356 protein-coding genes, 4 tRNA genes, 1 rRNA gene, 10 pseudogenes and 1 riboswitch (2 of these 372 running past the window's edge) are annotated in these 342,944 nt (G+C 43.5%); of the genes and pseudogenes, 47 read left to right on the plus strand and 324 right to left on the minus strand.

Annotated features, from left to right (window positions below; all coding sequences use genetic code 11):
* The 24 genes from BO18_RS04875 to BO18_RS04990 form a co-directional block, all read right to left on the minus strand.
* Positions 1-6,582, minus strand: partial view of a pectinesterase family protein gene (locus BO18_RS04875; RefSeq protein ID WP_034444086.1) — the 5' portion only. The gene continues 1,686 nt to the left of window position 1, outside the view; 6,582 of the gene's 8,268 nt are visible here — the first part of the coding sequence; the start codon lies at positions 6,580-6,582; the stop codon falls past the left edge of the window.
* Between the two features lie 357 nt (positions 6,583-6,939).
* Complete coding sequence (locus tag BO18_RS04880; protein WP_081860911.1) at positions 6,940-7,902, minus strand: methyl-accepting chemotaxis protein; 963 nt, start codon at positions 7,900-7,902, stop codon at positions 6,940-6,942.
* Between the two features lie 14 nt (positions 7,903-7,916).
* A complete protein-coding gene (locus BO18_RS04885; RefSeq protein ID WP_034444088.1) occupies positions 7,917-8,975 on the minus strand; it encodes an FIST signal transduction protein in 1,059 nt (352 codons plus the stop codon).
* 200 nt (positions 8,976-9,175) lie between these two features.
* A tRNA-Arg gene (locus BO18_RS04890) sits at positions 9,176-9,249 on the minus strand.
* A 61-nt stretch (positions 9,250-9,310) separates the two neighbouring features.
* Positions 9,311-10,432, minus strand: coding sequence for an HD domain-containing phosphohydrolase (locus BO18_RS04895; RefSeq protein ID WP_034444091.1), 1,122 nt, complete (start codon positions 10,430-10,432; stop codon positions 9,311-9,313).
* Between the two features lie 49 nt (positions 10,433-10,481).
* Positions 10,482-11,663: an acetyl-CoA C-acetyltransferase gene (locus BO18_RS04900; RefSeq protein WP_034444095.1), complete on the minus strand. Its 1,182-nt coding sequence runs from the start codon at positions 11,661-11,663 to the stop codon at positions 10,482-10,484.
* 146 nt (positions 11,664-11,809) lie between these two features.
* Positions 11,810-12,556: an energy-coupling factor ABC transporter ATP-binding protein gene (locus tag BO18_RS04905; protein WP_034444100.1), complete on the minus strand. Its 747-nt coding sequence runs from the start codon at positions 12,554-12,556 to the stop codon at positions 11,810-11,812.
* A gap of 27 nt (positions 12,557-12,583) precedes the next feature.
* Positions 12,584-13,405 (minus strand): cobalt ECF transporter T component CbiQ, encoded by an 822-nt coding sequence (cbiQ, locus tag BO18_RS04910; RefSeq protein ID WP_034444103.1) that lies wholly within the window; start codon positions 13,403-13,405, stop codon positions 12,584-12,586.
* 27 nt (positions 13,406-13,432) lie between these two features.
* Positions 13,433-14,443 (minus strand): energy-coupling factor ABC transporter permease, encoded by a 1,011-nt coding sequence (locus BO18_RS04915; protein WP_034444106.1) that lies wholly within the window; start codon positions 14,441-14,443, stop codon positions 13,433-13,435.
* Positions 14,444-14,542: 99 nt separating this feature from the next.
* On the minus strand, positions 14,543-15,646 hold the full coding sequence (mtnA, locus tag BO18_RS04920; protein WP_034444109.1) for an S-methyl-5-thioribose-1-phosphate isomerase: 1,104 nt from the start codon (positions 15,644-15,646) through the stop codon (positions 14,543-14,545).
* A 103-nt stretch (positions 15,647-15,749) separates the two neighbouring features.
* On the minus strand, positions 15,750-16,799 hold the full coding sequence (locus tag BO18_RS04925; protein ID WP_034444112.1) for an electron transfer flavoprotein subunit alpha/FixB family protein: 1,050 nt from the start codon (positions 16,797-16,799) through the stop codon (positions 15,750-15,752).
* 188 nt (positions 16,800-16,987) lie between these two features.
* Entirely contained in the window at positions 16,988-17,779 is a 792-nt protein-coding gene (locus BO18_RS04930; protein ID WP_034444114.1) for an electron transfer flavoprotein subunit beta/FixA family protein, read from the minus strand.
* Positions 17,780-17,893: 114 nt separating this feature from the next.
* Complete coding sequence (locus BO18_RS04935) at positions 17,894-19,054, minus strand: acyl-CoA dehydrogenase (RefSeq protein WP_034444116.1); 1,161 nt, start codon at positions 19,052-19,054, stop codon at positions 17,894-17,896.
* A 131-nt stretch (positions 19,055-19,185) separates the two neighbouring features.
* Positions 19,186-20,058: a 3-hydroxyacyl-CoA dehydrogenase family protein gene (locus tag BO18_RS04940; protein WP_034444118.1), complete on the minus strand. Its 873-nt coding sequence runs from the start codon at positions 20,056-20,058 to the stop codon at positions 19,186-19,188.
* A 69-nt stretch (positions 20,059-20,127) separates the two neighbouring features.
* Positions 20,128-20,922, minus strand: coding sequence for an enoyl-CoA hydratase-related protein (locus BO18_RS04945; RefSeq protein WP_034444120.1), 795 nt, complete (start codon positions 20,920-20,922; stop codon positions 20,128-20,130).
* Between the two features lie 196 nt (positions 20,923-21,118).
* A complete protein-coding gene (locus BO18_RS04950; RefSeq protein ID WP_034444122.1) occupies positions 21,119-22,309 on the minus strand; it encodes an acetyl-CoA C-acetyltransferase in 1,191 nt (396 codons plus the stop codon).
* Between the two features lie 202 nt (positions 22,310-22,511).
* Complete coding sequence (gene hpf / locus BO18_RS04955; protein ID WP_034444124.1) at positions 22,512-23,042, minus strand: ribosome hibernation-promoting factor, HPF/YfiA family; 531 nt, start codon at positions 23,040-23,042, stop codon at positions 22,512-22,514.
* 357 nt (positions 23,043-23,399) lie between these two features.
* Positions 23,400-24,734 carry a C40 family peptidase gene (locus tag BO18_RS04960; protein ID WP_034444127.1) on the minus strand — a complete coding sequence of 445 codons (1,335 nt, stop codon included), beginning with the start codon at positions 24,732-24,734 and terminating at the stop codon, positions 23,400-23,402.
* A 91-nt stretch (positions 24,735-24,825) separates the two neighbouring features.
* Positions 24,826-25,767, minus strand: a complete 942-nt coding sequence (trxB, locus tag BO18_RS04965) for a thioredoxin-disulfide reductase (RefSeq protein ID WP_034444129.1) — start codon at positions 25,765-25,767, stop codon at positions 24,826-24,828.
* 98 nt (positions 25,768-25,865) lie between these two features.
* Positions 25,866-26,588, minus strand: a complete 723-nt coding sequence (gene ymfI, locus BO18_RS04970; RefSeq protein WP_034444131.1) for an elongation factor P 5-aminopentanone reductase — start codon at positions 26,586-26,588, stop codon at positions 25,866-25,868.
* An 86-nt stretch (positions 26,589-26,674) separates the two neighbouring features.
* Positions 26,675-27,049, minus strand: coding sequence for a response regulator (locus tag BO18_RS04975; protein ID WP_034444134.1), 375 nt, complete (start codon positions 27,047-27,049; stop codon positions 26,675-26,677).
* Positions 27,050-27,068: 19 nt separating this feature from the next.
* Positions 27,069-27,956, minus strand: a complete 888-nt coding sequence (locus BO18_RS32445; RefSeq protein ID WP_051688502.1) for a chemotaxis protein CheX — start codon at positions 27,954-27,956, stop codon at positions 27,069-27,071.
* Between the two features lie 87 nt (positions 27,957-28,043).
* Positions 28,044-29,333 carry an SseB family protein gene (locus BO18_RS04985; protein ID WP_034444135.1) on the minus strand — a complete coding sequence of 430 codons (1,290 nt, stop codon included), beginning with the start codon at positions 29,331-29,333 and terminating at the stop codon, positions 28,044-28,046.
* A 14-nt stretch (positions 29,334-29,347) separates the two neighbouring features.
* Positions 29,348-30,622 carry a M18 family aminopeptidase gene (locus BO18_RS04990; protein ID WP_034444137.1) on the minus strand — a complete coding sequence of 425 codons (1,275 nt, stop codon included), beginning with the start codon at positions 30,620-30,622 and terminating at the stop codon, positions 29,348-29,350.
* Between the two features lie 116 nt (positions 30,623-30,738).
* Here BO18_RS04990 and BO18_RS04995 point away from each other — a divergent pair, with 116 nt between their 5' ends.
* On the plus strand, positions 30,739-31,881 hold the full coding sequence (locus tag BO18_RS04995; RefSeq protein ID WP_034444140.1) for a glycoside hydrolase family 88/105 protein: 1,143 nt from the start codon (positions 30,739-30,741) through the stop codon (positions 31,879-31,881).
* A 55-nt stretch (positions 31,882-31,936) separates the two neighbouring features.
* On the opposite strand, the gene BO18_RS05000 is transcribed toward BO18_RS04995, so the two are convergent.
* The 3 genes from BO18_RS05000 to BO18_RS05010 all read right to left on the minus strand — a co-directional run bounded on the left by BO18_RS05000 (position 31,937) and on the right by BO18_RS05010 (position 36,915).
* Entirely contained in the window at positions 31,937-33,697 is a 1,761-nt protein-coding gene (locus BO18_RS05000; protein WP_034444142.1) for a methyl-accepting chemotaxis protein, read from the minus strand.
* Positions 33,698-33,820: 123 nt separating this feature from the next.
* A complete protein-coding gene (locus BO18_RS05005) occupies positions 33,821-36,496 on the minus strand; it encodes a translation factor GTPase family protein (RefSeq protein WP_034444145.1) in 2,676 nt (891 codons plus the stop codon).
* Positions 36,496-36,915: a DUF6553 family protein gene (locus BO18_RS05010; RefSeq protein ID WP_034444148.1), complete on the minus strand. Its 420-nt coding sequence runs from the start codon at positions 36,913-36,915 to the stop codon at positions 36,496-36,498. Before BO18_RS05010 ends, BO18_RS05005 begins: the two co-directional genes overlap by 1 nt.
* Positions 36,916-37,092: 177 nt before the next feature.
* Here BO18_RS05010 and BO18_RS05015 point away from each other — a divergent pair, with 177 nt between their 5' ends.
* Together BO18_RS05015 and BO18_RS05020 are read left to right on the plus strand one after the other, a co-directional pair.
* Positions 37,093-39,069 (plus strand): methyl-accepting chemotaxis protein, encoded by a 1,977-nt coding sequence (locus tag BO18_RS05015; protein WP_034444150.1) that lies wholly within the window; start codon positions 37,093-37,095, stop codon positions 39,067-39,069.
* 13 nt (positions 39,070-39,082) lie between these two features.
* Positions 39,083-40,090, plus strand: a complete 1,008-nt coding sequence (locus BO18_RS05020) for a substrate-binding domain-containing protein (protein WP_034444153.1) — start codon at positions 39,083-39,085, stop codon at positions 40,088-40,090.
* 63 nt (positions 40,091-40,153) lie between these two features.
* Here the strand turns inward: BO18_RS05020 and BO18_RS05025 are convergent, their stop codons facing one another.
* Positions 40,154-41,827: a spermidine synthase gene (locus BO18_RS05025; protein WP_034444156.1), complete on the minus strand. Its 1,674-nt coding sequence runs from the start codon at positions 41,825-41,827 to the stop codon at positions 40,154-40,156.
* 93 nt (positions 41,828-41,920) lie between these two features.
* Here BO18_RS05025 and BO18_RS05030 point away from each other — a divergent pair, with 93 nt between their 5' ends.
* Complete coding sequence (locus tag BO18_RS05030) at positions 41,921-43,447, plus strand: carbohydrate-binding domain-containing protein (RefSeq protein WP_066738210.1); 1,527 nt, start codon at positions 41,921-41,923, stop codon at positions 43,445-43,447.
* A 72-nt stretch (positions 43,448-43,519) separates the two neighbouring features.
* Here the strand turns inward: BO18_RS05030 and BO18_RS05035 are convergent, their stop codons facing one another.
* The 33 genes from BO18_RS05035 to BO18_RS05185 form a co-directional block, all read right to left on the minus strand.
* The gene (locus BO18_RS05035) at positions 43,520-44,737 is read right to left on the minus strand and encodes an iron-containing alcohol dehydrogenase (protein WP_034444158.1); all 1,218 of its coding nucleotides are present in this window, start codon (positions 44,735-44,737) and stop codon (positions 43,520-43,522) included.
* Positions 44,738-44,852: 115 nt separating this feature from the next.
* Positions 44,853-45,947, minus strand: coding sequence for a radical SAM protein (locus tag BO18_RS05040; RefSeq protein WP_034444161.1), 1,095 nt, complete (start codon positions 45,945-45,947; stop codon positions 44,853-44,855).
* Between the two features lie 143 nt (positions 45,948-46,090).
* Positions 46,091-47,125, minus strand: coding sequence for a M42 family metallopeptidase (locus tag BO18_RS05045; protein WP_034444163.1), 1,035 nt, complete (start codon positions 47,123-47,125; stop codon positions 46,091-46,093).
* A gap of 69 nt (positions 47,126-47,194) precedes the next feature.
* The gene (locus tag BO18_RS05050; protein WP_242856515.1) at positions 47,195-48,244 is read right to left on the minus strand and encodes an FAD:protein FMN transferase; all 1,050 of its coding nucleotides are present in this window, start codon (positions 48,242-48,244) and stop codon (positions 47,195-47,197) included.
* A gap of 178 nt (positions 48,245-48,422) precedes the next feature.
* Positions 48,423-49,139, minus strand: coding sequence for a sulfite exporter TauE/SafE family protein (locus BO18_RS05055; protein ID WP_034444167.1), 717 nt, complete (start codon positions 49,137-49,139; stop codon positions 48,423-48,425).
* 16 nt (positions 49,140-49,155) lie between these two features.
* On the minus strand, positions 49,156-49,818 hold the full coding sequence (locus BO18_RS05060; RefSeq protein WP_330379415.1) for a methionine ABC transporter permease: 663 nt from the start codon (positions 49,816-49,818) through the stop codon (positions 49,156-49,158).
* Positions 49,819-49,846: 28 nt separating this feature from the next.
* On the minus strand, positions 49,847-50,818 hold the full coding sequence (locus BO18_RS05065) for a methionine ABC transporter ATP-binding protein (RefSeq protein ID WP_034444168.1): 972 nt from the start codon (positions 50,816-50,818) through the stop codon (positions 49,847-49,849).
* 145 nt (positions 50,819-50,963) lie between these two features.
* The gene (locus BO18_RS05070; protein WP_026517287.1) at positions 50,964-52,115 is read right to left on the minus strand and encodes an ATP-binding protein; all 1,152 of its coding nucleotides are present in this window, start codon (positions 52,113-52,115) and stop codon (positions 50,964-50,966) included.
* A 58-nt stretch (positions 52,116-52,173) separates the two neighbouring features.
* Positions 52,174-52,443, minus strand: a complete 270-nt coding sequence (locus tag BO18_RS05075; protein ID WP_185752346.1) for a hypothetical protein — start codon at positions 52,441-52,443, stop codon at positions 52,174-52,176.
* Positions 52,415-52,555 (minus strand): hypothetical protein, encoded by a 141-nt coding sequence (locus BO18_RS34210; RefSeq protein ID WP_185752464.1) that lies wholly within the window; start codon positions 52,553-52,555, stop codon positions 52,415-52,417. Before BO18_RS34210 ends, BO18_RS05075 begins: the two co-directional genes overlap by 29 nt.
* A 37-nt stretch (positions 52,556-52,592) precedes the next feature.
* Positions 52,593-53,516: a MetQ/NlpA family ABC transporter substrate-binding protein gene (locus BO18_RS05080; protein ID WP_034444173.1), complete on the minus strand. Its 924-nt coding sequence runs from the start codon at positions 53,514-53,516 to the stop codon at positions 52,593-52,595.
* A gap of 125 nt (positions 53,517-53,641) precedes the next feature.
* Positions 53,642-54,544 (minus strand): LysR family transcriptional regulator, encoded by a 903-nt coding sequence (locus BO18_RS05085; RefSeq protein WP_034444175.1) that lies wholly within the window; start codon positions 54,542-54,544, stop codon positions 53,642-53,644.
* Positions 54,545-54,607: 63 nt separating this feature from the next.
* On the minus strand, positions 54,608-55,006 hold the full coding sequence (locus tag BO18_RS05090; protein ID WP_034444178.1) for a NifB/NifX family molybdenum-iron cluster-binding protein: 399 nt from the start codon (positions 55,004-55,006) through the stop codon (positions 54,608-54,610).
* A gap of 27 nt (positions 55,007-55,033) precedes the next feature.
* A complete protein-coding gene (locus tag BO18_RS05095; RefSeq protein ID WP_034444180.1) occupies positions 55,034-55,786 on the minus strand; it encodes an amino acid ABC transporter ATP-binding protein in 753 nt (250 codons plus the stop codon).
* The gene (locus BO18_RS05100) at positions 55,779-56,474 is read right to left on the minus strand and encodes an amino acid ABC transporter permease (protein WP_034444182.1); all 696 of its coding nucleotides are present in this window, start codon (positions 56,472-56,474) and stop codon (positions 55,779-55,781) included. The genes BO18_RS05095 and BO18_RS05100 overlap by 8 nt, the downstream gene beginning before the upstream one ends.
* Before the next feature lie 3 nt (positions 56,475-56,477).
* On the minus strand, positions 56,478-57,173 hold the full coding sequence (locus BO18_RS05105; RefSeq protein ID WP_034444184.1) for an amino acid ABC transporter permease: 696 nt from the start codon (positions 57,171-57,173) through the stop codon (positions 56,478-56,480).
* A 4-nt stretch (positions 57,174-57,177) separates the two neighbouring features.
* Entirely contained in the window at positions 57,178-58,530 is a 1,353-nt protein-coding gene (locus BO18_RS05110; RefSeq protein WP_034444186.1) for a nitrogenase component 1, read from the minus strand.
* On the minus strand, positions 58,527-60,002 hold the full coding sequence (locus BO18_RS05115) for a nitrogenase component 1 (RefSeq protein WP_034444189.1): 1,476 nt from the start codon (positions 60,000-60,002) through the stop codon (positions 58,527-58,529). The genes BO18_RS05110 and BO18_RS05115 overlap by 4 nt, the downstream gene beginning before the upstream one ends.
* A 15-nt stretch (positions 60,003-60,017) precedes the next feature.
* A complete protein-coding gene (locus BO18_RS05120) occupies positions 60,018-60,944 on the minus strand; it encodes a transporter substrate-binding domain-containing protein (RefSeq protein WP_034444191.1) in 927 nt (308 codons plus the stop codon).
* 45 nt (positions 60,945-60,989) lie between these two features.
* Entirely contained in the window at positions 60,990-61,832 is an 843-nt protein-coding gene (gene nifH, locus BO18_RS05125; RefSeq protein WP_034444194.1) for a nitrogenase iron protein, read from the minus strand.
* A 51-nt stretch (positions 61,833-61,883) separates the two neighbouring features.
* Positions 61,884-62,225: a NifB/NifX family molybdenum-iron cluster-binding protein gene (locus tag BO18_RS05130; protein ID WP_034444196.1), complete on the minus strand. Its 342-nt coding sequence runs from the start codon at positions 62,223-62,225 to the stop codon at positions 61,884-61,886.
* An 11-nt stretch (positions 62,226-62,236) separates the two neighbouring features.
* Positions 62,237-63,145, minus strand: coding sequence for a radical SAM protein (locus BO18_RS05135; RefSeq protein WP_051688503.1), 909 nt, complete (start codon positions 63,143-63,145; stop codon positions 62,237-62,239).
* 17 nt (positions 63,146-63,162) lie between these two features.
* On the minus strand, positions 63,163-63,762 hold the full coding sequence (locus BO18_RS05140) for a hypothetical protein (RefSeq protein ID WP_051688504.1): 600 nt from the start codon (positions 63,760-63,762) through the stop codon (positions 63,163-63,165).
* Between the two features lie 181 nt (positions 63,763-63,943).
* Positions 63,944-65,140, minus strand: a complete 1,197-nt coding sequence (locus BO18_RS05145; RefSeq protein ID WP_081860915.1) for a trans-sulfuration enzyme family protein — start codon at positions 65,138-65,140, stop codon at positions 63,944-63,946.
* A gap of 20 nt (positions 65,141-65,160) precedes the next feature.
* Positions 65,161-65,313 carry a YezD family protein gene (locus BO18_RS34215; RefSeq protein ID WP_081860916.1) on the minus strand — a complete coding sequence of 51 codons (153 nt, stop codon included), beginning with the start codon at positions 65,311-65,313 and terminating at the stop codon, positions 65,161-65,163.
* A gap of 27 nt (positions 65,314-65,340) precedes the next feature.
* Positions 65,341-66,672, minus strand: coding sequence for an amidohydrolase (locus BO18_RS05150; RefSeq protein WP_034444198.1), 1,332 nt, complete (start codon positions 66,670-66,672; stop codon positions 65,341-65,343).
* A gap of 24 nt (positions 66,673-66,696) precedes the next feature.
* Positions 66,697-67,557 carry a MetQ/NlpA family ABC transporter substrate-binding protein gene (locus BO18_RS05155; RefSeq protein WP_034444199.1) on the minus strand — a complete coding sequence of 287 codons (861 nt, stop codon included), beginning with the start codon at positions 67,555-67,557 and terminating at the stop codon, positions 66,697-66,699.
* Between the two features lie 61 nt (positions 67,558-67,618).
* Positions 67,619-68,293, minus strand: a complete 675-nt coding sequence (locus BO18_RS05160; protein ID WP_034444202.1) for a methionine ABC transporter permease — start codon at positions 68,291-68,293, stop codon at positions 67,619-67,621.
* Positions 68,294-69,343 carry a methionine ABC transporter ATP-binding protein gene (locus BO18_RS05165; RefSeq protein WP_034444203.1) on the minus strand — a complete coding sequence of 350 codons (1,050 nt, stop codon included), beginning with the start codon at positions 69,341-69,343 and terminating at the stop codon, positions 68,294-68,296. It abuts the gene before it with no gap.
* A 172-nt stretch (positions 69,344-69,515) separates the two neighbouring features.
* On the minus strand, positions 69,516-70,691 hold the full coding sequence (locus tag BO18_RS05170; protein ID WP_034444207.1) for a MalY/PatB family protein: 1,176 nt from the start codon (positions 70,689-70,691) through the stop codon (positions 69,516-69,518).
* A 154-nt stretch (positions 70,692-70,845) separates the two neighbouring features.
* Positions 70,846-71,781, minus strand: coding sequence for a cysteine synthase A (cysK, locus tag BO18_RS05175; protein ID WP_034444211.1), 936 nt, complete (start codon positions 71,779-71,781; stop codon positions 70,846-70,848).
* Positions 71,782-71,913: 132 nt separating this feature from the next.
* Positions 71,914-72,540, minus strand: coding sequence for a GDSL-type esterase/lipase family protein (locus tag BO18_RS05180; RefSeq protein WP_034444214.1), 627 nt, complete (start codon positions 72,538-72,540; stop codon positions 71,914-71,916).
* Between the two features lie 166 nt (positions 72,541-72,706).
* The gene (locus BO18_RS05185) at positions 72,707-73,444 is read right to left on the minus strand and encodes a DUF4198 domain-containing protein (protein WP_034444217.1); all 738 of its coding nucleotides are present in this window, start codon (positions 73,442-73,444) and stop codon (positions 72,707-72,709) included.
* A 104-nt stretch (positions 73,445-73,548) separates the two neighbouring features.
* Here BO18_RS05185 and BO18_RS05190 point away from each other — a divergent pair, with 104 nt between their 5' ends.
* Positions 73,549-74,505 (plus strand): succinylglutamate desuccinylase/aspartoacylase family protein, encoded by a 957-nt coding sequence (locus BO18_RS05190; protein ID WP_051688505.1) that lies wholly within the window; start codon positions 73,549-73,551, stop codon positions 74,503-74,505.
* Between the two features lie 6 nt (positions 74,506-74,511).
* Here the strand turns inward: BO18_RS05190 and BO18_RS05195 are convergent, their stop codons facing one another.
* The 15 genes and pseudogenes from BO18_RS05195 to BO18_RS05265 form a co-directional block, all read right to left on the minus strand.
* Positions 74,512-75,273 carry a class I SAM-dependent methyltransferase gene (locus BO18_RS05195; RefSeq protein ID WP_034444220.1) on the minus strand — a complete coding sequence of 254 codons (762 nt, stop codon included), beginning with the start codon at positions 75,271-75,273 and terminating at the stop codon, positions 74,512-74,514.
* 3 nt (positions 75,274-75,276) lie between these two features.
* Entirely contained in the window at positions 75,277-76,014 is a 738-nt protein-coding gene (locus BO18_RS05200) for an ABC transporter ATP-binding protein (protein ID WP_034444222.1), read from the minus strand.
* Positions 76,015-76,043: 29 nt separating this feature from the next.
* The gene (locus tag BO18_RS05205; protein WP_034444225.1) at positions 76,044-76,808 is read right to left on the minus strand and encodes an ATP-binding cassette domain-containing protein; all 765 of its coding nucleotides are present in this window, start codon (positions 76,806-76,808) and stop codon (positions 76,044-76,046) included.
* Complete coding sequence (locus BO18_RS05210; protein ID WP_034444227.1) at positions 76,808-77,632, minus strand: ABC transporter permease; 825 nt, start codon at positions 77,630-77,632, stop codon at positions 76,808-76,810. Before BO18_RS05210 ends, BO18_RS05205 begins: the two co-directional genes overlap by 1 nt.
* Entirely contained in the window at positions 77,629-78,552 is a 924-nt protein-coding gene (locus tag BO18_RS05215; RefSeq protein WP_034444229.1) for an ABC transporter permease, read from the minus strand. The genes BO18_RS05210 and BO18_RS05215 overlap by 4 nt, the downstream gene beginning before the upstream one ends.
* On the minus strand, positions 78,549-80,144 hold the full coding sequence (locus tag BO18_RS05220; protein WP_034444231.1) for an ABC transporter substrate-binding protein: 1,596 nt from the start codon (positions 80,142-80,144) through the stop codon (positions 78,549-78,551). The genes BO18_RS05215 and BO18_RS05220 overlap by 4 nt, the downstream gene beginning before the upstream one ends.
* A 135-nt stretch (positions 80,145-80,279) precedes the next feature.
* A complete protein-coding gene (locus BO18_RS05225; protein WP_051688506.1) occupies positions 80,280-81,101 on the minus strand; it encodes a transporter substrate-binding domain-containing protein in 822 nt (273 codons plus the stop codon).
* A 77-nt stretch (positions 81,102-81,178) separates the two neighbouring features.
* Positions 81,179-81,919, minus strand: coding sequence for an amino acid ABC transporter ATP-binding protein (locus BO18_RS05230; RefSeq protein WP_034444232.1), 741 nt, complete (start codon positions 81,917-81,919; stop codon positions 81,179-81,181).
* A gap of 65 nt (positions 81,920-81,984) precedes the next feature.
* Positions 81,985-82,659: an amino acid ABC transporter permease gene (locus BO18_RS05235; protein WP_034444234.1), complete on the minus strand. Its 675-nt coding sequence runs from the start codon at positions 82,657-82,659 to the stop codon at positions 81,985-81,987.
* 41 nt (positions 82,660-82,700) lie between these two features.
* Positions 82,701-84,089 (minus strand): MATE family efflux transporter, encoded by a 1,389-nt coding sequence (locus tag BO18_RS05240; RefSeq protein WP_034444235.1) that lies wholly within the window; start codon positions 84,087-84,089, stop codon positions 82,701-82,703.
* Between the two features lie 109 nt (positions 84,090-84,198).
* On the minus strand, positions 84,199-85,617 hold the full coding sequence (locus BO18_RS05245) for a DUF2130 domain-containing protein (protein ID WP_034444237.1): 1,419 nt from the start codon (positions 85,615-85,617) through the stop codon (positions 84,199-84,201).
* Between the two features lie 711 nt (positions 85,618-86,328).
* Positions 86,329-87,072, minus strand: a complete 744-nt coding sequence (gene nadE, locus BO18_RS05255; RefSeq protein ID WP_034444242.1) for an NAD(+) synthase — start codon at positions 87,070-87,072, stop codon at positions 86,329-86,331.
* Positions 87,059-88,267 carry a nicotinate phosphoribosyltransferase gene (gene pncB / locus BO18_RS05260; RefSeq protein WP_034447051.1) on the minus strand — a complete coding sequence of 403 codons (1,209 nt, stop codon included), beginning with the start codon at positions 88,265-88,267 and terminating at the stop codon, positions 87,059-87,061. The genes nadE and pncB overlap by 14 nt, the downstream gene beginning before the upstream one ends.
* 306 nt (positions 88,268-88,573) lie before the next feature.
* Positions 88,574-88,789, minus strand: a pseudogene (locus BO18_RS36435) (adenylyltransferase/cytidyltransferase family protein); the annotation flags it as partial.
* Between the two features lie 12 nt (positions 88,790-88,801).
* Positions 88,802-90,076 (minus strand): O-acetylhomoserine aminocarboxypropyltransferase/cysteine synthase family protein, encoded by a 1,275-nt coding sequence (locus BO18_RS05265; RefSeq protein WP_034444244.1) that lies wholly within the window; start codon positions 90,074-90,076, stop codon positions 88,802-88,804.
* A 117-nt stretch (positions 90,077-90,193) separates the two neighbouring features.
* Here BO18_RS05265 and BO18_RS05270 point away from each other — a divergent pair, with 117 nt between their 5' ends.
* The 4 genes from BO18_RS05270 to BO18_RS05285 all read left to right on the plus strand — a co-directional run bounded on the left by BO18_RS05270 (position 90,194) and on the right by BO18_RS05285 (position 93,048).
* Positions 90,194-91,180 carry a diaminopimelate dehydrogenase gene (locus tag BO18_RS05270; protein ID WP_034444246.1) on the plus strand — a complete coding sequence of 329 codons (987 nt, stop codon included), beginning with the start codon at positions 90,194-90,196 and terminating at the stop codon, positions 91,178-91,180.
* An 80-nt stretch (positions 91,181-91,260) separates the two neighbouring features.
* Positions 91,261-91,905, plus strand: coding sequence for a phosphoribosyltransferase (locus tag BO18_RS05275; RefSeq protein WP_034444249.1), 645 nt, complete (start codon positions 91,261-91,263; stop codon positions 91,903-91,905).
* A 21-nt stretch (positions 91,906-91,926) separates the two neighbouring features.
* A complete protein-coding gene (locus BO18_RS05280) occupies positions 91,927-92,430 on the plus strand; it encodes a helix-turn-helix domain-containing protein (protein ID WP_034444252.1) in 504 nt (167 codons plus the stop codon).
* A gap of 93 nt (positions 92,431-92,523) precedes the next feature.
* On the plus strand, positions 92,524-93,048 hold the full coding sequence (locus BO18_RS05285) for a cyclic nucleotide-binding domain-containing protein (RefSeq protein ID WP_034444256.1): 525 nt from the start codon (positions 92,524-92,526) through the stop codon (positions 93,046-93,048).
* Between the two features lies 1 nt (position 93,049).
* Here the strand turns inward: BO18_RS05285 and BO18_RS05290 are convergent, their stop codons facing one another.
* The 3 genes from BO18_RS05290 to BO18_RS05300 all read right to left on the minus strand — a co-directional run bounded on the left by BO18_RS05290 (position 93,050) and on the right by BO18_RS05300 (position 98,052).
* On the minus strand, positions 93,050-94,279 hold the full coding sequence (locus BO18_RS05290) for a 6-phosphofructokinase (protein WP_034444258.1): 1,230 nt from the start codon (positions 94,277-94,279) through the stop codon (positions 93,050-93,052).
* Between the two features lie 129 nt (positions 94,280-94,408).
* Positions 94,409-95,797, minus strand: a complete 1,389-nt coding sequence (locus tag BO18_RS05295) for a CapA family protein (RefSeq protein ID WP_081860920.1) — start codon at positions 95,795-95,797, stop codon at positions 94,409-94,411.
* The gene (locus BO18_RS05300; RefSeq protein WP_051688507.1) at positions 95,794-98,052 is read right to left on the minus strand and encodes a DUF3160 domain-containing protein; all 2,259 of its coding nucleotides are present in this window, start codon (positions 98,050-98,052) and stop codon (positions 95,794-95,796) included. Before BO18_RS05300 ends, BO18_RS05295 begins: the two co-directional genes overlap by 4 nt.
* Before the next feature lie 138 nt (positions 98,053-98,190).
* Between BO18_RS05300 and BO18_RS05305 the strand changes: the two genes are divergently transcribed.
* Positions 98,191-100,044 carry a substrate-binding and GGDEF domain-containing protein gene (locus BO18_RS05305; RefSeq protein ID WP_034444263.1) on the plus strand — a complete coding sequence of 618 codons (1,854 nt, stop codon included), beginning with the start codon at positions 98,191-98,193 and terminating at the stop codon, positions 100,042-100,044.
* 53 nt (positions 100,045-100,097) lie between these two features.
* Here BO18_RS05305 and BO18_RS05310 read toward each other — a convergent pair whose 3' ends face one another.
* A complete protein-coding gene (locus BO18_RS05310; protein WP_034444265.1) occupies positions 100,098-100,487 on the minus strand; it encodes a DUF4342 domain-containing protein in 390 nt (129 codons plus the stop codon).
* Between the two features lie 183 nt (positions 100,488-100,670).
* Here BO18_RS05310 and BO18_RS05315 point away from each other — a divergent pair, with 183 nt between their 5' ends.
* Positions 100,671-101,135, plus strand: coding sequence for a hypothetical protein (locus BO18_RS05315; RefSeq protein WP_034444267.1), 465 nt, complete (start codon positions 100,671-100,673; stop codon positions 101,133-101,135).
* 3 nt (positions 101,136-101,138) lie between these two features.
* Here BO18_RS05315 and rsmH read toward each other — a convergent pair whose 3' ends face one another.
* Positions 101,139-102,179: a 16S rRNA (cytosine(1402)-N(4))-methyltransferase RsmH gene (gene rsmH, locus BO18_RS05320; protein WP_051688508.1), complete on the minus strand. Its 1,041-nt coding sequence runs from the start codon at positions 102,177-102,179 to the stop codon at positions 101,139-101,141.
* 101 nt (positions 102,180-102,280) lie between these two features.
* Positions 102,281-102,463, minus strand: a pseudogene (locus BO18_RS36440) (PspC domain-containing protein); the annotation flags it as partial.
* Between the two features lie 325 nt (positions 102,464-102,788).
* Here BO18_RS36440 and BO18_RS05330 point away from each other — a divergent pair.
* The gene (locus tag BO18_RS05330; RefSeq protein ID WP_034444271.1) at positions 102,789-102,974 is read left to right on the plus strand and encodes a hypothetical protein; all 186 of its coding nucleotides are present in this window, start codon (positions 102,789-102,791) and stop codon (positions 102,972-102,974) included.
* A 180-nt stretch (positions 102,975-103,154) separates the two neighbouring features.
* Positions 103,155-104,627 carry a methyl-accepting chemotaxis protein gene (locus tag BO18_RS05335; RefSeq protein WP_034444273.1) on the plus strand — a complete coding sequence of 491 codons (1,473 nt, stop codon included), beginning with the start codon at positions 103,155-103,157 and terminating at the stop codon, positions 104,625-104,627.
* Positions 104,628-104,701: 74 nt separating this feature from the next.
* Here the strand turns inward: BO18_RS05335 and BO18_RS05340 are convergent, their stop codons facing one another.
* Positions 104,702-106,474, minus strand: a complete 1,773-nt coding sequence (locus BO18_RS05340; RefSeq protein WP_051688509.1) for a glycoside hydrolase family 13 protein — start codon at positions 106,472-106,474, stop codon at positions 104,702-104,704.
* Positions 106,475-106,602: 128 nt separating this feature from the next.
* On the opposite strand from BO18_RS05340, the gene BO18_RS05345 reads away from it, so the two are divergent.
* Together BO18_RS05345 and BO18_RS05350 are read left to right on the plus strand one after the other, a co-directional pair.
* Positions 106,603-106,863, plus strand: coding sequence for a hypothetical protein (locus BO18_RS05345; protein ID WP_051688510.1), 261 nt, complete (start codon positions 106,603-106,605; stop codon positions 106,861-106,863).
* 32 nt (positions 106,864-106,895) lie between these two features.
* Positions 106,896-107,192, plus strand: a complete 297-nt coding sequence (locus tag BO18_RS05350) for a hypothetical protein (protein WP_034444278.1) — start codon at positions 106,896-106,898, stop codon at positions 107,190-107,192.
* Here the strand turns inward: BO18_RS05350 and BO18_RS05355 are convergent.
* On the minus strand, positions 107,172-108,896 hold the full coding sequence (locus BO18_RS05355; RefSeq protein WP_034444280.1) for a MutS-related protein: 1,725 nt from the start codon (positions 108,894-108,896) through the stop codon (positions 107,172-107,174). The genes BO18_RS05350 and BO18_RS05355 overlap by 21 nt on opposite strands.
* Positions 108,897-109,053: 157 nt before the next feature.
* Here BO18_RS05355 and BO18_RS05360 point away from each other — a divergent pair, with 157 nt between their 5' ends.
* A complete protein-coding gene (locus BO18_RS05360; RefSeq protein ID WP_034444281.1) occupies positions 109,054-110,475 on the plus strand; it encodes an amidophosphoribosyltransferase in 1,422 nt (473 codons plus the stop codon).
* Here the strand turns inward: BO18_RS05360 and BO18_RS05365 are convergent.
* Together BO18_RS05365 and BO18_RS05370 are read right to left on the minus strand one after the other, a co-directional pair.
* Entirely contained in the window at positions 110,451-112,580 is a 2,130-nt protein-coding gene (locus BO18_RS05365) for a helicase-related protein (RefSeq protein WP_051688511.1), read from the minus strand. The two genes, BO18_RS05360 and BO18_RS05365, sit on opposite strands and share 25 nt — an antisense overlap.
* Before the next feature lie 318 nt (positions 112,581-112,898).
* Positions 112,899-113,672 (minus strand): HD domain-containing protein, encoded by a 774-nt coding sequence (locus BO18_RS05370; protein WP_034444283.1) that lies wholly within the window; start codon positions 113,670-113,672, stop codon positions 112,899-112,901.
* 107 nt (positions 113,673-113,779) lie between these two features.
* Between BO18_RS05370 and BO18_RS05375 the strand changes: the two genes are divergently transcribed.
* A complete protein-coding gene (locus BO18_RS05375) occupies positions 113,780-114,688 on the plus strand; it encodes an aldose 1-epimerase family protein (RefSeq protein ID WP_034444285.1) in 909 nt (302 codons plus the stop codon).
* Between the two features lie 145 nt (positions 114,689-114,833).
* On the opposite strand, the gene BO18_RS05380 is transcribed toward BO18_RS05375, so the two are convergent.
* The 8 genes from BO18_RS05380 to BO18_RS05415 all read right to left on the minus strand — a co-directional run bounded on the left by BO18_RS05380 (position 114,834) and on the right by BO18_RS05415 (position 125,789).
* The gene (locus BO18_RS05380; RefSeq protein WP_081860922.1) at positions 114,834-115,955 is read right to left on the minus strand and encodes an aldo/keto reductase; all 1,122 of its coding nucleotides are present in this window, start codon (positions 115,953-115,955) and stop codon (positions 114,834-114,836) included.
* Between the two features lie 110 nt (positions 115,956-116,065).
* Positions 116,066-116,569 carry a YgjV family protein gene (locus BO18_RS05385; protein WP_034444288.1) on the minus strand — a complete coding sequence of 168 codons (504 nt, stop codon included), beginning with the start codon at positions 116,567-116,569 and terminating at the stop codon, positions 116,066-116,068.
* Positions 116,570-116,590: 21 nt separating this feature from the next.
* Positions 116,591-117,784 carry a BMP family ABC transporter substrate-binding protein gene (locus BO18_RS05390; protein WP_051688512.1) on the minus strand — a complete coding sequence of 398 codons (1,194 nt, stop codon included), beginning with the start codon at positions 117,782-117,784 and terminating at the stop codon, positions 116,591-116,593.
* On the minus strand, positions 117,781-121,362 hold the full coding sequence (locus BO18_RS05395; protein WP_051688513.1) for an HD domain-containing phosphohydrolase: 3,582 nt from the start codon (positions 121,360-121,362) through the stop codon (positions 117,781-117,783). The genes BO18_RS05390 and BO18_RS05395 overlap by 4 nt, the downstream gene beginning before the upstream one ends.
* A 148-nt stretch (positions 121,363-121,510) precedes the next feature.
* Positions 121,511-123,151 carry a PP2C family protein-serine/threonine phosphatase gene (locus BO18_RS32450; RefSeq protein WP_051688514.1) on the minus strand — a complete coding sequence of 547 codons (1,641 nt, stop codon included), beginning with the start codon at positions 123,149-123,151 and terminating at the stop codon, positions 121,511-121,513.
* Between the two features lie 43 nt (positions 123,152-123,194).
* Positions 123,195-123,380 carry a hypothetical protein gene (locus tag BO18_RS05405; RefSeq protein ID WP_034444289.1) on the minus strand — a complete coding sequence of 62 codons (186 nt, stop codon included), beginning with the start codon at positions 123,378-123,380 and terminating at the stop codon, positions 123,195-123,197.
* A gap of 105 nt (positions 123,381-123,485) precedes the next feature.
* Complete coding sequence (locus BO18_RS32455) at positions 123,486-125,000, minus strand: sensor domain-containing diguanylate cyclase (protein ID WP_051688515.1); 1,515 nt, start codon at positions 124,998-125,000, stop codon at positions 123,486-123,488.
* A gap of 231 nt (positions 125,001-125,231) precedes the next feature.
* Entirely contained in the window at positions 125,232-125,789 is a 558-nt protein-coding gene (locus BO18_RS05415; RefSeq protein ID WP_034444292.1) for a biotin transporter BioY, read from the minus strand.
* A 120-nt stretch (positions 125,790-125,909) separates the two neighbouring features.
* Here BO18_RS05415 and BO18_RS05420 point away from each other — a divergent pair, with 120 nt between their 5' ends.
* Positions 125,910-126,470 (plus strand): GNAT family N-acetyltransferase, encoded by a 561-nt coding sequence (locus BO18_RS05420; RefSeq protein WP_034444293.1) that lies wholly within the window; start codon positions 125,910-125,912, stop codon positions 126,468-126,470.
* Here BO18_RS05420 and BO18_RS05425 read toward each other — a convergent pair.
* The 19 genes from BO18_RS05425 to BO18_RS05505 form a co-directional block, all read right to left on the minus strand.
* Entirely contained in the window at positions 126,454-126,993 is a 540-nt protein-coding gene (locus BO18_RS05425) for an NAD(P)H-dependent oxidoreductase (RefSeq protein ID WP_034444294.1), read from the minus strand. The two genes, BO18_RS05420 and BO18_RS05425, sit on opposite strands and share 17 nt — an antisense overlap.
* 148 nt (positions 126,994-127,141) lie before the next feature.
* Positions 127,142-127,285, minus strand: a complete 144-nt coding sequence (locus tag BO18_RS34220; RefSeq protein ID WP_081860925.1) for a FeoB-associated Cys-rich membrane protein — start codon at positions 127,283-127,285, stop codon at positions 127,142-127,144.
* Positions 127,286-127,302: 17 nt separating this feature from the next.
* Positions 127,303-129,294: a ferrous iron transport protein B gene (gene feoB, locus BO18_RS05430; protein WP_034444296.1), complete on the minus strand. Its 1,992-nt coding sequence runs from the start codon at positions 129,292-129,294 to the stop codon at positions 127,303-127,305.
* Positions 129,295-129,321: 27 nt separating this feature from the next.
* Positions 129,322-129,540 (minus strand): FeoA family protein, encoded by a 219-nt coding sequence (locus BO18_RS05435; RefSeq protein ID WP_034444310.1) that lies wholly within the window; start codon positions 129,538-129,540, stop codon positions 129,322-129,324.
* 94 nt (positions 129,541-129,634) lie between these two features.
* Entirely contained in the window at positions 129,635-132,205 is a 2,571-nt protein-coding gene (locus BO18_RS05440; protein WP_034444313.1) for a PEP/pyruvate-binding domain-containing protein, read from the minus strand.
* A gap of 11 nt (positions 132,206-132,216) precedes the next feature.
* Positions 132,217-132,864, minus strand: coding sequence for an MBL fold metallo-hydrolase (locus BO18_RS05445; RefSeq protein ID WP_034444316.1), 648 nt, complete (start codon positions 132,862-132,864; stop codon positions 132,217-132,219).
* Between the two features lie 70 nt (positions 132,865-132,934).
* A complete protein-coding gene (locus tag BO18_RS05450) occupies positions 132,935-133,498 on the minus strand; it encodes a rhomboid family intramembrane serine protease (protein WP_034444318.1) in 564 nt (187 codons plus the stop codon).
* A gap of 149 nt (positions 133,499-133,647) precedes the next feature.
* Entirely contained in the window at positions 133,648-134,160 is a 513-nt protein-coding gene (locus tag BO18_RS05455) for a nitroreductase family protein (RefSeq protein ID WP_034444320.1), read from the minus strand.
* Between the two features lie 273 nt (positions 134,161-134,433).
* On the minus strand, positions 134,434-134,901 hold the full coding sequence (locus tag BO18_RS05460; RefSeq protein WP_051688516.1) for an HD domain-containing protein: 468 nt from the start codon (positions 134,899-134,901) through the stop codon (positions 134,434-134,436).
* A 24-nt stretch (positions 134,902-134,925) separates the two neighbouring features.
* On the minus strand, positions 134,926-135,552 hold the full coding sequence (locus tag BO18_RS05465; RefSeq protein WP_034444322.1) for a flavodoxin family protein: 627 nt from the start codon (positions 135,550-135,552) through the stop codon (positions 134,926-134,928).
* Positions 135,553-135,590: 38 nt separating this feature from the next.
* Positions 135,591-136,175, minus strand: coding sequence for an SOS response-associated peptidase (locus BO18_RS05470; RefSeq protein WP_034444323.1), 585 nt, complete (start codon positions 136,173-136,175; stop codon positions 135,591-135,593).
* Positions 136,175-136,420, minus strand: coding sequence for a 2'-5' RNA ligase family protein (locus BO18_RS05475; RefSeq protein WP_051688517.1), 246 nt, complete (start codon positions 136,418-136,420; stop codon positions 136,175-136,177). The genes BO18_RS05470 and BO18_RS05475 overlap by 1 nt, the downstream gene beginning before the upstream one ends.
* On the minus strand, positions 136,417-137,109 hold the full coding sequence (locus tag BO18_RS05480) for a YczE/YyaS/YitT family protein (protein WP_034444325.1): 693 nt from the start codon (positions 137,107-137,109) through the stop codon (positions 136,417-136,419). Before BO18_RS05480 ends, BO18_RS05475 begins: the two co-directional genes overlap by 4 nt.
* A 19-nt stretch (positions 137,110-137,128) precedes the next feature.
* Positions 137,129-137,689 (minus strand): hypothetical protein, encoded by a 561-nt coding sequence (locus tag BO18_RS05485; protein WP_034444327.1) that lies wholly within the window; start codon positions 137,687-137,689, stop codon positions 137,129-137,131.
* A gap of 11 nt (positions 137,690-137,700) precedes the next feature.
* Complete coding sequence (locus BO18_RS05490) at positions 137,701-137,934, minus strand: hypothetical protein (protein ID WP_034444329.1); 234 nt, start codon at positions 137,932-137,934, stop codon at positions 137,701-137,703.
* Positions 137,935-138,103: 169 nt separating this feature from the next.
* A complete protein-coding gene (locus tag BO18_RS34725) occupies positions 138,104-138,259 on the minus strand; it encodes a hypothetical protein (protein WP_185752347.1) in 156 nt (51 codons plus the stop codon).
* 33 nt (positions 138,260-138,292) lie between these two features.
* Positions 138,293-138,574 (minus strand): Dabb family protein, encoded by a 282-nt coding sequence (locus BO18_RS05495; RefSeq protein WP_034444331.1) that lies wholly within the window; start codon positions 138,572-138,574, stop codon positions 138,293-138,295.
* 322 nt (positions 138,575-138,896) lie between these two features.
* Complete coding sequence (locus BO18_RS34730) at positions 138,897-139,259, minus strand: hypothetical protein (protein WP_051688518.1); 363 nt, start codon at positions 139,257-139,259, stop codon at positions 138,897-138,899.
* Positions 139,260-139,515: 256 nt separating this feature from the next.
* On the minus strand, positions 139,516-140,076 hold the full coding sequence (locus tag BO18_RS05505) for an alpha/beta hydrolase (RefSeq protein WP_034444334.1): 561 nt from the start codon (positions 140,074-140,076) through the stop codon (positions 139,516-139,518).
* 573 nt (positions 140,077-140,649) lie between these two features.
* Here BO18_RS05505 and BO18_RS05510 point away from each other — a divergent pair.
* Both BO18_RS05510 and BO18_RS05515 read left to right on the plus strand, forming a co-directional pair.
* Complete coding sequence (locus BO18_RS05510; protein ID WP_034444336.1) at positions 140,650-142,452, plus strand: methyl-accepting chemotaxis protein; 1,803 nt, start codon at positions 140,650-140,652, stop codon at positions 142,450-142,452.
* Positions 142,453-142,664: 212 nt separating this feature from the next.
* On the plus strand, positions 142,665-143,582 hold the full coding sequence (locus tag BO18_RS05515) for an alpha/beta hydrolase (RefSeq protein ID WP_034444339.1): 918 nt from the start codon (positions 142,665-142,667) through the stop codon (positions 143,580-143,582).
* Positions 143,583-143,643: 61 nt separating this feature from the next.
* On the opposite strand, the gene BO18_RS05520 is transcribed toward BO18_RS05515, so the two are convergent.
* Genes BO18_RS05520 through BO18_RS05560 form a run of 10 tightly spaced genes read right to left on the minus strand, consistent with a single transcriptional unit; the run spans position 143,644 to position 153,740 of the window.
* Positions 143,644-144,522 (minus strand): DMT family transporter, encoded by an 879-nt coding sequence (locus BO18_RS05520; RefSeq protein ID WP_034444342.1) that lies wholly within the window; start codon positions 144,520-144,522, stop codon positions 143,644-143,646.
* On the minus strand, positions 144,519-144,860 hold the full coding sequence (locus tag BO18_RS05525; protein WP_034444345.1) for an arsenate reductase family protein: 342 nt from the start codon (positions 144,858-144,860) through the stop codon (positions 144,519-144,521). Before BO18_RS05525 ends, BO18_RS05520 begins: the two co-directional genes overlap by 4 nt.
* A 33-nt stretch (positions 144,861-144,893) precedes the next feature.
* On the minus strand, positions 144,894-145,064 hold the full coding sequence (locus tag BO18_RS34735) for a hypothetical protein (protein ID WP_185752348.1): 171 nt from the start codon (positions 145,062-145,064) through the stop codon (positions 144,894-144,896).
* Positions 145,065-145,069: 5 nt separating this feature from the next.
* Positions 145,070-145,708, minus strand: a complete 639-nt coding sequence (gene pgmB, locus BO18_RS05530; protein WP_034444347.1) for a beta-phosphoglucomutase — start codon at positions 145,706-145,708, stop codon at positions 145,070-145,072.
* A 1-nt stretch (position 145,709) separates the two neighbouring features.
* The gene (locus tag BO18_RS05535; RefSeq protein ID WP_034444349.1) at positions 145,710-147,479 is read right to left on the minus strand and encodes a glycoside hydrolase family 3 protein; all 1,770 of its coding nucleotides are present in this window, start codon (positions 147,477-147,479) and stop codon (positions 145,710-145,712) included.
* A 24-nt stretch (positions 147,480-147,503) separates the two neighbouring features.
* Positions 147,504-149,027, minus strand: a complete 1,524-nt coding sequence (locus tag BO18_RS35505) for an alpha-L-rhamnosidase-related protein (protein WP_034444350.1) — start codon at positions 149,025-149,027, stop codon at positions 147,504-147,506.
* Positions 149,024-150,004 carry an ABC transporter permease gene (locus tag BO18_RS05545; protein ID WP_034444353.1) on the minus strand — a complete coding sequence of 327 codons (981 nt, stop codon included), beginning with the start codon at positions 150,002-150,004 and terminating at the stop codon, positions 149,024-149,026. Before BO18_RS05545 ends, BO18_RS35505 begins: the two co-directional genes overlap by 4 nt.
* A gap of 24 nt (positions 150,005-150,028) precedes the next feature.
* Positions 150,029-151,228, minus strand: coding sequence for a substrate-binding domain-containing protein (locus BO18_RS05550; protein ID WP_034444355.1), 1,200 nt, complete (start codon positions 151,226-151,228; stop codon positions 150,029-150,031).
* Between the two features lie 14 nt (positions 151,229-151,242).
* Entirely contained in the window at positions 151,243-152,223 is a 981-nt protein-coding gene (locus BO18_RS05555) for an ABC transporter permease (RefSeq protein WP_034444357.1), read from the minus strand.
* A gap of 14 nt (positions 152,224-152,237) precedes the next feature.
* Positions 152,238-153,740 (minus strand): sugar ABC transporter ATP-binding protein, encoded by a 1,503-nt coding sequence (locus BO18_RS05560; RefSeq protein WP_022779854.1) that lies wholly within the window; start codon positions 153,738-153,740, stop codon positions 152,238-152,240.
* Positions 153,741-153,947: 207 nt separating this feature from the next.
* On the opposite strand from BO18_RS05560, the gene BO18_RS05565 reads away from it, so the two are divergent.
* Both BO18_RS05565 and BO18_RS05570 read left to right on the plus strand, forming a co-directional pair.
* Positions 153,948-155,003 (plus strand): AraC family transcriptional regulator, encoded by a 1,056-nt coding sequence (locus BO18_RS05565; RefSeq protein WP_034444361.1) that lies wholly within the window; start codon positions 153,948-153,950, stop codon positions 155,001-155,003.
* Between the two features lie 62 nt (positions 155,004-155,065).
* A complete protein-coding gene (locus BO18_RS05570; protein ID WP_034444364.1) occupies positions 155,066-155,989 on the plus strand; it encodes a DMT family transporter in 924 nt (307 codons plus the stop codon).
* Here the strand turns inward: BO18_RS05570 and BO18_RS05575 are convergent.
* From BO18_RS05575 to BO18_RS05595, 5 genes are all read right to left on the minus strand, one after another.
* On the minus strand, positions 155,982-156,749 hold the full coding sequence (locus BO18_RS05575) for an inositol monophosphatase family protein (protein WP_034444366.1): 768 nt from the start codon (positions 156,747-156,749) through the stop codon (positions 155,982-155,984). The genes BO18_RS05570 and BO18_RS05575 overlap by 8 nt on opposite strands.
* A gap of 18 nt (positions 156,750-156,767) precedes the next feature.
* A complete protein-coding gene (locus tag BO18_RS05580; RefSeq protein ID WP_034444369.1) occupies positions 156,768-157,055 on the minus strand; it encodes an acylphosphatase in 288 nt (95 codons plus the stop codon).
* A 14-nt stretch (positions 157,056-157,069) separates the two neighbouring features.
* Positions 157,070-157,282: a hypothetical protein gene (locus BO18_RS05585; protein ID WP_034444371.1), complete on the minus strand. Its 213-nt coding sequence runs from the start codon at positions 157,280-157,282 to the stop codon at positions 157,070-157,072.
* A 1-nt stretch (position 157,283) separates the two neighbouring features.
* Positions 157,284-157,706 carry a hypothetical protein gene (locus BO18_RS05590; protein ID WP_034444373.1) on the minus strand — a complete coding sequence of 141 codons (423 nt, stop codon included), beginning with the start codon at positions 157,704-157,706 and terminating at the stop codon, positions 157,284-157,286.
* An 80-nt stretch (positions 157,707-157,786) separates the two neighbouring features.
* Positions 157,787-158,671: a LysR family transcriptional regulator gene (locus BO18_RS05595; protein WP_034444375.1), complete on the minus strand. Its 885-nt coding sequence runs from the start codon at positions 158,669-158,671 to the stop codon at positions 157,787-157,789.
* A gap of 130 nt (positions 158,672-158,801) precedes the next feature.
* On the opposite strand from BO18_RS05595, the gene BO18_RS05600 reads away from it, so the two are divergent.
* Genes BO18_RS05600 through BO18_RS05610 form a run of 3 tightly spaced genes read left to right on the plus strand, consistent with a single transcriptional unit; the run spans position 158,802 to position 161,151 of the window.
* A complete protein-coding gene (locus BO18_RS05600) occupies positions 158,802-159,569 on the plus strand; it encodes an ABC transporter ATP-binding protein (protein ID WP_051688519.1) in 768 nt (255 codons plus the stop codon).
* Positions 159,553-160,344: an ABC transporter permease gene (locus tag BO18_RS05605; RefSeq protein WP_034444377.1), complete on the plus strand. Its 792-nt coding sequence runs from the start codon at positions 159,553-159,555 to the stop codon at positions 160,342-160,344. Before BO18_RS05600 ends, BO18_RS05605 begins: the two co-directional genes overlap by 17 nt.
* Positions 160,345-160,347: 3 nt before the next feature.
* Complete coding sequence (locus tag BO18_RS05610) at positions 160,348-161,151, plus strand: ABC transporter permease (RefSeq protein ID WP_034444380.1); 804 nt, start codon at positions 160,348-160,350, stop codon at positions 161,149-161,151.
* A 4-nt stretch (positions 161,152-161,155) separates the two neighbouring features.
* Here the strand turns inward: BO18_RS05610 and BO18_RS05615 are convergent, their stop codons facing one another.
* The 27 genes and pseudogenes from BO18_RS05615 to BO18_RS05735 form a co-directional block, all read right to left on the minus strand.
* Positions 161,156-161,632 carry a GNAT family N-acetyltransferase gene (locus tag BO18_RS05615; RefSeq protein WP_034444383.1) on the minus strand — a complete coding sequence of 159 codons (477 nt, stop codon included), beginning with the start codon at positions 161,630-161,632 and terminating at the stop codon, positions 161,156-161,158.
* A 9-nt stretch (positions 161,633-161,641) separates the two neighbouring features.
* The gene (gene msrA, locus BO18_RS05620; RefSeq protein WP_034444386.1) at positions 161,642-162,127 is read right to left on the minus strand and encodes a peptide-methionine (S)-S-oxide reductase MsrA; all 486 of its coding nucleotides are present in this window, start codon (positions 162,125-162,127) and stop codon (positions 161,642-161,644) included.
* A gap of 75 nt (positions 162,128-162,202) precedes the next feature.
* The gene (locus tag BO18_RS05625; RefSeq protein ID WP_029231744.1) at positions 162,203-162,970 is read right to left on the minus strand and encodes a nucleoside phosphorylase; all 768 of its coding nucleotides are present in this window, start codon (positions 162,968-162,970) and stop codon (positions 162,203-162,205) included.
* 746 nt (positions 162,971-163,716) lie between these two features.
* Positions 163,717-164,706 (minus strand): guanosine polyphosphate pyrophosphohydrolase, encoded by a 990-nt coding sequence (locus tag BO18_RS05630; RefSeq protein WP_034444393.1) that lies wholly within the window; start codon positions 164,704-164,706, stop codon positions 163,717-163,719.
* 176 nt (positions 164,707-164,882) lie between these two features.
* Entirely contained in the window at positions 164,883-165,194 is a 312-nt protein-coding gene (locus BO18_RS05635; protein ID WP_034444395.1) for a type II toxin-antitoxin system PemK/MazF family toxin, read from the minus strand.
* Entirely contained in the window at positions 165,191-165,433 is a 243-nt protein-coding gene (locus tag BO18_RS05640) for an AbrB/MazE/SpoVT family DNA-binding domain-containing protein (protein ID WP_034444397.1), read from the minus strand. The genes BO18_RS05635 and BO18_RS05640 overlap by 4 nt, the downstream gene beginning before the upstream one ends.
* 113 nt (positions 165,434-165,546) lie before the next feature.
* On the minus strand, positions 165,547-166,122 hold the full coding sequence (locus tag BO18_RS05645) for an HD domain-containing protein (RefSeq protein WP_034444399.1): 576 nt from the start codon (positions 166,120-166,122) through the stop codon (positions 165,547-165,549).
* Positions 166,123-166,130: 8 nt separating this feature from the next.
* Positions 166,131-166,259: pseudogene (locus tag BO18_RS34235) on the minus strand (histidine phosphatase family protein); the annotation flags it as partial.
* Positions 166,256-166,732 (minus strand): GNAT family N-acetyltransferase, encoded by a 477-nt coding sequence (locus BO18_RS32465; protein ID WP_051688520.1) that lies wholly within the window; start codon positions 166,730-166,732, stop codon positions 166,256-166,258. The pseudogene BO18_RS34235 and the gene BO18_RS32465, both read right to left, overlap by 4 nt.
* Positions 166,729-167,250: a GNAT family N-acetyltransferase gene (locus tag BO18_RS05655; RefSeq protein ID WP_034447067.1), complete on the minus strand. Its 522-nt coding sequence runs from the start codon at positions 167,248-167,250 to the stop codon at positions 166,729-166,731. The genes BO18_RS32465 and BO18_RS05655 overlap by 4 nt, the downstream gene beginning before the upstream one ends.
* Positions 167,251-167,485: 235 nt before the next feature.
* Complete coding sequence (locus BO18_RS05660) at positions 167,486-168,364, minus strand: GNAT family N-acetyltransferase (protein WP_034444401.1); 879 nt, start codon at positions 168,362-168,364, stop codon at positions 167,486-167,488.
* Positions 168,365-168,391: 27 nt separating this feature from the next.
* On the minus strand, positions 168,392-169,315 hold the full coding sequence (locus BO18_RS05665; RefSeq protein WP_022755164.1) for a radical SAM mobile pair protein B: 924 nt from the start codon (positions 169,313-169,315) through the stop codon (positions 168,392-168,394).
* Positions 169,291-169,989 (minus strand): radical SAM mobile pair protein A, encoded by a 699-nt coding sequence (locus tag BO18_RS05670; protein WP_022762011.1) that lies wholly within the window; start codon positions 169,987-169,989, stop codon positions 169,291-169,293. Before BO18_RS05670 ends, BO18_RS05665 begins: the two co-directional genes overlap by 25 nt.
* Positions 169,986-170,423, minus strand: a complete 438-nt coding sequence (locus BO18_RS05675) for a radical SAM mobile pair system MarR family transcriptional regulator (protein WP_013282512.1) — start codon at positions 170,421-170,423, stop codon at positions 169,986-169,988. Before BO18_RS05675 ends, BO18_RS05670 begins: the two co-directional genes overlap by 4 nt.
* A gap of 168 nt (positions 170,424-170,591) precedes the next feature.
* Positions 170,592-171,146 (minus strand): DUF5714 domain-containing protein, encoded by a 555-nt coding sequence (locus BO18_RS05680; RefSeq protein WP_034444407.1) that lies wholly within the window; start codon positions 171,144-171,146, stop codon positions 170,592-170,594.
* Positions 171,147-171,169: 23 nt separating this feature from the next.
* Positions 171,170-171,646 (minus strand): GNAT family N-acetyltransferase, encoded by a 477-nt coding sequence (locus BO18_RS05685; RefSeq protein WP_242856516.1) that lies wholly within the window; start codon positions 171,644-171,646, stop codon positions 171,170-171,172.
* On the minus strand, positions 171,639-172,082 hold the full coding sequence (locus BO18_RS05690; protein ID WP_034444410.1) for a MarR family winged helix-turn-helix transcriptional regulator: 444 nt from the start codon (positions 172,080-172,082) through the stop codon (positions 171,639-171,641). The genes BO18_RS05685 and BO18_RS05690 overlap by 8 nt, the downstream gene beginning before the upstream one ends.
* A 179-nt stretch (positions 172,083-172,261) precedes the next feature.
* Positions 172,262-173,029, minus strand: a complete 768-nt coding sequence (locus tag BO18_RS05695; RefSeq protein ID WP_034444413.1) for a GNAT family N-acetyltransferase — start codon at positions 173,027-173,029, stop codon at positions 172,262-172,264.
* Between the two features lie 48 nt (positions 173,030-173,077).
* Positions 173,078-173,176, minus strand: coding sequence for a metallophosphoesterase family protein (locus BO18_RS36445; protein WP_185752350.1), 99 nt, complete (start codon positions 173,174-173,176; stop codon positions 173,078-173,080).
* Positions 173,177-173,188: 12 nt separating this feature from the next.
* Entirely contained in the window at positions 173,189-173,584 is a 396-nt protein-coding gene (locus BO18_RS05700) for a GNAT family N-acetyltransferase (RefSeq protein WP_081779984.1), read from the minus strand.
* Positions 173,581-174,171, minus strand: a complete 591-nt coding sequence (locus BO18_RS05705) for an HD domain-containing protein (protein ID WP_185752351.1) — start codon at positions 174,169-174,171, stop codon at positions 173,581-173,583. The genes BO18_RS05700 and BO18_RS05705 overlap by 4 nt, the downstream gene beginning before the upstream one ends.
* 170 nt (positions 174,172-174,341) lie before the next feature.
* The gene (locus BO18_RS05710) at positions 174,342-175,058 is read right to left on the minus strand and encodes an SAM-dependent methyltransferase (protein WP_026507243.1); all 717 of its coding nucleotides are present in this window, start codon (positions 175,056-175,058) and stop codon (positions 174,342-174,344) included.
* 52 nt (positions 175,059-175,110) lie between these two features.
* Entirely contained in the window at positions 175,111-175,455 is a 345-nt protein-coding gene (locus BO18_RS05715; protein ID WP_034444419.1) for a GNAT family N-acetyltransferase, read from the minus strand.
* A 17-nt stretch (positions 175,456-175,472) separates the two neighbouring features.
* Complete coding sequence (locus tag BO18_RS05720; RefSeq protein ID WP_034444421.1) at positions 175,473-176,261, minus strand: class I SAM-dependent methyltransferase; 789 nt, start codon at positions 176,259-176,261, stop codon at positions 175,473-175,475.
* Between the two features lie 332 nt (positions 176,262-176,593).
* A complete protein-coding gene (locus BO18_RS05725) occupies positions 176,594-177,115 on the minus strand; it encodes an NUDIX domain-containing protein (protein WP_034444424.1) in 522 nt (173 codons plus the stop codon).
* 13 nt (positions 177,116-177,128) lie between these two features.
* Positions 177,129-177,542 (minus strand): GNAT family N-acetyltransferase, encoded by a 414-nt coding sequence (locus BO18_RS05730; RefSeq protein ID WP_051688522.1) that lies wholly within the window; start codon positions 177,540-177,542, stop codon positions 177,129-177,131.
* Positions 177,543-177,716: 174 nt separating this feature from the next.
* Positions 177,717-179,120, minus strand: a complete 1,404-nt coding sequence (locus BO18_RS05735; protein ID WP_081860927.1) for an RNA-guided endonuclease InsQ/TnpB family protein — start codon at positions 179,118-179,120, stop codon at positions 177,717-177,719.
* A 95-nt stretch (positions 179,121-179,215) separates the two neighbouring features.
* On the opposite strand from BO18_RS05735, the gene tnpA (BO18_RS05740) reads away from it, so the two are divergent.
* Positions 179,216-179,713 (plus strand): IS200/IS605 family transposase, encoded by a 498-nt coding sequence (gene tnpA, locus BO18_RS05740; protein WP_051688524.1) that lies wholly within the window; start codon positions 179,216-179,218, stop codon positions 179,711-179,713.
* A 174-nt stretch (positions 179,714-179,887) separates the two neighbouring features.
* On the opposite strand, the gene BO18_RS05745 is transcribed toward tnpA (BO18_RS05740), so the two are convergent.
* From BO18_RS05745 to BO18_RS05880, 33 genes and pseudogenes are all read right to left on the minus strand, one after another.
* Positions 179,888-180,100 carry a hypothetical protein gene (locus tag BO18_RS05745; RefSeq protein WP_034444427.1) on the minus strand — a complete coding sequence of 71 codons (213 nt, stop codon included), beginning with the start codon at positions 180,098-180,100 and terminating at the stop codon, positions 179,888-179,890.
* Between the two features lie 200 nt (positions 180,101-180,300).
* Entirely contained in the window at positions 180,301-180,750 is a 450-nt protein-coding gene (locus BO18_RS05750) for an Hsp20/alpha crystallin family protein (protein WP_034444429.1), read from the minus strand.
* 261 nt (positions 180,751-181,011) lie between these two features.
* Positions 181,012-181,161, minus strand: coding sequence for a hypothetical protein (locus tag BO18_RS34745; protein ID WP_185752352.1), 150 nt, complete (start codon positions 181,159-181,161; stop codon positions 181,012-181,014).
* Positions 181,158-181,721, minus strand: a complete 564-nt coding sequence (locus BO18_RS05755; RefSeq protein ID WP_034444431.1) for an NUDIX hydrolase — start codon at positions 181,719-181,721, stop codon at positions 181,158-181,160. Before BO18_RS05755 ends, BO18_RS34745 begins: the two co-directional genes overlap by 4 nt.
* An 18-nt stretch (positions 181,722-181,739) precedes the next feature.
* Positions 181,740-181,970, minus strand: a complete 231-nt coding sequence (locus BO18_RS05760) for a DUF5714 domain-containing protein (protein ID WP_242856517.1) — start codon at positions 181,968-181,970, stop codon at positions 181,740-181,742.
* A gap of 13 nt (positions 181,971-181,983) precedes the next feature.
* The gene (locus tag BO18_RS05765; protein ID WP_334291214.1) at positions 181,984-182,688 is read right to left on the minus strand and encodes an AAA family ATPase; all 705 of its coding nucleotides are present in this window, start codon (positions 182,686-182,688) and stop codon (positions 181,984-181,986) included.
* Positions 182,689-182,838: 150 nt separating this feature from the next.
* On the minus strand, positions 182,839-183,141 hold the full coding sequence (locus BO18_RS36450) for a Dabb family protein (protein ID WP_034447074.1): 303 nt from the start codon (positions 183,139-183,141) through the stop codon (positions 182,839-182,841).
* A 27-nt stretch (positions 183,142-183,168) separates the two neighbouring features.
* Positions 183,169-183,807 (minus strand): annotated as a pseudogene (locus BO18_RS36265) (DUF1284 domain-containing protein); the annotation flags it as partial.
* A gap of 9 nt (positions 183,808-183,816) precedes the next feature.
* Positions 183,817-184,326 carry a pyridoxamine 5'-phosphate oxidase family protein gene (locus BO18_RS05775; RefSeq protein ID WP_051688525.1) on the minus strand — a complete coding sequence of 170 codons (510 nt, stop codon included), beginning with the start codon at positions 184,324-184,326 and terminating at the stop codon, positions 183,817-183,819.
* The gene (locus tag BO18_RS05780; protein WP_026663293.1) at positions 184,326-184,664 is read right to left on the minus strand and encodes a hypothetical protein; all 339 of its coding nucleotides are present in this window, start codon (positions 184,662-184,664) and stop codon (positions 184,326-184,328) included. The genes BO18_RS05775 and BO18_RS05780 overlap by 1 nt, the downstream gene beginning before the upstream one ends.
* 16 nt (positions 184,665-184,680) lie before the next feature.
* A pseudogene (locus tag BO18_RS34760) lies at positions 184,681-184,788 on the minus strand (flavodoxin); the annotation flags it as partial.
* Positions 184,787-185,188 (minus strand): (deoxy)nucleoside triphosphate pyrophosphohydrolase, encoded by a 402-nt coding sequence (locus BO18_RS05785; RefSeq protein ID WP_034444435.1) that lies wholly within the window; start codon positions 185,186-185,188, stop codon positions 184,787-184,789. The pseudogene BO18_RS34760 and the gene BO18_RS05785, both read right to left, overlap by 2 nt.
* 267 nt (positions 185,189-185,455) lie before the next feature.
* Complete coding sequence (locus BO18_RS05790; RefSeq protein ID WP_034444438.1) at positions 185,456-186,007, minus strand: flavin reductase family protein; 552 nt, start codon at positions 186,005-186,007, stop codon at positions 185,456-185,458.
* Positions 186,008-186,034: 27 nt separating this feature from the next.
* A complete protein-coding gene (locus BO18_RS05795; protein WP_026665616.1) occupies positions 186,035-186,514 on the minus strand; it encodes a YbaK/EbsC family protein in 480 nt (159 codons plus the stop codon).
* Positions 186,515-186,531: 17 nt separating this feature from the next.
* Entirely contained in the window at positions 186,532-186,849 is a 318-nt protein-coding gene (locus BO18_RS05800) for an SCP2 sterol-binding domain-containing protein (protein ID WP_034444443.1), read from the minus strand.
* A 120-nt stretch (positions 186,850-186,969) separates the two neighbouring features.
* Positions 186,970-187,560 carry a nitroreductase family protein gene (locus tag BO18_RS05805; protein ID WP_034444445.1) on the minus strand — a complete coding sequence of 197 codons (591 nt, stop codon included), beginning with the start codon at positions 187,558-187,560 and terminating at the stop codon, positions 186,970-186,972.
* A 187-nt stretch (positions 187,561-187,747) separates the two neighbouring features.
* Positions 187,748-187,975: a hypothetical protein gene (locus BO18_RS05810; protein WP_034444447.1), complete on the minus strand. Its 228-nt coding sequence runs from the start codon at positions 187,973-187,975 to the stop codon at positions 187,748-187,750.
* A 328-nt stretch (positions 187,976-188,303) separates the two neighbouring features.
* Complete coding sequence (locus BO18_RS05815; RefSeq protein WP_034444449.1) at positions 188,304-189,251, minus strand: L-lactate dehydrogenase; 948 nt, start codon at positions 189,249-189,251, stop codon at positions 188,304-188,306.
* A gap of 82 nt (positions 189,252-189,333) precedes the next feature.
* Positions 189,334-190,104, minus strand: coding sequence for an ATP-binding protein (locus BO18_RS05820; RefSeq protein ID WP_034444450.1), 771 nt, complete (start codon positions 190,102-190,104; stop codon positions 189,334-189,336).
* A 176-nt stretch (positions 190,105-190,280) separates the two neighbouring features.
* The gene (locus BO18_RS05825) at positions 190,281-191,216 is read right to left on the minus strand and encodes a DUF1848 domain-containing protein (protein WP_034444452.1); all 936 of its coding nucleotides are present in this window, start codon (positions 191,214-191,216) and stop codon (positions 190,281-190,283) included.
* Between the two features lie 4 nt (positions 191,217-191,220).
* Complete coding sequence (locus tag BO18_RS34765) at positions 191,221-191,364, minus strand: hypothetical protein (RefSeq protein WP_207643565.1); 144 nt, start codon at positions 191,362-191,364, stop codon at positions 191,221-191,223.
* A gap of 169 nt (positions 191,365-191,533) precedes the next feature.
* Positions 191,534-192,433: a phosphatase PAP2 family protein gene (locus BO18_RS05830; protein WP_034444454.1), complete on the minus strand. Its 900-nt coding sequence runs from the start codon at positions 192,431-192,433 to the stop codon at positions 191,534-191,536.
* A gap of 176 nt (positions 192,434-192,609) precedes the next feature.
* Positions 192,610-193,752 carry a M20/M25/M40 family metallo-hydrolase gene (locus BO18_RS05835; protein WP_034444456.1) on the minus strand — a complete coding sequence of 381 codons (1,143 nt, stop codon included), beginning with the start codon at positions 193,750-193,752 and terminating at the stop codon, positions 192,610-192,612.
* Between the two features lie 32 nt (positions 193,753-193,784).
* Positions 193,785-195,065, minus strand: a complete 1,281-nt coding sequence (locus BO18_RS05840; protein ID WP_034444459.1) for a hypothetical protein — start codon at positions 195,063-195,065, stop codon at positions 193,785-193,787.
* A 494-nt stretch (positions 195,066-195,559) separates the two neighbouring features.
* Positions 195,560-196,345, minus strand: coding sequence for a class I SAM-dependent methyltransferase (locus tag BO18_RS05845; protein WP_034444462.1), 786 nt, complete (start codon positions 196,343-196,345; stop codon positions 195,560-195,562).
* 349 nt (positions 196,346-196,694) lie between these two features.
* Positions 196,695-197,021, minus strand: a complete 327-nt coding sequence (locus BO18_RS05850) for a branched-chain amino acid transporter permease (RefSeq protein WP_330379436.1) — start codon at positions 197,019-197,021, stop codon at positions 196,695-196,697.
* 91 nt (positions 197,022-197,112) lie between these two features.
* A complete protein-coding gene (locus tag BO18_RS36455; RefSeq protein ID WP_334291221.1) occupies positions 197,113-197,361 on the minus strand; it encodes an AzlC family ABC transporter permease in 249 nt (82 codons plus the stop codon).
* Positions 197,362-197,557: 196 nt separating this feature from the next.
* A pseudogene (locus BO18_RS36460) lies at positions 197,558-197,644 on the minus strand (tRNA threonylcarbamoyladenosine dehydratase); the annotation flags it as partial.
* 27 nt (positions 197,645-197,671) lie between these two features.
* Complete coding sequence (locus BO18_RS05860) at positions 197,672-198,328, minus strand: hypothetical protein (RefSeq protein ID WP_034444466.1); 657 nt, start codon at positions 198,326-198,328, stop codon at positions 197,672-197,674.
* 30 nt (positions 198,329-198,358) lie between these two features.
* Complete coding sequence (locus BO18_RS05865) at positions 198,359-198,871, minus strand: GNAT family N-acetyltransferase (protein WP_034444468.1); 513 nt, start codon at positions 198,869-198,871, stop codon at positions 198,359-198,361.
* 12 nt (positions 198,872-198,883) lie between these two features.
* Positions 198,884-199,261: a zinc ribbon domain-containing protein gene (locus BO18_RS05870; RefSeq protein ID WP_034444469.1), complete on the minus strand. Its 378-nt coding sequence runs from the start codon at positions 199,259-199,261 to the stop codon at positions 198,884-198,886.
* Positions 199,262-199,280: 19 nt separating this feature from the next.
* The gene (locus BO18_RS05875; RefSeq protein WP_051688527.1) at positions 199,281-199,466 is read right to left on the minus strand and encodes a YccF domain-containing protein; all 186 of its coding nucleotides are present in this window, start codon (positions 199,464-199,466) and stop codon (positions 199,281-199,283) included.
* A 39-nt stretch (positions 199,467-199,505) separates the two neighbouring features.
* Complete coding sequence (locus BO18_RS05880) at positions 199,506-200,909, minus strand: RNA-guided endonuclease InsQ/TnpB family protein (RefSeq protein ID WP_081860929.1); 1,404 nt, start codon at positions 200,907-200,909, stop codon at positions 199,506-199,508.
* 95 nt (positions 200,910-201,004) lie between these two features.
* On the opposite strand from BO18_RS05880, the gene tnpA (BO18_RS05885) reads away from it, so the two are divergent.
* The gene (gene tnpA, locus BO18_RS05885) at positions 201,005-201,502 is read left to right on the plus strand and encodes an IS200/IS605 family transposase (RefSeq protein ID WP_051688529.1); all 498 of its coding nucleotides are present in this window, start codon (positions 201,005-201,007) and stop codon (positions 201,500-201,502) included.
* Positions 201,503-201,560: 58 nt separating this feature from the next.
* Here the strand turns inward: tnpA (BO18_RS05885) and BO18_RS05890 are convergent, their stop codons facing one another.
* The 15 genes and pseudogenes from BO18_RS05890 to BO18_RS05965 form a co-directional block, all read right to left on the minus strand.
* Positions 201,561-202,106 carry a prolyl-tRNA synthetase associated domain-containing protein gene (locus BO18_RS05890; protein ID WP_034444471.1) on the minus strand — a complete coding sequence of 182 codons (546 nt, stop codon included), beginning with the start codon at positions 202,104-202,106 and terminating at the stop codon, positions 201,561-201,563.
* A 601-nt stretch (positions 202,107-202,707) separates the two neighbouring features.
* Positions 202,708-203,109 carry a DnaJ domain-containing protein gene (locus BO18_RS05900; protein ID WP_034444473.1) on the minus strand — a complete coding sequence of 134 codons (402 nt, stop codon included), beginning with the start codon at positions 203,107-203,109 and terminating at the stop codon, positions 202,708-202,710.
* Positions 203,110-203,115: 6 nt separating this feature from the next.
* Entirely contained in the window at positions 203,116-203,883 is a 768-nt protein-coding gene (locus tag BO18_RS05905; protein WP_034444475.1) for an AlkZ-related protein, read from the minus strand.
* Positions 203,884-203,900: 17 nt separating this feature from the next.
* The gene (locus BO18_RS05910; protein ID WP_034444478.1) at positions 203,901-204,599 is read right to left on the minus strand and encodes a hypothetical protein; all 699 of its coding nucleotides are present in this window, start codon (positions 204,597-204,599) and stop codon (positions 203,901-203,903) included.
* Positions 204,600-204,696: 97 nt separating this feature from the next.
* Complete coding sequence (locus BO18_RS05915) at positions 204,697-205,113, minus strand: AAA family ATPase (protein ID WP_242856518.1); 417 nt, start codon at positions 205,111-205,113, stop codon at positions 204,697-204,699.
* Positions 205,114-205,182: 69 nt separating this feature from the next.
* On the minus strand, positions 205,183-205,800 hold the full coding sequence (locus tag BO18_RS05920) for a hypothetical protein (protein WP_034444479.1): 618 nt from the start codon (positions 205,798-205,800) through the stop codon (positions 205,183-205,185).
* A 133-nt stretch (positions 205,801-205,933) separates the two neighbouring features.
* Complete coding sequence (locus tag BO18_RS05925) at positions 205,934-206,131, minus strand: hypothetical protein (RefSeq protein WP_034444482.1); 198 nt, start codon at positions 206,129-206,131, stop codon at positions 205,934-205,936.
* Positions 206,128-206,256, minus strand: coding sequence for a hypothetical protein (locus BO18_RS35975; protein ID WP_255350909.1), 129 nt, complete (start codon positions 206,254-206,256; stop codon positions 206,128-206,130). The genes BO18_RS05925 and BO18_RS35975 overlap by 4 nt, the downstream gene beginning before the upstream one ends.
* A 141-nt stretch (positions 206,257-206,397) precedes the next feature.
* The gene (locus BO18_RS05930; RefSeq protein WP_034444485.1) at positions 206,398-206,808 is read right to left on the minus strand and encodes a peptide deformylase; all 411 of its coding nucleotides are present in this window, start codon (positions 206,806-206,808) and stop codon (positions 206,398-206,400) included.
* Positions 206,808-207,122 (minus strand): TIGR04076 family protein, encoded by a 315-nt coding sequence (locus BO18_RS05935; RefSeq protein ID WP_034444487.1) that lies wholly within the window; start codon positions 207,120-207,122, stop codon positions 206,808-206,810. Before BO18_RS05935 ends, BO18_RS05930 begins: the two co-directional genes overlap by 1 nt.
* 11 nt (positions 207,123-207,133) lie before the next feature.
* Positions 207,134-207,454, minus strand: a complete 321-nt coding sequence (locus BO18_RS05940; RefSeq protein WP_034444489.1) for a putative quinol monooxygenase — start codon at positions 207,452-207,454, stop codon at positions 207,134-207,136.
* 104 nt (positions 207,455-207,558) lie between these two features.
* A pseudogene (locus BO18_RS05945) lies at positions 207,559-207,705 on the minus strand (DNA-3-methyladenine glycosylase I); the annotation flags it as partial.
* A 13-nt stretch (positions 207,706-207,718) separates the two neighbouring features.
* Positions 207,719-208,957 carry an immunoglobulin-like domain-containing protein gene (locus tag BO18_RS32470; RefSeq protein WP_051688530.1) on the minus strand — a complete coding sequence of 413 codons (1,239 nt, stop codon included), beginning with the start codon at positions 208,955-208,957 and terminating at the stop codon, positions 207,719-207,721.
* A gap of 204 nt (positions 208,958-209,161) precedes the next feature.
* Positions 209,162-209,773 (minus strand): rhodanese-like domain-containing protein, encoded by a 612-nt coding sequence (locus tag BO18_RS35525; RefSeq protein WP_242856519.1) that lies wholly within the window; start codon positions 209,771-209,773, stop codon positions 209,162-209,164.
* A gap of 39 nt (positions 209,774-209,812) precedes the next feature.
* Complete coding sequence (locus BO18_RS05965; protein WP_081860930.1) at positions 209,813-211,216, minus strand: RNA-guided endonuclease InsQ/TnpB family protein; 1,404 nt, start codon at positions 211,214-211,216, stop codon at positions 209,813-209,815.
* Positions 211,217-211,311: 95 nt separating this feature from the next.
* Here BO18_RS05965 and tnpA (BO18_RS05970) point away from each other — a divergent pair, with 95 nt between their 5' ends.
* Positions 211,312-211,809, plus strand: a complete 498-nt coding sequence (gene tnpA / locus BO18_RS05970) for an IS200/IS605 family transposase (protein WP_051688532.1) — start codon at positions 211,312-211,314, stop codon at positions 211,807-211,809.
* Between the two features lie 294 nt (positions 211,810-212,103).
* On the opposite strand, the gene BO18_RS05975 is transcribed toward tnpA (BO18_RS05970), so the two are convergent.
* The 17 genes from BO18_RS05975 to BO18_RS06050 all read right to left on the minus strand — a co-directional run bounded on the left by BO18_RS05975 (position 212,104) and on the right by BO18_RS06050 (position 225,799).
* Positions 212,104-212,889 (minus strand): ADP-ribosylglycohydrolase family protein, encoded by a 786-nt coding sequence (locus tag BO18_RS05975; protein WP_034444494.1) that lies wholly within the window; start codon positions 212,887-212,889, stop codon positions 212,104-212,106.
* A 104-nt stretch (positions 212,890-212,993) separates the two neighbouring features.
* Positions 212,994-213,677 (minus strand): vWA domain-containing protein, encoded by a 684-nt coding sequence (locus BO18_RS05980; protein ID WP_034444495.1) that lies wholly within the window; start codon positions 213,675-213,677, stop codon positions 212,994-212,996.
* A gap of 129 nt (positions 213,678-213,806) precedes the next feature.
* A complete protein-coding gene (locus tag BO18_RS05985) occupies positions 213,807-214,931 on the minus strand; it encodes a macro domain-containing protein (protein ID WP_034444498.1) in 1,125 nt (374 codons plus the stop codon).
* A gap of 15 nt (positions 214,932-214,946) precedes the next feature.
* The gene (locus tag BO18_RS05990) at positions 214,947-215,915 is read right to left on the minus strand and encodes a DNA/RNA non-specific endonuclease (RefSeq protein ID WP_034444501.1); all 969 of its coding nucleotides are present in this window, start codon (positions 215,913-215,915) and stop codon (positions 214,947-214,949) included.
* A gap of 27 nt (positions 215,916-215,942) precedes the next feature.
* Positions 215,943-216,356 carry a hypothetical protein gene (locus tag BO18_RS05995; RefSeq protein ID WP_051688533.1) on the minus strand — a complete coding sequence of 138 codons (414 nt, stop codon included), beginning with the start codon at positions 216,354-216,356 and terminating at the stop codon, positions 215,943-215,945.
* A 202-nt stretch (positions 216,357-216,558) separates the two neighbouring features.
* Complete coding sequence (locus tag BO18_RS06000) at positions 216,559-216,936, minus strand: DNA-directed RNA polymerase subunit alpha C-terminal domain-containing protein (protein WP_034444503.1); 378 nt, start codon at positions 216,934-216,936, stop codon at positions 216,559-216,561.
* Entirely contained in the window at positions 216,869-217,375 is a 507-nt protein-coding gene (locus BO18_RS32475; RefSeq protein WP_051688534.1) for an Lrp/AsnC family transcriptional regulator, read from the minus strand. Before BO18_RS32475 ends, BO18_RS06000 begins: the two co-directional genes overlap by 68 nt.
* Positions 217,376-217,576: 201 nt before the next feature.
* On the minus strand, positions 217,577-219,142 hold the full coding sequence (locus tag BO18_RS06010) for a transglutaminase domain-containing protein (protein ID WP_034444505.1): 1,566 nt from the start codon (positions 219,140-219,142) through the stop codon (positions 217,577-217,579).
* 316 nt (positions 219,143-219,458) lie between these two features.
* Positions 219,459-220,418, minus strand: a complete 960-nt coding sequence (locus tag BO18_RS06015; RefSeq protein WP_081860932.1) for a hypothetical protein — start codon at positions 220,416-220,418, stop codon at positions 219,459-219,461.
* 201 nt (positions 220,419-220,619) lie between these two features.
* Positions 220,620-220,934, minus strand: coding sequence for a hypothetical protein (locus BO18_RS06020; protein WP_034444507.1), 315 nt, complete (start codon positions 220,932-220,934; stop codon positions 220,620-220,622).
* Between the two features lie 14 nt (positions 220,935-220,948).
* Complete coding sequence (locus BO18_RS36270; protein ID WP_066738216.1) at positions 220,949-222,283, minus strand: AlkZ-related protein; 1,335 nt, start codon at positions 222,281-222,283, stop codon at positions 220,949-220,951.
* Between the two features lie 15 nt (positions 222,284-222,298).
* Positions 222,299-222,700 (minus strand): (deoxy)nucleoside triphosphate pyrophosphohydrolase, encoded by a 402-nt coding sequence (locus BO18_RS06030; RefSeq protein ID WP_034444509.1) that lies wholly within the window; start codon positions 222,698-222,700, stop codon positions 222,299-222,301.
* Positions 222,701-223,201: 501 nt separating this feature from the next.
* Entirely contained in the window at positions 223,202-223,381 is a 180-nt protein-coding gene (locus BO18_RS06035; protein ID WP_034444512.1) for a hypothetical protein, read from the minus strand.
* A gap of 645 nt (positions 223,382-224,026) precedes the next feature.
* On the minus strand, positions 224,027-224,431 hold the full coding sequence (locus tag BO18_RS06040) for a KilA-N domain-containing protein (protein WP_081860933.1): 405 nt from the start codon (positions 224,429-224,431) through the stop codon (positions 224,027-224,029).
* Between the two features lie 30 nt (positions 224,432-224,461).
* Positions 224,462-224,635, minus strand: coding sequence for a hypothetical protein (locus tag BO18_RS34770; RefSeq protein WP_185752353.1), 174 nt, complete (start codon positions 224,633-224,635; stop codon positions 224,462-224,464).
* Positions 224,636-225,088, minus strand: a complete 453-nt coding sequence (locus BO18_RS06045) for a hypothetical protein (RefSeq protein ID WP_034444516.1) — start codon at positions 225,086-225,088, stop codon at positions 224,636-224,638.
* 273 nt (positions 225,089-225,361) lie between these two features.
* The gene (locus BO18_RS06050) at positions 225,362-225,799 is read right to left on the minus strand and encodes a hypothetical protein (protein ID WP_034444519.1); all 438 of its coding nucleotides are present in this window, start codon (positions 225,797-225,799) and stop codon (positions 225,362-225,364) included.
* 64 nt (positions 225,800-225,863) lie between these two features.
* Between BO18_RS06050 and BO18_RS06055 the strand changes: the two genes are divergently transcribed.
* Complete coding sequence (locus tag BO18_RS06055; RefSeq protein ID WP_034444522.1) at positions 225,864-226,640, plus strand: hypothetical protein; 777 nt, start codon at positions 225,864-225,866, stop codon at positions 226,638-226,640.
* A 6-nt stretch (positions 226,641-226,646) separates the two neighbouring features.
* On the opposite strand, the gene tnpA (BO18_RS06060) is transcribed toward BO18_RS06055, so the two are convergent.
* Positions 226,647-227,144, minus strand: coding sequence for an IS200/IS605 family transposase (tnpA, locus tag BO18_RS06060; RefSeq protein WP_051688535.1), 498 nt, complete (start codon positions 227,142-227,144; stop codon positions 226,647-226,649).
* 95 nt (positions 227,145-227,239) lie between these two features.
* On the opposite strand from tnpA (BO18_RS06060), the gene BO18_RS06065 reads away from it, so the two are divergent.
* Both BO18_RS06065 and BO18_RS06070 read left to right on the plus strand, forming a co-directional pair.
* Positions 227,240-228,643 (plus strand): RNA-guided endonuclease InsQ/TnpB family protein, encoded by a 1,404-nt coding sequence (locus BO18_RS06065; RefSeq protein ID WP_081860934.1) that lies wholly within the window; start codon positions 227,240-227,242, stop codon positions 228,641-228,643.
* A gap of 44 nt (positions 228,644-228,687) precedes the next feature.
* Positions 228,688-228,864 (plus strand): hypothetical protein, encoded by a 177-nt coding sequence (locus BO18_RS06070; protein ID WP_185752354.1) that lies wholly within the window; start codon positions 228,688-228,690, stop codon positions 228,862-228,864.
* A 42-nt stretch (positions 228,865-228,906) separates the two neighbouring features.
* Here the strand turns inward: BO18_RS06070 and BO18_RS06075 are convergent, their stop codons facing one another.
* Genes BO18_RS06075 through BO18_RS06095 form a run of 5 tightly spaced genes read right to left on the minus strand, consistent with a single transcriptional unit; the run spans position 228,907 to position 231,764 of the window.
* On the minus strand, positions 228,907-229,695 hold the full coding sequence (locus BO18_RS06075; protein WP_051688537.1) for an SDR family oxidoreductase: 789 nt from the start codon (positions 229,693-229,695) through the stop codon (positions 228,907-228,909).
* Positions 229,696-229,719: 24 nt separating this feature from the next.
* Entirely contained in the window at positions 229,720-230,499 is a 780-nt protein-coding gene (locus BO18_RS32480; RefSeq protein ID WP_051688538.1) for a J domain-containing protein, read from the minus strand.
* Positions 230,496-231,176, minus strand: coding sequence for a hypothetical protein (locus BO18_RS06085; RefSeq protein WP_034444528.1), 681 nt, complete (start codon positions 231,174-231,176; stop codon positions 230,496-230,498). The genes BO18_RS32480 and BO18_RS06085 overlap by 4 nt, the downstream gene beginning before the upstream one ends.
* 12 nt (positions 231,177-231,188) lie before the next feature.
* The gene (locus tag BO18_RS06090; RefSeq protein ID WP_034444530.1) at positions 231,189-231,431 is read right to left on the minus strand and encodes a hypothetical protein; all 243 of its coding nucleotides are present in this window, start codon (positions 231,429-231,431) and stop codon (positions 231,189-231,191) included.
* A complete protein-coding gene (locus BO18_RS06095; protein WP_026511085.1) occupies positions 231,432-231,764 on the minus strand; it encodes a winged helix-turn-helix transcriptional regulator in 333 nt (110 codons plus the stop codon). It lies immediately after the preceding gene.
* A gap of 104 nt (positions 231,765-231,868) precedes the next feature.
* On the opposite strand from BO18_RS06095, the gene BO18_RS06100 reads away from it, so the two are divergent.
* The 3 genes from BO18_RS06100 to BO18_RS06110 are packed head-to-tail and all read left to right on the plus strand — an operon-like array spanning position 231,869 to position 233,047.
* The gene (locus BO18_RS06100) at positions 231,869-232,075 is read left to right on the plus strand and encodes a 4Fe-4S binding protein (protein WP_034444535.1); all 207 of its coding nucleotides are present in this window, start codon (positions 231,869-231,871) and stop codon (positions 232,073-232,075) included.
* On the plus strand, positions 232,068-232,658 hold the full coding sequence (locus BO18_RS06105) for a 4Fe-4S binding protein (protein ID WP_034444537.1): 591 nt from the start codon (positions 232,068-232,070) through the stop codon (positions 232,656-232,658). The genes BO18_RS06100 and BO18_RS06105 overlap by 8 nt, the downstream gene beginning before the upstream one ends.
* Positions 232,655-233,047 (plus strand): C-GCAxxG-C-C family protein, encoded by a 393-nt coding sequence (locus BO18_RS06110; RefSeq protein WP_034444539.1) that lies wholly within the window; start codon positions 232,655-232,657, stop codon positions 233,045-233,047. The genes BO18_RS06105 and BO18_RS06110 overlap by 4 nt, the downstream gene beginning before the upstream one ends.
* A 101-nt stretch (positions 233,048-233,148) precedes the next feature.
* On the opposite strand, the gene BO18_RS06115 is transcribed toward BO18_RS06110, so the two are convergent.
* The 3 genes from BO18_RS06115 to BO18_RS06125 all read right to left on the minus strand — a co-directional run bounded on the left by BO18_RS06115 (position 233,149) and on the right by BO18_RS06125 (position 240,703).
* Complete coding sequence (locus tag BO18_RS06115) at positions 233,149-233,877, minus strand: MerR family transcriptional regulator (protein WP_034444541.1); 729 nt, start codon at positions 233,875-233,877, stop codon at positions 233,149-233,151.
* A 161-nt stretch (positions 233,878-234,038) separates the two neighbouring features.
* Positions 234,039-239,099, minus strand: a complete 5,061-nt coding sequence (locus tag BO18_RS06120; protein WP_034444543.1) for a hypothetical protein — start codon at positions 239,097-239,099, stop codon at positions 234,039-234,041.
* A gap of 65 nt (positions 239,100-239,164) precedes the next feature.
* Positions 239,165-240,703, minus strand: a complete 1,539-nt coding sequence (locus BO18_RS06125) for a glycoside hydrolase family 32 protein (protein ID WP_034444545.1) — start codon at positions 240,701-240,703, stop codon at positions 239,165-239,167.
* 247 nt (positions 240,704-240,950) lie between these two features.
* On the opposite strand from BO18_RS06125, the gene BO18_RS06130 reads away from it, so the two are divergent.
* A complete protein-coding gene (locus tag BO18_RS06130; RefSeq protein ID WP_034444546.1) occupies positions 240,951-242,009 on the plus strand; it encodes a LacI family DNA-binding transcriptional regulator in 1,059 nt (352 codons plus the stop codon).
* A 202-nt stretch (positions 242,010-242,211) separates the two neighbouring features.
* Here the strand turns inward: BO18_RS06130 and BO18_RS06135 are convergent, their stop codons facing one another.
* The 15 genes and pseudogenes from BO18_RS06135 to BO18_RS36465 form a co-directional block, all read right to left on the minus strand.
* Positions 242,212-243,402 carry a cation:proton antiporter gene (locus BO18_RS06135; protein ID WP_034444548.1) on the minus strand — a complete coding sequence of 397 codons (1,191 nt, stop codon included), beginning with the start codon at positions 243,400-243,402 and terminating at the stop codon, positions 242,212-242,214.
* Between the two features lie 176 nt (positions 243,403-243,578).
* A complete protein-coding gene (locus BO18_RS06140; RefSeq protein WP_051688539.1) occupies positions 243,579-243,920 on the minus strand; it encodes an ARMT1-like domain-containing protein in 342 nt (113 codons plus the stop codon).
* Between the two features lie 133 nt (positions 243,921-244,053).
* A complete protein-coding gene (locus BO18_RS06145) occupies positions 244,054-244,497 on the minus strand; it encodes a hypothetical protein (RefSeq protein ID WP_034444551.1) in 444 nt (147 codons plus the stop codon).
* Positions 244,494-244,964, minus strand: a complete 471-nt coding sequence (locus BO18_RS06150) for a MazG family protein (RefSeq protein WP_034444553.1) — start codon at positions 244,962-244,964, stop codon at positions 244,494-244,496. The genes BO18_RS06145 and BO18_RS06150 overlap by 4 nt, the downstream gene beginning before the upstream one ends.
* Positions 244,965-245,057: 93 nt before the next feature.
* Entirely contained in the window at positions 245,058-245,384 is a 327-nt protein-coding gene (locus BO18_RS06155; RefSeq protein WP_034444555.1) for an HNH endonuclease, read from the minus strand.
* A gap of 49 nt (positions 245,385-245,433) precedes the next feature.
* Positions 245,434-245,946 carry an O-acetyl-ADP-ribose deacetylase gene (locus BO18_RS06160; protein WP_034447097.1) on the minus strand — a complete coding sequence of 171 codons (513 nt, stop codon included), beginning with the start codon at positions 245,944-245,946 and terminating at the stop codon, positions 245,434-245,436.
* A gap of 113 nt (positions 245,947-246,059) precedes the next feature.
* Positions 246,060-246,923 carry a hypothetical protein gene (locus BO18_RS06165; RefSeq protein WP_185752355.1) on the minus strand — a complete coding sequence of 288 codons (864 nt, stop codon included), beginning with the start codon at positions 246,921-246,923 and terminating at the stop codon, positions 246,060-246,062.
* A gap of 83 nt (positions 246,924-247,006) precedes the next feature.
* A complete protein-coding gene (locus tag BO18_RS06170) occupies positions 247,007-247,540 on the minus strand; it encodes a GNAT family N-acetyltransferase (protein WP_051688748.1) in 534 nt (177 codons plus the stop codon).
* Between the two features lie 142 nt (positions 247,541-247,682).
* Positions 247,683-247,841 (minus strand): hypothetical protein, encoded by a 159-nt coding sequence (locus BO18_RS34775; RefSeq protein ID WP_185752356.1) that lies wholly within the window; start codon positions 247,839-247,841, stop codon positions 247,683-247,685.
* Positions 247,822-248,238 carry an iron chaperone gene (locus BO18_RS06175; RefSeq protein ID WP_034444560.1) on the minus strand — a complete coding sequence of 139 codons (417 nt, stop codon included), beginning with the start codon at positions 248,236-248,238 and terminating at the stop codon, positions 247,822-247,824. The genes BO18_RS34775 and BO18_RS06175 overlap by 20 nt, the downstream gene beginning before the upstream one ends.
* A 33-nt stretch (positions 248,239-248,271) precedes the next feature.
* The gene (locus BO18_RS06180; RefSeq protein ID WP_034444562.1) at positions 248,272-248,871 is read right to left on the minus strand and encodes a GNAT family N-acetyltransferase; all 600 of its coding nucleotides are present in this window, start codon (positions 248,869-248,871) and stop codon (positions 248,272-248,274) included.
* 28 nt (positions 248,872-248,899) lie between these two features.
* Positions 248,900-249,442 carry a GNAT family N-acetyltransferase gene (locus BO18_RS06185; protein WP_034444566.1) on the minus strand — a complete coding sequence of 181 codons (543 nt, stop codon included), beginning with the start codon at positions 249,440-249,442 and terminating at the stop codon, positions 248,900-248,902.
* A gap of 43 nt (positions 249,443-249,485) precedes the next feature.
* Positions 249,486-249,755 (minus strand): annotated as a pseudogene (locus BO18_RS06190) (GNAT family N-acetyltransferase); the annotation flags it as partial.
* 77 nt (positions 249,756-249,832) lie between these two features.
* Positions 249,833-250,210, minus strand: a complete 378-nt coding sequence (gene gloA2 / locus BO18_RS06195) for an SMU1112c/YaeR family gloxylase I-like metalloprotein (protein ID WP_022767537.1) — start codon at positions 250,208-250,210, stop codon at positions 249,833-249,835.
* Positions 250,211-250,271: 61 nt separating this feature from the next.
* Positions 250,272-250,494 (minus strand): annotated as a pseudogene (locus tag BO18_RS36465) (hypothetical protein).
* 228 nt (positions 250,495-250,722) lie between these two features.
* On the opposite strand from BO18_RS36465, the gene BO18_RS06200 reads away from it, so the two are divergent.
* Both BO18_RS06200 and BO18_RS34780 read left to right on the plus strand, forming a co-directional pair.
* Positions 250,723-252,921 carry a glycosyl hydrolase 115 family protein gene (locus BO18_RS06200; RefSeq protein ID WP_242856520.1) on the plus strand — a complete coding sequence of 733 codons (2,199 nt, stop codon included), beginning with the start codon at positions 250,723-250,725 and terminating at the stop codon, positions 252,919-252,921.
* Positions 252,922-253,053: 132 nt separating this feature from the next.
* Positions 253,054-253,227 (plus strand): hypothetical protein, encoded by a 174-nt coding sequence (locus tag BO18_RS34780; protein ID WP_185752357.1) that lies wholly within the window; start codon positions 253,054-253,056, stop codon positions 253,225-253,227.
* 98 nt (positions 253,228-253,325) lie between these two features.
* Here the strand turns inward: BO18_RS34780 and BO18_RS06205 are convergent, their stop codons facing one another.
* From BO18_RS06205 to BO18_RS06265, 16 genes are all read right to left on the minus strand, one after another.
* Positions 253,326-254,612 carry a hypothetical protein gene (locus tag BO18_RS06205; RefSeq protein ID WP_034444570.1) on the minus strand — a complete coding sequence of 429 codons (1,287 nt, stop codon included), beginning with the start codon at positions 254,610-254,612 and terminating at the stop codon, positions 253,326-253,328.
* Positions 254,613-254,933: 321 nt separating this feature from the next.
* Positions 254,934-257,156 (minus strand): EAL domain-containing protein, encoded by a 2,223-nt coding sequence (locus BO18_RS06210; RefSeq protein WP_034444572.1) that lies wholly within the window; start codon positions 257,154-257,156, stop codon positions 254,934-254,936.
* 169 nt (positions 257,157-257,325) lie between these two features.
* On the minus strand, positions 257,326-257,472 hold the full coding sequence (locus tag BO18_RS34785) for a hypothetical protein (RefSeq protein ID WP_185752358.1): 147 nt from the start codon (positions 257,470-257,472) through the stop codon (positions 257,326-257,328).
* Positions 257,473-257,532: 60 nt separating this feature from the next.
* On the minus strand, positions 257,533-257,910 hold the full coding sequence (gloA2, locus tag BO18_RS06215; protein ID WP_034444574.1) for an SMU1112c/YaeR family gloxylase I-like metalloprotein: 378 nt from the start codon (positions 257,908-257,910) through the stop codon (positions 257,533-257,535).
* Between the two features lie 60 nt (positions 257,911-257,970).
* Positions 257,971-258,384, minus strand: coding sequence for an EamA family transporter (locus tag BO18_RS06220; RefSeq protein WP_034447099.1), 414 nt, complete (start codon positions 258,382-258,384; stop codon positions 257,971-257,973).
* Positions 258,385-258,505: 121 nt separating this feature from the next.
* On the minus strand, positions 258,506-259,882 hold the full coding sequence (locus BO18_RS06225) for a replication-associated recombination protein A (protein WP_034444575.1): 1,377 nt from the start codon (positions 259,880-259,882) through the stop codon (positions 258,506-258,508).
* 43 nt (positions 259,883-259,925) lie between these two features.
* On the minus strand, positions 259,926-260,951 hold the full coding sequence (locus tag BO18_RS06230) for a DUF6017 domain-containing protein (RefSeq protein WP_034444577.1): 1,026 nt from the start codon (positions 260,949-260,951) through the stop codon (positions 259,926-259,928).
* 21 nt (positions 260,952-260,972) lie between these two features.
* Positions 260,973-261,899: a ParB/RepB/Spo0J family partition protein gene (locus BO18_RS06235; protein ID WP_034444580.1), complete on the minus strand. Its 927-nt coding sequence runs from the start codon at positions 261,897-261,899 to the stop codon at positions 260,973-260,975.
* 13 nt (positions 261,900-261,912) lie between these two features.
* Positions 261,913-262,695, minus strand: coding sequence for a ParA family protein (locus BO18_RS06240; protein ID WP_034444583.1), 783 nt, complete (start codon positions 262,693-262,695; stop codon positions 261,913-261,915).
* Positions 262,688-262,996 carry an excisionase gene (locus tag BO18_RS06245; RefSeq protein WP_026518386.1) on the minus strand — a complete coding sequence of 103 codons (309 nt, stop codon included), beginning with the start codon at positions 262,994-262,996 and terminating at the stop codon, positions 262,688-262,690. The genes BO18_RS06240 and BO18_RS06245 overlap by 8 nt, the downstream gene beginning before the upstream one ends.
* A complete protein-coding gene (locus BO18_RS06250; protein ID WP_034444585.1) occupies positions 262,993-263,265 on the minus strand; it encodes a DUF6462 family protein in 273 nt (90 codons plus the stop codon). The genes BO18_RS06245 and BO18_RS06250 overlap by 4 nt, the downstream gene beginning before the upstream one ends.
* Positions 263,266-263,880: 615 nt before the next feature.
* A complete protein-coding gene (locus tag BO18_RS06255; protein ID WP_022770063.1) occupies positions 263,881-265,101 on the minus strand; it encodes a site-specific integrase in 1,221 nt (406 codons plus the stop codon).
* 165 nt (positions 265,102-265,266) lie between these two features.
* Positions 265,267-265,449: a DUF6462 family protein gene (locus BO18_RS36470; RefSeq protein ID WP_334290988.1), complete on the minus strand. Its 183-nt coding sequence runs from the start codon at positions 265,447-265,449 to the stop codon at positions 265,267-265,269.
* Positions 265,364-266,086, minus strand: coding sequence for a hypothetical protein (locus tag BO18_RS34790; protein WP_022770064.1), 723 nt, complete (start codon positions 266,084-266,086; stop codon positions 265,364-265,366). Before BO18_RS34790 ends, BO18_RS36470 begins: the two co-directional genes overlap by 86 nt.
* Positions 266,087-266,331: 245 nt before the next feature.
* Positions 266,332-266,490: a hypothetical protein gene (locus BO18_RS34795; RefSeq protein WP_022770065.1), complete on the minus strand. Its 159-nt coding sequence runs from the start codon at positions 266,488-266,490 to the stop codon at positions 266,332-266,334.
* Positions 266,491-266,891: 401 nt separating this feature from the next.
* On the minus strand, positions 266,892-268,385 hold the full coding sequence (locus BO18_RS06265; protein WP_022770067.1) for a radical SAM protein: 1,494 nt from the start codon (positions 268,383-268,385) through the stop codon (positions 266,892-266,894).
* A gap of 145 nt (positions 268,386-268,530) precedes the next feature.
* Here BO18_RS06265 and BO18_RS06270 point away from each other — a divergent pair, with 145 nt between their 5' ends.
* Positions 268,531-269,079, plus strand: coding sequence for a TetR/AcrR family transcriptional regulator (locus tag BO18_RS06270; RefSeq protein WP_022770068.1), 549 nt, complete (start codon positions 268,531-268,533; stop codon positions 269,077-269,079).
* 107 nt (positions 269,080-269,186) lie between these two features.
* Here BO18_RS06270 and BO18_RS35980 read toward each other — a convergent pair whose 3' ends face one another.
* The 34 genes and pseudogenes from BO18_RS35980 to metK all read right to left on the minus strand — a co-directional run bounded on the left by BO18_RS35980 (position 269,187) and on the right by metK (position 301,833).
* Complete coding sequence (locus BO18_RS35980; protein WP_022770070.1) at positions 269,187-269,321, minus strand: hypothetical protein; 135 nt, start codon at positions 269,319-269,321, stop codon at positions 269,187-269,189.
* Positions 269,299-269,472 (minus strand): helix-turn-helix domain-containing protein, encoded by a 174-nt coding sequence (locus BO18_RS36600; RefSeq protein WP_081647180.1) that lies wholly within the window; start codon positions 269,470-269,472, stop codon positions 269,299-269,301. The genes BO18_RS35980 and BO18_RS36600 overlap by 23 nt, the downstream gene beginning before the upstream one ends.
* A 182-nt stretch (positions 269,473-269,654) precedes the next feature.
* Positions 269,655-269,753, minus strand: a pseudogene (locus BO18_RS36475) (metallophosphoesterase); the annotation flags it as partial.
* Positions 269,754-270,446: a TVP38/TMEM64 family protein gene (locus tag BO18_RS06275; protein WP_022770073.1), complete on the minus strand. Its 693-nt coding sequence runs from the start codon at positions 270,444-270,446 to the stop codon at positions 269,754-269,756.
* Between the two features lie 36 nt (positions 270,447-270,482).
* Positions 270,483-271,217: a GNAT family N-acetyltransferase gene (locus BO18_RS06280; protein WP_022770074.1), complete on the minus strand. Its 735-nt coding sequence runs from the start codon at positions 271,215-271,217 to the stop codon at positions 270,483-270,485.
* A 4-nt stretch (positions 271,218-271,221) separates the two neighbouring features.
* Positions 271,222-271,413: a hypothetical protein gene (locus BO18_RS06285; protein WP_022770076.1), complete on the minus strand. Its 192-nt coding sequence runs from the start codon at positions 271,411-271,413 to the stop codon at positions 271,222-271,224.
* 33 nt (positions 271,414-271,446) lie between these two features.
* Positions 271,447-272,256 (minus strand): putative ABC transporter permease, encoded by an 810-nt coding sequence (locus tag BO18_RS06290; protein ID WP_242856521.1) that lies wholly within the window; start codon positions 272,254-272,256, stop codon positions 271,447-271,449.
* A gap of 204 nt (positions 272,257-272,460) precedes the next feature.
* Entirely contained in the window at positions 272,461-272,754 is a 294-nt protein-coding gene (locus BO18_RS06295; protein ID WP_034444591.1) for a hypothetical protein, read from the minus strand.
* Between the two features lie 5 nt (positions 272,755-272,759).
* Positions 272,760-273,032, minus strand: a complete 273-nt coding sequence (locus BO18_RS06300) for a helix-turn-helix domain-containing protein (RefSeq protein WP_081860937.1) — start codon at positions 273,030-273,032, stop codon at positions 272,760-272,762.
* A gap of 82 nt (positions 273,033-273,114) precedes the next feature.
* On the minus strand, positions 273,115-274,134 hold the full coding sequence (locus BO18_RS06305; RefSeq protein WP_034444593.1) for a DUF6017 domain-containing protein: 1,020 nt from the start codon (positions 274,132-274,134) through the stop codon (positions 273,115-273,117).
* A 21-nt stretch (positions 274,135-274,155) separates the two neighbouring features.
* On the minus strand, positions 274,156-275,082 hold the full coding sequence (locus BO18_RS06310) for a ParB/RepB/Spo0J family partition protein (protein WP_034444595.1): 927 nt from the start codon (positions 275,080-275,082) through the stop codon (positions 274,156-274,158).
* Positions 275,083-275,095: 13 nt separating this feature from the next.
* The gene (locus tag BO18_RS06315) at positions 275,096-275,878 is read right to left on the minus strand and encodes a ParA family protein (protein WP_034444596.1); all 783 of its coding nucleotides are present in this window, start codon (positions 275,876-275,878) and stop codon (positions 275,096-275,098) included.
* Positions 275,871-276,179 carry an excisionase gene (locus BO18_RS06320; protein WP_034444599.1) on the minus strand — a complete coding sequence of 103 codons (309 nt, stop codon included), beginning with the start codon at positions 276,177-276,179 and terminating at the stop codon, positions 275,871-275,873. Before BO18_RS06320 ends, BO18_RS06315 begins: the two co-directional genes overlap by 8 nt.
* Positions 276,176-276,448 carry a DUF6462 family protein gene (locus BO18_RS06325; protein ID WP_034444601.1) on the minus strand — a complete coding sequence of 91 codons (273 nt, stop codon included), beginning with the start codon at positions 276,446-276,448 and terminating at the stop codon, positions 276,176-276,178. Before BO18_RS06325 ends, BO18_RS06320 begins: the two co-directional genes overlap by 4 nt.
* 234 nt (positions 276,449-276,682) lie before the next feature.
* Positions 276,683-278,251, minus strand: coding sequence for a lysine--tRNA ligase (gene lysS, locus BO18_RS06330; RefSeq protein ID WP_034444603.1), 1,569 nt, complete (start codon positions 278,249-278,251; stop codon positions 276,683-276,685).
* Between the two features lie 99 nt (positions 278,252-278,350).
* Positions 278,351-278,836 (minus strand): transcription elongation factor GreA, encoded by a 486-nt coding sequence (greA, locus tag BO18_RS06335; protein ID WP_034444605.1) that lies wholly within the window; start codon positions 278,834-278,836, stop codon positions 278,351-278,353.
* Between the two features lie 87 nt (positions 278,837-278,923).
* Positions 278,924-279,901, minus strand: coding sequence for a tRNA dihydrouridine synthase DusB (gene dusB, locus BO18_RS06340; protein ID WP_034444608.1), 978 nt, complete (start codon positions 279,899-279,901; stop codon positions 278,924-278,926).
* Between the two features lies 1 nt (position 279,902).
* Positions 279,903-280,400: a DUF6145 family protein gene (locus tag BO18_RS06345; protein ID WP_242856522.1), complete on the minus strand. Its 498-nt coding sequence runs from the start codon at positions 280,398-280,400 to the stop codon at positions 279,903-279,905.
* Positions 280,401-280,405: 5 nt separating this feature from the next.
* Entirely contained in the window at positions 280,406-281,221 is an 816-nt protein-coding gene (locus BO18_RS06350) for a type III pantothenate kinase (protein ID WP_034444611.1), read from the minus strand.
* A 62-nt stretch (positions 281,222-281,283) separates the two neighbouring features.
* Entirely contained in the window at positions 281,284-282,243 is a 960-nt protein-coding gene (locus tag BO18_RS06355) for a biotin--[acetyl-CoA-carboxylase] ligase (RefSeq protein WP_066738261.1), read from the minus strand.
* Between the two features lie 65 nt (positions 282,244-282,308).
* The gene (gene argF, locus BO18_RS06360) at positions 282,309-283,304 is read right to left on the minus strand and encodes an ornithine carbamoyltransferase (protein WP_034444613.1); all 996 of its coding nucleotides are present in this window, start codon (positions 283,302-283,304) and stop codon (positions 282,309-282,311) included.
* Positions 283,305-283,460: 156 nt separating this feature from the next.
* Entirely contained in the window at positions 283,461-284,576 is a 1,116-nt protein-coding gene (locus BO18_RS06365; protein ID WP_034444615.1) for a cell wall hydrolase, read from the minus strand.
* A gap of 136 nt (positions 284,577-284,712) precedes the next feature.
* A complete protein-coding gene (gene proC, locus BO18_RS06370; RefSeq protein ID WP_034444618.1) occupies positions 284,713-285,507 on the minus strand; it encodes a pyrroline-5-carboxylate reductase in 795 nt (264 codons plus the stop codon).
* Between the two features lie 4 nt (positions 285,508-285,511).
* Complete coding sequence (locus BO18_RS06375; RefSeq protein WP_034444620.1) at positions 285,512-286,318, minus strand: TrmH family RNA methyltransferase; 807 nt, start codon at positions 286,316-286,318, stop codon at positions 285,512-285,514.
* 108 nt (positions 286,319-286,426) lie between these two features.
* Complete coding sequence (gene mmsB / locus BO18_RS06380; protein WP_185752360.1) at positions 286,427-287,617, minus strand: multiple monosaccharide ABC transporter permease; 1,191 nt, start codon at positions 287,615-287,617, stop codon at positions 286,427-286,429.
* On the minus strand, positions 287,610-289,163 hold the full coding sequence (mmsA, locus tag BO18_RS06385; RefSeq protein ID WP_034444626.1) for a multiple monosaccharide ABC transporter ATP-binding protein: 1,554 nt from the start codon (positions 289,161-289,163) through the stop codon (positions 287,610-287,612). The genes mmsB and mmsA overlap by 8 nt, the downstream gene beginning before the upstream one ends.
* A gap of 96 nt (positions 289,164-289,259) precedes the next feature.
* Positions 289,260-290,393, minus strand: coding sequence for a multiple monosaccharide ABC transporter substrate-binding protein (gene chvE, locus BO18_RS06390; protein ID WP_034444628.1), 1,134 nt, complete (start codon positions 290,391-290,393; stop codon positions 289,260-289,262).
* A gap of 196 nt (positions 290,394-290,589) precedes the next feature.
* Positions 290,590-291,657 (minus strand): sugar ABC transporter substrate-binding protein, encoded by a 1,068-nt coding sequence (locus BO18_RS06395; RefSeq protein WP_034444631.1) that lies wholly within the window; start codon positions 291,655-291,657, stop codon positions 290,590-290,592.
* 16 nt (positions 291,658-291,673) lie between these two features.
* The gene (locus BO18_RS06400; protein WP_034444634.1) at positions 291,674-293,269 is read right to left on the minus strand and encodes a helix-turn-helix domain-containing protein; all 1,596 of its coding nucleotides are present in this window, start codon (positions 293,267-293,269) and stop codon (positions 291,674-291,676) included.
* Positions 293,262-294,743: a sensor histidine kinase gene (locus BO18_RS06405; RefSeq protein WP_034444637.1), complete on the minus strand. Its 1,482-nt coding sequence runs from the start codon at positions 294,741-294,743 to the stop codon at positions 293,262-293,264. Before BO18_RS06405 ends, BO18_RS06400 begins: the two co-directional genes overlap by 8 nt.
* Positions 294,736-295,824 (minus strand): sugar ABC transporter substrate-binding protein, encoded by a 1,089-nt coding sequence (locus tag BO18_RS06410; protein ID WP_034444640.1) that lies wholly within the window; start codon positions 295,822-295,824, stop codon positions 294,736-294,738. The genes BO18_RS06405 and BO18_RS06410 overlap by 8 nt, the downstream gene beginning before the upstream one ends.
* Before the next feature lie 102 nt (positions 295,825-295,926).
* Positions 295,927-296,895 (minus strand): 6-phosphofructokinase, encoded by a 969-nt coding sequence (gene pfkA / locus BO18_RS06415; protein WP_034444643.1) that lies wholly within the window; start codon positions 296,893-296,895, stop codon positions 295,927-295,929.
* A gap of 80 nt (positions 296,896-296,975) precedes the next feature.
* A complete protein-coding gene (locus BO18_RS06420) occupies positions 296,976-300,515 on the minus strand; it encodes a DNA polymerase III subunit alpha (RefSeq protein ID WP_034444646.1) in 3,540 nt (1,179 codons plus the stop codon).
* A 127-nt stretch (positions 300,516-300,642) separates the two neighbouring features.
* Complete coding sequence (gene metK / locus BO18_RS06425) at positions 300,643-301,833, minus strand: methionine adenosyltransferase (RefSeq protein ID WP_034444648.1); 1,191 nt, start codon at positions 301,831-301,833, stop codon at positions 300,643-300,645.
* A gap of 87 nt (positions 301,834-301,920) precedes the next feature.
* A riboswitch (SAM riboswitch) is annotated at positions 301,921-302,051 on the minus strand.
* A 266-nt stretch (positions 302,052-302,317) separates the two neighbouring features.
* Here metK and BO18_RS32490 point away from each other — a divergent pair.
* Complete coding sequence (locus tag BO18_RS32490) at positions 302,318-303,106, plus strand: hypothetical protein (protein ID WP_051688542.1); 789 nt, start codon at positions 302,318-302,320, stop codon at positions 303,104-303,106.
* Between the two features lie 448 nt (positions 303,107-303,554).
* Here the strand turns inward: BO18_RS32490 and BO18_RS34265 are convergent, their stop codons facing one another.
* A complete protein-coding gene (locus BO18_RS34265; protein WP_330379445.1) occupies positions 303,555-306,443 on the minus strand; it encodes a Tex-like N-terminal domain-containing protein in 2,889 nt (962 codons plus the stop codon).
* Positions 306,444-306,624: 181 nt separating this feature from the next.
* On the opposite strand from BO18_RS34265, the gene BO18_RS06440 reads away from it, so the two are divergent.
* From BO18_RS06440 to BO18_RS06455, 4 genes are all read left to right on the plus strand, one after another.
* Positions 306,625-306,969 carry a hypothetical protein gene (locus BO18_RS06440; RefSeq protein ID WP_034444650.1) on the plus strand — a complete coding sequence of 115 codons (345 nt, stop codon included), beginning with the start codon at positions 306,625-306,627 and terminating at the stop codon, positions 306,967-306,969.
* 76 nt (positions 306,970-307,045) lie between these two features.
* Entirely contained in the window at positions 307,046-307,585 is a 540-nt protein-coding gene (locus BO18_RS06445; protein ID WP_034444652.1) for a hypothetical protein, read from the plus strand.
* 20 nt (positions 307,586-307,605) lie between these two features.
* Positions 307,606-308,328, plus strand: a complete 723-nt coding sequence (locus BO18_RS06450) for a DUF975 family protein (protein WP_034444653.1) — start codon at positions 307,606-307,608, stop codon at positions 308,326-308,328.
* A 6-nt stretch (positions 308,329-308,334) separates the two neighbouring features.
* Complete coding sequence (locus BO18_RS06455) at positions 308,335-310,293, plus strand: glycoside hydrolase family 2 protein (protein WP_034444655.1); 1,959 nt, start codon at positions 308,335-308,337, stop codon at positions 310,291-310,293.
* Between the two features lie 134 nt (positions 310,294-310,427).
* On the opposite strand, the gene BO18_RS06460 is transcribed toward BO18_RS06455, so the two are convergent.
* Positions 310,428-311,795, minus strand: a complete 1,368-nt coding sequence (locus BO18_RS06460; RefSeq protein ID WP_034444658.1) for an MATE family efflux transporter — start codon at positions 311,793-311,795, stop codon at positions 310,428-310,430.
* Positions 311,796-311,958: 163 nt separating this feature from the next.
* Between BO18_RS06460 and arcC the strand changes: the two genes are divergently transcribed.
* Positions 311,959-312,897, plus strand: coding sequence for a carbamate kinase (gene arcC, locus BO18_RS06465; RefSeq protein WP_034444660.1), 939 nt, complete (start codon positions 311,959-311,961; stop codon positions 312,895-312,897).
* Between the two features lie 43 nt (positions 312,898-312,940).
* On the opposite strand, the gene clpX is transcribed toward arcC, so the two are convergent.
* Together clpX and BO18_RS06475 are read right to left on the minus strand one after the other, a co-directional pair.
* Positions 312,941-314,536: an ATP-dependent Clp protease ATP-binding subunit ClpX gene (gene clpX, locus BO18_RS06470; protein ID WP_034444662.1), complete on the minus strand. Its 1,596-nt coding sequence runs from the start codon at positions 314,534-314,536 to the stop codon at positions 312,941-312,943.
* A 91-nt stretch (positions 314,537-314,627) separates the two neighbouring features.
* The gene (locus tag BO18_RS06475) at positions 314,628-317,183 is read right to left on the minus strand and encodes a hypothetical protein (protein WP_185752361.1); all 2,556 of its coding nucleotides are present in this window, start codon (positions 317,181-317,183) and stop codon (positions 314,628-314,630) included.
* 37 nt (positions 317,184-317,220) lie between these two features.
* On the opposite strand from BO18_RS06475, the gene BO18_RS06480 reads away from it, so the two are divergent.
* Positions 317,221-317,709 (plus strand): DUF402 domain-containing protein, encoded by a 489-nt coding sequence (locus BO18_RS06480; RefSeq protein ID WP_034444664.1) that lies wholly within the window; start codon positions 317,221-317,223, stop codon positions 317,707-317,709.
* Between the two features lie 5 nt (positions 317,710-317,714).
* On the opposite strand, the gene BO18_RS06485 is transcribed toward BO18_RS06480, so the two are convergent.
* The 6 genes from BO18_RS06485 to BO18_RS06510 all read right to left on the minus strand — a co-directional run bounded on the left by BO18_RS06485 (position 317,715) and on the right by BO18_RS06510 (position 323,502).
* Positions 317,715-318,902 carry a cell wall hydrolase gene (locus BO18_RS06485; RefSeq protein ID WP_034447107.1) on the minus strand — a complete coding sequence of 396 codons (1,188 nt, stop codon included), beginning with the start codon at positions 318,900-318,902 and terminating at the stop codon, positions 317,715-317,717.
* Positions 318,903-318,912: 10 nt separating this feature from the next.
* Positions 318,913-319,395, minus strand: a complete 483-nt coding sequence (locus tag BO18_RS06490; RefSeq protein WP_034444666.1) for a deoxycytidylate deaminase — start codon at positions 319,393-319,395, stop codon at positions 318,913-318,915.
* A gap of 49 nt (positions 319,396-319,444) precedes the next feature.
* Positions 319,445-320,074 carry a uracil phosphoribosyltransferase gene (gene upp, locus BO18_RS06495; RefSeq protein WP_034444668.1) on the minus strand — a complete coding sequence of 210 codons (630 nt, stop codon included), beginning with the start codon at positions 320,072-320,074 and terminating at the stop codon, positions 319,445-319,447.
* 20 nt (positions 320,075-320,094) lie between these two features.
* On the minus strand, positions 320,095-320,532 hold the full coding sequence (gene rpiB / locus BO18_RS06500; RefSeq protein ID WP_034444671.1) for a ribose 5-phosphate isomerase B: 438 nt from the start codon (positions 320,530-320,532) through the stop codon (positions 320,095-320,097).
* 189 nt (positions 320,533-320,721) lie between these two features.
* A complete protein-coding gene (locus tag BO18_RS06505; protein WP_034444674.1) occupies positions 320,722-321,780 on the minus strand; it encodes an L-threonylcarbamoyladenylate synthase in 1,059 nt (352 codons plus the stop codon).
* An 18-nt stretch (positions 321,781-321,798) separates the two neighbouring features.
* Positions 321,799-323,502, minus strand: coding sequence for a glycosyl hydrolase family 18 protein (locus BO18_RS06510; protein ID WP_034444677.1), 1,704 nt, complete (start codon positions 323,500-323,502; stop codon positions 321,799-321,801).
* A 721-nt stretch (positions 323,503-324,223) separates the two neighbouring features.
* On the opposite strand from BO18_RS06510, the gene BO18_RS06515 reads away from it, so the two are divergent.
* A complete protein-coding gene (locus BO18_RS06515) occupies positions 324,224-325,027 on the plus strand; it encodes an adaptor protein MecA (protein ID WP_034444680.1) in 804 nt (267 codons plus the stop codon).
* A gap of 100 nt (positions 325,028-325,127) precedes the next feature.
* Here BO18_RS06515 and nifJ read toward each other — a convergent pair whose 3' ends face one another.
* Positions 325,128-328,661, minus strand: a complete 3,534-nt coding sequence (gene nifJ / locus BO18_RS06520; RefSeq protein ID WP_034444682.1) for a pyruvate:ferredoxin (flavodoxin) oxidoreductase — start codon at positions 328,659-328,661, stop codon at positions 325,128-325,130.
* A 382-nt stretch (positions 328,662-329,043) separates the two neighbouring features.
* Here nifJ and BO18_RS34270 point away from each other — a divergent pair, with 382 nt between their 5' ends.
* Positions 329,044-329,214: a DUF362 domain-containing protein gene (locus tag BO18_RS34270; protein WP_081860938.1), complete on the plus strand. Its 171-nt coding sequence runs from the start codon at positions 329,044-329,046 to the stop codon at positions 329,212-329,214.
* 125 nt (positions 329,215-329,339) lie between these two features.
* On the opposite strand, the gene dnaB is transcribed toward BO18_RS34270, so the two are convergent.
* From dnaB to BO18_RS06620, 19 genes are all read right to left on the minus strand, one after another.
* Positions 329,340-330,683 (minus strand): replicative DNA helicase, encoded by a 1,344-nt coding sequence (dnaB, locus tag BO18_RS06530; protein ID WP_034444687.1) that lies wholly within the window; start codon positions 330,681-330,683, stop codon positions 329,340-329,342.
* Position 330,684: 1 nt separating this feature from the next.
* Positions 330,685-331,131: a 50S ribosomal protein L9 gene (gene rplI / locus BO18_RS06535; RefSeq protein WP_034444689.1), complete on the minus strand. Its 447-nt coding sequence runs from the start codon at positions 331,129-331,131 to the stop codon at positions 330,685-330,687.
* Between the two features lie 3 nt (positions 331,132-331,134).
* On the minus strand, positions 331,135-333,186 hold the full coding sequence (locus BO18_RS06540; protein ID WP_034444692.1) for a DHH family phosphoesterase: 2,052 nt from the start codon (positions 333,184-333,186) through the stop codon (positions 331,135-331,137).
* Positions 333,187-333,340: 154 nt separating this feature from the next.
* The gene (locus tag BO18_RS06545; protein ID WP_034444694.1) at positions 333,341-333,712 is read right to left on the minus strand and encodes a desulfoferrodoxin family protein; all 372 of its coding nucleotides are present in this window, start codon (positions 333,710-333,712) and stop codon (positions 333,341-333,343) included.
* 73 nt (positions 333,713-333,785) lie between these two features.
* On the minus strand, positions 333,786-334,034 hold the full coding sequence (locus BO18_RS06550) for a hypothetical protein (protein WP_034444696.1): 249 nt from the start codon (positions 334,032-334,034) through the stop codon (positions 333,786-333,788).
* A 17-nt stretch (positions 334,035-334,051) separates the two neighbouring features.
* Positions 334,052-335,599, minus strand: coding sequence for a M56 family metallopeptidase (locus BO18_RS32495; protein WP_051688544.1), 1,548 nt, complete (start codon positions 335,597-335,599; stop codon positions 334,052-334,054).
* Positions 335,600-335,626: 27 nt separating this feature from the next.
* Positions 335,627-335,983 (minus strand): BlaI/MecI/CopY family transcriptional regulator, encoded by a 357-nt coding sequence (locus BO18_RS06560; RefSeq protein WP_034444698.1) that lies wholly within the window; start codon positions 335,981-335,983, stop codon positions 335,627-335,629.
* A gap of 307 nt (positions 335,984-336,290) precedes the next feature.
* Positions 336,291-336,464 (minus strand): hypothetical protein, encoded by a 174-nt coding sequence (locus BO18_RS06565; protein ID WP_034444700.1) that lies wholly within the window; start codon positions 336,462-336,464, stop codon positions 336,291-336,293.
* 78 nt (positions 336,465-336,542) lie between these two features.
* Positions 336,543-337,331, minus strand: coding sequence for an SDR family NAD(P)-dependent oxidoreductase (locus BO18_RS06570; protein WP_034444702.1), 789 nt, complete (start codon positions 337,329-337,331; stop codon positions 336,543-336,545).
* Positions 337,332-337,431: 100 nt separating this feature from the next.
* Entirely contained in the window at positions 337,432-338,406 is a 975-nt protein-coding gene (locus BO18_RS06575) for a glycosyltransferase family 32 protein (RefSeq protein WP_051688545.1), read from the minus strand.
* 396 nt (positions 338,407-338,802) lie between these two features.
* Positions 338,803-339,066: a 30S ribosomal protein S18 gene (gene rpsR / locus BO18_RS06580; RefSeq protein ID WP_024866345.1), complete on the minus strand. Its 264-nt coding sequence runs from the start codon at positions 339,064-339,066 to the stop codon at positions 338,803-338,805.
* 15 nt (positions 339,067-339,081) lie between these two features.
* A complete protein-coding gene (locus BO18_RS06585; protein ID WP_034444707.1) occupies positions 339,082-339,552 on the minus strand; it encodes a single-stranded DNA-binding protein in 471 nt (156 codons plus the stop codon).
* A 17-nt stretch (positions 339,553-339,569) separates the two neighbouring features.
* Positions 339,570-339,857, minus strand: coding sequence for a 30S ribosomal protein S6 (rpsF, locus tag BO18_RS06590; RefSeq protein WP_022766231.1), 288 nt, complete (start codon positions 339,855-339,857; stop codon positions 339,570-339,572).
* Between the two features lie 126 nt (positions 339,858-339,983).
* Positions 339,984-340,739, minus strand: a complete 756-nt coding sequence (locus BO18_RS06595; RefSeq protein WP_034444711.1) for an NAD-dependent protein deacylase — start codon at positions 340,737-340,739, stop codon at positions 339,984-339,986.
* 33 nt (positions 340,740-340,772) lie between these two features.
* Positions 340,773-341,465 carry a S1 RNA-binding domain-containing protein gene (locus tag BO18_RS06600; protein ID WP_034444713.1) on the minus strand — a complete coding sequence of 231 codons (693 nt, stop codon included), beginning with the start codon at positions 341,463-341,465 and terminating at the stop codon, positions 340,773-340,775.
* Between the two features lie 77 nt (positions 341,466-341,542).
* A tRNA-Cys gene (locus tag BO18_RS06605) sits at positions 341,543-341,613 on the minus strand.
* Between the two features lie 6 nt (positions 341,614-341,619).
* A tRNA-Glu gene (locus BO18_RS06610) sits at positions 341,620-341,691 on the minus strand.
* Between the two features lie 33 nt (positions 341,692-341,724).
* Positions 341,725-341,797, minus strand: a tRNA-Asn gene (locus tag BO18_RS06615).
* A gap of 68 nt (positions 341,798-341,865) precedes the next feature.
* Positions 341,866-342,944: ribosomal RNA gene (locus BO18_RS06620) — 23S ribosomal RNA — on the minus strand (it continues 1,785 nt past the right edge of the window).

A 342,944-nucleotide genomic window follows, 5' to 3' on the forward strand; every position in this document is an offset into this window, starting at 1 on the left:
AAAGATAAATCCTGCGCAGGACTTGTTAAAGTCGAAGATCGCTCTTCCGTCCTCAGCCACCATCTTGATAGGCTTTGAAGGAGTTCCGTCGATTCCTCTTTCTACCTTAACAGTGCTACTTAAGCTGTAGGTACCGGCTGCAAGTCTGATGGTCTGACCTGGCTGTACATACTTAACAGCTGTGTAGATATCAACAGGGTTTTCTTTTGTACCATCAGCTCCTGCCTTACCGTCTGCTGAAACATAAACGCTGTCGCTATCATTGATGGTCTCAAACTTAACTGTGTGAGTAAACTCGCTCATCTCATAGGAAGAAAGTCTCTTGTACTGATCTCCCTCAGGGAAGAAGAACTCACTTGGGATAAACTTAACATTAAACTTGTTGTCGCCCCTTGCCAGCTTGGTAGTTACAGTTACTGTCTCATTAGCTGTAACTTCCTGGGCATTTACTAAAACATTTCCATTCTCATCTGAAATAGTAAGGGTTCCATCTGCATTACCTGAGTATGAAAGATCATACTTTGCTGTATTAGAGTAGGTTGCAGAAACAATCTTATAATTTGGTGCTACGTATGTAATATCTCTATCTTCTGCAGGAGCATCATCCTCAGGATTTGTCCTTACAATCTCGATATCTGAGAAGGTAGCCTTAAAGGTTCTTGAAGCATAGAATCCAACATATACATGGTCTGGATCAAGCTTTGAAAGAGCCTCTGTATCATAGAACTTTCTTGTGCAAAGCTCGTTGTCATTTTCATCAAGGTAGCTTACAAAGTATCCTGTGTTGTTCTTCTGGATTCTAAGTCTTACCTTTGTAAGAGTGTTGTCTACAGTACCCTGAACAGTTCCTGAAGACTCTTTTCCAAAGAGGTTATATGTACCTGTTCCCTTTGTTCCACAGGATATCTCAAGAGGATACATCTTACTTGAGAAATCGTTATTTATTGTTTCTGTGTCATTTGCCTCAAGCAGGTCAAGATTCTCTTGTGTTACTCCTATCTTCTGCTGAGCACCAAGACCAAGCTTCATAGTGATCTTGGAATCAGTCTCATCAAAGGTTGATTCACCCTTTTCTTTGTCATAGTAGTACTCAACCTTAGTACCTGATGCCATGTAGGAGTTGTTCCAGAAAACTGAGGCATCTCCGTTTACACCAACTCTGTCACAAGCCATAAGACCGAAGCCTTCCTGACCGTTTGTGAATGCCCAGGTATCAATAGTTGCTGTAGCTGTAAAGGTGAAGTTCTTATCAGCAGGAAGTGTAGCATAGAAGAATGAAAGTCCATCTGTGCTGGCAGGAACGATCTTTCCCTTATTTCCTGTATTCCAAACAGTTACTGATCCATTGTCATAGGTCTCGTAACCACAGTTAGTAGAACTGGTTGAAACGCCTGATCCAAAAGCAGCAAATGTCCACTCAATACCGCTTTCCTTAGTCACAGTAAATCCCTGAAGTACTGATACTTCTGATGTCTCCTGGCCACGCTTTGCCACAAGTTCAAAATTATACTTATGTCCAACTGTAAGTCCGTCAAAGGTATAAGCATACTCTGTAGATGTGTTATAAACCACCTCTTTAGGGGTTATGCGTGCGCTCTTTGAAGATTTCTCATTTTCTGTATCAATATAAGTCAGTACATAATCATCAGCCTCTGATACAGAGTAGAACTTAACAGTAACACTTCCATTTCCCTTGTTTGTTGCATTCTTGAAGGCAGGTGCTTTCAGTTCATAGGTAAAAGAAATTTCCTTTGACTTGTCACTTGTCTTAACTTCCTCTACGTCATCCCTTGAAAGAGTTGCTGTGAAGTAGTACTTTCCTGTCCTCTCAGGAGCAAAGGTAAACGCAAACTCCTCAACTTCCTGTAGAGATTTGGAAGTCCCCTTTTCCATGCCCTGTTCGTCATACATGGTAACTACAAGAGTATCTCCACCATCTTTGCCGATCAAAGAGCTTACTTTTACTACAATCTTATTTTCATCATTTATGCTGACATCTGTGATCTCAGGTGCCTTAACCTCTGACCAGTCAGCTCTCTTAACTTCTACAGGAGCGCCATCTGTAACTTCTACCTTGAAGAAGTAGTTGTTATTGATATCACCACCAAGATAATATGTTCCAGCCTTCTCAAGTGTAAGTGTTGAGATATAAGGAGAATTCTTGACATATGTTCCCTCTGTTTTAGCAGCAACTTTACCTGTGCTGTCAAGGATTGCAACCTGGCGGTTATCATCTCCGCCCTCTGCCCACCAAACCTTTACTGAAGCATTATCAGCCGATGTGGTGAACTTAATTGCATTCTTTTCTGTAGAAACTGCTCCGCCAAAGTTTACTCTCCGGCCTGATTCATAGCCATCTTCCCACTTCTTACTTGAATCATCCACCTTGGACTTTTCACTGTAAACAAGAGTGAAGTAGCCGTTTGTTCCAGCCTTCTCTGTATCTCCGTCTTTCTTATTACCTGCAGCAAATTTTTCAAGTGCTAAAGATTCAAGTGTTGATACAACAGGCTCTGCAGCCTTATCTTCTGTTACTACTACCTTGAAAATGTAGTTATTATTGATATCACCGCCAAGGTAATATGTTCCAGCCTCTTTCAATTTAAGAGTAGAAATATATGGGGAATTCTTGGCATATGTTCCCTCTGTAATAGCTGCAACTTCTCCCTTTCCATTGAGAATTGCCATCTGACGGTTGTCTTCTCCACCTTCTGCCCACCAGATCTTAACTGTTGCAGAGTTAGAAGTAATGAACTTAAGAGCATTCTTATCTGTTGCAGCTTTTCCGCCAAAGTTTACTCGCTGACCAGATTTATAACCATCCTCCCATTCCTTGGAAGAAGCGTCCACTTTAGACTTTGCACTGAAGACAAGTGTAAAGTAATCATCGGTTCCAACCTTTTGTGTATCACCATCCTTCTTGCCCGCTGTAAATCCTTCAAGACCTGATGCCTCAAACACGAACTCTGATGTCTCAGAAGCTGTACCTGCTGCAGGTGCCTCAGGTGCATCCTGGCTTGTTCCGTCAGGGAATGTGATTGTCATGTCATCATTATTAGCTGTAAATGGATCCCATTCTCCAAGGAAAGCTGCTACAGAAATAGCTGTTCCGTCTGCAAGAACTGCATCCTTTGGCTGCTGTACCCATGAAACACGAGATGAGCTGTTATCTACCTTGGCTACTTCAAATGTGCCATACTCAACGTTTCTTGCTGACTCTCCGCCAAGGGTTGTGTTCCAACCTTCTGGCTGAATGAGAGAAACCTCTGAACTCTTGTCATATGTATACTTACCATCTGCTCCAAGAGTCCAGTTGGTAGCTTCAACAACTGTATCAAAGAATACTGCCTCTGAAGTGTTTGCCTGCCATGGTCTTCCGAACTGACCAGGCTTTGATGTGTGTGCAGATGCTGTATCAACGCCTGGAGTTGTGCTCTTAACTGTACAGTTGTACATAAGATATCCGCGGCTTGATGCTGACTGCTGCTGAGCTGCTGTGATGTAAGCAACATCGTTCTTGTCCTCGCTTGTGTTAAGAACAAGGTCACACTTAGCAAATACTGCTGTCATTCCACCAAAAATATAATCTGTTCCACCATATACTGCGCAGTTGTAGAATGCTGCTGTTGTTCCTACTGCACCATAGAGTGTATCCTGACGTCCAACAATGCGACATCCCTCGAAATATGCCTCCTTAGCTGATGCTGTAAGAGCAAGTGCTGCAGCTCTTTCTACATATTTCTTTTCCTGAACAGTTGTGTCACCTGCTGCCATGGAAGCTCTTGCTACTGTTCCTTCTTTAGCTCCGCTATTAGGAACGATAACATCCTCTGCAGCCTTCTGTGACTGATACTGGTTAAATGAGTTCTCAAAAATAATATTCTTAGCTTCAAATCCGGATGCATTTACTACTACTGATGCATTCCAGTATGTGCCTGTTCCTGAGCCAGGGTTAGCAACTGATGCATAGCCATTTGCCTTGTTTGCAGCAAGAACTTCTGCATCATACTTGTAATCGCTGCCCATGCTGTAGTAGCTGTAACCATGTCCGTAGTACCATGTGATACGAACAGCATTTCCATCAATGCCAACGCCTGAATCTGTAAGTGTGTTTGTAGGAACTGAGCTTGCATTTGCAAGTGTTACATCAGGAACATCAACAACAAGCATTTCTTCGTAGTTACCTGGTTCGATGTTGATTGTAACTCTCTCTCCGTCCTCCCTATTCATAATACGAACTGCCTCAAGAGCTTCGCCTATTGTTGCAAAATCTGCTTTATCAGAAGAGCCAACCAAAAGCTCTTTCTTGTACTCCGTCTGATAGACTGTGGCGATCTTAGTAATATAGGATGTTCCAAGAACTGTTATGTCAAAAGTTCCTGCTTCGCCCTTGTAGTCATATGTGAATGTATCATTCTGACTTGTTGATTCGGTCAAAACGTTAACTGATTTCTCAGCGTCATTCTCAAAATAGTATGAATACTGATAGTTAGCAGTTACCTTAATCTGGCATGCTCCCTTTACAGGAACTGAAATCTTACCAGCTCCGGAATACAGGTATGTATTATTATGGGATCTTCCGTTTGTCCATGAAAGTCCGTTGTAATTTCCTTCTGTTACATTCGCAAACTTTGCTGTAAATGCTGCATCAGAGAAATCCCACTCTGTAATATCAGATGAGAAGTTAATGGTCTTGGATACGTTCGCCCCCTTAACAATAAGGTTGCTAGTCAGTCTCTGTACAAAAGCTCCTGAATTTGTAACTTTTACAACGTACTGACCATCCCTTAAGACGATGTCATTAAGTCCTGTGAACTCGTAAACATATCCGTCAGGTACGAACTCTTTTTCCACATCAAGTCTTGTGAATGTGAATACAGCCTCTGCAAGGTCTTCCTTGCTTGCTCCTTCCGGAACAATCGTTACCTTATATACAGGCTTTGCTTCAAACTCTATAGCAGCATCATCTGCCTTAAACTCAGTTGTCAAAAGATCATAGTCTTCAACCACTGCAACCTGCTCTTTATCTGCAACAGAAACATCGTAGGTCACATTCTTCTGAAGCCTGGTCTCAAACTCGATATCTGATCCTACTTTTTTAAGGTTGATGACAGGAACAAATACAGAATTCTCATCCTGTGCTTTAAATGTGAACTCAGCGCCATCAATGAACTTATCTACAGCATCCTCAGCAATACCTTTTACAGTTCCGGATACTTCAACAAGGTCAACTGAGCTTACCTCAATATTCATTTCTGCGTCATCTGAAATATTAACAGTCTTGTCTGTTGTGATGACATATTCATCAGCACCCTCAAGTGAAAGCTCGTAGTCAAAGCCACATGCAAGCTCAGCTGTGTACTTGCCATCAACAACAGTAGCCTTTACTTCATTGCCGTTCTTTGTATTAGTAAATACTACGTCAAATGAGTCTGTTCCAGTAAATCCAATAACTGTACCTGTAAGGTTTGCATAAGAAGCATGCTCACGGGTAACTCTTGCTACAACCAGTTTCTCATTCGCTGAATAGAACTTGTACTTGGCTGTCTGAGATGGATAGCATACAAACTTGCTTACCATTGAGCTGCCCAAAGTATGGGTATAGGATGTATCATCACTAGAATCAGACATATTCACAAAATGAATTTCGCTGTCACCATTGTTACGTGAAACGTACGCAGTGATTATGTCGTCCGCCTGACACTCCAATGCAAGATACACAGACTCATTAGAGCTTTTATTGGAATATAAATATCCACTATAAACATTTCCATCAGAGTCTTTAAGAGACTTTTCGTCAGCATGTGTTAAGGCGGAATTTATAGTTCTAAGTTTATGTGTATTAGAGTTTCCACCATCATTAAACACAAAGTCTCCGTCATCTACAGAAAACGAAGCAATATTCTTACCAGTGCTTCCTGGTTCAACCCCATCATAGAATCCATTGATGGTATCAACATCAAGTCTGTTGTTATACTCATCTCCAAGATCCTCTGCGCCGAAGTCCCACACATCTGTCTTGTTGTAATCAAAATCTCTGGAAGATGAAGAAGGATCATATGTTGAATATTCTGACGCAGCATCAGCTGTTTTCTCGGATGACTTCTTACCTGTTGCTTCAGCATCTTTCTCATCAGACTTCTCTACAGTTTCAGTCTTTTCTGAGGATGCTTCATCTGAAGAGTTTGATTTTTCATCCTTATCAGAAGATCCTGTTCCGTTGCTTTTCTCATTAGCATCGCCAGACTCTTCTCCCTTTGCAGAATCTTCACTTCCTGATCCTGTGCTTAAAGAATCCTCCCCTGGTGTTTCCTGTTTCTCTTCGGCACCAGAAGATTTCTTTTGCTCTTCGCCTTCGGTGCTTACAGAGCTGCCTTCAGAAGCAGCACCATCAGTACTTGCAACGCTGCTTGCCTGTTCCCCTGCACCTTCTGTCACCTGTGCGTCATTAGCTTCTCCGGTCTCTGCATAAGCCATAGCACCTGACATAGCTCCCGGAACGTTAGACAGTCCCAGTACTACAGACATGATGGCAGCAAAAACCTTTGCCCCCGTTTTTCCCCTTTTCGTTCTTTTTACCATGTTGCTCCTCCCAATTCGTAACATAGTTTATACTTTTTTAATAATGTAAACGCTTACATTATTCTAAAACGTGTTTCTATCTTAACATAGGAACTTTGACGAAAACAATAGGAAAGCGAAAGTATTTTTCATTATTATGCCTAAATAATCAACAAACTTTCAGGACAACATTTGTGCGCTTTTTACAACGGCTTAAATGATAGCGTTTTCACAAATTTGGCAATTCTTCTTTGATTCTAAATTTTGTTTATATTTTGTTTATAATCCAAAACTTTATTCTGTGATACAGTTTCCAAAAGTCAATAAAAAAGGACTGTTGCAACTATCAATTTGCAACAGCCCATAAGCTTTAATCTTTTATTTTCTATCCTTAACAATTGGTGGAATCTGAGAAACAAGATTATCGATATGTTCAAACACACTACTCTTTGTGGTTCCAAGCGCATTGACCCTGGCAAGCTGATCAGTCAGTGCGTCATACTTGTTATTGATATCTGCAAAGCTGTTTCCGATACTTGAAAGCTCATCGGAAGCTGCATCAGCTGTATCATTGATTTCCTGTTGAACTGCATTGGCGCCATTGGCACTTTCAATGATCTCTTTGAAGGTATCCTTGGTCTCATCCACCTCTCTAAGACTTCTGTCCATGGCAGCTATGGAATTCTCCATGCTTGAAGAGAGTTTCTCACTCTCCTGGCCTGCTGCCTCAATGCTTGCATTTACCTGGCTGATCAAAACCTTGATCTCATCTGCCAGCTCCCTGACCTCAGTTGCTACAACCGCAAATCCTTTACCTGCTGCACCGGCTCTTGCAGCCTCAATAGAAGCATTCAAAGCCAGCAAGTTGGTCTGTGTAGCTATACCAATGATCTGTTTCATGTAATCTGATATCTGGTCAACAGCGCTCTTGAAGTTTTCAAAGCCCTGTGTCATCTCATCAAAGCTAGCCCTTACCTCGTTGGAGCTGGTCTTTAACTCTTCCACCTTGTTCTGGGCATTGTCTACACTCTTTATAATGTTGACCTTAACATCCTCAAACTTCGAAGCACTGGTATTAACTGCCTCAAACATCTCGTTGAAGGCATCCATCTGCTCTCTGAGTCTTGCGTTACTCTCCATAACAGAATTGATAGCTTCACCCATGTCATGGATTTCCGTCAGTGAATTAAGCTCATTCTGTACCAGATCTTTTTGAAACTTCTCAATAGAGTCAGCTATATAAACGAGAGACTCAAGGCGCTCGCCATCATCAGGAGCGCTTACTACCTGCGCCTTCTGAACTTCTACTACATCTTTTTTCTTAAACAAATCTGTAATCATATTGGTCTCTCCTTTTATTCAAATACGACACAGGTCATAGTCTGGTTAACGAACTGGGAATTATAGTGCTCTCCGAATCCGATAAGTCCACAGGAGGTTCCCAAGGAGGCAATCTTGCCAAGATAAGTATTAAGCTCGCCTCGTTCCTTCAAAACCAGATAGCGGAAAATGCAGTTAACGGAATAAATTCCTGAAATCCTGTTAAAATCTGACTTGATACGGCTCACGGTAGAAGCTGCAACTTCCATAGGATCACGCATCTCAAGAAGTGTTAAAATATCCGAGTCATTGGCCTGACGATATAGGATAAGACCGGTACCGGAAACATCCTTAATAGACATAATGCAAACATCATTTCCAACCATCTTACCCAGAGGATTCTTAAAGGTCTGATTGATGATATCCTTATCTGTAGTCGCTCCGGTAAGCTCCATGTATACCTGTTTTGCAGGACGACCATTTAGCTCTCCCAGATAATATTTTGTCCTGTCAGTTCTGGAAGCAACCAGCTGCCTGTTATCCTTTGGAACATAGATATTCTCTTTATAGGTCTTAACTCTGCCACCTTCATTTCGAACAACAGCATAAGCCATACCATCGGTGTAGATCTTACCATTACAGGAAACTTTTCCGGCATCTCCGGTAGCACCCATAACCTGCAGATTGTATCTGTCCACAAGTCCCCGAAGGGTTGTCAGAACCGATGCATCATTTCCAGTACAAAAATCGATGATGGCTGTATTTTCCTTTCCGGGAGCCACCTTTTCTATATCTTTTTTAAGCCTGCTGATGTATCTTGCCGGCATCTTGGAGACATCCTCCAGAATTCCCGTTGCTACAGTCACGCCTTCTGAAAAAGCCATGACCGATACGCCCTTTTCCAAAATCGCTGAATCGTAGCCCATACCCACGCATCCAATGCTGGGAACACCGGGATATCGCTGCTCAATGTCTGCAACCGCCTTGTCAAATCCCTCTTCACTGCAGGTAAATACAATGAGCTTAGGAGCTGAAAGTCCGCTTACAGCTGCACTCACGTTACATGATGGGTCCTTTCCGTAAAACATTTTCATTTGGCATGTCTCCCTCTTTAATTTGCACTCAACAAAAAAGTGGCATAGAAGAATACAATTCTTCCAACCCCCTATTACAATTATCTTAAATCATGCTAATATTATCAAGTTAAAATTATATTAATTATCGTTATGTCGATTCCGCAAAGCAAATAAAAAACAGCGATCACACATATAATGCAATCGCTGTTTGTGTTGAGTGTGCGTGACAGGATTCGAACCCACGACCTTCTGGTCCGTAGCCAGACGCTCTATCCAGCTGAGCTACACGCACTCAAGCCAATATCGGCAACAAATAATATTATATTCATGCCTCATGGCTTTGTCAAGAAAAATTATGTATCCTTTTCAGCCTGCTCTAATGCCTTGGTTTCCGTAACAAGTTTTTCCATGTCAGGGCGGGCAAACTCGAAGCAAGCCAGAAGCTTTTCAGAAAATACTCCGCACTCACCGTTCTTGATCATCTCGTAGGCCTTATCCATAGGATAAGCTGCCTTATATACTCTGTCGCTGACCAAAGCATCATATACATCAGCCAAAGCAGTGAACTGTGCTCCTATAGAGTTCTGTTCACCTTTAAGGCCGTCGGGATATCCTTTTCCATCGTATCTTTCATGGTGATGCCTGCAGATGTCCAGACACATCTCGTAATACTCTTTATCCTGGACATCCTTGATCATCTCTATGATCTCACTACCTCTGGTGGTATGAGATTTCATAACTTCAAATTCTTCATTGGACAAACGTCCCGGTTTAAGCAAAATGGAATCCGGAACAGAGATCTTGCCAATATCATGCATGGCTGAGGCCTGGGTAATAACATCAACAAGGTGAGGAGTAAGCCCCATCTCCGGATAATTGTTCATGGCAGTCAGGGCAAGGATCCTAACGAACCCCTTGATCCTCTTTAGGTGATAACTGGACTCCATGCTTCTGAACTCAACGATGGTAGCTATGGTATCAATAACCTTCTCGTTGCTGTTCTTAAGCTTTTCTTCCTGTTTTTTAAGATATACAAACTGCTTTTTCAGGACTCTGGTCTGGTCATCAACCTGATTCTCCAGCTTATTCTTGTGATCATAGAGCTCAATAGTTCTCGAAACACGCCTGTCTACAATGACGGGATCAAAGGGCTTATGGATAACATCCGCAGCGCCTTTTTGATAACTGGTACGCTCTGCTTCCGTAGAGGTATCAGCAGTGATCATCAGAACCGGGATGGTTTCATTAAGGTTGTCCCTCTTTGCCATTTCCTCAAGAACAGCATAGCCATCCATCTCAGGCATGACAATATCGAGAAGGATCGCCGCCAGTTTTGTGCCCTCCGCCTCCATTATCTTAATAGCCTCTAAACCGTCTCCGGCTTCCAGGATATTATACTTATCCTTGAAGATCTCTCCAAGAATACCTCTGTTGATCTCATTGTCATCAACTACGAGAATTGAACGATTTGCCATACAACCTCCAGGATAAGGTTCGATCACGGAAATCGGGGGATTTCCTATCTCACCTTTCTACTATAGCTGCGCATCCCATTCCGCCACCAACACAAAGAGTCGCAAGGCCCTTGTGAACATCGCGCTTTTCCATCTCATGAAGCAGAGTAACAAGAATTCTGTTTCCGGAGCAGCCTACAGGATGTCCAAGAGCTATAGCGCCACCGTTTACGTTGAGGACGTCATTGCTGAATCCAAGATCATGCTGAACAGCCACCGACTGAGCTGCAAAAGCTTCGTTTGCCTCAATAAGATCAAAATCACCTATTGAATATCCAGCCTTTTTCATAACCTTCTGTGTAGCAGCTACAGGACCTATTCCCATGATGCTTGGTTCTACACCTGCAAGTTCACCTGCTATCCAGGTAGCCATAGGCTTAACTCCAAGCTCTTTTGCCTTTTCTTCACTCATGACAATTATTGCTGATGCTGCGTCATTGATTCCTGATGAGTTAGCTGCTGTAACAACTCCGCCATCCTTCTTGAACGCTGGCTTGAGTCCTGAAATACCTTCTACAGTAACGCCCTTACGAGGGCCTTCATCTGTATCAAAAATAATTGTCTCTTTCTTTTTCTTTACCTCTACAGGGACTATCTCGTCCTTGAACTTTCCTTCTGCAATAGCTTTTTCAGCCTTATTCTGTGACCATGCTGCGAATTCATCCAGCTGCTGCCTTGTGAGATTCCACTGCTCAGCAATATTCTCAGCCGTAATACCCATGTGATATCCGCCAAAAGCATCTGTCAGAGCATCCTTTATCATCGCATCCTGTAATTCACCTGATCCCATACGATATCCGTAACGTCCCTGCTGCATAAGGTAAGGAGCCATTGACATATTTTCCATACCACCGGCAACGATGATATCTGCATCGCCCATTCCGATGAGCTTGGCTGCAAGATTTACGCAGTGAAGGCCTGATCCGCAAAGGACATTTATAGTAGTTGCAGGAACCTCTACAGGGATACCTGCATTGATTGCTGACTGCCTGGCAGGATTCTGTCCAAGACCTGCCTGGATAACACATCCCATGTATACTTCATCTACCTGCTCTGGCTTTACCCCGGCTCTCTTCAAAGCCTCTTTAATAACTATTGTGCCAAGTACTGGTGCAGGTGTTGTGCTAAGTGTTCCCCCCATGGTACCGATTGCTGTTCTACATGCTCCTGCCAAAACCACTTTTCTTGCCATTGTCCTTTTCCTCCGTGTCGTATTATAAATAATTATAGAAGTGGCATCCCCAATTTATAAGGCTACACCACTTCTATTTTATCATCTTAATGTATGTGTCTCAACGCATTTTAGATTATTTTAACAATCCTTTGTGCTAATAATTCTCATCTTTTTATAAGGCTCAGAGGCAATTCAAGTCCATGTTTCTCCAAAAGCTCTTTATCCTGCAAAATAGTTCCGGCCTCACCATCAGCAATGATCCTGCCTTCATCCAAAAGGACAACCCTGTTGCAGGTATCCAGCACGAAATCCAGGTCATGGGAAGTAACTATTTTAAGGGCTTTGATCTCATTCAGGATCCCGATAAGATATCGTCTGTTCCTGGGATCAAGAGCTATTGAAGGCTCATCCATAATGATGATATCAGGCTCCATTGAAAGAATCGTCGCTATGGCTGCCAGTTTTTTCTCGCCCCCGGACAGCTTGTAATTATGCTTCTTTGCAAGATGAGGGATGTGAACCCTCTCCAAAGCCTCTTTTACCCTTCGGTCAACCTCTTCGTCGGAAAGGCCGTAGTTTCGAGGGCCAAAGGCAACGTCTTCCTCTACAGTTGAAAGGAACAGCTGACTGTCAGAGTCCTGAAACACATATCCAATATGCTCCCTGATGTGATTGAGATTCTTTCTCGTCACCGGGTGACCAGCCACCTCAAGCTCACCCTCATAATCAAGATAAAGCCCCACCAGAAGCTTCATAAGGGTGGACTTACCAATTCCATTGGCACCGATTATCCCGATGCTCTCCCCTTCTTGAGCCACGAGATTCACACCATCCAGGACCTTTTGCCCCTTCTCATAGGAGAAGCTTAGATTCTTTATGCGGAGGGCCTCTCCGTTAATTCCTGTTTTCATAAATGAAATGCCTTTCCATAATACATGTCAAAAGAAATATCCCGAGCCGAAACGTATCGCAAGAAAAATGACAGTCCACGCTATTGCGTAAACCATATCACTTGGCTTAAATCCACGGGTCTTGCTCCAGAACTCACCCCTAAAGCCCCTCAGCACCATGCTTTCATACACAACTCCCGCTCTGTCCATGCTACGAAGAAGCCACTGTCCCACCAGTGGTCCCCAGGCCTTATAATTGATACCCTTCTGGGATGGCGCTCTTAAGGCGTAGGCAGTTGCGATCCTGTCTGCCTCATTCCCCATAAGACCAAAGTACCTGTAGATCAAAAGAATGACCATGACAATCACCTTGGGAATGTGGAGCTTTCGCAGGGCATAGCAGATCTCCTCTATAGAGGTCGTCGCAATAAGGATGTAGGCCGAAAGTACGCAGTAGAAGCCCTTTAGCATCAACGTCAGCATAGACACTAAGCCTCCGGTAACCGGAATTCCTCCTGTTGCCTCTGCCCCGGCCGACAACTCTTTTGCCGTGCCTCCTATGTAAAAGAGTATTTCCTTGTCAAAGAATGGGTTGAATATACCAACAAACAGCACCAGAGGAAGGATCAGCCTCATCCTGTATACTCCCTCTTTAAAGGACAGCTCTCCTGCCACAAATCCAAACACCGGAAAGATCGCCATCAGGATCATTCCCTGGAGGTCATATTTATTGAAGGAGGCCACCACAAGTATGTATAAAACGCAAACAAGCAGCTTCCCCAGAGGATGAATAAGGTTCATCCAATGGGAACGCTGCTGAAGATTCTGAAGCTTATTTAGTTCATGCAGATTATCTTCGATTGCTTTCACTTAATTATTATACCAAACTGACAGCTTTTACGCTGCGTTCGCTGAATCCTTGTTCTTGAAGAACTTGAATGCGTAGCTGGCACCAACCATAACTCCAACCACAACAAGTGCTCCAACGATACCGGAAAAGCTGGTTCCTACAGCAGACTCGCTGTTCTTAAATGCATAATCAGGTAAAAGAGATGTGCTCTCCTGAATGCCTGCAGCTGTGTCATAAACGCCACCGTCTGCCTCAAGCTCTGTTGTTCCTGCAACCTGCTCCATTGACCACTCAAGGCCATCAGGGAATGAGGAAGCGAAAAGAGATATTGCTCCGCCACAGATTGCTGCTGCAACCGCAAGGGCGATAACTGTTCCCTTAAGGCTGAGCTTGCCTTCCTTAACCTCTGTGCTCTCGCCAACACCCCAAAGAAGTTCAGGTCTTGCCTCGTGAATGAATACAAGAACAGCTGCTGTTATAAGCCCTTCAACAAGGCCGATTGCCAGGTGAATAGGCTGCATTGTTGCTACAAATACTGAGAAAGGAAGCTCTGTCACACCTGAGAGCAGAGTCTCAATGGTAACTGAGAAGGCTCCCATCTGAAGAGTAAGTATACATCCCAGGATGGATGCAAGAATGATCTTACCTCTTGTGGCTCCTTTCTTCATTATTGGTTTCCATATAAGTAGTGCTCCCACGAAGCACCCATAAAAGGCCATGTTCCATATATTACAGCCCAGGGCCAGAAGTCCTCCGTCTGCAAAGAGTAAACACTGTACCAGCAAAACTCCGATCATAGTAAGGAATCCTGCGTAAGGTCCAAGGATTGCAGAAAGCATCATACCACCACAAAGGTGTCCTGATGAACCTGTTCCGGGAATGGTGAAGTTGAGCATCTGTGTTGCAAATACGAAAGCTCCCATTACTCCCATTACAGGGATCTTCTTAGGATCATTTTCTTCCCTGACCTTCTTAACTGATACACCCGCTGCTGACGCGGATAAAACGTACATTGTTCCAGCTACTGCCGGTGCCACGAGGGCGTCTGCCATATGCATAATAATTCTCTCCCATATACATTATTCTTGCGGTTTTCCCGCCACTTTATTAAGTATACGGGTGAGTAATTATGCTCACAAGCCCCCCGGGGGGTTCTTTTACTTGTTGTTCACAAAAAGTTCTTTAATTGCTTTGTCGTAAGGAGCTCTTAAAATTCCGTACTCTGTTACAATTCCTGAAATAAGCTCATTGTCCGTCACATCAAAGGCAGGATTATAGACCTTGACTCCTTCAGGAGCCATGCGTTCTTTGTACCACATCTCTGTGACTTCCTCAGGTTTTCTCTGCTCTATGGTTATGTCGTTGCCTGTAGGTGTATTTATATCAATGGTTGATGTTGGAGCGCAAACATAAAATGGTACATTGTAGCGCTTTGCAACAGTAGCAACCATGCTTGTTCCTATCTTATTTGCTGCATCTCCGTTTGCAGCAACTCTGTCGCAGCCGACAAATATGGCATTAATTGCTCCGCTCTTCATAAGACTTGCAGACATGTTGTCGCAAAGAAGTGTTGTATCTATTCCTGCAGAATGAAGCTCAAAGGCAGTAAGCCTTGCCCCCTGTAAAAGAGGTCTCGTCTCATCGCAGTATACTCTGATGTTCATTCCCTTTTCATGAGCCAGATACATAGGCGCTGTGGCAGTTCCGTACTTGCAGGCACAGAGCTGTCCGGCGTTGCAGTGGGTAAGGAGACCATCGCCATTCTTTATGAGTGTCACGCCATACTCACCAATTCTTCTGCACACATCGATGTCTTCTTCCTTGATGCGCTGGCATTCATCCCGCATTTCTCCGATGATAGCGCTTCGGATCTGCTCAAAGCTCTTTTCACCATTGCTGTTTAAAAGCTCCTCATATACCTTCTCCACATGAGCCTTCATGCGCTTAAGAGCCCAGGACAGATTAACTGCAGTAGGTCTTGAGGAATTCAGGAACTCACTCTTTTCCTCAAGCTCTTTCATAAAGTCCTCATAGGATCCGGCCTGGGAATGCTTCATCAAAAGATAAAGCCCCATCCCTGCACTTACTCCAATAGCCGGAGCGCCTCTTACCTGAAGCAGGTAAATTGCGTCCCAAATTTCTTTTGCCGTGTGAAGTCTTATGATCTCAATTCTGCCGGGGAGCAGAGTCTGGTCAATGATTTCCAGGGCGTCGTCTTCATCTATAAGAGATACAGTTTCGTAATCTAGTATGCTGTTCATATGCTTCTCCAATCTAGTTTATTTCCACCAGACTATTATAACAGGAAAAGAGACACCAGCCAAAGGACCGGTGTCTCTCTGAAAATCTTATTTAATTTCTATCTCAGGATTTCTGCTCAAGAGCCTCTTCGATCTTCTTTGTAAGTGCAGGAACGATCTTGTTGAGGTCGCCTACTACGCCGTAATCAGCTACATCGAAGATAGGAGCGTTCTCATCCTTGTTGATAGCGATGATGAGATCTGACTCCTCCATACCAGCAACGTGCTGGATTGCTCCGGAAATACCGATAGCAAAGTAAACCTTAGGTCTTACTGTCTTACCGGTCTGACCAACCTGAAGATCCTTTGGCTTCCATCCAGAATCAACAACTGCACGTGAGCAGGATACTGTTCCGTGAAGAACCTTAGCAAGGTCCTCAAGGATCTTGAAGTTCTCAGGGCTTCCAACTCCACGTCCGCCAGATACAAGGATCTTAGCTTCCTGGATGTCCTCAACCTCTGAAACAGCCTTAACGATCTCAAGGATCTTTGTGTAGCAGTCATTCTCAGCAAAACCAGGATTGTAATTTACAACCTCTGCCTTAGCGCCCTTAACAGGTGCAATCTTCTGCATAACACCAGGACGAACTGTAGCCATCTGAGGGCGGAAATCAGGACAAGCGATTGTAGCAATTGTGTTTCCACCAAATGCAGGACGTGTCATAAGGAGCTGTTTGTGCTTCTGTTCTACGCCTTCCTTAGGCTCAAGAGGGAAGTCTCCGATATCCAGCTGTGTACAGTCAGCTGTAAGTCCTGTGTGTACTCTTGATGATACTCTTGGTCCAAGGTCACGGCCAATTGCTGTAGCACCAACCAGAAGGATTTCAGGCTTGTACTCATTGATTACAGATGCAAGTGCATGTGTATAAGGCTCTGTTCTGTAATCCTTAAGCTCAGGATCATCAACAACGATTACACGGTCTGCACCGTACTCAGCAAGTGTATCTACAAGGCCACCAACATTGTCGCCAAGCAGAACTGCTGTAACTTTTTTCTCATCAAGATCATTTGCGAGATCTTTTGCTTTGCCCAGAAGCTCAAGAGCGATACTTGAAAGCTCATTATCTACCTGCTGAGCAAATATAAATACACCTTTATATTCTTCTAAAGACATGACTCTTCTCCTTTGTTCTATTAAATATTTTACTCCGTGATATACGCATGACTTCGCTTCACTCTCGTCATGCTACATCCATTCGGAATCCGCACCATAGTGCTACTTCCTCATGTATGTTCGCATCCTGAGGTCAAAAAGTCATTTGTGCAAGCACATGCCTTTTTGACTTCTGTCTGCTATATCACTCAGATAACATGCTTCTCTGTAAGTTTGCCTACAAGGTACTCAACTGCTTCATCTGCTGAATCAGGAGCAACCTTCTCGCCCTGGCCCTTCTTAACCTTATCAGAAGCCTTAGCGATCTGTGTAGGTGAACCCTTAAGTCCAAGATTTGAATCGTCAACGTCCTTAAGATCAGGTCTTCCCCAAACAGTAACGTCCTTTTCAAATGCATCAAAGATTCCGCCTGGTGTCATGTATCTAGGCTCGCCGAGCTCAGCAAGAGCTGTGATAAGGCAAGGCATCTTAGCCTCAACCATGTGATAACGATCCTCGAACTGACGCTTAACAACAACCTTCTTAGCCTTCTCGTCTACCTTGATCTCTTCAGCGTAAGAGATTACAGGAAGTCCAAGGTGCTCAGAAATCTGAGGGCCAACCTGAGCTGTATCTCCATCGATAGCCTGACGGCCTGTGATAATGAGATCATAATCAAGGTTTCTGAGTGCACCGGCAATTGTTGAAGATGTTGCCCATGTATCAGCGCCGCCCAGAACTCTGTCTGTTACAAGAACTGCCTTGTCAGCGCCCATAGCCATAGCCTCACGAAGAACTGCCTCAGCCTTTGGAAGTCCCATTGTAAGAACTGTAACCTCTGCGCCGTACTCATCTTTTAATTTAAGTGCTGCCTCAAGTCCTGCTTTGTCATCAGGATTCATGATTGCAAGCATTGCACCTCTATCCAATGTTCCATCGGGTTTGAACTTAACGCCGCCCTTTGTATCAGGGACCTGCTTAATGCAAACTACAACTTTCATTTTATTTTCTCCTTTTTCTATGTTTTCATAAGGAAGTTCGGCTCTCGTGCAAACGCACTCGCCCGAACAAAGTAGTACACCAGACTCGTGAAATACCTCGTCAGGTGATTACTTTTACTTCAGCAGTGCTCCAGAGATAACCATTCTCTGAACTTCAGATGTACCCTCGTAGATCTCAGTGATCTTAGCATCACGCATCATGCGCTCAACTTCGTACTCTCTGATGTAGCCGTATCCACCGTGAAGCTGTACAGCCTTTGTAGTTACATCCATTGCTACCTCTGCTGCGAAGAGCTTAGCCTTAGCAGCTTCGATTCCGTAGTAATCCTTATTTTTCTTAGCATCAGCTGCCTGATAAACAAGGAGTCTTGCTGCCTCACACTGTGTAGCCATGTTAGCAAGCTGGAACTGTGTATTCTGGAAAGCACCGATAGCTCTACCGAACTGCTTTCTCTCTTTTACGTACTCAACTGTTCTGTCGAGAGCACCCTCAGCAATACCAAGAGCCTGAGCAGCGATACCAATACGTCCACCATCAAGAGTGTGCATAGCGATAGCGAAGCCCTTTCCTCTTGCGCCAAGAAGGTTCTCAGCAGGAATGTGGCAATCCTGGAAAATAAGCTCGTATGTGGATGAACCACGGATACCCATCTTATTCTCCTTTGTACCGAAGGTGAAACCAGGAGTATCTTTCTCAACGATGAATGCTGAGAACTTCTTCTGCTTTCTGCCCTTCTTATCTTCTACAATATCTGTGTAAGCGAAGATGATGTAGATATCAGCTTCCTTACCGTTTGTGATGAAGCACTTTGAGCCGTTCAGGATCCACTCTTTACCGTCCTCTGTAAGAACAGCCTTTGTCTGAACGCCCTGAGCATCTGTACCAGCCATAGGCTCTGTAAGACCAAATGCGCCGAGCTTCTCGCCCTTTGCAAGAGGTACAAGGTACTTCTGCTTCTGCTCTTCGTTACCATATGTCATGATAGGATCGCAGCAAAGTGATGTGTGAGCAGATACGATAACTGCTGTTGTACCACAAACCTTTGCAAGCTCCTCTACACACATGATGTATGTAAGAGGATCACAACCCTGTCCGCCGTACTCCTTAGGAATCGGAATACCCATGAATCCGTACTTCTGCATCTTAGCAACAGTCTCTCTTGGGAACTCCTCTGTCTCATCAACGTCTATTGCATGAGGCTTAACTTCTTTTTCTGCGAATTCTCTGAAAAGAGCTCTTGCCATTTCATGTTGCTGATCAAGCTGAAAATCCATTTTTATTTCCTCCATCTGTATATAATTATATTAGTTCATAAGGAAACACTTGATACTACGGGCTCGTGAAATACCTCGCCTCGTATTCAAGTGTACCTGATCGCTAAGTTCGAAAAAACCTCGCTAAGCGCTCAGGCATCTGTAGGAACCTTGTTTCCGTCAGCGTAGTTGTAGAAACCGATGCCGGTCTTAACGCCGAGCTTCTTACCACGAACCATCTTACGAAGGAGAGGGCAAGCACGATACTTGGAATCGCCTGTCTCTGAGTAGAGAACATCCATGATTGCAAGTACGATATCAAGTCCGATGTAATCACCAAGCTCTAATGGTCCCATAGGATGGTTGCATCCAAGCTTCATAGCTGTGTCGATACCAGCGATATCTGAAACGCCTTCTGAGTATACGAAGATACCTTCGTTGATCATAGGAACAAGGATTCTGTTAACAACAAAGCCTGCTGCCTCGTTAACCTGAACAGGAGTCTTTCCAAGATCCTCAGAGATCTTCTTGATCTTGTCTACCATATCGTCAGGAGTGTTAGCGCCCTGGATAACCTCAACGAGCTTCATAACAGGAGCTGGGTTGAAGAAGTGCATTCCGATGATAGGCTTTGAAAGGCCTGAGCCAATCTCTGTGATTGAAAGTGATGATGTGTTTGAAGCAAAGATACAATCAGGGTTCTTTACGATGTTATCCTGAAGTTCCTTGAAGAGGTTCTTCTTGATATCCATAACCTCAAGAGCAGCCTCAACTACAAGATCAGCATCTGCACAGATGTCGTTAAGACCTGTCTGGATCTTACCTGTGATCTTATCAGCCTCTTCCTGAGTCTTCTTTCCCTTAGCAACCTGCTTATCAAGTCCCTTCTTGATCTTAGCGAATCCGCCCTCAGCGAACTCAGTCTTGATGTCGCAAAGATAAACCTTCTCTACGCTCTCAGCCTGAGCAAATGTCTGGGCAATTCCTGATCCCATTGTACCTGCACCAATAACAGCTACTTTCATGTTTGTTTCCTCCTAAATTTGTTTTTTATGTTTGCTCGCATGATACGCATGACTGCGCTCACGCTCTTATCATGCGTTTTTAAAATCTACAACCTTTTTCTTGGCAGGATCATCTTTCTTTCTGAGGAAGTTAGCCATACCTTCCTTCTGATCTTCTGTCTCGAAGCATGATCCAAAGAGCTTCTCCTCGATTACAAGTGCTGCATCGATGTCAACCTGACGGCCGTCATTGATTGCCTTCTTGCAAGCGCGAACAGCGATAGGAGCGTTGGCAGCGATCTGTCCTGCCATCTTCTCAGCTGCTGCAAGGAGCTCTTCCTGAGGATATACAGCATTTACAAGACCAATTCTAAGAGCCTCGTCTGCCTTGATGTTCTTTGCTGTGTAGATAAGCTGCTTAGCCATTCCGTCGCCGATGAGACGAGCCAGTCTCTGAGTTCCACCAAATCCAGGAGTAATTCCAAGACCAACCTCAGGCTGACCAAACATAGCGTTGTCTGAGCAGATACGAATATCGCAGCTCATTGAGATCTCACATCCGCCGCCAAGTGCAAATCCATTGATTGCAGCAATAACTGGAACAGGGAACTGCTCGATCTTACGGAATACGTCGTTACCCTTCTTACCGAACGCCTCACCCTCAGCCTTTGTAAGCGTGCTCATCTCTCCGATATCAGCACCTGCAACAAATGACTTCTCGCCAGCACCTGTAAGAACAACGGCTCTTACTGTGTTAAGATCAAGACCGTCAAATGCAGCCTCAAGGTCATCAAGAACCTGTGAGTTAAGAGCGTTGAGAGCCTCTGGTCTGTTGATTGTGATAACGGCAATCTTATCTTTTACTTCGCAATTTACAAAACCCATTTTTTCGCCTCCTTGAGTCATTTACAAAATCGTGTTATACGCATGACTTCGCTTCGCTCTCGTCATGCTACATACATTCGGAAATCGATCCGGTCATAAACTCCCGGATCTTTTTTCCTCATGTATGTTCGGGTCTTAAATTGAAGTAGTCTGCATCGTGCAAGCACAGCAGACTACTTCAGCTTAATCCCCTATATCACTCATACTTCTCTACGATAGTAGCACATCCCATTCCGCCACCGATACAAAGTGTTGCAAGACCCTTCTTAGCATCAGGTCTCTTAGCCATTGCATGAAGCAGAGTTACAAGAATACGGCATCCTGAAGCTCCAACTGGGTGTCCAAGAGCGATAGCTCCACCATTTACGTTAACCTTGCTCATATCAAAGCCAAGATCCTTAGCAACTGCAACTGACTGAGCTGCAAATGCCTCGTTAGCCTCGATAAGATCGATGTTGTCAAGTGAAAGTCCTGTCTTTCCAAGAACCTTCTTAGTAGCAGCAACAGGTCCGATACCCATAATCTCAGGCTCAACACCTGCAAGAGCTCCGCCTACCCATGTAGCCATAGGCTTGATACCAAGCTCCTTAGCCTTCTCTTCGCTCATAACAACAACAGCAGCAGCACCATCATTGATACCTGAAGCGTTACCTGCTGTTACAAGTCCGCCTTCCTTGCCTGAGCAGCATTTAAGCTTTGAAAGAGTCTCAACAGTTGTGCCGGCACGAGGTCCCTCATCAACCTTGAACTCTACCATTTCCTTCTTAACCTTTACAGGAACAGGAACGATCTCATCATCGAATGCGCCTGAAGCCATAGCCTTCTCGCACTTCTGCTGAGAATTAGCTGAGAACTCATCAAGCTCTTCTCTTGTAAGATTCCATCTGTCGCAGATATTCTCTGCTGTGATCATCATGTGATAGTGATTGAATGCATCTGTAAGAGCATCGTTTACCATGGTATCTACAACTGTTCCGTTGTTCATACGATATCCGAAACGTGCATTAGGAAGTGCGTAAGGAGCCATAGACATGTTCTCCATACCACCTGCTACAACTATATCAGCCTCGCCAGCCTTGATAAGGTCAGCAGCCATATTGACACAGTTAAGGCCAGAGCCACATACTACGTTAAGTGTTACTGCAGGAGTCTCAATTGGAAGACCTGCCTTGATTGATGCCTGTCTTGCAACGTTCTGTCCAAGTCCTGCCTGGATTACGCAACCCATAAGGACCTCATCAACCTGCTCAGGCTTAACACCTGCACGATTAAGAGCTTCCTTGATTACGATTGAACCAAGTTCTGCTGCGGGAGTATTGCTAAGTGCTCCGCCCATCTTACCGATAGCAGTTCTTACTGCGCCGGCTATAACTACTTTCTGTGCCATAAAATTACCTCCATTTTTTATTATCTTGTGATAACTTTTGCTCTGCAAAACAAGAGTGTTAAATTTTTGTCAGAACAGTTTTATTTTAGCACAGCACTTAGACAAATGCAACAAAAATAGCTCCCGGTTGGGAGCTATTTTATAAAAAATCCATAGATTGATATTTAATTAACGGAATACTATGTTCACCTTGCTGATATCATCAGATCTCAGGCTCGATCAAACCGTAGGTATTACCTTTTCTCTTGTACACTACGCTTACCTGATCTGTCTCTGCATTCATGAATACAAAGAAGTTATGACCAAGAAGTTCCATCTGAACACATGCATCCTCTGCATACATTGGCTTAGGATCAAACTTCTTCATACGCTCGATCCTGATGTCCTCTTCGTCCATGTAATCAGTCTCGATGTATTCCTTCTTGAAGTTACTGATCTCAGCCTGCTGCTTATCTACCAGTTTGCTCTTGTACTTCTTGAGCTGTCTCTCAATTACTTCCTCTACAAGGTCAATTGAAACATACATATCATTGCTTACCTGCTCAGCACGTATGATCTTGCCCTTAACAGGAATAGTTACCTCGATTTTATGCCTCTCCTTATCTACACTAAGTGTCACATTGGCATTGGTGTCGGGAGTGAAATACTTCTCAAGCTTTCCAATCTTCTCCTCAACTGCTGCCTTCAACCCGGGTGTTACATCAATATTCTTTCCTACGATAGTAAATTTCATGCAATCATCCCCTTTGCTGCGCTAGAATCAAGCGTTTTTAGTTATAGATATTATACCATACTATACGCGCCAAAATGCAAATAAATAATTGTAGCAGCATATACTTGTATTCTTTTTTGTGGACAATGTGGATAACTTCGTGTATAAGTGTGAAACATTGGGGACGTTATCAGTGAGCTATGAAGACTCGGAACCGCTACGCTTGTTCCCACTCTGTGCGTGAAGTGCAACGAAATCATAGATTTCTGCACTTCTGGCGTTGTTTCACGGCGTTCGCCGTATAGACATATAAAAAAGACATCGGAAACATGCCTGCATGTTTCTGATGTCTTTTTTTATATGTCTGCATAGCTCACTTTAGAAGATACGTCTTACAGCAAGAATTGTTCTGTAGTTAGCATCCGAAACCTTGATACCTGTCTTAGCCGTAGATGCATGTACGATCTGACCATTACCGATGTAGATAGCTACATGACCTGAATAGCATACGATATCACCAGGCTGTGCATTTGCAAGTCCATCAACAGCTGCACCAACAGATCTGTCACCACCGGAAGAATGTGGAAGACTTACACCAAAGTTATTATATACACTCATTACGAATCCGGAACAGTCGGCTCCGTTTGTAAGAGAGGTTCCACCGTAAACATAAGGGTTACCAACAAACTGAAGTGCAAACTGTGCAACAGCAGATCCGATAGAGCTTGTAGCTGTTGTGTAAGATCCTGCAGAGTTATAACTCTTAGATCCTGAAGAGCTTGTGCTCTTTGATGTATTTGACTTAGCAGCCTTGTTAGCAGCTTCTCTTGCTGCTTTCTCCTTGGCAAGACGAGCTTCCTCTTCTGCCTTGGACTCAGCCTTTACGAACTCAGTAGAAAGGGTTACATAGTCAAGTGATACATAACCATCACCTTCCTCGATACTAACCTTAACCCATCCGTCCAGCTCTTCCTCAACAACAAGCTGATCCTCGATAGGAACGAGACCAAGAACCTCAGCATCAAGGCTTGGGCCTCCTCTAACCTTAAGGGTTGTAGTTGTTACAGTAGCGATTCTGGTTCCTACTTCCTTAGCAAGATCAACGGCGTCATCACCGGTTACACAGTACTCGCCCTTAACATAACCTTCAACTGATCCTGACTTGATCTTGTACCAGCCGTTTTCCTCCTCGATGAAGGTACCAACTGACTTATCGTAAAGCTTACCTATGATCTCGCCATCCTCCTCACTTGGAAGATCACGAACGTTTACATAATCATTAACCTTAGCAATTACAAGAGTCTTGAAGAGCTCTTCCTCAGAATCTTCTTCCTCTTTATCCTCACTGCTTGTAGCTTCAGCATTCTTAACCACTGCACCTGTAGCACTCTGAATATCTGAAAGAATGCTGTCTGTTACTGTAGATGCCATTGGTGTTACGTTTGTAACTGTATCACTTGTCTCAACTGTCTCAAAGAGACTTGATACTGCACTGGTACTTGAAGAACTCTCTGTCTCTGCCTTCTCGGTCTCCACTGTTTCCTGGATACTTGAAAGGGAAACCTGGTTGCTTCCCAGAGCATATGTTATACCTGCCTGAGGCAGAACACTGGTTACTTTATTAGATGAAGCGTAAGCGTCAATTCCAAAGCTAGTAAATGTCACTGCAGCCGTCATAGTAAATGCGGCAAGCTGCATAAATGGCTTATTCAAAACTAACCTCCAAAATATTACGAATTTGTTACATCTTTTTAAAAATATACGCCACACTTCATGATTTGTCAAATTAATTCTAAAATCTTTATTAATTTTTCGACTTTCCAACCATGAAATCTTGTACAGAAGTTACGGCATTTGCACCGTCTGCAACAGCTGTAACTATCTGTCTTAAGCGCTTTTTACGGGAGTCACCTGCTACAAACACGCCAGGTGCTGAGGTTGCACCATCCTCACCTGCGATGACATACCCCTGCTCGTCGCAATCAATCAAAGAAGCAAAAAGATCTGTTGATGGGTGGATTCCGATAGCCACAAATATTCCATCAACTGCAAGATCACTCTCTTCCTTCTTCTTAACATTTTCGATATGAAGGGTTGTAACCTTATCCTCACCCTTTATCTCTTTTACAACGCTATCCCAGATAACTTCCACGTTAGGGATCTCAAAAAGCTCATCCTGAAGGATCTTGGTAGCTCTAAGCTCATCTCTTCTGTGGATGAGGTAAACCTTCTCAGAGAATCTTGAAAGGAAGATTGCATCCTCAACAGCCACATCTCCGCCGCCGTTAACAGCAGTGATCTTTCCCTTATAGAAAGCACCGTCGCAGGTTGCGCAGTAGGATACGCCCTTTCCGATATACTCCTCTTCTCCAGGAACGCCAAGCTTTGAATGATGTGCCCCGGTAGCCAGGATAATGGTGTGTGTCTCATATTCCCCGGCATCTGTCACAACTTTATAAACGGGAAGCTCAGTATCTGAGCCAGCCTTTACACATTCAACAGAAGAAACTGTTCCGTCAGCAAACTCTGCTCCGAGCTTGTCTGCATGCTCTCTGAACTTCATAGCCAGATCAAAGCCGTTAACCCCAGGGATTCCCAGGTAATTATCAACCTCATAGGTATCGATTATCTGTCCTCCGCTGACAGGATTCTTTTCTATAATAAGCATGTTAAGACCGGCTCTCTTGGCATAAACAGCAGCTGAAAGACCTGCAGGACCTGAACCGATGATTATAAGATCGTACATATAAAAACCTCCTTTTGGAATCAAAAACAAATTAAATTGTGTGCAATTGAATATTACCACATCTTCACGAAATGTAAAGCACTTTTTTCATTTTATCGTTAAATCCAGCCTCCGTCCAGGGTTATCACCTGTCCTGTAAGATATTCCGGAGCATTACTTAACATCAGCGCCAGCTCGGCAACCTCCTGTGGTTTTCCCATCCTTCCTGCAGGAATCTCCTGACAGAGCTGCTCCAGGTCCTCATCAGACAAGTGTTTCCTGTTCATATCCGTGTCAATTACTCCGCAGGCAATGGCGTTGACCTGAACGTTGCTTGGAGCCAGCTCCTTGGCAAGCGCCCTGGTAAAAGAGTTTACTCCGCCCTTTGAAGCTGAATAGGCGACCTCACAGGATGCTCCCACACTTCCCCATACAGACGAAATATTGATGATCTTCCCCTGCTGTTTTCTGACCATACCGGGAATAGCAAGTCTGCAGGTGTAAAAGAGAGAGTCCAGATTTGTACCCATAAGATTCTTCCAGTCCTGCACCTCCATGTCGGTCAAAAGCCCCAGCCAGGCTACGCCTGCGTTATTTATAAGGACATCAATCTCGCCGATCTCATCAAACAGCTTTTTTACTGCATTCGGATCTGACATATCGCATTTGTAGGCGCTACATCTAACGCCGTACTCCTCAGTCAGCTCATCGGCGTATTCGCTGAGGATATCTATATTCTCTTTACATGTAAGGAACAGTTTGTCCTTATTATTGGCAAAAGAGTTTGCGATGGCATATCCGATTCCTCTTGAAGCCCCTGTAATCAGCACCTTTCTGTACATAAATCCTCCTGTGTCCAAAGCAATAGGGACGGTTCTTAATGGTCTGAACCCAAAGAACCGTCCCCAATATCCATCTTTCTTATCAATCAGTCTTTCGCCTGCTCAGCAGCCACATGTTCCAGAGCCTCAAGCACAGTCTCTTCCACAAATGGCTTAGCTACAAACTCTGCTGCTCCAAGCTTTACGGCTTCCATCATCTTTTCCTTCTGGCCTGCTGCCGTCACCATTATGATCACAGCATCAGGATGAGCCTTCCTTATCTGCTTAAGAGCCTCAATTCCGTCCATCTCAGGCATTGTGATGTCCATGGTCACAACATCAGGCAAAAGCCTGTCATAAAGCTCCACAGCCTCTTTTCCATTGATGGCTTCTCCGGTAACCTCATAACCTGCCTTATCCAGAATATCCTTAAGGACCCTTCTTGATGTTCTCGAATCGTCAACTACCAATACACGCTTCATATCATGCCTCCTGTGACCTTCAGCCAATAGAAATATCTTTTGACGCTGCAATGATATACTTCACTTCGCCGCCACATACATATATCGGCATAACCACCATCTCTTCGCCGGTAGCTTCTGCAAAGCTCACGGAAAAGTTCGGTGGATCAAGATCGATCCGAACGTCCTGCTTGCTCTCTTCAGTTGCGTACAGACCATTTATACAGTTGATAAGCTCGCAGCTGGCATCCAGTGCGTCTTCCCTGGTCTCTATAAATTCTTCTTTTGTATAAGCTATAGCCAGCTTACGAACATCCTCATACTTGCCGGATATAGCCACGGCACCGTTTTGCTGACCGTGGAAGGTCTGATATCCAAGCACTTCGTCCTTTATTGCACTACTGGTATATGTCTTTCCTATATAAACGTGATTGTCCACCAGGCGATACATATTCTTAATGCCCATGGCCAACATTTTCCGAACGGTGGGATCACCAGTGTGAAGAAAAACAGGCACTGCCTGCTCCACATCTCCTGTCTTCAAAGCCGCCATGTCACTTTCTGTAAAGCCGTTTTTTCTCTGATAATCATCCTCGGCAATTTCAAGCTGTTCCATGGTAAGGAAACCGAGGTCCACTACCGACTGAAGGAAAGCGAGATACGTATTGCCCTGAAGCTCCAAGAGCCTTGAAACCTGTGTTTCAGAAAGATATCCCTTTTCGATGGCGATATCTCCAAAGAGTTTATCCATAGACGCCTGAAGGGCGTTACACTGCTCAGCCTGGGCGATGCTCATGAGTTTTTCTGCAACCGCAATGACTCCAAGCTTAGCCCTTCCGGCTTCCTGACGCTTGTAAGCCTCTTTAAGCTGCATCTTGGTAAGCATTCCCTGCTCAACAAGATAATCACCAATTAATCTATCCAGCATGAATCATTCGCTCCTTCTTCTTAAAAAAGAAACAAAACCACACTATAATTTTAGACTAATTTACGTACATTAACAAGCAGATTGTTGTTACTTATCCTCTTCTTTCATCTTTGCCATAGCCTGATTCAGAGCCTGCTGAACTGCTCCGTCAGCGGAAGAAGCAGCTGCTTTTCCAACCTGATCCTTCCTATGAAGCATCTCTGCCTGCTGTCCGGCCATCTCAAGGGCCATCATCCTGTCCTTTGTAAGAACAAGTCCCTGGCCGTCAGGATTGATCCTGATACCGTCCTTGTCCTGAACAAACTTAAGGATATCCTGATATCTGAACACGCCTGCATTCCAGCCTGTAGCTGTCTTGGCAAGCTTTGCAAACTCAAAAGCATCTGTGAAAACAGGCATAAACTGCTTGTCATCTGCAGTCTTCATCACAAGGAAACGGATCTTGTTGTCCTTGGTGAGCTTAAGCCTTCCATCCTCAAGGGCCTCAACCGGGCCATCGTGCTGCATGGGAACGATGAACTGAGCAGCCCGAATATAAGAGAGCATTCTCATCTCTTTTGCCTTAAGGATCTCATCCCTCTTCTCGTACTTAACAGGCCACCTGAGCTCCTCAAGGAAATCAAGCATAGCAAAGTTAAGGCCGGGATTTATAGGCATATTAGGCTGGTCACCCTGATTCCATTCTCCTGGAGCAGCCACGATCTCATTTCTCTTGAAACGTGCTCTGTAAGCGCCGTTGTCGATTATGATATTCTCAATTCCCACATAGTACAGGTAATCAAAGAACCCAACCTTCTTGCCTGTGGTATCCTGCTTATCCTCAACAAGAAGCTTTCTTGCCACCAGCTTTCTGAACTGCTTATTGAAAAGAGCTGCTGCCTTCTCTGCCAGCTCCTGCTCAAAATAAACGTTAGCGAAGCCATGATCGATATAAGGAAAACCTGTGGTCTGATCATAAAGAACGTAGAGATACTCTGCATCTCTGATCCTTGAAAGCACCTCGTTGTACACCTTCCTGTGGTTCTTTTCAAACTCCGGAAGTGGTGCCTTCTTATGAAAAATCTCAAGGGCAGTTAAAAGAAATAACAGTTCCTGTCCTGATAAAAATTTGAGAGAATCCGGGGAAATGTCCTCATCGTAGATCATGTTACCGATCTGGTCCTTCCTCTCAGGTGTGACTGTTTCTTCCATCGTCTCCTCGGAGGCATCCTTGATGTTTACTGGATTCAGGCGGGCAATGACAGGCCACTCAAGACCTTCGTGAGCCTTCTTCACTTCCTCTGCTGCCTGCTCCTTCTGGAGCTGAGCTGCCTTAGCCTGCTCTTCCTCATTTATTGTTTCATTTTTCTTGTTACCGAATATTCCAAATAATCCCATTTCTATTCTCCAAATCACTTTCCAAAAAACACTTCCGATACCTTTGAAAGGTACTCAGGATCCTTACTGCCTGCTGACTCATAAGGTGAGTGCATGCCAAGCTGTGCCAGTCCGATATCCACAGTGCTTACCGCCACCTGGGTTGTTGATATATTGCCCAGAGTGGAGCCACCTCTCATGTCTGACCTGTTGGTGAAAATCTGGAAAGGTACCTGTGCTTCCTGACAAAGAACCTTGAACTGTGCTGCGGAAACAGCATCAGTTGTATATTTCTGATCTGCATTAAACTTAATGACAATACCTTCATTCATGACAGGTCTGTTGACTGGATCTGCCTTATCTGCATGGTTAGGATGAATTGCGTGAGCATTGTCAGCTGAGATCATGAAGCTGTTTGCGATAGCCGTGTGATACTGCTGCCTTGTCCTTCCAAGACCATCATTAATTCTCTCGATGGTGTCCTTAAGGAATGTGGAAGCTGCTCCCTGCTTGGTTCCGCTGCCTACTTCTTCGTTGTCGAATACACAGTGCATTGCAACATAATCCTTGGGCTTAGCAGCTACAAAGCCTTCAAAGCTGCAGTATACGCATTCCTGATCATCAAGTCTTGAGCTTCCTATGAACTCCTCATTAGCTCCCCAGAATATGGGCTTAACCCTGTTGTAGAGGAACAGATCATGACCAAGTATGTCACTGTTCTTAACTCCCGCTTCCTTTGCTACAAGGGCAAAAAAGCTGTCGGCTGCTCCCTTGTCACCAAACACAGGGATCATGTCTGTCTGGGCATTGTACTTGTATCCATCGTTGGCTTCCCTGTTCATATGGATAGCAAGGGAAGGGATCATAAGAAGATCCCTGTCTATGTTCACAAGTTTGCTCTCAACCTTACCCTTCTTATTTACCAGCACACGACCGGCAACTGAAAGAGGTCTGTCAAACCACTCTGCGCAGAGCATTCCGCCATACCTTTCGACGTTCAGCTTGATGTATGCGCCAGCAGCCTCCATCTCAGGATTCTCCTTGATCTTGAAGCTTGGAGAATCGCTGTGGCTGGCTATCATGTGAAAGCCTTTATAGTTCTTTTTCGGAATCTTAAAAGAGATAACGGCAGAATCGTTTCTTGTAACGAAATAATTACCGGGCTTAAGATCCCATTCTTCAGATTCCTTAAGCTCAACGAAATCTCTTTTAACAAGGTCCTTCCTGATGTTGTCCACCACATGAAACGCAGTAGGAGAAGCATCAATAAAATCCATCATTTTCTGTGTAATATTCTTATTTTTTACCATATTGATCACCTCTTAAAAAGTAGCAAAAATCAGTATACCATATTTTCATTTAATATGTTAAAATACCTTAATGTAAGCACTTACATTTTTCACAATCTAATCAGAAAGGTCCAATTATGACTAGAGAAGAAACCTATAAGATGTTAGATGAATACGTGGATATGCTTCTGGAGAAATCCGACGCAGAGCACCCCTTCTGGAACATCGAAAAAATTGTCAGCGGAAAACCAAATAAATGGAATTACATAGACGGCTGTATGATCACAGCTGTTCTTTCCTTATATGAAATGACCGGGGAAAAGAAATATCTGGATTTTGCAGACAGCTTTGTTGGCTGGTTTGTTCAGGAAGATGGCTCCATCAAGACCTATGATCCAAAGGAGTACAATCTGGACAATATAAATCCTGCCAAGAATCTTTTCAAGCTCTATGATCTCACAGGAAAAGAGAAGTACAGAAAGGCCATGGACTGTGCAAGAGGCCAGCTGGACACAATGCCCCGTACCAAGGCAGGAAACTTCTGGCACAAGGACATCTATCCATATCAGGTATGGCTTGATGGAATGTACATGGCACAGCCCTTCTACATGGAATATGAGAAGCGCTACAACAAGATGAGCGGATGCCTTGATTCCTTCAAACAGTTCAAGAACGTTGAAGCCCTTATGAAGGATAAGGCGACAGGTCTTTACTACCACGGCTATGATGAGAGCAGGGAAATGTACTGGGCAAACAAGGACACAGGTCTTAGCCCCAACTTCTGGCTCAGAGCCCTTGGCTGGTTTACAGTAGCTCTTGTTGATACAGCAGAGGCCATGGACGAATCCATGTACTATGAGTACCGTTACCTTCAGACCATGTTAAAAGAGCTTGCTGATGCTTTGATACCTTTCCAGGATGAGAGCGGAATGTTCTACCAGGTGGTTGATAAAAAAGATGATGAAAGAAACTACCTTGAGACCTCAGGAACAGCACTTATTGCTTATGGTCTTTTGAAGGGTGTTAGACTTGGTTATCTTCCTGCAAGATTTGAGGAAGTTGCCATGAAGGCCTTTGATGGTATCACTGAAAAGTACCTCTCAAGAAATGAAGACGGAACTCCAAAGCTTGGAGGCATCTGCCTTGTAGCAGGACTTGGCGGTAAGCAGCACAGAGACGGTTCACTGGAGTACTACTTCTCAGAGCCCGTTGTTGAGAACGAAGCAAAAGGTGTTGCACCTTTGATCCTTGCATATACTGAAATATTAAGAAGACAGTAAATAAAAAAGTCCCTCTGGCTTATATAAGTCAGGGGGACGGTTCTTTTGTCTCTTTTTACTGCTGGTCTTCAGGAAGCTCAACCTTGAAGTACTTAACATTTGCAGTAAGTTCTTCAGCGATCTTCTGCAGATCCTGAGCCTGCTCAACAACTGATTCCATGTTGGTATCAAGCTGCATGAGGGATGCACTGGTCTCCTGTGTAGAAGCTGCGTTCTCCTCGGAGATACTGGACAGGGACTCTACAGAATTCAGGATGTTCTCCTTATCAGAGTTCATGGTCTCTACCAGTTCAACAATCTGCTTGTTGCCTTCCTCAGTTTCCTGAAGGAGTCTGAGCATCTCATCGAAGGATTCACTCATCTCTTCAAGAGCAGCAGTCTCATTGGTGATAGCGCCCTTGATTGCCTCAGTAAGCTCTTTATTCTTATTAGAATAATCTGTAATTGTTGAAAGCATGTTGGTGATCTCACCAGCCAGGTTGTTGGTATCGCCGGCAAGATCCTTGATGTTATCAGCAACTACTGCGAAACCCTTACCTGCTTCACCTGCTCTTGCTGCCTCGATTGATGCGTTAAGAGCAAGGAGGTTAGTCTGGCTTGCAATGGAGATGATGGACTCTGCTGCTGTTGTGATCTGAGCAACTACGTTAGCTGTCTCATTTACAGAATCAGCAACCTGTGTTGCCATCTCATCATTCTTCTGATCCTGAACTTTGATCTGTTCAAGCTGATCCTTAACCTTTGTGGACTCTTCATAAACAGCTCTGCCCTTTTCCATGTTGGAGTTTGCGGAATCAAGAACATTGTCAACAGAAGATCCCATATTGACTGTAACTGAAGATGTGCTCTGAACATCCTCTGCCATGGCTGTTGCACCTGTAGCAAGGTCATTGACTGCAGAACTGATATCTGTAGTTGTCTTCTGTGAGCTCTGGATAGAATCCTTTGCTGCCTCAGCCTTCGAATTAACTGTATCAGCATGGTTGATGACTTTTACAAGAGCATTTCTAAGCTCATGTCTCATTGACTCCAGAGCTACGAGAATATTGTTGAAGTCCGTGATAAAGCTGTCCGCTTTTATCTTTGTCACAAAGTCACCACCGGAAATTCTCTCAACCTCTGCAGAAATCGACTTAATGTTCTTTATAATATTGATGATAAGGAAGATGGTAAGGCAAAGAAGCAGCGCTGCAATTATCATTAATATAATGCTGCTGGTGAGGATGCTTGCATGAACACTTTTCTGATTGGCAGTTTTCTCTGCAACGGCCCAGGCCTCAACGATATCAGACATATCGCTGATATAATCTCTTGTGGCCTCAAACTGAATTGAGAACTGCTCAATGTCACCCTCTCCGGTATTGAAGTTATATGTTCCAAGCCATGTATTGTACTGGCTGACAAAGCCCTTGCTAAGATCTGCAAAAGTTTTGCCATCGCCGGATTTCATTTCGGTCCAGAGTGTACTGTCGCCCTGGGCAAGAGCTGCCGCAGCATTAACTCCGTCCAGTGCCTGCTTGGCGTTGCTGTTATAATCATCCACATATCCGGCCTGCTGTTCCGGAGTAATATAGTCGTGATAAGCCTGATACTGTGTTCCTGCCAGCATGGACTGGTAAAGATCTCTGTCCGCGTTGATAAGGTCTGTGCTGATAGTATAAAGCATATCATAATAAACATGCTCATCCTGCAGCATGATTGTGTTCATTCTTGTGCTGCTGAACACTATGCTCGCAATAAGCGCCACAATCAGTGGGATGGTTGTTGATAACAATACAACTGCCATACTAGCTTGAAAGCCCTTTTTTCCCATCATCGTATACCTCCTTATGTTGTTAGCCTGCACATCGTAATTGTATTCTTTTTTCTCTAAAAAAAGAATATTGGTATACGATAATTTATACTTTTTTTATAGGTTTAATATGGTATTTATACATTTTTATTCAGACAGCTTTTCCCTTATCAAATCCCCGGTTCTTTCTACCTCCAGCCAGAAATCTCTTGCCGAAAGTCTGATGGCTCCGCTTCCCATGACGATTACCTGCTCAATGGCATCGGAAGTAGCCACGGTTACTCTGTATTTTTTGCTGATCTCATGGGCCGCTTTTTCGATATACTGGTCGGCAGTTTCAGCCTCTTTTGTATAAATAATTACAAGTTCTCCCTTTTCTTCCACATGCTCCTTTCCTCCCGGAACCCTGTAGGCGTCAAAGACAAGAAGTACCTTTTCCCTTCTAAAGCCTTGAAAATTGTGAAGAATATCCACCAGTGCATCTCTGGCAGCCTTAAGATCCGTCGCCGCCAGATTGGACAGTTCTTTCGATGCATAAATAATATTATAGCCGTCCACCAGAAGGTATTCCTTGTACTCTTCAACAGCAGGCTTTGTGTTCTCGTGTTTCTGGCGCTTTTGCTCCTCCAGATCCCTGTCTCTTTTCGCCTCTTTCTCTTCGGGTGTCAAACTGTCTATGGTCGTTGGACTTTCCACATATCTTGGCTTTACGGCGCCGTAGGTCCTCTCAAATATGGCTTTCAGTTCACCTTCCGTGGCACGAAGATCTCTTTCTATCTCGGCAAAAGACCTTTCTTCGGCCTTTTCATTTCTTACCCTGGTCTGGAGCTTCCTTAAAGCCTCCATGTCTATTCCATCAGAAAGATCTGTAACTGGCGCCTCTCCCTCTGCTCTCCAGCCTGAATCCACATGCATGTGGGATCTTACTTCGTTCCATGGAATCACCGTTCCTGCCCCGTGGGAGCAGAAAACAGAATCCGGAGAGTTCTGAACATCAAGTTCCGGTTGATACCCGGTAGCCTCAAGAACTTCTTCTGTATTGTGGCATGGACCATATCCGGAAAGCGTGGTAAATATCCTGCCCTCTCCCTTAGTAAATGAAGCAATCTCCGCAGCATAATCACCAAGACACGCAGCAGGAACTGTTCCAGTGATTATGGAAGTATTGCCCTTAAGATCTGGGACTGAAACCGTTCCGTTCATTCTCTGCATATCAGTTAAAACTCTGCCCACCTGATCCTGTGGAACCTCTATACGATAATCCAGCATAGGCTCAAGAAGCACAGAGTCTGCCATCATAAGTCCCTGTCTCACAGCTCTGTAGGTAGCCTGTCTGAAGTCGCCTCCCTCAGTATGCTTTTCGTGGGCTCTTCCGGCAATAAGGGTTATCCTTATGTCTGTTATCTCAGCTCCTGTCAGCACACCAAGATGTTTTTTCTCCTGAAGATGTGTCAGTATAAGTCTCTGCCAGTTAAGGGACAGCGAATCAGTGCTGCAATCTGTAGCAAACTGCACTCCGCTTCCGGGCTCCAGAGGTTCAAGAAGAAGATGTACCTCTGCATAATGACGAAGGGGTTCGTAGTGGCCAACACCCTCCACAGGCGCAACAATAGTTTCCTTATATACGATGTGTCCCGGACCAAACTTCACGTCCAGGTCAAATCTGCTCTTTATGAGGTGCTTAAGAATCTCCTTCTGGACTTCACCCATGATCTGAACCTCAAGATCCCCGGTCTTTTCATGGTGATGAACCAGAAGCATTGGTTCTTCTTCCTCAAGGAGTTTTAGCTCTTTATATACCTTTACAGGGTCAGCCTCCTCAGGAAGGATAAGGGTTGATGAAAGAATCGGAGCAAGCACTTCAGAATTATCTTCTCCCTTGCAGATTCCAAGGCCTTCTCCTGCCCTTGTTCCGGAAAGTCCCAAAACAGCGCAGATCATTCCCTCTTCTGCCTCCTGAATGGCAGTAAACTTCTCTCCGGAGTAGAGCCTTATCTGGTCAATCTTTTCATCCCCGATCTGATCTCTTACCTTCAGCTTTCCGCTGATTATCTTCATGTGGGTGAGCCTTGCACCGTTACTGTCACGGCTTATCTTAAATACTCTGGCGCCAAAAGCATCACCCCCACAAAGAGACGGGGCGTAAACTGATATCAGCTCAAGTAGCTCTTTTACCCCTTCCATTTTAAGGGCAGAACCAAAGAGAACCGGGAAACACTTCCGGGCAGCTATTAGCTCTTTTGCCTTGGCCTTATCAGGAAGCTGTCCCTCCAAAAAAGCTGCCAGCACATCATCATCACAGACCGCCAGCTCCTCCAGAAAGTCATCATCATCAAACCCGTTTCCAAAATCCACCATGTGCTGGTGGAGATTATCTTTGAGTTCTGTTAAGAGTTTTGTCCTAGACTCATGAGCATCAGACAGCTGATCCATCTTGTTTACAAAAAGAACTGTGGGCACTTTGTAGTGATCAAGAAGCCTGAATAAAAGCTTCGTCTGACTGGTGACACCGTCTGCTGCGCTCACCAAAAGAACAGCCATGTCAAGCACCTGGAGGCTTCGCTCCATCTCAGGTGAAAAATCAGCATGGCCGGGAGTATCAAGAAGTGTGATTGTGGTATCACCATTTTCAAGGATTGCCTGCTTGGAAAAAATAGTGATCCCACGTGATCTTTCCAGCTCGTAGGTATCCAGGAAGGTGTCCTTGTGATCGACCCTGCCCATGGACCTTATGGCACCGGAAAGATATAAAAGCCCCTCGGAAAGCGTGGTCTTACCTGCATCCACGTGGGCCAGAATTCCTATCGTAACCTGTTTTTTCATCAGATACCTGCCTCTTTGAGGATCTCCTCCACGTCGTCGAATTTTGCAGCAAAGGCCTTCCACATGGCTTCGTTCAGGATCTTGCTCTCTTCACCATAACCGAACCTTTGAGGGATCACCTTGGTCACCTCATTGATGTCCTGAGCAATCCTTACTGCTGCCCCGTTATCACTCATGGGAAGAGCCCCGAAAAGAGTAGTCTTGTAGGACCTGGAGCTTAAGCAGCTGTCAATAAAATAGTCCGCAAATTCATTAAGGTCCTCTTCCCCATAGATAAGGGTCTCAAGGTGAAGACTCATCTCTTTTGCAAGCTTTCTTGAATTTAATATATTTATGCTGGTCTGACCAATAACCTGGATCATGAGCCAGGCATTCATTTTTGATTTAAATCTTTCGTCGTTCTCGTTTCTTTTACCCATAAGTACCCTCTCTAAATATTGATGTTAAAAAAATCATTATACAATATGTACGTTTGTTTTCTTAAAATAATATAAAATATATCGTAAAAGTGTAAACAACTAGTCTGAAATGCTATAATTATTGACACAATAAAGCTGTTTTTTGAGCTTATTTTCGCAAATAGGAGAGCAAAGAATATGAAAAAAACCAGAACCATCAGCTCTAAACTGCTGACCTACATCATCCCTGTAGTAGTAGTTACTGTTCTTGTGCTTGTTACCATTGCGGCTTCTATTTCCAAAAACAGAATGTCTGAAATGGCCACAGAGACCCTGGAGTCATCCATCTCCAACCAGGCTGATAATATTGAGGCCTGGCTGAGCGAAAACCTCAAGTACTTCGGCACTGTAAAACATATGGTTGAAGCCCAAAAACCAGATGACACTGAACTTGTGCAGATTCTGGATACTTTCTATGGCTATAATAGCAATTCGCCAAATGGTTTCTATATCGGAACCTCAGACGGAAAGTTATTTAAAGCCACTGACTCAGCCATGGCTGAAGGCGATGTCCTTGGAAGCACCTGGTACAAACAGGGTATTACCCGCGTGGACATGGCCTATGGTACTGCCTACACAAATGATTCCGGCGAGACCGTTATCAGTGCTACCGGTATCTTAAACGACGGCCAGGATGGAATCAAGGTCATGGGCGCCGATGTTTCTCTTAACAAGATAAGCATCATCGTAAATTCAGGTGTAAAGATGCAGGATGCAAGTTCATTCCTGGTTGATACAAATGATTTCAAGATTCTTGCTCACAGAGATTTTAATATAGTTAATACGACCCTGTCTACCTCCAGCAGTGACCCCCTTCTTGCAGGAGCTGCACAGAGCATCGCTAACGAGGATTATTCCAGCAAAGAGATCAACAAAAACATGGTCACTTTCGCAAAAATTGCCGGAACTGACTGGGTTTTAGTTTCATATATTCCTACTAGCCTGATCCTTAGCTCCGTTAATCAGATGGGAATGATCCTGTTTGCTGTTGGCGCAGTTGCCATCATACTGATCATTCTCCTTATCCTCTATGTTGTTAAGAAAGTTGTTGCTCCTCTTGGACATATCTCAGAAAATATCACAGCCATGTCAGAGGGTGACTTCACTATTGAAGTTGATCACTCCAGCAATGACGAGATAGGAGTTATGGGCAGCAAGGTTACAGAGTTTGTAGCCTCCATGAGAAACATGCTCTCACATATCAGCCAGGAGTCCGATAAGCTCCAGGAAGAGTCTGATAACAGTGACAGAGTATCTAAGACAATGTTCGAAGCTTCACAGTCACAGGCTGAGGCCATGAAGCAGCTGAATGAGACCGTTGACCAGCTGGCAACAGCGGTTAATGATATTGCAGCCAACGCAACGACTCTTGCTCAGGTTGTTGCTGATACAAGAGATAATTCCGACAAGGCTCATGAGAGCATGAAGGATACTGTAGTCATCTCCCAGAAGGGACGTGATGACATGGAAAGACTCAGCGTAGCTATGGATGGTATCTCCGATGCCAATGAGCGACTGGTTGATTCCATTAACAAGGTTGGTTCTGCTTCTGAAGAGATCACAAATATCGTTGGCATGATCAGTGAGATTGCTGAAGAGACAAACCTTCTTTCACTTAATGCCAGCATTGAAGCCGCTAGAGCAGGTGAAGCAGGTAAGGGCTTCGCAGTTGTTGCTACCCAGATTGCAAAGCTTGCCCAGACTTCTGCTGAGAGTGCTAACAGTATCTCAAGCCTTATCGATGAGGTCAGAAGACTTATCGGAGATGCTGTAGGTCAGGCCAATGCCAGTGCCGACAGTATCCGCGAGAACAGCGAGCTCATCAATGTGGCTGTTGGAACCTTTGATCAGATCTATAACAATATTCAGGAATCCAATGGACTTATTGAGGCTATGATCGAAGATGTTCAGAAGGTTGATGACGTTGCTACCAACGTGGCAGCCATTTCCGAGGAGCAGGCAGCCAGTGCTGATGAGATCCTTGCAACATCTGAGAACATGGTTGAAATGGCCAACAACATTACAAAGAGCAGCCAGGATGTGGCAGACAACTCCCACGAGCTTGCGGGAACAAGCCAGACCCTTACATCCTATGTTCAGAAGTTTAAGATTTGAGGAGGCCAAAAATATGCTTAAGAATAAATCATTTAAAAGAATCATCGGATGTATTCTGGTAGGTATTTTGATGTGCACCACCATCATGGGCTGTGGTGCTTCATCCTCCAAAGGCTCAGGTGGAGCAAGTGGAGCAGGTGCCAAGATCCTGTTCCTTATCCCTGACGTAAACGACACCTTCAGAAATACTTTGGCAGAAGCTATCAAGGCTGCTGCTTCCCAGCAGGGCGTTACTCTGGACTATGTTGAAACCGGAGGAAGTGTAGAGTTTGAAGCAAACCAGGTTGCAGGAGCTAAGGCAGCCGGATACGATGCCATCATCTTAAGACCTGCTGACGGCAGTACTGCTCTTCAGATGAATGTGGCTTCCAACGGACTTCCAATCATCTATGTAAATAACCAGCCAGCAGATGAGCATCTGACTGCCAACAAATATATATATGTAGGATCAAATGAAAGTGATGCCGGAAGATATCAGGGTGAATATGTTCTTCAAAAGCTTGGTAATCCCAAGAGTCTTAACGTAATCATCTTCCAGGGTGAAGCCGGACACTCAGCTACAATAGCAAGAACAGCATCCGTTAAGAAGGCTCTTAAGGATGGTGGTTGCAACGCCAATTATGTATTCGTTGACAGTGCCAACTGGTCAGACGTTGAGGCAAGAGAGAAATTTGCAATCTTCATGAAGACCGGCCAGAGCGTCGATGCGATCTTCTGCAACAACGACACCATGGCTCTCGGAGCTGTGGAAGGGCTCAAGGATTTTGGTCTTGATTACACCAAGATTCCTGTAACAGGCGTAGATGCCACAGCAGATGGCTGCGCATCAATCCTTGCAGGCGAGATGGCCTTCACCGTTCTCCAGGATGCCAAGGGCCAGGGTGCAGCAGCAGTTCAGGCCGCAGCAGTCCTCGGTAAGGGCGGCGACCTCAGCAGCGTAGAAGGTGTCTCCGAAGACAAGAAGTTCGTCTGGGTACCATTTGCTCCTGTAGACAAGAGCAACGCAGCTTCCATCAACTAAGATCATAAGACCACTTAAAAAGCCACGGGGCGAGTTAAAATAACACGTCCCCGTGGCTTATTTTTATAGAAGTTCAAGTAGTCCTTTAAGACCTTTGGTCTCATAGATATTTCTGTAATAGGAAACCTCGTCCTTGATGATGAGGTCGATCTGTTTCATACCCAAAAGCTCTACAGGAGCCTTGTCATCTGTCATGAGATGTCCGGTGCTGACGTAGGGAACGTAGGTGTCTTCCACTCTTTGCATCATAGCTTTCAGTGTCTCATTTTCTTCCATGGCTATGTTGGAATCAAGTCTTTCAATAAAGTCTGATGAATCGCTGGCAAAGAGCTCTCTGTTGGTGGCGCCAGGGACTTTGACGGTAACTACGTTATCAAAGACTGAGCTGATGGTATCTGCAAGATAGGTGTTGATGCTGGCTTCCTCTGAAGTTGCCTGTAATGCCCCGTCTCCGTCTTCATCGGTGTACATGTTCATGTTTACCACCATTACACCTCCGGGAGCCAAATGCTCTTTTACCATAGAAAAGAACTCTACTGAGGACATCTGGAAAGGAATGGTGATGTCTTGATAAGCGTCAACCATGATGACATCGTAAAGTCCGTCGATGGCCGCCAGATAAGCTCTGCCGTCGTAGGTAGTTACCTTGGTTTCTTCCGGAAGTTCAAAATACTTATGGGCAAGATCAGTGATCTTGTCATCTATCTCAACTCCCTCTATCTGAATGTTATCAAAATATCTGGAAAGCTGTGTTGCGTATGTGCCTGAACCCATGCCCAGTATCAGGAGATTCAGATCATCCCCCGACAGCTCTTTTTCCTTGATGCCTGCCATATAAGGTGCAGCCATGGCGTAGTCGTAGTACATACCTGTCAGGGCGCTGTCCTTCATGAGGATTGACTGAACTCCGAAGAGCACGTTGGTTGATAGGATCACGCTCCGGTCATCTTCCTTGACCTGAAGGTAGTTGTAAACCGACTCTCCCTCAAAGGTAAGGTTCTTTTCCCAAAAAGCAAAGCTGGTGCTGTGGCCAAAGACAACGCACAGGATGAAGATGAGGACACCAGCTATGATCCTCTTCATGTCACCCTTGGCCAGGGATTTTTTTCCGGACTCAGTGGGACTTACAAAGTACACTATGGAAAGAGCTATCAGTATTCCTGCAAAGATCAGGAAGGTGATGGCAGTTCCCACAGCCGGGATAGTTACGAAGGTTGGAACAAAGGTTCCGATGATGCTTCCGATGGTGTTAAAGGCCCCAAGGGTTCCAATGATCTTTCCGTTGTCATCCAGTGAATCCGTGGTGTATTTGGCAAGGCTGGGGGTTACGGTTCCCAGAAGGAAAAGAGGGAATACGAAGACCACCATGCATGCTGCAAAAGCTGCGATCACAAGGAAGTTGCTGTTGACGGCAATTATCAGAATCGCAGATATTCCTATAATAATGTACTTACCAAGAACAGGGATAAGAGCGATCCAGATGGCAGCTATGAGAATTCGCACATAGAGTTTACCCGGATCAGGATCTTTATCAGCCTTTCTTCCGCCGTAGATATTGCCAAGTGCCATGGCAATCATAATTGTTCCTATTATGATGGTCCAAACAATCTGTGAAGAACTGAAGTATGGGGCCAGGAGTCTGCTTGCGCCAAGCTCCACAGCCATCACCGACATTCCTGCGAAGAATTCCGTCATGTACAGGAACAGCTTGTTTTCCAGGATTTTTTTCTTTTCCATAAATATTTTTTCCTTTAAGTAAAATTTAGGTTGAACTGACATAATGAGTCCAGTAATCAGAATAACACACAATCCGAAAGTGAGGAAATACAAATGATAAAGAAAAATAAGATAACTGTAGCGATTATGACAGCTGTGATCACTGCTACTCTCGGACTTACAGCATGTTCATCCGAGGATGTGACTTCAGTGCTGAGTACCACAATCGGACAGGATACAACTGAAAGCAGTAATTCAAGTGATGTGAATGAAGCAGGAAATCCGGGACAGGATCAGGGCCAGGGACCTGCAGGAGATGGTCAGATGCAGATGGGAGGTGAATCCAGTACCTCAGTATCAGGAACACCCGGGGAGCCAACTCAGTTACTCGACACAGCAGACATGTTTACGGAAAGAGATCTTGAGCAGGAAGCGGATCTGACAGATGCAACAAATATCACACTGAGTGACGGCGAAGATGTAAACATCACTTCAGAGGGTGTCTACGTTATAAGTGGAACAGCCAGCGATGTGTCCATAATCGTGGAAGTAGCTGATACCGAGAAAGTACAGATCGTGCTTGATGGCGTAAATATTACAAATACTGATTCACCTGCTATTTATGTTAAGAGCGCTGACAAGGTATTTGTCACAACCACAGATTCTGACAACACTTTGAAGGTGACTGGAACCTTTACCGCAGATGGCACAACTAACACTGATGCTGTGATCTTCTCAAAGGATGATCTTGTGCTGAACGGAAAAGGTAGTCTTACTATTTCTTCAACTGCCAATGGAATAAGCTGTAAGGATGACCTGAAGATTACAGGAGGAACATATGATATTACTTCTTCTGAAGATGCGATAGAAGCTAATGACTCCATCAGGATCAGCGATGGAACCTTCAAGATCAACAGTTCCAAGGATGCAATACACAGCGAGAATTCCGATGATGACACAGTGGGATTCGTATATATTTCAGGCGGTTCCTTTGATATAGAAGCAGGAGATGACGGAATCCAGGCTACTACTGTTCTCATGATAGATGGCGGAACCATTGACATTACAGCAGTTGAGGGCATGGAAGGTACTTTCATCCAGATCAATGACGGCATCATCAACGTCTCTGCCAGTGACGATGGAATTAACGCTTCTACAAAGAGCTCTGCTTATGACGTATGCATCGAGGTAAATGGCGGCGATATCACTGTGGAAATGGGAAGTGGAGACACAGACGGATTTGACTCCAACGGAGATATCATCATCAATGGCGGAACCATCAGCGTGACAGGAAACTCAGCTTTTGACTGGGATGGAGAAGCACAGCTTAATGGTGGAACAGTCACTTTTAACGGAGAAGAAATTACAGAACTCACCAACCAGTTTGGTGGTGGTATGGGCGGCTTTGGTGGTGGCCCCGGAGGCCAGAATGGCCAGAACGGACAGGGCGGCTTCGGTGGTGACCAGAACGGAGCTCCTAGTGGTCAAGCCCCTGACGGCACCGATGGTCAGATGCCACAGATGCCTGATGGTCAGGCTCCAGATGGTTCAAATGGACAGATGTCCACACCTCCTGACGGAGGAAATGTAGGTAACGGCCAGATGCAGGGCAGACCTCAGGGTGGTAAAGGACAGCACTGATTTGACACCAGCATAAATATAAGCCACGGGGACGTGATATTTTTAACTCGCCCCGTGGCTTTTTCATTTAAATTAGAAATCTACTTCTGTATCGTAGTAACAGCACTTAAGGAGTTTCTCCATCTCCTCCTGGCTAGGCTGACGAGGATTTGAACCTGTGCAGGCATCAAGGATTGCATTTGCTGCAATGTCATGGAGTCTCTCAAGGAATACATCCTCTGCTACGAAGCCCTGCTCTGCAGGAAGTCCATCTGCACCATAGTGCTGGATGCAGTGAGGGATGTTGAGATCATCATTCATCTTGCGCAGATACTTGATAAGAAGCTCTACCTTCTCATCATCGTTTGATCCGCCAAGGTGCATGTAGTCAGCGATTACGCCGTAGCGCTTCTTAGCTGTCTCATCCTTTGCGTTGAATGCGATAACCTTAGGAAGATACATTGCATTAGCTGCACCGTGGATGATGTGCGCGCCCTTATCAGCAAAAACAGCACCGGTCTTGTGTGCCATTGAGTGAACGATTCCAAGAAGAGCATTAGAAAATGCCATTCCTGCAAGGCACTGAGCATTGTGCATTGAATCTCTTGCTTCCATATCTCCGTTATAGGACTTAACCAGATTAGCCTGGATCATTTCGATAGCGTGGATAGCAAGACCATCTGTGTAGTCACAGTTAGCTGTTGAAACATAAGCCTCAATCGCATGAGTCATAGCGTCCATTCCTGTGTGAGCAACAAGCTTAACAGGCATTGTGTGTGTAAGCTCAGGATCAACGATAGCAACATCAGGAGTGATCTCGAAATCAGCTATAGGATACTTGATGCCTTTCTGATAATCAGTGATGATAGAGAATGCTGTAACCTCAGTAGCTGTTCCTGATGTAGAAGGAATTGCGCAGAAATGAGCCTTTGTACGAAGCTTAGGAAGGCCAAATACCTTACACATATCTTCGAAGGTGGTCTCAGGATACTCATACTTGATCCACATAGCTTTAGCAGCATCGATAGGTGAACCACCACCAATAGCAACGATCCAGTCAGGCTGGAACTTCTGCATTGCCTCTGCACCCTTCATTACAGTCTCAACTGAAGGATCAGGCTCGATACCCTCAAACAGTTCAACTTCCATACCGGCTTCCTTAAGGTAATCCTCTACCTTCTGAAGGAATCCCCCTTTCTTCATTGAGCTTCCCCCAACACATACGATAGCTCTTTTGCCCTCAAGAGTCTTAAGTGCCTCAAGAGCGCCCTTTCCGTGGTAGACATCCCTCGGTAGTGTGAAACGTGACATAAGAAAAAACCCTCCTTTATAAAATTGTTAAAATAATAACGTAACCGTCTATTATTATATCAATTTCACAAAGAAAGGTCTATACAATAACCGCTATTTTCAGACAATAATATTTTCAGGCACTTCCCAGAATTGCCTCTACTTCATGTCTCTTTTCATACAGCACGCATCCGCCATCATGATCATCCATAAGCACTCCTTCTTTTTGCAATGCTTTGAACAATCTTGAGTTCATGGCTTCCCTTAAAGATGTGTCCTTAACATTTATATCTGAATATGGTGAAAATGGGCAAGGCTCAGCTCCGCCATGTGAGTTGATATGGAAGAATCCTCTGCCTGCTGCAATACATCCTCCTGAGCTCTTCTCATCACCGGGAAAAGACACAAACACTATTTCAGGATGTTCCTGTCTCAGCCTCATTATCTCTTTTCTCAGGTACTCTCTTTCCTCATCTCCGGGAGCCAGGTGCTTTGAGTCGTCTGTTACGGGCACAAACTCCACAAAGATCACTGCTTTACAACCTTTGTCGGAAAGTTTCCCGATAAAATCTTCTGAGGATACGTCCTTAAGATTTTCAGTTGTCACAGTCACTGAAGCACCATAGATAAGGCCTCGTCGCTGCAACTCATCCATATTTGAAACAAGCTTGTCATAGACACCCTCGCCTCGTCTTGTGTCTGTCGCTTCCTTTTCACCCTCAATACTCATGATTGGGATAAGATTCCTATTTTCATCAAACATATCAAAATACTTATCAGCCATGTATGTTCCGTTGGTAAAAATAGGAAACAGGATGTTCTGTTTCTTGCCTGCAGCTTCGATGACGCCTTTTCGAAGAAGTGGCTCTCCTCCGGCAAGAAGGATGAAGCTCACTCCCAGATCATCAGCCTCATCAAACACCTTCAGCCATTCATCATCAGTCAGCTGGCTTACAGGCGCAGTATCTTCTGTAGCATTGTTGCATCTTGAATAACAGCCTGCACAGTGAAGATTACAGCTACTGGTTATACTTGCAATCAGAAACGGAGGGATATGCTCACCCTCTTTTTCCAATTTAGCTCTTTTCCTGGATGCAGCTTTTGTTGCCAGCGCAAACTTCGCCATATAAGCGCTCTCTTTCGGGTTCTTGAGAGTGGCCTTTATAGCGTCTGAAACTACCCTTTCGACTCCGTGCGTCATGTATTCCTGAATGTTAAAATCCTTACTCATTATTCCTATACCTTTTTTGAAATCATCAATGTGTTACATGCTATTGAATTGTTTAAAATCTTTTTTATATAATAACTCTCCTTCAGGAATTATTCAAGACATAAATTCTGAAAAGGGACCGGTATTTATCCGGTCCCTGTCATTTATCCAACGTATTCAGCAAGAAGCTTGTATGTAGCCTTGATGGCATCAATGTGAGTACGCTCGTAGCCGTGGCTTGCGCGAACGCCTGGTCCGATTGCGCCGTGGCGAATATCGAAACCTGCTACCAGTGCAGGATCTGCGTCTGTTCCGTAGTGAGGAGTAAAGCTGTCGAGCACATAGTCAGCGTTTGCCTTCTTTGCACTGTCCTCAAGTTCTCTTCTCATATCAAGGTTGTATGGGAAGCGGCTGTCCTGACAGAAGATGGACACCTTTCTCTCTGTGCTGGTCTGCTCAGGTCCGATGCAGGCGATATCTACTGCAAGGAAATCCTTAACATCCTCAGGGATCATTGATCCGCCATGACCGATCTCCTCATAGAAAGAGATGTACAGATAAACCTTTCTGTTAAGGGTAACCTTTCCATCCTTTATGTCGTGAAGAAGCTCCATCAGCACTGCCACAAGAGCCTTGTCATCAATAAAGTGAGACTTGATGTAGCCGTTAGCAACAGTAAATCTTGGATCCATGGCAACATAGTCTCCAACCTCGATTCCAAGCTTTCTAACGTCATCAGCACTATGAACATCCTCATCTAAAACCACAAATGAGTTGACGTCAAAATTAGCAACTTCCTTATTCAGCTCATCCTCGGTGACATGAACGGAAGCGTTCTTTCTCTGAACGCAGCCGGTGATGACCTTTCCAGATCTTGTGTGAATGCGCACATTTTCGCGCTCTGTATGATATGCATAAAGTCCGCCAACCTTGTAAACCTTAACAGTTCCGTCATCGTTGATGTGACGAACCATCATTCCGATTGTATCGCCATGGGCTGTAATAAGAAGAGGATTTCCCTCTCCGCCTGCCTCGATCAGAAGTCCTCCCTTGTGGAGCTCCTTCGTTGCAAAGCCCATATCCTCCACTTCCTTCTTAAGATAATCCTGGAGCTCATGGTACTGTCCTGTCACAGAATCGATGGACATCTCCTTCTCCAGCTCCTTAAGGTATCTCTCCTCGTTGAATGTGTTACTCATTTATAAATCCTCCATATATCTAATGGGCTGTTGGCCCAAATTATCCATATTTTCTTGCGTCAGGTCTTGTCACCTGCTGACCACATGCAGCGGTGCATTGCTGTACTCAGCCGTCAGCGTAAAATCCTTCGCGACACCTTCCGTCACATAGACTTCTCCATCCTCAGTCACAAGCACTGCTTCGAAATCATCCGATGCCTTCCAGAACTCCACTGCCTCATCCAGCCCCTTTATGAAAAGAGCTGTGGACAGACCGTCACATAACAGACCATCCTTACCTATTATAGTCACAGAGGCAAGTCCGCTTCTGGCCGGCTTTCCGGTCCTTGGATCCAGGATGTGCCAATAAATCTCTCCATCCTCTTCAAAGTATCTCTCATATCCTCCGGAAGTGATAATGGCCACATCGTCAGCTGAAACTACTCCAAGCATTCCTGTTGCAGAGTCTGGAAAAGGACTCTTTACCGCCACCTTCCATTTATCTCCGTTTGGCTTCACTCCAATACACTGCACATTTCCGCCAAGATTCAAAAGAGCACTGGTAACTCCAAGCTCTCGAAGCCCATCTGCCACGTAGCTTCCGGTGTAACCCTTTGCCACGCTTCCAAGATCCACCTGGAAACCGTCCGGAATAGATAAATGATCAGCCCGAGCCTGCACCTGCTTATAATCCACATTTCCCAGCAGTCCATGAAGCTCATCCTCCGTCGGAACCCTATAATCTCCTGTGGTGAATCCCCAGGCCTTAAGTACCGGGTAGATTGTAACGTCCAGCTGGCCATCAGTTCTTTTGCATACATCAAGGGCCCTGGTCATTATGTCCGAAACCTGCGTATCCACGTCAGTTTCCCCGTTGGAATTTAGCTTTGCTATCTGGGACTCCGGATCCGTTACGGAAAGGCTCTTTTCAATATTCCTTATGGTCTCCTCTGCCTGAGGCGTATAATCCTCCCGGCCTGCAATCTGCAGCTCCATTATGGTATCCATGGCAAAAATGCTGGAGGTGTAGATCTTCTCCTGAGAAAGTCCGCAGCCCACAAGCTCAATAGACACAGAAATAATTGCCGCCATCACAGCGCCGCAAATGGCCTTGTTTGTTGCGCGTCTCCCCAGTTTCATCAACATCTTTTCTTTGGTATTTCTTGCCCCTTCCGTACTTTTACACATAGACCTATTATATCAAAATCCCATAGTTATGCTATTATTAACATGATTTGGTATTACAAAAAAATTTTTCAAAAAGTTTGTAACGAAATTTCTTTTTCTCCGTCTAACGTATGTCACTTTGTAAGTCCCATCAAAGATTTTTAATCATGAGGGCGATGCCTGATATTATCAAAAGAACGATTACAAGCTTTTTGACTTTGCCTTCATCAAGGAGACTTGCGCTCTTAATGCCAGTGAAAACACCAAGAAGCATTATCGGCATAAGGAATATTGAGAGCTTAAGGGATTCAAAGGTAATAATTCCAAACAGTGTGTAGGTTACCATCCGGACCAGATTATCTACGATGAAGATTAGGCTTAGATTGGCCTTGAATTCGGAGCTGGTCTTTGTAAGTCTGCTGACACAGGCTGCCATCAGAACCCCCACACCAAAAAGTCCACACATCAAGCCTCCTACGATACCAACAAGAGCCATTACGGGCTTGGAATCTCTGACTAGCTCTTTTCCGTACTCGCGAAACATCATCTCAATCCCCACAAGAACCACAACGGCTCCGAACAGTACCTTAATAAGCCGTGCATCCACGTTCTTAAGAAGAATAGCTCCGGGGATACTTCCTATAAGAAGCACAACAATAAGAGGAAGATAAATCCGAGGATTTAGTCCTTTCCTGTTTTTCCATGTCATTATGATATTACTGGGGAATCCTAGAACCAGTTCAACTGGTGAAATATTGACGTTGTTAACGCCAAACCCCAGTATCGATGTAAATACCAGGGTATTGGCGAATCCACATAAACCTTTGACAAAGAACGCCACGAATGTGGCAATGATCCATATAACCATAAAAATCCTAAATAACTCAGCTCATCTTCTTGTACATATGATTGCCCAGCATCTGGATAAGCTGAACGAAGAGGATAAGAACTGCAGAACATACGATGAGGTACTCGGTCTTATACTGCTGGTAACCGTAACGGATAGCAATATCACCAACACCGCCGCCACCAACGGTTCCTGCCATTGCAGAATATCCGATCAATGAAATAACAAGAAGTACAACGCCATTGAGCATTCTTGGAATGGACTCCTTAACGTAAACTCTCATGAGAATCTGGAAGTTGGAAGCACCAAAGGATCTTGCCGCCTCAATAACTCCGGGGTTAGTCTCACGAAGAGATGTTTCAAAAACTCTCGCAATGTAAGGAATCGCTGACACTGTAAGAGGTACGATAGAAGCAGTTGTTCCGATGGATTTTCCAACGATCATTCTTGTAAATGGAATCAGGATAACAAGCAGAATGATGAAAGGAAAACTTCTGAACACGTTGACAATAAAGCTCAGGATCTCGTATACGATCTTATTTGGCTTAAGTCCGTCAGGTGCTGTAAGTGTCAGTATAACTGCAGGGATAAATCCCAATATTACTGAAAAAAGTGTTGACCAAAACACCATGTAAAGTGTCTGCCAAAAGGCTTTCATTACTATTGCCGTCATTCCGGCATTTGATAAAACTCCAGACATTTATATATTCCTCCAACCAGAATCTTTCTTACTTAATAACTTCCCAGGTAACATCCTTGGAATCAAGGAAAGCACAGGCTCTCTCTAAGTCCTTCTCCTCCATGTTCAGCACAAGGCTTCCGTATACATCCTCACGGAAATCCTCAAGCCTTGCCCAGCAGATATTGAAATCTGTCTTAAGCTCCTGGGACATCTGGGTAACGATAGGCCTCTGATTACCCTCTCCGTAGAAAAAGAGCTTTAGATTAACCCCGGTTGTGGGAAGCTTGTCGCTCTCTTCCCTAAGGAAATCTCTTATCTCTTTTTCCTTAGGCCATACAAAGAGCTTCTCAGGCTGTCCAACAGCAAGAACCTTGCCATGGCTAAGAAATGCTACTCTCTGGCAGATTTGCTTAACAACCTCCATCTGGTGAGTAACCACAACGATGGTGATGCCCATCTCTTTATTGATCCTCTGCAAAAGAGCTAATATCCCCTTTGTAATTTCCGGATCCAATGCACTTGTTGCCTCATCGCAAAGAAGTATCTCAGGGTCCAGCACCAGGGCTCTCGCGATGGCAACTCTCTGCTTCTGACCACCTGAAAGCTCACGGGGCTTTGAATGAACCTTGTCCTCAAGTCCAACCAGCTTGATGAGCTTCATGATCTTTTCTTTTGCTGCAGGAGTATTGGTAGGTACTCCCCAGAATTTCATGGGCAGAGCAACATTCTGAAATACATCCAGTCTCTCCAGAAGATTAAATCCCTGGAAGATCATTCCCATTTTCTTTTGCTGATAGCGAAGCATCTTCTTATCTTTGATATCGATAAGCTTGTCATCCACTGTGATAGTTCCGGAGTCGTAGGACTCAAGACCGTTGATGCATCGAAGAAGCGTCGACTTACCTGCACCGGACTGTCCGATTATTCCAAAGATCTCGCCATCATTGATCTCCATGGAAATGTCCTTTAAGACCTCGGTTTTATTAAATGATTTTTGTACGTTTTCAATCCTGATCATTTTCTTTTATTTCCATTTTTATTTGCTTGAACATCAGTATTTTTCTACTTCAAACATGCCTATTATTATGCCATCACTCAGCCCAAATTTCAATGTCAAACCACGTAAAAAGGGGCTGTCGCTTGTTGTCCATCAAAAAACCTTCTTACTTCTTATAATCATCTAAAAAGTTGTGTCTTACGCCATCTTGCTTGTATTCAATGACACTGTTTAAGTTTACGTTTTCTACGCTCTTGAAAATGTTTGATTCAACGTAAGGGTTACTCTTCTTTAGCTGAGCTATGAGCTTCTTGGTCTCAAGCCTCTTTGAAGATGTGGTTCCATCCTCGTGGCAGGTTGAGCAGGTCTCTGTAAAGTGGCACGCGCACTGAAGAAAATGCAGGTCGTTATAGTCACGCCACGCACAAATATCTTTTTCCCTCACGAAATAAAGGGGCCTTATGAGCTCCATTCCCTCGAAGTTAGTGCTGTGAAGCTTGGGCATCATGGTCTGGAACTGACCTCCATGGAGCATTCCCATAAGGATAGTTTCAATAACGTCGTCGTAGTGGTGTCCAAGGGCAATCTTGTTGCATCCAAGTTCCTTGGCCTTGCTGTAAAGATAGCCCCTTCGCATTCTTGCACAGATGTAGCAGGGGCTCTTTTCGATAGTGTCCACAGCATCGAAAATTGTGCTCTCAAAAATTGTAACAGGAATACCGAGAGCCTTAGCATTGCTCTCAATAAGTGCCCTGTTATCTGAGTTGTACCCAGGATCCATTACCAGGAAAGTCAGCTCAAAATTGCACTGTCTGTGCTTTTGGATCTCCTGAAAGAGCTTGGCCATGAGCATAGAGTCTTTTCCGCCAGAAATGCATACTGCAATGTTGTCGCCCTCTTCTATCAGGTGGTACATCTTGCAGGCCTTTGCAAAGGGAGAAAAGAGCGTCTTGTGGAACTTCTTTCTGATGCTCAGCTCCGCTTTCTCTCTTCGCTCATCCAGATCGCCCATATCAGAGATCTGCGCGCAAATAAAGCCTGTATAGCCTCCCTGAAGGCTGTAACAGTCCCTACCCTCTAAAACCCCGCCTTCATCAAGAACGGAGGTCTTACGGCCAAAACTACAGTAAAATATCAGCTTCTTCTCCATTGGTAATTCTGATATCATCGCAGTCGCCAGTTCAGGATCTGCTTCTAACGGAATCGCTATTGCCCCTGGCATCATTCCATATGTCCTTGGGCCTTCATCTCTTATATCGATAAGCTCATAATCGTCTCTATTTAATTTCTTAAGTTCTTCTAATGTTATTTCTTTCATGTTACCTGTTCCGTATTTTTTGCTAGTATTCTACATTAAAATTGGCAAACAGACAACGTTAGTTGCTGTTCTGGCCAATTCGCTTCCTGTCAGCAACTACATTGGCCTCATCTCCCATTATCTTAGCGTCAATACCTTTTTCCCTGAACTGATTTGAAAATCCTTCAAAAATCGACTTGGACAGCTCATACAGATCCACATCTTCTTTTTCAAGGGCTACATTATCAGGCTCAGCACTCTCAAGGAGCTCTAAGTCCTTTATAAGTAAAGACAGGCGAAAAAGTTCGTCATAGCAGCTACTAAGCCTCTCCAAGCGCAGTACCGGCAACTGTTACAGCCCCGGTAGAATCAATAGTTCCGCCGATAAGTGCACCGCCCATGAGCTCACCAAGACCTGTATCACTACTACCGCTTGCCGGTCTTGTGCAACAAAAAAGCACACGGCAAATGAGCCGTGTGCCTGAATATTTATAAAATTTACTGTGGATCAACAAATGAGGGAATAACTGCTCCCTTATAAGTTGACTCGATGTACTCCTTAACCTTGTCAGATGTGAGAGCCTTGATGAGAGCCTGGATCTTCTCTGAGTTCTCATTGCCTTCCTTAACTACAAGGAAGTTTGTTCTCTTGATGGTTGTCTCATCATCGAAGGACTCGATATCAAGAGCTGGGTACTCAGCAGGAAGTCCTGCTTCAAGTGCGTAGTTACCATTGATTGTAGCTGCATCAAGATCTGGAAGTGAAAGTGGAAGGCTTGCTGCCTCAAGTGGTGTGATCACGTAGCCGTGAGGATTTGCTTCCTTGTCGTTTGTAAGGGAATCCTCTGTGTAGTTAGCATCTGTTCCGAAACCACCCTTTGAAACAAGAAGTCCCTTCTGAACAAGAAGGTCGATTCCTCTCTCGCCGTTATCAGGGTCATTGGGAATACCGATTGATGCGCCGTCTGGAAGCTCTGAAAGAGCCTTGTATTTCTGTGAGTAGATACCCATTGGCTCGATGTGAACGCCTGCAACTGCCTTAAGGTGAAGACCTGCATCTGAGTTCTGCTGGTTCATGTAACCAAGTGTCTGAAAGTAGTTGGCATCAAGCTCGCCCTGCTCAAGTGATGTGTTAGGAAGTACATAGTCTGAGAAAACAACTGTCTCAAGTTCCCAACCGTCCTCTGCAAGAACTTCCTTAACGATGTTATCAAGGATCTCTGCATGTGGAACAGGTGTTGCTCCAACTGTGATCTTCTTGTCGCCTGAATCTGTGGTTGCAGGAGCTTCTGCTACCTGTTCAGCGCCCTGATCAGCGCTCTCTCCTGCGCTCTGAGCTGCACCCTCAGCGCCGCAGCCAGTAAGTACGCCTAAAGCCAAAGTTCCTGCAAGCACAAGGCTTGTAAAAATACTCTTTTTCATAATTTTTCCTCCTCAATCCGCCGAAGCGGTTTTGTTTTATTTCTTTATAATTTACACTTGCCCATGTACCTTTGCAAGTTGCTATCTTCTAAAGGCAGCGATAAGTTCCGCTTATAAGTCCCTTTTTACTCTGTCTTGTGATCCTCCATATATGAAACGAAGGTCTGTCCCATCTCTGAAAGCTCCTGACCCTTTCTTGTGATGTAACCGAAGGTCAGTGGCTCATCTTCCTTGAGCTTGATAACCTTGATCTCGGAAGAGGTCTTTCCCTCGCCAAGCATTGCAGCTCCTACAGCGTAGCCATTAAGTCCAAGCATAAGCTCAATTGAGGTAGCTCTTTCGTTGGTGCTGATTATCTTCTTATAATCATAGGTAGCAAGGGCTTCTTCTCTATAGTAAAAAGAGGTGTTGTCGCCCTGGTCAAATACCATGCAAGGGTAATCCTGAAGTTCCTCTAAAGATAGCTCATCCCTGTCTGCCAAAGGATGATCCTTACTAAGATATACGTAGGTGTCTCTTGTAAAGAGCTCATGGAACTCCAACGATGCATCTGCAAAAATCTTCTTAAAGGTGTTCTTGTTAAAGTCTGAAAGGGCGATGACTCCAACCTCACTCTTCATAGTCTTTACATCTTCTATAACTTCGCTGGTCTGAGTCTCACGAATGAAATATTGATATTCTTCCAGGTCATATTCCTTAACAGTGTCGATGAAGGCATTAACAGCAACGGTGTAATGCTGCATGGATACTGAGAATGTAGGCCTCTCATTCTTTGAATTAAGGTACTTATCCTCAACCTTTTCAAACTGCTCCACAGCATTTCTTGCATAGGCAATAAAAGAAGCCCCAGCAGCTGTTGTAACAACACCGTTGTGGACTCTTTCAAATATCTGGATGCCAAGCTCGTTCTCCAGATCCCTGACAGCGCTTGAAAGACCGGGCTGTGAAACATAGAGCCTGTCTGCTGCCTTTCTCATGGAACACTCTTCATCAATGGCTATAACGTACTTAAGCTGTAATATAGTCATGTATATCACCCCTTTGGATTTTATACACACTACTATATCACAGCTGACTTAAATCACGAACTATTATTTCTTTTTATAGTAATCCGCAATCCGATTTATGATCGGATCTATCCCTCCCTCGATATCAAATACAGATATTCCTCTGACTGTAAAGTTTTTGCTCATCTTAGGCCCGATATGGGAACAGATAATGCAGCGACAGTCCTCGATGAGTTCTACCTTCTTCTCGGCGCCCTTACCACATCTGTTGCCCGGATTCCCGCAACTTCCTGTGGGTTCCTTAAGCTCAGAAAGGTCCGGTTCCTGCAGTTCTCCAGCCTTTTCCTGTACATACTTTCGGATTTCGCTGAAGGTGATATTCTTTTCATCGTCAACGTCATAAATATAGAACTGATCCGCCATACCAAATTCCAGATCAGAAAACACTCCGTCTGATGACGCCACTGCTATTTTGTATCCCATTACTCTTCCCCTTAGAAGGCATTTCTTTTAAATCACATAATCTGACACAGGAAGGATTCTCTTAAGGAACTGCTTTGTTCTCTCTTCCTTAGGTTTATAAAAGATCTCTTTTGGTGACCCCTGCTCAACAACCACACCGTCAGACATAAAGATGACCTTATTTGCAACATCCTCTGCAAAGCTCATCTCATGAGTCACTACTATCATGGTGGTACCTTCCTTAGCGAGCCTTTTGATGATTGAAAGAACTTCTCCAACAAGCTCAGGATCCAGAGCTGAGGTTGGTTCATCAAAGAGGATGACCTTAGGATTAACAGCAATAGCCCTCGCTATTCCTACTCGCTGCTGCATTCCTCCGGATAACTGAGCAGGATACATATCCAGCTTATCTTCAAGCCCTACCTTTTTTAGTGCGCTGATGGCAGTTTCCACTGCTTCCTTTTTAGGAACCTTTCTGGCAACTATGAGACCCTCAGTGACATTTTGCAGAACAGTCTTATTATTGAAAAGACAATAGTTCTGGAATACAAAAGCTGTATTTTTCCTCACATATGAAATGTCTTTTCTTGAGGAGTGATGCATATCCATTTCCCTGTCGTCCAGTGTAAGCTTTCCCTTATCAGCCTTTTCAAGGAAATTGATACTTCTCAGCAAAGTGGTTTTCCCCGAACCACTGGGGCCAAGAATTACAATTACATCTCCCTTATTTACTTCAATATCCACGCCTTTTAGAATCTGATTCTTTCCAAAGGCCTTGTGAACGTTCTCCAGTTTAAGCATATATTTTAATCCTCTTCTCCACCAACTTAAAAATAACCTCTATGCCCAGGTTTAACGCAACATACAAGACTGCAATGATAAGATAGGCTTCCACATAGCAGGTGTACTTTGCACCTTCTGTCTTGGCAATTCCCATGATCTCAAATACAGAAACTGCAAAGGCCAGCGAACTAAGCTTTACAAGTCCTGTAATGTTTGTGCAAAGCACCGGCAATGTTTTAACCAGTGCCTGGGGCAGAATGATCCTTCTATAGCCCTGAATAACGCTAAGTCCTATTGCCTTGGCCGCTTCAAGCTGTCCCTTATCAATTGAATTAAGGGCTCCCCTGAACATCTCAGACATTACAGGTATCATGCCAAATGAAAAGATGAAGTACGCATAAGTCATTCCCTTTATAGAATAGACATCAAAGGCAATTCCCTTTTCCTTAAAGTACGGTGCTAGAACCGTTGGAAGGGCGGTATATATCAGGTAGATCTGAACCATCACCGGAGTCCCTCTTGCAAAAGAAACATACACACCTAATATTTTTGAAAAGATGCCATTGCTGTTTGTTCTGACTACTGCAAATAAAAATCCAAAAAAGAGCGATATCAAAAGAACTACTCCAACAATCTTCATTGTGACCGGAACACCCTTTAACACCAGGAAAAAGGTATTGTAAATAAATTCAGTATTAAGTGACATATTTTATGCTCTCCCCAGTTCCCGCTTAACTTTCTGCTCCGCATATTTAAGAAGCTTTTCTGTTGCTATTGCAACCACCCAGTAGATAGTTGCCAGTGCTATATAGATCTCTAAGATATGGTTACTGTACGTGTTCTGATTAAGCGTATTTGCTTTCCCAAAAATATCTACCAGACCGATAGTAAATCCAAGGCTTCCTTCCTTTATAAGATAGATTACCAGGTTACCAAGGCTCGGAAGGGCATATAGTAAAGCCTGAGGGAACACTATCCTGAAGAATGTCTGGATCTCCGTAAGGCCTATACTTACGCCAGCTTCATATTGCCCCTTGTCCACAGATTTATATGCACTTCGCATTATCTCGGTCAGGGAAGCTGTTGCCAGTAAAGTTACGGTTATGATAACAAACAGGATCGGTTCCTTTCTTCCCATGCTTTTCCCCGTGATTGCCTCAGCTGCCATGGGTATTCCGTAGTATACAAGAAACAGAAGCACCACCGGCGGAACAGATCGGAAGATAGCCGTATATACATTGGCAATGCCCCTTAATATACGGCTCTTTCCAAGTTTGAAAACCGCAAACAAAAATCCGAATACAATTCCAAAGACTAGTGAAAGACCTGCATATGTAAAGGTAACCTTCAGGTAAGGCAAAAGCTTGACCAGATATTCAAAAAATGTGCTTAATTTAAATCGCATAGAATTACTCCACGTGTGTCCTTGATGAAAGATTTCCTCTGTTAAATGCCAGGCTGTAGATCTTTTCGATAAGGTGCAGACCACCCTCGTAGCCAGCATAACTGGAAGATGTGATTATCTCAGTTGCGATTGGAAGGCTAAGGTTAACAAAATAATTATTTGTCTCCTTCGAAATATTCTTTTCCCAATAGCTTCCAAAGATAATTGCCTTTTTGCTGGCTCCAATCTTTTCCTGGATACTTCTGGTGATAAGTCCACCATCAGCTTCAAATCTGATGATTTCCCCAACATTCTCAGTGCTCTCTTCAAAGGCTGCCTTTATTTTTTCCTCTCGCTCCGGTGATGGATCATCAATTATATAGACTCCCTGTGGCAAAAATCCCAGCTCATTGGTCAGGTAAGATGTAATTCCTGAGGTGTAAAGACTGTCGCCAACTACATACAATTGATAAGGAAGAATATTCCTCTGCTCTGCCACAAAATCTGTGAATGAGATGAAGTAATCATAGAATCTCTTCTCTTCCTTTTTGATCACATTCTCAACCACCTCAGAGTCAAAACCTGCAAATTTTCCTACCTCACGAAGGAACTTGCTTGTTTCCTGAGCTCCTACAGGAAGGGTCTGATAATGGAAATATGGTGTTCCATATTTTTTCTCAAGATGCTTTACAATCGAAAGACCTACCCATGGTCCTACAAGAAGGTTGAACTGTGCATTTGGAATTGTCTTCCACTCACTTACACCTTCGGATGAAGGCCCAAACAGGACGTTGACCTTAAGCCCCAGCTTTTCCAGAACCCCTTTAAGATTTTCCAGGTCACCTCTCCAGTATGCATCCTGAAATGGAACAGAAGCCCAAAGATTAACAAGCCCCTTTTCAACCGAAGGCTCAACCTTTCCTACATACTGGTCAATGATTGCCTTAACAACAACCTCATGACCGAAATAGTTATTCCCTCTAAAGCCTGCTGTGTCTACACCGACAACCGGATCACCATTTCTTGCAAATCTTCCCGCAACGCCTGCACTGTCATCTCCGATGATACCTGCTGTACATCCCGATAAGATTACAAAGAGATCTGCCTTAACAACCTGAAGGGCACCTGATACCAGTTCTTCAAGGTTCTTTTCTCCACCAAATACAACTTCCTTCTCCCCTGCATTGGTACAGGATACATGGGTTCTTCCGGCGTAACCTTCTCCCTGCTGTCCCGCCTGAACTCCCGCAAATCCTGAAGCCTTAGACGCACATCCTGGACCTGCGTGAATGATAGGTGCTGCTCCCGGAATTGCCAGAACTGTCTGCTGTGCTGCAAGTGCACAGGAGAACCTAGGCTTTTCTATGATCGAACTCATGCCTTCTTTCCTCCTTTTTCAAAATAGAAGGGATCATCCACTTCGTTCATCCACCAGTCTGTGTACGGGAATTCCGAATGGGCAGCAACGTTTTCATTGAACTTTCTGGTAAGATATGCTTCCCACAGTCTGTTACCAAGACGGATCACTCCATCATATCCGATTGAGTAGTTTGCATCTCCTTCAAAAATAGTAGGTATTCCTAATTTATAGCCGAGTACTGTCAGTCCCTGATGTCTTACGATAAGATAATCAGGATTGATCTTCTTTATGATCTTTACAACCTCATAGGGCTGCTTATTACAAACATTAAAGTTCTGGATATCTCCTGCTGATTCAACAAGCTTCTCTAGGATATTCACCTCACCGGAATCAGCCTTCTGATCATGATGAAGAGCAGTTACACCTGCGATCTTAAGCCCCAGATCCTTAACAAGATTTGAAAGGTTGTAGGTATAAGCATCACCAGCAAGGATATAAACGCTCTTGCCTTCAAATCTCTCTTTAAGCTCCTTAAGCTCATCTGCAATTTTTGCATGCTCACTTTCAATTACTGACTCAACAACATCAGTTTTTTCTGTAAGCCTTGCAATCTCTCTTAGCCATTCATCGGTCCAGTTAATTCCGTATGGTGCAGGAGCCTTTACTTCAGGGACTCCAAATTTCTCCTCCAGGCCGTGAGAGATATAGGTTGCAAGTGTCTCACATATCTGAGCGGAACATGTTGCCTCTGAAAGGCTTGCCAGTTCCTCATAGGTTGCAAGGGGAACAACATAATTGGTCTTAAGGCCCAGCTTTGCAAGAAGTGGTGTGAAAGTGTCCGTACCCTCGAAATTGAAGATATTTACCACATCCTTCTTTCTCTCCTTTGGCTCCCTGACAATCTTCTTCAATATGCCATGGAATGTAGCATCAAAGCCTGTGGACCAAACCTTCGACTTAAAGCCTTCGCAGGCTATTGGAACAATTGGAACCCCCAGCTCTTCTTCCATTTCGTCTGCTACAGACTCCACATCATCACCGATGATTCCGGAAGCACAGGAAGTTGTGATAAAAATGACTGAGGGATTCTGTCTCTTGTAGGCTTCACGAAGAGCCTTACGAAGCTTTTCCATTCCTCCGTATACAGTATCTTTTTCCTGAATATTGGTGCATATAGCAGTGTTTGAAAAATCGCCCTTGTTTCTTGCTGCTGACACAGCACGTCCGGCATTATCTCTTACACTGTCACCGGCTGCAAAACATCCTATAGGTGCATGCGACACCACTGCCCCGCCTCTTACATAAGAAGCCATCGACTGTGCGCATCCCTCCTGGCAGTCGCTACACTGACCGTAGCGTCTGCCGGAACACTTTAACTCTGAATTCTTGGATTTCTCATTTAAATCTGAAGCTGTTCCGTTATAGCTTAGTATTGAACTTAATCTTCGTTCACGTATAACCGGTGCTCCTGTTGATAAATTGATAGCCATAAGTTAACCCCATCTTTATTCTTCTGTTAAGTTCTTGATATCCTCTTCAAAAGGATCGTAGCCGTAAAATTTCTTGCTGATCTCCTGAGCTTCGCCTGATGCCTTGAGCTCCTTAAGTGCTGCATCATAAGCATCCAGGAACTTCTGATCCACCTTGTCCTTATTGAACAGGTTGTATACACCAACTATCTGGATTGGGATCCATACAAGGTCATCTACTGCATCATGGTATGCTCCATCCTCAGCCACATAGTTTGTAAGCCAGTTTGAGTACAGTGCAAGACCAACATCGTATCTACCGTTGATGATCCAGTTATTAACTTCACTGTTTGTGTTTTCTGATGTGTACTCAAATACAATCTGGTTGTCAGGATGCTGTTCATTGTAAACTTCTACAGGGTATGTAAGACCGTTTCCAGCCTGCATTGAGTAGAAAGTAAGTCCGTCACTCTTCTGTCTGTTAGCAACATCCTCAAAACTCGTAAGATCCCCAAGCTCCTTCTTTACGAGAAGTCCGATATAGCTTGCACCAATGTTCTCACTTGGAATTGCATATTTCTCAATTCTCTCTTTTGTTAAGAAGCAGTTTGCCTCGCCCCCCTGATAGGTTCCTGCCTCGATTCCAACAAACACATCGTCGAAGGATGTTGGAACATACTCAAATTCATAATCCTCAAGCTTTTCATCAATTGCCCTCATAAGTTCAACCGTAGCCCCCGTCAGGTGATCATCCTCATCCAGATAATCATTTACACCTGAAACTGAAATGTTGCAGCCAATAACTATGTGATTTGAAGCACTGCTCTCAGAAGAATCATTTCCCTCTGATGACTGAGCATTCTCAGCACTTGCAACTTCGCTGCCTTCGGCACTGCCACATGCCACAACCTGAAGTGATAAAACTGATGTTAATAACAACGCCAAAATCTTTCTCTTTTTCATAATCTTCCTCCTAATTTGTGTATTAAAATTTTTAGTTCTACTGTTTTAAATCTGATAATCATCAGCCATAAGTCCAAACTCTGAAAGGATCTCCTCTAATCTCTCCTGAGACATTGGATTTGGAATAACAAGATCTGTATTGTTCATGACTGCTTCCGCAAGGTTTCTGTATTCCTGAGCCTGATTTGATTCAGGTTTATATTCAATAACTGTCTTCTTATTGATCTCTGCATGCTGTACCACATTGTCACGAGGAACAAAGTATATGAGTTTAGTTCCAAGTTCCTTTGAGAAAGCCCTGAGCAGATCCAACTCTCTGTCAACGTTTCTGCTGTTGCAGATGATTCCACCAAGTCTTACTCCACCAGTCTTGGCATATCTTGCTATACCTTTTGAAATATTGTTTGCTGCATAAAGAGCCATCATCTCGCCGCTGGCAACAATATAGATTTCCTGAGCCTTTCCTTCTCGGATAGGCATCGCGAAACCACCGCACACAACATCACCAAGTACGTCGTAGAATACATAGTCAAGATCCTCTGTATAAGCTCCCAGCTGTTCAAGAAGACCTATAGATGTAATGATTCCGCGTCCTGCACATCCTACGCCGGGTTCCGGGCCACCGGACTCTACACATCTCGTTCCGCCAAAGCCCTCTTTAAGGATGCTGTCAAGATCAACGTCGTCTCCTTCTTCCCTTAATGTGTCAAGAACAGTTCTCTGAGCAAGGCCTCCAAGCAAAAGTCTGGTTGAATCTGCCTTAGGGTCACATCCTACTACCATGACCTTCTGGCCCTTTTCAACAAGTCCTGCTGTCAGGTTCTGTGTTGTTGTGGACTTTCCGATTCCACCCTTTCCATAAATTGCAATCTGCCTTAACTGTGCCATTTTTTCAATTTCTCCTCCATTTCTGTAATATGTTTATTCTCAACCTCAAAATCAGGTGTTATGAGCCCTGTCATATACCATTAGTTTTTCAATTGCAGCGCAAATCTCATTTTCTATTTCAAGGGCCTTTATCCCTTTATCTAAAAGAACTCTCGCAGCACCGGGGCCTATTCTGGCTGAAAGTGCGTATTTGCATGAGCTGAGCTTATCCGCCACATCTTTAATATGTTCATGATCACATCCTCCGTCGCAGGCAAGTCCTGTATCTATTTCATCAGCAAAATTCCACTCTTCGTTGTCTGTGATCTCAGCCACCTGAAACTTGGAACACCTTCCAAAATGAAGATCTATGTTTTCCCCGGTGAAAGTTGCCAGTGCCACTTTATATTTCATTTCTGCTTTCCTTATCCATGTGAAAAAGTATTTTTAGCATTAAGCTTCTTTATGTCATAAAGCTGATCCGATATCTCAACCTTTCCCGGGATTCCTGCTGCATCAGCTCTGCACCTTTGGCAATGTCTGAAGACCCTTATATATTTTTCTGCCTTCATCCTGGCTTCATGAAGCATCATGCAATCCGGTTCCTGTAGATGTGAGAGCTTATGCTGTGGTATCAGCGGAATGATATTCATAAAATCAGCTCCAAGCTCTGAAACAGTTCTTGCAACTTCTTCAACATGTTCATCATTTATTCCAGGGCAAAGAACTGTATTAACCTTAATCATTGCTCCCAGCTCTTTTATCTTCTTAATTCCTCGAAGCTGTGCATCTATCAGGATTCTTGCGCCTTCTATTCCGGTATAAGTAACTCCGTCCTTAACTATCCAAAGGCATATATGTTGTAAAACTTCCGGATCAACAGCATTTACTGTTACCGTTACGGTCTTGACCCCTGCATCTATAAGCTCCTGCGCTCTTTCTTCAAGCAAAAGTCCATTTGTACTGAGACAATTTATAAGCTCCGGATGTTTTTCTTTTATGATATTGAAGGTCTCTATGGCGTAATCAGAAGCAAGTGTATCTCCCGGGCCTGCAATTCCTGCTACGGTTATTTCCGGGCAAAGTTCCAAGGCTTTATCAAGTATTTCTGCTGCCTCATTTGGAGTTAGTATTTCAGAGGTAACTCCAGGTCTTTTCTCGTCCTTATTTCTTGTTCTGTTACAGAAGGCACACTGTATGTTACATGAAGGGCTTACTGGAAGATGAATTCTTCCTTTGTTAAGATTGGGCCCCTTTCCGAAGCAGGGGTGCTGATTTGAAATGTGCTCCAGCGGATCATTCAGTTCCTGTAGTGCATTTGAGTTATTGTACATTTGCCTTACTCCCTCTATCAGATGTAGCTTAGGATGTAGCCCTCCTCGTCAAGTACCAGCGAGTTGTCATCAGCATGCATTCCGTCTGCAAAAAAGTTGAAGGGTCTGATCTTTTTTCCCTTGTATTCAATCTCTGTCTTAAATGCCGGTTCAATACTTCTTATCTTTCCCGACCTGTAAAATGAAACTCCTATGTTTGTCCTGATCTCTCCATACTTGGTTTTTACTGTCAGGATGTCACTGTTGTAGATTGTTATACTCTTTAGCTTTCCGTCAGGATAAAAGTACAGGCATTGAGGTCTACATCTATAAACCACGTCTCCGACTTCCAGCTCTGAATATTCGGTGATCTCAGCTTCATTTTTTTCAGTCCAATAAGCTCCGATCTTTCCGTATCTGGGAAAAATCCTTTTTATAGAAGAATCTTCATAAAAGGTTATGAGCTCTGCACTTATTTCTCCGTACCAGGTTTCAATCCTTATCTGTTCATTCAGGTATACAGCTTTAATGGCTCCTGATCTGTAGAAGCTTACCTTTTCTCTTTCTCTCCTTCGAAAATCCATTTCCGGATCTTCCGTGTTTTCATATCCTTTGAAAAAATCTGCTGTGATTGTCATTTAGATTTTCACCTTTTACCTAAAAGAAAAACCGGAGGTTTACAAAGTGCTCCACGAATGAAATGAAGTATTTGTAAGCCTCCGGTTGACCGGTCGGTTTTCTTTATGTTAGATGAATTCTAACACAGCCACCGTTACCGGAAAATCAAGTATTACTTATGGCTGCATATAATAAAAACTTTTACCCTTTTGTGGTTTCTTTTTCAGCAATCGCAAACACTCTGTTGAACTCACAGATAAGATCTGCTATTCCTTCAATGCCCACAGAAAGCCTTAAAACTCTGTCATTGATCCCGTTCTTTTCCAGGACATCTTTGGGGACATCTGCGTGAGTCTGGGTGATGGGATATGTTATAAGAGTCTCCGTACCGCCAAGACTCTCAGCAAAATAGATAAGCTGTACATTGTTCAAAACCTCATGTGCAAACTCCGCGGAGTTCACTTCAAAGGTAACCATAGCACCAAAGCCTCTGGCCTGCTTTTTCATAATGCTGTAACCGGGGTGTTCCGGTAAGCCGGGATAAATAACCTTTGTCACATGCTTATTTGTCTTAAGGTATTTGGCCAGCGCCAAAGCATTATCCTGAGCTCTGTCCAGGCGAACCGCCAGAGTTCTTATTCCACGAAGTATCAGCCAGCTATCGAAAGGTGACAGTCCTGCGCCTGTTGTCTTATAGATGAACCTTAATCTTTCATCCAGCTTTTCATCCTTTACAACAACGAATCCGCCAATGGTATCATGATGTCCCCCCAGGAATTTGGTTCCTGAGTGGATCACAATGTCAGCTCCCAGTTTCAGTGGGTTCTGAAAATATGGGGACAGAAAAGTATTATCTACTATAAGTAAAATACCTTTCTCTTTGGTAATCTCAGCCAGCTCCTGAATGTCTGTGACATTCATCATAGGATTAGTGGGAGTTTCAAGATAAATCGCCTTTGTGTTTTCCTTTATGTAAGGTCTCACATCCTCACTGCTAAGGCTTACCGCTGTATACTCAAGACCGTTCTTTATGCTTATTTCGTTAAAGAGCCTTATACTTCCACCGTACAGATCAGCGTCCACAATGAAGTGATCCCCGGGGTTAAACAGCTCCATGACAGTAGCGATTGCTGCCATTCCGCTTGCAAAGGCAATGGCATCAATACCACTTTCAAGATAAGCTACTATAGACTCCAGTTGCTTCCTTGTAGGATTCTGCATCCTGGTATAGTCATACCCGGTGCTGTCTCCCAGCCCCGGGTGTGCAAAAGTAGCTGTCTGATATATGGGGTAACTTATTGCGCCCCATTTATCCAAAAGGCTCCTGTCAAGCTGCTGGCACTTAGTCTCTATACTGCAATTAACATCTGTGCACTTGTTGCATCCGCTACAATCCATTTTTCATCACTCCCACTTTTTTAGAATCTTTCTTTAGAACTGGTTTCAACCTGTGTTATCCTGCCATCATGGACAGTGATCGTAACAGTTCCGTATTTCAGGCTTTCAACCTGATCCTTTATTCTTGCCCACACTTCTTCCGAAATGTGCTGCCCGGCATTTTCTTTCCCCATGATTCTCTCCTACCCATTTATAACATCTTAGTCAAACTCTTTAATCTCAGTCTTGATAAAGGAATCCAGAAGCTCTACATACTCATTCTTTGTGTATTTAGGCTTGTAGTCTGCTACAACCTCTTTTGCGACTTTTGCGTTGTCTCTAAGAAATCTGTATGCCCCTAAAGCAAAAACCTTTGCAGTTTCGATATATGCCAGCTCCTCATCAACCACATTAAAGTCATCACCATGGAATCTGCCTTCAATTCCACCGGTTCCGAAGGTGTATACCGGCTGGATATGCTGAACATCTCCGACGTCTGTTGAGCCGCCGCTGAACTGTCCTGCATCATCCGTCACTTCAACTTCATACTTATCGCCAGCTGCCACCCTGGCTGCCTCCACCAGTTCTGCGTGGGGAGTAACCGGAAGTGTTGGAAGGTATCCGGGCATTGTCTCGATCTCAACTGTAGCTCCCAAAGCAGCGCCACCTGCAAAGAAAGCTCTGTCAGTCTTTTTAGCTGCATCGATTATTGCTTCTGCATTTCCTGCCCTGACTAGGGTCTCTACAACAGCCTCTTCAGGAATGACATTGACCAGGTCTCCACCTCTTGTGAGGATTGGATGGATCCTTACGTGGTCTGTATCCTTAAAGGTCTCTCTGTGATAGCCAAGAGCCGCCAAACCAAGGGATGCTGCGTTAAGTGCGTTGATTCCCTCCTCCGGAGCAGCTGCTGCATGAGCTGACTTTCCATGTACCTTAATCACTTTGCTTACAAAACCATTATTGGTTCTCTGGCTGAAGGTGATCTTATCGCTGTTGTTACTGTGATGAGCGATTGAAAGATCAATATCATCAAAGGCTCCAATCCTGATAAGTTCGCACTTACCACCGCCGTACTTTATTTTGCCTTCATCCTTAAGCTTATTCTTAAATTCAACCTCGCCGTACTCCTCAGCAGGTACCGCGAAGAATACTACCTGTCCATCCAGGGCCTTTGCAATTTCAGGATCCGATAAAGCAATGGCAGCTCCTGCAATTCCTGTAAGCTGAGCATGATGTCCGCAGCAGTGTGCCCCCTGAGTCTCCTGATTAAAATGTGGATGTTTTGGAATCCTTAAGGCATCCAGTTCTCCGATAAGCGCAAGACTTACGTTATCTTTTTTGTCCTGATTAAGATATGCCTTTACACCTGTTACAGCGTGTCCTTCTGTGACTTCAAGGCCAAGGTTCTTAGTTAAGGAAGCAAACTTTTCTGCTGTCCTGAACTCCTTGTAGCCAAGCTCTGCGTGATCATATACGTCCCTGGCAAAATCTATAAGTTCATCCTTATGTGAATCGATGATTTCGATTATCTTTTTCTCTATAGCATCCATGTTCCGTCCTCTTTTCTGCCGTTATCAGTTGTAGCTTGGAATTGACCAGAGCTTGTTGTACTTAGGTCCGTTGTTCTCCTTGATCCAGTTAAGGAACTCCTCTGACTGGTATGCATCCACAATGTCTTTTGCCCACTGGGAATCAGCATTGTCTGCATTCACTACAACCTGAAGCCAGAAGTCCTCTGAGAGATTCTCATTGAAAAGAGCTGTTGAAGGATCGATACCTGCGTTATAAACAACACTACCTGTGATAACGCCATAGTCAAAATCTGCAAGGCTTGTTGCAATATAGGATGTCTGAAGCTCGTAGAACTCAAGATTCTTAGGGTTGGACTCCACATCTTCTACAGAAGCTGTTGCAAAGTTTGTGCCGTCCTTAAGCTTGATCCATCCAAGATCCTGAAGCATTACAAATGCTCTTGCCTGGTTGCCTGCATCCTGAGGGATTGCGATTACCTGGCCCTCACCGATCTCATCAAGTGATTTGTGCTTCTCAGAGAATACTGAAGCAGGAACTGTTGGGATCTTTGAAAGCGCCACAAGATTTCCGCCTGACTGCTCATTGTATGCCTTCATGAATGCTGAATGTTGTTCAACAGACACATCTGCATCGCCTGCTGTGATTGCTGCATCAGCCTGGTTAAGATCCAGCTCTGAAACTGTAAATGTGTATCCCTTTTTCTCAAGGATAGGAATGATTGCTTCCTCAAAAAGTTCTGTATAGGGTCCAATACCCTTTGCATATACTAAAGCTTTTTTATCTGAATCTGTTCCCTTGGCATCAGCCTTAGCTGCTGCTCCGCATCCTGTAAGTGACATAACGGTCATTGCCCCAACCAGTGCTACTGCTGTGATCTTCTTTACAAATGTTGATTTTTTCATATTCTTTTCCTCCACTTTTTTTATTCTGAGCGCTAAGCGCTTAGTTTCTTAGTTATCTGTTTTACTGACTTACTCTTGCTTTAATTGCAAGATTGCTTCCAAGGCTCTGTATTACCTGGGTTATGATGATAAGGAATATTACAAGACTGTACATGAGTTCAAAGTTGAATCTGTTGTAACCATAGTTGAGAACCAGACTTCCGATTCCGCCTCCGCCGATATATCCTGCCATTGCGCTTGAACCAATAAGTCCCACAATTCCGGTTGTAAGGCTAAGGATAAGTGAACCCTTTGCCTCGGGAAGAATGAAGTAGAATATCAGCTGGAAGGGTGTTGCACCCATGGACTTTGCTGCCTCATAGATTCCCTTTCCCGTATCAAGCAGGGAATTTTCAATCAGCCTCGATAAAAGAGGTACGATGAAAATAGTAAGTGGTACGATTGCTGCTGTGGGCCCGATTCTGGTTCCGATTATGGCCTTTGTAAGGGGCATCACTGCCACAAGGAGTACCACAAAAGGTGTGCTTCGGATTACATTTATCACCACATTGATCAGAGTGTAGATTATCCTGTTCTCATACAGTCCGCCTTTTTTGGTGAAGACTAAAGCTATACCAATGATGAACGCAAGCACTGTACCGATCAGAAGTGAAATGCTTACCATGTATACTGTCTCATGGATAGCGGTATATATCTTTTCCATTGGGATTCCCAAAAACTGTTCTAACTGTGCCATTTAACCCACCTCTCTGAGAAGTTCTTCTTCTCCGTCAAGTTCTTTATAACCTACGCCGTGCAGTGTGAAGTACTGCTCCGCTCTTGCTATCTCTTTGTCTGAACCAACTATCTGTACTATATGTATTCCAAGGATCCTCTCCTGGATCTCACTGATATTTGCAAAAAGAATATTTGTCTCAATATCAAACTTCTTATTAACCTGGGCTATTACCGACTCTGTGCTGTCTGAGCTTAGGAACTTAAGTCTAAGAAGTTTGTAGTTTCTCTTATCTTCGTAAACACTCTTCATCAAAAGCTCCGGAACTTCATCCTGGATAACTGTCTTTACGAAGTTCTTTGTGATCTCCTCCTGAGGTTCGCTGAAGATATCAATGACATTGCCCTGCTCAACTATCCTTCCATCCTCCATGACTGCCACATGATTGCAGATGCTGGAGATCACATTCATCTCATGGGTAACGATCACTATTGTGATGTTCAGCTCCCTGTTTATCTTCTTTAAAAGAGCTAATATCGAATCTGTAGTTTTTGGATCCAGAGCACTTGTGGCCTCGTCGCTAAGAAGGATTGAAGGCTCTGTAGCAAGAGCTCTTGCTATACCGATCCTTTGCTTTTGCCCACCGGAGAGTTTACTGGGATAGACATCTTTCTTATCTTCAAGTTCTACGAACTCAAGAATCTTGTTTACCTTTTCCTCTATCTCTTTCTTTGGTGTGTGCTTGAGCTTAAGAGGAAGTGCTACGTTTTCGTATACTGTTTTTGTCTCCAGGAGATTGAACTGCTGGAAGATCATTCCGATGGTCTTTCTCTTGGCCCTTAGCTCTTTTGCATTAAGGCTGTAAATATCATCTCCATCTACTATCACTCTTCCTGAGGTTGGTTTCTCCAGGGCATTGATGGTTCGAAGAAGTGTACTCTTACCTGCTCCTGAGAATCCGATGATCCCGAATATATCACCCGTCTCGATCTCAAGGTTTATATCCTGAAGAGCATTGACTGTATTCTTCTTTTGAGTAAAGACCTTATTGATGTTTTCAAACTTTATCATATCCGCCTCCTCCCACCTGCAACGCTGCAGGACTGGTAGTTAAAAGTGATTTCCTTTGCTTGAATAGATACTAACATAGGCGCCGCTTCAGCAAAATCAAACAAATCTTATGGCTGCATATAAAAAATCCTTAAGGCCTCCAGTGTCCACCACATAAAAAAGACCGCCACACTTAGTGTGACAGTCCTTCATATAACTGCTCCATAGCCTGTTTTAGTATTGCTCTGGGGCATGCAATATTGATCCTTTCGAAAAGAGCTGTTTCCCGTCCGAAGATGATTCCCGGATCCAGCCAGAGCTTTGATCTGTTGACGATAATGTCTTCCAGTTCCTTGTGATTCTTTGTTACTTCTGAGAAATCAAGCCATATAAGGTAGGTGCCCTCAGGTTCTATAAGCTTTACCTTAGGGAGCTTTTCTTTTAAGAAGTCCCTTACATAAGAAAGGTTTCCCTGGAGATACTCTAATAGTTCATCCAGCCACTCTTCACCCTTTTCATAGACAGACATAGTGGCTACCATTCCCAGGGCATTTGGCTGACTGTATCCTGTTGCATCATTTTCTCTTTCAAAGGCTTTACGCACTTCCTCGTTTGGAATAATGATGTTTGAAACCTGGAGACCTGCCATGTTAAAGGTCTTGCTGCTGGAGGTTCCAAGTATGAGTTTTGTGGTATACTCATTTGGAAGACTCAGGAAAGATGTGTGCTTGTGACCGGGATAAACAAAGTCTGAATGTATCTCATCTGCAAAGACATATACATCATGCTTTTTGCAGATCTCAGCCAGTCTCAAGATCTCATCTTTCTTCCACACCCTTCCAACAGGATTGTGAGGGTTGCATAGAAGAAACATCTTTACATCGTTATCAATTATCTTTTTCTCAAAATCCTCAAAGTCGATCTCATAATGACCATCCTTTAGTATCAGCTGGTTATTGACCACTTTTCTGTCATTGGCCTTTATGGTTCCGCTAAAGGGATAGTACACCGGTTGCTGGATGATAACTGCATCCCCCGGCTTAGTATAGGCCCTTATGGCTAGGGCTATAGCATAAACAACTCCAGGAGTTACAACTATGTCTTTTCCATCAAAGGAAAAGCCGTGTCTTCTCTGATACCAGTCCCTGACTGTATTTCTGTACTTATCACCGGGATCTGTGTAGCCAAATATTCCATGGTTTACCCTGTCCGTAATATCTTTTAACACCTCATCAGGGAGCCTGAAATCCATGTCAGCAACCCACAGGGGAAGAAGGTCATCCCTGCCCTTTCGCTGCATTCCAAAGTCCCACTTGATGCTGTCTGTATTTCTTCTGTCATGTATCTCGTCAAAATTGTATAGTCCCATAGTCTTTACCTCCATACTTGATGGTACCACGGATTGCTTCGCTTGCGCTCCGGAAATCCTTTATATCATGATAATTGCTCCACGGCGAATGAGCCATGGAGCAATTTTATAGGTAGGATATGAAATGAAAGTGAAACTTTAAGCTTTTACATTATCAATCAGCGAAAAGAGGTGTTGAAAGATATCTGTCTCCTGAATCAGGAAGAAGCACTACGATTGTCTTTCCCTTATTCTCTTCTCTTTCTGCAAGGATTGTAGCTGCCTTCAGTGCTGCACCTGATGAGATACCAACCAGTATTCCCTCTGAAACTGCAAACTTCTTGCCCTCTGCAAATGCATCCTCGTTCTCGATTGCAATAACTTCATCGTAAACCTTGGTGTTAAGTGTGTCAGGAACGAAGCCTGCACCGATTCCCTGGATCTTGTGAGCTCCTGCTGTTCCCTTTGAAAGAACAGGGCTTGTTGCAGGTTCAACTGCTACTACCTTAACGTCAGGATTCTGCTCCTTGAGGTACTCACCAACACCGGTTACTGTTCCGCCTGTACCTACACCAGCTACAAAGATATCAACCTTTCCGTCGGTCTGCTTCCAGATCTCAGGACCTGTAGTTGCTTTATGTATAGCAGGGTTTGCAGGGTTTACAAACTGTCCAAGGATGATTGATCCTTCAATTTCTTTCTCAAGTTCTTCAGCCTTAGCGATGGCTCCCTTCATTCCTTTGGCGCCCTCGGTAAGGACGATCTGGGCGCCATAGGCTTTAAGGAGATTTCTACGTTCAACACTCATAGTGTCTGGAAGGGTAAGTATGGCTTTGTATCCTTTAGCTGCGGCAACAGCTGCAAGTCCGATTCCTGTATTTCCACTGGTAGGCTCAATGATGGTAGCTCCAGGTTTTAACTTTCCACTCTTTTCTGCATCCTCGATCATGCTAAGTGCTACTCTATCCTTAACTGATCCTGCAGGATTCAGGTACTCAAGCTTTGCAAGAAGTGTTGCTCCTGTAACTCCTGCTGCTTTTCCGTATCCGTTAAGCTTAAGTAAAGGTGTTCCCCCAATAAGTTCTAATGCGCTTTCTTTTATATCTGCCATGATGTTTTTCCTCCGTATCAGTTGTTCTTTTGTTTTGATAATCTGATGTTATCATGCTAAAAGATATATGAAAATTAAAGAAAGGTTATAGGAAGTAATAAGGTGAGGTTATCTGGTGATAAGCAAAAGTTTTCACCCAATGATCGGTTCCAGTTTCTTGTACACCGCCTCAGCAAAGATCCTGTGGCCTTCCTCGTCCATGTGCTCATCATCAATGGTGCTTGCTGTTACCACGTCGGAAGCTGCCAGGAATGCTGTGCCTCTCCTCTTTGCTATATCCTGATAGACCTGCTTTAGTTCTTTGCTGGTGACAACAGAATTACCATTGAACTCAGGATCCTTCTCAGGACGCCATACATCCTCACCAAGTGCCATAGGCGATATTAAAAGAATGTTCTCCGGCTCCACATACTTTTCCAGGATATCCAGACATTTCTCAATCCCTTTGCCTATCACATAGGCGGAGGCATTGTAGAAGGTCTTACAGTCATTGGTTCCCAGCATCAGGATTGCACCATCAATTGGATAGTGACTTTCAAGAAGTGGATCCAGTGAGGTAACGCCCTTCCTTCCTGGGCGAAGACCATCCTCAAATACTGTTGTCCTACCGCAAAGCCCCTCTTCCGCAACACGTATATCCTCAGCCTTTTCCTGCAGAAGGCTCGTCCACCTTACACCCCAAGGGTATCTTTCATGCGGATGCGAACCCGGAACCAGTCCCCATGTATTGGAATCACCAAATGCTAATATCTGTTTCATAAGTCACCTTCCTGTGTATATCTTTTACGTTTCTACGTTTACAATTATTACCTACAAAATCTCTTTTGTATAAGACATGGTGCTTATAGGCAGACATAAGGTTTTCTGATATACATAAAAAAGTGGCCCTGTCCCCCAAGGCCACTCAGCGTTTCTTCTGCAATTCTCATCTCTTCATGTATGTAAAGGTTGATGCGATCTCCTTGCTGTCGTAGATGCCTTCCATACCCTCGGCAAGACCTTTTCTGGTTACTGCCATGTAGGTACCGGGCTTTTCTACTTTGAAAAAGATCATTCCATTTTCATCGGTGTTGATGAACCTCTCAAAGTAGTTCTCACCGTCGTAGTGAACCACTATACAGGAAGCGCCCTTCACAGGGAACTTGTCGTATATGAGCTGAAGATGAAGCACATCTGTATCCGGCTTCCAAGGCTGCGGAACAAAGCTCACGCGGGACTCATGGATGAAGGGGATCACTCCCTCCTTCTCCCCAACAGTCACGCAGGTCTCATAGATCTGTGGGTAGTTCTTGGCATCCAGGATGTCTGGGTAGGTTCTGCGATCTCCCTCAAAGTACTCATCCTTTTCATTGCGGACGTAGTTGTTGTCGTATATTGCCATGATTGTCTGGATTCCTTCTGTTAAAGGTGTGAAGTCCAGATGATAGAAATCTCCCTGCTCATCTGTACCCTTTACAGGAGAAAGAGCTATTCTGTTGCCCATCTCGTCGCTGACAAAAGCCCTGAACTCATCAAGTCTGAAGAATCCGTCGGGACGCATGTTGTGTCCCCATCGCATCTTGGCGTGAACCTCTTCTCCTTTGCTGTAAACTGATTTATCAGTGGTGATCCAGGCCTCGTGACCGTACACCAGCATATCTGTAGTATCAACTCCTATTCTCATTTTTCAAATCTCCTTTTTCAAAAATTTATATCCCCCCGGGAGGGTGTTTGTATCCGTTTTTATTAATTATAATAGCATTAGCCTTAAAGAAACGGAGCAATATTATGAGTTATAAAATGATCGCCGGTCATGAACTTATCCCCGGCAAAACCATAAAAGATCACATTCACGTTGAGGGCACAGAGCTTCACATCCCCCACGTTTTTCTTTGTGGGGAGCATAAAGGACCCACTGTGCTAATCTCAGCCGGAATCCACAACGCAGAATACGTAGGTATTCAGGCAGCCATTGAGCTGTCAGGCGAACTGGATCCGTCTACCCTTTCCGGAAACGTCATAATCCTTCCTCTTGCAAATCGCTCAGGCTTTGAGAACCGCACCATGTCCATGGTCTACGAGGACGGAAAGAACTTAAACCGTGTATTTCCAGGCGATAATAAGGGCAGCGAAGCAGATCGCCTGGCCCACATGATCTTCAACGTATTCATAAAAAACGTGGACGCCTACATAGACCTCCACAGTGGTGACGGCTTCGAGAGCCTCATTCCCTATGCCTACTATCTGGGCAGTTCCCCTGCCGAAGAAACAGCCCGTCAGATGATTTCATGCATCGACACAAAGTACTGCGTCCGCTCCAGGTGCACCACAGGAGGAGCCTACAATCTGGCCTCAATCCACGGCGTTCCAAGTGTCCTTATAGAGCGGGGACAGCTCAGCCTCTTTAGCCGCGATGAGATCGAAGCAGACAAAGCTGATGTCATCAACATCTTAAAGTATCTGGGTGTCCTTGAAGGAAGCCACAAGTCCTACCCAAAGAAAGAGCTTACCGAGTACGATATTGATTCTCCCTGCACCGGCTGCTGGTATCCTTCCCTTGAAGTCGGAACAAGGTTCGCTAAAGGCGATTGTCTAGGCCAGATCCGTGACTACTTCGGCCATCCCATTCACGAATGTATCGCACCCTCAGAAGGAATCCTTCTCCACCAGTGCGCATCATTAAACGTAATTGAAGGTGATCCCCTTATCGCCTACGGCGTTCAAACAGGAAAAGAACTTTCGTAAGCCATTTTACTTGCAGGCCACAATCCTGAACATTGGCGTCGATGAATAGTTTATCTTCTCGGCGTCAGTCCATACCATTTTCCAGATGTCATCGCAAAGATCCACTGATGAATAGCCCAGTTCCAGCAGTTTATCCTTATCCCAGGCTGGTCTGGGCTTTTTTGACATTGGAAGCTCATAGGCTATGTTCTCCATAACCTCAAAGTTATCACCCATATTGAAATCTATGATAGCCTCCCTAGCTGCAGCCTCCCTGTCTCTGTCGTAGGCTTTCCTGGCTTCCTCGTCAAAGAGGTAGTGATACCAGTTGGCATCAAATACAATGAGTTTTCCGCCGGGCTTTAAAACCCTCATCCACTCCTCGTAGCATCTGCAGGGATTCTCCAGCACCCATGTAAGATTCCTGTTAACTATCACATCAAAGGTATCATTTTCAAACTCCAGGGAATCTGCATTCATCCTCTGGAAGATTATGTCGTTCGCATGCTCACCGGCATTCTTTCTGGCTTCTTTGAGCATCTCCTCTGTACAATCAACTGCATTCGGGAAGTACCCAGCCTGGGCAAGGAGAATTGCAAAAAATCCGGGTCCTGTGCCAATATCCAGAACCCTTATCTCCTCCCTTGGCTTATCAGGAAATAAAGACTCCATGGCATAAAGCCATCTCTCATTCATTCCCCAACCAAACTCTTCCTGATTTAACTTCGAATAACTATCGGCTCTCTGAGTCCAGTATCCGATAATCCTTTGCATCATTTCTTCTGACATTACTTATAAACTCTGCTTTCTAGCATTTTCGATAAGAAGTTTCGTGTACTCATCCCTGGGATTTTCAATAACCGCTTTTGTCTCCCCCTCTTCCACGCAAACTCCGTCCTTCATTACCATTATGTTCTCACACAGCATTCCCATAAGGGCAATGTCGTGAGATACGAAAATCGCGGCGAAATCTCTTTTCTCCCTAAGTTCCTTAAAGGCCTTTACTATCTGTGCCTGGGTTGAAACATCCAGCGCACTGGTGATCTCGTCGCAAAGAAGGATATCCGCTCCGCTGTTAAGGGCCCGAACTATCGACATTCTCTGGCACTCACCGCCTGACAGTTCCCTCGGTCTTTTATATAAAAGAGCTTCATCTAGTAGTGCAGCTTCCAAAAGCCTTTTCAGCTCGGCCTCACATTCCGCAGAATTGCACTCTTTAATTGACTCCACAACCTTCATCTTCGGGTCAAAAGAGCTGTAGGCGTCCTGAAACACCATCTGCAAAAACTTCCCGGCGTATCCGCACTTCTTACTAGTGTATTCTTCATCCCGATAAAAAAGGTGTCCTTCGTCTGCTCTCTCAAGTCCTGCGATAAGTCTAAGCAGGGAACTCTTTCCTGATCCGCTCTCTCCTACAATGGCAAGAAACTCGTTCTCATGGAGAGTGAAGGAAATATCGTTAACCGCCAGGATTTCTTTATCCTTACTTATAAACTTTTTTCTAAGTCCTGTTCCTCTGAGTAAATCCATCTATCTTCTCTCGTAAAACTCTTCTATTATCATGCCAGTTTAGGCACATCCTCAATAAGGCGTTTTGTATACTCTTCTTGCGGCGACCCTATGATCTGGTCCACATCTCCCTGCTCGATCATCTTCCCTTTGTACATGATGGCAATCTTGTCTGCTATCTTCCTGGCAAGGCCCAGATTGTGGGTTACCATTAGGATGGTTGTTCCAAGCTCATTATTTATTCTCATAAACTCTTCGATTACCATATCCTGGGTGTTAACGTCCAAAGCAGAAGTTGGCTCATCACAAAGAAGGAGCTTTGGCTTAAGGAGCATGGCTGCTGCCACAGCAACTCTCTGATTCATTCCTCCGCTGAGCTCGTAAGGTCTCATTTTCACGATACCCTCAGCATCCTTAAGTCCCATCTTTTTAAAGGTGTCTATTACCTCTTCCTTTTTGTAGCTGATTCCATGGCTCTCCATAGTCTCTTTTATCTGAGGCTCGTACCTTCTTATGGGGTTGAAGGAACCTGCAGGGTTCTGGGGGATAACACCAATAGTTTCGCCAAGAAGTTTCCTCTTGCCAGATGCCGAAAGGAAGGTTATCTCCTCCCCCTCTAAAACCACCATTCCTCCATCTACACTAAGGCCCTTAAAACCTGTGATTGCCTTAAGGAGTGTAGATTTTCCAGAGCCACTCTCACCTACAATACAGACTATCTTTCCACTAGGCACAGTGAGGCTTACGCCTGAAAGAACCTGCTTATCCTCATATGAAGCTGAAAGCTCTTTTACCACTAAAATATTGCTATCCATCATAAATCCCTATAATCCATTACCACATCGCCCAGGTAATTAAAAACCGTGATCGTAATGATAGTTGCCAGGGCTGGGAAGATTACTGCCCAGGGTGCTATCTGTATGTACGCTCTTGCCTCACTTATCATGGATCCCCACTCTGCCTGAGGCGGAACCACACCAAGTCCCAGGAACGAAAGACCTGAAAGGCCGATCATGGTTGTTCCAATCTGTGTGAGGGCATTGGTAAGTATTGGTGCAAGAATATTAGGCATAATATGCCTGAACATAATGTATCCGGTGCTCTTTCCAGCAAGGATGGCCGTCTTGATATAAGGCTCATTCTTTATGGAAAGAGTGTGGCTTCTGGCAAGTCTTGCAAAGCCAACCCACATGGTTATCCCAAGGGCTATCATGGCACCTTTAAGTCCACCGCCAAGTATACCTGCAACAGCAATTGCCACTACCATCTGAGGAAAAGAAAGCATGATATCTGCAAATCTCATGAGGATATGATCTACTACTCCTCCAAAATAGCCGCACAAAATCCCTATAACCGTGCCGATCACAAAAGATATTGCCACAAGGAAAAATGTTGCAGCTATGGTAGTCCTTCCACCGTAGATGATCCTTGAAAGCACGCACCTTCCCAGGTTATCAGTTCCAAAGGGATGCGACAGACTCGGTGGTTTCCTGATGTACAACGCATTTGTGGCATAAGGATCATTGGGCGCAAAAATACCCGCAAAGGTCACTACCACTATCAGCAGGATAGCCAGGACCGATGCTATGATGATCCTTCTCATTAACTTTTTTCTTGTCTTTTCACTTCGTGTAATCATGTCTTAACTCTTGGATCCAGCAGATGATAGCAAAGATCAGTCAGCTGGTTTATCACTACATATATAGTTCCCATGATGATCACAAATCCCATGATCACGGGATAATCCCTGGCTGTAATGGAATCCATCACAAGCTTTCCGATTCCCGGCCAGCGGAAAATTGTCTCAATTACTACGGATCCTCCCATAAGGGTTCCGATCTGAAGTCCTATTATGGTTATCACATGTCCCAGAGAATTTCTGATGACATTTACCGCGATGTATAGCTCTTTTACCCCGCGAAGCCTCATGCCCGTCACATAGTCCTCAGACAGCTGAGTTATCATCTCTGATCTCATCTGCCTCGTGAACCTGCTTATCATAGGAATAGACAGTGACAATACCGGAAGTATAAGTCCCTTAAATGTTCCGTCTGCGATAACCGGGAAGAGATCCATCTTTATGCAAAAGAAATACATCAAAAGTACAGATATAAGGAAGTTAGGAAGTGAATTCCCCACGAAAGAAATGATCCTTATAATGTGATCTGAGATCTTATCCTTTTTAAAGGCTGATAAAAGAGCCAGTGAATAAGAAATGATAAGTGAGAACAAAAGGCTGGTTGTTGCCAAAGTCAAAGTCTTTTGTAGTCCCTTCATGAGCTTAGGAGCAACAGGAAGATCGTCCTTGAAGGACTGACCAAAATCCCCCCTGACAACTCCAAAAAGCCATTCTCCATATCTGACGAAGAATGGCCTTAAAAGTCCAAGTCTTTCCTGCTCAGCAAGAAGTACCTCTTTTGTCACAATTACCCCCTGAGATGTCAGCCTTTTTTCGGCTGGATCTCCGGGAGCAATGTAGAGTAGGGTAAATACAAAAAAGCTGAGAATCAGGAGGATTATTACTAATCCTGATATTTTTGCAGCTATTTTTTTAATCACTGAATGTCTGTCTCCGCGCTTACACCATAGAAGTCAAATGGGATATTCTCTGCAAATCCGCTGACGCCCTTTCTAAGTACTGTTGTGTTGTTGAACAGTCCAACATAACCAAAGGCATTGTCATCGATTGCGATCTGAACTATCTCATTTGCAAGCTGTGCTCTCTTTGCTGTATCTGTCTCAAACTTAAGCTGGTCGATAAGCTCCTGGCAGTGGTCATCGCTGAATCCGCCACAGTCATAGTAACCACCCTCTGAGAGAGTTGACTCGATGAAGTAGAGAGGATCACCTGACTTATCTGCGATTGAGCAGTAGAGAGCCAGATCAAAGTCGCTGTTTGCGATATATGTTGAATCAGGATCTTCGTAAACTGAAAGTGTTGAGTCTACACCGATCTCCTTAAGCTGCTCCTGGATAAGAAGTGCCAAAGTATCAAGGGATCTTGCTGCGTAGTAAGCGATGTCGATTGAAAGCTTCTTTCCACCCTTAGCATAGAATCCGTCTGAACCAAGCTCGTAACCGTCAGCTTCCAAAAGCTCTTTTGCCTTGGCTGTGTCAACAGCAGGAACTGTAACCTTACCATAAGCAGTCTTTGTTCCGAAAGGTCCAACTGCTGGTGAAACTGTTCCTGAAAGATATGCTGCGATCTTGTCCTTATCAACTGTGAGGTTGATAGCTTCTCTTACAGCATCGTCAAGTCTGTCCTCGTTAAGGATGTAGAACTGAAGTCTTGCGCCAGGGATTGAAACTACGTTGTACTTGTCAGGCTCTGCGTTGTAAACCTCAAGAGCTGCTGAAGATACGCTGTTGTAGCAGTCGATCTCGCCACTCTGCATAGCAAGGAGCTTAGGATCATCCTCCTGCATGTAGTAGAATACCGCGCCGTCAAGCTTAACGTCTCCGCCCCAGTAATTTGCGTTCTTTGCAACAGTTACATCTCCTTCGGGAACGAAGGTCTCGATAACAAATGGACCTGTGCAAACAGGTGCATTGTCGAAATCTGTTGTTGCATCAAGATCGATCATACCAAGTTCAGGTGTAGCAAGGTCATTCTTCATTGTAGGATAAACATCAGGTGTTGTGATGGTAAGAGTCTTATCATCAACAGCCTCGATAGTGAAATCTGCAAGATACTCAAATCTTGAGTTAACCTCTGCTGCTCTCTTAAGGTTCTTTACAACCATCTCTGCTGTGAGAGGGTTTCCGTTAGAGAAAGCAACGCCGTCATTAAGAGTGATTGTCCAGGTATTTCCGTCTGCTACTGCGTCCTTTGCAAGGCAGGAAACAACGCTTGAGTTCTCATCCATCTTGAAGAGAGCCTCTGAAATACCATAAATAGATGTGTACCAGCCATAGTATTCCTTATGAACATCAAGGCTTGGGTATGCAAATGATGCTGCTGTCTTAAGGATCTTAGGCTCTGTGCTCTCTGTTGTAGCTTCAGCCTTCTGCTCCTCAGTAGCTGCTGTCTGTTCTGTCTGCTGTGAAGCTTCCTGAGTCTGTGTTGCTGCGTTATCTGCTCCTGCACCACAGGCTGCCATGACCATAGACATGGTTGCTGCCAGAATGGCAGTTAAGATTTTTTTCTTCATAATGTTTCTCCCGTTTCTGTTTTATCACTGCGCTTAATTAAATTAATCTTTCGCACAGAAAACGTTACCACGCAAAAAAAGAGCTAACAAGCCCCCTGGGGGGTTATTAGCTCTCTTTAAAATATGAATTATTTGTTAATTCTCAGTTATATCTGCTCCAAAGTACTTCTCAGAAATCTTCTTAAGAGTTCCGTCACTTCTAAGCTCTGAAATAGCCTGGTTGATAGCTTCCCTCAAGGAATCATTGTCTGAACCCTTTGCAAGAGGAATAGCGTACATTGTCTCTTCGCCATCAACTGCTGCCACCTTAAGCTCTGTGGTTCCTGTGGTCTTGAAGTAGTCCTGGGCTGAAGTGTTGGCATTGATGGTTGCATCAACGGTTCCGTTAAGTACCAGAGTCATGGTCTCACCAAGTGTATCCACATTTGATACTGTTGCACCGTGCTCCTTACCCATTGCCTCATAGGTTGATCCTGCTGAGTTTGCAGTTGTCTTTCCTGCAAGATCATCAAAGGATGAAATGGTGTCGTTAGACGCCAGAGTAACTACAACAGCATGATCATAAGCATAGGGATGTGTGAAATCATAGGTATCCTTGCGGTCGTCAGTTACATCAACACCGTTGGCCATCATATCGAAGGTTCCGGTTGTAACGCCTGTAAGGCCTCCGTCAAATGCAACTTCCTTAAAATCAGGCTCAACGCCCAGCTTTTCTGCGATTGCTGCTGCAACCTCCACATCGAATCCAACCAGCTCATCTGTGGTCTCATCATGATATGTAAAAGGAGCCCAAACGCCTTCAGTTGCAATGGTTATCTTTCCTGCTGCCTTGATACGAGCCAGGTGATCCCCGTTTGCATCTCCTGCAGAAGATGCGCTATTGCCTGCTGCTCCACAGCCTGCGAGGGTTGTTGCTGCCAAAACTGTTGCCAGTATTATTGATAGATTTTTCTTCATAATCAGTCCCCTTTCCTCTGTCACAGTATTTCTAGTTTAAAATTAGATTGTGTAAAATGCATTTGCATCATCATACATCATTTTTCTGTTAAACGCAAGAACTCTTTTGTCCGGCTTTCCTTCGGATTGTCAAAGAACTCAGCTGCAGAGCCCTCTTCCACAACTTTTCCATTTGCCATAAATACCACATGGGTCGATACTTCTTTTGCAAAAGAAAGCTCGTGGGTTACTACGATCATGGTCATTCCCTCTTTTGCCAGGTCCCTCATAACCTCTAAAACCTCTGCAGTAAGCTGTGGATCCAGTGCTGATGTGGGCTCATCAAAATAGATGATCTCAGGATCTGTAGCCAAAGCCCTTGCTATTGCCACTCTTTGCTGCTGTCCGCCGGAGAGCTGGCTTGGATAATAATCCGCAAGCTCAGCCATTCCAACCTTTGTCAGAACTCCCATGGCTTTTTCATGGGCTTCTTTTGCCGGGATCTTTCTTGCTGAAGTCAGGCCCAGAGTAACGTTTTGTATGGCAGTCTTGTTGGCAAACAGGTTGTAGTTCTGGAACACAAAACCGGTTCTTTTTCTGATACCTGCAATCTCGGACTTGGTCACAGCTGAAAGGTCGTAGGTCTTACCATCAAATACGAACTGGCCTCTGTCTGCGCTCTCAAGAAAATTTATGCACCGAAGGAGCGTGGTCTTACCGGACCCGGAAGGCCCCAGCACTGAAACCACGTCACCTTTATCTACTATTATATTCACGCCCTTAAGAACTTCATTTCCCTCAAAGGCCTTATGTATTTCTTTTACCTCTAAAAGAGCCATCTTAACCTCTAATCATATTCCTGCGCTTTGGGTCAGCGCCATATCACTTCACCTGCATCCTCAGATTACTTGCGCACGCCGTAGCTTCCAAGGATTTTCTCACCCTTCTTCTGAAGGAAGGTAAGTACTGTACAGAACAGAAGGTATACAAGCGCAACCTCAATATAAAGTGGCAGGTAGTTGTAGGACTGGCCTGCGATCTGCTTGGTCCTTGTGAACATTTCCACCACGGTAATGCTGGAAGCAAGAGATGTGTCTTTTACCATGCTGATCAGAGCATTGAAAAGAGACGGGAATGCAGTCCTGAAGGCCTGTGGCAAAATGATATGCCACATGATCTGCATGTAGTTCATTCCTACGCAGTAACCGGCTTCCAGCTGTCCTGCCGGAACTGCCTCCATTGCTGCACGCATGGTCTCTGCGCTGTAAGCTCCCTCGTTGACGGTGAAAACGATGACTGCCATGACAAAGGGATTTATACTGATCCCCAGAAGAGGCAGTCCGTAAAAAGCCACCATGAGCTGAACCAAAAGAGGTGTTCCTCTGATGATCCAGATGTAGATCCTGCTGATCTGCTGAAGTACCGGGACCTTGGCATATTGCACCATGGCCACCAGAACTGCCAACACCGTCGACAGGATGAAGGCAATCACCGCCAGTGGCAGGGTCACCTTAAGTCCATATTCTAATATCTTGGGAAAAGAGCTGATAAGCAGCTCTAAAGTTTTTTCATTAAACATTTGCTGTTCCTATTTTTGCCTCGCTATCTGAGGCGGGTTATTTACTGCCGCGTGGGCGCGTTCACCGGGGCATCTTCATTAAACTTTCGGAGTTCCGTCATTGCCATGGGTACTGCCACAAAAAGGGAGAGCACGTCGGCACAGGCCTGGGCCATCTCGACTCCCGTGATTCCCAAAAACTGTGGAAGTATAAGGATCAGAGGGATGAAACAAAATCCATTTCTGGCAGAAGCTGTGATACTTGCCTTGAATCCCTTTCCAATGGACTGGAGCATCATGTTACTGATAACTATTGCACCTGAGAGCGGTTGTGCTGCACTCATGAAACGAAGTGCCTTGATACCAACTTCAATGGCTGCCGGATCCTTTGAGAAAAATGAAATGATCTGCGGAGCAAGAACGAAGAAAGTTGCACCGATAGCTATCAGAAAAACAGTAGAAACCTTTACACAGAAGATAAAGCCTTCCTTAACACGCCTGTAGAGTCCTGCGCCGTAATTGAAGGAGCACACCGGCTGATAGCCCTGGCCAAATCCGATAAGAGCTGAGCCCATCATCAGCATGAGCCTTCCGGCAACGGACATTCCGGCGATGGCTGCATCTGAACCGATTGCACCTGCTGTTCTGTTGAGAAGTAATGTTGAAATGGCTGCAAGGCCCTGACGGAACAGGGATGGCGATCCACCGTTTATAATCTCTTTTGTATAGTGCCAGTTTATATGTACATTCTTAAGGCTCATCTTGATGTTCTCACCCTTGCTGGTTCCGATGAGAAGTACGATGAAACTGGTAAACTGTCCCATAATAGTGGCGATGGCTGCTCCTCTGACCTCCATATGGAATCCCAGTATAAGCAGTGGATCAAGAACGATGTTCATAACCGCACCGCACATAAGACCTATCATAGCGTAGACAGCTGCTCCCTGGAACCTCAGCTGATTGTTGATGACAAACTGAGCCATCATGAAGGGCGCACCGATAAGGATTATCCTCATGTAGTCCTTTGTAAACTGCAGTGTTGTTGGTGTTGCTCCCAGGAAATCTGCAATGGGCTCCACCAAAATGTTACCCATCACTGCGAAGATCACACCAACTATAAGTGCCATAGCAAAGCTGGTAGAAGCCATTTCATTGGCCTCCTTGTGATTCTCAGCCCCAAGCATTCTTGAAATGTAGTTTCCTGAGCCGTGGCCAAAGAAAAATCCAAAGGCCTGAATAATAGCCATAACAGTAAACACAAGGCCTACAGAAGCTGTGGCTGCTGTGTTCACCGCCGGGTCCGATGAGACTCTGGCTACAAAGAATGTGTCTGCAGTATTATATATGGCTGTTACCATCATGCTGATGATGGTTGGTACCGACAGCGAAAGTATGAGCTTTGGTACCGGCGTCTGAGTCAGGTACTCACGCCTGTTTTGTGGTTGTTTCATTGGTGTTACGTCCTTTAGAGAATCCTCTTTCGTGCAATTTATTTGCACTTAACTCATCATATCACATTGTGTCAAGCGAGTTGGTCTATTTTATTGGATTGCAGCTTGATTACTGCTCCTCCTTGAGGGCGTCAAACTTTGCCTTCATGGTGGGATTGTTTTTGGTCAGCTTCTTAACACTGACATCATCCACCTTGCTGTTGGCAATTCTAAGCTGGTTGTCCGAGCCAAGGAGCTCTTTCTTAACCTTTTCAAGATGCTGGATTGTCTTGTCGATCTCCTCGATTGCATTGTCAAAGTGCTTGTGAGCAATATCGTAGTTACGACTGAAATCATCCTTGAATTTCATAAGGCTGTCTTCAAAATTGGAAATATCGATATCCTGATTGCGGACTACAGCCAGCTCCTGCTTATAGGTCAGGGCGTTCAGGGCTGCATTACGAAGCAGGGTTATTATAGGAATAAAGCACTGGGGACGAACCACGTACATCTTGTCGTATCTGTAGGAAACATCAACGATTCCGGCATTGTACAGCTCGCTGTCGTTCTCAAGAAGGGAAACCAGAACTGCATATTCACAGTTCTTTTCCTTTCTGTCCTTATCAAGCTCCTTGAAGAAATCCTCGTTCTTGTGCTTGGTAGCTGTCTCGTCCATTTCGTTCTTCATCTCGAACATGATGGAGATCAGCTCTACGCCGTTTTCATCTGTCTCTCTATAGATATAGTCGCCCTTACTTCCGGTTCTGGCGTCATTGTCCTTTTCAAAATATGCATTCTTAAAGGCTGTGGGACGCAGCTGGTTGAACTGTATCTCACAGTGCTGCTCTAAGGTCTCACCCACCATCTTAGTAGACATCTTAGTCTTAAGGTCCTTATAGAACTCAACCTCTTTTTCCTTCTGCTCAAGAAGGATCTTGCCCCTTTCCTTCTCCTGCTGTATTGCAGCCTCCAGATCATGGGTCTTCTGATTTAGCTCGATCTCAGTGGCATGAGCCTTCTCATTAAGCTCATTCAGCTGGGCATTCTTTTCATCCTCAACCTTCTTAACAGCCTCCATGACAGCGAGCTTTTGCTTATCGTCTACGGATTTCAGTTCCAATGAAAGCTTCGTGTTCTGCTCCTGAGCCTTTCGAAGTTCCTCTTTTAGCGCCTCAATATCCTGAGCCTGTCTATCCCTTAATGCGCCAATTTCTTTGACTTGCTGCTCTTTCAGGTCTCCGATCTCCTTGACCTGCTGTTCTTTCAGGTCACCCATTTCTTTGATGCGCCCTTCCTTCAGAGCCTCAATTTCCTTGGCGCGCTCTTCCAGCTCTTTCTCGTACTGCTCTTTTGTGCGGAGTGTGATCTCTGTCTCCTTGGCTGAGATCTCCAGCGCATGCTTCTCCTCCAGATGCCTCTGAAGCTCACTGGTGCGCATATTCAGGTCCTTTTCAAACTCCTTATCCCTGATCTGCTGCACAATGGAGCTCAGCTCCGTATCATCTACAGTAAATGCCTGTCCACAATGTGGGCACTTAAGTTCTGCCATAATTTCATACCCCCACAAACGCGGCTCTCTTATCAGTTCTGTCAAAGCCTCTTACATTTTCCGCCGCGATTTTAACCCTATTAGCCTATTCTATCAGAAATTATATAATAATGCTCCCTGCATGTCCCTTAAATTATCAACATGCCTTAGCCTCAAAGTCATGGCTGTCCAATGATTTGAAGCCTTTGGGAGGCTTATACAGCTAGGTTTTTCATGAGTAATCCTCTGAAACACCCGCTCTAGATGAAAAAACAATCCATGAAGAAGGTGCTTTTCATGGGTAATTTCTAAATACTGCCGATTTAGATGAAAAATCATTCTCTGGAGCCAGATTTTTTCATAGGTAATTCCACAAAATGACCATTTCAGATGAAAAACTCTCTTTGCTTGGTTGACATGCCCCACTCGACGCTTTGCTGGGCTGTTCCTGGAGTCTGAGCCTGAGGCATTGATTCCTAGCCACCCCTTTAGGGGCCTGCCCTTTACGGGTTCTGGTGGAAGCGCTACAATGCTGTTCCGCGACGGTAATGCTGTGGGCTGTTCCTATCATCTTCACCGTCGGCATGACGTTCCCAGCGTTTCCAACAGGTTCCGTCAAGGGTGGCGATGCAAAAAGAAAAAACCCTGGCTGGAGGCATAAAAAAGCCCCAGGGCCTGTCATGGCCTTGGGACTGGTCAATTCTGCTCTGCCAGAGCTCTGCAAAAGCTCTATCAGCTTCTCTTATACATAGGTATTGTCTGGAGCTTGTGCAGGTTCAGTCTGTGAAGGCGATCAATCTTCTCCTTGATGGCTTCGTCCTCGATCTCGCCGGTGCGAACGTACTTGTCCAGCATAGCGTAGGTGAAGCCAAGCTTGTCCTCATCTGACATTCCTGAAAGTCCATCGGATGGAGTCTTGTGGATCAGGTCGGCAGGAAGTCCAAGCCCGTCGCCAATCTGAAGCATCTCGCTAACCAGGAAATCTGAGCAAGGGCTGAAGTCTCCGGCTGCATCGCCATACTTGGTTGAATAACCAACGTAGTCCTCTGATGCATTGCAGGTGTTAGCAACACGTCCTCCCTCGGGAAGTGACTGAGCAATGGCATAAAGTGTAGCCATGCGGAGTCTTGGAGGAGTATTGATAATCGCATCCTTGCCAGGCTCAACGCCGGCTGTCTTAAGGGCCTCTATCTCGCCCTCAAAAGCCTTAGCAATATTCACAGTATAATTCCTGATTCCAAGAATCTCACAAACCTTCTGTGAATCTGAAATGTCCTTCTGCTCACCGTTAGGCATCATGACGCCCACAACTCTGTCCTTGCCAAGAGCCTTAACAAGAAGGGCTGCCACGATTGAAGAGTCTTTTCCGCCTGAAATTCCAATCACAGCATTTGCCTTAGGTCCGTTATTTTCAAACCAGTTCTGGATCCAGGAGACGATATTTTCAATCTCTTTTTTAGCATCAAATTTGCTCATTTTCCATTCTCCAATCAATGCATCTCTGAAGATAATCAACGTAGTTAGGGTTCTTGCACATGCCCTTGCCTTCTACGTCAGAAACCTTGGCAACATCCTGTCCGTTGCAGGCTGTGGTCTTCATGACAATGTTAAGGGCAGGAACCTTTGTATCATTGGCAATGTATGTTCCGATTCCGAAAGCAACCTTTGCTCTTCCGTTAAAGTGCTCGTTGATCTTGTTAGCACGCTCAAAATCAAGGCTGTCACTGAACAGCAGTGTCTTTGTCCTAGGATCGATTCCAAGGCTCTCGTAGTGAGCAATCATCTTCTCGCCCCACTCAATAGGATCTCCTGAGTCGTGGCGAACACCGGAAAAGAGAGTTGAGAATGTCAGCTGGAAGTCGCGAAGGAAGCAGTCTGTAGTGATAGCATCCGTAAGGGCTGTTCCGTTCAGGATTCCATACTCCTTTACCCAGTAGTCAAGAGCATACCAGTTAGAATATGCAGGGTTATGCTTGTGGTTACCCTGACCTACGCACATGATCCACTCGTGAGCCATGGTTCCAACAGGAGTAACTCCAAGTTTCTTAGCTAGGAGCACATTTGATGTTCCAACAAACTTTGAGCCATCACCAAGGTTAGCATTTTTAAGCTTAAGTACAGCCAGCTCCTGAGCCTCAGCAGAGAGTCTTCTCCTGAGTCCGAACTCACTGAAGGCTCCTAGCTTATATGTTCCATCAGTTAAAAGAGCTATCTTCGCATCAAGTCTCTCTTCAAAGGACTCCATCAGTTCTGAATAATCATAAGCCATTCTGAAGTAAACTTCGTTAACTATGGCAAGAGTAGGTATCTCATACATTGAGGTGTTGAGCCAGGTTCCGTTTGTCTCGATAGCCAGACCACACTCAGCATCTGTGGTAATAGTAAAGTCCTCATATCTTGGATGCCACAGGCGAAGGAAATCAACATAGGATTTCTTTATCCATTTGATAGTTGAAAGGTAGTTGAGCTCATCCTCGGTAAAGTTTAAGTCACAGTAAAGATATATCTGTCTCTTGATCTCCTCAACCATCTCCGCTGTGAACTTCACGTCCTTGTTACGGCATCTGAAAGTCCAGGTGGTGGTGTAGTCTGGGAAATTGTGGTAAATAGCCTGGCCCATAGAAAATTTGTACAGGTCAGTTTCAAGTAAGCTGTCAATAACTGGATTCATTGGATCCTCCTCAAGTTTTCCTGTCTTTAGCAGGTATTCTCTAAATACTGCATTTATATCATCTGACAGATCCATAGGATTTTCACGGATCTCTGTTCCGCTGACATTAACTATGGTCCTGTCCACCAGATTAAATGTGTGCTCGGGATATATGGGACCAAGCTTTTCCACATAGGAAGGCTCTCCTGTATACCAGTTGAAATGTGCCGAGTCTGGAGCTATCCCCGCCGACTCAAAAAGCTCTTTTCCCCAGGCAACCCAATTCTCATGGGTGAAGGTGCCATCAAGGCCGATCTTCTTGTCATCGATAAGGGCAACGGTAACACGTCTATCCTCCCGAAACATCTCTTTTACCAGCTTGTAGCGCACAGTAAAGGGAAGGAATTCCTTGCCCCTGTCCTCCTGGTAACCACAAACTGCTATTATCATTCTGTCGTTTTCTTCCAGAGCTCTTTTCACTAGAGACTCATGTCCCTTGTGAAAGGGAATGAAACAACCGAAAACAATTCCTATATTTTCCACTGCATTTACTCCTTATTTCAACGCATTTGCAATGTCTGCGATCAGGTCTTCCTTGTCCTCAAGACCACAGCTCATTCTAACAAGACCTGCTGGGATTCCAGCCTCGGCAAGCTGCTCATCTGTCATCTGGCGGTGAGTTGATGTGGCAGGATTCAGGCAACAGGTTCTTGCGTCTGCAACGTGGGTTTCAATGGCTGCAAGCTTAAGCTTCTTCATGAAGCTCTCTGCAGCAGCTCTTCCGCCCTTAAGTTCGAAGGAAACAACTCCGCAGCCGCCGTTTGGCATGTATTTCTTGGCAATCTCATAATATGGATCGCTCTCAAGTCCGGGATAGCTAACCTTTGCAACCTGCTCCTGCTCCTGAAGGAACCTGGCAACTGCAAGGCCGTTCTCAACATGGCGAGGCATTCTCACATGAAGGGACTCAAGACCCAGATTCAAAAGAAATGCATTCTGTGGTGACTGTATACAACCAAAGTCACGCATGAGCTGGGCTGTAGCCTTTGTGATGAAAGCACCTTCTTTGCCGAACTTCTCAGCATAAATAATTCCGTGATAAGAATCATCTGGCTGTGTAAGACCCGGGAACTTGTCAGCATGTGCCATCCAGTCGAAGTTACCTGAGTCTACGATAGCTCCGCCCACTGCAGCACCGTGGCCGTCCATGTACTTAGTTGTTGAATGTGTAACTATATCTGCTCCCCACTCGATAGGTCTGCAGTTAACAGGTGTTGGGAATGTATTGTCTACAACAAGAGGAACGCCGTGTCTGTGGGCAGCATTTGCAAATTTCTCAATATCAAGAACAGTAAGCGCAGGGTTTGCAATAGTCTCTCCAAAAACTGCCCTTGTGTTGTCCTTAAAAGCTGCGTCCAGCTCCTCATCTGAAGCTGTTGGTGAGACGAAGGTAACTTCTATTCCCATCTTCGCCATGGTTACAGCGATGAGGTTGAAGGTTCCTCCATAGATTGATGAAGATGCCACAATGTGACTTCCGCATTCACAGATATTAAATAGTGCAAAAAAGTTTGCTGCCTGTCCTGAAGATGTAAGCATTGCTGCACATCCACCCTCAAGAGCTGCTATCTTGGCTGCAACATGATCGTTAGTCGGATTCTGAAGTCTGGTGTAGAAATACCCTGAAGCCTCCAGATCAAATAATTTTCCCATGTCCTCACTGGTATCATATTTGAAAGTAGTGGACTGAATGATGGGTATCTGCCTAGGTTCTCCGTTTCCTGGAGTGTATCCGGCCTGAACACATCTGGTGCCAATTCCCTGACTCATTTTATTTCCTCCGTATGTTCCTTATTCTTAAGCTTTTTGACGATTATATCACTATATTGCATGTAATGGTATAATACTTTCAAATTGTAAACACGTAGTAATAGGAGGAAGAAGAAAATGAGCATTAGAATCGGTATTCTGGGTTACGGAAACCTGGGCAAGGGCGTAGAGCTTGCAGTGGCTGCAGCACCTGATATGGAGCTGGTAGCTGTTTTTACAAGAAGAGATCCATCTTCGCTTACTATTAAAACAAGTGGTGTTCCTGTTGTCTCCACCAATGATGTTGAGAACTGGAAAGATAAGATAGACGTAATGATTCTTTGCGGCGGAAGTGCTACAGATCTGCCGGTTCAGACACCTCAGTACGCTAAGCTTTTCAACGTTGTCGACAGCTTTGACACTCACGCTAGAATTCCTGAGCATTTTGCAAACGTAGATGCTGCTGCCAAGGAAGCTGGCAAGATCGCTGTCATATCCTGTGGTTGGGATCCGGGAATGTTCTCACTTGCAAGAGTTTACTCCAATGCCATTCTTCCTGAGGGAAATGATTACACATTCTGGGGTAAGGGCGTATCCCAGGGACATTCAGATGCCATCAGAAGAGTTAAGGGCGTAAAGAATGCCAAGCAGTACACAATCCCTGTAGAGAGTGCTCTGGAAGCTGTAAGAAGTGGTAAGAATCCTGAGCTCACCACTAGGGACAAGCACACAAGAGAGTGCTTCGTTGTTCTAGAGGAAGGTGCTGATGCTGCAGCCGTAGAAAAAGAGATCAAGGGGATGCCAAACTATTTCGCAGACTATGACACAACCGTTCACTTCATCAGCGAAGAAGAGCTTCTTAAGAACCACAGCGGAATGGCTCATGGCGGCTTTGTTTTCAGAAGCGGAAAGACTGGCGCAGATAAGGAGCACAATCACATCATTGAATACAGCTTAAAGCTTGATTCAAACCCTGAGTTCACCACAAGCGTACTGGTAGCTGTTGCAAGGGCAGCTCAGAGAATGCACGAAGAAGGCGCTAAGGGCTGCAAGACAATGCTTGATATTCCACCAGCTTACCTCTCAAGTCAAAGCGGCGAAGAACTCAGAGCACACCTTCTGTAAAAATTTCATAATTCCGTCAAAAAATAGCCTAAAATTTCACGATGCATGGTATAATTTAAGAAAAAAAGGGGGATTTGGGTATGCTATCAGAATACACCAAGATACCAGCTTCTATGAATTCGAATGTGGCTCTTAAGATTATACCGGGCCACTACGCTACAACCCATTCTCACATAACAAATTACATGGAGCTCGGGACCATGAAGACCCGTTGCAGTGAGGCTCATGGTGTAGCAACAATTCTTGCCATGCATTACACTATTTCCACTCCTGTGGATACCATAGTCTGTGCAGACGGAACTGAAGTTATCGGAACCTATCTTGCTGAGGAACTCACAAGAGCCGGGGTTCTGAATTACAATGCTCACCGCACGGTTTACGTCCTTGCGCCTGAGTATGCACCAAATGGTCAGATCATCTTTAGAGATAATCTGCAGCTCGCCATCCGTGGCAAACATGTACTTATCCTTATGGGCTCCCTGGCTACAGGTCTTACCTTAGAGAGTCTCATGGACGGAGTACGTTATTATGGCGCTAATATATCCGGAGCCTGCGCTATCTTCAGTGCGGTAAAGGAAGTGGAGGGAATTCCTGTTATCTCAGTTTTCCATCCTGAAGAAATTCCTAACTATCAGTCATATCCACCGACAGATTGCCCTCTTTGTAAGAATGGCACACCGATAGATGCTCTGGTTAACAGCTTCGGATACAGCGTACTAAAGTAAAAAATATACCGGAGTTTTGTAATGGGGAAAAAATCAATTAAAGAAAACAAGAACATCTATTTTGAAGCAAGGGAGGAAGCAGGTCTCACTAGAGCACAGGCCAGTGAGCTTATAGGAACCATTTCCGAGAGCAGGCTTGAAAAGCTTGAGACCGACAAGACAGCAGTTGTACCTGAAGATGTTGTAGACATGGCAGCGGCTTACAAAAAGCCTGAGCTTTGCAACTACTATTGCACTCACGAGTGCCGCATCGGAAAAGACTCTGTACCTGAAGTAAAATCCTCTTCTCTATCCGAGATAGTTCTGGGGATGCTTGCTGCGCTTAATTCCCTGGACGCGCAAAAAAATCGTCTCATAGATATCACAGCAGACGGCATAATCTCGGATGATGAATTACCGGACTTTGTCAACATCCAGAAGCAGCTGGATCAGATCGACCTTACAGTAGAATCACTCAAACTGTGGGTTGCCAGCACCATCGCCGATGGCAAGATTGATAAATCCAAACTTAATCAGCTTAGATAAAAACCAGAGACAGTGGGGACTGCGAATAAAGGTCCTCGCTGTTTTTTATTTCCATCATCCGCTTTTGGCAAAATGCGATATGGAGGTGCATCCATGAATCAGAGCCCAGATAATGAACAGAAAAAAGCAATAGTCTCTTTTCCTGCGGAAAGCCTTATTATAAAAGAAGGCGAGATCTATACTGAAATGTATAAGATCATAAGCGGAAGGGCTGAAATGTATGTAGGATATGGTACTGACTATGAAGTACTTGTGAGCATCATTGGTCCGGGAGCTTGTTTTGGAGAGTTTGGACTTCTGATGAACTCACCTTCTATCTATACGGTCATCGCATATTCAGATGTTTATGCCCTGAGAGTCACGGAGGAACGTCTGGGTAGCTTCATCCAGGATAATCACGCCAGCGTTCTCCAGATAATGAAAAATATGGCCCATACCATGGACTTGATGCAACACCAGATCACAGCTCTTAGCATAGAACTCAGCTCTCATACAAAGGAACATGAGAAGAAAATAGTGGAAATGAAGAAAAATATGCTAAGAAGCTTTTACAATCCAAATGGTATGGGCTTAAAGGGAATGACTTACTTCCTTGAAAACTACGAGTCACACGAATAGCTCATTCTCCAAGATATACATGCTGTGGAAGTCCTCCGACAAAAATAGGAGTGAGCTCTGCCTGAATCAAAGGATGAGCATATTCAATGAATTCCTGCTTCATCTGTGTATGATCATCATTTACCCATTCAAGAGGAACTTTCTTTTCAAGATTTGCTATGTCAGATATTGGGTGAAGCTCCGTTGTGCACTGGTAAGGTGAATTGGAAATTCTCTTAAGTGCCACCATTTCTCCTGTGTGACCTTCAAAAGCCGCCTTAACAGCAGCTCCTCCAACCTGGTAAGCCTCAGTTATATCAGTACGGCTTGTAAGATGTCCTGCGCAGCGCTGGAGAGTAGAAAGCTCAATGCATCTTGTTTTTGTATCAAGATTTCTTGCGATGGTATTAGCCAGAAATCTTGCTGTTCCAGTCAGACTCTTATGTCCAAAGGCATCAACAGCATGAACATCATCAGACAGTTCACAGACATATCTGCCATCCTCAAGCTTAACTCCTTCTGAAACCGCTATAACTATGCTGCTTTTCTTTTCCTGCATCCTGCGGACCTTCTCGATAAATCTGTCCACATTGAAAGGCACCTCCGGAAGGCAGATCATATCTACGCCTTCGCAGTCATAGTCCTTTGCCAGCGCAGCTGCAGCAGTGAGCCATCCGGCATTTCTTCCCATTATCTCAACAACAGTCACATACTTTGTGCCATAAACAGTGGCATCTCTGATGATCTCCTTCATGACTACGCCAATATACTTAGCAGCAGAGCCATATCCCGGCGTGTGATCTGTCACAGTAAGGTCATTATCAATAGTCTTTGGAACCCCGATAAATCTGATATCGCTCCCTGTCTTCTCCCCATAGGCAGCAAGCTTATTGATAGTATCCATGCTGTCATTTCCGCCTATGTAAAAGAAATATCCCACGTTGAGATCATTAAGACTTTTCATGATCTTATCGTAGATTCCCTTCGCTCCTTCAGCATCAAGTTCAGGCAGCTTATAGCGGCAACTGCCCAGATAACTTGATGGCGTTCTCTTCAAAAGCTCAATATCGATGGGCTTTGCAAAGACTTCCGTGAGGTCCACATATCTCCCCTCAAGAAATCCCTGAATTCCGTTACACATGCCGTATACATGCTCTGATCCCCTACTTTTTGCCGCCTCAAATACCCCTGCAAGGCTTGAATTGATAACTGCTGTTGGTCCTCCGGACTGTCCTACAATTGCGTTCTTCATCCTACTGATACCCTCCTTTTTTGTAACCACTGTTAACGAAATATAGCTTCTTATCTGAAGAGTACCATGTTTGGTATAATCATTGTAAGCGTTTACATTTGCAAAAATACGGAATATTCTGAACTGTTATTAATGTCCCACCACATAGGCTTCCACCTGCTTAACCGAGTAATCCCTGATCCTCACGCCGTCACAGGTATGTTCAAGGGTCACAATTGTTTCCTGTCCTGTCTTAACAGCCTCATTCCAGCCCTGATACGCTCTAAAGTTTCCCAAGGAGTAAAAGACAAGCATCCTCCCGCCATCAGGCCTGTCAACCACTTCACTTTCCTGGACAACATGAGGGTGAGTTCCGATCACCAGATCCACGCCTCCTTCGGAAAAGAGCTGTGTCAGGTGTTTCTGTGTCTCGGACACCTCCTTAGAGTATTCATCGCCCCAGTGAACAAAGGCCACTACAAAATCAGCCCCATCTTCCGCTCCCGCAGCACCTGAGCTATCCTTTATGAGTTTTGTTCTACATTCTTTCAATTCCTCCACCATAGCTCTCTCCTGCTCCTCATTCAAAGGCAGGTAATGAACAGCATAAGGATATTTATCAGAAGCATCATTTCCATTAGTCCCATAGGTGTAGGAAAACAGTGCAATCTTCATATTCTTCTTTTCAACAACTTCATAGGGTCTGAACTCACTACCCCTTCCGTTCTGAATTCCCACACAGGTAACACCTTCCTGCTCAAAGAAATCCGTGGTCACGTCTATTCCATAGATTCCCCTGTCCAGGGCATGATTTCCTGCGCATACCATAACGTCAAACCCCGCATCACAAAGCGCCCTTCCAACTTCCAAAGGCGATCCGAATGAAGGAAATCCAGCCACAGCGCTCTTTTTATCCACAAGGATAGTCTCCAGCTGAACCGTTGCTATATCCGCGTCCATGATCTCTTTCTTAAAGGGCTCATATATGAAGTCATAGTTTCCGCCATAGAAACGATCCGCCTGCTCCAATATCTCCTCATGAATGATATTGTCGCCAAAGGAAACTAAGGAAAGCTCGTTATCCATGATATCCAGCCCCCACTGATCCCAGCGCCAGAGATTGCTGACTCCATCAATGGTCTCAGTCAGTAGGATCCCCTTCTCCTCATCCAGCATTTTCATCCGGCGGATGGGTGTCCCCACATCGGAGGCACACCACTTCTGCCTGTACTTTCCATCCTCTTCAACATCATAGATGAACAGGTGCTGAGAGTACCTGGTGTCGTTTTCCTTAACCCAGAAGGGCTTGTGCTGCCCGTACTTTCCTTTTTTCCACAAAAGAGCTATCACCTCTTCATCGCCGTCTCTGTCAATGTCCGTCACCAGATAATCCTGGACTTTTGAGGCGAAATCCGCTTCCTTATAGGTTACCCAGGAAGGAATGAACCCAATACGCCCAATCCCACAAAGGGCTACTGCCAACCCTAAGGTCAGCAGTAGCCCTATTATTCTTTTTTTGTATGTGGATATTATCTTCATTCTTCGTCCACTCTGTAACTTGCAGTCCAGTCAGGCTGTTTAAGTTTATCCTTGTTCTCAACCCAGTTCCAGTCATCATCCAGATAACCATTTGATATCTTTATCCTGAACTCTTCGTCCGTCATTCTCTCACTGATAGGCACTGTAAACTGATAGAAGGAATACACGCTTCCTCTTCCAATGTGAAGTTCCCCATCAATAGGAAATACAACGTAGATAGAGTCAGCTTTTCCGGAACCCACCTCAAGAACTGTTCCGTTTGGATCCGTTGCAATATCCGCAACTATCGGACATGGGAACTCATCGCTGGATATAGGCATGTTCTCATCTGTCTGATTCACTTCCTGCCAGAAATGCTCAAGATATCCACCATAACATCTGATAAACTCATAGTCCTCTTCAGTCCTGTCCTCATTCTTTAGCTCTTTTTCCGAAATAGCAAGTAAGCTTGTTGCTATCTCTGAAAGCCTGTCCAGATTCTCCTTCTGCTTTGCTTCCAGCATACCAAGGTTCTCAAGTCCCTGGGCAGTCTTCTTTGAAAGGTTAATAAATCTGCTGTATACAACAGGCTGAGGGTCAACATATCCTCTGTCATCCAGAGGTTCCTGATCCGGTCCTCCCATCTCAGCCATAAGCTGCTTTGCATAAAGAATGGTGTCGTGTTTCAGCTCCGCATAAGAACCGGCAAAGGTCTCAAGATTCTTCTTAGTCCACTCCTCGTTTGTCATGTAGGAAGGATAACCCTCTCCCTTTACCTCCAAAAGAGGTCTAAGTACATTGAGCCATCCTGAGTAGAGGCTGGCGTTCCAGAGAGTTCCATCAGAGTTGTTGAAATGCTCTTTTGCCGCCTCCAGGTTTTCAGTATATCTTGAATATCCTGTAGCTCCCTGCTCATCAAGAAGCTCTAAGGCTTTCTCGGAACCAAGGGCTGCTGCCACATCGAGAGTATCTGGAAGATACCTTCTGTCACCTGCAGAATTCTCCTCAACTGCCCTGTAGACCAGCTTTTGCATGATTGCTTCATCGATAGTAAATCTCTGTCCCATAAACCTGAAGGAAGGAATGACCACCTCTTCCCACTCCATTACAGGGATTGAATTTATCTGTGGAAGATTAAGAGTTTTTACCGCTTCCTGAACCTTTGAAAGTCCCTCGTCATCAGCCTTAAGCTCCGCCACCTCAGGAACCTTTCCATAGGCACCCTCAAGAACGTTCTTCATCTCATAATAACCCGGATCGTCCGATGCCCCGGCAAAAAAGCTTGTGACACTATAAATGTCGCTCCACTCATCCTTGCTGCGATCAATAAGACTGGTTAAAAGAACTGCACTCTTAACTCCATCAGGAGTATCCAGGGCAAAGGGCATTCTTCCAAACCACATCATGGTGCGGAAATATCTTTCCAGGTCATCGTCGCCCTCATAGTAGCCCCTTACCTTATACTGGGTGTAATCCTCGTTAAGGCCTGAGATCACGCAGTCATCAATAGCCTCAGCCGCCATGATCTTTTCATATTCAGCCTGGGTATTCGCCTTAAAATCAGCTCCTGCCTTCACCGGAGCTGCAGCATTGCTTCCCTGAAGAAGTCCTGCTATGTAAAAGAACTCCATATTCCTCTCAGCTGCATCCTCCCATTGGGTACCTTCCAGTTCTTCATAGTCCTTCATTGCCAGGTCGTACATAGAAGTGGTGAGGGTCCTTAGCTCTTTTGCCAGGTAGTTCTTCTCTGTCTGCTTCATAAGATAAGCAAAGTACAGGTGATAGGTGTGCATCAGGGAATCCACCGTAACAAAATTAGGGAACATCACATATCTGTTGAATTCGTAAATATCAAAGAACTCGTTGTAACCGGACCTTTGAACAGCAAAGTTATTCTTGATCAGCCCCTGCCTTATGCCTGCAGCGCTGGGATTTGCGTACTCATGATCCGGCTCAAAATAATACGCAAAGTCCTGCTCGTAAAAGACATTTGAAAAATCCTCAGCGACCTTATAGGGCTCAACAGCCGGAACCAGGTTGGGATCATAATAGATTTCCTCATCGCCAAGAAGTCCTCCACGAAGGGATTTAACTTCCTCTTTAGCAGAACTGTCTTCAGCCTTATCTGCAGTAGTTTTTTCACTTTCTGAAGGCTGCTGCCCAGCTGTATTTTCCTTTTCATTGCCTTCATTTTCCTGCTGACTCTGCACATTTCCGCATCCAATAAGGGAAACAGTCAGGCAGCATGCAAGTGCCATGGCTATAGGTCTTTTCATAATCATCCTCCAATAATACGATTTTTCCTTCAATACCATATGAAATATTATACCAAACATATCAAAAAAAATATTAGACCAATCGGGGAAAAAGTACGATAATATAGTTTAGTAGATTTGTAAAATCAGGAGAAGACTATGATTCAGGACAAAAAGATAGTCGCCCTATGCACATATGGAATCAGTGATCCGCAGGTCTTTAGCTTCACTACAGAGCTAAACGATCTGCTGCGCAAAAACGGCTGTTTTCTTTTCATATACACCATGAATACTGAGATTGGTAATGGTGGTGAATTCTATCAGGCTGAAGCCTCGGTATATGACCTCATCCCTTTTGACCGCACTGACGTTGTTGTCATCATGGATGAGAAGATCAAGAGCCGAAAGGTTGTACAACACATCATTGATTCAGCTAATAAGAAAAATGTTCCTACCGTCGTAATTGATGGCGAATATGATAATTCTTCTATCGTTAAATTCGACTACGCTAAGGGCTTTGAGTCCGTTGTAAGACACGTTATCGAGGATCATAAAGTAAAACATCCTCATTTCATGGCTGGAAAAAAGAGCAGCGAATTTTCCACTGAACGTTTCGAAGTTTTCAAAAAAGTCATTGAAGAAAACGGCATAAAATATGATGACTCCATGCTTAGCTATGGAGATTTCTGGTCAGCTCCTTCAAGAGCTGCCACCCGTAAGCTTCTTGAGAGAGATGAGCTCCCGGATGCAATCATCTGTGCAAATGACATCATGGCTATAAATGTCTGCGATGTTCTGCAGTCTGAGGGTATCAAGACCCCTGAGCAGGTTATTGTTTCAGGTTTTGACGGAATTGATGAAGCATTTCTTTCTACTCCCGGAATCACTACTGCCATATGTGACAGTCATTCATTGGCAGATTCAGTCCTTGAATGCGTTATGGAGATTCTTTCCGGGGCGAGAAACGTTCGTAAATGGATCACACCAAAATTTATCGCCAACGAATCATGTGGCTGTGACAGGGTAGATATCAAGTCCCTTTCAAAGGTACATGAGCTGAACAACCGATTCTACCACCATCAGGATGATATCCACATCATGCAGAACCTGACAGCGATCATGATGTGTAGCCAGACCTTTGAGGAGTGTTCCTACCACATCAGACACTCCCTTACAGATAACATGTGCTGTGTTGTTGAGGATGCAATCTTTGATGTTGAGCGCAACTTCTTCCTTGAGGATGTAAAGAGCACCACAAAGAGCATTATCTACAACTCCTACAGCAATGAAGTAGCAATCTCACCCTACAGCGAGCACCAGATCGTCCCAAATATTGGTAACATCATCAAAAAGGGTTATCCGCTTATTTTCAACGCCCTTGAATACATGGGTAAATCTATTGGTTTTGTATGCTACTCTTTTGAAAAATATAATCTTGTGGACTGGTCAAGAACTCCCAGCATGACAAACTGTCTGGGCATGGGTCTTGGCGGATTTATTACCTTAAGATATCAGGACTTCCTTAGGGAAAAGATCATGTCCATGTACCAGAGCGATGCTCTTACAGGACTATACAATCGAATGGCTTTCCTTGATAAATTTGAGGAGCTAAAGGAAAGTAAGACCCATGAAGGTCAGGAAATGACCATAATAATGGCTGACCTGAACGGCCTCAAGCAGATAAATGACACCCGTGGTCACACAGCAGGTGATCAGGCCATTTCATCTGTAGCCAAAGCTCTAAAACTCACATGTCCAAAGGAATCGCTGTGCGTAAGGTATGGCGGCGACGAAATGCTTGCCCTTATCCCAGAGAAGATAGATCAGTCAGTCTTTGAAAAAGAAATGCAAAAGCGCCTTAATGAGTACAGCAAAAAGTACGGCTTTACTATATCTGCCAGCTTCGGCACCTACACGGCCACAATGGACGACACCCTTGATCTTAATAAGATCATCTCCATCGCAGACCAGGAGATGTACAAGATGAAAAAGGCAAAGCATGAGAACAAATAAAAAATTCCCGGTAGAAAATGATCTATCGGGAATTCTTTTTTGCTATTTAATTGTCATTTAACCTCGTCTGTGGTTCCATCCTTCTTGACTACCTCAAGTCTGCATCCAAGTCCGAATGCTGCAACAGATCCGGCAATCAGTGCCCATGGAGCTGCTGCCAGTCCAAGGATTCCACCAAGGATCCCCACATTGACCGGTACGCTGAATACAACCTCGTCACCCTTTTTGATCTGAATCCTGTCTACGTTACCCTCTTCAACCTTTTTCTTTAACTTTTCGATCAATTCCTTGACATCATCTCCGATGTCCTTTGTATCCGGCTGGATGATCTTGATTGCAGCATCAACATCGCCATTTGCTTTTAAGAGCGCTTCCTTAGCTGCCTTGTACTCAACGCCAGTCATCTCCATTACTTTCTCAATAGCTTCAATTGTGATTTCCATAACCTTCTCTCCTTTCAACCAAATACTGTTTGGATGTTTTTATTATAGTTTCGTAGAAAAACTAATTACACAGCGATTATTACGAATTCAGAAGCTCTATTTAGCACCACAGGCGAATTACGAATCTATTGCAATCCCTTTATAACCACTATATCATTACAATTGACAGCAAAGGAGGACATAATGAAAGATTTTAAGAAATGGATATGGGTATACCTGATAGGTGCCTTCGTTATCGCAAGTATTGCACTTATCATAAGCATAGCCCTTGAATCAAACAGACTTCGCCACTTTAAGACAGATCTTTTTGTTCTGACCCATGAGTCGGATGTATGCGTGGCAGAGGGCCCTGACGGAAGAGTCAGAGTCAATTCAGATAACTGGATCACAGTTTATTCTATCATTGAAAAGCTTCACGGAAATCTCAACATAACTCCACATGAACCAGTGGATACAGTTACCTTTTATTTTGATTGTCATGACGAAGAATGGACCCTGTCGGTAGAAGAGATAAACGATAGCAAGCTCATCCTTCGCCTCGAGGGTCCAAGAAGTTATGTTGTACACGTTGTTAACAACGGAAACTTTGACAATTTTAAGAAAGCTGCAGCCATAGACAGCTTTAATGCTAAAAATAAGCCTTTTTAAGGCTTAAGCCCTGATTGCCCAGCGCATCTTTGTTGATTTGCTCCTGGGATTAACCCTGCACTCTTCTGCAGAAGGCCGGATCACCTCTGAAGCCACCTCACTGTAGATACCACTTTTTTGAAGTTCTTTAAAGGATTTCTTTACCAGTCTGTCCTCGCCTGAGTGGAAGGTCAGGATGGCTACTCTTCCTCCGGGATTTAAAACCCCAGGAAGCTTTTCAAGAAACTCGTACAGAACTTCAAACTCACTGTTAACATCGATTCTCAGGGCCTGAAATACTCTTGCACAGCTCTTTTTTACGGCCTGATCCTTTTCATCCTTTGGCACCTTCCAAAGTGCCTGGGTAATGGCGTTCCTAAGGGCCGTTGTGGTGTCCATGGGATCGCCTTTTTTCATTAGCGAAAAGACCTTTTCCCCGATCTCATCTGCATAGGGCTCATCAGAGTTTTCCACCATCATACCAATGAATTCCTCTTTGGTTATGTTGTGGAGGCGCTCAGCTGCTGACTCGCCGTGCTCAGGGTCAAGTCTTAGATCCAGTGGCCCGTCTATTTTGTAAGAAAAGCCCCTTTCAGGGTCATCAATCTGCATGGATGAAACTCCAAGATCTGCCAGCACAAAGTCAAATTTTCCTGCTTCCTTTGCAACCTGATCGATATTCCTGAAGTTTATCAGCCTGAATTTGAAATTATCCTCACCAAAGCCTGCAGATCTGAGCCTCTCTATGGTCTTTTTGGACTCGATAGGATCCACGTCAAGGCCATAGATACAGCCTTGTCCCTGAAGTTTTTCAAGCATCTTCCTGGTATGGCCACCATAACCCAAAGTACAGTCAAGGCCCTTTTGTCCGGGTTTTATGTCCAGAAACTCCAGGATTTCTTTTACCATGATGGAAATGTGCATTCCTGCAGGAGTTGAACCCTTGGATATCACGCGCTCGACTGTATCTTTGTACTTCTCGGGGTTATGTTCTTTGTATTTTTCTTCAAATTTCTTTGGGTACTTTCCTGAATAATGTACCCTTCTCTTATGTTCCTGTTCCATATTTATGCTTCGGGATCAAATCCCTTGATGGTATCTGATACAGGCTCTGCGTCTACTTCTGGCTCTGTCTCGCGATAAGTTGTATCTACTACATCTTCTGCAGGAGCATCATTCATTACGATTGCTGCAACGATATATGCTGCAATTCCGATTCCTGTTGTTAATGCTGCGATGCCCCAAACAAGTCTTACTATTGTAGGATCGATATCGAAGTACTCAGCAACTCCGCCACAAACACCACAAACCTTCTGATCACGACTCTTGTACAATTTCTTTCCACTCATAACTTTTACCTCTCAAAATATGTTTTTTATATTTTTTCTCTCTTTCAGGTTCTTTTTTGAACACCTGTAACTTATGAAATGATTATAACCCCTGCTTTGATACCCCTTACATACCTATTTGTGCCATTTGCAACATTTTATTTTGCTTTTTTTGCGACTGGAAATTTCAAATGCCTTCAAACCCGCACCGTTACTGCGGTTAATCTTTACTTTATTTAAATTTTATTTTTTCTTTATTTTGTAAACAGAAACAAATCACATTTTTGTAATATTCTATTATGCGTGGGGTTGATAATGAAAAAATAAAAACAGGGGGAACCGTAACATGAAAGGTCATAACAATGCAAAGGTATCACCACTTGATAAAAGAGATCAACGCACAGTAAACGCTGTAATGATAAATGGAAAATATGTTGATTCATCATCCGCACTTCATATCGCAGAAAAATTCATCTCTGTATCTGTGTGTCTGGCTGTACTGACTGCCTTGGCAATTGCATTTATTTTCTGATAGGATAACCTATTTGTGCAGCTCTGTCATCCAAAGTATATTCCAAACCATATTCCTTGGCAAATCAGCCTCTGGGATGTCTCCGTGGATTTAATCGTTTTTTAATTGAATATGCCCCGAAATAATGATAAAAGTAGAATAAGAGCATATGACGTTTTTCATAGAGATAGGAGAAATAATATGAGTCTGCAGGAACAACACATCTTAGAAAGTAATCGTCTGGCATTTAAGTTTGGCTGCATCATTCAGGGCTTTATGCTGCTGTCCACCATCGTTTATCAGGCCGGAAGGGAAGGATTTATGACCACAACGATCATGATCATCCTTCAGGTTATCCTGTTCGGCGTTCAGATCTGGGGATTTGCAGTTTACAGGACAAAGAAGACAGGCCAGATCATCACGCTAAGTTCCATAAGCCTGGCGTATTTTGTGGTAATGCTGGGCAGTGTTCATATTCCTTATATGTGGGCGTTTGGTCCTGGTATATGCATTCTTTCTCTACTTTATTCAGATCTTTTACTCACCAACATTGTTTCTGCTTTAGTGGTGGGAATCAATGTGTTGTTTATTCCGCTTTATCTAATGATTTCTTCAGACCCAAGTTCCAGGGCAAATCAGGTATATACAGATGCAGTGTATGCCCTGCTCCTTGCTCTTATGTGTATTTTCTACGTTCGTCTTAACAGCAAGCAAAATAAAGAAACTCTTGATGAGATTCAGGAAGCAGCATTGCAGCAGAAAAAGGATGCGGAAGTCATTCAGTCAATCGGCGAACAGATTGCTATCAAGCTTGAGGATGCCAATGAATCCATGGAGTCCCTGGCAGAGAAAGTTAGTTCCTCAGCAGAAGCTTCCGAGCAGATTTCCCAGTCCGTGACCATGACTGCAGAAGCAATTCAGACTCAGACCGAGATGAACTCCAATATTACAGAATCTCTTGAAGATATAGCAGATCAGTCCAAGGCTATGCGTGAGAACGCAGACGAGGTTACTGAGAACATCAGCGACGGAAATTCACTTGTTAAGCAGCTAAGAGCTAAGTCAGATGAAGCTTCCACCATCAATGCCGAGACGGCAGAAATGACCTCTAACCTCCAGCATTCAGCAAGCACGGTAAAAGAAATTGTAGACACTATCCTAAGTATTTCCAATCAGACAAACCTTCTTGCGCTGAACGCTTCAATCGAGGCAGCAAGAGCAGGAGACGCAGGCAAGGGCTTTGCGGTAGTTGCAGATGAGATCCGTGCTCTTTCAGAACACACCAAAAATTCTGCCGAGCAGATCGCATCTACTATTGATGATCTTCTTGGAAAGGTTAACCTCGCTTCCAGAAACATGGAACGAAGCGTAGAATCTGCCAACGAGCAGGGACAGATGATTGTTGAGACCGGTGAGAAATTTGAGGTCATCATGGAGAAAGTTGAAGAACTTACCAAGATGGCTACTAAGATATCAGAAAATGTTGATGACTGCGTAGATGCCAACACCAAGGTAATGGATGCCATCAGCAACCTGTCAGCCACATCTGAAGAGGTTGCAGCATCATCCCAGTCCAGCATTGAGATCAGTAAGGACTGCGAGACAGACATGATGTCCACCAAGGAAATTCTTAAAGCCATCCTTGAGATCAGCAGAAGTGCTAAAAAAGCCTGAAATATTATAAAAAAGCCATTATAATACCCAAGGGCCGAAGCCATTAATTATGGTTTCGGCCCTTTCTATGTCCCTTATGCCAGGCTAAATACTGCCACGTCGTAAGCCCCAAGAATGCACTTTTCTTTCTCAGCTGAGAGCTTAAAGATAAGCTCAGGACCATCACCGCCCTCTGAATCGCACATGTTGATTCCTGCGTTAAGGTGTCCGTTGAGCGCCTTCAGGTCAACCTGATTTTCCTTAAGGTTGAAGATCATAACAAGCTTATCCTGCTTGAAAGCCATGACTCTTTCCACCTCATCAATAAACACTACTTCAGGAATTTCTTTCCAGAGTTCTTCATGCTCGTGCCTGAAAGCAGCAAGCCTCTTGTATGCATCCAGCATGTCCGGATCAGCGTACTTTTCTGTATCCCAGAGCATGCCCCTTCTGTTGTCGGGATCGTAGTCCCCCGCCATTCCCACTTCGTCTCCATAATAGATAAATGGACATCCCGGGAAAAGCATGGTCAGAGCTGCAGCAGAGAGCATCTTGCCCTTTCCGCCTTCTTCGCATGCATAGGAAAGAAATCTCTTTGTATCGTGGCTGTCCATAAGATTCCATAAAAGTGGGAAAACATCGCTGTGGTATCTTCCCCTTACCTGTCCAAGCTTTGAGACAAACTCATGGATAGGTCCATTGCCGCCGTAAAGCCTTCCCAGAGCCTTAAACCAGGCATAGTTCATGCAGCTGTCCCACTCATCTCCCTCAAGGAAATCAGCACAGATATGCCAGTCCTCACCAACGATCAGAGCATCAGGCTTTATGGCCTTAGCTGCAATTCTCATTTCTTTCCAGAACTTGTGACCAATCTCATCAGCCACATCAAGGCGCCAGCCATCAATGCCGTAATCAGCAAGGTAGTGGCAAATAACTCCCTTGACATACTCCAGCGCATCCTTATTTGTAAGGTTGAGCTTTGGCATTCCGCCGTAGTAGCCAAAAGTCTTGTAGTTTGGCTTGCGTTCTTTGCTGCCCCTGTCCAAAGGAAAACTGTCAATAAAATACCAGTCCTTGTACTGGGACTCCTCTCCGTTTTTGAGCACATCCTCAAAAGCAAAGAATTTATCTGAGGTATGGTTGAACACACCATCCAGCATGATATACATACCACGCTTGTGGATCTGCTCCACCAGCTCTTTTAACGCCTCATTCCCACCGAAGTCAGGATCCACCTGATAGTAATCCACTGTATCATACTTATGCTCAGTATTTGCCTTAAAGATCGGAGTGAGATAAACGATATCCACCCCCAGCTCCTTGAGGTAATCAAGCTTGTTTATGATGCCCCAAAGGTCTCCGCATAGCTTGTCGTTCCACTCGATGGGGGCCTTGTACCACTGCTCCTCAGACACATACTTAGAGGTTGCAAATCTCGATGGAAATATCTGGTACACCACCTTGCCCTCTGCCCACTTGGGGAAAAGAGCTATTCCCTCCTCCCTAATGCTCTGAGGGCAGTCAAACATCTCCTCAATATCAGTAGGCTCATAGTCCAAAAGCTGGTCATCCCCGAAAAAGACTTTGTGACCGTGATTATCAGTTATCTCAAAATAATACCTGAGGCACAGCATATTCATCTTCACTTCTACCTCGAAGTAATCCCTGATATCATCTGAAGCAATCTTCACCATGGGAATTGAAAACCTTGTGTCAGAAATATCCAGAGAAAGATATTTGTCCCTTCCATGAAGAAGAATTCCTTTCACATCATCTTTGGCAGTAACTATCCTGATCTTAAATGTATCCGGTGCAACGCAGTAGCAGTATTCTCTTGTGGCTTCGTGCATGATGGCAGCTTTGATCATAACAAACTCCTTTCGGAAAACGTTTTCCGTAACTTGTTCAGTATATTACCATGCACTTTTTATTCTTGCAAGAGTTTTTTCAAAAAACATATAAGTTATAATAGTATTATGCAGAAAGGAAGTTGATCATGGCAGATGGCGAAATGAAAATGACTTACTCTGCAATCGTCAGAGATAAGGACAACAAAAGGATTGTGAGAGTCATGTTCGAGAGAAAGAATGGCTCTTTATTAGAAACCGCCGAGGGGCTTGTTCCTGATGGAAAGATAGTAAAAAGCAGCGGCTTTTCTCCTGACGAAATAAAACAGCTTGAGAGCTATCTCTGGGAAAATTCTCAGTCAATTATGGACGAAGCAAAAAAAATCAGTAACCCTCTTAAGTGGTTGTGATACAATGGGTGGAAAAAAGAGGAGGACGTAGAATGGAAATCACTGAAAAACTCGATGGCCTTTTGGAAAAAGCCAAAGCAGACGTTTCCCTTAAGGAGAAGCTTTTAGACACCAGAAACTCTTCTAATCCCGTTGCTGCCTTCTGTGAGATAGCAAGCGACAACGGTTTCCCCATGTCAGTTATGGACATCATCAACCAGGGGGAAGAATTCTACGCAGAGATAAAGCGCAGCACCAACGGTGGCGGCGAGAACTCTCCCGACCTGGATTTTCAAAATGACGAGTACTCCATCTTTATGATGAGACTGTCAGGTAGTCTTAGTAAGTAACATTTCGTAAGTAACGCCGTATTTCTCGGCGATGTCTTTTGCGTAGGAAAGGCCCTTGGGTGGAGCAACCTCGACTTCATAGAGCCTCTTGCCCTCTTCGGCCTTTACTACCAGCGAGGCAGCTTTTGCCTTAACATCCCCATCATTTATCTCTGAAATCTCAAGAGCCAACTTGTGCATATGTGTGTTGTAGATGGTCCTTATGCCCTTTTTAAGGATCGCCCTTGAACAGTCTCTGGCAATGTAATAGCCCTCTTCAAAAGAGGTTGTGGAGAAGGTCTCGTTCAGCAGCATAAGGCTCTTTTCCGTTGCATTCTCATATAATTCCCTGAAACGCTTACATTCTTCGCCAAGGCGTCCTAAGTCCATGGTCTTATCCTCATCTGCCGGGAAGTGGGTGAAAATATCATCCACCGGCAGGTACCTGAACTTGGAGCAGGGCACATAAATGCCTGCCTGAGCCATGAAAAAGAGCTGTCCCACGCTCTGGGTAATTGTGGTCTTACCGCCCATGTTGGCTCCCGTGAGGATGTAGAGGGTGTGCTCACTGGTAAAATCCAGGTTATTCTTTACGATGTCCTTGAAGGCAGAAGAATGCTCAGAAAGGAGCTTCACGTTATATATGCCTTCGGCATCCATGAAAAGAGCATTCTCTGCGCTCTGGGAAAGAGCCTCCGGAGCATCAATCACCTCAGGCTTACAAAAAAGCGCTCCCTTATCAGTCATCTTCTCGATATACTCAGCCCAACGAACATAGAATATGAACTCAGGCATCAGGTCAGTGATGTCGTTGACCGTCAGCATAGTGTACTTATTGAGGACATTTCGAAGGTGCTTTACCGTCTGGGAAAGCATCCTGTCTGTGATCTTGTCCATGTAGTTAGTGATCTCTTTTGTGGTGTCATCAGCCTCGGAGACCTTCATGACACTCATCATAGCTAGCGGGCTGAATACCGGTGGCACAAAATCTGCGCCATCATTTAATGGCCCTTTGGCAACTATCTCATCAAATCTGTAATCCTCTTTCCAGTCTGCTTCCTCATTGATATTGTCTTTTCCTGAGACCTTATCCATGAAGTGTTTCACAAGATTTGACTTGGTGAAGGGCTTGCTGTTGACGGAAATAAGGCCCACTCCGCTGGCTTCAAATCTCTCATTTAAGTTGATGCCCACAGTAACGCTCTTTAGACAGCTGGTATCTGCCCGAAGCTCTGCGATATCTTTTTTCAGTTCCTCAAAACCGTTGTCCTCGTACAGGTCACTGACATACTTCTTAAGCCCAAGAAGGCCCTGGGAGTGGATGTCTGCATCGGAGAGACACTTGTGGATAGCACCGATGCTCTCGATATAATCCCCGATCTCTTCTAGTCTGTGGACCAGGTCCCAGATGCCGGGATCGTGGTCATTGTCATGCCTGTAGCTGCCATATTCCTTAAGGAAATTCACCTTATCAAGGAGGTCCAAAAGCTCTGCACGCATGGCCTTATTCTTGTAAATATCATCGAAGACATCACTCCTGTAACGGGCATTTCCCGGGTCTGCAGTGATCATCTTCATGACATTCATGATATAGGTCTGCTCATTCTTTTCCCCGGAAAGCTTGGAAAGAACGGTGTCCATGCCAATGTCATGCACCGTCAGGTCGCTAAGTTTCCTGTATGGAAGAGACTGATCCGGAAAAAGAAGGCTGTACTTGTTAGACATATAAAATCTCCTTGTTATCATCAATCACGCTGTATAACTCGATTATAACACGTAAGTAGCACCAGCTTTTTTCTTTTTGCTGTGTTACCTGCCCTACTTTTGTGTTATTATGTTTGGGTATCTGACAATCACTTACGCATTGTATCAGGAGGATAGCATGGGAGGATTTTTCGGGGTAGCGTCACGTGAAAGCGCTGTATTTGATCTCTTTTATGGTACCGACTATCATTCACATCTTGGCACACGTCGTGCCGGACTAGCAGTTTACGACAAGAAGAAAGGGTTTGACCGCTCCATCCACAACATTGAAAGGTCCTATTTCAGGCCTAAGTTTGAGGATGACATGCTCAAGATGGAGGGCAATCTTGGAATCGGCTGTATCTCTGATTTTGAACCACAGCCACTTATCGTAAGATCGCACCATGGTACCTACGCCATAACCACTGTTGGTAAGATCAACAATATCGAAGAAATAACCAACAAGCTCTTTGCCGACAACCGTTCTCACTTCCTTGAGATGAGCGGCGGAGACATCAATCCTACTGAGCTGGTGGCATCCATCATCAATCAGAAGGTTACTATCGTTGAAGGAATTCGTTATGCACAGGAAGTCATAAAGGGCTCCATGTCCCTTCTTGTTATGACGCCTGAGGGCATCTATGCTGCCCGTGATCGTTTCGGCAGAACTCCCGTTGTGATAGGTCACAAGGACGAGGGTTACTGCGTCTGCTTTGAAAGCTTTTCTTTTCTAAATCTCGGATATGACAACTACAAAGAACTTGGACCCGGAGAGGTTGCTTTTATAACCCCTGAGAGCGTGGAGATTGTGGCTCCAGAGCTTGATGAGATGCGCATCTGCACATTCCTTTGGATCTACTATGGTTTCCCTGCTTCAACCTATGAGGGACTTAGCGTAGAAAAAATGCGCTACGGCTGCGGAGGTAAGCTTGCCCAGCGCGATATGCAAAGAGGACTTCATCCGGATCTGGTTGCCGGCGTTCCTGACTCAGGAGTTGCCCATGCCATCGGATATTCCAACACATCAGGAATCCCTTATTCCAGACCATTTGTAAAATACACACCCACCTGGCCAAGATCCTTTATGCCTACAATCCAGTCAAGGCGTGATCTTATTGCCAAGATGAAGCTTCTTCCGGTAAATCAGCTCATTAATAACAAATCTCTTTTACTTATTGACGATTCTATCGTAAGAGGGACACAGCTTCGTGAAACAACAGAATTCTTATACAGAAGCGGAGCTAGAGAAGTACATATCAGGCCTGCATGTCCGCCACTTATCTACGGCTGCAAATACCTTAACTTCTCCCGTTCCAATACGGAGATGGAGCTCATCACAAGACGTGTGATTGAAAAGCTCGAAGGATATCCAAGTCCTAATGAAGAAACTGTGAGAAAGTACACAGACCCTGATTCACCTCAGTACGAAGCAATGCTTGAGGAAATCAGGAAGGAACTTAACTTCACATCCCTTCATTATCACAGACTGGACGACATGGTAGAGGCTATACCTCTTGAGCCATGCAAACTTTGTACTTACTGCTGGAGCGGAAAAGAGTGACCGGATTTCCCTTTTCCTTTTCTGAAGCACTCCTGACATATGTTGTATTTATAGGACCACTTCAGTTTTTTACCACAATATTTACAGGACTTCATGCTTAGCTTTTGCCTGTCAAGAATTTCAAAGATCTTTTCAGAGATCTGTCTCTTTACCTCAAGAATCGAGTACAGATCTTCCTCGGATCCGAAAAGTCTTGTAAATGCATAGAGAAAATCATACACGGCGCTGCTGGTCTCAAGGATCTGCAGCGCTCCTTTATCGTTTGGATTTATGAGGGAGCCATCAAACTCGCTCATGGTCTCCTCCAGTGGCACTTCCTCTCCGTAAACCAGGTTTCTGTAAAAGGAGGTGTAGACATCAAAGGTGTCCTTGTTATCAGGATTTGCAGGGATCCTTATGAACTTCCGAATTATCTCCCTGTCGTCCTCAATTTCCTCCAGGGCACGGGCAACCCTGATCTTCTCATTTATATCGCCCTTATCGTAGTAATCCGCCGCCGGGATCTGATTCCACAGCTCCAGGATGGTGGACACCTTTCCATCCTTCTCCAAAAACTCCTCGGGAATGTTTATCATAGCCTTGCTGACAGGAGGTGCCTTGTAGCCAAGTAGCTTATCAATAATGTGATAGTCATAGTAAGCCCCCACATAACCAATATCGTAAATGCCGTATCTTCCGGCTCTTCCTGCTATCTGCTTGACCTCTGACACAGTAAGGGGGCGTTCTCTCACCCCATCGAACTTAATGGTCTGTAAAAAGACAACTCGTCTGATCGGAAGATTCATCCCCATTCCGATGGCGTCAGTTGCCACCACCACGTCTGTTGTGCCATCTGCAAACTTTCCTGCCTCCCTGTGTCTTACATCATAGGGTAAAGAGCCATAGACAATACTGCACTTTATTCCGCTGTCCTGAAGCTCTGCTGCTACGCTGTGGACGTCTTTTCTGGAAAAGACAACCAGAGCATCGCCCTTTTTGACATCATCAGGGAACACGAAGTTCTCAGCCTCTTCGTCCATTTCCAGAGGTGTCTTTCTCTCGTGGAAAACCACCTCCACTGTATCTTTGCAGGACTTTATCATCCTGGTGAGGATCCTCTCCGCATCGGGAGATGCACATACGTGGATAGTCTTCGCCCTGAGCCCCAAAATAGCTGCAGTCCAGGAACCGCCCCTCTGGCTGTCAGCCACCATCTGGGCCTCGTCGATAACCGCCATATCCCACTCTTCCTGCAGATTCATCATCTCTATGGTTGATGACTGGTGGAAGGAGCCTGGCATAATGATGCGCTCCTCTCCTGTGATCATGGAACATGGACAGCCTTCACTATTCATCTTTTCATACTGCTCATATGCAAGAAGACGCAGTGGTGCCAGATATATTCCGCTTTCCGCATTCATCAGGTCCTGCATGGCCTGATAGGTCTTTCCCGAGTTGGTGGGACCTATATGGAGGATGAAATGTCTTTTCATCTGCCTTGCCAGTGGAAACAGGGTCGTATAGTCGTTGGGGGTGGAAGTCTGGATATTCTGATACAGAAGCATCTTGGCTTCCATATTCTTCTTTATCCTGGCTGCTGCCTTTACGTACCTGGGGTTCTGGGAAATCTGCTCATAGACCACCATTTCGTTCAGGCGGGATCTGACATACTCGATCAGTTCGTTATCTCTTTTCTTCTCCCGAAGATACTTCATTATGACCCAGGTTGCAGTCTTTTCATCAATTGCGATCGTAAAGTCCACCAGAGGCATATTGTCGCAGTTAAGGATAACTCCATAGATGGTCTTGGAAATGTCCGGCGCCATCTCATGAACCATAAGGGCATTGAACTTCTTTGGCACATAGGAACAGAACCTTCCCACATTGCTCTGGGACAGTTCCTGCTTCTGCTCCTTGCCATAGGGCCCCTTAGTTAAAAGAAAAAGCTTCTCGTTTGCCAGCACATCCAAAAAGGCGTCATAAACAGCCCTCTTCATCTCCTCCGAGTGCTTTTTCCAGTACTCGTCGAATTCCTGATGAGGGAATGCCTTCTCGGCCATCTGCTTTTTCAGCTTTTGATTTTCTCTTCTTACTTTGAATGAATGATATCTTCTTTTCTTTGCCATGCTTCCATTTTATTATTTTGTCCCAAAAAACTCCACGTCAATTACAAAATCAGTTGTGAACAGGGATAAAAAATTTCATTTTCCCGCATAAATACTGGATTTTTGTTTTTCTTGACAATGTATTAACAACTCTGTTAGTATTCATTCATTCGTAGAAAACGTAACTGTTAATTCTTTGTTTATGAGGGGAGGATGTATACAAAATGGCAGACGTGAATAACGGTTCAATAATGCTATCACAGACAGAGATTGACAAGCTCATCAAGCAGATGGAGCAGGAAAAAGAGGCAGCCAATAAGTAATTGGCAGCCTCTTTTTTTAGGCGTCGTAGTATTCTTCCAGCTCTTTGCGTGCGTCCTCAAGAGCTTTGAGGGTGGTGGGGTTAGTGGATGGGAAATCAAACATCTTGTAGAGGTATCCCTGCTCTTTTACAAGTTCCCAGCTTTTTGGGAAGACAAGTTCAAAGGCTAGGGCAATGTGACCAATAAGGTGCTCCGCCGGTGTTTCCATTACATCCCTCAATACTGCATGATGCTCTCTGACCTGTGCCATTACCTTGTCGGAAACCCCAGTAGAAAACAATTCTTCCTCAGTCACATTGTAGATCTCCTCCATTGGAGTCTCCACGTTTACCCTAAGGATATCAATCTTATCCGCATCTCGAAGTATATTGCAAAAAGTCAGGGTATCACCCTGTACAGATTCATCAATTCGGAACTTGTTGTGCTGACGGATGACGATCTCCATCTTACGCTCGAAACCCTCATCACATTCTTCAATATAATCTTCGATCAGTCTGTCAGGTCCGAAAAGCAGGTCTGCGCCGAACTCCGCATGATCAACTGACTGAGAATCAATAAAAGTGTTATATCTCTTCACCTGCTCAAATCGTCCCACATCGTGGAGCATTCCGGAAGCCCAGGCAAATTCAATGTCCTCTTCAGTCAGTCCTATAGACTTTGCAATCTTCTCGCAATTATCCGCCACCCGATAGGTATGAGCTATCTTAAGAGCAATCTTCGTATCCTCCGGATCATACTTCCTTGTATATGAAGCAAATGCTTCCTTAACATGTTGTCTGTCTATCTTCATATCATATTTCCTTCCATGTACTTCCAGACCATATACCACATCTCCCCCATATTGTTATATTATAATATACTAAGAACATCAAATAACCCAAATTCAGCGAGGTCAACATGAAAGAATACACCATATCAAACGAAACCTACACTCTGACAGTCTCCGACCACGGCGCCGAGATCCGCTCACTTAAAAAGAATGGGAAAGAGCTTATGTGGCAGGCGGATCCTGCATTTTGGGGCAGAACGTCACCGGTCCTCTTCCCCCTTGTAGGCAATTATTGGGAAAAGAAATCCCGCTGGGGCGGAAAGACTTTCGAGATGTCACAGCATGGTTTTGCCAGGGACATGGACTTTGTGAAGCTGGAACAGGCACCAGACAGCGCCGACCACCAATCATCTGATTCCCAGACAGAGGATGAGCTTTGGTTTGAACTTAGGGATAATAGCGAGACTTTGAAAAAATACCCCTTTGCTTTCATCCTTCAGCTTGGATATAAGCTCTCAAAGGACGGCGTAGAGGTACTTTGGAAGGTTAAGAATCCTTCAGATAAAGACATTTTCTTCTCAATAGGCGGACACCCGGCCTTTAACTGCGACCTGACAAAGGATCAGCTCCTGTTCACAAAAAAGGGCCAACCCCTAAACAGCGCACTGAAGGCAAATATCATCGAAGGCGATGGCAGCGGTTGTCTTTCAGACAGGACAAAAGAGCTGTCTCTTGATGCAGGAAAGCTCCCACTCTCCTATGAGCTCTTCGACGAGGACGCCCTGATAATAGAGAACGATCAGGCTGATGCAGTTGCAGTTCTTGATCCATCAGGAAAAGAGCTGCTTACCGTAAGCTTCGATTCTCCACTTTTCGGAGTGTGGTCTCCAGCCGGCAAGAAAGCTCCCTTTGTTTGCATCGAGCCCTGGTACGGAAGATGTGACAAGGTAGGATTTACTGACGATATAAGCGAAAGAGAATACGGCAACAAGCTCGCTCCACAGGAGGAATTCCTCGTATCATATAAGATCCGCTAAATGCCGCAAACCACATCAATCGGCGATGCGTTCTTTGCGCTGTTTAACGGACTCATAGAAGTTGTTGGCCGCTTTACCATACCCATACTGCTTACACAGTATATGGGTATGGGGCCATTGGAATATAGTTAGCAGAAGGAAAAACCTATTTATCGAGAATATCTGCTGCCTCCCTCATAAGCTCTATGATAGGAAGGTGCTGAGGACAAACGCTTTCGCACTGTCCACAGGCGATACAGTCTGAAGCCTTTCCGCTTCTCTGGATAAGTCCTGAGTAGAAGTTCTTGGATCTCCAATCGTCAGGACATCTCCTCAAAGTATTTATAGTTCTGAATACATCAGGGATGCTGATCTGCTGTGGACATCCGTCGCAGCAGTATTTGCATGCTGTACATCCGATCTGAGGGATAGCCAGGATTGCCTCAGTAACTTCATTTACAATTGCAAGCTCATCTTCCGCAAGGGGTTCGAAGTTAGTAAAGGTCTTAAGGTTATCCTCCATCTGTTCTTCGTTGGACATTCCTGAAAGGATTGTCATCACTCCCGGAAGGGAACCAACAAATCGGAGGGCCCAGGAAGCAATGGACTTGTCAGGCTGTCTCTTTTTAAACTTCTCTTCTATTTCAGGAACCATGCCAGCCAGCATTCCACCACGAACAGGCTCCATAACTATAATAGGAATATTTCTCTCGTGAAGGATGTCATAAAGCCTCTGGGATCTTACTACAGGGTTTGTTCTGTCCAGATAGTTCAGCTGGATCTGCACAAACTCAACCTCAGGATGCTTATCAAGAATCTGTTCCAAGAGCTCAGGACTTCCATGGAAAGAAAATCCGAAGTGCTTTATCTTTCCTTCTTCTCTCTTCTGTACTCCCCACTTGAAGCAGTCATACTTCTCATAGGTATCATAATTGTTACCATCCTCAATGGAGTGGAGCAGATAGAAGTCAAAATAATCAACTCCAGCTCTCTCACACTGTTCATTAAAAATCCTGTCCACATCTTCAGCCTTTTTAATCTCCCATGCAGGAAGCTTTGTAGCCAGCATGAAGCTGTCTCTTGGATGGCGCTTTACAAGGGCCTCTCTAGCCTCTACTTCTGACTTTCCACCGTGATAAACATACGCTGTGTCAAAGTAATTAAGACCTGCCTCCAGGTACTTATCAACCATTCTGCAAACCTGCTCATGATCAATTACACCGTCATTCTCCGGAAGCCTCATTAGGCCGAAGCCAAGCTTCGACATCTTGCCAAGATCAATTGCCATAAAAAATGCTCCTTTCCAGCTTTCATAATAGTTGCAGAAAAAACCACTCTATTATTATATCACCTGGAAAGAAGCATTTCTTCTTACACTTTGATGTACAAAGTTATCATTTATTGATTGGACTTGTCTTTTATCATCTTGAAAAGAGTTACTCCATTGGTAACAACAGTTGCCGCATCGAATAATGCTCCGGTATAGGATCCCAGAATAAAGTGGTAGAACATCCAGGGCACAAAAGAAAGTGTCACCAGAAGCTTAAACTTAATGGGATCCTTAACGTCCATAAAGATGATGTATACCACACACACTACTGCAGGAATGATACCAAGAAATCCCTGTTCATTTAATAGAACTGTCATCCCCACTGAAGCTATGATAAGTATGACCTTCCATGCTGTGTTCAGCTTTTCTTTGTAGCAAAGATAATTTCTGAAGCATGAAAGCACATTGTTTACTGCGCCTGTCACTCCTCCAAGTAGCAGCATGCTTACAGCCTGCATAAGGATCTGGACTATCTGTACGATCAGGATGCGGCTCTTTTTCTTAATGGCTCCTGAGCCCACCTGGACCATGGCTGCAATAAAATCAATGATGTTAGCAATAATTACATTCATATCTGTTTAATCTATCCTTTCTTATTCCACGATAGATATAATATCAGAAAGAATGTAATTAAACAAAGGATATGATGTATTTTCATTCTCAATATAGGGCTTATTAAGATCCCAGGTATCCGACGGATTGTCTGGGTTCACTCCGATATAATCTCCCTCGAATACAAAGTCGCCATTTCCACGCTTAAAACGATTTATGGCACTATCCATGGCTTCCTGGGTTCCCGGAGCTGCTATCTGCTGGTTGAGATCCACCATTTCAACCCAGCCTTTTTCAAAACCTGCTGAAACGTCATTTCCGTGGATACGTCCCTGTACGACAGTTTCTATCTTCTTATCTGCCATCCCCGCCTCAACAGCTGATAGAATATATGGTTCCCAGCATATCCTTGAGGTTACCAGTGATGTTCCCGGTGCAACCTCTGACATACTCTGGTTGTAGCCCACAAAGTAAACCTGACCGGTCTCTGATGCCTCTTCACAGGCGATAGCCGGGCCAATGGTATCGGTATGCTGAGAGATCACAACGCATCCGTCCTCAATAAGTTTCTTTGCTGCACTCTTTTCGTGAGCATAGCTGCTCCAGGTGTTGGTGTAGCTGACCTCCATCCTGGCTGTTGAAACTACGCTGCGTACTCCCAGAATAAATGCAGTATATCCGGAAATAACCTCCGATGTGGGAAATGCTGCAACAAACCCGACCAGTGCATTATCTTCAGTAATAACACCATCTGAGATCATCTGGGCAATCTTCTTTCCTGCAGCTATTCCACTGACATAGCGGCCCTGATAAGCCTCGCCCTTGAAGGTGTGGTAATTATCCGGGACACTCACTCCGTTCATGTCCATATAGGAAGTCTGGCAGAACTGAATCTTTGGATATTCAGGAGCCAGCTCTTTTACCAGTTCACTGTAACCGTTAAAAAAGATAATGTCGCAGCCTTCATCCGCCAGTTCCCTTAAAGGTTCTTCCATCTCATCATCAAGAACATTACTACAGGTCAGTATAGTTACCTGCTCTCCATATTTCTTTTCCACCGCATCCTTTGCAAGTGAAAAATTATAGGTATAAGGTGTGCTCTCGTCATTGTCGTAGACAAAACCAATCTTCAGGGAGCTTTTGGCAACCGATGGATTTATGATCCGGTAGCAACCAACGAAGATAATAAGAAGCACCAGACACGTCAGAGAAGTTATGATTTTTTCTCTCTTCATAGGTCAGCTCCTTTCTCATCCTCCGGATCATTATTATCCTGATCCTTCATTTCAGCTTCCTGGATCTTCTTGTCTTCCTCTACTCTCCTTGACAGTTCCTCCTGTGCATCGTGATCTGCCTGCTGGATTTCGCTTCGCCTCTGGGCATAAAGCGCATCCAGATTTATTACACCTTTATCAACAAGTCTGATGAAAGCATCCAGAACATTCGGATCAAACTGTGTTCCACGGCCACGTTTCATCTCATTCATTACATAGTCTGTATCCATGTGGTTTCTGTATACACGGTTGGAAGTCATGGCATCAAAGGCATCTGCAACACCAATGATCCTAGCATAAAGAGGTATCTCCTCCCCCTTAAGGCCCTCCGGATAACCCTTTCCGTCATACCTTTCATGGTGGTATTTGGTACCTTCCTCTACGTGTTCAACAAGCGTGAAGTCCTTCAGGATATCAGCTCCGCTCACAACATGGGACTTCATCTTGGCGTATTCGTCATCAGTGAGTCTTCCAACTTTATTAAGTACGCCATCAGGAATAGCGATCTTTCCGATATCATGCATCTGGGCAGCCTTGCGAAGATTGGACAGGAACTTGTCTCTTTGCCACCATTTGTAGCAGCCCATTTCCTGAGCGATCAGCACTGAGTATTCAGCAACCCTGGTTGAATGCTGGTTAGTTCTTACATCCTTAGCATCGACTGCGTTCGCAATAGCCATTACTGTCTCATTGGCCATGTTGATCTTGATCTGCTGCTGGTTAATCTGTCTCTGAACAATCATCCAGGTGAACCATATGATGAACAGTGACAGGATAATAAGCATATATGCTGTGAAGCCTGGCTGCTCATAGAATTCGCCTTCCTTAACCAACTCAAAGCTTCTTTCCTCCAGAACTTTTTCTCCTGCGCTGTCAAAAATTGCCAGACGGAAGGTGTACTCTCCGGAAGGAATGTTAACGTAAATGATATTGTTAAGGCTGTTCTGAGGAACTATCGTCCATTGGTTATCATATCCCTCAAGAAGATATCCAACGTTTGGTTCCTGAATAGTGTAGTTAAGGATCTCCGGTGACAGTTCCACACGGCTTACTCCCTGTCCCACTGTAATTGCTCCCATTCGGGCCATAGGCTGAAGCACACCATCCAGGCGAACAGATGCCAGCTGCATTCTGTAAGAACGGGCATCCGTGTTGTACTTTTCTACGTCAATGATATAAACACCTGTGTCGCAAGGAAGGAAAAGCTCACCGTTTCCGTTGTAGTAGTTCCAGGAGTTGGCTGTAAGAGATGTTCCCAGTCCCCTTCTCGCATCCAGAAGCTCCCAGGCGATCTCTCCTCCTTCCACCAGCTCATCACGTTCCACCACATAGATTCCTGCACTGGACATGACAAAAAGTGTGTCCTCATCCTTAACCCAGATATCATAGTTGTTAAAGTAAGGGAATTTATCCAGAACTCTTATAGTCCCTTCAGGATCAAGGTAGCAAAGGCTGTTACTGGTAACTATAAACACTCCCTCAGTTTTTGGATCCTTAACAGTCCTTAGGATAACACCGCTGCTAAGTCCATCATCTCTGGTAAGCATACGGTCAACTTTTCCATTCTTCAGAACTGCGATTCCGTCACCATCGGTACCTGCCAGGATTGTGCCATCTGCTCTTTCTGTCAGGGTCAGGATCATTGAATTGATAAGGCCATCCTCATTGCTTATGGTATTCACTATCTCATGATCCTTGATATAACTGATACCTGTATCACCTGCTGCCAATATGGTTCCATCGGAAAGACCTGTAACAATTCTGGCCCTGTTTCCGAAGCTTCCATTATCCGCATTGTAAGACCACTTCTCCCCATTAGGAGAATACTCTATAAGGCCGCTGCCATAGGTACATACCCACAGATGATTCTTTTCATCTACATACATGCAACGAATTCTTTTTCCGTCAAGCTCCTCGGTAAGATCATTGGTGATCTGGGTGTGGCCTGATTTATCCACAACATCGAGGCCTTTGTCGGTTCCAATGTAATAGCAGCGCTGCCAGGAAACAATAGCGTTGACAACTTTTCGCTCCAGACCAACAGCACCGTAAACATCTCTGAAGGGTGATTTTGCCAGTCTTAAAAGGCCAAGCCTTGAGGATGTAAACCAAAGGTTGCCCTGATAGTCGTAAATCATATTATCGATGGAGTTATTGAAATCGTTTGTGTTGAGGCGATGAGATCCTGCGGTATCAAGATAAGAAACACCGTCGTCAGCGCAGATGAACAGAGTGTCATCGTTAATATAATAAAGCTCATTGATATGATTTACATACTCGCATACCCTGACAGTCTTTCGAGCCAGCCTGTCCTCAGAAACATTGAAGCTATAGATACGATTCGTTGATGTTCCCACCATCAGAGTTCCATCCGGAGCAAAAGAGCAGCAGTTGTAAACATCCTCTCCATCAGGAAGCTGAAAACTGTCAAGGACCTCTCCTCTCTTCAGCAGGAACAGTTCCCCACTCGAAGTAACGGTTGCCACATGACCATCATCATCTGCCGCTATACTATCCGCATAATTGATCTCTTCAAGAGTGTTAGCAATCTTAAGACCATTGTTCATGGCAAGAACCTGAAGACTGCCTGAAGTTCCAATATAATAATATCCGTCAGTTGCACGGATGATACTTCTTACTGAATTGGATGGAAGCCCGCCGGACTGATCAATGACATTGACCACCTGCTCACGGATAACAATTGCAAGGCCATTGTCATTGGTGCCTATCCAAAGACGTCCCTCTTCATCAACATAGAGGCAGTTTACATTCTTTACTGTCTCATAACTGTCTATCCACCTGAACTCACGTCCGTTATAGCGATACAAGCCCGCATAGGTTCCAATCCACAGAACACCGTCATTGGTCTGGGCGATGTCATTGGCTTCACCACAGGGAAGGCCGTTGTTACTGCTAAATATGCTCTGAACATAATCGTTAAAATCAACCGAATCAACGTATTCAGCATCCTGAGCTTTTACAGGCATCTCAAAGGCAAGGCTAAGAGACAGGATTAGGAAAAGAGCTGTTCCAACAGTACTACCTCTTTGTATTGCCTTATCTTTTGCATCTTCCTTCCCGGCTTTCCTTAAAAGCACAACAACATAAACAGCTGCAATAGTAAGGACCTTGTCGGCAAATTCAATTGCCAGCTGTCCCAGTACGCAGCAAATAAAGATGGGCCATTCCCTTTCCAAAAAGTAATTGATTATCCCATCTCCCCAAATGTTTCCTGTTCTTCCATCGGTAAAAGTAAGATTCACAGGCACCGAAACCACCAGTGCTGTGAGCATAGCTAAAGAAGCGGCCATCATAAAGCCGTAGAAATGATCAAACCATTTTCTCTTAGCCGCCATACCAACGATAATGCCCAGGGCAATGCTGGTGATAGAATAGGCAGCCGAGATCGGATTGACAACACTGTAGGCAAGATTACCGGTCAAACCTACTACTGCGCCACAGAAAGGCCCGGCGATGTAAGCACAAAGCGCCGTGCCAAAAGAATCAGCCCAAAGAGGCCATTCCAACTTAACGGACAAGAACTTCCCTCCCAAGTTCAAACCCACGCACATAGCAGTAAACAGTATAATCTGCCAGATTTTCCATTTTTTCATACGTTCCTACCCCTAATATTTCAGAACTTAGAATCCCCGAAAAAATCTGCTACAGAATTAATTATATTCCATATTACGTTAGCACTTCAAGACAAAGCATAGTAAGATCATCAAATTGCGAAGCGCCTTCTATGAAACTGTTCACATCACTTTCAACCGCCGGCAATAGCTCTTTTCCCGGAAGGGTGGCATTGTGATTGAGGCATTTAAGGAGCCTCTCAGCCCCATAAAGAACATCATCCCCTCTTGTGGCCTCCACTACGCCATCAGTAAAGATAAAGAGCTTATCGCCACCAGACAGTCCTATGCTGTCTTCCGCAAAGTCCATATCCTCATCGATGGCAAGAGGCGGATCATGCTTGGTGACATAGTATTCAAACTCATCTTTGGAGTGCCTGTAGATTGCCGGGTACTCATGACCTGCGTTGGCAAAAGTGAGCTTATGCTCAGAAATTGTGTATACTCCCAGCCAGGTAGTAACAAAGAAGAATTCCGGGTTGTTCCTACAGAGCTGCTGATTTGTTTTTTTCATGATCTGGGAAACGCTCTTCTCCATGGTCGCAACATTTCTTATAATGATGGTCGTGATCATCATGAAAAGAGCTGCTGGCACACTTTTGCCTGCAACATCACCCACTACCATGCACAGGTGATCGTCGTCTATCAAAAAGAAATCATAGAGATCACCACCAACCTCCTTGGCTGGAGTCATGGTTGCAAAGATATCAAATTCGTGCCTGTCAGGGAATGCAGGAAAATCAGTGTTAAGAACACCTGCCTGGATATTTGTGGCTAGGGACATCTCCGCTGAAAGATGCTCTTTCTCCGAAGTCATCTCCCTGATCCTACGCATGGTCTCGTTTATATCCTTCTCCATGTCAGAAAGGGTCCGCCCCAGAGTATCCATTTCCAGGGATGCTCCCATAGACCTGTTCTCAAAGAAGGTCTCAGCCACCTCCTCTGCAGTCTTATCTCTTTTGGTATATTCATAGGCAGACTCTGCCAGTAAATTGACAGGGTCAATGATATTCCTTTTAGTGACAAAAGAAATGATAACGGCTGTAAGGATCACCAGCATCAAAAGTGCAAGCAGGAAAAAGATAAAGTTCCTGGCAACACTTTTTACAAAATCATTTATATAAATATCGCCTGTTACATAAGCGATAAAATTTCCTTCTTTATCATAGAGCTTTACGTAATTAGTGGCTATCCATCCATTGACGTCACCATATCCAAAAATCATGGAAGCATCAGAAGAAGCTATCTTCTCTATTGTTTCGAGGCTATCCTGCCCTGGAATATCTGTGCGAATCCACTGTCCCGGCGCATAAGCATGTTCCAGATCATAGCCATCAATGACATAGATAATACGATGTCTTTCTTCATCCGGAATTACTATAGCAACACTATCTAACTGGGCATAATCCACAGCCTTTTCCATAACCGCTCTTGAAACCCAAAAATCATCATTGATAAGATAGGCGAACCTGTCCATGTATTCCTTTGAAAAGGGATCGTCAAGACCTTCAGATTCCACCTGATCATAAGTGCTTCTCACTTCGTCGCAGATATACTCCACGAAATTGGCATCAAGAATAGAGAGAGCAAACTCCAAACTGTGAGTTGTCTCTCTCTTATATCCCTGAATAGATGTTGCGATGTTAAGTGCAAATCCTATGCTTCCAACTATTAACAAAAGACTTGCTGAAACCATAAGAATAGCATTAATCGTCAATCTTTGTAGAGGTTTCTTTTTTTTAGTGCCCTTTTTTCTCATAATATTTTAGAATGTCATCTTGTGTAGGAGCATAGCCACTAAGACCTCCATTATTATCTCGCCTCGTAGCATATCCGGGTTCCAATGTTCCTGGAGGTATCTCTACGCCTGTGCCCCCGGCAATTATATTAAGTTCCTTTTCATTTAATTTATTGATATCGCTCATATGTCTGGCCTCCTCCTAAGAAATATGTCTTTCTGATAGTTTTATACGAACCAGATTCATCCATGGCAATTATTCATAAATAATTATACCATGACTTTTATATAATTACCTTTTGTGGACTCTTCGATCGATTCCATTTGTTTCATAATATCTGGCTTTTGACTGATACATTTCGTCGTCCGCCTTCTTCTCCAGCTGATGGACCGTCATGTCAGGATTATCAATGTAGGAAGCATAGCCTATTGAGATTGATAACTTATCCGAATACTTTCCGCGCCATCTTCCTGCCAGGGTTTCCACATCTTCACATATGTCCTTTGGATCGTCCGTGTGGAGGATCGCTACAAACTCATCTCCACCTGTTCGGTAAGCCTTCCCCTTACCACCAATAGCCATTAAAAGACATTCTGCTGCACCTTTTATCAGTTCATCGCCCCCTGCATGTCCCTTGGTGTCGTTGACCATCTTAAGCCCATTAACGTCAGCTGATAAAATGACAAAATCCTTATCAAGCCCTTTTTCTATCTCTTTATTCAGGTCTTCCTCGTAGCTTCTACGGTTAAACAACCTGGTAAGCTCGTCTGTCATGGCAATTCTGATAAGGTGCTCCTCACGCATCTTCTCGCCATTTACATTTCGTGTGGTAAAGACAATCTGTGTAGGAATACCATTTTCATCTACTTCCACGGGAATGTACTGGGCTCTGAACCATCCTTCACCCATATCAACAAAGTCTTTACTAAGAAGCTTTTTCCCTGCAAGTCTGGATCTGACAGTTGAGATGTTGGTGTACTCTATAAAGTCTTCAAGCTGATCCGGCATTATTTTTTCTCTGAGTCTCCTGCTTAAAGCGGTGTGATTCTGGGAACCAAGATCGATGCTGCGCCTCACCGGATCCTTGTCTCTGACAGAAATCTCTGTTCCTTCTATGAAATCGATCAGATTAACCTGATCATAGATATCAGCAATAGCCTGAAGGATATTTACTTTGTCCTGGATTTCCATATCTTTGGCTTTCTCAAGCTGAACAACAGCTCTGGAAGCCCGGAGTAGGGAGTGAAAACGAATCACCATTCCGGTGACTGAAACTATCATCAGAACACAATAATTTATGACATGTATCCCTGCAGCTCCGTCTATTCTATATAGAAACGCATACAGGAAACCATACGAAAACAGTGTAGCTATGGCGCTAACCCAGGGCTTAAAGACAATAAAACAGACCAGCATGATCTCCACCGCATAGAAAGTCAGTATCTGTTCTCCTTCCTGATATCGGCGATAAGATGCCAGTACAGCCCAGATTGACATGAGCATATAGTAGATAGCATTAACTGCCACTACCTGTAAATGATTCATGGATGTTTTTTTCAGAAGTGCCCTTGTGGCAAAAAAGCCCACAAGACAGGTTGCTATGCAGAAAAGCACACTATAAATGCTTATCCATTCATATCTTCCAAGGCTCTTTCTGGTCACGACAAACAAAGTCAGCGTAATGGATTCAAAGATAGCCACGACAATAGAGATTCGCTCTATATTTCTCGTGCTGTTCTTATCCATCAGTTCTCTGACTTCGTCATCGATCACCGGAAAGAAATAGTTCCTTATCTTCTCTAACATGGAATCATCCTTTGCCTTTCCTCCAAAAAAATTATACCACTTATAATGCGCAAAAATGCGCTTCTGACGGATGCATATTTTTTTTATTGTTTATTAATATCTACTTTATTATTTATATCACTTCACTATGACATAATGGGAAAGAAGGAGCTGGAATTCTGATATTGCACTTTAAAAGGCTGACCCCTTTTGACTGGGCCAGCCTTTTTTGTTTTTGTCGACTTATCTTAATCAAAGAAGATTTGCTTTACGCATGGCTTTCCTTAAGGTATCGCCAAGGATTCCGGAAAGGACAAGCTTCATGATAGTGGTAGGGATAAAGGGCAGGACACAGGCTGTAACTGCAGCCATAAAGGTTGAGTCTGCTGCGAATACGAACCATATTGTGCCGACCAGGTAATTGATGATAACGCCTGCCAAAAGTCCAAGCCAGTAGACAGGGCTCTTCACTCCCTTGTCAGCCACAAGTCCGGATACCAACGCCATGATAGGAAATGAAAAGATAAATCCACCGGTAATTCCGAAAACATATCCAATTCCTCCTGCGAGATTCGCCAGAACCGGAACTCCCACCATAGCAAGAAGTACATATACTAAAGTTGATATTGTTCCCCTCTTTGCTCCCAGAACTATTCCAGCAAGCGGAACTGCCAGAGTCTGTAATGTAAGTGGAACTCCCGCAGGAAGTGGAATTGAAATCTGCGCCATAACCGCAATGATTGCTGTAAAGATTGAGATATAGCAGATATCTCTTACGTTAATTGTCGAAACCTGTGTTGCTTTTTCCATGTTGTTATGTCACCTCATGCATTCATGATTATTTCGTATACTGTTTTATCACAGAAATTGTTCCTTTACAACGAATAATGTATTATCATAGTCTGAATAAATAACAACAGGAGAAAAGCCATGCCATCACAAGAGTATAAAATAAGGACCGCAACGCCTGAAGACGCAGTTGCCCTTGTTGAAATCTATGACTATTATGTGCGGGAGACCGCAATTACTTTCGAATACGATACTCCTTCAGTGGAAGAGTTTGAAGGCCGTATGCGCAAGGTTCTCCAGCGTTTCCCATACCTTGTTGTTGAACAGGGAAAAGAGATATTGGGATACGCCTACGCAAGTCCCTTCCACGAAAGAGCTGCCTACCAGTGGTGCGTAGAGATGAGCATCTATTTAAAGAAAGACGCCCGTGGAAATGGACTTGGATCAATGCTCTATACTGAGCTTGAAAACCGTCTTAAATCTCAGGGCTTCTTAAACTTCTACGCCTGCATTGGTTACCCTGACGTTGAAGATGAACACCTCACCTTTGCCAGCGTCCGCTTCCACGAAAAAATGGGTTACACCCTCATCGGGAAATTCAGCAGATGTGGCTACAAATTTGACAGGTGGTACAACATGGTCTGGATGGAAAAGCTTGTGCCACTCCCCCAAGACCACTCATTGCCTAAATTGCCGAACTGAGGATAGCTTCCACATCGGCTCCTATAATATCAAGGCCCGTAGCCTTGATGAGTTCCACTTCATCTATACCGTAAAAGTTTTGGGCGAGGGCTTTGACATAGCCGAACCCAAACTCCTCAGGTACGTAGCTTCCGCCTGCCGTCATTACGTAGTACAGCTTTTGGGCGTTGCATAGACCTTTTGGGAAGCCTTCAGGAGTATACTCGAAGGTCACTCCCAAAACGTTTATGACTTCTATGTATTGTTTCAGTTTCGCAGGAAAAGACAGATCCCAGTACGGAGCAGCTATCACAATAGTATCTGCCTTGGCGAACTGCCTGGCCAGGACAAACATCTCATCATCAAAGATCCCTTCGGCAATCAGGGCATCTCTCTTTTTCAGATACGCTTCATTTGTCACAGGAAAAGAGATATCTTCCAGCCGCAGAGTTTCCACTTCACCATCAAGCTTTGCTAAAAGAGCTTTTGCCAGTCTCATTGTTCTTGACTGCGTTCTTACACATGCATCAATAAAAAGAATCATAGGTCCCCTTTCCTCGATGTTTCAATAAGATAATCTGCTATTCTCCCCCAATTATATATCAAAGAAATCCAGTGTGCATCGCCATTTGCAAAAAAATCGACCGTGCGTTAACGGTCGATTTCTGTCGTGAATTGCTTTTTTATACTGTTTAGTGGCAATTTCCTTCCTTGTGACAATTTCCTGCCATTGGGCACCCAATGCAATGAGTGCCCTTTTTCTTTTCTTTGTAAATATAACGGATTGATGTTCCAAGAAGCAGTATTATCACTGCCCCAGCAATAATGTTTGCCATAAAAATATCTCTTTCTATTAGTCGAGCTTGTACTCAAGAACCATTGCTTTCTGATTTCTCTTTATCAGATATACTATTATACCAGCAAATACAGCGATTGCGATAAGTCCATATACAAATCCTGTTCCGAAAGCGCCGGTTGTGAAAAGAGTTCCAAACTGATATACAAGGAATCCAACTGTGAAGCCTGTTGCAAGCTGAAGTCCGATTGCACCCCACAGCCACTTAGCTGACTTCATCTCTGAATTCATAGCTCCAAGAGCTGCAAAGCATGGTGGTGTGTAAAGGTTGAACATAAGGTATGCAAGGGCTGCAACCTTTGTGATTCCCATAACTGCTGCTACTGCGTTTCCTTCACCGATAAGCTCAAGTTCCTCTGTATCAATGAGGTTAGAGATTGCAAATACTGTAGCAATTGTTCCAACAACGTTTTCCTTTGCGATAAATCCTGTGATAGCTGCTGCAGCCAGCTGCCAGCTTACGATACCAACAACAGGAACAAGAAGATATGCAAATGGTCCTGCGATACCTGCAAGGATTGATGTGCTCTCCATTCCCTCTTCAACAGGCTGGAAGCTGAAGTTAAAGGTGCTCATGATCTGAACTACTGTGTTACATACAAGAATAACAGTTCCGGCCTTAACGATATATGCCTTACCTCTTTCAAGCATGGACTTAAGTGCAAATGTAAGGCTTGGTACCTTGTACTCAGGAAGCTCAATGATAAAGAAGCTCTTTCTGTACTTCATACCTGTGATAGCTTTGATAAGAAGTGCTCCAAGGAGGATAAGGAGAATTCCAACAAAGTAGGATGCAAAGCCAACCCATCTTGATTCAGGGAAGAAGGCACCTGCGAAAAGAGCTATTACAGGAAGCTTAGCTCCGCAAGGCATGAAGGTTGCAAGCATTGCTGTTGAACGTCTTTCCCTCTCATTCCTGATGGTACGGCAGGACATGATAGCCGGGATTCCGCAACCAGTTCCGATGATCATAGGGATAACAGATTTTCCTGAAAGACCTACTCTCTTGAAAATAGGGTCAAGTACTACTGTGGCTCTTGCCATATATCCGCAGTCCTCAAGGAGTGCGATAAGGAAATACATAACCATAACCAGTGGAAGGAATCCTACAACGGCTCCGACACCACCGATAATACCATCAACTAAAAGTGCATAGAGAAGTGGATTGGCATCTGCCATTGCATCTCCAACCATTCCCTGGAAGGACTCGATCCAACCTGCCAAAAGCTCTGAGAGCCATGTTCCGACTGTGGTCTGTGAAATGTAGAACACAAGCCACATAACTGCAGCAAATACAAATATTCCAATAACAGGATGTGTAACAATACTATCTATCTTGTCGCCGAAGTTCTTGTCCTTTGTAAGGACCTTTCTGTTCTCAACTTCGCTTACAATCTTATTAACAAATTCGAATCGCTTTCTGTCAGCAGCTTCTACTGCAGCCTTATCTGTAAGGTCCACATTCCCCTGTACATAAGGTTCTGTCTGGCCCTTTCCTTCAAGTTCTGCAGCAGCTTTAACCACCTCTTTAAGACCGATTGCAGATGTTGCTACAGTCTTGATAACAGGGCATCCAAGCTTTTCTGAAAGAAGCTTTTCATCAATGGCATTACCCTTCTTATCATTGGTATCATTCTTATTAAGTGCAACAACTACAGGCACACCAAGTTCCAGAAGCTGTGTTGTAAAGAAAAGGCTTCTGCTAAGGTTTGTTGCATCCACAATGTTAATGATGGCATCAGGGTGCTCATTCTTAACATATCCGCTGGTGATACTCTCCTCTGATGTAAATGGAGACATTGAATATGCTCCCGGAAGATCCACAGCGATAAGCTCCTTGTCCCCATCATAGTAGCTCTTTTTTATAACGCTCTCTTTCTTATCGACAGTAACACCTGCCCAGTTTCCGATCTTTTCGCTTCTGCCGGTAAGGGCATTGTACATGGTAGTTTTTCCGCTATTAGGATTTCCTGCCATTGCGATTCTCATAACATTTTCCTCCTGCTTTTTTTCATTTTATATATTTACCTTGATAGCTGCGGCTAACTCAGGGTCAATATTATATCTTGCATCTTTGATAGCGACCACCAGATTTCTTTTCTTGTCTACCACGGTAATCTTCTCTCCGCTGTAGCATCCCAGGGAAAAGAGAAAGCTCTCCATCTCCTCATCTCCGCCGGTTTCCACAGAATCTATGGTGTATTCTCTACCGAGCTCAACTTCGTTTAGTGTCATAAAAGCCTCCTACATTCAAGTTAGCATAGTTTAACTTTTATTAGCCACTGCTAACTCATACATAGAATATTCTTATTAAGAATTTTTGTCAATACTAATTTTTTAGCAGGAAATGATTCTTTTCAAGATCATAGAAAAGAGTGCACTCATTCCCCTTCATATCGAGCACTTTGACAATATCAGCATCGGTATCTGCTTCGATAAAATCCGAAGTGATATTCTTGTACTGCCAAAGTTTTTCAGGTGAAAAGTGCAGTGTCTTCTCATTGGCAAAGACAGCAGTGTATAAGATATCCGCTTCAACCAGATCCTGGAAGATATGGCTACCATAGGAAAGCTCCGGATTATATCCTGCTTCCTTTTCCTCAACCTCGCACACAACCTCAAAGTCACTTATGTCTGCAAATGTTGTGGGTACACCAAGTTCAGGAGATGAAGTCCCAATTCGGCCAGGAACCATGAGCATCATATGCCTGTCCTGACCTCTGAAGGTCCAGTTGATCTTTCCAATAGTCCTGGCAATACGGGTCTTGACCGCATAGGGCATGTTGTAATAAGCCTTGGGGTCCACAAAGACTACAAGGTCAATAGGAACACTTCTTGAGAGGCCCATCGATGAATCAACTGTCTCCAGGATCTTTTCTTCGTCTGATACTTCAGTGGGAACTGCCACGTTTCCTGTATCCTTGAACACCTGAAGAGGTCTGCACTGCAAAAGATTTATGGAGTACTCTCCGCTCTCAGACAGGTTCATGGTAAATTCTATATCAACCGGGTGATCGTATTCCTTCTGGATAAGCTGCATCAGCTGTTGCATCTGCGTCATGATGACCTGTTTCTTGACAAGTCCCCTGCAGGAGATAAATCTTACATCCCGGTAGATACCTCTTTCCTTAAGGGAATCCTCAACTTCGTAGTCGTGCTCTAAGAGTGTATTCACCAGGTACATTGGGAGCTTGCTTTCAATTTCCTTAAGGTCCAGGCGTTTAAGTGCATGCTCGTTAACATCCATGGCTTCTACTGCTCGCTGTGAAAACTGGTGCTTTTCCGCCACTGTAACTGACGAAGTTGCCTCAGGCATATCAAGGCTAACAAGTCTTGGGTAGGAGCCCATGGTCCTGTCTACAGCAGAGGTACCAAGCCCCATGACGAGCCTTAACATCCCGGCTTTTGGATCAATTCCTGCCAGGAACTTATAGGGGCTGTAGGAGTAGCCGACACCTGCAGCACAGGGCATGTAGTATGGTCCATAGTAAGACCCTGATACCCTCTGGATAAGCAGCGCCATCTGTTCATCTCTTTTATCAAGGCCTCTTCTCTTTCTGTAATCAAGGGCAGAAAGGCTCATGGTGCTGGCGTATACTGTCCTAATGGCATTTTCAAATTCCTCAAGTCTTTCCTCGAGAGTGCCTCTGTTGGCGCAGAACACCGATTCATATTTTCCCGCAAAGGCATTGCCAAATCCGTCTTCCAGGATACTGCTGGACCTGACGATGAAGGGATCCTGGCCGTAGTATTCAAGGATATGTTTGAACTGGGTCCTGAGCTCTTCGGAAAAAGAGCCGGTCTTTAGTTTTTCAGCGAACTCCTCAGCCAGGGAAAAATACTCTTCCTCTGTCCTCTGGCGGATTCGAAGGTCCCAGAATTCATTATCAACAATATAGGTGTAGTAAATGTCAGAGCCCATGAAGAAAGAATCATGGGGCTCTAAAACCTCATTTATCTCAGGACTCATATTTCGGATGATAGCTCTGGCAAGCAGCATTCCGCAGGCTTTTCCTCCGATCATTCCCGTTCCTATCATATGGTTCCTGACAGCAAAATAGTCCTCGGGCTTGAAGTGCTTTTTTACCATCTGACGCATCTTTTCATCTCTGGTCATCATGATATTGCACATCATGTTGCAGGATTCGGTCATGTCCATCTGGCTTTCATACTGGACTTTTGCAGTATTAAAGAACTTATCCCAGAAATCCATGTACTGGTCTTCGCCGGGTCTTTGGAAATTATCAAGGAGCTGATAAAAGCGACTTGAGCGCACGCCGTCCAAAATAGGTCTGAAGGTTCCGTCATCTTTTTTATAGATATGTGGAAGGAACATGGTCTCAGAATCTCTGTTCCAGACCTTCTCCGGTCTTACATAGACATTTTGTGAATCAGAATATACATCCAGGAATAATTGGGTAGTGTTAAGAATCTTTTGTATAGAATGAAAAGAGTGTCTTCCCCGTATGATCGGGAAGAATGCGACTGTATCAAGAATAAATAGAAACGGGCAGGTTACTCTGAAAAAATTGCCCATCATAAGATCAGTAGCCCATCGGATCTGAAGTTCCGACAGACAATCAAAAACGTAGAAAGCGTCCTTGCCCTCTTTCTCTATGATGTTGTGGATATCCATTGTAAAGGTCTCAAACCGGTGGGTGAGCGGAACCGGATAGGTCTTTACTTCGGGGCAGTCATCAACCAGCGGCTCATGACTGGCAAACCGGAAGTAGATGATATTTCTTTTATCCCGTTTGGCCTGCTCGATATACGGATCCACAAACAGCTTGAACTCTGACAGGTTAGACACCCGGAATACCACGTTGTCACCCAGCCTGATGTTATCAAGGGCTTTGTCCATCTCTGGTATTCCGGACAGTACTCTTTCAAATGCAGCCATAGGGTATCTCCTTATTGGTCAAAATATTGAATTTTCTCCACAACCTTGACGGGGCTACTAACAAGTCCTGCAAAGGTTTTGGCGTCGGCCTTTTTTCCAACAATGCTGCCATAGTGGGTAGGAACTGCATATTCAGGTTTTATTGTGTTGATAAGGTCAGCAGCTCTTTTGGCATCCATTGTATAAGTTCCGCCGATAGGAACAAGTGCGATATCGCATTTAACCTGCTTGGCTTCCTTGGTAGCGCCTGTGTCTCCTGCGATGTAAATGCGCTTTCCTTCAAGATTTAGAATATATCCAACCCACTCTGCGCGTCTTGGATGGAAGGGCTTTAAAGTGTTATATGCAGGAATCGTCTCAATCTCAAGTCCATTTATCTCTTTGCAATCACCTGGGGTAACCGAGAAAATTTCTTTTACCTCGGGCTCAAGCTCCCTGGCGTCATCGATCATGCTCTCAGGCACCACAAGAATGGTGGACTCTTTTATGACCTTGCGAATATCCTCTAAGGAGAAGTGGTCGTAATGACTGTGGGTGATCAGGACATAGTCTGCGTCGTGGAACGCCTCTTTTATCTTGAAAGGATCCACGTAGATGACGCCTGCATCACTGTTCATCTTAATGCTGTTCTGGGTAAAAACTTCAATCTTGTCTATCATCAAACACTCTCCTGTAGATCAGAAACTGTTTTTGTTCCATTAACAATTTTACTATATTCCGGTGCATTTATCACTTTTTATTCAGCTTATAGCCAACAACAGCGCCTACAATTCCGCCCAGGATATGAGACATGTTGGAAATGTCATCCTCAAGGAATACGCCTTCGTAGACCTGCTGCCCGATGAAGACAATGGCAACCAGGATGAAGGTTAGGGGGATCTCGCCGTTCTTGAAGCTGGTGAAGGATGTCAAAAGAATGAAGGCAAAGACCACGCCACTGGCTCCACAAAGAGCCACGTTCCAGAACAGGAGGTAGTTCATAACGCCCGTAACCACTGCCGTTATAAGGATTACCTGAAGAATTCTCTTTGATCCGTATTTTTCTTCCAGCATTGGTCCCAGCAAAAGAATATACGATGCGTTTCCAATGTAATGAGCCCATCCACCGTGACCCAGCACGTGGGTAAAGAACCTTACGTAGGTCAAGGGATTGGTCAGGGACGAATGATAGGTCATGAACAAAAGCTCATTGCTTACGCCTGCTGTGAGAATTCCCAGCAGTAATACCGCCAGGCTTATGAATATGAATCCCAACACTACCGGGGAATTAAATGTTATCCTTAGTTTTTTCATAAAAATCCCTTTCTCTCTTCAGCCTTCCCTCATACTCACCCCCAAAATGCATTTACAGCAATGCATCCACTTTCAATTTTACTATATTCACGCACATAAAAAAATGCCATGGTAACGGCAATTTGAAACCGAAACATGGCATCTGTGTGTTAAATATAGTTTACTGTCTCTGACAGTTCTTTTCTACTGTTGTGATTATCAAGTGGGCCAGCTCCTTCTGCAGCGTAGCCAAGATCCAGAAGCATCAGAATCTCTTCATTTTCCGGAAGGCCAAGGTCTTTGGAAAGCGCATCCGGATCAAAGAAATTCAGCCAGCAGCTGTCTACGCCTTCGTTCGCTGCAGCAAGCATCAGGTGGGTTGCAACGATAGAAGCATCCTCAACACCGGAATCTCTTTTTCCACCTGGATATGTGAATACATTGTTCTTATCAAAAGCAACAACCAGTACTGTAGGTGCGCCATAACGACAAGGTGTTGCCTTATCGATCTTAGCAAGATTCTCTTCTGACTCAACAACATAGATGTGCTGCTCCTGAAGATTCTTAGCTGTAGGTGCCATGCGTCCAGCCTCAAGGATCTCATTGAGCCTTGCCCTGTCCACTCTTCTCTCGCTGTACTTTTTGCATGAATAACGATTCTTTACTACGTCTTTGAATTCCATTGTTACTCCCCTTTCTCTTGGCAGTTCTTTACCCAAAAATGACTCGCAGGAGCTTCAGGCATTGGACTACCTGTAATAACAGACTTAATAACTCTTCTATGAATTCCAACCATGATTCCAAATAAAAAAGCAAATGCTACTAATAAACTCTGATTTCTCAACTCAATTACCTCCTGCTCGCCATTTGTATTTTGTCACGTTTAATTGCACGCAATCGTTATTATAATACAATCCCTTAAAAAATCAAGCTGTTTCTTAAGCCTCTCGTCCATCTTATTTTGTCACTCCAAATTCCTTCATTAAACTGTCGAACCTTGCCTGCTCTTTTTCTTTGATTGGCTTTGACAGGTCGTTCACGCAATGGTGGATAACATCTGCATCCTTGAGCACTTCATCCATGGGGCTGTCTACTGTCAGCTTGTCATCATGGTGATAAATCGCTGAACAGATAATATCCGTTTCCTCAGGTGTTGTGAGTTCCAGCTTTGTTAGGATCTTCCTGGCATAATCAGCACCAAGATGCGCATGGTCATCATATGATCCAGTCTTGTAGGCATGCATGTCATGAAGCATTGCTGCCATTGCTGCAAGCTCCGGATCCAGACCTCTTTTCTTCGCTATCATCTGCGCAGCAAGAGAAACTCCGTAAAGATGCGCTATAGCACTGGTCCTTTTATCTTCATCTTCCATCTTGTTAAGCTTCCTATCAATGTACTTTCTCAGTTCTTTTAATCTGCTCATAAATCCCCCTTATAGTGCTATACCTCACTTCCCATCAGGAAAGCTTGTAAATGATTCTCTCTCAACCTTGGGCTCGCCGTACTTCTCTTTTGCATCAGCGAAGGCCTTGATCATGAAGGACATGTTCCTTGCCAGATTCCTCATTGTCTGAAGTCCTTCAAGGTCCTTCTTAACATCTTCTGCCGTAAAGCCATGGACCTGATTCCAATATGTACTTGGAGCTACTGGCATTCCGCTGATAGTAAAATACTTGTTCAGCACATCGAAAGTTGCTGTATTTCCGCCTCTTCTGGCACTGACAACTGCTGCCCCCACCTTAAGGTGCTTGGAAAAAGACGTACTGTAAAAGAGCCTGTCCATGAATGCCAGAATGGTCCCGTTGGGTGATGCATAATAAACTGGGCTTCCAACAACAAGGCCGTCAGCCTCTTCAAACTTTGGAGCAACCTCATTTACAAGATCATCAACAACACACTTCCCATTCTTCCCACAATACCCGCATGCAACGCATCCTCGAATATCCTTATTTCCGACCTGAATTACTTCAGTCTCAATCCCCTCCTCGGAAAAGACCTTTACCATCTCGTCCAGTGCTGTTGCTGTGCAGCCATTAGCACGTGGACTTCCGTTCAGTAATAACACCTTCGCCATAAAAATCTCCTCTCTGCCTCATCCGGCAATCACCTTTTTCAGAACAGGCTTAGCTGTTCGTAATCACTACTCCTATCAAGCTCCGGCATTGGTTCACGAAGCATTTCCATTGCAGCTGTGGAATCCTTCAAATAATCCCTGACATTTACCCTATCGATCATGATGGGCATCCTATCGTGGACTGGCTTCATTGATGCATTCGCCGCAGTTGTCAGTATCACAAAAGAGTCTCTGTTCTCACTCAGATCATAGAATCCAGCGAGATAAATAGGCTTTTCATCAGCTCTTTTAAACATGAACTTCGTCTTGTCACGATCCCATTCGTAAAAACCCGCAGCCGGCAGAATACATCGTCTATTCCGGATACTATCGGAAAACATTGATTTTTCTACCACTGATTCAGCCCTGGCATTTATGATGAGCTTTTTATCCCTAGATACTATGCCCCAGAACAGTTCTGACAGTGCAATATCTTCGTCCGTGCGCTTATCCCAGATAATCCCCGGAGTCACCATCCCAGGAGTGATATCCCCTGCACGAGTAGCAAGTGCTCCCCTGGTAAGATGAAGGTCATCCTCTACTTCATATGCAGTTTTGTCGCTGTAATAATATCTCCCGCACATCAAAAAGCTCTCACATATCCGATCTCTGTATAAACCATGCCATGTTTTCCCTGCTCGGATTTCATCAGGGATATGCCATTTACTCGCATTTTTTCAGAGGTGTTCTCATCAGAAAACATCGGGACATCCTTAGCTCCGCTGGCTCTTCTGACAAGAGTTATATGGGACATAAATTTCTTTTTATCAAAATCGATGTCATTGTCTGAAAGAGCATGATGAACCTCCTTATCCGCAACTGCCGTCAAGCGACTTTCCTATTCGCAAAGACCTTCACTGAATCTGCTAAATGCTGGTGATGAACATGTGTCGCATCAAACTTCACAGATGAAAAAGCCATCTGCATTATCGGACCTGTTGCAAAGGCGCAGATCAGTGTGCCGATACCTACCGGTCCTCCAAGGAGCCAACCGATAAATGTGGCAAGGCTTAAAAGTGCAATGCTCACTGCTCCTATGGGGATCTTATTCGCCCTCTTGGCAAGCGCCACAAGCAGCGTATCTCTGGGGCCACATCCAAGAGAAGCACTCATATAGGTATACTGGGTGTATGCCATGATTACCAGCCCGATGAGCATGACTACAACGCCCTTTGGTACCGAATCGCATTTGGGAACAACGTTTATCTTGTTAAAAAAGTCTACGGCTTTTCCCACTACAAAGGCATCAATAAACATTGCTATTCCAATTGGCTCTTTTAAAGCAATATCCACACCCAGGATTGCATATGAAATAGCAACCGAAGCTGTTCCATAAAGGATTCCCAGCGTTTTTGACAGGCCAAGATTTAATACATCCCATGGTCCTGCTCCGATATTAGCCTGTATTGTCAGATATACTCCAAATCCGTTTACGAACAAGCTGACTGCAGCCAATAACATGTTTGTGACTATCGCCCTGGTTGTCCGGTTTTCTTTTAATCTACTATTATTCAACATTTCTATAACACACTTCCAATTATGCACAAATCTGTGCTACTAAAACTTTCGCCCCCTCAACTTGAATATCGAGAAGCAAACCAGTATCCGCACAGTCTTTCAGATATTGAGCGAAATCCTCTTTTGACACATCTTCAGGACCGCCCTCGCCGCCAACCATCTGAAATACTGTTTGATCAGTAATGATGAATGACGCTTCATCTATATCATTCGTTGCTACGGGATCCTGGGCTTTGTCATTCCTAAAATTGGTAACACCTTTTACCGTAAGGAAATCATCTTCGATGCGGGCTTCGTAAATGATTGCCTGAAGGACACCATATTCGTCCGGTTCTCCTGCACTTTCCTTATCTGAAGCTCTTAAATATCCACTCACCCAATATGAGCCTTCATCATTTAAGGCTTCCGTAAAATGCGTTTCTGTGGTATCAGTTTCAGGTAAAGATTCTGATTCCGTGACAGTTTCAATGGGTTCCAAAGAAAGACCTGTTACTGCTCCAGCTTCTGGGTTTTCCGCCTTTCCACACCCCAATAGAGTGACACAAATAGATGCTGCTACTAAGAATGATAATTTTTTCATTTTTTCCTCCTCTACATCTTATATCCACAATCAGCCTTCTGGGGGCCATCAACGCCAGATTCGTAATGGGCTCTAAACTCCATGTTGATTTCACGGATTTCCTTAAGCCCATCTATATACGGCTGATACATCTCGATCAAACCAGAACTGCATCCATCGCAGCTGCCATTGATATTGCCGATTGACTCAGCAATTATGCGTTCTCTCTCTTCTCTAGTTGTGTCTTTTATCAGAATTGAACTCATTCGTCATCACCTCTTTTAATGCTGCCTGCTGGCAGGTGTCCACAAAGCAGCCTCTTTATCTGAGAATCTGTAGCCACCGGATAAAGCTCTTTTATATGGTTCGCGATAGCGCTCCCTGAATCTTCAGGCTTTTCGCTGTATCTGGAAGTCCAGTAAATCCTTGTACGTCCTATTTGTCGTCTTCCTTGTCCTTAGTCTCTTCTACCAAAACAAATCTGTCATCGGGCTGCTTGCATCTCGGGCACTGATCTATGTCCCTGATGCTTCTGCCTTCTTTTTCCTCGTCAAAAATGTAACCGCACGCCATACATCTGTAAACCGCCATAAGCACCTCCTTAGATATCCCACTCTCCGTCGTTCAATCGCAGTCAAATATTGCCTTGCTCTCAAGCCTACCTCCGTAAGTATCCTTCCACTTCTTATGCACTTCAGATGCATCGAAGTTATTAAGTCCTTCCTCAGACAGATTCATCTCTATCATGATACTGTATCTGTTCTCTCTGGTGCTGTTGGACTTATGTATCACAAAAGACTCCACTCCCGGAATCTTCAGCGTCTCATTAAACAGCTCCTTTATTTCCGGAAGAAGCCTTTCTGTGTCATCTCTGTCTTTGAACTTCGCAATAATGTAATGTTTCATACTCAAAACCTCGTTCCACATTTCGTTCCACGCGTTTCACATTTGGTTAAATGAAAAAGTTACTTCTACTTTCTAACCCAAATTTCTTTCCGTACGGGTTTCACATTTAGGGCAGGTCACAATTTTTTCACAACATTTTAAGCTTCGTTTAAAGTTCAAACTGTATGATAAAACCATCAAGAAGAACAAAACTTCTTGAACCCCACACAACACTTTTTTCATAACACACTGCCCTCTGGTCCCACACTCCAGAGGGTCCTCCCTAAACTAACGCCGTTGGTCTTTTCTCATATAAAAAAGGTCAGCGGCTTCATATATTCCATCATTTCTCTTTTAAAGCTTCCTCTCTGGCATCGTCATAATCATAACTGCCTTTTAATATTCCAGTAAGGGAATCTGTAAGATAAGAAGCCGTCTTATCTTTAGGAATAAACCGACCTACTTCCTGACTGTCGAGATCAGAGTAGTCCTTGTTTATAGCGCTGTCTATCCCATTTTTGATGGATTCCTTTATCTTTGCCTTAACCTTCTTTTTGGCTTTCTTTTTGAGCACCTTTAAAGCTATAAGAGCAATTAAAATACCAAATGCTGCCAACACTACAAACATGTTGTCTTTTAGCATTTTCCATGCTCTCTCACGTCTTTTCTTTCTGAGGTATTTCTCTATACGTTCTTTCATACCCATAGATCCTTTCTGTTCATCTACGTTTCACAGACTATTTACATCATTCATTATACTACGCAATCTAAATGACTGCCTTTGCTAATGCTCTAAGCTGCTCCATAGCTACAGTCCTCAGAGTTTCAGAATTAAGCTTCATAAAAAGGGCCTTCAACTCGCTATAGTCCTTCTCGCCATCAGAATTAAGCTCCGTCCTGAATTTTGGAGCTACTCCCCTCAATATCCAATCTATGCTCTTAGGAAGGATTTATATTTTCATTCAAATCATCCCATTAACCTTGTCAAGAATCCCAGGCATCCTGCTGCAATCAATAATCGGATCGTTAGTCTCTAATGAATGATTAGCACCGTCCACTTTGTACAGATCAAGATGAAGTTCTTCACACTTAGTCTCTGCCAGTTCCGTATCGCACCACGGATCAGCTGTGCCATGGAACACTATCCCGCAGTTATCCCTGAGATGATTAAATGTTTCAGGCACTGGTGTAAACACAATATGGCTGGCATTTATCCCGTTCTCTTTGTCATAATATGCTGCAACAGTAGTTCCTATGCTCTTTCCGATAAAAACAACGTTCTTATAATCTGCATAGTTTACTGACGAAAGCTGCTTCTTTGTCTCGCTTACAGCATGTAAAAAAGCCTCATTCTTAGCCTCTTTATCATTCATGATATCTTTGGCTCTTATCTGAAAATCATAGCTGATCTCAATAACTTCGTATCCACGTGCTTTTGCAAGTTTCTTGGAATAATATAAAAGTGGTTTATCACTGTGATAGCCCATTCCGGGAAATACCACAGCCAGTTTGTCAGACTTCATCTTAATCAAGTATCTCCATTCTCTTTAACTCTCCCTTTTTATCCAACCATCTCTGCAAGCATTGCTGCAGAGTGTCGCTTGGTAAATCTATTCTATCACTCCAAAAGATACATGTTCTACTATCATAAAGTTATTCTGGCTGCAGGCTCTGGTTTCCTTATCCATATTTACCCTATTGGGGAAACAAAAATCGGAGCAACCTCGTTGGGGGAAGTTGCTCCGGTTATCATATTTAAGTCTCATTCAAATTTCTCTGCCATCAGCATCGATCACTTCAATCTGATCATTATCTCTTTTACCTAACAAAAGATTGCTCTTATTGGCAGCCAGGTAAATTACAATCGCCAGGATGTCATCAATTGGTCCTGGAACGAAATCTACAGGCGATACGACATAGACAATAAGCAGTGCGAATAAATCCTGTTCGAATTAGTATTAATGTCTGCCATGCCGTTTTAATAAAATTTTAATATGTTTCTCACGAAAAGCCGTCATTACAGGTATTTATTAATGATATAATCAGCATCAGATATCGTCATTCCGATAACACAGCGTAAAAGAAAGGACTTATTTATGGAGAAAAAAAACGGTTCTTTGATGTTACCTATCGTCGGTTCTATTTTTCTTGCTGTTGTGGTCACAGCAGTTTCCATTGCAGGCTTTAACCTGTATAGCACCATTAAGACCAATGCCTCGCAGGCAGAGGCTTACGAAAGCAGGCTAAGGGAAGATATCATGTCTGAGTTAAAAAATGAAACTCAGGAAGCCATGAGCATATGTCAGGTTATGTATGACAGATATCTTGCCGGCGAAATGACTCTTGAAGAAGCTCAATTAGAGTCGGCAAATATCATCAGAGAACTTAAGTATAATGATGGAGCTGGCTATTTCTGGATTGATACATCTAAAGGTATCAATGTAGTTCTTTTAGGCAGGGATACTGAAGGACAGTCAAGATGGGATAGTGTTGACCCTAATGGAACCTACTTTATCCAGGAGATGATAAAGAACGGTATGCAGAGTGGGGGCGGATACACAAACCTTATGTTTGCTAAGCCAAATGAAACCGAGCCTCTGCCCAAGATCAACTATACAGCATATTTTGAGCCTTTTGACTGGGTTATGGGTACCGGAGTATGGGTTGATTATATTGATACACTCAAGAGCGAATATGAATTACAATCCAGCAAAGCACTTACTTCCACCATCAGAAACAGCATTATTACTATGATAATTCTTTTGCTCATCGGAATTGCCATCGCTGTTTATATGGGAAAGAGGATTACCACGCCTATTAAACTTGCCACAACCCAGATGGTCAGAATGTCCAATAATGATTTCTCTGATAATGCAGAAATGGACAAAGTACGGGCACTTCCTTCAAGTGAAAACAATGAGATAGGACAGATAGCAATAGCACTTGACCTTATGCACACCAACATAAGAAATCTAATGTTGAAAATCACTGACACCACTTCTTATGTGGCATCTGCATCCGAAGAGCTTTCAGCCAGCGCCTCCCAGTCCGCTAAAGCAAGTGAAATGGTTGCTAATTCCTGCACTACAGTGGCTCAGTCCTGCTCGGGACAGATAACCGCTGTGGCTGGTGCAAGTAACGAAACCCAGGCATTTGTTAACAATATGCAGGAATTCCAGGATGCTATCAGCAAGACAACTGAAATGATAAAGACTACCAATGAAGCTGCTACAAAGGGCGCGGCTGACATGACTAATGCCACAAATATGATGGGTTCAATTAAGAATTCCGTGGAAAATACTGCTTCTGTAGTAGAAGCCTTAGGAGAACAGCTTAAAAATATTGATACTTTCGTTGATACTATAGCAGAAATAGCAAGCCAGACTAATCTTCTGTCTCTCAACGCCAGCATAGAGGCTGCAAGGGCCGGAGAAATGGGTAAAGGCTTTGCAGTTGTTGCCAGCGAAATCAGCAAGCTTGCAGACCAATCCAATGACGCCGCTTCAAAGATCACAGAACTTATTGAAGAAATAATGAAGAACTCCGACGAAGCAGTTTCTTCCATGCGTCAGGGTGCTCAGGACGTTGTATCAGGAACAGAAACCGTTAACAACGCGGGCGAAACATTCAATAGCATAGTAGATATGGTATACTCCATCTCTGAACAATCAGAAAGAATGAGCGAAATCGTCGGTCAGCTTTCTGAAGGCACAGACACTATAGCCCATAACATCAGCAAGATTGAAGATATGAGCGCAAACGTTGCGGATGAAACCCAGAACGTTTCCGCTGCTTCGCAGGAACAGACAGCCTCCTCTCATGAAGTGGCAGAAGCTTCAGACAAGCTGGCCAGCAATGCACAGGAACTGCAGGATTTTGTTTCCAAATTCTCACTTTAAGCTACAACAAAACATATAGAAAGCATATCGCCGCATGTCGAAACAGCAGTAATACTGTCTCAGCATGCGGCGAAGTCTTTGAATTCAGTTTAAATTCTGTTTAATGTAATGGTCGAATTTGTTACATTTTGTGATTTACATTTTTAAAATTCCGTGTTAGTATAAGAAACCTGTGCGCGAAAAACAATTAATTTATTTAGAGGAAAAACGTTATGGTAATCGCAATAACAAGCATATTATTATTTATAATTCTATATCTTACACTCTGTGCGATATTTGCAAGGTCAATGGGACTGGTTAAGTGCATCGACCCAAACAAGGCATATATGAAGGAAAACCGCAGGCATTTTCTTGATGGTTATAAGAAATGGGACAGCGAGGAGTACATAATAAAGTCTTTTGATGGTTATGAGCTTCACACAACTTATGTTCCAGCTGCTACTCCTTCCAAGAAATTCGTTATTCTGGTTCATTCATCAACTTACTGCAGGATCGGCGGGATCAAGTACTTTAACATTTTCAGGAAGATGGGATACAACGGTATTCTCTTTGATCTTCGTGGTCATGGTGATAACAAAAAGTCTCCATCAACCTGGGGCATCAAGGAAAGTAAGGATCTGCTCAGCGTAATAGATGATACTGTCAGGCGTTACGGAGATGATATCAAGATCGGCGTTCACGGCGAGTGCCTGGGTGGCGTAACTGCTCTTACTGCTCTTAAGTATCATCCTCATATTTCTTTTGTTATCGCTGACAGCTGCTACAATTCACTTTATGCACTGCTTTGCAAGCTTGCTCAGCAGATGGCTCATGTGTCACCTAAGCTTTTTGATCCGGCTGTGGTCTTTTTCAAGCTTATGTTTGGGTACTCTTATAAGAAGATTTTTACAAAGGACAGTCTTGGCGGTAATACAGTTCCGATTTGCTTCATTCAGGGCGACAGCGACTGCGTTGTACCTTTAAATGAGACTTTTGCTCTTAAAAATGCAACTAACGGATTCACTGAGATGCACATTTTTGAAGGCGCAGATCATACCCGTAACATCCTTGCCGACGCAGATCGTTATGAAAGGATAGTTAAGAACTTTTTGTACAGAGTTAATTTCCTGGAGCTTGCTGCTTCTGCATAAATTGCTCCCATATCTATATCACTTTTTAGTGTCAATTATTGTGAGTGAATTTCACGCTTTTTTAATCATCACTCTTTAAATTGTATCTCCACCTGAGTACTGCGACTCCGATGATGATAATGTATCCTGCGAAGGAAAGCACGGTTGGCAGTTCTCCAAGGAACAGGATGCCAAGGATTGCGGCAAAGATGACCTGTGTGTAATCGAAGACCGATATTTCTTTTGCCGGGGCGTACTTGTAGGCTGAAGTGATGCCAAACTGCCCGATGGTGGCGGAAAGCCCTGCCATGATAAGGCACAGGAGCTGGACTGGCTTAAGGGGCACATAGTTCATGGCTATGAACGGGATTGTCACCACTGTTGAAAAGACCGAAAAGCACAGGACTATTATTGGGGTTCGCTCGCCTTTTTTCCCAAGTCTTCTGACAAAAACATAAGCTGTTCCTGCGCCGAATCCGCCGTAAAGTCCTATGAGAGAAGGCACAAACTGCATGTTACTACCGGTTGGTCTGACTATGAGCATCGCTCCCAGGAAGGCTACGACTACTGCCAGTATGTCGATCTTCTTGGGCTTTTCTTTTAGGATTGGAATCGAGATAAGGATCGCGAAGAATGGCGACAGCTTGTTAAGCATGTTGGCATCTGCGATGTTCAGCTGGTCTATGGCGTAGAAGTTGGCGATGAGGCCACTTGTGCCAAACAGGCATCTGAAAAAGATATCGCCCGCGCAGCCTTTTTTGATACTGATCTTCTCCCCGGATCTGATCAGAAGGATCAGGGATGCAACAATGGCAACGGCATTTCTGAAAAAAGCCTTCTCCATGGTCGGGACATCTCCCGATATCCTCACGAAGAAAGTCATAAGCGAAAAACCAAGGGCTGCGAACAATATGCATATGATCCCTTTGGATTTGTTGTTGATACTATTAAAATCTTTCATTCCCACTTTTTCCATACATCAGGCTGATAACCTAAAGTGGCCTGCCTTCCGTTTCTGACCACAGGGGTCTTGATGATCTGCTGGTTCTCTAAGAGCTTGTCGAATTTGTCCTCGTCGGCAATATACTGGATCAGGGCCACTGTGTCTTTATCCTTAGCGCCAGGGTTTACCATGTTCATTACGCCGCCCACAGCACTGGCAACAGAGGTCAGTTCGCCCTTGCTCATGCTCTTTTCCTTCAGGTCGATGAACTGATATTTGATGTTGCGCTCTTTGAAGAAACGCTCTGCTTTCTTTGTATCGTTGCACTTTTTCGTGCCAAAAATCTGGATATTCATCCTATCACCTCTCAATCCAGACCATTATAACACTTAATCAACATAAACCGCTTCTTTTAACAGCTCCTGGCACTCTCTTACGAGGGACATGTTGCTGCAGAGGATGAGGACTTCATTCCAGCAGGTTGAGACTTCTTCTGCGAGAGTGTCAGTATCTTCAATACCCCACATAACTGCGAAATCTTCGTATCCATTGATCTCCATATTTTTTAAACGATTTTCAAAATATCACTAAAACTGCCAAGACGATATGTGCTCTTTGAATAATCTGATGCGCTTCCGATGCCAGCATTGTCAAAGCCTCCTGCAACCGCAGCATCTATGCCGGCTTCAGCATCTTCTATAACAAGGCAGTCCTTCGGCTCTTCTGCAAGGAACTGGGCAGCTTTTAAGAACACTTCCGGATCGGGTTTGGATCTTGTGATATTGGTGCCATCACTTATGGCGTCAAAGAAACCTTCCAGCCCGATCTGTTTTAATATGAACTTGGTATTTTTGCTCGAAGATCCGATGGCAAGCTTAAGTCCCCTGTTTCTAAGCTCCTTTAACGTCTCTCTGACCTCCTCCGAGAGGTCTTTTTCAGACATATTTTCAAGACTCTTTCTGTAGATGTCGTTCTTTTTTCCGCAGAACTTTTCCTTTTCATCCTTTGAGAACTCAGGTCCTGAATATTTCTCCAGTATGATCTCAAGAGAATCCATTCTGCTGACGCCCCTTAGCCTCTCATTGATAGTCCTGTCAAAGGGAATATTCAGCTCATCTGCCAGCTCCTTCCAGGCAAGATAATGGTATTCATCGGTAAAACAGATAACTCCGTCCAGATCAAAAATTATGGCCTTATATTTCATATCAGATGTAATCCTTTCCGCACAGGGGATCAATGGGACTTACTCCCATAAACTCAGATCTGCCCATTATTTTCTCTACAGTTGCATCGACAAAATCCGCACCTGCGCTGTAGGAATTAATATAAGTCCCGATCATGGGAGCATCAAACAGATGATATGGATACGAAGTCGATATCATCATCATAGGTATTTCTGATGCATGCCAGGGCGCATCATCTCCAAGCCCAAACACTACGTTCCAGTTGAGTCGCAAAGTAGTGTTATTTGAAGCATTTTCCATATTGCAGACATATAGATACAGATCAAAGGATTCCTTCATCTCAGCAACACTTCTGTACATCTCATGTAAAAGAGCCTTCTTCTCATCAGGTAGTGATGCCGGATCCATAAAATCAGCCGGGACAATTTTAACACGTCTGTCCCTTACCGTAACTTCAAACCCTTCTGCTTCCAGCTTATCCTTCCACATCTTTACAAATGCGCTCTCCGGGTCCATTTCCTTGTCGATCACATTTAGGTATATCCTCCGGTATTTCTTCGGACTTAACGGCAAAAGAGCTTTCTCGTCCCTCACAAGAGTGACAGCCTTATCAGCCACCTCTTTTGCCCACATTCTGTGTTTGCTGCAGCCAACAACTGATAACTCTTCTTCCATAGGGACAAGACTTCCGTTTTTTTGTTTCTCATGAAGCCCCAGGGATGCCTTTGTTGCAAGGATTCTCAGCACTGCCTCATCAAGTCTTTTTACGGACAACAAACCACTGCCAATACCCTCAAGCATGAAACCGTAATCTTCTTCAAGGCTCTTGTTGAACAAAATCATGTCGCAGCCGTTTTCTATGGCAGTCGGTATGGCAATATTTCTGGGCATTGCACTGGTAAATCCTACCATGGGAGTGGCATCTGTGGTTATAAGGCCATTAAAGCCAAGACGTTTTCTGAGAAGACCTCCAAGAAGTTCCTTAGAAAGAGATGCCGGCATCAACATGCTTCTTCTGTCAGCATTATTGTTAATCTCTTTTACATAAGCCGGCTGGGCAATATGGCCCACCATTACAGTCTTTGCTCCCTTGTCTATAAGACTTTTATAGATATATCCAAAGCTGTCATCCCACTCTTTTACAGACAGAGAATTGACACTGGTAAGGATATGCTGATCTCTTTCATCTATTCCATCTCCGGGGAAATGTTTTATTGACACGGCAACATTATTTTCATCTGCACCATCCATATAGCGTGAAGCGAAGGAAACTATCTTCTCCGGGTCATCGCCAAAGGTCCTGACGTTTGTTATCGGATTATGAAAGTCTCTGTTGATATCCACGATAGGAGCAAAAGACCAGTTTAGTCCCAGTGCTGCCCCTTCCCTGCATGCAACATACCCCATCCTGTAGCCGTTTTCAGGATCCGCAGTTGCTGCAACTGCCATGGGCTTGCCAAAAGATGTCCCCTCTACCGCCAGTCCATCTCCACCACTCTCCGTATTAGCGGCTAATAAAAGCGGAATTTTGGCCATTGACTGTATTTTTCTGTGAGTATCCTGAATCTCTTTTGCTCTCCCACTTCTGTACATCATCCCGCCAACACCAATTCCACTGACGATTCCGCGAAGAACTACATCTTCACTGCTAAATCCCATAGGACAAAAAACCTGTCCGCATTTTTCCTCAAGGCTCATGTCCTCAAAGGTCTCTTTTACCCAATTTATGGCACTCTCGTCAAGAAAAAACGGATTCCCGGTATAATCGATTTCATAATTATCAAATGTCATATCAAACTCTCTTCTTCCAAAGTATTAAGCAAAGTATTTCCTGAGAAAATACGCCGGGCCACAGCTCCAGGCATGACAATAACTGTTTACAATGGTTCCTCCGTAAGGTGACTCGTCCGGATTTTCGGGATTATACAGCTCCCAGAAGGTGTCTGCACCGTTTTTGATCATTCCGCCCCAGTACTGTCTCATAAGATTGTGAGCGTCTTCTTTCCTGCCAAGCTTAATAAGTGCATCTATATAGTTGTGATACATATAAGGAGTAACCATTTTAACAGCACCGTCGCAGCCATTTAGTCTTTCCAAAAGCCTGAGTGCAGCACTACCTTCAACGGCATTTCCAAGTATCATCCATATCTGAGATGCAAAGGAGATCTGTCTGTCTTTCCCGCTTACGTACATGCCCATTTTTTCATCATATAAAAAAGTATTGGCTGCATCCTTTACTTTGTTGTAAAGATCAGCATACTCTTCCTCTGAGAGCACATCTCCGACCTGCTCGGCAAGCTCAATTGCTGCCTCCAGCGCGTACAGGAATATCCCCTGCGCACTTGCCTGTTTATTCAGCTCCAGATTCCAGTCCACAAAGCACCAGCCAAGAACGTCAAGGTCCTTTACTACATAGTGTTGGTCAAGGCCCTCTCTGGCAAGACTGATCTGTCTGCGGCATACCTGCCACAGATCCTCCAGCGCCTCCTGGTCACCTGTCTTTCTGTAATAATCCCTGAGAATGACCACAAAAAACAGAGAATAGTCAAACATACAGGTGTCGTCTACTTCAGGCTCAGGCTCCAAAAATACGCAGGCTCCGACTCTTCCATTCTCCTGAGTAAGCGCACCGAACAGGTATAGGCAGGATTTTACCATATCATTCATTCTGTAGGTTTCATAATTGGCCAGAGCCTGTATCCTAAGATCTCCTATCCACAGCCTTCTGTCTCTTTTAGGTCCATCCTCAAACACTGTCTGCATGCAATCTTTGAGAGTTTTTACAGCCACCTTGTCCATCTCTCTGTCCAAGGGATCTGCCGCCTCATAGGGTAAAAGATCCGTATCTCTGGCAGAAGTGACGGCCTTGGCCCAAGCTTCGGAAATCTGAAGGTCAAATCTTGAACTGATATCCATAACCTCAATCCTTACAAATCTGAATGAATATCGTCTGTCAAAGTCCAGCCTTCCGGGGACCACATCCACCTTTACCAGCTCTTCCTGGATCCATGATGCGCTTACCCAGCCACTGTATTCTGATGCATCCTCAAACAGCTCTACTTCTCTTTCGGCAAAGCGTACTCTTAAGAGCACCGGAGCATCTGCATGAGCTCCTATGTTCTTAAAATCAAGAGAAAGATATCCAACCAGATGTCCGCAAAAGTCAAGGATGACCTCATCACCTTTTTTTAGTGACATAGTCCTGAAATCCCGGAGACTTTTTTTCTTTATTCCCATGCCGTCCCTTGTAATACTTACTGTTTCGGCTACAGCAATCTCTTTTTCATTTAACCTTGGGAAAAGAGCCGTTGCTTTTTTCAATAATCTTAAGTCTTTCATGCTTTCAATAATCTCTTTATCAAATCATTGTTGTTAAGGTAAATAAGGAAAACAACCAGCAATACTGCATTTATAATTGACTGCATTGTTGCATTCACTGAGTTTGAGAATACAGCAAAGGTAGAATTTAAAAGTGACATGCAAACAGCCGCCAGGAGAAAGCCAATCTTCTCGTTTGTGAATCTGCCGACATATCCTGCGATAAACATAGGGAGAAATGCTGTAAACATGATGGCTATACTGCCAAAATTGAGCTGTCCTCCATTTATTGTCGTATTTCTGGCCGCATTAAGTGTTCCCACTATACCCATCAGGCCTCCACTGATCCCATAACAGATCAGAGTGTTTTTTACCTCATTGATACCTGTAGCCACAGCCACCTTCTGTCCCGACTTAAGTGCGTTGTAGTCATATCCAAAGGCCGTTTTATCAAAAGTAATTATCATAAATGCAAGGACTGCCGCTATTATCAATGCTGCATAGACCCAGGTTCCTGTAAGAGCGGACATTGAAGGATTTTGAACTTCACTCATAACATATTTGCCACCGGTTATTGTGTACATAATTCCCTCATACACTAGCGTTACTCCCAGTGAGACTATGATGGGAGGCAGTCTTAATGTGCAATATGTAAGACCCGATATTAGTCCAAGTATCACTCCTGCAACAAGGGATATACAAAGCATCAGCGGTGCAGAGCCATTTCCCCCGGAGAGAATCCCATAGGTTATTTTTGCCCCTATGATAGATGACAGACCGGCCATTGATCCCAGGGAGAAATCAAATCTTCCGCTGTTCAGATTTATGGAAAGAGCCATGGTTGTGATCATCACAATAGCTGTATAAACTATGAAATTGTCAAAGCTTTTCATATTTGAAATCACACTCTGTCCATTTAACAGGCAAAGAGTCTGCAAAACCACAAGGGTTACAACCGGCATGGCCAGTGCGTTTACGATTCTCTTCGGGGTACTCATAGCTAATCTCCTTATTACTCTGTATTACTTACTCTCTACAAGGCTCTTTACATCCTGATAGGTGACCTGACTTCCGATAATGCTATCAAGTGTCTCTTTGCTGTAGATGGGTGAATCACCGTTGTCATTGACAAAATACTCATCGAAGGTTGCCTTGTCTGTTGCTACCAGATAGCCCTGATTGAGCGATACAGCATTTCCCTCATCATTTCTGATAAGATTTCCGTCAATCGCATTTGAAACCAGCGCAAATACAGGTCCGATAGATGATGAATACTTACCTGCAAGATATTTAAGACTTCCACTCTCCATTGACTGACTGTTCATGGCAGTAAAGGAATCAATATCGGCAAAAGGTATATTTTCCTGTGAAAGTGTCTGTGCAAAGAATGTAGTTGCCATTCCAACTGAAAGGAATGCCTCGGGATCCTTCTGAATAGCTGCACCAAGCTCATCTGTTGTTGTATCGCCATATCCCTGAAGGTATGCAACAAGTTCAACATCGCCGGAAACCTTTGAAAGATCAATTCCCTGATCCTGGAAAATCTGTCCCACGATCGCTCCCATGTCATTTGCTCCGCCGTAGGTACAACCAAGTCCCGTAAGAACACCGGCTGCTCTGAAAACGTGCATAGGATTTGGAATGAAAGCGCCATAGAGAGCCACCTTCTTTACTCCCTGATTTTTAAAATATTCGCCCATAGCTTTTCCTGCCTCAAATTCAGTGGCATTTGAAGGTCCGATCTGGCAAACGAAGTGCTCATAACCTTTGTATTTTTCATACTGCTCGTCATCAAGAACTCCTGAAGCTATTGCATAGTAAAGGCCATACTGCTCGCAGGTCTCAATCTGCTGTGCTCTGTCGCTGCTGGATAAAGAGATAACTGCGTCATATCCCTTTGATGCAAATTTTTCAATAGCGGCCTTCTCGTCTTCAGCGCTTGCCAGCGCATCAGTGTAATCAAAGGTAACATCATAGTTTTCCTGAATATACTTCTCATAGTAATTTCTAAATCCCAGGGCTTCCTCACCGCTGACATCTGCTACAAGCACTCCGATTTTCTTGGCTTTGCCGGAAGGCTGAGTAGTTGTTTCAGCTTCCTGTGCCGGTGCTGCGTTATCAGCACTGCCCTGTGCAGCAGGTGCCGAATTTCCGCATCCTGCCATCACCGTCATGGCCCCGGCCATGATAAGTCCGATCACTTTTGTAAGTTTTTTGTTCATAATATTTTCCTCCTTTATCTTGGTAACAGTGCTGTCCTGTAATTCATGCTGGTTACATAAACCACCGCCAGGAAAAAGACTGCACTGATCACCTGTGTGATGCCGTATGCTGCGCTGCTGTCTATGACTATCTCAAGAATGTCATTCAGCAAAATATATGAGAAGCCACCGATCAGTGCCGCGTAAATCTTACTTCTTGCACCTCCTGAGATTGGCATTCCTCCGAAAACGATCGCAATAAAGATATTCATTCCTATACTTGATGCTGTTGTAGTAGTAACCGATGGGGTATAGCAAAGTGTCAAAAATGCTCCGAGGCCGATTCCGATTCCCGCCATCACAAAAGCCAGGATCGTATATTTACTTGCCTTTATTCCAGTAAGCTCTGCACAAATTGGATTTCCGCCCACAAATTTCATCCTTCTTCCAGCCTTCGTAAACTGGAATACAAAGAAGCATATGGCAAAAAAGGCTATTAAAAGCATTGCCTTAAAACCTATGTTGTCAAAGGGCTTTACAACTTCGCCGGGAATACTTATTCCGCCAAGAGCTCCTCCATAACTTGTGATGATCTGTGCTGAGAGAGCTGAAAGAACCGACATCATGGCAACAGTTGTCACGAAGGGAGGTATATGAAAAACCGAGGCTAAAACCGAATTCAGCAGTGAAGCTGTGATACCCACTGCGAATATCGCGACGATCATCAAAATAAGGCTCTGAGTCTTGTTATAGGTCATGACCCCCATAGTGGCTGCAAAGAGCGTTGATGCTCCAAGGCTTATATCAAAGGTGCCAAGGGTATAAATGAAGATCGCCCCAGTAGCAACCACCGCAAGAACAAGAGCCTCATTAAATACTATTTTCAGGTACATATCCAGCCTGTAACCATTTATGCTTACCACCACCAGAAATGCTGCAAACAAAACCAGTAAAGCGGCAATGGGAAGTAAGGATATGAGTTTTTGTCTTATGTTGGTTTTTCTTTTATCTGTCATCTCTTTTACCTTCCTCAGATCATGTAGCTTATGATGTCTCCCTCACTGAGGGTACTGCTTCTCTTAAACTCTCTTGTGATCTCTCCGTCCTTCATAATGAGTACTCTGTCACTCATACCTATCAGCTCCGGCAGCTCCTCGCTTATCATAAGTATTGCCTTGCCTTCATTTTTGAGCTTTACCATGAGCTGATACATCGCCTGCTTGACTCCGATATCCACGCCTCTTGTGGGGCAATCCAGGATCAGTATCTCGCTTCCGCAGCCTATCCATTTACCAAAGACAACCTTCTGCTTATTGCCACCCGAAAGCTGACCTACTGCCTGATCCATATCTGAACATTTGATCTTAAGTTCATCCACCTGTTTTTTTACATATTTTTTCTCACCGGATGAAGTAACAAGGTTTATTTTGTTTTTAAAGATATTCATTCCGGCGATAGCAATGTTGTCTTTTATACTGGCATCGAGACAAAGCGATTTCTGATCTCTGTCTTTCGACACATATCCGATCTTTTGCCCCATTGCATTGTGAGGGCTGAGTATCTCTTTTCCACTACCGCAGATAACATGCCCCGAATCAAGCTTTAGCGCTCCGAAAAGGGCTTCACCCAGATCATGCATTCCGCTGCTTGCAAGGCCACCGACTCCCACAATCTCTCCGCGGTGGAGCTCCAGAGAAACGTCCTTTAAATTATCTTTGTAGTTCAGGCTTTGAGCGCTGAGTACCACTTCATCAAGAGATGTACACTCCGTATCCGCCCTGTAATAATCACCTTTAAGCTCTCTTCCTATCATGCTGCTGCGGATGGCATCTGCATCAAATTCCTCTTTTTCAAAAGTCCTTATGATGTTTCCATCCCTGAGTACCGTCAACGTGTCACAGACTTCCATGATTTCGTCCAGATCATGAGATATAAAGATCACTGACTTTCCGTCATCCCTCATTTTTCTGATCAGACTGTACATGATCTGCCTTCCATCGTGGGACAGCGCAGTTGATGTCTCATCGATGATCAGAATATCCGGGTTTTTCATGATAACTTTGGCTATTTCAACCAGCTTTCTGTCCTGAAAGTCCAGCCTTCCCATCGCATCTCTTCCGCTGATGCCTGCTATCCCAACGCTTTTAAGAGCCTCATCTGCTTTTCTTTCCAGTTTGTTCTTGTCCACAAGGCCAAATTTGTTTTTAAAGCTCCCAAGTTCGGCAAGGAACATGTTTTCAGCCACCGATATTCCTCCAATGGTTCCGCTTTCCTGAACAACCATTCCAATGCCCTTGTTCAGTGCATCTATCATACTGGCCGGTTCCCATCTGTTTCCCTTAAAAAACATCTCGCCTTCATTTGCTTTCTGCATTCCGGCAGCTATTGAGGAAATAGTGGATTTTCCTGATCCGTTCTCACCGATCAGGCCTCTGATCTCGCCGGGATAAACTTCAAGGTCAACCTCGTTAAGAGCCACGACGCTTCCGAATCGTTTGCTGATATTCTTCATTTCAAGAACTGGTTTATTCATAACTGCCCATTCCTTTCTGTAACGGCGCTCTTTATGATGCAATTATATGTTTAAAAAGCGCTGAACATAATTCACAAAATCGCTCAATATTATTGATGTTTTATGATTTAAATATAATAATTTTTATATAAATCTTTGATTTTTTGACATCTGCTTGCCGAGCAGATATAGTAGATTTAATTGGAGCCCTCAATATAAGGAGATAAAATGGACGCTAATGCATTAAAGCAGCATATATACGATGTTACAGAGGTGGAAGCATTTTATAGAGAGTACTACCTCGCAGGGAAGAACCCGGATTCGCTTAGAGAATTTCTTAAGAATCTTGACATGGAAATGGTGCTGAGTAAGCACCTTCTGATCAAAGAAAAAAAAGAAACAATCCCCGATGTTTATGAGGATTATTTCTTTTTTGATCTGTCTGACAATGACAGTATTATTGTTCAAAAGCACGAAAGATACAGCCCGGATATTGAGCATAGCCATACCTTTTTTGAAATCTCATATATTTACGATGGCAGATGCACCCAGACTATATCGGGCAATACCATTGAGATGAGAACAGGAGATTTCTGCGTGATCCCACCGGGAATCAGGCATTCTTTTGCGGTATTTGACGACACTATCGCCATAAATATAATGCTGCGCCGTGATACACTTCACACTATGTTCTACTCCTTTCTCAACACCCGTAACATCCTCTCATCCTTCTTTCTGAACAACATTTATGCCAAAAAGGCGAACGATTATATAATGTTCAGGACTGGCCAGGACGCGGCCATTTCCGAGTCCTTCATATGGATGTTAACAGAGAGTCGCAACAAGGAAGAGTACCACTACCAGACCATAACAAACACCCTACTCCTCGACTTCTATCTGATAATTAGACGGTACTCCGAATCTGTTCAGATGCCCCTGTTCGACTCCAGAGTAGATGTCCAGCGTTATGCTCTTATCCAGTATATTCAGGAAAACTACAAAGACGTTACCTTGTCGGATCTGTCAAATAAGTTCCACTATTCCAATGAATATACATCAAGACTGATAAAAGAGCTCACAGGCATGAATTACACAGATATCCTGCGAACTGTCCGAATCGAAAGATCGCAGGATCTTCTTGCCAATTCCACCATGACGGTGCAGACCATAGCAGAAGCTGTTGGGTACGATACCACAGAGCATTATATAAGACAGTTTAAAAAGCACACAGGCATGACGCCCTCTGCATATCGCAAACAGTCCACATCAAACAGAACCAGGTAAAAGAGCTCTCATTCAAAGCCGCCGTAGACATCGCCGTAGAACAGCGTATAATAGAAGCAATTATGCTTAAGATTAAAAACTCTCAGATAAAAAGTTCATTATTGTTACTACTGGCTTCGCTGGTTTGGGGACTGGCTTTTGTGGCGCAGTCGGTTGCCGGCGGAAATGTGGGCACTTTTACTTTCAATGGAATCAGGTTCATCATTGGTGGATGCTGCCTATTGCCATTTCTTAAAGGCCATAATATTGCGCCAAGTAAGATTCCGTTTAATAAATTGATCGGTGGGATTATTTGTGGATTAGCTCTTTTCCTGGCTTCTACGTTCCAGCAGGGAGGAATTGCCCTGGGAGCTGATGCAGGGGAAGCTGGATTTTTGACGGCTTGCTATATTGTTCTGGTGCCGATATTAGGACTTGTAATTGGGAAAAAGTGCTCTGCGCTGGTTTGGCCTGCCGTGGGAATAGCTCTTTTCGGCTTGTACCTTCTGTGCATACCTGCCAGGGGAAGCGGCCTTAGAGTCTCAACCGCTGACCTTGCGCTCCTGGCCTGCGCATTTATGTTCTCGATTCAGATCCTGTGCGTGGACCACTACGCGAAGGTGATGAGCCCAGTGGCCCTTGCCTGCGTTCAGTTCTTCGTAAGTGGCGCTGTGTCTTTGGTGGCTGCCTTCATATATGAATTCCTGCCCGATCCATCCGCATGGGTTAGCAGCCTCTCCATGCCCCTGTCCTGGGTTTCTATCCTCTACACCGGAATATTCTCCTGTGCAGTTGGCTACACCCTCCAGGCTGTTGGGCAAAGAGATCTTCCCCCTGCACTGGCTTCACTTATCATGAGCCTTGAATCGGTCTTCTCCTCTATCTTTGGCTGGCTGATCCTGCACCAGACCATGACAGGCCGTGAAGTTCTTGGCTGTGTTCTCATTTTCACCGCTGTCATCCTCGCCCAGATACCAAGAAAAGGCGACGTGTCAGATCTCACTTAAAGCAATCCGGTATTTCTTTTACGCCTCTGGACATGCAAAGGGCTGAAGAAGCTCCCGTGTAGGAAAGAGGATTGCCGTCAATATCAGTAACAGTGCAGCCTGCCTCCTTGGCAATTAGTGCTGCTGCCGCGTAATCCCAGATCTGCAGTTTCAATTCAAAGTATAGTCCGCATCTTCCAATGGCAACGCAGCACATATCCCAGGCTGCTGTGCCGGATCTTCGAAGGTCGACGCACCGGGGCAGGAGCTTTTTAGCGATGTCAAAAGACCTGTCTCTGTGTTCCTCGTAATAGGGAGAGGTGCCAAAGCATGCCAACTGGTCAGACAAAGGTGCATCAGAGGACATTATCTTTTCACCATTCATGCATGCCCCCTGCCCAGCTTCCGCTGAAAACATCATATCGTCATAGGGGTTGTACACAACTGCCATGTAGGGTTTTCCGTCCTTAAGCAGTCCCACAGATATGACTGATGGCCGATACTCATAGATAAAATTTGATGTTCCATCTATCGGATCAATGACGAAGCAGTAGCCGCTTGCCATCTTGGCTGAAAAGACATCCTGTCCGTCTTCCTCCCCAAGGAACTCTGCTTCAGGAAGAACTGCCTTAAATCTTTCCACCAGGAATCTCTGGACCTTTTCATCTGTCTCAGTCACAAAGTTCGCATGGCCGGATTTCTCCATGATCTTCGGGCGCTTTGCTGTAAGCAGGATATTGCCTGCGTCTTTGACTATCTCTTTTATCTCATCTATTGTCATTTTCCTTGATAAACTCCTTCACCAGACATTGAATCCTCTTTCATCGTCAGCAAGAGGTATTTCTTTTGCATCCATGTTGTCGATGGAGATGAAAGTTCCCTGCTCCACCATCTGAAACACCTTGTCTATCTGCTCCTCAGTGCCCTGAATTTCCATAGACACGGAACCGTCAGGATTGTTTCTCACCCATCCGGTAGCTCCCACAAGGCCTGCTGCATAGATCGTCCTGTAGCGAAAGCCCACTCCCTGGACGAAGCCATACACAGTTATTGCCTTTCTTATGACCTTTGAGTCGTAATCACTCATCTGCTATCAAAACCTCAATAAATCTTTTCTATATCTCCGCTGATACCGTAGTCTTCCTTGAACTTTTGCAGATCCTTAGGACTTTTTATCAGCATGACTTCCTCGAAGGTTCCCGTATGGATGTCCTTAAATCCTGCAACCTGCTCTCCGTTACAGATGCTTGCCTTGATCACAGGTTTCTTGTTTTCCTTATCATAGGTCTTCTTGCCAGCTCTCTTTTTAAACATCTCAGCCCTTCTTCTTATTAACATAAACAGCGGCTCTGCAATAGAACTTGAGCTGTTCCTTTCCGTCTTTCATGGTTATAGCTCTCTCTATGCCCTTGGCTGTGCCATTCTTGACTGCTTCATTGAACATCTTTCCAAGACGAGCTCTTACCTGGGCAGGAGATTCCTTGATCTTGTACTCTGAAAGAACCTGGTTGACGTCTGCGAAAGTTGGAAGGTCAGCCAGAGTGAAGTCTTTGTCCATCTTCCTGGCTTCCTTGATCATCTCGCCAACGGCTACTGTATAGTCGTAGGTAGTTCTTTTACCATAGCGCTCCTCCAGCATCTCGCACACGAGGTAGTTAACAGTGATGTTCTGCTTCTTGGCCTCTTTTTCAAGGCTATCATACATATCCTGTGAAAGTGATAAATTTACTCTTGGCATTCCTTTGTCCTCCTATGAGTGTTGAACAATTGTCTATAATATGATTATATGAGTGTTAAATGCACACTTCAACCATTATGTCACTTTTTATCATTGGCGATCAGTCCTACCAATTCCTCTATCACCCGGTTTTGGCGTTTATCCTTATGCACAAATACCTGCGAAAAGATCGGAAAATCATCACCAGCCCAATCAAGCTTCTTAAGCTTCTTTTCCTTCACTTCCACTTCTGCTGCCATGGCTGGCATAAATGCAATCCCAAGCCCGTTTGATGCAAAAGCCTTAAGGATCTCCTTGCTGCTGGTTTCCAGTTCGATCTTCGGTGTTACTCCATGCCTGGAGAAATCATCAAGAAGCATGCGCCTGAAGCTACATGTATGAGAAGTCAGTAAAAGAGGCACATTTTCCAGATCCTTTTCTTTTACCTTTTTCATTTTTGCCATAGGATGATCCGGTCTTGCAAAAAAGCAAAGCGACTCCTTCTTCTTGCATATCAGTTTAAGCTCAGGGTTCTCTATAAGTGGGTTAAGAGTGTAGACCAGATCCAGGGCTCCGCTCTTTAGAAGCCCCGGGAAAGTATCATGCTCTATAAACTGGATCCTGATATCCATTCCGGGATATTTTTTCTTATACTCCATAAGTTTTTCCGGAAATTGCTTGTAGCACAGCGACTCCGAAACACCTATCTTAATTATACCAGAGGGAATCTCTGCCGCAGAAACTTCCAAAAGCATCTGTCTTTGAAGCTGCAACATCTGCTCTGCATAGGATATGAGTTTCTCCCCCTCGGTCGTCAGCACAAGGGACTTGCCAAGCCTTTCGAAAAGAAGGCATCCAAACTCTTCCTCCAAAAGCTTTATCTGGGTCGTCACAGTTGACTGGGCGTATCCCAGCATATTGGCAGTGGCTGTAAAACTGCCGGTCTCCACAATTTTCAAAAACGTTTCAAGTTGTGTGTTATTCATACTGACCTCATGCTTTCATCAATCTTTTTGATGATATCAATCTGTTATTTCAATTTTACCGATAGTTCTTTTGATGCTATTGTACATTTAAGGACACTCAAAATCAAGTCATACATGGAGGAATTAGGATATGAGCATTGAGGTAAAAGAACTGTCGAAAACCTATAAGTTAAAGAGGCATCAGAAAAAGCTTGCCGTTGACAATATCTCTTTTACCATCCCAACGGGAGAAATTGTCGGGTTCATAGGACCTAACGGGGCAGGAAAATCTACCACCATAAAAATGATGACCGGAATCCTCATGCCGGACAACGGCTCAATCTCCTTCGATGGTCTGAATTTCAAGAAGAACCGAAAAGAGATCCTTTTGAGAACCGGCGTGGTTTTTGGTCAGAAAAGCGTTCTGTGCTGGGATATTCCGGTCATTGATTCCTTAAAGCTCTTCAAAGATATGTACCGGGTTTCAGATAATGCATTTAAAGAGAATATGGATGTCTTTTCAGAGATTCTCGGGCTTGATGAATTTATCAAACAGCCTCCAAGGCTATTAAGTCTCGGACAGCGAATGAAGGCAGATCTGGCAGCATCACTTATCTATAATCCGGACATTCTCTTTTTGGATGAGCCCACTATTGGAATTGATGTGCTTTCCAAAGAGCGAATCAGGCAATTTATCAAGAGGATAAATGAGGAGTATAGCACAACAATCATATTGACAACACATGATGTTTCGGACATCGAGTCTTTGTGTGAAAAGATGATCATCATCGACAAGGGGGCTCTTATTTATGACGGAACCCTTCCACAGCTAAAGAGCATTTACAGGACTACTGATCTTGAAGAGATCATTAAAAAGATCTACCTGGCAGGAGAAGAAAGAAATGAGAAAATATGCTGACCTGGCAATGATAGGAATAAAAGAGCATACGGCGTATTTTAACTCTGTGTGGGCGAATTTTCTGGCAAAGGTCATATATCTTTATATGCAGTTTGCTTTGTGGAATGCGTTGTTTGCCTCAAATGCAGGAATCAATATTCCGCTTAGTCACGATGAGACCATCAGGTACATCATTGTAGCCACTATAGTCTCAACTTTTATGGAATGTGATGTTATTGCGTGGATCAATGGTCAGATTCAGTCCGGAGATGTGGCGAATCAGTTGATAAGGCCCATTGATTACAAATTCATGATCTTTGCAAAGCACATCGGTACGAGTGTGGCAAGATTTGTGATTTATACTGTTCCTCTAGGGGTACTGATCGCAGTCTTTTACCGGGGCGATCTGATCTGCAGGGGGCAGCTGCTGTACGGGGTCATATCCATCCTTCTTGCATATCTGATCCAGTTCTTATATTCCCTGATAATAGGGCTAATGGCTTTCTGGCTCATCGTGACCTGGCCACTGAACATGCTACTGGCTGCGATCTACAAGCTGCTCTCCGGTTCCTGGATACCTACTGCGATGTTCCCGGAGCTGCTCACCAAGATAAATTTATTTCTGCCCTTCAGGGCTATTTATGCAATTCCGGTTACCATCATTACTACGCCAATGTCTTTTGAAAGTATCTGCGAAAGCCTATTCATCCAGCTTGTTTGGCTGACTGTTTTGTTTCTTTTATCTGAAGCTGTCTGGGTGGTAGGGAAGAATAAACTTGTGGTTCAGGGAGGATAAATCATGTATCTGCTGAAAATGTACAGACATTTTGTGATCATTTATATGAAGGGAAAACTTGCTTATCATTTTTCTCTTGTTTTTGAACTCATTGCCAACACGATTCAAATAGGGGTTTACTTTGCAGGATTTATGGTTATATTCCATAATTTCGGCAACATTGCAGGCTGGACACAAGATGAAGTTCTTTTCATGTTTACCACAAGCTGGCTGAACTACAGTTTGAGTTGTTTCTTTTTCTGGAGCCCAATGAAGGATATGGGGCAGCTCATCCGCACCGGGAAATTCGATCTGTATCTCACCAGGCCCATCGGCCCTATGCTGTATATGGTTCTGCAGCAGTTCCAGTATACTTTTATTCCCCGGCTGGCTTTGTCCATATTTTTCTGGATCTATAGTATGCGGTCGCTTTCTATCAAATGGACGGCGAGTGCTCTCGTTTTTTATGCCGTAAACATGCTCGCTTCATTCGTGATATTCTCAGCCATCACTGTTTTTACCGGCACCATCAGCTTTTGGACAATAAAAAGTGAGGAGCTAGTATCACTCCTCACCAATAACAATTATGGATTAAAAAACTATACGGATTATCCGATCACCATTTATGGCAAAGGGATCGGCTTCCTGCTTACCTTCGTCATTCCATATGCATTCACTGGCTATTATCCCGTAGGGAAGCTTCTGGGAAAAGAGCTATCTCACCCCGAGTATGCTTACCTGCCACCACTTGTGGCACTGATTGCAGGTATCGCTGCTTACCTGTTCTGGAGTGCAGGTCTTAAGCACTATAACAGCGCCGGAGCATGATACCTCACAACTCTTTTCTAAAAAATCTGTTCATAGTACTGTGGACCACCTCTTTAGGACGCTCTATCTCTTTATAGCCCTTCTTTTCATAGATGTGGATCGCAGCCTGCAGATTATCATGAGTCTCCAGATATGATGCCTTGTATCCTGCTTCACGCATTTTGTCTTCTATTAAGTCTATCAGTTCGTAGCCAATTCCAGAGCCTTTTGCAGCATCCGCGAGATATAGTTTTTGCAGCTCAGCCGTATCTTTCATAGGTTCAAATCTGGCGAATCCGATCCCACCAATAACCTCTCCATTATCACCTTCGATGACAAAGTATTTTCGCTCACCATTGCCGTAATAATCACTTAGATGGTCTAATCCTTCATCAAAATAGACTGTTCCGGGAATATCAAGATTAAACTGTTTCAGATTGTCCCTGACAAGCGCAGCTACTGCTACATTGTCAGATTCTGTCATTTCTCTGTATTTAAGCATAATGATCCTCTATTGTTTTCTTCCCGATTCTATAAGTTCTTTCTCAAAGGCCTCCGGATTCTTAAGGTAATAATCCTGATGATATTCTTCAGCTTCATAGAAATTCTTATATGGCAAAAGAGCTACGTGAGTCTCTTTTCCTGAATTCTTTTCAATCTCAGCTATCTTCTTCTCCGAAATCTCTTTTTCTTCCTCATCGTTGTAAAAGATTGCCAGAGTATAAGAGAATCCCTTGTCGATAAACTGTCCCTCTGCATCAAAAGGATCCACGTTGGCAAAGTAAATATCAAGGAGCTTCTCAAAGGAAACCTTCTCTGGATCATAGACAAGCTTAATAGTCTCCCTGTGACCTGTTTCCTGATGCTTCACCTGCTCATAGGTCGGATTCTCTTCGTCTCCTCCTGCATAACCACAGATAACCTTATCTACTCCGTACATCTTGTAAATTGGCGTAACGCACCAAAAGCATCCGCCTGCAAAATACGCTTCTTTCATTTTCTCACCTTTCTCCATTCTGACAACTTATGTATAATCATAGCTTTTTTTCAGACAAAAACAAAATAGTTTAGTTTAGTTGTAATCTCTCAAAATATCCAGTCCAAGCAATAATGCTTTTTCATGCGATCCTGTACCAAATGACCTGGCATCATACTCATGCACATTAGCCAATGAATCAGCAGTAAATAGGAACTGACCAAACTTTGCTCCGCGTTTCCTGCAGCATGCTGCAAGAGCTGCGCATTCCATCTCAACTACTGAACAGCCTTCCTCAAGGCGGTATTTCACCATTTCTTTTGTTTCCCTGAAAAAACCATCTGTAGACCAGGTTGTACAGGTAACAAACGGAAGCCCATGCTTTTTAAATGAGTTCTCGATAGCAACTATCGGTTCCTGATCAAGCTCAATATATCGGGATGCCGGAAGATAGTGATATGAAGTACCTTCGGCCCTAAGTGCCTTTACAGGAACAATGAAGGCATCCTCCGGAAGATCCGCAAGAACTCCGCACGAACCTACTGCAATTACCTTCTTACAGCCACAATTAACAAGCGTATCAAGAACCTGCGTAGCTGATGCAGAGCCTATAGGTGACTGCACCAGGCAGATATCCTCTTTTTCTTCATGAAGAACATATATCTTTATATTGTGAGAAACGGTGATTAGCTCTTCAACCATATCCGCATTATTGTCTTTGGCGTATTTATGAACAACATCTCCAAGAAATGCAAATAAACACTTCTCTGGCAATCCTTCCGCCGTCCAGTCATGATCAGGAGATATAACTTCCGATGAACTGTCATCATATTCCAATAATGGTATTTCATTTTTTATTATCATAATTGTCTCCTCCTGGATGTAAAAAAAAGAGATAATTAGCTCTACAAATTAAATTTTTCGCGCTATTCCCTGACGACGGTATTCACTTCTTGTGTAGACATTCATAAGATGGGCTCTTTTTCCTGTGGGGTGCGCAAAGGTTGGCATTATCCTAATAAAACTCAGAAAAGGTTTCATACCCTTATATTTTAATAGTTGAAACAAACAAAGAAAAGCCTTGTCATCAAGGCCTTCCATTATAAAATCCATCTTTAGTTATCAGTTCTCGAATCGGCGAATTAACAAAAATATTGCGTCTTTGGGCTAACTCTGTCCAAGGCTTAGAAGTCTCAGAGGTGTCCTCATAAAAGGCTCCAATTGAAGAGCATTGCTCAGCTCTTTTTATACTATCTTAATAACTGCAGTTTCCGCATATGTGATCGGATCAGAATGCATAAAGAACAACTTACCATTTCTTGGAGCATACAAGGTTTCCATTACAGAGCCATCATAAGGATTTATGATCTCAGCAAGTGGTGTTCCCTCTTCTATACTATCTCCAACCTTTACAAGTGGCTCAAATATCCCCGACTTAGCTGTACGTACGCTAATAAGCTCCTTATCGCTTATTATTTTTCATTACAGTTAAACTCTACATCTGCAACCCTTACATTTGGAGTAATAGCTGCAACTTTTAAATATCCGTCTATCATTTCCCGATCTTCCTTATATTCTTAGCTGTTCCATTACTATAATTCCTTCATATTTTAATCTATAATGTCATTCTGAAACCTTGACAGATGCTCATATGGCAAGATAAGCCTTCCCCTGTATAATCCACATCCGTCATTTACAAGTTGATTGTTTACCGCCCCAAACATATTTACATCAACCTTGGCCAGATCAAGCCCCTGCAACAGCATTCCCCTCTCATAAGCCTCATCAAAATAAGTGCATTCCCCCGAAGGTACTGCATCCCTACGGCTTCTCTCTTTATCCTGTCTCTTCTCATATCCAAGGTGATGTGCCGGTCCTATCTCAGCATAATCATCCATCTGTTTGGTACGCATCTGCACTTCAAGGTAAGACCTGGACTGATTATCATAGAAGGTAATGTGAAGAGATTTATATCCATAGGGACTAGGATTCTTTATATAGTCCCTGTAATATGGCCTTAATGATTCTGTTATCATCTCAGAAGGTTCTTTCCCTGGTATTCCATAGATTTCTGCCGTAAAGCCTTTCTCTTCCAGAAACCCCGGAAGCGCATTGGCAATCTCGTAGAGATACTTAAGTTCTATCTCCTCTCGTTTTTCACCATCCTTAAGGTGACAGACAGGCATGGATATAACTATGCGATAAGCAATAAGATCACGTATGGGACCAATCTGCTGTTTAAGCTCTGTGATACTTGGGAAAGAAGTGTTTTTCTCATAGTAATCATATACATGTTCTACTATGTTTCCATTGAATTTCTGTTCCGCTCTTATAAGCGATTTGATTCTTCCCTTAAAAGTAAACGCTAGAAAAGGGTATTCACTTGACATATATTTGTAAAATTCCCTGAGTCGCTGGGACTGAGAAGTAAGGAAATCATTATGTTCAAGAAGTTCCATCAGCTGCAAAAGGAAATTACAGTGAATCATATCCATACCATTTTGTGTCTTTTTAGCATCTTCTTTCAAATCATTGTGATATCTCTGCAGAATCTTTAAGACTGTGTCTCCTGAATACAGGTAATCATTCAATGTAATCATTCCCCAGATCCTCCCTTTCACAAATCTTACCTAACAGAAAAAGGCAAAGACACCATCATCTCTGAAAGCGTCTTTGCCTCTAACCAATATAATATCACAATTATATGCATCATCATGCAAGAAATATACAGATTGTTAAGATATTTGTAAGCATTTTATACTGAAATAGGACTTACTCAATCATACTCAAATATTCCCTGAACAGCATCGGATACATTCATTATGTTTTCATACGAAAGAAAATCAACTCGGCTACATCCCCTCGCCTTGGGGTCAATGGCCTTTATCTGTTCACATATTACTGTGCCCGACTCACCCTTCTTACCTTTCACTTCCAGATGTATTGGTCCGGCTGGAATCCCTGAAATCATTGGACATACATGAAATATACCCGTTGCTCTTATAAATGCATTTTTACTAACAATTACAAATAACTGCTTTTTAAATCCGCTAATCTTAATTATGTCCCCTTGATTAAATTCAGTCATAAAATTTCTCTCCCAACCGGTTCACCCCAGTCAAAATCGCAAACTGTTATTTCTCCGTTATATTCTGCCAACCTTTCTTCAAAAGTTTTATGGACAAACTGCTTCTTCAGCACAATTGTGTCATCCTTTATTTCAATGTCCAGTACATCAGAGATTTTTAACTGCATTTTATCAAGTATATCCTTTGGAATTCTTATACCCTGACTGTTTCCCCAGGATCTTATTGCTACTTGTTCCATGGAATCACCTCCTCATTATGTATATACATTATACAGTATAATTATATGTGTTTCAACTTCTCTTAACCTCTGCAAATCGCGATTCGCCTTAGTCTATTAACCTGCAATTCATTTCATAATCTGTTCTGTCCTTCCCTTTGAATCTTTTCTAACGTATCTTCGAGAACTGCTTTTCTCAGCTCAGTAAGCCATTCGGAAAAAGCAACTGTATCAAATGCATAAGTCTTATTAAGCTCATATTCGTTTTCAGACCAGGTATCGATTGGAGACTCGTTGTGCTGGATCAGAGCCTCAAGCTTATCCAACGACTTATACAGCTTAGCTTCTTTCGTCTCCTGTGCATCCATTTCTTTATAAAGCGCAGCGATATCCTCTGATAATTCTTTTGGAAGAGAGTTAACCCACTGATTCAGCCGAGAATCCTCAATCTCTCTGTCAGAATCTGTCTTTATAAATGTAGGAATATCTCCGGTAAAGCATTCTCCAAGATCATGAATTAGGCACATATCTACAACTTTATTTATATCCACATCTTCAAATTCGTGCTTAAGAAGAAATGCCATGAGCGAGATTCTCCAGCTATGCTCTGCTACGCTCTCCGTTCTTCTTTTAGTAGTAGTACAATGACGAGGCGTATCCTTGAGCCTCTCAGCAACATGTAAGATCTCCAAATATTCCCTTGCGTTCATACAAACTCCTCCAGGTTCTTGCACAGCTCCTGAGCCTGCCTGATACCATTTTCATTCAACGGAATATCAGTTGTGCCCTGTACTTTCCTTTGAATATTCCAATCTGTTTGCCCGTGTCTTGCAAAATATATCTTCATACCCGGTCCACCGTAAAATTCAGCACAGTCTCTTCTTCGTTCAGGCGATGAGCCTTTGGTACGTATGGCTCCGCTAATGTATTCCAAAGCTTTTTTGCACCATTATTCTTTTCGTTATATTTTATTTCCCATTTTCCAGGATGCTGATTAAGTATTAGTTTGGCAGCATCAAGTGCAACATGCCTTCTCCTGTATTGCGGGAAGATTGTGAACTCCGCCATTGTAAAATCCGGGTTCTGATCTATATTTGAATATGGATTCAGCATAGCAAATCCAACGAGCTTATCATCACTGTATATGAAATATGCCTTCCTCTTAGGATCAGTGAAGTACTCATCAAAATGGCCATAATGGAAATTTCCATTCTCATCCATCGGGTCATCATAGAAATTTGTCATCTCATACAAATACTTCTGATTAATATTCCATAGAAGATCTCTGTCTTTCTTTTCAACAGTCTGCAATCTGATCATAGTTTCTTCCCCATCTCAATTCTCATGTTATGCTCTTCGGGACCATCGTTTGAATATGCATATCTGTCAAAGCCAATAATCTCAAAGCCATTTTTCTTGTAAAAAGAGATTGCCTTGGAATTGTAGTTCTGGGTCTCAAGCACCGCCATTCTTGCTCCACTATTAGCGGCAACATCAAGGATTGTTTCAAGAAGAGCTGTACCAACTCCTTTACTACGAAGGCCGGAATCAAAGACGCAGATATTTGAGATTCTGTATCTGTTGTTCCACTCCTCAAGAAACCCTTCCACAAAGCCAATGAGAGTATCTCCCTCAAAAGCACCAAATGCTACAGGATTGTCCAACCAGTTCGATAGCATATCATCTTCCAATGGCTCCACAATCTCTTTATCTGCCACTACCCATTCTATGGAAAATCCTTCTCCTTCAGGTTCTATTGAAAGATACTTGTCTGAGCGAACCTCAGCTTTGTACTGCCTCCCTTTATATTCATCATAATTTAGCTGTTTAATTATCATTTTTCGCTCCAACATCACCAGATTTTCTATCTTATTTCTCCTCATACTTCCTTGAAATGCTCAGATACACCACCATCATGACAATTACTAAGGCAACTGTTGCAAGCATCATAAATACAAATGCTGGGGAGTTTTGCTTCAAAAAAAGGAATGGCAATCCAATCAGCTCAAACACAATCCCTGTGATAAACCACAACAACGCAAGGTCTGTTTTACACTTAATTTTCGTTGCGAATCATGCATGCGTTATAGCTTGCATCATGTATTCTTCATTGTGATTTTCCTCAAAGAACTTTCCTTGTACGAAGAATGTCGTATCTTCCTCATGAAGCTCGCTTTTTTCAAAACCATCGGTGTCCTTCGGAGTAAAGCAAAGAACAGCCTTCTTTACCTGAGGTCCAAATGCCCTGATCACCTCATCTACTGCCCCATTCCCGATGATGGTATGTAAGATAAGTATATCGTCCTCCATTTCAGCAACAGCATAACTGCTACACTCCTCAATATAGAACAGGTTTTCCGTCATAAACTGTGACAGATAGAACATATATAGTCCGGGATTTCCTACCATATACAACTGTGCGTTCTGATTATTTGTATCGAGTATCTTAGCCACCCTGTCAAAATCACTCTTATCCGTCAGCGGAATATTTTGGGCTTTGCATTTACCGGATATGGTCACTTCTTTTGAATACTGATATTCTTTTGCTTCTTTAAATCCAAATTTCGGATAAAACTCAAGTACAGAATCATTGGCGAAAAGGTAGATTCCATCAACTTTTCCGTCATAGTCTTTTATAACCTCTTTCATCAAAGCTCCGGCATACCCTTTTCCTCTGCGGTCATTGTCCGTCATGATTGTTCCAAGCTGTATCAGCTTTACAATTTTGCCCTTATAATTCATATTACAGGCGTTTACTGAAACATTTGAAACAACCTCTCCATCTATCACCACAGAATATGGGATGTAGTTGTCCTGCCAAAATCCGTTCTGGTACCAGTTTTCGAAATTAAGCCCAAAAGTCTTTTCAGCCAGTCTGTTGAATGATGCTCTAAGAGCATCATTGTTTCTGTAATTCTTTTCTATGTGAAAATCCTTAATTTCATTCTTCATCAGTTCAACCTCCAATTTATTCTTCCATCAAGGATTATGTATTACATTTCTCTTTCCACTATTGGCAGTTCCTCTTACTTCTTCGTGGTAAAAGTAATCTACGATTGTTGGATGTCCTTTCTCTACTCTCTCATACGGAGTTTCATTATCAACAAACCTGCAATCATACTTTTTAGCCAGCTCTTCTGCTTTCTTTTCCAGCGCTTCAAAATAGCTGCGGTTCTTTTTATTATAAATTTCGTCATACAGTGGCACCAGATCCGGATGTTTATCGGAAATGTATTTCATGATATCTGCCTTAAAACCTCCACGAAGATTCAGATTCTCAAGCCATACAAGGTCACACTGATCTTTTGTCCTGTCTATGATTGCTTCTATATCCGTAATTCCCGGGAAAACGGGTGAAATAAAGCAAATTGTACGAATGCCTGCCGCATATACCTCTTTCATTGCAGCAAGCCTTCTTTCTATGCTTACTGCCGCATCCATATCATCTTTAAACTCTTCATCGAGAGTATTGATTGACCATGATACTGTAAGTCTGCTATTTTCATTGATCTCTTTTAGCAGATCCAAATCTCTTAGTACAAGGTCTGACTTTGTGCAGATAAGTATGTCCGCACCACTGTCCTTTAGTTCTTCCAGAAGTCTTCTTGTATTTTTATATGTTTCCTCTAGCGGATTATAACCATCCGTAACTGTTCCAATGATTACTTTCTGGCCGGCATACTTCTTTGGATTCTTTATTTCAGGCCAGTCTTTCACATCCATGAAAGTTCCCCATTCCTCAGTATGCCCTGTAAAGCGTTTCATAAAAGATGCGTAGCAGTATTTACAGGCATGGGGACACCCCACATAGGGATTCACCGAATATCCTCCAATAGGAGTATTCGATTTTGTCATTACACTTTTGGTTTCTATATGATTTACTTTGATTTCTGGTTGTTCCATATCCTCTGTTCCTCCAGCACTTTGTTAAAAGCATCCGGCATTTCCTGTATCATTTCTTCTCCCATAATCGGAACAAGATCTTCTTTCCAGAATACAGGAATGTTCAGTTCATGAGCCTGTTCTGTCAATGAATAAGCCCACCCGGGATCTGTTTTAACAGTCCTGCTCTTTGCACCTGTCATGGTTCCCACCACAATCCAGTCAATGCCTGTAAGATCAACCTTACCCGGATCATCGAACAAAGGCTCAAAGGTAACATGATATTTTTTTGCCTTCACATTGCTCCGCAGTGCATCAATACGCCATAACTCAGACTTTCTCGTAACTGTAACACCAAACCATGCATTATCAAGATCTGTTTCAAAAGACAAAAGATCCGGTCGTTTGGTAAGAAAAAGAAACTGGTGCTGAGGATTCTCTGCTATCTTTTTAAAGACTTCCTCTCTCCATTCCTCATGCCAGCCCGAGAGATCGCTCATGCCGGTCAGCAGAAAATTCTGCGGCTTTTTCTTTTCCATCATACGAAGCTTTCCTTGAAAAAACTGTGGCTTTTCAAAATCATCTATGATGTGGTAACGCCTCGTATTGTTTCTGGCATAGCAGTACGGACATCCAACAGTGCACCCTATAACAAGATTCATGTTCTGAATCTGATCTTTAATACAGATACTCATTTGTCACTCCATTCCTCAAGGTTTACCCTGATGCGGTTAAGATACTCTTCAAACTGAAGAATCTCTTTATCCGTAAAATCACGATAATAAATATTCCCCATCTCATTGGATACGGAGTCATAAGCTTCTTTAAGTTCTTTGGCTTTATCTGTGAGGAACAGAAGAGTTTTTCTCTTATCAGCTTCATCAGTTTTGCGGCTTATCAGTCCGTTTTTTTCCATCCGCTCAAGCATGGTTGTAAGAGAAGTAATTGCAAGTCCGCTTTTCTCGGAAATAATTTTAATAGGAACACCATCTTCCTGCCATAAGACATAAAGAATCCTTCCCTGAGCTCCGTTAAATGCATCAATGTTTTTTTCTGCCAGTATCCTTTCAAATATACGATCACCCAGCTGTTTTATTTTTGTAACAAGAAATCCACCATTTGTCTTCATAATTAAATACTCCTATATCGTAGTTTTATACTACGATATAGGAGTATTTGTGTCAAGCACACATATCATAACTTCCAATATTATGCACCAACTCCCTGTCAGATGGAGCGTTTTACTGGAATTCAAAGTTCCATAATTTCTAAATCGTCCGAAACCAAAAGCTTTCCATTATCCAAAGAACGGGCATCTTTCTTTGATACACTGCTGGTTCTGCGATGAGAACTCACAGTGTTGCTTCTCATATTCGATCTGCACCCCGTAGTGCTGTCTTACGTACTCTATTCCATGCTTGAACGCAATCATAGCATCTCTTTTACAACATCTTGGGCCATTTATCTGGCCAAGTTCTCCTATAGCGCTTGATGTAAATGCCATGTGATCTCCCCATGTGCCATCCTCAGAAAGAGGTCCTGTACCATCAATAATAGAAAGAGCTGCTCCTATAGATGTTATCGCTCCGCATATTCCCCACAGTCCGCACATTGCTCCCGGCATCCGGAGTCCTTCTTTCAAAAGCTTCTCTAAGGCATAGTCTATATCTATTTTGCCACCAGCATTATGATAAGCCATTAAAAGACATGCCCCATCTAATATATGATGCTCTGGCCCATGTATGCTTATATACGCTTTCTTTGCCATTGACTTAAACATCTTGATAGGATTTACGCCTTTTTCATTACGTATATCTTCAATAATCCTGTTTGCTTTTTCTTCAATAGTCATAAGTAGCTTCTCCTATAAACTAATTATGAAGCTCTGTACTCCATAAGAGTTGTGTTCTGCCATTTTCCAAATCGATCTTTAGCTATTCTTTCCCTATAGCCAATTTCCCTGAAACCACATTTTTTGTGTAAGGCTATACTTGCTTTATTAATTGAAAATATTGCAGAATATATGCTCCAATATCCATCTTTCTCAGCTTCTCGGATAATCGTATTTACCAAAGCTGTTCCTATCCCATGACCTCTATAGTTTCTATCAACATATACACTCATTTCAACGCAGCCTTTATATGCACACCTACTCGAAGAAGGACTTAACGCTATCCAGCCTACAACCTTCCTTTCTTCCTCAAAAACAAACCTGCAATTCTTTACGTGACCTTCATTCCACTCAGTAAAACCAGGACACTCTGTATTAAAAGTTGATGTTCCCTCTTCTAATCCCTGCTTGTAAATCTCTGATACTGTCCCCCAGTCTTCATCTCTCATTTCTCTAATCACAGCATTCCACCTCCGATTTTTTTATCGCATCATTATAGATATTTAATGCCTCTAAAACCTGGCTCTGTTTTTCCTTTGGAACCATTGAAAAAACTCTCTTAAACTTCAAATTCATATCTTTTTCTATTGTATTGAATCTTGCCATTCCTTCATCAGTCAGATTAAGCACTACACACCTGCGATCCCTTTTTGAAGGTTCTCGCAAAACATATCCTTTTTGGACAAGTTCTTCTACAGATCTGCTTACAGCACTTTTATCCATCTTAAGAAGTTCAGCAAGTTCCTTTACACATATTCCAGGTTTTCTGCCTATCTCAACAACCAGAAAGCATTGAGATGTATTAACGTTACATTGACAGCAATCAGAACTGTTTAGCTTCTCAAGATTACGTTCTAATTCTCTGGTACTTTCTCGAAATAGTTTTACCTTATTCATCGAATGTCCTCCTATGGATTTAAATGATAAAATCATTAGTTGCATTTGTCAACTAATTTATGATATAAAAAAGCCACATAGCTGTTATAAACAACTACATGGCAATTACGTGGGCATATTCATTTATCTTATTTGTGATCTATTGCTTATGATATTTAATACGTATGCTAACCTGAAAGTTATGAATTCATCCCATCAACAACGTCCGCCGGCTTTACAGTCATTTCTACCCATGCCGGAATAAAACCGCTTTTAGCCGCATTTCTGGCTGATCTGATGTTTGACCATGCAGAGCAATAGAACGGAACCTTTCCCCGATTTAGAATCTCTTTTGCCAGTTTGCTAGTCAGTGCTGATGCAATCCCTTTTTGCCTGTATTCCGGCAGAACGTCTATGCCTATCTGCCACATTTCATCGCAATCTGCTGAACAGGCCGCAAAACCAATCAATCTGCCATTATCGTATGCTCCAATACCCAGCATATCCAGATGGCTGCGATCCTTACATAGTGCATTACTCCATTCAGGCAGATACAAATTCTTGAAATCCTCTTGAACCAGTATGTGCGTTTCATATAAGCACTCCGCATCAGGAATTTTGTTTACATCAGGAAGATAATATTCAGCCATGAAACATACCTTATGCCCCCGCTCTAACAGTCTATCATTGAACCAGTGCATATTTGGCGTTTCAAAGCAATGATAAAACTCAAACTTGCCTATATACTCCGTTACCAGATCCGATACATCTTTTGTTGTAGCCACAACGATATTACTTCCATAGGAAACAAAATTACATATGATTGGTTCCTTATAATACTTTCGCGCATTCTTGCCTAAACAAAATGGCACAATAACATTCTTATCTGAAAGGAAATCATGCGCCTGGCAGCCTATATCCTCAGCAGACTGCTTCAGCGCGATCTCCTTTATCTCACCATTATTCATTACTTAAAACCTCATTGTTCATGGATCGTTTTACTGTAAGTTAAAGTTTCACCCTCCGGCATGAATGATATGATCAACACCTTTAAAAGCATCAATCACTTCCTGCCTTAATAGTCCATGTGTATCTGAAAGGATTCCTATAAGCATCGTTTTTACCCTCTACTTAATCATTGCACGCTCTGTGTTTAACTCAAAACCAAATTTTCTATACAAGCCATGTGCATTCTTGGTGAGAAGAATTCCTCTTAGTCCCTGATATACAGGTCTGGATACAGCATATGAAACCAATGCAGTTCCAAGTCCCTGATGCTGATATTCAGGATCGATAATTACATCTGCAAGATAGAAAGTGGTAGCATAGTCACTGATTATCCTTGCAAATCCCACAAGCTTTTCTTCTGCATCAATATATATTCCGTAACAGGAAGCATTTTTCACAGACTTCTCAACCGTCTCAGGTGAACGCTTATCTGCCCAGTAGGTCATCTTAAGGAGTCTTTGGATATCTTCCATTTTCATATTCTCTGCGCCATCTATTATTCTGTAATCCATCATCCTTCGTACCTATACCCAGTTTCCAAATAGTATTCTTCAAGAAAATCTTTCATATACTCATGCCTCTTTTGGGCCATCTCCTTAGCTGCATCAGTATTCATTTCTTCTTTTAACAAAAGAAGTTTATCGTAAAAATGCTTTATGGAGTCTGACAAGCCCCTTCCAGCCTTCCCGCCATATGCAAATGTTCTGGCAATCCCTATCGCTCCAATGGCATCAAGTCTGTCTGCATCCTGGACAATCCTTCCCTCCAGTGTTTCGGGCCTTCTGCCTCTGTTATGGCTGAATGACACGGAATTAATAATTTTGCAGATCTGTTCTACCATTTCTGACGGAAGGCCTTTTTGTTCCATAAATGATCTGGCATTTGCATTGTTTTCTGTGCTGAAAAGCTTATAATCATCAGCGTCATGTAATAATGCAGCTAATGAAATTGCAAAACCATCTGCCTCAGGGTATGCTTCCATAAGTATCTGAGCGTTGTGATATACCCTCATGGTATGATCTGCTCCATGCCCATCGGAATTCCCTGCAAACAGCTTATTAACATGCTCTATTGCTTCACTGATTATCATGTCACTGCTCATTTCTCTGTCCTCCTCGTTAATCTAATGATGTGCGCCAACTTTAACTTATATTCCGAGATTATGCTCTTTTCATTACCATTCTGACTATTGAGACATGAGTGCCAAGAGTCCATTCCTTCTTGCATCCGTCAAATTCAAAACCATATTTGTGATAAAAATCTATGGCCCGCTCATTCTTTTCGAACATAAATTAGAAGGAAATTCAGAATATCATACAGACCCTTATCCAAAAACTCCTTATCGCGTATGCCATATTCATGTCCTGATTCAAACCATTCCCGCCAAGCGATATCGTAGCAATCAGCCTCCTTAACTTCGATATCGCATCGGTCTTGGCACTCATCCTTCAACAGTTTTTCCCACCAAGATGCTGTCTTGAAAAGTTCCGAATCATCGCCTTCCGCCCATGTCTCAAATATTACTTTAAGCTCACCTTGCGGCTGTTCCTTTAACCCCGGAACCGCGATCATAACTGTACCGCCTTTTTTTACATATGGTAGTACCTTCTCAGAAAAGATGCCTTCTTTACATCCAAAGTAATGATATGCATCTACACTGACTATGGCATCGAAATACTCTTCAGCGAAAGGCATGTCCATGGCATCACCATGGATTGGAATAATCTTGTCTTCCAGACCATTATCCTGAATCCTTCGGTAGTTTTCTGTTGCGGGTACCCAAAGATCAAATGCGTATACATGCTCTGCATCCGTTTCATTTGCTACAAACATCGATGTTAAGGCATAACCGCACCCCAAATCCAGTGTCCTGTTAAAGCAAGCGCCTTCAGGTCTTTTGCGAATCAATTCATCAAGCAGCCTAAAGGAATTCGGTCCCATCAAATATTCCTTTGTAAAATACTTCTTGTACATTTCTATACTGTTCATAAACAAAGTCCTCCATAGCACGATATTTGCACAAACTTTAACACGCTATTCTTCACTTTTCACTCTTATACCACGGATGTATCCCGACGATTTCAAACCCAACTGAGCAGGCTAGCCTCATGGAAGCTTCATTTCTTATGTCGCACCCCCATATCGGAGTCTTTCCTCTTGATAAAATTTCTTTTACCATTTCAGCGGCAACAATCCGTCCGTACCCTTTTCCGCGACATTCCTCTGCTGTCTCTACGCCGATATCCACATACTCTTTTGAAACACCTGAAGCAAATGCACAAGCCATCATCTGTCCTTCCTCAACCAGACAATATCCGAAGCCGTTCTCGGTTTGAAGTGCCATACGTCCCGAATGACCTTCCGGAGGATCCTGCATCAACTTCATAGTTTCTTCAATATTCCTTATTCCTTCACTTGCAGTTCAGCAATTGATATGTAGTGTTTTACCATAAAGTTTTCAGAAACCTCTTTTTGTAGCATCTCCATGTGATCTTTATTCCATGCATCCAGCTGCTTTGGTGACATTGATGCCCCTACGCCTCTGCAGGCCCGCATTCTTCCATGCCATCCCTCTTTTGTGAACGGAATATCAACTCTGAATTGCTCTTGCGATAATAAATCAAAATGCCTCAAGTACTGCTCCGGCACCCAGACAGGATGAACTGTATCACCATAAGCTGTCCAGTTTGGATTATGCTTTAAAATGATCTCTTCACTTTTACCTGCTATCGGATCTTCATATGGAAGCCACCCCATGTAAAGAATCAGAAATTTGCCTTTCGATTTAAGCATTCTTGCAAAGTTTGGCGCCGTAATATCATGGTCAAAGTACCATATGCACTGGCATGCCGTTATCACATCAAATGTATTATCAGGAAAAGAAACTTCTTCTGCCCTGGATGTAAAGAAATCGATCTTCATCCCAGCTTCCTCAGAAAGTTCTTTTGCCTGCCTGATCTGATTATCGGCAATATCAGTTCCCGTCCACTTCGCGCCGTACTTATACATGTTCCTCGGAAGTACCCCTGTACCGGTTCCTATATCAAGTATCCTCTGTCCGTCCTTACACAAACCCAGCTGCAAAATGTACTCATAAAACTCCTGCGGATAAATGTCCCTGTACTTGGCATAATCTTCTGATGTTTTGCCCCAGTCAAAGGGCCTTCCTTTATCAATATCCTGAATTATCATCAGCCTTCTCCAGCATCATCACATCACAACAGAGATAATCTCCATTCTCTGTTTCAATCCTGTTATACTCGATCTCTTTATATTTCTTACATCTTCCAGATTATTCTGGTCAGCCAAAAGTATATTCACTTTTCCCTCCTTAGCACCCCATTGCTGTACGTACTTCGCTCATCTTTTCTTGCATTATGCACATTAATACTTTAGAACGTAATATAAAAAGTTATAAATCCAGCTTTATGCGCCTGGATAATCTGCATCAAGAGAATTAACTTCTTTTAACATTTCCAGTCTGCTACTCATCATGAGATCAATATCTTGTTTGTCTGCAATCCTTATTTCCATACCAACTCCTGCTTTACCATTTCAAGCATTCTTCTATCTCTTTTGATCATGATTTCATTGAAATAATCTTCACTAGAATACGCTGCATTAGTCGCAATAGCCTCATCTATATCCACTATTTTCAGCACGAACCCCGCTTCATCCTCATAAGCATCCAAATCCTGTTCGACAGCTCGATCCTCAACATCGCAGAAGTAGTAATAATTCTCCTGTTCAAAGATTTCACCATCCTTTACGGTGCTCTTCTGTCTTCGCAATACACTTCCATATTCCCTGATAGATTCAGGAATTACAACAAGTCCTACTTCTTCCCTAACCTCTCTGATGAGCGCTTCTTTCTTGTCTTCATCATCATGGATTCCTCCTCCAGGGAACTTGTAATATTTCTCTTTCTTGCTGTAGACTAGGGCAAGTTTATCATTTTTTATAATTATCGCCCTGGCTGAAGGTCTGCGAAAAACTGCATCTGTTTCTTTATAATCTTTAAGATCAATTTCAAATAACCGTTTCATAATGCTCCATTACTCAGATTGCCTTTGAATAGAAATACTTGCTCAGTTTAGGATCCTTGTCATCTCTGACAAATTCCAACGAGTATCCGAGCTTCTTATAAAACTCAGGTGCCTGGAATCCAAAGGTCGTTAGGGTGATTTTCTCATATCCCTTTCCTGAATACTCCTCCTCAACTTTCTTAACAAGCTCTGATCCGAGCCTATGTCTTCGATATTTCTCATCAATTATCAGATCACCGATATGAACCTCGTTGTAATATGCTCTTCCGGTTATTACTCCAATTATTTCTCCCTCATCATTCTCTGCAGCAAAGCAGTACTCCTCAAAATTCAGCTTCACATTGCTCTTTATCGCATAATCTGTGAATGCTTCATTTATAAACCGGCCTGCTCTATCATCAGTTTCAATTATTCTTTTTATCACCATTTATATGTCCTCACAAAACTCTATTATTTCCTTTTTCCTTGGCCCCACGTTTTCCTTATACTCCACAGAACATAGCCCCAGACTCTTTACCACTTGAATCTCCAAATGTCCGTAAAAGTGCTCGATACTATGAATGAACCACCCCCACCGACTCCACGTCGGAAAGGGTTTCTGTTATGCCGCATGGCGGCATGAACCTGCAGGATGCTCTACGCACCCTGCAGAACAGGGCATGTCCACTATGCCCCTATCCCATTGGCTTACCTTTGGGAATACTTTTCTTAAGATGTTTGCAGCTCCATTTATGTCTGCATTTGTTATTGTACCATCGTAGTGCTTGTACAGGCCTCTCTTTATCCGCTTTCCTGAAAAAAAGTAGTTTTCTGAGCTGTTCTTTTTATACACGGGAATACCATCTTTTGCTAAAAAATCTGCCTTTGATGTGTAGCTTTCTTCTGTAAGGACAAACCTTATACCATATTCAGCAAGTTTGTATCTGAGCATGTCTGCAAATATCAACATTGGTATCTGCACAAAGTTCTGGTTATTGACATGTCCTATACCTATTTCCCGTTTCTGGTATGTGTTATGGCCCATCACCACTATGTCTACATGGTTATCCCTTGCATAGTCTACCAGATGTCTGCTCACCTTATGGAACTGATCTTTTATCCTTCTGTTCCTCTTTTCAGTAAGAGCCTTCATCTTCCTTGTCCTGTACCTGTTGTTACATGTCATGGCACAGGAAGAGAGTCTTTTCATCTCTTTGTTGTAAAGCTGGTTGATTGACTTGATCACACCTCCCTTTATCACAAATGGCCTTGCACCAAAAGTGTTTACAACAGCGGCGATATTGTCTGTTCCAGGATCTATAGCCATCACTCTCAGATTTTTCAGATCCTCTACAGCCGAAAGGTCAGCGAGGATATCCTTATCAGCCATGGGGATTATCCCTTTGTCAGGCACTGAAAGAACTACATCCAGAACAAAGCTGTTTCCACCGGGCTTTATACGGACTTCCTTAAGGCATACTTCTTCCGGGAGCTGACCAAGAGACAGAGTATCCCTGGTTCCGGGAAACTTAAGGCAGCCATCTTTGAGCCTGCATATCTGATTAGTCAGGACAGCTGTCTTGAATGAACCGGAAGGCATATACCCCGGCATCCTGGGACGACCCGTAAATGCCCCAGGATTCCTGCCATATACTTTTACAGCTTCAAAGAAAGACTTATAGTCTCTGAGAAGAAGTTTCAATATCTGCTGATTAGCCTGGGCCGGAAGGGCATAGTATGCCTTATCCCTTGTTACCTTTAGCAGATGATCAAGGGCATTATATGAGAGCCACTTGCTGTCACCAAGATATTTGGTCCCAAAGAGATTATCCCTTACGAGCCTGTAAACCACCATCTGATTTGGAAAAAGAGGCTTGAACATGGCCATTGAATCGACCGATGACGAATACTGCCTTAAGATGAAATTTGCCCTGTTGTACAGGATGGCTGATGACCTGCAAATATCCCTGCAATAGTCGTAGAGTATGCGGTTTTTGCTTATCCTGTATTGCCTTGTTCTGTACACGGTTGTAAATTCCTTATTAGTATTCTATAGTTAGTATTATAGCACATATTTCGGAGTCGTACAAACGTTTGTTCTTTTTGGATGGAGAAAAATATATGCAGAAATCAGCAGCAAAATCAGTAACAAGATCAGAAAACCTTGATGACTACAGAAGGGGCTCACATTCCGTATACAAACTCACATACCATGTGATCTTTGTGACAAAATACAGAAAGAAAGTGATCACAGATGAGATTGGTGATTTCATGAAGAATTACGCTGCTTACCTCTGCGGGCGCATGAACAGCGAGCTCATTTCTGCAGAGACAGATGTCGATCACATGCATCTGCTCATCTCAATGCCACCTGATGTTGCTCCTGTGAAGCTCATCAACTCATTAAAATCACAATTATCCAAGGAAGTAAGGAATACATATAGATCACACGTAGAGAAATACCTTTGGGGAGATTCCCCCTTCTGGAGCGCAAGTTACTTTTGTGCCACTACCGGAAATGTTTCGCTTGATACTGTTAAGAAATACATTGAAGATCAACGCACAGAAGAACACAAACGCAAATACATTAAGACGGGGAAATACAAAAAGAAAAACTAGTGCGATTCATCCCACAACCGATTTCATCGGAAGGGGTTTTCTCGCACGATATTTATAAAGAATTATACCTTTCATGTTCTCTTCTCCAACAAAAAATGTTATTACATGATAAAGCTAGAGACCGGTCATCTAGACTGCAGCCTCTGGCCTTAGTCCCTTATTTAATTACTCTGATCATGCGGTCTTTAAAAGGCTTAACAATCCAACAACTAACAGGATTGGAAGTGCGATATAGATAAGTCCACCCATTACCATTCCCACCAGAATAACAGGAAGGAATACAATGTAAAGCATTACTTTCATGATGCCCCATGTAGCTCGGAATGCGAAGCCAACGAGTTTACCGAAGATCATGAAGAAAAGAATAAAGAAAAAAATAGTCATCATAGCTCCACCTCCTGGATTTTTCTTTGTTACTAAAAATGTATGTTTATCTATCTGATGAAATGATTATAAGATAAGGCGTCTTCAACAAAAATACTATTTTACGTGAAATAAACGCCCATATTTCGCCACCCAGGGAAATGAAAAGCCCTCCGCCATTCGTGATGATGAACAGCGGAGGGAGATACGTGATTATTATGTCGTTAGCCTTCAATGGCTATGAGGTTCTTTTCAGGGACTTTTTCCATTGCCTTTTTAGGAATGGATAGTTTTAAAACTCCGTGTCTGTAGGTAGCTTCAACGTCCTCTTTCTGAACATTCTCACCAATGTAGAAGCTCCTTGTCATTGATCCTGCGTACCTTTCCTGTCTGATGAGTTTACCCTTCTTGTCGTTCTCATCCTTATCAAGGCCTTTAGCAGCGTTGATGGTAAGATAGCCATCATTGAGTTCTACAGTGATCTCTTCTTTCTTGAAGCCAGGCAGATCGATCACTACTTCGTAGTTGTCATCTTTTTCCCTGACATCGGTCTTCATCATCCTGCCGGATCTTCTTCCGTAGAGCTTTTTCTCCATGTTGTCGAATTCCTTAAATTCCGGGAATCCGAACAGGTCATCCATAATTTTTTCTTCAAAAATACTAGGTGCTAACATAATGCTTACCTCCTTTGCACATAAACAATTTATTTGTATATGAGCATTGGGACGGAGGGTTCAGATCATTGGAACGTTAAGTCCTAACGGTCTTCTCTGTTCCTTTGTTCTACCTTAGGTATAACACCAGAATTAGCACTCGTCAATCGAGAGTGCTAATATGATTAAAAAAGGCTTATTTCCAAAAAAGAAAAAGTAGCGAAAACACTATTGTTTACGCCACTTTATGTCCAAGCTATTATCAAACTGATTAAAAAAAGCTCATACCCTTCTATAGTCTTCTGACACTTCTAAAAATGTCCTGTTCCCCTGAATATAATCAGCATAGGCAAGGTGATGCTTCTTTAAGTTGAATCTGATCAAATCCGCTAATGCCAGATCATAGCCAGGTATAAGTTCAATGATCTTCATCTTCCCATCCTTTGTAGATCCAGATATTTCATGAGTGTCTCAAGGCCCTCGATCGGCACGCAGAACGTTCCATCTCTATGAAGGCACCCCTCATGTACTTCCTCTATGTCGAACCACCTGACCTCATCAACCTCTTCTTTCTGAAGTACAAGATTGCCGATATCTACCGGCTTTTCATAGACATATACAAAAGCGACTTCATTGTCTCTGAACATCTTCCCGTGGAATTCCATCTCGTATTTAATGTGGAACTTCCCGGCAAAAGAAAGATCACCTTCATTAGCTTTTATTCCAAGCTCTTCATGCAGCTCTCTCTGGGCGGATTCAAGCGGATCATCTCCTGCCTGGATGTGGCCCGCTGATGAAGTATCATACATTCCGGGAAAAGACTCTTTTTCTGCACTTCTCTTCTGCAAAAGGACCTGATAACTATCGTTCTTTTTCCTGACTATCCATATATGCGCAGTTCTATGAGGAATTCCCTTTTCATGGGCTTCATTTCTGCTAATAGTTTTCCCTGTTGGAATTCCGTTATCGTCAGTTATATCAAAGATTTCCATATTAGCCACCAATAATTTCTAAGAATACTCTATCAAGTGCTGACCAAGGGCTTCATCAAGATCTATGTCGCCACTGGCATTCTTGAATGTCACCAAAAGACATGCTCCATCAAGTATGTGGTGTTCCGGTCCGTGGATACTCACATACTCCTTCTTTGCCATTCTCTTAAAAATGGCAACAGGGCTTGTACCCTCTTCGTTCTTTATATCATCAACAATAAGTCGGGCTTTCATTTCCATTTCATTCATGTTCAAATCCTCATCAAAACTCGTTTTTATGCTTTTCAAAAAACTCAAAGTAAGTCCTTACTCCCTCAAGCTCCGTCCACTTCTTGATATCTACCAGCCTTTCATCAAGGTCATAAATCAGTGCACCTTTTAACGCCAACAAAAATGGTGAATGTGTTGCTATTATAAACTGACATCCAAAGAACCTTGCTGAATTCTGGATAAACTCAAGCAATTCCAACTGCCTCTGAGGCGAGAGTGAGTTTTCAGGCTCATCCAACAGATAAAGTCCATTATCTTTAATCTTTTCAGAGAAATATTGCAGAGCACTTTCTCCATTGCTGTGCTCTATAATGTTATTTCCAATCGTATCTCTGACATACTTTGACTGTGTCTTGGATCTGGCATCCACAACTTTCTTGAGCTGATCATAATCATCAAGTGACTTCATCTGAAACTTTGAATGCTTATTCTCAATCCATTCATCAAAAGCCTGCTCTCTCTTCCGGTCAACGCCATCGTTCAGTGCTCTTAAGTTGAGCATAAAATCAAATACATCATCACTTGTAATCATCCTGATTTCTTCAGGTCTGCCTTCATGTGTCATCTCAAAATCACACATACCGATATAATCACCAAGGAAACTACTTCTGTTGAACAATGTATCTCTTTCGGCTTTCAGTTTCTCTGCCATAACGTTCAGGGCTGTGCTCTTTCCTGAGCCATTGTTTCCATACAAAATCGTTATTTCAGAAAAAGACAGCTCCCGAAGCTCATTCTCTGCGAACACCCCAAACGGATAGAACGAGGTATAGCACGTTCTTCTTATATAGTTTACTGCTCTTCATTTTCCACTCCTGGAAACTTAAATGAGTCAATATATCTCATTTTAAACCTCAAAATCCAGGCAACTTCTGATCTTGGTATAAGGTCTTACCTTAGAATCAGCTACTGCTACGTGCTCAGGATGTACTGAATATCCCTTAAGTGCCTCTACACTCTCAAAAGTAGAATCCAGCATCAGGTCTGCATTGGAAGACTCAAGGCCATTGATGTTAACCTTGATATCAACGATTCCAGGGACCTTGTCTTTCAATCCTTCAAGTCCTTCCTTGATTCCCTGCTTGATAGTTACCTTCTCTTCGGCAGAAAGCTCATCCTTAAGTGTCCACAAAATCACATGCTTAACCATTCTTGTCCCCCTTATCCTTTCCATCAATTCCTTGTTCCGCTCAAGAGCATCATAAATTCCATCCTCAGAGAGCACTCCGCGCTTCAGATCTTTTGGCAAAAGCCCATCTTCATCCATGACATAATCATTTTTCCAATCCTGGCTGGAATAATATTCGTCAAGTTTCTTGATCTCTGTCTGATAGTCCAAGAACTCTTGTGGGGCTTCCTCAGCGTCATCCATTCTTCTCAAAGCTTCATCAAGAATAGATTCCATTTTAAAGATGCGCCTTACAGCTCTTAGAATCCGTTCCTTTTCCCTGCAGATGTAGTCCCAACTGCAGTCTCCGCAAATGTCGCTTCTGATACCGGCATCAATGATTTTCTCCCGCATCAGTTCGGTAAACTCGGCAAAAGAAATCTCAATACCCTCTACTAAACCGCAAGCCTTCAGGACTTCTTCATCATATTTTTTAACCTTATCAGCGGTAGTGCAATCTCCTGCCTCATTGTTGGGGCAGTTCTCACAGACAATATCTGTCTCAACCTTCAGCTGAATCTTCTGCGCTGGATCTGCCTCCATCTCCCTGATTATCCTGCCCATGTGGTCAGTAAATTCTTCGCTGTAGCCTTTTCCTTCATAAAACTGAAAACACATCCCATGATGTGGTCGTAAAACTCTGCTCATCTCTTTCCCTTACACATCCAAATGCTGCCTGTTGCCAAATCCGTCCTTCTTAAGATCTGAATCCAAAAGGTCATAACTCTCCGGCATAATCTTTATAAGATTCATAGGCATCGGAAGCTTTTTCATTGCTTCTACAGGAATCTTCTTGTGCTCCATGATCTTCAGGTATTCATCCGTAAAGGGCTCTACCATATTGGCGAGTCCCATCACCTGCAAGCTCTTAAGCTGATGGAATCCGCCATAGGGCTCATAAATGGCAAATGCTACATGCTTATTATCCTTAAGAGCCTTGAACTTCAATCCTCCTTCGGAAAAGAGATAGAAGCAACCATCAACGTAGTTATATTCTATAGGAGTACATCTAACAAAATCTCCTGATGCAACAGCCAGTGCACATGTGTTATGTGCCAGAATAAACTCATCAACCTTATCCTTGAGAGCATCTTCCTCCATGTGAACAGAATTCTTATCCTTTTCTACCCACACTGACGCTGCTTTGTCATAATCTATTTCCCACATTACTTTTGTTCCTCCAGATACCTTACTTTCTTACCATGCGCCAAAGCATACTCAATCTCACTCCTGGTACTGTCACCGATATAGCCTCCGACATTGATAACAAAGATCTCGTCAGACATATCAATCTTGCGCTTATGGATATCGTCCAGCATTTCCTTGGTCTTGGTAAGAGTACCTTCATCCATATTTTCCCAGACTTCGGAATCCCCTGAATGGCCAAACAATCCAACACTGATTACTATATTGCCTTCCAACGTCAGCTTCTTCTGGGCTTCCATAAACTGATCTTTAAAACGTGTGCTCCCACACAGCGTAATTACCGGATATTTCCCCTGCATCCCCAACAATCCTCCATTACAGATTCTTATAGAATTCCACTGCCTCAGCTATCTCATCCTCAGTTGGATGCCCCTTCTGTATCCCACCAACAAGCTTGAAAGGTCCGTAGGTGTCATATCCTTTACGCCATCCTTTTCTTAATCTCATCTATCAGAGTAATATCTGCAGGAAGCCATTTTACCGAATCAATGGTCTCTACATCAAGCCACTTGGCATCCTCAGCTTCTTTTAACACCAGATTTCCTGATATCAGGCTGCACCAATAACACCTCATGGAAAGATGAAAGTCCGGATAATCATATTCAATAGTGCTGATATACTCATCAACGCTGATCTCAGAATCAAGCTCTTCCTTGATTTCTCTTACCAGAGCATCTTCAGGGCTCTCTCCAGACTCAACCTTGCCTCCGGGGAATTCCCACCAGCCTTTATAATTGCCATATCCTCTGGCTGTGGCAAAGACTCTTTTCCCGTCTCTGATCAGTGCAGCTACTACATTTATTGTCTTTCTGGAAGTCTCCATAAATGCCTCTTTTTCCCAAATAATCACTCTTTAAATTATAGTAAAAAAAATACTCTGATGCCATATGAGTCATCAGAGTATCATCTATGGTAAATGCCCTTAATGTATCTGGGTTGTTTGAGGGAGGAAGGCTGACTACTTATTCGGATCAGCCTTTTTGTGTGTTATGAATATGAAAAAGTATATGTGTGGGGTTCAAGAAGTTTTGTTCTTCTTGATGTATTCATGATATGATCATTTTATACTCAATCTATACTCAATTTATACTCACTTCAGTTTAGCTCCATCAGAAAATGCATTGCCTACTTTCTCACCAATTCCATCGTAAGCATTGTTAAATGGATCAAATGCTATAGGTCTAAGCTTTTTCATATCAACCTTGCCCTCTGTAATCACGCTGTCATCCGCACTTACATTTACGATCTCGCCAACAAGTATGCCGTCTGTGAAGCTCTTTACCTTACACTCAAGAGCAACAGGAAGTTCATCAATCAAAGGTGCATCAACAAACTCACTCTTTGTTGCGTGAAATCCAGCCTTTTCAAATTTATCAGGTACTTTTCTTCCTGATTCTATCCCAACATAATCGCAGGGAATCACCTGGTCTTCAGTAGCAAGACTTACTGTGAAAGCACCTCTCTTTGCGAGATTGTCAGTAGTCTTGTGTTCAGACAGGCTGATTGTAATCTCTTTAAAGTCAGTGGTTATACCCCAGGCTGCGTTCATAGCATTCGGTACTCCATTCTCGTCATATGTTGCAATGATAAGAACCGGCTGCGGGTACATAAGTGGTTTTGCTCCAAAATTAACTCTGCTCATCTGTTTCCTCCTTTAGCACAAACACTGTTACTCGTCTTCTTCCCATCCCTTGCACACATCGCACCAGCCCTCAGCTCCGGTAACAGCTTCAAGCTCTGAAGGTGTAACTTTAACAGAAGTAAACTCATTACCTCCTGCAGGATGGACATATTCAAATCTCTTCATGGATACATCCAACCAAATAGGGATGTCATCAGCCACAGCAAAAGGACATACTCCACCTGGCTGGAATCCCGTGATACTCTCTACCTGATCTCTGGGTATCATGTGTGGCTTAGTGTGAAATAGTGATTTGAACTTAGAACTGTTAACCTTACCATCGCCTGCCATTACCACAATTACAGGCTTTTCATCTACCACAAAAGACAATGTCTTTGCAATCTCCGGTTCGGTGCAACCTATCTGCTGTGCAGCATGTTCAACTGTATCAATCGTCTCTGCATGCTCAGTAAGCCTATCACCAAGATTATTGGAGACAAGAAACTCTTTTACCCTTTCATTAATCATGTCTGCTTACTCCCCGATCATTTAAGAAGCTTGGAAAAATCCAAAGCCTTCCCTACATCACCGTCAACCTTAAGTTTGCCGATAGTAAAAGCTGCTATAGGATCTAACTTTCCACTGATTAGCTTATTAAAATCATCGGACTTGATTGATATAGCGCAGTTCCTGTCATGGTAATCGTAAGGCTCTATATTGATCTTGTGGTCCTTAACTTCAACGTAGAACACTCCGGGATCCTGATCTGTCAGATTCACCTGAACGGCAAGAAAATCCACATTTGAAACATCGGCATTTTCTGCCAGCTTTCTAAGTTTAGTAACTACTGTATCACGCTTCATATTCGTCCTCCTCACAAGATGTATCGGTCTCTGTTACCATTATACAGTTAGTAGCGCTTACTCTGCGTATGTATTTACCTATGGCTGATGATAGCCTAGGGTTATATCAGAATTATCACCTTACTTTTCTACCCAGGTTACCGGATTACCTTTTCTCTCAAGCGGTTCCCTGATTGGCTCTCCTGCCTCAGAATATCCCAATATCAGGCCTCCGGTTATCGTTTCATCTTCCCTAAGACCATACTTATACATGAAGTTCCGCACAGCCTCATTTTCATCGAGCCAGTGGAGCTGGTTGATCCAACATGAGCCCATGTCAAGAGCATTGGCAGCTATCATCATGTTTTCCAGTGCACAGGCGCTGTCTGCTATAGCGTTGCCATAGCCTTTTTTATTGGCTGTAACTATGAAAACAGGTGCTCCGTAGTGGAATATATATCCACCTTTCTTTGCCGCATTTATCGAATTCTTCAAAGAAGAATACATACCCTCAGTGATTTCCATTTCTGCGAACTCTTTGCAGACTAATCCCGCCATGTCAGAAAGGATTTCGGCATCTGAAAAAACAATGAAGTGGGTAGTCTGATTATTTCCACCGCTAGGCGCATATCTGCCTGCCTCAATCACTTTTTCTACAAGCGCTCTTTCCGGCATTTCTCCGGAATATCTTCTGGTACTTCTTCTTGTTAAAATAGCTTCTATCGCTTCCATCTTTTGCCAACCTTTGTTCTGCTCATACTTTATCTCCTTTTGTGTTATCTGCCCAATTGTGACTCAATGCTGCTTACCAATGTTTCCGGTTTTGCTGATGGTGCAAACCTCTCGACAACATTTCCTTCTTTATCTATACATTATTTTCTTTATTGTCTTTCACTGTAAAATCATAAACATTCATGTCTTATACTCCATTCTCTGCGCCAAACTGTCTTGCTGCCTCAATTTTACCGTCGATATTAAGCATATGTGCGTAGAAATAATCCTCTGCAACTGCTATGCCTTTTCCCTTAAAGATTTTCTTCAATGCCAAGACTGTTCTTCTCGACCAGTTTGAGGTGGTAAAAAGAACTATCTTTCCCACCATGCCAGGATCAAGTTCCTCAGCATACTGCCTGAGCTCTGGTGCCATTATATTGGCATATGGGGCTCCTCCAAGAAAAAGAATATCCGCTTTTTCTGTCAGTCTCGGCTCATCATCTATGCTTACAGCTTTTGTTGCAGCTCCTTAGGCTATTGCTTCAGCTATTCTTCTTGTGTTTCCAGCTTTCGTCCTTGAACAGTAACGAACTTCTACTCTTCCCATTACCTATATCCTCTGTGTTTTGTATTTGTCTCTATTAGATTGCGCGCAATATATATGTATATAATAAACCGCCAATATTCAAAAATCAATACTTAATTTATGCTGATTATGAGCGGTACAACTTTTTATATTCCGATTGAACTCACATCCGTACTCAAAGCGATTCAATTATTACTGCTTTCAAAGTTTCCGATGACTCTAGTAATGCAGCCTTTTCCTGCTCGCTGAGTCTGATTGGCACAGATCCTTCAACACCATCTCTTCCGACAATAGCCGGCATGCTGAGAGCGACGCCATCAATGCCATTCTCACCGTGCTGAATACTGGATATAGGAAGAACTGACTTTTCATCACGTATGATAGCCTCACAGATACGCCTTACACTCATGGCAATTCCGTAATAAGTAGCACCTTTTTTCTCGATGATCTCATAAGCACTATTCTTGACAGTTTCAGCAATCTCTTTCATAGCTTTTTCATGCTCGAAATGTCCTCTCATCTCGCAAAAATCATGGATCGGAATTCCTGATACATTTGCACTACTCCATGCTGCTATCTCGCTGTCTCCGTGTTCACCTATGATAAATGCATGTACTGAACGGCTGTCTACACTCAGGTGCTCACCAAGAAGATATTTGAATCTGGCCGTATCAAGTACTGTTCCTGAGCCAAATACTCTGTTTTCAGGGAAGTCACTGAGTTTGGCTGCTGCGTATGTAAGAACATCAACAGGATTAGCCACTATCAGAAGAATTCCATCTTTGTTGTACTTTGCTATTTCCGGAATAATCGACTTAAAGATTCCCACGTTCTTTTTTACGAGATCGAGCCTTGTCTCGCCGGGCTTCTGTCCTGCCCCTGCCGTAACAACCACAACTGCAGCATCGCCTGCATCCTTGTAATCTCCGGCATATATCTGCATTGGCTTTGCAAAGGGAAGTCCATGGCTGATATCAAGAGCCTCACCCTCAGCCTTCTCCTTATTCACATCTATCAGCACCATTTCGGAAAAGAGCCCACTCTCCATCAGGGCAAAAGCTGATGCTGACCCAACAAATCCACAACCTACTACTGCTACTTTTCTCTCATTTATTGCTGACATAATATGCCTCCTTTTTTCTTGCTACATTCAGTATAAACTCACTTATATCAAAAGCCCATGAAATATATGCTTACTGGGAAATTTAATCAAGTACCTTACCATTTCTAGAGATTGTCACAACCTGCCAAGGAAGAAACTTTCCGCTATTCTTTATTGCATTCTCTGCGGCTCTCTGCAGCCCTCCGCAGCATGGAACCTCCATTCTTACTATGGTCACGCTGACAATATCATTGTTTGAAATGATCTCCGTAAGCTTCTCAGTATAGTCGCCTTCGTCAAGTTTTGGGCATCCAATCATTGTAACCTTGCCCTTCATAAATTCCTCATGCATGTTAGCGTAGGCATATGCTGTACAGTCAGCTGCAATAAGGAGCTTGGCCCCATTATAAAAGTCTGCCTGCGTTGGAAGGAGCTTTATCTGGCATGGCCACTGCATCAGTCTTGATGGATGAGTGCTCATTCTTGATATCATGTCCTGTCCGGGATCAATGTCTTCCTGATTGCCACTCTTAAGTGTCATAAACCTTGAACCGGGGCATCCATGTCCTGCAGCGTGTTGTTCCATTTCTTTCATCATCTTGTTTTCGCACTGATGCATATCTTTTACCAATCCTTTCTTCTCCTGTGCTGCCTTTACTGCTGCTTCGTCATACGCAGGCGCTTCTCTTTCTTCAAAAGAGATTGCTCCCATTGGGCATCCCGGCAGACAGTCCCCAAATCCATCACAGAAGTTCTCTCTTACCAGTTTTGCCTTTCCATTCACAATATCAATGGCTCCTTCATGACATGCGTTTGCGCAGATACCGCAGCCGTTACACTTTTCTTCATCGATTTTTATTATCTTTCTTACCATCATTAAACCTCTCTGTTTGACCTGTGTTCTTGTTCTGATGGTGTCAGTATAATATACTGTTCATAACAAGTATGTTGTTCAAACCACATTTTGGAGAAAAATTTATGAACCTTGAAGGTATAGAAAAGAGTAGATTGTTCAAGGGAATGACAGCTAAAGAACTGTATAATATACCATCATATCTCCAATCTCATCTGCAGATCCAGCCAGCTTTTCTGCTCTGCCTCATGGATTACATCCCCGGGCTGACTGTTCCCAATCAGGAAGGGTGACTTTGGATCGTGCTTCGTCATATTCTCTCTCACAAGTGCTGCATTCGTATTGGCATAACAGTACCTGCAAAGATGGCCGCAAGTGTCATATGCCCCGATATCGGTTCCCAAAAGGCAGGCGCATTCATTGTTCCTCTGATTCCTGCTTCGTTTAGGAACATCGAGTCTTGCATGGAGAGCAGTCTCAAAAGTCTTTACCGTCATGCAGCCGGAGCAGTCTGCACCGTAGGCTTGCAGGTCATTTCCCTCCGCACACGGTCTGATGATCATATCATGCTGTTTTGCGATTTCAATAAAAGCTTTGCCGATCGTCAGTCTGTCCTTCTTAAAAACCTCCTTGGCATCCGGAAAGTTCCGCTCCACTTTCTTATAGATGTCGATGAAGCTGATCACACAGGTCTTCGTATATCCTGAAAGTGTTGCAGCCATATGCTCAAACTGTTCTATATGCCAGTCCACGGAATGCTTATCATCCACAAAGATCGGATCATATCGCCATCCAACACTGTCTACACTGACGGCATCAGAAAGCTTCTTAAAGTCTTCCATCACTTTCTGCTTATCCGGCACATTAGGCTCGATATCTTTCCCATATGGCGTAATAGTAACGAACCAGTATTGTCCGTAAGGCTTTAGTACATCCATATGCGGCAACATCAGTGCCGGATTCTTCGTACAGAATGCGATCAGATCAACAACCTCCGGGGACAGACTGTACCGGGTCACCTGAGACGGGTTGTAAGGATTACGTACCAGCACAAAGCCTTCTTTTATTCGATTTATCAGCCACTCATGGTAGAATGCCGGTATGTCCGTTCGCATCCCTGTATTTATGATCATGAAATCACTTCCTCAATTCGTCTATTACCGTACCGATATCCCCATCGATACAGATTGCCTGCTCCCTGATATCCTCCGGGCAGACTGCTTCCCCGTAATTGACATAGGCATATGTTGCATCCAAATCAAAGAAATCAGTCCCAAACACAAGAGGGTCCACCTTCTTCCAATCAAATGTTATAAGCCCGTAAATATATATAGTCCCAAAATCAATATTGGGAATAGCCAATGATTGGACGGTCTAAAACACCATGTTTTTTAGTCATATCCGTTTTTTCCTTTCACACCTCTTTCACTGTTCTATCAAATCGTAATCCTTACTTTTCCCTATTCACAGCCTGTAAAAACGCTGTGCTCACAACCAGGTAAATAATGTAAGTGATCAGTGTTCCAAAGCATACATCAGAAAGAAAATGGTTTGTCATATGAATTCTGTTATAGCCGTAAAGCACAACAAAGCATGCTGCAATCACAAAACAGACAATATTCTTTTTCTCTGAACGTTTTTTAAGAACATCCGAGAGCATTGGCAGCGAAAACATCATGCTTGCTATTGTCATATTTCCGCTGGGCCAGCTCTTATAACTGTCATTTGATCCGGCGAGATTAGGAATCATCTGCCACCAGTTCCTGAACTCCGACATAGGGTCATCAAGGGTTATCAGGTACTTATATCTTGGTCTTGATGCTACCTGCTTGAGCCAGAGGTTTGTATTATCGGCTACAATCCCAGCTACCAGAATAGCTGCACCTGTCATTATCAACTTGTCCGGACTCACATCATCAAATACACGATAGCAGACAAATGGCACCCAAGCATACAGTACTACCCAGAATCCCCAGCTTACTACTGATAAAAGCGGTGATGCATCTCCCGCTGTATATCCAAACAGCTCTCTTACCTTTGATCCGTTGTAATTATTGCTGTAGTAAACAGCCATAAAGTATGAGATCAGCATTATTGTCCAAGCCAGCATTTTAAATCTGTCGCCCTTTTTCATGAGCCCCTTAAAGATACACATCCCAGCTGCAGGATATAAGCAATAGGAAAAATAAGAACCATAGGTAGCAAAAAAGGTTCCAATGTCAGTCTTGTTCGCCAGTGCTACGTTAATACTGTAATCAAAAATAGAGCCCACTATAATCCCTAAAATACAAACTACTATCACAAGATACGCACAAATCCTTGGAACAGCCATAACTTTCTTGTTATCCATTCGTCTTATCTCCTCCGATGCTTTATATACCTTCCCTCATTTTTCCTTCTCCGATTGAATTCAGTTACTCCACTTGATCTTCCATATATTCTCTATTGTATCCTGTTTAGTCTTTCTGATAAGATAATTACTGCTGCCACTGCCCTATTCTTCACCTTCAGATATCTCATTCCCAATCATTCTGTCCAATCCAGAACCATAAGAATCTTAAGCAGTTCTGCGAAGCTGACTATTTCCTGAACAGTTGTATATTCCTCAGTTGTATGTATGTTATACATAGGACCGTATATATTAAGACCGTCCATCCCGTGTTTTATCAGAGAATTTATATCACTTCCGCCATAGGACTTCTTCGCCAATGTTTCCCTGCCCTGCTTCCCTAAAGCTCTTTTATACCTATCCAAAGCACTTCCCGCCCGGGCTTCGGGATCTTTCCTGTATACGGTGATTCTTTCTTTTTTATCTATACAAAGCTCTGCACCTGCACTCTTCGCCTCTTCAGAAAAAACGCTTTCCACATATTCCATTGTCTGATATGCATCTTCATGGACACCGCTTCTTATCTCACCTTTTATGAGGCAGTTTTCCGGAACAGCGTTGGTCACACTTCCGCCTTCAATAGTACCGATATTCAGCGTTGTGTGATCATCCGCCCATCCCTGCTTTATTCTGCTGATTGCAGCTGCAGCTACTGCGATCGCATTTATTCCCTTTTCGGGCTCATAACCTGCGTGAGAGGCCTTGCCCTTTATATGTACTTCGAATGAAATGAGGGTCGGTTCGCAGGATGAATAGACTCCGTATTCTCCGCTGCAGTCAGGAGCAAAAGCTATCCTGGAACGAATCTTTGAATAATCAAGAGCTGCACTTCCAAGACCGTAAACCTCTTCTGCCACTGTAAACAGAAACTCTATTGGCGGATGATCCAGCTCTTCCTCCAAGACTTCAGTGTATGCCTCGATAATACCTGCTATACCAACCCTGTCATCTGCCCCCAGGACAGTAGTATGGTCACTTGTGATGGTTCCATCATCATTTAGTATGATCTTTTTATTATTACCCGGAGCTACGGTGTCCATATGTGCACAGAACAGAATAGGCTCAGAATCTGCATACTTTCCCCGCCCCTCCGCAAATCCATATAGATTTCCGCAGTTACCTCCAATCTTACCGGCTGTATCATCCTCGCAAAGCTTTATTCCCAGCTTTTGAAACTCCGCCACAAGATAGTCAGCAACCATCCGTTCATTAAATGATTCTCCGTCTACCAACGCAAGTTCTATAAATCTGTCTATTACTCTCTTGTCATTCTGTTTCATAAATTAATCTTTCTAATTGCTATTAAAAAATATTATTTTGCAAGCAGTTCATGTTTTGGCAACCGTTTGGGAAATGGTCCTTCTACTGTACATGGAACCCCAACCCTGTCCAACTCTTCCCGCAGTAGATTGATATATTTATCAGTGTTTATCAGCTGCATAAAGCCAACAAAAATCTTGTCTGCCATAGCTGTTATTTCTACTGTAAAATGCCCCTCGATGATAAATACATAAAACTCAACGTAATCGGCAAGTTCTCCCCAGTCCATCTGTCCTGTGTAGTTTGCTATAAAACTACCATGCTGGGCATCTTTACCTGTAGCAAGGCTATTGTCTGCCATATACTTTCTTTTTGCTTTAAGCCCATGCTCCCTGTCCACCGCTTCATACAGCTCAAACAGCTTTCTTACCTGCTCATGGCTGACAGACGGATCAGTCTGGAGGATCATCTGCCCTCTGGTTCTTGTCCCTAATTTCTCCAGATCTCCCTTCAGGTCATCCCTGTCATAATCCACATAGACGTGACTCAAGAAGTCGCAGTGTGTATTGGGAAGTCCCACGCTGTCGCGCATATTATGCGCAGCTTCTGCTACTATCACTCTGTCCTTTTCAGGGAACACTCTGTCCAAAGCCCTTGCAAAAATAATAAAGAAAAAGGACAACACGCTGGAATCATTAGCCTTTATGACTTTCAGAAGATCATTTTGATCAACTGTAAGAACCGTATAATTAGGGTTTCTTTTAAATGGATTAAAAAGCCCGTTAAGATAGTCCAGACCAAGAACAGGCGCCTTCTGGAACTTTCTCTTATAGACTGGCGCTTCTGTTGTCAACATATCCATCGTGGGTTCTGATGTTTCCCCTGGGAGCAGATCGTCATCCGGTTTTCTGACTTCCGGTGCATATGGTTCCACGTTATATTTTTCTTTGACATACTCATACACATTTGTCATAACCCACGGAAGAAATCCCTTTCCACCGCACATTGTATGACTTATGTTAAAAAAAATATCATTCCCCGAACAATCCACAAAAATAAGGTGGTTGTTTACTGCATCACTACCAACCTTTGGCATTTTCTCTGCTGTAGGCATAACAACTATTCTCTTATCATTCGGTACAAGAACGTATCCACCGTCCTCATCAACAGAAACTCTTACAGCAAAGTAAGGATAGCGCCTGATAGCAGTATTTACCGCCTGCTCAAGGACATCAATATCCAAAGGCTCCTTCATTCTTACATGGATGCGAACAGTATGTGCAAAGCGCTTTTCGCTCTGATAAAGTCTGTAGGTGTCAACACTGTATTTCATACCTTTTATGACCCATTGTTGCAGGCAGATAAACCTGCTCACCTGTTGAAATCGATGTATATGTTTCTTTTTCTATCTGTGGTATAACTTACTTTTGTTCCCGATTCAGATTTTAAATATCCTCCCTAATTGTACTATATTCCGATTTTTGATAATCTAAAAAATACATAAATAATGCATTGCTACAAAAAAAGATGTACACGAAAGTCATAATTTCCATGTACATCTTTTTCATTTGAAGTTATCTGAATATTTCGGGCTGTGAGCCCACCTAGTTCGCAATTGAGCTCCACCTATTCACACAATAGCCCCACTATAATTTCACAAAATTCAATTCACACTTCAGCACCACAATATATCGTCAAGTGGAACTATCTTTCCGGATATGGGTTATTGCTACAAGGTTTTCCTTATCAACCCAAATTACCTCTCATAACATCCCGAATAGCCATCCATGCCACCATTTGAAATGATACCATTATTATTCTGCATGATTATCTTGAAATAAACATCCCATAATCCTTAGGCAAATCTATCGCGCCATCCCTGACATGTTCTCTAAGTACATTTCTGATATTTTCAACAGGAAGATCAATAATAGCCTTGAATGAAGCAAGGCTCCTCAAATATTCCACTAGATCCTCTATATCCGTTACATGTAAGGAGTCTTCATAAAAAACAGCTTTAACATCTGAAAAAGAAGTCCTCAGTTTTGTTTCTCCATTTTGCATTGTAAAATTATGATTCGGCTTAAAGCTTTCTCCGCTAAGTTCAAACCACTCTGCAAGCTTCTCTGGAAAATTATATTCTCCAAGTGTTGCACAGTAAAATGTCCCTCCATCTTTTAGGACTCTTCTGACTTCTCGAATTCCCTGATCAAGATCAGGAACATGATACAACATTGAATGCGCAATGATTACATCAAAAGATTTATCCTCAAAGGGTAAATTCTGGATATCTGCTTGTTTATAATTGATATTATCTCTTTCACCCAATTTATTTTTTGCAGTTTCAAGCATCACTTCAGATAAATCGGTAAGTACAAGCAGGTCACATTTATTGATAAGCTCTTCGCGCCCCATCCATATGCTGCCAGTTCCACAGCCAAGCTCTAATACTTTCATACCTTCTGATATTTCATAATTAGAAACAATCCAATTGCCATATCCCTGTTTATTTGTAGAACACTTATCATGGAATGACAGGCGCGTATTCAACCCTTTAGATGATGCATACTGCTCCTTTACTGCATTTGCATCGTTAGAACTTCCTATCTGCATTTTCTTTACCTCACGTTATTCATTATAGTACTTAAAGCATAAAGCCTGCCCTAAGGGCAGAGTCAATTACTTTAATAATCGAGCTGTTGTTGGTTGCTGCCCTGCTTTTTTCACCGCCTGGCTTTACGGCATGAAAAAAGCATCAGTCCCACGAATGCACTTACGCACTCATGAGCTGATGCCCGGTTCATGTCTTTATTCTCTTGGCCAAGAAAAGACAAGGAAGCATTTGGCTCTTGCCTGTTCCCTTGTCCATCATAATAATATCATGCCCTAAAAAGCCTTTCAATTATCACGACATTATCAATTTGTTTCAAAACATTTAGAAATATTAAAAAAGCTCACTTTATCACATGCATCTTAACATAATCATATACGCAGCAGTTCCGGCTATAATGCTGATAAATGTATTGTGCTTCCTCTTATAACTGGCTACAACAACAGCAACTGCAATAATTCCAGGAATTCCTATTCCGATAGGATTACTCTTCGCCCCTTTCAAGCAGTATACGATAAGCACAGCCATGATTGCTGATGGAAGAATCTGTCCAAGGCGCTGCATCCATTCCGGCATACTGCGTCCGCCTCTAAAAAGAACAAATGGCAGCGCCCTAAGTCCAAAGGTGATTAGCGCTGACATTACTATTGCCAATAAAATATACCATGGTCTCATCATTCTACTGCCACCTGCTTTCTTGAGTTATACAAAACTAGCAGCATTGAAACAATGATAAGAGCTGGAAGCATAAACTGATTCTCTCCAAATATTAAGAGGCTGATAATTCCAACAGCCAATCCAGCCAATGCAGGTTTATGAGTATCTGCCTACTGTTCATGAAAAGAGCTGTTATCATTATCGTAAGTATTGATGCTCCCGCCGAAAGCAACGTGGTCAAAACAAACTGAAAAGCTCCAGTATTTACAGACAGGCTGACAAGGAGTGAGTAATACCATTCAAACCCCGACTCTTCCTTCAGGATTCCATAGGCCATACTCACAAAAAGATAACTGCACATGATTGGTATTGACTTTATAAACGCATATTTAAAGAGCTGTTTATTATCCACCTATTTACAATTCCTTCTTGAAAATCTGTTTAAAAAGTCTATCAGCTCATTGCCAAGTCCTGAGCCTTTGCTGTATCTATAAGATTACTCTCCAGTTTTTTCATTTCTGATCAGATCATTTACTATTTCTCCTGCAATAAGGAGTCCCGCTACGGACTAGGGCTTCACATACATATCCGCCCACGCCTCCAATGCCAAAGACAGCTACTTTCTTTTTATATAAGGATTCCATCCCTTCCTGAAAGTTAAAGCTTAATCTTCATTGTACTGTAAAGATTGTGTTTTTCTCAAAGATGCCTATAGCAAATGCTAATTTGAAATAAAATGGCATGTTTTCATAGGCTTCAAAGCTTGTTCTCTGCAGAAATTCGTCTATGGATATCTCCTCAACATAGCCATACGGATTTGCTATAGTTATCTTGTTATTAGGTATATCCATCCCTACGAGCAAGGAGTAATGAAGAGTCCATACATCTCCATACTTTGCTGCCCACTCAAACGGCACAGGAACATCTCTTGTCAGGTTTTTATAAACTACATCTATCAGTTCCGTGTTTGGCATGTATTTATGGATGGACGTAGTATACTCCGGAAAACGCTTGTTCATTTCTTCGCAGAACTTATCTCCTGTTGAGGTTATAACCTTACCATATTCATTGTACAGCTCCTCTTCTGTCAGATGTCCCCCATTCCATGCAGAAAACATCTCAATACAGGCATAACCACAGGAAACATCCTGAGTTATTACTTCTACTCCATCAACATAAACCGGAGTACTATATTTATCATCTATATATATAGATGAATAATCAGTAAGGATTCTTTCTGTCTGAATCTGTAACTTTATCAATAGTCCCGCCAGCACAATAATAATCAGTGCTATAAAAATGAGAATAATGCGAATTGCCTTTTTCAAATGATGCCTCCTCTGTCGCGTATCAAAACCTCACGCGAAATAATCTTCCCTCTTCAGTTCCATCTCAATAATATTAAAAGGCTCTTTTTCCGTTATCTCTTTATCCTTGAATCCAATCTTCTTGTAGCATTCATGAGCAATGTCATTGTTCTCAAACACACCTATGGTAACAACCTTAGCATCCATAAGTTCAAAAGCGTACTTAAGGCCCAGGCGAAGCATTTCTGCCCCGTAGCCCTTTCCTCTGATGGTATTATCTACAATTACCCAGCCGAATCTAAGGATCCTGTTATCGCCATGGATGTAGCGGATAATGAAATGCCCTACTACTCTGTTCTCATCATCTATTGCGATCCAGGGATAAAAGTTGTCTAACTCTTTGCAGTCGCCATTACTCTGTCTGTACTTGTCATCAATAATGCCTGCGGTAATCGGGAACTCTCCAAAATGATCTCCGCCCCACTTAACAAATACATCCTCGTCTTTTATCCATTCACTTATCTTTTCAGCATCACAGCTCTTATATGGTCTAAGCCTCAGCATAATCCCAGCTCCTCAAAACCTCGTTCCGCACTTAGGACAAAAATCAAAGTCCTCTGTTGTCTCGTATCCACACTGTCTGCATCTCTTATAACCGGTCGTGAATCCTCTTCCGCCGCTTACCTGAGTCAGATGACTTGGCAGAATCTCCACTTCTTCGCCTCTTGCGATCATCTTACCAATCTCCGGATCAAGCTCATAAACAGTTCCGCAGCAGCTGGTCTGCACGTAGTAATGCCTGTTCCACTTGAAGGTCGGTATAAAGAAAAGAGACAGCACTGTATATGTCATAAACACGTTGAAGCGTCCATATTTCCCACAGATTGCGCAGGTAATCAGCTGATTAAAATCAAAATCCTTCCTGCCATCTGTTATTCCCATGATAAAAAACATCTACTTCCTCGCTCCGTTCTTAGTAATGTACTCTCACAGCCTTTGCTCCAAATGGTAAAAGAGCTACTCTTGCAATCTTGAAGAACTGCTTACCGAAAGGTATTCCTACAACTGTGCAGCACCAAAGAAGTCCTACAATCCACCATCCCAGGGCACTAAGCAGCCCTCCGCACAAAATCCAAATCAAATTACCAAGAAATCTCATGAACTACCCCCACCGACTCCACGTCGGAAAGGGTTTCTGTTATGCCGCGTGGCGGCATGAACCTGCAGGATGCTCTACGCCCCCTGCAGAACAGGGCATGTCCACTATGCCCCTATCCCATTGGCTTACCTTTGGGAATACTTTTCTTAAGATGTTTGCAGCTCCATTTATGTCTGCATTTGTTATTGTACCATCGTAGTGCTTGTACAGGCCTCTCTTTATCCGCTTTCCTGAAAAAAAGTAGTTTTCTGAGCTGTTCTTTTTATACACGGGAATACCATCTTTTGCTAAAAAATCTGCCTTTGATGTGTAGCTTTCTTCTGTAAGGACAAACCTTATACCATATTCAGCAAGTTTGTATCTGAGCATGTCTGCAAATATCAGCATTGGTATCTGCACAAAGTTCTGGTTATTGACATGTCCTATACCTATTTTCTGTTTCTGGTATGTGTTATGGCCCATCACCACTATGTCTACATGGTTATCCCTTGCATAGTCTACCAGATGTCTGCTTACCTTATGGAACTGATCTTTTATCCTTCTGTTCCTCTTTTCAGTAAGAGCTTTCATCTTCCTTGTCCTGTACCTGTTGTTACATGTCATGGCACAGGAAGAGAGTCTTTTCATCTCTTTGTTGTAAAGCTGGTTGATTGACTTGATCACACCACCCTTTATCACAAATGGTCTTGCACCAAAAGTGTTTACAACAGCGGCGATATTGTCTGTTCCAGGATCTATAGCCATCACTCTCAGTTTTTTCAGTTCCTCTACAGCCGAAAGGTCAGCGAGGATATCCTTATCAGCCATGGGGATTATCCCTTTGTCAGGCACTGAAAGAACTACATCCAGAACAAAGCTGTTTCCACCGGGCTTTATACGTACTTCCTTAAGGCATACTTCTTCCGGGAGCTGACCAAGAGACAGAGTATCCATGGTTCCGGGAAACTTAAGGCAGCCATCTTTGAGCCTGCATATCTGGTTCGTAAGGACAGCTGTCTTGAATGAACCGGAAGGCATATACCCCGGCATCCTGGGACGACCCGTGAAGGCCTCAGAATTCCTTCCATATGCTTTTACAGCCTCAAAGAAAGACTTATAATCCCTCAGAAGGAGCTTTAATATCTGCTGATTAGCCTGGGCCGGAAGGGCATAGTATGCCTTATCCCTTGTTACCTTTAGCAGATGATCAAGGGCATTATATGAGAGCCACTTGCTGTCACCAAGATATTTGGTTCCAAAGAGACTATCCCTTACGAGCTTGTAAACCACCATCTGATTTGGAAAAAGAGGCTTGAACATGGCCATTGAATCTACTGCAGACGAATACTGCCTTAAGATGAAATTTGCCCTGTTGTACAGAACGGCTGATGATCTGCAGATATCCCTGAAATAGTCATAGAGTATGTGGTTTTGGTTTATCCTGTATTGCCTTGTTCTGTACACGGTTGTAAATTCCTTATTAGTATTCTATAGTTAGTATTATAGCACATATTTCGGAGTTGTACAAACATTTGTTCTTTTTGGATGGAGAAAAATATATGCAGAAATCAGCAGCAAAATCAGTAACAAGATCAGAAAACCTTGATGACTACAGAAGGGGCTCACATTCCGTATACAAACTCACATACCATGTGATCTTTGTGACAAAATACAGAAAGAAAGTGATCACAGATGAGATTGGTGATTTCATGAAGAATTACGCCGCTTACCTCTGCGGGCGCATGAACAGTGAGCTCATTTCTGCAGAGACAGATGTCGATCACATGCATCTGCTCATCTCAATGCCACCTGATGTTGCTCCTGTGAAGCTCATCAACTCATTAAAATCACAATTATCCAAGGAAGTAAGGAATACATATAGATCACACGTAGAGAAATACCTTTGGGGAGATTCCCCCTTCTGGAGCGCAAGTTACTTTTGTGCCACTACCGGAAGTGTTTCGCTTGATACTGTTAAGAAATATATGGAAGATCAACACACAGAAGAACACAAACGCAAATACATTAAAACGGGGAAATACAAAAAGAAAAACTAGTGCGATTCATCCCACAACCGATTTCATCGGAAGGGGTTTTCTCGCACGATATTTATAATCAATCCTCTCCCACAAGATGCACTGTCTGTGGTTCATGTCCCACAGCTGGCAAAAACTTCTCAAAAATATCAGCCGTCCTGATCCTCAAGCTTGATGTACATACACATGGATGACAACCAAAAAACTCTGATGTTTTAAGATCCTCATCCACAAGGAGCTGCACTTCATGGTTCTTATCATTCATAAGCCCCATCACGCTTACTGCTCCGGGCTCGATATCCAGATATTTCAGCATGTCCTCTGCTTCGGCAAAAGAAAGCCTGGCTGAGTTTATCTGATTCGAGAGCTCTTTTGTCTTAAATTTCTTATCCCCCGGCATGAGCAGCAGATAAAACCTGGTCTTCTGTCTGTTACAAAGAAAAAGATTCTTGCACATCAATGTACCCAGTGCCTTATCCACCTCTTCACAGGCTTCCATAGTTGTAGCAGGATCATGATCAACTCGTTTATACTCTATCCCAATCTTATCCAAATAGTCATATACCCTGACCTCTCTGGGCAAACGGCCTTCACAGCTTACTGGTCTTCCATCAAACAATTCCATTTTCTTTAACCCTCATCATATCAATCGTCCGGCATTTCCTTGGTCTTGGTAAGAGTACCTTCATCCATATTTTCCCAGACTTCATAATCCCCTGAATGGCCAAACAATCCAACACTGATTATTATACGAGGCTCGAACTCATGACCTCTTCCATGCCATGTAAGCGCGCTCCCAGCTGCGCCAACGCCCCAATTTCCAACTTACTCTATTATATGTAAAAAAGCATGTTGCTCGCAACATGCTCGCGCCGAGCGCGGTTGCATTTATGCAACATATACCTTACGCGCGAGTGCGCATCCATAGCGGAGCGTTTTTTGTTTAATAGGAAATTCGGAGGAATTTCCTATTAAACAAAAAAGCACTTCCATGCTATATGAGTCATGAAAGTGCATCTATGTTAAATCCCCTTTTATAAGTGGGTTGATGTTGTGAGGAAGGCCATCAACAATTTGGGATGACCTTTTCACTTCATCAACAGCTCTTTTATTAACTTCTCATTTGATACCGGAGTATCTGTGAGATCTTTTGGTATGGTCAGCTCAATCGCAACATGGATTCGCTCTTACTTTATCCGGAGTCAGCATGACATCATAATCCATCATCACTTCCTTGCAGGCCTCAAGAACACTCTTTGCAAATAATGGAAACTCCTCCATGTCAGGATCCCAGACAAATCTGCCTTTGGCCATCTTGGATGGCGGCAGGGCTTCGTCGTAGATCTTGAACTGGAAGAAGATGTTCCACTCTGAGAAAGCTCTTTTGTTCTCAAAGGCATCCCATGTAAACTCGTAAGGTTCAAAAAAAGCTCTCCCTCAGATTCCCTGATCTTATTGTAGGCCTCGATGACCTGACGGATCTTTTCATCGTCTTCAGGATCTCTTTTCCTGGTGGGATCAGAGTCCGGATGATACATAATGAGAAGCTTCTTGTACTTCGCCTTAATCTCCCTGTCGCTATTCTCTTTTGATACAACAAGTATCTTGTATGCTTCCTTTAGTGTCACTTTCTCTTATCCCACTGGCTTCTTGCCAATAAGTTTTTTAATCGCAGAATCATCCGCCTCTTCATACATCTCTTTTACATGGTCAAAGAGTCTCTGCCAAGACTCAGCTGGGCTTTCGCCATATGCCTTAGTAACAAGATCTCTGCCCCAGACAGCTTCAGGACACAGCATGATAGATACTGCCATGCCATACTCGTCACCCTTCTTGTTCTTTCTGCGAACAAAGTCTGTGATCACAAGGTATGTCTGCATCTGCAGACCAGTGATAATGCCGGGGAAATTCTTGCTGCCTTCTTTTCCAAAGCCGCACTGTTTCTTTAACTCTGTAGAAAGAATCCTCTCAGTACTGTAAACAGTATCGCCGTCTTCATTCTCCGACACATATACATCCATGATGGTCTTCTCTCTTCTGTTAGCCAAGCCATCTTCCCAGCGCGCATCAAAGTCATAACCGCTACGCCTGTAATTAGCAAAATATGGAAGCCACTCCAGACTGATGAATCCCGCCTTCTTATCAAAGAATTTGCCATAGGCAACTTTGCCACGCCTTGCTATAATCTCACGCCATTCCCATGGATCTCTTGATTCATTACCGGTCCACCAGTACTTTGGATCAGTCCATTCCTCGACAGAGAAACCTGCAACATCATTACCAAACAACGGCAGGAATCCAACTTCATTTACATAATCTTCCAGTTCTTCTACTGTATGAATGCATTCAGGATGTTTCCAGTCCACTCCATGCATTACCCATACACCATTTTCTACTGACATATCTTTTTCCTCGACCTTTAAAAAAACAATGCAATCATCCAGATATAGCAGATTGTCTTTGGTATCATCATCATTCCAAGCATCGGCTTTTTCTTTGCTCCAAGCACTACTATCATGTAGCAGACAAAACTTATTGTTACAAGAACTGCCAACAGCCACTCCTGATACCATAAGATCAGGTACAGGACTGTGATCACGCCCATGATTACGAATGGGATATTTCTATAAAGCCCCCATCTAGTCTCATTGTCCTTCGAAAACCAGTGATTCTGAGGGAACAGACATAGGATGATACGGATTAATGCTAGCACATTCAGTACAAGATACAGAGTAAACTTCTCCGGCATTACTGAACTGACATCATACTTTCCATGCTTTACTGATAGTGCTGCAAAGAAGAAAATGTAGAAAACTGTCATGGTAATTGATGAGATCAGATTGCCAAGGCCAAGCCAGAATTCTCTTTTTCTCTGTACTTCTTTATCAGATGCCTCTTCCTTAAAATTGATTACTATTCTTGGAATCAGATGAAATGCATCTCCTCCACCAAGGAGTAGAATCATCACGGCACAGATTCTGAAGAACAGATTGCCTGTGCTTAGAGTACGGGTAACGAAAATAATTCCGGCGATGAGTGCAAACACCAGGTATCCGATGCAGAAAACATTCTCGCCTATTCTCATTCCTAATGGTTTTTCTTTTGATTTAGATATCATTTCCAGATTCTCCTAAACTGTTATATAAGGCCTTTGTTCTCCTTGGATGGCTCATCCCAGTCAGGTGGTAATTTCATTGGCATCCACCCTCTCTTTTCTACTCAAAAGCTGTACCTCCCAATATGCCCTTCATGTAAAACTCATAGACTTTGGCAGTCTCGTATCTTACCTCGGGAAAATCTGAAAGTGAATACAGTTCAGAAGTAAGACTATCCTTACTTTTTGTCACAAAATAGATCTGTTCCTTCATGTAGGTCTTCAGATTCAGATGAAGCACGTTATGCGTTGAGAATATAAACTGTCCTTTATGTTCCTCGCCGTTAACAAACGCCACAACTCTGTCTGATAGAATTGGATTAAGTACTCTGTCCATCTCATCTGCAAATACAACCCTGTTCTCATATACTACCCTGAATATCTGGACAGCCCATGCAAAGAACTCTCTTACGCCGGTTGAATCCTGCTGAAGTTCTCTTCGAATTTCATTGTCCTCAGCGTCTCTTCTAATTATCAATGACTTCCCATAAGGCTTACCTCCCGAGATATAGTTTCAATTATCTCCTTCCATTCCTGCTTATGCTCCTTATACCAGCTCACCCATCAAGCCTCCTTCATAGATATTTCTATACACCTTATCTGGATAAAACGGAAGGTACTCTTTGACCACAGAAAAATCCAGTCCTGTTGTTTTCACATACTTCCTCAGTTTTTTTAGAAGTTCTGCACCTTTAATTTCACTGTACCTATCTATATTGGTCATAAGATCAAGAAACTGTAATGCCGATTTATTACGTTCGGTGACAGTGTCCACAGGTTTATAGACAATAATAGTGTTTCCATCAAAATCCTGTTTTCTCTGCTTTGTCGTGGCCTCATTGCTGCATATCTCATAACATGAAGGATTCTGAGTTGTAAAACCATACTTATTCGCCAATTGAAGTCCAGTAACATAGCCAGAAACTTTCCCATTGGCATTCAGGTACTTTTTATCTATGTACTTATCTACAGAGATTCTTCCCTTAGTTCCTAGTATAGTAAGATATGGCAAATAATAGACTCCATTATAAAGTCGTTCCAACTTCCCCTCATCTACAAGCTTCTTCATTTCCTGCCTGAGATAATCCTTAGAGTTTCCTGGGAGTTCATCTATAAAGATAGGTTCGCCATTTGTATAATTTTCGATAATATAATCAATTACCATAATGCCTTCCTCATATATTTGAAATCATTTGTTTCACTTTTATAATATAACTTTTCCTTTATTTTTTCAATCATACAAAAAATCTCTGTTTAGCTACGCATTAGCCTAGTAGTATAAAAATCTTTCCGGTTGTTTATACCAATAAAAAAGGACCAGCTCCATCTCTGAATTCTTTGCTGATCCTCTCTTTTTCCTTCTTGCGGTTGTAGGCCTTTCCACTTGGAACGCTACTCGTCACGGGATTTAACTCTCCCCAGGTGCGTCTCTGCTTGGAATGGTACTCTTTTTGCTGTTTCTTACTTCGTTTGTCCAGTGAAACATATTTGCTCATTGTCTTTCCTTCGTTTCTTCCTTCTGAACCTTTTTGTTATATTTTGATGCTGGAATACCGAACAGTAAACATACCGGTATTATCGTAGCAACCAAAACAAGAATCAATAAAATCTGTGCAGTCATTATTATAAGCCCTCCAACATTTTTGGTGTTGAAATCATTATATCCTAGGTCGGAAGGCCCATATATAACTATATCGGTGATTACTAGACGTCTAATTTACTATCTATGCAAAACAAAGGCATCTCTATCCTATGTAAACGCTCAAATTAGTATTCCCTCAAAATGGTCGATTTCATGCTGGATTATCTGCGCTGTGAAATCCTTATACTTACCATGCTGTGGCTTGAAGTCCTGATCAAGATAATCCACCTCAATCTCCTTATATCTGGTGCAGGTTCTCACTCCATCGAGAGAAAGGCAACTCTCTTCTTTCTGATACTCTCCTGTTTTCTTGGTAATCACCGGATTAACCATCGCAAAATGGAATGGCCCCATAGCCACCACGATAATTCTTTTCTTCACACCAATCATGTTGGCGGCCATGCCAACGCAATGCTCCTGGTTGGCTCTTAATGTATCAAGAAGATCTACAACAACCTGCTTGTCAGCCTCTGTTGCAGGCTCTGACTTCTGTTGCAGAAACATTGGATCTCTAACAATCTTTTTTACCATTAGTCACTATCCTCATCCATCGTCTCAATCAAAAAACTCACTGGTCTGAATCCATCGTTACAGGAAATCATTGCGGACTTGGGATTCTTCATCCAACCGTCATAAAAGTTCTCTCCGCCATGTGCCAAAGTCATCACAAAAGGAGAAACTGTCTCCCATGCGCTTTCACAGAATCCTTCCGGCCTTTCCCATCCATTGCATATAAATGTCTGTCCAAGCTCCATGGAACAGGCATGCTCTATTAGATTTTCATACTCTGCCATAAGATCCTCGTATCTGGCAATCTTCTTAACAGTGATTCTTACTTTTTTCATAGCGACTCCTGTCACTTTCTAATAAACTTCTCGTCATCGCCAAGCTCATCGCTCACGAATCTCTCCACAGTCATATGCAGGTCATACTTCTCACGAAGTTCTGCAAGCTGCTTCATCATTGGACTTGCATGATGTGCATCAATGGCTGCCTGATCTGTCCAGCTGTCTATCAAAAGAACTGTCTCCGTATCATCAAACGGCTGGAAATACTGATACCTCAGATTCCCTTCCTCAGCTCTTATAGCATCCGCGATTCCAGACTTTTCCATCTCATCAGCAAAAGCCCTGGCAGCGCCGTTTTGTCCCTTATAGTAAAGATTTACTGTAATCATTGATCTTTCTTAGCCTCCAAAATGCATAACCTGTTTTTCCAAAAATCTTTTCTTCGCTACAGTAGGATACTTCCCGACAATCTTTTTATAACATGGGCAGTTCTTATCATGGTCCAGTTGAGGCCACACTGCATTACTTCCATCATCAGGAACTTAAACTGTCCCCTGTCATCATGCAAAGGCACGCCCCACTCAGAGTCGTGATACTTTATATTCAGTTCTGAAGACTGATCCCAGGAACAGTATGACATATTTTAATCTCCCTCATCCGGCAATCAAAAACTGTGCGCTCATAGTATACCGATTTAAACTATCCCCTTCGTCGCTGGCTCCTGAATCTAAAACTGTCTTGGTTATCTTGTATGTCCCAGGTTCAAGCTTTCCGTAAAGCCATTCCCAATTAGTTTCAATCTCAGCTTCCCCATTCTTTGGAATATTGTAGCCAATATCAGTGAAAACTCCATTATCGATTATCGTTGGAACCGCTTCCCACTTCTCACCTTCAAGTTTCTCAAGGGTGTAGTCTTCTCCATATATCAGCTCACCGGTATTCTTATCAGCATATTGCCTGAAATGAACAGTCAGTCCTGAAGGAGTAACATTACTTACGCTCATCATGAGTCCAAGAGCTTCAACTTCAGAATCTGAAATGTACTGTCCTATTCCGCCTTCAGTCTTGCTGGGATCAAACTTAAGCGTATCCAAAATAGTATCTGCTTCTTCCCACATATAGCTTATCCAGGAATCGCAGTCTATGCTCTGGGCTACTATCTGCGCACGCTCGTCTCCAAAAGTAATGAAATCCCAATGCTCATGATCATCATATGTACCAACATGAGCGGCATATCCCGCTAATGTAATCTCTTCCTGGGAAAGTCCCGTACCACACACGCCAAAACTGTCTGAACAAAAGAGCTCTATCTGCCCCTCATCAGCAGATTTTGGCTTCAGTATCAATCCATATAGACCATAAGTGAGCTTTCCCTCGTCCACTGCAGAAATCTCTGCCGTCCATCCTTCCGGAATAACTACAGATATCTCTCCATAAGGTCCGCCGGCTGTCGCAGTCTTCTTTTCATATGCACTTCCCGTGGCAAAAGAGCTCCATTCGCCATAAACTCTGTCGGCTCCTTCACCGTTAAAAGCCCTTACTCTTATTCTGAAATCAAAATAATCCTGGGCACCGGTAACATAAGAATTATCGACGATCTCAACAGTTTCAGGTTCTCTGTACTCTTTTTCTGAATAGTACTTATTCTCCTCAGAGACTTCGTATCCATCAGCACCTTCAACCGGATCCCATTCGAAATAAACCTCAGCGCAGTCTTCTCCCGGTCTCAAAACTCCGTCTTTCACCGCAGGCACACCAAGAGTGCTGGCTTCAACCGCTTCCGGTTCACTCACTGTGCTGGAAGCAGCTCCGCTATCTGCCACTTTATTGTTTCCACAACCTACAGCAGCAATCATCATAAGCACTACCATAGCAACGCATAATCTTTTCATACTGCTCCTCCAGTGCTCAATCACAGTCAAATATTGCCTTGCTCTCAAGTCTGTCTCCATAAGTATCCTTACACTTCTAATGCACCTCAGATGCGCAAACAGCTATGACCATTACTGTTTTCCATCCTTCTTATCCAAGCTGTTTGCAATAACAACATTTATTGGTTCAATCTCAACCTTCTCCCATGCTCGTCCTCTGTTGTCTTATACCTGCACTATCTGTCCTTTATAGGCGGCTATACCTCCGATGCTTTTTGCGTTATTGTAACCCATAGCCTTCATTTTTCTCACCGCCTGAGCACTCCTTGTTCCTCTAAGGCAATACACAAATACCGGAGTATCCTGGTCACTAATTTTGTTCTCAACATCCTCAATATTACCTAATGGGATATTTATACTTCCCGGGATATGCCCTCCCTTAAATTCATCTTCATTTCTTACGTCAAGGAGGACTGCCCCAGCAATAGCCTTCATATTCTCAACTTCCTCATTAATATCAGTTTTCCCTGCATATCTATCCTTTATCCCCACTACAACAGTTCCAACTGCGGCAACAGCCAATGCAATAAATCCATAAACCATCATGATAGCCGTACCAAAAATAGGAGCCTCAGGATTAGCACTGACAAAATAGTAGTAATAATACGTGTAGAGAATCATTCCCGCGACAGTCGATACAACAAGCATCAGGGATGAAATATAATACTCTTTCATTCCTTTTGCTATAAGCATATTCATAACTCCAAGTATAACAATTATGATCAGTAAATACCTGCTGATCAATGTTCCTCTCAGCTTATCTACTATGAAGAACATGAACCACCCCCACCGACTCCACGTCGGAAAGTGTTTCTGTTATGCCGCATGGCGGCATGAACCTGCAGGATGCTCTACGCACCCTACAGAACAGGGCATGTCCACTATGCCCCTATCCCATTGGCTTACCTTTGGGAATACTTTTCTTAAGATGTTTGCAGCTCCGTTTATGTCTGCATTTGTTATTGTACCATCGTAGTGCTTGTACAGGCCTCTCTTTATCCGCTTTCCTGAAAAAAAGTAGTTTTCTGAGCTGTTCTTTTTATACACGGGAATGCCATCTTTTGCTAAAAAATCTGCCTTTGATGTGTAGCTTTCTTCTGTAAGGACAAACCTTATACCATATTCAGCAAGTTTGTATCTGAGCATGTCTGCAAATATCAGCATTGGTATCTGCACAAAGTTCTGGTTATTGACATGTCCTATACCTATTTCCTGTTTCTGGTATGTGTTATGGCCCATCACCACTATGTCTACATGGTTATCCCTTGCATAGTCTACCAGATGTCTGCTCACCTTATGGAACTGATCTTTTATCCTTCTGTTCCTCTTTTCAGTAAGAGCCTTCATCTTCCTTGTCCTGTACCTCTTGTTGCATGTCATGGCACAGGAAGAGAGTCTTTTCATCTCTTTGTTGTAAAGCTGGTTGATTGACTTGATCACACCACCCTTTATCACAAATGGTCTTGCACCAAAAGTGTTTACAACAGCGGCGATATTGTCTGTTCCAGGATCTATAGCCATCACTCTCAGTTTTTTCAGTTCCTCTACCGCCGAAAGGTCAGCGAGGATATCCTTATCAGCCATGGGGATTATCCCTTTGTCAGGCACTGAAAGAACTACATCCAGAACAAAACTGTTTCCGCCGGGCTTTATACGGACTTCCTTAAGGCATACTTCTTCCGGGAGCTGGCCAAGAGACAGCCTATCCTTTGTCCCCGGAAACTTTAGATACCCATCCTTGATTCTGCATATCTGGTTCGTAAGGACAGCTGTCTTGAATGAACCGGAAGGCATATACCCCGGCATCCTGGGACGTCCCGTGAAGGCCTCAGGATTCCTTCCATATGCTTTTACAGCCTCAAAGAAAGACTTATAGTCCCTCAGAAGGAGCTTTAATATCTGCTGATTAGCCTGGGCCGGAAGGGCATAGTATGCCTTATCCCTTGTTGCCTTTAGCAGATGATCAAGGGCATTATATGAGAGCCACTTGCTGTCACCAAGATATTTGGTTCCAAAGAGACTATCCCTTACGAGCTTGTAAACCACCATCTGATTTGGAAAAAGAGGCTTGAACATGGCCATTGAATCGACCGATGACGAATACTGCCTTAAGATGAAATTTGCCCTGTTGTACAGGATGGCTGATGACCTGCAAATATCCCTGCAATAGTCGTAGAGTATGCGGTTTTTGCTTATCCTGTATTGCCTTGTTCTGTACACGGTTGTAAATTCCTTATTAGTATTCTATAGTTGGTATTATAGCACATATTTCGGAGTCATACAAACATTTGTTCTTTTTGGATGGAGGAAAATATATGCAGAAATCAGCAGCAAAATCAGTAACAAGATCAGAAAACCTTGATGACTACAGAAGGGGCTCACATTCCGTATACAAACTCACATACCATGTGATCTTTGTGACAAAATACAGAAAGAAAGTGATCACAGATGAGATTGGTGATTTCATGAAGAATTACGCCGCTTACCTCTGCGGGCGCATGAACAGCGAGCTCATTTCTGCAGAGACAGATGTCGATCACATGCATCTGCTCATCTCAATGCCACCTGATGTTGCTCCTGTGAAGCTCATCAACTCATTAAAATCACAATTATCCAAGGAAGTAAGGAATACATATAGATCACACGTAGAGAAATACCTTTGGGGAGATTCCCCCTTCTGGAGCGCAAGTTACTTTTGTGCCACTACCGGAAGTGTTTCGCTTGATACTGTTAAGAAATACATTGAAGATCAACGCAAAGAAGAACACAAACGCAAATACATTAAGACGGGGAAATACAAAAAGAAAAACTAGTGCGATTCATCCCACAACCGATTTCATCGGAAGGGGTTTTCTCGCACGATATTTATAATGTCATTGTAAATATACCCCAATATAATCAATACTTTCTTCATATACTTTTAACTTCCCTAATTATATGCAAAAAAGTACTTCGACGCTATATGAGACAAAAATCATATCTTTTTCAGTGAAACAATGTTAAGATGAGTTCACTCCATGTAGGGAGCCGTCGAGCACCTACATATTATAAGAAAACAGGGAGACTGCCAGTTCTGGTTGTTCTCCCTGTACTACGTTTATGTGGGATTACATCATCAATATCTCATATAGCTCCGGTGTCAGATACTTCTTCAGAAGCCCGTCCGCATCTACGTTTCCAAATCCTCCGTAAAACTCTTCAGCTACTCCGCCTGCAATAGCTCCGAAAGTATCAGAGTCGCATTCCAGGGAAAAGACATTTCGTATGAAGCTCTCGTAATCAGTGCTTTCGTAGAAACATCTCATTGCTGCAGGTACAGAGCCCTGGCAGCTCTCATTCCATTTATAGCGTGGGCGGATCTCATCAAGACTGTAAGCAATGCTGTACTCATAGTCAGCCTTTGGATACTGCTCAAGAACGTAATCATATATCTCTTGCTTGCTCTTACCATGTCTTGCCATCCAGATGCATGTTGCTGTCACAACTGCTCCCTTGATTCCTTCAGGATGGTTGTGCGACACCACAGCTGTTGCTTCAGCCATCTTCTGCATCTCGTCGTAATCTTCATAGAACTCGCCCACGAAGGAAGCTCTCATAGCTGAACCATTTCCCCAGCTGTTATAAGGCTCATGGTTATTTCCATTGATCCAGTTAAAGAACCTCCCTCCATATCCGGCAAATGGGTACTCACGGCCAACTTCTACCATTGTCTCAACCAGATCTACTCCGGTCTTTAGAGCCTTCTTAATTGCCAGAGTCATTACTGTATCATCTGTAAAACCAATTGCATCACCATCAGCCAGAGGTACATTCTTCCAATCAAGATTCTTTGGTCTGTCAAACTCAAACTGTGCTCCTAATATATCTCCTAAAACTGCTCCTTTTACTGCCATCTAAATCACTCCTATCTTTCCCTGATCAGTGCTATCGAAAAAGTTTACCACTTACGCTACTGAATTTCTTTACCACTCATTATTCTTGTAACATCCGGACATGATTATCTCCTGGCCTTTCTGCCTCTTTTCTGGAAGTCAGCATTGATCTCATCATCCCATCCACTTCCTGTGAGACACTTATCCACCTCAGCTGAGCAATCTGCCATCATTACTGAGCAAACAGCATTTGAAACTCCTGCGTAAACCTTCGCTGTTCCGATATTGTCGCTCACATAATTAACTGCTCTATCCTTGCGAATTCCGTACTTCTGAGCCTCAGCATAAGCATCGATATTGGCTCCGATGAAGATGAACTCCCAGCCATATTTCTTTTGCTGCTTCTTGACCATCTTTTCGATCTTCTCGCGAGAATATCTGCTGCTGGCATTCTCCATCCCGTCGGTAGTGATTACAAAAATAGTCTTCTCAGGCCTGTCCTCTTCCCTGGCGTACTTGTGAACATTTCCAATGTGATGGATTGCTCCGCCAACTGCGTCTAGAAGCGCTGTGCATCCTCTTACATAATACTGCTTGTCGGTCATCTTCTCGATCTTTTCAATCGGAACCCTGTCGTGGATCACTTCGCACTCATCATCAAAAAGAACTGTTGATACAACCGCCTTTTCTCCGGTCTTCTTCTGCTTCTCCATCATGGAGTTGAAGCCTCCAATGGTGTCTGACTCCAGGCCTCCCATTGAACCTGATCTATCAAGTATGTAAACAATCTCTGTATATCCTTTACTCATATCATTACCCTACCTTTCCGGTTTAATCACTTGTTCTGTCCCTCTGCAGCGGGGCTTTCGTCTGTTTGTAAGGTAATAATACTTCCCTGGAAAAGAAAAATGGTCAACCCGAAGGCGACCATTGTAAAATCAGTTAGAAAGCGGCTCCAAGCCATAATCAAACAGCACAATATCAATTTTCATTACGTTGTATTCCTCTTTTCTGATGAAATACTCCACCACCTTATCCGTCTGGGATATGGGCGAAAGAGCATATCCGGCAAGCTTAAGGAAATCCACCGCCTCATCAAGATTTAAGCGTAGTCCCACTGCTAGAGCAAGAACCTTTTCTTTGGAAGGATTGACTTGCCCCTTTATCAGCTTGGAAAAATACTGCTTTGAAATATTCGCAGCTGCATAAACCTCAGAATTCTTGAGCCCCTTCTTGTTGATAAGCTGCTGAAGATGCTTGGCAAAAGAGTCTGTGTAAATGTCCTTGAGCTCATCCTCAAGATCTTTTCCGGATGGCTCCGCCATCATTGGCGCCATATTACACATCATCATCTCAGAAGGTGCAGAGCCCACCATATCAAAGTCTGAGCCATCACCTTCTATATCATCAAGATGGAAAGTCTCCTCTGCCTTCCTTGCTGCAAACAGTCCACGCCTGCTGCCTTTTTCGCGTCTTCTTGCACCGGTATAGCTTATCGCATTATCATGCCTGTACTCTTCAGAAGTGGCACTCTCTACATAATCGTCATCAACAAAGCTCTTTACCTCATCGAAAAGCCTTCCTGATACGTCCACCGCTTTTTTCCCGAAAACCACAAGTGTTATGTCCATCTCGTGATCTTCCAGGAATCTGGTAAAAGAACTAACGGCTATATCAAGTCCCAGCTCCTTGGGAAATCCATAGGTTCCCGTAGCAAGGAGCGGAAAAGCAATGCTCTTGCATCCACTGTCATAAGCCATCTGAAGAGACTTGTCATAGCAAGCCCTAAGAAGCTGCACCTCATTATTCTTACCGCCATCCCACCAAGGACCACTGGCGTGAATAATGTACTTTGCATCAAGATCAAAGGCTGGTGTAATGCCAACCTCTCCAGGTTCCAGAGTGCCAATCTTCTTACGTTCTTCTAGAAGCTTCTCTCTGCCTACAGCATTATATATAGCAGAATCTACGCCATCGCCAATAGCCACAGCCGGATTAGCTGTGTTTACGATGGCGTCTGCTTTTACTTTTGTTATGTCCGCTCTGATAATCTGAAATGGCATGTGTTTTCTTATCTCCTAAGGATGGCACCTACCGCAAGGACTCTTCCCCTCACTGATCAGTTCATCCCTTGTCTTTGTACTGTATTCCTTGTTCTTTTCCTTCATATCCTTCACACTATCACAAGTAGGATAGTGGAACTTACCTGAATTCTTATTTACCACATATGTTGTTCCTGCCGGAATACCAGAAGCATCATTTCCTGCCGAAGATCTTACTGATCCATTCCCGGAATCTCCGCCAGTTATGGTAAAAGAACTTCTGTCAGCCACCACGTCTGCATCCGGCGCAAGCTTATTGCTGCCATCTGCATAATTTATTTCTATTCCAGGCTGAACATTATAGCAGAACACGTTAAAAGAAATTCCTTTGCCCTTGTCTTCTACAGAATATGCTTCAATCTTAACTCCGCTGCAGAGAAGGTTTTTGCCTTCGAACACAGGAGTAACTCTATACATTACATGGTTTCCAGTGCTGCGAACATAGTCTGCAACCTCATTTTCATAAAGCAGCATACCTTCAACATTCATGTAACGAGTGCCGGTAATAAGATTCTGCTCATTTGCATTCTCACCGGTCAGCTGGAATCCAATCATGTGGCATCTGTTATACAGATACGGAGGATCTGAATCTACCAGGCCAGGGTACTTGTTCTGTTTCCATCCGGTAGGTTTTACCATACTGATTGACTGACGCTCCTCTGTAGGCATCAGGTCTTTTCCTAGACATGCCATTGCAGGAGTGCAACGTCCCTGTTTATCAAGCTCACCATAGCTTTCATATGACTTCGTTGTAATCTCATCAGCCGTAAAACCAGGCACATTCTTATTCAGCTCAACCGAAGCACTTCCGCTATATGCTGGAATTTCATCCTCTGCGTGTGTCTTTACGCTCCAGAACAAAAAAGAAGACATACCCAAAGAAAGCGCCAGCAGCAAAGCAATTATTCTATTTGCAAAACTAACCTTTCCTAAGTATGTCCTCATATTCGTTTCCTCCGTCAATGAAAACCATCAATAGTTATCATTCCAATAATCTTCAGCTGCATCATAAGCTTCGTCTTCATCATCGTAGTCATCTTCGTAATCATAGAACTCTTCGTACTTATCATCTGCAAAGTCCTGTGCTGACTTGTAATTATGTACATCGTAGGAATCATATGATTTCTTTGATGACTTTGAGCTGCTCTTCTTTGATGAGCTCTTGCTGCTTGATGATTTTGTCTTTGAAGAGCTCTTACTGCTTGAACTCTTACTCTTTGATTTTGAGCTTGTAGTTTTCTTCTTTGAGCTGCTCTTGCTCTTACTTGATGAATAACTGCTAGTTGTTTTATTATTGCCAGCTGCCTCTACAGATACTGATGTCATTCCCACAGCTGTTATCATCATCATTACTGCTACTAAAATGCTTAATAATGTTCTCTTCATAATCCACAACCTCCATTTCGTATGAAAAGAGTTTTATCCTGTTATAAGCTTACCGCCAAGCAATTTCGTAATACATATTCGCTTTGGTAAAAAAGCTATTGGTATTTTGCTAAAACAGTAATAAACGATTTTGCTCTTTCTGATAATCCTATTCTGCCAGATTTCGAGTCCAATAATCCTCCCCGATTAAACCCGCATGTTTTCAGGTGTTCTTGCTGGCATTCAATAGAATTACCTCTTTTACGTATCCCTCTCTTTTCTCTTGAGGAAGTGCATTGTACTGGTATAAAAAGAGCTTTTCCATTATTTCTCTGCAACTCTTGGCGCCACAGTTTCTTATCTTAGCAATCTCTGTCCCTTCAGCTATTGCCTCGGCCAGTTCTCCGATGGTTCCATATCCGGCTCTTTTCAAACTGTTATATGCTCTGACGCCGAGGTCCAAAGCCTCAAGTGGAGTATCGCTCATCTTAGAGCTTAAGTAAAACTTGAAAAAGAACTTTCCGCCCTTTCTTTCATGTACCCTTTTTCCCGTTATCTGCTCGATTATCTGTGACAGTGTCTGACTCTGATCTGTGCTCATATTCTATTCCTCCGTAGACATCCTTGATGATCTCCCGGATCTGACGACAGTGAATCTCTAGAATATCCTCTCCGCCATCCTTGTTGATCATCTTTACCAAATACTTGAGGTCCTGGGGATACTTTGATACTGCCACAAGATGAATGTGATTCTCCTTGTGGGTAGTAAAGATCTGTCTTACAAAGGCAGTTCTCGTAGCCACATAGTCAAGAACACGCTCGAATCCATCAGAAGTAGTCATGATATCAATAAGCATGGTTATCTCATCATCACGTTTGATGTATGTGTTGTATTGACGAATGATTCCTGCCTTTTCAAGCTTATCAATCCTCTTCTTGGCACCCACTCGTGACATACCAAGTTCATCACCAATTTCCTGATAGCTCATTCGAGCATTTCCTTTTATGAGGCCCAAGATCTTCTCATCTGTCTTATCCATTTCCTCAGCTCCTTATCAGTGTCGACTCTGATGAGCACATTATATGAATCATAAATCCATTATACAACAGCAAAGGTTACGAAACGTAACCGCCTGGTTTCGTCCCGTAACCCAATAACCTATGCTTTACTTATGAAAAATTGTAATTATTTCAGTCGCAGTACTCCGATACGAGGGTAATATTCCTCCTTTAATCAAGCACTACTTAAAATGCACCTGATGATCGATCAGATAATCGCCACTCTCCAAGTGCTTGAAAGACATGGTAAGTTCTACGTTATCTGTGTTGTAATACTGGGAATCACTGTCTTCTCCACCAAATGATCCCTCAAAATTCGCCAGATACCAATCCATAAATATTTCCTGACTTATAGCCAGTCTGAAATTGGAATCCGTACTACCCGACAAGATATCTGATGCAACCACGCCTAAAGCTGCATTCATATAATCATCCATACTGGTTATTACTTCACTATTAGCAAGATCATAGGAACTCAGGTCCACTGGTGGCTTTTCAAGCCCACTATACTTTCCTCCGTTACATGGTGGGAGGTACTTGGACTGATACATTCTTGAATGCATAAGGTTATTCTTGTCGCTAACATTGAAGAAGTCATAGATGATAGGGTTCTGATCATCCCAGGTACAATCCACATTGTAATATCCATCATCAAGCTTGATGATGTTCCATGCATGCAGTTCTCCGCCCCATCCTATGACGAAATATGTCGGTACATTAAGCTGTTGCATAAGATACTGAAATGCCTTCGCATATCCGCAACACACTGTAAAATCATTAGGAACAGAACTATAGGAACTCTGATCCAAAGGATTAAATTGATACGTTATTCTATTTACCAGTTCATCGTGTATGTACTTTTCCTTTTCATAGTCAGAAGAAAGATCTGCTGCCCCAGCCAGAATTTCCTTAGCTGCATTATCAAATTTACTCTTACCTGATTCCACATCGGGAATCTCATCATAAAACTCAATCCCTACCTTTATTACTTTTCCCGCATAGTCATATTCATAGTACTTTCGATTGCTCATCCAAAACAGCTCGGGATGATCATAGAAAACGCAGTCAAAAGCTGCCATCCACTCATTTGGAGTACACTCTTTTATAGGTTTGAATTCATCAATAAGCGCATTACAGTTTGCGTATATCTGCTTATATAAGCTTTTCCCATCCTCTTTGAGCATTTGATAATACGGATAATACAATGGATCAAATTCTGCATCTTCACCAAGCTCACCAAAACCAGTATTATCAACAATGTCCTGCGCTTCATTATCATCTGTGATGTCGTAAACCTCGGGCTCTGGTATCACACAATCACTTTTATCATCAAACTGCCTGAAGTAATCATCATCAAAAAGAGACTCATCTCCCCCTGATTCAACCAGCTTTCTATACGGATCATCCTCCGGGTCATCGGTCACATTTTCCAGCACACCTTCATCAATTACATCATCAAGCTTCCTCTTGTCCTCATATTCCTCAAAAGAAACAGATTTCTCCTCTGGCTCTTCCTCCTCAATAACTTCCTCTGTTTCTTCTGGCAATGAAATCTCTAAAGAAGCCTCTTCTGTGCTTTCTTCCGAAGCTTCTTCCGCTTTATTTTTCTTATTCTCTTCAATGGTGGCAGCTAAATCTTTGAGTGGCTTAGCCAAGCCAGGATTCACGGCACACAGGCCGATAAAAAGACATATCAATATTATCAACGCTAGTATTGCATAAAGAATTTTAGGAAGAATCTTCTTCATCTCACCTTCTCCTCTCATCCATGATTAGAGGTACTGTGTTATATAATTTCTCCCCCAAAATAAAGCAAGACAAATACACATACAACAAAACATTATGGCACTTGGAAATGTTTACACTTTTGAGTGGTCGTCACTTTCTTTGTGCTTGGGTAGATTTCCGCTTAGCAACAATGGCATCTATTTTTTTATTTCATCTCTGCACAACTTTATATTATCCATCCTACCAGCAATTCTAAAATATGCTTCACTTGGAATAACAACCAATCCTAGCAATCTTCAAATCCTCTGAATTTATCTCTAAAAGAATCAATTCCCGCTACCATTTATACTCCTCCAAAAAGCTTTGTAATTCGCCTTCAACACGTTCATCCGCGTTGTCTGACAGGCTCATGGCAAGTGATACCGGATCTACTTCGCCGTTATTTGCAAATAGTCCCGGATCATATTTCCAAAGTTCTACTCTACTCGTCGTAATATCATCCTGCCATCTCGTATCTACCTCTTCAAAGCCGCTCACAATATCGCTGCCTTTAACGACAGCATATACATCCTCGCTTGGTGCAACAAGCATACTATGTCTGCTTAGCATCGTTTCTCCGGCGATGAACAATCCTTCTTCTTTTGTAATCTTTGTATGGACAATCTTCTGCACAGGGTTGATCAGATAATCCTTTGCTACCTCAAATAGCTCACGCCCTCTATAGTTAGGAACCATCCTTATCTCTTTTCCTACTCGTTCTTCTCTGATAAGGTCCATCTGCTTAAGTTGCTCTGAAGCTCTGGTAATTGACATTTTTGTCAATCCAAGATCATCTGCAGCCTGCTTTTTTATGAAAAAGTCATTTCCACTTTTGTATAACAGATAAAGAAAAAGGCATTGCGTTGCTGGCATCATTTTGTCTGTAGACACAATCATTTTTCTTTTTAAGTTATTACTAAGCATTACCCCAAGGAAAGGCAAAAAAATCTGATCCGGTAATGAAATAAACGGAATCTCTTTTGCTATCAACGCATCTCTTTGTACTCTTGTGATGTCATCAAAGCAAAATGCCACATTAAGCCCTGTCTTTTCCATATACTGAGAAAGCTGCTTTTTGAATGCCACAACGCCAAACTTCTCCCGGTCTGACAATTTGACAATCAAAAATGATGCATCTCCCATTACAGCACTATAGAAGACTCTTCCTGATACCATGTATAAAGGTAACCCTTTTAGTTTAATTTGTTCCAAATGACAGTTTATACCAAAGGCGTTTTTTAAAGCATTTTCCAGCATAATATCACCTCGATAACATTTTTCTTTTATAGTAACATTAAATATGTTATCGTTCAATATTTATGTTACTATCCTGCAAATCTCAGTGATATTAACCCCCAAAACAACATCTATGCTTTTTTATTTTAATAGGAAAGTTCAGTCCTGTCATTTAACGTGTGGTTGATAAAATCCATTACAATCCAAAACCCCATTCTGAACTCATCTAACCATACGCTCTACTATTTCTTTAGTCTCATCACTGAATCCATCCAGGTCCTTCATTGAGACAACCTCATAACCCACCAATGACGCCAGATGCATATGGAAATTTGATCTTCTGACATCCTGCAAAAGAACTCCTGGATTCTTCTTGTCTGCCTTAATCTTCTTCTCAAGCTCCCAGAACTTGTCAGATGCAAGCCCATCACCTTTGAGGAACTCAATGTAGTCTTTGATCAGCTTTTCCATGTAGTTCTCCTGCCAATCAGGAAGGTACTTTCTGAAAAGCTTCCAGTCTTTTTCATTTACGTCCATACTACTCAACCCTCTCAAACAAAATGACTTCTATCCTGAATATCCACATCCAGGCCCTCATCATATAGCAGCTTCTCTATATGCGTAGCTGCATAGTCACCAATTCCAAACACTTGCCACTCCCATCTCTTTTGACGGGCAAGAAGAACAAGCAGCCCAACGTTATCAATTCCCATATTTAAAAGGCATTTGATATTATCGGAACTAAGGCCTTTAATACTGCCAAGATCGTCATACACCCGCTTCGACTGTTCATATTTTCCCAAAGTTTCAAATGCTACAGAAAGTCCAACCACTGCTTTCTTATTATTCTTCACAGCTGCCTCATATCCATCTTTGATCCACTGGAAACTAAGATCTCTTTTTAGCCTACGTATTGCAAGGTTACACACCTGTCCTGCTCTTCCGTCAGAAACACCAAGCTTTTTACCAATTTCTTTATAGGTCAGACCCTCTTGGAATCTATATCTTATAACTTCCTGCTCTCTTTCCTTTATCATGGGGATCGCATACTCAAGGCCCATAATCTGGTCATCTGTTGGTTCCTTTTCTAATCCAAGAGCCTTAAAAAGATTCTGCGGATAGTCAGTTTTCTTCTTTTTCGTCTTTACTTCTGTACCAAAAGCTCCGCCGATAAGTCTTTTTATCTGATCTGCGTTTGCTACTGGGTACAACTCCATAATGTGCTGGGCAATTGCCTTCCCTGACACTTCTGGAGTCTCACTGTACCTTGAAGTCACATACTCATACCCCCACAAAGCCTCAGGCTTTGCATAAACAGCTATCGGCCAGCCATAAAGCTCGCCTTTTTTGTTCTTACGCTGTCTGAAATCCTTGACGCAAAGATATGTCTTCATCTGAAGGTCAGTAATAGTCCCATCAAAGCCCTTTTCTCCGCCTTTAGCAAAACCAGCCTTCTGCTTGAGGTCATTAGAATAAAGCTCATCCTCTATCTCAAAACAATCCATTATCTTCTTCTGGCGCCTTGAAGCCTTCTCATCATCCCAGAGCGCATCAAAATCATATCCATCCCTGCGATAATTCACAAAATATGGAAGCCACTCTTTGGATATAAATCCAGCCTTCTTCTCAAAGAACTTGCCATAAGCGACCTCTCCACTCCTGGCAATAAGCTCCCGCCACTCCCATGGGTCCACTTTAGGATTTCCACACCACCAATACTCAACTGCAGTACGCTCCTCAAGTGAAAATCCAGGAATATCATTCTTAAAAAGTGGCAGAAATCCTACTTCATTTATGTAATCAATTGCATCCTGAACTGTATGCAGGCATTCAGGGTCATCCCACTCAACGCCGTACATAATCCAGGTTCCGTTTTCATTTCCCATTGCTCACCTCAAAGCTTATGCCATCCTCTTCTTTATCTCATCTATCAAAGTAATATCCGCCGGAAGCCATTTGACTGAATCAATGGTCTCTACATCAAGCCACTTAGCATCCTCAGCCTCTTTTAGCACCAGATCTCCTGAGATAAGGCTGCACCAATAGCAACGCATGGATAAATGAAATTCCGGATAATCATATTCTATAGTGCTGATATATTCATCAACGCTGATCTTAGAATCAAGTTCTTCCCTGATTTCCCTTACCAGAGCATCTTCAGGGCTCTCTCCGGGTTCAACCTTGCCCCCAGGAAATTCCCACCATCCTTTATAATTCCCATATCCTCTTGCTGTTGCAAAGACTCTTTTATCATCTCCGATCAGCGCAGCCACTACATTTATTATCTTTCTTGAAGTGTCCATATTCTCTAACCATCCGTTCTCAAATCACCTATCTCATTATATGAAAAAAAGGACTTTGGCGCTATATGAGTCGTCAAAGTCCATCTATGGTGAATCCCCTTTTATAAGCGGGTTGATGAAGGGAGGAAAGGCTGACCGTTAATTGCAGTCTGACCATGCTCTGTCCGTTAACTGTCAGTCCCCAACCTGTGGACCTCCATAATTTATTGGCTTTTACATAATTTCAATAATTTAATGCCATCTTTAGAAAAATTTCAATACATTCATGATAAAATAAAACCACTCCATGTAGGAGCGAGAGTCTCCTGCATATCATAAGAAAACGGGTAATCAAACTTGTTGATGGGGAACCGTTTTGATGGTTTTAATTGATGGGAGTGATTGATGGGTAGATATCCAGACTATTTATTGACGTTAGTTCGTTTTAATAAACAAAAAATAGAGCAGACACCCCTTTGGGGGATGCCTGCCCTTTTGCTTTTTGAAAGCCATATTTAGTTTTTAATGGTACTTAATGAATTGCTGTTTTTCTGTCGCTGAAAGCTCTGATATACGTTTGCCTTGTTGTTTTGCGTATTCAATCAATTTGCGCATTTCAAAGCAAACATCAGGGATTTTTGGTTCCTTCATGTCATCAAGAGTTTGGAGATATTTTTCATATTTCGTCATCTGTCCATTCATAATCATATACCTCGCGAATCTTTCTTGCAGCATCATCAAAAATACCTATGTCGAAAATAAGGATCTATGAAAGCGGCTTCTCCTTTTCTCAGTACCGGCGTGGCCTTGAGCCAAGCTTTACAGTTTTGAGACTACTTCCGTTCTATATCATGCCTGTAGAAAACATACTTATTACGTTTTCTGTACAGCAGGATAAAACAGAACTCCTTTTTTGTGAATTGATGATATGACTAGCCATTGGTCATACCAATATCCTTCTTTTTTGCGGTAATTTGCCCCTCGTCGAGGACTCGCATCCATATCTCCAAGAGATATATCAACTCAAACTCACCTGGGTGCCCAAGTGTTAAAAATGGGTATTAATTAACTACCTTTATTATAGCAAATCCCACAAAAATCGCAATTTGTCCCTTTAGTGCATAAAAATAGCTCCAAGGAAATACCCTCCGAGCATATATAGCATCGTCATTAAAAAATACTGTACTAATTAAACACTATGCATATTTTATTCTAAAGACGAATTAGTCATTAGTCAACTCATTAAACGAAACCGGTGTATAGTTGTTTATCATGCATTGTTCCATAGTTTAATCAGGACATGATCCATTTCATCACTATCCGCAAATGGGCGATGATCAAAGCGAATTATGTTACCATAAGATACAATTTAAACTGTGGCGAAATCCATGAGGCAAATTCAAAAGCTATATCTACATGGGCATATGTTCCACCATATTTCCCTGCTTTGGATGTAATTCCAATTGCATTCATTTTTTCAATCCAACGCGTAGGTGTCATCACTAGCCTTCCGCTTTCATTTCTAACCGTATGGAATTCCATACGGTTGAAATTTGGATTATACAAACTTTCCCAAAGAGCAAGAAAATCGATTGTTGAATATGAACTTAACCAATTCGATATTACAACTCTTGATTCTAATGAGTTCTTTGTTTTTGCAATATCGGTTAGACTGATATATGCATCTTCATTGACAACATCTCCATATACCCTTATTTCCGTTCCATTTGCATTTATTATTTTATTCTTCATTTTCCACTCAGCCTCTATCCTCCTTAAATATCATGCTTTACGTCTTCTCCTAGTCCTTCTCTTTCTGAACTCTATTACTTTACCCTCAGCGATAGCAATGTCTCTATCCGACAAAGTAAGCTTCTCAATAATCCCATCCATCATCCTCGTAATAACAAGGTCATACGTACCCTTTTTTTTGTAACCAGCACTTATTATCTTCATTCAATCCCCCATCCAGACTCCATCAGGTCTAAGTCCGGCAAAAGCCAATAGCTGATACAATGGTTTGACTGCGTTGGAAGCTGTCGCATCCCAATAATCCTTGGCTACTTCTGTTTCAGTATCTGCAATATGCTGTATTTTCTCAGCCATGTCCTTAAGCATAGGAATTGATTCTACCCCAGTCCTGCCATATATCCCTCTGATGCCTAAATTTGCATATTTTCCTTCTCTATCCTCACCATAAAACCTGTCATCTCCATCAGCAGCATCATAATAGTACTTAGAATAGTTATATGTAACATTAAGCCATGCTTCTGTAGTAGCTCGAACAGTGAACACTCCCGCGAGCTCGTCATAATCGGCACAGTATGTACCTCCAGTCATAACATGTTTAACCGGTAGCTCTATAGTTTCGCCTGTTGACTTTTCCTTCAAATAAATATCATAACTCATAAATTTTTCACTCCTATTCAAGATCACTTACAAGCTTAACTTCATTTAAATCAACCCACTCAGTTGCTTATATAGCTTGGCTCGTCAAATCTATATTTATTGGCGCCATAATCTTCCATCCAGTTATATATCGCAACTAAATTTACTTCCATAATGCTCAAATCCTCTTTAGCACACATTCGTACTGTATAAAATACCTATGTGGATATGTCCTGTCCAAGTCTCCTTTGTATTATTGGAAAAGAACTTTATTTTTGAAAAAAGCTGTCTTTTTTAAATCATATCCTCACTTACTATTCTCTGGCACTCTCTTAGGAGGCTCATGTTGCTGCAAAGGACAAGGACGTCGCCCCAGCACATTGAGATCTCTTCGGGAAGGTCCTCGATGTCTTCGAATCTTCTTGTGACTGCGAAATCCTCATAGCCTGTTATGTCATTGAAGCCATTTATTTCACGGTCTTCCTGATCAAAGATGTCCTGGAGTTCTTCTGATGATTCTCCGCAGAACACGATGTTTTTACATCCTCTTCTAAGGATCAGGTCTGCAGCCGCTCTGCTCAGGTTATCTTCGATGAATTCATCTGCGACTATGATCACGGTGTGACCTGAAAGATCGTGAAGGTTCTTTTTATTCGCAAAGAATGTTGTTCCAAGAATTCCATATGTAACATTGGAGCATGTTGTCTGTTCCGGATATAAATACATTGTCATGAGCGCCTCCTTTTTCATCTGAGTTGCACGTTTCAAGCCTATTTGGGTGGTTTGGCTTTTTCTGATGATACGATTTTCTCAGATTATGGGGGCTATAAAACGGACAGCAAAAAAGCACGATATTCCTCACTATCTTTACGACGTGAATAACGGCATTGAAAATATGCCAGAAGTAACCGTTCAGAGCAACGTGAATGGAAGTTATTTCACCTATGACAGCTTTGGAGATCAGGAGCTAGCATCTTTTGCTGTGGCAGAAAATACAGGCTCTAAGGACGTGACCAGCGAAGGTGTAAAAGAATATATCAAAAGCTTTGCTGAGGATGAAGGCATGACAGTCAACAATCAGGAGAAGTATTTTCTTGGACTTCCTGAGGGAACGTCAGCCGTATACGATATAGATATTCCGGAGGGCACAACGATTTTCGGTGTACCTGAAGTCCATATTAAACTCACAAGAAATACTCCGGGCGAAGATGGTTACATGATAACCGCCACTCTTTTAGATGTTCGCGAAGATGGTGAACAGTTCGAGGCATACATGACGAAAAAAGAGAAGCACGACTGCCTTCCTGTGCACACCATCATGGAGTACGATTGCGGAGGCAATGTCGGAACATATAATATTGACGAATTTGTAAAAAGTCTTACGCCAGCCAAGCTTTTCTCCTATGGATGGACAGATCTTTTCAATCCCGGCTGCGGACCTGATTCGAAGGAATACACCAGGCAGGAAGGACTCGAGACAGGAAAAGAGTACGACTACACCTTCTACATGCTTCCTACGGTTTATAAATATCGTGCGAGAAAACCCCTTCCGATGAAATCGGTTGTGGGATGAATCGCACTAGTTTTTCTTTTTGTATTTCCCCGTCTTAATGTATTTGCGTTTGTGTTCTTCTGTGCGTTGATCTTCAATGTATTTCTTAACAGTATCAAGCGAAACACTTCCGGTAGTGGCACAAAAGTAACTTGCGCTCCAGAAGGGGGAATCTCCCCAAAGGTATTTCTCTACGTGTGATCTATATGTATTCCTTACTTCCTTGGATAATTGTGATTTTAATGAGTTGATGAGCTTCACAGGAGCAACATCAGGTGGCATTGAGATGAGCAGATGCATGTGATCGACATCTGTCTCTGCAGAAATGAGCTCGCTGTTCATGCGCCCGCAGAGGTAAGCGGCGTAATTCTTCATGAAATCACCAATCTCATCTGTGATCACTTTCTTTCTGTATTTTGTCACAAAGATCACATGGTATGTGAGTTTGTATACGGAATGTGAGCCCCTTCTGTAGTCATCAAGGTTTTCTGATCTTGTTACTGATTTTGCTGCTGATTTCTGCATATATTTTTCTCTATCCAAAAAGAACAAATGTTTGTGCGGTTCCGAAATATGTGCTATAATACTAACTATAGAATACTAATAAGGAATTTACAACCGTGTACAGAACAAAGCAATACAGGATAAACCAAAACCACATACTCTATGACTATTTCAGGGATATCTGCAGATCATCAGCCGTTCTGTACAACAGGGCAAATTTCATCTTAAGGCAGTATTCGTCATCGGTCGATTCAATGGCCATGTTCAAGCCTCTTTTTCCAAATCAGATGGTGGTTTACAAGCTCGTAAGGGGTAGTCTCTTTGGAACCAAATATCTTGGTGACAGCAAATGGCTCTCATATAATGCCCTTGATCATCTGCTAAAGGTAACAAGGGATAAGGCATACTATGCCCTTCCGGCCCAGGCTAATCAGCAGATATTGAAACTTCTTCTCAGAGACTATAAGTCTTTCTTTGAAGCTGTAAAAGTATATGGCAGGAATCCTGGGGCCTTCACGGGTCGTCCCAGGATGCCGGGGTATATGCCTTCCGGTTCATTCAAGACAGCTGTCCTTACGAACCAGATATGCAGGATCAAGGATGGGTATCTAAAGTTTCCGGGGACAAAGGATAGGCTGTCTCTTGGCCAGCTCCCGGAAGAAGTGTGCCTTAAGGAAGTCCGTATAAAGCCCGGTGGAAACAGCTTTGTTCTGGATGTAGTTCTTTCAGTGCCTGACAAAGGGATAACCCCCATGGCTGATAAGGATATCCTCGCTGACCTTTCGGCTGTAGAGGATCTGAAAAATCTGAGGGTGATGGCTATAGATCCTGGAACAGACAATATCGCCGCTGTTGTAAACACTTTTGGTGCAAGACCATTTGTGATAAAGGGAGGTGTGATCAAGTCAATCAACCAGCTTTACAACAAAGAGATGAAAAGACTCTCTTCCTGTGCCATGACATGCAACAAGAGGTACAGGACAAGGAAGATGAAAGCTCTTACTGAAAAGAGGAACAGAAGGATAAAAGATCAGTTCCATAAGGTGAGCAGACATCTGGTAGACTATGCAAGGGATAACCGTGTAGACATAGTGGTGATGGGACATAACACATACCAGAAACAGGAAATAGGTATAGGACATGTCAATAACCAGAACTTTGTGCAGATACCAATGCTGATATTTGCAGACATGCTCAGATACAAACTTGCTGAATATGGTATAAGGTTTGTCCTTACAGAAGAAAGCTACACATCAAAGGCAGATTTTTTAGCAAAAGATGGTATTCCCGTGTATAAAAAGAACAGCTCAGAAGACTACTTTTTTTCAGGAAAGCGGATAAAGAGAGGCCTGTACAAGCACTACGATGGTACAATAACAAATGCAGACATAAATGGAGCTGCAAACATCTTAAGAAAAGTATTCCCAAAGGTAAGCCAATGGGATAGGGGCATAGTGGACATGCCCTGTTCTGCAGGGTGCGTAGAGCATCCTGCAGGTTCATGCCGCCATGCGGCATAACAGAAACCCTTTCCGACGTGGAGTCGGTGGGGGTAGTTCATACGGTGGAAGAAGGTCATAAGTTAAAACTCGAGCTGACCACCTGGAATCCTTACAGGAAAACCATTAATGATAATAGTGACTATGATGCCAGTCTTGCTGATAAGCTTCCTGATACCTATTATTCCTTTACGATCAATAATTCGTCTATAGATGTCAGGCTTCCGATTCTGGATAGATAGGTCTTGCCAAGGTTTCGTGGTCCACATCGATAAATGCTTTTTTCAAAGCAATCTCCCGCTGTCTCTGGCGCAGGAGAGGAGGCCTTTTGATACTTCGCTGAAGGTAACGCCAAATTGGCGGGCTTTGGAGCAGTTCATCCAGAGGTTGTGGAGGGGAGGGATTTCTTCGATGGTCAGGTCAAGGGAAAGGGCTTTGGCGAATTCACTTGTTACTTCATACATGCTCTTTGTTGTTTCGCTGCCGAAGTTGTAGGCTCCGCCGGGTAAGGTTATCACCTTGTCCATGTTTTGGGCTACTTCTTTTACGTAGGTTAGTCCTCGATAGTTCTTTTTACTAAAGCGCACTATCCCCTGGGCGCTTAGCATGTTTGTGTAGTAATTTGATCTTGTGGTGTCGAAGTCGTACATCCACTCGGCCCGGAGCATTACTGCGTCAGGGGTTATGTCCAGGACTCTTTGCTCCATTTCCATTTTGTGTCTGGCGTAGGTATTGGCAGGATTTGCATCCTCTTCTGTATATGGGCCATCGTCTTCTACCCCGGTATAGACCTGGTCGGAGCTGAAGCACACAAGCTTCCTGCCTTTTGCAGCCCTGGCAAGAAAAACGGGAAGCTGTACATTCGCAATATATGATGCTTCCGGATCAGCTTCGCAGGTTCTGATATCAGAGATCGCAGCCGAATGAATGATGGTGTCAGCGCCGCTCTCCTCAACGATACGTCTCACCTGATCTTCGGACGCATTTCTTAGCGAAGGCGCTGCTACAGTACCTTCGCACATCTCCATTATCTTTTTTCCTACAAATCCTGTTGCACCTGTTACTAGGATCATTTCTATACTCCTCTGGTAATTTCTCTAATGCAATAGCTCTTTTATCCGATCTGCGTTTGAGGATGGCGTGTCGGTAAGGTCTTTGGGGATGGTCAGCTCAATGCTGACGTGGGTGCGGTCTTTGATCCTACGGGTGTGCTCAACTTTGGTTATGGTTGTGTGGGCATTGACCTTGGGGTTTTCAAGAAGCGGAAGCACCACGTAGTAGAGTTCGTCCTCGTCAAAAGAAATCTGATCGTCCTTCATGAATCCTTTGAAAGTGAAGGTTTCGGTGGTTTCGTCTTCGCTGAGTTTTTTACCAAGTTTCCTGGCTGCATCAGCCGGAAGGATGTACTCCTGCATCATGAGGTGGAATATGTCTTTTACCTTATCAGGCGCCTGAATGGACTCATGGTCTGTGATCAGCTCTTTGCAAGCTTCGAGAACGCTCTTTGTGAAAAGAGGAAACTCCTCCATGTCAGGATCCCAGACAAATCTGCCTCTGGCCATCTTGGAAGGTGGAAGGGCTTCGTCGTAGATCTTGAACTGGAAGAAGATGTTCCGCTCTGAGAAAGCTCTTTTGTTCTCAAAGGCATCCCAAGTAAACTCGTAAGGTTCAAAGTAAGGCTCACCCTCAGATTCCCTGATCTTCTTGTATGCCTCGATGACCTGGCGGATCTTTTCATCGTCTTCAGGAGCTCTTTCCCTGGTTGGATCAGAGTCCGGATGGTACAAAATGAGAAGCTTTTTGTATTTTGCTTTTATTTCCCGGTCGTCATCCTGTTTGGACGCGCCGAGGATCTTGTAGGCTTCTTTAAGTGTCATGAGCTGAACCCACTAATTCTTTTGCCAACCTCTTCATCTGCAGTAAGATCATAAACCATCCTGTAACAGTCAAGTGCCTGATCTTTGTCGCCAGCATTCTCCGCCTCTTCTGCAGCCTTGTACAAAAGAGCAAGCGTCACAGGATTGGCTTCTGTAGGAATTTCGTTATCCTTAAGAAGCTTCTGGATCTGATTCAGATCTTTTTTTGCAATCTTCTTACCAATAGCCTTCCCCAGGAATTCCAGTTCCGCATCAGCCTGCTGAGAATCCTCGAAGTATTTGCTGTAGAGATAACATGCAGCTGAGACTTCCGGTTGGTACTTCTCCAGGTAATACCAGCCAAGGTTTCTGTAGTAAGCCGCGAGCTCTGCTCTGGTGCAGCAATAATTGTATGACTCAGTAGTGTATGAATACTCGCCTTCAGCATCCCCAAGCTGTTTACAGCACAGGATGATTCCAAGAATCACTTCCATATCCACAGGATTCTCAAGATGTGCGGCAAGCCACTCCTGCTGAGCGCCAGAATAATTGCCGGAAAGAAGCATCTCTTTTGACTTCTCCTTATGTGGTGTAAGCGTATCCTCATCAGATATCTCATATTCATCATCGCCCAGACAGTAGTATTCATATAAAAAGACTTCTGAAATATGCCTAAGGCAAACTTTTAGTTTACTCATTGTGTTTCTCTTTTAACCTCTTCTTAAGAAACTCGTAGCGGAGTCTCTTTTCCTCTTTTCCAAAATGCACCTCACGGAACTGTTCGGGATTATCAGTGTAGTCCAACTTCTCATAGCCTTATCATCAGCAGATATCAAATCTATGAAAGCATCCATCAATTTAGATTTACCGCTTCTTCTTACCCCGGTTATTACTTTTATGTCCGGAACATCCTTTACCGATAAAAGTTTATTTAGATCTTTGTAGATGATCATCTACAAATTCTCCTCTCCCCATTTTTTCAGCTGCAGCAAGATCGGTATCATACTTTTGGCTTTATCGGTCAGTGTGTATTCAACACGTACAGGCATCTCATCATATTGAGTCCTGTTTATAAGGCCGTCACCCTCTAATTCTTTAAGAGACTGAGCCAGCATCGTATTGGTGATTCCAAATACTGCGCGGCGCAGATCTCCATATCTTGCCACTTCATTGTTGTCTATTACGCAGAGGATCATAATCTTCCACTTTCCTCCAACAATGTTTAACACTTTCTTTAATCCACAGCCTTCTCCTGCGATTTCATCGCATAATGGTTCTTTTTTCATAGTCAGTTTTTCCTTACCAGGTCAATAAAAATTGCGTACTTGATAAGTTTATTGTACCACGTATAATTAGCCTGTCGAACGGAAAAATTGAGAGGAATCTGCACATGGTTAAGAAAAAAGCAAATGTGAATGTTGAAAGGTGTGTTGCCTGCGGTGTATGTGCTCTGCAATGTCCAAGGCAGGCAATATCTATCCACAAAGGCTGCTATGCAGTAATTGAAGAAAGTTTATGCGTAGGATGCGGATTATGTGAAAAGGCATGTCCTGCAAGCGTTATTGAGTTGAAAGAGAGGATATCAGTCAATGACTAACAAGAAAAAACACTGGTACAGCTATTTGTGGATCTGGAGCATCATTTACTTTTCGCTTGGATTCTTTAATATACTCTTTGCTTGGCTTGGGCTTATTGATTTCATATTGCCGCTTATATTTGCTATCACTGGAAGCAACAAATGGTTCTGCAACAATATGTGCGGAAGGGGACAACTGTTCTGGATACTCGGAAGAAAGGCTGGATGTTCCAGAAAAAAACCTGCTCCCAAATGGTTATCGTCCAAATGGTTCAGGTATGGATTTTTAACATTTTTCATGACGATGTTTGGCACAATGATATTTCAGACCTATCAGGTCTTTGCAGGTGCAGGCACATTGCGTAAAACCATCAAACTATTCTGGACTTTCATGCTGCCATGGAAATGGGCATATTCCGGTAGTATTTTCCCGGACTGGGTAGCTCAATTTGGTTTTGGTTTTTACAGCCTTATGCTCACATCCACTTTGATAGGGCTGATCGTGATGGTACTATATAGAGAAAGGACTTGGTGTACATTTTGCCCCATGGGAACAATGACACAAGGTATCTGTAAGATAAAAGAAAAAGGAGCTTCAAAATGACTATAGAAAAAAGAGCTGATATTGCAGCAAATTTGAAAGCTACAGGCCAGTGCAACTGCACACAGTCTGTGCTTAAAGTTTTTGAAGATAAGATTAATATCGCCCCGGAAGAACTCTCCAAGCTTTCTGCCGGATTCGCAGCAGGAATGGGCTGTATGGAGAGTACATGCGGTGCTCTTATCGGAGCAGTCATGGTTGCCGGTATGATCACGGATGGAAAGGGCACTCCCAGGTATTCCAAGGAGCTGGTTAGTAAATTCAATGATAAGTGCGGCGCAACTATCTGCAAAGATTTAAAGGGAATCACCACTGGCAAGGTTCTTTGCGAATGTCCTGATTGTGTAAGAAATGCAGTTCTCTCTCTTGGAGAGGTAATAGATTCGATATGATCAGTTTATTAAAGCCATTCCTATATCCTTTTTCAAATAATAAAAAAAGCCATCTGACAGTTTTATCCGCCAGATGACTTCAAAATCGTGTTTTGTTGTGATCATTTTCCGCAATAGATCTTAATTGCCTGGAAGATAAACTCTGAAGTTCCTTCACCGCCCATCTTTTCAATATTCTGGGTCAACTCTCCGCCACCTACATAGCCTGTTCCAAGGCCATAGAGAATATCATCAGTGCATGTGTACATATTCTCCGTAATGAAATCCTGTACTTTCTTTACCTGAGCCTGAACCTCTTCGGATGCTGGATCCATTTCCTTCATAGTACCAAACTCTTCAAAAAGTTTGGTAAAATCAGCCATCAGTCCGCTTTCATATTCTTTTGTCCAGTTCTTGCTTTTTTCGGCATATTCTTTATAAGCAGGAGTATCTCCCCACTGTTCTTTAGCCTTTTTTGCGTATTCATCAAGCTTACTTGTATCAAATGCTGAAAAATTCAATTTCCTCACTCCTCTCACTTTAATGTATTTGCACATGTTCAGCAGATTCTCAATGTGCTCCTTCTTAAGTTCCAGAAGTTCTATCTGCTGTTCCAATGCTTTTGTCTTGTCAAAGTCAGATCTGTTAACTATTTCCTTTATGTCTTTTAGCGGAAATTCCAGCTCCCTGAACAGTAAAATCTGCTGCAACTTTTCCAGAGCTGCATCGTCATACAGCCTGTAGTCAGAATCGGTGTACTTCGCCGGCTTTAAGAGTCCGATCTCGTCGTAATAATGCAGTGTGCGTATACTCACTCCCGTCATTTTACTTACTTCATTTACTGTCATCATGGCTTTCATCTCCTTCACGTGTATCTATACCATAAACCATAACGTTACGTGAGGGTCAATACTTTTTGCAAAAAAAGCCACCTGACGGTATTTATCCGCCAGGTGGCTCTCGAATTCATTTATGTTTAGACCAATTCAAGTCTGTCTCTCACAACATTTCCTTACTCCACAGGCTCGATACTTACAGAAAGTCTTCCGCCATCGTAGCTTTCGTTTCCGTCAGGATCCACAGCAAATATGATCTCGTCACCCTTTTTCACTTCATATTCCTGATAAAAATCTTTTTTGATCTCTGAGCTGAAATTGCCCTGCGTATCTCCGCCAATCCAAAGCTTCTCATCCCCGTTAAGGAATATTCTCATACAGGTTCCGTTGGCATCAGGATCTTCGCTGTTAGGAAACTTCACATATTCTCCGCTGATCCTGATACTTCCATCGTTTGCTGCGATCCAGAGATAAGCTGCATTTCTGCCATTTCCCGGCTCTACAAAGTCCCTTTTAAGCTCAGGTTTTCCGCTATTATAGTATCTTTCATTATCAGAATCATAAGAAAGCTCTGTAAAATTCTTGCCGTTCCAGTCGCACATTCCGTAGTGCCAGCCATCTGAGCCCTGTTCGCCGAAAGCGCCAGCAATACTTGTGCTATTGCTCCTGCCTTCGCTATCAGAACCATCTTCTCCGGGATTCAAAGGGTCTTCACCGGGTTCGGGCTTATCTCCATTTTCCTCATCATCTGAGTTCTTGTCAGCATCTTTGATAACTACAGAAAGTCTTCCGCCATCGTAGCTGTCGTTTCCGTCAGGATCCACGGCAAACATTACGATGTCACCTTCGTGAACAATATACTCTTCATCGAATGTTATCTCTTTTTCAGAATCAAAGTTGCCCTGGGTAATTCCACCAAACCACTTCTTTTCTTCGCCGTTTACGAAAATTCTCATGCAAATGCCGTTGGCATCAGGGTCTTCATTATTGGCAAACTTGGTGTAGCTTCCGCAAACCTTTATTTTACCTGTATTAGCTGCTTCCCATCTGTATGCAGCGTTTCTGCCATTTCCGGGCTCTACAAAATCCCTTTTCAGCTCAGGTTTTCCGTTATTATAGTATCTTTCATTATCAGGATCATAGGAAAGCTCTTCAAAGTTCTTTCCATCCCAGTCGCACATTCCATAGGTCCAGCCATCTGTGCCCTGCTCACCAAATGATTCAAAGAGATTAGTGTTGTTAGTCCGCAGTTCCTCACCTTCAGCCTTCTCTTTTGCCGCATAAACACTCACAGACAATCTACCTGCGTCATAGGCTATATTATTCTTTCCGTCAATAACAAATGAAAGCTTATCACCTCTCCTGACGTCAAGCTGAGTAAACATGAAGTCTGCCTTGTTATCATTGCCATCTCCCTGCAAAGCCGCTATATCTTTTTCCTCAAGAAGCTCTTCATTTAAGAACACCTTAAGTCCCACACCATCCGGATAATCAGGATTTGCGTCAGTCTGCCCGAATTTGGTATAGTCGCCAAGCACATCGATTTTTCCATCTTCGTACACTACCCATTGATATATTGCTGCCTTCTTCTCTCCGGGATGAACAAAGTCTTTCTTCATTTCGAGATTCTTATTGGAAGGAGAAATAAAAGCAGTCTTATCCTCATTAGCATATACAAGGACTTTTGCACTGTTTAAGTCTTTTCCTTCAAGGAACCACCATCCGTCCTTACCCTGCTCGAATGATTCAAGATTACCGAGTACAGTGTTGTTGGTCCTGACTTCATCGCCTACTGAAACCTTGATTCCTTCAGAATCAGCAATATCAATTTCAAGCCTTCCTCCGTCCCAGGCATTATTCCTGTTGCAGCCTATGTCAAAAGTAAGGATGTCTCCCTTCTTAACCTGCAGTTTTTCGATGTTTACAGCTCTTGCATTATCGTTTCCTTCACCTTTCGAGCAGTTGCAAACAGTGTTATACAGTCTGGAGTTATTCTTGAAGATCTCGATAGTTACGCCGTCAGGCCAGTCTGCATTTGAATCTTCATGGCCAAACTTCACATACTGACCGGTTATATCTATTTCTCCGTCAACTGCCACAACCCATTTGTACATTGCATCGGCATTAAGCCTTGGCTGCACAAAGTCCTTCTTCACTTCGAGGCCGCTTAATTTTCTTGAAACAAACCCTGTTCCATCAGCAGTCTTCTTTGACAAAACCTCTGCTTTGTCTATTCTTCTGCCTTCAAGATAGTACCAGCCATTACTGCCCTGCTCCCCAAAATCATAAGAAAGATTTGCATAGTTCTTCCCGCTGTTATTGACCATCTTCATGGTCCTAAGCTCTGCATCTTCGATCACAAAAGTGAAGTTTCCGCCGTCATAAGCGGTATTTGCCTTTCCATCTACCAAAAGAGTAATGCTATCTCCGGCACGTACATCAACATCCTCTACTGACAGATCCTTCGTGATCTTCTCATCGGTAAGTGGCGCGAAATCCTCTTTTTTCAGGACTTCACTGTTCTTGAAAAGATACACTGTCACGCCGTCCGGCCAATCCGGATTTTTATCTTCATTAAGAAGTTTTGTATAGGATGCCATTATGTCGATCTTGCCGTTTTCAGCTGCGACCCACTTCACATTTGCAGATCTTCCCTTGTTAGCAGGCATGATGTAATCACGTTTTATCTCTATTCCGTCAAGAGTCGTGTATTTCTCGCCATTTTCTTCAAGTCGCTCAACGTTCACAGCAAAGTATGGGTCCTGATAGTATCCTGACTGGAAGCACCAGCCGTTTTCTCCCTGCTTTCCGAAATCATCCTGGAGTGATGCATTGTTTGAACGGCCTTTATCCCAATTTATAACGTCTCTCTCTGTCTGTCCCGTAAGCGCAGACAATCCCTTTATGGAAAACTCATAAAGACCTGCATCATAGGCATTGTTTTCCTTACAATTGATGACCATTGATATATAGTCATCCTTGGCAACATCAAGTCCTGCAACATCAAGTCTTTTGGTAACTTCATTGAGTTCAGCATCAAAATCCTGCTGAACTAAAACTGTGCCGTTATGATACAGTGTCACCCTTGTTCCATCCGGCCAATCCGGATTTTTATCCTCGTTCTTAAGTTTAGTATATGAAGCATCAATCCTGATCGTTCCATTCTGGGCTACTTTCCACTTGATAACTGCAGACTTGCCCTTTCCGGGATTCACAAAATCTCTTTTTATCTCCAGATCGCGTGAATCAAAATACCGCTCTTCTTCAGGGCTGTATTTTCGCATATTGTAGGCGACGAACGGAGCATCTCCTATGCTTTCCTGGTAGAACCAGCCATTTTTTCCCTGCTCACCAAAATCATATTTAACATCAGCAAAGTTCTGCCTTGTCTCGCATTCGTTGATCGATATATCATTTTCTGTGGTAACATCGGTGAGGTCAAAAACGGAAAACTCGTATTTTCCCGCGTCATAGGCGTTGTTTTCCTTACAATTGATGACCATGGAAATATAGTCATCCTTATTTACTTTTAAGGACTCAACATCCATGCGCTTAGATATTTCCTGCTTGGTGTCTGGAGCAAATTCCTCCTGTGCAAGAACAGTATTGTTATGATAAAGTGTTACCCTTGTTCCGTCCGGCCAGCTTGGATTCTTATCCTCGTTCTTAACCTTGGTATAGGAAGTATTAAGCCTGATTGTTCCTGTTTTTGCGACCTTCCATTTGATCACAGCAGATTTTCCTTTTCCGGGATTTACAAAATCGCTCTTTATCTCCAGGTAGCTGCTGTCAAAATATCTGTGCTCCTTTTCGTCAAAGATGCGCATATTGCATACATCATTTGGGTCATCTCCATAACCTTCCTGATAGAACCAGCCGTTTTCTCCCTGTTTGCCAAAGTCATATTTAACGTCTGCGTAGTTTTCTCTTGTATCATCTCCGGCAATAACAACGTCTTTTTCGGTTGTGGCGCCGGTCCTGTCAAGGATTGCAATTTCGAACGCGCCGCCATCGTAAGACGCATTTCCTCCTGCATCAACCACAAAGTATAACCTGTCCGACGTGCTTACGCTTACATTCTTTTCCCTGAAAGAAATCTCATTCTTGCCCTTCTTTGGTGCTGCAACTTTTTGGGAAAAGAGCTTTTCTCTGTTCCTGTAGACATAGACAGTTACACCATCCGGCCAGTCAGGATTTCCGTCGTTTTGCTCAAACTTGGTGTAAGTTCCTCTTATTTCAACGGCACCATCGACCGCAGGCTGCCAGCACAGCATCGCCTCATCATTTATTGATGGATGAATAAAGAACTGGCTGATTGAAAGATTTGGAGATGTTGAATTCATGTACTCTCCGTTCTTTTCTGTTGATACAAGTTTTGCATCAGCGATGCTTTTTCCGCACATATAAGTCCAGCCATTATTTCCCTGGTGGCCGAAATCATCAATGGAATAAGCATTATTATCAATTCTGTCTGTATCCTTTTTCGCTGTAGGACCGCCGGCATTTACATCGGAAATGGCAACATATAATGAACCACCGTCGTAAGCGTTGTTCATGTTCGGATCCACAACAAAGTACAGGCTTTCCAGCTCATCGACATGTATATCTTTTAAGGACTCTTCTACAACTTCTTCCTTGTCTGTCTTTGCATCGACCTTGTATCTTCCGATAGGTTCATCACCCTTGTAAACATACAGTGTTACTCCATCAGGATACATGGGATTTTTATCATTATTTACGTTTTTGACATATGCAAGGTCAATATTTATATCTCCGCCCTTTGCAGCTCGCCACTCCAGTATTGATGCGACTTCCTCCGCGGTATGAATAAAATTGGACTTTATCTCTAATCCCTTTTGTCCGGGCTGAAAGTATCTCTCTCCATCATAAGATTCAAGTCTCTTAGACCTTGCCGGGTCCTGTGATGATCCATATCTGTAAAACCATCCGTTATTTCCCTGCTCTCCAAAATCTGCAACGTTAAAAGCATTATTGGTGCGGTTTTCATCATCAACAAATTCCGGTTCGATATAGTCATGCGAAATAAAAGATGAAGGCCATGAACTCGCAAGCGCAACAATCTCATCCTCGATTGTTACTATAGCTGACTGCTGAAGCGCTTCTTTAGTTACGCATGCCGCAATTCCTGTGCAGGTTACAACGATCGCGAGCATTCCCCCGAGTGCAACTTTATATTTTGATGCAACTGCCACTACTTTTTTCAAATCTAACCCCATAACATTCCACTCCTATAAACGATATCTGCTTCCTAAGCCTTCTCCCAAAAGACAACTGTCTTTCCTTACTTAAATGCCTTCAAATCTTCAAAACTTGCCTTTGATCCAACACTAAACACCCCAAAATCAGAGCCCTGTGACATGTACATTCTTGTTGTGAAAGCAATCTCATCGTTGACATACATGCACACAACGCCGTCTGCAACAAGCAGTGAAACATTCAGCTCATTTTTATCTGCTAAATTGAAATCAACATATGACTGAGCAGTTCTTTCCATAATATTGCTGCCGTTGTAGAACTCAATCCTGTTGTTGGCGCCGTTAAACACAATGTTCAGGCTTCCGACACTTTCTTCGTTTGTATCAAAGCAGAACCCAAACATACCGTCTTTATCAAAATCCCTGATCGTGGTCTTAATAAGATAACTGCCAAGAAGCTCCTTAAATCCCGCCATCTCATATTTTTCACCGGCAAAAGATATAACGCCCTCCGAAAGAGAAGCTGAATCAGTCATCTTGACCGGTGTAAGCGAAAGCTCATTAGATAAAAGCTTTTCAAGCTCAGGGTTTAAAACAGGTGTGAGGCTTCCATCTTCATGCTGCACAAGCTTATGAGTGACCATATTTCCGCCCCAGTCGTAGTCCTCACTGTCTGTATGCTTTTTCTTCGTTCCGTTCCATCCGACAACATATAAGTTCTCTCCGTCTGTCTCCATTCTTCCTGCATAGAAGCCGTTGCAGTCAAAGATGTCCTGTGAAGGGATCTCAAACGGGCCCTCAAAATTGTCTGCTATTCTGTAATGAACAAGCCTGTGAGGCCACTGATCAGAGAATGACAAGTACCACTTTCCTTTATAAGAAAGGAGTGTCGGGCATTCCAGATTTGAATCGGTTCCCATATCATTTTCAAAGAAAACACCGGCATCTTCCCAGCTCTTTAAGTCCTCTGAAGTGTATCTTGCAATGACTCCGATGTTGTTCTGTCTTGTTGCAACAAGCATTGAATAGCACTTTTCTGATTCAACATAGAAAACAAACGGATCCCTGAAGTCGTTCTGTGCATAATTCTCGTTTGCATAAAGTGTATCTTCGGGAATCTTTTCCCAATTTATAAGATCGTTGCTGACAGCATGCATCACTGCTTCTTTTGGCTCAAACATATCGTTATGTCCTGTATAAAAAGCATGGTACTTACCGTCATTTCCCTTTATTACACTTCCGGTTCCAAGAGCTATGTCCTGGTCTTCTACAGCGTCTCCATAATTCAAAACAACTCCCTTGTCATCATATGAGGCAAAGTCTGTAGTCTGGATTAGCCCCCAAGGGTGATATCCCTGCTTACCGTCTCTCTGGTCTGCCAGGTAAAAGACATTGTACTTTCCCTCGTCGTAAAACGGCATTGTATCGCCCACAAGTCCCTCCACTGATGCCGGAAAAACGATATGATCTTCAATGTTCTCTCCCAGATACTTTTCATCCGCTGACTGCACGTTTTCCTCTGTTGTTTCATCTAAAGCAGTATCCGGTTCTGCGACTTTGGATGAGCATCCAACACTGGCGATGGTCATAATGCCAATCAAAAGCAATGTTTTTATTCTATGCATAATTCCTCCCTTAGTGCTTTTGCACTATCACCTGATAGAAACAATATAGCATCATGTGTCATTTGTATCAATCTAAAAGTGCATATGACACAACTTTTCGTGAAATTCAGTGTTTTTATGGGTTTCCTTTTTGTGAATTATGCACACTTGTCATACAGAAATTGGTGCATTTGACACATTGCTATTGCAGCGTTATGATATTTACCGAATATAAAAAGACTCAGAAAGCATTGAGGGGACATCCATTATGGGAAAAAGAGTAACATTACAGGAAATTGCAGACGCACTTGGAATGTCAAGAAATACTGTTTCCAGAGCACTTAACAACTCAGGAAGCGTATCTTCGGAAACCAGGAGTAAGATCTGTCAGATGGCTACAGCCATGGGCTACAAGCAGTTTAGTTTAGTTGATACCGCTGATACAGCATCAAGTACGCTCTTAGCATTAAAGGACGGCAAGACAGAAATAGCCCTGTTCACTCATTCTTTTCCCGGTGCATCCCATTCAGGAACCAAGCTTCTTGAGGCATTTCAGAACAGAATAGATTCACTGGGCTACAAGCTTTCAATCAACATTATTAAAGATAATGATATTGAATCCTTAAGCCTCCCAACTAATTTTTCCATGGACAATATAGCAGGAATTCTCTGTATAGAGCTCTTTTCCGAAAAATACAGCAGATTCCTCTGCAGCCTGAATATTCCCATTCTCTTTGTAGATACCCCTGTTCTTCAGAAATTCGGATTGGCAGCTGATACTCTCTACATGGAGAATGTTACAAGTGTCTACCGCCTGATCAGTTCATTTATCCAAAGCGGAAAGAGAAACATCTCATTTGTTGGTGACAGATTCCATTGCCAGTCCTTCAATGAGAGGTGGCAGGCCTACGTTTCAGCCATGACAGATAGCGGGATTGGCATCGACACCGGATCCTGTATCCTTGATGACGACTCGAGTCCGTACAAAGATACAGATTATCTCACAGCAAGGATCAGCGAGCTTGGGAAAATGCCTGAAGTTTTCTTTTGTGCCAACGATTACCTTGCAATCTGCACCATAAAGGCCCTTAGGCAGCTTGGTAAAAAAGTTCCGAAGGACGTTGCGGTCTGCGGATTTGATAATGCGCCCGAAGCCACCATCATCGAGCCAAGTCTTACCACGGTGAAGATCCATTCAAGCTCCATGGGTTTTATTGCTGCGGATATTCTGCTTTCCAGGATCGCAAATCCAAATACTCCTTACAAAAAAACATATGTAGAAACAGATATCATAATAAGAGAATCAACAGGAAATACGATCAAATAAACTACACTTTTTAAAATATTGTTCAGCAAAATGCGAGAAGCCCTTGCCCTGGTATTTGAACGCCATAGAAAAATAAATGAAAAGACCAAGACTTCTATATCCCCAGCAGATGAGGAATTACTAAAAAGTCTTGGTCTATATATCAATGATCAATTTCTGAGCTTCCAAGGCAAATGCTGATTAAGCCATACACAGACTGGGATTATTGCAGCTGTTTTTCTTTGGATTCATCCGAAGCATAAATTGCTTTAAGTATTATTGGTGTCAGAATTGAACTCAGTATTATAAGGAGGATTACAGCGGTAAAGTATCTGCTGTCGATTATCTCAGCTTTAAGACCACGCTGTGCCACAATAAGGGCTACTTCGCCTCTTGTCATCATACCTACGCCAATCTTCAACGCATCAGAAGTGTTATATTTAAGGAGTTTTGCAACTAGACCACAGCCCACAACTTTTCCAAGCAGTCCAACAATTACAAAAGCTGCTGAGAATGCAAGAATTGTCATATCAACTGTCTTTAAGTTGGTCTGAAGACCAACACTTGCAAAGAATACTGGTCCAAAGATCATGTATGAGTTGATATCCATCTTTCTGTCAATATACTCGGAATTATCCAAGGAGCTTAAGATAATTCCGGCTACGTATGCGCCTGTGATATCTGCAACGCCAAAGTATTTATCAGCAACGTAAGACATCGCAAAAGCCAGAGCCAATCCCAGGATAGGGATTCTTCTGGTATGAGGCCATTTTATTTCTACTTTCTTCATAATCTTGAAAATGGCAATTCCTACTACAAAAGAAAGCACAAAGAAAGCAACCGTCTTGACAACAACCGTAATCAGATTGGCGCTTGGATCCTTAAGTCCAAGAACTGCAGTAAGAACAACGATTCCAATCACATCATCTATGATAGCGGCACTCATTATTGTTGTACCGACATCTGTAGAGATTTTTCCAAGCTCTTTTAACACCTGAACAGTAATGCTTACGGAGGTTGCAGTAAGGATTGTTCCTATGAAAAGAGCTTTAAAAAATTCCATAGATCCGGGAGCGGCGAAGCCATAAAATGACATATAAAGTATGGCTCCAAGGACAAGAGGCACAGCAACACCGGTACATGCCAGTATTGTGGCCTTTACACCGGATTTCTTCAATTTATCTATATCTGTTTCAAGGCCTGCACTGAACATCAAAAGGATTACGCCAATTTCAGCCATACCGGAAAGAAAATCACCGGCTTCCACAAGATCAAACAGAGTGGGACCGATAATCAGCCCGGCAATTATTTCGCCTGCTACCTGAGGGGCGTGGAGTCGCCTTGCAATCAGGCCGAAGAGCTTGGCGCTGACAATTATTATCACAAGATCTCTAAGTATCTGAATTGTATCCATAGTATTTTTTACTCCTTTCGCTAAATGCTAATGAATGAGTATGCACCTTTTGACAGAGTCAGTCAAGTTTTTTTCTGTATGTTCTATCTGCCCTTATTAATCAAATCATCATTATCTTTTCTCTTTTTAAGATGCTTCAAAGCAAGAAGCCTGCATCTACGAAATTCTGCTATTTCCTACTCCTGTTCTTCAACAAATATCCCAGTCAGCTTGGGAACACCAAATCTGTTTGTGAACAGATCACACTTACACAGGAAAGAATAGAAAATGTGACGTCCTTGTTTGCTTAGTGTCTCATAATTTCCCTGGCCCTTTGCAAGAACTACATCTGCTCCATCCAGAACTTCTTTTGACTGATCCGGAAGCATCTCATAGACAGTTCCTGCGATTGAATTGCCATTGGAAATGATCTTTGCAAGCTGATCGATACCAGTGTACATAGCATCTTCTTCAGTGGCATCATTCAGGTGTTGCTGTTTATCATATAAACACTCCGCACAACTATCATTAATTCTCATTTACTTTTTCTCCCAATACCTTCTCCATGAGTTCTTTATTACGCTAAAACATCAAAAGTACTCCATAAATATCATAGGATGAACTGCGCAAAACGGAGTCTGCGCCATATACTACCCTAAATTGTTATCAATATTACTTAACTCTACTTAATGACGCTCCACCTCTATACATTTCTGAGAAATCCTCTTCATCCCAGGTCTCATAATATTCAAGTATATCTGCATCACCTTCAGCAGTCTGATATGTATACTGTATTCCACTGGCAGACTCCGCCTTAATTTTATATTCGTCATCAGCATTTTTTTCAATTTCACTGATTTTATCAGAATGATCTAATGCGAAAGCTCCATCTTTCATGTGCCCATAGTTTACCTCCGCTTCTGTAAACTGCACATAATACTCAGGTTGCATGTCTTCTCCATCTATATATCCTACGGAAGCTGTCTGCCAGGTTCCTGGGATTGCAAGAGCCAGGTCATCAGTAATCTCTTCTTCTGTCTTTGATCCGCATCCCACAGTTCCTACCGTTAAAATTATTAACGCTGCCAACAATACTTTCTTCATATTCTTTTTCAAAACCCTTTCCTCTCCCTGGCCTTCTGGATCAGCTCCTCAGCTTCCTTAAGTGCTCCCGGAAGATAGTCTGCCTGCCACTCCTTGCCCTCTTTTTCTTTACGCTTGATCTCGGCCCAGGCTGCATGAAGTTCTTCTTCAGTAGCAAACTTCATGTCTCCAAACACATGTGGATGCCTTCTGACCATCTTATCTGAAATGGTCTTCGCCACATCTTCAAACGTGAAAAAACCTTCCTCCTCAGCCATTACTGCATGAAACATGATCTGCAGCAAAAGATCTCCCAATTCTTCCTTCAGGTTATCTGCATCTCCTGTCTTCTCCAGTATGTTGATTCCGCTGATAACTTCTGAAGCTTCTTCAATGCAGCTTGCTTTTAGGCTCTCATGAGTCTGTGCCTTGTCCCATGGACAGCCATCCTCACTCCTAAGCTTCTCTACAATTGTTTTTAGTCGCTCAATTTCACTCATTATTTCACTCCTCAGGCCAAATATCACCTACATCAAGTCTATTATCTGTAAGCCAAGCATCTTCCACTGATACAACTCTTCGCTGTTGTCTTTTTAGTTGTTATCTGTGCTGCTGCCATTACATTCTCCTCCATTTTCCCATTCAGCCCTGTATTCCTTTACCTCAGTATAATAAATATCTTTCAAGAACGGATAATGCTCTTTAGCCTGAACTATTCGAGAGCCTTTGCTCTTATTGCAGTTCTTACATAAGGGCAGGAGATTCCGTTCGTCATCCGTACCGCCATGATACTTTGGTATATAGTGCTCTATCGTCACTTTACTATGCACAAGTGGTCTTCCGCATACAGCACATACTCCACCTGTCTTCTCAATTATGCTGCTCTTCACATGCGATTTCTGAACCTTTATCCCCCTCATGATTCCCCCATAAGTTCATCATAGATATCCCTTGAACCCAACTGTGCACTTATCCCATCTCCGCTGCAACTGTCTGGTATATCAGGTAGTCCTCTTCGCTGAAGTTCACAATAGTAATCTCCATCTCATAAGCAGAATTAGATTCAAGCCATTCTTTTACAGTCTTAAGCGCAATCTTGGCTGCTTCCTTCTTGGGATATCCATACACACCTGTAGATATTCCAGGAAAGGCAATACTGTGAAGATCATTGGCCTTAGCAACCTCAAGACTATTCCAGTAGCAATTGCGAAGATCCTCAGCATCAGATGCATTTCCGCTATATATCGGGCCTACAGTATGGATCACATGCTTTGCAGGAAGATTGTAGCCTCCTGTTATCTTAGCCTCTCCGGTTCTGCATCCATTAAGAGCTCTGCACTCTTCCAAGAGCTGTGGTCCCGCGGCACGGTGAATTGCTCCATCAACACCCCCTCCACCGAGTAATGATTGGTTTGCCGCGTTCACGATTGCATCCACCTTAAGTTTTGTTATATCTCCTGAATGATACTTTATAGAACTCATCTTCCCTCCATCTGGACTCATAGCCTTTTCTTCCTTTTTAGTCTCGCTCCAACATCACAATGTATTCTGGTGTTCCTTCTTCTAATTGTTTTTTTCCATTAAGCTTAAAGTCATCACTCGTCCCATAAGTCTGATATATGAACTATATTGTCTTGTGTCCCCTCAATATATCTAAGATCTGCCTGTTCTACATAGTTTTGAGCATATTCTTCACGCTCTTCTTTGGTAATGGGTATCTTTTTACCCTCCGACGTGATCCAAAAGAAATCTGATTTTGTTGAATCTTTTTCATTTTGTATAGCATAAAACTCTTCAAACCTCTTTAGGCTAGTGCCATTCTCAGGCAGGTAGAAAATGGTAGTACCATAATCCGTACCTGTTCCAGAAGCATCTACCCTCAACATATTATCTTGGCAAATAGTGCATATCCCACTTCTATAACCTAAATTGCCTAAAAGTTCGATGGTTTTTCCATCCTGCCATGTGAAAATATGGTATATCACTCCACTATCGTATTCTTCTGTGGCTCTGCAAATAAATAGCTCCGGAATTTCATTACCATCAAGATCCTTTAACATGAAAGCAAATGGACCAAATTGATTATAAAATTCCCTTTCAATTATTGTGTCTTCTACATTTGGTATTGCTGGTATTTCATCAAATGATTCCCAATATAAACCTTCTTTGCTAATTTTTTCAGCTTCTTCTCTGTAGGCATTAAGGACTATTGTATATCCCTCTTCCCATGATGTTTCAGTTACACGGACATTATCCTCTTTAATGTCATTTTCACTTTTATCTGTAGTAGGAACATTTTCAGAAGATGTAAGTTGATCATCAGAACTGTCATCTTCTGAGTATGCGTAATATTCACTAGAGGAATCGCTTGATTGCTGACTGTTCTTTTCTTCAAAAGAGCAAGCTGACAATAACACAGCACATAGAACGCAATTTAGAACAACAATTCTTTTTCTCATACCTATCCCCATACACTTCTTTATTTGTAATACCGCAATATTCCGAGATATAAGGCTATGCCCTGATCCCGACAAACCAGAATCTACAGTGCTAATTCCATCAGCCAGCAATCTACTTTTTCTCCCTCAAACATCTCATGTTTTGGAAGTGATTTAATGATTTTAAACCCGGCTTTCTCGTATGCCCTTATAGCCCTTTTATTATCTTGGTGTGGGTCAAGAAGAACTCGTTCCGCAGCCATATTTTCTTTCAAATGAGAAGCCATCATTTTCAAAAAAGATGAGCCTATTCCCTTACTCCAGTATTTCGGCTCACCTATAAACTGATCCATAGCAAACACTATATGTCCATCGTCAGGATAGTCATATTCATCGAACAATTCACCACTCAATTGATAGGCCTGTGCATATCCGATGGGGGATTTCTTATACTCGATGATCATTCTGAATCCATCTGGAATTTCTTCCAAAAAATGTGCAGACAAAGTATCCATCGTAAACCTGACGTCACGACCTTCGTAATACTCCAGCACTCTCTGATCTGTCAACCATTTAAACATGAGTGGAAGATCTATTTCCGTAAAATCTCGGATTGTTATTTCATCTTTTTCTATTATCACGTAATCCTCCCCGCAAATGGGAATTTGTTAGTCTGCTGTATCTGCCATAATTATGATATACCTGTTCATTCGCCTGCCAAATTCTTTCAAGACTTCCCTCGAAATATCTTTTTGTACAGGAAACGACTCAGCATCCCGATCACCACATTGACACAATTAACAGAATGATAAGGAGCGCGATATCATTATCGATCTGGACAGTTGCATCAACAATTCTGATTACAAACCTTGATGTGATCAGCATTATAAAACAGTCGTGATAATAAATATAGCCTTTTTCATTTGCGGTATTCTTCATAGCACCATCTTGCAATGTTGGCAATAAGTTCTTTAGGAAGAGGTGAAATATACGGAATCCGTATAGTACCTTTACTCACGTCATACCCTGCAAGTTGATCAGCAAAGACAACAGGGGCTTCATCGCCGGGATAGAGTCCGATATGTTTTTTTGATGCGGCAAAATGTATAATGTTCGCGCCCTTCCAGTATGTTGGCATACTCCACGATATCTTTTCCTGTGCTTCAGGAATAGCACTGCGAAGTATTTGCCGAATTTCATTCAAATAAGGCTTTACACTTTCATCCTGCGCATCAATATACTCATCTATCGTTTCGACTTTTCCACAATAGTGCCCCTGGCCTGTCCTGCTAAAACTACGGCCGCACTTTGGACACTTCCACTTATTATCTTTCATAATCGGATAACCCTCCCATAAATCCCGATTTGTTCAGTCCTCGGATAACTGAAGTAGTAGCTCATATTGTTCATTTGAAACGATTTTCTTGAGTTCAGCCATGGCTTTATAATACTCGTTTTCATAGTGTGAAAATGTGTCCGTCTTCTGGAGCCTGAATCCAAGCGAAAGGTACAAAAGGATGGCTTTCCAGCTCCAGGGCTGTGTGTGGATGTAGACAGGAAGGCCCTTGTGCTTTACATAAATGTTCATAACAGCAGTGCAAAGGGCTCTCCCAAGGCCTTTTTTCTGGTGCAGATCATCAACCACGAGCCAATGCAGGGACGAAACACTGTTTATTCCACGCATATCCTGCCATGCGATGCAGGAGCCCACAACATCACCATCTTTGTTTAGTGCAAAAAGTATGTTTGGGAGCAGTTCGGGAATCTGCAGATATGTTTTGACGAAATATCTCTCCGCTTCCGTTACTGAATCAAAGTCGCCAATAGCATATTCCAGTTTTGCCCATTCTTTTTCATGCCCGGACTGATATGAAATGATAGAAAAACCATCCGGCAATTCTACATTCCTGTATTCATAATCAGTGCATTTCATAATCGTATTGCAGAATGGAATGGTTCTGTCGAGCATTGCTTCCTCCAAATTCCGATTTGTTCGCTTAGTTTTCGCCTTTCCATTCTAATTTCTTAGAAAGAAAAAGCACGAGATCATCATCGTTTGCAATTTCCGTTTCGTATTGCGCACAAGGTTTATCCCGATACCAGACACCCGTCCCATCTGGGATATAGCCTCGTTTGGCATACATTCGCTGGGCACTTCCATACCCGCTGTGAAGTCCGACGCCAAGCCATACCGTGTCGGCATATTGCCCTGCAATCTCTTCAGCAACATCCATCAGTTTGCTGCCGATTCCCTTTCTCTGGTATTTTCCCAATACGCCAAAATCAACGATCTCTGGGAGCCCTTTTCCGCTGAATGCACCGCCCAGCCCTGTTAAGTAGACATTCACATATCCGACAGGAAGTCCTTTATATACGGCAGTCAGTGAAACACATTTTCCCGCAGACTGATCCTGGAGTCTTGCCAAGTATTTGGAGATATCCGTATGCCAACCCTGCGCGATTTCTTCATCGGTAAAAATTCGGGCATCTGCTTCTTCCATATTGCGTATCATCAGTTCGTTATCATTGTAATAAACCATGGTTCCTCCCTGCAGTCTGACGAATCGGAAAACAGAATTTTTTCTATTTATACAGAACGCAGTTATATCGAACAGCTGACCCGTCAGAATACTCAACCACAGTTTTCTCTTCAGAAAATCCGCATTTGCGATAGAAACCAATCGAGCCATCATCCGTCTGTGCTTTGATTCTTTCTATTTCCTCTGACTTTATCACGCTTTGGATCAGTTCTTTTCCAATTCCTTTATGGCGAGCATTGTCAGATACTGCGATTCCGATAATCTCTGCAGCAACTCCTGAACTCTTCAGAACCATCATGCCTATTCTCTTACCGCTTTGTCGTTCTGCATTGTTTTCCGGGAGAACTTGCTAACACTTCAACCAGACCAATCTCATTTGTCACAAGTAGTTTACTCATGTATTTCCAAAGGAAGCCCGTCCGGGTCACGGAAAAACGTCATTTTTTCACCCGTGAAAGCATCCCGTCGTATCGGTTCACAAGGGATACCCATAGACTCCAATTCTGCGACGGTCTCATCTACACTATCTACACGGAAAGCAAGATGACGCAATCCGTATGCTTCGGGAGAAGGACGGAGTGGATGATCCTTCATAATAAAAAGTTCAATTTCGCTGTCATCGAGCTTAAGGTCAATCTTCCAATCATCCCGTTCCGGTCTATAGTTCTCTCGCAGAATTCGAAAGCCAAGCTTATTATGGTAAAAGTTCAGAGCAGTGTCTTTGTCGGAACAAATCACCGCAATATGATGAATGCGATTTAATTTCATGAGGCGCCTCCTGTTTTAACCAGAAAAACCGATTTGTAGTTTTTGGGATTATCCTGAAATATTATACTACCATCAGCAATGTTCCGACTCCAATCAAGATACATCCTAAGATTGATTTTACTGTAAACTGTTCATGCAGGAACACGAATGCAAGCTATTCCTACCACTATAACAGTTCGAATGGCCGTAGCCAGATTAGAATCAACTCCTTCAATTCCTATCTTAGCCAATATTGATGTCAATGCAACAAATATTGCCGATAACAGTGCAAATACAATCCACATATATCTAAAGCCTTCCCAACTATTTCATCTTGACAAACGCCACTTTGCTAAAAGCTCATGGTAATAAAGGCAGATGTTTCCATGATGCCCATCCTTCATCAAGAAAAAACAGTCGGAAGAAACTGCCCTATAATGTTATAATTGGACATGAGAATCATATCCTGTATCGGAGTAAAGACAATATTTAGTATCTGTATTTTTTTTCAGATACAAGATGTGATACAAATTATGGGGTTACAAAGGGAAATGATGCAGATCAACATCAACACAAAAATTACAGGAGACATAAAAGAAACACCGGTACAGAAGGCAGTTAAGGCGCTGGAGCGGGACATAACAAATACATGCAAGGAATGTACTGAATCGGGACTTGAAATCAGGCTGGTCTTGGCTGAAAACAGTATTGAAACCAATGCCGCATCAGAGACCTTCACCATAGATAGAGTTCCTGACGAGCTTACCATAACTTCCGGAAGCAGTATTGGCCTTATCTACGGCATTTATCACATAAGCAGAACCTTCTTAAACATTCAGAATTTTTGGTTCTGGAATGAGCAGGACCTGATAAAAGAAAAAGAGCATGAGGTGCCCGATAGTTATCACTATGAATCAAAGCCGGCAAAGGTAAGGTTCCGGGGCTGGTTCATAAATGATGAAGTATTATTTGATGGCTGGAGAGAAAAAGTGGGGGAGAACTTCCCCTGGGAGATGGCCTTTGAAGCCCTTCTTCGCTGCGGCGGAAATATGACAATTCCGGGGACCGATCACAATTCACACAAGTATAAGAAGCTTGCCAATGACTATGGCCTTTGGATTACCCATCATCATGCTGAACCCCTTGGTGCGCAGATGTTTGGAAGAGCTTATCCTGACCTTGAAGCAAGTTTTGATAAGCACCCGGATCTGTTTAGAAATCTCTGGCAGCAGGCAATTGAGGATCAGAAGAACTGCCGGGTCGTATGGAACCTGGGATTTAGAGGGCAAGGCGACAGACCCTTCTGGGCAGATGATCCAACCTATGATACTCCAGAGGCCCGCGGCAGGCTGATGAGTGACCTTATTCTTGAACAGTACAATCTGGTAAAAGAGTCAGATAAGGAGGCTGTTTGCTGCACAAACCTCTATGGCGAAACCATGGAGCTATACAGGGATGGATACCTGACCTTTCCTGAAGACGTAATAAAAATATGGGCTGATAATGGCTTTGGCAAGATGGTTTCAAGAAGGCAGAATAATCACAATCCCAGAGTTTATGCACTTCCTCGTGAAGGTGATGACAGCGCCCATGGAATATACTACCATGCGTCTTTTTACGATCTTCAGGCAGCAGCCATGATGACTATGCTCCCCAATTCGCCTGAATTTGTAGTAAAAGAGCTTGAGGATGTATATGCCCATGGAGTTACAGATTTCTGGATAATCAACTGCGCCAACATAAAACCTCACACCTACTACCTTGACCTTATAGCAGGGATGTGGAGTTGGTCAGTAGAAGACGGCAATAATGAAGGCGCAGAGTCACATCGAAGCAATATCAAGAGTTTTAATGCCAGGGATTTTGCCAAAGAACATCTTAAGGATTATGTCAAAAGATACTATGAAAGCGCTGCAACTCCAGAATTGCTTCACAAGATTGAACTAGCCTATAAGGGATGGCCTGACTACACTCCAAAGTACGGCCTAAATGCTGACGACCATGCCGGGGAGCAGTTTGCCAACCATGGAGCAAGGGTTCTTGGCTGTGGTTTTATCAGCAATTACAACAAGCAGGATCCAAAGAGCACAGAGAAACTCTCTGAGCTTGACTGGGTATGCGACAAGGACACTCTTTTAGTGCAGGCCCGGTGGCATGAAGAAAAATACAAAGAGGCACTTGAGGGTTATACAAAGTACCTTAAAGACTGCAACAAGACAAAAGAAAAACTGATAGCCGCAGGAAACAAAGATGCAGCAGAGATCTTTGACAATAACCTTATATGTCAGATTCAGTATCTCTACTACAGTTATCTGGGAGCCTATCATATTTGCAGAGCAATCTTAACCTGCCTTGATTACGATAAAGAAACCGGCGAATTTATTGATGCTTTGGAAGAAGGTGCCAATGGAAAAGGCGTAGATTATATCACAGGCTTTTATGAGGCCGGACTATCAGCAAAAGCTTTCTTTGAAGGTTATAACGTGATGCGGAGCCACGAGCATGGCATATGGGAAGGTTTCTACGAGAATGACTGCGAAGCAGATATAAGACAGTCAGGGTTTGTTGCCAAAAGCCTTATGTCTTTCCTGCGGGTGCTGGGAGACGGTCCGCATTTTTATAAGTGGCAACGCAGGTTTCAGAAAGAAGCCGGCGGCGATAAGGTACAACTTATCCTGAGAACCAAAGCCCACTTAACCGATGAAGAACTTTGGGAGTTGATGAACAGTTAAAGCGCTCATTTTTCCCCGGGCATATCATAAATCTTTCCCGATTATTTAACACACATTTTAGAATATATAGTGTATATTCAAATTATAGATACAAGATGTTGTAGTTTGATGGGTTATACAAGGAGGTGGCCTATGAACATTGATGTTTTGTCTCTGAAAACAAACATGAACGCTGCTGTAAACAACATCGAGCCTTCCACTAAGGACATGACGAGGAGATATACCGGCAGCTCCATCATCGCTTCCATCTCATTTTCAGACATGCTTGAGAATGCCCTTAGAAATGAACTCTTAAAAGAAAGCTGATGATTACTATGCCCCATTTGTGTGATTAACTTCGTATTTTATGCTCCAACGTTCATCCCGACAAACATGAATTTATGTAATTAACTTCGTATTATCGACTATTTCATAATTATATTGTAAACATCCTGTATTGTTACAACTTCGGGTACAGAATTAGTAACATATTCGCTCAGTTCTTTAGAATACTCAAATGAATCGCCTTTATCTTCAAATATTCTTACCTCTGTGCGAGGAATCATTCCTTGTGGTCCAACTCCAGTAATGTACTGTATCCCAACGATTATTTCATCTTTTTTATCTTCATTTATGTCCTTGAATGCAACAAAGGAAATGCCTTCAAATAATTCCCAGTCTCTGATATCGTTTTCATATACAGAAGGCATTTTATAAATCACCTGTTCATGATCCATGAGATAAAACGATGCATCAGCATTTGGACTTTTATCTTTATCAGGGCGACAAGATACAAATCTCACTTCACCCCATTCATTTAGCCTAATATCAAACGACTGATCTTCAATAATTGTTGATGTATCTAATTCTACTGAATTAACTTCATCCTCTGGCACAGTAAAGTCTGATATATGAGCTATATTGTCTTGCGTTCCTTCAATATATCTAAGATCTGCCTGTTCGTCATAGTTTTGTACATATTCTAAATATTTTTCTTCGGTAATGAGTGTCTTTTCACCATCTGATGAAAACCAAAAGAAATCTGATTTTGCTGAATCTTCTTTATTTTGTATAGCAAAAAATTGCTCAACTACCCTAAGTTCTGTGCTATTCTTAGGCAGGCAGTAAATGGTATTGCCATAATCAGTAGCTGTCCCAGAACTCTCTACCTTCAATAAATTATCCTGGCAAATAGTGCATATCCCGTTTCTATAACCTAAATTACCTAAAAGTTCGATGGTTTTTCCATCATGCCATGTAAAAATCTGGTATATCACTCCACCATCGAATTCTTCCGTGGCTCTGCAAATAAATAGCTCCGGAATTTCATTACCATCAAGATCCTTTAACATGAAAGCAAATGGACCAAATTGATTATAAAATTCCATTTCAATTATTGTATCTTCTACGTTTGGTATTGCTGGTATTTCATCAAAAGAATCCCAATATAAACCATCTTTACTAATTTTTTCAGCTTCTTCCCTATAGGTATTAAGGACGATTGTATATCCATCTTCCCATGAGGCTTCTGTTATATCGACATTATCTTCTTTAATGTCATTTTCGCTTTTATCTATATTGGAAACATTTTCAGTAGATGCAACTTGATCATTGCTTGTTTGATCGTATCCACATCCGCCAAAAAGAATTAAAGCAATACCAGCGCCAATAACTGCTTTTATTTTGCATCTTGTCATTTTATCATTATCCATCCGTTCTTTGTTCCCTAGGCATATCAGCGATTCACCTGGAATATAATTTCTTAAACAAATCCCGATTGTTTAATACGAAAATTCTAACCTTTTCATACATAAAAATAAAGCCCACCAATGTGAGCTTCATTATGTATCCTCATTTAATCTGTGAATGGTAACAAGCCGCATATTTATCATAAGAGCCGCATATTTACTACATTCTTGCTAAAGAGTGCTAAAGAGTTTGTCATCTTCCTATGGTCATCACAAAAAAGGTGCCCTAAACTCTATGTTAGTTAGGGCACCAATTTTACTTTTGCCTGTTAAGCCATTCGTACATTATTTCAAATCTGATTTCTTTACAAATCCATCAAGTTTCTCAAACTCATCTACCGGCATGGGCTTGTAGAAGTAATACCCCTGCATTTCCTCACATCCAAGGCTTCCGAGGAAATCTGCCTGTTCCAATGTCTCCACACCCTCTGCAATGAGGGAGGTTCCAATAGCTTGGAGCATCTGAACCATGTAGCTAAGTATCGTCCGCCCCATCTTTTGATCTCCAGAGCCTGTGATGAATCGAAGATCGAGCTTAATTCGATCTAAAACTACTTCTTTTAACATATTTAGTGATGAGTATCCGCTACCGAAATCGTCCATCTCAACTTCAAAGCCAGCCTCACGAAGCTTAGTGGTGGTCTTTATGATGACATCTGAGTCCTCAACATATGCGCTTTCCGTTATCTCAATACGAAGCTGTTTTGGCGACAGGTTATAGAACTCTTTTAAAGTATTAAAATGCTCTGCCACATCGGGGTTCTTTACAATATCTTGTCTTGAAAGGTTTACAGACACACAAATATCTCTACCCTGTTCATTCCAACGTCTTAAGTCTTTGCATACAGTGTCCCACACATGACAATCAAGATCGTAGATGAGCCCTGCCTCCTCAAGAATAGGAATAAATTCTCCAGGAGAAATATTCCCATTCTTTTTACTGTTCCACCGGCAAAGAGCCTCTGCACCTGTTATCTTTCCTGTCTTATAGTTTACCTGTGGCTGATACCATACCTGTATTTCCCCTGACTCAACAGCTGCAGGAAGACGGCTTACTATTCCTGCGCTTTGCTTACCTCTGTCCCACTGCGTTGGATTATAAAACTCAAATCCTTCTTTCTTGGTTTCTCTTACTTTTCTCTCGGCAATACAGGCATAGTCGAGCATCTTATCTACGTTTATATCCTTATAGTCATCCGGCATAAGAACATATATGCCGATGCAGAACCTTACAATAAAGTCTTTGCCGCGATCTTTTAAGTAATTACGGACAGGGGCTAGAACATATTTTTCATCCTGAAGAATCTGCTCATTGCCACCCATGCAGCGAAGAATTACAAAGTGGTCTCCATCATACCTTCCAATGGCCTCTTTATCCGTAAGAATTTCAAGACTTCTCTCTGTCCAGAACTTTAGCAGCTCATCTCCCACTTTCCATCCAAAGCTGTCGTTGATAAACTTGAAGTCCTTTATGTTGTTATACGATATCGTATATGCCGTATCTGGGTTATTGATAAGGAGTTCCTCAACCTTTTTCCTGAAACCATTGTGACTAAGTACGCCGGTGAGAGGATCGATATCCTCCATTAGTCGCATCTTTTCCTTCTGTTCTTCGAAATATGATTTCTGTCTTAAGACAAGCATAATAACAAGAGCAATAAAAAGAATAGTCCCGACAATAAGGAAATACTTATATTGATACAGGTAATCCCAGAAAGAGTACACATATAGATCTCTAGTAGTGTAATCAAGGGCTATAGCCTGCTTTTTGGTTTCAGGAATAGCTGTAATTCCTTCGTTTATAAGTTCAATGCGTTTTCTTCCCTCTGCGGTATCAAGAGTGCCGGCGCGAAAATCCATTGAAAACATGGCAGAAGGCTGTACTTTAAGATCCTTATAGGATGGTTTTTGAAGCACATAGCTCCAAGTATATGAGTTATGCAAAAGTGCATCTACTTCGTTTTTTCTAAGCGCCTTAATGCAGTCAGCCATGGAATCGTAAAGGATTATCGTTATTCCAGGGTATAACTGTTTTACAGTTTCTGCGACCCCGCCCTGTGATTTTAACATTCCGATTCTAATGGCACTTATGTCAGAAATAGACTGTTTACCAGTATTGACAATGGTAAATGGGGTTTGTATGAGATTTTCTGATACGATGGTTGCGTCCCCAGATGCGCTTGTAACAGCACTGCCAAAGGGCATAACCAAGTCATACTCAGTATTATCAAGAGCTTCTTTAAGATTAGGTTCACTTATAGCCTTGAATACGACCTCAAAACCAGCTTCCTTAGCGGCTGATTTCATGAGATCTACTCCGATTCCTACTATTTCACCGGAATCACTGTCAATGTAAAACATAGGACACCTGTCTATAGGCACTCCAATTGTAAATTCTTGAATAGGGGAATCAGACGATGCAATGACGGGCATGATAAAAACACCCAGAGATATCACTAGGAAAAGGAGGGCTATGCTGATAGAAGTATAGATTCTTTTAAAACTCATAATGCTCTTGCCTTAACAATATTGTTATGCTTTTATCCATACTTAATTCTAACATTATTTGTATAAATATTTGATTAATTATGAATAACTTATCGATAAACATTCAACTGTGCTCCTTCAAAAAAGAAAGCTTCACTACATTTCTGCAGCGAAGCCTATTAGTCCATATTCAGTTAAATGCCTGTCTTCCTACAATTCTGTAGCTTTTATTCCACTTTTGCTCAACGCCTCTCCAGCTGTAAGTGAGTTCTCCATTCGGATAAAGGCAGATTGACTTCGATATTATCTCAGAAGGATTATCTTTGTCGTTCTGCATTGTTTTCCGGGAGAACTTGCTAACACTTCAGCCAGACCAATCTCATTTGTCACAAGTAGTTTACTCATGTATTTCCAAAGGAAGCCCGTCCGGGTCACGGAAAAACGTCATTTTTTCACCCGTGAAAGCATCCCGTCGTATCGGTTCACAAGTGATACCCATAGACTCCAATTCTGCGACGGTCTCATCTACACTATCTACACGGAAAGCAAGATGACGCAATCCGTAAGCTTCGGGAGAAGGATGGAGTGGATGATCCTTCATAATAAAAAGTTCAATTTCGCTGTCATCGAGCTTAAGGTCAATCTTCCAATCATCCCGTTCAGGTCTATAGTTCTCTCGCAGAATTCGAAAGCCAAGCTTATTATGGTAAAAGTTCAGAGCAGTGTCTTTGTCGGAACAAATCACCGCAATATGATGAATGCGATTTAATTTCATGAGGCACCTCCTGTTTAACCAGAAAAACCGATTTGTAGTTTTTTGGATTATCCTGAAATATTATACTACCATCAGCAATGTTCCGACTCCAATCAAGATACATCCTAAGATTGATTTTGCTGTAAACTGTTCATGCAGGAACACGAATGCAAGCACTAGCGTAATCACCACACTGAGCTTGTCTATAGGCACTACTTTGGAAGCTTCTCCCATCTGCAATGCTTTGTAATAACATAACCACGAAGCACCCGTTGCTAAACCTGAAAGAATAAGAAATATCCAGCTTCTTTTACCGATAGTTGATAAACCGTTCTGTGCATGAGTTATAAAAACCATAATCCAAGCCATTCCGACCACTACCACGGTTCGGATAGCCGTAGCTAGATTAGAATCAACCCCTTCAATTCCTATCTTTGCCAGTATTGATGTCAATGCTGCAAATATTGCCGATAACAACGCAAATACGATCCACATATATCTAAAGCCTTCCCATCTTTTTTTCTTCCTACAAACGCCACTTTGATTAAAGCTCATGGTAATAAGGGTAGATGCTTTCATTATGCCCATCCATCCTTCATGCGAAATCCTTTTGGTATTATTCCCACGGTCTCTCAGGATTACCCTCTTCAGAAGGATCCTTATATTCATATCTCAGCGGATCTTTTCCTATGTTTCTGAAATACTCTTTTATATCTTTTTCATGACCGATATCATTCGGCTCATAGAAGGTCATGTCTTTTATCGCATCTGGAAGATACTGCTGCTTTACCCAATGATTGGGATAATTGTGAGCATATTTATATCCAACACCCCTTCCAAGCTTTGCGGCCCCTTTATATGAGGAATCCTGAAGATATGGAGGTATTGGAAGATTTCCGGTTTCTCTCACTGTCTGCAACACCTTCTCTATTCCGAGATAAGCCGCATTAGACTTAGGAGCTGAGGCAATATAGGTTGCTGCCTGGGCAAGGATGATTCTTCCTTCAGGCATTCCGACACGTTCAACTGCTATTGCTGCGGATGCTGCAACACATATAGCCATGGGATCAGCATTTCCAACTTCCTCAGATGCTGCAACCAGCATTCTCCTTGCAATGTACTTAACATCTTCACCTGCAGCAAGCATACGACCGAGATAATAAAGCGCTGCATCAGGATCTGATCCACACATGGACTCTATAAATGCTGCTATGGTGTCGTAATGATTATCTCCGGTCTTGTCGTAGCGAATAGCTTTCTTTTGGATGCACTCCTCAGCTACTGCAAGGTCTACGTGGATCTTTGCATCTGCCGAGGGTTTTGTGGTGAGCACTGCCAGTTCTATTGCATTAAGTGCAGCCCTCGCATCACCATCAGCTATATCCGCAAGGAAGTCTGCCGCCTCATCTGTTATCTCAGCGTTGTACTGCTTTACACCCCTGTCAGATTCAAAAGCTCTTTTTATGAGAGTCAGGATGTTTTCTTTAGACAGAGGCTTTAGCTCAAATATCCTTGACCTTGATATAAGCGCCCCGTTCACTTCAAAGTATGGATTCTCAGTAGTAGCGCCTATCAGTATTAGTGTGCCATCTTCAACGTATGGAAGCAGGTAATCCTGCTGAGCCTTGTTAAATCTGTGTATCTCATCTATGAAAAGTATTGTCTTTCTTCCGTATCCACCAAGATTGTTCTTGGCTGTTTCAACTACAGACTCCATATCTTTTTTACCGGCTATCGTAGCATTGACCTGATGGAAGTCTGCCGAGGTAGTATTGGCAATCACTTTTGCAAGGGTTGTCTTTCCTACCCCGGGAGGTCCATACAGGATTATCGAACTAAGTCTGTCTGCCTTGATAGCACGATAAAGCAGCTTGTCTTCACCTATTATATCTTCCTGTCCCACAACTTCATCAAGTGTCTGTGGACGCATTCTTGCAGCTAAAGGCGCTTCTTTTTCTTTTCTGCCCTCAGCCATATATTCAAAGAGATCCATATCAGCATATGCTCCTTCGTTCAATTTCACTCTTTAAATTATATCATGCCTCGCACGCCCCATAGGCCATATCATGATTTACTTCAGCCTGGTAAAAGGCTCCCATGGTACTTGGAGCATTGAACAGGGCTGCAAGGAGATACTTCTTCACATTTCTTGGCTTTTCTTTGTTTTTATTCCAACAGTCCATCACGTACTCAATGTGCATTGAATTGAGTTTTAGGAGCTTGCTCTTTACAAAATTGGCAGAGTACTGGCTGCTGGCAACAAGAATGTAATCACTGGTGGTGAGTACAGTCTCAAGGATCAGATCATAAACTCCCTGCAGAAAATCTCTGTCACAGGGATAACGGTCCATAAGGATATCAAGACTGATGTTCTCACGGATAATATCTGCATAGGCTCTCTCATCATTATCGTATCCCATCAATTTGGTAGTGCCGGTAATTGATATGGTCTGATTAGATTTGTTATTACTAAGACTGTTATTATTTATATTGTTCTTATTTGTGTTTAAAAAATAAACGACCTCAGATTTACTTTCAGGTTGGGTGTTGTTTGATTCATAAACAGGGGCATTTAAAAAACAAACACCACTGTTTGAATTATGGGCTACCTCAGAGTTATCCACAAGCTCCCTGCCGTTCCCTTCCATACCCGAAAGCAGTTCCTCTGCTTTTCTTAAAATTTGGTTTTCAAATTTTGGTGCACTCTTAGGAATGAAATTTTTTACGTAAATCTTAAGACCTCTCCCAGGAATCAGGACTTTTTCAATAAGGCCAATGGCATCAAGATTCTTAAGAATCTCGCCTGCTTTATTTCTGCCACAGTTTGCAAACTCCATGATGGTCTCGATAGAGCAGTATACATAGGCCCTTCCAAGTTCGTCGAACCAGTTATTTTTGATAGACAGATTCATCCTGTCAAGGAGCATGGAATAAGTAAGAGCCTCCTCCAGCTTCACGTTCTTATACATAGGATCAAATAAGAGTGGCTTTGGTATCTTTATAAAGTTGAACTGATCAGCCTCAGCCCCATAGAAGTAATTTAGATCTAATTTATTTCCCACGGAATGTTCCTCCCAACTGTTTTATTTTTGTTCCTCATGCCACTTTTCAAGCAAGCCCACGATTACCATTTCCCTTTGTTTGCTGCTGAAATGTGGTGGAAAGTATTTATCAAGTTTCTTTTCTGAAAGTGTTACCTTACCATTAGCTTTGCTGTTACTATCCGGAAGAGCATCGTTCATAATCTGTATCACAGTTCTCTGTGCGATATTCTCCAGATTGGGTGTTTCCTTCAATGCCTGTATCTGTACTGGCTTGAGGAAATTGTTATCTCTGTAATATTCATAAATCCAACCCTGCAATTCTTTGTCGAAGCTTGCAACATCAACGCCCATTGTTACACCGATTTTCTTCTGATCAACAAGGTCCATGACTTCCGGCACCAGCTCTGTCAGCTTTATATAATTCTGAACCGACCTTTCGCTCATCCCTGCTTCTTTACCAACTATGACCCTTGACTTAGTTCCTGCCTCTTCCAACTTGTGGCAATCATTGCCACAAGTTAAATCTGTTCTTTTACCTTGTCTGCTGTTAAGTGCTTCCATCTTCATCTTTAAGGAATAAGCTCTTTCACTGGGAAGTATCTCTTCTCGTTGAACATTCGCATCAACCATGGCTATTGTAGCTTCTTCATCATTGAACTTTTTTATTACTGCAGGGATTGTTCGTAACCCCGCCAGCTTAGCAGCATGCATCCTCCTGTGACCTGAAATCATTTCATACATACCAGGATCAGCTACTTCTCTTACAATCACCGGTGTCAGAACACCATTTAAGGAAATGCTCTTCACCAGATTTTCCATACGGCTGTCATCTACAACTTTAAAGGGATGACCTTTAAATGGCCTGATATGGTTTATTTCCAGTTCTACAGTTGTTTCACTTGGTATTGGTGCTCCTAAGAGCTCCTCCACTGATTCAAACTTTATCTTTTCTCTCTTTACTGCCATCTGTCCGCCCTCCTTATGAATTCCTGATCACTACATCTGTAAGAGCTGTGTAAGCTGCTGCAACTTTGCCCTTGGGGTCATACTCAAATATGCTCTTACTGATTGCGCTGGTCTCTGATGCTCTGATTGAAAGAGGTATCTCTATAGGAAATACAGGAAGGCTCTTTCCATATACCTCATTAACTTCAGCCACAATTTCTTTTGCATAATTTGTACGGTTATCAACCATAGTCAGCAAGATTCCTTCAATCTCCAACTTAGAGTTAAGCCTGCGCTTTACTGTATAAATAGTCTTGATGAGTGCCTGAAGGCCTTTAACCGGAAGGAATGCACTCTGTACCGGGATGAGCACTGTGTCTGCACAAGCCAGAGCATTTACTGTCATAATTCCAAGAGATGGCATGCAGTCAATCACAACAAAGTCGTACTGCTCCTTGATCTGATCAACATAATCCTTCAAGACAAGTTCTCTGCTCATAACGTTTACAAGTGAAACCTCGGCTGCAGACAGCCCTATATTTGACGGAAGCAGGTCAATATTCTCTGAATGCTTCAAAATAGCATATTCCTCCGGAATATCTTCCTCATTAACAAGCTTCTCAATCACTGTTGCAATAGTTACATCCAGCTTGTCGGGCTCTGTATAGCCCATGCAGATTGAAAGACTGCCCTGTGGATCCGTATCAAGTAAAAGTACCTTTTTCCCCTGAGCAGCAAGTCCTGCTCCTAAATTCACTGCTGTTGTGGTCTTACCCACCCCACCTTTCTGATTTGCAATTGCGATAACTTTACTCATTTTCATCTTCCTCCTTTGCCTTTGCTTCAAAGATTTTTAATAATTTTTCCTCATCACCTTCGATGAGCTTATCTACCTGCTTCTGATGCGCTCTAAGATACTCTTCAAAAATATCCCGTCTTATCAGGACTCTTTTCCCGATCTTATAGACTGCCCCGGATGCCCATGCCATCCTTATCATCGGTTTCTCTCCAATTCCGTAATATTCGCCTGCAAGCTTATATGTGACCATGACCTTATGGGCAAACATCAGATCCTCATCATCCAGGTACTGTGAGAACTTCCAAATACATCCGCTCATTTTTTCCTTCCCCCTGTCTTGGTCATCTTGGGTGGCTGATGAAATCTTTCCAGATATGCTTCAAATATCTCTATATTTATGAGCACATAACCATCAATCCTATAGAGGGCTCCAGCCTTATCAGCAAGCTCTAATAGCTTTTTGTGCTGAATGCTGTAGATGTACTCAGCTTCCTTATATCTGATGAGCTTTCTGCGAAACATCCTTGCCTTATTGCGAACTTCCTGTTTTCTTTCAAGGTCCTGATACTCTTCTTCGTCAAAATCCATGTGCTACCTCCGTAATCTCTTTTTTGGATGAGTTCCTGCAGAGGTCTTTCGCATGTCACAAAAACAAAAAGAGCCATTCCTGAATTTTCGTTCAAGAATGACTCTAAAATGAGTACTTTATTGATTTGTCTATGATACTACTTCCCTATTATTCCCGTGTAAATAGGCTCATTCTGTTGTAGTATTGTTGCAGTAAAAATATGTGATCCCTTGTAATCCGCTTGTTTACTGGTATTACAGCTTGGTGGACTTAAGTGTCGGGAAAATCCTTACTGATTCTTCCATACCGTGTCTTAGCATGTCATACACGTTCGTTTTAGAAAGGTCTCGGGACTGACTTTTATCCATAGCGCGTCGTAGAGTGTACCTTATCTGCTGTCCTTTTTGGTGCAGGACGTGCCCTCTTTGGACACCTATGGATAATCTCCATGATGGAGAACCCGATGAATCATAATCGATATCTTTCAATATCTGCTGATGCACATTTCAGTTCGTTTACATCTCTGAACTTTGTACTAAGTTCAGTATAATACTTCCCGATCCATTTGTCATTACCTTTCCGTAAATTTTTAATCCAAATGACGCCTTCCATGTCCAAAGACATACCTGTGTCATTCAGATGATGATCTTGCCTTCAAGATTTGCCATCACTTCCTGCTTCTTTTCTCCGGTACATTCTGCATAGATGTCCATGGTCGTTGAGATGTCATGATGGCCCATGATCGACTGGATGACTTTCAAGTTGGACTCATTCTCGCACAGCCTCGTGCAGAATGTATGTCTGAGATTGTGGGCTGATATCTGCGGTATCATAATAGGTTCTCTCTTCTCCTGCTTTGCTAGTCTTTCCTCCAGCTTGTTGGCATCATCTATGATGCTGTGGAGTGCGCGGTTGACTGCTCCTGCCATCTGTACGGTTCTGCTACCCGTGGAAAAGACAAATCCAGAATAGCCATCCACTTCTTCCTCGCAGAAACCGATGATCTTCTGGAACTCATATTCCATAAGAAAAGCATCAAACACTTCCTGTACCATGGGAATTGTCCTCATTCCGGCGGCAGTCTTGGTTGTAGTCTCAATACGCTTTCTGCAGTCGCCCTCCTCATCAGGTCTGTCGCTAAGTGAATGGTTGACACTGATGATACGCTTCTCGAAATCAAGGTCATCCCAGGTAAGACCGAGGCATTCTCCTATTCTCATCCCGGTTCCCAGAAGGATTGTGAAAATCGGAAGCCATCCGTGATATTTGCTGCTGGAGCGAAGGAAATCCATAAACTGCTTCTGCTCCGGAATAGAAAGGGCAAATCTCTTTTCCTTGATCCAGTACCTGCTGTGCTTTATCTCGTTCATTACCCCTTCTGTAGGATTGGTTCTGATAAGCCCGTCCCTTACTGCCATCTGGAAAGCAGGATGGAGCACCGTGTTCACGTGATCAACTGTGGTTGCCTTTAGTCCCTTGTCAATCATCAGGCCATAGTAGAACCTCTTGATATCTGAGTACTTGATATCGACAATCTTACATTTTCCAATCCCCTCATCAATGTACTTGGCACTGTTCCTGTAAGCTCCTCTTGTAGATACCTTAAGGTCATACTTGGTAGCAAGGTAACTGTCAACCATATGGCTCACTTCGATCGTGCCTGCCTTATGAGGGTCGAGTCCATCCTCATAGTCGCGCAGGAGTTTTTTCTTGCGCTCCCTCATTCCAACCAGTGTCTTTGAATAGATCTGATGTCTTTTACCTGTGCGGTCTGTGTAGGCAAAGCAGTATCTGCCGTCTGCTCTCTGATACTCACCGCTATGCAGAACATATCCTCTATTATCTTTTCTTGGCATTTGATTCCTCCATTTATCTAATAAAAAGAGGAATAGCCGGTTCATAAGTTCATTATAATCCGTCATATTCCTCAGTTTCAATCCATATTTATCCTCTTAAAAATCCCAAAAACCGCATAAATGCTGCTATTTGGACTTGTGTGTATCTGTATGGATCCCTATGGATTACTCATCATACTCACAATTATTTTCTATGTGATCATTTACCTTAATCGTATCGATCAGAACACGTCCCTTCACGTAATACCTTGCTTTTGCATCTTTAGCCAGCTCTTCTATAGAGTGTCTCCCCAGAGAATACAGAAGCATCGCCTCCTTGTAGGTTACGTATTTTTTCTGACCCGACATCACCAGTTCCCTCAGTTCTTTTTCCTCCAATTGCTTCCTCATCTTTGGCATTGCACAACTCCTTCCATCTTCTCATCTGTTTTCTTCTTGTATCTTCTATGAATTCTATTGCCTTTTTCTTTACCTTGCTGCGGTTGCGGTAAACCCTTGACTTGGCAGAGTCGTAATAGTTCTTGCTGTCATCCGCAATCTGCTGGAGATCTCTTTCTCCTGTAAGAAGGTCTTTGACTTCATTTCTCTGCTTTCTTGGAAGGATGACCATCGCATCATTGAGGTCCTTATAATCTGTCCTCATATCCTGAAGAGCCTGGATCTGGATGTCGTGCTTCATATCCTCATCCGCCCCCTTCATGGCATCATCAATGTTCCCATCCTGTATATCCTGTATCAGGGTCAGATTTCCTGTCGCCTCCATGCAGGTCGGATCACTCTTCCCTGAGGTCTGGACCCTGATACCAAGATCTCCTCTTGCCTCTCTCCGGTTAAAAGCCTTCTCTTCCTTAATATCATCAAAGAGCCTTCCTTCAAACATATCCGCCAGCTCAAGAAAGTTATCATAGTGTTCAAATATGATATCGATCCTCTTGCCGTTGTCAGATTCCGCATAAATAAGTAGAAAATCATTTTCAGCCGCCATCTTTCCCTCCTTTGAAACGATGAAAACCAAAAGCAATATGTTGTTAGTCTTAAGACTCTTATATAATATAGTAGAAACAGCTTCAAAATCGTCCGATGTTCAGACATCATGTTCCGAGTTTCAGACATAATAAAAGCAGCCATTCAATGACTGCTTTCATCCTAAAAAACTCCCGACCAGATGTCGAGAGTTTATGGTATATCCAACTATAAGAACCAGTTAGGCAAGTTGATTTTCTAAGAAAGTTATGAGCGCCTTTTATCTTCAGGAACCCATGTATGCCATGCTGGTGCTTTAGGCATCTCCTCCCCTGTGATCAGGGACTTGATCACACGTCTGTGGATGAAAAGACATCCACCAAAGAGTATTGCTACTACTGCCAATATTACATTTCCTGACTTCATCTTAAACCTCCTGCTGTTTATTTGTTCAATTGTTTTTCAATGCTTCACACTAAGGTATCCGGCTTCTCTGAAGGTATAAACCTTTCAGCTATATTTCCATCTTTATCAATTTAAACAATTTAATACAATATGATTGTATCACATTCAATTCTGAATTCAAGATATCTTTTATTAATTCTTTGTTTATATTTACAAAGCATTAAGCTGCTTTGTACGGTAAATTTTCAGGGTAAACGCACACTTTTTAATAAATAAATTATCGAACTAAATGCACACAAAGCCAGAGTTTTTCAGCACTCTGGCTTATTTTTTATGCCCTTAACTTCACTGATTCAGGTGAATAATAGCTTCTGACAAATCCAGAGTATTAAGCCGTATTTTGGAAAAACGCTTATCTTTAATCATGCATGTTTTTTGAAATCTTTGGCAAGGCCTGTTTTCTTCTCTTCAAATCTCATAATATTATCATTTTCTATCCTATTAGCCGGTGCATAATTTTCATACTTCTTTTTTTGATGTGGCTGCGATTTCCAAATCTCATCGGCAGCAGGGGCCCACTTGAGAGCATAGTCATCACACTTTGCACATAAATGCTCTACACTCTCCTCCGATTCTTCATTTGTGCCATGTGCTTTTGATCTTTCCACCATCTCCCTTAGAAGTTTTGGATTTTCGAGCATCGGACACGGTCTTAAGTGATTTTTATTAAAGGGCTGTCCCTTATGATATTCCATGAAAAGCGGACTCTTTAGCATTTCCAAAATAGAATTGTCATGTATATTAGTGTTTGAAAAATGGATGAAAACGCAAGGTTCTGCATCTCCGCTTGAGTTAATATGGAAATAATTCCTTCCACCTGCAATACATCCACCTACAGCTTCTCCGTCATTCTGAAAATCCATCGGAAAGAAGCCTGTATCACATTCGTTTGAGCGAATCCATCTGATACGTTCTATCATCAGCTTTCTCTGCTCTACGGTAGGCATCAGCTCCGGTACCGCATTATTTCCAACCGGCATATAGTGGAAGAAAAAGCCAAATCTCGCGCCTTTTTCTGCAATATACTTTATAAATTCAGGATTTGTCACGGCTTCAATATTATTTCTTGTATAGCAAATAGATGTACCAAAGAGAATCCCGTATTTTTTGAAAAGAGACATTGCATTCATCACTGCATCATAATGACCGATTCCTCTTCTTGCATCATTAGTTTCAGGTGTCCCCTCTATGGAAAGCATGAATGTAATATTTCCCAGCCGTACAACCTCTTTACAAAAATCATCATCCACAAGAGTTGAATTACTATATATTCCGAACTGCACATCATTATGCTTTTCTGCAAGCTTAAGTATATCTGCCTTCCTGACAAGGGGCTCTCCACCTGTCATCATATAGAGATACACGCCCAGCTCTTTTCCCTGAGTTACTATCTTATCCATATCGGCAAAAGACAAATTGTTCTTTGGTCCATAAGTGCCTGACCAGCATCCTTTACAGTGCATATTGCAGGCAGAAGTAGGATCAAAAAGTATAAGCCATGGTATGTTACAGCCGTATTTTTCCCTGTTCTTCCGTATAGTCTTTGTTCCCCTGAAGAAAGCCTCGTACCCCAGATTGAGCATGGTCATTTTGGCTATATGCGGATCAGTTTCATCCACTACTCTGTTTATAAAGTTTACCCAGCGGTTATCCGGATCCTTAAATGCACGTCTAACAGCTTCCAGTTTTTCAGGATCAGCAGCCTTCTTTCCCCAAAAGCGTTCTGCTTCATCAACGAGCTTTAAGTATGTTTTGGTGCGGTCATCAGTCTTATCAAGATGGCCAAGGAATTTGTCTATCAGGATACTAAAAGCTTGTCTTTGCGCTGCATGTGAAATATTTGTAAATGTGTTCATATCGTCTCCCAGTATTTTTATGAATATTGACAAAACATCTGTCTGATAATACATTTATATCATCTATACAAATGTCAAACAATATGTTGTGCGTATTTGATACACAATTTTACAAAATGTCGTGACAATACAAATGGAGGCCAAAATGTCCACAGAGCTTGAAAAAAGAAATATACGAAGAATGTCAAATAAGGAGTCCAATAGAATTACTAAAGAATGCATCTGTGATGCGCTGATCGGATTGATGAAAGAGCATCCGTACAAAGATATAAATATGACCATGATAATAAAAAAATCAGGAGCTTCAAGAGCTTCTGTCTACAGAAATTATCCTTCAAAAGAGGCTATCATTCAAGACATTACAAAAAACATAACTGACGAGCTCAGCGCTTCTTTGACAGGACTGTTGCAGAAAAGTAACACGTATGAGTGGTTTTTAAAGGTGTTTTCAAGGCTGCACTCCGATAAAGACATGTGTGTACTTATCCGTAATTCAAATATCTCTTTTACGGATATGTTCTATAATGCCTTATGTATTGCCTCAGACAGCGAATACGCTTCCCATCATGAATATATTGCCAGAGGTATTGCTGCCGGCTTATGGGAAGTGTCGCTGACATGGATAAAAAACGGTATGAAAGAATCTCCTGAATATATGGCAAGGGTATGCTCAGAAACCTTAAGATTGGAATGAAAATTACTTAACGAAACATCCAAAAGTTTTATTCAAGAGACAAAATCTGAAAAGCTTGCCCCATCCGGAAACAAATCCTGATTCATATCATCACGTCACCCTTCATACTATACTGACACGGCATTTCGTCCAAGGATATTGGGTTCGTCTGTAAAAAAAGCAATGATTGTATCCCCAAAGTACTCTGAAAGCTCAGCATAGTATTTCTCATGAGTAAGTTCAATAAACTTTTGCACCTTCATAACGTTTTCCTTTAAATACACGATGCTTTTCAATTTCTCTGATTACAGTTGAATGGGATTTTCCTATCTTTCTAGATATCAGATTAGGATTAAGATTATTATCAAGACCTTCCTGAATATAAACACGATCATCTAATGTCATATGAGACATTTTTTCACCTGTCTTTCATATAATGTGTTGATCATCATATGAACACAAGAGACCCATATTCGAAATACGTCTTGATATATAGAAAAAAAGAATTCTCAGACTAAACGCAACACCTATAGAATAGTGTGCTTTTAATCTGAGAAATACGCGTTTAACTAAATAATTTACAAAGCTGCTTTTCACATTCTTTTTTCGTGATTTCTCCATGCTTTTCCGAATACATCCATTGGTTTGTCTGCCTGAAAAGACAGATGGAGATCTCCAAGTGCATATAGTGCCATTTATTCACCACTATTAACAGTTTTTTTCTTAATAAGCATAGCAACAGCCAGGTAAACGACTACTGCAATGATCGCGCCCGCAGCAATATAGCTGTATTGGTTCTCTAGCATCTTTTCAGCTCCGAATGTATAGATAAAGATATGCGGAAACCTTGCAACAAAAGTGATCAGGATCCATTGGACCACATTTTCTTTTGAATAAAAGCCAAGCCATGCATACGTATCTTTTGGTAATGGTAAAAGCATGAACAGAACATGTACTAATACCGGATTTTTATTTAGAACAAGATTTTCAACCTGTTCCAATTTACTTTTGGGAAAAAGCAGAAGCAAAAAATCTCTTCCAAATTTCTTTCCCAAGAGGAATGCAGTTGTGTTTGCCATAGTTGCAAATATATCACAAATGATTGCTCCCTTAATGCCTCCAAATGCAGCGCCAGCAGCAAGATAAAACGGAAGTCCTGGTATGCAGTTTGAGAGTGTCTGTAAAAAAACAAAAAATCCAAACACTAATAGTCCAAAGATGCCTCTGCTTTTAACATATTCTTGAAATCCATCTGCATCACCAACAAAAGCAATCATAGGTTTTCCAATTAAAAAGTAAATACCAAGCAGGAAAAAAGCAACAAAACATACAATCAGGATTCTCCGCTTATTATTCTTTTGAGATTTGTTTGTGGACTCTGATTGCATCGCATGTCCTCTCCAAAATGACAGTATATGTGAAAATCATTCGAGCCTATCTGTTACAAGTTCTGCCCAGGCCGGTACAAACCCTGAACCGATAGCAACCTTTTGGGAAGCGATATGTCCCATGGAAGTACCGTAATATGGAAGCCTTCCCTTATCAAGGATCTCATTTTTAAGAAGCGCAACAAGCATCTTTCCTATGCCCTTCTGTCTTCCGTTTGGCTCCACATTTATTCCTATCTGCCACATCATAGGACTGTCCATGCTTGCCCCTGCCATACCAAGGATTTCACCATCCTTTATGGCTGCGACACCTACCATGTCAGGTGCAGTTTTGCAGAAGGTATAAGCTTCGCAGAACCTGTTATCTCCCCTAAACTGCTCGATTTCCTTGCCCCGATACCACTTAATATCATATCCGGAAGTGTCTACATCAGATTTTTCCTCGGATATATAAAACGGATGGGACATGCCTATCTGGTATCCATCCTGATGCAGTCTGTCGTTCAGCTTTCGAAGGTTTTTTGCTTCCATAAACCACTCAGAACCATAACTTTCAAAGTTTTCCTGACACCAGGCAATAATATCTTCTCTGCCGGTAAACAGGAGCTTTCCGTTAACACATACAAGCTTAAGGTAGCATTCTTCTTTTTCCTGGTATCTGCGCCTGCCATCTACAGGGCTATACTTAGTAAAGTGGTTTTTATCATCAATTACATCTTCCCGAGAGCAACAGTAATCACGGGATAGCTGTTCACAAAGTATATCGTTCATAGTCCTACTCCATCTCTCCGGTTTCTTTACTGATCCTTATTGTGCTGTCTCCCATAAGCGGCATGATATCCCCGTCTTCTCTGACAAGACCAAGTCCGAAACACCAATACTCCGGATCCTTAAATGAGTTTACAATAACAAGATTATCTGCCAGCTTTTGTTTTAATATTTCTCTGGCTTGTTTCTGATCTATCACGCTAAAACCTCTTCTTTACTTTAAGCTCATTTTTCATTTTCTACTATGATCGCGATGGTCACGGAGGGCAGTCTTAAGACTGTCAAGAACAAGCTCCCTTCCACGATTATGCTCGCTGCTACTATTAAGCAATGGTGTAAAACTTTTAATATTATCTACAATCCTCTTTTGATTGACATTACTTCTTTCTATAAAAGCTCTGCTCCTCTCAATTCTGTTTTTGATATTTTCTGGAATCTCTGCGACTTTATCGTATCTTGCCTGGGCTTTTTCGTTAAATTCGGCGTGGATTTTTTCAACTTCCTCAAGCAGTTGTGAAAGGCTGACTTCTGTCATAGCGAAATCTGCACCGAACAGGATTGCGAAGCATAGGGCAAGAAGCTCATAAATTAGTGGTGGGATAAGCCCTCTTGCAAAGGCTATCAGCGGAAGCAGATACTTTATGATAAGAACACCGGCTATCCCAAATGCGCAGCTTACAGGGACGCATATCCGCCCCTGTATATTGAGCGGCATTTTACTGTAATCCCACCATCTGGCATGGAATCTTTTTTCCAGAACCCATGAGGTACCAAATTCTGCTATGGCGCTTCCTATATAACATAGGATAAACAATATCCATACAGGAAAATCAGGTTCCGAAAGCCTTGGAAAAAGTACAAAAACTAATGATGCGCCCACTACACATGAGCCATATATGGGACAGATGGGTCCGAAAAGAAAGCCTCTGTCGGCCCATTTCTTTTCTTTTACAGTGCAGTATATGGATTCCCACACCCAACCCAGAAAGCTGTACAGAATAAATTCGACAAAGAATTGAGAAACAATCATAACTATACCCACAATAGTTGCTTTTGTTTGGTGTACTTATTGATTTCTTTTTTAGTAATCATAGTAACCTCCAGAGATATACGCATATTATAGTTATCATCCCGGAATATGATGTTATCGTCTTCATCTTGTACTTCTTCAAAATAATTATACATAAAATAAAAGAAGCCTTACAGTAGCATTTTAAGCCACCATAAGGCAATTCCGTGGGCATATTCAAGCCATTAAGAGTTGGAGCAGTTTCTCATTTAACCAGTCAGCTATAAATCCCAGCCCCATTACAGCACTCGCTCCCAGATAAGAAGCGAATCCTATGCAGAAAGCTATCACAAACTCCTGCCATTGCTGATGTGTTGCTGTATAGATCAGTATTGCCATGATCAGCCAGATAAACAGAACCCAGAAGAATACTCCAAGCTTAGCCAGGAGTTTTATCATTGCATATGTGAAGTTAAACAGCAGATAGAACATAAAAACAAAAGGTTTGTAAATCAATTTCAGTAAAAACATTCAAGTCACCTCTTTTCTACAAACTCCATCCTTACCTTATAAGCTATGAGTCTTAAAACATAATCAGGCATCTTTCTCTCGCCATGCTCCCAGTCTGAGATGGTCCTGTAAGGGATTCCTAGCCAAGCTGCGAAATCCTTGCGGTTCATACCGGTCTGTTCCCGGACTGCTTTTACCTCATATGCCTGGATTCTGTATGTCTGATCCTTCTTAGCGTCTTTCTCATCATATTCAATCATCAGGTCAAGTCCTTCGATATCAATCTTGTAGTCTTTCATAGCCCACCTCCGCACTTGAGTACGCATTGCGTTCTTTAGTTCAATTAAAGTATAACAACGCAATGCGTACTTGTCAATCAATTCAGCCATATTGAGCGTTGTTATGACTGCAAAACTCAGCCTGGTCTGAGGCATCCATGGTACTTGGTGCGTTGAACAAAGCAGCAAGCATGTACTTTTTGATATTTCTTGGTTTTTCTGTAATCTGCTTCCAGGAATCCATGATGTATTCAATATGCATGTGATTAAGCTTCAAGAGCTTTCCCCTTACGAAGTTGGTCGAATACTCATTGCTCGCAACCACGATAGTTTCACTTTTGCAAAGCACTGTTTCAAGGATCAGGTCATATAATCCCTGAACAAAATCTCTGTCATAGGGATAGCGTTCAAAAAGAGCATCGAGATCTATATTCTCTCTGATAATTTCTGCATATCCCATCTCATCCGCATCAAATCCCATCAGCTTTTTGGATCCGGTTACTGATATGGTCTGATTAGATTTGGTATTACTAAGAATGTTATTGTTTATATTGTTCTTATTAGTGTTTGAAAAATAAACGACCCCAGATTTGTTTTCAGGATGGGTGTCATTTGATTCATAAACAGGGGTATTTGAAAAATAAACACGGTCATTTGAATTTTGGGCTGCTTCATAGTTATCAACAAGCTCCCTGTCGTTCCCTTCCATGCCCGAAAGCAGTTCCTCAGTTTTTCCTAAAGTTTGATTTTCAAATTTCGGTGTACTCTTAGGAATAAAGTTTTTCACGTAGATCTTAAGACCTCTGCCGGGAATCAGAACCTTTTCAATAAGGCCAATGGCATCAAGATTCTTAAGAATCTCCCCTGCTTTATTTCTACCGCAGTTTGCAAACTCCATGATAGTCTCAATAGAGCAGTATACGTAAGCTCTGCCAAGTTCATCAAACCAGTTATTCTTGATAGACAGATTCATCCTGTCCAGAAGCATGGAATAAGCAAGAGCCTCCTCCAGCTTCACGTTCTTATACATAGGATCAAATAAGAGGGGCTTAGGTATCTTTATGAAATTGAACTGATCAGCCTCAGCACCATAAAAGTAATTTAGATCTAATTTATTTCCCACGGAATGTTCCTCCCAACTGTGTTATTTTTGTTCTTCATGCCACTTTTCAAGCAAGCCCACAATAACCATTTCCCTTTGTTTGCTACTGAAATGCGGTGGAAAGTATTTATTTAGTTTCTTTTCTGAAAGAGTAACTTTGCCATTGGCTTTGCTGTTACTATCCGGAAGAGCATCGTTCATGATCTGTATCACAGTCCTTTGAGCAATATTCTCCAGATTGGGTGTATCCTTCAGCGCCTGTATCTGCACAGGCTTAAGGAAATTGTTATCTCTGAAATATTCGTAAATCCAGCCCTGCAGTTCTTTATCGAAACCTGCAACATCAACGCCCATTGTTACACCGATTTTCTTCTGGTCCACAAGATCCATAACTTCTGGCACCAGTTCTGTCAGCTTTATGTAGTTCTGAACTGACCTTTCACTCATACCGGCATCTTTCCCAACTATAGCTCTGGATTTTGTTCCTGCCTCTTCCAACTTGTGGCAATCATTGCCACAAGTTAAATCTGTTCTTTTACCTTGCCTGCTATTAAGCGCTTCCATCTTCATTTTTAGTGAGAAGGCTCTTTCACTGGGAAGTATCTCTTCTCGCTGAACATTAGCGTCGACCATAGCTATGGTAGCTTCTTCATCAGTGAACTTCTTTATTACTGCAGGGATTGTTCTCAGCCCCGCCAGCTTAGCAGCGTGCATTCTTCTGTGACCGGATATCATCTCGTACTGCCCAGGTTCCTCTATCTCTCTTACTATTACCGGTGTCAGAACGCCATTCAGAGAAATACTTTTAACGAGATCTTCCATACGGCTATCATCAATGACTTTGAAAGGATGGCTTTTAAATGGCCTTATGTGGTTTATCTCAAGCTCAACAGTTGTCTCACTGGTTATTGGAGCGCCAAGCAGCTGCTCCACTGATTCAAACTTTATCTTTTCTCTCTTTACTGCCATCTGTCCGTCCTCCTTATGAATTCCTGATTACTACATCTGTAAGTGCTGCGTACGCTGCTGCAACCTTGCCTTTATGGTCATATTCGAAAATACTCTTGCTGATGGCACTTGTTTCTGCAGCTCTTATAGAAAGAGGTATCTCTATTGGAAATACTGGAAGGCTCTTTCCATATACCTCATTTACCTCAGCCACAATGTCTTTTGCATAATTAGTTCGGCTATCTACCATCGTCAGAAGAATCCCCTCAATTTCAAGCTTTGAATTAAGCCTGCGTTTTACTGTATAGATAGTTTTGATAAGTGCCTGAAGACCTTTGACAGGAAGAAAAGCACTCTGTACCGGGATAAGTACTGTGTCTGCACAGGCAAGTGCATTTACTGTCATGATTCCGAGTGATGGCATGCAATCGATAATCACGAAATCATATTGCTCCTTGATCTGGTCCACATAATCCTTCAGAACAAGCTCCCTGCTCATGACATTTACAAGAGAAACCTCCGCTGCAGAAAGGCCGATATTTGACGGAAGCAGGTCGATATTCTCTGAATGCTTCAAAATGGCATACCCCTCTGGAATATCTTCCTCATTAACAAGTTTCTCAATCACGTCTACAATCGTGACTTCCAGCTTATCAGGCTCTGTATAGCCCATGCATATTGAAAGACTGCCCTGTGGGTCCGTATCCAGTAAAAGTACCTTCTTTCCCTGAGCAGCCAGTCCTGCTCCTAAATTCACTGCTGATGTAGTCTTGCCGACTCCGCCTTTCTGGTTTGCGATTGCAATAACTTTACTCATTTTCATGTTCCTCCTTTGCTTTTGCTTCAAAGATTTTTAATAGTTTCTCCTCATCGCCTTCGATGAGCTTATCTACCTGCTTCTGATGGGCTCTGAGATATTCTTCAAAAATATCCCGTCTTATCAGGACTCTTTTCCCGATCTTATAGACTGCCCCGGATGCCCATGCCATCCTGATCATTGGTTTCTCACCAATTCCGTAATATTCGCCTGCAAGCTTATATGTGACCATGACCTTATGTGCAAACATCAGATCTTCATCATCCAGGTACTGTGAGAACTTCCAAATACATCCGCTCATTTTTTCCTTCCCCCTGTCTTGGTCATCTTGGGTGGCTGATGGAATCTTTCCAGATATGCTTCAAATATCTCTATGTTTATGAGCACATATCCATCAATCCTATAGAGGGCTCCAGCCTTATCAGCAAGCTCTAATAGCTTTTTGTGCTGAATGCTGTAGATGTACTCAGCTTCCTTATATCTGATGAGCTTTCTGCGAAACATCCTTGCCTTATTGCGAACTTCCTGTTTTCTTTCAAGGTCCTCATATTCTTCTTCATCAAAATCCATGTGCTACCTCCGTAATATCTTTTTGGGATGAGTTCCTGCAGAGGTCTTTCGCATGTCACAAAAACAAAAAGAGCCATTCCTGAATTTTCGTTCAAGAATGACTCTAAAATGAGTACTTTATTGATTTGTCTATGATACTACTTCCCTATTATTCCCGTGTAAATAGGCTCATTCTGTTGTAGTATTGTTGCAGTAAAAATATGTGATTCCTTGTAATCCGCTTGTTTACTGGTATTACAGCTTGGTGGACTTAAGTGTCGGGAATAACAGCACATCTCTAATTCCCGCGCTATTTGTCAGCAGCATGCAAAGGCGATCAATACCGTATCCGATACCGCCTGTAGGTGGCATACCGATCTCAAGAGCGTTGAGGAAGTCCTCATCTGTGTGCTCTGCTTCCTCGTCCCCTGCTGCTGCGTTGGCATCCTGTGCTGCGAAACGCTCGCGCTGGTCGATAGGATCGTTAAGCTCTGAGTATGCGTTGCACATCTCCCAAGTGTTGATGAAGAGCTCGAAACGCTCAACCTTCTCAGGATCTGTAGGCTTCTTCTTGGTAAGAGGAGAGATTGCAACAGGGTGATCCATGATGAATGTAGGCTGGATCAGGTTCTTCTCGCAGAACTCCTCGAAGAAGAGGTTGATGATGTCGCCTTTAGTGTGGCGCTCCTCAAACTCGATGCCTTTCTCCTTGGCGATAGCCTTAGCTTCCTCGTCAGTCTTAACTGCATCGAAGTCGATTCCTGCATACTTCTTGATAGCGTCGTTCATTGTAAGACGCTCGAAAGGCTTGCCAAGATCGATGATGTTGTCACCGTAAGGGATCTGGGTTGTGCCACAAACCTTCTCAGCAAGGTAACGAAACATGGACTCTGTAAGCTCCATCATTCCCTCGTAATCTGTATAAGCCTGGTACAGCTCCATAAGTGTGAACTCAGGATTGTGTCTTGTGTCTGTACCCTCATTTCTGAATACACGGCCGATCTCGTAAACTCTCTCAAGACCGCCGACGATAAGTCTCTTAAGGTAAAGCTCAAGGGAGATACGAAGCTTTCTCTCCTCATCAAGTGCGTTGTAATGTGTGAAGAAAGGTCTAGCTGCTGCGCCACCTGCGTTCTCAACAAGCATAGGTGTCTCAACTTCCATGAAATCTCTATCAGCAAGGAAGTTACGGATCTCACGAATGATAGCGCTTCTCTTCTTGAAGGTCTCCTTAACATCCTCGTTCATAACAAGGTCAACGTATCTCTGACGATATCTGATCTCTGTATCTGTAAGGCCATGGAACTTCTCAGGAAGTGGCATAAGAGACTTGGATAAAAGAGTCATCTCCTTAACATGAACTGAGATCTCACCGGTCTTAGTTCTGAAAGCAAATCCCTTAATACCGATGATGTCGCCGATATCCATCTTCTTAAAATCAGCATATGACTCATCTCCAAGGTCGTTCCTTGAAACGTACAGCTGCATCCTGCCGTCTCTGTCCTGAAGATTAGCAAAAGAAGCTTTTCCCATAACACGCTTGCTCATCATACGGCCAGCAAGTGAAACCACCTTCTCTGCCGGAATATCTGAAAGAGCTACTGTTACAGCCTTACCTTCCTCATCAACTGGAGCTACGAACTCAAGAGTCTCGAAGTTGTCTCTGATCTCTTTTGTGTGATGTGTCTGATCATACTTAACGATCTGGAAAGGATCTCTTCCTGCCGCCTGAAGCTCTGTAAGCTTATCTCTTCTAACCTGACGAAGACGTCCAACGTCCTCGGCTGATGCATTCTGATTGTTCTGCTGATTGTTATCTGCCACTTTTAGCCTCCTTAATAAACCAACTAGATTCTTACATAAAGAGCCAGCGAATTCGCATAAATCGCTGGCCCCCAAATTCTCATATAATACGTGTGAGTGTTAACCCTCTGATCTCTCGATTCCAAGTACCTTGTACTTAAGGACACCAGCCTGTGTCTCAACTGAAACTGTCTGTCCCTTCTTAGCTCCGATAAGAGCCTTTCCTACAGGAGACTCGTTTGAGATCTTACCCTTAAGGCTGTTAGCCTCTGATGAACCTACGATCTTATATTCCATATCCTCGTTGAACTCAAGGTCACGGATCTTAACCTTGCAGCCGATGCTGATCTTGTTTGTGTCAACATCCTCTTCAACTACTACTTCTGCATTCTTAAGGATCTTCTCAAGAGCTTCGATTCTAGCCTCGATATCGCGCTGCTCATCCTTAGCTGCATCGTACTCAGCGTTCTCAGAAAGGTCGCCCTGCTCTCTTGCTTCCTTGATCTTCTCAGCAACTTCCTGACGCTTGTTAACCTTGAGGTCGTGAAGCTCGTCCTCGTACTTCTTAAGGCCTTCATAGGTTAAGATATTTTTCTTCTCTTCCATAGTTTAATACCTACCCTTCATAGAAATATCTATATGAAAATTGATAAAACTTCGTTTTAACTTTGCTATTATACAAATAATCAATAATCATGTCAACATGACTTTAGCACAGGCTTCCTTCAGGGATTCCATGTCTGTCATCTGATTAATCTCGTTCCTGAATCTGGCACTTCCAGGCATTCCAATTGTGTACCAGGACACGTGCTTTCTCATCTCCCTGATGCCGATGTACTCCCCCTTGTACTTAAGCTGCATATCAGCATGTCTGATGACCGTGTCATATATCTCCTTGTTGTCAGGTCTTGGAGCTGCGCTCCCCGTTTCAAAAAAGCTTTTGATCTCTCTGAAGATAAATGGATTACCCTGAGCTGCTCTGGCTACCATTACACCGTCGCACCCGGTCTCTTCAAACATCCTCTTGGCGCTTGGGCCATCTACCACATCACCGTTTCCAATAACAGGAACCTTTACAGCTTCCTTAACCTGCCTGATGATGTCCCAGTCCGCCTCGCCCGAGTAAAACTGTTCCCTGGTCCTTCCGTGAACAGCTATGGCTGCTGCTCCTCCCTGCTGAGCTGCCAGAGCACACTCCACTGCATTGACCGAAGCCTCGTTAAAGCCCTTCCTTATCTTAACGGTCACAGGTCTGTCAGAAACATCTGTCAGAGCCTTTACGATCTTTTCAATAAGTTCCGGATTCTTCATAAGGGCTGAGCCCTCTCCGTTTCCTACGATCTTTGGAACCGGGCATCCCATATTCACATCCAGTATATCGTAGGGCCTGTCCTTTATCATATCAACAGCCTGTTGCATAACCTCGGGCTCGGAGCCAAAGAGCTGCAGTGAAACGGGATGTTCATTCTCATGGATCTCAAGGAGCATGTTTGTGTTTCTGTTCTTATAAATAATAGCCTTGGCGCTTATCATCTCCATGCACACAAGACCAGCACCCATCTCGCTGCATAATACGCGAAAAGGCAGGTCTGAAACACCTGCCATGGGTCCTAGAATTATGTTGTTGTCCAGCGTTACGCTGCCTATCTGTAAAGGTCCGTATCCTGCCATATCAGTCTTCTAACAAATCCCCAGGATTCTCGTGGAGCACGTAGATCCTGTAATACAATCCAAGAGCCTCAAAAAGATCCTGGCGCTTTCTTCTTACTTCACTAACAAGAAGTCCCGCTGTGATCTCGTCGTAAGTGATATCCTCTTCATCTGCGTTGGTCTCAATGGAGATGCTTCCATCCTCCTCGAAGACGATAGTGAAGATTCCGCCAGCCTCCTGGGTAAAGAGAACGCTGATGATATTAAGCTCCTTCTTTATGCTCTCAGGGATCTGCTTAAATACCGGATTGAAGTAGTACTTCTGCTCATAAGCATTAGCGCCGCAAAGAACCACTCTTCCACCAGCCACACCCTCAAAGACACGTCCCTTGTTGGTCTTTTGCATCTCGTCGATGTGGAGTTCTTCCTCTTCTGCAGCCTCTTCCATGTATTCCTCATCCTCAGGCACTATGCCCTCGAATTCTCTTTTATATTCTCTCTCAAAATCCTTAGCACTCATTTATCTCACTCCGGTTGATTCTGGTCATCAAATTCATTCTTCTGTGGCTTCTGTTTACGATTCTTTTCATAGAGGATACGAAGGCCATTAAGGGTCAGGTTTGGATCGTAGATATCGATCTCCTCTGTTTCCTCAGAAATAAGTCTTCCAAGGCCTCCTGTTGCCACAACCTTCATCTCAGGACATCCCGAAGCCTTTTTCATCTCGTTAATAATATACTTGGACTGACCGATCTGTCCATAGATAAGTCCCGCCTGCATACTGGAAATGGTCTCACGAGCCAGAATGCTGTCAGGCTTCTTGATCTCGATCTCAGGAAGCTTAGCTGTGCCTTCCCACAGAGCCTTTGCGGAAATCCTGATACCCGGTGAAACAACACCCGCGTAGAACTCGCCCTTTTCATTGATGGGCACGTAGGTTGTAGCTGTTCCATAATCTATAACAAGAACCGGTCCGCCGTATAGCTCATACGCTGCAACAGCATCAACAATAAGGTCAGGTCCAACTTCCCTTGGGTTATCGATGGTGATCTTAATGCCGGTCTTGATCCCAGGTCCTACAATGTAAGGCTTCTTCTCAATATATTTCAAAATGGAGTTCACAAGCGCATGCATAACCTGTGGCACAACGCTGGCGATCATAACTCCCTCGATATCCTCTTTAGCAATGCCATTCATTCCCAGCATGGCAAGCAGATGCACACCATACTCATCGGAAGTATGAGCGTTCTTTGACATCATTCGAAAAGAGGTCTTAAGCTCCTGCCCGTCAAAAACTCCAAAAGTGATATTGGTATTACCTACATCTATAACTAAGATCATTTCAAAACCTCCAATACATCCGGTCAGAGCCGGTATAATTTTTTGTCATAATCTTATCGTCGTTAAACGTATCCATAAATTCCACGAACCGACACTTCGCCGGAATTGATTTCTCGTATCTCTCCGGAATCCATCCTCACCAGCAGCGCTCCAAGTTCCGTTATCCCAAGGCAATGGCACTGCACATCCTTAGTCTGCCGGAACTTCTCGTCCACCGCTTCCCTGGAAGCCACAACAGCTACCTTCCTTGTATCAAGGATCATAACTCTCTGACCCTTGTTCACAAGGCGAGCTTCGTACCCTTCCTTCAAAAGTGACATATCTCCGGTAGATTCAAACTTTTCATAGTTCTCCTCGAACCTTTCCATAACCCTGGCCACCAGAGTGCTTCGATCCACCCGAACACCGGTCTGGGTCAAAAGAGATCCTGCCACCTCTTTAATCTCATCCGGGAAATCCACCATGTTCACATTAATGCCAACACCAATGATTGCATCGTCGATTTCGCCTTCAGGTTTAAGGTGGAGCTCCGTCAGGATACCACAGACCTTCCTGCCTCCAAGAACTACATCGTTGGGCCACTTTATCCTACAGGACATTTCATCCTTTTCAATGCCATCAGCATGACATGTGTCTTGCGCCACAGGCTCCGACTTCTCGATTGCAGTCTTCGTCTGCCTGTCCGGATTCAGAGATGCACTCTCTCCCAGCGCCAGCTCAATCCCTTCTGCAACGGAAAGTCCCATCACCAGCGTCAGCATCGGAATCCTCTCGATTCCAACTCCGGGTCTTAGCACAAGACTCATAGCAATATTGGTTCCTGCGGGAGTCTCCCATCCTCTTCCGTTGGACCCCCGGCCTGTCTCCTGCTTATCAGCAACAACCAGAGTTCCGTTTTCCGCTCCCTCTTTAGAAAGCGCCCTTGCGTCGTTGTTGGTGGAGCCCGTCACATCCTTATATACAATCATGCGGGCAGCCCACTTGGTATTAAGCTGCCCAGCTATCATCTCACTACTAAGCATATCAATATTTCTCACATCACACATCAGTCAAGCCAAAGCCATCAAAGGCCTGGCTCCCGCCTTTTTCACTCTGCTTTCTTCAGCGTAGCAAGCATAACAGCCTTTATGGTGTGCATACGGTTCTCTGCTTCCTGGAAGACGATGGACCTGTCTGACTCAAATACCTCATCAGTTACTTCCATCTCATCAAGGCCGTACTTCTCCTTGATCTCTTTTCCGATGCCTGTGTTCAGGTCGTGGAAAGAAGGCAGACAGTGCATGAATACTGCCTGGTCTCCGGCATTCTTCATCACATCCATTGTTACACGATAAGGCTCAAGGTCTTTTATTCTCTCTTCCCAAACCTCGTCAGGCTCACCCATGGATACCCAGATGTCTGTGGAGATAACGTCAGCACCCTTTGTGCCTTTCTTTACATCCTCTGTAAACTCCAGTGTTGCCCCGGTCTCATCAGCAATCTCCTGGCAGGTATCTATAAGCTCTTTTGATGGGAAGTATTTCTTATTGGAAACAGCCACAAAGTGCATACCCATCTTAGCGCACATAACCATAAGGGAATTTCCTGTGTTGTATCTTGCATCTCCAAGGTAAGCAAGACGGATGCCCTTTAGATGTCCAAAATGCTCTTTGATGGTCAGAAGATCTGCCAGCATCTGTGTGGGATGGAACTCATTCGTAAGGCCGTTCCATACAGGCACTTTGCTGTAGTCTGCTATATTCTCAACTATCTCCTGTTCAAAGCCTCTGTACTCAATGCCATCAAACATGCTGGCAAGAACACGGGCTGTATCTGCAATGCTCTCCTTTTTGCCGATCTGTGAATCAGTGGGATTAAGGTATGTTGTTCCCATTCCAAGATCGTGAGCTGCAACTTCGAAGGCGCATCTGGTACGGGTGCTGGTCTTCTCAAATATAAGAGCAATATTCTTGCCCTTAAGCTCATCATGAAGAATACCCTTTTGCTTCTTGTCCTTTAGCTCTGCAGCCAGGTCCACAAGATAGGAAATCTCTTCAGGTGTAAAATCCAATAGTTTCAGAAAATCACGTCCGTACAAATTCATACCAGGCACCTCCTCAAAAGCAAAAATATAGTACGCAAGCATCCATTCGCTTGCCGGTCTTGTGCTACAAAAAGGGACTGCAGTTTCCTGCAATCCCCTACATTCTATCACATATGTGTTTTCAAGTGCACCCCCAAGTGGCGCTACTGGCTCTTTTTACCAGAAAACGTGAGCTCCGATTATGATTCCGTCACGTCCGTTGGCTCTTCTGAAGTGGAGAGCTGAACCAACTGTGGTCTCGCCATTGATGGCTGCCTGTGCTGCCTGGATGTTGCTGTCGCTTATCTTTCCGCTGTTGTAAACCCTAGCAACTGTACCGTTAAGTGCTGGTGTAAACTGACCTGATGCATAGATTACGCCGTAAATACTGTTAGGATAAGCACCGCTCTTAACACGGTTAAGAACAACTGCACCAACTGCAACCTTTCCTTCGTAAGGCTGGTTACCTGCTTCGCACTGGATAAGTGCTGCCAAAAGCTTAACCTCATCAGCATCTGCAGCAACTGCTCCGCGGTTCTTTGTAAGGGAAGCCTTCTTCTCAGCTGCCTCACGGATCTTGATGGCCGCGATTGTCTCACCCTGGTCGATCTTAAATGAGGTTGTTACATAATCAGCCTGAACATATCCTGTCTCATCGTTGTAATCAACGGTAACCCATCCGTCGCCGTTATCCTCGATAAGGTCAACAAATGCGTTCTCTGTAAGGACTCCAAGAACCTCTGCATCTGATGAAGCCTCTGCTCTTACATTAAGAGCACTGTTGTTGCTGGTGACAATCTGCTTTCCTACGTCCTGTGCCAGCGCTTCTGCATCCTCATCAAACAGAAGGTACTCATCCTTGGCCCATCCGATCAGGTCTCCTGACTGAATCTTGGTCCATCCGTCCTTCCTGTCTAAAATCTTTCCGCCGCAATCCTTGTAAAGAACTCCGACCTTAATGCTGTCTTCCTTGGGTTCTTCCCTGACGTTCATCGCTGTGCTGACATTTGCCATTACCAGAGTAGATTCTTCTTTCTCAGAAGTGTCCTCACTGCTGGAAGCTGCTGATGAACTTTCTGCGCTCTCAGCCACGATGACCTCCGTAGCCTTGGCATCAAGACCAAGCGGAGCGACGGGACTCAAAATATTTGATATTCCTGTTGCAAGATCTAAATAGCTCGCTGTGCTTCTTGCCTCTACTGTTAACCCCTGGCCAAAGAAGATAATGAGTGCAAGTGCAATTGATGCCACCTGCTTAAGTACGCCAGAAGATAACTTTGATGCATTTTTCATACCTTTGCTATCCTCTTAGATTTTAATTGTTACAAGTTTGTTGCAACTTGTTAAGAAAAAACTCCGAAAGCTATGTTAGCAAAGATATTAGTATTTGTCAAATTTTGAGACATTTTCTTTCAAAAAACCATGGATTTTAGAGGCTTCTGCTCTTGTCAATGCAGGCAGTTACTGCATCCATCACGGTTCCGCGGAAACCATTTTCCTCAAGCACCTTCACTGCTTCAATTGTGGTACCTGCAGGTGAGCAAACCATGTCTTTAAGCTCTCCCGGGTGCTTACCGGTCTCTAAAACCATCTTGGCTGAGCCAAGTACAGACTGAGCAGCGAATTCATAGGCTTGTTTCCTGGGCATTCCGCCTGCTACTGCTGCGTCCGCCATGGCCTCTATGAATAAAAAGACATATGCCGGAGATGAACCACTTACGCCTACAACAACGTCCATCAAAGACTCCGGAACTGTGTATGCTTTTCCAAAACTCTCCAATAGTTCGATAACAAAATGGAAATCATCGTCTGACACCAGATCATTTCTGCAGACTGCTGAACAACCCTCACCAACAAGAGCAGGAGTGTTAGGCATTACTCTGATGATCTTTGTAGGTTTTTCAAACTCATTTGCAAGCCACTGGATAGTCTTTCCTGCAGCGATGCTGACAATGATCTTATTCTCATCAACGCTGTCCATGATGTCTGCGATGACAACCTTGAGATACTGAGGCTTAACAGCCAGCACGATAATGTCTGATTCCTTGGCAACTGCCTCATTGGAGCTTCTTGTCTGGATGCCGTACTTCCCTGCGATCTTCATGCAGGTGTTCTCAGTCCGGGCGGTTCCGATGATCTCATTAGGCCCCACAAGGCCCTTCTGAAGCATTCCGCCAATCATTGCCTTTGCCATGTTTCCCAGTCCGATAAATCCGATGGTCATTTCATTACCCCCTTCTTTGTCTTGAAGCTTCAAACGTAAGGATCGCTGATGATGTTGCTGCGTTCATTGACTCAACCTCACCCTTCATAGGGATCAGCACGTAGGTCTCAGCTGCATCAGCAGTCTCATCTGTAAGTCCCTTGCCCTCATTTCCGATAAGGAAGGCAGTGGGCTGTTTATAGTCGAACTCGTCATAGTTTTTTTCCCCCTTAAGGTGGGCTGCGTAGGTATGTATGCCCTTGTCCTTAAGCTCTTTTACCATGTCGGGAACACTGTCTACATATATGAATGGCATTCTGAAAATGGAGCCCATGGTGGATCTGATGACCTTTGGGTTGTAGATGTCTGCACAGCCCTTGCCCATAATGACGCCTGTGACTCCTGCGCCCTCTCCGCTTCTTAGCATGGTTCCAAGGTTTCCCGGATCCTGTATGTTCTCAAGCACCAGCAAAAGAGCTGCTGCCGTCTCGCCACACTCCTGGTTGTATCCTTCAATAACCTCCTCCAGAGTGTATTCGTACTGCCTGATGACCGCAAGAACTCCCTGAGGCGTCTGGGTGTCACTCATCTTCTTCATGACTTCCTCAGAAACAGTCTCTGCGCCATATCTCCAAAGGATCTCCTTGTCGTCCTCGCTGGCGCCGTCCACGAATCTCTCTGTGACGTACACCTCCTCAACCTGGAGAACAGGAGCTTCCCTGAGCATCTTCATTCCTTCTATTACATATACCTTTTCTTCGCGGCGGGCCTTGCTCTTTTCCACAAGGGTCACAACCCTGCGAACCCGGTCGTTACTGGTGCTGGTAATCATTTTAATCTCTTCCTCTTGGTATTTTTATGAGTAGAAATAGTATAGCACAAAAAACCGGGGCTGGTATAAAACCAGCCCCAGATTTAGCAAATTCATATCCCCCGGATATCAGTTCTTTACAACAAGCTTTCCACCACGCTTTGATACAACGTCGAAGATAACAGCTGCAAGAAGAACGACACCCTTTACAACCTTCTGCATGTTGGCATCTACGCCCATAAGTGACATACCAAGGTTGATAACACCCATAAGAACCGCACCGACAATAACCCCGGGAACTGTACCGATTCCACCGTAAGCAGATGCTCCACCGATGAAGCAGGAACCGATAGCGTCCATCTCATAGTTCTGGCCATAGGTTGGCTGAGCTGATGTAAGTCTTGCGATTGTGATCATTCCTGCCAGGGCTGCAAGGAATCCCATGTTTGTGTAAGCAAGGAAGTAAACCCTGTTTGTGTCGATACCTGAAAGCTTTGTAGCCTTCTCGTTACCACCTACTGCATAGAAGTAACGTCCAACTGTTGTGTTGGAGGTGATGTAACCATAGATAAGTACTACGATCAGAACCCATATAAGAACTGAAGGAATACCTTTGTGCTGTGCGAGCTTGTATGCGAAGAGAACAAGTACACCAGCTAAAACGATAACCTTAAGCGCGAAGGTCCATACAGGCTCAAGATCATAGCCTGAGCTCTTTTTCTTGATACGGCCCATTACCTGAAGGATAACCAGAATTGTTGCTGCAACGATTCCACCAAAGAGACATGTAAGGTTAAGTGATGCTCCACCGAACAGGTCAGGAATGTAGCAGTCAGCTCCACCACCGAAGAGGTTTACGAAGCTTGTCTTATCCTTGATTGAAACGGTAAGTCCGTTAAGTACTACGTTTGAAAGTCCTCTGAATGCAAGCATTCCTGCCAGTGTTACGATGAAAGGAGGAATTCTGACAAAAGCGATCCAGAAGCCCTGGAAAGCACCGATGGTGGTTCCGATGAGGATCATGATGAGAATTGCCAGAGGTACAGGAACGTTGTGGTTAACCATTAAGATGGCACCAACTGCACCAACGAAGCAGACAACTGATCCAACTGAAAGGTCGATGTTACCACCGGTTAAGATACAAAGCAGCATACCTGTTGCAAGAACGAATACGTATGCGTTCTGTGAAATCAGGTTAGATACGTTCATGGGAAGCAGGATTGCACCACCTGTCTGCCATGAAAAAAATCCAAGTACAATGAGAAGAACAATTATCATTGTATTCTTTTTCAAAAATCCTAAAACTTGATCCTTACTCATGATTCTCCTCCTTATTACCAGATGACTGTAAGATATAAGTCATGATCTTTTCCTGGGTCGCATCCTTTGCATCAAGCTCCCCAACTATTTTTCCTTCGTTCATAACGTAGATTCTGTCGCACATTCCCAGAATCTCAGGAAGCTCTGAAGAAATCATGATGACTGATTTACCCTCAGCTACCAACTGGTTGATGATACAGTATATCTCGTACTTGGCACCTACATCGATACCTCTTGTAGGTTCGTCCAGAATAAGGATGTCAGGATCTGCAAACATCCATTTTGCCAAAAGAACTTTCTGCTGATTTCCGCCGCTTAGGTTACCAACGTTCTGCTCAACAGTAGGACACTTTGTCTTAAGTTTCTCCTTGTAATCAACTGCTACCGAGTACTCTTTATGTTTGTCGATTACCTTGTTATGGCTTACCTCTTCAAGGTTAGCCAGGGTTGTATTGATCTTTATGGGATTGGACAGGATAAGTCCATTTCCCTTTCTATCTTCTGTAACATAAGCCAGTCCATGCTTGATTGCGCTCTGAACTGTGTTTAGCTGTACTTCTTTTCCATTGATAAAAGTCTGACCCGATATATTTTCCCCGTAGCTTTTTCCAAATACGCTCATGGCAAGCTCTGTTCTTCCAGCACCCATAAGTCCTGAAATACCAAGAACTTCACCCTTTCTAACGTTAATGTTAACGTTATCTACTACTTTTCTCTCTTTCTGTAACGGATGATATACGTTCCAGTTCTTTATCTCCATCATTACTTCGCCGATGTGAGGCTCTCTCTTAGGGAATCTGTCTGAAAGCTCACGACCAACCATTCCCTTGATGATACGGCTCTCTGAGAAGTCATCAACCCCCTTGGTGAGCGTCTCGATTGTCGCACCGTCTCTGATAACAGTGATCTTATCAGCTACATAAGAAACCTCATTGAGCTTATGAGAAATAATGATAGAGGTAAGTCCTCTTTCTGCCTTCAGCTTAAGAAGCAGGTCAAGAAGTGCCTTTGAATCTGTCTCGTTAAGTGAAGATGTGGGCTCGTCCAGGATAAGGAGCTTAGCATCCTTTGAAAGAGCCTTAGCGATCTCAACCAGCTGCTGTTTACCAACACCGATGTCCTTGATGAGAGTCTGTGTGCTCTCGTGAAGTCCTACAACATCCAGGAACTCTCTGGACTTTTTGTTGGTCTCATTCCAGTTGATCTTAAGCTTTGACCCTCTCTCGTTTCCGAGGAACATGTTCTCAGCGATGGTCATGTAAGGGATAAGTGCCAGCTCCTGATGGATGATAACTATACCCTTTGCCTCACTGTCTTTGATCTGATTAAACTGGCAAACATTGCCATCATAAATAATATCGCCCTCATATGAACCAAATGGATATACACCACTAAGTACGTTCATAAGGGTTGATTTTCCTGCACCATTCTCTCCAACCAGGGCGTGGATCTCGCCTTGTTCTACCTGAAGATTTACATTGTCTAAGGCTTTAACACCAGGGAAGGTCTTGGTGATATTTTTCATTTCCAGTAATATCTGTGCCACTATGCCCTCCTCCATTCTTTACGATCTATATTTGAGCGAACGCAAGGCGGGTCATTAGGGCCCGCCTTTTTGTTCTTTTTGGAAAAAATAAGGGGTTTACTTAAGCTGATCTTCTGTGTAATAACCAGAGTCGATAAGGAGCTCTTTGTAGTTATTAACGTCTGCGAATACAGGCTCGCAAAGGAATGAAGGAATAACGCCTGTGCCGTTGTCATAGGTCTTTGTATCATTTACAGGAGCATCTGTGCCCTTCATGATAGCGTCAACCATCTCAACTGTCTTAGCTGCAAGTGTACGTGTATCCTTGAAGATAGACATTGACTGCTTTCCAGCGATCATGTTCTTAACGTTAGCAACGTCACAGTCCTGACCTGTGATGATTGGCCAATCACCTGTGTAGTTAGCTTCAAGAGAGTTTGTTACACCAAGAGCTGTTGAGTCGTTTGAGCAAAGAACTGCGTCAAGCTTTGTTCCATCAGCGTAGTTAGCAGAGATGATAGCATCCATTCTTGACTGAGCATTCTCTGTTGACCAGTTAGCTGTAGCAACGTTATCGAAATCAACCTGTCCGGACTTAACAACGAGCTTGCCATTGTCAATGTATGGCTTAAGAACGTCGATAGCACCGCCGTAGAAGAATCTAGCGTTATTGTCACCAGGGTCACCAGTGAAAATCTCAAGGTTGAAAGGACCAGCTGCGTTGTCGAGGTCAAGCTGCTGCTTGATGTACTCGCCCTGCTTTGTTCCAACCATGTAGTTATCGAATGTTGCGTAGTAAGAAACAGCGTCTGAGTTCATGATAAGACGGTCATAAGCGATAACCTTGATTCCTGCTTCCTTAGCCTGAGCAAGAACTGTTCCAAGTGAATCACCATCGATAGATGCGATTACGAGAACCTGTGCGCCAGATGAGATCATGTTCTCGATCTGTGATACCTGAGTAGCGATATCGTTTGATGCATACTGAAGGTCAACCTCATAGCCTGCTGCCTTGAGCTGCTCTTCCATGTTAGCACCGTCCTGGTTCCATCTCTGAAGGTCCTTTGTAGGCATTGCTACACCAACCTTGCCTGATCCGCCAGCTGACTCTGTTGCTGCAGGTGCTTCTGTTGCTGCAGGCTCTGAAGCAGGTGCCTCAGTTGATGCTGCAGGAGCAGCGCCGCCGCATCCTACAAGAAGAGATGCTGCCATAACAGCTGAAAGAATACCACTTAAAAGTTTTTTCTTCATTTGAAGATCCTCCCTTTAAAAATGAATTGTTTATTGCAGACCACAGTCTGCTTCCTACGTGAAAACTGTAACATATAACGACTAGTAATGATTTACGACATATAGCATATTTTTAAGTTGTTCCTAGCAATAAAAAAAGCTGTACTAGCATTTTTTTGCTAGTACAGCACATATTGCAACAAAATTTTGCTACTCATCAGTTAGATTGAAATTTCGTTACATTCAGGTACACGTCCTCACGCAGGTGAAAGCCGCTCTTTATGATGACTTCGTCAATGTTTTCCTTGGAAACTGCCACAGGTTCTATCTTAAGATAAGGTATGGTCTTGGCTCCATCATAGTAGATGGACATCTCCTCACCCTCCAGTTCCTTATCCTCTGCCAGGGCAACTGCTGCCTCTGCTGCCTTCTGGGCCAGCTTCTCGATAGGCTTATACACCGTCATCAGCTGTGTGCCTTCCACTATTCTCTGGCAGGCCTCCAGATCTGCATCCTGTCCAGTCACAAGCTTTTTTCCCGCAAGACGCTTCTCAGAAAGGGCATATACTACTCTGCTTGCCAGGTCGTCGTTTCCACACATGATGGCATCTGCCTCACTGACCTTATCCAGGTGCTTATAGACATAATCTCCCGCCAGCTCAGCCTTCCAACCGTCGCAGTAATATTCGTCCAGGATCTCGTTGCCGTTCTTTTCCATAACGGAAGTAAAGCCAGCCACTACCATAGGCACGTTCTGATCCTTGGGAGAGCCATTGATCACAACTACCTTCCCATCGGTAAGCCCGGCATCCACCATAGCTTCGCCCATGAGCTCACCAACCTTTGTATTGTCAAAAGAAACATACAGATCCGCTGCAGCATTTGGAATTGCCCTGTCATAGGCGATCACCTTTATTCCTGCATCCTGGGCCTTCTTAACGGAATCCACCAGCGCCTCTGCGTCGATGCTGATGATGACAATGACATCCATTCCCTTCTTTATAAAGTACTCAATCTGCTGTTTTTGCTGTTCCACATCCCCGTTGGCATTCTGAACATTGACCTCTGCCCCCAGCTCTTTTGCCGTGGAAACAAAGGCGTCCCTGTCCCTCTGCCATCTCTCGATAACAAAGGAATCAAAGCACATGCCTATCTGCACTTTGTCCTGCTCATCTTCTCCGGCAGACTTGTTCCCCTGGGCGCTGCTTCCACATCCTGTCAGCATAGCCATACTCAGGAAAAGAGCTATCGCCCTCTCTGCAAGCTTACATAACCTTCTCTTCATACCCGTCTCTCCAAGTTCAGCACTTTTCTTTGTATTCAGTAGGAGTTACCCCCACGTTCTTCTTAAAACTCCTGCTGAAGTAGTTGGGATCCGTATATCCACAGGAAACACAGATCTCTTTTATAGAAAGGTTCGTGGTCTCCAAAAGCTCTTTTGCCTTATCGATCCTGATGTTGGTCAGGTACTCAATGAAGTTAAGGCCGCTCTCCTCCTTGAAGACCTTGCTGAAATAATAGGGTGAAATGTTCACAACCCTGGAAACATCGTCCAGGGAAATATCCTTGTCATAGTGGTCCTCGATGTACTTCTTGGCATTCCTTATGATGTCTCCGGACCTCTCCTCGCGCTTGCTGACTACGTTTCTGCAGGCGCTGACGATCTTGTCCGTAAACCAGGTCCTGATCTCCTCGGGAGTTTCCAGTTCCATGATCTGAGGAAGGTAATCCTTTCTTCCGGAGTAGTGATAGGTCTGGCCGCCGTTCTGATAGGCCAGGTGCTCAGCGTAAAGGGCAAACTCCAGGGCCTTCAGCCTCATGGACATCAGGTCTCCATCAACTGCTCTCTGGCACATCCAGTCTGCATACTTCTCTGTCATCACCTGAGTCTCGTTCAAATCTCCTTTGGCAATTGCCTCAAAAAGAGGCTTTTCCATGTTCTTGGGATAGTCATCCTCGTAGTCACAGCTGATGACCAGATCATCCACGTGAGCAACAGAACCGGTTGTAGCGATAAGGGCGTTGAGCGCCTCCCTGTAGGAATCCCCAAGTTCCCTAAGGGGCTTAACTCCGCCGATGCCGACTCTGAAGCTGATGTCGGTCTTCTTCCGAAGAGCTCTCACCAGATCTCTTGCCCTTTCAATAAGGTCAGTTCTTTCGTTGTACTCCAGCTTCTCCTCGCTGCAGGGGATCAGTATCGCAATCTTGTTGGACATGACGTTACCGACCTTGCACTTGAAAAGAGATTTTACCTCCTCACGGATCTCGTGGTACTTGCCGGAGATCTTTACTGAGGTTCCGATGGCGTTGGTCATTCGGTTTCCCTCTTGAGAGTCTCCGCAGACCAGAGCCATCATGTATCCGAAGTTTTCATTGATGCTAAGGATTGTCCTGTAGCTGTCGATGTCTTCATCAAAATGTTCCTGCAAAAGTATGTCGTAGATAAGACCGTTCTCGATAATGGGCTCTACGGTCTCAAGTTTCTCTTTTATAAGAAGCTCGTTGCTTCGCTTTTCTCTTTCGCCGTCGATCTGGTCCATAGCTCTTTTCAGAACTGATATGACCTTGGTCTTCTCCATGGGCTTGGTTATGTATTCCATAACTCCCAGGGCTATAGCTTCCTTGGCGTAGTCAAACTTGTCGTAGGCGGACATGACGATGAAGACTGTGTTGGTGCAAAAAGCCTTCATCTCCTTGATTGCATCAATGCCGTTAATGCCGGGCATGTGGATGTCGATCACTGCTATGTCAGGCCTAAAGCGCTCCGCCAGCTCGATGACACTTCTGCCACTTTTTGCGCACTCTACCTGGCAGCTGTCACCGAATTCTTTTTCTATTATGAACTTCATGGAGTCGATAACGATTCCCTCGTCATCAGCGACCATCACTCTATACATTCTTTTCCTCCAATGGAAGGTAAATTATTACTTCACAGCCCTTGTTCTCACCGTGACTGATGATGCGAAGGGCGTCGTCATTGTTTGCAAATATCCTGATCCTTGAGATAACGTTGTCCATTCCGATTCCGTTGTTGTCGTAGCTGTCCTCAATGTGGTCAAAGCTTCCGCTAAGGAGCTGATCTATGGTCTCCTGGCTGATGCCCTTTCCGTTATCCCTGATGCTGATGCATACATTGGAATCCTCACGGTAAACACGAAGCGTTATCTTGCCTTCACCAGCCATCTCTCTGATGCCGTGATTTACTGCGTTCTCAACGATTGGCTGCAGGATCATGCTTGGCATAACGTGGTCTAAAAGTCTTTCATCAACCTGCTTCTCGTAGCCGATATCTCCGGAAAATCTTACGTTCAAAATCTGGATATAATTGTCAACCAGGGTAACTTCATCCCTGATGGTCACGTCATTTTTCTGGCTCTGTACATTATACCTGAAAAAGTCTGCTACAGTCTGCACATATTCATAGGTCCTGTCAGCCCCTTCCATCATAGCAAGCTGGGCTCCGGCATTTAAGGTATTGAACAGGAAGTGCGGATTTATCTGAGCCTGAAGGTATTTTAGCTGGGCGTCTTTAAGGTGAGCTTCCATCAAAAGCTCTTTTTCCTGCATGTAACGCTCCTTCTCCATACTCTCTTTTAACTTCTCGATGTAGTCCTTGATGCTGACCACCATCTTGTTGAAGGCGTTGATTACTATTCCAACCTCGTCGTGATAAAGAGCTGGCGGGATGTTGGCGTCAAAGTTTCCGCCTGCCACCTCGTCTGCGGAATCAGCCAGGTTCTTAAGAGGCATGATGATAGTCTTTACAAAACTGGATACCACAATAACATTTCCTATCATTATAAGGGTCATTACCGTGATGGCTATGGTCTCAAATCTTCTGAATGCCCTGGTGAGCGCCAGGTAGTTTTCGGAGTTGATTACAAAGAGCTCCAGGTTAAGGCTGGTGATATAGTCATCAATATCCTCATAGAGTCTTGTACTACTCTCATAGTAGGTCCTGTATTTTTCTACATTTCTTCCTCTCTTGGCCTCAATGGTCTGGGCAACCTCATCCAGATAGTTCTGGGACATGTTCCTGATATTCCTCTCCATTCGGTTGAAGGAAAGATCAGTCACGGTATCATCCAGGGTCTGGATCAGATCCGAGAAGGTCTGGGCATCCCTGTAATAATCCTCCAAAGACTCACTGGTCTTGGAGCTTAAGTACACGGTCATGGAATCCTGAACACTGGTAAGGGCCTCTGACAACTGATTCAGATAACGGTTGTCCTGATACACCAGCTCCATATCCCGTGACATGCTGTTAATACCAAGGATCAAAAAGATATTTACGATGAAGATAATGATGTTAACAAAGACGCAGACGCTTATGATCTTATACTGAAGGGGACGGTTTAAGAATTTATTCATCTTCCTCCTCCTTCAAAAAATCTGCAACGTTGTCCTGATTGATAAGGGTCACGTCCGCAAGATAGTATTCACTTGTGTTTCCAAACTCATAGTAGTCAGAAAGGGCTGATACGCTGTACTGCCCTAGCTGTGCAGCATCAATGGCGATGGTTGCATAGACGCCCCCACGCTCAATGGCATTAACTATTGCCTCAGAGTCATAGTAGCCAAGGATACTCACTTCTCCTACCTTATTAAAGTCAACTACTGCCTGATAGGTACATACAGTGCTAAGCTCGTTAAGGCATACTATTACATTGGGAATATCATCACCAAGGAAGATATCCCTTATGGACTCCTCCACGGAAAAGTTGTTGGTATTGTCTACTGCGACGATGGATACAGCAAACTCTGAGTCCGTTACGTTGTTCTGATTTATCGCATCCTGAAGGCCCGAGATGATGATGTTCTGTCCTGCATCCTGAGCGTCAGCTCCAACAAGGACTGTGATCTTGACCTGAGTTCTGTCTTCTATGGTCTCAGACTCTATAAGCTCTTCACGTCTCTTTTCCTTGATGATATCAATGATCTGGCCGCCGTACATCTTGCCGATACTGTAACTTCCGACGCCCACAAAGCTGAGTCTGTCTGACTTGGTGCAGTCTCCATAAAGAGTAACTACCGGGATTCCTGCATCCACGGCCTTATTGATGAGCCTTGACATCTCCAGGGTCTCACTGGCATAGACGATGATTCCGTCAACCTTGGAAGCAATGGCGATTTCCATCAGTTCCTCCTCAGAGTAGTCCTTGGAAAACTGTTCGCCAAAAAGCTCCACATAAATGTTTTCTTCCTGGGCAGCTTCGAAGGCGCCACTGTACACCGACTTCCAGAAGTCTGACTTATAGTTGTCGGTTATCATGACGTAGTACTTGTCGTAAACCCTTGACTCTGCCTGCTTAACCGGATCTGATTTGTAGAACCTGAAAAAAAGTGCCCCTGCGATGAGAGTCACCAACATGAATACCAGAGTCAGCATCAGAATGAGATACTGCCTGCCTATTTTTTTCTTGTAGATTTCTTCTTCCCCAATAATACTCATAAGGAAATTTTAGCAGATGCCCCCAAATAGAAAAAGTGGACTTTATTGTTTTGGTAAAAACCATAGCAAAAAAATCCACTCACTGTGTTCTGTATTAAGTAATTAAAGGATACGAGCGATCTCGTACATGTACTCGTTGATGTTCTTCTTCATTGCAAGAGCCTCGTCGATATCGTAATCAACGAACTGTCCGTTGCGGTAAGCAACTACACGGTTTGTCTTGCCTGCTGTAAGAATATCTGCTGCGTAGCATCCCATCATTGATGCATATACACGGTCCTTACATGTTGGGCTACCACCACGCTGCATGTATCCAAGGATTGAAGCTCTTGTCTCAAGACCTGTAGCAGCCTCGATACGACGGGCCATAGATGTTGAATGTCCGATACCCTCAGCATTGATGATGATGTGATGTGTCTTACCCTTCTTACGGTTATCGATGATGTTATCGATAATGCGCTGCTCGTTGTAGTCATACTTCTCAGGAAGAAGGATGTCATCAGCACCATTAGCGATTGCGCACCAAAGAGCGATATATCCTGCGTGACGTCCCATAACCTCAACGATACTTACTCGCTCATGAGATGATGATGTATCACGGATCTTGTCGATAGCTTCCATAGCTGTGTTGATGGATGTATCGAAACCGATTGTGTAGTCTGTACATGTGATATCCAGGTCGATAGTTCCGGGAATTCCTACTGTGTTGATGCCCTGAGCTGAAAGCTTCTGAGCTCCGCGGTAAGAACCATCTCCACCGATAACTACCATTCCATCTATTCCATACTTACGGCATATCTCAGCGCCCTTAGCCTGACCTTCAGGTGTTGTGAACTCCATGCAACGTGCTGTTCCAAGGATTGTACCACCACGCTGAATGATATCTGCAACGCTCCTTCTGTCCATGTCGATGATCTCCTCATTAAGAAGACCCTGATATCCCTTCTTGATACCCTTAACCTTAAGGCCGTTAGCAAGGGACTTACGAACAACTGCACGGATCGCAGCATTCATTCCAGGTGCATCGCCACCACTTGTAAGTACGCCGATTGTCTTGATCTGCTTTGCCATAATTAATTCCTCTCGTTACATTATTAACGTTTCTAACTTTATTATACTAGCGCAAACACTTTTTTTCTGCAATGAAAATTTTACTGAACTTTGATGTTTTCCTCACCAAAGGCATCGCGAAGCGTATCAAGGAAAGCTTTGTCGGCCTTTACAGAGAACTGTCTGCCGTACTTTTTAACCTGCCTTGTATCTGTGAGATAAACAGCTATCTCATCGGATCCGTCACTTCCTGCAATGAGGGTGTCAATCTTGCCGGAAACAGCATCAAATGCAGCCTTGTCAGGAAGCCTTATCCAAACTGTCTTCGGAACCTCTTCGAAGGTAGTGATGCGGTTGGCGATCAGCTTGGCATCCCTATCCTCCTCCACAGAAACCTTTCCTTCTATAAATACCTTGGCGTCGGCATTAAGCCTTGGGGCATTGGCCTCGTAGGCCTTAGGGAATACAATGACTTCCACAGCACCCACCATGTCTTCCAATGTAATGAAAGCCATGATCTGGTCATTTCTTGTGTACTTTATCTTCTTATCTGTAATGATACCGCCGATCACTGCATTTGCATCATGCCTTACAGCAGGCGCCTCGCCATCTTCTCCAATATAGAAGTCCGTGGTGGTGTTGGTGATCTTTCTTTTCCAAAGATCCATGTACTCCTCAAGAGGGTGACCTGAGACATAGAACCCCAGAACTTCCTTCTCAAACTCAAGAAGCAGCTCCTTGTCAAACTCACCCACGTCAGGAAGCGGGATCTCATACTGGCTCTTATTTTCAGCTCCTGCTATATCAAAAAGAGATATCTGTCCGGCCATACTGTTCTTGCCGGCGTTATGGAGCTGATCCATGATCTGGCCGTAGATGGTCATCTTCTGCTTACGGGTTCCCTTGAAGCAGTCGAAGGCACCGGCCTTGATAAAGTTCTCTATGGCACGCTTGTTAACATCTGCGCTTCCATCCTGCATTCTGGTAAGGAAGTCGTTAAGGTCTTTAAACTGGCCTCTTGCCGCGCGCTCTTTTACTATAGCGGAAATGACCGGGCGTCCGACACCCTTTATGGCTGTCAGGGCATAGCGGATGACCTTCTTCTTGCCGGGAGCAGTTGTGATGACACTTCCTGGGATTGGCTTATCGCCTTCCTCCGCGTCAATCTCTGCAACGGAAAAGCCCTCGTAACCCTCGTTGATATCAGGTGGCATAAGCTTTATTCCCATGTTGCGGCAGCTCATGATGTAGCCGGAGACTTTGCCGGAGTTATCGATAACTGAAGTCATCAGCGCTGCCATGAACTCAACAGGATAATAGTACTTAAGCCAAGCAGTCTGAATAGCAACTACCGCATAACAGGCTGCGTGGGATTTGTTGAAGGCATACTTGGCGAAATCCATCATGGAATCGTAGATGGCGTTGGCCACCTCAGAACTGATGCCCTTTGATGCACAGCCGGGAACGCCTTCTTTGGGATTACCGTTTACAAAGTTGGCGCGCTCCTGCACCATGACATATTCTTTTTTCTTACTCATGGCACGGCGAACCAGGTCCGCACGTCCCAGGGTATATCCGCCCAGCTGCTGAACGATCTGCATAACCTGCTCCTGATATACGATACAGCCGTAGGTGGGCTTCAGGATTGGCTCAAGCTCAGGAGTCTGATAGGTGATGGAGCTGGCGTCGTTCTTTCCTGCAACATATTTCGGAATGAAGTCCATTGGTCCCGGACGGTATAAAGATACTCCCGCGATGATATCCTCCAGTGACTGGGGCTTAAGTTCCTTCATGAAAGCCTGCATTCCTGCAGACTCCAGCTGGAATATACCGTCGCACTTTCCGCTTCCGATATAATTTAAGACATTCTGGTCATTGTAATCTATTTCATCTATATTAATGTAGTTTGCATCTCCGGGCTTTGCGCCAAGAGATCTGTTGGCAAAGTTAACAGCATCCTTGATGACGGTAAGGGTCCTAAGGCCCAAAAAGTCCATCTTAAGAAGTCCCAGCTCCTCAACAGTAGTCATGGTGAACTGGGTTGTGATGTTACCTTCTGCTGACCTGGAAAGAGGGATCAGATCCTCCGCCGGGTCACGGCAGATAACCACTCCCGCTGCATGGATGGAAGTATGGCGAGGAAGTCCCTCAAGCTTTTTACACATGTCGATGAGCTTATGGGTGGTTTCATCCTCCTCATACTGCTTACGAAGCTCGGGGTTCATCTCCAGAGCCTTTTCAAGAGTGATGTTCAGCTCTGTTGGCACCATCTTGGATATCTGGTCACCATAGCTGTAGGGAAGATCCATGACGCGGGCAACATCCCTGATAACACCCTTTGCAGCCAGTGTTCCGAAGGTGATGATCTGAACAACCTTGTCTGAGCCATACTTGCGGGTTACATAATCTATGACATCCTGCCTGTGTTCGTACTCGAAGTCCACGTCTATATCGGGCATGGATACACGCTCAGGATTAAGGAATCTCTCAAAGAGAAGGTCATACCTTATAGGATCGATATTTGTAATATGCATGCAGTAGGATACGATACTTCCTGCTGCAGAGCCTCTTCCCGGACCAACAGCGATACCATTCTCACGGCAGTAATTTATGTAGTCCCATACAATAAGGAAGTAATCCACATATCCCATTCGCTGGATTACAGAAAGCTCGTAGTCCAGGCGCTTTTTCAAAGTTCCGTCATCGTCGGGGTAGCGCTCCTTAAGACCATCGTCGCAAAGCTTGTTCAGATAAGACCAGGAATCATATCCTTCCGGCACTTCGAAGTGCGGGAGTTTGGTGACTCCAAATTCTATCTCTACATTACATCTGTCAGCAATCTTCTGAGTATTATCAATCGCCTGCTGCGCGTAAGGGAAAAGAGCTCTCATCTCTTCTTCGCTCTTTACATAGTACTGACCACCTTCGTAGCGCATACGGTCTTCGTCAGAAACCTTCTTGCCGGTCTGGATGCAAAGAAGAAGGTCATGGGCCTCAGCATCATCGGCATAGGTGTAGTGGCAGTCGTTGGTTGCAACCAGCGGAATATCCAGCTGATCAGACAAAGCAAGGAGTGTATTATTTACCATGCGCTGCTCGGGGATCCCGTGATCCTGCAGTTCAAGGAAAAAATTGCCATGGCCGAAGATAGCATCCAAACGCATTGCCGCCTCTTTTGCCTGGTCGTTCTTACCCTTTACGATGTTCCTTGGAATCTCTCCTGCGAGGCAGGCACTGAGAGCAATTATACCCTCGTGATATTTCTCCAAAAGCTCCATATCTACTCGGGGCTTATAGTAATAACCCTCAGTAAATCCGCGGCTTACGATGTGGGAAAGATTCGCATAGCCTGTGTTGTTCTCAGCAAGGAGCACCAGGTGGTAGTACCTGTCATCTGAGGCAGAAGTTTCTTTTTCAAAACGGGAGCCGGGAGCCACATAGACCTCGCACCCTATGATGGGATTGATTCCCTCTGCCTTGCAGGCCTTGTAGTAATCGATAACGCCGTACATAACTCCGTGGTCAGTAATAGCCCCGGCAGTCATGCCCAGGTCCTTAAGGCGCTTCACATATTCTTTTATCTTATTGGAACCGTCCAAAAGAGAGTACTCAGTGTGGACGTGAAGATGAGCAAAAGCCATTTTGTTCCCCCAATACCCGATTAATTCAATAGAAAGATTATAGCATACGGCAAGTGACATAAAAAGGACAGGCAGTCTAAGTGACCACCTGTCCATGACATTCTGTCGATATTTCTTTTACCAAATATTACTGTACTGCTGCCTTAAGCTCTTCAACCTTATCTGTCTGCTCCCAAGGAAGGTTCAGATCGTTGCGGCCGAAGTGTCCATAAGCTGCTGTCTGCTTGTAGATAGGACGACGAAGGTCGAGCATCTTGATGATTCCTGCAGGACGAAGGTCGAATACCTTTCTAACTGCCTCTGTAAGCTTCTCATTAGAAACCTTGCCTGTTCCGAATGTATCAACAAGAACTGATGTAGGCTGTGCAACACCGATAGCGTATGAAAGCTGGATCTCTGCTCTGTCAGCAAGGCCTGCTGCTACGATGTTCTTTGCAACGTATCTGGCAGCATATGCAGCTGAACGGTCAACCTTTGTGCAATCCTTTCCTGAGAAAGCTCCGCCGCCGTGACGAGCTGCTCCGCCGTAAGTATCAACGATGATCTTACGACCTGTAAGTCCTGCATCACCCTGAGGTCCGCCGATTACGAAACGGCCTGTAGGATTGATGAAGATCTTTGTGTTAGCATCAACCATTGTCTGGTCAACAACTGCATCGATAACGTACTTTCTGATGTCAGCGTGGATCTGCTCCTGAGTAACCTTCTCATCGTGCTGAGTTGAGATAACGATAGCCTCAAGTCTGATTGGCTTGCCGTTCTCATCATACTCTACAGAAACCTGGCTCTTTCCATCTGCGCGAAGGTAAGCAAGTGTTCCGTTCTTTCTAACCTCTGTGAGTTTCTTTGTAAGCTTGTGTGCAAGGCTGATAGCGTAAGGCATAAGCTCCTCAGTCTCGTTTGTAGCGTAACCAAACATCATACCCTGGTCGCCGGCACCAATTGCCTCAAGCTGCTCATCTGTCATGTTGTTCTCTCTAGCCTCAAGAGCCTTGTCAACACCCATAGCGATGTCTGCAGACTGCTGGTCAAGAGCAACCATAACTGCACATGTGTTTCCATCGAAGCCCTTTTCGGAGCTGTCGTAACCGATCTCGCAAACTGTCTCACGAGCGATCTTAGCATAGTCAACAACTGCTTTTGTTGTGATCTCACCTGTGATGAGAACGAAACCTGTGCAAGCTGTTGTCTCGCAAGCAACACGGCTCATTGGATCCTGTGCCATGCATGCATCAAGGATAGCATCAGAGATGTTATCACAGATTTTGTCGGGATGTCCTTCAGTAACTGATTCGGATGTGAAAATAAACTTATCCATTCTTTTTCCTTTCTTGCGCTTTGCGCCATAAAATAAGAAATCCGCTTGTTGCGTGCACAAACAAGCGGAACTGACCAATTTCAGATCCTCTTATTGCTCGTAAGGTTTCTGCAGTTGAAGCAGAAGCAGTTGCACGCTCAGGTTGGCACCTTCCTCATGATCCAAGGGGTTGCCGTGGCTTCACAGGTCCTATGTACCTCCACCACTCTGAATAAGAGAACTAGTTAAAATATAATTGCTAAGCGGACATATATCTGTCGTCCGTTAAGCAATGATACCCTATAGCATAAATAAAATCAATAGGATAATTTGAAAATTTTTGTTAATTATGGTATATTGGCCTTCGATGTTTCTTTTTATGGATGGGTCTCATCCATTTCTGCTCGGATTCTTCCGGCTTTTTCGCAGAAACATTCCATTATTAAAAGCTAGAGTGAGTGAATCTTTATTTCGGTTTTTATGAATTTTAAAAGGAGGAAAGTATTTGAATCAAACTGAATATTTTAAGGACCGTAAAGCTGTGCTAGAGAAGGAGATTGCGGAATTAGAGCGAGAGATAGCTCTTTTGCCGGAAGGGTGTTTGACAATCAGCAAACGACAGAGAAAAGGAAAGGAGTATATTTCATATTATAAAGAGGTCAAAACAAGCGAAGGAAAACAAAAAATATATCTTTCCAGAGAAAAGGTAGACGAAGCCAAGATTTTAGCGCTTAAGGCTTATAAGTGGAGAATGCTACAGGATAATAAAAATGAATTGGAAGCCATAAAACATTATCTGAAGTACAGGATTAACAGTCATTACCTGGAAATGCTAAATCCTTTATCGCCATACAGACCGTTGCTTGTCGACGGCAAAAGCACCCCGGAAATATGGGAATCAGAACCATATGAAAAGTCTAAGGATCATCCAGAACACCTGATAGTTAAGGCACCAAAAGGAGAATTTGTCCGTTCGAAATCAGAGGCAATGATAGCGCAGGTATTATATACCAAAGGCATCCCTTATAGATACGAAAACATTCATGATATAAATAGGGTAAGTATAGCCTCTGACTTCACTATTATGAATCCAAAGACAAGCGAAATAAAAATATGGGAGCATTTTGGATTATGCGACAAACCATATTATCAGTCCACGATAGACTTCAAGATGCATCACTATATTAGAGCTGGTTATCTTCCAGGCCATAACCTGATTCTTACTTATGAGGATGAAGCGCATCCACTAAGCTTTATCGAAGTTGAAGAACTTGTGAAGAAGCATTTTTCATGAGTCTTCTTATAAAAATGCTTATTTGACCGAAAAGTTTTATCGGAGATAAAGGGTACTAATGTGATTTTCATGGGTAAATAGATAAAAGAAACTAATTATTTGAAAAAGCAATCCAGATAGCAGCTAAAGGCAATGATTTTTTCATAGGTAAAAGGCAAAATAACATTTATGATACGAAAAGAGCTAAAGGAGAGCAATTAAGCAAACCATTTTTTCAGGGGTAAATCCAAAAACAAACTTCTTCAGATGAAAACGCTATAAGATGTCGCAATAAACTACGACTAATTTGAGGCCACCAATATACTAATTTGCATAAATCGCCCCAGGCGGTGGAAACCGAGGATCATTTGATCTTCAAACACACGCCTGGGGCGAAATAAATTTTTATGAAATTCGCAAAACTAGCGATATTTCAGCGCCGAAAACTACTGAAGCTGCTGCGCCATTGTTAGTCGTTGGCGTTGCCCTTGAAGATTACGATGCCTTTCTTCTTGAACTTCTTGGGGGCTTCGGAAGCTGCGCCATCGGATGCTGCGGACTTTGCACCGGGAGCTGCGTCACCGGCAGGTCTTCTGGCAGATGAGGTTGCTGCTCCGGGCCTTGCTCCGGGAGCTACACCTCCGGCAGATTCAGGTCTGCGAGCGGAAGAGGTTGCTGCTCCGGGTCTTACATCAGATGCTGATGCAGACTTTGTTGCTGCGCCGCCAGACTTAGCCGCAGCGCCAGCTCCTGCACTGCTAGCAGGCTTTCTGGTGATTCCGGCTTCCTTGGCCATCTGATCTACAACAGAGGTGCGCTTTGGAGCTGCCTTCTTCTCTTCCTTTACTGCCTTTGGAGCAGGTCTGGAAGCTGCCTTTGCTGCTGCCTCTGCAGCAACCTTGGCAGGATCCTGAAGCTTCATGGTAAGAGAGATTCTCTTCTTATCAAGCTCTACATCAAGAACCTGGACATCCACAATATCTCCAACACTGACAGCCTCAAGAGGATGCTTGATAAACTTGTCTGTGATGTGGGATACGTGTACCAGTCCGTCCTGGTGAACACCTATATCAACAAAACACCCAAAGTCGATTACGTTTCTTACTGTGCCCTTAAGGATCATGCCAGGCTTAAGATCCTTCATATCAAGGACATCGCTTCTAAGGATTGGAGCTGGCATGTTCTCACGAGGGTCACGGGATGGTTTCTCAAGCTCTGAGAGGATATCTGTAAGAGTGATCTCACCGATTCCCAGCTCCTGAGCAAGGGTCTTCTTCTCAGCCTCGGTAACCTTCTTGGAAAGAGATCCGGCCACCGCGCTACCTGCGCCTGTACCACCACCATTTCCACCAGCGCCATTTGCCCCGGAACCTGAGCCATTTCCGCCATTTCCATTTCCGCCCTTACCGGCATTCTTGCCACCAAAACCATCTGCTGAGCCAGCACCATCATCCACAACTGCAAGATCACTTCCTGCAAGAGCTGCTGCAAGGGCTGCTCCCATGGCTGTACTTGTATTACGGATAACCACCTGCTTAGGCTTCTTAGGTGGACGTGGCTTACTCTCTGACTTTGCTGCCGGCTTCTCAATAGCAGCCTTTGCAGCATTCTTCTGAGCTTCGCGAACATCATCAAAGGTGATGCCAAGCTTCTCCATGAGTTTCAAAGTAGCTTCGTAGGACTCAGGGTGAACACTGGTTGCATCAAGAGGATTCTCTCCGTCTGCGATCCTTAAGAATCCTGCACACTGCTCATAAGCCTTAGGTCCAAGCTTAGGTACATTCAAAAGCTCAGCACGGCTCTTGAACTTACCGTTCTCTTCCCTATAATCAACGATATTCTTAGCAATAACCTTGCTGATTCCTGAAATATACTGAAGAAGTGGAGCTGATGCAGTATTGAGGTCAACACCAACCTTGTTAACGCAGTCTTCAACTACGCCCTCAAGGGTCTCGCCAAGCTTCTTCTGATTCATATCATGCTGATACTGACCAACACCAATGGACTTGGGATCGATCTTAACAAGCTCTGCCAGAGGATCCTGAAGTCTTCTGGCAATAGAAGCTGCACTTCTCTGTCCAACGTCAAACTGAGGGAACTCCTCTGTAGCCAGCTTACTTGCTGAATAAACTGAAGCACCAGCCTCGTTAACAATAACGTACTGAAGTGGTCTGTCCAGCTCCTTGATAAGCTCAACAATAACCTGCTCAGACTCTCTTGATGCTGTACCGTTACCAACAGAGATAAGGTCTACATCATACTTATCAATAAGCTTCTTAAGATCTGCCTTGGCCTCCTCAACCTTGTTCTGAGGCGCTGTAGGATAGATAACCTTTGTATCAAGTACCTTTCCTGTGGCATCAACGATAGCCAGCTTGCAGCCTGTTCTGAAAGCAGGGTCCCATCCAAGGACAGTCTTTCCTGCTATAGGTGGTGCCATAAGAAGCTGAGTAAGGTTCTTACCAAATACAGTGATGGCGCCATCTTCAGCCTTCTCTGTAAGCTCGTTCCTGATATCACGCTCGATGGCAGGAGCTATGAGTCTTTCGTAAGCATCCTGGTTGATCTCTTCAATAACAGGAGTCGTTACAGGATTGTCTTTTGTGATCATCTTCTTATTGAGGTACTGAAGGATCTGCTCCTCAGGAGCCTCAATCTTAACCACAAGGAACTTCTCTGCCTCACCTCTGTTAAGGGCCAGAACTCTGTGTCCAAGCACCTTCGTAAGGGGTTCCTCATAGTCATAGTACATCTCATAAACGGACTGGGCCTTCTCATCCTTCGCCTTACTGGTGAGCTTGCCCTGCTCCATTGTTGCTTCTCTAATATATGTACGGAAATCGGCATTATCAGACACTTCCTCAGCGATGATGTCCATGGCACCCTGAAGCGCATCTGCTGCATTTTCAACGCCCTTCTCCTCATCAACAAAGGCTGCCGCCTCATCTAAAAGAGCTTTCGTAGTCTCCTGAGCCTTCAGAATATCTGCCAGTGGCTCCAGTCCCTTCTCTCTTGCCACAGACGCCCTGGTCTTTCTCTTTGGTCTGTATGGAAGATAAAGGTCCTCGATGGCAACCATGGTCTCAGCTGCAACAATCTTTGCTCTGAGCTCATCAGTCATCTTGCCCTGTTCCTCGATGGATGCAAGAACCTGTTCCCTTCTCTCCTCAAGGCCTCTAAGGTATTTGAGCCTCTCGTCCAGATTACGAAGCTGCTCGTCGTTAAGTGAGCCGGTAACTTCCTTTCTGTACCTGGAGATGAATGGGATGGTATTACCCTCGTCAATGAGCTTGACTGCTGCCTCCACCTGCCATTTTTCTACGTTTAATTCCTCTTTGATCTTTAAGATAATGTCCATAAATCCCTCTTAAATTTCGATAAATTATTCGTGAACAAAACACACTTCCTTATTATACCAAGCATTTGAGGCAGTTTTCAAGACTGTGCCTCCACTCCCCAAACCCGCGCAAACATTGATAAAAGTGCATTAGTATAGTAAAATTTATAGTAAGAATGAGGTTTTGTGAGGAAAAGTATTGATGGGAGATAAGCATACAGTAATGGCAGGCAATGCCCTGGTGCTCGGACTGGTTTCCATTCCTCTTTGTTTCTTTTTAAACATTGGAACAATTGTAGGTGGAATCGCCATAGTTCTGGCCCTGCTTAGCAAGGGAACCATGGAGAAGCTCCTTCCCCAGGCCAAGAAAGCCATTATCTACGGTACTTTGGGACTGGTAATTGGATACGGTGTGTTTGCATATGATCTTTATGCAGTCTTTACCAAGCCGGAGTACAGACAACAGCTCAATGTTATGTCAGAGCAGATGAACGGCATCAGCTTTGACGACATGCTTAAGGAACTGGGCATCGAACTTGACAATTGATGTTCCATCCGGGCATGTTGATCTTTCGTCGCCGGATTTATAAGAGTCACAAGCAGGCGACAGGAAAGAGGTGCCTATGAGTATGATCGGTGCAATAGGTGGCGGATACGGTGCATATAACAGCGCATATGCCATGGGTATGAGCGCAGGAATGTCCGGAGCAGCAACTTCAAGTGCAGCAGCATCTGAAGCAGAGGGGCCCAAGGCCATACTTAATCCCGGTGAATCCACCAAGACCAATCCGGGCAAAAGAGTTTCTCCTGCAGAATGTGAGACCTGCAAGAACCGCAAGTATCAGGACGGTTCTGACGAGATGGTTTCTTTTAAATCAGCACAGCATATAGCCCCACAGGAAGCCGCAGCCAGAGTTCGTGGCCATGAGGCTGAACATGTGAGTAACGCATATAAAGACGCAGCACAAAAGAACGGTAAAGTCCTTCAGGCATCTGTATCCTTAAAGACCGCAGTATGCCCTGAGTGCGGACGTACCTATGTGGCTGGTGGGGAGACCAGTACAAAGATAGCTTACAGTAACGAAGACAATCCTTATGTAAAGGCGAGAAAAGCCCTCAACAAACAGGGCCTTTTAGGAGCAAATGTTGACCTCGCCGGATAAGGTGGGGGAGCATTTACTTAATGGGTAATTACAAATCAACAGCAGAGCTTAAAGGAATCGCAAAGGAACAATCCCTTGGCAAATATGGGACACTTATTGGCGCCAACGTACTTATCTTCGCCATTCAGCTTTTGGTGTCCGGCATCACAACTGTTTCCACCAGCGGAAGCATCATAATCGTAATCATCAACAACCTTATATCGCTTATAGTGAATATCCTTCTGGGGCTTCTTATGTCCGGCAAGGCTTATCTTTATATGAATCTTTTGTATTCACAGCCCGTGGCTACTTCTGACATTTTCTTCGGTTTCAGACAGCAGCCCCAGAAGGCCGTGGTGATCCAGTCAGTCTTTGTGCTTGTGGATTTCCTTGTGAGCATCCCAGCTCAGATCTTCATGATCCTTTACATCAACAAGCCCTCAGCAAACCTGATGGCAGCCATGATCTTTGCACTGGCTATTGGGATCATTATCAACGTCTATATTTCACTGGTTTATTCCCAGTCATTTTTCATCCTTCATGATTTCCCTGACAGGTCAGCAAAAGAGATACTGGCTACCTCCAGGCGTCTCATGCAGGGCAACAAATTCAGACTCTTTTACCTCGATGTTTCATTTATCCCTCTCTACATCCTTGGATGTATCGCCATGTTTGTGCCACTTCTGTGGATCGGCGTTTACAGATACGCAACCTCCTGCGCATTCTATCAGGATCTCATCTCTGTCGCAGGACAAGAAAGGTAAATTCTTATGGATCTCATTGATGCCATCAAAGCTATCGATAAGCCACATGAGGACGATGTCCTTAACAGGCTCTTTACTCCCTGGGGTGAGAAGCTTGATAAGGACAACGTTTTAAAGGAATACCCTCGTCCCCAGTTCGTCAGGGACAGCTACTACAATTTAAACGGCTACTGGGATTACTGCATCACTGACAAGCCCTCTGATTTTAAGAACGAGAGCCTCAACGCAGCTTTCGCCGACGAGATTCCCGCCCAGATGGACGGCCAGATCCTTGTTCCCTTCTCCCCGGAAGCCATTCTCTCCGGAGTTGAGAGACGTCTTTTACCGGACCAGATCCTTTGGTACAAGAGAGCTCTTCCCGATATTCCAAGAACTGAAACCACATCGAGATTTCTTTTGCACTTCGGCGCTGTTGACCAGTTTGCCGACGTGTTCGTAAACGGCAGCTACGTGGCTTCCCACAGCGGCGGATACCTGCCCTTCACCGTAGACATCACCGATTATCTGAATCTATCTGAGGATAAAAGAGCTTTAAGAGACAATGTCCTTACTGTCAGAGTGACCGACACCAGCGACTCCTCCTACCACAGCAGAGGAAAGCAGACCCTAAGGCGCGGCGGAATGTACTACTCCTGTCAGAGTGGAATCTGGCAGACCGTATGGATGGAGGAAGTTCCACATACTTATATAAGAGAGCTTCGGATACGCCCTGAGAGCGACCTTAAGACTCTTTCCATTGAGGTTTCAACCAATCTTCCAAGCAAGGTTACAGTGAAGTTCCCGGGACATGAGATGGTGAAATCACCGGAGTCTGCGGATTCTTACGAAACTGCATTCACAGGAGACTTTTCTTTTTCATCAGACACATACCCAAGCGTTGGGGAGGACCACTCCGCCCAGGATCCAAGCTACTATCACTTCACCTTTGAGCTGGAGGATCCCCATCTTTGGAGCCCGGAGGATCCTTACCTTTATCCTCTGCAGATCTATACTGATTCGGACCATGTGAACTCCTACTTTGCCATGAGGAGTTTTTCCGTAGAGCCGGACGAGAAGGGGATAAATAGGTTCTGCTTAAACCACAAGCCTTACTTCCTTATGGGAGTTCTGGACCAGGGCTATTGGCCTGACGGGCTTTACACCGCCCCTTCCGACGAGGCACTGATTTTTGATATCAAGGAGATGAAGCGTCTCCATTACAATATGCTAAGGAAACACATCAAGGTTGAGGCTGCCAGATGGTACTATCACTGCGACCGTCTGGGCATGATCGTTTGGCAGGACATGGTCAGCGGAGGTTCATCCTACGCAAAGCCTGTTGTTTCCTACCTTCCAACTCTCTTCCCCAAGGTCTTTGGCCGTATGTCCGACGGACCTGCTTATTACAAGACCTTTTCTAGAGGCTCCTCTGAGGGGCGCAGCGAGTGGTTAAAAGAGATGAGGAACACGATCCGCTATCTCTATAACGTGCCAAGCATCGGCACCTGGGTTCTTTTCAACGAGGGCTGGGGGCAGTTCAATGCTGCAGGAGCCACCATCATGGCAAAAGAGATTGATGCCTCAAGGCCAATTGATCAGGCCAGCGGATGGTTTGATGAAGGAAGCGGAAGCTTCAGAAGTGTCCACAACTACTTCAGACCTCTTTCCGTAGAAATCGATAAAGCCGGAAGAGCCTTTGTGATCTCTGAGTACGGCGGACTTGCCTGCCACCTGGATGGTCACAGCAGTGTCGACAGGATCTACGGTTACAAGAAGTATGCCACCCTTGATGATCTGGGAGTTGCCTACTACAACCTTATAAACGGAGACCTGAAGCCCCTTATAGCAAAGGGTCTTTCCGGTGCAGTTTACACGCAGCTTAGCGACGTGGAGGAAGAGGTCAACGGCCTTATCACCTACGACAGAAGGATAACCAAGGTTAATCCGGATCTTGATCCGCACATGACATCTCATATTAACGAATAAAATCAGACTCAAAAGTCCCTGTGAGACTCCGGGTCTATGCAAATCACACAACATTTTCAGATATGCTTGCGTAATTTGCACAGATTCAGAGCCCCACAGGGACTTTTTAGAATCTGATATCAGAAACAGGCATCTTAATAGACTTCCACCTGTCCGTCAAATATTCTTTTTAACTTGTTCTTGACTGATATGTAGGCCGGGATAAGGAACGCATCCGCCAGGATCCATGCCACAGGACTTGCAAAGCATGCAGCAGGGAAACCAAATATCGGGATAAATACTACCGCGATGATTGTCCTACCTACAAGCTCCATAACTCCTGCCAGGACTGCAAACATTGAAAAGCCCATACCCTGGATAAGGAATCTCACAATGTTCACCAGGGCCAGAGGGATATAAAAGGCACTGTTTATTATGAGATAAAGATGAGCATTATCAAGGCAGGCAGTATCTGAAGGATCCAGGAATATCAGTGCAAAGGTCCTTCCAAAGAAGTACAGCACGATGAATCCCACAAGTGCGTATGCACAGCCAAGCTTAACAGCTGCCACAAGGCCCTGCTGAAGGTGCTCCAGCTTCTTGGCTCCCACGTTCTGTCCGCCGTAGGTTGCCATGGTAGAACCAAGGGCATCAAAGGGGATACAGAAGAACATTCCAACCTTGGAAGCTGTGGTCACTGCAGTAACTGCGTCAAGTCCAAGACTGTTGATAGCAGTCTGAAGGATAACACTACCAATAGCAGTTACTGAGTACTGAAGTCCCATTGGTACACCCATGTTGAGAAGAATGGCAAAGTGAGATCTGTCTCTTTTCCAGTCTTCCTTTGTAAGCTTCAAAAGATCTATCTTCTTAATGATAAATACAAGGCACATGATCCCGGACATAGCCTGAGATAGTACTGTAGCAAGAGCCGCTCCGGCAATACCCATGTGGAGAGGCACGATAAATAAAAGATCCAGTCCGATGTTTATAACTGATGCGATGATGAGGAACTGAACCGGGTGCTTACTATCGCCAAGAGCTCTTATGATTCCGGAAAGAAGGTTGTACATATATGTAACCGGAATGCCAAGGAAGATCACGATGATATAACCGTAAGCATATTCAAGGGCATCCTCAGGAGTTCTCATGGCAACCAGGATCTGTCTGCAGTTTAAGCTGACAACTACTGTCATTACAGCTGCAAAGATGGCAGAAAGCATAATGGCATGAGTTACGAATTTACGCATGCTCTTATAGTCTCTGGCGCCAAATCTCTGTGCTACAGGGATTGCAAAACCATTGCACACTCCCATGCAAAATCCCATTATAAGGAAGTTTATAGCGCCGGTCGCTCCTACTCCCGCATAAGCCTCTTTTCCCAAAAAGTTAGCTACGATGGCGGTATCTATTATGTTGTAGAGTTGTTGGAAAAGCATTCCCCAAAACAGGGAAAGGGCAAAGCCCAGTATCAGTGACATAGGATTGCCGACCGTCAGGTCCTTAATATTCGTTTTCTTCATAGGTGATTAGTCTAACTAGTATCTTATAAAAAAGCAAGAACATTTTTGCCAAAATACAGTAACCAAAAGTCCTAAATACAATGGCAAATTGCACATATCTTCTTCCAAAGTCCGTGCAAATGGGGTAAAATAAGGTATCTAACCACAGGAAAGAGGACAGATTATGGAAAACGTAAAAGCAGTAGTTTCTCTCGGCCATGAAGCTCTTGGTATCACCACCAACGAGCAGATGAATGCCACAAAGGTAACTGCAAAGGCTCTGGCAGACCTGATCGAAGCCGGCTATCAGCTGGTCATCACCCACTCAAACGGTCCCCAGGTCAGCATGATCCATAAGGCAATGACCGAGCTTCACAGAATGTATATCGACTACACAGCAGCTCCTATGTGCGTGTGCAACGCCATGAGCCAGGGCTACGTAGGCTACGATATCCAGAACTCACTTAAGACCGAGCTTACAAGCCGCGGAATTTCAACTCCTGTCAGCACCATCCTCACACAGGTTACAGTTGATCCTTACGACGAAGCATTCTATGCACCAACCAAGGCCATCGGTCGTAACATGTCCAAGGAAGACGCCGACAATGAGGTTAAAAAAGGCAACTTCGTAAAGGAAGAGCCTGGCAAGGGCTACAGAAGGATCATTGCAGCTCCAAAGCCAATCGACATCGTTGAGATTGATGCCATAAGGGCTTTAGTTGATGCAGGCCAGGAAGTCATCGCCTGCGGAGGCGGCGGAATCCCTGTAATCCAGCAGGGCCACGTTCTCAAAGGCGCATCTGCTGTCATTGAAAAAGACGCCATCGCCGGAAAGCTTGCTGCTGACCTTAAGCTGGACAGACTCATTATCCTTACATCTGTTCCTTACGTATACAAGAATTTTGAGACTCCCGAAGAGGAGCCCATCCAGAAGATGACTGTTGCTCAGGCAAAAGAGTATATCGAGATCGGAGAGTTTGGCGAAGTAGATATGCTTCCTAAGATTGAGGCAGCAATCGAATTCCTTGAGTCGAACCACGATGGTTCAGTTCTCATCACTTCCCTCAGCACCGTTGGAGATGCACTTAAAGGGAAGGCCGGAACCTTCATCACTTACGCATAAAACAACGGGGAAGCCCCAGGGCCTCCCCGATTATTTTTTATCCTCAGACCTGAACGGCCTGTTCTTTATTAAATTCAGGAAGCTTTGGCTGTATGCCCTCTCCTCTTATCTCGATGAGTGGCGAAGCCTTTCCCTCTATGTAATCCCTTGTGATAGTCACGCGACCAATATTGTCGTCCTTAGGGATCTCGTACATGATATCCAGCATGAACTCCTCAATAATAGCGCGAAGAGCTCTGGCTCCGGTCTCCTTCTCCATGGCTTTCTCGGCGATGGCCTCAAGGGCTGAGTCGTCGAATCTAAGATCCACTTCATCCAGGGCAAGGAGCTTCTGGTACTGCTTCAAAATAGCATTCTTGGGTTCCTTTAAGATCTGCACCAGCATCTCTTTTGTCAGAGCCTGAAGAGTACAGATGATAGGAAGACGTCCTAAGAACTCAGGGATCATTCCAAACTTCTTAAGGTCATCGATGGTCACATTGGTAAGAAGGTTTGGATCGTCCTCGTACTTATCCTTTAGGTCAGCGTCGAAACCAATTGAGGTCTGCTTATTAAGTCTCTGAGTGATGATCTCCTCAAGATCCGGGAAAGCGCCGCCACAGATAAAGAGGATGTTCCTTGTATTAACTGTTGCAAGAGGAACCATAGCGTTCTTGCTTCCTGCGCCAACAGGAACTTCTACGTTTGAACCCTCAAGAAGCTTGAGCATTCCCTGCTGAACAGACTCACCACTTACATCCCTTGAAGTAGTGTTCTTTTTCTTGGCAATCTTATCAATCTCATCAATAAAGATGATTCCGTGCTCAGTCTTTTCCACATCGTTGCCGGCTGCTGCCAAAAGCTTACTTACTACACTCTCGATGTCGTCACCGATGTAGCCCGCCTCAGTAAGGGAGGTTGCATCTGCAATTGCAAGAGGCACATCAAGGAGCTTAGCCAGGGTCTTAACCAGGTAAGTTTTTCCACTACCTGTTGGTCCCAGCAAAAGAATGTTGGACTTCTCGATCTCTATCTCATCCATGGTGTCTGTTGCCACTCTCTTATAGTGGTTGTAAACCGCCACAGACATAACCTTCTTGGCCTGATCCTGACCGATTACATAGTCATCGAGCTTTTCCTTGATCTTGTGAGGAGCAGGAATGTTCTTTATGTCAAATACAGGCTTAGCACCCTTTTCACTCTTTTTCTTGATCTTCTGTGAATTAGGGATTCCGCCACCAAGATTATCCTTGTTGTCTCCGCCCATCCCAAACAGACCGAAGTTAGGGAAACTTCCTGTGTGCTTGTTCAGCTCATTCATCAGGTTCGGATTGTTCAGCATGTTCTGATAATCAAACTGGCTCACAGCATCCATGGTCCTGTGCATACAGTCGTCGCACACACAGATGTTGTTAGGAAGATGGAACATCTTTCCCGCCTTACTCTCCGGACGCCTGCACACAAAGCACACATCTTCGAACTGAGGCTTATCATCTCCATCGCCATTGTCCTTGCTGTCAGTGCTGCCAGTCTCTTCAGAAGAGTTTCTCACTTCGTCTTTCTTTCCAACCTCGCCACTTTTGGTTCCGTCATCCACAATATCTACTTTCTCATCATCAGTGACTTCTCTGAAATCAAAGTCATCATTATAATTACTCATTCTTTTCCATTCCTTTAATCGTTGTTACCACACCACTTGCTGACAATTATATTCTGTTGTTAGATTGTACACAAGTTAATTTTCTATAAACTCATCGCTTAATATAGGTGATGAAGTGATTTCCGTTCTCAGAGAAGAGCTTGTCGGAATCATTCATGCCGTACTTGTAGACCTGTCCGGTCTGAGGGTTGCACAAAACCGTGTTAAGATCATTAAATCCAATTACCAGCATGGCCTGGCCATCATTTAAAAGAGCCATCACCGGTATATCCTGGTTCACATAATAGAGCATCGAGTTAAGTGGGCAGCCATCCAGCTCAAGCACCTGATAATCGGGCAGAGAGCTCTTTAGAATGCTGACAACACTGTCACCTCCAGCCAGCAGAGCCTCCACATTCCTGTTAACTCCTTCAAATCTCAGGATAAGATCCAGGCATACAGCCACGTAATCTATGGTGGTAATGTCCTCGTAGCTCTCGGCAGTCCTTGTAATAGACATGATCTGGTTGGACTTAAGGAGATTTCCCTTGTACCATACGTAGTCGTTGTCATCTCCCACAACAACACCCGGCGCATTCCAGGCAAGGCTTACAGCATCCGCAGGATCAGTGTAGATTCCCTCGATGCCAGTAAGACCGTAAACATAATAGAATGGCTTTTCTTTTACATCCCTCTCGATTTCAGGCTTCACATTTCTGCTGCCCTCAAACAAAGTCTGGTTAGGTGTAAGCACACGAAGCTGCTTGGACTTGATATCATTCTTGGTGGTTATCTGAACAATCTTTTCAAAAACATCTACGGAAACCACGGAAAGAGTGTTGCTTCCGGCTTCTTCCTTCAAGGTGCTCATGATCTGATCATCGTAGGTTGAAACATAAGAAGTTCCCTCCTCGTCCTTCATAAGCCTTGAAAGCTTGATCTGGTTTCCGGCTATGGTCACACCTGTGACATAGATTCCATCAGGATGGTAGTTCTCCAGTACGTTCCCTTCCTGATCCTCGATCTTCAGGTTGTACATAGGATAGATAGGATTGCCCATGGTATCGGCGCCAATATCAGAGCCATGGCAAAGTCCGTACACCAGATCCTCTCCCATGAATCCAAGGAGGATAATGTAGTCCCCAACCTGAGCCTCAATAGAAGACTCTGACCTGGTATTGAGGTTCATAAGGCTGATACTCTTTAAATCCTTCTGCCATGCAATAGTGCTTTCTGATTCAGAAATCTCGTACTGACCAGCCCCAATGTTATCCACCACTGAGCTTGCTGTCCTTCCCACCAGATCGATGGCGTAGATATCCTGATCCAGCATAGCGTAAAAGACATCTGAACTGCTGACATAGGCTATTGCCCCAACATATTCACACAGAATCTGGGCAGACTGGGTGCTCTCCACAAAAGCCTGCTCCTCCACTGCATTAATGGCAGTGTTGTAATCATAAACAGCAATGCCCACTTCACCCTCATGGCTTCCACGGTTCATGTAGCCTGCCACAGCAAACTTCACATTTCCTGCCTCGTCCACATTGAGGATCTTGATAGAGTGGTCATCCCATCTTGTTCTGGCATCGTCATTGTCCGTATCATAGAATCCAAAAAGATACGCCAGCTTATTCTCTGAGTTATTGAACATATAAAGCCTGTTCTCGCTGACAAAAGCAAAGGCTGATCCGCCGCTGCTCTCCACCAGCTGAAGCTCAGGATCTGAGATGTTAAGTCCGATTGTGTTTGTTCCTACAGCATAAGAAGAGGAATCAAACATGTAGTTCATGGTCCTCTCATAGTTCAAAAGGTATATCCTGTCTGAGGTGTACCTAACCCTGAAGGCCTCGGTGACATTGTAATTCCTGCTAACTGTACCATCCTTAACCGTCACCCTGTACTTAAGCTCGTAGCTTCCAGTCTGGGAATGAAGGTCCGTTACATAAACCTCCGGCTCAGTGTGCTTGGTAACATTAAGATCACCCCAGGTCACCTGGCTGAAGCTGCTGTGGATGTTGACCTTATTGAAGGTAGTGTTGTCACCCTCAGAATTGGACTCCAGATATTTTGCATATTCCTGGGCTTCTGTCTTACTAAAGGTAGCCTCTGAGAATCCCAGAACAAATTCCAGCTCCTCATCAATATGGTACCTTGAATCTGATTCGGTCCAAACGAATCTTGTATAGAATCTGGTCCTGCCCAGGTCAGTATCCATAAGCATTACCAGCATGTATTCCTTGTCGGAGGTGATAAGGTCTTTTAACTGAAAAGAGCCTTCGATGATACCGTTAGTTTCCTTGTAATCCACCAGGTCTGTGCTCTCAACAAGACTCTTTCCGTCGATGCTTCTGACTTCAAAAGCAAGATTGTAGGCCTTTCCACCGAAGGTGTCCACCTTGTAGTTCACCACTCTGTCGGCTCCAATGGGCATGATGGTTCCGCGATAGTAGCTAAGATCCAGCTCGCTAGTATAGCCATGTAACGGGTTGATCTCATCACTTCCGCTTACAAGAGTCACCATAGGAAGTGTAGCCTTTGACATGGGCGCAGACATATCCGCGTTATCTCCATTGGAGAACTTACTTACCACAAAGATACCGATAAGCAGCACCAGTACAAAGTATGCAGATTTAATTATTGTTAGTCTAATTGGATGTTCTCGCATAATTGACTTTCAATTTTAGTAAGAGTATTATTTTTGTATGAAAAATCTAACTTTATTTCGTAAGCGCTTCATTCCAGATGAATGCGTCGAACTAAAAGATGATGTCATTCTTAAGCAGACCGATTCTACGATTGTGACCAAATGGAAAACCATTCACGACCGGTCTGACTTGTCCAGCGGTTATTCCTGCTATTACCTTGACAGAGGCTATAAGATCAGCAAATTCCTAAGGAGCGACGGCTCTCTCCTTTGCTGGTACTGCGATATCATCACCTACGAAGAGGATACTGAAAAGAACTCTCTTCTTGTGATCGACCTTCTTGCGGATGTAAAGATCTATCCCGACGGTCGAATCAAGGTAGTTGACCTGGATGAACTTTCCGAGGCCTTTGAGAAGGGTCTTATTGACCAGAGCCTTCTTAAAAAGAGCCTGCTCTCCCTGAACAGGCTCCTTAATGAAATCTATTCAGATGGTATATCGCCACTGGCTGCTCCCATTGAGGAACTGGTTGCCCAAGGGCTATAGTTCTTTTAATAAAAGACATGTCCGCCGATGTTGATGCCTGAAAGGCCCGGCACCGGTGTTCTGAAATACACACAGTTTCCTACATTCGAATAGCCTTTCATAGCTTCGTCGGCAGCCTGGTAACAGGCTGCTGATGCTTTATCTTCAGCCAGTGCCAGTGCCAGCCTTCCGCTGGCTACAGGTGAGAACTGCTTATTCTGATAAATAACTCCCACCACTGTATCCGGATAAACAGAGCTAAGCACTCTGTTAATAACAACCGCGCCTACTGCCACCTTGCCCTCATAGGGCTCAGATCCTGCCTCGCAGTAAATAAGATTTGCCAAAAGAGCTCTGTCCCCCGGCGCAAATGTAACCTCAGAAATATTTCTCCAGGTCGAAGACTTGGCCAGCTTTGACAGTCTCATTTCCTCGGCAAGCTTAGCCTCCAGCTTCTTTATATCTGCCTCCTGAGACTTGATCTGATCCTCAAGAGCCTGAGCTTTGGCTTCAGCATCTGAAATATCATTGGCGTACTGCTTGATGGAGCCGGAGGTCTGACTGACAAGGCCGGAAACTCTGCTCTGTTCAGCCTGTTCTTTAACTTTGTATTCCTCCAGCTGATCCCTTTCCTGCTCGAGAGTTGCCTCTTTTGCCTCTATCAGCTGCCTTGTCTCTATGTATTCGTTGAACATCCTTCTGTCATAAGCAGAAAGCTGCTCGATGTAGTTGTTCTGATTCAGGAAATCCGCAAAGCTTCCAGCTCCAAAGAACATTCCCAGGATCATGTTGTCCTGCTTCTCATACATGAACTGGATCCTCTTCTTCATGGAGGCATACTGTTCTTCCTCCTGATTCCTGGCTGCTTCCAGCTCTGCCAGCGTGTTCTCTATCTCGGTTTCCTTGTCGTCGATCTGCTCCTCCAGCTCCTCCAGGTTGTTACTTACTTCTGTCAGCTGGCTGTTCAGATTATTCAGCTGTCCCTGAAGCGAGGATTTCTCCTCATTCATCTCAGCGATGTCGTCCTTGGTGTTGCTCAACTCGCTCTGGGACTGCTCCTTTGCCTTCTTGGCATTTTCAAGCTGCTGTTTGGTGGATTCTGTAGCCCCTGCCTGTATGGGCTCGGCCACAAACATCATGACAAGTATCAGCATAAGAGCTGTCAGTCTGTATATCTGCCTTACTATGAAGTTGTCTCCCCTGGCACCTCTCATATTCATACGGTCAAATAGTTATATGTATATTTCTTCCACTTCTCTGATATTGATAGTATCTCACTCCTGCTGCGTCGAACATCTTCTTGGATGCCCTGGTAGAAGGAGTCTGACTGTACTTGTCATCGTCGTAAACAACAGTCCTGATTCCGGCCTGGATTATGGCCTTTGCACATTCATTACAAGGGAAAAGAGATACATATATCTTTGCACCTACAAGATTACCGCCTCTGTAGTTGAGGATGGCATTGAGTTCGCTGTGGGTTACAAAAGGATACTTTGTGCCCAGCTCATCGTCGCCCTCTCTCTCCCAGGGAAATTCCTCGTCAGAACAGCCCTTGGGAAAACCGTTATATCCCATAGAAAGGATATTGTTGTCCTCGCTTACGATACAGCTTCCTACCTGAGTGTTGGGATCCTTGGAGCGCATTGCTGCAAGCTTGGCAACTCCCATGAAGTATTCATCCCAGGATATGTAGTCCTCTCTTTTCATCTTCCCCTCCTGTCTACGTGCTCCGCGATACCGGATTTCTCCGCCGCGCTCACTTGGTTCCGAAAATCCTGTCTCCTGCATCTCCCAGTCCGGGTACAATGTATTTGTGCTCGTTGAGCTTCTCATCAAGAGCGCCAACGTAAATATCAACGTCAGGATGTGCTTCCTGAAGAGCCTTAAGTCCCTCAGGTGCTGCAATGATGCACATGAAGTGGATCTTAATGCATCCTCTGTCCTTAAGCATCTGTATAGCTGCAATAGCTGATCCGCCTGTAGCAAGCATAGGATCAACAACAAAGATCTCTCTTTCTGATACGTCGGCAGGCATCTTGCAGAAATACTCAACCGGCTGAAGTGTCTCAGGATCTCTGTAAAGTCCGATATGTCCCACCCTTGCAGCAGGAATAAGTGTCAGCATTCCATCAACCATACCAAGACCTGCTCTGAGGATTGGTACTACGCAAAGCTTTCTACCACGAAGTTCCTTTACTGTTGTCTTGCAGATAGGAGTCTCGATCTCAACGTCTGCAAGTGGAAGGTCTCTTGTTGCCTCGTAGCAGATAAGAGTTGCTATCTCACTTATTGTCTCTCTGAAATCCTTTGTTCCTGTCTCGATTCTTCTGATAAGTCCGATCTTATGCTGGATCAGTGGGTGATCCATGATTACAACTTTTCCCATATATGCCTCCAAATAATCTATTATTCTTCTGCCTGAGCTATCTTCGCAATCCTGCGTGAGTGCTTCTCCAGGCCTGAAAATTCTGTATCAAGAAAAATATCTACCATCTCGTTTGCAAGGAGTTCCCCTGTGAATCCGCCTCCCAGTGCAAGCATGTTTGCGTCATTGTGCTCTCTTGTAAGTCTTACGGATGTAGTCTCTGAGCAAAGAGCGCATCTTATGCCCTTAACCTTATTGCAAACTATAGAGATACCGATTCCTGTAGTGCAAACTACGATACCCTTTTCGCACTCTCCGCTGGCAACTGCCTTTGCTGCCTGAAGTCCAAAATCAGGATAATCGCAGGAGTTCTTATCATAGGTACCGAAATCCTTGTACTCTATTCCCCTCTCCTCAAGGTGCTTCTTTACTGACTCCTTGAGATCGAATCCGCCGTGATCACTGGCTAATGCTATCATTTCCCCATACTCCTCTTCTTGATATATTATAGTATATTTTATACGGATTGCTCCACTTCGTTCTCACAATCCTTCATACATTCGGAAATCGATCCGCTCATTCTTCGCGTATCTTTTTCCTCATGTATGTTCGGTCTTCAAGGTTGAATAATTCATTGTGCAAGCACAGAATTATTCAACTTTGAATCCCTATAAAATTATCACATTGTGGCCTGCGGCCTTCAGCAATCTGTTCATTATTGCCTGGCCTATTCCGCTGTCATCAAAGGACTCCGAGAACATAACATCAATATTCTCATCATCGAACTCCCTTAACACCTTAAAGAGCTCATGGGCGATGGTCCTCTCATCCTGCCTGTTTCCCACGCTCTTTATGACATCTGCATCATAAAGAGCCTTTGTGGCATCAGTGCCGATTACTCCAACCTTCTTGCCTTCAGCAGCTGCTTCTTTTGCCTTGCGGTTGATGTACTCCACTACCTTACTCTGCTCACCCTGGATGATGGTAAGCTGGCCCTTTGGTGCGTAGTGTCTGTACTTCATTCCAGGAGCCTTAGGCTTTGCTCCGGAATTAGAGTCTATTATTGTTCTGTCAACTTCCACTTCTCCCAATATCTCTTTTAACATATCAAGAGTGATGTAGCCGGGACGAAGTATCATTGGTACATCAGAGGTAAGATCCACGATGGTGGACTCAAGGCCTATTCCAACCTGGCCACCGTCAAGTATCATCTCAATCTTCCCTGAGAGGTCCTCTATGCAATACCTTGCTACAGTTGGGCTTGGGCGCCCTGATGTGTTGGCGCTTGGTGCTGCTATAAATCCGCCGGACTGTCTGATGAGTTCTAATGCAATCTCGTTGTTAGGCATTCTGATGGCCACCGTATCAAGACCACCTGTGGTCTCATAGGGAACCCTGTCGTTCTTGTTCATTATCATGGTAAGTGGTCCTGGCCAGAAGGCCTTCGCCAGCTTCCTTGCGCTGTCCGGTACTTCTTTTACTATAGTCTCAAGGTCTTCAAAATCTGCAACGTGAACTATAAGCGGATTGTCTGAAGGTCTGCCCTTTGCTGCGTATATCTTCCTTGAAGAATCAGGATTCAGGGCATCTCCCCCAAGGCCATAGACAGTCTCTGTAGGGAAGGCCACAAGCCCTCCGTCCCTGATGATCTGTCCAGCACGCTGAAGGCTCTTTTTAGAAGCCTCGTCTATATTATGTTCGTCTATCTGTATTACTTCTGTTTCCATATTAATATGTTACCTGCATCAGCCATTTACATAGGCTGCAATTACGTCCCACACCTCGCTGCTTTCCATGCCAAGGCTCCACTCTGCGATTCCTGCAATGTTGTTGGCCTTCATGGAATCTATCTTCTGACCAAGGGAGGTCTCGTCCTCCATCCAGATCTGATTAAGGGTTCCGTCTGAAGCTGTGAATTCGCCGTAGTTCTGGCCTGCCTCAGCGTCCCAGGTAAGCTCGATGTTATGATTTGAAATATAACCCTTGGCGGTCTTTATTCCAACTGCTTCGCTGGAAACGGAGCCGTCCTTGGTGTGCCAGATCCTTGTGTAGAAAGGAACTGCGTTGATGACCTTGGAGGCATCAACCTCCTTAAGGGTGTTGATGATACCATTCTCAACATAGCCAAGAGAAGCTACTGAACCGGCCTCCTTGGAGCCTGCGTAGTGCTCGTCATAGCCCATGATGATCACGTAGTCAGCAAATACGCCCTGTTCTTCCAGGTCGTAGTAGTCGTTAAAGTTCATTGGAACATAGTTATCAACTGAGAAAACAAGTCCGTTTTTCCTGCAGGCGATGGACATCTCCCTCATGAACTGCACAAAGGCCTGTCCGTCCGCTGATGCCACCATCTCAAAGTCCAGATTGATTCCATCCACGCCAATAGATACACACTGCTCAACCACGTTATTTATGATGGCTGCCCTTGAAGTTGCGTGAGAAAGGAACTCTGAGGTTGATACCTCGCTTCCTCCTGTGAAGTTATCTAAAAGCGCCCACACCTCAAGGCCATTATTATGTGCTGTATTTACATAGGAGGAAGAAGCAAAACTTCTTACATCTCCGGCGCTGCTTGATACTGCAAACCATGTAGGCGAAACAACGTTAAGGCTCTTGGTGCCTGAGATCATCTCTGTGAGAGTGTCATTTCCGCCCACGCCTCCGATATTGTGGAAGCCAAGGTTGATCTTGTGATCTCTGTGGATGCCGGCAAACTCAGGCTCCTGATAGTCGGTCACAGGAATAGGGCTCTTTGTTGTCTGGTCCTTAAGCCTCTTGTTCTCTACATATCCGATATAGCCGTCCTGGCTCTGAACCTTGGTCCAGTTCTCCAGTTCCTCTAAAACGATAACAGTTTCGTCCTTCGATATCTCTTTTAACACCTCACTCTTAACGCCGCCACGGAGACGGATCTGGGTGTCCTTGGAGATCTTAGCCACCTGCTCATCCTCCCAGCTTGTGGCAAGAAGCATGTGGTTGGGATCAGTAAAGCCCTCATAGCTGAAATTTGTGTACTTCTTTACGTAGTCAAGAGCCACGAAAAGAGTCTCATCCTCAATCCTGGAAATTATGTAGGACTCCTGGGCTCCGCCTCCCTCTGAGTCTGTCCAGGAATCAGTTCCGATCACTGTGGTGATAACTGCTGTGGGAGTGGTGTACAAGAGTGTTCCATCCGCTTCCCCGTAAAAGAATCTGTCGTTAAGGTACTTCTGAACTGAATTGAAATCCATATAGTAAGTACCGTCTAAAAGTTTAGCATGTTCGTCTATGATCTCGTTCTTATAAACAATTGGCACATCGCTATCGGAAGTCACTCCAAAGTAGCTGTCCAGATCAGCCTTCTCAGTGCTGTAAGAATACTTCTTGGCAAACTGCTGTAAAACAAAAATACCTGCAAATACAAAAATAAGGACGATTATAATAATCGCCGGAATTACCTTTTTCTTCATGTCCTGCTCCTTTACAATCGCCCTAAATTATAACAGATTATTAAGTTTACGTCATTATGAAAGTCAATATCCTCAGAACCCTATAAACTAAGCGATGTATCATAAGGATGGGGTCCTCTTTATCATGGTTTAATATGGTTAACCAAAATTTTAGTTGATTGTTCTTACGGATATTTTCTTTCCTGGTTTGGCACCGAAAACCATAGAGGCAGATCGTGTGATAAATTCCTGCTCATGCCAGTGTCGGATGCCAATATTTCTTTTGACATATATTAATGTCTCGAGACGCCTCAGCACAAATCCTTCTGCACCATACTCTGCTGACTACAAAATATGGTATAATATAAGTAGAAAAAATGATTTTTATTTATACTCTAGTTTGTTTATGCTTGTAATGTAGGGAGTCGGTTCAGAATTATCTTGAACCTATAGTAAGACTTCCAGACGCCGGACTTACCCGGCGGAAGAATCTTTTAGAAGTTGTTTTATTTCCCTTTTATGCCTCCTTCCCGGATTAAATCTGGGTGCCAGGCATCTCACTAAAAACATCTTATCAGACAATTCTTAAGAAAAACCTTCGAAATTTCTTAAGATTAGCGTCGAAATTTCTTAAGATTTTATGAAGATAGGAAGGTTTTAAGTGAAAATGACGATATATCTATTGACATAGTATAGCGTTTCACTTAGTATCTATGTATTCCAAAGTCAGGAGGTATGCATCATGAAGATTGAAAAAGTCAATGATCACCAAATCAGATGTACACTTACCCGTGATGACCTTGCGAAGCGTGACCTCAAGATAACAGAGCTGGCATATGGAACTGATAAGGCAAAAGAGCTATTCCAGGACATGATGCAGCAGGCTAATATAGAATTTGGATTCGATGCAGAGGATACTCCACTGATGATCGAGGCCATCCCGATCAACTCCGAGTGTATTGTTCTTATCATTACTAAAGTAGAGGATCCGGATGAACTGGATACCAGATTTTCCAACTTCGCCCCTTCCGTTCACGAAGAAGACGATGAGGACGAGGAAGATTACGAAGACGACTACGATGAGGATGAATACAACGAGGACGAGGAAGAGGACGTGATGAGCCTCTTTAAGAGACTTCAGCACAGCAACATGAACGATTTCCTTGATTCTCCAATGGCAGGATCACAGTTCGATTCCAAGAAAGTCAAAGAGAAAACAGCAGGTCCTAAGAAAAAGGATATTCCAAGCAGAAAAGGCTCAAGGATCTTCTCCTTTGACTCATTACATGAGGTTACTAAATTCGCCGCTATTGTTAGCAGGAAATTCAACGGTGTAAACACACTTTACAAGAATGAAGCTAAGGGTAAGTATTACCTGATCATTCACCAGGGTGATCTGGACAACACAGTATTTGGCAACATCTGCTCTCTCCTTACCGAGTATGGTAAGACAGAGATCGGAAGCACAGCCGATGAACATTATCTGGCAGAGCACTACAGCATAGTTATTAAGGATAGCGCTGTACAGACACTGTCAAGAATCTAAGATTAAGAGCTGTCACTTTCACGTGGCAGCTTTTTTATTGCAATCAAAAACCCCGGTTCTTTCGAACCGGGGCTTTCTTATGCCATTATCTGGCTTTATATTACTCTGTCTTGCCGTAGAGGTTAACAAGCTTTTCAAGATAAGCTCTGTGCTCCTTAGCGTGCTCAGCAGCTGCTGCATTGAGCTTAGCTGCTCTCTCAGGATTCTTAAGCTTAAGTGAAAGGTATCTAACCTCACCATCAAGGAAGCTCTGGAAGTCTTCTGTAGCAGGCTTAGAATCAAGAGTGAACTTGTTCTCTGCCTGAGGATTGAATCTGAACATATCCCAGTATCCTGTAGCTACAGCCTTCTTCTCCTCATCCATAACCTTGTTCATGCCGGCCTTAAGACCCTGGTTGATACAAGGAGCATAAGCGATGATAAGTGAAGGTCCTGGATAAGCCTCAGCCTCTTTGATCGCATTGATTGTCTGCTGCATGTTAGCACCCATAGCGATCTGAGCAACGTATACATAACCATAGCTCATAGCGATGGAAGCAAGATCCTTCTGCTTGATCTCTTTTCCGCCTGCAGCGAACTGTGCAACAGCACCTGTAGGAGTAGCCTTAGATGACTGTCCACCTGTATTTGAGTAAACCTCAGTGTTTACAACGAGAACGTTAACATCCTTACCGGAAGCAAGTACGTGATCGAGACCACCGAATCCGATATCGAATGCCCATCCGTCACCACCGAAGATCCACTGTGACTTCTTAGCAGCGAAGTCTTTGTTCTTAATGATGTACTTAGCTGCATCTGAGCTGTCGCCCTGAAGAGCCTCGATAAGAGCATCTGTAGCAGCTGAGTTCTCAGCGCCATTTGAGAATGTGTCAAGCCACTTCTGAGCTGCATCCTTAGCAGCGCCGCCAGCAGCAACAACAGCCTCAACCTGCTCCTTAATAGCATCACGAAGAGCGTTCTGAGCAAGTACCATACCCATACCAAACTCTGCGTTATCCTCAAACAGTGAGTTATCCCATGCAGGACCCTGGCCCTTAGCATTTACTGTGTAAGGAGTTGAAGGTGAAGAGTTACCCCAGATTGATGTACATCCTGTAGCGTTTGCAACGTACATTCTGTCACCAAAGAGCTGAGTAACAAGCTTAACGTAAGGAGTCTCACCACAACCAGCACATGCGCCTGAGAACTCAAGGAGAGGCTGCTTGAACTGTGATCCCTTGATTGAGCCTTCACCGAACTTAGCAACAACGTCATCCTTAATAGGAAGAGTTACAGCATAGTCGAAGTACTTCTGCTCGTCCTTATTAGCTGCGATAGCACCCATCTTAAGGGTCTCACCCTTGTTGTTACCAGGACATACATTTGCGCAAGATCCGCAACCTGTACAGTCAAGAGCTGAAATAACAACTGTGTACTTATAACCTGGCATTCCAGCAAGGTCCTTAGTCTGAAGTCCCTCTGGAGCCTTAGCGATCTCATCATCTGTAAGAGCTACTGTACGAATTGCAGCGTGTGGACATACAAGTGAGCAGAATCCACATCCGATACATGTTGTAGCATCCCACTTAGGAACGTTAACTGCGATACCTCTCTTCTCGTATGCAGCTGATCCTGAAGGTGTAGCACCATCAACGTAAGGCAGGCAATCTGAAACCTTAAGTGTGTTACCTTCCTGAGCGTTAACCTTAGCCTGGATGTTGTTAACGAAATCGATAACATCCTTTCTTGATCCTTCTGCCTTCTTGAAGTCAAGTCCTTCATCCTGTGCGTTTGCCCATGACTCAGGGATCTCAACCTTGATGAGGTTCTTAGGATCTGCACCGGCATCGATAGCATCCCAGTTCTTCTTAACAACATCTTCACCCTTACGGCCGTATGTCTTCTGAGCAGCGTCCTTCATGAACTTGATAGCGTCTGCCTCAGGAATGATCTTTGTGATGTTGAAGAATGCTGACTGAAGAATTGTGTTAATTCTTGTAGGTCCCATTCCAACTTCAACACCGATCTTAGAACCGTTCATGATGTAGAAGTTGATCTTGTGATCGTACATGAACTTCTTAACCTGACCAGGGATCTCGTTCTCGAGCTCTTCTACTGACCAAGGGCAGTTAAGAAGGAATGATCCTCCATCAACAAGTTCCTGAACCATGTTGAACTTTCTCATGTATGAAGGATTGTGGCAAGCTACGAAGTCAGCCTTCTTGATAAGGTAAGTTGACTTGATAGGAGTCTTACCAAATCTAAGGTGAGACATTGTAACACCGCCTGACTTCTTTGAGTCATAGTCGAAGTATGCCTGAGCATACATGTCTGTGTTATCACCAATGATCTTGATAGAGTTCTTGTTAGCACCAACAGTACCGTCAGCACCAAGACCCCAGAACTTACAGTTTGTTGTTCCCTCTGGAGTTGTAACAAGAGGAGCACCAGCATCAAGTGAAAGATTTGTTACATCATCCTCGATACCGATTGTGAACTCTTCCTTAGTATCGTTGTTGAATACAGCAACGATCTGAGCAGGAGTTGTATCCTTTGATCCAAGACCATAACGTCCGCAGAATACAGGAACTGACTCGAACTTTGTTCCCTTAAGAGCTGCGATAACATCAAGAGCGAGAGGCTCACGATATGAACCAGGCTCCTTTGTTCTGTCGAGAACTTCGATTCTCTTAACTGATGCAGGGATAGCATCAACAAGTGCCTTAGCTGAGAATGGTCTGTAAAGACGAACCTTTACTACACCAACCTTCTTGCCCTGCTTCTCAAGGTAATCGATTGTCTCCTCGATTGTATCGTTTACAGAACCCATAGCTACGATAACTACTTCTGCATTAGGATCTCCATAGTAGTTGAAGAGCTTGTAATCTGTACCAATCTTAGCATTAACCTTGTCCATGTACTTCTGAACAATCTCAGGAAGCTCGTTGTAACCTGTGTTGCAAGCTTCTCTTGTCTGGAAGAAGATGTCAGGGTTCTGAGCTGAACCCATCTGGCATGGGTGATTAGGATTAAGAGCGCCTGCCTTGAATGCATCGATTGCATCATGGTTAACCATCTCATCGAGATCCTTGTAGTCCCAAACCTCGATCTTCTGGATCTCGTGTGATGTACGGAATCCATCGAAGAAGTTAATAAAAGGAATTCTGCCTTCGATTGCTGCACAGTATGCAACAGGTGTTAAGTCCATAACCTCCTGTACACTAGAATCGCAAAGCATAGCAGCACCAGTCTGGCGGCAAGCATATACGTCAGAGTGATCACCGAAGATGTTAAGTGCGTGAGAAGCTACGCAACGAGCTGATACGTTGAATACGCCTGGAAGTCTCTCACCAGCTACCTTGTAGATATCAGGGATCATAAGAAGAAGTCCCTGTGAAGCTGTGTATGTAGATGTAAGAGCACCTACTACCAATGATCCGTGTACAGCACCTGCTGCACCAGCCTCAGACTGCATCTCAGTAATCTGAACTGTACGACCGAAAATGTTCTTCTTTCCGGCTGTTGCCCACTCATCTACATGCTCAGGCATAACAGATGATGGAGTGATTGGGTACATAGCGGCAACTTCAGTAAATGCATATGAAGCATATGCAGCAGCTTCGTTACCGTCCATGGTTTTCATGTTTCTTGCCATTTTAATTCCTCCTACCTTTTTTATAATGAAGTTTTTTGGCTTTTTACACACAATTATCAGTATAAGACAATTAGTGAGTGAAAAATTTGATTAATATCAAAAAACGCGCAAAAAGTCCCGTTCACACCTCTTCCTCCCATGAAATCAGTTGTGTACGGAATGTTCCACTCGTATTCTGCCGCTTTCAATAGTAACATTTTTGCAGGTGATTGTCAGCCAATTTATACAATTTTTATCTTTTATTCTGATAAAACTTTTCATTATTGGTATTGATAAATCACTTTTCTTATATTATGATAAATAAGTAACAAAGACGGGCGCGGCAAAGCCCTTTGTTATGCCACTTGTGGCAGATTTTGAACATACGGAAGGAGATATTATTATGGCATACGTTATTAGTGATGGTTGCATCAGCTGCGGATCTTGCGCTGCTCAGTGTCCTGTATCTGCAATTTCTCAGGGAGACACACAGTACACTATCGACGCTGGAACATGCATCGACTGCGGTTCTTGCGCTGCTCAGTGCCCTGTATCAGCTATTTCCCAGGGTTGAGTCCAAGCAAACAAATAACAAAGAGCAGTTCGTTAGTTTACTCAAACGACTGCTCTTTTTTATTTGTTTATTTGGCGAAGCCGAATGAACGAGGAAATGCTCTGCATTTCCGAGTGCACAGGGACTCAATGCCCCTTCTCAAGGTTTGCGAACTTCGTGAACTGCGGCAGCCACAACAGCTCTACAGTTCCGATCGGGCCATGTCTTTGCTTGGCAATTATTATCTCTGCCACGCCCTTCTTCTCTGTATCCTTATTATAATAATCATCTCTGTAGATGAACATTACAACGTCCGCATCCTGCTCGATGGCTCCTGACTCACGAAGGTCTGAAAGCATCGGTCTGTGGTCAGGTCTCTGCTCAACTGCACGGGACAGCTGGGAAAGAGCTATTACCGGAACGTTAAGCTCTCTGGCAAGAGCCTTTAAGGATCTGGAAATCTCAGAAATCTCCTGCTGTCTTGACTCTGAGCTTCTTCCTGTTCCTCCACTCATCAGCTGAAGGTAGTCGATGATGATAACCTGAAGGTCATACTCAAGCTTATACTTACGGCACTTTGACCTGAGCTCCTGAATGGAAATACTTGGTGTGTCATCGATTATCAGCTTTGAAGCACCAACAACTCCGGCACTTTCAATAAGGTTCTCCCACTCCATGTCGGAGAGGTTACCTGTTCTTATATGCTGTGAATCCACATGGGATTCCATGGAAAGGAGACGGTTAACAAACTGCTCCTTGGACATTTCCAGTGAGAACATGGCAACACATTTGTTGTCATGAAAAGCCATATGCTCTGCTATGTTAAGGACAAAGGCTGTCTTACCCATGGCAGGTCTTGCTGCGATAAGGATAAGGTCTGAAGGCTGGAAACCGGCAGTGTTATAGTCAAGGTCCACGAAGCCTGTGGCATTACCTGTAACATTGCCCTTCATCTTGCTGGCCTTCTCGATCCTGTCCAGAGCATTCATTACGACCTGGTCGATGGATACAAAGTCGCCGGTATTTCTTTTCTGTGTTATCTGGAAAACATTCTTCTCAACGTCGTTGAGGATTCCCTCCATGTCCTCTGCATTGGAATAGCAGGTATTGATGGTTTCCTCGCTGACGTGGATCAGCTTCCTTAATGTGGACTTGTCTGCCACGATCTGTGCGTAGTATTTTACGTTGGCAGAAGTTGGAACCATGGAAACAAGGTCGCTAAGGTATTCAACACTGCTGACATTTGGCGGAACATTCTTTTCCTTCAGTCTGTTCTGAAGAGTTACCACGTCAACAGCACTGCCTTCTCTGTCCAGCTCAACCATGGTCTCAAACAAGGTCCCCAGCTGCCTGTTATAGAAATCATCGGGATTAACTATCTCGGCAGCGATCTGGATCGCATCTTTATCTAAAAGCATGGCGCCAACTACGGACTGCTCAGCCTCCGGGGAGTTGGGCGCAACTCGCTTAAGTAACGTCTCTTCTGGCATATTACTGTTCCTTTACACTTACCTTTAATGTAGCTGTAACCTGAGGGTGAAGCTTTACAGGGATCTCGTAGGTTCCGAATGCCTTGATAGGCTCAGGCATCTGAAGCTTCTTTTTATCAATATCAAATCCAAACTGTTGCTTGGCAGCTGTCACTATCTCTTTTGAAGAAACAGAACCGAATACTCTTCCGCCTTCTCCAGCCTTCATTGTAAGCTGTACTGTCTCCTTGCTGATCTTCTCACCGTAAGCCTTTGCCTCATCCAGCTGCTGCTGAGCAACAATGGAATCTCTTTTCTGCTGGTTCTTAAGTTCATTGAGGTTCTTCTGTGTAGCCTCTACACCAAGCTTTTTAGGAAGCAGCATGTTCTTAGCATATCCGTCGCTTACCTTTACTACCTCGCCCTTTTTACCAAGGCTCTTTACATCTTCTAATAAAATAACCTGCATGAGTTATAACTCTCCTCCTTCAATCATATTATCAAGGGTCTTCTTGAGGGTATCGATGGCTTCTGCCACTGACACGCCCTCCATCTGGCAGCCAGCGCTGCTCATATGTCCGCCGCCGCCCAGCTTCTCCATGATGACCTGAACGTTAACTTCATCAATGGATCTGGCACTAACATAAATCTGGTTCTGATACTCCGTGCAAACAAAACTTGCCCTGACTCCCTTGATATTCAAAAGCTCATTTGCCGCCTGAGCGCCTACAATGGTAGGGCTCTGGATCTCATCATTTGAAAGAACCGAAATTGCAAATCTGCTGCGGTAGATCTCTGCCTGGCTGACGGTATCCGCCTTGGCCTTGTACTCGCCCGCTTCTTCTCTGAACAGCTTCCTTACTCTGGTGACATCCGCACCGTTTCTTCTAAGGAAAGCTGCTGCCTCGAAGGTTCTTACACCGGTTTTATTCATAAAGTTGTTGGTATCAACCATGATTCCGGAATAAAGACTGTCCGCCTCTTCGTTGTGGATCTTCACATTGTCGCCAATGTACTGAAGGATCTCGGAAACCATTTCACAGGCTGATGAAGCGTAAGGCTCAACATAAGAAAGTGTGGCATTCTCAATAACCTCAGCACCCTGTCTGTGGTGATCCAGCACCACGATGGTCTTACAGAATCTAAGGAGTTCCGGACACTCTGTGATACTAGGCTTATTAACATCAACAACTACAAGCACAGTGTTATTTCCAGCAACATCAATAGCCTGCTGATTGGTTATGATCATGTCATCCTCGTAGTCCGGATTAGCCTTAAACAGATCAACCAGTGGCTGCATGGAAGTGGTCACATCGTTCAGTACGATATGGCACTTTCTGTCCAGTGTCTTTGCTATCCTGTAGATACCTACCGATGAACCAAAGCTGTCTACGTCTCCGATCCTGTGTCCCATTACGATGACATTGTCCTTACCGGAGATGATCTCTCGAAGGGCGTGGGCCTTAACCCTTGCCTTAACCCTTGTACTCTTTTCAACCTGCTGACTCTTTCCACCATAATAGAAGATGCTGTCTGCAGTCTTAACCACCGCCTGATCACCGCCTCGTCCAAGAGCAACGTCGATGGCATTCCTTGCAAACTCGTAGTTCTGGGCATAGGAAAGACCGTTGATACCAATACCAATACTCAGGGTGACTGCCATCTCATTACCGATATTAACAGTCTTAACATCCTCTAAGATATCAAACCTCTGCTCTCTTAGCATCTCACAGGACTTCTTAGGCATTACAACGAAGTACTTATCTTTCTCCAGCTTCTTAGCAATACCGTTACAGGAGGCAATGTACTTGTTGACCTTTCTGTCTATGAGAGCGATCAAAAGAGATCTACGAACTTCCTCAACGCTGTCCAGAGCCTCTTCATAGTTATCCAGATAAATAAGACCTGCTGCCAGTGACTGATTATCTACTTCCTGGATGGCCAGCTTAAGTGCTGTCTCATCAAAAAGATAAACTGCAATAAGACTTCCCTGATATCCCTCCGCATCAATGATGTCGCTGTTAAGGGCCATCTCCTTTAGGGAGATACGCTTCATCTTGATGGTGTAATTGCTGTTCTCATGCTCCAGCTCATAGGACACTTCCTCATAGCCTTCAGGGAACTTGTCCATAGTGATACTTGGGAAAAGAGAAAATATCGTCTTTCTAAAGCCCCGCTCCTGATGAACAACCTTCTCAAATGCACTGTTTGACCAGACCACCTTTCCTGTGTCATCAAGAACTGCATGGGGAAGGTCCAGCTCTCTAAGGAGCTTCTTCTGGATCTGTCCATACTCCGTAGCAAAGCTTATAAGCTCATTCATAATGATGGGCTTACTATAGAAATTCATGTACAAAACTGCAATGAAATACAATCCGGTGAAAGCCAGAAGGATAAGTCCTGCTGTAAAGTTCACTGTAAAAACAGCAGCGTTAACAAACGCCAACAGGATTCCCAGATATGTAAAGACGCGAAGATAGGTCTTTAGCCTACCCTTTAACTTGACTCTATATTTGCCAGCCATAACCCTTTGTCCTCTTCCCCAACATTTGGACATAATATGCAAAATTTTTCCTTAATATAGTATAGCACAAAAAATAAAAAGCATAACCAGACCACACTATTTTTATGGTCCGGTTATGCCTCAATTCATAAGTATAATTATTCGGTTGCTCTTTTTACTCAGCCTTCCATAATCCGTGGAGGTTGCAGTATGCATAAACAGCAACTACTGAATCGTCGTCAGTAAGCATGAATTCTGCACAAGGCTTATCTTCAGGCTTAAGCACCTTTCTCTGGGCACCCTTTGCTGTCTCAAGAGCAATCCACTCAATGTAATGCTCAGGGATCATAGGATGATCAACAGATCCAACATTAACAGTGACCTTGTTTCCCTCTACCTTGAAAACAGGCACGTGCTTCTCAACTGCTCCATCGGATGTTCCGGGAACAAGCTCTGTCATATTCTGTCCACAGCAGGACATAGGAGCGCCGGATTCCTTTACCATTCCTACTAAATTGCCACATTTCTCACAAACATAAAATTTCATAGAGCACCTCCTACTTGGTATGTGATTTTATGTTTTAATTATACACAAATCGACAATATTTAGTAAATGTTTTTTAGGACGCGCTACGGGCCGACTCCGGAATATAGGTAAGCTGCAAGTCAGGCGGAAGTGGTCTGTAATCAAAACCCAAAACTTCAAATGTATCCTGCTCAATGTAGCAATCGTAGATCATCCATTCTGTAATAAAGCGTACCTCAATGAGTCCGTCCTTTTGTAACACCTTTGTATCTCTCATATCTGTTACTGCAACACCTGCTTCTCTTGCTGCAGCGTTAATAGCTGTGTTTCTCTTACCAGTCATTTCTTTCCTCCTTTTCATCAGTGAAGGATGCCGAAAAGACCTCCTAATCCTTCGTCAATGATCTCGTCAAACACCTCGTCTACTACCTCGTCGCAGACATCATTCACAACCTCTTCATATACCTCATCCACGACTTCGTTTACTGTTTCGTTAACAACCTGATCCAAAACCGGATCCGCTGAAATCATCTGATCGACACCACCAAGAACCTCCCCCACAAGGCCTACTGTGCTTTGCACCGTCTGGCTGTCGGTCTTAACATCTACATTTTCATTTCCGTCTGAAACGGATACTGCCACAGTCTCTTTGCTGGCTTCTACCTGCACGTTCTCATTGGCCACGACCTCAACATTTGCGCTATCACTAACAGTCACGGATTTGGTCTCTGACTTGGTTTCAGTTTTAGCTTCAGATTTTGTTTCAGGCTGTGTCTCAGTTTTAACTGCAGGCTGTGCTGTTGTCGCATTTTCTGTCTGCACAGTTGCGCCCTGCTCTGTGATTTTTGTACTATACTCATTCTCGGAGTTCTGAAAAATTATCCCTGCATTTACTTTGCGAGATCTCTCAGGAACATAGACCTCCAGCTCGATCTTATCCTGCGCTTCATCAGCCTCAACTGTTACCTCTGCTTCCTTAACCTCCGCTACAGGAATCCGCGCTATCTCCGGCTTGTCTGCCGCCTTGGTAAAAGAGCTTGTGGAGAGAATTCCAGTTATTACCACCAGCCCTGCTACCAGCCAGGCTGTGGGCTTTTTATAATTAAAGATCTGTTTTACTCTGGTTCCTACACCGACCTCCCCGAAAGCCAGCGGATAAGCCAGAACCATTCTTCCCTGAGTGCTGCAGGAAAGCAGTGACTCCGCATAGGATTTCTTTTCCGAAAGAGTCATCCGGCTGACTACACGCTCATCACAGGCCAACTCTATATCCTTGCAAAAGAGTATATATGATACCCATACAAGGGGATTGAACCAGTGAATTGCCAGGATCAAAAATCCAAACTGTTTTCTGATATGATCATATCTCTCTATGTGAGCCATCTCATGAGCCAGGACATTTTTAATTGTCTTATCATCAAGCCCTGAAGGCATATAAATTGAAGGTTTTAACAAACCGAAGATGAAGGGCATGTCTATATCGTCGCATACATAGACACGATCCCCGGATATATACCGTATGGACGCAGCAGTTTTTCTTTTGACCATAATAAAGCTGACCACTGCATATCCAAGAACTGCCATCATTCCTACGATCCAGATAACCTGGACATACATCGGAACAACATTTGAAGCCTCATGAACACTGCTGGTTACAACTGTCGGAACAGTCTGCACCTCTTTTCCCTTATTGAAGCAGGCTTTTACAATGCGGCCAAAGTCAGGCATAAAGCCCACATGAGCCGTAACCTGAACAGGAATGATCAGCCTTAAGGCGACGATAGCCCACAGGATTCCCATGAACCACTTAGGCGCCTTTTTAAGCGGTAATCTGAGAATCACAACTGCCACCATCAGTAAAAGAGCTGCTATACTCATTTCCATTACTTTAAAGAAAATTGTCCCCATACACATACCCTTTATAGTAAAAAGACCTTACTCTTTTGCTTCGTCTATTATCTTACGGATCTCAGCTATCTCTTTTTCGGAAAGCTTCTGACGCGATGTAAAAGCCGCCAGAAAAGCCGGAAGTGATCCTCCAAAAGCTTCGTCCACAAACTCTTCACTCTTCCTTGTATAAAAATCATCCTTAGAGATCAGTGACGTAACCACCCCATCATTATTCTGGAACAGCCCCTTGTCGCAGAGCTTTTTTAACACCGTATAAGTTGTGGATTTCTTCCAGCCAAACATCTCTGCGCACAACCTGACCAGTTCTCCTGACCCCACAGGCTCTTTTCCCCATATCAGTTCAGCAAACTTCATCTGAACTTCACCAAATTCTACAGCCATAAAATGTACCTCTTCTTTTGGTCTATTACATATAGACTATGTATTATGAGTTTATACCCTATAGACCAACCTGTCAAGTATTAGTTTGTTGGCGAACGTATTAACGCACAAAGCAAGGGAATCGAGGCTGACTCCTACTCGATTTCGCACACGAACATTCCGCATTTCATGCTCCATGTTCTTACGACCGGCAAATGAATTTGTATGCAAGCATCCATTCGCTTGCCGGTCTTGTGCAACAAAAAATGCCGGAATCCACCGCGGAATTCCGGCATTTCACTATAATTCAATTTAGCCAAGCTTCGCCTTAATCTACAATTGAATACTGCATGAGCTCGTACTTTAGCTTTGTTCCTTCGGCGATTCCATCGGGTAAAAGAGCTCTCGCAACCAGTTTCAGATCATCTGAAGCGATATCTGTTCTGCGAAGATTGGCGTAGTCGCCGTCGATGCTTTCCACAATATAAAACCATGTTTCCATATCTTATCTCCTTGATTCTTTAGAAAAAAAGAGATCCCTGTGCGAGATCTCTTTTCCTATAGTTACAAAAATAGCCTCTTATCTACCAAGAGCTGACTGGCCTCCATCCATGGTCACGAGTGAACCTGTGATGTGGCTGCTCTTATCGGAAGCAAGGAAAAGTGCAAGGTCAGCAACCTCTTCAGGTCTGCAGTAACGCTTGTTGGGATATGAAGCTGCAAATATCTTCATAGCCTCTTCCTTGGATACGTTCTCGCCAAGAGCCTGTTTCTCAAGCTTTGTCATCATAGGAGTATCAATAGGGCCAGGGCCGATACAGTTAATGTGAATGCCCATCTCCGCAACTTCAAGGGCAGCACACTTTGAAATGCCGAATACAGCATGCTTTGATGAAACGTAGGCTGACATAGTTGCAGCACCTGTTACTGATCCCTGTGATGAAATGTTTACGATTGCTCCGCTGCCCTGCTTCTTCATGTGCTGAAGAGCATACTTCATTCCGAACAGTGGACCAAATACGTTAACATTATAAACATTCATCATGTTCTCAACAGTCTGAGCGTCTACAGGAATGCTCTTTCCTTCGTAACCCGCATTGTTAACCTGAACGTCGATCCTGCCAAACTTAGCAACAGTCTCTTCGATCATGTTCTTGATCTCTTCTTCTTTGGTTACATCAACTACAAAAGTAAGCAGATTCTCTGGTGCAATGTCCAGAGTAGGAAGGAGCTTATCAAGCTTTTCCTGCTTAGTTGATGAAATAGCCAGTTTACAGCCTTCAGCTGCAAAAGCCTTTACTACAGCTTCACCTACCCCACCGGTGGAGCCAGTTACCATGACTACTTTGTCTTTCAGATTAAGATCCATTACATTACTCCTTTCAAAACTTTTTACTATACCCAATACTCTTTTATTATACGGAAAAACGTAATGGATTGCCATATAAAAACTTTCGTCCATCAGGCTTTCATGTGTTGATGCCTCTGGACTTCAGAAATCTTTTTATACTATCATATCTCTCGTTGACAGCACGATGGGCAGGATCCGGAATCCAGCTGCCGTTGTGATGGTGTAATGTGTAGCTTAACTCAGTGTTGTAGACTATACCGGTATCGAAGCTCTTTCCTGTCAGCACTTCAAAGGGATAAACGGTAATGTCCTCCACAAACTGAAAGCCCCCATTCTTTTTAAGGCCATGCTTTTCAATGACCTGGGTGTAGCGCACCGGACAGGTGGAATTGTCCCAGGTTCCATCCTCTTTTAAGTAAGGTCTTTTCTCGTAGCTCTCACAGATCTCCTGTATGATCGGATGTCCCGGTTTCGCTCCCATTCCGGAGCCGCACTCAATTCGGTCTAGAGACTCAAAACTCATATAAGCATCGTTATGCAGCAGGTCATCAATGGGACGAAGCATCTCCACATCAAGGTCCATATATATGCCGCCATATCTTCTAAGCAGATCTGCCCTTGCATAATCCGATGCAAAAGACCAGTTTCTGTACTCGATAGCCTGGTCAAAAAACAGGCAATTATCCGCCTTGTAGGTCTCCATATTCCAAATCTTAATTTCATAATCCGGTGCATACTTTTTCCAGGATTCAAGGCACTTTTGGTAAAGCTCAGGCATTGGATCACCGGAAAACCATATTCCATGAATGATCTTGGGAATAACCGGCTTATCATGCTTTCGATAATTCACCGGAGGTTTATCGGCAGATAAAAGAAGCATATCCTCATAAAGAGATTCCAGATAAATTGAGGGGGTTGCATCGAATGAGGCCAATCCGGCATCTGACTGAAGCTGTGTCAGGATCTCCTCATAACCGGTGGCAGAAATAAGAATGACTGTGGTGTCAACGTTCATCTGCGCCAATTTGTCTTTTCCCATCCTGCCATAAACACGGCCCTCAATCGTAACATCTGCCGATCCGGGAACATCCACAAATCCCCTTAAGTTTTCAATTATTCCACTGGCGCACAAAAAAGGGCAGGTAGTATTGCGAAAATGCTTGCCACTGCCCCAGCAGATGATATCTTTCGTTTTTAATTCGTTAAAATAATCAGTTATCGTCATAGTTTCAAGAAGTCAAAGGTCAATTGCCCGTCTATCCAACTCTTTTGCTCGATATCATGGATTTCAACCTCGGGTCTTACATAACCACCTAAAAGAGGTGACGCATCATGCAAAGCTCAACAATTACGAATCTGATGTTAATTAATATATCATATGGCGATAATCACTTTATTAAGCTCCCATAAACTATGTATAAAAACGGGTATAAAAAAGACACTTCTTAGAATCTCTTCTAAAAAGTGTCTTCATAGTTTGTTATTAAAATTACTCAGCTACGTAAGGCATAAGTGCAAGGTGACGAGCACGCTTGATTGCTGATGTAAGCTCTCTCTGGTGCTTAGCGCAGTTGCCTGTGATTCTTCTAGGAAGAATCTTGCCGCTCTCAGAAACGAACTTCTTAAGCTTAGCTGTATCCTTGTAATCAATTACATTATCCTTGCCACAGAAAACGCAAACTTTCTTTCTTCTGTGCATTCCGCCTTTTCTCCTTACAGGAGCATCGGATCTATCAGACTTAGTAAAAGCCATTTTTATTCCTCCTTATTAGTTAAAGGGCAGCTCCTCTTCAATTCCGTCTGGAATATTCATGAAGCCATCGCCTGCTGCAGTGGGTGCAGGCTCATTGCCGGCAGGAGCACTAGGTGCATTATCATAATTGCTGTAGTTTCCGCCATTTGAAGCAGAATTCTTAGACTCAGCAAATTCCTGCTCTTCTACAACCACTTCTGTTGTGTAGACTTTAACGCCTTCCTTATTAGTGTAGCTACCAGTCTGAATCCTTCCGGTAATCAGCATCTTGGTGCCCTTCTTAAGGTACTTCTCAGCAAACTCTCCGTTTCTTCCGAAAGCAACGATGCTGATGAAATCAGCTGTCTGCTCATTCTGGTCATTGTTTCTTGATCTTCTGCGATCAACCGCCAGTGTATAACGAGCAATAGCCATAGGCTCTGCTCCCTGTGAATATCTTACTTCAGGGTCTCTTGTTAAACGTCCACATAAAATTACTTTGTTCATTTTTCGTCCTCTTCTATTTAGGCCTCGTTCTTAACGCATAAATATCTGATGACGCCGTCCATGATTCTCATGCGAGCTTCGATCTCAGCTGGAGAAGTAGGCTCACCATCGAACTGGATGAAATAGTAGAAGCCTTCTGTCATCTTCTCGATCTCGTAAGCAAGCTTCTTCTTTCCCCACTCATCGATGTTGGTAATCTGACCACCATGCTTCTCGATAGTTCTCTTAACCTTCTCGATGACTGCAGTTCTTGCGTCGTCTTCGATCTTTGCACTAACAACAACGGCTAATTCGTATTTGTTCATGCTATTCTTACCTCCTTTTGGTCTCTGGCTACTCGTATCAGTCAAGTAGCAAGGAATTTATCACAGAATGGTATATTACCACATCACAAGACCAAAAGCAAGTGTTTTTAATAATTTTGTAATAATTTATAATTCGATATTTTGTAACTTTGCAAGCTCAGTAAACAGCTCGCCAATCTTCCTGTTTATAACCAGAGTGTTCTCAGCCTTTCTGACATCAATGGCATCCCTATTGATGATCACAAGCTTACTTCCTCTGAAATAGTTAACAAAAGAAGCTGCAGGATAAACCGTAAGTGATGTTCCTCCGATGATAAGCATATCTGCTCTGGCAATTGAGTCGATTGCTCCCGAAACCTGATCCTCAGGAAGTCCTTCCTCATAAAGCGTAATATCTGGTCTTACAACGCCTCCACAACTGCATCTGGGAATAGGCTCTTCAGATTCAAAAATATAATCAAAAGGAAACTCTCTTCCACAGCTCATGCAATAGTTTCTCAAGGCACTACCATGGATCTCATAAACCACCTTACTTCCGGCCTTTTGATGAAGTCCATCAATATTCTGAGTTACTACAGCCTTAAGCTTTCCTTCCTTTTCAAGGGCAGCCAGATACTTGTGAGCATTGTTAGGCTCGATATTTCTAGTATCCATTTTCTGCCTGTGAAATTCGTAGTAAACCTTTGGCTCATAAACAAGACAGCTATGGCTCAAAAGATATTCCGGCTGATACTTATCAAATCTGACATCGTGTTGATTGTACAAGCCGTCCTTACTTCTGAAATCAGGGATACCACTCTCTGTAGAAACTCCAGCACCGCCAAAGAAAACAATGTTATCTGAACTATCTATAAGTTCCTTAAGCTTTAAAATGTCTTCCATGCAAAGTCTCCTTCCCAGGCAAACAATATGTTATTAGAAACCAGCCTTCTTTAAAAGATCTGCAAGAGATGTTGTAGCTTCTCCCTCGCTCTCAAATTCTATCTTCTCTTCAGTTACTTCTGTTGCTCCAACATCATCAAGGGCCTTTATACTAAGGCTAAGCTTGCCATCCTTTATGGCGATAACCTTTACCTTAACAGTCTGTCCTACTTTAAGTACAGATGACGGATGCGCAATTCTCTGATTGCTGATCTGAGAAATGTGAACAAGTCCTGAGGTTCCATTCTCAAGCTTTACAAATGCACCATAATTCTGAAGGCTCTCAACTGTACCCTCTGTTACAAGTCCTACCTGAACCTTTGAAACTGCCTCAGCCTTCTTAGCTTCAGCTTCTTCCTTCAGGTATTCCTTAGCTGATAAAACAAGCTTTTCATCTTCGGGTTCAACGGTTATAACCTTAACCTTCAAAGTCTTTCCTACAAATTCAGGAAGCTTAGACTCATCAACATAAGAAAGAGAAAGCTTTGAAGCGGGAATAAAACCTCTCTTCTCCTCAAGGAAAGCAACTACTCCCCCTTTGACAGCCTCTGTAACCTCTACATCCACATACTCCCCTGATTCAAGAAGTGAATTGAGCTTGTCCCAGATGAATCCGTCTCCATCCTTCCCCTTTAAGAGAGACTTGTCAATTTCGTCCATAAAATCATTCATTGTTTCTTCTGCCATACCTTACCTCCAATAAAAATAACTGAATAAATTATAGCACAAAAAAACCTGTGAATAATGAATATTCACAGGTTTAGAGGTGACAGGCGGATTTGAACCGCCGCTCAAGGTGTTGCAGACCTATGCCTTACCGCTTGGCTATGTCACCATATAATGACTCCGACGAGAATCGAACTCGTGTTACCGCCGTGAAAGGGCGATGTCTTGACCGCTTGACCACGGAGCCTGATGCTTAGCGACCGTGCTTCGGTGCTTGTAGCTCCCCCTGTCGGACTCGAACCAACGACACTTCGGTTAACAGCCGAATGCTCTACCGACTGAGCTAAGGAGGATTATAAAAAAATCTTTGTACCTTCAAAACCGAACACTGAAATCTCTTGATCCTTACCTATCTTGCTTTTTGGATAAGCCCTCGACCTATTAGTACACATCAGCTGAACACGTTACCGTGCTTACACCTTGTGCCTATCTAACCTCGTACTCTCCAAGGGGTCTTACTGCCGAAGCAGGGATATCTCATCTTGAGGGGGGCTTCACGCTTAGATGCCTTCAGCGTTTATCCCTTCCGGACGTGGCTACCCAGCCTTATGCATCTGGCGATGCAGCTGATACACCAGCGGTCCGTCCATCCCGGTCCTCTCGTACTAAGGACAGCTCCTCTCAGATATCCTACGCCCGCGCCGGATAGGGACCGAACTGTCTCACGACGTTCTGAACCCAGCTCGCGTACCGCTTTAATGGGCGAACAGCCCAACCCTTGGGACCTGCTACAGCCCCAGGATGCGATGAGCCGACATCGAGGTGCCAAACCACTCCGTCGATGTGAACTCTTGGGAGTGATAAGCCTGTTATCCCCAGGGTAGCTTTTATCCGTTGAGCGATGGCAATCCCACTTTCATACCACCGGATCACTAAGTCCTACTTTCGTATCTGTTCCACCCGTCGGTGTCACAGTCAGGCTCCCTTATGCCTTTGCACTCTACGAATGGTTTCCGTCCATTCTGAAGGAACCTTTGAGCGCCTCCGATACCCTTTCGGAGGCGACCGCCCCAGTCAAACTCCCCGGCAGACATTGTCCCCGGACCCGATTCAGGATCCTTGGTTAGAAAACCAGCATCATAAGGGTGGTATCCCAACAGCGACTCCATTGCAACTGACGTCACAACTTCTTAGTCTCCCACCTATCCTGTACATATAATACCGGCTCCCAGTATCAACCTGGAGTAAAGCTCCATGGGGTCTTTCCGTCCTGGCGCGGGTAACCAGCATCTTCACTGGTACTTCAATTTCACCGGGTGCATTGCCGAGACAGTGCTCAAATCATTACGCCTTTCGTGCGGGTCGGAACTTACCCGACAAGGAATTTCGCTACCTTAGGACCGTTATAGTTACGGCCGCCGTTTACTGGGGCTTAAATTCAAAGCTTCGCTTGCGCTAACCTCTCCTCTTAACCTTCCAGCACCGGGCAGGCGTCAGCCC

This window comes from Butyrivibrio sp. AE2032 (assembly GCF_000702965.1).

What these genes read in the sequence shown, in the direction of transcription:
- BO18_RS06050 (WP_034444519.1), bottom strand. Translation starts at nt 225,799, where the DNA reads ATGACAATGTATTTATATCCGGAACAGACAACATGCTCCAATGTTACA.
- BO18_RS05755 (WP_034444431.1), bottom strand. Translation starts at nt 181,721, where the DNA reads ATGGAAATCTTTGATATAACTGACGATAACGGAATTCCAACAGGGAAA.
- BO18_RS05975 (WP_034444494.1), bottom strand. Translation starts at nt 212,889, where the DNA reads ATGGCAGTAAAAGGAGCAGTTTTAGGAGATATATTAGGAGCACAGTTT.
- BO18_RS05580 (WP_034444369.1), bottom strand. Translation starts at nt 157,055, where the DNA reads ATGAGTGATTACGACTCAAAGGTCATAAGAAAGGCAATAACTGTGTAT.
- BO18_RS05350 (WP_034444278.1), top strand. Translation starts at nt 106,896, where the DNA reads ATGGAAATCACTGAAAAACTCGATGGCCTTTTGGAAAAAGCCAAAGCA.
- pgmB (WP_034444347.1), bottom strand. Translation starts at nt 145,708, where the DNA reads ATGAAATATAAGGCCATAATTTTTGATCTGGACGGAGTTATCTGTTTT.
- mtnA (WP_034444109.1), bottom strand. Translation starts at nt 15,646, where the DNA reads ATGAACAGCATACTAGATTACGAAACTGTATCTCTTATAGATGAAGAC.
- BO18_RS05390 (WP_051688512.1), bottom strand. Translation starts at nt 117,784, where the DNA reads ATGAAGAGAGAAAAAATCATAACTTCTCTGACGTGTCTGGTGCTTCTT.
- tnpA (WP_051688535.1), bottom strand. Translation starts at nt 227,144, where the DNA reads ATGCAGAAATCAGCAGCAAAATCAGTAACAAGATCAGAAAACCTTGAT.
- BO18_RS05780 (WP_026663293.1), bottom strand. Translation starts at nt 184,664, where the DNA reads ATGCAGGGGAAATATCCGGTAATTACGCTGTGTGGGAGCACACGTTTT.
- BO18_RS06455 (WP_034444655.1), top strand. Translation starts at nt 308,335, where the DNA reads ATGGATCTCATTGATGCCATCAAAGCTATCGATAAGCCACATGAGGAC.
- BO18_RS05555 (WP_034444357.1), bottom strand. Translation starts at nt 152,223, where the DNA reads ATGACAGATAAAAGAAAAACCAACATAAGACAAAAACTCATATCCTTA.
- BO18_RS32475 (WP_051688534.1), bottom strand. Translation starts at nt 217,375, where the DNA reads ATGGATAAGACAGATGAGAAGATCTTGGGCCTCATAAAAGGAAATGCT.
- BO18_RS05245 (WP_034444237.1), bottom strand. Translation starts at nt 85,617, where the DNA reads ATGGCAGAACTTAAGTGCCCACATTGTGGACAGGCATTTACTGTAGAT.
- BO18_RS05655 (WP_034447067.1), bottom strand. Translation starts at nt 167,250, where the DNA reads ATGATAATTAAACAGCTAAATTATGATGAATATAAAGGGAGGCAGTAC.
- BO18_RS05525 (WP_034444345.1), bottom strand. Translation starts at nt 144,860, where the DNA reads ATGAATATCCAGATTTTTGGCACGAAAAAGTGCAACGATACAAAGAAA.
- BO18_RS05820 (WP_034444450.1), bottom strand. Translation starts at nt 190,104, where the DNA reads ATGGTAAGAAAGATAATAAAAATCGATGAAGAAAAGTGTAACGGCTGC.
- BO18_RS05025 (WP_034444156.1), bottom strand. Translation starts at nt 41,827, where the DNA reads ATGGAAAAGAAAAAAATCCTGGAAAACAAGCTGTTCCTGTACATGACG.
- BO18_RS36470 (WP_334290988.1), bottom strand. Translation starts at nt 265,449, where the DNA reads ATGTCGGGTCAGAAAAAATACGTAACCTACAAGGAGGCGATGCTTCTG.
- BO18_RS05415 (WP_034444292.1), bottom strand. Translation starts at nt 125,789, where the DNA reads ATGGAAAAAGCAACACAGGTTTCGACAATTAACGTAAGAGATATCTGC.
- BO18_RS05890 (WP_034444471.1), bottom strand. Translation starts at nt 202,106, where the DNA reads ATGGAATTGTTTGATGGAAGACCAGTAAGCTGTGAAGGCCGTTTGCCC.
- BO18_RS06155 (WP_034444555.1), bottom strand. Translation starts at nt 245,384, where the DNA reads ATGAGGGGGATAAAGGTTCAGAAATCGCATGTGAAGAGCAGCATAATT.
- BO18_RS05630 (WP_034444393.1), bottom strand. Translation starts at nt 164,706, where the DNA reads ATGATTACATTGAATGATTACCTGTATTCAGGAGACACAGTCTTAAAG.
- BO18_RS05930 (WP_034444485.1), bottom strand. Translation starts at nt 206,808, where the DNA reads ATGGTAAAAAAGATTGTTAGAGATCCAATGTTTCTGCAACAGAAGTCA.
- BO18_RS06205 (WP_034444570.1), bottom strand. Translation starts at nt 254,612, where the DNA reads ATGGATAATGATAAAATGACAAGATGCAAAATAAAAGCAGTTATTGGC.
- BO18_RS05725 (WP_034444424.1), bottom strand. Translation starts at nt 177,115, where the DNA reads ATGAAACGGTTATTTGAAATTGATCTTAAAGATTATAAAGAAACAGAT.
- BO18_RS05020 (WP_034444153.1), top strand. Translation starts at nt 39,083, where the DNA reads ATGCTTAAGAATAAATCATTTAAAAGAATCATCGGATGTATTCTGGTA.
- BO18_RS36450 (WP_034447074.1), bottom strand. Translation starts at nt 183,141, where the DNA reads ATGGTTAAGCATGTGATTTTGTGGACACTTAAGGATGAGCTTTCTGCC.
- BO18_RS06180 (WP_034444562.1), bottom strand. Translation starts at nt 248,871, where the DNA reads ATGCTCGACAGAACCATTCCATTCTGCAATACGATTATGAAATGCACT.
- BO18_RS05775 (WP_051688525.1), bottom strand. Translation starts at nt 184,326, where the DNA reads ATGTGGGAAATAGATTATGACAAAGCAGCGTCAGTGTGGGTAGAAAAG.
- BO18_RS06545 (WP_034444694.1), bottom strand. Translation starts at nt 333,712, where the DNA reads ATGAAATTTTATGTTTGTGAGAAATGTGGCAATTTAGTAGGAATGGTA.
- BO18_RS05010 (WP_034444148.1), bottom strand. Translation starts at nt 36,915, where the DNA reads ATGGGTAAAAGAAACGAGAACGACGAAAGATTTAAATCAAAAATGAAT.
- BO18_RS34215 (WP_081860916.1), bottom strand. Translation starts at nt 65,313, where the DNA reads ATGGGGAAAGAAAATGCCGGGCAGCACATTTCGGAAGAAGTGTGGGCA.
- BO18_RS05210 (WP_034444227.1), bottom strand. Translation starts at nt 77,632, where the DNA reads ATGATTACACGAAGTGAAAAGACAAGAAAAAAGTTAATGAGAAGGATC.
- BO18_RS05440 (WP_034444313.1), bottom strand. Translation starts at nt 132,205, where the DNA reads ATGGCTGCATTTGAAAGAGTACTGTCCGGAATACCAGAGATGGACAAA.
- BO18_RS05835 (WP_034444456.1), bottom strand. Translation starts at nt 193,752, where the DNA reads ATGAAACAGAATGACAAGAGAGTAATAGACAGATTTATAGAACTTGCG.
- BO18_RS06175 (WP_034444560.1), bottom strand. Translation starts at nt 248,238, where the DNA reads ATGAAAGATAATAAGTGGAAGTGTCCAAAGTGCGGCCGTAGTTTTAGC.
- BO18_RS05135 (WP_051688503.1), bottom strand. Translation starts at nt 63,145, where the DNA reads ATGTACAATAACTCAAATGCACTACAGGAACTGAATGATCCGCTGGAG.
- BO18_RS05700 (WP_081779984.1), bottom strand. Translation starts at nt 173,584, where the DNA reads ATGATGGATTACAGAATAATAGATGGCGCAGAGAATATGAAAATGGAA.
- BO18_RS05515 (WP_034444339.1), top strand. Translation starts at nt 142,665, where the DNA reads ATGGTAATCGCAATAACAAGCATATTATTATTTATAATTCTATATCTT.
- BO18_RS05990 (WP_034444501.1), bottom strand. Translation starts at nt 215,915, where the DNA reads ATGAGGACATACTTAGGAAAGGTTAGTTTTGCAAATAGAATAATTGCT.
- BO18_RS05715 (WP_034444419.1), bottom strand. Translation starts at nt 175,455, where the DNA reads ATGAAGTTGATGCAGGATCCTCCGGAAGGTCATTCGGGACGTATGGCA.
- BO18_RS05340 (WP_051688509.1), bottom strand. Translation starts at nt 106,474, where the DNA reads ATGATCAAAGCTGCCATCATGCACGAAGCCACAAGAGAATACTGCTAC.
- BO18_RS06090 (WP_034444530.1), bottom strand. Translation starts at nt 231,431, where the DNA reads ATGATCATCTACAAAGATCTAAATAAACTTTTATCGGTAAAGGATGTT.
- BO18_RS32480 (WP_051688538.1), bottom strand. Translation starts at nt 230,499, where the DNA reads ATGACACTTAAAGAAGCCTACAAGATCCTCGGCGCGTCCAAACAGGAT.
- BO18_RS05170 (WP_034444207.1), bottom strand. Translation starts at nt 70,691, where the DNA reads ATGGGACTATACAATTTTGACGAGATACATGACAGAAGAAATACAGAC.
- BO18_RS05405 (WP_034444289.1), bottom strand. Translation starts at nt 123,380, where the DNA reads ATGAGCGATATCAATAAATTAAATGAAAAGGAACTTAATATAATTGCC.
- BO18_RS05745 (WP_034444427.1), bottom strand. Translation starts at nt 180,100, where the DNA reads ATGATGACTATTTTTTTCTTTATTCTTTTCTTCATGATCTTCGGTAAA.
- BO18_RS05060 (WP_330379415.1), bottom strand. Translation starts at nt 49,818, where the DNA reads ATGTCTGGAGTTTTATCAAATGCCGGAATGACGGCAATAGTAATGAAA.
- BO18_RS05150 (WP_034444198.1), bottom strand. Translation starts at nt 66,672, where the DNA reads ATGGATGCTATAGAGAAAAAGATAATCGAAATCATCGATTCACATAAG.
- BO18_RS06400 (WP_034444634.1), bottom strand. Translation starts at nt 293,269, where the DNA reads ATGTATAGAGTGATGGTCGCTGATGACGAGGGAATCGTTATCGACTCC.
- BO18_RS04990 (WP_034444137.1), bottom strand. Translation starts at nt 30,622, where the DNA reads ATGGTAAAAAATAAGAATATTACACAGAAAATGATGGATTTTATTGAT.
- BO18_RS05235 (WP_034444234.1), bottom strand. Translation starts at nt 82,659, where the DNA reads ATGTTTAATGAAAAAACTTTAGAGCTGCTTATCAGCTCTTTTCCCAAG.
- BO18_RS34745 (WP_185752352.1), bottom strand. Translation starts at nt 181,161, where the DNA reads ATGAAGATCATTGAACTTATACCTGGCTATGATCTGGCATTAGCGGAT.
- BO18_RS05520 (WP_034444342.1), bottom strand. Translation starts at nt 144,522, where the DNA reads ATGAAAGATTTTAATAGTATCAACAACAAATCCAAAGGGATCATATGC.
- BO18_RS05800 (WP_034444443.1), bottom strand. Translation starts at nt 186,849, where the DNA reads ATGAAGCGTGATACAGTAGTTACTAAACTTAGAAAGCTGGCAGAAAAT.
- gloA2 (WP_022767537.1), bottom strand. Translation starts at nt 250,210, where the DNA reads ATGAAATTAAATCGCATTCATCATATTGCGGTGATTTGTTCCGACAAA.
- BO18_RS05690 (WP_034444410.1), bottom strand. Translation starts at nt 172,082, where the DNA reads ATGAATAAGGTAAAACTATTTCGAGAAAGTACCAGAGAATTAGAACGT.
- BO18_RS36455 (WP_334291221.1), bottom strand. Translation starts at nt 197,361, where the DNA reads ATGTGCAGTTATCTTTTTGTGAGTATGGCCTATGGAATCCTGAAGGAA.
- BO18_RS34785 (WP_185752358.1), bottom strand. Translation starts at nt 257,472, where the DNA reads ATGCAGAACGACAAAGATAATCCTTCTGAGATAATATCGAAGTCAATC.
- BO18_RS05665 (WP_022755164.1), bottom strand. Translation starts at nt 169,315, where the DNA reads ATGGAACAACCAGAAATCAAAGTAAATCATATAGAAACCAAAAGTGTA.
- BO18_RS06440 (WP_034444650.1), top strand. Translation starts at nt 306,625, where the DNA reads ATGGGAGATAAGCATACAGTAATGGCAGGCAATGCCCTGGTGCTCGGA.
- BO18_RS06485 (WP_034447107.1), bottom strand. Translation starts at nt 318,902, where the DNA reads ATGAGAGGTGCCAGGGGAGACAACTTCATAGTAAGGCAGATATACAGA.
- BO18_RS35975 (WP_255350909.1), bottom strand. Translation starts at nt 206,256, where the DNA reads ATGACTGCACAGATTTTATTGATTCTTGTTTTGGTTGCTACGATAATA.
- BO18_RS35505 (WP_034444350.1), bottom strand. Translation starts at nt 149,027, where the DNA reads ATGAAAGACTTAAGATTATTGAAAAAAGCAACGGCTCTTTTCCCAAGG.
- BO18_RS04945 (WP_034444120.1), bottom strand. Translation starts at nt 20,922, where the DNA reads ATGGGTTTTGTAAATTGCGAAGTAAAAGATAAGATTGCCGTTATCACA.
- BO18_RS05240 (WP_034444235.1), bottom strand. Translation starts at nt 84,089, where the DNA reads ATGAAACAACCACAAAACAGGCGTGAGTACCTGACTCAGACGCCGGTA.
- BO18_RS05380 (WP_081860922.1), bottom strand. Translation starts at nt 115,955, where the DNA reads ATGGCAATTGATCTTGGCAAGATGTCGAAGCTTGGCTTCGGCCTAATG.
- BO18_RS05805 (WP_034444445.1), bottom strand. Translation starts at nt 187,560, where the DNA reads ATGGAAGCGATAGAAGCTATTTTAACAAGAAGAAGTACCAGAAGATAT.
- msrA (WP_034444386.1), bottom strand. Translation starts at nt 162,127, where the DNA reads ATGAAAGAAGCGTATTTTGCAGGCGGATGCTTTTGGTGCGTTACGCCA.
- BO18_RS05005 (WP_034444145.1), bottom strand. Translation starts at nt 36,496, where the DNA reads ATGAAAAAACAGGTTACGATAGGAATTCTGGCCCACGTGGATGCAGGT.
- BO18_RS06265 (WP_022770067.1), bottom strand. Translation starts at nt 268,385, where the DNA reads ATGAACACATTTACAAATATTTCACATGCAGCGCAAAGACAAGCTTTT.
- BO18_RS06250 (WP_034444585.1), bottom strand. Translation starts at nt 263,265, where the DNA reads ATGGATTTTGACGAAGAAGAGTATCAGGACCTTGAAAGAAAACAGGAA.
- BO18_RS04935 (WP_034444116.1), bottom strand. Translation starts at nt 19,054, where the DNA reads ATGGATTTTCAGCTTGATCAGCAACATGAAATGGCAAGAGCTCTTTTC.
- BO18_RS05200 (WP_034444222.1), bottom strand. Translation starts at nt 76,014, where the DNA reads ATGGATTTACTCAGAGGAACAGGACTTAGAAAAAAGTTTATAAGTAAG.
- BO18_RS05455 (WP_034444320.1), bottom strand. Translation starts at nt 134,160, where the DNA reads ATGGAATTCAAAGACGTAGTAAAGAATCGTTATTCATGCAAAAAGTAC.
- BO18_RS05220 (WP_034444231.1), bottom strand. Translation starts at nt 80,144, where the DNA reads ATGAAGAAAAAAATCTTAACTGCCATTCTGGCAGCAACCATGTCTATG.
- BO18_RS06095 (WP_026511085.1), bottom strand. Translation starts at nt 231,764, where the DNA reads ATGAAAAAAGAACCATTATGCGATGAAATCGCAGGAGAAGGCTGTGGA.
- BO18_RS05870 (WP_034444469.1), bottom strand. Translation starts at nt 199,261, where the DNA reads ATGTTTTTTATCATGGGAATAACAGATGGCAGGAAGGATTTTGATTTT.
- BO18_RS06550 (WP_034444696.1), bottom strand. Translation starts at nt 334,034, where the DNA reads ATGACTGGTAAGAGAAACACAGCTATTAACGCTGCAGCAAGAGAAGCA.
- BO18_RS06460 (WP_034444658.1), bottom strand. Translation starts at nt 311,795, where the DNA reads ATGAAGAAAACGAATATTAAGGACCTGACGGTCGGCAATCCTATGTCA.
- BO18_RS06565 (WP_034444700.1), bottom strand. Translation starts at nt 336,464, where the DNA reads ATGGAAACATGGTTTTATATTGTGGAAAGCATCGACGGCGACTACGCC.
- BO18_RS05625 (WP_029231744.1), bottom strand. Translation starts at nt 162,970, where the DNA reads ATGATAATAAAAAATGAAATACCATTATTGGAATATGATGACAGTTCA.
- BO18_RS34795 (WP_022770065.1), bottom strand. Translation starts at nt 266,490, where the DNA reads ATGAAGTCAGGAAATGTAATATTGGCAGTAGTAGCAATACTCTTTGGT.
- BO18_RS05595 (WP_034444375.1), bottom strand. Translation starts at nt 158,671, where the DNA reads ATGAATAACACACAACTTGAAACGTTTTTGAAAATTGTGGAGACCGGC.
- BO18_RS04925 (WP_034444112.1), bottom strand. Translation starts at nt 16,799, where the DNA reads ATGTCTTTAGAAGAATATAAAGGTGTATTTATATTTGCTCAGCAGGTA.
- BO18_RS04995 (WP_034444140.1), top strand. Translation starts at nt 30,739, where the DNA reads ATGACTAGAGAAGAAACCTATAAGATGTTAGATGAATACGTGGATATG.
- rpiB (WP_034444671.1), bottom strand. Translation starts at nt 320,532, where the DNA reads ATGATAGCATTAGCCAGTGATCACGGCGGATTCGATCTCAAGGAGTCA.
- BO18_RS32445 (WP_051688502.1), bottom strand. Translation starts at nt 27,956, where the DNA reads ATGCTGGATAGATTAATTGGTGATTATCTTGTTGAGCAGGGAATGCTT.
- pncB (WP_034447051.1), bottom strand. Translation starts at nt 88,267, where the DNA reads ATGAATCCAGTTATTGACAGCTTACTTGAAACTGACCTGTACAAATTT.
- BO18_RS05145 (WP_081860915.1), bottom strand. Translation starts at nt 65,140, where the DNA reads ATGGATTGTAGCGGATGCAACAAGTGCACAGATGTTAATTGCAGTATA.
- mmsB (WP_185752360.1), bottom strand. Translation starts at nt 287,617, where the DNA reads ATGAGTAAGGATCAAGTTTTAGGATTTTTGAAAAAGAATACAATGATA.
- BO18_RS05720 (WP_034444421.1), bottom strand. Translation starts at nt 176,261, where the DNA reads ATGATAATTCAGGATATTGATAAAGGAAGGCCCTTTGACTGGGGCAAA.
- BO18_RS05905 (WP_034444475.1), bottom strand. Translation starts at nt 203,883, where the DNA reads ATGTCAGTAGAAAATGGTGTATGGGTAATGCATGGAGTGGACTGGAAA.
- BO18_RS05465 (WP_034444322.1), bottom strand. Translation starts at nt 135,552, where the DNA reads ATGGCGAAGGTGTTATTACTGAACGGAAGTCCACGTGCTAATGGCTGC.
- BO18_RS05305 (WP_034444263.1), top strand. Translation starts at nt 98,191, where the DNA reads ATGATTCAGGACAAAAAGATAGTCGCCCTATGCACATATGGAATCAGT.
- BO18_RS05935 (WP_034444487.1), bottom strand. Translation starts at nt 207,122, where the DNA reads ATGAAAAAAGTAAGAATCACTGTTAAGAAGATTGCCAGATACGAGGAT.
- BO18_RS06150 (WP_034444553.1), bottom strand. Translation starts at nt 244,964, where the DNA reads ATGAGTGAAATTGAGCGACTAAAAACAATTGTAGAGAAGCTTAGGAGT.
- nifJ (WP_034444682.1), bottom strand. Translation starts at nt 328,661, where the DNA reads ATGGCAAGAAACATGAAAACCATGGACGGTAACGAAGCTGCTGCATAT.
- BO18_RS05910 (WP_034444478.1), bottom strand. Translation starts at nt 204,599, where the DNA reads ATGATATCTAAATCAAAAGAAAAACCATTAGGAATGAGAATAGGCGAG.
- BO18_RS34730 (WP_051688518.1), bottom strand. Translation starts at nt 139,259, where the DNA reads ATGGGTATGAAAGAACGTATAGAGAAATACCTCAGAAAGAAAAGACGT.
- BO18_RS34770 (WP_185752353.1), bottom strand. Translation starts at nt 224,635, where the DNA reads ATGAAGATAATAAGTGCTGGTTACAAAAAAAAGGGTACGTATGACCTT.
- BO18_RS05375 (WP_034444285.1), top strand. Translation starts at nt 113,780, where the DNA reads ATGAAAGAATACACCATATCAAACGAAACCTACACTCTGACAGTCTCC.
- BO18_RS06100 (WP_034444535.1), top strand. Translation starts at nt 231,869, where the DNA reads ATGGTTAAGAAAAAAGCAAATGTGAATGTTGAAAGGTGTGTTGCCTGC.
- BO18_RS06075 (WP_051688537.1), bottom strand. Translation starts at nt 229,695, where the DNA reads ATGATCCTAGTAACAGGTGCAACAGGATTTGTAGGAAAAAAGATAATG.
- BO18_RS32450 (WP_051688514.1), bottom strand. Translation starts at nt 123,151, where the DNA reads ATGGTTTCAGCAAGTCTTTTGTTAATAGTTGGAAGCATAGGATTTGCA.
- BO18_RS06560 (WP_034444698.1), bottom strand. Translation starts at nt 335,983, where the DNA reads ATGGCTGTAGAATTTGGTGAAGTTCAGATGAAGTTTGCTGAACTGATA.
- BO18_RS06040 (WP_081860933.1), bottom strand. Translation starts at nt 224,431, where the DNA reads ATGAAGAATAAAATAATAAATGCAAATGGAACGGAAATAAGGGTATAT.
- BO18_RS05575 (WP_034444366.1), bottom strand. Translation starts at nt 156,749, where the DNA reads ATGACAATAGATGAGATAAAAGAGATAGTCAAAGACGCAGGCAATATC.
- BO18_RS06000 (WP_034444503.1), bottom strand. Translation starts at nt 216,936, where the DNA reads ATGAGCACAGATCAGAGTCAGACACTGTCACAGATAATCGAGCAGATA.
- BO18_RS04985 (WP_034444135.1), bottom strand. Translation starts at nt 29,333, where the DNA reads ATGGGATTATTTGGAATATTCGGTAACAAGAAAAATGAAACAATAAAT.
- BO18_RS06345 (WP_242856522.1), bottom strand. Translation starts at nt 280,400, where the DNA reads ATGAGTGCTAAGGATTTTGAGAGAGAATATAAAAGAGAATTCGAGGGC.
- BO18_RS05590 (WP_034444373.1), bottom strand. Translation starts at nt 157,706, where the DNA reads ATGCCAAGAGTAAATTTATCACTTTCACAGGATATGTATGATAGCCTT.
- BO18_RS06130 (WP_034444546.1), top strand. Translation starts at nt 240,951, where the DNA reads ATGGGAAAAAGAGTAACATTACAGGAAATTGCAGACGCACTTGGAATG.
- BO18_RS05435 (WP_034444310.1), bottom strand. Translation starts at nt 129,540, where the DNA reads ATGACACTAAACGAAGTTGAGCTCGGTAGAGAATACACCATAGATTCT.
- BO18_RS05875 (WP_051688527.1), bottom strand. Translation starts at nt 199,466, where the DNA reads ATGAGATTTCTTGGTAATTTGATTTGGATTTTGTGCGGAGGGCTGCTT.
- BO18_RS06045 (WP_034444516.1), bottom strand. Translation starts at nt 225,088, where the DNA reads ATGAGTTATGATATTTATTTGAAGGAAAAGTCAACAGGCGAAACTATA.
- BO18_RS05810 (WP_034444447.1), bottom strand. Translation starts at nt 187,975, where the DNA reads ATGGCACCAGAGCTCAGGCAGTATGCTGAGGAACTTGATCCTGGCATG.
- BO18_RS04940 (WP_034444118.1), bottom strand. Translation starts at nt 20,058, where the DNA reads ATGAAAGTAGCTGTTATTGGTGCAGGTACAATGGGATCAGGAATTGCC.
- clpX (WP_034444662.1), bottom strand. Translation starts at nt 314,536, where the DNA reads ATGAGTAATTATAATGATGACTTTGATTTCAGAGAAGTCACTGATGAT.
- BO18_RS06185 (WP_034444566.1), bottom strand. Translation starts at nt 249,442, where the DNA reads ATGGTTTATTACAATGATAACGAACTGATGATACGCAATATGGAAGAA.
- BO18_RS06165 (WP_185752355.1), bottom strand. Translation starts at nt 246,923, where the DNA reads ATGAGAAAAAGAATTGTTGTTCTAAATTGCGTTCTATGTGCTGTGTTA.
- BO18_RS05185 (WP_034444217.1), bottom strand. Translation starts at nt 73,444, where the DNA reads ATGAGAATAGGAGTTGATACTACAGATATGCTGGTGTACGGTCACGAG.
- BO18_RS04880 (WP_081860911.1), bottom strand. Translation starts at nt 7,902, where the DNA reads ATGATTACAGATTTGTTTAAGAAAAAAGATGTAGTAGAAGTTCAGAAG.
- BO18_RS05670 (WP_022762011.1), bottom strand. Translation starts at nt 169,989, where the DNA reads ATGAGTATCTGTATTAAAGATCAGATTCAGAACATGAATCTTGTTATA.
- BO18_RS06480 (WP_034444664.1), top strand. Translation starts at nt 317,221, where the DNA reads ATGAAAAATCTAACTTTATTTCGTAAGCGCTTCATTCCAGATGAATGC.
- BO18_RS34790 (WP_022770064.1), bottom strand. Translation starts at nt 266,086, where the DNA reads ATGGCGGCTGAAAATGATTTTCTACTTATTTATGCGGAATCTGACAAC.
- BO18_RS06255 (WP_022770063.1), bottom strand. Translation starts at nt 265,101, where the DNA reads ATGCCAAGAAAAGATAATAGAGGATATGTTCTGCATAGCGGTGAGTAT.
- BO18_RS05385 (WP_034444288.1), bottom strand. Translation starts at nt 116,569, where the DNA reads ATGAATGTAATTATTGCTAACATCATTGATTTTATTGCAGCCATGGTC.
- dusB (WP_034444608.1), bottom strand. Translation starts at nt 279,901, where the DNA reads ATGGCAGGATACGGACCTTTACAGATAGGCAGCGTAACGCTGGACAAC.
- BO18_RS05225 (WP_051688506.1), bottom strand. Translation starts at nt 81,101, where the DNA reads ATGAAGAAAAATCTATCAATAATACTGGCAACAGTTTTGGCAGCAACA.
- BO18_RS05355 (WP_034444280.1), bottom strand. Translation starts at nt 108,896, where the DNA reads ATGTCTAACAAGTACAGCCTTCTTTTTCCGGATCAGTCTCTTCCATAC.
- rsmH (WP_051688508.1), bottom strand. Translation starts at nt 102,179, where the DNA reads ATGGAACAGGAACATAAGAGAAGGGTACATTATTCAGGAAAGTACCCA.
- BO18_RS05460 (WP_051688516.1), bottom strand. Translation starts at nt 134,901, where the DNA reads ATGAGCAGATTAAAAGAACTGAGAAAGTACATTGATAGGAAGCTTAAC.
- BO18_RS05105 (WP_034444184.1), bottom strand. Translation starts at nt 57,173, where the DNA reads ATGCGATTTAAATTAAGCACATTTTTTGAATATCTGGTCAAGCTTTTG.
- trxB (WP_034444129.1), bottom strand. Translation starts at nt 25,767, where the DNA reads ATGTACGATCTTATAATCATCGGTTCAGGTCCTGCAGGTCTTTCAGCT.
- greA (WP_034444605.1), bottom strand. Translation starts at nt 278,836, where the DNA reads ATGGAAGAGAAGAAAAATATCTTAACCTATGAAGGCCTTAAGAAGTAC.
- BO18_RS34735 (WP_185752348.1), bottom strand. Translation starts at nt 145,064, where the DNA reads ATGGAGATCAATGGATACGAAGATTTCGCAGTTATGTGGGGTATTGAA.
- BO18_RS05445 (WP_034444316.1), bottom strand. Translation starts at nt 132,864, where the DNA reads ATGATAGACAAGATTGAAGTTTTTACCCAGAACAGCATTAAGATGAAC.
- BO18_RS05760 (WP_242856517.1), bottom strand. Translation starts at nt 181,970, where the DNA reads ATGAATGAAATGGAAATGAAAGCCCGACTTATTGTTGATGATATAAAG.
- BO18_RS05370 (WP_034444283.1), bottom strand. Translation starts at nt 113,672, where the DNA reads ATGAAGATAGACAGACAACATGTTAAGGAAGCATTTGCTTCATATACA.
- rpsF (WP_022766231.1), bottom strand. Translation starts at nt 339,857, where the DNA reads ATGAACAAATACGAATTAGCCGTTGTTGTTAGTGCAAAGATCGAAGAC.
- BO18_RS05425 (WP_034444294.1), bottom strand. Translation starts at nt 126,993, where the DNA reads ATGATTCTTTTTATTGATGCATGTGTAAGAACGCAGTCAAGAACAATG.
- BO18_RS05535 (WP_034444349.1), bottom strand. Translation starts at nt 147,479, where the DNA reads ATGACATTTGATAATTATGAAATCGATTATACCGGGAATCCGTTTTTT.
- BO18_RS05315 (WP_034444267.1), top strand. Translation starts at nt 100,671, where the DNA reads ATGAAAGATTTTAAGAAATGGATATGGGTATACCTGATAGGTGCCTTC.
- BO18_RS05270 (WP_034444246.1), top strand. Translation starts at nt 90,194, where the DNA reads ATGAGCATTAGAATCGGTATTCTGGGTTACGGAAACCTGGGCAAGGGC.
- BO18_RS05570 (WP_034444364.1), top strand. Translation starts at nt 155,066, where the DNA reads ATGCTTAAGATTAAAAACTCTCAGATAAAAAGTTCATTATTGTTACTA.
- BO18_RS05180 (WP_034444214.1), bottom strand. Translation starts at nt 72,540, where the DNA reads ATGAAACAGATATTAGCATTTGGTGATTCCAATACATGGGGACTGGTT.
- BO18_RS34780 (WP_185752357.1), top strand. Translation starts at nt 253,054, where the DNA reads ATGAACATTGATGTTTTGTCTCTGAAAACAAACATGAACGCTGCTGTA.
- BO18_RS05110 (WP_034444186.1), bottom strand. Translation starts at nt 58,530, where the DNA reads ATGAGTTCGATCATAGAAAAGCCTAGGTTCTCCTGTGCACTTGCAGCA.
- BO18_RS05610 (WP_034444380.1), top strand. Translation starts at nt 160,348, where the DNA reads ATGTATCTGCTGAAAATGTACAGACATTTTGTGATCATTTATATGAAG.
- BO18_RS05850 (WP_330379436.1), bottom strand. Translation starts at nt 197,021, where the DNA reads ATGATGAGACCATGGTATATTTTATTGGCAATAGTAATGTCAGCGCTA.
- BO18_RS06160 (WP_034447097.1), bottom strand. Translation starts at nt 245,946, where the DNA reads ATGAGTTCTATAAAGTATCATTCAGGAGATATAACAAAACTTAAGGTG.
- BO18_RS36270 (WP_066738216.1), bottom strand. Translation starts at nt 222,283, where the DNA reads ATGGGAAATGAAAACGGAACCTGGATTATGTACGGCGTTGAGTGGGAT.
- BO18_RS05640 (WP_034444397.1), bottom strand. Translation starts at nt 165,433, where the DNA reads ATGGAACAAGTAGCAATAAGATCCTGGGGAAACAGTCAGGGTATAAGA.
- BO18_RS32470 (WP_051688530.1), bottom strand. Translation starts at nt 208,957, where the DNA reads ATGAAAAGATTATGCGTTGCTATGGTAGTGCTTATGATGATTGCTGCT.
- BO18_RS05300 (WP_051688507.1), bottom strand. Translation starts at nt 98,052, where the DNA reads ATGAAAAGACCTATAGCCATGGCACTTGCATGCTGCCTGACTGTTTCC.
- BO18_RS06585 (WP_034444707.1), bottom strand. Translation starts at nt 339,552, where the DNA reads ATGAACAAAGTAATTTTATGTGGACGTTTAACAAGAGACCCTGAAGTA.
- BO18_RS05980 (WP_034444495.1), bottom strand. Translation starts at nt 213,677, where the DNA reads ATGAGTAAAGGATATACAGAGATTGTTTACATACTTGATAGATCAGGT.
- BO18_RS04905 (WP_034444100.1), bottom strand. Translation starts at nt 12,556, where the DNA reads ATGAAAACAGGAATTAACGGAGAGGCCCTCCGCATAAAGAATCTAAGC.
- BO18_RS06140 (WP_051688539.1), bottom strand. Translation starts at nt 243,920, where the DNA reads ATGAGAATTAATGATAGTTGTGCGGAGTGTTTATATGATAAACAGCAA.
- BO18_RS06475 (WP_185752361.1), bottom strand. Translation starts at nt 317,183, where the DNA reads ATGCGAGAACATCCAATTAGACTAACAATAATTAAATCTGCATACTTT.
- BO18_RS04895 (WP_034444091.1), bottom strand. Translation starts at nt 10,432, where the DNA reads ATGGCAAATCGTTCAATTCTCGTAGTTGATGACAATGAGATCAACAGA.
- BO18_RS05230 (WP_034444232.1), bottom strand. Translation starts at nt 81,919, where the DNA reads ATGGCTCTTTTAGAGGTAAAAGAAATACATAAGGCCTTTGAGGGAAAT.
- BO18_RS06125 (WP_034444545.1), bottom strand. Translation starts at nt 240,703, where the DNA reads ATGCATAGAATAAAAACATTGCTTTTGATTGGCATTATGACCATCGCC.
- BO18_RS36600 (WP_081647180.1), bottom strand. Translation starts at nt 269,472, where the DNA reads ATGTCTCATATGACATTAGATGATCGTGTTTATATTCAGGAAGGTCTT.
- BO18_RS05995 (WP_051688533.1), bottom strand. Translation starts at nt 216,356, where the DNA reads ATGAAGAGAACATTATTAAGCATTTTAGTAGCAGTAATGATGATGATA.
- BO18_RS05830 (WP_034444454.1), bottom strand. Translation starts at nt 192,433, where the DNA reads ATGGATAACAAGAAAGTTATGGCTGTTCCAAGGATTTGTGCGTATCTT.
- BO18_RS05490 (WP_034444329.1), bottom strand. Translation starts at nt 137,934, where the DNA reads ATGAGTTCAATTCTGATAAAAGACACAACTAGAGAAGAGAGAGAACGC.
- rplI (WP_034444689.1), bottom strand. Translation starts at nt 331,131, where the DNA reads ATGCAGGTTATTTTATTAGAAGATGTAAAGAGCCTTGGTAAAAAGGGC.
- BO18_RS05160 (WP_034444202.1), bottom strand. Translation starts at nt 68,293, where the DNA reads ATGGCACAGTTAGAACAGTTTTTGGGAATCCCAATGGAAAAGATATAT.
- BO18_RS05285 (WP_034444256.1), top strand. Translation starts at nt 92,524, where the DNA reads ATGAATCAGAGCCCAGATAATGAACAGAAAAAAGCAATAGTCTCTTTT.
- BO18_RS05090 (WP_034444178.1), bottom strand. Translation starts at nt 55,006, where the DNA reads ATGGGATACAAAATAGCAGTGGCGTCATCAGACGGAGTGTTTTCTGAT.
- BO18_RS06115 (WP_034444541.1), bottom strand. Translation starts at nt 233,877, where the DNA reads ATGATGACAGTAAATGAAGTAAGTAAAATGACGGGAGTGAGTATACGC.
- BO18_RS34270 (WP_081860938.1), top strand. Translation starts at nt 329,044, where the DNA reads ATGGCATACGTTATTAGTGATGGTTGCATCAGCTGCGGATCTTGCGCT.
- proC (WP_034444618.1), bottom strand. Translation starts at nt 285,507, where the DNA reads ATGACCATCGGATTTATCGGACTGGGAAACATGGCAAAGGCAATGATT.
- chvE (WP_034444628.1), bottom strand. Translation starts at nt 290,393, where the DNA reads ATGAAGAAAAAACTTTTAAGTGGTATTCTTTCAGCTGTTATGGCAGCA.
- BO18_RS06355 (WP_066738261.1), bottom strand. Translation starts at nt 282,243, where the DNA reads ATGCTTAGTAGTGAGATGATAGCTGGGCAGCTTAATACCAAGTGGGCT.
- BO18_RS32455 (WP_051688515.1), bottom strand. Translation starts at nt 125,000, where the DNA reads ATGTTAGAGAAGATAAGGAACTATTTCTTTCCGGTGATCGATGACGAA.
- BO18_RS05510 (WP_034444336.1), top strand. Translation starts at nt 140,650, where the DNA reads ATGGAGAAAAAAAACGGTTCTTTGATGTTACCTATCGTCGGTTCTATT.
- BO18_RS06450 (WP_034444653.1), top strand. Translation starts at nt 307,606, where the DNA reads ATGGGTAATTACAAATCAACAGCAGAGCTTAAAGGAATCGCAAAGGAA.
- BO18_RS04975 (WP_034444134.1), bottom strand. Translation starts at nt 27,049, where the DNA reads ATGAAGCGTGTATTGGTAGTTGACGATTCGAGAACATCAAGAAGGGTC.
- BO18_RS06375 (WP_034444620.1), bottom strand. Translation starts at nt 286,318, where the DNA reads ATGATTACCAGCACCAGTAACGACCGGGTTCGCAGGGTTGTGACCCTT.
- BO18_RS35525 (WP_242856519.1), bottom strand. Translation starts at nt 209,773, where the DNA reads ATGTTCTTCATAGTAGATAAGCTGAGAGGAACATTGATCAGCAGGTAT.
- BO18_RS05470 (WP_034444323.1), bottom strand. Translation starts at nt 136,175, where the DNA reads ATGTGCGGGAGATATTATTACAGCGACAAAACTGCATATGAAGTAGAG.
- BO18_RS05065 (WP_034444168.1), bottom strand. Translation starts at nt 50,818, where the DNA reads ATGATCAGGATTGAAAACGTACAAAAATCATTTAATAAAACCGAGGTC.
- BO18_RS05505 (WP_034444334.1), bottom strand. Translation starts at nt 140,076, where the DNA reads ATGAAGTCTGACAAACTGGCTGTGGTATTTCCCGGAATGGGCTATCAC.
- BO18_RS06200 (WP_242856520.1), top strand. Translation starts at nt 250,723, where the DNA reads ATGGGGTTACAAAGGGAAATGATGCAGATCAACATCAACACAAAAATT.
- BO18_RS04885 (WP_034444088.1), bottom strand. Translation starts at nt 8,975, where the DNA reads ATGAAAATGTTTTACGGAAAGGACCCATCATGTAACGTGAGTGCAGCT.
- BO18_RS05055 (WP_034444167.1), bottom strand. Translation starts at nt 49,139, where the DNA reads ATGGTTATATGGATCATTGCCACATTCGTGGCGTTCTTTGTCAAAGGT.
- metK (WP_034444648.1), bottom strand. Translation starts at nt 301,833, where the DNA reads ATGGATAAGTTTATTTTCACATCCGAATCAGTTACTGAAGGACATCCC.
- ymfI (WP_034444131.1), bottom strand. Translation starts at nt 26,588, where the DNA reads ATGTACAGAAAGGTGCTGATTACAGGGGCTTCAAGAGGAATCGGATAT.
- BO18_RS05795 (WP_026665616.1), bottom strand. Translation starts at nt 186,514, where the DNA reads ATGATTAATGAAAGGGTAAAAGAGTTTCTTGTCTCCAATAATCTTGGT.
- BO18_RS06225 (WP_034444575.1), bottom strand. Translation starts at nt 259,882, where the DNA reads ATGGATCTCTTTGAATATATGGCTGAGGGCAGAAAAGAAAAAGAAGCG.
- BO18_RS34725 (WP_185752347.1), bottom strand. Translation starts at nt 138,259, where the DNA reads ATGGCGGTTTACAGATGTATGGCGTGCGGTTACATTTTTGACGAGGAA.
- tnpA (WP_051688532.1), top strand. Translation starts at nt 211,312, where the DNA reads ATGCAGAAATCAGCAGCAAAATCAGTAACAAGATCAGAAAACCTTGAT.
- BO18_RS05450 (WP_034444318.1), bottom strand. Translation starts at nt 133,498, where the DNA reads ATGAAAAAACTAAGGATAACATTTAATTCCCCGGTAGTGTTGGGATTC.
- BO18_RS05040 (WP_034444161.1), bottom strand. Translation starts at nt 45,947, where the DNA reads ATGAGTAAGGATTTTAACATTCAGGAATACATGACGCACGGAGTCGAA.
- BO18_RS05420 (WP_034444293.1), top strand. Translation starts at nt 125,910, where the DNA reads ATGCCATCACAAGAGTATAAAATAAGGACCGCAACGCCTGAAGACGCA.
- BO18_RS05100 (WP_034444182.1), bottom strand. Translation starts at nt 56,474, where the DNA reads ATGTCACTTAATACTGAATTTATTTACAATACCTTTTTCCTGGTGTTA.
- rpsR (WP_024866345.1), bottom strand. Translation starts at nt 339,066, where the DNA reads ATGGCTTTTACTAAGTCTGATAGATCCGATGCTCCTGTAAGGAGAAAA.
- BO18_RS05545 (WP_034444353.1), bottom strand. Translation starts at nt 150,004, where the DNA reads ATGAGTACCCCGAAGAGAATCGTAAACGCACTGGCCATGCCGGTTGTA.
- BO18_RS34265 (WP_330379445.1), bottom strand. Translation starts at nt 306,443, where the DNA reads ATGGACATTATCTTAAAGATCAAAGAGGAATTAAACGTAGAAAAATGG.
- BO18_RS05095 (WP_034444180.1), bottom strand. Translation starts at nt 55,786, where the DNA reads ATGCTTAAACTGGAGAACGTTCACAAGGCCTTTGGAAAGAATCAGATT.
- BO18_RS06020 (WP_034444507.1), bottom strand. Translation starts at nt 220,934, where the DNA reads ATGGACGTAAATGAAAAAGACTGGAAGCTTTTCAGAAAGTACCTTCCT.
- BO18_RS06410 (WP_034444640.1), bottom strand. Translation starts at nt 295,824, where the DNA reads ATGAGTATTATTGGGGAAGAAGAAATCTACAAGAAAAAAATAGGCAGG.
- BO18_RS05920 (WP_034444479.1), bottom strand. Translation starts at nt 205,800, where the DNA reads ATGGTAATTGATTATATTATCGAAAATTATACAAATGGCGAACCTATC.
- BO18_RS05000 (WP_034444142.1), bottom strand. Translation starts at nt 33,697, where the DNA reads ATGATGGGAAAAAAGGGCTTTCAAGCTAGTATGGCAGTTGTATTGTTA.
- BO18_RS05730 (WP_051688522.1), bottom strand. Translation starts at nt 177,542, where the DNA reads ATGGTGATAAAAAGAATAATTGAAACTGATGATAGAGCAGGCCGGTTT.
- BO18_RS05550 (WP_034444355.1), bottom strand. Translation starts at nt 151,228, where the DNA reads ATGAACAAAAAACTTACAAAAGTGATCGGACTTATCATGGCCGGGGCC.
- BO18_RS06365 (WP_034444615.1), bottom strand. Translation starts at nt 284,576, where the DNA reads ATGAAAAATGCATCAAAGTTATCTTCTGGCGTACTTAAGCAGGTGGCA.
- tnpA (WP_051688529.1), top strand. Translation starts at nt 201,005, where the DNA reads ATGCAGAAATCAGCAGCAAAATCAGTAACAAGATCAGAAAACCTTGAT.
- BO18_RS05605 (WP_034444377.1), top strand. Translation starts at nt 159,553, where the DNA reads ATGAGAAAATATGCTGACCTGGCAATGATAGGAATAAAAGAGCATACG.
- BO18_RS05205 (WP_034444225.1), bottom strand. Translation starts at nt 76,808, where the DNA reads ATGGATAGCAATATTTTAGTGGTAAAAGAGCTTTCAGCTTCATATGAG.
- BO18_RS05015 (WP_034444150.1), top strand. Translation starts at nt 37,093, where the DNA reads ATGAAAAAAACCAGAACCATCAGCTCTAAACTGCTGACCTACATCATC.
- BO18_RS06010 (WP_034444505.1), bottom strand. Translation starts at nt 219,142, where the DNA reads ATGAAGAAGATTCTTCCTAAAATTCTTTATGCAATACTAGCGTTGATA.
- BO18_RS06445 (WP_034444652.1), top strand. Translation starts at nt 307,046, where the DNA reads ATGAGTATGATCGGTGCAATAGGTGGCGGATACGGTGCATATAACAGC.
- BO18_RS06035 (WP_034444512.1), bottom strand. Translation starts at nt 223,381, where the DNA reads ATGAATGGACAGATGACGAAATATGAAAAATATCTCCAAACTCTTGAT.
- BO18_RS05155 (WP_034444199.1), bottom strand. Translation starts at nt 67,557, where the DNA reads ATGAAAAAATCAACATTTGTAAAGAAGATCACAGCAGTAGCACTGGTT.
- BO18_RS05130 (WP_034444196.1), bottom strand. Translation starts at nt 62,225, where the DNA reads ATGAAATATAAAGTGGCACTGGCAACTTTCACCGGGGAAAACATAGAT.
- BO18_RS05675 (WP_013282512.1), bottom strand. Translation starts at nt 170,423, where the DNA reads ATGAAGACAAATGGTGGATTTCTTGTTACAAAAATAAAACAGCTGGGT.
- BO18_RS05310 (WP_034444265.1), bottom strand. Translation starts at nt 100,487, where the DNA reads ATGGAAATCACAATTGAAGCTATTGAGAAAGTAATGGAGATGACTGGC.
- BO18_RS04915 (WP_034444106.1), bottom strand. Translation starts at nt 14,443, where the DNA reads ATGCATATGGCAGACGCCCTCGTGGCACCGGCAGTAGCTGGAACAATG.
- BO18_RS05710 (WP_026507243.1), bottom strand. Translation starts at nt 175,058, where the DNA reads ATGAACAGTATAGAAATGTACAAGAAGTATTTTACAAAGGAATATTTG.
- hpf (WP_034444124.1), bottom strand. Translation starts at nt 23,042, where the DNA reads ATGAAATTTACTATCGTAGGAAAGAATATTGATGTAACACCCGGGTTG.
- BO18_RS05290 (WP_034444258.1), bottom strand. Translation starts at nt 94,279, where the DNA reads ATGAAGAACGCAATTGTAGGACAGTCCGGAGGACCAACAGCAGTTATC.
- BO18_RS05480 (WP_034444325.1), bottom strand. Translation starts at nt 137,109, where the DNA reads ATGTTGAATAATAGTAGATTAAAAGAAAACCGGACAACCAGGGCGATA.
- BO18_RS06210 (WP_034444572.1), bottom strand. Translation starts at nt 257,156, where the DNA reads ATGAGTTTTAAAAGAATCTATACTTCTATCAGCATAGCCCTCCTTTTC.
- BO18_RS06235 (WP_034444580.1), bottom strand. Translation starts at nt 261,899, where the DNA reads ATGGCAGTAAAGAGAGAAAAGATAAAGTTTGAATCAGTGGAGGAGCTC.
- BO18_RS05750 (WP_034444429.1), bottom strand. Translation starts at nt 180,750, where the DNA reads ATGTTAGCACCTAGTATTTTTGAAGAAAAAATTATGGATGACCTGTTC.
- BO18_RS04950 (WP_034444122.1), bottom strand. Translation starts at nt 22,309, where the DNA reads ATGGCACAGAAAGTAGTTATAGCCGGCGCAGTAAGAACTGCTATCGGT.
- BO18_RS04930 (WP_034444114.1), bottom strand. Translation starts at nt 17,779, where the DNA reads ATGAAAGTTGTAGTTTGCATTAAGCAGGTCCCTGATACAAAGGGCGGC.
- BO18_RS05365 (WP_051688511.1), bottom strand. Translation starts at nt 112,580, where the DNA reads ATGGCAAAGAAAAGAAGATATCATTCATTCAAAGTAAGAAGAGAAAAT.
- BO18_RS05275 (WP_034444249.1), top strand. Translation starts at nt 91,261, where the DNA reads ATGCTATCAGAATACACCAAGATACCAGCTTCTATGAATTCGAATGTG.
- BO18_RS06295 (WP_034444591.1), bottom strand. Translation starts at nt 272,754, where the DNA reads ATGTTTTTACTGAAATTGATTTACAAACCTTTTGTTTTTATGTTCTAT.
- BO18_RS05940 (WP_034444489.1), bottom strand. Translation starts at nt 207,454, where the DNA reads ATGATTACAGTAAATCTTTACTATAAGGGACAAAACGGCGCTGCCAGG.
- BO18_RS05985 (WP_034444498.1), bottom strand. Translation starts at nt 214,931, where the DNA reads ATGCCATTTCAGATTATCAGAGCGGACATAACAAAAGTAAAAGCAGAC.
- BO18_RS06595 (WP_034444711.1), bottom strand. Translation starts at nt 340,739, where the DNA reads ATGGAAGACATTTTAAAGCTTAAGGAACTTATAGATAGTTCAGATAAC.
- BO18_RS06055 (WP_034444522.1), top strand. Translation starts at nt 225,864, where the DNA reads ATGATACGATTTTCTCAGATTATGGGGGCTATAAAACGGACAGCAAAA.
- BO18_RS05585 (WP_034444371.1), bottom strand. Translation starts at nt 157,282, where the DNA reads ATGTTTAAAAAGAGAGCTGGCAAGAAGACCTATGATAAGGAAAACAAG.
- BO18_RS06320 (WP_034444599.1), bottom strand. Translation starts at nt 276,179, where the DNA reads ATGAGCGGATGTATTTGGAAGTTCTCACAGTACCTGGATGATGAAGAT.
- BO18_RS05560 (WP_022779854.1), bottom strand. Translation starts at nt 153,740, where the DNA reads ATGAATAAACCAGTTCTTGAAATGAAGAATATCAGCAAACGATTCGGA.
- argF (WP_034444613.1), bottom strand. Translation starts at nt 283,304, where the DNA reads ATGAATTTGTACGGACGTGATTTTCTGAAACTATTGGATTTTACACCT.
- BO18_RS06110 (WP_034444539.1), top strand. Translation starts at nt 232,655, where the DNA reads ATGACTATAGAAAAAAGAGCTGATATTGCAGCAAATTTGAAAGCTACA.
- cysK (WP_034444211.1), bottom strand. Translation starts at nt 71,781, where the DNA reads ATGGCAGATATAAAAGAAAGCGCATTAGAACTTATTGGGGGAACACCT.
- pfkA (WP_034444643.1), bottom strand. Translation starts at nt 296,895, where the DNA reads ATGGCAAAGCAGATCAAGACAATCGGCGTACTTACAAGTGGTGGCGAT.
- BO18_RS06405 (WP_034444637.1), bottom strand. Translation starts at nt 294,743, where the DNA reads ATGAATAAATTCTTAAACCGTCCCCTTCAGTATAAGATCATAAGCGTC.
- BO18_RS05335 (WP_034444273.1), top strand. Translation starts at nt 103,155, where the DNA reads ATGAGTCTGCAGGAACAACACATCTTAGAAAGTAATCGTCTGGCATTT.
- BO18_RS05815 (WP_034444449.1), bottom strand. Translation starts at nt 189,251, where the DNA reads ATGTCAGCAATAAATGAGAGAAAAGTAGCAGTAGTAGGTTGTGGATTT.
- BO18_RS06540 (WP_034444692.1), bottom strand. Translation starts at nt 333,186, where the DNA reads ATGGCTGGCAAATATAGAGTCAAGTTAAAGGGTAGGCTAAAGACCTAT.
- BO18_RS05635 (WP_034444395.1), bottom strand. Translation starts at nt 165,194, where the DNA reads ATGACTGAATTTAATCAAGGGGACATAATTAAGATTAGCGGATTTAAA.
- BO18_RS06015 (WP_081860932.1), bottom strand. Translation starts at nt 220,418, where the DNA reads ATGCTGGAAAATGCTTTAAAAAACGCCTTTGGTATAAACTGTCATTTG.
- BO18_RS06245 (WP_026518386.1), bottom strand. Translation starts at nt 262,996, where the DNA reads ATGAGCGGATGTATTTGGAAGTTCTCACAGTACCTGGATGATGAGGAT.
- BO18_RS06505 (WP_034444674.1), bottom strand. Translation starts at nt 321,780, where the DNA reads ATGGAAACAGAAGTAATACAGATAGACGAACATAATATAGACGAGGCT.
- BO18_RS35980 (WP_022770070.1), bottom strand. Translation starts at nt 269,321, where the DNA reads ATGAAGGTGCAAAAGTTTATTGAACTTACTCATGAGAAATACTATGCT.
- BO18_RS06030 (WP_034444509.1), bottom strand. Translation starts at nt 222,700, where the DNA reads ATGGACACTTCAAGAAAGATAATAAATGTAGTGGCTGCGCTGATCGGA.
- BO18_RS06300 (WP_081860937.1), bottom strand. Translation starts at nt 273,032, where the DNA reads ATGAAAGACTACAAGATTGATATCGAAGGACTTGACCTGATGATTGAA.
- BO18_RS05190 (WP_051688505.1), top strand. Translation starts at nt 73,549, where the DNA reads ATGAGTTATAAAATGATCGCCGGTCATGAACTTATCCCCGGCAAAACC.
- BO18_RS32465 (WP_051688520.1), bottom strand. Translation starts at nt 166,732, where the DNA reads ATGATCAGATTGCAGACTGTTGAAAAGAAAGACAGAGATCTTCTATGG.
- arcC (WP_034444660.1), top strand. Translation starts at nt 311,959, where the DNA reads ATGGAAAACGTAAAAGCAGTAGTTTCTCTCGGCCATGAAGCTCTTGGT.
- BO18_RS05360 (WP_034444281.1), top strand. Translation starts at nt 109,054, where the DNA reads ATGGGAGGATTTTTCGGGGTAGCGTCACGTGAAAGCGCTGTATTTGAT.
- BO18_RS05030 (WP_066738210.1), top strand. Translation starts at nt 41,921, where the DNA reads ATGATAAAGAAAAATAAGATAACTGTAGCGATTATGACAGCTGTGATC.
- BO18_RS05295 (WP_081860920.1), bottom strand. Translation starts at nt 95,797, where the DNA reads ATGAAGATAATATCCACATACAAAAAAAGAATAATAGGGCTACTGCTG.
- feoB (WP_034444296.1), bottom strand. Translation starts at nt 129,294, where the DNA reads ATGAGAATCGCAATGGCAGGAAATCCTAATAGCGGAAAAACTACCATG.
- BO18_RS05085 (WP_034444175.1), bottom strand. Translation starts at nt 54,544, where the DNA reads ATGACTATATTACAGCTTAAGTACGTTATAGCCATTGATGAAGAGTGT.
- BO18_RS06315 (WP_034444596.1), bottom strand. Translation starts at nt 275,878, where the DNA reads ATGAGTAAAGTTATTGCAATCGCAAACCAGAAAGGCGGAGTCGGCAAG.
- gloA2 (WP_034444574.1), bottom strand. Translation starts at nt 257,910, where the DNA reads ATGAAATTAAATCGCATTCATCATATTGCGGTGATTTGTTCCGACAAA.
- BO18_RS05280 (WP_034444252.1), top strand. Translation starts at nt 91,927, where the DNA reads ATGGGGAAAAAATCAATTAAAGAAAACAAGAACATCTATTTTGAAGCA.
- BO18_RS05925 (WP_034444482.1), bottom strand. Translation starts at nt 206,131, where the DNA reads ATGAGCAAATATGTTTCACTGGACAAACGAAGTAAGAAACAGCAAAAA.
- BO18_RS05035 (WP_034444158.1), bottom strand. Translation starts at nt 44,737, where the DNA reads ATGTCACGTTTCACACTACCGAGGGATGTCTACCACGGAAAGGGCGCT.
- BO18_RS36445 (WP_185752350.1), bottom strand. Translation starts at nt 173,176, where the DNA reads ATGCTTATAGGAATCCTTTCAGATACACATGGACTATTAAGGCAGGAA.
- BO18_RS34220 (WP_081860925.1), bottom strand. Translation starts at nt 127,285, where the DNA reads ATGGCAAACATTATTGCTGGGGCAGTGATAATACTGCTTCTTGGAACA.
- BO18_RS05790 (WP_034444438.1), bottom strand. Translation starts at nt 186,007, where the DNA reads ATGAGCAGAGTTAATTTTGGAGCAAAACCACTTATGTACCCGCAGCCG.
- BO18_RS06350 (WP_034444611.1), bottom strand. Translation starts at nt 281,221, where the DNA reads ATGATCTTAGTTATAGATGTAGGTAATACCAATATCACTTTTGGAGTT.
- BO18_RS05615 (WP_034444383.1), bottom strand. Translation starts at nt 161,632, where the DNA reads ATGCTTAAATACAGAGAAATGACAGAATCTGACAATGTAGCAGTAGCT.
- nifH (WP_034444194.1), bottom strand. Translation starts at nt 61,832, where the DNA reads ATGGCACAGTTAAGGCAGATTGCAATTTATGGAAAGGGTGGAATCGGA.
- BO18_RS06395 (WP_034444631.1), bottom strand. Translation starts at nt 291,657, where the DNA reads ATGAAGAGAAGGTTATGTAAGCTTGCAGAGAGGGCGATAGCTCTTTTC.
- BO18_RS05330 (WP_034444271.1), top strand. Translation starts at nt 102,789, where the DNA reads ATGAAAGGTCATAACAATGCAAAGGTATCACCACTTGATAAAAGAGAT.
- BO18_RS34775 (WP_185752356.1), bottom strand. Translation starts at nt 247,841, where the DNA reads ATGAAGAATACCGCAAATGAAAAAGGCTATATTTATTATCACGACTGT.
- BO18_RS05825 (WP_034444452.1), bottom strand. Translation starts at nt 191,216, where the DNA reads ATGATCATAAATACAGGGATGCGAACGGACATACCGGCATTCTACCAT.
- BO18_RS06240 (WP_034444583.1), bottom strand. Translation starts at nt 262,695, where the DNA reads ATGAGTAAAGTTATCGCAATTGCAAATCAGAAAGGTGGGGTGGGTAAG.
- BO18_RS06310 (WP_034444595.1), bottom strand. Translation starts at nt 275,082, where the DNA reads ATGGCAGTAAAGAGAGAAAAGATAAAGTTTGAATCAGTGGAGCAGCTG.
- BO18_RS05495 (WP_034444331.1), bottom strand. Translation starts at nt 138,574, where the DNA reads ATGAAACATTACATTATTGCGAAGTTCAAAGACAGAGATGACACAGAA.
- BO18_RS06120 (WP_034444543.1), bottom strand. Translation starts at nt 239,099, where the DNA reads ATGGGGTTAGATTTGAAAAAAGTAGTGGCAGTTGCATCAAAATATAAA.
- BO18_RS04900 (WP_034444095.1), bottom strand. Translation starts at nt 11,663, where the DNA reads ATGGCAAGAAAAGTGGTTTTGGCAGGAGCATGTAGAACAGCAATCGGT.
- BO18_RS06105 (WP_034444537.1), top strand. Translation starts at nt 232,068, where the DNA reads ATGACTAACAAGAAAAAACACTGGTACAGCTATTTGTGGATCTGGAGC.
- BO18_RS05345 (WP_051688510.1), top strand. Translation starts at nt 106,603, where the DNA reads ATGGCAGATGGCGAAATGAAAATGACTTACTCTGCAATCGTCAGAGAT.
- BO18_RS05485 (WP_034444327.1), bottom strand. Translation starts at nt 137,689, where the DNA reads ATGAAAAAATTATCATTCTTAGTAGCAGCATCTATTTGTGTCACTCTA.
- BO18_RS05865 (WP_034444468.1), bottom strand. Translation starts at nt 198,871, where the DNA reads ATGCTGAGGCTTAGACCATATAAGAGCTGTGATGCTGAAAAGATAAGT.
- nadE (WP_034444242.1), bottom strand. Translation starts at nt 87,072, where the DNA reads ATGAGCAAATTTGATGCTAAAAAAGAGATTGAAAATATCGTCTCCTGG.
- BO18_RS05050 (WP_242856515.1), bottom strand. Translation starts at nt 48,244, where the DNA reads ATGAAACTGGGGAGACGCGCAACAAACAAGGCCATTTGCGGCGCTGTG.
- BO18_RS06510 (WP_034444677.1), bottom strand. Translation starts at nt 323,502, where the DNA reads ATGAAGAAAAAGGTAATTCCGGCGATTATTATAATCGTCCTTATTTTT.
- BO18_RS06600 (WP_034444713.1), bottom strand. Translation starts at nt 341,465, where the DNA reads ATGGCAGAAGAAACAATGAATGATTTTATGGACGAAATTGACAAGTCT.
- BO18_RS06280 (WP_022770074.1), bottom strand. Translation starts at nt 271,217, where the DNA reads ATGAACGATATACTTTGTGAACAGCTATCCCGTGATTACTGTTGCTCT.
- BO18_RS05070 (WP_026517287.1), bottom strand. Translation starts at nt 52,115, where the DNA reads ATGAAAGAAATAACATTAGAAGAACTTAAGAAATTAAATAGAGACGAT.
- BO18_RS05120 (WP_034444191.1), bottom strand. Translation starts at nt 60,944, where the DNA reads ATGAAAAAGAGAAAGATTTTGGCGTTGTTATTAACATCAGTTTTATCA.
- dnaB (WP_034444687.1), bottom strand. Translation starts at nt 330,683, where the DNA reads ATGCCAGAAGAGACGTTACTTAAGCGAGTTGCGCCCAACTCCCCGGAG.
- BO18_RS06570 (WP_034444702.1), bottom strand. Translation starts at nt 337,331, where the DNA reads ATGGATCTTAATCTGAAAGACAAAGTAGTCATGGTAACTGGCTCCACC.
- BO18_RS06220 (WP_034447099.1), bottom strand. Translation starts at nt 258,384, where the DNA reads ATGTGGATCGTATTTGCGTTGTTATCGGCAATATTTGCAGCATTGACA.
- BO18_RS06270 (WP_022770068.1), top strand. Translation starts at nt 268,531, where the DNA reads ATGTCCACAGAGCTTGAAAAAAGAAATATACGAAGAATGTCAAATAAG.
- BO18_RS05695 (WP_034444413.1), bottom strand. Translation starts at nt 173,029, where the DNA reads ATGAATAATGGTGAGATAAAGGAGATCGCGCTGAAGCAGTCTGCTGAG.
- BO18_RS05165 (WP_034444203.1), bottom strand. Translation starts at nt 69,343, where the DNA reads ATGATAAAGTTTGAAAACATCAATAAGGTCTTTACTCAAAAGAAGAAT.
- BO18_RS05565 (WP_034444361.1), top strand. Translation starts at nt 153,948, where the DNA reads ATGGACGCTAATGCATTAAAGCAGCATATATACGATGTTACAGAGGTG.
- BO18_RS06275 (WP_022770073.1), bottom strand. Translation starts at nt 270,446, where the DNA reads ATGCAATCAGAGTCCACAAACAAATCTCAAAAGAATAATAAGCGGAGA.
- BO18_RS05600 (WP_051688519.1), top strand. Translation starts at nt 158,802, where the DNA reads ATGAGCATTGAGGTAAAAGAACTGTCGAAAACCTATAAGTTAAAGAGG.
- BO18_RS05645 (WP_034444399.1), bottom strand. Translation starts at nt 166,122, where the DNA reads ATGAACGCAAGGGAATATTTGGAGATCTTACATGTTGCTGAGAGGCTC.
- BO18_RS05660 (WP_034444401.1), bottom strand. Translation starts at nt 168,364, where the DNA reads ATGAAGAATGAAATTAAGGATTTTCACATAGAAAAGAATTACAGAAAC.
- BO18_RS05680 (WP_034444407.1), bottom strand. Translation starts at nt 171,146, where the DNA reads ATGACTATTGAAGAAAAAGCAAACAGGATTATTGAAGATATACGTAAT.
- BO18_RS05080 (WP_034444173.1), bottom strand. Translation starts at nt 53,516, where the DNA reads ATGAAAAAGAGTATTTTTACAAGCCTTGTGCTTGCAGGAACTTTGGCT.
- BO18_RS05045 (WP_034444163.1), bottom strand. Translation starts at nt 47,125, where the DNA reads ATGAGTAACACATTCAACGAGGAGAGATACCTTAAGGAGCTGGAGAAG.
- upp (WP_034444668.1), bottom strand. Translation starts at nt 320,074, where the DNA reads ATGGGAAAAGTTGTAATCATGGATCACCCACTGATCCAGCATAAGATC.
- BO18_RS32495 (WP_051688544.1), bottom strand. Translation starts at nt 335,599, where the DNA reads ATGGGGACAATTTTCTTTAAAGTAATGGAAATGAGTATAGCAGCTCTT.
- BO18_RS05115 (WP_034444189.1), bottom strand. Translation starts at nt 60,002, where the DNA reads ATGGCTATCAATTTATCAACAGGAGCACCGGTTATACGTGAACGAAGA.
- BO18_RS05195 (WP_034444220.1), bottom strand. Translation starts at nt 75,273, where the DNA reads ATGTCAGAAGAAATGATGCAAAGGATTATCGGATACTGGACTCAGAGA.
- BO18_RS05705 (WP_185752351.1), bottom strand. Translation starts at nt 174,171, where the DNA reads ATGAGCAGTGACATGATAATCAGTGAAGCAATAGAGCATGTTAATAAG.
- BO18_RS05265 (WP_034444244.1), bottom strand. Translation starts at nt 90,076, where the DNA reads ATGAGTCAGGGAATTGGCACCAGATGTGTTCAGGCCGGATACACTCCA.
- BO18_RS05840 (WP_034444459.1), bottom strand. Translation starts at nt 195,065, where the DNA reads ATGAAATACAGTGTTGACACCTACAGACTTTATCAGAGCGAAAAGCGC.
- tnpA (WP_051688524.1), top strand. Translation starts at nt 179,216, where the DNA reads ATGCAGAAATCAGCAGCAAAATCAGTAACAAGATCAGAAAACCTTGAT.
- BO18_RS05140 (WP_051688504.1), bottom strand. Translation starts at nt 63,762, where the DNA reads ATGACAATCACAGCAGATTTTTTCAAAGGATATGAAAACACGGAAGAT.
- BO18_RS06325 (WP_034444601.1), bottom strand. Translation starts at nt 276,448, where the DNA reads ATGGATTTTGATGAAGAAGAATATGAGGACCTTGAAAGAAAACAGGAA.
- BO18_RS05785 (WP_034444435.1), bottom strand. Translation starts at nt 185,188, where the DNA reads ATGGAGACTTCCAGAAAGACAATAAATGTAGTAGCTGCACTGATCAGA.
- BO18_RS06135 (WP_034444548.1), bottom strand. Translation starts at nt 243,402, where the DNA reads ATGGATACAATTCAGATACTTAGAGATCTTGTGATAATAATTGTCAGC.
- BO18_RS06085 (WP_034444528.1), bottom strand. Translation starts at nt 231,176, where the DNA reads ATGAGTAAACTAAAAGTTTGCCTTAGGCATATTTCAGAAGTCTTTTTA.
- BO18_RS06420 (WP_034444646.1), bottom strand. Translation starts at nt 300,515, where the DNA reads ATGGCTTTTGCTCATCTTCACGTCCACACTGAGTACTCTCTTTTGGAC.
- BO18_RS06515 (WP_034444680.1), top strand. Translation starts at nt 324,224, where the DNA reads ATGAAGATTGAAAAAGTCAATGATCACCAAATCAGATGTACACTTACC.
- BO18_RS05845 (WP_034444462.1), bottom strand. Translation starts at nt 196,345, where the DNA reads ATGCAGATAGGAAGTTCTAACGATGCAAATGCAGTAAAGGAGCAGTAT.
- BO18_RS06490 (WP_034444666.1), bottom strand. Translation starts at nt 319,395, where the DNA reads ATGAAAAGAGAGGACTACATATCCTGGGATGAATACTTCATGGGAGTT.